Origin of the sequence: Azospirillum sp. BE72 (assembly GCF_031455875.1) — a bacterium.
Lineage (GTDB): Bacteria > Pseudomonadota > Alphaproteobacteria > Azospirillales > Azospirillaceae > Azospirillum.
Genome location: NZ_JAVDTO010000002.1, coordinates 222,821 through 677,178, shown reverse-complemented (window position 1 = coordinate 677,178; position 454,358 = coordinate 222,821). Strand labels below are relative to the sequence as shown.

At 67.7% G+C, this 454,358-nt stretch carries 388 protein-coding genes, 5 tRNA genes and 4 pseudogenes (2 of these 397 running past the window's edge); 234 read left to right on the top strand and 163 right to left on the bottom strand.

The window, feature by feature from the left end:
- A protein-coding gene (carA, locus tag J2Y49_RS09230; protein ID WP_310114288.1) for a glutamine-hydrolyzing carbamoyl-phosphate synthase small subunit crosses the window boundary here: on the bottom strand, positions 1-11 show its start. Its footprint begins 1,162 nt before the window's first position; the window shows 11 of its 1,173 coding nt (coding positions 1-11); it begins with the start codon at positions 9-11; its stop codon lies beyond the left edge, outside the window.
- A 356-nt stretch (positions 12-367) separates the two neighbouring features.
- Between carA and J2Y49_RS09225 the strand changes: the two genes are divergently transcribed.
- The 6 genes from J2Y49_RS09225 (at position 368) to J2Y49_RS09200 (ending at position 7,174) form a co-directional block, all read left to right on the top strand.
- Entirely contained in the window at positions 368-832 is a 465-nt protein-coding gene (locus tag J2Y49_RS09225) for a GatB/YqeY domain-containing protein (RefSeq protein ID WP_310114286.1), read from the top strand.
- A gap of 183 nt (positions 833-1,015) precedes the next feature.
- On the top strand, positions 1,016-2,926 hold the full coding sequence (dnaG, locus tag J2Y49_RS09220; protein ID WP_310114284.1) for a DNA primase: 1,911 nt from the start codon (positions 1,016-1,018) through the stop codon (positions 2,924-2,926).
- Positions 2,927-3,138: 212 nt separating this feature from the next.
- A complete protein-coding gene (gene rpoD, locus J2Y49_RS09215) occupies positions 3,139-5,145 on the top strand; it encodes an RNA polymerase sigma factor RpoD (protein ID WP_310114282.1) in 2,007 nt (668 codons plus the stop codon).
- A 146-nt stretch (positions 5,146-5,291) separates the two neighbouring features.
- Positions 5,292-5,367 (top strand) — tRNA-Ile (locus J2Y49_RS09210).
- Positions 5,368-5,717: 350 nt separating this feature from the next.
- Entirely contained in the window at positions 5,718-6,227 is a 510-nt protein-coding gene (locus J2Y49_RS09205; RefSeq protein ID WP_310114281.1) for a sigma-70 family RNA polymerase sigma factor, read from the top strand.
- The gene (locus J2Y49_RS09200) at positions 6,227-7,174 is read left to right on the top strand and encodes an anti-sigma factor (protein WP_310114278.1); all 948 of its coding nucleotides are present in this window, start codon (positions 6,227-6,229) and stop codon (positions 7,172-7,174) included. Before J2Y49_RS09205 ends, J2Y49_RS09200 begins: the two co-directional genes overlap by 1 nt.
- A 27-nt stretch (positions 7,175-7,201) precedes the next feature.
- Here J2Y49_RS09200 and J2Y49_RS09195 read toward each other — a convergent pair whose 3' ends face one another.
- Positions 7,202-7,846, bottom strand: coding sequence for an alpha/beta hydrolase (locus J2Y49_RS09195; protein WP_310114275.1), 645 nt, complete (start codon positions 7,844-7,846; stop codon positions 7,202-7,204).
- Positions 7,847-7,993: 147 nt separating this feature from the next.
- Between J2Y49_RS09195 and J2Y49_RS09190 the strand changes: the two genes are divergently transcribed.
- The 7 genes from J2Y49_RS09190 to J2Y49_RS09160 all read left to right on the top strand — a co-directional run bounded on the left by J2Y49_RS09190 (position 7,994) and on the right by J2Y49_RS09160 (position 16,122).
- Positions 7,994-8,824 (top strand): SRPBCC family protein, encoded by an 831-nt coding sequence (locus J2Y49_RS09190; protein WP_310114273.1) that lies wholly within the window; start codon positions 7,994-7,996, stop codon positions 8,822-8,824.
- Positions 8,821-10,002: a zinc-dependent alcohol dehydrogenase gene (locus J2Y49_RS09185; protein ID WP_310114272.1), complete on the top strand. Its 1,182-nt coding sequence runs from the start codon at positions 8,821-8,823 to the stop codon at positions 10,000-10,002. Before J2Y49_RS09190 ends, J2Y49_RS09185 begins: the two co-directional genes overlap by 4 nt.
- An 18-nt stretch (positions 10,003-10,020) precedes the next feature.
- On the top strand, positions 10,021-10,275 hold the full coding sequence (locus J2Y49_RS09180) for a hypothetical protein (protein WP_310114271.1): 255 nt from the start codon (positions 10,021-10,023) through the stop codon (positions 10,273-10,275).
- Positions 10,276-10,552: 277 nt separating this feature from the next.
- Positions 10,553-12,520 carry a malto-oligosyltrehalose trehalohydrolase gene (gene treZ / locus J2Y49_RS09175; protein WP_310114977.1) on the top strand — a complete coding sequence of 656 codons (1,968 nt, stop codon included), beginning with the start codon at positions 10,553-10,555 and terminating at the stop codon, positions 12,518-12,520.
- A 28-nt stretch (positions 12,521-12,548) separates the two neighbouring features.
- Positions 12,549-14,585, top strand: a complete 2,037-nt coding sequence (locus tag J2Y49_RS09170) for an amylo-alpha-1,6-glucosidase (RefSeq protein WP_310114269.1) — start codon at positions 12,549-12,551, stop codon at positions 14,583-14,585.
- Positions 14,586-15,353: 768 nt separating this feature from the next.
- The gene (locus J2Y49_RS09165) at positions 15,354-15,590 is read left to right on the top strand and encodes a hypothetical protein (RefSeq protein ID WP_310114267.1); all 237 of its coding nucleotides are present in this window, start codon (positions 15,354-15,356) and stop codon (positions 15,588-15,590) included.
- A gap of 169 nt (positions 15,591-15,759) precedes the next feature.
- Complete coding sequence (locus J2Y49_RS09160) at positions 15,760-16,122, top strand: hypothetical protein (RefSeq protein ID WP_310114265.1); 363 nt, start codon at positions 15,760-15,762, stop codon at positions 16,120-16,122.
- 27 nt (positions 16,123-16,149) lie between these two features.
- Here J2Y49_RS09160 and J2Y49_RS09155 read toward each other — a convergent pair whose 3' ends face one another.
- Positions 16,150-17,781 carry a polysaccharide deacetylase family protein gene (locus J2Y49_RS09155; RefSeq protein ID WP_310114263.1) on the bottom strand — a complete coding sequence of 544 codons (1,632 nt, stop codon included), beginning with the start codon at positions 17,779-17,781 and terminating at the stop codon, positions 16,150-16,152.
- Positions 17,782-18,048: 267 nt separating this feature from the next.
- Between J2Y49_RS09155 and J2Y49_RS09150 the strand changes: the two genes are divergently transcribed.
- Positions 18,049-18,417 carry a DUF2934 domain-containing protein gene (locus J2Y49_RS09150; RefSeq protein WP_310114261.1) on the top strand — a complete coding sequence of 123 codons (369 nt, stop codon included), beginning with the start codon at positions 18,049-18,051 and terminating at the stop codon, positions 18,415-18,417.
- 30 nt (positions 18,418-18,447) lie between these two features.
- On the opposite strand, the gene J2Y49_RS09145 is transcribed toward J2Y49_RS09150, so the two are convergent.
- The gene (locus J2Y49_RS09145; protein ID WP_310114260.1) at positions 18,448-19,773 is read right to left on the bottom strand and encodes a L,D-transpeptidase family protein; all 1,326 of its coding nucleotides are present in this window, start codon (positions 19,771-19,773) and stop codon (positions 18,448-18,450) included.
- A gap of 378 nt (positions 19,774-20,151) precedes the next feature.
- On the opposite strand from J2Y49_RS09145, the gene J2Y49_RS09140 reads away from it, so the two are divergent.
- A complete protein-coding gene (locus J2Y49_RS09140) occupies positions 20,152-20,811 on the top strand; it encodes a DUF882 domain-containing protein (RefSeq protein ID WP_310114258.1) in 660 nt (219 codons plus the stop codon).
- Between the two features lie 606 nt (positions 20,812-21,417).
- Here the strand turns inward: J2Y49_RS09140 and J2Y49_RS09135 are convergent.
- Both J2Y49_RS09135 and J2Y49_RS09130 read right to left on the bottom strand, forming a co-directional pair.
- Positions 21,418-21,679, bottom strand: a pseudogene (locus tag J2Y49_RS09135) (helix-turn-helix domain-containing protein); the annotation flags it as partial.
- A 543-nt stretch (positions 21,680-22,222) separates the two neighbouring features.
- Positions 22,223-22,891 carry a hypothetical protein gene (locus J2Y49_RS09130; protein WP_310114256.1) on the bottom strand — a complete coding sequence of 223 codons (669 nt, stop codon included), beginning with the start codon at positions 22,889-22,891 and terminating at the stop codon, positions 22,223-22,225.
- Between the two features lie 211 nt (positions 22,892-23,102).
- Here J2Y49_RS09130 and J2Y49_RS09125 point away from each other — a divergent pair, with 211 nt between their 5' ends.
- From J2Y49_RS09125 to J2Y49_RS09065, 13 genes are all read left to right on the top strand, one after another.
- On the top strand, positions 23,103-24,575 hold the full coding sequence (locus J2Y49_RS09125; RefSeq protein ID WP_310114254.1) for a dynamin family protein: 1,473 nt from the start codon (positions 23,103-23,105) through the stop codon (positions 24,573-24,575).
- 105 nt (positions 24,576-24,680) lie between these two features.
- A complete protein-coding gene (locus tag J2Y49_RS09120) occupies positions 24,681-25,553 on the top strand; it encodes a transporter substrate-binding domain-containing protein (RefSeq protein WP_310114252.1) in 873 nt (290 codons plus the stop codon).
- A 155-nt stretch (positions 25,554-25,708) separates the two neighbouring features.
- On the top strand, positions 25,709-26,158 hold the full coding sequence (gene aroQ, locus J2Y49_RS09115; protein ID WP_014247329.1) for a type II 3-dehydroquinate dehydratase: 450 nt from the start codon (positions 25,709-25,711) through the stop codon (positions 26,156-26,158).
- 22 nt (positions 26,159-26,180) lie between these two features.
- Positions 26,181-26,630 carry an acetyl-CoA carboxylase biotin carboxyl carrier protein subunit gene (locus J2Y49_RS09110; RefSeq protein ID WP_085089052.1) on the top strand — a complete coding sequence of 150 codons (450 nt, stop codon included), beginning with the start codon at positions 26,181-26,183 and terminating at the stop codon, positions 26,628-26,630.
- A 19-nt stretch (positions 26,631-26,649) separates the two neighbouring features.
- Positions 26,650-27,990, top strand: coding sequence for an acetyl-CoA carboxylase biotin carboxylase subunit (accC, locus tag J2Y49_RS09105; protein ID WP_194913689.1), 1,341 nt, complete (start codon positions 26,650-26,652; stop codon positions 27,988-27,990).
- 478 nt (positions 27,991-28,468) lie between these two features.
- The gene (locus tag J2Y49_RS09100; protein WP_310114246.1) at positions 28,469-30,952 is read left to right on the top strand and encodes a methyl-accepting chemotaxis protein; all 2,484 of its coding nucleotides are present in this window, start codon (positions 28,469-28,471) and stop codon (positions 30,950-30,952) included.
- Between the two features lie 200 nt (positions 30,953-31,152).
- On the top strand, positions 31,153-33,609 hold the full coding sequence (locus J2Y49_RS09095) for a PAS domain S-box protein (RefSeq protein WP_310114244.1): 2,457 nt from the start codon (positions 31,153-31,155) through the stop codon (positions 33,607-33,609).
- Positions 33,606-35,252 carry an ATP-binding protein gene (locus J2Y49_RS09090; protein WP_310114242.1) on the top strand — a complete coding sequence of 549 codons (1,647 nt, stop codon included), beginning with the start codon at positions 33,606-33,608 and terminating at the stop codon, positions 35,250-35,252. Before J2Y49_RS09095 ends, J2Y49_RS09090 begins: the two co-directional genes overlap by 4 nt.
- Positions 35,252-35,689: a response regulator gene (locus J2Y49_RS09085; RefSeq protein WP_014247336.1), complete on the top strand. Its 438-nt coding sequence runs from the start codon at positions 35,252-35,254 to the stop codon at positions 35,687-35,689. The genes J2Y49_RS09090 and J2Y49_RS09085 overlap by 1 nt, the downstream gene beginning before the upstream one ends.
- Positions 35,690-35,701: 12 nt before the next feature.
- Positions 35,702-37,108 (top strand): diguanylate cyclase, encoded by a 1,407-nt coding sequence (locus J2Y49_RS09080; RefSeq protein ID WP_310114240.1) that lies wholly within the window; start codon positions 35,702-35,704, stop codon positions 37,106-37,108.
- 30 nt (positions 37,109-37,138) lie between these two features.
- On the top strand, positions 37,139-38,539 hold the full coding sequence (locus J2Y49_RS09075) for a response regulator (protein ID WP_310114237.1): 1,401 nt from the start codon (positions 37,139-37,141) through the stop codon (positions 38,537-38,539).
- Positions 38,540-38,676: 137 nt separating this feature from the next.
- A complete protein-coding gene (locus J2Y49_RS09070) occupies positions 38,677-39,081 on the top strand; it encodes a response regulator (protein ID WP_194913695.1) in 405 nt (134 codons plus the stop codon).
- A complete protein-coding gene (locus J2Y49_RS09065) occupies positions 39,078-39,422 on the top strand; it encodes a hypothetical protein (protein WP_310114229.1) in 345 nt (114 codons plus the stop codon). The genes J2Y49_RS09070 and J2Y49_RS09065 overlap by 4 nt, the downstream gene beginning before the upstream one ends.
- A gap of 6 nt (positions 39,423-39,428) precedes the next feature.
- On the opposite strand, the gene J2Y49_RS09060 is transcribed toward J2Y49_RS09065, so the two are convergent.
- Positions 39,429-40,040, bottom strand: a complete 612-nt coding sequence (locus J2Y49_RS09060) for a nitrogen fixation protein NifQ (RefSeq protein ID WP_310114227.1) — start codon at positions 40,038-40,040, stop codon at positions 39,429-39,431.
- Positions 40,041-40,182: 142 nt separating this feature from the next.
- Positions 40,183-40,635 (bottom strand): carbon monoxide dehydrogenase subunit G, encoded by a 453-nt coding sequence (locus J2Y49_RS09055; RefSeq protein WP_310114226.1) that lies wholly within the window; start codon positions 40,633-40,635, stop codon positions 40,183-40,185.
- 123 nt (positions 40,636-40,758) lie between these two features.
- Here J2Y49_RS09055 and J2Y49_RS09050 point away from each other — a divergent pair, with 123 nt between their 5' ends.
- The 5 genes from J2Y49_RS09050 (at position 40,759) to J2Y49_RS09030 (ending at position 46,474) form a co-directional block, all read left to right on the top strand.
- The gene (locus tag J2Y49_RS09050) at positions 40,759-41,178 is read left to right on the top strand and encodes a secondary thiamine-phosphate synthase enzyme YjbQ (RefSeq protein ID WP_310114224.1); all 420 of its coding nucleotides are present in this window, start codon (positions 40,759-40,761) and stop codon (positions 41,176-41,178) included.
- Positions 41,179-41,312: 134 nt separating this feature from the next.
- A complete protein-coding gene (locus J2Y49_RS09045) occupies positions 41,313-42,896 on the top strand; it encodes a DegQ family serine endoprotease (RefSeq protein ID WP_310114221.1) in 1,584 nt (527 codons plus the stop codon).
- A gap of 89 nt (positions 42,897-42,985) precedes the next feature.
- Positions 42,986-43,666: a response regulator transcription factor gene (locus J2Y49_RS09040; RefSeq protein WP_149223611.1), complete on the top strand. Its 681-nt coding sequence runs from the start codon at positions 42,986-42,988 to the stop codon at positions 43,664-43,666.
- A gap of 21 nt (positions 43,667-43,687) precedes the next feature.
- Positions 43,688-45,118, top strand: a complete 1,431-nt coding sequence (locus J2Y49_RS09035) for an ATP-binding protein (RefSeq protein ID WP_310114220.1) — start codon at positions 43,688-43,690, stop codon at positions 45,116-45,118.
- Positions 45,119-45,361: 243 nt separating this feature from the next.
- Entirely contained in the window at positions 45,362-46,474 is a 1,113-nt protein-coding gene (locus tag J2Y49_RS09030; RefSeq protein WP_310114218.1) for an AI-2E family transporter, read from the top strand.
- 4 nt (positions 46,475-46,478) lie between these two features.
- On the opposite strand, the gene J2Y49_RS09025 is transcribed toward J2Y49_RS09030, so the two are convergent.
- Positions 46,479-48,050, bottom strand: a complete 1,572-nt coding sequence (locus J2Y49_RS09025) for an MDR family MFS transporter (RefSeq protein ID WP_310114216.1) — start codon at positions 48,048-48,050, stop codon at positions 46,479-46,481.
- A 260-nt stretch (positions 48,051-48,310) separates the two neighbouring features.
- Between J2Y49_RS09025 and ndk the strand changes: the two genes are divergently transcribed.
- Positions 48,311-48,733, top strand: a complete 423-nt coding sequence (gene ndk, locus J2Y49_RS09020; protein ID WP_014197473.1) for a nucleoside-diphosphate kinase — start codon at positions 48,311-48,313, stop codon at positions 48,731-48,733.
- A gap of 159 nt (positions 48,734-48,892) precedes the next feature.
- Positions 48,893-49,396 (top strand): hypothetical protein, encoded by a 504-nt coding sequence (locus J2Y49_RS09015; RefSeq protein ID WP_310114211.1) that lies wholly within the window; start codon positions 48,893-48,895, stop codon positions 49,394-49,396.
- 42 nt (positions 49,397-49,438) lie between these two features.
- On the opposite strand, the gene J2Y49_RS09010 is transcribed toward J2Y49_RS09015, so the two are convergent.
- Positions 49,439-49,756 (bottom strand): cupin domain-containing protein, encoded by a 318-nt coding sequence (locus J2Y49_RS09010; RefSeq protein WP_310114209.1) that lies wholly within the window; start codon positions 49,754-49,756, stop codon positions 49,439-49,441.
- A 319-nt stretch (positions 49,757-50,075) separates the two neighbouring features.
- On the opposite strand from J2Y49_RS09010, the gene J2Y49_RS09005 reads away from it, so the two are divergent.
- From J2Y49_RS09005 to J2Y49_RS08995, 3 genes are all read left to right on the top strand, one after another.
- Entirely contained in the window at positions 50,076-52,667 is a 2,592-nt protein-coding gene (locus J2Y49_RS09005; protein ID WP_310114208.1) for a response regulator, read from the top strand.
- Positions 52,668-52,675: 8 nt separating this feature from the next.
- Positions 52,676-54,583 (top strand): response regulator, encoded by a 1,908-nt coding sequence (locus J2Y49_RS09000; RefSeq protein ID WP_310114207.1) that lies wholly within the window; start codon positions 52,676-52,678, stop codon positions 54,581-54,583.
- A gap of 70 nt (positions 54,584-54,653) precedes the next feature.
- On the top strand, positions 54,654-54,836 hold the full coding sequence (locus J2Y49_RS08995; protein ID WP_310114205.1) for a hypothetical protein: 183 nt from the start codon (positions 54,654-54,656) through the stop codon (positions 54,834-54,836).
- A gap of 24 nt (positions 54,837-54,860) precedes the next feature.
- Here the strand turns inward: J2Y49_RS08995 and J2Y49_RS08990 are convergent, their stop codons facing one another.
- From J2Y49_RS08990 to tssJ, 6 genes are all read right to left on the bottom strand, one after another.
- Positions 54,861-55,046 carry a hypothetical protein gene (locus J2Y49_RS08990; RefSeq protein ID WP_143273396.1) on the bottom strand — a complete coding sequence of 62 codons (186 nt, stop codon included), beginning with the start codon at positions 55,044-55,046 and terminating at the stop codon, positions 54,861-54,863.
- A 357-nt stretch (positions 55,047-55,403) separates the two neighbouring features.
- Positions 55,404-55,847: an ATP-binding protein gene (locus J2Y49_RS08985; protein ID WP_310114199.1), complete on the bottom strand. Its 444-nt coding sequence runs from the start codon at positions 55,845-55,847 to the stop codon at positions 55,404-55,406.
- Positions 55,848-55,906: 59 nt separating this feature from the next.
- Positions 55,907-57,916 (bottom strand): protein kinase domain-containing protein, encoded by a 2,010-nt coding sequence (locus J2Y49_RS08980; protein ID WP_310114197.1) that lies wholly within the window; start codon positions 57,914-57,916, stop codon positions 55,907-55,909.
- Positions 57,898-61,539 carry a type VI secretion system membrane subunit TssM gene (tssM, locus tag J2Y49_RS08975; protein WP_310114194.1) on the bottom strand — a complete coding sequence of 1,214 codons (3,642 nt, stop codon included), beginning with the start codon at positions 61,537-61,539 and terminating at the stop codon, positions 57,898-57,900. Before tssM ends, J2Y49_RS08980 begins: the two co-directional genes overlap by 19 nt.
- 17 nt (positions 61,540-61,556) lie before the next feature.
- On the bottom strand, positions 61,557-63,083 hold the full coding sequence (icmH, locus tag J2Y49_RS08970; RefSeq protein ID WP_310114192.1) for a type IVB secretion system protein IcmH/DotU: 1,527 nt from the start codon (positions 63,081-63,083) through the stop codon (positions 61,557-61,559).
- Positions 63,080-63,799: a type VI secretion system lipoprotein TssJ gene (gene tssJ / locus J2Y49_RS08965; protein ID WP_310114190.1), complete on the bottom strand. Its 720-nt coding sequence runs from the start codon at positions 63,797-63,799 to the stop codon at positions 63,080-63,082. The genes icmH and tssJ overlap by 4 nt, the downstream gene beginning before the upstream one ends.
- 243 nt (positions 63,800-64,042) lie before the next feature.
- On the opposite strand from tssJ, the gene J2Y49_RS08960 reads away from it, so the two are divergent.
- Complete coding sequence (locus J2Y49_RS08960) at positions 64,043-64,780, top strand: tetratricopeptide repeat protein (protein ID WP_310114188.1); 738 nt, start codon at positions 64,043-64,045, stop codon at positions 64,778-64,780.
- 22 nt (positions 64,781-64,802) lie between these two features.
- Here J2Y49_RS08960 and J2Y49_RS08955 read toward each other — a convergent pair whose 3' ends face one another.
- The 9 genes from J2Y49_RS08955 to tssA all read right to left on the bottom strand — a co-directional run bounded on the left by J2Y49_RS08955 (position 64,803) and on the right by tssA (position 75,642).
- Positions 64,803-66,344 carry a class I SAM-dependent methyltransferase gene (locus J2Y49_RS08955; RefSeq protein ID WP_310114186.1) on the bottom strand — a complete coding sequence of 514 codons (1,542 nt, stop codon included), beginning with the start codon at positions 66,342-66,344 and terminating at the stop codon, positions 64,803-64,805.
- A gap of 144 nt (positions 66,345-66,488) precedes the next feature.
- Positions 66,489-67,574, bottom strand: coding sequence for a type VI secretion system baseplate subunit TssG (gene tssG / locus J2Y49_RS08950; RefSeq protein WP_310114184.1), 1,086 nt, complete (start codon positions 67,572-67,574; stop codon positions 66,489-66,491).
- Positions 67,538-69,370, bottom strand: coding sequence for a type VI secretion system baseplate subunit TssF (gene tssF / locus J2Y49_RS08945; protein ID WP_310114182.1), 1,833 nt, complete (start codon positions 69,368-69,370; stop codon positions 67,538-67,540). Before tssF ends, tssG begins: the two co-directional genes overlap by 37 nt.
- The gene (gene tssE / locus J2Y49_RS08940; RefSeq protein ID WP_111065966.1) at positions 69,363-69,839 is read right to left on the bottom strand and encodes a type VI secretion system baseplate subunit TssE; all 477 of its coding nucleotides are present in this window, start codon (positions 69,837-69,839) and stop codon (positions 69,363-69,365) included. Before tssE ends, tssF begins: the two co-directional genes overlap by 8 nt.
- A 211-nt stretch (positions 69,840-70,050) precedes the next feature.
- On the bottom strand, positions 70,051-70,848 hold the full coding sequence (locus J2Y49_RS08935) for a type VI secretion system accessory protein TagJ (RefSeq protein WP_310114180.1): 798 nt from the start codon (positions 70,846-70,848) through the stop codon (positions 70,051-70,053).
- Positions 70,849-70,898: 50 nt separating this feature from the next.
- Entirely contained in the window at positions 70,899-72,449 is a 1,551-nt protein-coding gene (gene tssC, locus J2Y49_RS08930; protein WP_310114178.1) for a type VI secretion system contractile sheath large subunit, read from the bottom strand.
- 7 nt (positions 72,450-72,456) lie between these two features.
- Positions 72,457-73,950 (bottom strand): type VI secretion system contractile sheath large subunit, encoded by a 1,494-nt coding sequence (tssC, locus tag J2Y49_RS08925; protein WP_310114177.1) that lies wholly within the window; start codon positions 73,948-73,950, stop codon positions 72,457-72,459.
- Between the two features lie 4 nt (positions 73,951-73,954).
- Positions 73,955-74,461: a type VI secretion system contractile sheath small subunit gene (gene tssB / locus J2Y49_RS08920; protein ID WP_111065970.1), complete on the bottom strand. Its 507-nt coding sequence runs from the start codon at positions 74,459-74,461 to the stop codon at positions 73,955-73,957.
- Between the two features lie 44 nt (positions 74,462-74,505).
- Positions 74,506-75,642 carry a type VI secretion system protein TssA gene (gene tssA / locus J2Y49_RS08915; protein WP_310114174.1) on the bottom strand — a complete coding sequence of 379 codons (1,137 nt, stop codon included), beginning with the start codon at positions 75,640-75,642 and terminating at the stop codon, positions 74,506-74,508.
- A gap of 278 nt (positions 75,643-75,920) precedes the next feature.
- On the opposite strand from tssA, the gene J2Y49_RS08910 reads away from it, so the two are divergent.
- From J2Y49_RS08910 to J2Y49_RS08805, 22 genes are all read left to right on the top strand, one after another.
- Entirely contained in the window at positions 75,921-76,220 is a 300-nt protein-coding gene (locus J2Y49_RS08910; RefSeq protein WP_310114171.1) for a hypothetical protein, read from the top strand.
- Between the two features lie 17 nt (positions 76,221-76,237).
- Positions 76,238-76,621: a PAAR domain-containing protein gene (locus J2Y49_RS08905; RefSeq protein ID WP_310114169.1), complete on the top strand. Its 384-nt coding sequence runs from the start codon at positions 76,238-76,240 to the stop codon at positions 76,619-76,621.
- 4 nt (positions 76,622-76,625) lie between these two features.
- A complete protein-coding gene (locus tag J2Y49_RS08900; RefSeq protein WP_310114167.1) occupies positions 76,626-77,693 on the top strand; it encodes a methyltransferase domain-containing protein in 1,068 nt (355 codons plus the stop codon).
- Positions 77,694-77,882: 189 nt separating this feature from the next.
- Positions 77,883-80,585 carry a type VI secretion system ATPase TssH gene (gene tssH / locus J2Y49_RS08895; RefSeq protein WP_310114166.1) on the top strand — a complete coding sequence of 901 codons (2,703 nt, stop codon included), beginning with the start codon at positions 77,883-77,885 and terminating at the stop codon, positions 80,583-80,585.
- A gap of 151 nt (positions 80,586-80,736) precedes the next feature.
- Entirely contained in the window at positions 80,737-81,213 is a 477-nt protein-coding gene (locus tag J2Y49_RS08890) for a type VI secretion system tube protein Hcp (protein ID WP_149223339.1), read from the top strand.
- Positions 81,214-81,382: 169 nt separating this feature from the next.
- Complete coding sequence (locus J2Y49_RS08885; RefSeq protein WP_310114165.1) at positions 81,383-83,503, top strand: type VI secretion system tip protein TssI/VgrG; 2,121 nt, start codon at positions 81,383-81,385, stop codon at positions 83,501-83,503.
- A gap of 46 nt (positions 83,504-83,549) precedes the next feature.
- Positions 83,550-84,137, top strand: coding sequence for a DUF6931 family protein (locus J2Y49_RS08880; protein ID WP_310114164.1), 588 nt, complete (start codon positions 83,550-83,552; stop codon positions 84,135-84,137).
- Between the two features lie 4 nt (positions 84,138-84,141).
- On the top strand, positions 84,142-85,410 hold the full coding sequence (locus tag J2Y49_RS08875) for an FHA domain-containing protein (protein ID WP_310114163.1): 1,269 nt from the start codon (positions 84,142-84,144) through the stop codon (positions 85,408-85,410).
- Positions 85,411-85,465: 55 nt separating this feature from the next.
- Positions 85,466-86,800, top strand: coding sequence for a type VI secretion system baseplate subunit TssK (gene tssK, locus J2Y49_RS08870; RefSeq protein ID WP_310114162.1), 1,335 nt, complete (start codon positions 85,466-85,468; stop codon positions 86,798-86,800).
- A 30-nt stretch (positions 86,801-86,830) separates the two neighbouring features.
- Complete coding sequence (locus tag J2Y49_RS08865; RefSeq protein ID WP_310114160.1) at positions 86,831-87,589, top strand: hypothetical protein; 759 nt, start codon at positions 86,831-86,833, stop codon at positions 87,587-87,589.
- On the top strand, positions 87,586-89,754 hold the full coding sequence (locus tag J2Y49_RS08860) for an MFS transporter (protein WP_310114158.1): 2,169 nt from the start codon (positions 87,586-87,588) through the stop codon (positions 89,752-89,754). Before J2Y49_RS08865 ends, J2Y49_RS08860 begins: the two co-directional genes overlap by 4 nt.
- A 5-nt stretch (positions 89,755-89,759) precedes the next feature.
- Entirely contained in the window at positions 89,760-90,833 is a 1,074-nt protein-coding gene (locus J2Y49_RS08855) for an ABC transporter substrate-binding protein (RefSeq protein ID WP_310114156.1), read from the top strand.
- Positions 90,830-91,678 carry a GNAT family N-acetyltransferase gene (locus J2Y49_RS08850; protein ID WP_310114155.1) on the top strand — a complete coding sequence of 283 codons (849 nt, stop codon included), beginning with the start codon at positions 90,830-90,832 and terminating at the stop codon, positions 91,676-91,678. Before J2Y49_RS08855 ends, J2Y49_RS08850 begins: the two co-directional genes overlap by 4 nt.
- 23 nt (positions 91,679-91,701) lie before the next feature.
- Complete coding sequence (locus tag J2Y49_RS08845; RefSeq protein WP_310114154.1) at positions 91,702-92,502, top strand: hypothetical protein; 801 nt, start codon at positions 91,702-91,704, stop codon at positions 92,500-92,502.
- Entirely contained in the window at positions 92,499-93,935 is a 1,437-nt protein-coding gene (locus J2Y49_RS08840; RefSeq protein ID WP_310114152.1) for a hypothetical protein, read from the top strand. Before J2Y49_RS08845 ends, J2Y49_RS08840 begins: the two co-directional genes overlap by 4 nt.
- 9 nt (positions 93,936-93,944) lie before the next feature.
- Positions 93,945-96,098, top strand: coding sequence for a PP2C family protein-serine/threonine phosphatase (locus J2Y49_RS08835; protein WP_310114150.1), 2,154 nt, complete (start codon positions 93,945-93,947; stop codon positions 96,096-96,098).
- A 134-nt stretch (positions 96,099-96,232) separates the two neighbouring features.
- A complete protein-coding gene (locus J2Y49_RS08830) occupies positions 96,233-96,571 on the top strand; it encodes an STAS domain-containing protein (protein WP_149223351.1) in 339 nt (112 codons plus the stop codon).
- An 89-nt stretch (positions 96,572-96,660) separates the two neighbouring features.
- A complete protein-coding gene (locus tag J2Y49_RS08825) occupies positions 96,661-97,059 on the top strand; it encodes a response regulator (protein WP_310114148.1) in 399 nt (132 codons plus the stop codon).
- A gap of 280 nt (positions 97,060-97,339) precedes the next feature.
- Positions 97,340-98,908 (top strand): BON domain-containing protein, encoded by a 1,569-nt coding sequence (locus J2Y49_RS08820; protein ID WP_310114147.1) that lies wholly within the window; start codon positions 97,340-97,342, stop codon positions 98,906-98,908.
- 293 nt (positions 98,909-99,201) lie between these two features.
- Positions 99,202-99,810 (top strand): TetR/AcrR family transcriptional regulator, encoded by a 609-nt coding sequence (locus J2Y49_RS08815; protein WP_310114146.1) that lies wholly within the window; start codon positions 99,202-99,204, stop codon positions 99,808-99,810.
- A 36-nt stretch (positions 99,811-99,846) separates the two neighbouring features.
- Positions 99,847-101,106, top strand: coding sequence for an efflux RND transporter periplasmic adaptor subunit (locus tag J2Y49_RS08810; RefSeq protein ID WP_310114145.1), 1,260 nt, complete (start codon positions 99,847-99,849; stop codon positions 101,104-101,106).
- Complete coding sequence (locus J2Y49_RS08805) at positions 101,103-104,228, top strand: efflux RND transporter permease subunit (protein WP_310114144.1); 3,126 nt, start codon at positions 101,103-101,105, stop codon at positions 104,226-104,228. The genes J2Y49_RS08810 and J2Y49_RS08805 overlap by 4 nt, the downstream gene beginning before the upstream one ends.
- 408 nt (positions 104,229-104,636) lie before the next feature.
- Here the strand turns inward: J2Y49_RS08805 and trpE are convergent, their stop codons facing one another.
- The 5 genes from trpE to J2Y49_RS08780 form a co-directional block, all read right to left on the bottom strand.
- A complete protein-coding gene (trpE, locus tag J2Y49_RS08800) occupies positions 104,637-106,148 on the bottom strand; it encodes an anthranilate synthase component I (RefSeq protein ID WP_310114143.1) in 1,512 nt (503 codons plus the stop codon).
- 41 nt (positions 106,149-106,189) lie between these two features.
- Positions 106,190-108,070, bottom strand: a complete 1,881-nt coding sequence (locus J2Y49_RS08795) for a SurA N-terminal domain-containing protein (RefSeq protein WP_310114142.1) — start codon at positions 108,068-108,070, stop codon at positions 106,190-106,192.
- A 198-nt stretch (positions 108,071-108,268) separates the two neighbouring features.
- Positions 108,269-108,448, bottom strand: a complete 180-nt coding sequence (locus J2Y49_RS08790) for a CsbD family protein (protein ID WP_149223359.1) — start codon at positions 108,446-108,448, stop codon at positions 108,269-108,271.
- Positions 108,449-108,552: 104 nt separating this feature from the next.
- Entirely contained in the window at positions 108,553-108,909 is a 357-nt protein-coding gene (locus tag J2Y49_RS08785; protein ID WP_310114141.1) for a hypothetical protein, read from the bottom strand.
- Positions 108,910-108,931: 22 nt separating this feature from the next.
- Positions 108,932-109,147, bottom strand: coding sequence for a hypothetical protein (locus J2Y49_RS08780; RefSeq protein WP_310114140.1), 216 nt, complete (start codon positions 109,145-109,147; stop codon positions 108,932-108,934).
- Between the two features lie 280 nt (positions 109,148-109,427).
- On the opposite strand from J2Y49_RS08780, the gene J2Y49_RS08775 reads away from it, so the two are divergent.
- Complete coding sequence (locus J2Y49_RS08775) at positions 109,428-109,769, top strand: YnfA family protein (protein WP_310114139.1); 342 nt, start codon at positions 109,428-109,430, stop codon at positions 109,767-109,769.
- Here J2Y49_RS08775 and J2Y49_RS08770 read toward each other — a convergent pair.
- Positions 109,741-109,986 (bottom strand): hypothetical protein, encoded by a 246-nt coding sequence (locus J2Y49_RS08770; RefSeq protein ID WP_310114138.1) that lies wholly within the window; start codon positions 109,984-109,986, stop codon positions 109,741-109,743. The genes J2Y49_RS08775 and J2Y49_RS08770 overlap by 29 nt on opposite strands.
- Before the next feature lie 558 nt (positions 109,987-110,544).
- Between J2Y49_RS08770 and J2Y49_RS08765 the strand changes: the two genes are divergently transcribed.
- The 3 genes from J2Y49_RS08765 to J2Y49_RS08755 all read left to right on the top strand — a co-directional run bounded on the left by J2Y49_RS08765 (position 110,545) and on the right by J2Y49_RS08755 (position 114,941).
- Positions 110,545-112,749, top strand: a complete 2,205-nt coding sequence (locus tag J2Y49_RS08765) for an EAL domain-containing protein (protein WP_310114137.1) — start codon at positions 110,545-110,547, stop codon at positions 112,747-112,749.
- A 79-nt stretch (positions 112,750-112,828) separates the two neighbouring features.
- The gene (locus tag J2Y49_RS08760; protein ID WP_310114135.1) at positions 112,829-113,851 is read left to right on the top strand and encodes a Fe(3+) ABC transporter substrate-binding protein; all 1,023 of its coding nucleotides are present in this window, start codon (positions 112,829-112,831) and stop codon (positions 113,849-113,851) included.
- 1 nt (position 113,852) lies between these two features.
- A complete protein-coding gene (locus J2Y49_RS08755; RefSeq protein ID WP_310114133.1) occupies positions 113,853-114,941 on the top strand; it encodes an ABC transporter ATP-binding protein in 1,089 nt (362 codons plus the stop codon).
- Between the two features lie 139 nt (positions 114,942-115,080).
- Here J2Y49_RS08755 and J2Y49_RS08750 read toward each other — a convergent pair whose 3' ends face one another.
- Complete coding sequence (locus J2Y49_RS08750) at positions 115,081-116,868, bottom strand: ABC transporter transmembrane domain-containing protein (RefSeq protein WP_310114132.1); 1,788 nt, start codon at positions 116,866-116,868, stop codon at positions 115,081-115,083.
- Between the two features lie 173 nt (positions 116,869-117,041).
- Here J2Y49_RS08750 and J2Y49_RS08745 point away from each other — a divergent pair, with 173 nt between their 5' ends.
- Positions 117,042-118,061, top strand: coding sequence for a patatin-like phospholipase family protein (locus tag J2Y49_RS08745; protein WP_310114130.1), 1,020 nt, complete (start codon positions 117,042-117,044; stop codon positions 118,059-118,061).
- 24 nt (positions 118,062-118,085) lie between these two features.
- Here the strand turns inward: J2Y49_RS08745 and J2Y49_RS08740 are convergent, their stop codons facing one another.
- Positions 118,086-118,268: a hypothetical protein gene (locus J2Y49_RS08740; protein WP_063634311.1), complete on the bottom strand. Its 183-nt coding sequence runs from the start codon at positions 118,266-118,268 to the stop codon at positions 118,086-118,088.
- 163 nt (positions 118,269-118,431) lie between these two features.
- On the opposite strand from J2Y49_RS08740, the gene J2Y49_RS08735 reads away from it, so the two are divergent.
- Positions 118,432-118,932, top strand: coding sequence for an RT0821/Lpp0805 family surface protein (locus tag J2Y49_RS08735; RefSeq protein WP_310114125.1), 501 nt, complete (start codon positions 118,432-118,434; stop codon positions 118,930-118,932).
- A gap of 119 nt (positions 118,933-119,051) precedes the next feature.
- Positions 119,052-120,947 carry a potassium/proton antiporter gene (locus J2Y49_RS08730; RefSeq protein WP_310114123.1) on the top strand — a complete coding sequence of 632 codons (1,896 nt, stop codon included), beginning with the start codon at positions 119,052-119,054 and terminating at the stop codon, positions 120,945-120,947.
- Between the two features lie 6 nt (positions 120,948-120,953).
- On the opposite strand, the gene J2Y49_RS08725 is transcribed toward J2Y49_RS08730, so the two are convergent.
- Positions 120,954-122,627: an iron ABC transporter permease gene (locus J2Y49_RS08725; protein WP_310114121.1), complete on the bottom strand. Its 1,674-nt coding sequence runs from the start codon at positions 122,625-122,627 to the stop codon at positions 120,954-120,956.
- 180 nt (positions 122,628-122,807) lie between these two features.
- The gene (gene typA, locus J2Y49_RS08720) at positions 122,808-124,634 is read right to left on the bottom strand and encodes a translational GTPase TypA (protein ID WP_310114119.1); all 1,827 of its coding nucleotides are present in this window, start codon (positions 124,632-124,634) and stop codon (positions 122,808-122,810) included.
- A gap of 194 nt (positions 124,635-124,828) precedes the next feature.
- On the opposite strand from typA, the gene J2Y49_RS08715 reads away from it, so the two are divergent.
- Positions 124,829-126,901, top strand: a complete 2,073-nt coding sequence (locus tag J2Y49_RS08715) for an autotransporter assembly complex family protein (RefSeq protein ID WP_310114116.1) — start codon at positions 124,829-124,831, stop codon at positions 126,899-126,901.
- 100 nt (positions 126,902-127,001) lie between these two features.
- The gene (locus J2Y49_RS08710; protein WP_310114114.1) at positions 127,002-131,330 is read left to right on the top strand and encodes a translocation/assembly module TamB domain-containing protein; all 4,329 of its coding nucleotides are present in this window, start codon (positions 127,002-127,004) and stop codon (positions 131,328-131,330) included.
- A gap of 13 nt (positions 131,331-131,343) precedes the next feature.
- On the opposite strand, the gene J2Y49_RS08705 is transcribed toward J2Y49_RS08710, so the two are convergent.
- The 3 genes from J2Y49_RS08705 to J2Y49_RS08695 form a co-directional block, all read right to left on the bottom strand.
- Entirely contained in the window at positions 131,344-131,760 is a 417-nt protein-coding gene (locus J2Y49_RS08705; protein WP_310114113.1) for a winged helix-turn-helix domain-containing protein, read from the bottom strand.
- Positions 131,761-131,776: 16 nt separating this feature from the next.
- Positions 131,777-132,904: a PLP-dependent cysteine synthase family protein gene (locus J2Y49_RS08700; protein ID WP_310114111.1), complete on the bottom strand. Its 1,128-nt coding sequence runs from the start codon at positions 132,902-132,904 to the stop codon at positions 131,777-131,779.
- Positions 132,905-133,006: 102 nt separating this feature from the next.
- Entirely contained in the window at positions 133,007-134,695 is a 1,689-nt protein-coding gene (locus J2Y49_RS08695) for a cache domain-containing protein (protein WP_310114109.1), read from the bottom strand.
- A gap of 242 nt (positions 134,696-134,937) precedes the next feature.
- Between J2Y49_RS08695 and J2Y49_RS08690 the strand changes: the two genes are divergently transcribed.
- The gene (locus J2Y49_RS08690; protein ID WP_310114107.1) at positions 134,938-135,669 is read left to right on the top strand and encodes a DUF6065 family protein; all 732 of its coding nucleotides are present in this window, start codon (positions 134,938-134,940) and stop codon (positions 135,667-135,669) included.
- Here J2Y49_RS08690 and gmk read toward each other — a convergent pair whose 3' ends face one another.
- Entirely contained in the window at positions 135,670-136,317 is a 648-nt protein-coding gene (gmk, locus tag J2Y49_RS08685) for a guanylate kinase (protein WP_310114105.1), read from the bottom strand.
- A gap of 22 nt (positions 136,318-136,339) precedes the next feature.
- Positions 136,340-137,206: a YicC/YloC family endoribonuclease gene (locus tag J2Y49_RS08680; protein WP_310114103.1), complete on the bottom strand. Its 867-nt coding sequence runs from the start codon at positions 137,204-137,206 to the stop codon at positions 136,340-136,342.
- A 142-nt stretch (positions 137,207-137,348) separates the two neighbouring features.
- On the opposite strand from J2Y49_RS08680, the gene J2Y49_RS08675 reads away from it, so the two are divergent.
- Positions 137,349-138,122 carry an SDR family NAD(P)-dependent oxidoreductase gene (locus tag J2Y49_RS08675; protein ID WP_310114101.1) on the top strand — a complete coding sequence of 258 codons (774 nt, stop codon included), beginning with the start codon at positions 137,349-137,351 and terminating at the stop codon, positions 138,120-138,122.
- A 9-nt stretch (positions 138,123-138,131) separates the two neighbouring features.
- Here J2Y49_RS08675 and J2Y49_RS08670 read toward each other — a convergent pair whose 3' ends face one another.
- The gene (locus tag J2Y49_RS08670; RefSeq protein ID WP_310114099.1) at positions 138,132-139,418 is read right to left on the bottom strand and encodes a hypothetical protein; all 1,287 of its coding nucleotides are present in this window, start codon (positions 139,416-139,418) and stop codon (positions 138,132-138,134) included.
- Positions 139,419-139,723: 305 nt separating this feature from the next.
- On the bottom strand, positions 139,724-140,914 hold the full coding sequence (gene rnd / locus J2Y49_RS08665; RefSeq protein ID WP_310114097.1) for a ribonuclease D: 1,191 nt from the start codon (positions 140,912-140,914) through the stop codon (positions 139,724-139,726).
- Positions 140,915-141,277: 363 nt separating this feature from the next.
- Between rnd and aspS the strand changes: the two genes are divergently transcribed.
- The 16 genes from aspS to gloA all read left to right on the top strand — a co-directional run bounded on the left by aspS (position 141,278) and on the right by gloA (position 157,528).
- Entirely contained in the window at positions 141,278-143,104 is a 1,827-nt protein-coding gene (aspS, locus tag J2Y49_RS08660; protein ID WP_310114095.1) for an aspartate--tRNA ligase, read from the top strand.
- Positions 143,105-143,345: 241 nt separating this feature from the next.
- Positions 143,346-144,128: a 30S ribosomal protein S2 gene (gene rpsB, locus J2Y49_RS08655; protein ID WP_310114093.1), complete on the top strand. Its 783-nt coding sequence runs from the start codon at positions 143,346-143,348 to the stop codon at positions 144,126-144,128.
- 133 nt (positions 144,129-144,261) lie between these two features.
- The gene (gene tsf / locus J2Y49_RS08650; RefSeq protein WP_310114091.1) at positions 144,262-145,194 is read left to right on the top strand and encodes a translation elongation factor Ts; all 933 of its coding nucleotides are present in this window, start codon (positions 144,262-144,264) and stop codon (positions 145,192-145,194) included.
- Between the two features lie 66 nt (positions 145,195-145,260).
- Positions 145,261-146,016 carry a UMP kinase gene (pyrH, locus tag J2Y49_RS08645; protein ID WP_149223387.1) on the top strand — a complete coding sequence of 252 codons (756 nt, stop codon included), beginning with the start codon at positions 145,261-145,263 and terminating at the stop codon, positions 146,014-146,016.
- A 4-nt stretch (positions 146,017-146,020) separates the two neighbouring features.
- Entirely contained in the window at positions 146,021-146,578 is a 558-nt protein-coding gene (gene frr / locus J2Y49_RS08640) for a ribosome recycling factor (protein ID WP_081505908.1), read from the top strand.
- A 6-nt stretch (positions 146,579-146,584) separates the two neighbouring features.
- Positions 146,585-147,325: an isoprenyl transferase gene (locus J2Y49_RS08635; protein WP_310114085.1), complete on the top strand. Its 741-nt coding sequence runs from the start codon at positions 146,585-146,587 to the stop codon at positions 147,323-147,325.
- The gene (locus J2Y49_RS08630; protein ID WP_310114083.1) at positions 147,267-148,163 is read left to right on the top strand and encodes a phosphatidate cytidylyltransferase; all 897 of its coding nucleotides are present in this window, start codon (positions 147,267-147,269) and stop codon (positions 148,161-148,163) included. Before J2Y49_RS08635 ends, J2Y49_RS08630 begins: the two co-directional genes overlap by 59 nt.
- Entirely contained in the window at positions 148,154-149,362 is a 1,209-nt protein-coding gene (locus J2Y49_RS08625; RefSeq protein ID WP_310114081.1) for a 1-deoxy-D-xylulose-5-phosphate reductoisomerase, read from the top strand. Before J2Y49_RS08630 ends, J2Y49_RS08625 begins: the two co-directional genes overlap by 10 nt.
- A gap of 36 nt (positions 149,363-149,398) precedes the next feature.
- Positions 149,399-150,532 (top strand): RIP metalloprotease RseP, encoded by a 1,134-nt coding sequence (gene rseP, locus J2Y49_RS08620; RefSeq protein WP_310114079.1) that lies wholly within the window; start codon positions 149,399-149,401, stop codon positions 150,530-150,532.
- Between the two features lie 78 nt (positions 150,533-150,610).
- Positions 150,611-152,899 (top strand): outer membrane protein assembly factor BamA, encoded by a 2,289-nt coding sequence (bamA, locus tag J2Y49_RS08615; protein WP_409017827.1) that lies wholly within the window; start codon positions 150,611-150,613, stop codon positions 152,897-152,899.
- Position 152,900: 1 nt separating this feature from the next.
- The gene (locus tag J2Y49_RS08610; RefSeq protein WP_310114075.1) at positions 152,901-153,545 is read left to right on the top strand and encodes an OmpH family outer membrane protein; all 645 of its coding nucleotides are present in this window, start codon (positions 152,901-152,903) and stop codon (positions 153,543-153,545) included.
- A gap of 214 nt (positions 153,546-153,759) precedes the next feature.
- Positions 153,760-154,242 (top strand): 3-hydroxyacyl-ACP dehydratase FabZ, encoded by a 483-nt coding sequence (fabZ, locus tag J2Y49_RS08605; protein ID WP_310114073.1) that lies wholly within the window; start codon positions 153,760-153,762, stop codon positions 154,240-154,242.
- On the top strand, positions 154,239-155,033 hold the full coding sequence (gene lpxA, locus J2Y49_RS08600; RefSeq protein WP_310114070.1) for an acyl-ACP--UDP-N-acetylglucosamine O-acyltransferase: 795 nt from the start codon (positions 154,239-154,241) through the stop codon (positions 155,031-155,033). The genes fabZ and lpxA overlap by 4 nt, the downstream gene beginning before the upstream one ends.
- A 12-nt stretch (positions 155,034-155,045) precedes the next feature.
- The gene (locus tag J2Y49_RS08595) at positions 155,046-155,888 is read left to right on the top strand and encodes a UDP-2,3-diacylglucosamine diphosphatase LpxI domain-containing protein (RefSeq protein WP_310114067.1); all 843 of its coding nucleotides are present in this window, start codon (positions 155,046-155,048) and stop codon (positions 155,886-155,888) included.
- Positions 155,885-157,108 carry a lipid-A-disaccharide synthase gene (gene lpxB / locus J2Y49_RS08590; RefSeq protein ID WP_310114064.1) on the top strand — a complete coding sequence of 408 codons (1,224 nt, stop codon included), beginning with the start codon at positions 155,885-155,887 and terminating at the stop codon, positions 157,106-157,108. Before J2Y49_RS08595 ends, lpxB begins: the two co-directional genes overlap by 4 nt.
- Positions 157,109-157,132: 24 nt before the next feature.
- Positions 157,133-157,528: a lactoylglutathione lyase gene (gene gloA, locus J2Y49_RS08585; protein ID WP_310114062.1), complete on the top strand. Its 396-nt coding sequence runs from the start codon at positions 157,133-157,135 to the stop codon at positions 157,526-157,528.
- 12 nt (positions 157,529-157,540) lie between these two features.
- Here gloA and ftrA read toward each other — a convergent pair whose 3' ends face one another.
- Complete coding sequence (ftrA, locus tag J2Y49_RS08580) at positions 157,541-158,557, bottom strand: transcriptional regulator FtrA (protein ID WP_310114060.1); 1,017 nt, start codon at positions 158,555-158,557, stop codon at positions 157,541-157,543.
- 99 nt (positions 158,558-158,656) lie between these two features.
- Here ftrA and J2Y49_RS08575 point away from each other — a divergent pair, with 99 nt between their 5' ends.
- Positions 158,657-159,055 carry a rhodanese-like domain-containing protein gene (locus J2Y49_RS08575; RefSeq protein ID WP_310114058.1) on the top strand — a complete coding sequence of 133 codons (399 nt, stop codon included), beginning with the start codon at positions 158,657-158,659 and terminating at the stop codon, positions 159,053-159,055.
- 9 nt (positions 159,056-159,064) lie between these two features.
- Here J2Y49_RS08575 and J2Y49_RS08570 read toward each other — a convergent pair whose 3' ends face one another.
- From J2Y49_RS08570 to gltX, 3 genes are all read right to left on the bottom strand, one after another.
- The gene (locus J2Y49_RS08570) at positions 159,065-159,238 is read right to left on the bottom strand and encodes a hypothetical protein (RefSeq protein ID WP_310114056.1); all 174 of its coding nucleotides are present in this window, start codon (positions 159,236-159,238) and stop codon (positions 159,065-159,067) included.
- A 22-nt stretch (positions 159,239-159,260) separates the two neighbouring features.
- Positions 159,261-160,574: a citrate synthase gene (gene gltA / locus J2Y49_RS08565; RefSeq protein ID WP_310114054.1), complete on the bottom strand. Its 1,314-nt coding sequence runs from the start codon at positions 160,572-160,574 to the stop codon at positions 159,261-159,263.
- A gap of 101 nt (positions 160,575-160,675) precedes the next feature.
- Positions 160,676-162,082: a glutamate--tRNA ligase gene (gltX, locus tag J2Y49_RS08560; RefSeq protein ID WP_310114052.1), complete on the bottom strand. Its 1,407-nt coding sequence runs from the start codon at positions 162,080-162,082 to the stop codon at positions 160,676-160,678.
- 99 nt (positions 162,083-162,181) lie between these two features.
- Between gltX and J2Y49_RS08555 the strand changes: the two genes are divergently transcribed.
- Positions 162,182-164,392, top strand: a complete 2,211-nt coding sequence (locus J2Y49_RS08555; protein ID WP_310114050.1) for a ComEC/Rec2 family competence protein — start codon at positions 162,182-162,184, stop codon at positions 164,390-164,392.
- 140 nt (positions 164,393-164,532) lie between these two features.
- On the opposite strand, the gene lexA is transcribed toward J2Y49_RS08555, so the two are convergent.
- From lexA to J2Y49_RS08515, 8 genes are all read right to left on the bottom strand, one after another.
- The gene (gene lexA, locus J2Y49_RS08550) at positions 164,533-165,255 is read right to left on the bottom strand and encodes a transcriptional repressor LexA (protein ID WP_310114048.1); all 723 of its coding nucleotides are present in this window, start codon (positions 165,253-165,255) and stop codon (positions 164,533-164,535) included.
- Positions 165,256-165,453: 198 nt separating this feature from the next.
- The gene (gene glp, locus J2Y49_RS08545) at positions 165,454-166,683 is read right to left on the bottom strand and encodes a gephyrin-like molybdotransferase Glp (RefSeq protein WP_310114045.1); all 1,230 of its coding nucleotides are present in this window, start codon (positions 166,681-166,683) and stop codon (positions 165,454-165,456) included.
- A gap of 4 nt (positions 166,684-166,687) precedes the next feature.
- Positions 166,688-167,188, bottom strand: coding sequence for a cyclic pyranopterin monophosphate synthase MoaC (gene moaC, locus J2Y49_RS08540; RefSeq protein WP_194915049.1), 501 nt, complete (start codon positions 167,186-167,188; stop codon positions 166,688-166,690).
- The gene (locus J2Y49_RS08535; protein WP_310114043.1) at positions 167,185-167,658 is read right to left on the bottom strand and encodes a GNAT family N-acetyltransferase; all 474 of its coding nucleotides are present in this window, start codon (positions 167,656-167,658) and stop codon (positions 167,185-167,187) included. The genes moaC and J2Y49_RS08535 overlap by 4 nt, the downstream gene beginning before the upstream one ends.
- 4 nt (positions 167,659-167,662) lie before the next feature.
- A complete protein-coding gene (gene trpC / locus J2Y49_RS08530) occupies positions 167,663-168,466 on the bottom strand; it encodes an indole-3-glycerol phosphate synthase TrpC (RefSeq protein WP_194915052.1) in 804 nt (267 codons plus the stop codon).
- A complete protein-coding gene (trpD, locus tag J2Y49_RS08525; protein ID WP_310114039.1) occupies positions 168,466-169,500 on the bottom strand; it encodes an anthranilate phosphoribosyltransferase in 1,035 nt (344 codons plus the stop codon). Before trpD ends, trpC begins: the two co-directional genes overlap by 1 nt.
- Entirely contained in the window at positions 169,497-170,105 is a 609-nt protein-coding gene (locus tag J2Y49_RS08520; protein WP_310114037.1) for an aminodeoxychorismate/anthranilate synthase component II, read from the bottom strand. The genes trpD and J2Y49_RS08520 overlap by 4 nt, the downstream gene beginning before the upstream one ends.
- A 119-nt stretch (positions 170,106-170,224) precedes the next feature.
- Entirely contained in the window at positions 170,225-170,680 is a 456-nt protein-coding gene (locus J2Y49_RS08515) for an STY0301 family protein (RefSeq protein ID WP_310114035.1), read from the bottom strand.
- A 124-nt stretch (positions 170,681-170,804) separates the two neighbouring features.
- Between J2Y49_RS08515 and J2Y49_RS08510 the strand changes: the two genes are divergently transcribed.
- The 3 genes from J2Y49_RS08510 (at position 170,805) to J2Y49_RS08500 (ending at position 172,578) form a co-directional block, all read left to right on the top strand.
- Entirely contained in the window at positions 170,805-171,995 is a 1,191-nt protein-coding gene (locus tag J2Y49_RS08510; protein WP_310114034.1) for a divergent polysaccharide deacetylase family protein, read from the top strand.
- Between the two features lie 27 nt (positions 171,996-172,022).
- A complete protein-coding gene (locus J2Y49_RS08505) occupies positions 172,023-172,229 on the top strand; it encodes a heavy-metal-associated domain-containing protein (protein ID WP_310114032.1) in 207 nt (68 codons plus the stop codon).
- Positions 172,230-172,347: 118 nt separating this feature from the next.
- Complete coding sequence (locus J2Y49_RS08500) at positions 172,348-172,578, top strand: zinc ribbon domain-containing protein (protein ID WP_310114030.1); 231 nt, start codon at positions 172,348-172,350, stop codon at positions 172,576-172,578.
- Between the two features lie 53 nt (positions 172,579-172,631).
- Here the strand turns inward: J2Y49_RS08500 and J2Y49_RS08495 are convergent, their stop codons facing one another.
- Entirely contained in the window at positions 172,632-173,207 is a 576-nt protein-coding gene (locus tag J2Y49_RS08495; RefSeq protein ID WP_310114028.1) for a hypothetical protein, read from the bottom strand.
- Positions 173,208-173,295: 88 nt separating this feature from the next.
- Complete coding sequence (locus J2Y49_RS08490; protein ID WP_310114026.1) at positions 173,296-175,908, bottom strand: glycosyltransferase family 2 protein; 2,613 nt, start codon at positions 175,906-175,908, stop codon at positions 173,296-173,298.
- Between the two features lie 256 nt (positions 175,909-176,164).
- Here J2Y49_RS08490 and J2Y49_RS08485 point away from each other — a divergent pair, with 256 nt between their 5' ends.
- On the top strand, positions 176,165-176,575 hold the full coding sequence (locus J2Y49_RS08485; protein WP_310114024.1) for an HIT family protein: 411 nt from the start codon (positions 176,165-176,167) through the stop codon (positions 176,573-176,575).
- Positions 176,576-176,632: 57 nt separating this feature from the next.
- A complete protein-coding gene (locus J2Y49_RS08480) occupies positions 176,633-176,830 on the top strand; it encodes a hypothetical protein (RefSeq protein ID WP_310114023.1) in 198 nt (65 codons plus the stop codon).
- A gap of 194 nt (positions 176,831-177,024) precedes the next feature.
- Here J2Y49_RS08480 and J2Y49_RS08475 read toward each other — a convergent pair whose 3' ends face one another.
- From J2Y49_RS08475 to J2Y49_RS08465, 3 genes are read right to left on the bottom strand one after another with little or no spacing between them, the layout of a single operon-like run.
- A complete protein-coding gene (locus J2Y49_RS08475; RefSeq protein ID WP_310114020.1) occupies positions 177,025-177,978 on the bottom strand; it encodes an ACT domain-containing protein in 954 nt (317 codons plus the stop codon).
- Position 177,979: 1 nt separating this feature from the next.
- Positions 177,980-181,621, bottom strand: a complete 3,642-nt coding sequence (gene mfd / locus J2Y49_RS08470) for a transcription-repair coupling factor (RefSeq protein ID WP_310114018.1) — start codon at positions 181,619-181,621, stop codon at positions 177,980-177,982.
- Between the two features lie 54 nt (positions 181,622-181,675).
- The gene (locus J2Y49_RS08465) at positions 181,676-181,999 is read right to left on the bottom strand and encodes a succinate dehydrogenase assembly factor 2 (RefSeq protein ID WP_310114015.1); all 324 of its coding nucleotides are present in this window, start codon (positions 181,997-181,999) and stop codon (positions 181,676-181,678) included.
- 238 nt (positions 182,000-182,237) lie between these two features.
- On the opposite strand from J2Y49_RS08465, the gene sugE reads away from it, so the two are divergent.
- The gene (gene sugE, locus J2Y49_RS08460; protein WP_310114014.1) at positions 182,238-182,555 is read left to right on the top strand and encodes a quaternary ammonium compound efflux SMR transporter SugE; all 318 of its coding nucleotides are present in this window, start codon (positions 182,238-182,240) and stop codon (positions 182,553-182,555) included.
- A 150-nt stretch (positions 182,556-182,705) separates the two neighbouring features.
- Here sugE and J2Y49_RS08455 read toward each other — a convergent pair whose 3' ends face one another.
- From J2Y49_RS08455 to tldD, 4 genes are all read right to left on the bottom strand, one after another.
- Entirely contained in the window at positions 182,706-183,245 is a 540-nt protein-coding gene (locus J2Y49_RS08455) for an ACT domain-containing protein (RefSeq protein WP_310114012.1), read from the bottom strand.
- 106 nt (positions 183,246-183,351) lie between these two features.
- Positions 183,352-183,639, bottom strand: coding sequence for an immunity protein Tsi6 family protein (locus tag J2Y49_RS08450; protein ID WP_310114010.1), 288 nt, complete (start codon positions 183,637-183,639; stop codon positions 183,352-183,354).
- Positions 183,640-183,726: 87 nt separating this feature from the next.
- Complete coding sequence (locus J2Y49_RS08445; RefSeq protein ID WP_310114008.1) at positions 183,727-184,299, bottom strand: polymorphic toxin type 46 domain-containing protein; 573 nt, start codon at positions 184,297-184,299, stop codon at positions 183,727-183,729.
- A 144-nt stretch (positions 184,300-184,443) separates the two neighbouring features.
- The gene (tldD, locus tag J2Y49_RS08440; RefSeq protein WP_310114006.1) at positions 184,444-185,877 is read right to left on the bottom strand and encodes a metalloprotease TldD; all 1,434 of its coding nucleotides are present in this window, start codon (positions 185,875-185,877) and stop codon (positions 184,444-184,446) included.
- Positions 185,878-186,104: 227 nt separating this feature from the next.
- Here tldD and J2Y49_RS08435 point away from each other — a divergent pair, with 227 nt between their 5' ends.
- From J2Y49_RS08435 to J2Y49_RS08390, 10 genes are all read left to right on the top strand, one after another.
- Positions 186,105-187,475: a DUF3422 domain-containing protein gene (locus J2Y49_RS08435; protein ID WP_310114005.1), complete on the top strand. Its 1,371-nt coding sequence runs from the start codon at positions 186,105-186,107 to the stop codon at positions 187,473-187,475.
- A 637-nt stretch (positions 187,476-188,112) separates the two neighbouring features.
- Positions 188,113-188,970: a cytochrome c oxidase subunit II gene (gene coxB / locus J2Y49_RS08430; protein ID WP_310114003.1), complete on the top strand. Its 858-nt coding sequence runs from the start codon at positions 188,113-188,115 to the stop codon at positions 188,968-188,970.
- Between the two features lie 135 nt (positions 188,971-189,105).
- Complete coding sequence (gene ctaD / locus J2Y49_RS08425) at positions 189,106-190,734, top strand: cytochrome c oxidase subunit I (RefSeq protein ID WP_310114001.1); 1,629 nt, start codon at positions 189,106-189,108, stop codon at positions 190,732-190,734.
- Positions 190,735-190,872: 138 nt separating this feature from the next.
- Entirely contained in the window at positions 190,873-191,784 is a 912-nt protein-coding gene (gene cyoE, locus J2Y49_RS08420; RefSeq protein ID WP_310113999.1) for a heme o synthase, read from the top strand.
- Positions 191,781-191,966, top strand: a complete 186-nt coding sequence (locus J2Y49_RS08415) for a hypothetical protein (RefSeq protein ID WP_310113997.1) — start codon at positions 191,781-191,783, stop codon at positions 191,964-191,966. The genes cyoE and J2Y49_RS08415 overlap by 4 nt, the downstream gene beginning before the upstream one ends.
- Positions 191,966-192,628: a cytochrome c oxidase assembly protein gene (locus J2Y49_RS08410; protein WP_310113995.1), complete on the top strand. Its 663-nt coding sequence runs from the start codon at positions 191,966-191,968 to the stop codon at positions 192,626-192,628. The genes J2Y49_RS08415 and J2Y49_RS08410 overlap by 1 nt, the downstream gene beginning before the upstream one ends.
- A 21-nt stretch (positions 192,629-192,649) precedes the next feature.
- Positions 192,650-193,525, top strand: a complete 876-nt coding sequence (locus J2Y49_RS08405; RefSeq protein WP_310113994.1) for a cytochrome c oxidase subunit 3 — start codon at positions 192,650-192,652, stop codon at positions 193,523-193,525.
- A gap of 100 nt (positions 193,526-193,625) precedes the next feature.
- The gene (locus tag J2Y49_RS08400) at positions 193,626-193,967 is read left to right on the top strand and encodes a DUF983 domain-containing protein (protein WP_310113993.1); all 342 of its coding nucleotides are present in this window, start codon (positions 193,626-193,628) and stop codon (positions 193,965-193,967) included.
- The gene (locus J2Y49_RS08395; RefSeq protein ID WP_310113992.1) at positions 193,964-194,806 is read left to right on the top strand and encodes an SURF1 family protein; all 843 of its coding nucleotides are present in this window, start codon (positions 193,964-193,966) and stop codon (positions 194,804-194,806) included. The genes J2Y49_RS08400 and J2Y49_RS08395 overlap by 4 nt, the downstream gene beginning before the upstream one ends.
- Positions 194,784-196,271 (top strand): carboxypeptidase M32, encoded by a 1,488-nt coding sequence (locus J2Y49_RS08390; protein ID WP_310113991.1) that lies wholly within the window; start codon positions 194,784-194,786, stop codon positions 196,269-196,271. The genes J2Y49_RS08395 and J2Y49_RS08390 overlap by 23 nt, the downstream gene beginning before the upstream one ends.
- Before the next feature lie 51 nt (positions 196,272-196,322).
- Here J2Y49_RS08390 and J2Y49_RS08385 read toward each other — a convergent pair whose 3' ends face one another.
- Positions 196,323-196,748 carry a hypothetical protein gene (locus J2Y49_RS08385; protein ID WP_310113990.1) on the bottom strand — a complete coding sequence of 142 codons (426 nt, stop codon included), beginning with the start codon at positions 196,746-196,748 and terminating at the stop codon, positions 196,323-196,325.
- 296 nt (positions 196,749-197,044) lie between these two features.
- Between J2Y49_RS08385 and J2Y49_RS08380 the strand changes: the two genes are divergently transcribed.
- The gene (locus J2Y49_RS08380) at positions 197,045-199,015 is read left to right on the top strand and encodes a PAS-domain containing protein (protein WP_310113989.1); all 1,971 of its coding nucleotides are present in this window, start codon (positions 197,045-197,047) and stop codon (positions 199,013-199,015) included.
- 216 nt (positions 199,016-199,231) lie between these two features.
- The gene (locus J2Y49_RS08375; RefSeq protein ID WP_310113988.1) at positions 199,232-199,438 is read left to right on the top strand and encodes a hypothetical protein; all 207 of its coding nucleotides are present in this window, start codon (positions 199,232-199,234) and stop codon (positions 199,436-199,438) included.
- 104 nt (positions 199,439-199,542) lie between these two features.
- Here J2Y49_RS08375 and J2Y49_RS08370 read toward each other — a convergent pair whose 3' ends face one another.
- Both J2Y49_RS08370 and J2Y49_RS08365 read right to left on the bottom strand, forming a co-directional pair.
- On the bottom strand, positions 199,543-203,058 hold the full coding sequence (locus tag J2Y49_RS08370) for an indolepyruvate ferredoxin oxidoreductase family protein (protein WP_310113987.1): 3,516 nt from the start codon (positions 203,056-203,058) through the stop codon (positions 199,543-199,545).
- A gap of 258 nt (positions 203,059-203,316) precedes the next feature.
- On the bottom strand, positions 203,317-204,330 hold the full coding sequence (locus J2Y49_RS08365; RefSeq protein WP_310113986.1) for a response regulator: 1,014 nt from the start codon (positions 204,328-204,330) through the stop codon (positions 203,317-203,319).
- Positions 204,331-204,695: 365 nt separating this feature from the next.
- Between J2Y49_RS08365 and J2Y49_RS08360 the strand changes: the two genes are divergently transcribed.
- The gene (locus J2Y49_RS08360; RefSeq protein ID WP_310113985.1) at positions 204,696-205,256 is read left to right on the top strand and encodes a hypothetical protein; all 561 of its coding nucleotides are present in this window, start codon (positions 204,696-204,698) and stop codon (positions 205,254-205,256) included.
- Positions 205,257-205,278: 22 nt separating this feature from the next.
- On the opposite strand, the gene J2Y49_RS08355 is transcribed toward J2Y49_RS08360, so the two are convergent.
- Positions 205,279-206,562 (bottom strand): lytic murein transglycosylase, encoded by a 1,284-nt coding sequence (locus tag J2Y49_RS08355; protein ID WP_310113983.1) that lies wholly within the window; start codon positions 206,560-206,562, stop codon positions 205,279-205,281.
- A 341-nt stretch (positions 206,563-206,903) separates the two neighbouring features.
- Between J2Y49_RS08355 and J2Y49_RS08350 the strand changes: the two genes are divergently transcribed.
- Together J2Y49_RS08350 and J2Y49_RS08345 are read left to right on the top strand one after the other, a co-directional pair.
- Positions 206,904-207,971 carry a glycosyltransferase gene (locus J2Y49_RS08350; protein WP_310113982.1) on the top strand — a complete coding sequence of 356 codons (1,068 nt, stop codon included), beginning with the start codon at positions 206,904-206,906 and terminating at the stop codon, positions 207,969-207,971.
- A gap of 107 nt (positions 207,972-208,078) precedes the next feature.
- Complete coding sequence (locus J2Y49_RS08345; protein ID WP_310113981.1) at positions 208,079-208,573, top strand: GNAT family N-acetyltransferase; 495 nt, start codon at positions 208,079-208,081, stop codon at positions 208,571-208,573.
- Positions 208,574-208,611: 38 nt separating this feature from the next.
- Here J2Y49_RS08345 and J2Y49_RS08340 read toward each other — a convergent pair whose 3' ends face one another.
- From J2Y49_RS08340 to J2Y49_RS08330, 3 genes are all read right to left on the bottom strand, one after another.
- Positions 208,612-208,827 carry a hypothetical protein gene (locus tag J2Y49_RS08340; RefSeq protein WP_149223443.1) on the bottom strand — a complete coding sequence of 72 codons (216 nt, stop codon included), beginning with the start codon at positions 208,825-208,827 and terminating at the stop codon, positions 208,612-208,614.
- A 489-nt stretch (positions 208,828-209,316) separates the two neighbouring features.
- On the bottom strand, positions 209,317-209,565 hold the full coding sequence (locus tag J2Y49_RS08335; RefSeq protein WP_310113978.1) for a hypothetical protein: 249 nt from the start codon (positions 209,563-209,565) through the stop codon (positions 209,317-209,319).
- A gap of 48 nt (positions 209,566-209,613) precedes the next feature.
- Positions 209,614-209,826: a hypothetical protein gene (locus tag J2Y49_RS08330; protein ID WP_310113977.1), complete on the bottom strand. Its 213-nt coding sequence runs from the start codon at positions 209,824-209,826 to the stop codon at positions 209,614-209,616.
- Between J2Y49_RS08330 and fumC the strand changes: the two genes are divergently transcribed.
- The 4 genes from fumC (at position 209,825) to J2Y49_RS08310 (ending at position 212,710) form a co-directional block, all read left to right on the top strand.
- Positions 209,825-211,216, top strand: coding sequence for a class II fumarate hydratase (gene fumC, locus J2Y49_RS08325; RefSeq protein ID WP_310113975.1), 1,392 nt, complete (start codon positions 209,825-209,827; stop codon positions 211,214-211,216). The genes J2Y49_RS08330 and fumC overlap by 2 nt on opposite strands.
- A gap of 87 nt (positions 211,217-211,303) precedes the next feature.
- Positions 211,304-211,519, top strand: coding sequence for a ribbon-helix-helix domain-containing protein (locus J2Y49_RS08320; protein WP_149223447.1), 216 nt, complete (start codon positions 211,304-211,306; stop codon positions 211,517-211,519).
- A gap of 97 nt (positions 211,520-211,616) precedes the next feature.
- A complete protein-coding gene (locus J2Y49_RS08315; protein WP_310113974.1) occupies positions 211,617-212,333 on the top strand; it encodes a DUF599 domain-containing protein in 717 nt (238 codons plus the stop codon).
- A gap of 173 nt (positions 212,334-212,506) precedes the next feature.
- Positions 212,507-212,710, top strand: a complete 204-nt coding sequence (locus tag J2Y49_RS08310; protein ID WP_310113973.1) for a hypothetical protein — start codon at positions 212,507-212,509, stop codon at positions 212,708-212,710.
- 67 nt (positions 212,711-212,777) lie between these two features.
- Here J2Y49_RS08310 and J2Y49_RS08305 read toward each other — a convergent pair whose 3' ends face one another.
- The 3 genes from J2Y49_RS08305 to purE all read right to left on the bottom strand — a co-directional run bounded on the left by J2Y49_RS08305 (position 212,778) and on the right by purE (position 216,557).
- Complete coding sequence (locus tag J2Y49_RS08305) at positions 212,778-214,526, bottom strand: EAL domain-containing protein (RefSeq protein ID WP_310113971.1); 1,749 nt, start codon at positions 214,524-214,526, stop codon at positions 212,778-212,780.
- A gap of 333 nt (positions 214,527-214,859) precedes the next feature.
- A complete protein-coding gene (locus J2Y49_RS08300; protein ID WP_310113970.1) occupies positions 214,860-215,984 on the bottom strand; it encodes a 5-(carboxyamino)imidazole ribonucleotide synthase in 1,125 nt (374 codons plus the stop codon).
- A gap of 21 nt (positions 215,985-216,005) precedes the next feature.
- Entirely contained in the window at positions 216,006-216,557 is a 552-nt protein-coding gene (gene purE, locus J2Y49_RS08295) for a 5-(carboxyamino)imidazole ribonucleotide mutase (protein ID WP_310113967.1), read from the bottom strand.
- 213 nt (positions 216,558-216,770) lie between these two features.
- Between purE and J2Y49_RS08290 the strand changes: the two genes are divergently transcribed.
- Positions 216,771-217,223 (top strand): group III truncated hemoglobin, encoded by a 453-nt coding sequence (locus J2Y49_RS08290; protein WP_310113965.1) that lies wholly within the window; start codon positions 216,771-216,773, stop codon positions 217,221-217,223.
- 42 nt (positions 217,224-217,265) lie between these two features.
- On the opposite strand, the gene J2Y49_RS08285 is transcribed toward J2Y49_RS08290, so the two are convergent.
- On the bottom strand, positions 217,266-217,466 hold the full coding sequence (locus tag J2Y49_RS08285; RefSeq protein ID WP_012974357.1) for a YdcH family protein: 201 nt from the start codon (positions 217,464-217,466) through the stop codon (positions 217,266-217,268).
- 268 nt (positions 217,467-217,734) lie between these two features.
- Here J2Y49_RS08285 and J2Y49_RS08280 point away from each other — a divergent pair, with 268 nt between their 5' ends.
- Positions 217,735-218,829, top strand: coding sequence for an ATP-dependent 6-phosphofructokinase (locus J2Y49_RS08280; RefSeq protein WP_149223453.1), 1,095 nt, complete (start codon positions 217,735-217,737; stop codon positions 218,827-218,829).
- 8 nt (positions 218,830-218,837) lie between these two features.
- Complete coding sequence (locus J2Y49_RS08275) at positions 218,838-219,281, top strand: TIGR02444 family protein (RefSeq protein ID WP_310113963.1); 444 nt, start codon at positions 218,838-218,840, stop codon at positions 219,279-219,281.
- A 17-nt stretch (positions 219,282-219,298) separates the two neighbouring features.
- Here J2Y49_RS08275 and J2Y49_RS08270 read toward each other — a convergent pair whose 3' ends face one another.
- On the bottom strand, positions 219,299-219,724 hold the full coding sequence (locus J2Y49_RS08270) for a hypothetical protein (protein ID WP_310113961.1): 426 nt from the start codon (positions 219,722-219,724) through the stop codon (positions 219,299-219,301).
- A 182-nt stretch (positions 219,725-219,906) separates the two neighbouring features.
- On the opposite strand from J2Y49_RS08270, the gene J2Y49_RS08265 reads away from it, so the two are divergent.
- Entirely contained in the window at positions 219,907-221,682 is a 1,776-nt protein-coding gene (locus J2Y49_RS08265) for a tetratricopeptide repeat protein (protein ID WP_310113959.1), read from the top strand.
- Here J2Y49_RS08265 and J2Y49_RS08260 read toward each other — a convergent pair.
- From J2Y49_RS08260 to J2Y49_RS08240, 5 genes are all read right to left on the bottom strand, one after another.
- Positions 221,658-221,924 carry a hypothetical protein gene (locus J2Y49_RS08260; RefSeq protein WP_310113958.1) on the bottom strand — a complete coding sequence of 89 codons (267 nt, stop codon included), beginning with the start codon at positions 221,922-221,924 and terminating at the stop codon, positions 221,658-221,660. The two genes, J2Y49_RS08265 and J2Y49_RS08260, sit on opposite strands and share 25 nt — an antisense overlap.
- 113 nt (positions 221,925-222,037) lie before the next feature.
- On the bottom strand, positions 222,038-222,718 hold the full coding sequence (locus J2Y49_RS08255; protein ID WP_310113955.1) for a carbonic anhydrase: 681 nt from the start codon (positions 222,716-222,718) through the stop codon (positions 222,038-222,040).
- A gap of 124 nt (positions 222,719-222,842) precedes the next feature.
- A complete protein-coding gene (locus J2Y49_RS08250) occupies positions 222,843-223,436 on the bottom strand; it encodes a UbiX family flavin prenyltransferase (protein WP_310113953.1) in 594 nt (197 codons plus the stop codon).
- 43 nt (positions 223,437-223,479) lie between these two features.
- Positions 223,480-224,094, bottom strand: a complete 615-nt coding sequence (locus J2Y49_RS08245) for a DUF1013 domain-containing protein (RefSeq protein WP_310113951.1) — start codon at positions 224,092-224,094, stop codon at positions 223,480-223,482.
- Between the two features lie 322 nt (positions 224,095-224,416).
- On the bottom strand, positions 224,417-225,433 hold the full coding sequence (locus J2Y49_RS08240; protein WP_310113950.1) for an NAD(P)H-quinone oxidoreductase: 1,017 nt from the start codon (positions 225,431-225,433) through the stop codon (positions 224,417-224,419).
- A gap of 141 nt (positions 225,434-225,574) precedes the next feature.
- On the opposite strand from J2Y49_RS08240, the gene J2Y49_RS08235 reads away from it, so the two are divergent.
- A complete protein-coding gene (locus tag J2Y49_RS08235; protein ID WP_310113949.1) occupies positions 225,575-225,772 on the top strand; it encodes a DUF1192 family protein in 198 nt (65 codons plus the stop codon).
- A gap of 54 nt (positions 225,773-225,826) precedes the next feature.
- Here the strand turns inward: J2Y49_RS08235 and J2Y49_RS08230 are convergent, their stop codons facing one another.
- Both J2Y49_RS08230 and J2Y49_RS08225 read right to left on the bottom strand, forming a co-directional pair.
- Positions 225,827-226,651 (bottom strand): DUF2189 domain-containing protein, encoded by an 825-nt coding sequence (locus J2Y49_RS08230; protein WP_310113948.1) that lies wholly within the window; start codon positions 226,649-226,651, stop codon positions 225,827-225,829.
- Between the two features lie 177 nt (positions 226,652-226,828).
- Positions 226,829-227,011: a DUF4169 family protein gene (locus tag J2Y49_RS08225; RefSeq protein ID WP_310113946.1), complete on the bottom strand. Its 183-nt coding sequence runs from the start codon at positions 227,009-227,011 to the stop codon at positions 226,829-226,831.
- 355 nt (positions 227,012-227,366) lie between these two features.
- Here J2Y49_RS08225 and J2Y49_RS08220 point away from each other — a divergent pair, with 355 nt between their 5' ends.
- The 9 genes from J2Y49_RS08220 (at position 227,367) to J2Y49_RS08180 (ending at position 237,316) form a co-directional block, all read left to right on the top strand.
- On the top strand, positions 227,367-230,606 hold the full coding sequence (locus J2Y49_RS08220) for an AsmA family protein (protein WP_310113944.1): 3,240 nt from the start codon (positions 227,367-227,369) through the stop codon (positions 230,604-230,606).
- 114 nt (positions 230,607-230,720) lie between these two features.
- Positions 230,721-231,116 (top strand): accessory factor UbiK family protein, encoded by a 396-nt coding sequence (locus tag J2Y49_RS08215; protein WP_310113943.1) that lies wholly within the window; start codon positions 230,721-230,723, stop codon positions 231,114-231,116.
- A 272-nt stretch (positions 231,117-231,388) separates the two neighbouring features.
- Positions 231,389-231,892, top strand: a complete 504-nt coding sequence (locus J2Y49_RS08210; protein ID WP_149223467.1) for a YbjN domain-containing protein — start codon at positions 231,389-231,391, stop codon at positions 231,890-231,892.
- Between the two features lie 38 nt (positions 231,893-231,930).
- Entirely contained in the window at positions 231,931-232,755 is an 825-nt protein-coding gene (gene proC / locus J2Y49_RS08205) for a pyrroline-5-carboxylate reductase (RefSeq protein ID WP_310113941.1), read from the top strand.
- 11 nt (positions 232,756-232,766) lie between these two features.
- Positions 232,767-233,252, top strand: a complete 486-nt coding sequence (locus J2Y49_RS08200) for a YbaK/EbsC family protein (protein WP_310113939.1) — start codon at positions 232,767-232,769, stop codon at positions 233,250-233,252.
- Positions 233,253-233,330: 78 nt separating this feature from the next.
- Complete coding sequence (locus J2Y49_RS08195; RefSeq protein WP_310113938.1) at positions 233,331-234,017, top strand: TetR family transcriptional regulator; 687 nt, start codon at positions 233,331-233,333, stop codon at positions 234,015-234,017.
- Positions 234,018-234,198: 181 nt separating this feature from the next.
- A complete protein-coding gene (locus J2Y49_RS08190; RefSeq protein WP_310113937.1) occupies positions 234,199-234,633 on the top strand; it encodes a phasin family protein in 435 nt (144 codons plus the stop codon).
- A gap of 156 nt (positions 234,634-234,789) precedes the next feature.
- A complete protein-coding gene (locus J2Y49_RS08185; protein ID WP_310113936.1) occupies positions 234,790-235,125 on the top strand; it encodes a tRNA-binding protein in 336 nt (111 codons plus the stop codon).
- Positions 235,126-235,315: 190 nt separating this feature from the next.
- Positions 235,316-237,316: a cache domain-containing protein gene (locus J2Y49_RS08180; RefSeq protein WP_310113935.1), complete on the top strand. Its 2,001-nt coding sequence runs from the start codon at positions 235,316-235,318 to the stop codon at positions 237,314-237,316.
- A 79-nt stretch (positions 237,317-237,395) separates the two neighbouring features.
- On the opposite strand, the gene J2Y49_RS08175 is transcribed toward J2Y49_RS08180, so the two are convergent.
- Positions 237,396-238,136: a LuxR C-terminal-related transcriptional regulator gene (locus J2Y49_RS08175; protein WP_310113934.1), complete on the bottom strand. Its 741-nt coding sequence runs from the start codon at positions 238,134-238,136 to the stop codon at positions 237,396-237,398.
- Between the two features lie 941 nt (positions 238,137-239,077).
- On the opposite strand from J2Y49_RS08175, the gene J2Y49_RS08170 reads away from it, so the two are divergent.
- From J2Y49_RS08170 to der, 4 genes are all read left to right on the top strand, one after another.
- On the top strand, positions 239,078-239,719 hold the full coding sequence (locus J2Y49_RS08170; RefSeq protein WP_310113933.1) for a response regulator transcription factor: 642 nt from the start codon (positions 239,078-239,080) through the stop codon (positions 239,717-239,719).
- Between the two features lie 295 nt (positions 239,720-240,014).
- Entirely contained in the window at positions 240,015-240,659 is a 645-nt protein-coding gene (locus J2Y49_RS08165; RefSeq protein WP_310113932.1) for a tetratricopeptide repeat protein, read from the top strand.
- A 9-nt stretch (positions 240,660-240,668) separates the two neighbouring features.
- A complete protein-coding gene (locus J2Y49_RS08160) occupies positions 240,669-242,051 on the top strand; it encodes a PQQ-binding-like beta-propeller repeat protein (RefSeq protein ID WP_310113931.1) in 1,383 nt (460 codons plus the stop codon).
- A gap of 41 nt (positions 242,052-242,092) precedes the next feature.
- The gene (gene der, locus J2Y49_RS08155; RefSeq protein ID WP_310113930.1) at positions 242,093-243,487 is read left to right on the top strand and encodes a ribosome biogenesis GTPase Der; all 1,395 of its coding nucleotides are present in this window, start codon (positions 242,093-242,095) and stop codon (positions 243,485-243,487) included.
- Positions 243,488-243,637: 150 nt separating this feature from the next.
- Here der and J2Y49_RS08150 read toward each other — a convergent pair whose 3' ends face one another.
- From J2Y49_RS08150 to map, 3 genes are read right to left on the bottom strand one after another with little or no spacing between them, the layout of a single operon-like run.
- The gene (locus J2Y49_RS08150; RefSeq protein ID WP_310113927.1) at positions 243,638-244,090 is read right to left on the bottom strand and encodes a cupin domain-containing protein; all 453 of its coding nucleotides are present in this window, start codon (positions 244,088-244,090) and stop codon (positions 243,638-243,640) included.
- Entirely contained in the window at positions 244,087-244,674 is a 588-nt protein-coding gene (locus J2Y49_RS08145) for an NUDIX domain-containing protein (protein WP_310113925.1), read from the bottom strand. Before J2Y49_RS08145 ends, J2Y49_RS08150 begins: the two co-directional genes overlap by 4 nt.
- The gene (gene map, locus J2Y49_RS08140; RefSeq protein ID WP_310114976.1) at positions 244,671-245,480 is read right to left on the bottom strand and encodes a type I methionyl aminopeptidase; all 810 of its coding nucleotides are present in this window, start codon (positions 245,478-245,480) and stop codon (positions 244,671-244,673) included. The genes J2Y49_RS08145 and map overlap by 4 nt, the downstream gene beginning before the upstream one ends.
- 206 nt (positions 245,481-245,686) lie before the next feature.
- Here map and radA point away from each other — a divergent pair, with 206 nt between their 5' ends.
- The 4 genes from radA to J2Y49_RS08120 all read left to right on the top strand — a co-directional run bounded on the left by radA (position 245,687) and on the right by J2Y49_RS08120 (position 250,202).
- The gene (radA, locus tag J2Y49_RS08135) at positions 245,687-247,135 is read left to right on the top strand and encodes a DNA repair protein RadA (RefSeq protein ID WP_310113923.1); all 1,449 of its coding nucleotides are present in this window, start codon (positions 245,687-245,689) and stop codon (positions 247,133-247,135) included.
- A 41-nt stretch (positions 247,136-247,176) separates the two neighbouring features.
- A complete protein-coding gene (locus J2Y49_RS08130) occupies positions 247,177-247,866 on the top strand; it encodes a CvpA family protein (RefSeq protein ID WP_310113921.1) in 690 nt (229 codons plus the stop codon).
- Positions 247,867-247,969: 103 nt separating this feature from the next.
- On the top strand, positions 247,970-249,418 hold the full coding sequence (gene purF / locus J2Y49_RS08125; protein ID WP_310113919.1) for an amidophosphoribosyltransferase: 1,449 nt from the start codon (positions 247,970-247,972) through the stop codon (positions 249,416-249,418).
- 76 nt (positions 249,419-249,494) lie between these two features.
- Complete coding sequence (locus J2Y49_RS08120) at positions 249,495-250,202, top strand: SDR family NAD(P)-dependent oxidoreductase (protein WP_310113917.1); 708 nt, start codon at positions 249,495-249,497, stop codon at positions 250,200-250,202.
- A 116-nt stretch (positions 250,203-250,318) separates the two neighbouring features.
- On the opposite strand, the gene J2Y49_RS08115 is transcribed toward J2Y49_RS08120, so the two are convergent.
- The 3 genes from J2Y49_RS08115 to purM all read right to left on the bottom strand — a co-directional run bounded on the left by J2Y49_RS08115 (position 250,319) and on the right by purM (position 252,324).
- Entirely contained in the window at positions 250,319-250,462 is a 144-nt protein-coding gene (locus J2Y49_RS08115; RefSeq protein ID WP_014247532.1) for an aa3-type cytochrome c oxidase subunit IV, read from the bottom strand.
- A gap of 124 nt (positions 250,463-250,586) precedes the next feature.
- Positions 250,587-251,240: a phosphoribosylglycinamide formyltransferase gene (gene purN, locus J2Y49_RS08110; RefSeq protein ID WP_310113915.1), complete on the bottom strand. Its 654-nt coding sequence runs from the start codon at positions 251,238-251,240 to the stop codon at positions 250,587-250,589.
- Between the two features lie 22 nt (positions 251,241-251,262).
- Positions 251,263-252,324, bottom strand: a complete 1,062-nt coding sequence (gene purM, locus J2Y49_RS08105) for a phosphoribosylformylglycinamidine cyclo-ligase (RefSeq protein ID WP_310113913.1) — start codon at positions 252,322-252,324, stop codon at positions 251,263-251,265.
- A gap of 97 nt (positions 252,325-252,421) precedes the next feature.
- On the opposite strand from purM, the gene J2Y49_RS08100 reads away from it, so the two are divergent.
- The 7 genes from J2Y49_RS08100 (at position 252,422) to J2Y49_RS08070 (ending at position 259,799) form a co-directional block, all read left to right on the top strand.
- Complete coding sequence (locus J2Y49_RS08100) at positions 252,422-253,801, top strand: DUF2066 domain-containing protein (protein WP_310113912.1); 1,380 nt, start codon at positions 252,422-252,424, stop codon at positions 253,799-253,801.
- Positions 253,798-254,358, top strand: a complete 561-nt coding sequence (locus tag J2Y49_RS08095) for a CDP-alcohol phosphatidyltransferase family protein (RefSeq protein WP_310113911.1) — start codon at positions 253,798-253,800, stop codon at positions 254,356-254,358. Before J2Y49_RS08100 ends, J2Y49_RS08095 begins: the two co-directional genes overlap by 4 nt.
- Positions 254,355-255,422: an AI-2E family transporter gene (locus J2Y49_RS08090; protein ID WP_310113910.1), complete on the top strand. Its 1,068-nt coding sequence runs from the start codon at positions 254,355-254,357 to the stop codon at positions 255,420-255,422. Before J2Y49_RS08095 ends, J2Y49_RS08090 begins: the two co-directional genes overlap by 4 nt.
- A 13-nt stretch (positions 255,423-255,435) precedes the next feature.
- Positions 255,436-256,158 carry an HdaA/DnaA family protein gene (locus J2Y49_RS08085; protein WP_310113907.1) on the top strand — a complete coding sequence of 241 codons (723 nt, stop codon included), beginning with the start codon at positions 255,436-255,438 and terminating at the stop codon, positions 256,156-256,158.
- A gap of 22 nt (positions 256,159-256,180) precedes the next feature.
- Positions 256,181-256,960 (top strand): SDR family oxidoreductase, encoded by a 780-nt coding sequence (locus J2Y49_RS08080; RefSeq protein WP_310113906.1) that lies wholly within the window; start codon positions 256,181-256,183, stop codon positions 256,958-256,960.
- A 207-nt stretch (positions 256,961-257,167) separates the two neighbouring features.
- On the top strand, positions 257,168-257,650 hold the full coding sequence (locus J2Y49_RS08075; protein ID WP_310113905.1) for a MarR family transcriptional regulator: 483 nt from the start codon (positions 257,168-257,170) through the stop codon (positions 257,648-257,650).
- A gap of 637 nt (positions 257,651-258,287) precedes the next feature.
- Positions 258,288-259,799: an ATP-binding protein gene (locus J2Y49_RS08070; protein WP_310113903.1), complete on the top strand. Its 1,512-nt coding sequence runs from the start codon at positions 258,288-258,290 to the stop codon at positions 259,797-259,799.
- 75 nt (positions 259,800-259,874) lie between these two features.
- On the opposite strand, the gene hutG is transcribed toward J2Y49_RS08070, so the two are convergent.
- Entirely contained in the window at positions 259,875-260,699 is an 825-nt protein-coding gene (gene hutG / locus J2Y49_RS08065; protein ID WP_310113901.1) for an N-formylglutamate deformylase, read from the bottom strand.
- A gap of 398 nt (positions 260,700-261,097) precedes the next feature.
- On the opposite strand from hutG, the gene J2Y49_RS08060 reads away from it, so the two are divergent.
- The 5 genes from J2Y49_RS08060 to J2Y49_RS08040 are packed head-to-tail and all read left to right on the top strand — an operon-like array spanning position 261,098 to position 266,109.
- A complete protein-coding gene (locus tag J2Y49_RS08060) occupies positions 261,098-261,601 on the top strand; it encodes a hypothetical protein (RefSeq protein WP_310113899.1) in 504 nt (167 codons plus the stop codon).
- Between the two features lie 31 nt (positions 261,602-261,632).
- Entirely contained in the window at positions 261,633-262,856 is a 1,224-nt protein-coding gene (locus tag J2Y49_RS08055) for a hypothetical protein (protein ID WP_310113898.1), read from the top strand.
- Between the two features lie 19 nt (positions 262,857-262,875).
- On the top strand, positions 262,876-264,156 hold the full coding sequence (locus J2Y49_RS08050; protein ID WP_310113897.1) for a glycosyltransferase family 4 protein: 1,281 nt from the start codon (positions 262,876-262,878) through the stop codon (positions 264,154-264,156).
- Positions 264,149-265,129 carry a hypothetical protein gene (locus tag J2Y49_RS08045; protein ID WP_310113895.1) on the top strand — a complete coding sequence of 327 codons (981 nt, stop codon included), beginning with the start codon at positions 264,149-264,151 and terminating at the stop codon, positions 265,127-265,129. The genes J2Y49_RS08050 and J2Y49_RS08045 overlap by 8 nt, the downstream gene beginning before the upstream one ends.
- Complete coding sequence (locus tag J2Y49_RS08040; protein ID WP_310113894.1) at positions 265,126-266,109, top strand: glycosyltransferase family 2 protein; 984 nt, start codon at positions 265,126-265,128, stop codon at positions 266,107-266,109. Before J2Y49_RS08045 ends, J2Y49_RS08040 begins: the two co-directional genes overlap by 4 nt.
- Here the strand turns inward: J2Y49_RS08040 and J2Y49_RS08035 are convergent.
- From J2Y49_RS08035 to J2Y49_RS08025, 3 genes are all read right to left on the bottom strand, one after another.
- Positions 266,019-266,486, bottom strand: a complete 468-nt coding sequence (locus J2Y49_RS08035) for a helix-turn-helix domain-containing protein (RefSeq protein ID WP_149223499.1) — start codon at positions 266,484-266,486, stop codon at positions 266,019-266,021. The two genes, J2Y49_RS08040 and J2Y49_RS08035, sit on opposite strands and share 91 nt — an antisense overlap.
- A 134-nt stretch (positions 266,487-266,620) precedes the next feature.
- Entirely contained in the window at positions 266,621-267,415 is a 795-nt protein-coding gene (locus J2Y49_RS08030; RefSeq protein WP_310113893.1) for a glycosyltransferase, read from the bottom strand.
- Positions 267,412-270,243, bottom strand: a complete 2,832-nt coding sequence (locus J2Y49_RS08025) for an SLBB domain-containing protein (RefSeq protein WP_310113891.1) — start codon at positions 270,241-270,243, stop codon at positions 267,412-267,414. The genes J2Y49_RS08030 and J2Y49_RS08025 overlap by 4 nt, the downstream gene beginning before the upstream one ends.
- Before the next feature lie 313 nt (positions 270,244-270,556).
- Here J2Y49_RS08025 and J2Y49_RS08020 point away from each other — a divergent pair, with 313 nt between their 5' ends.
- On the top strand, positions 270,557-271,621 hold the full coding sequence (locus J2Y49_RS08020) for a histone deacetylase family protein (protein WP_310113890.1): 1,065 nt from the start codon (positions 270,557-270,559) through the stop codon (positions 271,619-271,621).
- Between the two features lie 88 nt (positions 271,622-271,709).
- On the top strand, positions 271,710-272,294 hold the full coding sequence (locus J2Y49_RS08015; protein ID WP_310114975.1) for a putative metalloprotease CJM1_0395 family protein: 585 nt from the start codon (positions 271,710-271,712) through the stop codon (positions 272,292-272,294).
- Positions 272,295-272,338: 44 nt separating this feature from the next.
- Here the strand turns inward: J2Y49_RS08015 and aguB are convergent, their stop codons facing one another.
- Positions 272,339-273,247, bottom strand: coding sequence for an N-carbamoylputrescine amidase (gene aguB / locus J2Y49_RS08010; protein WP_310113888.1), 909 nt, complete (start codon positions 273,245-273,247; stop codon positions 272,339-272,341).
- 546 nt (positions 273,248-273,793) lie between these two features.
- Here aguB and J2Y49_RS08005 point away from each other — a divergent pair.
- Entirely contained in the window at positions 273,794-274,309 is a 516-nt protein-coding gene (locus J2Y49_RS08005; RefSeq protein WP_310113887.1) for a MarR family winged helix-turn-helix transcriptional regulator, read from the top strand.
- A gap of 75 nt (positions 274,310-274,384) precedes the next feature.
- Here the strand turns inward: J2Y49_RS08005 and J2Y49_RS08000 are convergent, their stop codons facing one another.
- A complete protein-coding gene (locus J2Y49_RS08000) occupies positions 274,385-275,698 on the bottom strand; it encodes a pentapeptide repeat-containing protein (protein ID WP_310113886.1) in 1,314 nt (437 codons plus the stop codon).
- Between the two features lie 188 nt (positions 275,699-275,886).
- On the opposite strand from J2Y49_RS08000, the gene phoU reads away from it, so the two are divergent.
- Positions 275,887-276,606, top strand: coding sequence for a phosphate signaling complex protein PhoU (gene phoU / locus J2Y49_RS07995; protein WP_310113885.1), 720 nt, complete (start codon positions 275,887-275,889; stop codon positions 276,604-276,606).
- Positions 276,607-276,880: 274 nt separating this feature from the next.
- The gene (locus tag J2Y49_RS07990; protein ID WP_310113883.1) at positions 276,881-279,142 is read left to right on the top strand and encodes an anthranilate synthase; all 2,262 of its coding nucleotides are present in this window, start codon (positions 276,881-276,883) and stop codon (positions 279,140-279,142) included.
- A 54-nt stretch (positions 279,143-279,196) separates the two neighbouring features.
- Here the strand turns inward: J2Y49_RS07990 and J2Y49_RS07985 are convergent, their stop codons facing one another.
- Both J2Y49_RS07985 and J2Y49_RS07980 read right to left on the bottom strand, forming a co-directional pair.
- Positions 279,197-280,573: an ATP-binding protein gene (locus tag J2Y49_RS07985; protein ID WP_310113882.1), complete on the bottom strand. Its 1,377-nt coding sequence runs from the start codon at positions 280,571-280,573 to the stop codon at positions 279,197-279,199.
- Positions 280,570-281,271, bottom strand: a complete 702-nt coding sequence (locus J2Y49_RS07980) for a response regulator (RefSeq protein ID WP_310113881.1) — start codon at positions 281,269-281,271, stop codon at positions 280,570-280,572. Before J2Y49_RS07980 ends, J2Y49_RS07985 begins: the two co-directional genes overlap by 4 nt.
- A 168-nt stretch (positions 281,272-281,439) precedes the next feature.
- Between J2Y49_RS07980 and J2Y49_RS07975 the strand changes: the two genes are divergently transcribed.
- Entirely contained in the window at positions 281,440-281,718 is a 279-nt protein-coding gene (locus J2Y49_RS07975) for a hypothetical protein (RefSeq protein WP_310113878.1), read from the top strand.
- A 21-nt stretch (positions 281,719-281,739) separates the two neighbouring features.
- On the opposite strand, the gene J2Y49_RS07970 is transcribed toward J2Y49_RS07975, so the two are convergent.
- Both J2Y49_RS07970 and mbfA read right to left on the bottom strand, forming a co-directional pair.
- On the bottom strand, positions 281,740-282,252 hold the full coding sequence (locus J2Y49_RS07970; RefSeq protein ID WP_310113876.1) for a MarR family transcriptional regulator: 513 nt from the start codon (positions 282,250-282,252) through the stop codon (positions 281,740-281,742).
- A gap of 113 nt (positions 282,253-282,365) precedes the next feature.
- Complete coding sequence (gene mbfA / locus J2Y49_RS07965; RefSeq protein WP_310113875.1) at positions 282,366-283,322, bottom strand: iron exporter MbfA; 957 nt, start codon at positions 283,320-283,322, stop codon at positions 282,366-282,368.
- Positions 283,323-283,596: 274 nt separating this feature from the next.
- Between mbfA and tpiA the strand changes: the two genes are divergently transcribed.
- The 10 genes from tpiA to J2Y49_RS07915 all read left to right on the top strand — a co-directional run bounded on the left by tpiA (position 283,597) and on the right by J2Y49_RS07915 (position 294,772).
- A complete protein-coding gene (gene tpiA, locus J2Y49_RS07960) occupies positions 283,597-284,352 on the top strand; it encodes a triose-phosphate isomerase (protein WP_310113874.1) in 756 nt (251 codons plus the stop codon).
- Between the two features lie 187 nt (positions 284,353-284,539).
- Positions 284,540-284,881 carry a preprotein translocase subunit SecG gene (secG, locus tag J2Y49_RS07955; protein ID WP_310113872.1) on the top strand — a complete coding sequence of 114 codons (342 nt, stop codon included), beginning with the start codon at positions 284,540-284,542 and terminating at the stop codon, positions 284,879-284,881.
- 281 nt (positions 284,882-285,162) lie between these two features.
- Complete coding sequence (locus J2Y49_RS07950; protein ID WP_310113871.1) at positions 285,163-286,794, top strand: CTP synthase; 1,632 nt, start codon at positions 285,163-285,165, stop codon at positions 286,792-286,794.
- Between the two features lie 169 nt (positions 286,795-286,963).
- The gene (locus J2Y49_RS07945; protein ID WP_310113870.1) at positions 286,964-288,793 is read left to right on the top strand and encodes an autotransporter domain-containing protein; all 1,830 of its coding nucleotides are present in this window, start codon (positions 286,964-286,966) and stop codon (positions 288,791-288,793) included.
- Positions 288,794-288,867: 74 nt separating this feature from the next.
- Positions 288,868-289,563, top strand: a complete 696-nt coding sequence (locus tag J2Y49_RS07940) for a dienelactone hydrolase family protein (RefSeq protein WP_310113868.1) — start codon at positions 288,868-288,870, stop codon at positions 289,561-289,563.
- 172 nt (positions 289,564-289,735) lie between these two features.
- The gene (gene kdsA, locus J2Y49_RS07935) at positions 289,736-290,563 is read left to right on the top strand and encodes a 3-deoxy-8-phosphooctulonate synthase (protein WP_310113867.1); all 828 of its coding nucleotides are present in this window, start codon (positions 289,736-289,738) and stop codon (positions 290,561-290,563) included.
- 108 nt (positions 290,564-290,671) lie between these two features.
- Entirely contained in the window at positions 290,672-291,109 is a 438-nt protein-coding gene (locus J2Y49_RS07930; protein ID WP_310113866.1) for a DUF192 domain-containing protein, read from the top strand.
- A gap of 81 nt (positions 291,110-291,190) precedes the next feature.
- Positions 291,191-292,837 (top strand): efflux RND transporter periplasmic adaptor subunit, encoded by a 1,647-nt coding sequence (locus J2Y49_RS07925; RefSeq protein WP_310113864.1) that lies wholly within the window; start codon positions 291,191-291,193, stop codon positions 292,835-292,837.
- Positions 292,827-293,543, top strand: coding sequence for an ABC transporter ATP-binding protein (locus J2Y49_RS07920; RefSeq protein WP_310113862.1), 717 nt, complete (start codon positions 292,827-292,829; stop codon positions 293,541-293,543). Before J2Y49_RS07925 ends, J2Y49_RS07920 begins: the two co-directional genes overlap by 11 nt.
- A complete protein-coding gene (locus tag J2Y49_RS07915; protein ID WP_310113861.1) occupies positions 293,540-294,772 on the top strand; it encodes an ABC transporter permease in 1,233 nt (410 codons plus the stop codon). Before J2Y49_RS07920 ends, J2Y49_RS07915 begins: the two co-directional genes overlap by 4 nt.
- On the opposite strand, the gene J2Y49_RS07910 is transcribed toward J2Y49_RS07915, so the two are convergent.
- A complete protein-coding gene (locus J2Y49_RS07910) occupies positions 294,741-295,145 on the bottom strand; it encodes a hypothetical protein (RefSeq protein ID WP_310113860.1) in 405 nt (134 codons plus the stop codon). The two genes, J2Y49_RS07915 and J2Y49_RS07910, sit on opposite strands and share 32 nt — an antisense overlap.
- Positions 295,146-295,300: 155 nt before the next feature.
- Between J2Y49_RS07910 and J2Y49_RS07905 the strand changes: the two genes are divergently transcribed.
- The 3 genes from J2Y49_RS07905 (at position 295,301) to J2Y49_RS07895 (ending at position 295,844) form a co-directional block, all read left to right on the top strand.
- A tRNA-Pro gene (locus tag J2Y49_RS07905) sits at positions 295,301-295,378 on the top strand.
- 75 nt (positions 295,379-295,453) lie between these two features.
- Positions 295,454-295,750, top strand: coding sequence for an ETC complex I subunit (locus J2Y49_RS07900; RefSeq protein ID WP_014247573.1), 297 nt, complete (start codon positions 295,454-295,456; stop codon positions 295,748-295,750).
- A gap of 17 nt (positions 295,751-295,767) precedes the next feature.
- Positions 295,768-295,844: transfer RNA gene (locus J2Y49_RS07895), tRNA-Arg, on the top strand.
- A 371-nt stretch (positions 295,845-296,215) separates the two neighbouring features.
- On the opposite strand, the gene J2Y49_RS07890 is transcribed toward J2Y49_RS07895, so the two are convergent.
- The 4 genes from J2Y49_RS07890 to J2Y49_RS07875 form a co-directional block, all read right to left on the bottom strand.
- A tRNA-Lys gene (locus tag J2Y49_RS07890) sits at positions 296,216-296,291 on the bottom strand.
- A gap of 141 nt (positions 296,292-296,432) precedes the next feature.
- Positions 296,433-296,996 carry a pantetheine-phosphate adenylyltransferase gene (gene coaD / locus J2Y49_RS07885; protein ID WP_310113857.1) on the bottom strand — a complete coding sequence of 188 codons (564 nt, stop codon included), beginning with the start codon at positions 296,994-296,996 and terminating at the stop codon, positions 296,433-296,435.
- Between the two features lie 23 nt (positions 296,997-297,019).
- A complete protein-coding gene (gene gyrA, locus J2Y49_RS07880; protein WP_310113855.1) occupies positions 297,020-299,836 on the bottom strand; it encodes a DNA gyrase subunit A in 2,817 nt (938 codons plus the stop codon).
- A 137-nt stretch (positions 299,837-299,973) separates the two neighbouring features.
- The gene (locus tag J2Y49_RS07875; protein ID WP_310113853.1) at positions 299,974-301,332 is read right to left on the bottom strand and encodes an MATE family efflux transporter; all 1,359 of its coding nucleotides are present in this window, start codon (positions 301,330-301,332) and stop codon (positions 299,974-299,976) included.
- A gap of 274 nt (positions 301,333-301,606) precedes the next feature.
- Here J2Y49_RS07875 and J2Y49_RS07870 point away from each other — a divergent pair, with 274 nt between their 5' ends.
- Both J2Y49_RS07870 and J2Y49_RS07865 read left to right on the top strand, forming a co-directional pair.
- On the top strand, positions 301,607-301,792 hold the full coding sequence (locus J2Y49_RS07870; RefSeq protein WP_310113851.1) for an entericidin A/B family lipoprotein: 186 nt from the start codon (positions 301,607-301,609) through the stop codon (positions 301,790-301,792).
- A 40-nt stretch (positions 301,793-301,832) separates the two neighbouring features.
- Positions 301,833-302,021 carry a hypothetical protein gene (locus tag J2Y49_RS07865; protein ID WP_310113849.1) on the top strand — a complete coding sequence of 63 codons (189 nt, stop codon included), beginning with the start codon at positions 301,833-301,835 and terminating at the stop codon, positions 302,019-302,021.
- A 202-nt stretch (positions 302,022-302,223) separates the two neighbouring features.
- Here the strand turns inward: J2Y49_RS07865 and J2Y49_RS07860 are convergent, their stop codons facing one another.
- Positions 302,224-303,030 carry an alpha/beta fold hydrolase gene (locus J2Y49_RS07860; RefSeq protein WP_310113846.1) on the bottom strand — a complete coding sequence of 269 codons (807 nt, stop codon included), beginning with the start codon at positions 303,028-303,030 and terminating at the stop codon, positions 302,224-302,226.
- A 179-nt stretch (positions 303,031-303,209) separates the two neighbouring features.
- Between J2Y49_RS07860 and J2Y49_RS07855 the strand changes: the two genes are divergently transcribed.
- Genes J2Y49_RS07855 through J2Y49_RS07840 form a run of 4 tightly spaced genes read left to right on the top strand, consistent with a single transcriptional unit; the run spans position 303,210 to position 306,295 of the window.
- A complete protein-coding gene (locus tag J2Y49_RS07855; protein ID WP_310113844.1) occupies positions 303,210-303,671 on the top strand; it encodes a cupin domain-containing protein in 462 nt (153 codons plus the stop codon).
- Between the two features lie 11 nt (positions 303,672-303,682).
- Positions 303,683-304,207 (top strand): bifunctional adenosylcobinamide kinase/adenosylcobinamide-phosphate guanylyltransferase, encoded by a 525-nt coding sequence (gene cobU, locus J2Y49_RS07850; RefSeq protein ID WP_310113842.1) that lies wholly within the window; start codon positions 303,683-303,685, stop codon positions 304,205-304,207.
- Positions 304,204-304,827 carry a cob(I)yrinic acid a,c-diamide adenosyltransferase gene (gene cobO / locus J2Y49_RS07845; protein ID WP_310113839.1) on the top strand — a complete coding sequence of 208 codons (624 nt, stop codon included), beginning with the start codon at positions 304,204-304,206 and terminating at the stop codon, positions 304,825-304,827. Before cobU ends, cobO begins: the two co-directional genes overlap by 4 nt.
- A 4-nt stretch (positions 304,828-304,831) precedes the next feature.
- Positions 304,832-306,295, top strand: coding sequence for a cobyric acid synthase (locus J2Y49_RS07840; protein WP_310113837.1), 1,464 nt, complete (start codon positions 304,832-304,834; stop codon positions 306,293-306,295).
- Positions 306,296-306,458: 163 nt separating this feature from the next.
- Here the strand turns inward: J2Y49_RS07840 and J2Y49_RS07835 are convergent, their stop codons facing one another.
- On the bottom strand, positions 306,459-307,442 hold the full coding sequence (locus tag J2Y49_RS07835) for an aldo/keto reductase (protein WP_310113834.1): 984 nt from the start codon (positions 307,440-307,442) through the stop codon (positions 306,459-306,461).
- A 122-nt stretch (positions 307,443-307,564) separates the two neighbouring features.
- Here J2Y49_RS07835 and J2Y49_RS07830 point away from each other — a divergent pair, with 122 nt between their 5' ends.
- Positions 307,565-308,185, top strand: a complete 621-nt coding sequence (locus tag J2Y49_RS07830) for a TetR/AcrR family transcriptional regulator (protein WP_310113832.1) — start codon at positions 307,565-307,567, stop codon at positions 308,183-308,185.
- On the opposite strand, the gene J2Y49_RS07825 is transcribed toward J2Y49_RS07830, so the two are convergent.
- The 5 genes from J2Y49_RS07825 to J2Y49_RS07805 all read right to left on the bottom strand — a co-directional run bounded on the left by J2Y49_RS07825 (position 308,157) and on the right by J2Y49_RS07805 (position 312,893).
- Complete coding sequence (locus tag J2Y49_RS07825; protein ID WP_310113830.1) at positions 308,157-309,017, bottom strand: helix-turn-helix domain-containing protein; 861 nt, start codon at positions 309,015-309,017, stop codon at positions 308,157-308,159. The genes J2Y49_RS07830 and J2Y49_RS07825 overlap by 29 nt on opposite strands.
- 283 nt (positions 309,018-309,300) lie before the next feature.
- Positions 309,301-309,858: a YbhB/YbcL family Raf kinase inhibitor-like protein gene (locus J2Y49_RS07820; protein ID WP_310113828.1), complete on the bottom strand. Its 558-nt coding sequence runs from the start codon at positions 309,856-309,858 to the stop codon at positions 309,301-309,303.
- A 92-nt stretch (positions 309,859-309,950) separates the two neighbouring features.
- Complete coding sequence (gene hemB, locus J2Y49_RS07815) at positions 309,951-310,955, bottom strand: porphobilinogen synthase (RefSeq protein WP_310113827.1); 1,005 nt, start codon at positions 310,953-310,955, stop codon at positions 309,951-309,953.
- Positions 310,956-311,071: 116 nt separating this feature from the next.
- Positions 311,072-311,980, bottom strand: coding sequence for a metallophosphoesterase (locus J2Y49_RS07810; RefSeq protein WP_310113825.1), 909 nt, complete (start codon positions 311,978-311,980; stop codon positions 311,072-311,074).
- A gap of 19 nt (positions 311,981-311,999) precedes the next feature.
- Positions 312,000-312,893 carry a diacylglycerol kinase family protein gene (locus J2Y49_RS07805; RefSeq protein ID WP_310113823.1) on the bottom strand — a complete coding sequence of 298 codons (894 nt, stop codon included), beginning with the start codon at positions 312,891-312,893 and terminating at the stop codon, positions 312,000-312,002.
- 295 nt (positions 312,894-313,188) lie between these two features.
- Here J2Y49_RS07805 and J2Y49_RS07800 point away from each other — a divergent pair, with 295 nt between their 5' ends.
- The 7 genes from J2Y49_RS07800 to J2Y49_RS07770 all read left to right on the top strand — a co-directional run bounded on the left by J2Y49_RS07800 (position 313,189) and on the right by J2Y49_RS07770 (position 320,915).
- Entirely contained in the window at positions 313,189-314,250 is a 1,062-nt protein-coding gene (locus J2Y49_RS07800) for an enoyl-CoA hydratase/isomerase family protein (RefSeq protein ID WP_310113822.1), read from the top strand.
- A gap of 251 nt (positions 314,251-314,501) precedes the next feature.
- Complete coding sequence (locus J2Y49_RS07795; RefSeq protein ID WP_012974024.1) at positions 314,502-314,975, top strand: MarR family winged helix-turn-helix transcriptional regulator; 474 nt, start codon at positions 314,502-314,504, stop codon at positions 314,973-314,975.
- A 300-nt stretch (positions 314,976-315,275) separates the two neighbouring features.
- Entirely contained in the window at positions 315,276-316,568 is a 1,293-nt protein-coding gene (locus J2Y49_RS07790) for a sodium:proton antiporter (protein WP_310113819.1), read from the top strand.
- A gap of 211 nt (positions 316,569-316,779) precedes the next feature.
- On the top strand, positions 316,780-318,003 hold the full coding sequence (locus J2Y49_RS07785; protein ID WP_310113817.1) for an ABC transporter substrate-binding protein: 1,224 nt from the start codon (positions 316,780-316,782) through the stop codon (positions 318,001-318,003).
- A 108-nt stretch (positions 318,004-318,111) separates the two neighbouring features.
- Positions 318,112-318,999, top strand: coding sequence for a branched-chain amino acid ABC transporter permease (locus J2Y49_RS07780; protein WP_194914446.1), 888 nt, complete (start codon positions 318,112-318,114; stop codon positions 318,997-318,999).
- A 4-nt stretch (positions 319,000-319,003) separates the two neighbouring features.
- Complete coding sequence (locus tag J2Y49_RS07775; RefSeq protein ID WP_310113816.1) at positions 319,004-320,008, top strand: branched-chain amino acid ABC transporter permease; 1,005 nt, start codon at positions 319,004-319,006, stop codon at positions 320,006-320,008.
- A gap of 244 nt (positions 320,009-320,252) precedes the next feature.
- Complete coding sequence (locus J2Y49_RS07770) at positions 320,253-320,915, top strand: phasin family protein (RefSeq protein ID WP_310113814.1); 663 nt, start codon at positions 320,253-320,255, stop codon at positions 320,913-320,915.
- A gap of 113 nt (positions 320,916-321,028) precedes the next feature.
- Here the strand turns inward: J2Y49_RS07770 and J2Y49_RS07765 are convergent, their stop codons facing one another.
- Positions 321,029-321,871, bottom strand: coding sequence for a 23S rRNA (adenine(2030)-N(6))-methyltransferase RlmJ (locus tag J2Y49_RS07765; RefSeq protein ID WP_310113812.1), 843 nt, complete (start codon positions 321,869-321,871; stop codon positions 321,029-321,031).
- 106 nt (positions 321,872-321,977) lie between these two features.
- Complete coding sequence (locus tag J2Y49_RS07760; RefSeq protein ID WP_310113810.1) at positions 321,978-322,673, bottom strand: transglycosylase SLT domain-containing protein; 696 nt, start codon at positions 322,671-322,673, stop codon at positions 321,978-321,980.
- Positions 322,674-323,265: 592 nt separating this feature from the next.
- Between J2Y49_RS07760 and J2Y49_RS07755 the strand changes: the two genes are divergently transcribed.
- On the top strand, positions 323,266-324,609 hold the full coding sequence (locus J2Y49_RS07755; protein ID WP_310113808.1) for a tetratricopeptide repeat protein: 1,344 nt from the start codon (positions 323,266-323,268) through the stop codon (positions 324,607-324,609).
- A 40-nt stretch (positions 324,610-324,649) separates the two neighbouring features.
- Here J2Y49_RS07755 and J2Y49_RS07750 read toward each other — a convergent pair whose 3' ends face one another.
- The 3 genes from J2Y49_RS07750 to J2Y49_RS07740 form a co-directional block, all read right to left on the bottom strand.
- Complete coding sequence (locus J2Y49_RS07750) at positions 324,650-325,825, bottom strand: glycosyltransferase family 4 protein (protein WP_310113807.1); 1,176 nt, start codon at positions 325,823-325,825, stop codon at positions 324,650-324,652.
- Positions 325,826-325,948: 123 nt separating this feature from the next.
- Complete coding sequence (locus tag J2Y49_RS07745; RefSeq protein ID WP_310113806.1) at positions 325,949-327,460, bottom strand: hypothetical protein; 1,512 nt, start codon at positions 327,458-327,460, stop codon at positions 325,949-325,951.
- 94 nt (positions 327,461-327,554) lie between these two features.
- On the bottom strand, positions 327,555-327,764 hold the full coding sequence (locus tag J2Y49_RS07740) for a hypothetical protein (RefSeq protein ID WP_310113805.1): 210 nt from the start codon (positions 327,762-327,764) through the stop codon (positions 327,555-327,557).
- A 363-nt stretch (positions 327,765-328,127) separates the two neighbouring features.
- Here J2Y49_RS07740 and J2Y49_RS07735 point away from each other — a divergent pair, with 363 nt between their 5' ends.
- Positions 328,128-328,994, top strand: a complete 867-nt coding sequence (locus J2Y49_RS07735; protein ID WP_310113804.1) for an SDR family oxidoreductase — start codon at positions 328,128-328,130, stop codon at positions 328,992-328,994.
- 72 nt (positions 328,995-329,066) lie between these two features.
- Here J2Y49_RS07735 and J2Y49_RS07730 read toward each other — a convergent pair whose 3' ends face one another.
- The 3 genes from J2Y49_RS07730 to J2Y49_RS07720 all read right to left on the bottom strand — a co-directional run bounded on the left by J2Y49_RS07730 (position 329,067) and on the right by J2Y49_RS07720 (position 332,629).
- Positions 329,067-330,758 carry a HAMP domain-containing methyl-accepting chemotaxis protein gene (locus J2Y49_RS07730; protein WP_310113802.1) on the bottom strand — a complete coding sequence of 564 codons (1,692 nt, stop codon included), beginning with the start codon at positions 330,756-330,758 and terminating at the stop codon, positions 329,067-329,069.
- A 361-nt stretch (positions 330,759-331,119) separates the two neighbouring features.
- Complete coding sequence (locus tag J2Y49_RS07725; protein ID WP_085089358.1) at positions 331,120-331,593, bottom strand: sigma-70 family RNA polymerase sigma factor; 474 nt, start codon at positions 331,591-331,593, stop codon at positions 331,120-331,122.
- A gap of 478 nt (positions 331,594-332,071) precedes the next feature.
- On the bottom strand, positions 332,072-332,629 hold the full coding sequence (locus J2Y49_RS07720; protein ID WP_310113796.1) for an N-acetyltransferase: 558 nt from the start codon (positions 332,627-332,629) through the stop codon (positions 332,072-332,074).
- Between the two features lie 190 nt (positions 332,630-332,819).
- Here J2Y49_RS07720 and J2Y49_RS07715 point away from each other — a divergent pair, with 190 nt between their 5' ends.
- The 5 genes from J2Y49_RS07715 (at position 332,820) to J2Y49_RS07695 (ending at position 340,683) form a co-directional block, all read left to right on the top strand.
- On the top strand, positions 332,820-335,318 hold the full coding sequence (locus tag J2Y49_RS07715; protein WP_310113793.1) for a glycogen/starch/alpha-glucan phosphorylase: 2,499 nt from the start codon (positions 332,820-332,822) through the stop codon (positions 335,316-335,318).
- A gap of 408 nt (positions 335,319-335,726) precedes the next feature.
- The gene (locus J2Y49_RS07710; protein ID WP_310113792.1) at positions 335,727-336,767 is read left to right on the top strand and encodes an aspartate-semialdehyde dehydrogenase; all 1,041 of its coding nucleotides are present in this window, start codon (positions 335,727-335,729) and stop codon (positions 336,765-336,767) included.
- Positions 336,768-336,922: 155 nt separating this feature from the next.
- Positions 336,923-338,530, top strand: coding sequence for a peptide chain release factor 3 (locus J2Y49_RS07705; protein WP_310113790.1), 1,608 nt, complete (start codon positions 336,923-336,925; stop codon positions 338,528-338,530).
- A 208-nt stretch (positions 338,531-338,738) separates the two neighbouring features.
- A complete protein-coding gene (locus tag J2Y49_RS07700; RefSeq protein ID WP_310113789.1) occupies positions 338,739-340,310 on the top strand; it encodes an ATP-binding protein in 1,572 nt (523 codons plus the stop codon).
- Entirely contained in the window at positions 340,303-340,683 is a 381-nt protein-coding gene (locus tag J2Y49_RS07695; protein WP_310113786.1) for a response regulator, read from the top strand. Before J2Y49_RS07700 ends, J2Y49_RS07695 begins: the two co-directional genes overlap by 8 nt.
- 39 nt (positions 340,684-340,722) lie before the next feature.
- Here the strand turns inward: J2Y49_RS07695 and J2Y49_RS07690 are convergent, their stop codons facing one another.
- The 4 genes from J2Y49_RS07690 to J2Y49_RS07675 all read right to left on the bottom strand — a co-directional run bounded on the left by J2Y49_RS07690 (position 340,723) and on the right by J2Y49_RS07675 (position 350,051).
- Complete coding sequence (locus tag J2Y49_RS07690; RefSeq protein WP_310113784.1) at positions 340,723-341,649, bottom strand: transglutaminase family protein; 927 nt, start codon at positions 341,647-341,649, stop codon at positions 340,723-340,725.
- Between the two features lie 4 nt (positions 341,650-341,653).
- On the bottom strand, positions 341,654-344,272 hold the full coding sequence (locus tag J2Y49_RS07685; protein WP_310113783.1) for a circularly permuted type 2 ATP-grasp protein: 2,619 nt from the start codon (positions 344,270-344,272) through the stop codon (positions 341,654-341,656).
- Between the two features lie 201 nt (positions 344,273-344,473).
- A complete protein-coding gene (locus J2Y49_RS07680) occupies positions 344,474-346,513 on the bottom strand; it encodes a di-heme-cytochrome C peroxidase (protein ID WP_310113782.1) in 2,040 nt (679 codons plus the stop codon).
- 184 nt (positions 346,514-346,697) lie between these two features.
- Entirely contained in the window at positions 346,698-350,051 is a 3,354-nt protein-coding gene (locus J2Y49_RS07675) for a transglutaminase family protein (protein ID WP_310113781.1), read from the bottom strand.
- Between the two features lie 291 nt (positions 350,052-350,342).
- Between J2Y49_RS07675 and J2Y49_RS07670 the strand changes: the two genes are divergently transcribed.
- The gene (locus tag J2Y49_RS07670) at positions 350,343-351,230 is read left to right on the top strand and encodes a hypothetical protein (RefSeq protein WP_310113780.1); all 888 of its coding nucleotides are present in this window, start codon (positions 350,343-350,345) and stop codon (positions 351,228-351,230) included.
- Positions 351,231-351,264: 34 nt separating this feature from the next.
- Complete coding sequence (locus J2Y49_RS07665) at positions 351,265-352,131, top strand: lysozyme inhibitor LprI family protein (protein WP_310113779.1); 867 nt, start codon at positions 351,265-351,267, stop codon at positions 352,129-352,131.
- Between the two features lie 55 nt (positions 352,132-352,186).
- Here J2Y49_RS07665 and J2Y49_RS07660 read toward each other — a convergent pair whose 3' ends face one another.
- Positions 352,187-352,966 (bottom strand): SDR family oxidoreductase, encoded by a 780-nt coding sequence (locus J2Y49_RS07660; RefSeq protein WP_310113778.1) that lies wholly within the window; start codon positions 352,964-352,966, stop codon positions 352,187-352,189.
- 106 nt (positions 352,967-353,072) lie between these two features.
- Here J2Y49_RS07660 and J2Y49_RS07655 point away from each other — a divergent pair, with 106 nt between their 5' ends.
- Positions 353,073-353,987 carry a LysR substrate-binding domain-containing protein gene (locus tag J2Y49_RS07655; RefSeq protein ID WP_310113776.1) on the top strand — a complete coding sequence of 305 codons (915 nt, stop codon included), beginning with the start codon at positions 353,073-353,075 and terminating at the stop codon, positions 353,985-353,987.
- A 3-nt stretch (positions 353,988-353,990) separates the two neighbouring features.
- Here J2Y49_RS07655 and J2Y49_RS07650 read toward each other — a convergent pair whose 3' ends face one another.
- Positions 353,991-354,887: an aldose 1-epimerase gene (locus J2Y49_RS07650; RefSeq protein ID WP_310113774.1), complete on the bottom strand. Its 897-nt coding sequence runs from the start codon at positions 354,885-354,887 to the stop codon at positions 353,991-353,993.
- A 269-nt stretch (positions 354,888-355,156) separates the two neighbouring features.
- Here J2Y49_RS07650 and J2Y49_RS07645 point away from each other — a divergent pair, with 269 nt between their 5' ends.
- Positions 355,157-357,835: a serine/threonine-protein kinase gene (locus J2Y49_RS07645; RefSeq protein WP_310113772.1), complete on the top strand. Its 2,679-nt coding sequence runs from the start codon at positions 355,157-355,159 to the stop codon at positions 357,833-357,835.
- A 105-nt stretch (positions 357,836-357,940) separates the two neighbouring features.
- Here the strand turns inward: J2Y49_RS07645 and J2Y49_RS07640 are convergent, their stop codons facing one another.
- Positions 357,941-358,510, bottom strand: a complete 570-nt coding sequence (locus J2Y49_RS07640; RefSeq protein WP_063634395.1) for a peptidylprolyl isomerase — start codon at positions 358,508-358,510, stop codon at positions 357,941-357,943.
- A gap of 187 nt (positions 358,511-358,697) precedes the next feature.
- On the opposite strand from J2Y49_RS07640, the gene J2Y49_RS07635 reads away from it, so the two are divergent.
- The 4 genes from J2Y49_RS07635 to J2Y49_RS07620 are packed head-to-tail and all read left to right on the top strand — an operon-like array spanning position 358,698 to position 363,026.
- Positions 358,698-360,368, top strand: coding sequence for a YdbH domain-containing protein (locus J2Y49_RS07635; protein ID WP_310113770.1), 1,671 nt, complete (start codon positions 358,698-358,700; stop codon positions 360,366-360,368).
- A gap of 8 nt (positions 360,369-360,376) precedes the next feature.
- Entirely contained in the window at positions 360,377-360,640 is a 264-nt protein-coding gene (locus J2Y49_RS07630) for a YnbE family lipoprotein (RefSeq protein WP_310113768.1), read from the top strand.
- On the top strand, positions 360,640-361,008 hold the full coding sequence (locus J2Y49_RS07625) for a YdbL family protein (protein WP_310113767.1): 369 nt from the start codon (positions 360,640-360,642) through the stop codon (positions 361,006-361,008). The genes J2Y49_RS07630 and J2Y49_RS07625 overlap by 1 nt, the downstream gene beginning before the upstream one ends.
- The gene (locus tag J2Y49_RS07620; RefSeq protein ID WP_310113766.1) at positions 361,005-363,026 is read left to right on the top strand and encodes a tetratricopeptide repeat protein; all 2,022 of its coding nucleotides are present in this window, start codon (positions 361,005-361,007) and stop codon (positions 363,024-363,026) included. The genes J2Y49_RS07625 and J2Y49_RS07620 overlap by 4 nt, the downstream gene beginning before the upstream one ends.
- Here J2Y49_RS07620 and J2Y49_RS07615 read toward each other — a convergent pair.
- The 6 genes from J2Y49_RS07615 to J2Y49_RS07590 form a co-directional block, all read right to left on the bottom strand.
- Positions 363,017-363,742, bottom strand: coding sequence for a hypothetical protein (locus J2Y49_RS07615; protein WP_149223566.1), 726 nt, complete (start codon positions 363,740-363,742; stop codon positions 363,017-363,019). The two genes, J2Y49_RS07620 and J2Y49_RS07615, sit on opposite strands and share 10 nt — an antisense overlap.
- A 125-nt stretch (positions 363,743-363,867) precedes the next feature.
- Positions 363,868-366,258 carry an LPS assembly protein LptD gene (locus tag J2Y49_RS07610; RefSeq protein WP_310113762.1) on the bottom strand — a complete coding sequence of 797 codons (2,391 nt, stop codon included), beginning with the start codon at positions 366,256-366,258 and terminating at the stop codon, positions 363,868-363,870.
- 155 nt (positions 366,259-366,413) lie between these two features.
- Complete coding sequence (locus J2Y49_RS07605; RefSeq protein WP_310113760.1) at positions 366,414-367,835, bottom strand: saccharopine dehydrogenase C-terminal domain-containing protein; 1,422 nt, start codon at positions 367,833-367,835, stop codon at positions 366,414-366,416.
- 143 nt (positions 367,836-367,978) lie between these two features.
- Complete coding sequence (locus J2Y49_RS07600) at positions 367,979-369,262, bottom strand: type III PLP-dependent enzyme (RefSeq protein WP_310113759.1); 1,284 nt, start codon at positions 369,260-369,262, stop codon at positions 367,979-367,981.
- A 437-nt stretch (positions 369,263-369,699) separates the two neighbouring features.
- Entirely contained in the window at positions 369,700-370,263 is a 564-nt protein-coding gene (locus J2Y49_RS07595; RefSeq protein WP_310113757.1) for a cupin domain-containing protein, read from the bottom strand.
- A 95-nt stretch (positions 370,264-370,358) separates the two neighbouring features.
- Complete coding sequence (locus tag J2Y49_RS07590; RefSeq protein ID WP_310113756.1) at positions 370,359-371,579, bottom strand: MFS transporter; 1,221 nt, start codon at positions 371,577-371,579, stop codon at positions 370,359-370,361.
- 217 nt (positions 371,580-371,796) lie between these two features.
- Between J2Y49_RS07590 and serS the strand changes: the two genes are divergently transcribed.
- The 4 genes from serS to J2Y49_RS07570 are packed head-to-tail and all read left to right on the top strand — an operon-like array spanning position 371,797 to position 375,747.
- Positions 371,797-373,068: a serine--tRNA ligase gene (serS, locus tag J2Y49_RS07585; protein ID WP_310113755.1), complete on the top strand. Its 1,272-nt coding sequence runs from the start codon at positions 371,797-371,799 to the stop codon at positions 373,066-373,068.
- Complete coding sequence (surE, locus tag J2Y49_RS07580) at positions 373,068-373,850, top strand: 5'/3'-nucleotidase SurE (protein WP_310113754.1); 783 nt, start codon at positions 373,068-373,070, stop codon at positions 373,848-373,850. The genes serS and surE overlap by 1 nt, the downstream gene beginning before the upstream one ends.
- Positions 373,847-374,500, top strand: coding sequence for a protein-L-isoaspartate(D-aspartate) O-methyltransferase (locus J2Y49_RS07575; RefSeq protein WP_310113753.1), 654 nt, complete (start codon positions 373,847-373,849; stop codon positions 374,498-374,500). Before surE ends, J2Y49_RS07575 begins: the two co-directional genes overlap by 4 nt.
- Before the next feature lie 8 nt (positions 374,501-374,508).
- Positions 374,509-375,747, top strand: coding sequence for a LysM peptidoglycan-binding domain-containing M23 family metallopeptidase (locus J2Y49_RS07570; protein WP_310113752.1), 1,239 nt, complete (start codon positions 374,509-374,511; stop codon positions 375,745-375,747).
- On the opposite strand, the gene J2Y49_RS07565 is transcribed toward J2Y49_RS07570, so the two are convergent.
- Positions 375,704-376,600, bottom strand: a complete 897-nt coding sequence (locus J2Y49_RS07565; protein ID WP_310113750.1) for an ATP-binding protein — start codon at positions 376,598-376,600, stop codon at positions 375,704-375,706. The genes J2Y49_RS07570 and J2Y49_RS07565 overlap by 44 nt on opposite strands.
- 225 nt (positions 376,601-376,825) lie before the next feature.
- On the opposite strand from J2Y49_RS07565, the gene yajC reads away from it, so the two are divergent.
- From yajC to J2Y49_RS07545, 4 genes are all read left to right on the top strand, one after another.
- Positions 376,826-377,257, top strand: a complete 432-nt coding sequence (gene yajC / locus J2Y49_RS07560; RefSeq protein WP_310113749.1) for a preprotein translocase subunit YajC — start codon at positions 376,826-376,828, stop codon at positions 377,255-377,257.
- 126 nt (positions 377,258-377,383) lie between these two features.
- Entirely contained in the window at positions 377,384-378,982 is a 1,599-nt protein-coding gene (gene secD, locus J2Y49_RS07555) for a protein translocase subunit SecD (protein ID WP_310113747.1), read from the top strand.
- Positions 378,983-378,993: 11 nt separating this feature from the next.
- Positions 378,994-379,950, top strand: a complete 957-nt coding sequence (secF, locus tag J2Y49_RS07550; RefSeq protein ID WP_310113746.1) for a protein translocase subunit SecF — start codon at positions 378,994-378,996, stop codon at positions 379,948-379,950.
- A gap of 31 nt (positions 379,951-379,981) precedes the next feature.
- Positions 379,982-380,359, top strand: coding sequence for an Mth938-like domain-containing protein (locus tag J2Y49_RS07545; protein WP_310113745.1), 378 nt, complete (start codon positions 379,982-379,984; stop codon positions 380,357-380,359).
- A gap of 92 nt (positions 380,360-380,451) precedes the next feature.
- On the opposite strand, the gene J2Y49_RS07540 is transcribed toward J2Y49_RS07545, so the two are convergent.
- The 4 genes from J2Y49_RS07540 to J2Y49_RS07525 all read right to left on the bottom strand — a co-directional run bounded on the left by J2Y49_RS07540 (position 380,452) and on the right by J2Y49_RS07525 (position 384,301).
- Positions 380,452-381,045 carry a superoxide dismutase gene (locus tag J2Y49_RS07540; RefSeq protein WP_014247715.1) on the bottom strand — a complete coding sequence of 198 codons (594 nt, stop codon included), beginning with the start codon at positions 381,043-381,045 and terminating at the stop codon, positions 380,452-380,454.
- A 6-nt stretch (positions 381,046-381,051) separates the two neighbouring features.
- Positions 381,052-382,434, bottom strand: coding sequence for a hydroxysqualene dehydroxylase HpnE (gene hpnE / locus J2Y49_RS07535; RefSeq protein ID WP_310113743.1), 1,383 nt, complete (start codon positions 382,432-382,434; stop codon positions 381,052-381,054).
- Complete coding sequence (gene hpnD / locus J2Y49_RS07530) at positions 382,435-383,358, bottom strand: presqualene diphosphate synthase HpnD (protein ID WP_310113742.1); 924 nt, start codon at positions 383,356-383,358, stop codon at positions 382,435-382,437.
- Positions 383,359-383,428: 70 nt separating this feature from the next.
- A complete protein-coding gene (locus J2Y49_RS07525; protein ID WP_310113739.1) occupies positions 383,429-384,301 on the bottom strand; it encodes a squalene/phytoene synthase family protein in 873 nt (290 codons plus the stop codon).
- A 123-nt stretch (positions 384,302-384,424) separates the two neighbouring features.
- Here J2Y49_RS07525 and J2Y49_RS07520 point away from each other — a divergent pair, with 123 nt between their 5' ends.
- On the top strand, positions 384,425-385,279 hold the full coding sequence (locus J2Y49_RS07520; RefSeq protein ID WP_310113738.1) for a phytoene/squalene synthase family protein: 855 nt from the start codon (positions 384,425-384,427) through the stop codon (positions 385,277-385,279).
- A gap of 22 nt (positions 385,280-385,301) precedes the next feature.
- Here the strand turns inward: J2Y49_RS07520 and trmFO are convergent, their stop codons facing one another.
- The 5 genes from trmFO to J2Y49_RS07495 all read right to left on the bottom strand — a co-directional run bounded on the left by trmFO (position 385,302) and on the right by J2Y49_RS07495 (position 392,369).
- Positions 385,302-386,645 (bottom strand): methylenetetrahydrofolate--tRNA-(uracil(54)-C(5))-methyltransferase (FADH(2)-oxidizing) TrmFO, encoded by a 1,344-nt coding sequence (trmFO, locus tag J2Y49_RS07515; RefSeq protein WP_310113737.1) that lies wholly within the window; start codon positions 386,643-386,645, stop codon positions 385,302-385,304.
- A 189-nt stretch (positions 386,646-386,834) separates the two neighbouring features.
- Positions 386,835-387,029 carry a hypothetical protein gene (locus J2Y49_RS07510; RefSeq protein WP_063634422.1) on the bottom strand — a complete coding sequence of 65 codons (195 nt, stop codon included), beginning with the start codon at positions 387,027-387,029 and terminating at the stop codon, positions 386,835-386,837.
- Between the two features lie 63 nt (positions 387,030-387,092).
- On the bottom strand, positions 387,093-389,960 hold the full coding sequence (gene uvrA, locus J2Y49_RS07505) for an excinuclease ABC subunit UvrA (RefSeq protein ID WP_310113732.1): 2,868 nt from the start codon (positions 389,958-389,960) through the stop codon (positions 387,093-387,095).
- A 169-nt stretch (positions 389,961-390,129) separates the two neighbouring features.
- Entirely contained in the window at positions 390,130-391,734 is a 1,605-nt protein-coding gene (locus tag J2Y49_RS07500) for a CHAD domain-containing protein (protein WP_310113731.1), read from the bottom strand.
- Positions 391,735-391,850: 116 nt separating this feature from the next.
- The gene (locus tag J2Y49_RS07495; protein ID WP_310113729.1) at positions 391,851-392,369 is read right to left on the bottom strand and encodes a histidine phosphatase family protein; all 519 of its coding nucleotides are present in this window, start codon (positions 392,367-392,369) and stop codon (positions 391,851-391,853) included.
- 190 nt (positions 392,370-392,559) lie between these two features.
- Between J2Y49_RS07495 and J2Y49_RS07490 the strand changes: the two genes are divergently transcribed.
- Positions 392,560-394,707 carry an RNA degradosome polyphosphate kinase gene (locus J2Y49_RS07490; protein WP_310113727.1) on the top strand — a complete coding sequence of 716 codons (2,148 nt, stop codon included), beginning with the start codon at positions 392,560-392,562 and terminating at the stop codon, positions 394,705-394,707.
- 23 nt (positions 394,708-394,730) lie between these two features.
- Positions 394,731-396,281 (top strand): Ppx/GppA family phosphatase, encoded by a 1,551-nt coding sequence (locus J2Y49_RS07485; RefSeq protein WP_310113725.1) that lies wholly within the window; start codon positions 394,731-394,733, stop codon positions 396,279-396,281.
- Positions 396,282-396,341: 60 nt separating this feature from the next.
- Here the strand turns inward: J2Y49_RS07485 and J2Y49_RS07480 are convergent, their stop codons facing one another.
- The 4 genes from J2Y49_RS07480 to J2Y49_RS07465 form a co-directional block, all read right to left on the bottom strand.
- Entirely contained in the window at positions 396,342-397,106 is a 765-nt protein-coding gene (locus J2Y49_RS07480; RefSeq protein ID WP_310113723.1) for an SDR family oxidoreductase, read from the bottom strand.
- A gap of 159 nt (positions 397,107-397,265) precedes the next feature.
- Positions 397,266-398,516: a CCA tRNA nucleotidyltransferase gene (locus J2Y49_RS07475; protein WP_310113721.1), complete on the bottom strand. Its 1,251-nt coding sequence runs from the start codon at positions 398,514-398,516 to the stop codon at positions 397,266-397,268.
- 56 nt (positions 398,517-398,572) lie between these two features.
- Positions 398,573-399,250, bottom strand: coding sequence for a CoA pyrophosphatase (locus J2Y49_RS07470; RefSeq protein ID WP_310113719.1), 678 nt, complete (start codon positions 399,248-399,250; stop codon positions 398,573-398,575).
- A 32-nt stretch (positions 399,251-399,282) separates the two neighbouring features.
- Positions 399,283-399,849, bottom strand: a complete 567-nt coding sequence (locus tag J2Y49_RS07465) for a DUF1285 domain-containing protein (RefSeq protein WP_310113717.1) — start codon at positions 399,847-399,849, stop codon at positions 399,283-399,285.
- A gap of 319 nt (positions 399,850-400,168) precedes the next feature.
- On the opposite strand from J2Y49_RS07465, the gene J2Y49_RS07460 reads away from it, so the two are divergent.
- The 6 genes from J2Y49_RS07460 to J2Y49_RS07435 all read left to right on the top strand — a co-directional run bounded on the left by J2Y49_RS07460 (position 400,169) and on the right by J2Y49_RS07435 (position 409,444).
- Entirely contained in the window at positions 400,169-401,134 is a 966-nt protein-coding gene (locus tag J2Y49_RS07460) for a MoxR family ATPase (RefSeq protein WP_310114974.1), read from the top strand.
- 20 nt (positions 401,135-401,154) lie between these two features.
- Positions 401,155-402,066, top strand: coding sequence for a DUF58 domain-containing protein (locus J2Y49_RS07455; RefSeq protein WP_310113715.1), 912 nt, complete (start codon positions 401,155-401,157; stop codon positions 402,064-402,066).
- Positions 402,067-402,252: 186 nt separating this feature from the next.
- Positions 402,253-404,976, top strand: coding sequence for a DUF4159 domain-containing protein (locus J2Y49_RS07450; RefSeq protein ID WP_310113714.1), 2,724 nt, complete (start codon positions 402,253-402,255; stop codon positions 404,974-404,976).
- Entirely contained in the window at positions 404,976-407,081 is a 2,106-nt protein-coding gene (locus J2Y49_RS07445; RefSeq protein ID WP_310113713.1) for a hypothetical protein, read from the top strand. Before J2Y49_RS07450 ends, J2Y49_RS07445 begins: the two co-directional genes overlap by 1 nt.
- A gap of 115 nt (positions 407,082-407,196) precedes the next feature.
- A tRNA-Gln gene (locus J2Y49_RS07440) sits at positions 407,197-407,271 on the top strand.
- A gap of 157 nt (positions 407,272-407,428) precedes the next feature.
- Positions 407,429-409,444, top strand: a complete 2,016-nt coding sequence (locus J2Y49_RS07435) for a site-specific integrase (RefSeq protein ID WP_310113712.1) — start codon at positions 407,429-407,431, stop codon at positions 409,442-409,444.
- 1,388 nt (positions 409,445-410,832) lie between these two features.
- Here the strand turns inward: J2Y49_RS07435 and J2Y49_RS07430 are convergent.
- The 3 genes from J2Y49_RS07430 to J2Y49_RS07420 are packed head-to-tail and all read right to left on the bottom strand — an operon-like array spanning position 410,833 to position 416,259.
- On the bottom strand, positions 410,833-411,456 hold the full coding sequence (locus J2Y49_RS07430) for a hypothetical protein (RefSeq protein ID WP_310113711.1): 624 nt from the start codon (positions 411,454-411,456) through the stop codon (positions 410,833-410,835).
- Positions 411,453-413,462 (bottom strand): BREX-3 system phosphatase PglZ, encoded by a 2,010-nt coding sequence (gene pglZ / locus J2Y49_RS07425; RefSeq protein ID WP_310113710.1) that lies wholly within the window; start codon positions 413,460-413,462, stop codon positions 411,453-411,455. Before pglZ ends, J2Y49_RS07430 begins: the two co-directional genes overlap by 4 nt.
- Before the next feature lie 10 nt (positions 413,463-413,472).
- A complete protein-coding gene (locus J2Y49_RS07420) occupies positions 413,473-416,259 on the bottom strand; it encodes a DNA methyltransferase (protein WP_310113709.1) in 2,787 nt (928 codons plus the stop codon).
- A gap of 162 nt (positions 416,260-416,421) precedes the next feature.
- Here J2Y49_RS07420 and J2Y49_RS07415 point away from each other — a divergent pair, with 162 nt between their 5' ends.
- Positions 416,422-416,847: a hypothetical protein gene (locus J2Y49_RS07415; protein ID WP_310113707.1), complete on the top strand. Its 426-nt coding sequence runs from the start codon at positions 416,422-416,424 to the stop codon at positions 416,845-416,847.
- A 77-nt stretch (positions 416,848-416,924) separates the two neighbouring features.
- Here the strand turns inward: J2Y49_RS07415 and J2Y49_RS32410 are convergent.
- From J2Y49_RS32410 to brxF, 3 genes and pseudogenes are all read right to left on the bottom strand, one after another.
- Positions 416,925-417,614: pseudogene (locus J2Y49_RS32410) on the bottom strand (transposase).
- Between the two features lie 131 nt (positions 417,615-417,745).
- A complete protein-coding gene (locus tag J2Y49_RS07405) occupies positions 417,746-421,465 on the bottom strand; it encodes a DUF6079 family protein (protein ID WP_310113705.1) in 3,720 nt (1,239 codons plus the stop codon).
- On the bottom strand, positions 421,462-421,899 hold the full coding sequence (gene brxF / locus J2Y49_RS32405) for a BREX-3 system P-loop-containing protein BrxF (protein WP_409017806.1): 438 nt from the start codon (positions 421,897-421,899) through the stop codon (positions 421,462-421,464). Before brxF ends, J2Y49_RS07405 begins: the two co-directional genes overlap by 4 nt.
- 272 nt (positions 421,900-422,171) lie before the next feature.
- Here brxF and tnpA (J2Y49_RS32400) point away from each other — a divergent pair.
- The 4 genes and pseudogenes from tnpA (J2Y49_RS32400) to J2Y49_RS07390 all read left to right on the top strand — a co-directional run.
- Positions 422,172-422,321, top strand: a pseudogene (gene tnpA / locus J2Y49_RS32400) (IS66 family insertion sequence element accessory protein TnpA); the annotation flags it as partial.
- 42 nt (positions 422,322-422,363) lie between these two features.
- Positions 422,364-422,747 (top strand): IS66-like element accessory protein TnpA, encoded by a 384-nt coding sequence (tnpA, locus tag J2Y49_RS07400; protein WP_310113702.1) that lies wholly within the window; start codon positions 422,364-422,366, stop codon positions 422,745-422,747.
- Positions 422,747-423,100 (top strand): IS66 family insertion sequence element accessory protein TnpB, encoded by a 354-nt coding sequence (tnpB, locus tag J2Y49_RS07395; RefSeq protein WP_310114973.1) that lies wholly within the window; start codon positions 422,747-422,749, stop codon positions 423,098-423,100. The genes tnpA (J2Y49_RS07400) and tnpB overlap by 1 nt, the downstream gene beginning before the upstream one ends.
- 69 nt (positions 423,101-423,169) lie before the next feature.
- Positions 423,170-424,723: an IS66-like element ISAli15 family transposase gene (locus J2Y49_RS07390; RefSeq protein ID WP_310113700.1), complete on the top strand. Its 1,554-nt coding sequence runs from the start codon at positions 423,170-423,172 to the stop codon at positions 424,721-424,723.
- Positions 424,724-424,744: 21 nt separating this feature from the next.
- Here J2Y49_RS07390 and J2Y49_RS07385 read toward each other — a convergent pair.
- Positions 424,745-425,690: pseudogene (locus J2Y49_RS07385) on the bottom strand (integrase core domain-containing protein).
- A gap of 268 nt (positions 425,691-425,958) precedes the next feature.
- Between J2Y49_RS07385 and J2Y49_RS07380 the strand changes: the two are divergent.
- The 4 genes from J2Y49_RS07380 (at position 425,959) to J2Y49_RS07365 (ending at position 430,440) form a co-directional block, all read left to right on the top strand.
- On the top strand, positions 425,959-426,552 hold the full coding sequence (locus J2Y49_RS07380) for a hypothetical protein (protein ID WP_310113698.1): 594 nt from the start codon (positions 425,959-425,961) through the stop codon (positions 426,550-426,552).
- 1,320 nt (positions 426,553-427,872) lie between these two features.
- Positions 427,873-428,418: a hypothetical protein gene (locus J2Y49_RS07375; protein ID WP_310113697.1), complete on the top strand. Its 546-nt coding sequence runs from the start codon at positions 427,873-427,875 to the stop codon at positions 428,416-428,418.
- Between the two features lie 258 nt (positions 428,419-428,676).
- A complete protein-coding gene (locus tag J2Y49_RS07370; protein ID WP_310113695.1) occupies positions 428,677-430,038 on the top strand; it encodes a hypothetical protein in 1,362 nt (453 codons plus the stop codon).
- A gap of 138 nt (positions 430,039-430,176) precedes the next feature.
- Positions 430,177-430,440 carry a hypothetical protein gene (locus tag J2Y49_RS07365; RefSeq protein ID WP_310113693.1) on the top strand — a complete coding sequence of 88 codons (264 nt, stop codon included), beginning with the start codon at positions 430,177-430,179 and terminating at the stop codon, positions 430,438-430,440.
- A gap of 9 nt (positions 430,441-430,449) precedes the next feature.
- Here J2Y49_RS07365 and J2Y49_RS07360 read toward each other — a convergent pair whose 3' ends face one another.
- Positions 430,450-430,632 (bottom strand): hypothetical protein, encoded by a 183-nt coding sequence (locus J2Y49_RS07360; RefSeq protein WP_310113692.1) that lies wholly within the window; start codon positions 430,630-430,632, stop codon positions 430,450-430,452.
- Between the two features lie 623 nt (positions 430,633-431,255).
- Here J2Y49_RS07360 and J2Y49_RS07355 point away from each other — a divergent pair.
- A complete protein-coding gene (locus J2Y49_RS07355) occupies positions 431,256-431,693 on the top strand; it encodes a hypothetical protein (protein ID WP_310113691.1) in 438 nt (145 codons plus the stop codon).
- A 286-nt stretch (positions 431,694-431,979) separates the two neighbouring features.
- A complete protein-coding gene (locus tag J2Y49_RS07350; protein WP_310113690.1) occupies positions 431,980-432,237 on the top strand; it encodes a hypothetical protein in 258 nt (85 codons plus the stop codon).
- Between the two features lie 207 nt (positions 432,238-432,444).
- Here J2Y49_RS07350 and J2Y49_RS07345 read toward each other — a convergent pair whose 3' ends face one another.
- The gene (locus tag J2Y49_RS07345) at positions 432,445-432,744 is read right to left on the bottom strand and encodes a hypothetical protein (protein WP_310113689.1); all 300 of its coding nucleotides are present in this window, start codon (positions 432,742-432,744) and stop codon (positions 432,445-432,447) included.
- Between the two features lie 29 nt (positions 432,745-432,773).
- Positions 432,774-433,313, bottom strand: coding sequence for a hypothetical protein (locus tag J2Y49_RS07340; protein WP_310113687.1), 540 nt, complete (start codon positions 433,311-433,313; stop codon positions 432,774-432,776).
- Positions 433,314-433,595: 282 nt separating this feature from the next.
- Between J2Y49_RS07340 and J2Y49_RS07335 the strand changes: the two genes are divergently transcribed.
- The 7 genes from J2Y49_RS07335 (at position 433,596) to J2Y49_RS07305 (ending at position 445,324) form a co-directional block, all read left to right on the top strand.
- Entirely contained in the window at positions 433,596-434,384 is a 789-nt protein-coding gene (locus J2Y49_RS07335) for a hypothetical protein (RefSeq protein WP_310113685.1), read from the top strand.
- Positions 434,385-434,625: 241 nt separating this feature from the next.
- Positions 434,626-435,726 (top strand): DNA-binding protein, encoded by a 1,101-nt coding sequence (locus J2Y49_RS07330; RefSeq protein WP_310113683.1) that lies wholly within the window; start codon positions 434,626-434,628, stop codon positions 435,724-435,726.
- A gap of 275 nt (positions 435,727-436,001) precedes the next feature.
- Positions 436,002-436,430 carry a plasmid mobilization protein gene (locus tag J2Y49_RS07325; RefSeq protein WP_310113681.1) on the top strand — a complete coding sequence of 143 codons (429 nt, stop codon included), beginning with the start codon at positions 436,002-436,004 and terminating at the stop codon, positions 436,428-436,430.
- Positions 436,427-438,619 carry a hypothetical protein gene (locus J2Y49_RS07320; RefSeq protein ID WP_310113679.1) on the top strand — a complete coding sequence of 731 codons (2,193 nt, stop codon included), beginning with the start codon at positions 436,427-436,429 and terminating at the stop codon, positions 438,617-438,619. The genes J2Y49_RS07325 and J2Y49_RS07320 overlap by 4 nt, the downstream gene beginning before the upstream one ends.
- Positions 438,620-439,254: 635 nt before the next feature.
- Complete coding sequence (locus tag J2Y49_RS07315; RefSeq protein WP_310113677.1) at positions 439,255-440,445, top strand: DUF6361 family protein; 1,191 nt, start codon at positions 439,255-439,257, stop codon at positions 440,443-440,445.
- Positions 440,442-442,265, top strand: a complete 1,824-nt coding sequence (locus tag J2Y49_RS07310) for a phospholipase D family protein (protein ID WP_310113676.1) — start codon at positions 440,442-440,444, stop codon at positions 442,263-442,265. Before J2Y49_RS07315 ends, J2Y49_RS07310 begins: the two co-directional genes overlap by 4 nt.
- Positions 442,262-445,324: a hypothetical protein gene (locus J2Y49_RS07305; protein WP_310113674.1), complete on the top strand. Its 3,063-nt coding sequence runs from the start codon at positions 442,262-442,264 to the stop codon at positions 445,322-445,324. Before J2Y49_RS07310 ends, J2Y49_RS07305 begins: the two co-directional genes overlap by 4 nt.
- Positions 445,325-445,834: 510 nt before the next feature.
- On the opposite strand, the gene J2Y49_RS07300 is transcribed toward J2Y49_RS07305, so the two are convergent.
- Positions 445,835-447,016, bottom strand: coding sequence for an MFS transporter (locus tag J2Y49_RS07300; RefSeq protein WP_310113672.1), 1,182 nt, complete (start codon positions 447,014-447,016; stop codon positions 445,835-445,837).
- Positions 447,017-447,145: 129 nt separating this feature from the next.
- On the opposite strand from J2Y49_RS07300, the gene J2Y49_RS07295 reads away from it, so the two are divergent.
- The gene (locus J2Y49_RS07295; RefSeq protein ID WP_310113670.1) at positions 447,146-448,048 is read left to right on the top strand and encodes a LysR substrate-binding domain-containing protein; all 903 of its coding nucleotides are present in this window, start codon (positions 447,146-447,148) and stop codon (positions 448,046-448,048) included.
- A gap of 87 nt (positions 448,049-448,135) precedes the next feature.
- Here J2Y49_RS07295 and J2Y49_RS07290 read toward each other — a convergent pair whose 3' ends face one another.
- The 3 genes from J2Y49_RS07290 to J2Y49_RS07280 all read right to left on the bottom strand — a co-directional run bounded on the left by J2Y49_RS07290 (position 448,136) and on the right by J2Y49_RS07280 (position 450,279).
- The gene (locus J2Y49_RS07290; protein ID WP_310113667.1) at positions 448,136-448,642 is read right to left on the bottom strand and encodes a single-stranded DNA-binding protein; all 507 of its coding nucleotides are present in this window, start codon (positions 448,640-448,642) and stop codon (positions 448,136-448,138) included.
- 304 nt (positions 448,643-448,946) lie between these two features.
- Positions 448,947-449,375: a response regulator gene (locus J2Y49_RS07285; protein ID WP_310113665.1), complete on the bottom strand. Its 429-nt coding sequence runs from the start codon at positions 449,373-449,375 to the stop codon at positions 448,947-448,949.
- 205 nt (positions 449,376-449,580) lie between these two features.
- Positions 449,581-450,279, bottom strand: coding sequence for a hypothetical protein (locus J2Y49_RS07280; protein WP_310113663.1), 699 nt, complete (start codon positions 450,277-450,279; stop codon positions 449,581-449,583).
- 433 nt (positions 450,280-450,712) lie between these two features.
- Between J2Y49_RS07280 and J2Y49_RS07275 the strand changes: the two genes are divergently transcribed.
- Positions 450,713-452,314 carry a hypothetical protein gene (locus tag J2Y49_RS07275; protein WP_310113660.1) on the top strand — a complete coding sequence of 534 codons (1,602 nt, stop codon included), beginning with the start codon at positions 450,713-450,715 and terminating at the stop codon, positions 452,312-452,314.
- 72 nt (positions 452,315-452,386) lie between these two features.
- Here the strand turns inward: J2Y49_RS07275 and J2Y49_RS07270 are convergent, their stop codons facing one another.
- The 3 genes from J2Y49_RS07270 to J2Y49_RS07260 all read right to left on the bottom strand — a co-directional run.
- On the bottom strand, positions 452,387-452,944 hold the full coding sequence (locus J2Y49_RS07270; RefSeq protein ID WP_310113659.1) for a hypothetical protein: 558 nt from the start codon (positions 452,942-452,944) through the stop codon (positions 452,387-452,389).
- Positions 452,941-453,588 (bottom strand): hypothetical protein, encoded by a 648-nt coding sequence (locus tag J2Y49_RS07265; protein ID WP_310113656.1) that lies wholly within the window; start codon positions 453,586-453,588, stop codon positions 452,941-452,943. The genes J2Y49_RS07270 and J2Y49_RS07265 overlap by 4 nt, the downstream gene beginning before the upstream one ends.
- A gap of 149 nt (positions 453,589-453,737) precedes the next feature.
- Positions 453,738-454,358 carry the 3' portion of an acetoin utilization protein AcuC gene (locus J2Y49_RS07260; protein WP_310113654.1) on the bottom strand. 552 nt of this gene lie beyond the right edge of the window, so only the last 621 of its 1,173 coding nucleotides appear in the window; the start codon falls outside the window, past its right edge — the gene reads right to left on this strand; the stop codon is at positions 453,738-453,740.

The following is a 454,358-nucleotide window of genomic DNA, read 5'->3' as shown; positions in this document are numbered from 1 at the left end:
GCGAGAGTCATTCCTGTGTACCTTCCCAAAAACCGCGGCCGGCGACGGATCGGCTGATCGGCGGAACGGCGACGGCCTAGCGTCCCGCCGGGCGCGCACACGGAACCGCTCGCACCCCACCTCCGCCGGTACGGGCGGTGACGCGGGATCGAGTGGGCTTATCGGGTGGGCCGGACATCCTATATGACGATTGGATGCCGGATTTCCAGCAATAGCTTTGCAAGGCGGCCCTGAACCGGTGGCAAAGTCGGCCGGCGGCGGCTTGCAGGGCTTTTGTCAGGGCTTTTGTATGGAAATCGGCAGACGCTTTCCGGATAGTCGCCCAGTTCGGCCGGATGCCGGACACGATGAACAAGGAAGACAGGACATGACTCTGCGCACGCAGTTCAACGACTCCCTGAAGGATGCGATGCGCGCGAAGGACCAGCGCGCGGTGTCAACCCTGCGCTTGATTCTGACCGAGCTGAAGAATCGCGACATCGATGCCCGAAGCCGCGGCGTGACCGATGGCATCGACGAGGCGAGCATCCTGTCGATGCTGCAAGGGATGGTAAAGCAGCGCAACGAATCGGCGGGGATGTACGAGCAGGGCGGCCGTCCCGAGCTGGCCCAGCAGGAGCGCGAGGAGATCGCGGTCATCGAACGCTTCCTGCCCAAGCAGATGACCGACGAGGAGTCCGCCGGCGCCATCGACGCCATCGTGGCCGAGCTCGGCGCTTCCAGCATCAAGGATATGGGCAAGGTGATGGCCGAGCTGAAGGCCCGCCATGCCGGCCAGATGGACTTCGCCAAGGCCGGCGGTCTGGTGAAGGCGCGGCTTTCGGGGAAGTAAGCGGCCGGGCAGGTAAGCGACAGGTGCGGATGACGTTCGGTTCGATCGGGAGTTGGACCGACGCCGCACCCGGTCGGCGACGATTGCCCCCTTGGGGCCGGCGGTGCTGGTTCCCATACTATGCCTCTGCTATAGCCTCGCGCCCATCGCGCCCCTCCTTCGTTCCCCGGTGACCGTTCGACCATGGCCTTCCCGCCCCAATTCCTGGAAGAACTGCGCAGCCGGCTGGCCCTATCGGAAGTGGTCTCCAAGCGTCTGCGCCTGATCCGCGCCGGCCGCGAGTACAAGGCCCCCTGTCCGTTCCACAATGAGAAGTCGCCGTCCTTCTACGTCAACGACCAGAAGGGCTTCTTCCATTGCTTCGGTTGCGGCGCCCACGGCGACGTCATCGGTTTCGTCATGCGTCATGACAATCTCGGCTTCCCCGAGGCGGTCGAGCATTTGGCCGGCGAGGCCGGACTGCCGGTGCCGCGCCCGACGGAAGAGGACCGGCAGCGCTACGAGCGGCGTAAGACCCTGCACGACCTCGTCGAGCAAGCGGCCCGCTGGTTCGAGCAGCAGTTGCACGCGCCGGCCGGACGGGCGGGGCTGGATTATTTCATGCGGCGCGGTCTGGACGGCGATACCATCGCGCGATTCCGGCTGGGCTACGCGCCCGGCGACTCGAATGCGTTGCGCACTTATCTCGGCAAGCAGGGTTTTTCCGACGAGGACATGGTCAATGCCGGGCTGCTGAAGCGGCCGGACGACGGCAGGTCGCCCTACAGCTTCTTCCGCAACAGGGTGATGTTCCCGGTCACCGACCGGCGCGGGCAGGTGGTGGCCTTCGGCGGGCGAATCCTGGAGGGCGACGGGCCGAAATACGTCAACACCGCCGACACGCCGCTCTTCCATAAGGGCACGCTGCTTTACGGCCTGTCGCGGGCGCGGCAGGCGGCGGCGGACGGCAAGCCGGTGATCGTCGCCGAAGGCTATATGGACGTGATCGCCCTGGTCCGCGCCGGCTTCGAGGGTGCGGTGGCGCCGCTGGGCACCGCGCTGACCGAAACCCAGGTGCAGGAGCTGTGGAAGCTGATCCCGGCGGCGGAGAAGGTGCCGTTCCTGTGCTTCGACGGCGACAATGCCGGCCGGCGCGCGGCGTGGCGAGCCGTGGAGCGCATCCTGCCGCACCTCGCCCCCGGCCAGTCGGCCCGCGTCGCCTTCCTGCCCGAGGGCGAGGATCCCGACAGCCTGATCCGCGCGCAAGGCGCCAAGGCGATGGGCGCGGTGCTGGAGGCCGCCATCCCGCTGTCCGATGCCCTGTGGCGGATGGAGAGCGAAGGCCGGCCGACCGACACGCCGGAGGCCAAGGCGGCGGTGAAGGCGGCGCTGGAGGCCCGCGTCGCCACCATCGCCGACCGCGACGTGCAGGGCTTCTACCGGAGCGAGATGCGCCGCCGCGTCGACGAGGCCTTCGCGCCCGCGCGGCCGGCCTACAACCGTGGCCCCTGGGTGCCGGGGCAGGGGCGGGGGCGTTTCGGCGAACCGCCGCGTCGTCATGTGCCGGGCGTGCCCGGTCGCCTGACCTCCAAGCCGGTGGGGGAGGGGCGCGGCCGCGCCTCCCGCCTTGCCTCGATGCGGGAGCGGATCCTGTTGGCGACGATCATCAACCATCCCGAGCTGTTCGCCGAATTGGCCGAGCCGTTGGGGATGTTGCCGTTCGGTGACCCGGAGCTCGAAAAACTGCGCTGGGCGGTGATCGAATGTCTTTCGGACGATCGTAACCACGACTCGACACTTGACGCCGCTGCGCTTTGTCGCCACTTGTCATCCGCCGGCCATGAGACGATGGTCGGTGCTTTGCTAGGCGAGTCGACCTATGTCCATGCCGGCTTCGCCCGTCCGGATGCCTCCACGGAGGATGCCCGGAAGGGATGGTGGCCTGCGTGGCGGCATCTGCATCAAGAGCGGGTGCTCGACGATCTTAGGGAAGCGAAGGCGGCTTTGACCCGTGACAACAGCGAGGCGAACTTCGCGAGGGTCGTGGCTCTTCAGCAGGAGGTCATAAAGTCCGGGCTGGGTATGACGGATGATGGTGACTTTGACGATGTCTGACGGTTGATGGCTTGTGTCGTCGGCTGCAAGGCATCGGTTGATGAGGCACGGAATTGACAGGAAGCAGTCGACAGGACAGGGCCGCATGACAGTTTCTGTGATGGCGGGTTCTGGGTAGATACATGGTTGGGGGTGGGGCGGACGGGCCGGGCAACCGGGACCGGGCGCTCCTTTCGTCTTTTTCAATGGGGTAATGCGGGGGCACCGAACGCATGGCCACGAAAGCTGCGAACAGCGTGGAAGTTTCCGAAACGCGGGAGGAATCCGCAGACGGTCCTCTGATGGACGGCATGGGTTTGGCCGTCAAGAAGATGATCGCCCGCGGCAAGGAGCGCGGGTATGTCACCTATGACGAGCTGAACGCAGCGCTGCCGCAGGATTCGTCCTCGTCCGAGCAGATCGAAGACACGATGGCGATGCTGTCCGAGATGGGCATCAACATCGTCGAATCGGAAGAGCAGGATTCGGAGAACAGCGGCGAGGGGGCAGGCGAAGGCGAAGGCCGTTCGTCGGGCAATCTCGACGACGACGACATCGGCCGTACCGACGACCCGGTTCGCATGTACCTGCGCGAGATGGGGTCGGTCGAGCTGCTGTCGCGCGAAGGCGAAATCGCCATCGCCAAGCGGATCGAAGCCGGCCGCGAGATGATGATCGGCGCGATCTGCGAATCGCCCCTGACCATCCGCGCCATTCTGGAGTGGCATGATTCCCTTATGGAAGGGAAGATGCTGCTGCGCGACATCATCGACCTGGACGCCACCTATGGCGGCGGCCCGGACGGCGAGGAGATACCGGAAGGCCTGGCCGAGGTGGTGGAAGCCGCCGGCACCGGACCCGCGGCTGCGCCCGCCGCCGATGCGCCTGTCGGCGAGGACGGCGACGAGCCGCGTCCGCCGCGCGCCGAAGGCGAGGGCGAGGAAGGCGACGAGGGCGACGAGGGCGACAACAGCCTGTCGCTGTCCGCGATGGAAGCCGCGCTGAAGCCGCAGGTCATCGAGACCTTCGAGAACATCAAGGCGACCTACGACAAGCTGCACAAGCTGCACGAGACCCGCATGGCCGCGATGCAGCGCGGCGAGGACATGGGCAAGCAGACGGACAAGAAGTACGAAAAGCTCAAGACCGAGATGGTCGAGCTGATGAACACCGTCCGCCTGAACAACCAGCGCATCGAGCAACTGGTCGAGCAGCTTTATGGCCTGAACCGCAAGCTGACCGGTTTCGAAGGCCGCCTGCTGCGCATGGCGACCGACTGCCGCGTGAAGCGCGAGGACTTCCTGAACCAGTATTTTGGCCACGAGCTGGACCCGAACTGGCAGGAGCGCATCCGCGGCCTGAACCCCAAGACCTGGGGCAAGTTCGCCGAGAAGTACGACGGCGACATCCGCAAGACGCGCGAGTCGATCGCCCAGGTGGCTGAAGAGGCCCGCCTGCCGATCAACGAGTTCCGCCGCATCGTCTCCACCGTCCAGAAGGGCGAGAAGGAAGCGAGCCGCGCGAAGAAGGAGATGGTCGAGGCCAACCTTCGTCTCGTGATCTCCATCGCCAAGAAGTACACGAACCGCGGCCTGCAGTTCCTGGACCTGATCCAGGAGGGCAACATCGGCCTGATGAAGGCGGTGGACAAGTTCGAGTACCGGCGCGGCTACAAGTTCTCGACTTACGCCACCTGGTGGATTCGCCAGGCCATCACCCGTTCCATCGCGGACCAGGCGCGGACCATCCGCATCCCGGTCCACATGATCGAGACGATCAACAAGCTGGTCCGCACCAGCCGCCAGATGCTGCACGAGATCGGCCGCGAGCCGACCCCGGAGGAACTGGCCGAACGTCTGATGATGCCGCTGGAGAAGGTGCGCAAGGTCCTGAAGATCGCCAAGGAGCCGATCTCCCTCGAAACGCCGATCGGCGACGAGGAGGATTCGCATCTCGGCGATTTCATCGAGGACAAGAACGCGGTCCTGCCGCTGGACGCCGCCATCCAGGCGAACCTGCGCGAGACGACGACTCGCGTGCTCGCCTCGCTGACGCCGCGTGAGGAGCGTGTGCTGCGCATGCGCTTCGGCATCGGCATGAACACCGATCACACGCTGGAAGAGGTCGGCCAGCAGTTCAACGTGACCCGCGAGCGTATCCGCCAGATCGAGGCGAAGGCGCTGCGCAAGCTGAAGCACCCGTCGCGGTCGCGCAAGCTGCGCAGCTTCCTGGACACTTGATTGGGACACCTGATCCGGAAGCCGTAGCGTTCGAGACGTAGCGGGGGCCGAAAGGCCCCCGTTTTCGTTTTCGGACTTATGCGTCGGAACGATGAACGAGGGGTTGCATTTCCCCAAAGCTTTGTCGCAAAGTGCGCCCCGCGGTAGGGCCTGTAGTTCAGCGGTTAGAACGCGCCGCTCATAACGGTGTTGTCGTCGGTTCGAATCCGGCCGGGCCCACCACCTCTTCCTTCCAGCTGAATCCTCCGCCATCGTGGTGCACGCGCGCAGTCCCGGGGACTGATACCGCGAACGGTGTCGCATGAGATCATCGATCCGGCCTGCCTGAAGCCTTTTCGGCACAAGCTTGGCGGTTCGCCATAAATTTTGCTGCAAGCCTGAGAAAGTCTGGAATAAAGGATGCGCGGCGCGCGTTCGCACCCATATGCATCGGGTCTCCGCTTCGGTTGAAAGGCCGAACGGGCCGGCCCGGCCCTGGACATGCGACGCCGTGTCGTCCCGTCCGGCCTTGCGGCTGGAGGGTGAGGCCATGGCGTGAGCCGTGGCGTGATCGGTAAGGATCGGGTGCGCGGTTGAGCAAATTCGGGGTCGATCTGGAAGTCCACATCGCGTCCTTGCGGCGCTACGCGCGTGCGCTGATGCGCAACAGCGCCGATGCGGAGGATCTGGTGCAGGAAGCGCTGACGCGCGCGGTGGCGCGCGCCGACAGCTTCCAGGCGGGGACGAACCTGCGGGCATGGCTTTTCACCATCCTGCACAACGTCCACGTCAATCAGGTCCGTTCCAAGGCCGCCCGGCCGCAGGAGGTCGACGTCGACGACGTCGAATCGAAGCTGGTCACCCCGGCCCGGCAGGAAGAGCGTGTCGAGCTGCGCGAGATGTTGCGTGCGGTCGACGAGTTGCCGGAGGAACAGCGCAAGGTGCTGCTTCTGGTGGCGCTGGAGGGCCTGAAATACGACGAGGTCGCCGACATGCTCGGCGTGCCGATCGGGACCGTCATGTCGCGCCTGTCACGGGCGCGCGAGGCGGTGCGGGCGAAACTGGCGAACGAGGGTGGCGTCACCCTCCGGCGGGTGAAGTGATGAACGCGCATCAAGGCATAGGGCGGGTCACCGAGGACGAACTCCACGCATACGTGGACGGACAACTGGACGGCAGCCGCCGTCTGGCGGTGGAACGATGGCTGGCTGAGGATCCCGACGCGGCGCGCCGGGCGGATGATTACCGCGCCCAGGCGATGCTTCTGCACGAGATGTTCGACACCGTCCTGCGCGAGCCGCCGAGCGATACGGTTCAGGAACTGTCCGACAAGCTGAAGGGGCGCATCGCCTTCAACGACAACCGCCCGGCCTGGCACGCCCGCCCGCTGGTCCGGTTCGCCGCTGCGGTGATGCTGGTGGTCGCCGGTGCGGCCGGCGGCTGGATGGGCCGCGGCGCCGAACAGCAGGCCGGTGCCCCCGTCGCCCAGCAGCGCCAGACGCTCGCCACCTTCGCCCAGGAAGCCACCCAGGCACACCGCTTCTACACCTCGGATGAACGCTTCCAGGTGGAGCTTGGCGCCGACAATCAGGACGAGTTGAACGGCTGGCTGTCCAAGCGGGTCGGCCGCGACGTGTTCGGTCCCGATCTGGGCCGCGTCGGCTACCGGCTGATCGGCGGCCGGTCGCTGCCGACCGACATGGGCGCCGGCGCGCAGTACATGTACGCCAACGACGCCAACAAGCGGATCACCCTGTTCGTCGGCGCTCCGCAGAGCGGCAACCAGTCCAGCTTCAGCTTCACCCAGAACGGCGACGTCGCCACCTTCTACTGGGTGGAAGGGCAGCTGGCCTATGCACTGGCCGGCCGACTGTCGAAGGAGGAGTTGCTGGAGATCGCCAAGGCCGTCTACCAGGATGTCAAGGCCGGCCCGCCGCGCCGCGAGCCGCCGTCCGACCAGCAGCAACAGCAACAACCCCAGCCGCAGCAGCAGGAGCAGCCGGCAGGCGTGCAGCCGGTCAGCGACACGCACAAGCCGAAGGAAAGCTGAGGGGTGGGGGGCGTCTCGGGCGCCCCCTTACCGTTTCAGCAGATACGCTTTCAGCCAGTCGCGCACCTCGCGGCAGACCGCTTCGGAGGCCTCCTCCATCGCATGGCCGGTGCCGGGGACCAGGACCAGCTTCTTCGGTTCCCGCGCCTTGCGGTGGACGTGCATTGAGCAGCTGGGCGAGAGGATCTCGTCCGCCTCGCCGTGGACCAGCAGGATGGGACAGGCCAGGTCGGTCACCGGATCGGTGCCGTAACCCTGGGTCGCCAGCGTCACCACGGTGCAGACGGCGCCGCGGTTGGAGGCCGCAGCCTGGATGACCACGGCGCCGCCGAAGGAATGGCCGACCAGCGCCACATGGTGGATGCCCTGGCGGCCGAGGAAGCTCAGCCCGCACAGCACGTCGTACACCGCCTGTTCCAGGTCGCGAGGATCGCGGAACCGCAGCCGCAGCGACGCGATGCCGTCGGCGGTCAGGTCGGCGGCCAGCCGCGGATAGAGCCCGCGCGCCGGCGTGTCGAAGCCGCCGCCGACCCCGCCGACCCACAGCACCGCCAACTCCCCGTTCGGAACCGGGTAATACCGCGCCTCCACCGGCCCGCGGTCGGTTTCCAAGGATGCCGGCCGGAACCCTTCGGCGTCGGCGATACCCACGGTGGCGTCCAGAAGTGGCACGGCCGTTCTCCCTTCCGATCTTTGCTGCTGATGGTAACAATTGGAACGTCGCAGGGTTGCCGCGCATCAGGTCATGCGTAAGGCAACGAAGCCGCAACCCGGCTGTTCTCTGTCCACAGGCATTGCACAGACGGGAAAGGAGCGGCGATGGCGTCGAACAGTTTGACCGGGCAGGGCCGCTGGCCCCAGCCGGACCTCCTGCGGTCGGGCATGAGCCTGATCGGGTCGGGCGATGCCGCGACCGGCGGCCGCTGGCTCGCCATGGTGGGCGGCACCGCGCTGGGTGTGCTTGGTCTCCGGCGCTCGGGTTGGGGCGGAGCGATGCTGGCGCTGGGCGGCGCCGGCCTGTTCGCCGCGGGTGCCTTGGGTCTGCGGCCCTTCGGCGACCGCGCCTTGCGGGCGGCACCCGATCCCGGCACCTGGCGCAGCCACGATCCGGCGTCGCGCCGCCGGTCGCTGACGCCGGAACGCACGCAGGCGGTCGTGACCATCGCATCGGAACCGGGGACGGTCTTCCGCTTCTGGCGCAACTTCGCCAACCTGCCGAAGCTGATGCCGCAGTTGGAGCGGGTCGATGTGCTGTCGGCCACCGAAAGCCGATGGATCGCCATGCCCGGGGGGGCGCCGGGCGGGGAGGCGCTGAGCTGGCGCTGCGTGCTCGACCGTGTCGACGAGGACCGCTTGCTGACTTGGCACACGGTGGGCGAGACGGCGCTGCCGCACCGCGCGTCGCTGATGCTGACCCCGGCACCGGGCGATCGCGGGACGGAGGTCCGGCTGACGCTGGTCTATCGCGTCCCGGCCACGGAGGTCGCGGCGCGTCTGGGCATCACCCCGGAAGCGCAGGCGGAGGAAGCGCTGCGCCGGCTGAAGCAGCGGGTGGAGACGGGAGAGCTGTCCACCATCGACCGCCAGCCCCGCGGGAACGGCAGTGGGAATGGAGCGGCCAACGGCTCGTTCCGGGAGGCGATGGAATGAAGGCGCTCTGTTGGAACGGAACCAACGACCTGCGGGTGGAGCGCGTGCCCGACCCGGTGCTGGTCAATCCGCATGACGTGATCGTCAAGGTGGCGCTGTCGTCGGTCTGCGGGTCCGACCTGCATCTGATCGACGGCTATGTCCCCACCATGCGGCCCGGCGACATCATCGGCCACGAATTCCTGGGCGAGATCGTCGAGAAGGGGCCGGAGGTCCGCTACCTCAACCGGGGCGACCGGGTCATCACCATCTCGGTGATCGGCTGCGGCCATTGCGGCCATTGCCAGCATGGCGAAAGCTCGCTGTGTGACAACTCCAACCCCAACCCTGACTATGCCCGCACCGCCTACGGCCATTGCGGCGCCGGCATCTTCGGCTACAGCCACGCCTTCGGCGGCTATGCCGGCAGCCATGCCGAGTATGTCCGGGTGCCCTATGCCGACTTCAACGCCGTCCGCGTGCCCGACGGGGTGAGCGACGAGAAGGCGCTGTTCGTGTCCGACGCGGTGCCGACCGGCTACATGGCCGCCGACATGGCCGGCATCAAGCCGGGCGACGTGGTGGCGGTGTGGGGCTGTGGCGGCGTCGGCCAGATGGCGATCCGCAGTGCGCTGCTGCTGGGGGCGGAGCGGGTGATCGGCATCGACCGCTTCCCCGACCGGCTGCGCGCCGCCCAGATGAAGGCCGGGGCGGAGACGCTGGACTACAGCCGTGTCGACATCTTCGACGCGCTGCAGGCGATGACCGGCGGGCGCGGTCCCGATGTCTGCATCGACGCCGTCGGCATGGAGGCCGACAGCGCGTCCAACCCGGTGGAGGATCTCTATGACCGGGCCAAGCAGGCGGTCGGGCTGCAGACCGACCGGCCGGCTGTGCTGCGTCAGATGATCGAGAGTTGCCGCAAGGGAGGCACCCTGTCGATCGTCGGCGTCTATGGCGGGCTGATCGACAAGTTCCCGATGGGGGCGGCGATGAACAAGGGCCTGACCTTCCGCATGGGCCAGCAGAACGGCCAGCGCTATGCCGAGCGGCTGTTCGAGCACATCCGCAAGGGCGATCTGGACCCGTCATACCTGCTGACGCACCGGATGCCGCTGGACGAAGGACCGCAAGGCTACCGCATGTTCAAGGAGAAGACCGACAGTTGCATGCGCGTCGTCTTCGCCCTGCAAGGATAGCAGAGAAGGGAGAGCGCGATGGAACTGGTCTACGCCTATCCCGCCGAACGCGGCCGGGGTGTGGAGGCCGAGATCCTCGGCAGCCTGCGCGACCGCTTCGGCGCCGTCGTGCAGACGGGGCGGGAGGAGCGCGATGCCGAACGCGGCGATCGCACCGACGTTTTTGTGACGCTGGAGGTCGCCGAGGACAAGGTGAAAGCGGCGCTGACCGCGCTCCGCGCCCACCCGCTGGTGATCGACGCCGCCGCAGGAAGCTTCGGCGAGCGGGTTTGAGGGGGGCGGCGGTTGCCCCCTTGCGAAGTTAAACCCCCACCTATCCTCCCCCACTGGGTGGGGGAGGGACTGCCGCCGCACGTCGACAAAGCTCCAATTCCCTCCCCTGCCCAGCGGGGGAGGGGTAGGGAGAGGGCATTCGAAGCCGACACGCTCCCAAAATCCTTAGCTTCCGAAACAATTTCCCCCTTACCGCCGTGACCACACCGCCCAGTTCCTGTTGACCATGACCGTAAGGCAAGTCCGCATCACTCACCGGGGGCCAGTCGCAGTGAAGATGTCCGCCGCAGTACCGCCTGTCGAGCAGGCGCAGTCCACCGTCGAAAGGGGCTGGCCCATCGGTGTCGAACCGCTGCCCGGCGGTGCCCATGCACGGGTCTGGGCACCGAAGGCGAAGCGGGTCGAACTGGTGGTGGAGCCGGACGGGCCGGTGACGGTGCTGGATGACGAAGGGAACGGCTATTTCTCCGGCGCCGTGACGGGGCTGGAGGCCGGCGGGCTCTACCGATTCCGGCTCGATGGCGGCGGGACGCTCTATCCCGACCCGATGTCGCGCTTTCAGCCCGATGGGCCGCATGGTCCCTCGCAACTGGTCGATCCGCACCGGTTCGACTGGACCGACCGGGATTGGCGCGGCCGGTCCATCAAGGGCCAGGTGATCTACGAGATGCACATCGGCACCTTCACGCCGGAAGGCAGCTGGGACGCGGCGCTGCGGGAACTGCCGGCGCTGGCCGAACTCGGCGTCACGGTGCTGGAGTTGATGCCGGTATCGGAGTTTCCCGGCCGCTTCGGCTGGGGCTATGACGGGGTGAACCTGTTCGCGCCGACCCGGCTCTATGGCGACCCCGACGCCATGCGCCGCTTCGTGGACGGGGCGCACCGGCTTGGGCTCGCGGTCATTCTGGACGTCGTCTACAACCATTTTGGACCCGACGGCAATTACCTGAAATGCTTCGCCGACGAGTATTTCACCGACCGCTACAAGAACGACTGGGGCGAGGCGATCAATTTCGACGGTCCCGATTCCGGGCCGGTGCGGGAGTTCTTCCTGTCGAACGCCGCCTACTGGATCGAGGAATATCATCTGGATGGGCTGCGGCTGGACGCGACCCAGTCGATCTTCGACAGCGGTGAACCGCATATCCTGACGGAAATCTCCCGCACCGTGCGCAAGGCCGCCGGCGACCGCGCCGCCATCCTGGTGGGGGAGAACGAGCCGCAGCATGCCAGCATGGTGAAGCAGGCCGACGAGGGCGGCTGCGGGCTCTGCGCCATCTGGAACGACGATTTCCATCATTCGGCCATGGTGGCGCTGACCGGCCGGATGGAGGCCTACTACACCGACTATCGCGGCACGCCGCAGGAATTCGTGTCGGCGATGAAGCACGGTTTCCTCTATCAGGGGCAGTGGTATCGCTGGCAGGGCAAGCGGCGCGGCATGCCGGCCTTCGGCCTGCCGCGGCCGGCCTTCGTCACCTTCCTGCAGAACCACGACCAGATCGCCAATTCCGCCCGCGGGCTGCGCGTGCACGCGCTGACCTCGCCGGGCCGGCTGCGCGCGATGACGGCGCTCACCCTGCTGGGCCCCGGCACGCCGATGCTGTTCCAGGGGCAGGAGTTCGCGGCCGGCACGCCTTTCCTCTATTTCGCCGACCACAAGCCGGAACTGGCCGGTCTGGTGGAGAACGGACGGGCGGAGTTCCTGGCCCAGTTTCCCAGCATCGCGTCCTCGCCGATGCGCGACGGACTGCCCAAGCCGCATGCGGAGGAGAGCTTCATCCGCTGCAAGCTGGACCATGGGGAGCGGGAGACGAACGCCCATGTCTGGGCGCTGCACCGCGACCTTCTGCGCCTGCGCCGGGAGGACCGGGTCTTCGCCGCCCAGCGCGTCGGCGGGCTGGACGGAGCCGTTCTGGGGGAGGAGGCCTTCGTCCTGCGCATCTTCGGTGAGGAGGAGGGCGACGACCGGCTGCTGCTGGTCAATCTGGGGCGCGACCTGACCCTGAGTGTTCTGGCGGAGCCGCTGGTCGCGCCGCCGCGGGACGGTGCCTGGACGGTTCTGTGGTCGAGCGAGGAGCCGCTCTACGGCGGCTGCGGCACGGGGCCGGTGGAACAGCCGGGCGGTGCGTGGCGACTGCCGGGGCAAGCCGCGCTGGTTTTGGGCCCGGCGCGCGATTTTCTGACGAAAAGCGACGGCACCGGGGGCAACACAACCCCCGTCATCGTGGTTTCCAAAGGGTAGGAAACCGAAAGCAGATCGTAGGCTCACCATGGCTGATTTCGTTCGCACCCTGTCGCACGACGTGCTGGCCACCGGCCCCGACAGTACGGGAACCCGGGAATGGCTCGTCGCAAACGGCCTCGGCGGCTATGCCTCGGGCGCTGTGTCGGGGGCCGTGACCCGGCGATACCACGGGCTTCTGATCGCGGCGCTGCCGGCTCCGCTGGGCCGGGTGCTGATGTTGAGCCAGCTGAGCGACGTCGTCGTCGATGCCGACGGGCATGAATACTGGCTGAGCAGCCGCGAGGCGAACGGCGACCCGCGGGAGGATGCGCAGACCGCCGCCTTGCAGGAATTCCGCATGGAGGCGGGACTTCCCGTCTGGCGTTTCCGGGCCGGTGGTGCGGTTATCGAGAAGCAGGTCGTCCTGCCGCATGGCCAGAACATCGTCCATGTCACCTACCGCGTGCTGGAGGCCAAAGAGCCCGTGCAGCTGCGGCTGCGGCCCGTTCTGGCCTTCCGCACGCTGGAATCGGCGGTGGACCAGCCCTTGGCCGGAGCCTACCGCATCACCGCGGCGGGCCAGCGCTACGAGGTGTCGGCCGGTCCCGACCTGCCGGTTCTGCGCATGGCGATCGAGGGCGGCGACTTCCCCATGACGCTCGACGGCGGTGGTCGCAGCGAGGTCTACTACCGGGTGGAGGACGAGCGCGGCTACCAGGCCCGCGGCTCGCTGTGGACGCCCGGCTATTTCAGCGGCGAGGTCGGGGCCGGACAGAGCATCACCTTCGCCGCCGCGACCGAGGAGTGGTGGCGGCTGGAGGCGCTGCCGCCGACCGACGTGCTGGGGTTCGAGACCGAACGCCGCCGCCGCATCATCCAGAACGCCCACCCCAGCCTGCGGTACGGCGCGATGGCGGAGCTGGTGCTGTCCGCCGACAGCTTCCTGTTCGTGCCGGCCGGCCGCGTCGCCGACCAGATGCGGGCACGGGCCGAGGGGGATGAGGTGCGGACGGTGATCGCCGGCTACCACTGGTTCACCGACTGGGGCCGCGACACCATGATCGCGCTAGAGGGTCTGACGCTGGCCACCGGCCGCCACATGGAGGCGGGCTGGATCCTGCACACGTTCGGCCACTACATCCGCGACGGCCTGATCCCCAACATGTTCCCTGACGGCAAGGATCGCGGGCTGTACCACACCGCCGACGCGACGCTGTGGTTCTTCCATGCGCTGCACCGCTATCTGAGCGTCACCGGCGACCGCGACACGTTGCGCCTGCTGCTGCCCAAGCTGCGCGAGGTGATCGACTTCCACCGCCGCGGCACCCGCTTCGGCATCGGCGTCGATCCCAGGGACGGGCTGCTGCGCCAGGGGCAGGAGGGCTACCAACTGACCTGGATGGACGCCAAGGTGGACGACTGGGTCGTCACGCCGCGGCGGGGAAAGGCGGTGGAGATCAACGCGCTGTGGCACAACGCCCTGCGCCTGATGACCGACTGGCTGCGCGAGGAGGACGGCGAGGCCGCCGCCCGCCCGCTGGAGGAGTTGGCCGACCAGGCACGCGCGTCCTTCAACGCGCGGTTCTGGTGTCCGTCGGCGGGGCACCTGTTCGACGTGGTGGATGGCGAGCACGGCGACGACATCGCCTGCCGTCCCAACCAGATCTTCGCCGTCTCGCTCGACCATCCGGTGCTGGAGCGCGAGCGGTGGGAGCCGGTGGTGGAGACGGTGCGGAAGCACCTGCTGACGCCGGTCGGGCTGCGGTCGCTGGCACCCGGCTGCCGCGACTACAAGGCGAAGTATTTCGGCGACTTGCGGGCGCGCGACGCCGCCTATCACCAGGGGACCGTCTGGGGCTGGCTGATCGGCCCCTACGTCGATGCGTGGCTGAAGCTGCACCCGCAGGACAAGGAGGGAGCGCGCCGGCTGCTGGAGGGCTTCCTGCCGCATCTGGACGAGGCTGGCATCGGAACCATCAGCGAGATCTTCGATGCGGAACCCCCCTTCACCCCACGGGGCTGCATATCCCAGGCCTGGAGCGTGGCGGAGGTGCTGCGCTGTTGGGTGAAGACCGACGGCTAGGCGGGAGAAAGGTTGCGGAGCCGCTTCTCTACCAAGGTCATAGGGCGGCGGACCAAGGTCGCTCCACCCGTAACGATGGTGCAATGCCCTTGGAGGCAGTTGTCAACAGGGCACAACCGGGTGTGAAATCCAGGGGTGTTGCGGAATGTGACAGATTTCGGTTGACACGCCGGCCAAGCCCCTGGGGCTCCGAATGGAAGTTTATCGTTAAAGATCAATATCTTAACAGGAATGCCTGATTTTTGGGCAAACACCACGGGAGCCTTGAATCGCCTAGTGCGAATCGGGGCTGCCCACGGCTTGCCCACACAGTTATCCACAGCCTCTGTGGAGACCGCGGGTTCTGCCGGCGGCCATGGCTTATGGCGTGCCCACACACCGAACCCATACCTTCGATGCCTGTACTTTAGGCAGACAAGCAGCGCGGGACATGCGCAAGGGGGTAATCGGTTTGGATTTTAGCCAAGCCGGAAAAAGCATCCTATAGTTCCCGCACCGGTTCCTTCGGTACCCCGAGCAATCCAGTTGGCAATACGGTGGGATGGCCGGTCGGGTGCGGTCGAAGGGGCATGTGGAAGAACAGCCAGAACGGAGGTGCCCATGCGGAGCGTTGTGCGAGGCGTCGCCGGCATGCCGTACCCGGCGGTCCGGTCTGCGGCAATCCGGTCTGCGGCAATCCGGTCTGCGGCTGTTCGGTCTGCGACTGTTGGGGCCGATTGGCCGAAGAGCGGTGGCGAGGATGCCGGGCGGCCCCGGCAGGCGGGTGCCATGGCCCTGCTGACCACCCTCATGGGCCCGTTGCTGGCGGCGTCGGTGCTGGGTGCGCTGATCCTGCATCTGCTGGCCGGTCTGGCGGCGCGGCTTCCCGCCTCCGACGCGTTGGGAGCGCTGTCGATCATGGCCGGAATGGCGATGGTCCTCGTCACCCTGCTGCCCTTCGCTCTGCTGTCGGTCAGGCGGGCGCATCGCGCCTGGGCGGACATGCAAGGTGCGTTGCGCCGCTGAGCGTCCGCCCGCTCAGGGTTTTGCCTGAACGGATTACCCCAAAGGCAGGAATCGATTGCCCCCGGCATCGTGCCCGCGTTTAATCGCGGGCATGGACGGCAGGTGGATGGCAAATGGGCGGCACTCGCCCGTTCCCTGGCTGTGCGAGACGGTTTTCTGGGGGCGCGGGATGGGGCTTTTCGACTTCCTGAAGGTCACGGTGAAGGATCAGAAGCCGGCCAAGCCGGCCGGCCGCATGGCGGTCAGCGTCGTAGAGTGCGACGGCAAGAGCTTTCCCATCGTGTCGCTGACGCCCAAGGGTTTCGTCGCCCGTGGCTTCGACGGATCGCTGATCGTCGGACAGAATGCTCGGGTGTCGGTGCGCGTCGACGATCCGGCCGGCAAATTCGCCTTTGCCGCGACCGTCGCGGTGGTGGAGGTGAAGGGACCCACCTTCGGCGCTACCTGGGCGATCCTGCCGCCGGAGGTGGACGGGGCGATCCGGCAATATGCCCAGAACCGCAAGCAGCAGGATGCCAAGAGCGCCCGATAGGGGCGCCGGGCAGGGCGCTCCCGCTGCTTACTGGCGGTCGGCCGGGGTGCCGCCGGCGGGCGCCGGCATGCCGGCGTTGATGATCTTCGGCAGGGCCAGATTGCGGGCGCGATCCAACCATTCCGACAATGTGACGAACTCGCACCCCTTGGCCCGCAACTCCGCGATCACGCGCGGCAGAGCCTGCGCGGTGCTGGGATAGGTCGAGTGCATCAGGAAGACGTTGCCCGGCATGCCGCCCAGCTTGATCTGGCTGACGATCTTGTCGGCGTTGCGCACCTGCCAGTCGCGCGTATCGACCGACCACAGGACCGACCCCATGCGCTCCTCGCGCACGACGGTCAGAAGCTCCTCCGAATATCGGCCATAGGGCGGGCGGAACAGCACCGGATTGGCGCCGAATTCCCGCAGGATGCGGTTGGTCTCGGCGATCTCGTACCGTGCGGCCACCGCGTCCATCTTGCGCAGGTCGGAGTGGGTCAGGCTGTGGTTGCCGATCTCGTGCCCGCCGGCGACGAAATCCTGGATCAATTCGCCCTGTCGTTCGGCGATGCGGCCGACCGGGAAATAGGTGGCGCGCACGCCCTCCCGGTTCAGGATGTCCAGAACCTGCCGGGTCACCGTGCGGTGCGGCCCATCATCGAAGGTCAGGGCGCAGAGGTTCCAGTTTTCCTTCTTCAGCGTCGCCGGCATCACGTCATAGCGCGAATCCGGCATCACCGAGCGCAGCCGGCCCTTGCGGCGGCTGTGCTGCTCGATGTCCGCCATCGTGCGGGCGTCTTCCTCGTTGTAGATGATCAGCCCTTCGGCCGGCGGGGTGGCGGCGGCGACCGCCGGGGGCGGGGGCGCCAGCGGCGCGGCGGCGGCTGAGCCGATCGGCGCCAGGACGGAGGTGGTCGTTCCGGACGGCGCTTCCGGCTTGGCCGAAGGCTGCGGCTTCGCCTCGGCGGGTGCCGGGGCGGGCGGCGCCACGGCTACGGTCACGGCCGGCGGCTTGGGCGCTTCGGTCGCCGCAGGGGCCGGTGCGGTGACCATGGCAGCGGCCGGAGCCTTGGCATCGGAAGTGGCGCTGGCGGAAGCGGCCTTGGCGGTGGCGGCCGGGACGGGTGTTGCCTGAGCGGGTGTTGCCGAGGCCGGCGGACGGTCGACGATGAGGCAGCCGAAGCCGGCACCGACGATGCGGCGGCACAGCACCTTCGGATCGGTCCCGTTGGCCACCTGGGCGTAGAGCGCCACCCCCCCGGCCTCGCTCTTGCCGTCCAGCAGCGTGACGGTCGCGGTCAGGCCCGCGGCCAGTTCGGGCTGACGCTGCTGCAGGCTCTTCCAACTCCACCACGCGTCGCCGTCACGGGAATAGATGCCGAGTTGCAGAACCGGTCCGTTGGCCGGCTTGTCTTCCGCCTTCGCGGGCGCGGCACTGGATTTCTCCGGCTCCGCCTTGGCGACGGGCGGGCGCTGGGGACGGGTGTCGGGCGCGGCGGCGGCAGGCAGGGCAGGCAGGCTGAGAACGCAGGCCAGCAGCGCGGCGCTCATCAGGCCGCCGCCGGAACGGCCGGCCCGGAGCCCGGCGGCCGAAGCGGCGCCAAGGCCGCGGACGGCGCCGGCTACCCGAACGGGGGAGGCGGTGGAGACGGCGTTCGGCCAAAAGATGCGCAACATATCGGTCCCGTCGCTTGGCCCAGCCACAATTTGCGGGACCGCCGGTTGATCGCGGTGCAATATCATCCCAAAGGTATTAATTCAAACGACAAGCGGCCGAATTGGGGCAATTCGGGCGGATTTCGGGCAGGCGTTGCCATTCGGAAACGGTGGGATGCCATGCAGCCGGCCACGCGGCGCGACCGGCGCGCAAAGACGGCACCGGAACCGGCAGGGCCGTGGCGGGGTTCATTAGGGGAAACCCCAGCCGTGAAGGAGAGGACCCGTATGGCCGAGGATTTGGAAAGCCGCATCCGTCGGCGCGCGCATGAGATTTGGGAACGCGAAGGCCGGCCGGAGGGCCGCGCCGAAGCAAATTGGGAGCTGGCCAGCGAAGAGATCGCAATCCAGGACAATTACCTGGATACGCTGAAGCCCAACCCGGCCGGCGGGCCGGAGGCGACGGCGATGCGGACCGAACCGGTGGAGCCGGTGCTGGCCGTCGCCAACCAGGGCGAACAGCCGGGGCTGGCCGATCAGGGCGACGAGTTCGGCCTGCCCATGCGCGGCGACCGCGATGCCTGGCCCACGCCGGAGGAAGCGGCCTCTACCGCGGTGCCGCCGAACCGCAGCAAGAAGACTCGTCGCCGGGCGTAGCCATCACCGTCCGATCGGATGCCCCGGCCGTCAGGCCGGGGACTTCTCCGTTGCAGCCGGCCCGCCTTCGGCCGTGCCTGACTTGTCCACCTGAGCGGCTGCGCGGCCGGTGTCGGCCGGTTGGGTTTCCGGTACCTGCGCCGGAGCGGCCGCGGGCGCGATGGCCGGCGCCGCCGGATCGGGTGCGGACGAGGGAGCCGACGCGGTGGCCGGCGCGTCGTCCAGCCGGTCGTAGATGTCCGGATGCAGGCGGACGGCGCCGTCGGCTTCGACGGTCGCGATCCAATAGACGAACTGGACCGGCATCGGCGTCGCCAGCTTCACCCATTGCGGCTGCATTCTATCCAGCATGCGGTCGATCCGCGCGGGCGTCACCGTGGTGCCCTGCAGCAACAGCTCGGCGAGACGTCGCGGGTCCTCCAGCCGGACACAGCCGGAGCTGATCGAGCGAAGTTCCCGCGAGAACAGGCGCGGCTCGTTGGTGCCGTGCAGATAGATGTCGTAGGGGTTGGTCAGGTTGAAGCGGAAGCGGCCCAGCGCATTGTGGTCGCCCGGCTGCTGGACGATGCGGACCCGTCCGGGAGTGACGCCGTACCAGTCGACCGTCTCCGGAGCCACCTCCTGACCGTCGAGATAGACGATGGCGTTCTGGATGCCGGGAACCCCCTTGGCCCGCAGCATCGGCAGCTTGTCTTCCTTCAGGATGGTGGGCGGCACGGTCCAGGTCGGATTGACGATGATGTGGGTGATGCGATCGGTCAGCAGCGGCGTCTCGCGCGACGGCCGGCCGACGATGGCGCGCATCGTCAACTCCTCCTCTCCGCCGCGGACCAGCGTGGTGGTCTGGTCGGTCAGGTTCACCACCAGCACATCGTCCGGAGCGGTGTCGCGGAAGCTGCGCATGGCCGCCGCGCTCTGCCGCATCAGGCTTGCCGCCTCGGCCGGCGTGCGGTCCAGCGCGGCACGGGTACCGGCGCCGACCAGCCCGTCCGGCTTCATCCGCTGCGAAAGCTGGAAGGCCTTCACCGCATGGTCGACGTCCGTCGTGAAGGTGTCGGACAGCTTGTCTGCCGGCAGCAAGCCGAGTTCCAACAGCCGCTGGGACAGGCGGGCGACCCGCTCCCCTCGGCTTCCCAGCTTGATCGTCCCGCCTTCGCCGATGCGGGTGGAGACCTGGGCGGGAGCGCGGTCAAGTTCCGTAGCGGCGCCGTCCAGCCGGTCGGCCCATTGGGTCAGCGTGTCGCGGTAGGGCAGGGCGTCCGCCGCCGCCGGTCCGAGCAGCGCCAGCGCCGTTGCGGCAGCCATGGCCAGGACGGCCAGCTTGCGGGGCTTGCGGAGGTCTGCGGATACGGTCATGTCGGAACCCTCTGTCGCGGCGGGCCTGTTGCATCGGAAGGGGTGCGGCGCGGCCCTTATGATCAATTTATGCAACGCAATAATGGAAGGCGAGGCGTACGGCGCGAAATCTCGGCGAACACTCGTCCAGTGTGGCTTTCCCGTCGCCGTCCTATGACCTCGTCTATGCAATAAGGTCACAGTGCAAAATTTTTTGATTGCCTAGGCCGATGACCTTCCCTATACGAATAGCCGTTCGGAGACGTTTCCCGCCAGACGGAGCGCTCCGCACCAGCGTTGGTTACAAGGTTTACACCTAACGTGGGCGCCAAGCGACCCGCCAGACGCCAAACGGCCACATCGTAGAACGGCCAAAACGCAAAACGACGAGGTTCGGGGATGCTTTTGGGGGATGACGAGCGTGCCGCTCCGGCCATGGGGCGGCGCGGGTTCCTGGGTTTTGCCGCCGCGGCGGTGTCTGCGGCCGTTCCGGTCGCATCGGGGATGGTGACGAGCGTCGCGGCCAGGGTCGTGACGGGTGGCGTGGTGAGCGGCGTAACCGCGGCTCCGGTCCTTCTGGGATCGGGTTCGGCCGAAGCGGCGCCTCTGGCCGGCGGTGTCCGGCGCCTCAGCCTTCACAACATCAACACCAACGAGCGCTTCGACGGCGTCTATTGGGCCGACGGCCATTACAAGCCCGATGCCCTGCGCAAGCTGGACGTGCTCCTGCGGGACCACCGTGCCAAGCAAGTCTGCCATTACGACCCGCGCCTGTTCGATTTGCTCGCCCGCGTGCACCAGAGCGTCGGGTCCGACGATCCCTTCGAAGTGATCTGCGGCTTCCGCTCCCGCCGTACCAATGCGATGGCGCGCCGCCGGTCGCGCGGGGTGGCGAAGGAAAGCTACCATACCCGCGGCATGGCCATCGACATCCGCCTGCCCGACACACAGCTGCGCGCAATCTCCGAGACGGCGAAGGCCATGCAGGGTGGCGGCGTCGGCTTTTATCCGCGCAGTGGTTTCGTCCACCTCGACGTCGGCCCCGTGCGCAGCTGGTAAGGTCGCGCGCCAGCGCTCGCGTCCTGCCGATTGCGAACAGTCGAACTGAAAAGCCCCGCATCAGGCGATGCGGGGCTTTTCGTATAGGGCGACTGCGAAAACTCACCGCATTGGCGAAACTGGAAACGGCCCACCTTCGTCAACTGCGGGGCGACGGCTTGGACGCGCGGAGGATGTCGGTCGGATCCCACACCGCGCCATGGCGGCGGCGCTTCCCCTTGTTTTTGCCCGATGCATCGGCCGATCCGGCCGCTTTGATCCGCGGCGTGTCACTGCGGACCGCCCGGGTCGAGGCGCGGGTTCCATCCGCCTCGATCATCGTGCCTGTGGTCGCGCTGCTCCAGCCATCACCCTGGCCGGTGTCGCCGGACGGCGGAGCGCCATCGAAGGACGGCGGTTCCCCATCATCGTCGCCATCCTCGCCGGATCCCTCCGGTGGTTCCTTGATTTCAGGGGAAAGGGCAGAGAGCAGCGACAGCAGCTCGTCCGATACATGAGAGGGAGCGGCGCGCCACAGGCGCAGCAGTCGCGCCTCGCGCCGGCTGATCTGCGTGTCGTTGTCGTTGGATTCCTCGAAGCCGCGGCGGCGGCGTGATGCATCGGGATCGTTGTAGGTGTCGAAGAAGAAGCTGACCGGAACGTCCAGAACTTGGCCCAGGCGATAAAGAGTTCCGGCGGAAATGCGGTTGGAACCGCGTTCGTATTTCTGGACCTGCTGAAAGGTCAGGCCGATTGCCTCGCCCAGCTTTTCCTGGCTCATCCCCAGCAAGGTCCGGCGCATCCGCACGCGCTGCCCGACATGGGCATCCACAGACCAGGACTCCGGCGATCCGCGTCGTCCTCTTTTGCGCGCCGTCGGCTCACTCATGTCCATTGGTCTCCGATAGCCAGTCTTCCATCGCCTCTCTTTGCGAGAATGAAAAGATTGTTTGCACGTTCTTTTCCCATTTTCAAGAGAAAACTTTTGAATATTGGTATATGGGCGCCATATTCCGATAGGTATCGGTGGTATAGAAACATTCGCAGGAGTTGCTTTGTTACAGGTTTGAATTATTTCCGGCGTTGCCAGAGTCAATTCCGCAAGCGCTTTGTCCACACCCTACACCCATCCCTTTGCGGAAATCTCCGTGTCTTTCGACTCACCCAGTGGTTGGATCGATAGCTTACGAAATTCAGCCGTCAACCGTTCGAAACCAGACGGGATTAGAACTGCTACAAATGGTGATGGCAAACCTTCTGGTTGCGGCAAATAATCATGCACAAGCAAAGCAATCTTTCATATGAGTCAGGCCGATACAAGACGTCACGCGCCGTCGTGCTCAGGGCAAAGGGCGGAATCGTTGGTCAGGGAAGCGTTAATAGATAATTAACCATATCAAACGGCACTGCGGATAGGGTTCCGGTTCTGGATTCACCGGCGTTCCGGCCGTGATGCGTGACTATCCGTATCGGCCTTGACGGCGTCCTTCCTTCGGACAGGTGTCGGCGCAGCGGCAATGCCGGGTGCCCAAGGCCCGCCGGGGACGGCGAACGCCTCCACATGGTCGCGCAGCTTCTGGACCTGGGAAGGCGTGACGCTGCGGCCGAAGCGCGACTTCAACAAGGCCGCGAGCGCGCCGCGTGTCGGCCGGTCGCCGCCGGCCGAGAGGGTGCGATATACGACGAAGGCCTCGCCATAGAGCCGGATACGTTCAGGCCTGCGGCGCAACTGCACGGCCTGCGCGTCGGTGCTCCGTTCCAGATGAAGCGTCAGGCGCCGGGCGGCCTCGGCCTCGGTCAGGTCGGGCAGGGGAACCGCAGGGGAGCCGGGCGGTTCGGGACGGCCTATGGACTCGCGCAGACGGCGTCGGCGCTGGCGCTCGCGGTCGCCGGCGCGCAGCCGCTCGGCATAGGCGGGATCAGCCGCGCGGCGTTCGGTGCGGTTGCGGTTGGAGCGTACGGCGCGCTCGGCCTCGCGCGCTCTCGCCGCCGGATCGCGCAGCAGGAAGGCGAGTTCTTCCGCGGTCAGCCGCTGCTCCTCCTCCGGTGCGGGGAGGGGAGAGGCGGATGGGGGATCGTCGATGCCGCCGTCGTTGTCCATTCAAGGACAACGTTCCGCTTCCGCTTCCTGTTCCACCGATGCCGCTCTTCCATGCGGCCCCACGGATGGTCTCCCGCATGGAGTATGAGGGAGATTTCATGTCCGGGCGCCACCCCGCCCGTGCTAGACAGAGCCGGACTGAACCGGGCCGGCGCCCCGCCGCATCCGGCCAGAGTCTTGTGCCCCGTGCCATTGTGGAATCAGACCGACCATGACCCCCCGGCAAGCCCTTCAGCAGCGCCTTGCGGCCCTGGATGCCCATCTGCGCGCGGAAAACCCCAACCTGCTGCCGGTCCTTCCGACCTTCCGTGCCTTCGACCGGATCCTGGCCGGGCTGGGTCTGATAGACCGTCATGAATCGCTGACCACCCGCATTCCCTGGTGGCCGATGGTCGCGGTGCTCGGCACCTTCTCGGCCGGCAAGTCGACCTTTCTCAACGGCTATCTCGGCGAGGTCCTGCAGAACACCGGCAACCAGGCGGTCGACGACAAGTTCACCGTCATCTGCCACGGGCCGGAGACACGGAAGGAGGCGCTGCCGGGCACCGCGCTGAACGCGGACCCGCGCTTTCCCTTCTACCGCATCGCCGACGAGATCGAGAAGGTGGCGGCCGGCGAAGGCAAGCGGATCGACAATTACCTGCAGCTGAAGACGCTGGCCGGACCGCGCACCAAGGGCAAGATCTTCATCGATTCGCCCGGTTTCGACGCCGACGACCAGCGCCGCTCCGTCCTGCGGCTGGTCGACCATATCGTCGAGCTGTCGGACCTCGTGCTGGTCTTCTTCGACGCCCGCCATCCCGAACCGGGCGCCATGCAGGACACGCTGCGACATCTGGTCGCCAAGACGGTGAACCGCGCCGATGCCCGCAAGGTCTGCTACATCCTGAACCAGGTCGACACCACGGCCAAGGAAGACAATCTGGAGGCGGTGTTCGGCGCCTGGCAGCGGGCGATCGCCCAGGCCGGGCTGGTGTCGGGCCGCTTCTACGCCATCTACGACCAGCGCTCCGCCGTAGCCATCGAGGATGACGGCCGCCGGGCCCGCTACGAGGCGCGGCGCGACCATGACCTTGCCGAACTCCACACCCGCATCAACGAGGTGGAGGTCGCGCGGGCCTACCGCATCATCGGCTCCATCGACAGCCTGACCAAGGAACTGGAGGGCGAGGTAGTTCCCAAGCTGCGCGAGGCGATGGCGGCATGGCGCCGGCGGGTGCTGATCGGCGACGCGGTGTGGGGCGTGCTTCTTCTGGTGCTGCTGGGAGCCATCGTGCAGACGATGGGCGGTGGAGTCGGCGCCTTGCTCGGCTGGCTATTCGACAATCCCGACGGCGGCGTGCCGCTGCGCCTGGTCGGCACCGTCCTGCTGCTGGGCGGGCTGTTCCTGGCCGGCCACTTCAAAATCCGGCAATTCTTCGCCGGCCGCGTCGCCGCGGGCTTGGACGAACGGTTCGGCGACGTCGACCTGAACCTGCGGCAGGCCTTCCTCGCCAACACCCGCTTCTTCCGGTCGATCTTCGCCAAGCAACCGGCGGGCTGGGGCGGCAGGGCGCGCAAGGCGATCTTCGCCATCCGCGAAGCGACGGCGGTGCATGTCCAGCGCATCAACGACCTCTACACCGACCCGGCCGGCCGCCGCGCCCGGGAGGCTGCTTCCACCCCCGCCACCGCCGCGGAGTGACCGGGGAACGCCGGCCGCTCTTTACAGGGTCACGGGAAGGCCGTTAGATCCCTGGACCCTGCGGGCGATGATCAACGGTCCGCGACGGGGCGGGAGAGGGCAGGAATGGGCGTTCGATTGGCGGGCGGAAAGGTCGCGGAGAGGGCCGGCGCTGCCCTGCTGGCCCTGATGCTGGCCGTCGTTCCGGCTGTGGTGCTGCTGCTCGCCGTGCCGACCGCCGGGCAGGCGCTCGAATCCGGTGCCGAGCCTGCTCCGGCTCCCTACACCGGCCTCGACCTGGTGACCGGCGGCGACTACGCGCCCTATACGGGGGAGGAACTGCCGGGCGGCGGGCTGGTGACCGATCTGGCCCGCCGGGCCTTTGCGGTGTCCGGCCGCCAGTACGATGTTCGGTTCATGCCGTGGAAGCGCGGATATGACGGGGTGGTCGCCGGCCGCTTCCTGGCCACCTTTCCCTATGTCCGCACGCCGGAACGCGAGCAGGAGGTGCTGTTCTCCGACCCGGTGATCGAGGTGCGGCAGTTCGTCTACATGTCGAACCGTACGGCAATGACCTTTGATGGGCGGTTGGTGCGCGGCCCACGCGGCCTGGAGGGGTTCCGCGGCCGGACCGTCTGCCAAGCGGTGGGCTATGCCCTGCCGCCGGAGTTGGAGGCGCTGGTCGGGCAGGGGCAGCTGGCGCGGCAGACCCCGTCCGACCTGGGGGCCTGCGTGCGCATGGTGGCGACCGGGCGGGCCGATGCCCTCGTCATCGACGAGTACAGCGCCGCCGCCGCCATCGCCCGATCCGGGCTGGCGGACGACATCCGGGTTTCGGACCACCCCTTTGCCGTCGTCACCTTCCATCTGGTGATCGGGCGTGCCACGCCGGGAGCCGAGACGACGCTCGCCGCCTTCAACGACGGGCTCAAGGTGTTGAAGGCGCAGGGCGTCTACCGCGAATTGCTGTCCGGCCACACCATTCCGCCACCCCCCTGAGCCCCGGCGGCTTGCCGGCGCGGACGGGATGGGCGCCAGGCGGGGCGGGGGCCTGTGCCACGCTTTTCCGCGCCCAAGGCCCGCGTCGCCATGGACAGGACGGTGCTTCGTGCTATAAACGCGCGGTTTCGATCATGGGAAAAGGGGCGCGGGCCGTGGCCATCGACGCGTCGATTCTGGTCCTCAACGGGCCGAACCTCAACATGCTGGGCGTGCGGGAGCCGCAAATCTACGGGTCGATGACCCTGGACGATCTGGAGGCCGCCTGCCACGAGCGTGCCGACCAGCTGGGTCTGACCGTGGATTTCCGGCAATCCAACCACGAAGGTGAACTGGTCTCGTGGATTCAGCAGGCCCGCACGGAGAATGACGGCATCGTCATCAACGCCGGCGCCTACACCCACACCTCGGTCGCGATCATGGACAGTCTGATCCTGTCGGAACTGCCGGTGATCGAGGTCCATCTGTCGAACATCTTCAAGCGCGAGCCGGTCCGCCATCACTCCTACATCTCGCCGGTGGCGAGGGGGATGATCTGCGGGTTCGGGCCGCACGGGTATCTTCTGGCGCTGGACGCCATCGCGAACATCATCGACCGCGATTAAGGAAACGGGAACGACTGACATCATGGCGAGCTTCGACATCGACGGCGATCTGGTCCGCAAGCTGGCGGACCTCCTGCGTGAGACGGGCTTGAGCGAGATCGAGTTCGCCGAGGGCGAAAAGCGCATCCGCGTCACCCGCCCGACCGCCGCCCAGACGGTCGCCGTCCAGGCCGCCCCGGTCCTGGCGGCCGCCCCGGTCGCCGCCGCGGCGGCTCCGGCGGGCAAGCCGGTGAGCCATCCGGGTGCGGTGACCTCGCCGATGGTCGGCACCGCCTATCTGGCGGCCGAGCCGGGCGGCACGCCCTTCGTCCGTCCGGGCGACGTGGTCAAGGCCGGCCAGACCATCATGATCATCGAGGCGATGAAGGTCATGAACCCGATCAAGGCCCCGCGCGGCGGCACCGTCGCCGAGGTGCTGGTGTCCGACGCCCAGCCGGTCGAATTCGGCGAAGTTCTCCTCATCATCGAGTAAGCGGGGCATTCCCTTGGCGATGTTCGAAAAGGTCCTGATCGCGAACCGTGGTGAGATCGCTCTGCGCATCCACCGCGCCTGCCGCGAGATGGGGATCCAGACCGTGGCGGTGCATTCCACCGCCGACGCCGACGCCATGCACGTCCGCCTCGCCGACGAGAGCGTGTGCATCGGTCCGGCGTCTGCGCGCGAGAGCTACCTCAACATCCCGGCCATCCTGTCGGCGGCGTCGATCACCAATGCCGACGCCATCCATCCCGGCATCGGCTTCCTGTCCGAAAACGCCCAGTTCGCGGAGATGGTGGAGGAGCATGGCTTCACCTTCATCGGCCCGACGCCGGAGCATATCCGGATCATGGGCGACAAGGTCACCGCCAAGAAGACGGTGATGGAGCAGGGTTTGCCGGTGGTTCCCGGCTCCGACGGCCCGGTGACGACGCTGGAAGAGGCCGAGAAGGTCGCTCACGAGACCGGCTATCCGGTGCTGATCAAGGCGGCGGCCGGCGGCGGCGGGAAGGGCATGAAGGTCGCCCGCAACCCCGACCAGTTGAAGGAAGCCTATCAGCTGGCCCGTGGCGAGGCGCGCGCCGCCTTCGGCAACGACGAGGTCTATCTGGAGAAGTATCTCGGCCATCCGCGGCACATCGAGATCCAACTCCTGGGCGACACCCACGGCGCCTGCGTGCATTTCGGCGAGCGCGACTGCTCCGTCCAGCGCCGGCACCAGAAGGTGATCGAGGAGGCGCCGAGCCCGGCCCTGAACGCCGAGCAGCGCGAGTATATCGGCGCCCTGGCGGCCAAGACCGCGGCGGCCATCGGCTACCGCGGCGTCGGCACGATGGAGTTCCTGTTCGAGGATGGGCAGTTCTATTTCATCGAAATGAACACCCGCCTGCAGGTGGAACACACCATCACCGAGATGATCACCGGCATCGATCTGGTCCGCGAGCAGATCCGCGTCGCCGCCGGTGCACCGCTGGGCTACGGCCAGTCGGACATCCGTTTCGAAGGCCACGCCATCGAGTGCCGCGTGAACGCCGAGAATCCGGAGACCTTCATGCCGTCGCCGGGCAAGATCGACGGCTACCACGCGCCGGGCGGCCTGGGCGTGCGCGTCGATTCGGCGCTTTATGACGGCTACCGCGTGCCGTCGCATTACGACAGCCTGATCGCCAAGCTGGTCGTCCACGGCACCACCCGCAACGAGTGCCTGATGCGGCTGCGCCGTTCGATCGAGGAGTACGTGATCGGCGGCATCCAGACCACGCTGCCGCTGCATGACCGCATCATCGCCCAGCAGGCCTTCATCGACGGCAATTACGACATCCATTGGCTGGAACAACTGATGGCCAAGTCCTGATCAACCGTCGGCTCCGGCTGTATAGTGATAGACGCTGCGACAATGCGCCGCGGTTCTGAAGCCCCTCCCTCAAGTCGAGAGAGGGGCTTTTTCTTTATAAGCACCTTCTTTTGAAAGAGAGCCGTCACCCTTGGTGCCGGGTTGATAGTTTGCATTTTAGGAATCCGGCCGATCTCTCGCGTTTTTATTCGCAAACTGCGACGCCGGCTGCATTTCCCGGCGAGTGCCGGTGCATGCCCGCCGCCGTCCGGCCCTTGGAGTTCATGAGGGTTTTCCCCGAAGGCCGTTTACCGGCCAGGCTGGTGTACATGGCACGCCACTTGCTCTTTTGATCTGGGTCAGTGCGGACCGGTATCCACCCAGGGTAGATGAACAGGCTCCCCGCTCTCCGTACCCAGCAATCGCCCGGTCCGGCGGTGTCGCGCCGTCCTGTTCGTGCCCCCCTGTCTCAAGCCCTTTGTTCGACGAGGCTCCGTCCATGCGCGTGAACGAACCGATCACCGACCGCGAAATCGTGATGGAGGACGGCGTCCTGCTGGTGTCGCGTACCGACACCGGCGGGCGCATCACCTTCGTCAACAAGGCCTTTGTCGACATCAGCGGCTATACGGAGGCCGAACTGATCGGGGCGCCGCACAACCTGATCCGCCACCCCCACATGCCGAAGGAGGCCTTCGCCGATTTGTGGGCGACGATCAAGGACGGGCGGCCGTGGGAAGGGCTGGTGAAGAACCGCACCAAGTCCGGCGACTTCTACTGGGTGCGTGCCAACGTCACGCCGGTGATCGAGGACGGCAAGGTGACCGGCTTCATCTCCATCCGCACCAAGCCATCGCGCGATCAGGTGGCGGCGACGGAGCGGCTCTATGCCGACATCCGCGAGGGCCGGGCGCGTCATCTGACGGTGCGCGACGGGCAGGCGGTGGGCCGTGGCGCCGGTGCGGCGTTCCGGCGCTGGACGGCGAGCGTGACCGGCCGGCTGACCCTGATCTTCGCCTTCATGATCCTGGCGATGCTTGCGGTCGGCGGCGTCACCCTGCGCGGCATGGCCGACAGCAACGCCTCGCTGAAGACGGTGTATGAGGATCGGACAGTGCCGGCGGTGCAGATCGGCGAGATTCTGGACCACATGCGCGACAATGTGCAAACGCTGCAGCGCCTGATCATCGACACCCGCGACGGCACCGACGCCAAGGTGACGGCGGGGCGCGAGGCGCGGATCACCGGCAACGTCGCCACCATCGACCGGCTGTGGGCGGATTATCTCACCACCTATCTGACGCCGGAAGAGGCGGCGCTGGTTGACCGTTTCGCCAAGCAGCGCGCCGCCTTCCTGAACGACGGGCTGAAGCCGGCGGTGGAACTGGCGCGCCAGGGCGATTCGCTGCGGCTGGAGGTGCTGGTGCGCGACCGGGTCGAACCGCTGTTCCAGGCCGCCTTCCAGACCAACAAGGAGCTGCTGCAGTTGCAGCTGACCGTGGCGAAGGCGGAGTATGAAGGCGCTCTGGAGGACTTCCGCTGGCATCTGGTGTTCGCCGTGGCCGCCGGGATGGGCGTGCTGGCGGCGGCGGTGTTGTGCGGGCTTCTGCTTCTGCGCACGGTGCGCCGGCCGTTGGCCGACTTCTCCGGTGATTTCGACGCCATCGCCCGCAACGACCAGACCCACATCATCGACCTGCCGGCGGCGGCCGAGTTCCATCCCGTCGCCGGCCAGTTGCGCGGGCTGAAGGCCCGGCTCTGCTACGCGGTGCAGGAGCGTGTCGAGCGCGCGCGGCAGGCGGACGAGGAGCGGCGCCGGGCGCTGGAGGCCATGGCCTCCACCGTGGAGCGCGAGGCCGGCCGCGCGGTGGAGGAGGTAGCCCAGCGAACCGGCGCCATGGCCAACGAAGCCGAAGGCATGTCCGGTTCCGCCGAGCGGGTCAGCATCAACGCCCAGACCGTGGCGTCCGCCGCCGGTCAGGCGCTGGCCAATGCGCAGACCGTCGCCGCCGCCAGCGAGCAACTGGCCGCGTCGATCCGCGAAATCTCGTCGCAGATCGCCCATTCCAGCGCGGTAACCCGCCGCGCGGTGGAAAGCGGCCACCACACCCAGACCACCATCCGCTCGCTCTCGGAAACGGTGGCAAAGGTGGGCGACGTGGTGAACCTGATCCAGTCCATCGCCGGCCAGACCAACCTGCTGGCGCTGAACGCCACCATCGAGGCGGCGCGGGCGGGGGAGGCCGGAAAGGGCTTTGCCGTCGTGGCGCAGGAGGTGAAGAACCTCGCCAACCAGACCGCGTCCTCGACCGAGGAGATCACCCGTCAGATCACCGCCATCCAGGCCGTGACCGACGAGGCCGTGAAGGCGGTGGAGGAGATCGGCCACACCATCGCCGAGATCGACCACATCTCCGGGTCCATCGCCGCCGCGATGGAGGAGCAGTCGGCCGCCACCCAGGAAATCAGCCGCAATGTGGTTGAGACCTCGACCGCCGCGCAAGAGGTTTCGTTCCGCATCGCCGCGGTGTCCGAGGAAGCCGACCGCACCGGCGAACAGGCCACCCACGTCAAGAACGGTTCCGGCGATGTCGCCCGCTCCATCGAGTCCCTGCGGCAGGTCCTGGTGCGCATCGTCCGCACCTCCACCGGCGACGCCGACCGCCGGCGCAAGCCGCGCTATCAGGTGGAAGAGACGGGAACGCTTCTGATCGGCAGCGACCGTCTGGCGGTGACCGTCCGCAACCTGTCCATCGGCGGCGCCATGATCGACCCGGTGACCGCGACCGACGGCCGTTCGCTCGCCGGCACCATCGGCCATCTGCGCCTCGACCGCTACGGGGCGGAGGCGGCGGTCGTGGTCAAGGCGGTGGAACACAACCGCATCCATCTGGCCTTCGAGGCGGATAGCATGTCGCGGGACTTCAGCCGTGCGGTGGAAATCGCCACCAAGGATCGCGCACCCGTCGATGTGGCCGCCTGAACTATTCAGCGACATCCCATCATTCAGCGTTGGTAATGGTTAAGCATCTTCTTCTTCCTGCCCAGTGAAGACTGAAGCCCTGTGACAATTTCGCAAGGGATTGCTTCGAGGTTGAAGGAGTATGCTTGCCGTACTGCCGGGGGATGCGCGTTTTTCCGCAACTTCTTCCGGGTGAATGGAAACGAGGTCCGACCGCAACCATGGTCGAAGCAACCACACTCGAAGCAACCACGCTGCGCGCCCTCCCGGACGCCGGCGCGACGGCCGGCACCGCCGCGCCGACGCTCCGCACCCGCCTGAAATGGCGTCGCGGCAGGCTGGCCACGGCGGTGCCGCGCCTGCATCTGGCGACCGACGCCGCCGGCGACGGGATCTGGGATTGGGATCTCGCGACTGATGCGGTCTGGTACAGTCCGGGTTGGCAGACGATGCTGGGCTTCTCGCCGGGCGAGGTGACGCCGCATCTCGATTTCTGGTGTTCCCGCGTCCATCCCGAAGACCTGCCGCTGGCCCAGGCGGCGCTCCAGGCGCATTTTTCCGGCGAACGGCCATTCTACGAGTGCGAGCACCGTGTCCGCGCCAAATCGGGGGACTGGCTGTGGATCCTCGACCGCGGACGGGTGGTGTCCTGGGATGCGGAGGGCCGGCCGCGCCGCATGATCGGGACCCATGTCGACGTCACCGCCCGCAAGCGGATGGAGGAGGAGCTTGCCGAAAGCCGGCTGCAGCTTGACGCCATCCTCGACAATGCCCCGGTCGGCGTGCTGCTGGTCGACGGCGACCGGGTGATTCGCCGGGTCAACAAGGCGGCGGCCGCCACCTTCCGGTACCGGATGGAGGACATCGTAGGCTGCAGCTCCCGCATCATCTACGGCGATGACGGGGTGTTCGAGGATGTGGGCCGGCGCGCCTATCCGCGGATGCAGTCGGGCGGCCAGTTCGACGAGGAGGTGGCGATGCGCCGGGCCGACGGCGCCGACATCCGCTGCCGCCTGATCGGCCGGCCGGTGAAGACGGGCGACCCGGCACGCGGTTTCGTCTGGGTGGTGGAGGACGTTACGGTGCGCTGGCGCGCCGAACAGGCGCTGAACGACCGCGCCGGATTCCAGCGCGTGCTGCTGGACACGGTGCCGGTGCCGATCTTCGTCCAGGACGTCATGGGCCATTACGTGGACGCCAACGACGCCTTCGAACGCTGGATGGGCATCGACCGGCAGGCCCTTTTCGGCCGCACCGTCTTCGACCTGGCCCCGCCGCACGTCGCCGAGGCCGACGAGGCGGTCGACAAGGCGCTGCTGGCCGACCAGAAGCCGCAGAGCTACGAAACCCAGCTGCGCTGTGCCGACGGAACGCTGCGCGACGTGCTGTTCTCCAAAGCCGTCTATTGCCGCACCGGCGGCAAGCCGGCCGGCATCGTCGGCGCGGTGATGGACATCAGCGAGCGCAAGCATGCCGAGCAGGCACTGCTGGAGCGCCAGCAGCTGTTCGAGCAGATCTTCGTCGCCAGCTGTGCGGTGAAGCTGCTGGTCGACCCGGCGGACGGAAGGATCGTCGATGCCAACCCGGCGGCGGCGGAGTTCTACGGCCATCCGCTCGACCGGCTGCGCAGCATGCACATCCACGACATCAACGTGGCGCCGCGCGGGGAGGTGGAGCGGGAACTGCAACAGGCCCACAACGCCGAACGCAAGCATTTCCAGTTCCGCCACCGGCTGGCCTCCGGCGACGTCCGCGACGTCGAGGTCTATATCAGCAACATCATTGTCCATGGCCGCACGCTGCTGATGTCGCTGATCCACGACATCACCGAACGCTGCATCGCGGAGGAGGCTCTGCGCGGCAAGACCAGCGAGTTGGAGCGATCCAACGCCGAACTGGAGGCCTTCGCCTATGTCGCCTCCCACGACCTGCGCCAGCCGCTGCGCGTCATAACCAGCTACCTGACCCTGCTGGAGCGGGGCTTGGCCAAGTCGCTGGACGAGGAGGGCCGGGAGTGCATCGACTTCGCCCGCGACGGCGCCCAGCGCATGGACCGGCTGATCGTCGACCTGCTGGAGTACTCGCGGGTCGGGCGCAAGGCCAAGCCCTTCCGGCCGGTGCCGCTGGACGAACCGCTGCGGCTGGCTCTGCTGAACCTGGAGGTCGCGGTCCAGGATGCCGGGGCCACGGTCACGGTGGGCGGGCAGGACGGTGCCGCGCTTCCGGTGGTGGCCGGCGACGACAACGAGTTGATGCGGCTGTTCCAGAACCTGATCGGCAATGCGGTGAAGTACCGCGAGCCCGGCCGCCCGCCGGTGGTGCGCGTCACCGTGGCTTCTGGCCGGTCTTTGGGCCGGCAGGGCGGTGCGCCGGTGGTGCGCATCGACATTCGCGACAACGGCATCGGCATCGCCGCGGAGGACCGCGACCGCGTCTTCGGCATCTTCCAGCGGCTGCACCGCCGCGACGAGTATGAGGGCACGGGCGTCGGGCTGGCCGTCTGCAAGAAGGTGGTCGAGCATCACGGCGGCCAGCTGTGGGTGGAAGGCCCGCCGGACGACGACCTGCGCGATGCGGACGGGCGGCCCTGCGGAAGCCTGTTCCGCATGGTCCTGCCGGCCATGGCGTCTCCGGCGGCCCCGGCGGACGCGAATGGGGAGGCACGGGACCGGCGATGACGGCGGAGCCCCTGATCGCGCCGCGCCCGCCGGTGCCGGCCGTCCTGCGCCGCCTGATCGCGGGCGGCCAGCGGATTTGGAAAGCCGCCGCCGTCCAGGCCGCGGTGACGCTGGTGCTTGCGCTGGCCTATCTGTGGATGGGCGACGTCTACATCCGCGTCCTGGTGGCCGAACACCGGGCGAATGCGGCGCTCACCGCCTCGTCGATGGCCAGCACACTGTCCAGCGCGCTGAACGAGCGTCTGGCGCTGGTCCGTGGCCTGACCGCCTTCGTCGAAGTGGCGGCCGCGGCCGGCAGCCTCACCGATCAGTTCCCGCGGTATGCGGAGGGGCTGCGGCGTTCGGTGGTGGGGGTGCGCAACATCTCCGCCGCCCCCGACTTCGTCGTCCGCATCGTCTATCCGGTCGAAGGCAACGAGAAGGTGCTGGGCAACGATCTGCTGAAGGACGCGCGGCCCGGATTCGCCGAAACGGTGCAGCGCGCCATCATCAGCCGCGACGTGACCATCCACGGTCCCGTCGCCCTGCTCCAGGGCGGGCAGGGGCTGATCGCCCGGCAGATCGTCTACGGGCCGGGCAAACCCTGGGGAGCGGTCGGACTGGTGTTCGATGTCGGCGCCATCCTCGGCGAGGTGCGCTTCGACCGGGTGCCGCCGCATCTGGGCTTCGCCATCGTGACCGACATCGGCCAGCAGGTGGCGGGCGACGCGCTGGCGCTGAAGGGCGATCCGCTGGTGGAGCGGATCAACCTGCCGGACGGCCATTGGGAACTGGCGCTGGCCCCGCGCACCAGCTGGGAGGGTCTCGCCTATGCCGACCCGACCTTCCGCGGATTCCAGGCGGCCTTCCTGCTGCTGGCCCTGCTGATCGAGGCGCTGACCTTCATGGCGGTCAGCCGCCGCTACACGCTGGAACGGCAGGTCGACCTGCGCACCGCCGAGTTGGGACGGGCCAAGAACGAGCTGGAGCAGTTCGCCTACGCCACCGCCCACGATCTGCAGGAGCCGTTGCGCGCCATCGCCAGCTATGCCCAGCTTCTGGAGAAGCAGCAGAGGGGCAAGCTGGACGAGGAGAGCGCCGGCTTCATCCGCGAGATCGTCGACGGGGCGGGGCGGCTGAAGATGCTGCTGCGCGACGTCCAGCTGTTCCTGGCGGAGGACCGGGTGCCGCTCGGCTGCGGCACGGTCGCGGCCGGGGACGCGCTGCAGGCGGCGCTGACCGCGCTGAAACGGCGCATCGCCGATGCCGGCGCCACCGTCACCGTGGGCGAACTGCCGGCGGTGCAGGCGGACGAGCGGCGCCTGCGCGAGATCTTCATCGTGCTGATCGCCAATGCGGTCGAATACCGCCACCCCTACCGCGCGGCGGAGGTGCATGTCTCCGGCCGGCGGATCGACGGCTATGACGTGATCGACGTGCGCGACAACGGCATCGGCATCGAGCCGCGCTACCGCGACCAGATCTTCGAGGTGTTCCGCCGCCTGCATTCGCGCGACGAGCATCCCGGCACCGGCATGGGGCTCGCAATCGCCCGCAAGATGGTGGAGCGGCTGGGCGGCCGGATCACCGTCGTCTCCAGCCCCGGCGTCGGCAGCACCTTTTCCATCCATCTGCCCCATCCCGCCTTCCGAGGATTCCCCTGATGCAGGACCTGACGACTCCCTTCGAGATCCTGCTGGTCGAGGACGACCCGGCCGACGCCGGCCTCGCCAAGCGTGCGCTGCGCGACGGCCGCATCCTGTGCAACGTCGGCCATGTCCGCGACGGCGTGGAGGCGATGGAGTATCTGCGCCGCCAAGGCCCGTTCGCCGGCGCCACCCGGCCCGATCTGATCCTGCTGGACCTGAACATGCCGCGAATGGACGGCCGCGAGGTCCTGCAGGAGCTGAAGGCGGACGAGGAGTTGAAGACCATTCCGGTGGTGATCCTCACCACCTCCGACGTCGACCGCGACGTGAACGCCAGCTATCTGCTGGGTGCCAACAGCTTCATCACCAAACCGATGGACATGGACGCCTTCTTCGACGCGGTGAAGAGCATCGAGGAATACTGGTTCCGCGTCGTCCGGCTGCCACGGTGAAGGAGGCCAGACATGTCCATCGCCTTACCGGCCAAGCCCGCCCAGTCCCACAGCCCCGAGCCGGAGGAGGGACGCACCGCCATCCTGCTGGTCGAGGATGACGACGCCGATGCGCGTCTGGTGACCCGCTCGCTGACGCCCTATGCCCGCCGCTCCACCGTGGCGCGAGCCACCTCGCTGAAGGAGGCGCGGGCCTGGCTGCACCGCAATGCCTGCGATGTCGTGCTGCTCGACCTGTCGCTGCCCGACAGCTTCGGGCTGGAGACGGTGACCCGCCTGCATGCCGACGCGCCGTCGCTGCCGCTGGTGGTGCTGACCGGCTATGACGACGAGGATTTCGCGCTGGAAATCCTGGCCCACGGCGCTCAGGACTATCTGGTGAAGGGGCAGACCGACGGGCCGCTGATGTGGCGCGCCGTTCAGCACGCCATGGCCCGCAAGCGGCTGGAGGAGGAGCTGCGCCTGTCGGAAGAGCGGCTGCAGGGCATCATCGGGCTGGCGCAGGACGCCATCCTGACCACCGACGAGAACCTGAACATCACCCTGTTCAACCGGGCGGCGGAAAGCCTGTTCGGCTACGATGCCGACGACATCCTGGGGCGGCCGCTGTCGCTGCTGATCCCCGAACGCTTCCGCCCCGACCACGAGGTCCACATCGCCGGATTCGCCGCGTCGGAGATGCAGGCGCAGGTGATGACCAACCGGCGCGAGGTGCAGGGGCTGACCGCCGACGGACGGGAGTTCCCGGCCGAGGTGTCGATCGCCAAGCTGCACCATGCCCGCGGCCTGCTGTTCACCGCCGTCATCCGCGACGTGTCGGAGCGCATGCGGGTGGAGAGCGAGCTTCGCCGCATGGCGACCACCGATCCGCTGACCGGGCTGAACAACCGCCGCCGCTTCATGGAACTGGCGGAGGTCGAGATGGCGCGGCTGCGCCGCTATGGCCGGCCGGTGTCGGTGCTGATGCTGGACATCGACCGCTTCAAGGCGATCAACGACACCCATGGCCATGCCGTCGGGGACCGGGCGCTGGTCCGGCTGGCGGAGGTCTGCCGCGCCGAATTGCGCGACACCGACCATGTCGGCCGGGTGGGCGGAGAGGAGTTCGCGATCATCCTGCCCGAAACCCCGCTGGAGTCGGCGACCGAGGTGGCGGAACGGCTGCGCCAGCGTCTGGCCGTGGCTGACGTAGCGCTGCAGACAGGCGGCCAATCCGGCGGCGGGACGCTGCGCATGACGGTCAGCATCGGCGTCGCCATGTGCGGTGACGAGGACGCCAGCATCGAGCGCGCATTGGGCCGCGCCGACCGCGCGCTGTACGAGGCGAAATCGCTGGGTCGCAACCGCGTCGTCGTCAGCGACGGCTATCCCGGCCCGGCCTTCGCCACCGCATCCATCCCCACCTCCATCGCGAGCTGACGGCATGTCAGAGGAAAAATGGCCGAAGGAATGATGACGGACACCTCCGGCCAGGACGGGGTGCTGCTAGTCTCCGGCGACGCGTTGCGCATACGGCAGCTCGCCATGGCGCTGGGCGGCATTCCCCCGCGGGTGGATACGGTCGAAGCGGCGCTGGACCGTCTGCGCGGCGGTGCAGCGCCAGGCGACGGCGTGGTCGTGATCGACGCCGCCGGCAGTGTTGCCGATGTCGCCCCCGGTCATGCCGCGGTCGAGGCGCTGGTCCGGCTGGACCGGGTCCCCGCCGTGCTGGTGCTGTTGCCGGATGGGCATGAAGAGGCCGCGGCATCCTTCATCGCGGCCGGCGCGCAGGATGCGCTGCCGGCCGGTGATGCAGCCGCCCTGCGCCGCGCCATCGCCGCCGCCCGTCGGCGTCAGGCACGGGAAAACCGCCTGCGTGCGGCTCTGGCCGGGGCGGAGCGGGCAGGGGGTGAGGCGGCGTCGCTGTTCGACGCCACCGCCGCCGCGGTGGAGGCGGCGCTCGATCCCATACTGGCGCTGACCGCCGCTGCGCTGGAATCGCCTCTGCTGCCGAGCCAGCAGGACCGGCTGACCGGTGTCCGGGCGGCGGGATCCACCCTGCGCACCGCGCTGTCGGCCCTGCGTCCGGCGAAGCCGGAAACCGCGGCGGCGGAGATGCTGACCCTCGGCGATCTGGCGGCCGGTGCGAAGGCGGTCGCGGTGGATGGGGACGCCGACCAACGGTTCATCGGCGATGCGGGCGGGTTGCGCTCCCTGCTGGTCCTCCTGACGGCGGAGACGGGGGCGGAGCTGTCGCTGTCTCTTCAGCCGGCGGGGGAGGCGACCGAGCTGTTCCTCCGCCGCCGGGGCGTGCCGCGGCTGCGCCCGCTGGCGCTGGCGGTGGCCGGACCGCAAGTCCGGCGGCTGGGAGGGCGCCTGCTTGCAGACGGCGCGGCTGGCGCAGTTGCGGATGGCGGTGCCGGGGAATGGCTGACCGCCCTAATCCCCGTGCAGTTGCCGGCCCGTCCCGCTGCGCCGCCGGCCGCCCTTTCGGTCCTGCTGGTGGAGGACAACCCGATCGGCCGGCTGGTCGCCGCCGGCTTCTTCAAGGCGCTGGGCCATGCGGTGACGACGGCGGAGGACGGAGCCCAGGGCGTCGCCGCGGCGACCGAACGGCGGTTCGACCTGATCGTGATGGACGTGCAGATGCCGGTGATGGATGGCCATGAGGCATCGCGCGCCATCCGTGCGCTGCCGGGCGAGGCGGGCCGTGTGCCGATCGTGGCTCTGACCGCCGGCACGGATGCCGAGGATGACGCCCAGTGCCGCGCCGCCGGAATGGACGATTGCCTGCACAAGCCGCTGACCATGGATCGGTTGGGCGCCGTGCTGGAGCGCCTGTTCCCCGGCCGAGTCGCGCCGCGTGGCTGATGTTGGCCCGATACAGATTGTCGAAAATTTTACAGACCTAAAACCATATTCCACCTGACGGTAACCGGCCTTCGGTTGCCCGCCGCCGATTCGGACGGTATCAGTGGAAAGCGGCGAATTGGCTGGAGGATCGGGGGATGGATATGCAGACGATCGACTACTCCCGGCACCGCATCCTGGTCGTCGAGGACCAGCCCTTCGTCCGCCGCACCATCGTCCAGATCCTGGGCCAGATCGGCTTCCGCGACGTCGCCGAGGCCGACAATGGCGAGTCGGCGATGTACGAGTGCATCCGCGTCAACCCCGACCTGATCGTCTGCGACATCGACATGAAGCCGGTCTCCGGCCTTCAATTCCTGGCCCATCTGCGCGCCAGCACCGAGGCTGCCAACCCGCGGGCCCCGGTGGTCTTCCTGACCAACCACACCGAATCCGAGATCGTGAAACAGGCGATGGCGCTGGGCGTCAACGGCTTCGTGGTCAAACCCCCATCCTTCGCCGCGCTGAAGGAGCGGATGGACAGGCTGCTGGGGGGACGGTGAGGCTCCGTGCGGGCATTCTGACGCTTGCGCTTGTCCTGGCGGCCTGCTCGGGAGAGCCGTCGGAAGGCGACATGCGCAAGCTGGTGGAGACGCACACCCGCCGCACGCTGGAGCGGCAGGGGAATGCCGGCTTCCGCGCCTTCGACAATTTCCGCAAGCAGGGCTGCGTCGAAGCGAAGCTGAAGAACGGGCAGGATGGCAGCGGGCAGTATGACTGCTATTATGCCGCCACCTTCGTGCCGCAGTCCGGGCAGCAGCCGCTGACCGTCAACGGCAAGGGGCGCTTCCGCCGCACCGACAAGGGAATGGCCTTCGAGGATCTCGGCGCCCAGCCGCGCTGAAGCCCTTCAGCCGCCGCGGGCGAGGCGCGACAGGGTCGCCAGCGGATCGCCGGTCTCCTCGCCGAAGCAGACCTCCACGTCGTCGCACACCTCGCAGTTGGGCGACTTGCACAGCATCAGCCCCTCGCGCTCGCAAAGCTGCCGGTAGAAGAACTTCTTCCACTTCATGTCGCCGGCATTCAGTGCCACCAGCGCCGGGAAATGGCGGCGGAACATCGTGTTCAGTTCGCCCCGGTCGTGGAACCCCATGTCCTGCCACAGATGGTTCGGCTCCAGCGACCGGCGGGCCAGGATGGCGGCCAGCCAGCGCTCCTCATCCGTGCCGCGCGCGCCATGGTCGATCAGGAAAGCGCGCAGGTCGGCCTCCTCGATGGCATCCTCGCCGGCATCCGCCTCAATGGGGAGGGATGCGACGGCGGCGGCGAAATGCGGGGCGTGGCGGGCCGCCATCTCCGCAAGGTCGGCCTTGGTCAGGGCGAGCGTCTGGGGCATCGTCCGAGCCCTATCCGCGGCGGCAAGCGCCAGGATGCGGCCGAAGATCATGCGGTCGGCGGCGGGATCGTCTGGGTCCGTGCAATCCGGAGCGCAGGCAGGCGAATGGGCTGAGAGCTTGGACATGTCCATCTCCACCGGCTGTGAGCACCCGCGACGCCTGCTATCCTGACCCAGGATGCTGCATGTGCGAAAGGCGCTCCCCGGGCCGGCGGCCTGCGGCATTGCGCCGCATCCTTCCGGGCATCATCCCAGTCGGGCCATCGCCTCAGTCGAGACGGGCGTGAATCTCCTCGGCGAAGCGTTCGAAGAAGGCGGCCAGCACCCGGTCGGTCTTGGCCTGCACCAGCTTCGCCGCCAGCCGGCCGACGGCCCCGCCCAGCGCAACCGTCAGGCTGTAGGTCAGCAGGGTGCGTCCGCCGCCATCCTCCACCAGGATCACCAGCGCCTCGCCCTTCACGGCGCCGGCCAGCCCGCCGTTGCCCTGGGCGATCAGCCGGTAGCGGTGGAGGCCATCCTCCGGCTCCAGTTTCAGCCGGCCGGAGAAGCGCGCCTTCATCGGCCCCAGCGTGGTCCGCACCCGCGCGGCGTAGTCGGTGGGGGAAAGCCGCTCCATCTCTTCCAGCACGGGGATGCAGCGCATCAGCACCGCCGGGTCGCAGAGCGCCGCGAACACGCGGTCGCGCGGCCCGGGGACGCTGTGGGTACCGGTGATGTCCATGCGCCGTCTTCCTCTTTCGCATTCCCGCAGGTTCGCAATCCCGGCGCAACGGCCGGGCAGACACATCTGGTATTGATTGCGGCCGGAACCAAGCCGCTGAACGCCACCAGGAGGACGGATCCCATGCGACAAGCCGCCACGATGCTGACGATCGCCACCCGCGGCACCGGACTGGTCGAGGTGACGGCCCCGGTGCGGCGCTGGGTGGCGGAGCAGGGGATGGTCACCGGCCTGCTGACGGTCTTCTGCCGCCATACCTCGGCCTCCCTGACCATCCAGGAGAATGCCGATCCCGACGTGCAGGCCGACCTGCTTCGCTTCTTCCGCCGGCTGGTGGCGGAGGATCCGTCGCTCTACGAACACACCACCGAGGGGCCGGACGACATGCCAGCCCATATCCGCTCCGCGCTGACCGGCGTCAGCCTGTCGATCCCGGTGATGGAAGGGGAGCCGGTGCTGGGCACCTGGCAGGGCATCTACCTGTTCGAACACCGTGCGCGGCCGCACCGGCGCGAGATCGCCCTGCACCTGCTGGGGGACTGAGGCGGTTGGGGGAGAGGAACGGGCAGTCCGTCTGAAATATCTTTCATCCCGTCGCAAGGCGCCGGTCAACGGCGGCACCCTAGATTGCGGACAACACCGGACAGCCGGAACCGCATCACTGGAGCGTCGTCGTCATGACCACCATTCCCTCCACCACGCCGAACCGTGCGAACCGCCTGCGCCGCACCGTCGCCGCCCTGCTGCTGGGCTCCACGGTGCTGACGGGACCGGCGCTGGCCGGATGGGCGGCATCGCATGCCCAGCAGGCGGCCACGCCGCCCGCCGTGACGATGCTGCAGGACACGCCCTCCACCTTCGCCGATCTCGCCGCCAAGGTCAGCCCGGCCGTCGTCAACATCGCCGCGACGCAGGAGGCCAAGGCCGAACCGCGGGCGCAGCGCGGCCCCGGCATCCCCGGCTTCCCGCCGGGCTCGCCCTTCGAGGAGTTCTTCCGCCAGTTCCAGGACCAGATGGGTCGGAACGGCGGCCCGGACGGCGGTCAGGACGGCGGTCAGGATGACCAGAGCCCGGGACCGCGCGGCAAGAGCGGGGCGCTCGGCTCCGGCTTCATCATCGATCCGGCCGGCTTCGTCGTGACCAACAACCACGTCATCGACGGCGCCAGCGAGATCACCGTCACCCTGCAGGACGGCACCGCCATGCCGGCCAAGGTGATCGGCCGCGACGCCAAGACCGACATCGCCCTGCTGAAGGTGGAGCCGAAGAAGCCGCTGCCGTCGGTCGACTGGGCCGACAGCGACAAGACCCGCGTCGGCGACTGGGTGATGGCGGTCGGCAATCCGTTCGGGCTGGGCGGCACCGTCACCAAGGGCATCGTGTCGGCCCGCGGTCGCGACATCCACAGCGGTCCGTATGACGACTACTTCCAGCTCGACGCCGCCATCAACCGCGGCAATTCCGGCGGTCCGACCTTCGACCTCGCCGGCCGGGTGATCGGCATCAACACCGCCATCTACTCCCCCAATGGCGGCTCGGTCGGCATCGGCTTCGCCATCCCGTCCAACCTCGCCAAGGACGTGGTGGCCCAGTTGAAGGAGTCCGGCAAGGTCGAGCGCGGCTGGCTCGGCGTGAAGATCCAGGAGGTGACGCCGGACATCGCCGACAGCGTCGGCCTGCCCGCCGCCAAGGGTGCCCTGGTGGCCGACGTTACCGCCGACAGCCCGGCCCAGCGCGCCGGGTTGCGCCAGGGCGACGTGGTGCTGAGCTATGCCGGCAAGCCGGTCAACAGCCTGCGCGACCTGACCCGCAACGTCGCCGACACCAAGCCCGGCGACACCGTCGAACTGAAGGTCCTGCGCGGCGGCCGTGAGACGGCGGTGCAGGTCCGCATCGACCGCCTGAGCGAGCAGCCGCAGGTCGCGTCGGCCGACACCGACGGCGGGACCGGCACCGGCCCTCAGGCCGAGGCCGCACCGGTCAAGGGGCTGAAGCTCGCCCCGCTGGATCAGGCGGCGCGCAAGCGTCTGGGCATCGCCGACGATGTCCAGGGCGTGGTGGTGGTCGGACTGTCGGGCAGCGTCGACGTGCCGATCCGTCCCGGCGACGTGATCGAGCGGATCGGCGACGCCGAGGTGAAGAGTCCGGCCGACGTCCGCCACCATGTGACCGAAGCCGAGAAGGCCGGCCAGAAGGCGCTGCTGATGCTGATCAACCGTCAGGGCAACGAGTCCTTCGTCGCGCTGAAGCTGAAGGCCTGAGGCGGTTCGCCGCCTGTGTGACGGAAGTCCGGCCGGGCGCGGCACGCTCGCGCTTGGCCGGGCTGTTTTGGGAGGCTACACTCGTGCTCATGAAGATTCTCGTCATTGAAGATGATCGCCAGGCCGCCAGCTACCTCGCCAAGGGGCTGAAGGAGGCGGGCCATGTGGTGGACGTCGCCAATGACGGGAAGGAAGGCCTGTTCCTGGCCGGTGCCGAGCATTACGACGTGATGATCGTCGACCGCATGCTGCCCGGCCGCGACGGGCTGTCTCTGGTCCAGGTGCTGAGGGCGGCCGGCAACGACACGCCGGTCCTGTTCCTGTCGGCGCTGGGCAGCGTCGACGACCGGGTGAAGGGGTTGAAGGCCGGCGGCGACGATTACCTGACCAAGCCATTCGCCTTCTCCGAGCTTCTCGCCCGGATCGAGGTGCTGGTGCGCCGGCGCGGCGCGGCCCAGCCGCAGACCCGGCTGGTGGTGGGCGACCTGGAACTGGACCTGCTGTCGCGCAGCGTGAAGCGTGCCGGCAAGGCCATCGACCTGCTGCCGCGCGAGTTCTCGCTGCTGGAATATCTGATGCGCAACGCCGGCAGCGTGGTGACCCGCACCATGATGCTGGAGAATGTCTGGGACTATCACTTCGATCCCCAGACCAATGTCATCGACGTGCACATCGCCCGTCTGCGCCAGAAGATCGACAAGGATTTCCCCACCCCCCTGATCCACACCGTGCGCGGCGCCGGATACAGTTTGCGCGTGGCGGAGGGGTGAGCGTTTGACGATGCGTGACGTATGAAGCATGAAGGCGCGGCCGGCGGCCTGCACGGCTTCCTTGCCGCGGGCCTGCGGCTGGTTCGGACCACGGCGTTCCGGCTGGCGCTGCTCTATCTGGCGATGTTCGTGCTGTCGGTCGGGCTGATCCTGGGTGTCGTATACCGCACCACGGCCGGTTTCCTGGAGCAGGAGATCGGCGAGACCATCGCGCTGGAGGTCGCCGGGCTTCAGGACCATTACCGCATCCACGGGCTGCCCGGTCTGGTGGACGTGGTGCGGGCGCGCAGCGCGGTTCCCAACAACAACTCCATCTATCTGCTGACCACCTCCGCCGGGGTGATCCTGGCCGGCAACCTGTCGGGCTGGCCGGCGGCGGTGCCCAATGCCAGCGGCTGGACCCATTTCAAGGTCGCCGACTATGGCGGGGTCACCGACCGGCCGTCGACCGCGCAAGCCGTGACCTTCACCCTGCCTGGACAATTCCGCCTGCTGGTCGGCCGCGACATGAGCGAGATCGACCAGCTGCGCACCCGCATGTTCCGCTCGCTCGGCTGGATCCTGGGTTCCACCGCCTTGCTGGGGCTGGGGGGCGGGCTGCTGATGAGCCGCGGCGCCATGCGGCGGATCGAGGCGATCAACCGCACCACCCGCCAGATCATGAGCGGTGACCTGAGCGACCGGGTGCCGCGCTTCGGCGGCGGCGACGAGATGGACCGGCTGGCCGGCAACCTCAATGCCATGCTCGACCGGATCGAGCGGCTGATGACCGGGATGCGGCAAGTGACCGACAGCGTCGCCCACGACCTGCGCACGCCGCTGACCCGCCTGCGCTCCCGCATCGAGCTGGCTCTGCTGCACGAGACCGAGGACCCGGAGGTCTACCGGACCGTCCTGCAGGACACGATCGCCGAAGCCGACCGGCTGCTCGCCACCTTCAGCGCCCTGCTGTCGATCGCGGAGGCCGAATCGGGTGCCAAGCGGCAGGATTTCACGCCGGTCGATCTGGCCGAAGTGGTCGAGATGGCCGCCGACCTCTACGAGCCGGTGGCGGACGAGCGCGGCCAGCGGCTGAGCGTGGATGTCCGGAGCAAGCCGACCGTGCGCGGCAACGGCCAGCTTCTGGCCCAGGCCGTGTCGAACCTGCTGGACAACGCCATCAAATACACGCCGGAAGGCGGCACCATCTCGCTGGTGCTGGAAGGCCCGGCGCCCGGCCGCGCTGCCTGCATCTCCGTGGCCGACAGCGGTCCCGGCATCCCGGCGGAGATGCGCGACAAGGTGCTGCAGCGCTTCGTCCGGCTGGACACCGCCCGCGCATCGCCCGGCAACGGGCTGGGGCTGAGCCTTGTCGATGCGGTGGCGACGTTGCATGGCGCACGTCTGGAACTGGACGACAATGCGCCGGGCTTGCGGGTCAGCCTGGTGTTCGCGCCGGAAGCGCGGCGCTAGGGGGTCGGAGGCGTCTTCATCGCCAAAAAAAAGCCCGCCATGCGGCGGGCTTTAAAAGTGACATCAGCGAGAATGACTCCTTGGCGTCCCTTCTGATATGGGCCGGCGCCGACCGGCTTCCAGACCCATCTTCGGACTACCGCCGACGGCCTAGCCTGCTGACTTTCCGCAACGTCCGGTGGGCTTGAGCGTTCTCCCCCAGGGCCGTCCGTCCGGCGGCCGCAAGCGCGGGAGTTCCGAGAGATGGCGATACCCAGCCGCCCAACCGCCCACCAGACCGCTTCCCCGGGTGCCGTCCCGCCCGGCCGCACCGGCAGCGGGGCAACGCAGGACGAGCCGCCGGCGCGGGCCGCGCGGGGCGAACTGGCCGTCTTCACCTGGAAGGTGCTGATCGTCGCCGGGGTGGCCGCGCTGACGCTGTTCCTGTGGAAGGTGTCGGGCACGCTGCTGCTGATCTTCACCGGCGTGCTGTTCGCCATCCTGCTGCAGCGGCTGACCGGCTATGTGCGGCAGGCGACCGGGCTGGGGCATGGCTGGGCGCTGGCAATCGTGCTGGTGGCGCTGGTGCTGGTCGTCGGCGGCGGCGGCTGGCTGATGGGCACCTCGATGACGGCGCAGATCGGCCAGCTGCAGGAGCAGGTGACCAAGGCCATGGCCATGCTGCCCGACGAGTGGCGCCAGCGCATCATGGACCAGGGCAAGGATTGGCCCTGGATGAACCAGCTGAGCAGCTTCGCCAGCGGCCTCGTCTATGTCATCGGCGACGCGGTGGTGGTGATGTTCGCCGCGCTTTATCTGGCGGCCTCGCCCGGCGTCTATCGGCGCGGCGTGGTGCTGCTGGTGCCGCCGCAGGGGCAGGAGCGGGCCTGGGAGGTGATGAACGTGGCCGGCGACAGCCTGTGGAAATGGCTGATCGGCCAGATGGTGGCGATGGCCGCGGTGGGCACGCTGACCGCGGTCGGGCTTTGGCTGCTGGACATTCCCTCGGCGTTGGCTCTGGGGCTGGTGGCCGGTCTGCTGGAGTTCATTCCGCTGGTCGGCCCCTTCCTGGCGGCCATCCCGGCGCTGTTGATCGCCTTCGCCCAGTCGCCACAGGATGCGCTGTGGGTCGCCGGGCTCTATCTGGTCATCCAGCAGGTGGAGGGGAACCTCGTCACCCCCCTGCTGCAGAAGCGGGTGGTCGATCTGCCTCCGGTGATCACCATCGGCGCCATCGCCGCCGGCGGCGTGCTGTTCGGCCTCATCGGCATGTTCCTGGCGACGCCGATCGCCGTGGTCGTGCTGGTGCTGGTCAACCTGCTCTACATCGAGGACAAGCTGGGCCAGCCCCGGCATTTTCCCAACAACGAGTCCTGATGCGTCAGCCCTCGGCAGCCGGAGCGGCCTCGCCCCGGTCCGTGCGGGAGGAGCGCAGCGGCAGTTCCTTCAGGAACAGGGTCATGGCGAAGGAGACGACCGCCAGCGCGGCGGCCAGCAGGAAAAGGGTGGCGAAGCCGTGCTCCAGCGTCGCCACCACCCCGCCGCGGACGGCCGGGGGCAGGTCGGCCAGCGCGGCGGCGCCATGGTCCAGCACCGCCCGGCCGGACAGGCCGGCCCCTTCCAGCCGCTCGGACACCACGGCGTTGAACACGGCGCCGAACACCGCCACGCCGACCGAACCGCCGAGCGAGCGGAAGAATCCGACCGAGGCGGTGGCCGCCCCCAGGTCGCGCTGCTCCACCGCGTTCTGGACGGCGACCGTCATCACGGGCATCACAAGCCCCAGCCCCATGCCCAGCGGCACCAGGATCAGGGTCGACCACAGACCGCTGGCGGCCAGTTCCGGCAGGGTGCCGAGCAGCGCGTACATCACTCCCGACAGTGCCAGCCCGACCAGCGGGAAGGCCTTGTAGCGCCCGGTCCGCGCGATCAGCCGGCCGCCGCCGACCGACCCGAAGGTCATGCCCAGTACCAACGGCAGAAGCAGCAGGCCGGACACGGTGGCGCTGGCGCCCTGCACCAGTTGGAGATGTAGCGGCAGATAGACGATGCCGGCGAACAGCACCATCGCCGAAACCGCGACCACGGGCGTCGCCACCGCGACCACCGGGCGGCGGAACAGGTGCAGCGGCAGGATCGGCTCCTCGATCCGGCGCTCGTGCCACAGGAAGACCGCCAGCATGGCAAGACCCGCCGCCAGCAGGCCGAGGGCCGCCGGGCTGCCCCAGCCCATCGACTCGCCGCGGGTGGCATAGACCAGCAGGCAAGTGACCGCCCCGGTCAGCAGCGCCGCGCCGGCCACGTCGATGCGCGGCTTGGCCCGGCCGGCGGGCAGGCGCGACAGGGAGCTGCGGGTCATGGCGAAGGCCGCGACCCCCAGCGGCAGGTTGATCAGGAAAATCCAGTGCCAGCCGATCGTCTCGGTGAAGATGCCGCCCAAGAGCGGTCCGGCGACGCTGGCCAGCGCGAAGACGCCGCCGATCATGCCCTGGTAGCGTCCGCGCTCGCGCGGGGCCACGACGTCGCCGATGATGGTGAAGGCCAGCGACATCAGCCCGCCGCCGCCCAGCCCTTGCAGGCCGCGGAACAGGATCAGCTGCGTCATGCTCTGCGCCGCGGCGCACAGGACGGAGCCGACGAGGAACAGCAGGATTGCCGTCTGCAGCACGCGCTTGCGGCCATAGAGGTCGGACAGCTTGCCGTAGATCGGCGTGGTTGTGGTGGAGGTCAGCAGATAGGCGGTGACCACCCAGGGCAGCATCTCCAGCCCGCCGAACTGGCTCGCCATCGTCGGCAGCGCCGTGGCGACGATGGTCTGGTCCATCGCCGCCATCAGCATCGCCAGCGCGACCCCGCTGAACACGCGCAGGATCTCCTGGTGGGTGAAGACCGGCGGGACATCGTCGGGGGCGGCTGCAGCAGGCGTTGCGGGGCGGGCGGCGGTCTCGGTCATGGTCGGGCGTCTCGGCCGTTGAGGTCGTTGCACGGGGCACCGGAGGCGGTCCCACCATAGACTTGGAAGCGTTCCATGCAAGCCCGATGGGGCAAGGCCGATGGCGCAAGTCCGTTGGCGGTGCCGCCGCATTCTCCAACGAACGCCTTGCCGCGCCGCCAAAGCGCCTCTATAAAGCGGCCCATCGGCGCCCCGGTTCAACCGGTGGCGCCTGCATGCTTTTTAATCGGCGAAAAGCCTTACCTGCAGGAGTCACCACCATGGCCGTCGAACGGACCCTCTCGATCATCAAGCCCGATGCCACCCGCCGCAACCTGACCGGCAAGATCAACGCCAAGTTCGAGGACGGTGGCCTGCGCATCGTCGCCCAGAAGCGCGTCCAGCTGTCGAAGGCCCAGGCCGAGCAGTTCTACGGCGTGCACCGCGAGCGTCCGTTCTTCAACGACCTGGTGTCCTTCATGATCTCCGGCCCGGTGGTCCTGCAGGTCCTGGAAGGCGAGAACGCCATCGCCCGCAACCGCGAGATCATGGGCGCCACCAACCCGGCCAACGCCGCCGAGGGCACCATCCGCAAGGAGTTCGCCGAATCGATCGAGGCGAACTCGGTCCACGGTTCGGACGCCCCGGAGACGGCCGCCCAGGAGATCGCCTTCTTCTTCGCCGGCATCGAGCTGGTGGGCTGATCCTGCCGGGTCGGGCATGAAGCCCGGCCGGCCGGGAAAAGGGCCGCCTCCGCAAGGGGGCGGCCTTTTTTGCGTTTTGCATCAGGCTCTGGCAGTATCGGGGGCCATAGACCTTTTGCCCCGCAAGCGCCGGGGCCGAATCCGACAGGAGTGCCCGCGATGGAATCCCAATCCGCAAAGCCGATCATCGCGGCGCTGCTGCAACCGCTGCCGATTCTGACCCAGCCGCAGGCCCGCAACGATCTGGCGGACGAGACGGTGGTGCGGCTGCTGGCCCGCCAGTTCATCGACCTCAGCCTCGACGCCTTCAATCAGGTCCTGCTGGGCAAGCTCGACCAGGACGAGGCGGTGGACGGCATCAACCGGCAGGCGACCGCGCTGAACGCCGTCTTCCTCGGCACCAGCGGCTTCGAGACCGTCATCACCCATCCCTGGAACTCGCCGGAGCAACTCGGCGCCTTCCTGAAGGAGATGGTGGCTCTGGAGTATCCGGAGGATGATTGCGTCCGCGCCATGCTGATCCATCTGGCGACCCAGGTGATGCATGCGCTGCGCCTTCCGGAGGAGGACCGCCACGAGGAGGTGGAGGCGCTGACCCTGGACGCCGCCGACCTGCTGCTCGGCCGTACGCCGGAAGACGACGACCTCGAAATCGACGTCTGAGAAGCGAAATCGACGCCTGCGACGGCCTGTGTCCCCGCGGCGTCAACCTGCCGGGGGCAGGTTCACTTCGACCAGCACCGTGTCCTCGACGAAATCCGAGCTGTGCCACGCGTCGGGGTCGAAACGGATGACCATCCCCGGACGCAGGTCCACCGGCCCGGCCTCGCAGGTCAGCAGGACGCGCCCCTCCACGACCAAGACGAACTGTTCATGGGCGTGGCTGTGGCGCGGGGCGGAGGTTCCCGCCTTGATGACCAGATGCTTCAGCGATGCACCTGCACCAAGGAACTCGCGCCGCTCAACTTCTCCGTCCGTCTGGGCCGGGAGATCGCTCCATGTGACGACGTCTGCCTTGGGCATGCCGGGTCCCTTTCCTGCGATGGCAACCGGTTGATACGCGCATCGGCGCTGTCCGGATCTCCATCCAAGCCGGGAGATTTCGGATAGGGTCATGACTGACCGTAAGAACATCCACCTGAAAAGCAGGGTCTGGTGAACGAAAGTTCTTCGGGCTTCCTGATGCGGTGCGGTAGTCCGCAGATGGGCTGAAATGAATTGAGATGTCGCATCCTGAAGGAAAGCTTAGCCTCGAAACCAGCTGTTAACGCCTGACCTTCTAAGACGATAGGGTTGGACGCGACAGCGTCGGGCAATCACCCTTCGGACCGGCGGGGGCACCGTGGACGTTGCAGACACCGACCATCCGCTCCGCACTGCGGGTGCCGTCGAACCGGTTGCCGGTCGCTCCCGTCTTTCCGCTTCGTTTCCCGGGCTTCTCGCCGGGCTGGCCGGCTTCGGCACCCTGGCGGGTCTGATGGCGACCGGGCAAGCCGCATTGCCGGCGGCCGGCGCCTTGACCCTTGCCGGCGGGCTGGCGCTGTGGAGCGCCCGGCGGGCCGGCGACAACGCTGCGGCGCTGGCGCGGTCGGAAGCGGCGTTGCGGCAGGCACAGAGTGAACTGGCTTGGATGCGTGCCCGTGCCCGCGATTTCACCGCAGCCTCTCCCGGCTGGTTCTGGGAGACGGGGGCCGATCATCGCTATCTCACCCTGTCCGACCGGCTGGGGATTCTGCTGCGCTGCGACCCCGGCAGCGTGTTCGGCGAATCGCTGCTCGACCTGGGGGCTCTGGTCGATGACGAGGCGACCTGGGGCGAGTACCGCGCCGACATCGAGGCGGGCCGGCCCTTTCGCGACTTGGAGGTGAGTTTCGAAGGGGTCGACGGCCGCGACCTCGTGCTGCGGCTCAGCGCCGTGCCGGTGCGCGACGCCGATGGGCGCTTCCACGGCTATCGCGGCTGCGGCATCGACGCCACCGCCGAAACCCTGGCGCTGGTGGAAGCGCGCTTCATGCAGGCGGTGGTGCATGACGCCATCGACAGCGTGTCGGAGGGCTTCGTGCTGTTCAGCGCCGACGGGCGGCTGCTGATCTGCAACGAGCAGTACCGCCGCGCCTATCCCACCATCGCCGACCTGCTGACCCCCGGCCGCAGCTTTGCCGAGATCCTGCGGGCGGCGGCGGAACGCGGCGGCTATGAGGGCGAGGGCGACATCGGAGCCTGGGTGGAACAGCGGCTGACCCGCCACCTCCAGCACTCCGCCCCGGTGGACGGCCGGCTGTCAGATGGGCGCTGGTACCGCATCAGCGAGCATGCGACCGGCACCGGCGGCGTGGTGAAGATCCTGATGGACATCACCGAGCTGAAGACGCGGGAGGAGGAGCTGGCCGGCCAGACTGCCCGGCTGAAGCAGAGCGTGACCGCGCTCAGGGAAAGCGAGCTGCGCTACCGCCAACTGGTGGAACTGGCGCCCTACGGCATCGTCATCTGGGACCGCAGCGCCATCCGATTCGCCAACGGCGCCGCCGCCGCGATCCTGGGCCTCACCGCCGATGCGCTGGAAGGCCTGTCCCTGGCAAGCTTCCTGGAGGATGGCGACGCGCTGGAGGCGACCTTCGCCACCGCGGCGGAGGGGGAGCAGCCGCGGCTGGAATGCAATGCCCTGCGCCCGGACGGCGAACGCCGCCGGCTTGAGGTTGGGGCCAGCCCGGCGATCCATGGCGGCGGACCGGCGGTCCTGCTGGTGCTGAACGACATCACCGACCGCCGCCGTGTGGAGGGCGAGCTGCAGCGTGCGCAGAAGATGGAGGCGGTCGGCCGCATGGCCGGCGGCATCGCGCACGAGTTCAACAACATGCTGACCGCCATCGGCGGATTCGCCCGGCTGGCGGAGCGCAATCCCGCCGATCCCGACCGCGTCCTGACCTGCGTGCAGGAAATCGCCAAGGCGTCCGAACGGGCGGCGGCGTTGACCGGCCAGTTGCTCGACTTCTCCCACCGCCGGGTGACGGACGAGCGGGAGGTGGTGGCGATCGCGCCGCTGGTGCGCGACCTGCGGGTCTTCCTGAAGCCGCTGCTGAGCGCCGGCATCGACGTGGCGATCCAGGCCGGGGACGAGGACGCGCCGCAGGAGGCTTATGCGCTGGTCAACCCGGTCACGCTGAACCAGGCGCTGCTGAATCTGGCGCTGAACGGGCGGGACGCCATGCCGCACGGCGGCACCCTGACCATCGCCCTGACGGTGGAGACGCCCGACGACGCCTTTTTCGCCCGCCACCGCGGGCTGAAGCCCGGCCGCTATGTCGCGATACGCGTGACCGACCAGGGCGGCGGCGTTCCGGCGGCGATTCGCGACCGCATCTGGGAGCCCTTCTTCACCACGAAGGAGCCGGGCAAGGGCACCGGGCTCGGCCTGTGGATGGTCTATGGCACGGCCCAGCAGGCCGGCGGCGCCGTGGAACTGGAAGGGGAAGAGGGACGCGGCGCCATCTTCGCCCTGTTCCTGCCGGCGGTCGATCCACCGGCCGCCCCCGCCGGACTCGACCCGCTGCATGTGGCGGAGGGGGAGGGGGCCGTCATCCTGCTGGTGGACGACGAGGACTCGGTGCGCCGCTATCTCCGCCTCGTGCTGGAGGAGGCCGGCTGCACGGTGGTCGAGGCGTCGGACGGGCAGGAGGCGCTGGAGCGCTATGACGACGCCGGCGGCCTGTTCGACGCGGTGGTCAGCGACGTGTCGATGCCGCGGATGAATGGGCTTGAGCTTGCCCGCGCCCTGGAGACGCGCAACCAGCTTCTGCCCATCCTGTTCCTGACCGGCTACGCCTCGCGCGAGACGGCGGCAGGGCTGACGGCCCAGGAAGGGCGGCAGATCGTGATGAAGCCGGTGGCGCCGGAGCGGCTGCTCCACGCTCTGCGCGACCTTCTTGCCTTGTGAGGACCGTGATGGAGGCCTCCCGCCACGACGACCGCGCCGACCCGGCCCCTCCCGCCGCGCCGGACGAGGCCGACGGGTCCGCTCCCGACGTCTGCCGGGAGCCTGCGGATTTCTATGCGGCGGCCGGGCGGGACAGCGTCGGCCGCTTCTGCCGCCGCTTCCTCGACGAGAATGCGCTGACGGCGACGGAGCTGCTGCACCACCCGCGCCACCAGATCTCCCTGTCCAACACCGCCACCTTCGTCGCCATCCTGACCCAGGCGGAACGGGCGATGGAGAGGCCCGGCGGTCAGAAGGGCGCATTGACCCCGCTGGTCAACGAGATCGCCCGGTTGACGCGGGAAAGGCTGAAGGAGAATCCACCACCCGATTTCCTGCCCGACGCCTATCCCGGCACGGCTGCGGAGCTTCTGTCCAACGGGGGCTTCCTCGGCCGCTTCCTGCTCGACGCCGCCATCACGCAGCACATCGCCACCGGCCGCAACTTCGCCGAAAAGGCGGAATCCCTGCTGGAACTGGCCGCGACCACCGAGCATCCCGACGCGCTGGTTCCGCTGGAGCGGCTGTTGGGCGAGATCATGCTGAGCGATGCCGGCACCGCGTCCTGCGCGCGCGATGCGCCCTTCGTCACGCTGATCGACCTGATCGTGACGCTGATCGCCGCCGACCGGTCGATGCCCGACGACGCTCCGCCGGTCTTCCGCCGGCTGGACACGCTGATGCGGCGGGTGCCGATGCCGGCCCTGCGCGAGGCGCTGACCGCCGCCTTCCGCCGCGAGATGGCCAAGCCCGCCTGTTTCACCATCGCCAGCGCCGGCGACATGTTCGGCATCGAGGCGGTGCAGCGCGAGATCCTGGCGCTGAGCGACCTGTCCGCCCGCCTGCGCGACCGCGAGGGCAACTATGCCGGCGGCGCCCGGACCGAAGCGGCGCTGCAGCGGCGCACCGCCCTGCTGGTCAACGAGGACACGGTTCCTGAGATCACGCGCGGCCGCAACTTCATGCAGAAGCTGCGCATCCTGTTCGTTCTGCAGAAGATGCCACTGTCGCCCACCGCGGCGAAGGCGGTCACCGATTACCTGAAGAGCTTCTTCGACAGCCGCGACTTCGCCGGTCGGCTGCTGGATTGCTGGAAGGACCGCAACGAGAAGCTGAAGGGACTGGCGGAAGTCCAGCGCATGGTGCAGTCCAGCGCCTTTCCGGAGGAGGAGCGCGAGTATCTCGCCGGTCAGATGGACGACATCCAGAACGCCTTCCTGCGCACCCAGCGCGTGCTGGCGCCGCTGATCCAGGCGAAGGACGACCCGCCGGCGGACGCCGTGCTGGACATCGTCCGTCTGGCGGGGGAGGGGGCCTTCTGCAGCGGCAAGAGCCGGCTGGCGGTTGCCCGCGTCCTCTACCGCCACTGCCACCGGCCGCGCTTCGTCCGCCATGTGCTGCTGAACGCGCCGGGCTCGAAGGAACGGGCGGCGCGGGCCGGCTGGCTGCGCCAGTCCCTGGCGATGGTCGGCGTGCCCTTCATCGACCTCGCCGCGCAGCGGGTGCTGGTGGTCGATGACGAAGACGGACCGCGTGCCTTCGTCACCTCGGTCCTTCGTGAACTGGGCATCGGGCAGGTCGACACCGCGGTCGACGGTCAGGATGCGCTGCAGCGCTTTCAGGCGGATGGGGCCGCCTACGACCTGATCGTCTGCGACTGGATGATGCCGCGGCTGAGCGGGCTGGACCTGCTGAAGCATGTGCGCGAGACGCGCAGCGACCTGCCTTTCCTGATGGTCACCGCTCTCGCCACGCTGGAAGCGGTGAAGAAGGCGCTGGCCCATCAGGTCAGCGGCTATATCGCCAAGCCCTTCACGCCCGACCAATTGGAGGAGAAGGTTTTCCTGGTCCTGGCTCAGAAGGGGATCGGGGAATAGGGGGCCGATTCGGGGACGAGAGGGCGGCCGGGCTGTTGTTGTGCGGAGACCCTATGAAAGGAGCCGTCCCATGGCAGATAAGACAGCGAACGAAGGCCACGCCCTGTCCAACGAGCCGGACCGCGACATCGCCGACCCGCTCGAAGCGGCAAAGGCGGTCTCCGACACCGGCAAGCCGATCACCATCGACACCGAATCGGCGAAGCACATCGACCGCCCGGCGGAAAAGGGCAAGGCCGGGAAGAAGAAGTGAAAAGTTCAGGCGCCTGCGGAATGCTCAGCGCAGTTCCAGACCCGCCTGTTTGAAGGCGCGGGCGAGGGCATCGACGATGGCCGGGTCGACCTCGCCCGTTCCGTAATCGAGATTCATCACGGCGTACCACGGCACACCGGCCTTGTTCGCCAGCATCCGTGTCGACCAGCCAAGGCGCAGGCGTGCCTCTTGGCACTGCGTCCCGGTCATGATGCGTCGACTCCACACGTTAGCGTTCGCCTTCCATGTCCCGGTCCCTGTCGGACAATGATCGCCCGCCCGAGGACCGATGGTCAGCGTTAATAATGCTGTAAACGGCGAAGCTTGTCATGTGTCGGTTTGTTGCAAAGCGGAATGCTCTGCTTTGCCGGATTGTCATGGAAGACAAGCGGCAGACGACCGGCAAGAGGTGCATAAAGTTCGCGAGCTAATCGATTTGACCTTGCTACTGTTGGGGACTTATCCGGCGTGGCGGAGAGGAGACGCTGTGCTCCCGATAGTCCAGAGGTCATATCCCCTAATTTTTCAAGGGATTGCCGGAGCGCCATCCGCTGCCAAAGGTTGCGGTCAGCCGAAGTTCTTGGCGAGCAGGACCAGATTGCGGTCGCCCTCGCGCCGGTAGCTGGCGCGGTCCATCGTCTTCTTGACCAGGAACACGCCAAGTCCGCCGACGCGGCGGTCATCCACCTCGCTGGTCAGGTCGGGCGGCGGGGCGTCGGCGAAGGGATCGAAGGCGGCGGCGTCGTCCTCCACCTCCGCCCGCAGTTCCGCGGCGTCCGCTTCCATCCGCACCCGGATCTCGTGCGGACCGGCATCGTCATAGCCGTAGGAAACGGTGTTGGTGATCAGCTCGTCGAAGCAGAGATTGAACTTGAAGGCGAGATCGGGCGGCAGCTGGTTGCGTTCGATGAACTCGTCCACCGCTTCGGCCAGCCGTCCCAACTCGGACAGGTCGTTGCGCAGGAGCATGTCCAGGCGGTTCGTCACGGCACCGTCAATCCGCTCATCCATGCGCCGATCCCCCATATCCGTTGGCCCGGTTACATTTTTCCAGCATTACAGCGCGCGTGTCAGGCCGCCGCACCGACGACGGCCCAGCGGCGCAACGCGCTCACGGCGATCCGCTCTACCTCGCTCCAGCCCAGTCCGCTCGCCATTTCGGCCAGGGCCACCAGCCGTGTGCGGGCGCCGGTGTCGCCGACCGGCGCGTTGCCGAGGTCGGCGGTCAGCCCGGCGACGAGGCCGTAGAGCATGGTCGACAGGCTGTGCATCAGCGGCGCGCAGTCCGGAGCGGTCAGGCGGGTGGCGAACAGGTAGAGCTGGCCGACGCCGCGCAGGCGGGCGCTGAAGCTCTCTGGCGTCCCGGCTCCGGTCGCGACCTCGCCGCGCAGCTCCTCCACCGATAGGGTGGCGAAGCGGCCGGCGGCGGCGATGAACTCCGCCACCGCATCCTGGGGCAGTCCGCCGGTGGCCTGGCCGCCGGTTTCGAACAGGCGCTGGGCCATCACGATCAGCTCCTCGATGTTGGCGAGGATGATGGCGACGCCGAAGCGGGCCAGCCCGTCATTGCCGTCGGTGCAGGCGCGCAGGATCTGCGTCACCTTGCGGATGACCTGCACGGCGAACATCAGCATGGCGCTACGGCTCTGCGCCAGTTCGGCCTCCGCCCCGAATTCCTCCAGGGCGTGCTGCAGGATTTCCAACCGCAGGAAGTCGAGCGACAGCATCTGGATGTCCGGATTGTCGCCGTCCATCAGCACCCGGTTCAGTTCGCCGGAATAGAGGAAGAAGCGGCCGGACAGATCGAAGGCGATGCGCGCCGCCGACATCTTCGCCCGGTCGGCGGCCGGCGTCCCGGCGAGCGCACGGTTCATCGCAGCGAACAGCCGGACCAGCGGCATCCAGTCACGCCGTTGGCTCGCCGGGGCGGCGCGCGGGGCGGGGGTGGCCGCGACGATCAGCTCGGCCAGCGGCTCGATCCCGGCGCCGAGCAGCGCCGACTGCCAACGCTGCGCATCGCCGCCGGACCCCGCCTGCCACTCCGCCAGGATGTCGAGCAGCTCGGTCAGCTTGCGGGCGTCGACCGGCTGGCCGGGGATGGCGCGCAATGCCGTCTCCAGCGCCGTGGCCAGGGCGTCGCGGTCGCGCGCTGGTGCCGCAGCGACCGGAAGCTCCGCATTGAACAGGGTCAGTTCGGCGGAGGGCATGGCTCCCCGCATGGTGCCGGCAACGGCCAGCGCGTGGCGCAGCGACTCGGCGAACTCAGCGGCGCTGGCATAGCGGTCGGCCGGCGCCTTCGCCAGCGCCTTTAGGATCACCGTGTCGAAGGGCGGCGGCAGCTCCGGATTGCCGTGGGAGGGCGGCGGCGGCTCGACGAACAGGATCTGCTGCATCACCGTGGCGACGGAGCCGGAGAAGGGCCGCCGCTGGGCCAGCAGGTAGTAGAGCACCACCCCGGCGGAGAACAGGTCGCTACGCGCGTCGGCCTTCTCCCCGCGCAGCACCTCCGGCGCCATGTAGGCGGGGGTGCCCAGCAGGTCGCCGGCCTGGGTCAGGTCGGAGGAGGAGATCTGCGCGATGCCGAAATCGGCCAGCTTCGGCGTCAGGTTGTCCTCGACCACGATGTTGGCCGGCTTGATGTCGCGGTGGATGACGTTGCGGGCGTGCGCGAAGGCCAGCGCGTCCAGCACCGCCGCCATCAACTCGCCGCCCTGCTGGACCGACAGCGGCGTGTCGGCCTCCAGGTAGTGCTTCAACTCCTTGCCCTGGATCAGTTCCATGGCAAGGTAGGGCGCCCCGCCATGGGCGGCGTCCAGCATGCCGTAGTCGTGCACCCGCACGATGTTGCGGTGGTCCAGTTTCAGCCCGATCTCCGCCTCGCGCCCGAAGCGGGCGAGCACGGCGTTGCGCTCCGCCGCCGCCAGCAATTCGCCGCGCAGCAGCTTCAGCGCCACCGGCTGCCCGGTCCGCCCATCGGTCGCGCGGTAGACCACGCTCATGGCGCCCTGACCCAGCACCCCTTCGACCCGGTAGGGGCCGATGGGACCGGGAAGCACGCCGCCTACAGTGCCATCGGGCATCGGAAACTCTCCAGCAGGTTCTTGCCGAAGGGGTTGTTCACGCTGTCGGCCCGCAGGGCGAAGACCGCCTTGCGGGTGCCCACCGTCACCGCGAAGGTGAAGCGGTCGGGCTGCGGCGTGGACTCCAGCTTGCCGTCGGCGAGGAAATGGAACAGGGCCCAGGGACCCTGGCGCGAGATGCCGGCCGGCTCGCCCGGCAGCGGCGGGCCGAAGCCGAGACGCACGCTGCTGGTGCCTTCAGCGCCCGGCCACTTCATCACCTGCGGGCGGGGCGGGCCGTGCTGGTAGATCAGCGTCTGGCCGTCGATGTCGAGTGCCACCTGGGTCGCTTTGGCGTCCAGCTCCACCGGCGTGATCTCGAACACCACCTTGGCGGTAGCGGCGCCGGCCGGGAACAGGCTGTCGCGGATGCGCGCCGCCCGCTCGAACTGGTCTAGCACCGCGGGCGGAATGCCGAGATCGACCTGATCGACCTTCTGCCAGGCCCAGGGGCTGACCGTCATGTCGACGAAGGGGCGCAGGTTGGTGTTGAAGAACTGGTCGATCATGCCGCCCGGCGCGAACAGCTTGGCGAAATCGGCAGCCGTCACATCGACCTGACTGTTCGGCACCATCGGGAAGCGGTTGTCCAGCGCTGCCCGGCAAAAGGGCAAGACGGTGGATTGCCACGCCTTGTTGATCTGCGTCCGGGCGCCCCCGGCGCTGACGGTGGCCGCACTCTGCGCCACAGTGGCGACCGTGCCGCCGACCGGGTCGGGCAGGTCGCGGGCGAGGTTGCGCAGCTGCGCCGCCACCGCCCCCTTGTCGGCACCGCCGGCCAGCCCGGCCAGCAACGCGCCGTTCTGGTCGGGCGCGTTCGCCGCGCGGGCGATCTGCTGATACAGCTCGCCCAGCAGCTTCAGCGATTCGTCCAGCTTGGGCGGAGCCCCCCCTTCGCCCTGGACGAGGTCGCGCAAAGCCTTGAAATGGTCGTTGATCGGCTGGCCCGGCGGTGGGCCGTCCGGCTGCAGCGAGACGCCGGCCAGCCGCGCCAGATAGGCGGCGTTGGTGCCGGTGGACTCCACCGCCTTCTCACCCGCCTGCGCCTGCTGGGCGATCCCGGCCAGCGGACCGCCGGCAACCGGACCCTTGCCGTCGGCAGGCTTGTCATTGGGGCCGGGCGCCAGCGTCGTCTCGCGCACCATGGCGGTCAGCCACAGCTTCAGCGGCGATTGCGGACCGGACAGGGTGTTCAGCACGTCGGCGGCCTGGTTCAGGCTGCGCAGCGGCACGACCACCACGTCGCCCAGCAACTCGTCCCACTGGCGGGCGTAACGGTCGAGATAGACGGCGAGGATGCCCTTCTCCAGCCGTTGCGCGCTGGCGACCGCCTGCGGACCGCTGCTTGGCTGGCCCAGCACCCAGTTCTCGTCCACCAGGGCCTTGGCGACCTTCGGCAGCGCCGGCAGCACCGCCTTGTGGAAGCCGTCATAGCTGTAGAGGCCGGGCACCCCTTCCGACAAAGGCTTGCCCGATGGGCGGATCAGCACGCGGCCCGCCAGCGGACCGGCATGATCGACCAGCCGCCAGTCGGCCAGCGCCTGGATCTCCGGCCGGTCGCGCAGGATGGCGAAACCGCGTTCGGCCAGCGGATAGCGCGTCAGGCTCTGCCGCGCTTCCTCCACCAGAGCCTCGTCCGGCTCCATGGATGAGAGAGGCGCGGCCAGCATGGCGTCGAGGTGGATGCGCAGGTCGCGCCGCACGCCGTCATAGGCCGGGCCGGGCAGCGAGGCCATCCAGTCGAGCGCCATCCAATCCGACACCAGCCCCTTGTCGAGCGGTCCCTTGCCGGACAGCATCAGATAGACCTTGAGCGCCTGGAACAGGTATTCCGGCCGGCCGCGCTCGCGGCGCAGCTGCTCCTCCACCCGCAGGAAGACGCGCGGCAGCAGGACGGTGCGCAAAGCGCGGTCATAGACGGTCTCGCTCTGCCGTCCCAGCCGGCCGCCCTGATAGAGGCCGCCGGTCATCTCCAGCGGCGCCGGATCGGTCCAGCCGGCCGGAATGGCGCGCAGCGTGTTCAACGGCGGCACGATGGTGATGAAATCGGTGTCGTCGACCTTGGCCAGCGACCGCGGCGCGGTGGCGAGCGGTGCCAGCTCGGCCTGCGCCTTGGCGGCGGCTGCATCGACCCCGGCGACCAGCGCGGCGTTGCCGGTGAAGCTGTTGGCCCAGAAGGCGGCGATCCCCAGCCCGGCCAGCAGCATCGCCACCATCGCCCCGCCGCGCAGCAGGCGCCGCCGCCGCTCCAGCCCGGAATTGGTGCCGACCATCCCGGCCTCGGCGAAGACCACCTCGCGCAGGGTGCGGGTCAGGAAGAAGCTGCGCCCGCCGCTGGCCGCCGGCAGGACCGGACGGTCGAGCCCGAAGGACCCCGCCACCATTTCCGACAAACGGTCGACCGGCGCACCGTCCTGGGTGCCGCTGGTCAGGTAGACGCCGCGCAGCAGCGCCCGTTCCTCGTAGCGGTTGGGCTCGAAGATGACCATCAGCAGGTCGGCGATGGCCGGCTTGAGCGCGGCGATCTGAGCCGGGAACAGGGTGTCGAGCGAGCGGCGCTGGATGTCGGATTCGCCATGCACGCGGTCGAGCACCCGGCGGGCGATGCGCCCGGTCAGCGCGTCGAACTCCGCGCCGAAGCGGTAGACCGGCGCGTCGTCGCCGCTCTTGCCGTCATCCAGCGGGAAGGTGACGCCCCAGACCTGCTCGCGCTCCTCCCGGCTGAGATCGTCGAAGAACTCAGCGAAGCCGGCAATCAGGTCGGCCTTGGTCAGCAGCACATAGACCGGCACGCGCGACCCGACCTGTCCGCGCAGTTCCTTCAGCCGCAGCTTCAGCTGTTCGGCATGTCCCTTGCGCTCCGGCTCGCTCCACACAGCGAGGTCGGCGAGGCTGACGGCCAGCAGGATCCCGTTGACGGGCTGGCGCGGGCGGTGGCGCTTCAGCAGGGCGATGAAGTTCTTCCAGACCTTGCCGTCGATGGCCGGCTGGCTGTCCTGGGTGATGTAGCGCCCTGCCGTGTCGATCAGCACCGCTTCGTCGGTAAACCACCAATCGCAGTTGCGGGTGCCGCCGACGTCACGCAGCGCCGACCGGCCCATCTCGGCGGCGAGCGGGAAGCGCAGGCCGGAATTGGCCAGCGCCGTCGTCTTGCCGGCGCCCGGTGCGCCGATCAGCAGATACCAGGGCAGCTGGTAGAGATAGCGCTGCCCCCAGGTGCCGCCAAAGCGCGCCTTGCGCAGCTGGTCCAGCGCCTCGCGCAGCCGGCCGCGCAGCAGGTCGGTCTCTTGGCCGACGGCTTCCGAATCCGGGTCGCCCTTTGCGGCCGGCGTCGCCTTGGCAAGCGCCTGCACCATGCGGTCGTTCGCGCTGCGATGGCGATAGAGCGACCATTGCATCGCCAGCGCCCAGACCAGCAGGATGACGAAGACCACGGCCAGCCGGATGGTGGCGTCCTCCAGCGGGAAGGCGCCCGACACGGCGACGAGCGGCCCCAGGAACCAGACGATGGCGCCCAGGCAAAGGGCCGCGACCAGCGTCAGGAACCAGCGGGAGGTCAGGGCGGACAGGATGGATTTCAGCATCGGTGGTTCCGCATCGGTCAGGGCGCCAGCACGATGTCGACGCGCCGGTTGGCCTGCCGGCCCTCCGCCGTCGTGTTGGGGGCGATCGGATCGGTGTCGCCGCGCCCTTCGGCGCTCAAACGGTTGGCGGCGTCGCCTGCCAGGATCTCGGTCATCAGCTGTTGCACCCGGGAGGCCCGTGCCTCCGACAATTCCTGATTGGAGGGATAGCGCAACGAGCGGATGGCGACGTTGTCGGTGTTGCCGATCACGGCGATGCGGCCCGGCTCCTTGCGCAGCGCCTCGGCGACATGCCTGAACACCTCGACATAGCGCGGCTCGATCCGGTCGCTGCCCGACGCGAAGACGTTCAGGCGGGTGCGTACCAGCACGCGTCCGTCGGTGCCGCCGCTGACCTCGACCAGACCGGCCTTGATGTCGGCGGCAAGCGCCAGGGCGACGCGGTCGGCCACGGTTTGCCGGGGTGGCGGGGTGGGGAGGGTGACCGGCGGCGCGATGCGGGCGATCTGCACCGGCTGATCGGGGATCACCGCGGCCAGCCGGCGATAGGCGGCGTCGGACTGGTCGGACAGCGCGAACACGAACCAGGCGTAGAGCGCAGCCAGCAGCGCCGCGATCAGTACGGCCGGCAGCCACAGCGGCACCGCCGCCGCCAGCGGGCGGAAGCCGTCGGCCTGTCCGCGCCAGTGGGGCGACAGGTCGCGCTCCGCCTCGCCGCGCTGCTTGCGGATGACGCGGTAGAGCCGGTCGCGCAGCTTCGCCAGTTCGCTGTAGCCGCGCTGCGAAACCCTGAACTTGCCCTCGAAACCCAGCGACAGGCAGAGATAGAACAGCTCCAATTCCATCAGGTGGCGATCCGGCACCTCCGCCATCTGGTCGAGCAGGTCGAAGAAGCGCTCGCCGCCCCAGGTCTCCTTCTGGATGGTGGAGACGAGGCTTTTGTGCGCCCACAGGCTCTGGTTGCCCCAGGAGGTCGCCAGCACCACGTCGTCCACCGTCGCGCACAGCGCGTAGCCGGCATTGCGGATCTGGGTGGCGGACAGGCCGGCCCGGACGGTGGCCGCCTCGAAGCGCTGCATTTCGGCGATGACCCGCTCGCGCAGGGATTCCACGTCGCGGTGCTGCGTCAGCTCGCGCACCCGCACCACCATCGCCAGGATGGGAGCCGCCGCGGTGACCAGCGGATTGTCGCTGACCGCCGTCAGCGCCGTCAGCGCCGCGTCGTCGAGCGGACGGAAGCCGGGCGAGAGCGGCGCCGACATCGCGGGCGCGGGTGCCGACGTTTGCGGGGCTGCCGGCTTCGGCGTGTTGAAGGCGGCGGGCGAGAAGGCGGAGGGGGCGGAGAAGGGCTGCGCGCTCTGGCCGAAGGCCGGCGGCACCAGCCCGGCCGACCCGCCGGAGAAGGGCGGCGGAGAAGCAGGGGCGGCATTGGGAGCGGCAGGGGGCGCGGCCGGGCGCTGGAACGCCATCGGCTGCATCACCGTGGCGTCGATGTCGTCCGGCTCCTCGAACGGGTTCTTGTCGGGCGGCGGCCGGACGGTCATGACGCCCCCTTCAGGATCAGGTTGTGCGTTGCCGCGGGTGGCTGGTCGGCAGCGGGATTCGGCGCGGCGTCCGGCTTCTCTGTGGCCGGCTTCTCAGCATTCGGCTTTTCGGCGTTCGGCTTTTCCGCATCGGGCTTTCCGGCTTCCGGCTTGGCCTCCCCGGTCTTCGCACCCTCCGTCTTGGCGTCCGCCGGGGTGTCGGTGCCGGCGTTCGCGCCGTCGCCGGGGACGAGCGTGATGGTGCTGGCGGTGGCGGTCAGGACGAAGCTGTTGGTCTTGTTCGGCTGGATCGGCTGCATGGCGCGCCAGCCCGCTTCCTCGTAGGCGCGGAAGGCGGCGGCGACGGCCAGGGTCTTCACGTCCGGCTTGGGCTGGACGGTCACGGTCTGCCGGCTGTCGGGCGGCACAGCCAGTTCCTGCCGGTCGAGCAGGGTGGGGCCGAGAGTCGCCTTGTCCTGGTCGATGACCTGGAAGAAATCGGCATTGGCGAAGGCGTCGCTGGGGCCGAGCTGATAGAGCCGCAGCATCACCGGCGACGGCCGGCCGTTGGGATCGGGGTTCAGCGCCTTGGCCCCCACGACCGTCAATTGGATCGTGGTCGGCGGCGGGGGAGGCGGTGGGGCAGAGGAGCAGGCGGCAAGCGCCGGCATTGCGGCCAGGACGGCAGCGGACCAAATCGTCTTCCGGATCCGCATCCAGCCGGCAATCCTCAGCATCACCACACCTTTCCCCTTATACGAACGGGTATAGCAGGGCACGAATGGATGGTCATCCTTAACCAAAGGCGCCTGCGTGACAATTCCTCGACCGCCGGCTGGGGAGGTTGAACGCCGCGCGCCGGGGGGACAGACTCGGGCGCAGGGGCTGTTCCGCAACTGTGAAGCGAATGGAATAAAATCCGTTCGCGCGCTGTTGGTGGAGCGAGAGCTCGGGGGACAATTGTCGAAGGTGCCAGCGCCATGTCCAAGCTTGCCATGCCCACGCTCTGGACCCGGATGAAAGCCGAACTGGGCGACAGCGAGGCGCAGTACCAGCTCGCCGAATCGCTGCGGTCGGGCGATGTCGCCGCCGCGATTCCCTGGTATCGGCGCGCGGCCCGCCAGGGCCATGTCGCCGCCCAGACCATGCTGGCCTTCCTGCTCGCCAACGGCATCGGCGTGCCGCCCGATCCGGGCCGGGCGGTGTCCTGGTACCGCCGCGCCGCTGCGAAGGGCGATGTCGGGGCGCAGAACAACCTCGGCTACATGCATGAACATGGCGCCGGCGTGCCGTGCAACCCGGCCAAGGCGGCGCTGTGGTACCGGCTTGCCGCCCTGCAGCAGTCGGCCGCCGCCCAGGTCAACCTCGCCCTGCTTCTGCTCGACGGCCGCGGGGTGGACCGGGACGAGGCGGAAGCCGTTCATTGGCTGCGCGCCGCCGCCGGACAAGGGCACCCCGCCGCGCAATACCGCCTCGCCCTGTGCCTGCGCGAGGGGGTCGGCACCGGGCGCGACCCGGCCGAAGCCGCGCTGTGGATGCAGGCCGCCGCGGCCGCCGGCGACCGCGATGCGCTGGCGGCGCTCGCCGACCTGCGCGCGGCATCCGATCCGGCCGCCGAGGATGGCGAGGGCTGGGAGGAGGAGGCGATCGGCTGGCAGCATCAGGCGGAACGGCGCCCCATGCAGGGCGCCCATGCCGGAGCGATGCCGCCGGGCTGACGCCCGGCGTATGCGGGACGCCTCATCCGATCATGCCCAGCTTGCGCCAGACCGGCAGGCTGTTGGCCATGCACCAGCCCATGCTGTCGGCGATGGCCTTGCGGCTGGTCTCGTCGGCATTCTCCGGCGCATCCAGGCGGCGCATGGCGTGGGCGACCAGCGCGTCCAGCGTCTCCGGCACGCCTTCGCCGAGGCCGTCATAGAGCAGCGCCTCCATCGTGCTGACATGCAGGCCGGCGCCGCCGATCGATGCGGCCAGCGCGGTGCTCTTGCGTCCCTCGCTGGTGGCGAGTTCATTGGCGGCGGCGCGGTTGTGGGCCAGCACGCCGGGCAGCGGCGTCACCGTTTCCGGCGGGTTCGGAACTGGAATGGCTTGGCTGGAGCCGGTCAGCATGCCGGCGATCTCCACCGCCGAAAGGTTGCCGCCGGCCCGCCGGATTTCCGGCAGCTCCATCAGATCGCCGATGCGGCGGGGGCCCTCGGCCAGCGCGTCGAAGATCGGCTCGTAATGCTTGGCCTCCAGCGTCGCCTCGCCCAGCGGCACCTGGATGGTGGTGCGGGCGTCGGCGCGCGGGATGATCATCGCCATCGCCATGTCCATCAGCATCGCGTCGCGCTTTGCCACGCTGATGCGCCGGGCGCCGCGGACGAACACGTCGCGGCGGAAGGGGCGGCCGACGCAGTAATCCTTGAAGGTCTCTCGCAGGCTGGGCACGCCGATGCTGTCCAGTGCCGTGCGCTGGTCGGGCGTCAGCGACAGGTCGGGATAGTTCTCGAACAGGGTTGCCGAGCCGGCATAGGTCAGCTTCGCTTCGCCCAGCTCGCGCGCGACATCGACGTGGTAGAGCGGCTGCCAGCTTCCGTTCAGGTATTCATGCGCCAGATAGACCGACTGCTCGGCGTTGTTCTTGGCCTTGGTCTCGCCGCGCAGCTTGCCGAACATCGCCTCGTCGCCGAGGATCTTGGCGCCGGCCTTGTAGAGCTGTTCGGCGAAGTCCAGGCCGGCCTTCACCTGCACGTCGCTGCGCTGGTGAACCAGCCCCGAATACTCGTACAGCAGGCGCTGCAGCGGCATCATCGGCGCCCAGCCGGGCATGGCGTTGTAGCTGACATAGACCAGCCCGCCCGGCTTCAGCTTCTTCGCCAGGAAGCGCGCGATGGCGCCGCGGTTCATCGGGCTGACCCAGCTGTAGACGCCGTGCAGCGTGACGAAGTCGAACTCCGGCAGGTCCGGCCCCTCGCCATCGGCCATCTCGGCGAAGCTCGCCTCATGGAAGCTGATGTTGGTCAGGCCGGCCGCCTCGGCCGCGTCGCGGGCGCGGGCGATGTGGGCGGGGTGGAAGTCCACCGCATGGAACCGCCCCTGCGGGTTGGCCGCCGCGAACAGCGACACCGTCGTGCCGTGGCCGCAGCCGAGTTCGCAATAGTCGAACCCGTTGGCCGTGGAGGGCGGGGCGATGCCGTTGATCAGGCAGCTCAGCGTCAGATGCGCCGGCCCCTGTTCACGGTAGAAGCCCGGCAGATATTCGATGTCCGACACATAGCCGGCGCTCCAGTCGCTCATTGGGTCCTCGTTTCAGCTCAAGCCGTCGGCCCCCACCCCAACCCTCCCCCGCTGGGCGGGGGAGGGGGCAAATTGTCCCTCCCTTGCGAAGCGGGGGAGGGAGGGACCCGCGAAGCGGGAGGGTGGGGGCACGCGGGCAACCACTCACAAATCCTGCATCGGAAAAACCGCGTCCTTGCGCTCGACCGGGCTCGGCGCGTGCAGCACCCAGCCGTTCCAGCCGAGCCGCGTGCCGTCGGCATCGTTCTCGCCGGCGCCCAGCCGGGCGGCGGGCACCTCGGCGGCCAGCAGGCTCACCTGAAGCTCGAAATCCAGTTCCGGCCCGACATACATGCGGACCAGATCCTGCAGCTTCCGGAACTCGCGGCCTTCCGGCATGAAGTCGCGGAACTGGTCGTGGTTCAGCGGGCCGATGCGCAGGCGGAACTTCCCCTGGACATCCCAGGCGCGGTCGCCGGCCAGCGCGTCGATCCCCAGCCGGCAATGCTGGCCCTCGGGGTCCGACAGGCTGGGCAGGCGGGTCTGGCCGTCCGGCGCGATGGGCAGCCAGCCGCCGACGAAGCTCTCCACCGTCACCGGCCGGCCGAGGAAATCGGACAGCATCTCCTGCAGGTCGTTGGCTGAGCGCGTTCCGCGCGACATCAGGCCGGAATAGTGCAGAAGGGTCTCGTCCTCCACCAGCAGCCGCTTGGTCAGCGACGGCTGGCCGATGCCGACGAAGCTGGACAGCGTGGTGCTGACCGGATCGGGTTCGCGCAATCCCTGGCCGCGCTCGAAGGACACCGGCAGCCGGTACTTCGCCCAGGCGCGGTAGAACAGCGAGAAACTGCGGTGATGGAAGACGTCGAAGAAATCGCGCAGCGCCCGGTTCCGCTCGCGCAAGCTGCGGATCATCAGTTCGGTATAATGCTGCGGCAGAACGCCCAGCGGCCCGACCAGCCCCAGGAAGGCGCCGACCAGTGTCGGCGGCCGGCCGTCAACTCCGGGTTCCGCCCCCGCCACCTGGTTGCCGGGGAAGGTCAGCGAGGTCTCGGCGCGCAGGCGCACCACCTCCTCGCGCGGGTCATGGTCGTGGCCCACGGCATGGCGGCGGGTGTTGCGCGGGTCGCGCGCATCGCGGCGGGCCTGCCATTCCAGCACCCGCACCGCCTGGAAGAAGTCGAAGCGGTGGGGGGCGCGGAACAGCCGGTCGATTACAGAAGCGGGCGGTTGCCGGCGCGGGCGGGCCATGTGCGGAGCACTCCGGTGCGGCCCTTGACCGTAGCGGTCAGCCGCGTGAAGGAATTGATCGAGCAGTACAGCCCCAGGAAATGGTCGAGGATCATCGCCAGCAGGAACATGCCGCTGCCGCTGAAGCGTTGCGGGTCGAATTCGATGCCGACATCGATGCCGCGGCACATGGCGTCGCCCCAGGCGACATCGCCCGGCCGGGACGGTGCCCGCGCGGTGCCGCGCTTGGTCGTCACCCTGACGATGCCGTCGGCGATGCCGCGGGTCTCGGCCGAATCGCGGAAATCGTAGAGCCGCAGGATCTCGCGCAACGCCTCCGTCCCCTCCGCCCCGCCGGAGATCGACAGGTGGTTCAGCAGCAGGTGTGAGACGAGGCGCCAGCGATGGCCCTTGCGTTCGGCGATGCGCAGGGTCGGCGTCGGCGGCGTCAGGCAGGACAGACCGGCGACCGCCGCCATCCCCTCCGTCAGCTTCAGATGCGGGTGACCGCCGCCATAGGGCAGTTGCCCCGGCAGATCGCGGTTGAGGCAGGTCGTCTCCACCGACAGCACGGACTCCGCCGGGCTCGACGGGTCGAAGTCGAGATCGACCAGCGCCAGATGCACCTCGGTGCCGGGATCGCGTCCACCCGCCGGGCGGCGGCTGGCGGTGTAGTAGGTGCGGCTGACCGCTTCGACGCCGCCGTGGCGCAGGCCGTAGAAGGGCAGGAAGCGCCGCTGCTTGCCGTCGGGATCGGTGGCCAGCACGCTGTCGACCGAATAGACCTCCAGCGCGCCGGGTCGGCGGGCATCGGGGACGACGCGGTGGTCGTGCTGGGTCTGGGTCAGGGCGACCGGCTCCGCCCGCTGGCGGAACAGGTTGACCACCGGGGTGCAGCCCAGCGCGAAATTGTCCTTCGACACCGCGCGCTCCAGGTCGCCGTCGGTGGTGTTCAGGTAGATGAAGATCTCCAGCGTGTTGCCGGCGCGGCGCAGCACCTTCGGCGATACATGCAGGTCGAAGAAGAGGAACTTCTCCGGGAAGGCGAAATATTCGGTCAGCAGCCGATAGCCGCCATGGGAGCGGGCGGGGTAGGGCAGCATGCCCTCCTCGTCGCGGAATCCCACCGGGCGGATGGCGTCGGGGCCGAGGATCACCGCGTTCGGATCCTGCGGGTCGTCGGCCAGCGCCACCGAGACGGCGTTGTTGAAGATCAACTCGTGCAGGGCATAGACCTGCTGCGGCTGGCCGCGCAGGAAGAAGCGCAGGGTGTCCGGCGCCAGTTCCGTGAAGGTCATCTCCGGCACGCGGCAGCGCAGAGTGAGGCGCAGCGAGGCCACCGCGTCGCCCGCCCGTGGGTTGGGCGGCGCCACCAGCGGCCGGCCGGCGAGCACCGCCTGGTCCAGCTCGATCGGCCACAGGGTCGCGGGATAGACGGTGCGGAAGCGGCAGGTCTCCCCGCGCAGCGCCTCCGTCTCCAGTTCCGTCCCCTTGGGTACGGTGTGCGAGCCGGTCAGGTCCGCGCTGCTCTTCATCTGCACCACCGCCATCGACGGGATCGGCGCCAGATAATGCGGGTAGAGCACGTCGAGCAGCGTGTCCACCAACTCCGGATACTCGTCGTCCAGCTTGCGGCTGATGCGGGCGTTGAGGAAGGCGACGCCCTCCAGCAGCCGGGCGACATGCGGGTCCTCCACCGCATCGGCGCTGAGCCGCAGGCGGCCGGCGATCTTCGGATGCGCCTCCGAGAACTCCGCCGCCATGCGGCGCAGATAGGTCAGCTCGCGGTTGTAGTATGGGAGGAGTTCGTCAGCCACGGGCCTTGCTCGTCACGGTGACCATGTTGGATGTGGGATCGACCACCGAATCGAAGACCATCGGCTCGGGCGCCGGATCGGCATGGATCAGCGCCTCGATCCGGAAGCGCAGCGTGCGGTCGGCCGGATCGCTGTTCTCGACCATGCTCACCGCCAGATGGGCGAAGCGCGGCTCCCACCGGCGGATCGCCGCCTCGATCTGCGCCACCACCTCGCGCCGGCGGGATTCGGTGGCGACATTCTCCACCAGCAGGTCGTGGCAGCCATAGCCGAGGATCGAATCCGCCAGCTCCGTCAGGTCGTCCGGCCAGCCCAGCACCCGCCGCCGGGTGTTCAGCAGGTTCTCCAGGTCGCGCCGGATCGCCGCCCGCAGGTCCGCCACGGTGTGCGGCCGCGGCGCCACATGCTCCGGCGTGTCGTCGAGCAGACGGTCCAGGACGGACAGGGTGATGGACTGGTTGCGATCCATGGTGACCTTTGGATGGCACTTAAGTGCTTGCCCCCACCCTAACCCTCCCCCGCTGGGCGGGGGAGGGGATAGGTGCTGATGCGGGAGAGCGACGGCAGTCCCTCCCCCGCCCAGCTCTCGCACAAAGCTATGCTTTGTGCTGACGCGGCAGGCGGACCGTAGGTCCGCTGAGAGCGGGGGAGGTTAGGTGGGGGCACCGGCGGGAAAGGCTTTACACCGCCCCCGAGAACTCCAGCGTGCCCAGCTGCAGCATCGGCACGCTCTCCTCGCCGACGAGGAAGCAGCGCTGGCCGATCCCGCGCACCGGCGCGTCCTCCGACCACTCCGTCGCCCGGCCCAGCTTGAGCGCATCCTCGGCATCGGCCGGGGCGCCGCCGTAGAGCGTGGGCAGATAGACCTCGCCGTCCGGGCCGCCGCGCACCACCATGTGGGCCGGGCGCCACAGCAGGTCGCGCGGGCGCTGGGGCGCGCGGAACTCGACCTGCTCCACGGTCTCGGTGGCGATCCAGAAATACTTGCCGGTGCTGGTGTAGACCTCGAAAAAGCCGCCGGTCAGGTCGTCCAGGTCACGGAAATCGTCGAAGGGCGTGCCGTCATGGCTGCCGGACACCGGCGGGCGCATCTCTTCGGCCTGGGCCAGCTTCGCCACCGCGTCGGCGGTGTCGCCGGACCGCAGTGCGACCAGGGCCTCCAGATGCAGGCGCAGATGATCGGCCGGCTGGTCGATGAATTCCGGAACGCGGCCGTCGGCGAACAGTTGGCGCCGGGCCTGCTCGGCCCGCACCAGTTGGCGGAACAGCGCCATGGTGACGGCCACCTGCGGCTCCTGCGTGCCGATGGTGTCGAGCTGCAGGTCGGCGCGCTCCAGATTGCCGGCGAAGCTCAGCAACTCGGCCAGGAAGACGCGGCGGTCGAGATCGGTCGGCTTCTTCTTGATCTCGCCGTTCAGCGTGGTGATCGCCTCGTCGAGGCGGCCCGCCTGGAACAGCTGGGCTGCGGTTTCGCTCATGGTCTGTATCTCTCCCTGGATGGAGCGCCTGACTTCGGTTGACGGTCGGGTCAGGCCGCGCCGCCGGTTTGGGCCAGCTCCGTCACCAGCTTGAAGGTCGAGAAGACCTGATCCAGCTGGAAGTGCGGCCGAAGATGGATGACGCATTGGTAGTTGCCGGGCTTGCCCGGAATGGCGCGGACCTGGATGCTGCCCTCGCGCAGGGGATAGCGGGCCTTCTGGTCCAGGCTGGCGTCGTCGTTGCCCAGGCAGTAGCCGTGCAGCCAGCTCTGTAGGTCGCGCTCGCATTCCTCCGGCGTGACGAAGGAGCCGACGCGGTCGCGCACCATCACCTTCAGGAAATGGGCGAAGCGCGCGACGCAGAACATGTAGCGCAGCATCGCCGACAGCCGGGCGTTGGCCGTCGCCGTCGTGGTGGTGAACTGGCCGACCCGCTGGACCGACTGGTTGCCGTAGAAGACCAGATAGGGTGTGTCCTTGCAGCGGCTGACCGGGATGAAGCCCAGGTCGTCGAGATCGCGCTCCAGCTGGTCGGAGATCGAGACCTCGACCGAGAATTTCTGCGCCACCTTGATGCTGTCGGTGGCGAAATCCGGCACGACCAGCTCGGTCACCAGCCCGCCGCCCACCACGTCGCGCTGGGCGCCGCGGATGTCGGCGAACCAGCCATGCTGCAGGAAGGAGCGGATCAGCACGGTGCCGAAGGCGTAGACGGCATTGCCCCAGCAATGGTCCTCCAGCCGCATTCCTCCCTCGCCGCCCACCGATTCCTCGCGGAAGCGGAAGCCGTGGCGGGCCTGCGGATCGTCGCCATAGGGTTCGCGCATCAGCACGCGCGGCAAGGCCACGCCGACGAACCGCGAATCCTCGGTTTCCTGGAAGCGCTGCCAGCGCTGGTATTCCGTCTGCCGCAGCACCGACTTGAGATCGAGCGGCAGGCCGAGCTCGTGAAAGGTCTCCAGGCCGAACAGCTCCGGCGCCGCGCCGACGATGGCCGGCGCGAAGGCGGCGGCGGCGACCTGCGCCAGCCCCTTGAGGCCGGATACGTCGTCGGTCGGCCGCTCTTTGGTCGGGCGGTGCTGGACGGCATAATCGCACAGCAGGACGCCGAAGGGACGGCCGCCGGGCATGCCGAACTCGTCGCTGTAGACCTTGTTGAACAGCTGGCTCTGGTCGAACTCGATGGCGCGTTCCTGGTCGCGGCACAGTTCGGGCCAGGTCAGGCTGAGCAGGCGCAGCACCACCGTCTCGGCGTTCTGCGCCTGCTTCACCAGCGTGCGCACCCCGCGCCACGAGCCTTCCAGCGACTGGAAGCGCTTGTGGTGCAGGATAGCGTTGACCTGTTCGGACAGCAGCGCATCGATCGCCGCGATGTCGCGGTCGAGCGCGGCGCGCAGCTTGTCCAGGCTGTCATGAACGGGAAGCGTGATGCCGAACCACAGCCGCAGCGCCTCCCCAGGGCCATTGGCCGCCAGGAAGGCGTCGAGCGGGCCGGCATCGTCGCGGCCGAGCGCCATGTCGACAGCCCGCAGACGCAACGGCCGTTCAAGGACCGTCGCCTCCGCATCGTCGGCATGAATTTCGGCCGCGTGCCCGGTCATGCGGCTATCAGCCGGCCTGCGGGATGCGGGCGACCATGCGCATGGAGGTGGTCAGTTCCTCCATCTGCAGCCACGGGCGCATCCAGGCGACGGCGTTGTAGGAGCCGGGCTTGCCCGGGATCTCCTTCACCTGCACCTTGGCCTCGGCCAGCGGGTACTTCGCCTTCATCTCCTGGCCCGCGGCTTCGTTGCCGTTGACGTAGTTCAGGATCCAGCGGTTCAGCCACGCCTCGCAGTCGCTCGCCTCCATGAAGGAGCCGATCTTGTCGCGCGCCATGATCTTCAGGTAATGGGCGAAACGCGAGGTCGCCATGATGTAGGGCAGGCGGGCGGAGATCGCGGCGTTCGCGGTCGCCTCCGGCCGGTCGTACTTCTTGGGCTTCTGCGTGGTCTGGGCGCCGAAGAAGACGGCGTAGTCCTGGTTCTTGTAGTGGCAGAGCGGCAGGAAGCCCAGCTTCGACAGCTCGGCCTCGCGGCGGTCGGTGATGCCGATCTCGGTCGGGCACTTGGCGTCGCTGTCGCCGTCGTCGGAGGTGAAGGTGTGGAAGGGGAGGTTCTCCACCTTGCCGCCGCCTTCGGCGCCGCGGATGGCCGTGCACCAGCCATACTGCGAGAAGGCGTTGGTCAGGCGCTGGCCCATCGCGTAGGAGGCGTTCATCCAGCAGTAATCGTTGTGGGCCATCGGCCGGGCGATACCGCCTTCGTACGGAGCCTCCTCGTACTCGAACTCCTCGATCGGCTTGGTGTTGGCGCCGTAGGGCATGCGGGCGAGCACGCGCGGCATGGTCAGCGTGACGAAGCGGCTGTCGTCGCTCTCACGGAAGCTGCGCCACTTGGTGTACTCGACGCTGTCGAAGATCTTCTCCAGGTCGCGCGGCTTCGACAGCTCGGTCATGTCCTCGAAGCCGAACAGCTTCGGGCTGGCGGCCGAGATGAAGGGCGCGAAGGCGGCCGCCGCGACGTTGGAGACGCCGGTCAGCAGCTCCATGTCGTCGGGGTGGTTGGTGAACTCGTAGTCGCCGATCAGGGCGCCGTAGGGTTCGCCGCCGGCGATGCCGAACTCGTTCTCGTAGATCTTCTTGAACAGGTTGCTCTGGTCGAACTCGACCGCCTTCGAGATGTCCTTGTACAGGTCCTTCTTCGGGCAGTTCATGACGCGGATCTTGAGCGTGGAGCCCGTCTCCGAGTTCATGACCAGATAGTTCAGGCCGCGCCACGAGCCTTCCAGCTTCTGGAACTTCTCGTGGTGCATGATGGCGTTGAGCTGCTTGCTGATCTTGGCGTCGATCGCGGCGATCGCCTTGTTGATCGTCTGGCCCAGGTTCTTGTTGAAGGTGACCGTGCCGGCCAGCGCTTCCTGGGTCAGGGTGCGCAGCAGCTCCTGCGCGCGGTCCGGCTCGGTCTGCTTGGTGGCGGCGATGGCCTGGTCGAGAATCGAGAGGCCGGTGCCTTCGGCAACGGCGCCGGCGGCGGCCGAGCCCTGGGTCTGAGCGTCGCTCATCGGATCAACCCTCCTTCTTCTCGGTGCCGAGCTCGCCGCTCAGCGCGGCCAGCTCGTCGGTGTTCTGCAGCACGCGCTCCAGCAGGCCTTCCAGCTCTTCCGAGCGGTCGGCCTTGCTCAGCAGGTCGCGCAGCTGGTTGCGGGTCTCCAGCAGCTTGCGCAGCGGCTCGACCTGCTGCACGACGCGGCCCGGCTCGAAATCCTCCATCGACTTGAAGGCGAGATCGACCGACAGCTGGGTGCCGTCGTCGGCGAGCGTGTTGTCGACCTTCATCTTCAGGCCGGGCGTCATGCGGGCCATGACGTCGTTGAAGTTGTCGCGGTCGATCTGAATGAACTTGCGGTCCTTCAGGGGCTTCAGCGGTTCCGTCGGGTCGCCCGAGAAGTCGCCGAGCACGCCCACGACGAAGGGCAGCTCCTTGACGACGGTCGCGCCTTCGGTCTCGACGTCGTAGGTGATGTGGACGCGGGGCTTGCGCACGCGATCCAGCTTCTGGTGGATACTCGCCATGTTATCGGACCTCCCTGCTCACGCCGTAGGATAGGCGGTGATCGTCAATACCCTGATTGCTCTGCCGGCGGCGGCGCCTTGGCGCCGGACGCGATGAAGAACTGCCGCCGTGTTTCCTCGTCGGTGATGAGCTCCATCAGGAGTTCCTGCAACGACATGCGGCCGCGGCGGACCACCTCCTCCAACGTGTAGGAGATGGGGGAATGGGGTTCCGTCTTGCGGAAGAAATCGGCGACCTGCAAGAGGACCTTGAAGGCCTCCTCGCGCGTTGTCACAGCCCCGCTCGCCTGTGCCTTGGCGCCGGCCGCCACGATCGCGCCGCCGGTCGCGACCAGTTCGGTGGACGTGGAGGCGGCCTCCGCCGCGGCGGGCTCGTCGCCGCCCAGCGTCGCCAAGCGGTCGCGCGCGGCGTAGTTCACCGCGTCGAGCGCCGCCGTCAGGACGTTGCGGATGTTGCCGGCCGGCGGCGCGTCATAGCCGGCCTTGTCGTAGAGGATTTTGCCCAGCGCCTCGAACTCGTCGATGGCGCCCTGGATGTCCTCCAGCAGAGTCTTGAATTCGGAGGCCGGCGTCTCCCGGACGCTCTGCTCGAACTGTTCCCAGGTGACGGCGCCGTTGTCGATGCGCGCCTGACGGCGCGCCTCGTCGGTGATCTTCGCCAGTTCGATGGCCTGTTCGTACTGCCAGAGCGAATAGGGAATGTCGCCCAAGGTCAGCGGCACCTTGCGGACCGGCTGGATCAGCGTGCCGTCTGCCGATTCGCCGTTCAGGCCGGTCAGCGGGCCGACGCGGGTGGCGATGCCGTCTTCGTCCGGGGCCGGGTACAGGTTGTCCCAGAACCGCTCCACCAGTCCGCGGGCCAGGGCGAAGCCGTCGCGCAGTCCGGCGTAACCCTCCGCCCGCAGCAGCGCCTCGATGAACCAGGCGGTGACCTCCAGATCCTTCGCCTGGGTGCGCAGGATCCGCGGGCTGACCTCCAAAATGGTGCGCCATTCCGGCAGAAGGCCGCCGGCGTCGTCCTCCACATCCATGGACCGTTCGGCGGCGCGGGCGGCGCTGCGGGCATCCTTGACGGTGTAGTAGTCGGCCGAGGCATTCTCGCGCAGGTCGATTCCACATTCGGAATCGCCCTCGATCGGCTGCAAAAGCTCTTCGATGTCGAAAATCTGCGGTGTCGGCATGAAGGAAAGCACCCTTTCCACATTCATATGAAGAAGGTCAGAGCCGCAGGTAGCGGAGCCCGCCGATTAGGGGGTAAGCGTTCGTGCCGGGAAATTGATAGCGTTACTTCCGATGGTTCGACAAGGCTATTCGTCATTTCGGGGGCTGCCGAATAGAATATTGCAGTTGCGTAACAAATCAGCGCCCGGGCTACCCCTATGAGCTTGACGAAACGCAATTGCGGATGAATGCTGTTCGCCTGACGTCGGAATGAACCCTTCCCGGGACCCCATTTGCAATGACTCCTGACGCCATTCCATCTGCAACCTCGGGCATCGCTGCCGTTCCGGTGGAAAGCCTTGGAGGCGTTTCTCCCGTTCTGATTGAAAGGCGCGATCCGTCCGGCCGCTTGGTCGCGCGGGTCGGCATCGCCGACGGGATGCTGGAGGGGCCCTGCCTCTTCTTTGCTGAGGATGGGGAGACGGTGGTTGCGCGGACGCTGTTCCGCGCCGGCAAACAGGTCCTGCCGCCGCCCGGGTATGATCCCGCGTCCTCGCTGCTCGGCGCCCCGGTGGCGTCGGGTGAATCGCCGTTCTGACCGGCCGGAGACACCAGATGCCGCCCGCCGCCCGCCTCGGCGACCTGATCAAGCAGGACACGCCGCACTGCCACGCACCGATCCACCCGCCGGCCCCGGTGCCGGCGCCGGCGCCGCATCCCGGCTTGCCGCTGGCGATCGTGCTGGGCAGCCCGACGGTGCTGATCGGAAAAATGCCGGCCGCGCGGCTGACCGACATCTCCGCCCCCTGCGTGCTGCCGGGCTGCGTTCCGGCCGGGCCGGGCATGATCTCTCAAGGATCGGCTACGGTGCTGATCAACAACCTGCCGGCGGCGCGCATCAACGACATGACCGCCCATGTGAGCTGCGTCGCGCCGATCCCCGCCCCGGTGGGCAAGGTGATGCCGCCCGGCTGTCCGACCGTCATCATCGGCGGCTGACCGCATGCGCCTTTCCCATTTCGAGCGTCTGCGCCCGGTCTGTCCGCGCTGCCTCGCCACCCGCGGCGTGGCGGTGCCGCTGGCGCTCGGCATCGTGGAGGCGGCCGGCGCCGACGCCGTGCGCTGGGGAACGCTGGTCTGCGGCGACGACGCTTGCGCGATGGAATACCCCATCGTCGACGGCGCTCCGATCCTGGTGCCGGACCTGCGCGGCTGGATGGCGGCGAACGGGCATCTGCTGACCACGCGCACCGACATCCCGGCGGCGATGGAAGGGGTGCTGGGTGACGGGTTCGGTCCCGACAGCGCCTTCAACGCCACCCGTCAGCATCTGTCCAGCTATGGCTGGGACCATTACGGCGACCTCGATCCCGCCACGCCGGACGGGCAGGCCGGATCGATCGTCCGCTGCCTCGCCGCCGGGCTGGAGCGGCTGGGTCCGCTGCCGGCCGGCCCGGCGCTGGATCTCGGCTGCGGCGCCGGACGGACCAGCTTCGAGCTGGCGGCGCGGGGGGAGGATCTGGTGCTCGGCCTCGATCTGCATTGGCCGCTGCTGATGCTGGCGCGGCGGGTGATGGAGCGGGGGGAGGCTGTGTTCCCGCTGCGCCGGTCCGGCATCGCCTATGACCGGCAGCGGATCGAGGCGCGGTTCGCCGGGACGGAGCGGGTGGATTTCTGGATCGGCGACGCGCTGTTCCCGCCCTTCGCCCCGCGCGGCTTCGCCCTGGTCGCGGCGATGAACGTGCTGGACTGCGTCGCCTCGCCGCCGGCCCTGCTGCGCGCCATCGACGGCATGGTGGCGGACGGCGGCGGCGCGGTGCTGGCGACGCCTTTCGACTGGTCGACGCAGGCGACGCCGGTCGAAGCCTGGCTGGGCGGCCATTCGCAGCGCGGCGACGATGCCGGCCGTTGCGAGGCCGTGCTGGCGCGGCTGCTGACGCCGGGCGCCCACCCGCAATCGGTCGAGCGCCTGCAGCTTTTGGGGGAGCCGAGCGATATTTCTTGGACGGTTCGGATGCATGACCGCGCCATCATGCAATATAGAACGCATCTGATGATGTTACGTGCATAAATCGCGAAGGAAGCGAAGAAGTTTCAGTCTTATTGCGAAGCATAGCAGTGGATTTTTCGAAATGGCTTGGTCAAAGTCCGCGGCACAGCCACAGGACGAACCGGCCGGTCGGTTGAGTTGGTGCGGGCGCCGCAGGCGCTCTGCCCGCATGGGTTGAAGACACGCAAGTCACACGAAGGGGGTGGAGCCATGGTGGCGGTCGATCTGCAGAGCATGATTTCGCGGCTGAATCCTCTGTGCCGGCGGGCGCTGGAGGCTGCGGCCGGACAGACGCTGTCGCGCACGCATTACAATTGCGAGATCGAGCACTGGCTTCTTCAGCTGATCGGTGCCGCCGACGGCGACATCTCCGCCATACTGCGTGTCTATGAGATCGACGCCGGCCGGCTGTCGGCCGACCTGACGCGGGTGCTGGACAAGCTGAAGACCGGCAACAGCCGGGCGCCGGCCCTGTCGCCCAATCTGGTGCAGCTGATGCGCGAGGCATGGGTGCTGGCCTCGCTGCAATATGGCGAGGGGGCGGTGCGCTCCGGCCATCTGCTGGCGGCCCTGCTGTCCGACGAATCGCTGTCGGCCCAGGCGCGCGACATGTCCGGCCAGTTCGCGAAGATCACCGCGGACGTGCTGCGCCGCGATCTGCCCAAGATCGTCGCCGAGACGGCGGAGGCGCGCACCAGCGCGCCGGTCGCAGCGGCGGGCGGTGCTGCCGGCGGGGCCGCCGCGGGCGGCGCGCCGAAGGTCGGCGGGGCGACCCCCAACCTCGACCAGTACACCATCGACCTGACCGACCGTGCCAAGAACGGCAAGATCGATCCGGTGCTGGGCCGCGACGCCGAGATCCGCCAGATCATCGACGTGCTGACCCGCCGCCGCCAGAACAACCCGATCCTGACCGGCGAGGCCGGCGTCGGCAAGACGGCGGTGGTCGAAGGCTTCGCACTGCGCATCGCCGCCGGCGACGTGCCGCCGGATCTGCGCAACGTTCGCCTGCTGTCGCTCGACCTCGGCCTGCTGCAGGCCGGCGCCGGCATGAAGGGCGAGTTCGAGAACCGCCTGAAGGGCGTGATCGACGAGGTGAAGGGCTCCAGCCAGCCCATCGTCATGTTCATCGACGAGGCGCACACCCTGATCGGCGCCGGCGGGCAGGCCGGCCAGAACGACGCCGCCAACCTGCTGAAGCCGGCGCTGGCGCGCGGCGAGATGCGCACCGTCGCCGCCACCACCTGGGCCGAATACAAGAAGTATTTCGAGAAGGACCCGGCGCTGACCCGCCGCTTCCAGGTGGTGAAGGTGGAGGAGCCGGCGGAGCCGGTCGCCGTCGACATGATGCGCGGCCTCACCGCCACACTGGAGAAGCACCACAAGGTCCGCATCGTGACCGAGGGGCTGATCGAATCGGTCCGCCTGTCCAGCCGCTACATCCCGGCGCGCCAGCTTCCCGACAAGGCGGTCAGCCTGCTGGATACCGCCTGTGCCCGCGTGGCGATGAGCCAGACCGCGACGCCGCCGGCCATCGAGGACCGCCGCCGCACCATCCAGCTGACCGAGACCGAGGTCGCGATCCTGGAGCGCGAGGAGGCCATCGGCATCGACCATGCCGAACTGCTCGCCGCGCTGAAGGACAAGATCGCCGCCACCCAGGCCGATCTGGTGGCGCTCGAAGCCCGCTGGACCAAGGAACTGGAACTGGTCCGCGCCATCAACGAGACGCGCGACCAGCTGGTCGCCGCGCATGAACAGTCGAAGGCCCCGGCCGCAGTGGGCGCAACTGGGGGCACGGCGCCTGCCGAGCCGCTCGACGCCGACGCGCTGAACGCCAAGCTGTCGGCTCTGACCGCCGAACTGACCGCGCTGCAGGGCGAGGATCCGCTGGTCAAGGTCGCGGTGGACGGGCAGGCGGTGGCCGAGGTGGTCGCCAACTGGACCGGCGTGCCGGTCGGCCGCATGGTCTCCAACGAGATCAAGACGATTCTGTCGCTCGCCGACCGGATGAAGGAACGCATCATCGGCCAGGACCACGCGCTGGACGCCATCGCCCAGGCGATGTGGACCAGCCGGGCCAAGCTGACCGACCCGCGCAAGCCGATCGGCGTCTTCCTGATGGTCGGCACGTCCGGCGTCGGCAAGACCGAGACGGCGCTGACTCTTGCCGACCTGATCTATGGCGGCGAGCAGAACGTCACCACCATCAACATGACCGAGTACAAGGAGGAGCATAAGGTCTCGCTCCTGCTCGGTTCGCCTCCCGGCTATGTCGGCTTCGGCGAAGGCGGCGTCCTGACCGAGGCGGTGCGCCGCCGGCCCTACAGCGTCGTCCTGCTGGACGAGCTGGAGAAGGCCCATCCCGGCGTGCAGGACATCTTCTTCCAGGTGTTCGACAAGGGCACGATCAAGGACGGCGAAGGCCGCGACATCGACTTCAAGAACACCGTCATCATCATGACGTCGAACGCCGGCACCGACCTGATCCACAAGCTGTGCGCCGACCCGGAGACCGCGCCCGACGCCGAGGGGCTGCTGGAGGCCCTGCATCCTGAGCTGCAGAAGAGCTTCAAGCCGGCCTTCCTCGGCCGCTGCACGGTCATCCCGTACTTCCAGCTGTCGGACGAAAATCTGGCGAAGATCGTGGTCCTGCAGTTGAACCGCATCTCCAAGCGGGTGGTTCAGAACTACAAGGCCGCCTTCTCCTACTCCGACGATCTGGTCCAGAGCATCGTCAACCGGTGCCAGGAGGTCTCCAGCGGCGCCCGCAACATCGAGACGATCCTGAGCCGCACGCTTCTGCCGGAGATTTCGTCCCGCATCCTCGCCCGCATGGGCGACGGCGAGCCGATCACCCGCGTCCACGTCTCGGTCGATGGCGAAGACCGCTTCGTCTACGACATCGCCTGAGGCCATGGAAACGGGAGGACCGGGGCGGGCGCGCAGAAAAGCGACGGGCGGTGACGACCGTCACAGCACCCGCCTCAATTCTTTCGTAACCATACAGCACAGACCAAGCTTCACCCGTTAAGACCGACTTCAAGAGAGCGAGGAGACAACCATGGCGATCTACATCAAGTACGACGGCATCGACGGCGAGGCCACGCACGAGACCCACAAGAAGTGGCTGGACGTCGGTTCGCTGCAGTGGGGCGTCGGCCGCGCCATCAGCACCCCGTCGGGCTCGACCGCCAACCGCGAAGCGTCGGAGCCGTCGGTGTCGGAAGTGACCATCACCAAGCTGATGGACAGCTCTTCGCCGAAGTTCTTCGTCGAATCCTGCACCGGCGCCATCGGCAAGAAGGTGCAGATCCACCTCGTCACCACCGGCAGCCCGGGCAACACCTATGCCGAGTACACCCTGACCAACGCCCTGGTCTCGGCCTACTCGATGTCGTCGGGCGGTGACCGTCCGTCGGAGTCGATCTCCATCAGCTTCACCAAGATGGAGTACAAGTTCATTCCGTACGACGACAAGAACAAGGCCGGCACGCCGATCTCGGTCTCCTACGACCTGTCGACGACCAAGAGCGCCTAAGTTCGGCTGCGCTTGCCCCCACCCTAACCCTCCCCCGCTGGGCGGGGGAGGGGATATCTCCCTCCCCTGCGATCGGACCGGCCTTTGGCCGGCCGAGGGCGGGGGAGGGTAGGGGTGGGGGCAAGACCTTCCTCGACCATTGCTTCCCAACACATAGGACCAAGCCCGCATGTCGGATGCGCCCACCATCTCGCAGACCGGCCGGCTTCTGTCGCTGACCTCGCCGCTCGGCGCGGACGTGCTGATCCCGGTTGCCGTCGAGGGAGAGGAAGGGCTGTCGCGCCTGTTCCGCTACACCATTTCGATGATCTCGCCGCGGATGACCATCGCGCCGGCCGACATCCTGGGAAAGTCGCTGACGCTATCCGTCGCGCGCCAGGGCGGCAGTCCCCGCGTCATCAACGGCATCGTGAAGAGTTTTTCCGCCGGGCCGCTGGCTCTGCGCGGCTACCGCCGCTACACGGCGGAGATCGTGCCGTCCCTGTGGCTCGCGACCCTGCGCTCCGACTGCCAGGTGTTCCAGGACAAGAGCGTCGTGCAGATCGTCGACGCCATGCTGTCCGATTGCGGCGTGACCGAGGTGAAGAAGCAGGGACTGTCCGGCACCCACAATGCCCGCCCGGTCTGCGTGCAGTACCGCGAGACCCATTACGACTTCATCGCCCGCCTGCTGCAGGACGAGGGCATCTATTTCTATTTCCAGCACGAGGCCGGCAAGCACACGCTGGTGCTGAGCGACAGCGCGTCGGGCTACACCGACTGCCTGGACAAGGACGTCAACCACGCCGCCGCGTCGCAGGGTAACACGCTCGCCATCGACGGCTGGTCGCACTCCCAGTCCTACGTATCCGGCAAATGGACGCTGAAGGACTATAATTTCGAGACGCCCAGCACCGACCTGTCCGCCAGCACCACGACGGTGCTCGGCGTTTCCGCCTTCAAGTCGCACGAGATGTTCGATTATCCCGGCGGCCACATGGTCAAGGCGGACGGCACCACCCTGTCCCGCCTGCGCATGGAGGAGACGGAGACCGGCTATGAGCGGGTGGAGGGCACGGCGACCTACCGCGGCCTGTCCGCCGGCGGCAAGATCTCCATGGCCGGCCATGCGGTGTCGGCGGAGGTCGGCAAGGGCTATGTCGTCACCGATCTGGCGCTGAGCGCGCAGGACGAAAGCCATCTCGGCAATGGCGGCATCCCACCGCAATTCTCCTGCCGCTTCGCCGCGATCCCCGAGGCCACCGTGTTCCGCCCGCCACCGGTGCCGCGCCCGCGCACCCACGGTCCCGACACCGCCACCGTCGTCGGTCCCAGCGGCGAGGAAATCTACTGCGACAAGTATGGTCGCGTCCGGGTGCAGTTCCATTGGGACCGCAAGGGCGCCAAGGATGAGAAGAGCTTCGTCTGGCTGCGCGTCGCCCAGACCATGGCCGGCAAGAACTGGGGCACCATCTTCACCCCGCGCGTGGGCATGGAGGTGCTGGTCGACTACATCGGCGGCGACCCCGACCGGCCGCTGATCGTCGGCTGCGTCTACAACGCCGAGAACATGCCGCCCTACGCGCTGCCCGACAACAAGACGCAGAGCGGCATCAAGACCCGCTCCAGCAAGGGCGGCGACGCGGCGACCTTCAACGAGCTGCGTTTCGAGGACAAGAAGGACGCGGAAGAGATCTATTTCCACGCCCAGAAGGACTTCACCCGGATGGTGGAGAACGACGACAAGCTGACCGTCGATCACGACCAGACCATCACCATCAAGAACGACCGTACCGAAACGGTGTCGGAAGGCAACGAGGCGGTCACCATCGCCAAGGGCAACCGCACCGTCACCGTGTCTAAGGGCAACGACACCCACGAGGTGACCGAGGGCAACCAGAGCCTGACTGTCGGGAAGGGCAATCGGACCGTCACCGTCAGCAAGGGCAACGACACCCACACGGTCGGCGAGGGCAACCGGACGGTCGAAGTCGGGCAGGGCAACGACAGCCTGACCGTCAAGCAGGGCGACATGACGGTCGACGTCAAGCAGGGCGATTACGCCCTGAAGCTCGGCCTGGGCGACGTTTCGGTAAAGGCGTCCGCCGGGCAGATCACCATGCAGGCCGCGACCGGCATCGAGCTGAAGGTCGGCGGCAACAGCATCAAGATCGACCAGATGGGCGTCACCATCAAGGGCAGCATGGTCAAGGTCACCGGCGACATGCAGGTGCAGATCAAGGGCGCGATGACGCAGGTGAACGGCGACGCGATGGTTAAGATCCAGGGCGGCGTGGTAACCATCAATTGACGAACGCCGTCCACACTGGGACGGATTTTCAAGCGGGGTTGGGACGGTGGACATCGGGCTTTTGCCGAAGTTGCGCTTTGCCCGCGCGGCCGAAGCGGTCGCGGGGCTGGACCTGTCGCCGGAAGCGAAGGCGCTGTACGCGCCGAACGCTCCGACGGCGGCGTTCCTGAAGGCGCTGATCGACGCCGAATTGCATGCGGATGCCATCCGGCTGCTGGGCATGGCCCTGCCGCGGCGCGAGGCCGTGTGGTGGGGCTGCCTGTCCGCCCGCGGCGCGCTTTCGGCCGAACCGGCACCGGCGGACGTCGCGGCGCTGGAGGCGGCGGAGGCCTGGGTCTACCGCCCGACGGAGGAGAACCGCCGCGCCTGCTTCGCGCCGGCCGAGGCGATGAATTTCGAGACCGCCTGCGCCTATGCCGCCATGGCCGCCTTCTGGTCGGGCGGCAGCCTCGCCCCGCCCGACGCGGCGGTGGTGGTGCCGCCGGGCGACGGGCTGACCGGAACGGCCGCCGCCGCCGCGGTGCTGATCGCCGCGGCGGCGGTGCCGAAGGAGATCACGGCCCGCCATCGCGCGTCGCTGGTCCAGGCGTTGGACATCGCCAACGGCGGCAGCGGCAAGGTGGGGGCGGCGTGATCCGATGAAGCTGCGCCTGACCCTGATCCAATGCCCGCCCGCGCAGGGCGGCGACATCGCCCGCGATCTCGGCACCGGACGGCTGGTGATCGGCCGCGGTCCCGACTGCGACTGGGTGCTGAACGATCCGGAGCGGATGCTGTCCAAAATCCACTGCATGGTGGAGTTCAAGGGCGGCGTTTACATCGTCATCGACAGTTCCACCAACGGCGTCTTCCTGAACGACGCGCCGACCCCGATCGGCCGTGGCAACTCCGCCGTGGTGGGCGAGGGCGACCGGCTGCGGATGGGCGGCTTCGTCATGCGCGCCGGCTTCGCCGCAGAGGAGGCGCCGTCCGCCAACGACCCCTTCCTGGCCGTGCTGCGCGGCTCCGACGAACCGGCGCAGTCGCCGGCGGCCTCGCCCGGGGACGATCCTTTCGCCCTGCCGGCCTTCGGCCGTGGACCGGTGTCGGTGATGCCGATCCCGGAGGACGACGACCTGTTCGGCGACCTTCAACAGCCGGACGAACGCTGGAGCGGGAAGCAGGGCGGCGGCTGGCAGCAGACCGCGGCGGGGAACGCGTCCGGCGGCGATCCCGATTGGCCGGGCTCCACACAGACTGACTTCTCGCCGGACAGCCTCGGCACCATCCGGGTGTCGACCGAGCAGGCGGGGTTCGGCAACGCCAGCTCCAATGCCGGCTTCGATGCAGGCTTTGACAAGGGCAATGGCGGTACGTCGATCCCAGACGATTGGCTGGATGATCCTGTCGAGCTGACGCCCTCCGCCCAGCCGTCCAGCCCGCCCCCCGCCCAGCCCTTCGCGGCGCAGCCGGCCACCCCGCCCGCCATCCCGCCCGACGATTGGGCCGACGAGCCGCTGGTCCCGCCGGCCTTCGGTGCGCGTCCGTCGCCCTTCGCCACTGCTGCCGCCGACCCGGCCTCCGATGCCCTCAATCGCGCGCTGGTCGATGTCGTGCTGTCGCTGGTGCGGCGGCAGGCGGCGCTGGAGGCTCTGCTCGGCCTCGACCCGGACGAGACGATGGCGCAGGGGGAGTCGATCCTGCGCCGCGCCGTGGATGCCGACGACGCGCTCGCCCGCCTGCGCGCCCTGCCACCCGCCGAGGCGGAGGCATTGCTGCAGGCGGCGGTGTCCGACGGTGCGGCCCACCAGTCGGCCCTGCTGGCCGCAGTGCGCGAGCTGACCGGGGAGACCGCCGACGGCGGCACCCGGCTGGCGGCGCTGTACCGCCGGCTCCTGCCGATCCACCGCCACGCGCTGGGCGGCTGACGGGAGGACGGGGAACCATGGCAACGACCATCAGCCTGCAAGAGGGAAAGCGCCCATGAGTTGGGACGACAAGGTCATCTGGTCCGAAGGCATGTTCCTGCGGGCGCAGCATTTCCAGCAGCAGGATCGCTATGTCGAGCGGCTGGTGCGCGGCCGCGTCGCCGGCATCCGTCCCTTCGCCTGGGGCATCAGCGAACTCACCATCAACCGCGAGCTTCTGGCCGTCGGCAAGTTCGCCGTCCTGCGCTGCAAGGGCATCCTGGAGGACGGGACGCCGATCAACATCCCCGACGACGACGATCCGCCGCCGCCGCTGGACCTGCCGGAAACGCTGGCGAACAGCGTCGTCTACCTCGCCCTGCCGGTCCGCCAGCGCGGCGGCGTGGAGTTCGAGGTGGGCGAGAGCGCCGACGCCGCCACCCGCTATGTCGGCGAGGAGACGGAGACGGTCGACGCCATCGCCGGGTCGGCCAGCGTGTCGCGCATCCGCACCGGGCGTCTGCGCCTGCGCTACCGTCTGGAGCGGCAGGAGCGCGCCGGCTACCACTGCCTGGGCCTCGCCCGCATCCAGGAAGTGCGGTCGGACCGCCACGCCTCGCTGGACGAGCGCTACATCCCGCCGGCCCTGAACGTCCAGGCGCTGGCCCCGCTGGCCGGCTTCGTCACCGAGATCCAGGGCCTGCTGAACAGCCGGTCGGAGGCGCTGGCCGCCCGCGTCGGCGGTTCCAACGGGCGCGGCGCCGGCGAGATGGCCGACTTCCTGATGCTGCAGGTCGCCAACCGGTCCGAACCGCTGTTCGCCAACATCGCCCGCATGCCCGACATCCATCCGGAACGGCTGCACGGAATGATGCTGGGGCTGGCCGGCGAACTGGCGACCTTCACCGCCGTCAACAAGCGTCCGCCCAGCTTCCCGCCCTACCGGCACGAGGATCTGCAGGGAACGCTCGAACCGGTGATGGCGGAGATACGCCGCTCGCTGAGCGCGGTGCTGGAACAGACCGCCATTCCGATCGACCTGCAGGAACGCAAATACGGCATCCGCGTCGGCACTATCGCCGACCGTTCGTTGATCACCACCGCGACCTTCGTGCTGGCGGTGCGGGCGGATATGCCGGGCGAGGCGTTGCGCCGCAACTTCCCTGCACTGGTCAAGATCGGCCCGGTGGAGCAAATCCGCGAACTGGTCAATGTACAGTTGCCCGGAATCCGAGTAAGGCCGCTGCCCGTCGCTCCACGCCAGCTGCCCTACCATGCCGGTGCCGTGTATTTCGAACTCGAACGCGGTAGCCCTATTTGGAAACAGCTTGCAACATCAGGCGGAATCGCGGTTCATCTAGCGGGTGATTTCCCCCAGGTGGCGATGGAGCTTTGGGCGATCCGTGGCTGATGCATCACCTTTTCCTGTTGTAGGGACACCATGAGGCTGGGCGGGGTGCTGGCCCTGCGCACCGGCGCCGTGATCGCGGCGACGGTCGCGACCGCCGTGCTGTTGTCGGTCGCGCTGTCCGGACTGAAGTTCGAACAGAAGCTGCGCGAGGTCACCGGCTCCCGCCTTGCGGTGGTGGCGGACGAGATGCGGCGCCGGGTCGAATACGGCCTGACGCTGGGCCTCGACCTGTCCGAGCTGGTCGATCTGCAGGCCCAGGCCGAGCGCGCCGCTTCCGGCGAGGAAATCCTCGGCGTCGAGGTGGTCGATGACCGCGGCATCGTTCTGTTCGCCGCCGACCGCAACGCCGTAGGGCAGCCTACGCCGGTTCGCTGGAATGATGACGCTTCGGCCGGAACCCTGCGCCGGCAGATCGAGGGCGATGTCCTGATCCTCGGCTCGGACGTGCGCAACAGCTTCGGGCAGACGGTGGGGCAGGTGATCCTGCGCTCCTCCCTGACCGGGCTGAAGGCGCGGGTCGCGGCGGTCGAGGAGGGATTGCGCGGCAACATCCTGGCGCTGGTGGGTGTCGCCGCACTGGTGACTCTGGCCGCCGTCTTCGCCGTTGTGCGGCAACGCGGCGGACGCAGCGGATTGGCGGACGGCACCGCGCCGCTGGGCATGGTGCGCGATCGCCTGAACCACGGCATCGCCGACGCCGATCACGCCATGGAAGATCTGGAACGCGAATTGGATGCCATGGCGCCGAATGCCCCCGGACCACTCCCAGTGAAGGGCGCGGTGACATGAGCGATCCGGCCCGCAACGTTTACGCCAAATCCGCCGCCAAGCCGGCCAAGCGGCGCGACCCGATCAGCGCGCTGGTGCTGCGGCTGACCATCGTCACGGTGGCGGTCCTGCTGCTGGCGGCCGGCGCGGCTTCCTGGCTGTCGCTGCGCAGTTTCGACCCGCTGTTCCAGCCGGAACTGGCGCGCAAGGCGCAGACGGTCGGCGACCTGATGGGCGCGCAGATCGACCGCGGGCTTGGCGTCCGCATTCCGCTGGACCGCATGGCCGGCCTCGATGCCCTGCTGACGGCGGAGGTCGAGCGCCACGACGACATCGCCTACATCGCGGTGACCGGCCCTGACGGGCGCATCGTCGCCGCGGCGGGCGGACCGCTGGCCGGCATCACGGCGCTGTCGCCGGACCGGCTGACCGGCCCCGCCGACGGCCGGCTGGCCCGCGGCTTCGTCGACGTCCAGCGCCCGCTGGGCGACACCGCCAGTCCGGCCGGCGCACTGCATGTCGGCGTCGACAGCGCCTTTCTTGCAAAGGCTTCCACTGATCTGGCGCTGGACGTGCTGTCGGTGGTCATCGTTTCCGTCCTGCTGATCTTCGAAGTGCTGCAGCTGGTGGTGAATCTCGCCATGCGGCGGGTGCTGACCCTGCGGCTGCTGGCCGACCGGGCGGAGGAGGGGGATTTCCGCGCCACCCTGCCCGAGATCCCGGGGCCGCTGGCGGCGACGGAAGACCGTGCGCTGGAAGGCGGCGTGTGCGCCGCGCTCGACAGCGTGAACGCCCGCTATGTCGGCCTCGCCGCGCGGGTTGCGGAGCTTCGCCGCCGGCTGGGCGGCGACGATCCGCGGGTCGGCCGGGCGGAAGCCGGGCTGTCGGCGCTCGTCCGCCGCTTCCGCTTCCGCGATCCCGACTCCGCGCGTCCGCCGCCGACGCCGCTGAACCTCGTCTTCCTGCGGCTGCCGGTCTTCCTGTTCTGCCTGTCGGAAGAGCTGTCGCGCCCCTTCCTGCCGGCCTACGCCAAGTCCTTCGCGGGCGAGGTGCCGTGGCTGACACCGGACATGGTGGTCAGCCTGCCGATCACGCTGTTCATGCTGATCTGGGCGCTGTCCCAGCCGGGCGGCGCCCGCTTCTCCGAACGCTGGGGCCGCTCGCGCGCCTTCACCATCGGCGCTCTGCTGGGTTCCGTCAGCCTCGCGCTGACCGCCTTCGCCGGGTCGCTGGCGGAGCTGATGCTGTGGCGCTGCCTGACGGCGCTCGGCTATGGGCTGGTGCTGATCACCGCGCAGGGCATCGTCATCGACCACACCAGTCCGCGCAACCGCGCCGCCGGCATGGCGATGTTCATCGGCGCGCTGCTGGCAGCCGGTGTCTGCGGTCCGGTCAGCGGCGGCATCATCGCCGACCAGATCGGCTTCCGCGCCACCTTCCTGCTGGGCGCGCTTCTGGCGCTGGGCTCCGGCCTGTCGGTCAGCCTGCTTCTGCTGCGCGGCCGTGGTGCGGCGCAGTCCCCCTGCGGCGCCGGCGCCGCTGCCGGTGCGGCATCCCGGCCGGCGATGGGCAGCGCCTTGCCGCTGTTCCGCGACTTCCGCTTCTCCGCCCTGATGGTGCTGAGCGCCATCCCGACGAAGATCGCGTCCACCGCCTTCCTCTTCTGCCTCGTGCCGCTGCTGCTGACCGCCGACGGCGCGTCGAAGGCGGAGATCGGGCGGGTGCAGATGATGTATTTCGTCGCCTTCATCCTGGTGTCGCCGCTGGCCGCCAGCCTGTCCGACCGCTGGCAGGCGCGGCGCGGCTTCATCGCCGCCGGCGGGATCGGCACGCTGGCGAGCTGCCTGCCCATCATCGCCACCCAGGCGCTGTGGGGGCCGCCGCTGGCCATCGCCCTGTTCGGCCTGTCGCAGGCGCTGGTCGGTGCCCCGCAGCTGACGCTGGTCTCGCAGATCGCCCGCGACGGCGGCCTTCCGGAGACCGCGGCCATCGGCTGGTACCGGCTGATCGAACGTCTGGGCGGTGCGCTCGGCCCCGTCACCGCGATGGCGGTGGCGGTCGCCACCTCCTACCGCGAGGCGATGCTGGGCATCGGCCTGCTGTGCGGGGTGAGCGCGCTTCTGTTCTGGATCCTTTTCCGCACCGGGCGCCCGGCATCCCCCGCCGCCCGGCCACAGGAGGCTTGACCGCGATGAGAATCGACGAAAGCGATCTCCTCCGCATCCGCCGCCGCTCGCTGCTGCGCCTTGCCGCCGCCGGCGGGCTGGCCCTGCCCGGACTGCCGTTTGCCGGTAACTCGCTGATCGGGTCGGCGTTGGCCGCGACGGTGCCCGACAAGACCTTCCGCATCACCATGGTGCTGGGTCGCGGCGAGAGCGACAACGAGTTCGGCTTCAAGGATTATCTGGCCCGGCGCGGCCTGAAGGTGGACTACACCATCCGCAACACCGGTGGCGACACCGCCAAGCTGCCGGGCATCATCCAGGAGATCAAGGACACCCGTCCCGACCTCGTCTACAGCTGGGGCACGCCGCAGACCCGCGCGCTGGTCGGCCCCCATGACGCGGCGGATCCGCGCAAGCACGTCACCGACATCCCCGTGGTCTTCACCTTCGTCGCCGCCCCGGTGGACGCGAAGATCGTGCCCGACCTCGCCCGGTCGGGGCGCAACGTCACCGGCACCATCCACATCGCGCCGATCGCGGTGCAGCTGAACACCATCCAGGCCTACCGCCCGATCAAGCGGCTGGGCGTGGTCTACAACCCGCAGGAACGCAACTCTGTCCTCACGGTGGAAGGGCTGCGGGCCGAGACGGCGCTGCGCGGGCTGGAACTGATCGAGGAGCCGGTCCCCCTGAACGACCGCGGCGAGCCGATCTCCGCCGCGGTGCCCGACGCGCTGGCCCGGGTGGCAAGGCGAGGCGGCGAGGTCCTCTATATCGGCCCCGACACCTTCATCGCCTTCCACAACCGCACCGTCGTGGCGGCGGAGGCGTTGCGCCTGGGCCTGCCGACCTTCTCGGTGACCGAGCTGATCGTGCGCACCGACAAGGCCATGCTGGCGCTGGCGAGCAGCGCCTACGGCATCGGCCGCTTCACCGCCTTCAAGGCGGCGCAGATCCTGGTGGACGGCGTCAATCCTGCCGAAATTCCCGTGGAAACGCTGAAGCGCTTTTCCGTCATCATCAACATGGCCACCGTCCGGGCGCTGGAGTACTACCCGCCCATCGGCCTCCTGAATTTCGCGGAAATCATCGAATCATGAGCGCCCGCATCCCCATGACCCTGCCGTTCGGCGGAACCCCCCTGTGTGGTGAGGCCGCTCGCGCGGTGGCCGCCGTCCGACTGCGGGCGCTGGCCGCCGATCTGCCGGACGGGCTGACCGCCCGCATGATGGACCTGGACGATTCCAACCTGCTGGCCGACTTCCGGGTCCGCGTGGTGGCGACGCTGGAGGATCCCGACCATTACCGCATGGCCGGCGAGGTCGGGAACTTCGTCGCCGACCATCTGGGCGAGAAAGGGCTGACCGCCGGCATCTTCCGGCACGAGGGGCGCGGGAACGAGAAATCCGGCGGCCGCCTGGTCGCCTATGGCGCGCTGGGCCTGCCGTCCGGCGACGATCCCAACCGGGGCCGCGACCTCGACCTGCCGGAGGCGGAACTGCCCTGGGTGGCGCACATGTCGTCGGCGATGGTCGATCCGTCCGAGCGCGGGCGTGGCCTGCATCACCGGCTGATCGACTGGCGGATCGAGGTGGCGGAGGCGCTGGGCCGCCGGCACCTGATCACCACCGTCAGCACCCGCAACCACCGCAGCTGGGGCCATCTCGCCGGCCACGGCATCTATCCGAAGCGGCTGGTCCGCGTCGGCGGCGATCTGGTCCGGCTGCTGGTCCACCGCGACTTCACCGCCGATCCGATCTTCGACACCGCCAGCGCCGAGCTGGTGGCGGTGGAGGAGCTGGCCGGGCGCTGGGACGTGTTCGAGCGCGGCCATGTCTGGGGCCGCGTCGCTGCGGGCGACGGTGCCGCGCGGCGCTGGTACGCGCTGTGCGGCCGGGAAAAGGCTCCTCTGGAGCATGACGGGACGGGGCCGGGCGGGCGCTGAGGCGCGCGGCCGGCTGAAGGGGGATGGCCGGGATGGGATCGGGGAGTTTTGGGGCGCGGCTGGCGGCGTTCGTGGCGGTGGCGGTGTTCGTCTCCGCCCTCTCCGCCGTCGTGCTGTGGACGCGCGAACAGGCGCGCCGCCTGGACGAGGCGGTGACCTCCCAGGTCGGCTTCGTGCTGAGCGAGGCCAAGGCGTCGCTCGAGACCCAGCTGAACCTCGGCCTCGCGCTGGGCGACCTGCCGCAGGTTGACGGGCTGCTGGCACGTGCCCGCGTCGCCCTTCCCGGCATCCAGTCGGTCACCGTTCTTGACGAGACCGGCACCGTTCTGTTTTCGACCAACGCGGTCGAGGTGGGCGAGCTTCTGCCCATCCGGACCTCTGCCGATCAGAATGGCGGTGTCAGCGGCTTCTGGTCGGAGGAACGCGGGGACGAACGGGTCTACGGCGTCGGGCTCGCCACCAGTTTCGACACGGTGGCCGGCAGCCTGCTGGTCCGCATGCCGGCCGGCGCGATGGCCGAGCCGATGCGCCATTACGCCCTGACCCTTTCCATCGGCGCCGTGCTGATCGTGCTTCCGCTGGCCCTGCTGGGCTGGCTGGCCGGCCTGCGGCTTGCCGCCGGACCGCGCCGCTCGCTGGCCGATCTCGCGACCACCCTCGAAGGGCTGGGGGAGGGTGGGCGTTCGCGCGCCGAACTGCCGGCGCAATCGCCGCAACAGACACTGGGGCTGCCGGCCGCCGCCTTCACCGACGCGGTGCGCCGGCGCCTGACCATCCTGGACGAGGCGGAGCGCGAAGTCGCACGCCTGGACGAACTCGCATGACGACCCGCAGCGCCTCTCCCAGCCTTTACCGCGGCCATCGCCTGTTCATGGTCGGCATTCCGGCCGTCATCCTGCTGGCGGCCGCCCTGGCGATGGCCGGCGTCGGGCTGCTCGGCACCTGGCTGGCGCAGGACCAGTTGGGGGAGGCGCGCGCCGCCAAGGCCGCCGCGGTGGCGGAGGCGGTTCAGCACGACCTGGAACGCGCCATCGCCTACGGCATTCCCCTGCCGCGGATCGAAGGGGTGGGGGCTTATCTCCAGGGTGTTGCCGGACGCAACCCCGACCTGGGCTTCCTGGCGCTGACCGGCGGCGACGGGGTGCTACTGCAAGGCGCGGTCAATGCCGGCGGCGGCATCGACGCTGCCGGGTTGCAGGCGCTGACCGCCGGCCTGCACGGCCTGGCGACGCCGGAGACCCGTGCCGCGACCCTCCAGCCGATCGACCGCGACGGTCTGCTGATCCTGAGGGTGCCTGTGCGGATCGGCCGCCTGTCGTCGGAAGGTGGCGGCGGCGGAGTGGGCCAGCCGCCGGCCGGACATGTGCTGGTCGGCGTCCAGCCGCAGCAGGTGCGCGGCCAGATCGCCGAGGAATTGGCGACCGTGGCGCTGGGGGGGCTGGCGGTTCTGCTGCTGCTGGCCGAACTGGCCGGTGTACTGGTCCGCGCCAGCTTCCGCGCGCCGCTGCGCAGCCTCGCCGTGGCGATGGCGGAGGCGGTGGACGGGCGCTTCGCCACCCTGCTGGGCCGGCGTCCGCGCGATCAGGTCGGCCGGCTGCTGTTCGCCTTCAACGCCGTCGTCTTCGGTCTGCACGACCGCCGCCAGCGCTTTGCCGCCCATGCCGACGAGGTGCGCGCCGCCGTCTTCGATCCGGAGGTGGCCTCCGCCGTCGAAAATACCCGACTGTCGGCGCTGACCGCTCTCGGCTCAGGACTGGAGGCGGCACCGCGGCGCGAGATCGATTCCCGATCCGACGATGTCCTTGCCTTCGCCCTGCTGTCGGCCGCCGCGGCGTCCATGCTGGTTCTCGCCGGCAGCCTTTCCTTGGCCGGTCCGGCAATGGCCGCTGCATTGGTCGGTGCCATCGCCGGCTATGTCGTTCCGCCCGGCTGGCGCCGTGTCGCGGCGGTGCTGAGCGCACTGGCGCTGTTGTCGGCGGCGGCCGTGCTGCTGCTCGGCGGTACCGCGTTGCCGGCCGGATTGGCCGGTGGGTTGGCCGGCGGTTTCGCCGCCGGGCTGGCGCTGTCCTATGTGCGCCGTCAGGCGGCGGGCGGCGGGCAGTTCTCGCTGCTGCGGGCGCTGGCCTCCGGGATCGTCGCGGCCCTGCTGTGGGCGGCGGCGGTCGGCTGGGACGGCGGTATGCTCGCGGCAACGTCGCTTTTGCCGGCCGCCTTGGCTGCGCTGCTGGCCCGTCCCATCGTCGTTCCGCGGAGCTGAGAGGCCCCTATGCTGCTTCAGACCCGCATCATCCTGTTCGTGCTGGCCACCGTCACCGTGGTGGCCGGCCTTCTCCTCGGCTTTGCCGCGCTGCGCGAGGATGCCCTCGACCGCCGTGCGAGCGAGCTGGAACTGGCCCGTCTGGAAACCTCCTGGCAGCTTGCCGTGTCGGGTGCCGTCGGGCGCATCGACCAGGGGCTGGGCCGGCTGGCGGGCGACGCCGAGATCGCCCGCGCGGTGGAGGCGGAGGATCGCGGCGCCCTGGACCGGCGCGTCGGGACGCTCGGCATCGTCGCCGCGCCCGCCACCGGCGGGATCACCGACGTGAACCTGCTGTCGAAGTCGGGGGAACTGCTCTACAGCACCGACCCGGCGCTGGAGCCGGAGCCGCTGCTGAACCGCGGCGCGCTGGATGCCATCCTGTCGGGTCAGAAGCTGGCGCGCGGCGTCCGTCTGGTGGACGGCGAGCGGCTGGTCGTGGTGGCCGGCGTGCCGATCTATGCCGGGACCGGGGCCGGCGGCGGGGCGGGCAGCGGGGCCGGCGTCACCGGTGCCGCCGTCGCCGGGCTGGATTTCGTCGCCGCGCTGGACGTGCTGCGGCGGACCACCGGCGGGCGCGTCTTCGCCGTGACCCGCAACGGCACGGCCTTCGACGGGCAAAGCGATCCGCTGTGGCCGGCCGTCCAGCCGCTGGTCCGTCCGGCGGTGCGTAGCATCGCCACCATCGCCGGCGGCGGGCGCCGCTATGCGCTGGCCAGCCTGCCGGTCGCCGACCTCGCCGGCGGGCGCGTCGCCACCGTGCTGATCGCCACCGACGTCACCCAGGCGGTGGAGGAACAGGCGCTGTGGTCGGTCGCCTATGTCGCGGCGGTCGGGCTGGTGCTGCTGGGCGCGCTTGGCCTGCTCTACGGCTTCCTGCGGCGGAACTTCTCCACGCTCGATGGCGCGGTGAAGGCTTTGCAGGACCTCTCCCGCGGGCGCGCCATGGGCTATGTCGAGCTGCCGGCCGGCAACGACGAGATCGGCCGCATCGCCGGTGCCGTGGAGGTCTTCCGCGGCGTGATGCGCGAGATCGAGCGCAGTGCCGGCCAGCGCGAACGGCGCCTGCGCCGCCAGCAGCGCTTCATCCGCCGCCAGATGGAGGCGCTGGCCGTCACCCTGGAGGAGGATGCCCGCCAGAACCTGCTGGAGGAACTGCGCCAGATCGAGGCGGAGACCCACGATGCCCAGTCCGCCCAGTCCAAGGGGGTCGGCGACGAGTTGGGCCTGTTGGCGCTGGGCTTCTCGCGGCTGGCGACGCGGGTCAGCACGCAGCAGGTGCAGCTGACCCAGATGGTGCGCGACCTGCGCGAGGCGCTGGACGACAAGCGGCGTCTGATCAGCCTGCAGCAGGAGCTGGAGATCGCCCGCACCATGCAGCTGACCATCCTGCCGCAGGTCTTTCCCGATCTGCCGGAGCTGGACATCGCCGCGCGGATGGTCCCGGCGAAGGAGGTCGGCGGCGATTTCTACGATTTCTTCCCGATTTCCGAGCACAAGGTGGCGCTGGTCATCGCCGACGTGTCGGGCAAGGGCATCCCGGCCGCCTTCTTCATGCTGATCACCCGCACCATGCTGCGCGCCATCGCCGAATCCGGCGTCGGCCCGGCGGAGACCATGCGCCGGGTCAACAACCTGCTTGCCGCGGAAAACGAACAGATGATGTTCGTCACCGTCTTCTACGGCGAGTTGGACCTGCGCACCGGTGTGCTGGCCTTCTCCAACGGCGGCCACAACCCGCCGCTGCGCATGACCGCGTCAGGCGCGGTGAAGGATCTGGAGCGCACCCCCGGCATCGCGCTGGCCGCCATGCCCGACATGCCCTTCGGCGAGAAGACCGTGACGCTGGACACCGGCGACATGGTCGTTTTGTTCACCGACGGCGTGACCGAGGCCTTCAACGGTGAAGACGTGATGTATGGCGACCCGCGGCTTGTTGCCGCAGTCGCCGGGCAGACCAACGCTTCGGCGCGCGACGGGCTGGACGGGGTGCTGACCGATGTCGCCCGTTTCACCGCCGGGGCGCCGCAGTCCGACGACATCACCTGTCTGGTCCTGCGCTGGCGTGGGGCGGCGGACGCACCGGCCGCCACCATGGCGCAGTTGGCCGACCCCGTAGCCTGACACTGAAAAAAAATCGATGGCGGTAGCTGTCCGGTCGTACTGCGAATGCATCGTCGGACCGGCGAGGGCGTGCTATAACCACGGGGTAGGAAAGAATCGGGCAATATCCAGCTAAGGCAAGGCGAGGGCAGGGGATGAATATTACCGAACAGTCGGTCAACGGCGTCACCGTGCTGCGCGCGGACGGTCGCATCGACAGCGGCAACGCCGCCCAGTTCGAAGCGGCACTGCTGTCGGTCATCGGCGCCGAGGGCACGCGACTTGTTGTCGACATGGAACAGCTTTCCTACATCAGTTCTGCCGGGCTTCGCTGCCTGCTGGTCGCCGCCAAGGCGGCCCGGGCGAAGCGCGGAGCCATCGCCCTGTCGGCCATGGCGCCGCACATCCGCGAGGTGTTCGACGTCAGCGGCTTCTCGTCGCTGTTCGAAATCCATGCCGATGCGGCTGCGGCCGTGGCGGCGCTCGGCGGATGACAGCGGGCGGTCAGGACACCGGGGGCGTTTTCAGCCGGCTGCGGCCGGCCTTGCGATAAGGCGGTTCCCGAAAGGGGGCCGGGTGTGTGATGGGAAGTGCCATTCGGCCCAACATCCTGGTTGTTGAAGACTCGCCGGCCGTACGGCTGTCCGTGGCCGGCTATCTGGAAGGTCGCGGTTTCGACGTGACCGAGGCAGAGAACGGCCGTGCCGCCATTCGCGCGTTGGACCGCCGCAGCTTCGACCTGATCGTCACCGACGTGTTGATGCCGGAGGTGGACGGGATCGAACTGATCAAGGCGGCGCGCACCGCCCAGCCCGACGTGAAGATCCTCGCCATGTCCGGCGGCGCTCCGAACATGCCGGCGGGCTATCTGCTGAAGATGACGCGCATGTTCAATGCGGATGAGATCATCTACAAACCCTTCCTCAACGAAGAGTTGGGGGCTGCGGTTGCCCGTCTGCTCGATCAGCCGCTTGCCAATTAAGCAGTTTGAAGTCTCTGCCCAATAATAGGGCGTAAAAGAAAGCGGCTTCGGTGCAAGAAGCGCCGAAGCCGCAAGTGATGCGTGGAACCAACCGCTTTTTACCACGCAAGCATCGTGCCAAAAATCACCCACTGGACCGTCGGCGGCCGAGAAAAATCCGGAACGCCATTTGGTCCCTCCTGTTGTTCGGGAAACGCGGGCGCATGGGCGCCGGTGGCCGATGCCAATCGCGCCGTGCCGACCGCGGTTCCAAGAATCCAGCAAGAGGGAGCCGACCGCGATGGCGCAGAACGAGAATCGGTGGCGCGGTGAGGGCCGCGACTGGCGCGACGACGACCGCGAACCGAACCGGCACCGGGATTGGGGCGAGGCCAAGCACGCCGGCGTCTACGATCCCGACGATTACCGGTCCAACGACCGTGAAAACATGTATCGACCGCAGGCGCATCTTCACCAGGACGAGCGCGGACATCTCTACCGCGATCCCGGATACAGAGGACAGGTCGGCAACGAATCCGGCGGCTACGGCCGCGATCCCAATATGGACCGTGGCGACAACCGCCGCGACAATTCCCGCGAGATGGAGCGTGTCTATGACCGCAGCTTCGGCGGCGGGCGCGACATGAGCCGCGGCGGCTATGGCGCCGGCTATGGCGGACGGTCCGGGTCGAGCGGCTATGGCGGATATGCCGGCGCCGGCAATGCCGGAACCGAAGGCAACTACACCAGCCGCGATGTCGGCAGCAGCGAGTATCGCGACCGCGATTACGGCGTCCGCCCTTATGGCGAAGGCGAGCAGGTCGTCCGCGGCCGCGGCTCCCTCGGCTATGGCGAGCGCGAGACCGGCGACCGCAACTATGGCAGCCCTGACTACCGCAACCGCAGTTACGGGTCGCAGGGTGGTTACGGGAGCGGCTATGGCGGCGGTTACGAATCCGGCCGCGACCGTGGGGAGTGGGAACGCGGCGGTTCGAGCCGGCGTGATTTCGGTGGCAGTTCATCGACCAGTTACGGCGGCAGCTATCAGCGCGACGAGGGTCGCGACCGCTCCTGGGGCGAGGATCGCGGCGGGATGTACCGCGCGCAGGAGGCTCGGGGGGGCTATGGCGGGGGCCGGACCGAGCGTTGGGGCGAAGACCGTGGCCGCACGCAGCAGCGCGGCTTCTGGGAGCAGGCCGGCGACGAGATCGCGTCCTGGTTCGGCGACGACGATGCCGAACGCCGCCGGCACGAGGATGAACACCGCGCTTCCCAACATCGAGGCCGTGGTCCGCGCGGCTACAGCCGCTCCGACGAGCGGGTGCGCGAGGACGTCAGCGACCGCCTGACCGATGACGCCTATGTCGACGCGTCCGACATCGAGGTGGCGGTCAGCGGCGGCGAGGTGACTCTGACCGGAATGGTCCCCGACCGCCACACCAAGCGCCGTGCCGAGGATGTCGCCGAAGCGGTGTCCGGCGTGACCCATGTGCAGAACAACCTGCGCGTCCGCAGCCAGACCGGCAACCAGGGCGGCTCCGGCTGGGGCAGTTCCACCGGGGCCGGCGCGTCCGCCATGGCGAATGCGGGGAGCGGCACCGGGACCGGTTCGGCTTCCGGTGCCTCCACCGGCATCAGTTCCGGCACCACCGCCTCCGCCATGGGCGGGACGTCGGGCGGACTGCAGGGGGGCGACACCACGGTCGGCACCAATGCCGGTATCGGCGCCTCCACCGGCACCGGGGCCGGGACCAGCGGCGGTCCTGCCGGCGCCTCCGCCGGCACCGGGTCGATGACCGGCTCCACCACCGGCGCCACCGGCGTCACCGGCGCCACCGGCACCAGCCGATCCTCCACCACGCGGAGCTGACCTGCCACGGCCGCAAGGGTGCGTGTCCCACAGCGGCGAAGCTCCTATATGGGCGCGGGTTCCGGCTTCCCAGGCAGCGCCGCCTCGGGACTCCGGAGTCCGCGCCCTTCGCGCTTGAATGCTCCGGCCGCGCCATCGGCACAACGCATGGTGGTGGTCCCGCGGGGAGGTCAAACCCTTGGCCGGGATGGGCTTCCAACGATGACGCCGATTTCATTTTTACTGGAGAGCGGTTCCTTGACACTCTAAGGAACTCCACTATCGTCATTTTTTGAAACCCGTGGGTTCCATTCATGCCTCTCGATGCGGAAGAGATACCTGACTGGCGGGCTCGGCGGCGCGAGGTGATCCTCAACGCCGCGGCGGAGCTGTTCGCCGGCCGCGATTATGCCTCCGTCCAGGTCGAGGAGGTGGCGAAGCGGGCCGGCGTCGGCAAGGCGACGCTGTACCGCTACTTCCCCTCCAAGGAGGAGCTTTATCTGGAGTCGCTGGAACGGGCGCTCGGCGGGCTGGAGCAGAAGCTGAACGCCGAAATCGCCCCGCAGCAGGTTCCCGCCTCCGTCCGGCTGTCGGCGATGGTTTCCGCCCTGGTCGGCACGTTGAGCGAACAATTGCAGACGCTGAAGCGGCTGGGCGGCGACCAGTCGGACCTTGCCGACCGCACGCGCCGGATCATCGGCCGCCGAAGCGAGCGCACCGCGACCGCCCTGCAGCAGGTCATGGCAGACGGCATGGCGTCGGGCGAGTTCCGCAAGATCGATCTGGAAATCGTCCCGCTTCTGGTGATCGGCATGGTGCGCGGCGGAATCATGCAGATGGATGAACGCCCGCGCGAGGCGCTGGAGCGCTCCGTCATCGACTTCCTGATGTCCGGCCTGACCAATCTGCCTCCTTTCATATAAGCGCAAGCCGGCCACCGGCGTTTGGAGTCCCAACGGATGAGACGGCTTTTCCTGGCCCTGCTGGTCGCGGCACTGCTCGGCGGCGGCGGGTATTACTGGTATGAGACCCGCCATGCCGGGGGCCAGTCCCAGACCGCCAAGGCCGACGCCGCACCGGCGGGAACCCGTGCGGTTCCGGTGGTGACCCGGAAGGTGGCGGTCCAGGCCGTGCCGGAGCAGATCGTCACCATCGGCAGCGTCCAGCCCATTGCCGCCATCGCCATCAAGGCCCGCGTCGACAGCGTGGTCGAGACGGTGAACTTCACCGAAGGGCAGGAGGTGAAGACGGGAGACACGCTGTTCACCCTAGACAGCCGGGCGCTGGAGGCCCAGCTGCGTCAGGCCCAGGCCAATCTGGAACGCGACCGCGCCAATCTGGAAAAGGCCAAGGGGGACGTGAAGCGCTATGCGGAGCTGGTGCGCACCAGCGCCATCTCCCGCACCACCTATGATGCCGCCGTCGCCACCGCCGATGCGTTGGAGGGCACGGTGAAGGCCGATCTCGCGGCGATCGAGGCGGCGAAGGTGTCGCTCAGCTTCACCCGCATCACCGCGCCGATGGATGGACGCACCGGCACGGTGAATGCGAAGGTCGGCACCATGGTCCGCGCCGCCGACACCAACCCGTTGGTTACCCTGACCCAGCTGCGGCCGATCAACGTCTCCTTCAACGTCCCGGAAAGGCATCTGCCGGCGATCCGCGCCGCAATGGCGACTGGAAGATTGCCGGTCACCGCCTCCATCGCCGGCAGCCGCGGCGAGACGGCGGAGGGCAAGCTGTCCTTCGTCGACAGCCAGGTCGACCAGCAGACCGGCACCATCCTGGTGAAGGGCGAGTTCCCGAACGCCGATACCCGGCTGTGGCCGGGCCAGTTCGTCGACACCGTGCTGACCCTGCGGGTGGAGCCCGACGCCCTGACCATCCCCGACCTTGCGGTGCAGACCGGCCAGAGGGGCCGCTACGTTTATGTCGTCAAGGCCGACGAGACGGTGGAGGTCCGCCCGGTCACGGTCGAGCGGACCCATGGCGGGCTCAGCATCATCGCGTCCGGTCTGCAGGCCGGTGAACGGGTGGTGGTCGATGGCCAGTCGCGCCTCTCCCCCGGCGCCAAGGTTACCGAGCGGCCCGGCGACAAACCTGCCGGAACCTCGTCCGGCGAGACCGCTGAGGGCGGCCGCCAGCAGGGTTCCGCCGCACAGGATGAGGCCGGCCGCAGCGTCCTGACCCAGGACAAGTCAGGCGGGGGTGCGACATGAACCTCTCCGAACTCTGCATCCGCCGTCCGGTGATGACCATTCTCCTGACGGCGGCGCTGGTTCTGGGTGGTCTGGCCGCCTATCGCCAACTGCCCACCGCGGCGCTGCCGCGGGTCGATTTCCCGGTGGTCAGCGTCACCGCCACGCTGCCCGGCGCTTCGCCGGAGACGATGGCGGCCTCCGTCGCCAGCCCGCTGGAGCGGGAATTCTCCACCATCGCCGGCATCGACACGCTGACCTCGAACAGCACGCTCGGCAACACCAACATCACCATCCAGTTCGTGCTGGAGCGCGACATCGACGCGGCTGCGGCCGACGTGCAGGCGGCGATCGCCCGCACCCAGCGTCGGCTGCCGGCCGACATGACCACGCCGCCCAGCTACCGCAAGGTCAACCCGGCCGACCAGCCGATCCTGTTCCTGTCGCTGAACTCACCGACCCTGCCGCTGGCGAGGCTGAACGACATCGCCGAAACGCTGATCCAGCCCAAGGTCGCGACCTTGCCGGGCGTGGCCCAGGTGCAGATCTACGGCTCGCAGAAATACGCCGTGCGGGTGCAGGTCGACCCCAACGCGCTGTCGCTCCGCGGCATCGGCATCGACGAATTGCAGAAGGCGCTGGCCGCCGCCAACGCCAACACCCCGGTCGGCACGCTGACCGGTCAGCAGCAACAGCTGGTGATCGCGGCCAACCCGCAGCTTCCCGACGCCGCCGCCTTCCGCGAGCTGATCGTCGCCTACCGCAACAACGCGCCGGTGCGGCTGGGCGACGTGGCGCAGGTGCTGGACAGCGTCGAGAACAACCGCACCGCCAGCTGGCTGAACGGCACGCGCAGCATCATGCTGGCGGTCCAGCGCCAGCCCGACGCCAACACGGTCGACGTGGTGGACCGGGTGCGCGAACTGGTGCCGGTGTTCCAGGCCCAGCTTCCGGCCTCCGCCGCAATCCAGATCGTCAACGACCGCTCGCAATCGATTCGTCAGGCGGTGGAGGACGTGCAGTTCACCCTGGCCCTGACCATCGTGCTGGTCGTGCTGGTGATCTTCCTGTTCCTGCGCCGGCTATCCGCCACCCTGATCCCGGCGCTGGCCGTGCCGATTTCGCTGATCGCGACGGCGGGCGGCATGCACCTGATGGGATTTTCGGTCGACAACATCTCGCTGATGGCGCTGACCTTGGCCGTCGGCCTCGTGGTGGACGACGCCATCGTGATGATGGAGAACATCGTCCGCTACGTCGAAGAGGGGATGAAGCCGTTCGAGGCCGCCATCAAGGGCTCGCGCGAGATCGGCTTCACCATCCTGTCGATCACCCTGTCGCTGGTCGCGGTCTTCATTCCGATCCTGCTGATGGGCGGCGTGGTCGGCCGGCTGTTCCATGAATTCGCGCTGGTCGTGACCATGGCGATCGCCGCGTCGGCCTTCGTGTCGCTGACGCTGACGCCGATGATGTGCTCCCGCTTCCTCGTCCACAATGCGCATGGCGAGAAGGAGGGATGGTTCGGCCGTGTGCTGGAAGGCGGTTTCTCGGCCCTTCTCAATGGTTATGCCCGCACCCTGCGCTGGACGCTGCGCCACCGGCCGCTGATGGGGGTGGTGATGATCGCCACCGTCGTCGGCACCGCGGTGCTTTATCAGGCGATCCCCAAGGGCTTCTTCCCGACCGAAGACATCGGCCAGATCCAGGTGACGACGGAGGCGCGGGCCGACATCGCCTTTCCGTCGATGGCGGAGCGCCAGCAGCAGGTCGCCGCCATCATGAAGGCCAACCCCGCGGTGGTGGACGTCATCTCCTCCGTCGGAGTCGGCGGCAGCACCGGCAACCAGGGCCGCATGTTCCTCACGCTGAAGCCGCGCGAGGAGCGCCCCTCGGCGACCGAGGTGATCCAGCAGCTGCGCCGGCAGGTCAACGGCATTCCCGGCATGGCCGTCTACATGCAGCCGGTGCAGAACCTGCGCATCGGCGGCCGGGCGTCCAAGAGCCTGTACCAGTACACCATCCAGGGCCTGGACCTGGACGAGCTGTACCAGTGGTCGGGCCGGCTGGAGCAGACCCTGCACGGCATTCCCATCCTGCAGGATGTCACCAGCGACCTTCAGCTGAACAATCCGCAGGCCTATGTCCACATCGACCGCGAGAAGGCCGCGACTCTGGGCATCGGTGTCGATCAGGTGCGCTCCACCCTCTACAGCGCCTTCGGCCAGCGGCAGGTCTCGACCATCTACACCCCCAGCAACGACTATCAGGTGCTGATCGAGCTGGAGCCGAAATACCAGGGCGACGACAGTTCGCTGTCACGCATCTATGTCCGCTCCACCACGTCGGGCAAGCTGGTGCCGCTCGACGCCTTCGCCCGGGTGGAGCGTACGGCCGGTCCGCTGGCGGTGGCGCACCAGGGCCAGCTTCCGGCGGTCACCCTGTCCTTCAACCTGGCGCCCGGCGCCTCGTTGGGGCAGGCGGTGGACATGATCCGCGAGTCGGAGCGCGAGTTGGGCCTGCCGCCCACGATCACAACCGGCTTCGCCGGAACCGCCCAGGTGTTCCAGGATGCCCAGGCCGGTCAGGCGCTGCTGCTGTCGGCTGCGGTGCTGGTGATCTACATCGTGCTGGGCGTGCTGTACGAGAGCTTCGTCCACCCGCTGACCATCCTGTCCGGCCTGCCGTCGGCGGTGATCGGCGCGCTGGGCACGCTGATGCTGTTCGACACCGAACTGAGCATGATCGCCATCATCGGCATCCTGATGCTGATCGGCATCGTGAAGAAGAACGCGATCATGATGATCGACTTCGCAGTGGAGGCGCGCCGCAACGGCATGTCCGCGCATGACGCCATCGAGCAGGCCTGCATCCTGCGCTTTCGCCCGATCATGATGACCACCATGGCCGCCATCATGGGCACGCTGCCCATCGCCATCGCCCATGGCGCCGCCGCCGAGCTGCGCCAGCCGCTTGGCCTCGCCGTCGTCGGCGGCCTGTGCGTGTCGCAGGTGCTGACGCTCTACATCACGCCCTCGCTCTACCTCTACATGGAGGATTTCGGCCGCTTCGTCGGCAACCTGTTCCACCGCGGCGGCAAGGCCGAACTGCCCCACGGCCCGATGGCGGCCGGCGGCGACGACTGAGCGCATGATCGTCCCACGTGCAGAAGCATCTTGCGGGACGCGGGAAATGGCTTATCTTTAGGGACAGGCGTACCGGGGTGGCTAGACCCCGATACGCCCATCCGATCAGCGGTTCAGAAGATCAAGGCACGCCTTGATGATCTGCAACAGCAGGATCAGGAGTGTGAGGATTTTGTCCATCCTCTTCTCTCCCTTGGTGTGCGGACGGGGTGGCGGCCTATCCGCCACCCCGTCCGCACCCGGCCACTATACCCACATGGTTGCAGATGTGTGCGCCGGCTTACGTTTCCCGCTTGCAAAATCTTGTGGATAATCCCGTTTCCATAAGAGGATCAGCAGAGATCCGCCACCCAGACATGAAAAAGGCCGCTTCGTCAGCGGCCTTTTTGATTGGCATGTGAGAGACGCTTACCCGCGCGCGGTCGTGCGCAGCGTCTCTTCCGCGGCGCGGATCAGGGCCATCGACTTGTTGACGGTCTCCTGGTACTCGGCCTCGGGATCGCTGTCCGCGACCACGCCGCCGCCGGCCTGGACATACATCATGCCGTCCTTCAGCACGGCGGTGCGTAGCGCGATGCAGGTGTCCATGGCACCCGACGCGCCGAAATAGCCGATGCAGCCGGCATAGACGCCGCGGCGGGCCTTCTCCAACTCGTCGATGATCTCCATGGCGCGGACCTTGGGCGCGCCGGACACCGTGCCGGCGGGGAAGCCGGCGACCAGCGCGTCGAGCGCATCGAACTTCGGATCCAACTCGCCCTCGACGTTGGAGACGATGTGCATGACGTGGCTGTAGAGCTCCACGATCATCTTGGCGGTCACCTTGACGGTGCCGACCTTCGCCACCCGGCCCACGTCATTGCGGCCGAGGTCGAGCAGCATCAGATGCTCGGCCAGTTCCTTCGGATCGCTCAGAAGATCGGCGGCCAGCGCCTCGTCCTCCGCCGTGGTGGCGCCGCGCTTGCGGGTGCCGGCGATCGGGCGGACCGTGACCTTGCCGTCGCGTACGCGCACCAGGATTTCCGGGCTGGAGCCGACGATGGTGAGATCACCGAAATCGCAGTGGAACAGGAAGGGCGACGGGTTCAGACGGCGCAGCGTGCGGTACAGCGACAGCGGCGAAGGCTTGAAGGGGAAGCGGATGCGCTGCGACGGCACGACCTGGAAGATGTCGCCGGCGCGGATGTACTCCTTCGCCTTCTCCACGATCGCGTGATACTCCTCGCGCGTCGTGTTGGAGGTCCAGGCCAGCGGCAGTCCGTTCTCGGTCCGCGGTTCGCGCCGGTAGGGCAGGGGGCGCTCCAGGTCGGCCAGCGCGTCGGTCAGCCGTTCCCGCGCGTCGGCATAGGCCGTGGCGGCATCCTTCCCCGCCTTCGGCCAGACCGGCGTCACCAGCGTGATCGAATCGGTGTGGCTGTCGAAGATGGCGACGATGCTGGGCCGGGTCAGGATCGCATCCGGGATGTTCAGCTCGTCCGGATTGTCGTCCGGCAGCCGTTCCATCAGCCGCACCATGTCGTAGGTCATGTAGCCGAACAGCCCGGCGGCCATCGGCGGCAGTTCCTCCGGCAGTTCGATCCGGCTCTCGTTGATCAGCGTGCGCAGGGCGTCGAGAGGTGCGGACTCGAGCGGCTGGAAGGCGTCGCGGTCATGCAGGGCGTCGCGGTTGATCTCCGCCCTGTTGCCCCGCGACCGCCACACCACGTCCGGCTTGAAGCCGATCACCGAATAGCGGTCGCGGCGCGAGCCGGCCCCGCGTTCCGCCGATTCCAGCAGGAAGCCGAAGGGACGCCCGTCCGCCAGCTTCATATAGGCGGAGACCGGAGTCTCCAGGTCGCTGACCAGCGTGGTCCATACCACCTGCGGCCGGCCGGCGGCGTAAGCGGCATCGAAGCTGGCGATATCGGGCTGGACCTTCACGGCACGAGACCTCTTGCTTGGCTGTCGGCTAAGCCGGAGCCTCAGTTGCTGGCGAAGAACTGGTCGATGCGCTGGCGGTAGATCCGCACCGGGTACTTGTCGCGCAGCGCGTTGGTGAACTCGGCCAACAGATCGTTTTCCAGCCCCTGCTCGACCGAGGCGCGGACCGGTGCCAGATCGGCGTCGGCAGCCTTGGGATCGGCGGGAATGACTTCCCGGAGGCGGGCGACGACCTGGGCGTCGGCAGTGTTGCCGCTGACCACCTCGTTCGGCTTGGCGGCAAACAGCTTGCCGACCATGTCGCCCGGCAGGCCCTGGACCGACTGGGCATCGCGGGTGAAGGGCGCCGTCATGGCGAAGCTGGCGCCGGCCTGGGTGGCGACGTCCTGGGCCGCGGCCTCAGCGCCCTGCTTCAGGCGGGCGGCGATCTCCTCCGCCTTCTTGGCGGCGCGCTCGGCGCGCTGTTCCTGCTGCCAGTCGGCGATGACCTGATCGCGCACGTCGGCCAGCGGGCGGACCGCGGCGGGGATCACGCTGTCGACGCGGACGGCGGTGAAGACGCTGCCCTCACCCTCGGTCAGGTTGGAGGTGGCGCCGGTCTTCAGTTGGAAGGCGCTCGGCAGCAGTGCCTTCAGGCTGGGCAGGTCCGGAGCGGCGTCCTTGCCGTCCGGCGCCTTGCCGGTGCTGTCGATGGCGGCGACCTTGGTCAGGGCCAGCCCCTGGGCCTGCGCCACCTCGTCCAGCGACGCGCCGCTGGCGAGCTGGTCCTCGACGCGGTTGGCGATGGAGAAGACGGAATCGAGCGCCTGCTCTTTCTTCAGGTCGTTCGCCAGCTGGTCGCGCACATCCTCGAAGCTGCGGGTGGTCGCCGGGGTCACGCCGGTGACGGTCATCACGTGCCAGCCGAGCGAGCTCTTCACCGCGTCGGAGGTCTTGCCCGGCTCCAGCGCGAAGGCGGCGTCGCCGATCTCCGGCAGGTCGGCGCTGGCGATGTTGTCGAGGGTCACCGGCTCCTGGCCGGCGTCCTTGGCGGCTTCGGCCAGACCTTTGGTCTTGGCGGCTTCGGCGATCTGCTTCGCCTTCGCCTCGTCATCGACGACCAGCATCTGGACGGTGCGCTTTTCCGGCGCGCCGAACTCGCTTGCCCGCTCCTCATACGCTTTGCGCAGTTGAGCGTCGTCGATCTTGATGTCCTTGGCCAGCGCATCGGGCGACAGGCGGGCGACGGTCAGCGACCGGTATTCCGGGGCGGTGAAGCGGACCTGATGGTCTTCATAGGCCTGCTTGATCGCCACGTCGTCGGGCACCCCGACATCGCCGATGGCGGCGTTGGGCAGTGTCACGATCTCCGCCACGCGCTTTTCGCCGCGGAAGCGGTAGAGATCCTGCACCAGCGGCTGCGGCGGCGTCAGGCCGGCGGCGACAGCGCCGGCGACCAGCTGCCGCGCCGTCTCGCGCTGGATCATCGCGACATAGCCATCCTCGGTCAGTTGGGCGTTGCGCAGCGCCGAACGGAAGATGTTGGGATCGAACTGGCCTTGCTGGTTGCGGAAGGCCGGCTCGTCGGCGATGCGCAGCCGGACCACCTCCGGACCGACGGAAATTCCCATGTCGGTCGCGGCGAGATCGAACAGCGTGCGCTGGATCAGCGACTGCAGCGACTGGTCCAGAAGGCCGAAGCGCTTGGCCTGCTCGGTGGTCAGGGTGCCGCCCAGCATCGGGCGCAGCCGTTCCATCTGCCGGCGGAATTCCTGGTCCAGCGTCTGCTGCCCGATCTCCACCTTGCCGACTTCGGCGACGGTGGTGGGCGTGGAGGCACGGAACACGTCGCCGATGCCCCAAACGCCGAAGCTGAGGATCAACAGCACGAACAGGATCTTGACGACCCAGGAGCCGGCGAAATTGCGGATGAACTGGAGCATGGGACCCGAATCTAAGCGCGTCGTTCGGCCATCCGGCCGGGGCGGCGCATCATAGATAGGGCAGGGTGGGGCGGCAACAGCCCTTTTCCGCGCGGTCGATTTCCGCGAAGTGGATTTGTGGGCGGCCTTTTCGCACGGCAAAGCCCCGGCGCCGCATCCGATGCGGCGCCGGGGCTTCCGGTCGTTCAGGCCCTATGCTTACTTCAGAGCGTCACGGGCGGCATCCTTGGCGCCGCCGATCGTGTTCTGAACCTTGCCGGCGGCCTTGTCGGCCTGGCCCTCGGTCTCGGTCTTCTTGTCGCCGGTCAGCTTGCCGGCGGCTTCCTTGATCGAGCCCTTGGCGGAGCGGGCGGCGCCCTCGATGCGATCCTTGTCCATGGTGGCAACCTCCTGTGAATTGGTTATGCCTGGACAACAGACCGGAAGGAGAAAGGCTCCATTAAAATTAGTACACGAAAGGCAAGACTGGGCAGAGCCGGCGGTCAGGCCCGACGTGGCCCGTCGATACCGCGGCCGGCCGACCGCTCCGACGACTGGGCTGCGACAGGCATCGGGCCGGCGTTGCGGCGCCGCATCGTGGCCAGCGTCAGCGCGTGATGGCTGATGCGGTTACGGAACTCCGGGTCCACACGGCTGAAGGCGCTGTAGGCCAGTTGTACGGCTGCCGGGGAGCGGGTCCGTCGTGCATCCTGCAATGCGTCGCGCAGGGTGCGCAGTTCCAGGATGCCCGGTACGAATGCCATTTCCACCGCTTCCGCCAGTATTTCGATGGAGCAGAGCGCGGTTTCGTCTTCAAGCATGTTGGCGTCGGGCGGGCGCTTGCCGGGCGGGAGGCTCATCGGCATGCCTTCGTCACGATGCTCAGGAACCGAGCAGGTCGAGAACCGCCGTCAAACAACGGCGACGGGTTACGCAGTCGTCACAGCAGCCGGTCGCCTGGAGATGCTGCGGGCAGTGCTGGCGGCGCAGCGCCTCCAATCCCTGGCGCAACGCATGCTTCTTCGCGTCGGAGATCACATCGGTGGCCCGGATGGTCTCCAAAGCGTCCTGCATGGGATTGGATGCGTCTATGAACATTTCGCTAGGCCTCCACTCCCGAAAAATCTATGCCGTGCCCACGGACAAGTCCATGAACAGCCTGTAATATTAGCGGTGCAAATTGAAACGAGCTGTGGCGCATTTCGCCGCGACGCAACGATTCGGCGTTGCGGGATCGGCATCAGGCCATTGACGCAGCTCCGGGCGCGCCGCAGCATCGCCGTGACCGATCGACCGATCGACCGATCGACCGATCGACCGATCGACCGATCGACCGATCGACCGATCGACCGATTGCCGGCGGCGATGCGGAGGATGGATGGAGCGGGCGGTGTGGCCGACGCTGGCCTTGTACGGAGCGGCGGCGCTGGCGGAAATCGGCGGCTGTTTCGCCTTCTGGGCCTGGGCGCGGCTGGGGCGCAGCCTGTGGTGGACGCTGCCGGGAGTGACCAGCCTGTGCCTGTTCGCCTGGCTGCTGACGCGGGCGGACGCGGATTTCGCCGGCCGGGCCTATGCGGCCTACGGCGGCGTCTACATTGCCGCGTCGCTGCTGTGGCTCTGGCTGGTCGAGGGAGCGCGGCCGGACCGCTGGGACGCGGCCGGCGCGCTGCTCTGTCTTGCCGGGGCGGCGATTATCCTCGCTGGTCCCCGCGCGGGTTGAGGGCGGGCGGGACCGGCCGGTTGACCGACCGCCGCAGGGCGGGGCCGTTCACCAGGACCAGACGCCCCCCATCCACCTGCAGATACGCCCCGACGCGCACCCTGCCACGCAGGATGTCGTCGTTGAGCATGATCTGCGCTTCAGCCAGGGACAGTGGGGTGCCCTGGTAGTATGCACGGCCGTCGGCATGGCGGATCTGGCTGAATGCGTTGGTCATGTCACGGTGCTCCCTATCCATTTCTTGAGCGGCGGACCGCCGGCTTTCCCGATGTGTGACGGCGGCAGCCATTGCCGATGCCGGTATCGGACGAACGCCCGCAAGGTCCGGTTTATTCCTCCATCGAATGCACGCGGGTCGAAAGCCACTGGGGAGAGGCGCCTTGCAGCCGTTCCGGCCGGCACCCTCCCGTCCGCGAATATCCTGCGGTGAACACTGCCGCAGGTCCAGGTGCAAGTGGGCAATGCCACCGAATTGTCGCAGATCACACGCGCAAAAGCTGTGGTGGTGCGTCGGGCGGCGGTCGATTATTCCCGGGAACCGTACCGCGCATTGAACCATGTCAATCGCGCATCCGACTTCAACCGTTAGAGTGCAAATGCATCACGGTCCGGCGGCCACGCGAATCATCGGTATGCCGCAGCTTGGCCGAACGTTGGAAAACTCGCCGATCGGGGTCATAATACCTCCGTCGGGTGTTCGATTGATAATATGGGTTGCCCAATCCTGTTTCGGCAGGCCGGCAGACAGAGACCTGCAGAGAAGACGGATCACTTCGTGAACCTACAACTGGCGGATCAGATGAACGGCTCCGAAATCAGCGGTCCCGGCGGCGATGCTTCCGCCCGGGAAGGCGGTGCCGCCGCCCTGCCGCGCGATCCGGCCTTCCTGGCTTCGCTGGCCGCGAGCCTGCTGGACTCCAATCCCCTCGACCGTGGCGGGGCGGTGCTGGTTTATGTCGACCGCGACCGCGTGCTCCGCCATGTCGACCCGCGTTTCGCCGCCGTGCTGGATGCCGATCCGGCGGATCTCGTCGGCCATCCGCTTGCCGACTTCGATCATCCGACGATCGCAGCGCTGAGGACGGCCATCGCGACGGTCGGCCAGTCGCCGTCGCGGTCTTCGGCGCCGCTCGATTGCCTGACGGCCGGCTGCGACGGCCGCCGCTCGATTCTCAGCGGCAGCGTGCTGGCCCACCGCGACGCTGCGGGCGAGACGGTGGGGTATCTCGGCACCTTCCACCAGACCGGCGATCCCGACCGCATCGCGGAATTCGTGACCTGCCGCGACACCTTCATCGCGACCCTGCTGGACGCCGCGGTGGACGGCATCATCGTGTCCGACCGCAGCGGCATCATCCGCTCCATCAATCGCGCCTGCTGCCAGCTGTTCGGGTACGAGGAGGGCGAGCTGCTCGGGCGGAACATGACCATCCTGATGCCGCCGCCCTTCTCGCGCGACCACAACCGCTACATCGACACCTATATGAAGACGGACCGGGCCAAGATCATCGGCATCGGCCGCGACACGCTGGGCCAGCGCAAGGACGGCACCGTCTTTCCCATCCATCTCAGCGTCGGCCAGGCGCGGCTGGGGGAGGAGGCGACCTTCGTCGGCATCATCCGCGACATCTCCGAACGTCTGGCCGCCGAACAGCGCGCCACATATCTGGCGCGGCACGACCCGCTGACCGGCGTCCTCACCCGCACCGCCTTCCTGGAGGATTGCGAGGCGCTGTTCGCCGGCCACGGCACGGCGGACGGCGAAGCGGCGGGCGAGGGGCTGTTCGCGCTCTTCTCCCTCGATGTCGATCAGTTCAGCGACGTGAACGAGGCCTTCGGCTTCCATGTCGGCGACGCCGCACTGAAGGCCATGGTCAGCCGGGTGATGGAAGTTCTGCCGCCCAACACCATCGTCTGCCGCATCGCCGCCGATGAATTCGCGGCGCTGTCACGGGTGACCGATGGCGAGCATGCGCGCACGCTGGCCGGGGTTCTGCACGACCGGCTGACCGCCTCCATCTATGCCGACCGCCATTGGGTGCGGCTGCGCCTGTCGGTCGGGGCGGCGGTACAGGACGACTCGGTCAGCACGCTGGAGGATCTGAACGCCAAGGCGAAGCTGGCCCTGCAGGCGGTGCAGCACAATGGCGGCAACGCCGTCTGCTTCTACACGCCGGAAATGGCGGCGGCGGCGACGCGGCGGATGATGCTGACCATGCATCTGACCCACGCCATCGAACGCAACGAGCTGCATCTGGTCTATCAGCCCATCGTTGACTGCCATGGCCGCGTCCGGTCGGCGGAGGCGCTGCTGCGCTGGAACCATCATGCCCTGGGACCGGTCTCGCCGGGGGAGTTCATTCCGGTGGCGGAGGAAAGCGGGCTGATCGTCCCCATCACCGACTGGGTGCTGTCCACCGCCATCGCCCAGATGTCGAAGTGGGAGGAGGAGGGCGTGCTGCCCGATCGCGTGTTCCTCAACATCTCGGGCCAGCAATTCCTGCGCGGCAACCTGACGCTGCGGCTGGAGGAGTTGCTGGGCCGGCATCCGTCGCTGCGCAGCCATCTGGGGCTGGAGATCACCGAACAGGCGGCGGTGCGCGATCTGAAGGTGGCGGTGCGCACGTTGGGGGAGCTTGCCGACCTCGGCATCCAGGCGGCCATCGACGATTTCGGCTCCGGCTATTCCTCGCTCAGCTACGTGCAGCAGCTGCCGGTGGCGAAGCTGAAGATCGACCGCGCCTTCATCATCGACGTTCCGGACAACCCGAAGAACAACGCGCTGGTCCGCGCCGCCGTCGGCATGGCGCACGGCCTGGGACTGACCACCGTCGCCGAGGGGGTGGAGACGGCGGAGCAGCGCGATTTCCTGGTGTCGGTCGGCTGCGACATGATGCAGGGCTATTTCTTCGGACGGCCGATGGCGCCCGCCGCGCTGGCCGACATGCTGCGGGCGCAGGCGGCACTCACCTTAGGGTGATTCCCGTCTCGACAGCATCAGCTGCAACTGATATCCATTCTCACGACCTTGAGAGTCATTCGCAGTTCGGGAGTGTAGAATGTTCGTCGACAAATTTGCCGGGATCGCTTTTGCCGTTGGTGCCTTGACCGCCTTCTCCGTCCAGGCCCAGGAAGTGAATATCTACAACTCGCGACATTATAATACCGACCGCGTCATCTACGAGACCTTCACGAAGTCGACCGGCATCAAGGTCAACATCATCGAAGGCAACCACGATGAACTGATCCAGCGGATGAAGTCGGAGGGCGCCAGCAGCCCGGCCGACCTGTTCATCACCGTGGATGCCGGCCGTCTGGCCGCCGCGGCGAAGGAAGGGCTGCTCGCCCCGGTCACCTCGCCGACGCTCGATGCCATCAAGGTCCCGGCCAACCTGCGGGACCCGAACGGCGCCTGGTGGGGCCTGTCCAGCCGCGCCCGCATCGTCGTCTATGCGCGCGACCGGGTGAAGCCGGACCAGATCAAGAACTACGAGGACCTCGCCAAGCCGGAATGGAAGGGCCGCGTCCTGACCCGCAGCGGCACCCATCCCTACAGCCTGGCCCTGACCGCCTCGATCATCGAAGCGCAGGGCGAGGAGAAGACCGAGGAGTGGGTGAAGGGGCTGGTCGCCAACCTCGCCCGTCCGCCGCAGGGCGGCGACACCGACCAGATCCGGGCGGTCGCCGTTGGCGAGGGCGATGTCGCCATCGCCAACACCTATTACGTCGGCAAGCTGATCACCTCGGCCAAGCAGGAGGACCGAGAGGTCGCCTCCAAGATCGGCGTGATCTTCCCCAACCAGGACAACCGCGGCACCCATGTGAACCTCAGCGGCGCCGGCGTGGTGAAGACCTCCAAGAACCAGGAGAACGCCCGCAAGCTGCTGGAATATCTGCTGAGCCCCGAGGCGCAGCGGCTGTTCGCCGACGGCAACATGGAGTATCCGGTGAACCCGGCGGTCCAGCCGCATCCGGAGCTGGTGAAGCTCGGCACCTTCAAGGCCGCCGACGTCAACGCCGCCGCCTTCGCCGCCTACACCCCGCAGGCGCTGCGCATCATGGACCGTGCCGGCTGGAAGTAAGATGACCGACGCCCCGTTCACCGCGACATCGTCCGCCCCCTCTCCGTCGTCTGTCGTCCTGACGGGCATCACCCACCGCTACGGGCCGCTGACCGCCGTCGACGACGTGTCGCTGTCGGTCGCCCCGCGGGAGGTGGTCTGCATCGTCGGCCCGTCGGGCTGCGGCAAATCGACCCTGCTGCGCCTGATCAGCGGGTTGGAGACGGTCCAGGCCGGCACGATCACGGTGGACGGGGTGCCGCTCGCCACCGCCGACCGTTCCCTGCCGCCTGAAAAGCGGCCGGTCGGCATGATGTTCCAGGATTTCGCGCTGTTCCCGCACCTGACGGTGGCGGGCAACATCGCCTTCGGCCAGACCGACCGCCCGCGCGCCGAGCGCAAGCGCCGGGTGGCCGAACTGCTCGAAACCATGGCGCTCACCCGCTACGCCGAGGCCTACCCGCACACCCTGTCGGGCGGGCAGCAGCAGCGGGTGGCGTTGGCCCGCGCCATGGCGCGCGACCCCAAGGTCCTTCTGCTTGACGAACCCTTCTCCGCCCTTGACGAGCAGCTTCGCCGCTCCGTCCGGGAAGAGGTGGTGCGGATCATCCGCTCCTGCGGCATCGCCACCATCGTCGTCACCCACGACCCGGAAGAGGCGATGGAGATGGGCAACCGCGTCGTGGTGATGGAGGCCGGCCGCATCGTCCAGGCCGACACGCCGGTGAACCTCTACCAGCGCCCGGCCAACAGCTTCGTCGCCCGCCTGTTCGGCGAGGTCAACCGCTTCGAATCGACGGTGCGCGACGGCCAGATCGTCACGCCGCTCGGCCGCATCCAGGCGCCGCACCTGCCCGGCGGAACCAGGGTGGAGGTCGCCTGCCGCGTCGAGGATCTGGAACTGGTGCCGCTTGGCGCCCGTCCGGACGCGGTGCCGGTGCGAGTCCGCCACTCCAGCTTCCTTGGTCCGGCGACGCGGGTGTGCCTGGATTTGCCGGGCGGTGTGTCGGAGATCCATGCCCGGCTGCCGGGACATGTGGATGTGCGTGCCGGAGAGGAACTTTCCGCTGCGATGGCGGCCGAACGGGTGATGGTGTTTCCAGCGGAGTGAGGGGCTGAGTTATAGACCCCCACCTGACCTCCCCCGCTGGGCGGGGGAGGGACTGCCGCTGCTTTTTCGAACAGGCGCTTGATCCCCTCCCCCGCCCAGCGGGGGAGGGTTAGGGTGGGGGCAGTCGGTGCAAGACCCCTCACGCCCCCGCCCGAACCTCATCCTCGCCGAACTGCAGCCGGCACAGCCGCGCATAGGCGCCGTCGGCGGCCAGCAGGGCCTCGTGCGTGCCTTGTTCGATGATGCGTCCGCCTTCCATAACCACGATGCGGTCGGCGTTGCGCACGGTCGCCAGACGGTGGGCGATCACCAGCGTCGTGCGCCCCTCCGTCAGCCGCTCCAGCGCCGCCTGCACCAAGCGTTCCGACTCGCTGTCCAGCGCGCTGGTCGCCTCGTCCAGCAGCAGGATCGGCGCGTCCTTCAGGAAGGCACGGGCCAGCGCCAACCGCTGGCGTTCGCCACCCGACAGCTTCACGCCGCGGTCGCCGATCACCGTGTCGTAGCCCTCCGGCAGCCGCGATATGAAATCATGGGCGGCGGCGGCCTTGGCGGCGGCGACGATCTCCTCCATTCCGGCATCCAGCCGGCCGAAGCCGATGTTCGCCCGCACTGTGTCGTTGAACAGCACGGTGTCCTGGCTGACGATCGACACCGCACCGCGCAGGCTGCGCAGGGTGGCACCGCGCACGTCCTGGCCGTCGACCAGAACCTCGCCCCCCGTCACGTCGTAGAGGCGCGGGATCAGGTTGAAGACGGTCGATTTGCCGGCGCCGCTGCGCCCGACCAGCGCCACCGTGCTGCCGGCCGGCACGTCGAGGTCGATGCCCTTCAGCGTGTCGCCCCCAGCTTCATAGGAGAACCGGACGCCACGCAGGGCGACCGCACCCTCGGTCACGGTGAGCGGCTTGGCGTCCGGCCGCTCCAGGATGGTCGGCTGCTGGTCCAGCAGTTCGAAGATGCGCTGGGCGGCAGCCAACCCTTCCTGCAGGGCGGCGTTCAGCGTGCCGATGGCGCGCACCGGCTGGGCCGCCATCAGCAGCGCGCCGACGAAGCCGGAAAAGGCGCCGACCGAACCCTCGCCCATCGTCATGCGGTAGCCGGCGAAAGCGATCACCCCCGCCACCGCGACGCCGCCCAGCATCTCCATCATCGGGTCGATGCGGGAACGGGCGCGCACCGCCTTCATGGTCAGTTGGTAATTCTCGTGAAAGGCGCGGCCGGCGCGGGCGCGTTCGTAATCCTCCAGATTGTAGGTCTTGACCATGCGCGCGCCCGACAGGCTTTCGGTCAGCAGCGAGGTCATGTCGCCCATCTGGGCCTGGGTATCGCGCGACACGCGGCGCAGGCGCTTGCCGATGCGCACGATCGGCACCGCCGCGATGGGATAGATGATGAAGACGATCAGCGACAGGAACCAGTCCAGGTAGAACATCGACCCGACCAGCGCGATCACCGTCAGGATGTCGCGCACCAGACCGGTCAGCGTGCGGGTCAGCGCGTTGCGGATCAGGTCGACGTCGTTGATGAAGCGCGAGGTCAGCGACCCGGTCGGGGTGGCGTGCAGCTGGGCCATGTCGGCGGTCTGCAGATGCGTGAACATCGACAGGCGGACGTCGGCGATGACGCGCTGGACGATGTCGCTGGTCACCACGGTCTGGGAGTAGAGCGACGTCCCCTTGATCACCGTCACCGCGACGATCGCCAAGGGGATCGCCAGCAGCATGCCGCGGTCCTGGGCGGAGAACATGGCATAGGACCGGTCGATCAGCAGCGGATAGGCGCCGGTGGCCGCCGCCACCACCGCCATCAGCAGGAAGGACAGCATCAGCTTGCCGCGGTAGGGCCGCACCCACTCGCGCCACATCCGCGCCACCAACCGTTCGGTCGCCGCATCCAGGCGCAGGGGCTTGCCGCTCTTGTTCGTCACGGTCGCATCCGATCTCTTGTCCGTTGCGGATGGCTTAGCCCATGGGCTTCGGCTTTGTCCACCGGTCGGCGTGGCAACCCTGGCGGTGATTACAGGCTTCCTTTACCGCTTTCGTGCCAGACTGTGGAAGATCGGCATGGCGAACGTCCGTGCGGCTGGCGAAGGGGAACCCCATGGCGAATGGGAACGGCCCAAACGGGAATGGTGCCAATGGGCGTGACGGCGGCGCGCGGCGTCCGCGCATCGGCCTTGCGTTGGGCGGCGGGGTGGCGCGCGGCTGGGCGCATATCGGGGTGCTGCGGGCGCTGAAACGCTATGGCATCGAGGCCGACATCGTCTGCGGCGCCTCGGTGGGGGCGCTGGTCGGCGGCCTCCATCTGGCGGGAAAGCTCGACGCGCTGGAAGAGTGGGCGCGCGAACTGACCCGGCTGAAGATCGTCGGCTATCTTGACTTGCGGTTGCGCCAGGGCGGTGGGCTGATCAGTGGCGACCGGCTGTTGGCCGAGCTTCGCCTGCATCTGGGCGACCAGCGGATCGAGGAGTTGCCCTGTCCCTACGCCGCCATCACCACCGATCTGGTGACCGGGCACGAGGTGTGGCTGCAGCGCGGCGAACTGGTCGATGCCATGCGGGCGTCCTTCTCGCTGCCGGGGGTGTTTCCGCCGGTGATGATCGACGGGCGCTGGATGATCGACGGCGCGCTGGTCAATCCGGTGCCGGTGTCGGCCTGCCGGGCGCTGGGGGCGCAGATGGTGATCGCCGTCAATCTGGCCGGCGACATTCTGGGCAAGGCGCGCAAGCCCGGTGCCAACGTGCCGACGGCCGCCGGGTTCGACCTGCTGCGGCTGGTGGAGGGCGAGACGCCGGAACACCGCCCGCCGAGCGGGATCGGGGCGCTGACCCGCCGCATCTTCCGCCGCGATTATGAGGGGCCGAGCCTGTTCGGCGTGATGGTGTCGTCGCTGGGCATCGTCACCGACCGCATCACCCGCTCGCGACTGGCCGGCGACCCGCCGGACGTCCACATCGTACCCAGGCTGGGCCATATCGGCCTGACCGAGTTCGACCGGGCGGACGACTGCATCCGCGAGGGAGAAGCGGCGGTGGAGCGCGTCTTGCCGGAACTGCACGACGCGCTCGCCGTCTTCGCGACCGGCCCGCGGGAATCCTCCCGTGAGCCGGTGCGCGGATAACCGGTTGGCCTTTACTGGCCTGTCCTAGTGATCGATGGCCGTGCCAAGCGCCGCACCGCCCAGGCCGCCGATTACGGCGCCGCGGGTGCCGTCCACCGCGTAACCGCCGGCCGCGCCGGCCGCACCGCCGACCACGCCGCCAGTCGAGCAGGCGGTGAGGGAAAGAAGCGCGAACACGGCACCGATCAGACGCAAACGGGACATCATGCAACCCTCCTCGTGTTGACTGTTCGATGTCTAAACACGCGGAACCGCATTTTGCTTCCATCGCCTCCTGATCTTTTGGTTCTGACTCTTTCGAGGGGAACCTCTTAACCCCACAAGCGTTGACCGGACTTTGACAGTGCAACGTTGATACGGGGGAACGACCATGCGGCGCATCACCAACCGCCTGCGCGCAACCGCCATCGCCGCGACCGCGGCGCTGTCGCTGGCCGCCTGCCAGACCGGCAACAGCGGCGGCATCGGCGGGATGAACACCACGGAGACCGTCGGAACGCTGGGCGGCGCCGTTGCCGGCGGCCTGCTCGGCTCGCGCTTCGGCGGCGGGGCGGGCAAGTTGGCGACCACGGCCATCGGCACGCTGCTCGGCGCCTATGCCGGCCAGCAGTTGGCCCGCCAGTTCACGCCGGCCGACCAGAACCGGGCGTCGGACGCGGAGGAGCGTGCGGTCGCCAACAACCAGACCATCACCTGGAACAACCCGCAATCCGGCAACAGCGGCACCATCCAGCCGGTGCGCACCTATCAGGGCAACAGCGGCCAGACCTGCCGCGACTACAACCATACCGTGGTGATCGACGGCAAGACCGAGGTCGCGCGCGGCACCGCCTGCCGACAGGCTGACGGAAGCTGGAAGCTGGTATCGTAAGCGTACAGCCTTTCCGAATGACCGCCTCCGGCTTCTACGCCTTGCGGATGTGCAGGGTTGCCGTCAAAATCAAGGGGTTCCGCCAAGGGGCGGCCTGATGCCAACGGCGTGTGGGGCTTATGGAGGCGGTCAGCTACATCATTCTCATCGGGTCCACGCTGCTGATCGTCAGCGTGCTGACCAGCTACCTCGCCTTGCGCATCGGCGCTCCGCTGCTTCTCATCTTCCTCGGCATCGGCCTGCTGGCGGGGGAGGACGGCATCGGCCACATCGCCTTCAACGATGCCGGCTCCGCCTTCCTGATCGGGTCGATGGCGCTGGCGGTGATCCTGTTCGAAAGCGGATTCGACACCAAGCTCGCCAGCTACCGTGCCGCCGCCTGGCCGGCGATGACGCTGGCGACGGTCGGCGTCGCCGTAACCACCGGCGTCGTCGGCGTGGCGGCCCACTACCTGATGAATCTCGGGTGGGGGGAGGCGTTGCTGGTCGGCGCCGCCTGCAGTTCCACCGACGCGGCGGCGGTCTTCTTCCTGTTGCGGGTGGGCGGCATCACCTTGCGCGACCGCGTGCGTTCGACGCTGGAAATCGAATCGGGCAGCAACGACCCGGTCGCCATCATGCTGACCATCCTGCTGGTTGAGGCGGCGACCCATGGTCTTGCGTCGCCAGTGGCCATCGTCGGCGAACTGGTGCTGGCCTTCGCGCTGGGCGGGGTGATGGGGCTGGCCGGCGGCTGGCTGCTGGTGGCCTTCATCAACAAGGCGAACTTCGAGACCGGGCTGAACCCGGTGGTGACGCTGACCTTCGCCCTGTTCATCTTCGCCGCCACCAACGTGCTGGGCGGCAGCGGCTATCTGGCCGTCTATGCCGCCGGGCTCTATGCCGGGAACGTCAAGCTGCGCGGCGCGCTGGAACTGCGGCGCTTCCATTCCGGTCTGACTTGGCTCAGCCAGATCGTCATGTTCGTCATGCTCGGCCTGCTCGCCACCCCGCGGGAGTTCGCGGGCATGCTGTTGCCGGCGCTGGGGATCGCGCTGGTGCTGATCGTCGTCGCCCGGCCGCTGGCGGTGTGGATGTGCCTGCTGCCCTACCGCTTCTCCGTGCGGGAGACCAGCTTCATCGCCTGGGTGGGCTTGCGCGGCGCGGTGTCGCTCCTGCTGGCGCTGGTTCCGGTGCTGGGCGGGCTGGAGAACGGGCAGCTGATCTTCAATACCGCCTTTGTCGTCGTGGTCGTCTCGCTGCTGGTGCAGGGCTGGACCATCGGCACCATGGCCCGTGTGCTGGAACTGATCGTCCCGCCCCGCCGTGGCCCGGTGGACCGCGTGGAGTTGGAGCTTCCCGGCAATGCCGACCAGGAGCTTGTCGCCTACACCGTCCATGGCAAGAGCCCGGCGGCACGAGGACAACGCATGCCGCGCTGGGCCAGGCCGTCGCTGGTCATCCGCTCGGGCGCGGTGGTGCCGCTGCACAAGGCCAAGCCGCTGCAGCCCGGCGACCATGTCTACCTGTTCACGCCGCAGCACCGCCTGCCGCTGATCGACAAGCTCTATGGCGGCAGCCGGGCGCTCGACCAGTCCGACCGCGAGTTCTACGGCGATCTGGTGCTGAGCCCCGATGCGACGGTGGAGCAGATCGCCGAGATGTATGGCCTGCCGCTGTCGCTGCCCAACGCCCGGCTGACGCTGAGCGACCTGCTGCGCAACGAGTTCGGCGGCTCCTGCGAACTAGGCGACCGGGTGCGCATGGGCGGTGTCGAACTGATCGTGCGCGACATGGACGAGGACACCATCACCTCGGTCGGTCTGGCGTTGGAGCCCGTCCGCGTCACCAGCCGGCGCCGGCCGCTCTACCAGCGCGTCACCGACATCCATGGGCGGCTGCGCGGCTGGTGGAACGAGCACGCCTTCCGCCGCTGGAAGGAGCGAGAGAGGCTGCGGTCCCGGCGGCTGGCGGCTCCCCTGCCTGTGGCGGAGCCGACGCGCGATGAGAGGGTGGAAACCCGCAACGAGGCGTGAGCGGCGTTACCCGCGATGGCCGGGGCGCGACGAGGCGATGGTGCGGCTCAGATAGATGACCGGGGCGAGGCCGACCAGAACGATCACCAGGGCGGGCAGGGCGGCGTCGTCCAGCCGCTCGGTGGAGGCCATGCGGAAGGCTTCGATCGCCAGCGTGTCGAAGTTGAACGGCCGCAGGATCATCGTCGCCGGCAGCTCCTTGGTGATGTCCACGAACACCAGCATGGCGGCGCTCAGGAGGCTGGGGCGCAGCAGCGGCAGATGGACCCGGCGCAGCACCTGCAGCGGCGTGTGGCCGAGTGAGCGCGCCGCCCCTTCCAGATTCGGGCCGATCTTGGCGAAGCCGGATTCGAGCGGCCCATAGGCCACCACGAAGAAGCGGATCAGATAGCCGTAGAGGATGCCGGCGATGGTGGCGCCGAGGATGGCACCGACCGGCCAGCCGGTCCAATCGCGCGTCAGCCCGACGGTGATCAGGATGCCCACCGCGATCACCGTGCCCGGCGTGGCGTAGCCGAGCGAGGCGAGGCGCGCGGCGCCGGTGGCAAGGCCGCTGCGGTCGTGGCGCACGCCATGGATCACCAGCAGCGCCACGGCGACGACCAGCGCGGCGCCGCTGGCGCCGAGGATGAAGGTGTTGACCGTCAGGTCGGTGAAGCGGGCGAGCGTCAGCTCCGTGCCGCCGCGCAGGATCATGCGGATCAGCACCGCGCCCGGCAGCAGGAAGCCGAACAGTATCGGAGTCAGGCAGACGATCCAGGCGACCACCGTACCGCGCGGCGACAGGCGCGGGGCGGGCAGGGCGCGGTAGCGGCCGGTGGTCTGGTGGAACCGCATCTTCCCGCGTGACAGCCGCTCCAGCCCGACCAGAGCCAGCACCACCAGCAGCAGAACCGCGGCCAGCTGCGCCGCGGCGGACGGGTCGCCCAGCGCGAACCAAGTGCGGTAGATGCCGACGGTGAAGGTGTCGATGCCGAAGTAGCGCACCGCGCCGAAATCGGCCAGCGTCTCCATCAGCGCATAGCCGACGCCGGCCACCAGCGCCGGGCGCGCCAGCGGCAGCGCCACGCGGCGGAAGGCGCCGAACTGGGTGCAGCCCAGCGTGCGGCTGGCTTCCAGCACGCAGACAGACTGTTCGAGGAAGGCGGCGCGGGTCAGCACATAGACGTAAGGGTACAGCACCGACGACAGCACCAGCCCGGCGCCCCAGGCGGTGTGGATCTCCGGAAACCAGTAGTCGCCGCGGCGCCAGCCGAAGGTGGCGCGCAGGAAGGACTGCAGCGGGCCGGCGAATTGCAGGAAATCGGTGTAGGTGTAGGCCAGCACATAGGCCGGCATGGCCAGCGGCAGCAGCAGCAGCCATTGCAGCACCCCACGCCCGCGGAAGTCGTGCATGGTGACGGCCCAGGCGCATGCGACGCCGGTCACCAGCGTGACGACGCCGACGATTCCCAGCAGGATCAGGGTGTTGAGGATGTAGCCGGGAAGCACCGTCCGCGCCATGTGTCCCCACAGATCGGTGGAGACGCCGCCCGCCTGGACGAAGACGGCGAGGATCGGCAAGGCGATCAGCAAGGCGAGGATCAGGGCGAACAGCCCGGTCGGGCCGACCCGCGACCACAATCGGCGAGGAGAGAAGGACGGGGAGCCGGAAGACTTCGCGTCGGTCGCCATCGCCATGCGGGGGTGTCCTCGCGGGTGGTGTCAGTTAAGAAGCACTTGCCCCCACCCCGACCCTCCCCCGCTGCGCGGGGAAGGGAGTCTGTCGCGGGACGGCGGAGTTCCCTCCCCTGCGAAGCGGGGGAGGGTTAGGGTGGGGGCAATCGCCTCCAGTACTCTACTCTAAAACGCCCGACCCGATCAGCTGGCTTCGGCAGCGCGCTGGTGACGCTTGCGCTCGTTCGGGTCGAGGTAGCGCTTGCGCAGGCGGATGGACTTGGGCGTCACCTCCACCAGCTCGTCATCGGAGATGTAGGACAGCGCCTTTTCCAGGGTCATCTGGATCGGCGGGGTCAGGCGGACTGCCTCGTCCTTGCTGGTGGTGCGGATGTTCGTCAGCTGCTTGCCCTTGATGACGTTGACCTCGAGGTCGTTGCCGCGGGTGTGCTCGCCGATGATCATGCCCTGATAGACCGGAACGCCCGGATCGATCAGCATCGGGCCGCGATCCTCCAGGTTCCAAAGCGCATAGGCCACCGCGGTGCCGTCGCTGTTGGAGATCAGAACGCCGGTGCGGCGGGCCGCGATGGCGCCCTTGAACGGAGCGTAGCCGTGGAACAGCCGGTTCATGATGCCGGTGCCGCGGGTGTCGGTCAGGAACTCGCCCTGATAGCCGATCAGGCCGCGCGACGGGGCGTGGAAGACGATGCGGGTCTTGTTGCCGCCGCTGGGACGCATCTCGATGAGGTCGGCCTTGCGCTCCGACATCTTCTGGACGACGGTGCCCGAGAACTCCTCGTCGACATCGACGACGACTTCCTCGATCGGCTCCAGGCGCTGACCGTTCAGCGGATCGGTTTTGAACAGCACGCGCGGACGGCTGATCGCCAGCTCATACCCCTCGCGGCGCATGGTCTCGATCAGGATGCCCAGCTGCAGTTCGCCGCGGCCGGCCACCTCGAAGGCGTCGCCGCCCTCGGTGTCGGCGATGCGCAGAGCCACGTTGCCTTCCGCTTCGCGGAACAGGCGGTCGCGGATCATGCGGCTGGTGACCTTGTCGCCTTCGCGGCCGGCCAACGGGCTGTCGTTGACCGAGAAGGTCATCGCCAGGGTCGGCGGGTCGATCGGCTGGGCGGCCAGCGGCTCGGCCACTTCCGGCGCGCAGATGGTGTCGGCCACGGTGGTGTTGGTCAGGCCGGCCAGCGCGACGATGTCGCCGGCATGCGCCTCTTCCACCGGAACGCGCTCCAGGCCGCGGAAGGCCAGCACCTTGCTGATGCGGGCATTCTCGACCAGCTTGCCGTCGCGGCTCATCGACTTGACGGCCATGTTGACCTTGACCGAACCCGTCTGGATGCGGCCGGTCAGGATGCGGCCCAGATACGGGTTCGCTTCCAGCGTGGTCGCCAGCATGGTGAAGGGCAGGTCTTCCTCGACCTTCGGGGCCGGGACGTGGTCGCGGATCAGCTCGAACAGCGGAGTCAGCGTCTCGCGGGCGCCGTTCTCCAGGTCCGTGGTCGCCCAGCCGTTGCGGCCCGAGGCGAACAGGGTCGGGAAGTCCAGCTGCTCGTTCGAGGCGTCGAGCGAGGCGAACAGGTCGAACACCTCGTCATGCACCTCGTGCGGACGGCCGTCGGGACGGTCCACCTTGTTGATGACGACGATCGGGCGCAGACCCAGCTTCAGCGCCTTGCCCAGCACGAACTTGGTCTGCGGCAGCGGGCCTTCGGCCGCGTCGCAGAGCAGCACCACGCCGTCGACCATGGAGAGGATGCGCTCCACCTCGCCGCCGAAATCGGCGTGGCCCGGGGTGTCGACGATGTTGATGCGCAGGTCGTTCCACAGGACCGACGTGCACTTGGCCAGGATGGTGATGCCGCGCTCGCGCTCCAGGTCGTTGGAGTCCATGGCGCGTTCGGCCACCTGCTGGTTCTCGCGGAACGAGCCGGCCTGCTTGAGAAGTTGATCGACCAGCGTGGTCTTGCCGTGGTCGACGTGGGCGATGATGGCGACGTTACGGAGATTCATGGAGCCTTCGGTCTCGCAAGGGCACCCCCGACACGCAGCAGCGTCATGCCACAAACAACAAAAAGGCCCGACGAAGATTAATCCGTGGGCGCTGTCGGGGAAACTGTTGCGGCGCAATATATGGGACTGCGGCCAAAACGCAAGTCCCGTGCCCTTTGGTCTAACGCGAATTTCCGGGATGGAGCCATGCGTCCTTGGCACCTACATTGGTGACGATGATCCGCTTCGCTTCCGCTTCCTGCCGCCGGGCGGCCGCCGCAACGCGATTTGCCGCAGCACCGCTCAAGGCCCCCATCGCCGTTCCGCTGGTCGCCGCCCTGCTGCTGCTGGGGCCGTCCGGCGCCGGCCACGCCCAGGATTCGCCGGCGGACGGCATTCCCGGCGCAGTCCCCGCCGGTCCTCCCGCCAACCCTCCAGGCGGCGCCCAGCCCGATGCCGCGGCGGAGGAAGAGGCGCGGCCGGCCGGCATCCGCTACGACGTCGAGATCACCGGCGTCGAGGATGACGGGCTGCGCGGCACGCTCAACGACGCCTCGACGCTGGTGGAGTTGAAGGGGGATACGCCGCCTTCGCTGATCGGGCTGGAGCGGCGGGCGGACAGCGACCGCGACCGGCTGCAGACGGCTCTGCGCTCCGCCGGCTACTACGACGCGCAGTTGGACATCCGCATCGTGGATCCGGCGGCAACCGGCACCCTGCCTGCGGGTGGGGAGGCGCCGCCGGTCAAGGTCACGATCGCGGTGACACCGGGTCCGCTCTACCACTTCAAGACTGTGACGGTGCGGGGTGCCACCACTACAGCTGGCGGCTCCACTGGCGGCTCCACCCTGCCGGGGGAGATCGCGACCGACGACCTCGGCCTCGCCGCCGGGGCGCCGGCGGTGGCGCAGCGGGTGCTCGATGCCGAATCGGAACTGATCGGCCGGCTGGCAAAGCGCGGCTACGCCTTTGCCAAGGCGTCCGACCGCGAGGTTGTGGTCGATCATTCCGACCGGACGATGGACGTCACCTACACCGTCGATCCCGGCCCGCTGACCCGCTACGGCTCCACCCGGATCGAAGGGCTGGAGAAAGTCGACGAGGATCTGGTGCGCGGACGGCTGGCCTGGAAGGAGGGGCAGGTCTACGACCCCGGCGCCACCGACCGGGCACGGCAGGACATCGCAGCCCTCCAGGTTTTCGACACCGTCCGCGTGCGGATGGCGGATGAGCCGGGGCCGGACGGCGTGACGCCGGTGATCGTCACGGTGGGCGAGCGCAAGCGCCGCTTCATCGGCGGCGGCGTCACCTTCTCGACCGAGGACGGGCTTGGCACCAACGCTTATTGGGGTCACCGCAACCTGTTCGGCGGGGCAGAGCAACTGCGCCTCGGTGTCGATGTCGGCCGAGTCGCCGGGTCCTCCGGCGGCAGTTCAAGCACCGGCAACGACCTGCCGGACCTGCGCTTCAGCGTCAACTTCCGCAAGCCCGACTTCCTGGCGGTGAAGCAGTCGCTGGTGGTCAATTTCGCCGTGGTCAACGACCAGCCGCCGGCCTACAGCCGCGTCGCGTCGGAGCTGACGGTCAAGCTCGAACGTCCGCTGACCGACCAGCTGACCGTCAGCTACGGCGTGACCGGCGAGCGCGGACGGGTGAAGACGGAGGACACCACCTACCAGACCGCCTTCATCGGCGTGCCGCTGGGCGCCGCCTGGAACGGCACCGACAACCTGCTGAACCCCACCTCCGGCCAGCGGGCGTCGCTGCAGGTGACGCCGTGGTTTCCGGTGGGCGGCGACACCAAGTCGCCCTTCACCTCGATCCTGCTGAACGGCTCCACCTATTACGATCTCGGCAACGACGGGCGCTATGTCGCCGCGGCGCGGATCGGGCTGGGCAGCATCCTGGGCACATCGCTGACCGACATCCCGCCCGACCACCGCTTCTATGCCGGTGGCGGCGGGTCGGTGCGTGGCTACGGCTTCCAGAAGGCGGGGCCGCGCGACCGCTACGACGACCCTGTCGGCGGACGGTCGCTGTTCGAGATCGGGGCGGAGCTGCGCATCAAGGTGACGGAGAGCATCGGCGTCGTGCCCTTCGTCGATGCCGGCACGGTCTATGATTCGGCCTATCCCGATTTCAGCGAGCCGCTGCGCGTCGGCGCCGGCCTGGGCCTGCGCTATTACACCGACTTCGGTCCGCTGCGGGTGGATGTCGGCGTTCCCCTCAATCCGGCGAGCGGCGATGCGCGCTGGCAGCTGTATCTCAGCCTGGGGCAGGCATTCTGATGGCGCAAAATCGTCCCAATCCTTCGGGACGATGACCGTCTATTGCGGTTGAGACAAAGTTGGCCCTGTTGGGGTGGCCGTGCTGGTGAAAGGGCGTGGTGTGACGGTTCGCATATTCCTGGTCGGTCTGACGATCCTGGCCGGCCTGCTGGCCGGTCCGCAGCCCGCAAGGGCCTTGTCGCTGTTCGGCGATTCCACCCGCGAGTGGCTGACGGAGAAGATCGAGGGTGCGGTCGAATCGCCCGACATGCATCTGAAGCTCGGCGCCATCGAGGGCGGCTTTCCCACCGACTTCACCATCGCGACCGTCACGCTCGCCGACAGCCAGGGCGTCTGGCTGACCATCGACCGGCTGCATGTGGTGCTGTCGCCGTCGGCCCTGTTCCTGCGCAGCGCCAAGATCGATGCTCTGGAAGCGGCGTCCGTCGTGGTCACCCGCGCACCGGTCAGCACCCAACCGGCCACGCCCTCCGACCCGAACGCTTCGCTGCTGCCGAGCCTGCCGGTGGACATCGACCTGAAGAAGCTGGTGGTGGAGCAACTGGAACTGGCGCCCGCGCTGCTTGGCGAACAGGCGGTGCTGCGCATCGCCGGCGCCATGCTGCTGGAGCACAGCGGCGGGGCGCTGGACACCACCCTGTCGGTGGCGCGCATCGACGACAAGCCCGGCAAGGCCGATATCGCCGCCGCCTACAAGCCGGACGAGAACACGCTGACCCTCTCGGTCGACGCGTCGGAACCCTCGGGCGGCGTCATGGCGCGCGCCCTGTCCATCCCCGGCCTGCCGCCGGTGCAGGTGACGCTGAAGGGCGACGGCACGCTGGACGACTGGGCCGGCAAGCTCACCGCCATGGCGGGCGAGGCCGCAGCCCCCGTCGGAACCCTGAACGCCGATGCCACCATTAAGAAGGTGCCGGAGGGCCACGCCCTGACGCTGGCGGCCGGCGGCAACTTCGCCCCGCTGATCGCCGGGCTGGCGGGGGAGACGGTGACGCCGCTGATCGGCCCCACCCCCACCTTGAACGCCAGCGTGCTGCGGGCGCCGAGCGGTGCCATCACCATCCGGCCGCTGGACCTGACCGTCGCCGCCGCGACCGCGACGGTGAACGGCGACATCGCCGCCGACTACAACAGCCTGAACCTGCGCTGGACCCTACAGGCCGGCCCGGACTCCACCCTGCATCCGCTGGTGCCGCTGTCCTGGCGCGAGGGCGTGGTGGAGGGCTCGGCCGAAGGCGCGCTGAACGCGCTGAACGTCGCGGTCAACGCCACGCTGCGCGACCTCGCCGCCGATGATCCGGCTCTGTCCCGCCTGACCGGACCGGAGACGACGCTCGCCGCCCGCGCGCGGATCGACGTCGGCAGCGGACAGGTTGGCCTGGAAACGCTGGCGCTGAATGCCGCCGCCGCGCGGGCGGAGGCGAAGGGAACGCTCGGCGGCTGGGGCCAGACCGCTGACCTGACCCTGTCCGCAAGCGCCGACGACCTCGCCCCGCTGTCGGACCTCGCCGGCCGTCCATTGGCGGGGGCGGTCGCTCTCTCCGGCCCGGTGCGGCGCGGTGCCGACGGCGTGCTGACCACCGAGTTGACCGGCAGCCTCGACCGTCTCGCCACCGGCACGCCGGCCGACGCGGTGCTGGGCGACAAGGCGACGCTGGCGCTGGCGGCGCGGATGGAGCCGGACGGCGCCATGCGCCTGACCGACCTGACGATCGACGGCCGCAACGGCAAGCTGACCGGCAACGCCGCGCTGGCGAACAATCAGGTCGATGCCCGCACCACCCTGACGGTGGCGAAGCTGGAGCCGCTGGGCGGCGCGCTCGGCACCCCGATGGAAGGCTCGGCGACGCTGGAGGCCACCGCCCGCGGCCCGCTCGACGCGATCGAGGCGCAGGCGAAGCTGAACGCCCGCGACCTCGTGGTCCAAGGCCGCCGACTTGGCGCCACGGAGGTGCAGGCCACGGCATCCGGCTTGCCCACGACGCCGAACGGCACGGTGTCGGCCCGCACCAACCTGGACAAGACGCCGCTGGCGCTCGACGGACGCTATGCGCTGCGCGAGCAGACGCTGGGGCTGGATGGGCTGACCATCGCCAACGGGTCGAACCGCATCACCGGTCAGGCCCAGGTGGCGCTCGACACCCTGCTCGCCACCGGACGGCTGGAGGGCGCGCTGCCCAACCTGAACGGCCTGTCGGAACTGGCCGGCATGCCGCTCGGCGGCGGGGCGACCTTCGCCCTGGCGCTCGACGGCAAGGGCGGCAAGCAGGCGGCCAACCTGACCGCCGACGCCACCAACCTGCGGGTGGAGGGGGAAGGCGGCCCGCTGCTGACCGCCCGCCGCCTGACGGCGCGGGCCGATGTCGCCGATGCGCTCGGCACCCCCAGCGGCAAGGCGCGGGTGGAGATGACCGACGGAAACGCCGCCGGCAACGACCTGCGCAGTGTAACCGCCTCGGTCGACGGCTCGCTGGCGAAGGCCTCCTTCCAGGCCAATGCTACTGGGGCCAACGCCGCGGGCGCCGGGGCCCAGCCAATCGCCCTCGATCTCGCCGGCAATCTGACGCGGGAGGGGGAGGCGACCCGTATCCGGCTCGACCGCCTGCAGGCGCGCTATGCCGGGGAGGATCTGCGGATGACCGCCCCCGCCACCATCCTGCTGGCCGAGCGCCGCTACGAGGTGAAGGAACTGCGGCTGTCGTCGGGCAATGCCCGGCTGGCCGCCGACCTGGGCCTGAACGGCGACCGGCTGAGCGGCGAGTTGACCATCGACCGCCTGCCGCTGGCCCTGGCAAAGCTCGCCAGCCCTACCCTGCGGCTGGACGGCGTCGCCAACGCGCGCGCCTCGCTGGGCGGGACGTTGCGCAGCCCGCGCGCCGACGCCACCCTGCGCGTCAGCGGGCTGAAGGCGCAGCAGACGACGCAGGCCGGCCTGCCGGGCATCGACGCCACCGTGGACGCGCAGTGGCGCGACCGCCGCCTGTCGATGACCAGCCGCATCGCCATGCCGAAGAATGCCGGCACCCTGACCGCCAACGCCGCCGTGCCGCTGGTGATGGACCCCGACAGCTATTCCGTCAGCCTGCCGCCGAACGGCGCGCTGGAGGCGGCGGTCAACGGCACGCTCGACCTGTCGCTGGCGAACGACATTCTGGCGTCGTCGGGCGACCGGGCGCGCGGGTCGCTGCAGCTCGACGTGCGGGCCGGCGGCACGGTGGAGAAGCCGTCGCTCGGCGGCTCCGTGGTGCTGGCGAACGGGCGCTACGAGAACCGGGCGTCGGGTGCGGTCATCACCAACATCCAGGCGCGTCTGGTCGGCGACGGCGACGTCTTCACCATCCAGAGCTTCCAGGGCCGGACCCACAACGGCGGCGCCATCAGCGCCAGCGGCGTCATCCGCCCGGCGGCTCCGGCCGACCGGCAGTTGGACATCGCATTGAAGGCCGACAACGCACGGTTGGTGGAACTGGACATCGCGACGGCGGAGATCGGGGCGAACCTGACGCTGACCGGCGGCTTCGCCAATGCGCGTCTGGCCGGGCCGGTCGATATCCGCCGGGCCGAGATCCAGATCCCCGACCGCATGCCGGCCAGCGTCGTCGACCTGAAGGTGACGGAGGTCGGCAAGGGCCGCGCCCGCGGCACCACCCAGGTCTCCACGGCCGGCGGCACCCGGCGCATCCCGCAGCCGGAGGAGGCGCCGCCTGCGGCAACGCCCTTCGTGCTGGCGCTGGACATGACGGTGAACGCGCCGAACCAGATCTTCGTGCGCGGCCGCGGGCTGGATGCGGAGCTTGGCGGCAACCTGCGGGTCGGCGGCACCGCGGCGGCGCCCGAGCTGACCGGCCGCTTCACCATCCTGAAGGGCAGCCTGAACCTGCTGGCCCGCAACTTCGAGTTCAAGCGCGGCATCTTCGACTTCGACGGCGGTCTCGATCCCCGGCTCGACCTGCTGGCCGAAGCGACGGCCAACGGCATCACCGCGCAGGTGGTGGTCAGCGGCACCCCCCGCCAGCCGAAGATCGAGCTGACTTCGCCCCAGGGACTGCCGCAGGACGAGGTTCTGGCCGGCGTGCTGTTCGGCAAGTCGGTGGGCGACCTGAGCGCGGCGGAGGCGGTGCAGCTTGCCCAGTCGGCGGCGGCGCTGGCCGGCGTCGGGGGTGGAGGCGGAGGCATCCTGGACCGTGTGCGCCGCAGCATCGGCGTGGACCGGCTCGACTTCACCCAGGGCGAGAACGGCAAGGGCGGCGCGGTGCAGGCCGGCCGCTATGTCAGCGATCGCGTCTATGTCGGCGTCGAACAGGGCATCGGCGCCAACCAGAGCCGGGCGAAGGTCGAGGTGGACATCACCAAGAACCTGAAGGGCACCGCCTCGGTCGGCGGCAATTCCGACACGCAGTTCGGGTTGGTCTACGAGAAGGACTACTGAGGGAGGGGCGCTGTCACTCCGCCCCGCATCCCGGCTTCAGCCCCGGATCGTTGGCGAAGCTGCCGTCGTCGGCCTGCTTGTCCGCTCCGTAATCCGGGTTGATCCCGGCGGCCAGCGCCGTCAGCCGGTGGGCGGTCGCCACGCGGGCTTCGCGTTCGACGGCGCGGTAATGGTCGATGACCTCCGCGCCGAAGGCGGTCAGCACGGTGCCGCCGCCATGCTTTCCGCCCACCGCGGCGCTGACCACCGGTTCGCGGAAGATGCGGTTGAGGTCATCCACCAGCAGCCAGGCCCGGCGGTAGGACATGCCCAGCGCCCGCCCGGCGGCGGAGATCGAGCCGGTCTCGCGGATCCGTTCCAGCAGCGCGATCTTGCCGGGACCGATGGAGCCGCCGCTGTCGAAGTCGATGCGGATCCGCATGCGCGTCATTGCCGCGATTCTCCCGTCACCGCTCGGCGGTCTCGATCCCGTCGCCGCTCCAGGCGCCGGTGCGAAAGAAGCCGTCGATGCGCTCGCACCACGGGGCGATGTCCAGCCCGGCCGAAACCAGCCAGTCGCGGTTGAAGTAGGTGCCCATATAGCGGTCGCCGGGGTCGCAGATCAGGGTGGCGACACTGCCCTGCCGACCGTCTCGCATCATTCCGGCGATCAGGTCGATGGAGCCCACCAGATTGGTGCCGGTGGAGCCGCCGCAGGCCCGGCCCAGCCGGTCCCGCAGCACCCAGATCGCGGCGATGCTGGCGGCGTCGGGCACGCGGATCATGCGGTCGATCACGGTCGGCTGGAAGGAGGGCTCGACCGTCGGCCTCCCGATGCCCTCGATGCCGGACCCACGGCCGACATCTGCCTTCGGGTTGTCGTCGCGGAAGCCCTCGAAGAAGGCCGAATGTTCGGGATCGGCGACGCAGATGCGGGTCGGCAGACGGCGGTAGCGGACATAGCGCCCGAAGGTGGCGGAGGTGCCGCCGGTGCCGGCGCCGCAGACGATCCAGTCCGGCACCGGATGCGGCTCCTGCGCCAGCTGTTCGAAGATCGACTGGGCGATGTTGTTGTTGCCGCGCCAGTCGGTCGCGCGCTCCGCATAGGTGAACTGGTCCATGAAATGGCCGTTGCAGGCCTGGGCCAACCGCTGCGCCTCGGCACACACCTCCGACGCACGCTCCACCATGTGGCAACGGCCGCCGTAGAATTCGATCTGCGCGATCTTGGCCGGGGAGGTGTTGCGCGGCACCACGGCTACGAAGGGCAGGTCGAGCAGCTGGGCGAAATAGGCCTCCGATACGGCGGTGGAGCCCGACGACGCCTCGATCACCGTGGTGCCCTCGCGCACCCAGCCGTTGCAGATCGCATAGAGGAACAGCGATCGCGCCAGCCGGTGCTTCAGGCTGCCGGTCGGGTGGGTCGATTCGTCCTTCAGATACAGCGTGATCCCAGGCGCCGACGGGATCGGCAGGCGCAGCAGATGGGTGTCGGCGGACCGGTTCACGTCCGCCTCGATTCGCCGCAGCGCCTCGTCGAGCCAGCCGCGCCGGGCGGCGGTGGAGTGGGAGGCGGCGGGGGTGGGGGAGGTCATGAGGTCCCGTGTGGCAGCGCTTCGCAGGACTCAATCCATAGCGCGGATTGTCGCGGATTGCATCCGGCGCGCGCCTCCCCCGGACGCGCGCCTTGCGGCCGTTCAGCCCTGGCGGATGCGGGCGACGAAGGCCGAGACCTCGCTGAGCATGCGGTCGGCGCGCTCTCCCACGGCACGGGCGGCGGCAGCCACCTCGGTGGAGGCCTGACCGGTGGCGGTGGCGTGGCTGCAGACGAGGTTCAGGCTGTCGGACACCGAGCTGACGCCCTGCGCCGCCTCGTTGACGTTCTGGCTGATGTCGCGGGTGGCGGCCCCCTGCTCCTCGATGGCGGCGGAGATGCTGGAGGCGACGTTGTTCACAGTCTCGATGGCGCCGCCGACCCCGCGCATCGCCTCCACCACCGACGAGGTGGCGTCGGTCATGGCGGCGATCTGCGCCTGCACGTCGTCGGTGGCCTTGGCCGTCTGGTTGGCGAGATTCTTCACTTCGCTGGCGACGACGGCGAAGCCCTTGCCGGCTTCGCCGGCGCGGGCGGCCTCGATGGTCGCGTTCAACGCCAGCAGGTTGGTCTGCTCGGCGATGGAGCGGATCAGGTCGACCACCTCCACCGTGCGCTTGGCGACGCCGTCCAGCTGTTCGATCAGGGCGTAGGTGCGGCGGACGTCCTCCACCGCGCGGGCGGAGCCGGTCGTCGATTCGGCGATCTGCTGTGCGATCTCGCGGATCGAGGCGGCCAGTTCTTCGGTCGCGCCGGCCACCGCCTGGACGTTGCCCGACGTGGTCTGCGCCGAGCGGGCGGCGCCGTCCATCAGGCGGGTGGTCTGCTCCGCCCCGCTGCTCATCGCGCCGGAAGTGTGGGTCAGCTGGCCGGCAGAGTCGGCGACCGAACGGACCAGCCCGCCGACCGTGCTTTCGAACTCGTCGGCGAAACGAAGCATGGTGGCGCGACGGGCCTGCTCGGCTTCCTGCTCCAAGGCTGCATGGCGGCGGCGCAGGTCCTCCGCCTCGACGGCGCTGAGCCGCAGCGTCTCGACCGAGCGGGCGAGCGCGCCCACCTCGTCGCGGCGTTCCGTCCCGCCGACCTGTGTGGCGAGATCGCCCTTGGCGATACGGCCGGTCGCGGTGCTGATGCCGTCCAGTCCCTTGGAAATGCGCGACACCAGACGGAAGCCGAACAGCCCGAGCAGGACCGACGCGACCAGCGTGACCACCAGCGTTTCCAGCAGCGTGCGGCGGAAGGCGGCATCGACATCGTCGATGTAGACGCCGGTGCCGATCATCCAGCCCCAGGGCTCGTAGATCGCGGCGAAGGCCAGCTTCGGCACGGGATCGCCGCCGCTGGCCTTGGGGAAGTTGTAGATCAGGAAGCCGTCACCGGCCTTCGCCGACTCGATCAGCCCGCGGATCACCAGGACGCCGTTGCTGTCCTTGAAGTCGGCCAGCTTGCGGGTGCCTTCCAGATCGGCGCGCACGCCGTGGAAGACGTTGGTTCCGTCGAACTCGTAACCGAACATGTACTCGCTGCCGAAGAAGCGCAGCGCGCGCAGGGCGGCCTTGGCCTGCGTCTGCGCCTCTTCCCGGCTGAACTCGCCCTTGGCGGCGCGGGCGTCGTAGGACTTGATGATCGACAGCGAGGTCTGCACCACCGCTTGGATCGAGTTGCGATATCCCTCCACCATGGTCTCGCGCTTGGACGTCGCGGACCAGATGCCGGCCACCAGGATGGTGACGAGGAACAGCCCCAGAAGAATCAGGAGCTTTGCCTTGATGCTGTGAAGTTTGTCGATCATCGCCTTGTTCCACCCCAAACGCGCGACTCCGCCGCCGGAACGCACCGGCGCATCGCGGCCCGCTTAAATGATCAGTCCCTAATGGAATGCGCCATTCATACTGGAGTATTGGGCGTTGATGCAATCCCTAACGGAGGTATAGGGATAATCCTGATAGAGGCGTAACAGGTTGTGATCTTCGCGATCCGCCGGGTTACGGTGGCGGGTTACGCCGGGCGGGAAATCTGGCAGGATGCGGCACTATGACACTGATCGCCTATCCGCTGTCCGGGGCCATGCCCGACATCCGCCCGGCGCGCGCGACGCGCGACTGGATCGACTCCCTGCCGGAGCAGTACGGCTACCGCTGCCTGCCGCTGAACATCGCCAGCATGCATGGGTGGGAGGTCTGCTGCCCGGTGCGGGTGACCGCGGTGTGGGATGGCGGCGTCGGTCTGGATGCCATCGCCGTCACGGCCGAGGAACCGCACCCGCTGCTGCCGGCCAGCCATTTCGGCAGCGGCGTGCTGACCTTCCATGTCGCGGCCCTGTTCCGGACGCCGCCGGGCGTCAACCTGATGGTCACCGGGCCGCTGAACCACCCGAAGCACGGCATTCTCGGCCTGTCCGGCATCATCGAGACCGACTGGTCGCCCTATCCCTTCACCATGAATTGGCGGTTCACGGCGCCCGGCCTGCCTGTGACCTGGGAGAAGGGCGAGCCGTTCGCCCATCTGATGCCGATCCAGCGTGGGCTGGTGGAAAGCCTGGAACCGGAGATCCGCGATCTCGACAGCGATCCGGAAACGGCGGCGCAATACCGCGCGTGGGCAGCCTCGCGCAGCCAGTTCAACGCCGACCTGCAGACCCCCGGCAGCTCGGCGGCGCAGGAACGCTGGCAGAAGGGCTATTACCGCGGCAAGAGGCCGGACGGCAGTGACGGCCCGCCCGACCATGAGATCAAGGTGCGGGCGAAGCCGTTTCCTATCGAATAATTACAGCGTGTCCTGGATGCTGCGCACGAATTCCGGCAGCCCGACCTGGCGGCGGCGGCGCAGCCGTTCGGCGCGCAGGATCGACAAGACCGCGGCGATGCTCTCGTCCACGTCGTGGTTGACGATGACGTAGTCGTACTCCGGCCAGTGGCTGATCTCGTTGGAGGCCTTGGCCATGCGGTTGGCGATGACCTCTTCCGAATCCTGACCGCGGCCGCGCAGGCGGCGCTCCAGCTCGCTGACCGTCGGCGGCAGGACGAAGACGCTGACCAGATCGTCGCGGGCGTTCTGCGCCAGCTGCTGCGCGCCCTGCCAGTCGATGGCGAACAGCACGTCGCGGCCGGCGCCCAGCGCATCCTCCACCGCCACGCGCGGCGTGCCATAGCAGTTGCCGAAAACGCGGGCATGCTCCAGCAGGTCGCCGGTCTCTGCCATGCGGTCGAAGCGTTGCTGGTCGATGAAGTAATAATCCAGCCCTTCGGCCTCGCCGGGGCGCATCGCCCGCGTGGTCACCGACACCGACATGGTGATGCCGGCATCGCGCTCCAGCAGGCCGCGGGCGATGGTCGTCTTGCCGGCGCCCGAGGGGGAGGACAGCACCAGCATCAGGCCGCGCCGGTGGATCAGGGGGGTGTTGGTCGCAGCCATGGGGCTCACTCGCTGTTGGCGATTACTCGATATTCTGGACCTGCTCGCGAAGCTGCTCGATCGAGGCTTTCAGCGACAGGCCGATGCGGGTCAGTTCGACGTCCGCCGATTTGGAGCACAGCGTGTTGGCCTCGCGGTTGAACTCCTGGCACAGGAAGTCGTACCGGCGGCCGATGGCCCCGCCTTCCGCCATCAGGTCGCGCGCCGCCTGGATGTGGGCGCGCAGGCGGTCCAGCTCCTCGCGCACGTCGGCCTTACCGATCAGGATGGCGGCCTCCTGGGCCAGCCGGTCCTCCGACAAGGCCGGGAAGGAGCCGAGGATGGCGGCGACCTGGGCGCGCAGCTTCTCGCGAAGGGCCTCCGGCTGGGTGGAGGCGCAGGCCGAGGCGGCGTCGACCAGACGGGCGATCTCGTCCAGATGGCCGTTCAGCACCTCGGCGATGCGGGCACCCTCGGCGAGGCGGTTGACCACCAGCTGGTCGATCAGCTTGGCGAGGTCGGACTTCAGCGCCGATTCGACGCGCTCGCGCGATTCGGTCTCATCCTCCTCCACCGGTTCGATGATGCCGCGGACGGCCAGCAGCGAATCCAGCCGCGGCGGAGCGGCGCCGGCCCCCTCGATCTCGCGGGCAAGGTCCAGCACCTGGGCCAGAAGCTCCCGATTGATGCGCAGCTGCGACACCGCCTGGGCGCGGTTGACGGTCAGCGTCAGGTTGACGTTGCCGCGTGCGAGCCGCTTCGGCAGCTCGGCACGGGCCACCGCCTCGATGCTGTCGAAGCCCGACGGCAGGCGGCAACGCAGGTCCAGGCTGCGGCCATTGACGCTCTTGGCCTCGAAGGTCCAGGAATAGCCGTCGCCGTGCCCGTCGACGCGTGCGAAACCGGTCATGCTGGCAATGACGGGGCGATGGGCGGGCAAAGGCGGCCTCACTTGAAAAGCGGTGTCGGTTGGTGTCGTGCTTATAAACTCGACGACACCCCACAACAAGCTCCGGCGCCGGATTTGCACCGACAAGCAAGGCGGAGATTCCATGAAGCAGCCGCGTTCCACCCCCCGGTCCATCGTCATCACCGGCGCGTCCAGCGGCATCGGCGAGGCTCTGGCGCTCCTCTATGCCGCCCCCGGCGTGGCGCTGGCCCTGACCGGCCGCGACTCCGCAAGGCTGGAATCGGTGGCGCAGCGCTGCCGTACCGCCGGCGCCCGCGTGGACACGGCAGTAATCGACGTGGCGGACCGGGCGGCGATGGCGGAGTGGCTGGCGCGGGTCGATGCCGCCGAACCGGTCGATCTGCTGATAGCCAATGCCGGGATGTCGGCCGGCACCGGCGATGGCGGCGAGACGGAGGAACAGGCCCGGCGCATCCTGGCGGTCAACATCGACGGCGTTCTGAACAGCATCCATCCGCTGCTTCCGGCGATGCGGGCGCGGCGGCGCGGCCAAATCGCCGTGATGGCGTCGCTGGCCGGCTTCCGCGGCCTTCCCGGCGCACCGGCCTATTGCGCCAGCAAAGCGATGGTGCGGGTCTATGGCGAGGCACTGCGCGGCGATCTGGCGGGGGAGGGGATCGGCGTCTCGGTCATCTGCCCCGGCTTCGTCAAAAGCCGCATGACGGCGGTGAACCGCTTCCCCATGCCCTTCCTGATGGAGACCGATGCCGCCGCCCGTGTCATCCGCCGAGGGTTGGAGCGCAACGCGGCCCGCATTGCTTTCCCCTGGCCGATGATGGCCGCGGTCTGGCTGCTGGCGCTGCTGCCGCCGTCCTGGACCGACGGGCTGCTGCGGCAGGCCCCGCGCAAGCCGTGAGCGTAGTCCTCAATCCACCTTGGCGTGGGCGATTGCCTCGCGGACGCTGACGCCCTTGCGCATGATGTTGTCCACCGCCCGGCCCTGGACCAGATTGATGCCCATCTTGTGGGCATAGACCAGGCTGGACACGCTGTCGCAACGGGCCAGGATGAACTTGCAGCGGTCCTGTTCGGCGATGCGATCGCGGAAGAACTTCTCGAACGACGGATCCATCTCCAGCATGTCGTTCGACCAGAAGATCTTCGCGTAGTCCGCGTTCAGGTATTCGAGATCGAAATTCGTCACCCAGAACGGATTCAGCCCGTCCACCGCGATCTGGTAACGGCGGTCCTGGGCGAACTCCACCACCTCGTTGAACAGCGGCAGGTTTTCGATCAGGTCGCCCTTCGACACCTCCAGCACCACCTGCCCGCGGAAATCGATGGGCAGGCGTTCGTCGAACTTCACGAAGCCGGTGGAGATGACGGTGGACAGGTTGATGTTGATGCCGATCCGCCGCCCCCGCATGAAGCTGAGCCCATGGTTCAGCGCCCGCAGCACCGACTGGTCGAGGTTGGCAGTGAAATAGTTGAACAGCCACTTGTTGGCGGTGATGTCGTAATCCGGGCAGAGCCGTTCCTGGAGAAGCTTGATCGAGATGTAGAGCTCGTAATACTCCATCTCCGCTTCGCTGCTGCCGATATTGGCGATGCCCTGGTTGAACAGGAAGGGCGACAAATCGAACATCTGCATCGAGCGTTCGAGCTTGCCCAACTCCTCCAGCGTGATCGGCGGCTTGGTTTCGGTGACGTGGCTACCGGTCTCGTTCGCCTGAAGTTCCTCGATGAAGCGGATGACGTTGATGAAGTTCAACGCCAGTTCCATGATCGAGTAGAGGGAATATTCCTTGTAGGGGTTCGGGCCGGTCAGCGTCGTCTTGGACAGGAAGACCTGCTCGACCGTCTGGCAGACGTCGGTGACGCCGGTCAGCTTCAGCCCCTTGTAGAGGATGATGACGTCGCCGTTGGAGATGTTGAAGGATTGCAGGTAGGACGCCTTGGTCGCCAGTTCCTGGATGATGGAGCGCACCATCATCTGGCTGGTCGGGTCGCGGTCCTTCAGCAGCGACAGGTGCATGTGGATCAGCCGCATGCCCTGCAGCTCGTTCTTCGCCGACCGCAGCAGATTCAGGAGCTTGTCGTTGTCGAAATCCGGCTTCTGGTCCTTGGCGGCGGCGACGGCGGCCTGCTTTTCCGTTGTGGAAAGCCGGACACGGTCCCGTCCAACCGGTGGTCTGCCGCCAAACCTGCTCATACGATGCTCACTCCCACAACAAGCGTCACGCCTGCCAACCACCCGTATCGACGGCCGCTCGTTGTTCGGCAGCCTTCATGTCCGGTCCGGCGCCTTGTGCCCGGCCGGAACCGCGGCCCCGCAAGCGCCGGGAACCCGGCGAATCCTGCGTAGCCGAACGGATTTTAACGGTAACTTTCTTTAAAAAGCTCTTAAGGCCAAAGTCCGGACGCGGAAGGGTCCGGACCTTGGCAAAGAGCCCCAAAAGCGCCCTGAGGGGCGCCTATGGGGCGCGGCAATCATCGAAGCGACGCCATCCGGAAAGGTCAAGTTTCCGAATCGACAGACGCGGCCGAAGGAAGCGGTTCTCCGGCAGGAACGATGCGGACGCGACGGTCTATGACCGCAAGTCCGATCTTTCCGTGCTTCAGGGCAAGCGCATCATTGCCGAACAGCTCGCGCCGCCATCCGTGCATCGCCGGAATGTCCGCGGCGTCATCGGCGGCCAGAGCCTCCAACTCGGCAGACGAGGCCACCAGCTTCGCCGCGACATTGTTCTCGTCGCACTTCATCTTCAGCAGCACGCGCAGAAGCTCGACGATCGGTTGCAGGCCGGGCGGCGGTTCCTCGCGCGGTTCGACCCGCGGCAGGGCGCTGTCCGGCAGGTCCAGCCCGGCCTGCACCGCGGCCAGCACGTCGGTCCCCTGGCGACCCTCCGCGAAGCCGCGGCCCAGCCCGCGGGTGCGGGCGAGATCGTCGACGGTGGTGGGGGCGTGGGCGGCGATCTCCAGAAGCGCTTCGTCGCGCAGCACGCGGGAGCGCGGCTGGTCGCGGCGCTGGGCCTCGCGCTCACGCCACGCCGCCAGTTCCTTGAGGATCGCCATGAAGCGCGGCTTGTTGGTCCGCACCTTCAGCCGCATGTACGAGCTTTCCGGGTCGACCTGATAGGTCGCCGGATCGGTGAGGATCGCCATCTCCTCCTCCAGCCAGTGTGAGCGGCCGGAGCGGGCGAGGCGGCGCTTCAGCTTCTCATAGGCCGGGCGCAGGTGGATCACGTCGGACAGGGCGTAGGTCAGCTGCCGCTCGGTCAGCGGGCGGTGGGACCAGTCGGTGAATCGGCTGGACTTGTCGATGCGGGCGCCGGCCAGCTTGGTCACCAGCGTCTCGTAGCCGACGCTCTCGCCGAAGCCGCAGACCATCGCCGCGACCTGCGTGTCGAACAGCGGATGCGGGATCTGGCCGGACAGGTGCCAGAAGATCTCCACGTCCTGGCGGGCGGCGTGGAACACCTTCAGCACCGACGGGTCGCTCATCAGCGCGAACAGCGGCCCAAGGTCGATGCCCTCGGCCAGCGGGTCGATGGCGACCGCGCCGTCGGGTCCGCCGACCTGCACGAGGCACAATTGCGGCCAATAGGTCTTTTCCCGCAGGAACTCGGTGTCGACCGTGATGTACTCGGCCCCGGCCAGCGACTGACAGAAGGCCTGGAGGGCGTCGGTTGTCGTGATGAGCGTCATGGTTGCTTCATACACGACCGAACGGGTGCTTGAAAGTCCGCCGAAGCGCCGGGCCGCCACGCGCTGAAAAAGGGACGCGCGGGCGGCAGGGCAGGGGGGGGCGGGCGGATTTTCCTCTCGCGCTTATTGCCGCGCGGCGGCGGTGCTAAACTGTGACCGACTGCACGGTGCGGCGGCCGGGAAGGGGGTGTTGAACAGGTGAACAGGGCATCGGAAAGCGTTTCACGGCGTTTCAAACGTTCCATTTCGACAGCCGCGGACGCACGCTCCACCCTATCGCGGCTTGACTTTCGCGCGCGTCCGGTGTGGTGTGTCGGACCGCTTTTTCCGCCGGAATCCGCCCTTTTCAAGGTGTTTCGACCCATGCACCCCTACCGCACGCACACCTGCGGCCAGCTTCGTGAAGAGAATGCCGGTGAGACCGTCCGCCTGTCGGGCTGGATGAACCGGAAGCGCGACCATGGACAGCTGCTGTTCATCGACCTGCGCGACCATTACGGCCTGACGCAGTGCGTGGTCGATACCTCCAACCCGGCCTTCGAGGTCGCGAACCGGCTGAAGCTGGAATCGGTCATCACCGTCACCGGCAAGGTGGTGAAGCGTACGGCCGAGACCATCAACGACAAGCTGCCCACCGGCCGCATCGAGCTGCAGATCGCCGAACTCACCGTCGAAGGCGAGGCGGAGCAGATCCCGCTGCAGGTCAACCAGGACACCGATGCCGGCGAGGACGTGCGCCTGCGCTACCGCTTCCTCGACCTGCGCCGCGAGCGCATCCACGAGAACATCATGCTGCGTTCGCGCGTGATCGCCTCGGCGCGCCGCCGCATGATCGACCAGGGCTTCACCGAGTTCCAGACGCCGATCCTCACCGCGTCTTCGCCGGAGGGTGCGCGCGACTATCTGGTGCCCAGCCGCAACCATCCCGGCAAGTTCTACGCCCTGCCGCAGGCGCCGCAGCAGTTCAAGCAGCTGCTGATGGTCGCCGGCTTCGACCGCTACTTCCAGATCGCCCCCTGCTTCCGCGACGAGGATGCCCGCGCCGACCGCAGCCCGGGCGAGTTCTACCAGCTCGATTTCGAGATGTCCTTCGTCACCCAGGAAGACGTCTTCGCCGCTATCGAGCCGGTGCTGCACGGCATCTTCGACGAGTTCGGCGGCTTCCGCCGCGACTCGAAGCCGGCCATCGACGGCCTGCCCTTCCGCCGCATCTCCTTCGCCGAGTCGATGCTGAAATACGGCAACGACAAGCCGGACCTGCGCAATCCCCTGGTCATCACCGACGTGACCGAGGTGTTCAAGCGCGACGACGTCGAATTCCGCGCCTTCAAGCAGACGCTGGAGAAGGGCGGTGTCGTCCGCGCCATCCGCGCGCCGAAGGTTTCCGACCGTCCGCGCAGCTTCTTCGACAAGCTGAACGACTGGGCGCGCGGTCTGGGCGCTCCCGGCCTCGGCTACATCGTCATGGAGGCCGGCGGCGGCAAGGGTCCGATCGCCAAGTTCGTGCCGGAGGCGGCGCAAGCCCAGCTGCGTGAACTGGCCGGCCTGGAAGACGGCGACGCGATCTTCTTCGTCTGCGATCAGCCGGGCCCGGCGGCCAAGCTGGCCGGCTTCGCCCGCACCCGCATCGGCGAGGAACTGGACCTGATCGAGAAGAACGCCTTCCGCTTCTGCTGGATCGTCGACTTCCCGATGTACGAGTTGGACGAGGAGACCAACAAGGTCATCTTCAGCCACAACCCGTTCTCCATGCCCCAGGGCGGCCTGAAGGCTTTGGAGACGATGAACCCGCTCGACATCAAGGCCTATCAGTACGACATCGTGTGCAATGGCGTGGAGCTGTCGTCCGGCGCCATCCGCAACCATCTGCCGGAAGTGATGTACAAGGCCTTCGAGATCGCCGGCTATCCGCCGGAGGAACTGGAAGCCCGATTCGGCGGCATGCTGAGCGCGTTCAAGCTGGGTGCCCCGCCGCACGGCGGCTCGGCCCCGGGCATCGACCGCATCGTCATGCTGCTGGCCGACGAGCCGAACATCCGCGAAGTCATCGCCTTCCCGCTGAACCAGCGTGCGGAAGACCTTTTGATGCAAGCCCCGGCGCCGGTGGACACTGCCCGTCTGCGCGAGCTTCACCTGAAGCTCGACCTGCCCAAGCCGAAGGTCGCCGCGCCGTCAGCGCCGCAGGCGTAAAGGAACTTTCGCCAGTCCTTGGCGGTTTGCTGAAAAGGCCATCCGGACGCAGGTCCGGGTGGCCTTTTTCCTTGTCAACATACGCGCGCGGGGCTATGTAAGCGCCGTCGTCAAAACCTCACGCGGGCTGGCGGACCCTCGGTTTTACCCCGATGGCCCGATCCGGTGTCGTCAGCCATGGTTTCCATGCGCTCTCGACAATGCCCGCGGCGGAGCAACCGGAAAAAGGGATTTTTTCCACATGACCATGCCCACCTTCACCATGCGCCAGCTGCTGGAAGCCGGTGTCCACTTCGGCCACCACACCCGCCGCTGGAACCCGAAGATGAACCAGTACATCTTCGGCGTCCGCAATGGCGTGCACATCATCGATCTCGAGCAGACCGTCCCGATGCTGCACCGCGCCCTGCAGGCCGTGCGTGACGTCGTCGCCGGCGGCGGCCGCGTCCTGTTCGTCGGCACCAAGCGCCAGGCGCAGGAGCGTATCGCCGAGGCTGCCGCCAAGTGCGGCCAGTACTACGTCAACCACCGCTGGCTCGGCGGCATGCTGACCAACTGGAAGACGATCTCCCAGTCGATCAAGCGCCTGCGCGAGATGGAAGAGCGTCTGGGCGGCGACACCTCGGGCCTGACCAAGCGCGAAGTTCTGGAGCTGACCCGCGAGCGCGACAAGCTGGAGCGTGCGCTGGGCGGCATCAAGGAGATGGGCGGCCTGCCGGACGTCATCTTCATCATCGACACCAACAAAGAGTCGATCGCGGTCAAGGAAGCCAACAAGCTGGGCATCCCGGTCATCGCGGTCCTCGACAGCAACTCCGATCCGGACGGTGTGGCCTTCCCGATCCCCGGCAACGACGACGCGCTGCGCGCCATCGAGATGTACTGCGACCTGACGGTCGGCGCCGTGCTCGACGGCCTGCAGGCCGAGATGAGCGCCGCCGGCATCGACGTCGGTGCCGCCGAGGACGCCCCGGCCGAGCAGCTGCCGGAGGAAGAGACCACCGCCGAGACCGCCCAGGCCTGACCCTGACGGTTCAAGGGCAGCCGGGCCTTATGACCTATGGCCCGGCTGCCTTTTTTATGGGTTGCCACCCGTTTTGACTTTGTGACTCAATCCGATCCGCCAGCCGGATCGCTTGGAAGGAAGAGGGCGCAACATGGCCGAGATTACCGCCTCGCTCGTCAAGGAACTGCGCGAGAAGACCGGCGCGGGCATGATGGACTGCAAGAAGGCGCTGAACGAGACGCAGGGCGACCTCGAGGGCGCCGTCGACTGGCTGCGCAAGAAGGGCCTCGCCGCCGCCGCCAAGAAGTCGGGCCGCGTCGCCGCCGAGGGTCTGGTCGCCGTCGCCACCGCCGGCACCAAGGGTGCCGTCGTCGAGGTGAACGCCGAGACCGATTTCGTCGCCCGCAACGACAAGTTCCAGGCTTTCGCCGCCAAGTCGGCCGAACTGGCCCTGACCAGCGCCGGCGACGTCGAGGCCCTGAAGGCCGCCACCTATCCGGGCACCTCGCACACCGCCCAGGACGAGCTGACCAGCCTGATCGCCACCGTCGGCGAGAACATGAACCTGCGCCGCGCCGCCACCCTGTCGGTCTCGGCCGGTGTCGTCGTCAGCTACGTCCACTCGGCCATCGCGCCGGGCCTCGGCAAGATCGGCGTTCTGGTCGCCCTGGAGTCCACCGGCGATGCCGCCAAGCTGGCCGATCTGGGCAAGCAGATCGCCATGCACATCGCCGCCGCCCGTCCGGACGCGCTGGACATCGCCGACGTCGACAGCTCGTCGCTGGAGCGTGAGCGCAACGTGCTGGCCGAGCAGGCCCGCGCTTCGGGCAAGCCGGAAGCCATCATCGAGAAGATGGTCGAAGGCCGCGTCCGCAAGTACTACGAGGAAGTCTGCCTGCTGGAGCAGACCTACGTGATCGACGGCGAGACGAAGGTCCGCAAGGTGGTGGAGAACGCCGCCAAGGACATCGGCGCTCCGGTCAAGGTCACGGCCTTCACCCGCTTCGCGCTGGGCGAGGGTATCGAGAAGGCCCAGACGGACTTCGCCGCCGAGGTCGCCGCCGCCGCCGGCGGTCAGGGCTGAGACCGGTAAGGTCGAACGCTTAGGTCCGCACGCCGCATTCCGAAACAGCAAGGGAGCGTTCCCCCCATGGTCGAAACCACCGGGACCACCGCACCGACAGAGGGCGTCCGCTACAAGCGCGTCCTCCTCAAGGTGTCGGGCGAGGCGCTGATGGGTCAGCGCGACTATGGTCTGGACCCGGAGATGGTGAACCGCATCGCCAGCGAGGTGAAGGCGGTCATCGCACTCGGCGTCCAGGTCAGTCTGGTCATCGGCGGGGGGAACATCTTCCGGGGTGTCAAGGGTGCGGCGAGCGGCATGGAGCGCGCCTCCGCCGACTACATCGGCATGCTCGCCACCGTGATGAACGCGCTCTCGATGCAGAGCGCGCTCGAACGGATGGGCGTCAGCACCCGCGTGCAGTCGGCCATTCCCATGTCGACGGTCTGCGAGCCCTATATCCGGCGCCGCGCCGTCCGTCACATGGAAAAGGGCCGGGTGGTGATCTTCGCCGCCGGGACCGGCAACCCCTTCTTCACGACCGACACCGCCGCGGCGCTGCGCGCCTCGGAAATGGGCTGCGACGGTCTGCTGAAGGGCACGCAGGTCGACGGCGTCTACACCGCCGATCCGAAGAAGGATCCGTCGGCCCAGCATTACGAACGCCTCACCTACATGGATGTCCTGACCAAGGAACTGCAGGTGATGGACGCTTCGGCGATCGCGCTGTCGCGCGAGAACCATATCCCCATTCTGGTTTTCTCGATCCACACGCCCGGCGCCTTCGCCGAAGTGATGCAGGGCCGTGGCAAGCACACCATCATAACGGAAGAAAGGGAGTAGGCCCGTGGCTGCGCCCGACCTATCGGATCTGAAGCGCCGCATGGAAGGCGCGCTTGAATCGTTTCGCAAGGAACTGGGCGGTCTGCGCACCGGCCGCGCCTCGTCCAACCTGCTGGAACCGGTGATGGTGGAGGCCTACGGCAGCCGCATGCACCTGCGCGAGGTGGCGACCGTCTCCGTTCCGGAGCCGCGCCTGATCTCCGTGCAGGTGTGGGACCGCGGCATGACCAAGGCGGTCGAGAAGGCCATCCGCGACAGCGGCCTGGGCCTGAATCCGCAGGCCGAGGGCCAGGTCATCCGCGTGCCGCTGCCCGACCTGACGCAGGAGCGCCGCGCCGAGTTGGCGAAGGTCGCCCACAAGTACGCCGAGCAGTGCCGCGTCGCCATCCGCAACATCCGCCGCGACGGCATGGACGGCTTGAAGAAGGCCGAGAAGGCCAGCGAAATCACCCAGGACGAGCACAAGGTCCAATCGGACAAGGTGCAGGTTCTGACCGACCAGCACATCAAGATGGTCGACGATTCGCTTGCGCAAAAAGAAAAGGAAATCATGCAGGTCTGATCCGGAATGCGCGAAGCGGACGACAACCGGTCCAACACGGCCCCCGGGCACGTCGCCATCATCATGGATGGCAACGGGCGTTGGGCCAAGGCGCGCGGCCTGCCGCGCACCGCCGGTCACAAGAAGGGCGTGGACGCCGTCCGCCGCACCGTGGAAGCGGCGCGCGAACTTGGCATCGGCACTCTGACGATCTTCAGCTTCTCCTCGGAGAACTGGCGCCGGCCGGAAGAGGAGATCAGCGACCTGATGGGTCTGCTGCGCTTCTATCTGCGCAGCGAGGTCGCCGAACTGCACCGGGCGGGCATCCGCCTGCGGGTGATCGGCGACCGCAAGCGGCTGTCGGACGACATCAACCGTTTGATCGCCAACGCGGAAGAGATGACGCGCGACAACCGGGTGATGACGCTGGTCGTCGCCCTCAGCTACGGCTCGCGGCTGGAGATCGTCCATGCGGCGCGCCGGCTGGCGGAAGAAGTGGCGGCGGGGCGCCTGTCGCCCGACGCCATCGACGAGGACGCGCTGTCGGCCCGGCTCTACACCGCCGACATTCCCGACCCCGACCTGATCATCCGCACCAGCGGCGAGAAGCGGATCAGCAATTTCCTGCTGTGGCAGGCGGCCTATGCCGAGCTGGTCTTCGTGGACACACTCTGGCCCGATTTCACCAAGCGCGATCTGGAGGCGGCGATTGAAGAGTTCCACCGACGGGAACGCCGCTTCGGCGCCACCACCGCCGGGTCCCGCTGACGCCCAGGCTGCGGCTTCGGCCACTCCGCCGGTGAAGCCTTCCAGGACGGGGGACCTGAAGGTCCGCGCCCTGTCGGCGCTTGTCATGGCGCCTGTGGTGCTGGGGGCCGTCTGGCTGGGCGGCTGGGTATTCCATGCGCTCATCGCCTTCGGATCGGTGGTGGCCGTTTCCGAATGGACCAACATCGTCCCCAGCGCCCGCCGCCTGCCCGCCCGGCTGATGGCGGCAATCGGCATTGCCGTCGCGCTGATGGCCCAGATCGCGGCAGGACCTGCCGCGGGACTGGGCGTGGCCGCGGCCTTCTCCGTTCTGACGGCCATCGTCGGCGGCGGCAGTGACCGCAACCTGCTCGGGTTCGGCGTCTTCTATGTCGCCGCCGGCATGGCCGGGCTGATCTGGCTGCGCGACCTGCCGGAGGTCGGGCTCTCGCTGTTCCTCTTCGTCCTGTTCGCCATCTGGGCGACCGACATCGGCGCCTATGCCGCCGGCCGCAGCATCGGCGGTCCGAAACTGGCGCCCCGCATCAGCCCGAAGAAGACCTGGGCCGGCCTGATCGGCGGCATGCTGTCTTCCGCCCTGTTCGGCTGGCTGGTGGCCCTTGCCTTCGGCACCGCGCGTCCGGACATCGCAGTTCTGGTGGGTGCCGCGGTCGCGGTGGTGGGGCAGGCCGGCGACCTGTTCGAATCGGCGGTCAAGCGGCGGTACAATGTAAAGGACAGCGGCCAACTCATTCCTGGGCATGGCGGCATCCTTGACCGCATCGACGGGCTTCTGGCCGCGGCCCCGGTGCTGGCCTTGTTCCACGCGGCCGTTGGAACGGTTCTCTCATGGTGGTGAAGGCGGAGGCGGCGCCGGGTGCGCCGCGCAGCGTGACGATCCTCGGTTCCACAGGTTCGGTCGGCACGCAGACCGTGGACCTCGTCGCCCGCGATCCCGAGCGCTTCCCGGTTGAGGCGCTGACCGCCAACCGCAACGTCGCCCTGCTGGCAAAGCAGGCTCGCGACCTCAAGGCCCGTCTTGCCGTCGTCGCGGATCCCGCCGCCTATGCCGAGCTGAAGGGTCTGCTGTCCGGCACCGGCATCGAGGTCGCCGCCGGTGCCGAGGCGGTGGCGGCCGCCGCCGAGCGTCCGGCCGACTGGGTGATGTCTGCGATCGTCGGCGCGGCGGGGCTGGAGCCGACGCTCGCCGCGGTGCGCCGGGGCGCCATCGTCGCCTTCGCCAACAAGGAGACGCTGGTCTGCGCCGGCTCCCTGATGATGGAGGAGGTGAAGGCGCATGGCGCCACGCTGCTGCCGGTCGACAGCGAGCATTCCGCCATCTATCAGGTCTTCGACTTCGAGCGGACCGACAGTGTCGCGCGCCTGATCCTTACCGCGTCGGGTGGCCCGTTCCGCACCAGGGACCGCGCCTTCATGGCGGCGGCGACGCGGGAGCAGGCGGTGGCGCATCCGACCTGGGACATGGGCGCCAAGATATCGGTCGACAGCGCCACGATGATGAACAAGGGATTGGAGCTGATCGAGGCCCATTTCCTGTTCGGCATCCCGGAGGAACGGATCGACGTCCTGGTCCATCCGCAGTCCGTCATCCATTCGCTGGTCGAGTATGTCGACGGCTCGGTGCTGGCGCAGCTCGGCACGCCGGACATGCGCACGCCCATCGCCTATGCGCTTGGCTGGCCCGCCCGCATCGCCACCCCGGCGGAGCGGCTGGATTTGGTCAAGGCCGCGACGCTGACCTTCGAGGCGCCGGATCCCGTGCGATTCCCGGCACTTCGGCTTGCCCGGGCCGCCTTGCAAAGCGGTGGGGGCGCTCCTACTATACTCAGTGCCGCCAACGAGGTGGCTGTTCAGGCGTTTCTCGACCGCCGGATCGGCTTCCTCGACATCGAACGGATCGTCGAGGAGACGTTGACGGCGTTGCCCCACCGCCCGCTGCGCGATCTCGCCGCCGTGCGGGAGGCCGACGCGGACGCCAGGCGGATTGCCGCCGGCCGCATTCAGGCCACAGGTGCGACGGCGGTTGGCAGCCGATGATCCGCGTTCGAGGCGCTGGAAGGCGCAAGGGTTGAAATGGACGTAATCGGCGGTTTCTGGACCTCAGTGCTGGCTTTCCTGCTGGTCCTCACCGTGCTCGTCTTCGTGCACGAGCTTGGTCACTATCTGATCGCGCGGCGCAACGGCGTGCGGATCGAGACCTTCTCCATCGGCTTCGGGCCGGAGCTGTTCGGCTTCACCGACCGCGCCGGCACTCGCTGGAAGTTCAGCGCGCTGCCGCTCGGCGGCTACGTCAAGATGTTCGGCGACGCCGACCCAGCCAGCACGCCCGGTGCCCACCTCACGGGCATGTCGGAGGACGAGCGGGCGGTTTCCTTCCACCACAAGCGGGTGGGGCAGCGCGCCGCCATCGTCGCCGCCGGGCCGATCGCCAACTTCCTGTTCTCCGTCGTCGTGCTGGCCGTGCTGTTCATGACGGCGGGGCAGTCCTTCACCCCGCCCGACGTCGGCGGCATCCAGCCCGGCAGCGCCGCCGAGCGCGCCGGCATCCAGCCGGGTGACCTGATCCTGTCGGTCGACGGGACGAGCGTTCAGCGGTTCGAGGAAATCCGGCAGATCGTTTCCATCCGGCCGGGTCAGCCGCTCGCGATCGAACTGAAGCGCGACGACCGGCTGATGACGGTCACCGCGACACCGGATTCGCAGTCCGTCACCGACCGACTCGGCAACAGCCATCAGATCGGCCTGCTCGGCATCAGCCGCGGCAGCGTCGGAATGATGCGCCACGACCCGCTGACCGCGGTCTGGCAGGCGGGACGAGAAGTCGCAGGCATGATCACCGGCACCTTCACCGCGCTGGGCCAGATGGTCCAGGGATCGCGGGGGACGGAAGAGCTGGGGGGGCCGCTGCGCATCGCCCAGATGTCGGGCGAGGTGGCGCAATCCGGCTGGTATCCGCTGATCTGGTTCATGACCTTCCTGTCGGTGAACCTGGGGCTGATCAACCTCTTCCCGGTGCCGATGCTGGACGGTGGCCACCTGCTGTTCTACGCCTTCGAAAAGCTGCGCGGGCGGCCGCTCGGAGCGAGAGCGCAAGAATACGGTTTCCGAATTGGATTGGCCTTGGTATTAACGCTCATGGTCTTCGCCACGTGGAACGACCTGGTTCAACTGCGCGTGGTCGATTTCTTCCGGGGACTGGTCTCCTAAAGCCAGCCCCTTGCCAGGGAGCGTGATTTGCCGGTGTCGAGCAAAGTTCTGGTGGCGGGCCTGCTGGCCGGCTGCGCCATGACGACGGTGTCTGTCGCCCACGCCCAAACCGCCGCCTCGCCCGGACGGGCGCCTGCGGGTTCCGGGTCAATGGTCGCCCAGGTGTTCAGCGGCGGTACGGTGCGCGATATCCGGGTCGAAGGCACCCAGCGAATCGAACCGTCCACGGTCCGCTCCTACCTGACGATTCAGCCCGGCGACCAGTTCGATCCCGACCGGATCGACCAGTCGCTGAAGGCGCTGTTCAACACCGGCCTGTTCGCCGACGTGGTGCTGAAGCGCGAGGGCGATGCGCTGGTTGTGACGGTGGCCGAAAACCCCATCATCAACCGCATCGCGTTCGAGGGGAACCGGCGCATCGACAAGGAGACGCTGGAGAAGGAAATCCAGCTGCGTCCCCGCGTCGTCTACACGCGCACCCGCGTCCAGACCGATGTTCAGCGCATCCAGGAAATCTACCGCCGCCAGGGCCGATTCGCCGCGACGGTGGAGCCGAAGATCATTCAGCTCGACCAGAATCGCGTCGATCTGGTCTATGAGATCAATGAAGGCGTGCGCACAGGCGTGCGCGGCATCACCTTCATCGGGAACGAGCATTTTTCCGACGGTACTCTGCGCGAGTCGGTTCAGACCAAGGAATCCGCCTGGTGGCGCTTCCTGTCGTCCGACGACAACTATGATCCGGACCGTCTGAACTACGACCGCGACCTGCTGCGCCGCTTCTACCTGAAGGAAGGCTACGCCGACTTCCGCGTGGTCTCGGCCGTGGCGGAGCTGACGCCCGACAAGTCGGACTTCTTCATCACCTTCACGATCGAGGAAGGCGAGCGCTACAAGTTCGGCAAGGTGGACATCAACACCTCGCTGAAGCAGCTCGACCCAACGGTCCTGCAGAACAGCGTCACCACCACCGAGGGCGATTGGTACAACGCCCAGAAGGTGGAAGACACCATCACGAAGCTGACGAACGCCGTCGGCGACCTGCAATATGCATTCGTGGATGTCCGGCCGCGGATTTCGCGCAACCGCGAGAACCGTACCATCGACATCATCTATGAGATCAACGAGGGGCCGCGCACCTTCGTCGACCGCATCGACATCACCGGCAATGTCCGCACGCTGGACAAGGTGGTGCGCCGCGAGATGCTGCTGTCCGAAGGCGACCCCTTCAACGCGTCCAAGCTGAAGCGGTCCGAGCAGCGCATCAAGGATCTGGGTTTCTTCGAGCGTGTGAACATCACCACCGCCGAGAGCAGCGCGCCCGACCGCACCGTGGTGAACGTCGATGTGGCCGAGCAGTCGACCGGTGAAATCTCCATCGGTGCCGGCTTCTCGACCTCAGACGGTCCCCTGGGCGACTTCTCGATCCGCGAGCGCAACCTGCTCGGCCGCGGCCAGGACCTGCGCCTGGGCGCCACGCTGTCGGGCCGTCGCCAGCTGTACGACATCTCCTTCACGGAGCCGTACTTCATGGACCGGGACCTGTCGGCCGGCGTCGACATTTTCCGGACGCGCTACAACTACCAGGACGAAAGCTCGTTCAACGAGAAGAACACCGGCTTCGCCCTGCGCCTGGGCTATCCGCTGACCGAGCGCATGCGCCAGCGCGTCTACTACCAGCTGCAGGACACGCTGATCGAGGAAGTGCCGACCACCGCGTCGAAGTACATCCAGGAGCAGCGCGGCGAGCGCCTGACCTCGCTGATCGGCCAGGAACTGACCTACGACGTCCGCAACAGCAAGCTGACGCCGACCGAGGGTTACTTCATCCGCCTGACCAACGACATCGCCGGCCTCGGCGGTTCGGTGCGCTTCCTGCGGAACAAGCTGGCCGCCGGCTATTACATCCCTCTCGGCGAGGACCAGTGGGTGCTGAGCACCACGGGCGAGATCGGCTACATCCACGGTCTCGGCCAGAAGGTGCAGTTGGGCGACCGCTTCTTTATCGGCGGCGACACGCTGCGCGGCTTCAACACCGCGGGCATCGGTCCGCGCGACGTCTCCACCGGCGACGCGCTGGGCGGCACGCGCTATGCCCGTGCGTCGGTGGAAATGAGCTTCCCCTTCGGCCTGCCGGAGGAGTTCGGCCTGCTCGGCCACGCCTTCACCGATGTCGGTACGCTCGGCAAGGTCGACATCAGTGATCCGAACGTGAAGGATGACGAGACCATCCGCGTCTCCATCGGCACCGGCGTGTCGTGGAAGTCGCCGTTCGGGCCCATCCGGCTCGATGTCGCACTGCCGATCCGCAAGGAAGGCTACGACAAGAAAGAGCTCATCCGCTTCAGCTTCGGAACTAGGTTCTAAGATGCAATTCACCCAGTCGAAGGCGCCGTTCCGCGTCGCCGTCCTGTCGGCCGTCACGGTCGCCGGCCTCCTGTTCACCGCCACGTCGGCACAGGCCCAAACCCAGCCGAAGGCCGAAGCCCCCAAGGCGGCGACGGCGACGGCCACGCCTCCGGCTCCCGGTGCGGAGCTGAAGGCGCCGGTCATCGCGGTGATCGACGTCCAGAAGATCATGCAGGAATCCACCGCGTCGAAGGGCATCACCAAGTCCTTCGAATCGCTGCGCGATTCTTATCAGAAGGAAATTTCTGCGCTGGAGGACAAGCTCCGCAAGACCGAGGACGAACTGCGCAAGCAGCAGACCGTCCTGTCGCCGGAAGCGCTCGCCACCAAGCGCCGCGATTTCGAGAAGCAGGTCGCCGACGTCCAGAAGACGGTCCAGAACCGGAAGCGCGCGCTGGAAACGAGCCTGAACGAAGCGATGGCCGTCGTTCACAAGACGATGGTCGATGTGGTCGCCGAAATCTCGCGTGAGCGGGGCGCGAACCTCGTCCTCGCCCGCCAGCAATTCGTTCTGGTCGACACCCAGCTCGACGTCACCGACACCGTGATGGAGCGCGTGAACAAGAAGCTCCCGCAGGTTGCGTTGAACGTTCCCAAGCAGTAATGCCTTTCTGAGCAGGGCCGTCGCCGTCCCGACCGGGAAGGTGACGGCCCTGTTGCGTTTCCGGGTTCGGCGGTTGCGGTCGCCGCGGAAATGGGGCAAGAAGGCGGAGCAAACAAAAAGGCGCCGGCGTTTCCTGTTGGGGCGGTGGCGCCCGTTCTCCGGGAACGGGGAATGGTGAACCCTATCGGTTGGTGGAAAGGCGGGCGGCCGGACAATGGACGTGACGGCGGACAACAACGCGCAAAGCAAAAAGATCGACGACATCGACATCACGCGGATCATGAAGATGATCCCGCATCGCTACCCGATCCTGATGATCGACCGGGTGATCGATGTGACGCTGGGCGAAGGCGCCACCGGCGTGAAGAACGTCACGATCAACGAGCCCTTCTTCCAGGGCCATTTCCCGTCGCGTCCGGTGATGCCCGGCGTGCTGATCATCGAGGCGATGGCGCAGACCTCCGCCGTGCTGGTGGTCGCCACACTTGGGCCCGATGCCGAAGGCAAACTGGTCTATTTCATGACCGTGGACGAGGCGCGTTTCCGCCGCCCGGTCACCCCCGGTGACACCATCCACATTCATGTCACCAAGCAGCGTCAGCGCGCCAACGTGTGGAAGTTCAAGGGCGAGGCCAAGGTCAACGGCGTCCTCGTCGCCGAAGCCATCTATTCCGCCATGATCCTGGACGAAAAATGACCGTCACCATCCATCCGTCCGCCATCGTCGATCCCGCGGCCAAGCTGGGCGAGGGGGTCGACATCGGTCCCTTCTGCGTCGTCGGCCCCGACGTCACGCTGGGCGACGGCGTTCGGCTGGTTTCGCATGTGGCTGTCGACGGGCGCACCAGCATCGGCGCCGAAACCGTCATCTATCCCTTCGCGTCCATCGGCCACCGCCCGCAGGACCTGAAGTTCCATGGTGAACCGTCCGAACTCGTCATCGGTGCCCGCAACCAGATCCGCGAGCATGTGACGATGAATCCCGGCACCGAAGGTGGCGGCATGATCACGCGCGTCGGAGACGACGGACTGTTCATGATGGGATCGCATGTGGCGCATGACTGCATCGTCGGCGACCATGTGATCATGGCGAACAACGCCACGCTGGGCGGCCATGTGACACTGGGCGACTACGTCATCATCGGCGGGCTTTCGGCTGTGCGCCAGTTCGTGCGCATCGGTTCGCACGCCATGATCGGCGGCATGTCGGGCGTCGAGAACGACGTGATTCCCTTCGGTCTGGTGATGGGCGACCGTGCCCGCCTTGCCGGCCTGAACCTCGTCGGGCTGGAGCGGCGCGGCTTCAAGAAGGACGACATCCACGCCCTGCGTGCGGCCTACCGCATGCTGTTCGGTCCGGAGGGGACCTTCGCCGAGCGGGTGGATGAGGTCGGTCGCGATTTCGGCGAGCGTGCGCTGATCTCGGACGTGCTGTCCTTCATCCGCGCCAAGGAAGCGCGCTCCCTCTGCCAGCCGCGCGAGAGCTGAGGCCGCCGGCCGATGGCCGATATTCATCAGGCTGCCGGTGCCAAGCTGGCGATCCTGGCCGGTGGCGGCACGCTGCCGGCCCGCATCGCCAGCGCGGTGCGCGGGCAGGGGCGTGCGGTCTTCGTCGTGGCGTTCGATGGCCATACCGATCCTGAAACGGTCGTTGGGCTTCCGCATGTGTGGAGCCGCTTCGGCGCCGCGGGCAGCATCCTGCGCCGCCTCCATGAGGAAGGTGTCGGCGAGGTCGTCCTCGCAGGGCCAGTGAAGCGACCGTCCTTCACCGAACTGATGCCGGACTGGCGCACCGCTCGCTTCCTTGCCCGCGTCGGAACGAGGGCACTCGGCGACGATGGGCTGCTGCGCGCCGTGGTCCGCGAGGTGGAAGAGGATGGCTTCCGCGTCGTTGGCCTGCATGACCTGTTGATGGATTTGCTGACCACGCCTGGCCCGGTCGGTCGTCTCGCCCCGGATGCTGAGGCGGAGCGCGACATCGCCCGCGCGGTGGAGGTCGCCCGTGCGTTGGGTGCGCTTGATGTCGGGCAGGGTGCGGTGGTCCAGCAAGGCATCGTGCTTGCGGTCGAGGCCATCGAGGGCACAGATGCCATGCTCGACCGCTGTGCCGGTCTGTCACGGCCCGGCCCCGGCGGCGTGCTGGTCAAGGTGAAGAAGCCGAAACAGGACCGACGCATCGATTTGCCGACCATGGGCGTCACGACGGTCGAGAAGGCTGCCGCAGCCGGGCTGCGCGGTATCGCGGTGGAAGCGGGCGGCAGTCTGTTGGTCGACCGTGCGGCAGTGGCGGAAGCGGCCGACCGGCTCGGCCTGTTCGTCACCGGCATCGAGATTCCGCAATGAACGTCAACCCGGCGACCGATGTGGCGGCCGATGACGGCCCGACCCTGTTTCTGATCGCCGGTGAGCCGTCGGGCGACGCGCTGGGCGCACGGCTGATGGCGGCGGCAAAGCGGCTGACCGGCGGCAAGGTGCGCTTCGTGGGCATCGGCGGCGAGAAGATGACGGCGGAGGGGCTGGTCAGCCTGTTTCCCATGGGCGAACTGACCCTGTTTGGCATCTTCGAACTGCTGCCGCATTTGCCCAACCTGATCCGCCGCATCGACCAAACGGTTGCCGAGATCGTCCGGCTGCGCCCCGACGCCGTGGTGGGCATCGATTCGCCCGGCTTCACTGTGCGCGTGGCAAAGAAGGTGCGGGCCGCGGCGCCCGCCATTCCGCTGATCCACTATGTGGCGCCTACGGTGTGGGCCTGGAAGCCCAAGCGGGCGGCCAAATATGCCGCCATCTATGATCACCTCCTCGCTGTTTTGCCCTTCGAGCCTCCCTATTTCGAGAAAGAGGGGCTGGCCTGCACTTTCGTTGGCCATTCGGTCGTCGAGGGTGGGGCGGGGAAAGGTGACGGTGCGGCATTCCGCGAGCGGCATGGCATCGCGCTGGACGAGCGGATCGTCGCCGTGCTCCCGGGCAGCCGCAAGGGAGAGGTATCGCGTCTGCTGCCCGATTTTCGTGCGACGCTGGACCTGTTGCGTCCAATCCATCCCAATCTGGTGGCGGTTGTGCCGACCGTGGCGACAGTGCGCGACCGCGTCGCCGCCACCATCGCCGACTGGCCGGTCCGTGCCCTGCTGGTGGAGGGAGACGCCGAGAAGTACGATGCCTTCGCGGCGGCGGAGGCGGCGCTCGCCGCATCGGGAACCGTCGCGTTGGAACTGGCGCTCGCGCGGCTTCCGACTGTCATCGCCTACCGGTTGAATCCGATCACCGTCGCGCTCTATCGCCGGCTGATCCGGGTGAAGTACGTCAATCTCGTCAACCTGATGCTCGATCGGATGCTGGTTCCGGAACTGCTGCAGCGGGACTGCCGGCCCGATAGACTGGCGGCCGAGTTGAGGCGTTTGCTCGACGATCCGGCGGCGCGCCAGGCGCAGATCGACGGAGTTGCCGAGGTGGCCCGCTGGCTGGGGCAGGGGGATACTCCGCCCAGTGAACGCGCTGCCCGCACCATCCTGGACGTCGTTCAAGAACGCCGCTCCAGGACAGCTGAACAACCGCCCAGTTAACCGCCAAGCGGGAGAATAGAGACCATGAGCGAATTCCGTCTGCTGCATACGATGCTGCGCGTACTGGATCTGGAGAAGTCTTTGGACTTCTACACCCGTCTGCTCGGCATGAAGCTGCTGCGCCGCAATGACTACGAGGGTGGCCGTTTCACCCTGGCCTTCGTCGGCTATGGCGAGGAATCCGATACCGCCGTCCTGGAACTGACCCACAACTGGGACCAGAAGGAGCCGTACGAGATCGGCACCGCCTATGGTCACATCGCGCTCGGCGTTCCCGATATCTACGGCACCTGCGAGAAGTTGGCTGCCGAACGCGTCAAGATCCCGCGTCCGCCCGGCCCGATGAAGCACGGCACCACCGTGATCGCCTTCATCGAGGATCCCGACGGGTACAAGGTCGAGCTGATCGAGACTAAGTGACCGTTTTGCCGGTTAACCGTTTTCAACAGGGGCGCGGCCGGTAGCGGCTGCGCCCTTGGTGTATGTGGCGGGAGCCGGATCGCGGCGGAAGTGCGCCCGGTACGTGGCCGGGCTGATCCCCAGACGCTGGCGGAAGTGATGCCGCAAGGTGGCGGCGGAGCCGAAGCCGGCGAGGGTCGCGACCTCTTCCACCGGCAGGCTTCCGCGTTCCAGCAGATCACGGGCGCGGTTCAGCCGCTCCGTGGCCAGCCATTCGCCGGGCGTGGTGCCGGTCAGCGCCTGGAACCGGCGCAGGAAAGTGCGCAGGCTCATGCCGACGTGCGAGGCCATCCTTGACAGGCTGTGATCCTCCGCCAGAGTTTCCCGCAAATGGTCGAGCAGCGGTCCCAGACGGGCGCCCTCGCGGGCGATGGGCACCGGAGCCTCGATGAACTGAGCCTGCCCGCCCTCGCGGTGAGGCTGGACCACCAGCCGGCGGGCGACGCTGTTGGCGGCCTCGGGTCCGAAATCGCGGCGCACCAGATGAAGGCAGAGGTCGATGCCGGCCGCGCTGCCGGCAGAGGTCAGGATGTTGCCCTCATCCACATAGAGAACGTCAGGCACCACGCGGATGTCTGGATAAAGCTCCCCAAGGGTTGCGGCATAGCGCCAGTGGGTGGTCGCGCGGCGGCCCTTCAGCAGGCCGGCGGCGGCTAGCACGAAGGCACCGGAGCAGATCGAGAGGATGCGCGATCCCCGGGCGTCGGCCCGGCGCAGCGCCTCCATTAGTTGGACAGGCACCGGTTCGCGAGCGCCGCGCCAGCCGGGAATGACGATGATGTCGGCTTGGTCGAGCAGATCGAGCCCGCCATCGGCCTCGATGCGGATTCCGCCCATCGCCCGCAATGGGCCGGAATCGAGGGCGGCGACGGAGAAGCGATACCAATCGGGGCCAAGCTCAGGACGTGGGAGACCGAACACCTCGACGGCCACGCCGAACTCGAAGGTGCACAGACCGTCATAGGCGAGCGCGACGGCGAGCGGGGGCATGGCATTTGGCATGATCTGTACGATAGCCGGCAGTCGTGCCACTTTCCAGCGGAAGCGGCGATTGGAATGATGTGGCCGGCAACCGATCAGGAGAGTTCCATGGCCAGTCCCGTCACCGACATTCCGGCCGCATCGTCGGCAGATGCCGCGATCCATTTTGCCCGCAAGCTGTCGTTGGAGACCGATTGCTGGGATGTGCATGAATCACTGAAATCCGGCAGTCCCGACTTCGTCCTGCTCGACGTGCGCGGTCCGGCGGCCTTCGCCAAAGGGCATGTGCCGGGGGCGCTGAACCTGCCGCATGGCAAGATCACCGAACGGCGGATGATGGAGTGGCCGGAGGGCACGCTGTTCGTCGTCTGTTGCGCAGGCCCGCACTGCAACGGTGCGGATCGCGCGGCCTTGCGGCTGGCGCGGATCGGGCGTCCGGTCAAGCTGATGATCGGCGGCATAACGGGCTGGATCGACGAGGGCTTCGCGTTGGACAGCGGGAGCTGAGCGACTGCCTCAGATAAAGGCGATCCCGGCGACCAGGGCCAGGATCAGCAAATAGACGATCATCCGGCGAACCCGCCAGCCAAGCGGTGCCCGGTTGTCGTTGGCCGGCGAGCGCAGGCGCACACGCCGGGCCGGAACGATGTACGCAGTCGGGTCCTGGGCAGCTCCGTTGGAGCCGCCCATTCCCACATGTGCTGTTGGCCGGTTAGCCACGCTCGGCCAGCGGCACGAACGGCCGCTTGGTGTGGCCGGTGTAGAGCTGACGCGGACGGCCGATCTTCTGCACCGGGTCCTCGATCATCTCCTTCCACTGGCTGATCCAGCCGACGGTGCGGGCCAGCGCGAACAGCACGGTGAACATGCTGGTCGGGAAGCCCATCGCCTTCAGGATGATGCCCGAATAGAAATCGACGTTCGGATAGAGTTTCTTCTCGATGAAGTACTCGTCCGACAAGGCGATCTTTTCCAGCTCCATCGCGATGTCCAGCAGCGGCTCGTCCTTGATGCCGAGTTCGCCGAGGACCTCGTGGCAGGTCTGGCGCATGACCTGGGCGCGCGGGTCGTAGTTCTTGTAGACCCGGTGACCGAAGCCCATCAGGCGGAAGTTGTCGTTCTTGTCCTTGGCGCGGCGGACGAACTCGGGGATGCGATCCACCGAGCCGATCTCCTCCAGCATCTTCAGCACGGCTTCGTTCGCACCACCGTGGGCCGGACCCCACAGCGAGGCGATGCCGGCGGCGATGCAGGCGAACGGGTTGGCGCCCGACGAACCGGCCAGACGGACGGTCGAGGTAGAGGCGTTCTGCTCGTGGTCGGCATGCAGGATGAAGATCTTGTCCATCGCCTTGGACAGGATCGGGTTGACCTTGAACGGCTCGCAGGGCGTGCCGAAGGTCATGTAGAGGAAGTTCTCCGCATACGACAGGTCGTTGCGCGGATACATGAAGGGCTGGCCGGTCGAATACTTGTAGGCCATCGCCGCGATCGTCGGCATCTTGGCGATCAGGCGGTGCGCGGCGATCTTGCGCTCGACGAGATCGTTGATGTCCAGCGAGTCGTGGTAGAAGGCCGACAGGGCGCCGACGACGCCGCACATGATCGCCATCGGGTGGGCGTCACGGCGGAAGCCGCTGTAGAACTTGGTCAGCTGCTCATGCACCATCGAATGGCGGCGCAGGATGTTTTCGAAATCCGTGCGCTCTGCCGCGGTCGGCAGGTGGTTGTTGAGCAGGAGGAAGCAGACTTCCGGGAAAGTGGAGTTCTCGGCCAGTTCGTCGATGGCATAGCCGCGGTGCAGCAGGACACCCTCGTCACCGTCGATGTAGGTGATGCCCGACTCGCAGCTGCCCGTGGAGGTGAAGCCCGGATCGTAGGTGAAATAGCCGGTCGCGGCGTAGAGCTTGCGGATGTCGATCACGCTCGGCCCGACGCTGCCGTGCAGGATCGGCATCGTGACCTGCTTGCCCGTCTTATTGTCGATGAGGGTAACGGTGTCCTTGCCGTCCTCGGTCTGGGTCATCTCGGCACGTCCTTATCGTTGAGGGTGGGGCTTAGGCGCCCTTTTTTCGTCGGCGCAGCATAGTTCCATGGCAGCCTGATGGCAACGCACGGAAATGACCATTATGCTGCACCCGCTGCATCGCGGATGCGAGAAAGCGTCGCTTCCCGACCCAGCAGTTCGGCCACCTCGAAGATCGGCGGCGACACCGTCGAACCGGTCAGCGCTGCCCGCAGCGGCTGTGCCACCTTGCCCAGCTTTTCGCCCCGTGCCTCGGCGAAGGCACGGACCTGCGCCTCCAGCGCCGCGGCGGTGAAATCCGGTTCGCCGGCAAAGGCTTCGGCCAGTTCCTTCAACAGTCCGCGGCCCCTTTCGTCAAGCAGCGCGGATGCTTTTTCGTCATAGCTGAGCGGCTGCGCCGCGACATAGAAGCGGGCGCTCTGCGCCAGATCGACGACCGTACGGGCCCGCTGCTTCAGGCCGTTCATCGCCCGCGTCAGAAGGTCGCGATCCGCGTCGGTCAGGCTGCGGCCGAGGTCGGCCTCCAGCCGCGGGGCGATCAGCCCGAGAAGCCGGGTATCGTCGGCCAGACGCATATAGTGGGCGTTGAGATTCTCCAGCTTGGCGAAATCGAAGCGCGAGGGCGAGCGGCCGATGCTCTCCAGGTTGAACCACTCGATCGCCTGTTCGGTCGAGATGATCTCGTCGTCGCCATGCGACCAGCCGAGCCGCAGCAGGTAGTTGCGCACCGCCTCCGGCAGATAGCCCATGTCGCGGTAGGCATCGACGCCCAGCGCACCGTGACGTTTGGACAGCTTGGCGCCGTCCGGCCCGTGGATCAGCGGGATATGGCCGAAGCGCGGCAGCTCCCAGCCCATGGCGTGGAAGATCTGGATTTGCCGGAAGGTGTTGGTCAGATGGTCGTCGCCGCGGATGACGTGGGTCACGTCCATGTCGTGGTCGTCCACCACCACCGCCAGCAGATAGGTCGGCGTGCCATCGGCGCGCAGCAGGATCAGGTCGTCCAGCTGGGCGTTCTGGACCGTGACCTCGCCCTGGACGAGGTCGTTCAGGACCGTCTGGCCTTCCTGCGGCGCCTTCAGGCGGATCACCGGGGCGACGCCGGGAGGCGCGTCGGATTCGGGGCGATCGCGCCAGCGGCCGTCATAGCGCATCGGCTGTCCGGCGGCCTTCTGGGCGGCGCGCATCTCCTCCAGCTCTTCCGGGCTGCAGTAGCAGCGGTAGGCCTTGCCGGCGGCCAGCATCTGGTGTGCCACCTCGGCATGGCGGTCCTTGCGCTCGAACTGGCTGACCGCGTCGCCGTCCCAATCCAGGCCCAGCCATTGCAGCCCGTCCAGGATGGCGTCGACCGCCGCCTGGGTCGACCGTTGCCGGTCGGTGTCTTCGATCCGCAGCAGGAACTTGCCGCCGGTGTTGCGGGCGTACAGCCAGTTGAACAAGGCGGTGCGGCCACCGCCGATGTGCAGAAAGCCGGTCGGCGACGGAGCGAAGCGGGTGACGACGGTCATCGGTCTCTCAATTTCCGGTTCGGCGCTGGTATGATGCGCCGGTGGTTCGACACCGTGGTTTAACACAGCCACCGGGCTGGGGGGCAATGCGATGCGCGCATGGACGGTCGTAAAGGGGGGCGCGGGCGGCATCGCTGCGTTGGGAGGCCGTCGCCTGTGACTGTCGCCGGCTGGCCGGAGGAGGAGACGGACGGTCCAGTTGGGTCCGGTGGGCGGTGGCGGCGCCAGTGGATTCGCATCGGGAGGCGACTCGCGTCCCTGGCGGAGGCGGAGGGGGGCCGCTGGATCCTGTGGCTTCCCGTCGCCTTCGGGGCAGGAGTGTCGCTGTATTTCGGCCTGATGTCGGAGCCGGACTGGTGGATTGGGCCAACGGCCTGCGGGGCGTGTGCCGTGCTGCTTCTGGTCCTGCGGCGCTGGTTCGCGCTGTTCGGCGCGGCGATGGCGCTGCTGATGGTGGCGGCGGGGTTCCTGGTGGCGCAGGGGCACAGCGCACGGGTGGCGGCGCCGGTGCTGACCCGCGTCGTCACGGGTGCGACCATCACCGGCCGTGTGATGGCAGTGGAACGGCGGCCGGGTGCCACCCGCATCACGGTGCGGGAACCGACGGTCAGCCGGCTGCCGCCCGAACAGACGCCAGCCGCGTTGCGTATCCGCCTGCCGGACCGCCATGCGGCGCCCGATCCCGGATCGGTGGTGCGGCTGCGTGCCACGCTGCTGCCGCCCCGGGCACCGGCCGAACCGGGCGCCTTCGACTTTCAGCGGCGGGCCTGGTTCATGGGGCTGGGCGGGACCGGTTTCGCCACCGGTGCGGTGGAATTGATCGAGGTCCCGCCGGTCACGGGCTGGCAGGTGGTGACGGTGGCCTTCGAGCGGGCGCGCGGCGTGATCGCCGAGCGGGTGGCCGCGACCATCGGCGATCCGGTGGAGGCGAGGGTCACCACGGCGTTGCTGAATGGGGAGCAGTTCGGCATCCCGGACGAGACATTGGAGGATTTCCGGAACAGCGGGCTGGCGCACCTGCTGTCGATCTCCGGCCTCCATGTGGGCATTGCCGCCGGCATCCTGTTCTATGTGGTCAGGGCCTTGCTGGCGCTGGTGCCAGCCATCGCCCTGCGTTGGCCGATCAAAAAGATCGCGGCGCTGTTCGGCATTCTGTCGGCCTTGGCCTATACGCTGCTGGTCGGGGCGCCGCTGCCGACCGTGCGGTCGGTGTTGATGACCGGCATGGTGATGGGCGCGATCATGCTGGACCGCCACCCGTTGAGCATGCGGTTGGTCGCCTTCGCCGGGCTGGTCACCATCGCCATGGACCCGGAGGGGATGCTCGGCCCCAGTTTCCAGATGTCCTTCGCGGCGGTGGTGGCGCTGATCGCCGCCTTCGAGCGCGGCAGTCCGCGACTGGCGGAATGGCGCAGCGAGGCGGGGTGGTTTCTGCGCGGCCTGCTCTATGTCGGCGGCATCCTGCTGACCAGTGTGGTGGCGACGCTGGCGACACTGCCGTTCGCACTCTTCCACTTCCAGCAGATCGCCTTCTATGGCGTGCTGTCCAACCTGATTGCCATTCCGATCACATCCTTCTGGGTCATGCCGTGGAGCTTGATCGCCTACGCGCTGATGCCCTTCAGGCTGGAGGCGCCGGCGCTGATCGCGATGAACTGGGGCGACAGGGCGGTGATCTGGACCGCGGAGTTCTTCGGCCGTCTTCCCGGGGCCTCCCTGACCATGCCGGCGATGCCGGTTGAGGGGTTCGTAGCGTTGGTGCTGGGCGGCATCTGGCTGTGCGTCTGGACCCGGCGGTGGCGCTGGCTGGGGCTGCTGCCGGTTCTGGCAGGGCTGGCTTCGCCGGCGCTGGTGACGCGGCCGGACGTGCTGGTCGCGGGGGATGGGACTGTGATGGCGGTGCGGATGCCGGACGGTCGCCTCAGCGCTTCGAGCAAGACTGGGGGCCGGGTGATCGAGACATGGCGGGAGCGCGATGGCGAGCGCTCGGGAGCCGATCCATGGCCGGCGGCGGGGGGATGGAGCGAGGGAGAGCGGTCGCTGAACTGCGATGCGCTGGGGTGTCTGTACCGGGTCAAGGGAAGGACTGTCGCCCTGCCGCGGTTGCCGGATGCGCTGGACGAGGATTGCGGGGCGGCCGATGCAGTGGTGACGGCGGCGGTGGCGCGGGGATGCCGGGCCGGGGTCGCGATCGACCGCTGGGCGCTGCGGCACGAGGGGGCGCATGCGCTGAGGGTGACGGAGGACGGAATAGAGGTGGAGACGGTGCGGGGGATCAGGGGGGATCGGCCTTGGACCGGGGGGAGGTGAGGGGGCGGCCGAGGTTATGCCCCCACCCTAACCCTCCCCCGCTCTCAGCGGACCTATGGTCCGCCTGCCGCGTCAGCACAAAGCGAAGCTTTGTGCGAGAGCTGGGCGGGGGAGGGGATTGGAGTCTGGCGGGAAAGGCCTCAGTACTTCCGCACCAGACCGACCAGCTTGCCCTGCACGCGGACGCGGTCAGCGCCGAAGATGCGGGTTTCATAGGCGGCGTTGGCGGGCTCCAGGGCGATGGTGTTGCCCTTGCGGCGCAGGCGCTTCAGCGTCACTTCGCCTTCGTCGACCAGGGCGACGACGATGGTGCCGTTCTCCGCCGCGTCGCAGCGCTGGATGATGATGGTGTCGTGGTCGAGGATGCCGGCCTCCACCATCGAGTCGCCGGAAACCTCCAGCGCGTAATGGTCGCCGGCGGTCAGCATCGAGGCGGGGATGTCGACGAAGGCGCTGTTGTCGCGCAGCGCCTCGATCGGCGTGCCGGCAGCGATGCGGCCATAGAGCGGGAGCTGCACCGTCTCGTTCGCGGCGGCCGGGGTGGGGGCGGGCGGCGCGGTGTCGCGGCCAGCGAAGGCGAAATCGCCCTTGATGACGTTGGGCTGGAATTTCGGCTTGGGCGCGGTGTGGGCGCGGGCGGCGTCCAGGCCTTCGGGGAGGCGGAGAACCTCCAGCGCGCGGGCGCGGTGGGGCAGGCGGCGGATGAAGCCGCGTTCCTCGAGACCGGTGATGAGGCGGTGGATGCCTGACTTGGACTTCAGCCCCAGGGCGTCCTTCATCTCGTCGAACGACGGCGAGACACCGCCCTGGCCGAGCCGTTCGTGGATGAACAGCAGCAATTCGTGCTGCTTGCGCGTGAGCATGGATGCCTCCCGGCCGTCGCCAGACTGAAGATGGAACAAAAACTAAACGTTGCTCCATGTTCTAGTTTGGTTCCTGCCGTCCGTCAAGCCCCCCATCGGCTTCTTTTAGAACTTGAGTGGAACATTCGGAACGCCGTGGAACAGTTTCCCGGGTGATGTTCAACTGTTCAATCCGTCGTCCAAGCGCTGTGTTCAAGTCTAGATGCTGAGTGCTCCATCGGTCAAAGGCAGCACGGTCACCATGGCGCCGGCCGGCTCCGGGTCGGCGTTGGGCGGGCGCGGGATCAGGCAGTCGGCCTGGGCGTAGAGCGTGGTGATGGCGCTGTCCTGCCGGGCGAAGGGCGTGGCGGTGAGGACGCCGTCGGGGCCGGCGGCGAGGGTGGCGCGCAGATATTCCTCGCGCCGGTCGTTGGCCTTCAGCGCGACGGTCAACCGGGCGCGCAGGGGCAGGCGGTCGTCTTCGGGCGGCAATCCCTGCAGCAGGCGCAGAACAGGGCGCAGGAACAGGACGGCGGTGACCCCCGTCGATACAGGATTGCCGGGTAGGCCCAGCAGCGGCACCCCGCCGGCGCGGCCGAACATCAGCGCCTTGCCCGGCCGCATCGCCACCGTCTGCACCTCCAGAGCCATCCCTCGGTCGGCCAGCACGTCGCGCACGAGGTCGTAGTCGCCATGGGCGGCACCGCCGGTGGTGACCAGCAGGTCGCAGCCGACGGCCCCCTTCGCCATGGCGGCGACGCTGTCGGGCGTATCCTTGGCGACGCCCAGATTATGGGCGAGCCCGCCCTGGGCGGCGACGAGCGCGCAGAGGCCGAGCGCGTTGGTGCTGACGATCTGGCTCGGCCCCAGCGGATCGCCGGGCAGGGCGATCTCGTCCCCGGTGGCGAGGATGGCGATGCGCGGCCGGCGGTGGACCGAAAGCCAAGGTACATTCCCACCGGCGGCCAGCGCGATGTCGCGGGCGGTCAAACGGCGGCCCTTCGGCAGAAGTTCCTCACCAAGAGTGAAGTCGAAGCCGGCCTGACGGACGAACCGTCCGGCGGCTACGGCCCGGCCGATCCGAACCGTCGCGTCGTCGGCGCTGCAATCCTCCTGCATCACCACGGCGTCGGCGCCATCGGGCAGGGGGGCGCCGGTGAAGATGCGCACCGCTTCGCCGGGACCGACGCTGCCGGCAAAGGCATGGCCGGCGGAGGATTCGCCGATACGGCGCAGGGAGATGGGAGAGTCGGCAGCGGCGGCGGCGATGTCGGCGGAGCGGACCGCCCAGCCATCCATGGCGGCAGCGTGGAAGGGTGGCTGGGTCAGCCGGGCGACCACCGGTTCGGCCAGCACGCGGCCGAGCGCGTCGGGCAGAGCCACCGTCTCCGCCGGCAGAGGGGCGAAGGCCGACAGGATGCGGGCGCGCGCCTCTGCGACGGAGATCATGGCGTCAGGCTCCGGCCGATGGCGCGGTTGCGGCAGTGCCCCATTCGCCGCTCTTGCCGCCAGCCTTGTGCAGCAGGCGAACGTCCGTAATGGTCATGCCGCGGTCCACCGCCTTGCACATGTCGTAGACGGTCAGGGCCGCGATGGTGACGGCGGTCAGCGCCTCCATCTCCACGCCGGTCTGGCCCTTCAGCTTGCAGGTGGCGGTGACGTCCACCGCGTTGCGGGCCGGGTCGCAGGAGAGGTCGACCTTGACGGAGGTCAGCATCAGCGGATGGCACAGCGGAATCAGGTCCGGCGTGCGCTTGGCCCCCATGATGCCGGCCAGCCGGGCGACCGACAGCACGTCGCCCTTCTTCACCCCGCCCTGCATGATGAGCGCCAGGGTTTCCGGCTGCATCAGCACGGTGGCCGCGGCGGTGGCGGTGCGTTCGGTGTCCGCCTTGTCGGAGACATCGACCATCACCGCCTTGCCCTCGGCGTCGAAATGGGTGAAGCCGCTCATGCGACGGTCTCCCGCAAGGGTTTCTCCATGAAGACGCTGACGCCGTTCTCTTCGTAGCAGGCGTAGGGGCCGCGGTCGGAGAAGCCGGCCTTGCGGTAGAGCCCCAGCGCCTCGGGCTGATGGATGCCGGATTCCAACAGCAGGGCGGTCAGCCCCTCCGCCCGCGCCTGCTCCTCCAGGCGGGCCAGCAGCCGTTCGCCGATGCGGTGGCCGCGGGTGGCGGGATCGACGAACATCCGCTTGACCTCGCCATAGCCCGAGGGATCGACGCGCAGCGCGGCACAGCCGACCGGAACGCCGTCCTTGCGGGCGACGAAGAAGCGCAGGTCCGGCGCCTCCAGTTCCGCGATGTCGAGGAGGTGGCAGGTGTCGGCCGGATAGAGCTCCAGCAGATAGCGGTCCAGCGCGGCGACCAGCGCGACAACCTGATCCTGGCGCGGGCTTTCCGTGGCGATGGTGATGTCCGGCATGGGCTTAGACCGGAGCCAGCAGGGCGCGGGTGGCGGCAGTCACGTCGGCCTGCCGCATCAGCGATTCACCCACCAGGAAGCAGCGTGCCCCGACCTTGGCCATGCGCGCCAGATCGGCCGGGCTGTAGAGCCCGCTCTCCGCGACCAGCATGCGGTCGGCCGGCACGTTGGCCGCAAGTTCCTCAGTCGTCGCGATGTCGACCGCGAGCGTCTTTAGGTTGCGGTTGTTGACGCCCAGCAGCGGCGTCCGCAGCAGCAGCGCGCGGTCCAGTTCGGCGCGGTCATGCACCTCCACCAGCACGTCCAGCCCCTGGGCGAGGGCGGCGTCCTCGATTTCCGCCGCTTGGGCGTCGGACAGCGATGCCATGATGATGAGGATGCAGTCGGCACCCAGCGCGCGGGCCTCCACGATCTGATAGGGATCGACCATGAAGTCCTTGCGCAGCACCGGCAGATCGACAGCGGCGCGGGCGGCGACCAGATACTCGTCCTTGCCCTGGAAATAGGGCTCGTCAGTCAGGACCGACAGGCAGCTGGCCCCGCCGTCGCGGTAGGCACGGGCCAGCGCCGGCGGATCGAAATCGGCGCGGATCAGGCCCTTGGACGGGCTGGCCTTCTTGATCTCGGCGATCAGGCCGTAGCGCCCGGCCTCCACCGCGGCGCTCAGCGCCCGGATGAAGCCGCGCGGCGGGTTGGTCTCGTTGGCGGCCTTGGCCGCGGCCTCCACTTCCGACAAGGGGCGGGCGGCCTTGCGGGAGGCGACCAGAGCGCGCTTGTCGTCGTTGATGCGGGTCAGAACGTCGCTCATCAGGCCACCGCCTCGTTGGTGATGGCGACCAGCCGGCGCAGGCGGTCGCGGGCGCCGCCGCTGTCGATGGCGTCGGCGGCCATCGCCACGCCCTCCTTCAGCGTCGCGGCCTTGCCGGCCACCAGCAGGGCGGCGGCGGCGTTCAGCAGCACGATGTCGCGGTAGGGGCTGCGCACCCCGTCGAACAGGGCATGGATCGCCTCGGCGTTGACCTGGGCGTCGCCGCCCTTGAGGTCCTCGATGCGGGCGCGGGGCAGGCCGGCATCCTCCGGCGTCACCTCGAACACCGTCACCTCGCTGTCCTTCAACTGGGCGACGGTGGTGGGGCCGGTGGTGGTGATCTCGTCCAGCCCGTCGGAGCCATGGACGACCCAGGCCGTTTCGGATCCCAGACGCTTCAGCACATGGGCCAGCGGCTCCACCCACTGCTTGGAGAAGACGCCCAGCACCTGCCGCCGGGCGGTCGCCGGGTTGGCGAGCGGACCCAGCAGGTTGAAGACCGTGCGGGTGCCGAGTTCGACGCGGGTCGGGCCGACGTTGCGCATGGCGAGGTGGTGACGCGGCGCCATCAGGAAGGCGATGCCGGCATCCCACAGCGCCTTGCGCACCAGCGCGAAGTCGCAGTCGAGGTTGACGCCGAGGGAGCCCAGCACGTCGGCGGCACCGGATTTCGACGAGATGGCGCGGTTGCCGTGCTTGGCCACCGGCACGCCGCAGGACGACACCACCAGCGCCGCGGCGGTGGAGATGTTGTAGGTGCCGACCCCGTCGCCGCCGGTGCCGCAGGTGTCGATGGTGCCGGGAGGCGCTTCGACCGGGATCGCCTTGGCGCGCATGACGCGGGCGGCGCCGGTGATCTCGTCCACCGTCTCGCCGCGCACGCGCAGAGCCATCAGGAAGCCGCCCATCTGCGACGGGGTGGCATTGCCGGACATGATGATGTCGAAGGCGAAGCCGGCCTCGGCCTCGGTCAGGGCGGCGCCGGTGGCGACCTTGCCCAGAATGGCCTTCATATCGGACAGATCGCCGCTCATGCTGCGCTCTCCAGGGCCGCGGTTTCCGGCCGGGGACGGGTCAGGTCCAGGAAGTTCTGCAGGATCTTGTGGCCGTGCTCGCTCTCGATGCTCTCGGGATGGAACTGCACGCCGTGGATCGGAAGCTCGCGGTGGGCCAGCGCCATGATCAGGCCGTCGGCGGTCTCGCCGGTCACCTCCAGGCAGGCGGGCAGCGTGTCGCGCTCGACGATCAGCGAGTGGTAACGGGTGGCGCGGAACGGGCTGGGCAGGCCGGCGAGCACGCCGCGGCCCTTGTGCCGGATGCTGTCGACCTTGCCGTGCATGGGAACCGGCGCGCGGATCACCCGGCCGCCGAAGGCTTGTCCGATCGACTGGTGGCCCAGGCAGACGCCCATCAGCGGCAGGCGGGCCTTGGCCGCGGCGTCGATCAGGGGAAGACAGATGCCGGCGCGGTCGGGATCGCAGGGGCCGGGGGACAGCACGATGCCCTCGGGACGGAGGGCCATCGCCTCCTCGACCGTCAGGGCGTCGTTGCGGCGGACCTGCACGTCGGCGCCAAGCTCGCCCAGGTAGTGGACGAGGTTGTAGGTAAAGCTGTCGTAGTTATCGATGAGCAGCAGCATGCGCCTTCCGCCTTCCACCTTCGCCCGGATCGTCGGGGCCGTTCCGCCCCTGTTCCAACGACCGACACCCTAGCCGCTGAGGGGGCGGATTTCCAGCCTCCGCGCAGAACTCCGCGGCATCAGCGGCAGTCGAGCTGCGGCAGGGTCTTCGGATCGTCCAGCACGGCGCCGCGGATGTCGGTTTCCAGCGTCAGGGTGCAGCGGCGGATCTGGCGTGGCAGGTCGGCGGCGAGCGTCGCCTGGGTGTTGCGGTAGCGGCAGACGAGGAAGACGTTCTCCCGCCGCGAACCTGGGAACTCCCAGACCTGGACGATGCTGCGCCCGCGCCGCACCTCGCGGTCGGGGGCGAGCGTCGCGGGCGCGGCCGAGGTCATCTGGCTGGCGCGGTCGCCCTCGATGATGGAAATGCCGGCGAAGCCGTGGCTGTCGCGGCCGGGGTAGGGCGACCAGCCGCCGGGGGCGTCGGGCTGCGCTTGGACCGTCAGGCTGGTTGGGCAATCCAGCCCGTTGGCGGCCGGCGCCGGTGTCGCGGCGACGGTCGAAAGCAGGGCGGCGATGACAAAGATGGGACGCATCTGGAGGACTCTACAGGATGGGCTCGGCCGGGCGGGGCAGGTGATGCCGTGACGGCCTTTTGCACCGATTGGGCGATTGCGGTCACGGCGGCAGGGTGCCACTGTGCGGCGCCCCGGTCGCAGGATGGACGTCGTCACCATGGCCCGCAAGGCGCCTTCGAAAGCCCGCAAGTCTCCGCTTCCCCCCTTCCTTTCCAACCCCTTCGTCCTGGCGCTGGCGGCCGTCGCCGCGGTGTTCGCCGTGGCGATGGGGGTGGCGACACTGAGCGGTGGAGGGGCCGGTGGAAGGGCCGGTGGAGGGTCCGGCGGTGAGGCGGCCAAGCCGGCGCCGGTCCAGCAGGCTGCCCAGCAGCAGGGTGGACCGCAAGCCGGCGGGCAGCAGGCGGTGCAGCCGCCGCCCGTGCCGCCGGCAAAACTGGAGCCGCCTGCCGCAACCTCGCAGCCAGCCGCGCAGGCGAGCACGGAAGGCGCGGGCCAAGCGGCGGTGGAGAAGCCGGCGCAGGCCGAGTCCCGACCACCGGCCACGACGGTGGCGATGCTGCCGCCGCCCGCTCCGCCCGCCCAGCCGCCGGTGCAGGCGCCATCGGGCAACGCCGCGCTGTGGCGCAAGAACGCCCTGCCGGCGGAGGTGCCCCAGGGAAAGCCGATCATCGCCATCGTCATCGACGACATGGGGCTGGACCGGAAGCGCTCGACCCGGATGGCGGGGCTGCATGGTCCGCTGACCTTGTCCTGGCTGCCCTATGCCCGCGACCTGCAGGTCCAGGCCAAGGCGGCGCGGGCCAATGGGCACGAGTTGATGTTGCACATGCCGATGGAACCCAGCGTGAAGGCCGATCCGGGACCGAATGCTCTGCTGGTCTCGCTCGACCGGGGGGAGATCGTGAAGCGGGCGCGTGCGGCACTGGACAGTTTCGATGGCTATGTCGGGGTCAACAACCACATGGGAAGCCGATTCACCGCCGACCGGGCCGCGCTGGCGCCTGTGCTGGCCGAACTGCATCGCCGCGGCCTGCTGTGGCTGGACAGCCGGACCACACCCAACAGCGCAGGCATCGGGCTGGCGCGGGAGATGAAGATGCCCTGGGTCGGCCGCGACATCTTCCTCGACAACGTGGAATCGGTTGCGGCGGTGAAGGCCCAGCTGGCGAAGACGGAACAGGTGGCGAAGCGGCAGGGCTACGCCGTCGCCATCGGCCACCCGCATGATGCGACAATCGACGCTCTGGCGTCCTGGTTGCCGGAGGTGCAAAAGCGTGGCTTCGTACTTGTCCCGGTCAGCGCGGTGGTGCGGACGCACCATGCCGGCGGCTGATCCGAGCGTGAGGGGAGCCCCGTGACGATGGCCGATGCATACAAGGTGGATGGGATGACCTGCGGCGGCTGCGCCCGCTCCGTGTCCAACGCGATCACCAAGGCGGCGCCCGATGCCGCCGTGACCGTCGATCTCGCGACCGGCACCGTGCTGGTGGACGGCGGCATCCCGGCGGAGGTGGTGCGGCAGGCGGTGGAAGCCGCGGGCTTCGATTTCGGCGGTGCCGCGGCCTGACGCCGACCCGGTGCGCCGTGTCTGATGCGCCGTTTCTGGTGCGGCGCAACAAAACCGTTTTCAGATTGTGGATATTGCGGGATACTCGGGCCGACGCGATTCGTGCCTGGAGGTCCCGATGCCGCTCTATTCCTACCGCTGCAAAGCCTGCGACCATGGATTCGAGACCCTGGTGCGCTCCGGAGAAGCGCCGGCCTGCCCGTCCTGCGGAAGCGCCGACCTGAGCCGCCAACTGTCGAACGTAGCGCCGGAGGGAAAGTCCGGCGCCATCGTCCAGTCGGCCCGCCGGATGGCGGCGAAAGAGGGGCACTTCAGCAACTACGCGCGGGCGGAACGACCGAAGGGGTGAGAGCGGGGAGGTCAGGTTGGGGCATCGAAGCCGACATTCCCCGAAGCAAGCCCTCACACATCCACCACCATATGCGGCCGGAATGCTCCTTCCAGCGTCAGCAGCAGGTGCAGGTAGACGGCCACCTTTCGCGCACGATCGGTGTTGCGGGACAGGCAGTCGCGCAGTTGTTCGGCCAGCCGGGCGGTTTCCGCGTCCAGTTCCGGTTCGGCGGCGGTGACGGCTTCGACGATATGCTCGGGACCGACGGGAAGCGGGGCGGCCGGGTCCTTCAGCAACGCTTCGGCCAGCGCCTCTTCATCATGATGGACCGGGGGCGGTGTCGCCGGCGCTGGCGGGGCGCGCCGGGACAGATGGCTGCGCAGATTGTCTTTCAGCCGCGCCCGCTGACGCTCGTCCAGCCCGTCGAACCGATCGACCTCATCGAACAGAAGATCGTACAGGCGCCGCCGTTGCGGATTGGGCGGGCTATGGTCACGCCGTTCCTGCTCGCGGTCGTGCCGTTCCTGGCGGGAGTTGCGGCGGCTGTTGCGGTCGGTGGCGCTGCCGCTCCGCTCGACGCCCGCGGTGGTGCGGACGCTGAATTCGGGCGGACCAATGCCGCGGCCGGATGTGAGATTGCCGGACATGAGCCGCCTCCCGGGACATCTATCCCCTGGCGATCGAGTCTGGCAGAGCCGGCGCTTTCGTCAACGTGAAAGCGCCGGCTTTCTTGCGTCAGTCGCCGGCCCCGGCGCTAACCGCGTCGTCGGCGGCGCCCGGCTTGCTCTTGCCGAAGCCGATGGTGGGGAAGACGTTGATCAGCGCGGTGATGAAGGCCGCCAGATAGGGCAGCGACTGCACCACCAGCAGGCCCGACCACATGAAGGCGTCGCGGTTCTCGTGGCCGAAGACCATGACGATGGCCAGCGCCGCACCCCACAAGGACACCAGCAGCACCAGCTCCTCACGCGCCATGAGGAAGGCCTGCATCAGCGCCGGCTGGTTCTCGCATTTGGGCGTGCGGACGAAGGGGCGCCCGGAGGTGAAGATGCCCAGCCACATGGCTCGGCCGACCGTGTGGGTCAGGGCCATGCCGGCCACCGCCGCGCCGACCTTGTCCCAGAAGCCGCACTTCACCCGTGCCTCGTAGAGCCAGAGCGACGCGCCGACCTTGAAGGCGAAGACGCTGAGCGTCGGGATCATGAAGACGTTGGGCGGGAACTCGAAATATTTCGGGAAGGCCATCAGGCCGATCGACCACAGGATGCCGGCGATGCCAAAGATCATATGGGCGGCATCGGCGAACCAGGGCAGCCAGCCGGTGATGAAATGGTACTTCTGGCCGGCCGTCAGCTCCTTGGCGCCCGGCGACAGCTGCCGCCAGTGATGCTTCAGGATCTGCACTGCGCCATAGGCCCAGCGGAAGCGCTGCGTCTTGTAGGCGGAGAAGCTGTCGGGGACGAGACCCTTGCCGTAGCTCTCCGGCATGTAGACGGCCTCATAGCCATGCTCGAACAGGCGCAGGCCGAGGTCGGCGTCCTCGGTGATGCACCACTCGCCCCAGCGGCCGACCTTTTCCAGGGCCGACTTGCGGATGATGGTCATGGTCCCGTGCTGGATGATCGCGTTGCGCTCGTTCCGCTGGATCATGCCGATGTGGAAGAAGCCGGCATATTCCCAGTTGGTCATGCGCTGGAACAGGTCGTGTTCCCACTCGCGATAGTCCTGCGGCGACTGGACGAAGCCGACCTCCGGCCGGTTGAAGTGCGGGATGGTCGCCTTCAGCCAGTCGGGATGAACCTGATAGTCACTGTCGATGACGGCGATGTGCTCGGCATCGGGGGCGGTCTGCGCCAGACCGAAATTCAGCGCGCCGGCCTTGAAGCCCGGCCAATTGTCGAGATGGAAGAAGCGGAACTTCGGCCCCAGTTTCTTGCAATATTCCTCGATCGGGCGCCAGACCGCCGGATCCTTGGTGTTGTTGTCCAGCAGCAGGACTTCGTAGTTCGGGTAGTCCAACCGGGCCAGCGCGTCCAGCGTCTCCATGACCATGTGGGGCGGCTCGTTGTAGCAGGGCACATGGATCGACACCTTCGCCGCGTTCGGCAGCGGCGCGGCCGAGCAGGGGACGAACTTGCGCTTGAACTTGTGCTGCCAGACGACCTCCGTCAGCTCCATGCCGTCGATCAGCATGACCGCGAACAGCACCAACTGGCAGAAGATCAGCAGGCCCCAGGCGATCTCGGTTGTGAGCGCGAGGCCGGCGGCCGACGCCGCGCTGACGGTGAAGACCAGGACGGAGGCCACCGCCTGGATCAGCGCACCGTAGAAGATCTGTCCGCCGATCTTCAGGTCGCTGCGGCGCCACAGGAAGAACACCAGCGGCAGGAAGCCCAGCGCCACGGCGGTGGCGCACTTGACCTCCCAGTTGCGGACCTCGTTCACCCCGCCGATCATCGGGAATTTCGGGTTGCGCTGGTAGTCCCACAGGCCCCAGCTGGTGCCGGCCGTGCCCTCGATCTCCCGCTTCCAGGGCTGGTCGAAGGCTTCCATGATGAAGTAGTCGAGCTTGTTCTGCGCGGCGACGTTCAGGAAGTTGCGGATGAACTTGGCCTGGTTGACCTGGCTGGCTTCGGCGCCCCGGCGCCACGGGCCGTCGGCCGGCCAGCCGATCTCGCCGATCAGGATGTGCTTGTTCGGAAACTTCTGCTTCAGCTCGTTGTAGCGGAACATGGCGTAGTCGACCGACTGGTCGACCGGAACGCCCTCCCAATAGGGCAGCAGGTGGACGGCGAGGAAGTCCACGGCGTCGGCCAGTTCCGGGTTCTTCAGCCAGACGTGCCACGGCTCGGCGATGGAAACCGGAACGTTGACCTTCTTCTTCACCCGCTTGACGTACTCGATGGCCTGCGGAACGGTCAGGTCGGCGCGCAGGATCGCCTCGTTGCCGACCAGCACGCGGCGCACGTTGCTGTTGGCGCGCGCCAGCTTGATCAGGCCGGCCAGTTCGGGCTCGTCGATCTCTGGCTTGCCGGCGGTCCAGGCGCCGGCGGTGACCGGCAGCCCGTGCTTGGCGGCGATGGCCGCCACCATTTCGGAGCCGTCGGTGGTGGAATAGGTGCGGACTGCCTTCACCGCGCCTTGCAGCGCGGCCATGTCCTTTTCGATGTCCTCTGCGGTCGCCTTGTCGCCCTTCGACGGGCTCTTGTCCGCGTGGAACGGGGTATAGGCGACGCCGGTGATGGCGCCGGCCCAGGACCGTTCGTCCACCGGGCGGTTCCACAGCGCCCAGAGGGCGACGTTGCCGAGGATCACCAGAATCAGAACCGCGAAGGCTGATTTGCGCATGTGGGTCGTTCCCGCTCGCCGCACCAGAAAACATGGATACGGCCCGTGAAAATGGCGCAAAGCGACAATTGCCGCCCCGACCATCTCCTCGGACCGAACTCTATAATCGTCCAACGAATGCCGCTGCGCCGTATGGCCGGCGCGCACGGCCTTCTATACAAGCTTCGCGGTTGCCCCGCCACTGCCGGCTATAACAGAGCAGCGTCCGGTTTATTCCCAGGCGGTGCCTCTGCCGAGCGCCAGGAAGGAGTGAAGCATGTTTTCCCTTAACGAACGGCTACAGGCCAACACCCGTCATGTGGTCGATCTGGATCTTTGCCGGGTGTTGCTGATGAACAACGCGCTGTGGCCTTGGCTGATCCTGGTGCCGATGCGTGAGGAGGCGGTGGAAATCCACCGGCTGGACGAGGGCGATCAGGGGGCTCTGATGCGGGAGATCGTGCTCGCCTCCCGCGTGGTCGAGCGGCTGTTCGCGCCGGACAAGATGAATGTCGGGGCTCTGGGCAATATGGTGCCGCAACTGCACGTCCATGTGATCGGCCGGACGCGGGGTGATCCGGCCTGGCCCGGCCCGGTTTGGGGCTCCGGCCATGCCCGGCCCTACGAGCCGGCGGAGGCCGCGGCGCTGGTCGACCGGCTGGCGGAGGCATTGCGGGGAGACGCGTGAACTTTGCCGTGCCGGAAGTGTTGCTGTGGTCAACCAGCTTTAAGGGAGACCGCCGCCATGGCCGATCAGGACCGTTCCAAATCCGTGACCTCCGACGCGCCGTCGGACGCCGCCCAGCGAATCGAGGACAAGCTGGTCGACAAGACCGGCAAGGCCTCCGGCGATCCCGACAAGCCCGTTCAGAAGAAATGGGAGGAGATGGGCGAGCGCGAGGAGATCATCGAACAGAGCCAGCGCGAGGGAGGTGGGGCTTAAAACACTTACCCCCACCCTGACCCTCCCCCGCTCTCAGCGGACCTATGGTCCGCCTGCCGCGTCAGCACAAAGCATAGCTTTGTGCGAGATCTGGGCGCGGGAGGGAAATGCTGCTGCAAGCAATCACCCTCCCTTGCGAAGCGGGGGAGGGAGGGACCCACGCGACAGCGTGGGAGGGTGGGGGCAATCCGCCTCTACCGCTTCACCGTGCAGCTCAGCGCCAGGACGTCCGCCGCCTTGTCGAGGTCGTCGGCGCGGACCAGCACATAGTCGGTGTTGTAGGTGGAGATCGCAAAGATCGGCACATGGGCTTGGGCCAGCGGAACCGCGATGCGGGCCAGGATGCCGAACAGCGAGAAATCGACCACCCCCTCCACCCGGAAGGCGCGCCAGCCACGCTCGACCTTGACCCCATCGGGAACGCGATCCTCGCGGCAGAGGATCGACAACTCCTCCCCCGTGCGGGTGGCGCCGACCAGTGGGTCGCTCCAGTCCAGCCAGTCGGGCAGGCCGCTGCCGGGCGGCAACTGGGCCACCGCCAGACGGTCGGGCAGCACGGACAGGGTCAGGCCGCTCTGCTCCCGCACCAAGGCCGCTGTCAAGGTCGCCTCGTCCACCTCGAAAGGCTTCAGGATGCGCCGGGCGCGGGCGGCCAGCGACGGCACGCCGGAGCGCATCGCGCGGCCGAGCATCTCGGCTGAGGTGGCGCGCAGATTGGCGTCCGATTCGGCCAGATCGACCACGGCCTGCAGCGCGCTGGTCTGGACGATGCGGCTTGGACTGTTCTCGAACCAGTCGGCCAGCAGGACGGCGGCACGGTGGCGCTGCTCGTCGTCCATCGACAGGCGGGGGACGATCTGGGCGATGTGCCAGCGCACCTCCGCCTGTTCGATGGCGACGGCGTCGGTCAGCAGATGGTCCACATAAGGATCGAGCCAGCCGGGATTGCCGCGCGACACACGTTCGAGTGCGTCGGCGGCGCGCATGCGGACGCTCGCATCCTGGTCGAACAGGCAGCCGACCAGTTCCGCCAGTTTGCCACGGTCGGCGGAGACCTCGTCGGCGACGGAGGGCGCGTCGCCCACCGACCGCCGGTCTCCGCGCGCCAGCCGGCGGGCGAGCGACGCATTGCGGCTCAGGTCGTCCATCTCAGCGCCGCCCGGTCGGACGGCCGAAGCGGGACGGCGTGCCGAAGCGCGACGCCACCTTGGCGCCGGTCGGCTTGGGCGGCGGCGGGGGTGGGGGCGGCGGCGGAGTTTCGCCGCGCGGCACTCCGCCGCCCGACGCCATTTCCGCCAGATCCTTCACCAGCTTCTGAACGCTGCGGACGCGGGCCTGCGGATCGGGCCATTCGCGGCTGTAGACCAGCTTGTGGTCCGGCCGCAGCTTCATCAGCGTCAGATGCTGGGCGATGTAGGTCAGCAGCTTGGCAGGCTCGGCATAGAAATTGTCGTGGAAGGCCAGGACCAGACCCTTCGGCCCGGCGTCGACTCGGTCGATGTTCGCCTGTTTGCACCAGCGCTTGATGGTGACGACGTCCAGCAGGTTCTCCACCTCCTCCGGCAGCTTGCCGAAGCGGTCGATCAGTTCGGCGGCGAAGCCGTCCACCTCCGCCCGGTCGACCAGATCGGCGATGCGGCGGTAGAGCGACAGGCGCACGGTCAGGTCGGGGACATAGCTTTCCGGGATCAGCACCGGCGTGCCGAGGTTGATCTGCGGTACCCACTCCTGCGCTGCTGCGGCGGCGACCGCCCCTTCCTGCATCGCCGCGCGGGCGTTGGCGACGGCCTCCTCCAGCATCTGCTGGTAAAGCTCGACGCCGACCTCACGCACCTGACCCGACTGCTCCTCGCCCAGCAGATTGCCGGCGCCGCGGATGTCCATGTCGTGGCTGGCAAGCTGGAAGCCGGCACCCAGGCTGTCCAAGGTCTCGATGACGTGCAGGCGCTGTTGCGCGGTGCTGCTCAGCGGCTTGTTGGGGGCGTAGGTCAGATAGGCATAGCCGCGCTTCTTCGACCGGCCGACGCGGCCGCGGATCTGATAGAGCTGGGCAAGCCCGAACAGGTCGGCGCGGTGGACGATGAGCGTGTTGGCGTTGGGGATATCCAGGCCGCTCTCGATGATGTTGGTGGCGAGCAGTACCTCGAACTTGCCCTCGTCGAAGGCGGTCATCACGTCTTCCAGCTCGCTGGCCGCCATCTGGCCATGGGCGGTGACGATCTTGACCTCCGGCACCAGTTCGCGCACCCGCTCGGCGACCTTCGCCAGATCCTCCACCCGCGGGCAGACGTAGAAGCTCTGGCCGCCGCGGTAATGCTCGCGCAGGATCGCCTCGCGGATCACCACCGGGTCGTAAGGCAGAACGAAGGTGCGCACCGCCAGACGGTCGACCGGAGGTGTCGCGATCAGCGACAGCTCGCGCACGCCGGACAGCGCCATTTGCAGGGTGCGCGGAATCGGCGTGGCGGTCAGCGTCAGGACGTGGATGTCGGCGCGCAGTTCCTTCAGCCGTTCCTTCTGCTTCACGCCGAAATGCTGCTCCTCGTCGACGATGACCATGCCGAGCCGCTTGAAGTCGAGGCCCTTGGCCAGCAGCGCATGGGTGCCGACGACGATATCGGCGGTGCCCTCCGCCAGTTCCTTCTTCACCAGAGTCTGTTCGCGGGCGGTGACCATGCGGGACAACTGGACGACGCGCACCGGCAGCCCATTGAACCGGGTGGAGAAGGTCTTGAAATGCTGGCGCGCCAGCAGGGTGGTGGGCACGACGACGGCGACCTGCTTGCCGCTCATCGCCACTATGAAGGCGGCGCGCAGGGCGACTTCGGTCTTGCCGAAGCCGACGTCGCCGCAAACCAAGCGGTCCATCGGACGGCCGCTGCCGAGGTCGGTGAAGATATCCTCGATCGCCTTAAGCTGGTCGTCGGTCTCGGGGTAGGGGAAGCGGGCGGCGAATTCCTGATAGACGCCTTCCGGGGTCAGCACCGGATCGGCCTTCTTCAGCATCCGTTCCGCCGCGATCTTCAGCAGGGCTTCGGCCATGTCCTTCAGGCGCTTCTTGACCCGCGCCTTGCGGCCCTGCCAGCCGGCGCCGCCCAGCTTATCGAGTTGGACGTTGGCGTCCTCGGATCCGTAGCGCGACAGCACCTCGATGTTCTCGACCGGGACGTAGAGTTTGTCGCCGCCCTCGTAGATCAGGCGCAGGCAGTCGTGCGGGGCGCCGGTGACTTCCAGCGTCTCCAGCCCGTCATAGCGGCCGATGCCGTGGTCCATGTGGACGACGATGTCGCCCTCATGCAGGGCCGAATGCTCGGCGATGAAGTTGGCGGCCTTGCGCTTCTTCTTGGCCGGGCGGACCAGACGGTCGCCCAGTATGTCCTGTTCGGTGATGACGGCGAGATCGGCGGAGGTGAAGCCATGCTCCATCCCCAGCACGATGGTGCCGATGATGCCGCGGTCGAAACGGCGGACATCCTCGATGCTTTCCGCCGGCTCCAGCCCCGGAATGCCGTGGTCGGCCAGCACGTTGGACAGGCGGTCGCGCGAGCCGGCGGAATATCCCGCGATCAGCACCCGGCGCCCGTCGGCACGCAGCGCCCGGATATGGTCCTTCACCGCGTCGAAGACGTTCACGTCGGGGCGGTTGCGCTCCTCCGCGAAGTCGTGGCCGCGCTTGCCGCCGGCATCCACCGTCCCCTTGATGCCGGGGGGCGTGGAGAAGATCTGAAGCTGCGCCACCGCGCGCTCCGCCATCAGCGCGTCCCAGACGGTGGCGTCGATGAACATCGAGGAGACCGGCACCGGCTTGTAGACCGGCGACCCCGTCCGCTTTTCGATGCTCATCATCGAATCGCGCGAGGCGTGGAAATCGACCACCTGGGCGATGCGGGCGTCGCGCGACTCGTTGGCCTGATGGTCCAGGCTGACGATGCCGCGCGGCAGGTAATCCAGCACGGTGTCCATGCTCTCGTGGAACAGCGGAAGCCAGTGTTCCATCCCGCCATAGGACCGGCCGGCTGAGATCGCCTCATAGAGCGGATCGTCGTCGGTCACCGCGCCGAACAGCTCGCGGTAGCCGGAGCGGAAACGGGCGATCCCCGCCTCGTCCAGGAAGACCTCCGACATCGGCTTCAGCTCGACGCTGTCGCGCTTGTCGGTGGTGCGCTGGGTCATGGGATCGAAGGCGCGCACTCCCTCCAGCTCATCGCCGAACAGGTCGAGGCGGAGAGGCTCCTCCGTGCCGGGCGGGAACAGGTCGACGATGCCGCCGCGCACCGCGAATTCGCCCGGCTCTCGCACGGTCTGGGCGCGGGTATAGCCGTTGCCCGCAAGGTAGCGCTGAAGCTTCTCCAGATCGATGCGGTCGCGCAGCTTGGCCGAGAACACCGCGTTCTTGAAGGCGCTGCGCGGCGGCACCTTCTGCACCACGGCGTTGACGGTGGTCAGCACGATCAGCGGAGCCAGCCCGTCGCGGTTCGACGCCGCCTCGCGCCTTGCGATGAGCCGGGTCAGCGTGTCGATGCGGCGGGCGACGATGCCACCATTCGGCGACACGCGGTCGTAGGGCAGGCAGTCCCAGGCCGGGAAGGTCAGCACCTCCAGCTTCGGCGCGAAGAAGGCCAGCGCCTCCGCCAGCAACGCGCAGCGTGTGTCGTCCAGCGCCACATGCAGCAGGCCGTAAGCCCCGGCCTTCTGCGCGAGCTCCGCCAGGATGCGGGCGTCATGACCCTCGGGCGCGCCGCCGATCAGGAGACGGCCGGCGCGGCCGGGCTGGAGATCGTAACTGACCAAAGGAGGATGCCTCGGAGAAGGGAAGTGCTTTCGAGAGAGCCTTGACCGGCTCCGTCAGGAGCCTTGACGTGGTGTGTAACGGAACGCCGTCAACAGGCGCATCACGTCGCTGTCATGTTCGGCGGGAACCTGCTCCCGTCCCGACATCCAGTCGTAGAGGTCGGGATCTCCAAGCTCCAGCAGCGCTTCGAACCGGTCGAGCATGGCATGGTCGAACTCGCCGACATGGGCGTCGGCGAAGCTGCCCATCAGCAGATCCATCTCGCGCGTGCCGCGATGCCAGGAGCGGAAGCGCAGCCGCTTGCGCCGGTTCTCAAGCGACTCGGCCTTCTCGGGAGCCGGCGTCTCGGAAGCCGGGGGGGTGCCGTTTTCGGTCATTGCTGTCCAACGTCGAAAACCCCCAGCGCCTCCAGCGGCGAAGGGGGAACCATTCAGGAACCCCATCCTGCACGGGCGGACGCCGCGATGCAACCTCGGCTGCCTGCCTTGACGGCCTCCATCTTGACCATGGGAGGCGGATGTCCTATCTGCCCACTGGCCCGCGGGGACGACCCCGCCATCGAGAGAGGGTTACCGGGTGGGGACGACCCCGCCATTCCAAGACGGAGGTACCGTCATGGCGTGGGTCACGCTGTTCTTCGCCGGTCTTTTCGAAATCGGTTGGGCCGTCGGCCTGAAGTACACCGAAGGTTTCACTCGTCTGGTTCCTAGCGTCCTGACCGCCGCGGCTATGCTGGTGAGCATCCTGCTGCTGGGAGCCGCATTGAAGACTCTGCCATTGGGCACGGCTTATGCGGTGTGGACAGGGATCGGCACGGTCGGCACCGCGGTGCTGGGCATGTGGCTGTTCGGCGAACCCGCCGGAGCCCTGCGGCTGCTGTGCATCGCGGCGATCGTCGGGGGGATCGTGGGGCTGAAGGTTCTGCACGGGTGAGGGAATCTGGCACTCACTTGCCCCCACCCTAACCCTCCCCCGCTGGGCGGGGGAGGGGATTGGTGCTTGTTCGGGGGAGGGGCCGGCAGTCCCTCCCCCGCCCAGCGGGGGAGGCTAGGTGGGGGTCTAGCTTACCCGTTACAGCCCCCCTTAAACCTCTTCCGTCCGGCAGTTCAGCCCAAGCGTCTCCGCCGTGTTCGCCACCGCCGACAGGCAAATCTCCGCCCGCTCCGCCGGGATCGACACCGAGAAGCGCAGGACATAGCGCTCGCCCGCACGGTCGGGGAGGGTCTGCGCATCCAGGCGCACGATGTTGGCGTCGAACTGGGTGAAGATCTCTGACAGACGCGCCACGAGGCCCGGTTGGTCGCCGCCCGACACCTCGACGCGGTGGGTGACCATGGCCTGCGGACCCGGCTGGGGATCGAAGGCGAAGGGTGTGACCTTCACCTCGGCGCCGGACAGCACGGGCAGGGACGACAGGCTGGCCTGAACCTCCGCAACCGTCAGACCGGCCGGCAGCTCGCAGACGGCGGAGAACTCGGCACCGGTGCCGAGCGAGGCGAAGGTGGCGTCGCGCAGGTTTATGCCCTGTTCGAACAGGTGGCTGGTGATGCCGGAAACCAGCCCGACCCGGTCGGGGCAAAAGGTGGAAACCAGGGCAAGTCCGGCAGTCGATTCCGTCGCCATCGCACATCTCCCGTGTCGGTTTTCTTCGCGGGCACGGGTTCGGCCGTGCCGTCCGGATGCGCGATCATCGAAGCGGGGTGCCTGGAACGCCAGCACAAAATGGCGTTCAACTGCCGAACAGGCGGCGGGTGGCGGCGCTGATGGCGTGAAGCTCCGCCGCCAGCGCCGGGTCGACGTCGTCGACATAGTGGGAGGCGAGCAGGCCGAAATTCAGGTCGTCGGCACGGTCCAGCCGCTTGGCGCCATCCCGTGCCGCACCGTCCACATAGTCGAGCTGGCGCTGGATGCTGGTCAGCCAGCTGTTGTCCGGCTCCCGTCCAACCAGTGCCGCAACTCCGGCGGAGGCGCGTGCGATGCGTCGGCGCAGCTCGTCGGTGGTGGTGATGTCGGTCATGGCGGGCTCTCCTGTGGACGGCGAACGGCCAGTCTGACCGTCCGCCGTCAGCCGGAGAACAGGGAAACGGAGCCGAAGGTCGCGATGTTATTGGGCGAGGCCGCCGCTGGTCACGCCGGATTTGACGCTGTTCGGCACCACCACCTGGGCACAGCCGCCTTTGGTCTGCACGCTGGTGCCGGGCGTGGTCCAGTTGTCGACGATGGGAGCGGCGACCGACTGCAAGCCCTGACCCGACGGCAGCACCGCCTTGTACTCCGCCCGGCCGGTGCCGGAAATGCCCAGGCAATCGGGTGTCGCGGTGACGACGGGAGAGAAGAAGTTCCCGAATCGGACGGTGTCGTACCCGGTGCGGACATACTGGAACCAGGTGGTGCCTGCCGGGATGTCGATCACCTCCAGCGGCTTGGAGAAATCGATCCCCTTGGAGTCGTCGCCGTATCGGGCCGAGGTGAGATCGGTCGATGCGTAGAAATAGCTCGCCACCACCACACGGGCGTTCAACTGGTCGGCGCTGGAGCCGGCGGCTTTGGCGACGGCCACCTGCTCCGCCGTTGGGGCGGTCTGGGCCTGCCCCGGAAGTGCGGCAGCCAGGGTCAAGCCCACGGTCAGGAAAAATGCGAGTGCCGCCTGCCGGACAACGTTGGAAAAAGAGCGCATCGGTTATCGTCCAATCCGGAAAATTGAAAAACTCCGGAAAAACGATACCCACGCAATTGACCGGTCCAAGCCCCGAATGCGAAAGGGGCCGGACCATGCCATGGTCCGGCCCCCTCATCGCATGCCCTGTAACGTGGTGCGCCGTCAGGCGGCGGTGCCGCCGACCGTCAGCCCTTCCAGCTTCAGCGTCGGCTGGCCGACGCCGACCGGCACGCCCTGGCCGTCCTTGCCGCAGGTGCCGACACCGGGATCGAGGCGGCAGTCGTTGCCGATCATCGACACCTTGGTCAGGCTGTCCGGGCCGTTGCCGATCAGGGTGGCGCCCTTCACGGCGGGGCCGAGCTTGCCGTCCTCGATCAGGTAGGCCTCGCTGGCGGAGAAGACGAACTTGCCGTTGGTGATGTCCACCTGGCCGCCGCCGAAGTTCTTGGCGTAGATGCCCTTCTTGACCGAGGCGATGATCTCGTCCGGCGTGTGGTTGCCGTTGCGCATCACCGTGTTGGTCATGCGCGGCATCGGGTTGTAGGCGAAGCTCTGGCGCCGGCCGTTGCCGGTCGGGCGCATGCCCATCAGGCGGGCGTTCATGCGGTCCTGCATGAAGCCGACCAGGATGCCGTCCTCGATCAGCGTGGTGCACTGGCCGGGCGTGCCCTCGTCGTCCACGCTGATGGAGCCGCGCGAGTTCTCGATGGTGCCGTCATCAACGATGGTCACGCCGGGGGCGGCGATGCGCTGGCCCAACAGCCCGGAGAAGGCGGAGGTCTTCTTGCGGTTGAAGTCACCCTCCAACCCGTGGCCGATGGCCTCGTGCAACAGGATGCCGGGCCAGCCGCTGCCGAGCACCACCGTCATCTCGCCGGCCGGGGCGGGGACGGAGGACAGGTTGACCAGCGCCTGCCGCAGCGCCTCGTCGACGAAGCCGCGCCAGGTTTCCGGCTGGATGTAGTGTTCGTAGGTGACGCGGCCGCCGCCGCCATAGCCGCCGGTCTCCATCCGGTCGCCCTCGGCCACCACGACGGAGACGTTCAGGCGCACCAGCGGGCGCAGGTCGGCGACGCGGACGCCGTCGGCGCGCATAATCTGCACCGCCTGCCATTCGCCGCTGATCGAGCAGCTGACCTGCCGCACCCGCTCGTCCTTGGCGCGGGCATAGGCGTCGATGTCGGCCAGCAGCTTCACCTTCTCCTCGAAGGGGACGAGGTGCAGGGGATTGTCGGGGATGTAGAGGGCGCGGTTGGTGCCGGCCGGCGGCTCCGCCAGCGTGCCGGTGTGGCCGGCCTGCACGGCACGCACGGTGGCGGCCGCGCGGCGGATGGCCTCTTCCGACAGGTTGCTGGCATGGGCGTAGCCGGTCGCCTCGCCGGCGATGGAGCGCAGGCCAAAGCCCTGGGTCGTGTCGAAGCTGGCGGACTTCAGCTTCCCGTCGTCCCAGCCCAGCGATTCGCTCTGAGCGTATTCGAGGTAAAGCTCCCCATCGTCGGCACTGTGCAGGGCGTCCTGCACGACGCCTTCCACGCGGGCGCGGTCCATGCCGGCGCGGTTGAAGAAGAGATCGTCGGTGACGGCAAGCGCGCTCATGAAAACTCCGAACCTGTGATGGGGCGGAACCCGGTCTGCCCGGCCTGATGGCTTGTGCCGGCCTCGTTCCATGGTAGGACACAGCATCATAGCGGGCGTTGTCGCGCCGCGCCGTGCGATGTGTTCTAACGGACAGACTATAGTGTGGCGACGCGCGCGCCATCCGGCAAGGTTTGGCGATGCCGGCGGTCGTGCAGGGCCGGGTGCGGTGCAGAAAAGGGGACATCATGACCGACAATGCGGTGCGGGCGACCATGGACACGCTCAATCGTGATGGCGCGGCCGGCGCCATGGTCGGCCCGCGCCCCTTGCGCGACCACCCGCTGCGTCAGGTCCTGACCAACGAGGTCCATGCCCGTCCGCCGGAATCCGTGGCGGCGCCGGTCCGCGCCACGATGCTGGCGATGCTGTCGGGGGAGGGGGCTACCGAGGCCGACCGACGTCATCTGGAGGCGCTGTGCGACTGGGCTGGCGTCGTCCGGCCGCCGCAGGGCGCCACCCACCACAGCGCGTCCTTCGGCAGCTTTCATCTGAAGTGGGAGCGGCATACCGAATTCTCGACCTGGACCGTCTTCCGCCCCAGCGCCATGCCGGCGGGCGCCCTGGTCGATCCCTTCCTGGAGCCGGCGCTGCATGCCCTTCCGCGGGACTGGCTGGCCGGTCTGCCGGGTGAATTGCTGGTCGGCATCCATGTCGCCGTGCTCGACGCCGACACGCCGGAGCCGTCGCCGTCCATGATGGCGGCGATGTTCGGGTCGGAGAGCTATGTAGGCTCGCGCATCGCCGGCCGGTCGGCAACGGCATGGACCGATTTCCGCATCCATGGCGACGGCTTCTCGCGCATGCTGGTCGCCGACCATTCGATGACGCCGCGCCAGACCGGGCGGGTGTTGCAGCGCCTGCTTGAGATCGAGACCTACCGGGTGCTGGCCTTGCTGGCGCTGCCGATGGCGCGCGGCGTGCTGCCTCGCATCGGTCCGATCGAAGCCGGCGTTGCCGAGGTCACCAACCGGATCGCCGGCCTGCGCGGCTTGCAGGACGAGCGTGATCTGCTCGACCGGTTGACCCTGTTGGCGGCGCAGACCGAGCAGATCTCGGCCGAGACCGCCTACCGGTTCGGCGCCGCCCGCGCCTATTACGAGCTGGTGGAGCGGCGAATCGAGGAACTGCGCGAGATCCGGATCGAGGGACTGCAGACCGTCCAGGAGTTCATGGACCGCCGCCTGACCCCGGCAATCCGCACCTGCGAGGCGGTGGAGCAGCGGCTCGAGTCGCTGTCGCAGCGGGTCGCGCGGGCCAGCACATTGCTTCGCACCCGCGTGGAGATCGCGGTGGAAGGGCAGAATGCCGAGCTTCTCCAGTCGATGGACCGCCGCGCCCAGCTGCAGCTGCGCCTGCAGGAGACGGTGGAAGGGCTGTCGGTGGTGGCGATCAGCTACTACCTCGTCGGTATCGTCGGCTATGCGGCGAAGGGGCTGAAGGGCTTCGGGCTCAAGGTCGATCCCGACCTGCTGGTGGGGGTGATGATCCCCATCGTCATCGCCTTCGTCTGGTCGGGGGTGCGGCGGATCCGCAAGGTGCTGGTCGGCGAGCATTGAGGGGCGCGTTGGCGGTATTGGTTCGTTTTTGAAGGGGCAAGTTAGACCCCCACCTATCCTCCCCCGCTGGGCGGGGGAGGGATTGGAGCTTAGTCGGCGTTCAGCGGCAGTCTCCTCCCCCGCCCAGCGGGGGAGGATTAAGGTGGGGGGCCAGCGCCTATCACCTTCGCGCATCTGGCCCGAAGCCAAAACCTGCCCCATCGTTAATTCCTGAGTCGCGTCCAAGCGCCGCAACAATCCTGCGCGTCGGTCGGCGCGACCCCACACATCCTTTCCAGCACCCATCCTCACAAAAATCCGCTATCCCAACGGACTGCGACGGAATGTCGCATGGTTTGACCCCTGTGCGCGCTCAACCTTTGTACCCATGGCGCAGCTGAATGTGAGGAAAAGTCTATGCAATCGGTGGGAGAGAGGAAAGGCTTGTAACCCAGCGTGGCGTGGGGATAAGCTCCGGATGCGGGTATATGTCGCGCTAAGATGGCGTGATCCCTGCATAAACTGGCGTTCGCTGATAAGCCCAACTATGGACCGCACGAACGGGTGGCGGACCAACGGACAAGAGGGCGGAGGGGGCGTCGGCGGGAAGAGACGACCGCGTGCCATGACGAGCGTCGCGGCTAAGAAGGGGTTGGGGATGAGAAGGCAAAGCCTGTACACCGCCGGCCTGGCGGCGGTCCTGTCGATGGTCGGGCCGACGATGATGGGGTGGGGTGCCGCCCTGGCGAACGAGCCGAAGCCGTGGGAGATGGGCATGCAGCCCTCCGCCTCCCCGGTCAAGCACCTGATGACCTCGTTCAACGACCTGCTGACCATCATTATCACGCTGATCGTCATTTTCGTCGCGGCGCTGATGGCCTATTGCGTCATCCGGTTCGATGCGAAGAAGAACCCGGTTCCGTCCAAGACCTCGCACCACACGGTGCTTGAGGTCGCCTGGACCGTGGTGCCGGTGATCATCCTGATCGTGATCGCGGTGCCGTCCTTCAAGCTGCTCTATGCCGCGGAACGCATTCCCGAGGCCGAGATGACCGTTAAGGTCACCGGCCGCCAGTGGTACTGGGACTATGAGTATCCCGACCACGGCAACATCGCCTTCTCCAGCTACATGGTCCCGGAATCGGAGATCAAGCCCGGCCAGCGCCGCCTCTTGGAGGTCGACAACCGGGTCGTCGTGCCGGTCAACACCACCGTCCGGCTGATGGTGACCGCCGGCGACGTCATCCATTCCTGGGCGATGCCGGCCTTCGGCATCAAGAAGGATGGCGTGCCCGGCCGCATCAACGAGACCTGGTTCAAGGCAGAACGCGAAGGCGTTTATTACGGCCAGTGCTCCGAAATCTGCGGCACCAACCACGGATACATGCCGATCGCGGTCGAGGTGGTGTCCCGCGAGGCGTTCGACGCCTGGGTGGCCAAGACCAAGTCGGCCTCCGCGCCGAAGGACCCGACCCGCGACGTGGCGGCGCGTCCGACCGGAACGCTGGTCGAATGAGGATGCCGGCCGGACCCGCGGACTTCGCACGGCCCGGCCTAGGGACGCCGCGATAAGAAGAACATACCCAGCCGCCGCCGGTCCGCTGAAGAACGGGCGGCGCGGCGGCCAGGGACAGCGACAAAGGGTAGAGACATGGCAAACGCCACACCGGGACAGGGTCATGCCCCCGGGCATGAACATGGGCATGAGCACGGGCATGACGATCACCACATGCCCGGCTTCGTGCAGCGCTGGTTCTATTCGACCAACCATAAGGACATCGGCACGCTCTATCTGATCTTCTCGGTGATCGCAGGGCTGATCGGCGGCCTGTTCTCCGTGATCATGCGTGCGGAGCTTCAGTCGCCGGGCCTGCAGTTCGTCGCCGACGGCCAGGTGTGGAACATGCTGATCACGGCGCACGGCCTGATCATGGTGTTCTTCGTGGTGATGCCGGCGTTGATCGGCGGCTTCGGCAACTGGTTCGTACCGCTCATGATCGGCGCGCCCGACATGGCCTTCCCGCGCATGAACAACATCAGCTTCTGGCTGATCGTGCCGGCCTTCCTGCTGCTGCTGGGCTCGGCCTTCGTCGGCACCGGCGCCGGCACCGGCTGGACCATCTATCCGCCGCTGTCGGCACAGCTGGGACACAGCGGGCCGTCCGTCGACATGGCGATCTTCGCCCTGCATCTGGCCGGCGCCAGCTCGATCCTCGGTGCGGTGAACTTCATCACCACCATCTTCAACATGCGCGCCCCCGGCATGACGCTGCACAAGATGCCGCTGTTCGTCTGGGCGATGCTGGTGACGGCCTTCCTGCTGCTGCTGGCCGTGCCGGTGCTGGGCGGCGCCATCACCATGCTGCTGACCGACCGCAATTTCGGCACCACCTTCTTCAACCCCGAAGGCGGCGGCGACCCGATCCTGTTCCAGCATCTGTTCTGGTTCTTCGGCCACCCCGAAGTCTACATCATGATCCTGCCGGCCTTCGGCATCATTAGCCACATCGTGTCGACCTTCTCCAAGAAGCCGGTGTTCGGCTATCTCGGCATGGCCTACGCCATGGTCGCCATCGGCGTGGTCGGCTTCGTCGTGTGGGCGCACCACATGTACACGGTCGGCCTCGACGTCGACACCAAGGCCTACTTCACCGCCGCCACGATGATCATCGCGGTGCCCACCGGCGTGAAGATCTTCTCCTGGATCGCCACCATGTGGGGCGGGTCGATCGAGTTCCGGGTGCCGATGCTGTGGGCGCTGGGCTTCATCTTCCTGTTCACCGTCGGCGGTGTGACCGGCGTGGTGCTGGCGAACGGCGGCCTCGACAACTACATGCACGACACCTACTACGTTGTGGCGCACTTCCACTATGTGCTGTCGCTGGGCGCGGTGTTCTCCATCTTCGCCGGCTGGTATTACTGGATCGGCAAGATGTCCGGCCGCCAGTATCCGGAGTTCTGGGGCAAGGTCCATTTCTACACCACCTTCGTCGGCGTCAACCTGGTGTTCTTCCCGCAGCACTTCCTGGGCCTGTCGGGCATGCCGCGCCGCATCCCCGACTACCCGGATGCCTTCTGGGGCTGGAACATGATCTCCTCGCTGGGCGCCTATCTGTCCTTCGCCTCCACGCTGCTGTTCGTGTGGATCGCCTGGAAGACGCTGCGCAGCGGCGAGCGGGTGCCGGGCGCCTATTGGGGCCCGCAGGCCGGCACGCTGGAATGGTCGGTCAGCTCTCCGCCTCCGTTCCACGCGTTCGAGACGTTGCCCCAGGTGAAGTAAGCATGCTAACGGGCGGGCGTTGCCGCACTGCAGCGCCCGCCACTGCGAAAGCTATCGCCGGAAAGCCCGAACAATGGGCACCGGCAGGACGGGCGCCGGGGCGACGGACCCGGGGTTAGAAGACGACAAGGACATGACATGACGGACGTGACGAACGAACTGACGCTCAATCAGACCGGAGGGGCGTCGGCCGGTGACTTCATCGAGTTGCTGAAACCGCGGGTCATGTCGCTTGTGGTCTTCACCGGACTGGCCGGCATCGTCCTGGCCCCCGGCCACATCCACCCCTTCCTGGCTCTGGTCGCCGTCCTGTGCATTGCCGTCGGCGCCGGCGCGTCGGGCGCCATCAACATGTGGTACGACCGCGACATCGACGCGGTGATGGCCCGCACGGTCAAGCGCCCGATCCCGTCGGGTCGCGTCGAGCCGTCGGAGGCGCTGGGTTTCGGCGTCACCCTGTCGGTGCTGTCGGTCGTGGTGATGGGGCTGGCGGTTAACTGGGCGGCGGCGTCGCTGCTGGCGCTGACCATCGGCTTCTACGTCTTCGTCTACACCATGTGGCTGAAGCGCCGGACCCCGCAGAACATCGTGATCGGCGGGGCCGCCGGCGCCTTCCCGCCGATGATCGGCTGGGCCGCGGTGACCGGCAGCGCCGATCTGCCGTCGATCCTGCTGTTCCTGCTGATCTTCCTGTGGACGCCGCCGCATTTCTGGGCGCTGGCTCTGTTCCGCAACGGCGACTACACCCGCGCCGGCGTGCCGATGATGCCGGTGGTGGCGGGAGAGGCGGCGACCAAGCGCCAGATGCTGGCCTATACGCTGATCCTGCTGCCGGTGGCCGCGGCGCCGTCCTTCGTCGGGATCGCCGGGCCGGCCTATCTGGCGGTGTCGGCCATCCTCGGCCTGATGTTTGTCGGGCATGCCGTCCGCGTCCTGCGCGCGACCGACGACAAGCCGGCCAAGAAGATGTTCGGTTTCTCGATCCTGTACCTGTTCCTGCTGTTCGCCGTGATGATGGCGGAGCGGCTGATCCTTGGAGGGTGGGCATGACGGTGATGGAACACGATACCCCGATCGATACCCGCGCCTCGGTGGAGGAGCAGAAGCGGCAGGAGGCCGCCCTGCGGGCCCGGAAGCTGCGCGGCCGCAATCTGGCCGTTCTGGCGGCGCTGCTGACGCTGGTTGCCCTGTTCTACGCCATCACCGTCGTGCGGATGGGCGGGGCGCACTGATGGCCAAGAGCGGCGAGATGACCAAGCGCGACGACAGGCTGCGCCGCCGCAACCGGCTCGTCCTGGGCTCCCTGTTCGGGCTGGTGGCGGGGATGATCGGGCTGACCTACGCGTCCGTCCCGCTCTACAACCTGTTCTGCGCCGTCACCGGCTTCGGCGGCACGACCCAGCGGGCCGAGCAGGCCGCGAACCGGGTCGTCGACCGCAAGGTCACCATCCGCTTCAACGCCGACACCAACACCGCGCTGCCCTGGTCCTTCAAGCCGGAGCAGAAGGAACTGGTGCTGAAGCTGGGAGAGACCGGGTTCGCCGCCTACCGGGCGGAGAACCGCGGGGTCAAGCCCACCGTCGGCACCGCGGTCTACAACGTCTCGCCGGACAAGGCGGGCGCCTATTTCAACAAGATGCAGTGCTTCTGCTTCACCGAGCAGATCCTGGAGCCCGGCCAAGCCGTGGACATGCCGGTGACCTTCTTCGTCGACCCGTCGATGGCCGACGACCCGAACATGGACGACGTGACCACCATCACGCTGTCCTACACCTTCTTCCGCGCCAAGGACAGCGAGTCCCGGCTTGCCCAGCATGCCGCGACCCCAGCCCCGTCCGGCGGGGCGGAAGCAAGCAAACAAAAGGCGGAGCCGGGGGCGACCGCCACAAACTGAACAATATGGGGTAGTGAGACGATGGCCGACATCACCCACGGGCAAATGCCGCACGCCGAACCGTCAGCCCATGAACCGGGCGCCGGCATCCCGCATCCCTATCATCTGCTGAAGCCCAGCCCCTGGCCGCTGATCGGCGCCTTCTCCGGCGGGCTGCTGGCGACCGGTCTGGTCGTCTTCATGCATGACGGCGGCTCCTTCCTGATGATCCTGGGGGTGCTGGCCATCCTGGTCACCATGTTCGGCTGGTGGCGTTCCGTGATCCGGGAATCGGTGGTGGAGCATGCCCACACCCCGGTGGTGAAGATCGGCCTGCGTTACGGCATGGCGTTGTTCATCGCGTCGGAGGTGATGTTCTTCTCCGCCTTCTTCTGGGCCTTCTTCCACGCCGCCCTGGATCCGAAGGCCTCGCCCATCAACCCCGACGCCATCTGGCCGCCGCCCAACGTGCATGTCATCGACCCGTTCGACATGCCGCTGATGATGACGATTACCCTGCTGCTGTCGGGCGTCACCGTGACCTGGGCCCACCATGCGATCCTGGAGGGGCGCAACCGCGAGGCGGCGAAGGCGCTGGGCCTGACCGTGCTGCTGGGCGTGCTGTTCTCCTTCTTCCAGGCCTATGAATATGTCTATGCCTCGTTCAAGTTCACCGACGGCATCTTCCCGTCGACCTTCTACATGGCGACCGGATTCCACGGCTTCCATGTGCTGGTCGGCACGATCTTCCTGGCGGTCTGCTGGGTCCGCACGGTGAAGGGCCATTTCACCCCCGAAAGCCATTTCGGCTTCGAGGCGGCGGCCTGGTATTGGCACTTCGTCGACGTGGTCTGGTTGTTCCTGTTCGTATCGGTCTACTGGTGGGGTGGCTATGGCGGCGTGATCGCCAGCCACTGACGCCACCGGCGCCGAGCCGTTCCGGCAGCCTTCACCCTCTGCCGGAACGGTCCGAACGGGAGGTTTCAGCGTGAGCGACCATTACCCCAGAGTTCCCCCGATGTCCGCGGGCATGCGCTGCGTCTGCCCGCGCTGCGGGCAGGGGCGGCTGTTCGCCGGCTATCTGACGGTGGCGGAACGCTGCAACGTCTGCGGCCTCGACTTGTCCCAGGTGGACAGCGGCGACGGCCCTGCCGTCTTCCTGATCTTCATCCTGGGATTCCTCGTGGTGCCGGTGGCGCTGTGGGTTTCGATGACCGTCGAATGGCCGCTGTGGCTGCACGCCATCGTCTGGAGCATCGTGGTGCTGGCCCTGACGCTTGGCATGCTGCGGCCGGCCAAGGCCTATGTCATCGCCCTGCAGTACCGCTACCGCCGCAGCGAGGTCGAGAAGGGATCATGAAGGCCGCAACCACCGGAACAGGGGCGGCGGGAAGTGGCGCCGGATCGCGGGAGCGCCGCCGCTTCCGCCCGTCGCTGGGCGCCACCCTGGTCACGGTCCTCGGGCTTGCGGTGGCCATCGGCCTCGGCACCTGGCAGCTGGAGCGGCTGCAGTGGAAGACCGATCTGGTCGCCCGGATCGCCAGCCAAATTGCCGAGCCGCCGGTGTCGCTGCCTTCCCGCATCGACGATCCCGCGGCCTGGGAATTCCGGCCCGTCACGCTCTCGGGCCATTTCCTCAACGACAAGGAATTGCTTCTGATCGCCCGTCCGCACCAGGGGCGGGTCGGTTACGAGCTTCTGGTGCCGTTCCAGCGGGCGGACGGTGCCGGCATCGTGCTGGTCAACCGCGGCTTCATCCCCATGGACCTGCGCGATCCCGCCTCCCGCCCCGCCGGTCAGGTGAAGGGGGATGTCGGCGTCAAGGGCATCGTCCGCCTGCCGCAGCAGCCCGGCCTGTTCCAGCCCGGCAACGGCATGCCGCAGCCGGGGTCCGCCTGGATGCGGCCCGATCCGCCCGCCATGGCGGCGGCGCTGTCGCTGGACCGCGTGGCGCCCGTGGTGGTGGAGATGCTGCCCGGCCAAACCTTCGGGGGCCAGAACGCCGGCTTGACCGGCACACCGGCCGGCACCTTGGCGGGGATCGAACCGCGCGTGGACCTGCCGAACAACCATCTGCAGTATGCCTTGACCTGGTACGGGCTTGCGGTAACGCTCGCCGGAATCTACGTGCTGTCGCAGCGCAAGCGCGCCGACACCGGAACCGACGGACGATCCGATGACCGCATATCAGGAGCTTGAACGCCGCCATGCCCGCATCGCCGCCATCGGCGACGCGCTGGGCATTCTCGGCTGGGACACCCAGACGATCATGCCGGAGGGTGCCAACGACGGCCGGGCGGAGCAGACCGCCACCCTGTCGGTGATCGCGCACGAATTGGCGACCGATCCCCGCATGGTCGACCTGTTGGACGAAGCGGAGGCCGACACCAGCCTCGATGCCTGGCAGCGCGCCAACCTGCGGGAGATGCGCCGCCACCACATCCAGTCCACCGCCATCCCCGCCGATCTGGTGGAGGCGACCAGCAAGGCCGTGTCGGTCTGCGAGATGACGTGGCGCGCCGCGCGGGCCGAAAGCGACTTCGCCAAGCTGCTGCCCTCGCTGACCGAGGTGCTGGCCCGCGTGCGCGAGGGCGCCGACGCGATGGGCTCCGTCATGGGCATCAGCGCCTATGACGCGCTGCTCGACAGCCATGACCCCGGTGCGCGGGCGGAGCGGATCGACGCGCTGTTCGCCGACCTCTCCACCTTCCTGCCCGACCTGATCGGCCGCGTGCTCGACCGTCAGGCCGCCGCCCCGGCAGCGGTCGACCCGCAGGGGCCGTTCCCGGTTGAGAAGCAGCGCGAACTGGGCGTGCGGATGATGGAGCGGCTGGGCTTCGATTTCAGCCGCGGCCGGCTGGACGTGTCGCTCCATCCCTTCTGCGGCGGGGCGACCGGCGATGTCCGCATCACCACCCGCTATGACGAGGCGAACTTCACCGACGCGCTGATGGGCATTCTGCACGAGACCGGCCATGCCCTGTACGAGCAGAACCGTCCGCGCGCGTGGCTGGGCCAGCCGGTGGGCCAATCGCGCGGCATGGCTGTGCATGAGAGCCAGTCTCTGCTGATGGAGATGCAGGCCTGCCGCTCGCCGGAGTTCATCACTTGGCTGGCGCCTGTGGTGCGCGAGACCTTCGGCGGCGAGGGGCCGGCCTGGGAGGCCGACAATCTGCGCCGGCTCTACAGCCGGGTCGAGCGAGGCTTCATCCGCGTCAATGCCGACGAGGTCACCTATCCGGCCCACATCATCCTGCGCTATCGCCTGGAAAAGGCGCTGATCGCCGGCGACCTGACCTTGCCGGACCTGCCGGGCGCCTGGAACGACGGCATGGCGGAGCTGGTGGGCGTCGTCCCTCCGAACGACCGTCTGGGCTGTCTGCAGGACATCCACTGGCCGGGCGGCGGCTGGGGCTATTTCCCGAGCTACACACTTGGCGCCATGACCGCGGCCCAGCTGTTCGACGCCGCGCGCACCGCCGATCCGGAGATCGTGCCCGCCCTGTCACGCGGCGAGTTCGCGCCGCTGGTGGCATGGTTGCGGGTGAATGTGCACGAGACCGGCTGCTTCCATGCCTCGGGCGACGAACTGCTGACCGCGGCGACCGGCCGGCCGCTCGACTCGTCGGTGTTCAAGCGGCATCTGGAACAGCGCTATCTCTGAGTCCGTGACCGAGGCCGGCCTCTCGGCGGGAGGGGCCGGTCCGGACTCCTGCTACACAGCAATCTGCGTGACCAGCGGCGTGTTCACCCCGGCGTCGGCGCGTCGATAGGCTTCGATGGCATCGGACCAGGGTTCGATGGTCAGTCCGCTGCCCATCGCTTCCTGGTGGATGCTCTGCGCGACATAGCCGGCATTGGGAAGGGCGGTCAGCGGAACGGGACCGCCACTGACCGGGCTGGAGTCGTCGGTGGCGGAACCGATGGTGAAGGCGCCTGCCGACCCACCGGTGCCGCGGCTGCGTGAAGCCGTCGAGTCGCCATCGGCACGGCCGCTTCCCTGCAGCGCATCGCCGGTGGCCTCGGTCCCTTCCTTGTTCCGCTTGCGCTCGTCCTCGCCGGGAATCCGGCGGATCGGCTGAACGGCCGCGGCATCGCTCGCCAGCATCTGACGCAGCTTCGCAACGCCCGAGGTGGGCATCGCGCTGGTCGGTGCGGGGAGGGCGGCCAGTCCGGACAAGGGGTGGAAACCTCAGGGGGCGGGAAGGCGGGCGGCGGCATGGTCACGGCGGCCATGGGGCCGTTTCGATCTTGCACAAACCACACGCGATTCGAAACAGGGTAGTGGGGCAAATGTTCCGAAATGCTTAAAATGTCCATTAAATGTCCCGACGTTGCGACACCCTGACATCGACGAATGCTCGGCAGGACCGGAACCGGCTGTTACAGTGGCTCGTTCGATTGCGGACCCGCGTAACGACGGATGGCGCGCCGACCTTGCCAGCCCAGATCCCCGATCTTCCGACGAACCTCTCCGTCACCACCCGGACCATCGGGCCGGATCCGTCCATCGGCGACGATCTGTCGGCGCTGGCGCTGGAGCAGATGGATCAGGGCGTGATCCTGGTCGATGCCGACCTGACCGTGAAGGTGATCAACGGCCCGCTCTATGAACTGTTCGGCCTGCCGAGGGGATTTATGCCCGGGGCCGACTGCGCCCAGATGATCCAATTCCTGGCGCGCAACGGCGAATATGGCCCGGGTGATCCCGAAGCCATCGCCGCCCGCCATCTGGAGCGGGCACTGCGGGCCGATCCGCCCTTGTATGAGCATCGCCGGCCCGATGGCCGGGTGCTGGAGGTTCGGACGCGGCGCACCTCCGGCGGGGGCTTCATCCGAACCTACACGGACGTCACCGAGCGGCGCCGGGCGGAGGACGATCTTGCGAAGCAACGCCACCTGCTTCGTCTGACGCTGGAGAACATGGGGCAGGGCATCGTCCTGCTGGACCGCGACCTGCGCTACATTGCCTGGAACGGCCTTGCGCTTGACATACTGGGCGTGCCGGAGGACGTGATGCGCGGCAGGCCGCGTCTGCAGGACGTGATGCGCCACCAGATCGCCAGCCGGCTGGTGGAAATGCCGGCCGGCTCCCCCGATTTCGGCGACGATCTGGAAGCCAAGACGGCTTATCTGATGGAGCGGATCGGCCGGCCGGAGCGCGAGTTCGTCTATGCCCGGCCCCAGGGCGATGGCCGCTTCATCGAGGTGCGGGTGGTGCCGCTTCCCGACGGCGGGCAGGTTCGCACCTTCACCGACATCACCGACCGGGTCATCGCCGACGAGGCCGTTCGCCAGAGCCGGGAGATCCTGACCGGCGTCATCGACGCCATTCCCGCGCTGATCGACGTGAAGGACCGCGACGGCACCGTCCGGCTGACCAACCGCTTCTATCGCGAGATCTATGGTCCGGCCGAAATCCCGCCTCCCGGTCCGCCTGCCGACCGCGCCGCCGCGCTGGACCGGCTGGTGGTGGAGAGCGGCCAGGGCGTTCCCTTCCACGAGGACCGTGCACCCGACGGCGATGGCGCCATGCGCGACTGGCTGACCACCAAGATGCCGCTGACCGACGAGGGTGGCGATGTGACCCACATCGTCACCGTGGCGCTGGACATCACCGCCCGCAAGCGCGCCGAGGCCGAACTGCGCGACGCCCAGGCCAGCCTGATCCAGGCGGAAAAGCTGGCCTCCCTGGCCCAGCTGGTCGCCGGCGTGGCGCATGAGGTGAACACGCCGATCGGCGTCACCCTGACCGCCATCTCCCACCTTGGCGAGGAGGTCGGCCGCATCCGCACCCTGTTCGAGGAGAACCGCATCCGCCGCAGCGATTTTCAGGAGTTCCTGGACGTTGCGTGGGAATCGACCCGGATGATCCTGTCGAACGTGGAGCGCGCCACCGGCCTGATCCAGAGCTTCAAGCAGGTCGCCTCCGACCAGGCGAGCGGCGAGCGCCGTCCCTTCGACCTCGCCGCCTATGTCGACGAGGTGCTGCTGAGCCTGCGGCCCCGCCTGCGCCGCACGCGGGTGACGGTGGAACTGGACATCCCTACCGGCCTGATCGTCGACGGCTATCCCGGCGCCTTCGCGCAGGTGCTGTCGAACCTGATCATCAACGCCCTGGTCCATGCCTATGACGAGGGCGAAACCGGCCGCATCCTGCTGGCCGCCCGCGAGCAGCCGGCCGGCTGGATCGAGATGCACTATGCCGACGACGGCAAGGGCATCCCAGCCGACATCCGTCCCCGCATCTTTGAGCCCTTCTTCACCACCAAGCGCGGCATGGGCGCCAGCGGCCTGGGCCTGAGCATCTGCGCCAACATCATGACCGGCACCATGCGCGGCAGCATCGCGCTGGAGGATGGCGAGGGGAAGGGAACGCGCTTCGTGCTGCGGTTTCCGGTGGGGTAGGGAGGGGCCGGACAGGGGAGCGGCCATGCCATCCGCCCATCACGTCCGCATTCAGTGGCGCCGGGTTGGGAGATTCCGCTGGGATGTCGCAGCGAATAGGTTGGAATCTGCAAATTCCTTGCGAATTCGCAATGCCACCCACCCAACCAATCATTAGGCTGTGCTCATACACAAGACCACCGCCGCGCATCGCGGCACCGGAATGGAGCATACCTCATGGCAACCCATACCGACCTGAACGCCCCCGTCTATGAGCAGTTCAACCTCGGCATCTTTCTGCTCGGGTTGGTCGCTGCAGCGGCGATGCTGCTGATCCTGCCCATCGGCTTCATCTTCCACCCGAGCATCATCCTCTATGCGGCACTGCTCGGCACCGCGCTGTATTTCGTGGCGATCTGGATGATGACTGCCGGAGCCAAGTAGCTCCGAACAGGGCGGACCTGATGAACGGAAAGGCGCCCTCCCCACCATGAGTGGGGAGGGCGCTTTCGTGTCATTTCACCTCACCGGGACCCGATGCAGCCTTCTCACTCCGCCGCCAGCGGCTGCGGGGCGGCGACCGGCGCGCGGTAGGCCTCAAGCAGCTTGGCTTCCTTCGCCTTCGCCACCGACACGTTGCGGGCCTTCACAGGACCGTAGCCGCGCATCTCCATCGGCAGCTTGGCGATCTCCACCGCCAGATCCAGCTTCTCGCGGGTCAGGCCGTGCAGGACCTCGCCCATCACCGCCTCATAGTCGGCGATCAGCTGGCGTTCCTGGCGGCGCTCGGCGGTGCGGCCGAACGGGTCGAACTGGGTTCCGCGCAGGCGCTTGCCCTTGGCCAGCAGGCGCAGGGCGTGCAGCATCCACGGGCCGAAGGTCTTCTTCTTCGGCTCAGCCCCGTCCGCTTCGGCTTCGCCCAACACCGGCGGGGCCATGTGGAAGGTCAGCTTCCAGTCGCCTTCGAACATGCGCGCCACATTCTCGACGAAGCCGGTGTCGGTGTAGAGGCGCGCCACCTCATACTCGTCCTTGTAGGCCATCAGCTTGAAGTGGGAGCGGGCGACCGTCTCGGTCAGCACGGTGGAGCCGGGGATCTTCTGCTGCTCGATTCGGCGGGTCCAGTCGACCAGCGCATGGAAGCGGGCGGCATAGGCGGCATCCTGGTAATCGACCAGGAAGCGGTGGCGGCGGTCGATCACCTCCTCCAGGCTGCCCGACTGGCGGCGCTGGTCGAGCAGCAGCGACGGTGCGGTCTGCACCGGCTCCTGGGGCTTGGCGGCGGTCTCCACGGCTGCCAAATCGACGGCGGCGCGGCGGCCCCACTGGAAGGCGTCGAGGTTCAGCTTCACCGACACGCCGTTCAGCTCGATGGCCTTCAGGATCGACTCCTCGCTGAGCGGGACCAGGCCCTTCTGCCAGGCATAGCCCATCAGGAACGGGTTGGCGTAGATGCTGTCGCCCAGCAGCGCGGTGGCGAGCTTCGTCGCATCGAAGGCATCGACGTTGGACTCGCCGCAGGCCTTCTTGATGTCGCCGACCAGATCGCGCACCGGGATCACCATGTCCGGCTTCTTGATGAAGTCGGCGGTGATGCTGTCGTGAGTGTTGATGACGGCGCGGGTGCGGCCGGCGGTCATCTTCGACAGGCCGTCGCCCGCCGCCGCGACGATCAGGTCGCAGCCCAGCACCGCGTCGGCCCCGCCGGCGGCGATGCGGACTGAGTGGATGTCCTCCGGCGTGTTGGCGATGCGGATGTGGCTGGTGACCGCGCCGCCCTTTTGGGCGAGACCGGTCATGTCGAGCACGCCGACGCCCTTGCCCTCGATATGGGCGGCCATGCCCAGCAGAGCGCCGATGGTGACGACGCCGGTGCCGCCGACGCCGGTGACGTAGAGGCCCCACGTCTTGTCAAAGGCGGGGAGAGCGGGGGTGGGCAGGGTGGTGGCGTCGGCCGACTTCGCGGCGGCCGGCTTCGGCTTGCGCAACTGCCCGCCTTCCACCGTCACGAAGCTGGGGCAGAAGCCCTTGGTGCAGGAATAGTCCTTGTTGCAGCTGGACTGGTCGATCTGGCGCTTGCGGCCGAACTCGGTCTCCTGCGGAATCACCGACACGCAGGACGACTTGGCGGAGCAGTCGCCGCAGCCCTCGCAGACCAGCTCGTTGATCACCACGCGCTTGGCCGGGTCGACCATCTTGCCGCGCTTGCGGCGGCGGCGCTTCTCGGTGGCACAGGTCTGGTCATAGATCAGGACGCTGACGCCGGGGACCTCGCGCATCTCCTTCTGCACGCGGTCGAGGTCGTCGCGATGCTCGACGTTGCTGTATTGCGGCAGGCCGTTGTTGATGCCGTATTTCTCCGGCTCGTCGGAGACGACCGTGATGCGCTGGACGCCCTCCGCCCGCAGGACATTGGCGATGGACTGCACCGTCAGCGTGCCGTCGAAGGGCTGGCCGCCGGTCATGGCGACCGCGTCGTTGAACAGGATCTTGTAGGTAATGTTCACCTTGGCGGCGATGGCCTGACGGATCGCCAGGATGCCGGAATGGAAATAGGTGCCGTCGCCGAGGTTGGCGAAGATGTGCTTTTCCTCGGTGAAGGCGGCCTGACCGACCCATGGCACGCCTTCGCCGCCCATCTGGGTGAAGGTGTCGGTCGAGCGGTCGAGCCACGTCGCCATATAGTGGCAGCCGATGCCGCCGAGCGCCCGGCTGCCCTCCGGCACGACGGTGGAGGTGTTGTGGGGACAGCCGGAGCAGAAGGTCGGCTTGCGCACCACGCGCGCCACATGGGCCTTCTGCTTCTCCTGCGCGTCGAGGAAGGCGATGCGGCGGACGAGGTTCTCGTTCTCGATGAAGCGCTGCAGGCGGCGGCCGATCACCACCGCGATCTGGGCCGGCGTCAGTTCGCCTGCGCTGGGCAGGATCCACTCGCCCTGCTCGTCGAACTTGCCGATCACCTTCGGGCGGACGTCGGGGTTCCAGTTGTACAGCTGTTCCTTCAGCTGGTTCTCGATGACCGCGCGCTTCTCCTCCACCACGATGATCTCTTCCAGACCCTCGGCGAAGTGGCGGACGCCGTCACGCTCCAGCGGCCAGGGCATGCCGACCTTGTAGACGGTGATGCCCCAGTCGGCCGCCATCTCCTCGGTGATGCCAAGTTCGTCGAATGCCTGACGGACATCGAGATAGCTCTTGCCGGTGGTGACGATGCCGAAGCGCGGACGCGGGCTTTCCATCACCACCCGATCCAGCTTGTTGGCACGCGCGAACGCCAGGGCGGCGTACAGCTTGTGCTTCATCAACCGGTATTCCTGCTCCAGCGGCGGGTCGGGCCAGCGGATGTTCAGCCCACCGGCCGGCATCTGGAATTCGGAAGGGATGACGGGGGAGACGCGATGCGGATCGATGTAGACCGACGCCGAGGTGTCCACCGTCTCCGCAATCGTCTTCATGGCGATCCAGCAGCCGGAATAGCGGCTCATCTGCCAGCCGATCAGGCCGTAATCCAGGATCTCCTGCACCCCCGAGGGGTTCAGCACCGGGATCATGGCGTGCATGTAGGCGTGTTCGGACTGATGCGGGAAGGTGGAGGATTTGCAGTTGTGGTCGTCGCCGGTCAGCACCAGCACGCCGCCATGCTTCGACGTGCCGGCGGCGTTGGCATGCTTGAACACGTCGCCGGAGCGGTCGACGCCAGGGCCCTTGCCGTACCACATGGCGAAGACGCCGTCATATTTGGCGCCCTTGAACATGCCGACCTGCTGGCTGCCCCAGACGGCGGTGGCGCCCAGTTCCTCGTTCACGCCAGGCTGGAACTGGATGTGGTTCTTTTCCAGGAACTTGCGGGCGTTCCACAGATTTTGGTCGAACCCGCCCAGCGGCGAGCCGCGATAGCCGGAGATGAAGCAGCCGGTGTTCAGCCCGGCGGCGAGGTCGCGCTGGCGCTGCATCATCGGCAGGCGCACCAGCGCCTGGGTGCCGGTGAGATACACGCGGCCCTGTTCGAGCGCGTACTTGTCTTCAAGCGAGACAGTTGCCAGCGATACGGTTGAGGCCGCCATTCTTCATTTCCTCCCATCGGTCGGCAGCCTGGCAAACTCCATGGCGGAGTGCTGGGGCGCCGATTTGTTCGCTGGGCAAAAAGGTAATGAAGGCTGTCTTATATCGCAACGCCTGCTGCCGGCCTTCTTGCAAAAAGCAAGGAACGGCGCGGCAACCGGCGGTATTCCGTAACGGAGCGTATGGAAAGCCCTGCCTTGTGGAATTTCCTGCTCCGCTCCCTCTCGCCCAGACCCTCTCCAGACGATATGGGAGCGGACTCAGCGTCCCGTCAGGGGGGACTTGCCCGGAGGCGTCGGGCTGCCGCCCTCCGGCCAATTGCCGAAGTCGGTGTGGCCGCGGGCGGCCAGGGTGCGGACGCTGGCGCGCAGCGTGCGGATCAGGCACAACGCCACCGCCATCGCCTGTGTGCCGCCGTCGGAGCCCACCAGCCAGCGCAGCGCCGCGGCATGGGCCTGCAGGGCGTCGACATAGCCCTCCACATCCGGTTCTACCCAGGTGACGCAGGTGGACAGCGACGCGACGATCGACGACGCGGCGGAATCGCCGGCGGCGGCCAGCTGCAGGTCGGACAGTGCATGGCGCAGCCGGCTGCCGATGGGGTCGGGGCGGTCGATCGCCGCCTCCAGCTTGTCGAGCGCCAGCATCAGCCGGACCCGCTTGGGATCGTTGCTGCGCAGTGTTGCAGCGCCGGGGTCCGGCGGCGTTGCCGCGGGGGGAAGGGATGATGAGGCCGGCGGCGGCAGTTGCGCCGCGCCCCCCGATGCCGGCCGCAAAGCGGCGGGCTGGGGAGAGGATGGGCCGGAGCCGTCGGTGCGGCCTTCGTTTCGTGTTTCCGCACCGCCCGAACTGCCGCTATGGCTGCGAGGCGCCGTTTCGCGGCGGTTCAGCACCGCGTCGATGCGACGGGCCAGCGTCGCGGCGGGAACCGGCTTCGCCAGAACGGAATCCGCCCCGGCATCCCAGGCGCTGCGCACGGTGGCGAGGTCGGCATTTGCGGTTAGCACGATAATCGGCATGGCGGGACGCATGCTGTTCGCGGACTGGCGCACCCACTGGATCAACTGGGCGCCGCCCACCGGTTCCATGACCCAATCCGTAACCATAAGGTCGAAGACCTCGCGGCGCAGTGCATCCTTGGCCTCCTGGCCGTTGGCGACCGCGGTGATATGGCCCACTCCCCAAAGCCCCAGCATGTCCTTCAACGCCCGCTGGAGCAGCGGATTGTCGTCGACAATCAGGATTTTGATGGGAGAGGCGGGGCGCTTCGTCATGGAGCGGTTCCAATGATGCGGCTGTGTCTTCCCCATATCCGCCTCGCCGGACCCGATTTCATGGAGGGGGACGGGTAACCGACCAATGAGACGTCGCCTGCACCCTTCGGCAGCCACGGTTATCCCTGCCGCTCTTCGAAAGGGTTGCCTCGCGGAGCACGCACCCCTTTCGATGCCGGTCTCTCCCGGGCGGCATTTATATGAGAATACGCTGATGGGAATGGACGGGCCGCCGGACCGCTCCTATGATCCGGTTTCCTGGTCGATTGTGAAAGGGCGGTACGATGGACGGCGGATGCTGTGGCGGTTCCTGTGGCGGCGGATCCCCCCGGCCAACAGGCGGGGCGGGCGACCTGAAGCACACCATGCGGATGTCGATGGTGGTGCATGGGTTGCTCGGCGCCCTGCTGCTTGCCGCTGCCGATGCGACGCAGGCGGTTTCCCTGTGGGCGGCGGGGCTGCTGGTACTGAACCATGCGGCGACCAATGGGGTGGCGCTGGCGGGCATGGGCCATGCCCCGGAATGGCGGGCACGGCTGTCGGCCCTGCAGGGTGCGGCACTGGCGGGCGCCGCGGTGGCGCTGGTGGTCGTCGCCGGACGCAGCATCGCCGTCATGGCGTTGCCCGACGTACCGCTCGCCAGCCTTGCCCTGCTGTTTGCGATCGGCGTGACGGTGACGGCCGCGACCCTGCTGTTCGCTGGCCGGAGCGGCACGCTGACCCTGCGGGCGATCTGGCTGTGCGCGCGCAAGGATGTGTTGCCGCTGGGTGCCGGGTTGATCGGGCTGGCGGCGAGTTGGCTTCTGCTGGACGGCGCGCCCGACGCGCTGGTGGGCGCCGGCGTGGCGGCGATGCTGCTGCCGGCGGCTTGGGGATTGGTGCGGGGTGGGATGGTGGGTGAGGGCGGGTCCGCCCGGATGCACTAAACCCCCACCCAGCACCCCCCGCTCACGACCGCTGCCGCAACCGCTCCAGCAGCACTTTGGTCGCGAAGCCGTCCGGGATCGCACCGATCGACGCCTGGAAGCGGCGCACCGCGTTGCGCGTGTTCGCTCCCACGATGCCGTCCGCCGCGCCCGGTTCCATGCCCAGCGACGCCAGACGCTGCTGCAGGTCGATGCGCTCGTCGCGGCTCAGCGCCTGTTCCTCGCGCGGCCAGCCGCCCTGGACGCCGGGTTTGCCGGTCATGCGGTCGGCCAACAGGGCGACGGCCAGCGAATAGCTGGTCGACGGGTTGTAGCGCATGATCGCCCGGAAATTGTCGCGCACCAGGAAGGCCGGGCCGCGATGGCCGGCGAGCACCAGGACCGCCGCCGGCGCGTCGCCCGCCAACTCGGTGCCGTCCAGCGGCGCCACGCCCAGCCTGCGCCATTCCGACAGCGGTTTGGTGATGCTCAACTCGGCCTGGTCGTAAGGGAAGCCGTCCGGAAGCCGCACCTCCTGGCCCCAGGGCTCGCCCTGCTTCCAGCCATTGGCGAGAACGAATTTGGCGGTGGAGGCCAGCACGTCCGGCATGCTTCCCCAGATGTCGCGGTGACCGTCGCCGTCCTCGTCCACCGCGTTGCGCAGGAAGACGGTCGGCATGAACTGGGTCTGGCCCATGGCGCCGGCCCAGGAGCCGGTCATCCGCTCCGGCGCGATGTCGCCAGAATCGAGGATGCGCAACGCCGCCAGAAGTTCCGAGCGGAAATAGGCGGCGCGGCGGCCCTCGAAGGCCAGCGTCGTCAGTGCGTCGATGACCGAGAAGTTGCCGGTCGACTTGCCGAAATCGGATTCCACGCCCCAGAAGGCGACCAGGATCTCGCCCGGAACGCCGGTGCGGCGGGTGATGCGGGAAAGCAACGCCGCTTGCTCCTGCAACCTCCGCCGGCCGTCCTGGACGCGCTTTTCATTCACGGCGCTGTCCAAATACTGCCAGACTTGCCGGGTGAACTCGGGCTGGGACGAATCGAGTTCCACGACGCGGTCGGACAGCTTCACACGCTGGAACGCGCGGTCGAAGGTCTGCGGACGAATGCCCTGCGACAGCGCCTCCGCGCGCAACGCCGCCAGCCATTCGGCAAAGGAGACGGACTGCTGGACGCTGGCCTGCGCCTGGACGGCAGGCGGTGCCGAGGCGCCGGTGGCGGCCGGGCCGCCCGCAACCGGGGCGGTGGCGCCGGTGCTCTGGCAGCCGGCCATCAGCAGGGTGGCGAGAAGGAGGCGGGCGGGATGACGGAACGGAAGTCGCATGCGCTCGACCGTGATCGGAAGGGAAAGGCGGAGCGTGACCCTAGGACGCCCGGCCCCGCCGCTCAACCGCCAATTCACCGTCACCGGGGACGATGCCCCGGTTTGCATCGCGACCGGTCCGCGGCCCTGCTTGCACGGGGAGCGGCGCGGTCCATATCTCTTTTCGTACCCACAGCTTCGCGGCCCTCGCCCGGCGGGTCTTCGTCCTTTGATACCGCTTTCGCGTTGGGAGGCGGCACCCGGAGCACATGCCGGAACCCGCCCCGATCAGCCGCGTTGATTAGCTGCCGCTTCCATGAAGGGGCCGCCTTCTGCCACGGAACGCCAAAGGTGCCGACGCCATGAAAATCGTGATCTTCGGCTTGACCAACGGGTATCGCCACGACGGCGGCCACATGGTGCGGTGGCGAGCGCTGATCCAGGCGCTGGCGATCCGCGGCCATCGGGTGGTCGCGGTCGAACGGACCGGTCCCGCCGCGGCGACGCCCTGGACCATTCCCGGCGGCGACGTGCTGTCCTATGCCGATTGGGATGCCGTGGCGGTGGACGCGGCGGCACAGGCCGACGATGCCGGCGTGGCGCTGGTGGTGGCGCACGGGCCGGATGCCCGCGCCGCTGCCAATCTCGTCCGCAACTCCAAGGCCGTGCGCCGCGCGCTCTACGATCCGGAGGCTCCGGTCAGCCTGACGGCGCTGGAGGCCGGGGAGACTGTGGACCATCTGCCGGCGGACGGGCTGGGCGGCTTCGACATGGTCCTCGCCTCCTGCGGCGGGCCGGCGCTGGAGCGTTACCGGGCCAAGGCGGGTGCGGAGGCGGTGGTTCCGCTCTATCCCTGGATCGTGCCGGAAGCGGACAGGCCCGGCGACTTCAAACGGGAATATCTGGGCGACCTCTGCTGCATCGTCGCCGGCCCCGACGGCATTCGTGAGGGGTTGGGCAACTTCTTCATCGATCCGGCGCAACGGCTGACCCGGCGGCGCTTCGTGCTGGTGGGCACCGACCTGCCGGACGGGGTGCCGCGCGCTTCCAACATCCTGACCTTCCCGGACCTCGATCCGGCAGAGCATGCCAATGTCCTGGCTTCCGCCAGTCTGGCGCTGACGCTGGCGCGCGATGACGAGCGCAGGATCGGCTGGTGCCCCTCCGACCGGCTGTTCCTGGCCGCCGCCTGCGGTGCCGCCATCGTCGCCGACCAGTGGGAGGGGCTGGACAGCTTCTTCGAGCCCGGCCGGGAGATTCTGGTCGCCGCCCAGACCGACGACGTGACCACGGCGATGATGCTGCCGCGCAACCACCTGACCGACCTGGGCCGGCGGGCACGTAAGCGGGTGCTGGCCGAACACAGCGCCGAGAGGCGAGTGCAGGAACTGCGCAGCATCCTGGACCTGAAGGGCGGCGGCGACGACTGACCTGCCAGGCGGCGGCCACGGAGCAGCAGCTATGGGGATGCGGAAAGACGGGGAGCGGGCTATGGTCCGCTCCCTTATCTTTGTCCCAACCGGGGAACCTGCCGCCGATGCCGACCGTCACCATCCGCTCCGCCGTCGAGGCCGATTGCGCCACCATCCTGCGGTTCGTCCGCGAACTGGCCGAGTTCGAGCGCGAGGCCGACGCGGTCAAGGCCACGGAGGAGGATTTCCGCCGGGACGGCTGGGGAGAGCAGCCGCTGTTCGAGGCGCTGATCGCCGAATTGGACGGTGCGCCGGTCGGATTCGCCCTGACCTTCCGGAATTTCTCCACCTGGGAAGGGCGGCCCGGCCTGTATGTCGAGGACCTCTACGTCACGCCGGATGCCCGCCGCTATGGCGTCGGCCGCAAGCTGTTGGCCGCGGTGGCCCAACGCGCGGTGGAGCGCGGCTACCGTCGTGTGGATCTGAGTGTCCTGGACTGGAACCCGGCGCGTGGCTTCTACGACCGGGTGGGCTTCCGCCAGATGAAGGAATGGCTTCCCTACCGGCTGACCGGCGACGCGCTGTCGGCGCTGGCGGCAGAAGGGGACGCTGAGGCCTGACCGACCGGACGGGAGGGGCCGTCCGGAATGACCAGGGATCAGGCGGCGCGGTTCAGTGCGGACGCGCCGATGATCTCGGCATAGTCGGCGCGTTCATTGCGCAGGTTGGACAGAAGATCGACAAGACTGTCGCGGACGAACGCATCGTCCTGTTCCACGATGGTGTCTTGGGTCAACCGAATGAACTGGTCGAGAAGCGCGATGTGAGCCGCAGAGGATGCGTTGATCTTCTTCGAGTTGACGGCGCCGATCATGTAAATCTCCCTTGGCCTGAGCGTTCCCGATGGACTTATTAAGCCGTCGGGCCGGTTAAGGACTTCCTAACAGGGCTATGCTGCAGGTCGTATCTTCGGGGGTACTTCCGATCTTTGGTAATGATGCTATGACCATTCCAATGAGTTACCCCGAAGGTGTCGGCTGATGGCCTGAAATCTGCGGCTTTGGCTCCCTGCTTGATGTCCCGGCGCGTGCCGTGTCCCATGACAACACGCGACGCTATGTCCGGTTTCTCAGAGCGCTCGGGGATTTAGAGGGAGGAACTACCAAAGGGTGCATTCCTCGCAACCTGATAGGATAGGCTCAACCCTCTGAAAATGCTGATGCTTCCTTTGCCGCTGGCATCATCGGGAGATGGTCGACAGGATACAGATGGGGTGAATCTGCTCTCCTCCGGCTGCGGAGAAATCAAATAATCCGCAGCCGGATCAATGGGTAAGCAGATGTTTCAACCTGAGCGGACGGGCTCAGGCGGCGCGCCGGGCAACCATCCGGTCGCGGGCGTCGGCGCGCTCCAGCGCACGGGCAACAAGATCGTCGAACAATCCGCCGATCGGCGCGTCAAGCACCGCCGTCCGGCTGGCGAGCATCGGTCCTTCCATCAGGATGGATCCTTCCTCCCCCGGGCCGAGAACGCGCCAGCCGCGGCTCTTCATCTCCGCAACGCGCGTCCGGGCAATGAACGCGCGGACATGGTCCGGTGCAAGATCGTCCATTCCGTCCCCCATTCGCTTTGATGGCCGGCTTTACGGCGGCCCTTCGGTTCACCAGGAAAGCGTACGGAAGAAACGCGAACGCAACAAGAACAAATTCGGGGAAAGAGCGAGGATTTCCGCCGAGTCGCTCACGCTCATGCTTGCTATGCCCTCGGCGTCCCTTGCCGTCGGGGCCATCGCCTCAAAGATCAGGCGGGGCGGCGGCGATTGCAACCCGTCCCACCCGTGACCAAAAGCGGCGATCAGGAAAGGTCCAGCCATGAGTGGCGTCCGCACCGAAACCGACAGCTTCGGCCCCATCGAAGTTCCGGCCGACCGTTACTGGGGCGCGCAGACCCAGCGCTCCCTCCAGAATTTCCGCATCGGCGGGGAGCGCATGCCGGCCGCGCTGGTCCGCGCGCTGGGCATCCAGAAGCGTGCCGCGGCGGCGGCCAACATGAAGCTGGGCGTTCTCGACCCGAAGCTGGGTGCGGCCATCATGGCTGCGGCCGACGAGGTGATCGACGGCCGGTTGGCCGATCACTTCCCGCTTGTGGTCTGGCAGACCGGCTCCGGCACCCAGACCAACATGAACGCCAACGAGGTGATCGCCAATCGTGCCATCGAGCAACTCGGCGGCACCATGGGGTCGAAAACGCCGATTCACCCCAACGATCACGTCAACATGGGGCAGTCGTCCAACGACAGCTTCCCCACCGCCATGCACATTGCAGCCGCCGACGAGATCGTCCGCAGCCTGATCCCCGCGCTGGAGCATCTGCGCACCGCGCTGGACGCCAAGGCCGACGCCTTCCAGGACATCGTCAAGATCGGCCGCACCCATCTGCAAGACGCGACGCCGCTGACGCTGGGGCAGGAATTCTCCGGCTATGCGGCGCAGGTGTCCTACGGCATCGGCCGGGTGAAGGGAGCGCTGCCGCAGCTCTACCGGCTGGCCCAGGGCGGTACGGCGGTCGGCACCGGACTGAACGCCAAGCCGGGCTTCGCCGAATCCTTCGCGGAGGAGGTCGCGGCCTTCACCGGCCTTCCCTTCGTCACGGCGGAAAACAAGTTCGAGGCGCTGGCGACGCATGACTCGCTGGTCGACGTTCACGGCCATCTGAACACGCTGGCGGTGTCGCTGATGAAGATTGCCAACGACATCCGGTTGCTTGGCTCCGGCCCGCGGTCGGGCATCGGCGAGCTTTCCCTGCCGGAGAACGAGCCCGGCTCCTCCATCATGCCCGGCAAGGTCAACCCGACCCAGTCGGAAGCGATGACCATGGTCTGCGCCCAGGTGATGGGCAACCACACCACGGTCACCGTGGCCGGCGCCACCGGCCATTTCGAGCTGAACGTGTTCAAGCCGGTGATCGCCTACAACGTCCTGCAGTCGATCCGACTGCTGAGCGACGCGGCGATGAGCTTCACCGACAACTGCGTCATCGGGATCGAAGCCAACCGCGACCGGATCGCCAAGCTGGTGTCCGACAGCCTGATGCTGGTGACCGCGCTGAACCCGCATATCGGCTATGACAATGCGGCGAAGATCGCCAAGAAGGCCCACAAGGAAGGGACAAGCCTAAAGGAGGCCGGGCGGGAACTCGGACTCCTGACGGATGAGCAATTCGATCAATGGGTTCGCCCCGAACGGATGGTTGGTCCCGGCTAAGCTTGGGGTTAGGGTGGGGGTGTCCATCCCGGCCGTTCCGGCCTTCCTCTGACCACCCCCATCCTGCAAACCGATGCGTGCGTGACCATGAAGAAGCGTTCGGTACTGATTGCCGGCCATCCCACAAGCGTTTCCCTTGAAGAAGAATTTTGGGACGCCCTGAAGTCGGTGGCGCAGGCGCGCGGCCTGTCGGTGAATGCCCTGATCGAGGAAATCGACCAGACGCGCACCGGCAACCTGTCCAGCGCGATCCGCGTCCATGTGTTGAAAGCGGTGCAGGGCCGCGGGCCGGGGGAGGGATGACGCCGGCGGCATGAGTCCCGGTATCCTCCAATGGACACCCGCGCGCGGCGGGCGTACACGGTGCGGGCTTTCCGCCACCTGACGCGATGCCGCCATCATGCCGCCCGATGCCTCCACCCTCGACATCATCGCCTTCGTCTGGTTCGTCGGCTCCTGGGTCGGCTTCACCGTCATCCAGGATCACCTGCTGTTTGGCCGCAACGTGGTCAACCAGCATCTGAAGATCGTGCGCCGTCACTGGATCGAGCGGATGCTGGAACGCGAGAACCGCATCATGGATTCGCAGCTGGTCGGCCACACCATGCACAGCTGCACCTTCTTCGCCTCCACCAACATGCTGGTGCTGGCCGGCCTGATCGGGTCCTTCGGTGCGGCGGAGCGGGCGCAGCAGCTGGTGTCAAACCTGTCCTTCACCGTCCAGACCTCGCATCAGCTGTTTGAGATCAAGATGCTGCTGATGGTGGTGATCTTCACCTTCGGCTTCTTCAAGTTCACCTGGGCGCTGCGCCAGTACAATTACTGCTGCGCCCTGATCGGCTCGGCGCCGATGCCGCCGGTTCGCCCCGAGGACCGCAAGGCCATTGCCGAGACCATCGGCGAGGCGTTGACCCTGGCCATCACCGCACTGAACGGCGGCATGCGTGCCTATTACTTCGCGCTGGCGGCCCTCGCCTGGATCATCGGGCCAATTCCCCTGATCGCGGCCAGCAGCGGCGTCATTCTGGTTCTTACCCGCCGTCAGGCATTTTCCGCCACGGAGAAGGTGATCCGCATTCAAACCGACTGGTTGAAGAGAAACGATTCAATCAATTGAAAATAACAAATAAAAAGCTTCTCTGTTTTGGCGGCGTGCGACCAAATATCCTCTACCTGGCAGCGAGTTGCGGTGGTTAGTGTTACCGCCATGTGACGGATCGCGCCGCGAACGCCGGGGCGGTGAAGAGGAAGATGAGGGCGACGATGGACGCCAGTACCGCAATGAGCATCATGGAATCACTGGATCAGGCGGAGGATCTGTTGCGCCGCATGCGGCTGCGCGATGGCTATGCGGGCAACGATATGCTTGCCCGCAACCGTGAACTTCTGGACGCCGCCCGCCGCCGTCTCGAACAGGTCCATAGCATCGCGGGAATGGACGCCCTGGACATCCTGGACAACTGCTCCAGCTGCCGGGTTCCGCTGCCGGCCTGAGACGCCGCTTGGCCGCCCGGCGCGGCCAGCGGAAGACACCGGCGGTCATCGTCAGCGACTGCTGGTGTCACCCTTTCAGCAGAATCTTTCCGCCGCTGCGCACCCGGGACCAATCCTTGGCAAAATAAGCGAAGTCGCGCGATGGCCGGCTGAACAGAAAACCCTGGGCCAGCGCCACGCCGAGGTCGGTCAGCAGGCCTGCATGCACCGGTTCCTCCACCTGCTCGCCGATCAGTTCCAGCCCCAGCTGGCGGCAGACATCCACCATGGAGCGCAGCATCGCCATGTCGCGTGGGCTGTTGACCGCGCCGCGGACGAACTTGCCGTCGATCTTGGCGTAGTCGGCCTGGATGCCGTAGAGCGACTGGAAGCTGGTCGATCCGGCCCCGACATCGTCCAGGCAGATGCGGAACCCAACTTGGCGCAGCTTCTGCAAAACGTCGTTCAGCTTGGCGATGTCGGTGACGACCACGGTTTCCGTCACCTCGATCAGCAGTTTTGCGGCGAGATCGCCATAAGGGGCGACGACCGACTGGAACTGCTTGAGGAAGATCGGGCTCATCAGCGTCTTGGCCGACAGGTTGATCGCCACGTCCGGCAGCTTCGGTTCCTTGTGGAATTCCTTCAGCGTGTCGAGCACCGTCTGGGTCAGCAGCAGGTCGAAATCATAGATCAGCCCGACATCCTCGGCGAAGGTGATGAAGTCGGCCGGAGAATTCGTTCCCTCCACGCGGGTCAGCGCCTCCAGGTGGTGGACGGCGCCGGTGGCGATATCGACGATGGGCTGATAAACGACGATGAAATCGCGGTTGTCGATGGTGGCGCGCAGCTGTCCGATCCGTTCCACCGCACCCGCCATCAGGCGGTTGGCGCCGTCCTCCAGGCTGGAGATGGTGAACTCCCCGCCCTGGGCGGAGGCGAAGGCCTGCACGGTATAGACCAGGGCGCGGGCGGCGTCGGCGGGGTCCAGCCGGTCGTCGGCCATGTCCAGGGTCCAGGACCGGATGCCGCCGGGCAGGGCACCCCCTGCCGCCTCGATGATCTGGGCGATGTGGCCCTGCACCTCGTGCCCGTCGATGTCCGCGGCATGGACGATGCCGTAGCGGTCGCCGCCCAGCTGGCCTGCGCTGTCCCCATCGGCGGAGATGCCGCGCAGATAGGCGTCGATGCCGTCGCGCACCTCGGCCGCCGCCCCCTCCGGCATGGCGTCGACCATCGCCTGCAGCCCTTCGACCAGCAGCAGCGTCAGTCCCTGGTCCATCCCCTTCTCGCGGGCTGCAAGAAGCCGCTCCTCAAGGATGCCAGCGAAGCCGGTCTGGTCGAGCAGTTCACCCTGCACCGCAGGTCCAGCCGAGCCGGTTCGCGGCGGCACGGTCAGCAGTATGGTCAGGAACAGGGAGCCCGGACAGGAATCGAGCCGGCAACCGCCCAGGAGGGCCGGGAACTGCTGCCCGTCGAAGGCCTGGAACAGAACGCGCGACGGCTTGATCCGCGCCTTGTCCCGGATGCGCTCGAACAGGACATGGACGTATTTGCGGTCGCCGGGGGCCACGACCTCCATCAGGTTGCTGCCCACCAGCCCGCCGACCTCGCCCTTGGTCAGGCGGCAGCGGGCGCCGGCGGAAAACAGGATGTTGCCTTGAGCATCCGTCTCGATCAGCAGATCGGCGGCGGCGAAGGCAAAGCCGACGAAACGGTCCCGGTCGCGCCCGGACTGGGGCCGACGCGGCCCGAGCGGACCGGCCACCGGGGTCACGACCGGGCCGATCACCGGGGTGGAGCGTCCTGCATTGTCCTGCGCCAGGGGCATCGTCATGCGGTTAGAAATTGCATCAAAGTTTAGAGATTTTCGGCGGGAATGTGACGTAGAGTAACCAATGTCGACATGGGTTGAAAGCCCATCGGTGGCGGATGACCTTCGGCACATGGGTGCGCGACAATTTGTGACATCTCTATTGCGATCATGAGTAAACCGGCATCGACACTCATCCTTCATTTAAAAAGTTGAGTTATCTCCCGCGCAAATGCGGGTATTCATTCCGGAAACGCAACGAATAGGCGGAGTGGGCAGGGGATCGCCGCAGGCAAAAGAAAAAAGCCCCGCAGACCGTGGGGTCGCGGGGCTTTGATCAATCCGGTGAAAGGGACGTCAGCGGCGCGGGAAAAGCCGGTTGACGTGGCCCATCTTGCGGCCGGGCCGGGCTTCCGCCTTGCCGTACAGGTGCAGGCGGGCGCCGGGCTCCGCCAGCAGGTCCGGCCAGCGCAGCACGTCGTCGCCGATCAGGTTGGTCATCTCGGCATCGGCGACGCGCTCCACCGACCCCAGCGGCAGGCCGCAGACCGCGCGCACCAGCTGCTCGAACTGGCAGGTGGCGCAGGCATCCATGGTCCAGTGTCCGGAATTGTGCGGTCGCGGCGCCATCTCGTTGACCAGGACGGCTCCGTCGGCGGTGACGAACATCTCCACCGCCAGGACGCCGACGAGATCCAGCGCTTCGGCGATGCGCCGGGCGATGCGGTCGGCCTCCGCCGCCGTCGCCGCCGACACCTTGTCCGGAGTGGCGGGGGCGATGGTGACGTCGAGAATGCCGTCCTTGTGGCGGTTCTCCACTGCCGGATAGGCGACCATCGCACCGTCGGCACCGCGGGCGACGATCACCGACACCTCGCAGGCGAAGGTGACGAAGCCCTCGACGACGCCCTCGACACCGGGCTTCCCGCCGCCGATGGCGCTCCACGCCGCCGCCGGGTCGCTGCCGGCGTCCAGTCGCGCCTGCCCCTTGCCGTCATAGCCGAGACGGGTGGACTTCAGGACGCAGCGCGGCCCGATCTCCGCCACCGCGCGGGCGACCTCGTCGGCGCCGTTGGCGGCGCGCCAGGGCGCCGTCGCGATGCCCAACCGATTGACGAAGCTCTTTTCCGCAATGCGGTCCTGTGCAACCGACAGCACGTCGGGGCCGGGATGCAGGTTGGTGAAGCGGCGCAGATGCTCCGCCGTCGCCACGGGGACATTTTCCCACTCCAAAGTCACCACGTCGACGGAGCGGGCGAAGCGTTCCAGCGCGTCCAGGTCGTCCCAACCGGCGACGGTCGCCGCGGCGCTGACCTGCGCCGCAGGGCTGTCCGCCGCATCGGGGGCATAGACATGGGTCTTGTAGCCCAGCCGGGCCGCGGCCAGCGCCGTCATCCGGCCGAGCTGCCCGGCACCCAGCATGCCGATGGTGGAACCGGGGGCGAGACGGGGCAGGGCGGCGCCCCTTTGATTGCCGGTCATGGCGGTAGGGCCTTCTCGCTGTCAGGTCGGGTCGTCGACGGGCGCGTCGGCCACCGCCGCGGTCTGGCGCGCGCGCCAGCCGTCCAGCGCGTCGGCCACCGCCGGGTCCATCAGCGCGATGACCGAGCCGGCCAGCAGCGCGGCATTGATCGCGCCGGCCTTGCCGATGGCCAGAGTGCCGACCGGAACGCCGCCCGGCATCTGGACGATCGACAGCAGGCTGTCCATGCCCTTCAGCGCGTGGCTTTCGACCGGAACGCCGAAGACCGGCAGTGGCGTCATGGACGCGGCCATGCCCGGCAGGTGGGCGGCGCCGCCGGCCCCGGCGATCACCACCTTCAACCCGCGCGCCTTGGCGGTGGTGGCGTACTCGACCAGCCGATGAGGCGTGCGATGGGCGGAAACGATGCGGACCTCGTGCGGGATGCCCAGCGCGGCGAGGGTATCGGCGGCGTGCTTCATGGTGGTCCAGTCAGACTGGCTGCCCATGATGATGCCGACCAGCGGCTGAACGCCTTCGGCCGCGATGTCGTTGGCCGGAACGGCGCTGTTCGGGGAGTGTTCGGCGGACACGGCGTGGCGCTTTCCTCAAGGTCCGGAAAGCGGCGCATTATAGGTGGAGTCGGGCCGCTGTCCAGAGCCGGCGCCGGCCCGCGGCCGGTCGCATGGCGAATCCGTCCCCTCCGCTGCGACATCCCGGCCCTTCCGGTGGAACATGGTTCCACTTATGGTGCCGTCCTATATGAACAGGATAGACCCTAGGCAATTCCGGACCGGACCCATCACATGACCGACACCGTTCCCAGCGAAGACCAGCGCAACGAGCACCGCGACATCCGCACCGCCATGGCGGAGGAACGGATGGCCACCGTCGGCATTGACGAGGCGTCGATCGAAAAGCTCGTGCGGACCTTCTACGGCAAGATTATGAAGGATGACGTTCTAGGCCCCATCTTCGGCCGGGCCATCACCGATTGGGAGCCGCATCTGCGCAAAATGATGGATTTCTGGTCGTCCATCGCCCTGTTGACCCAGCGCTACGACGGCCGCCCGATGCCGGTCCACATCTCGCTGGGGCTGGAGCCGCAGCATTTCGAGCGCTGGCTGGGCTTGTTCCGCGAGACCGCCCACGAACTCTTCCCGCCCGACGGCGCTGCCTTCCTGATCGGCAAGGCGGAAAACATCGCCCGCAGCTTCCAGATGGGCATCCAGTTCTTCACGGTGCCGAAGAAGGGCTGACGACCGCGCCGATGCCCTCATCCCCAGTGGGGGAGGGCATGCCTACGCGATGATATCCGGCAGGAGCCGGCTTTCCAGGACCATGATCTGGTCCTTCAGCATCAGCTTGCGCTTCTTCAGCCGCTGCATCTGCAACTGATCATAGGGCGCGCGTTCGGCGAGCCGGGCGATGACGTCGTCCAGGTCGCGGTGCTCGCTGCGCAAGCTCGCCAGCTTTTCCTTCAAAATCTCTTGCTCGTTCATCGCGCCCGTAGGAAGTGGCCGTTGCCCCGGGTGGGTCGGGGGTGCTCTTGCGGGTGGCCCTTTGGCTGGGCGGGCCGCACTATACCAGATTTCCGGCGGGACGGCACCGTCAAACCACCGGTTTCGTCCTTCGGCCTTGAGGAGCGCCGCGATCCTTCGGCGGCGGCATTCCACCTTTGCGGATGCGGGCAACGATTGCGGGAAATGCCTGTTCCGGTAACATGGTGGTTCATTTCAACAAACAGGCGAACGGGACGGGAACCCCTCAATGACTGCCCCAAAGAAAGCCGGCAAGCGCATCGGCATCCTGACCAGCGGCGGCGACTGCGCCGGGCTGAACGCCGTCATCCGTGCGGTGGTCCACCGCGCCACCGGCTATGGCTGGCAGGTGCTGGGCATCAAGGAAGGCACCCAGGGCCTGCTGCAGCGGCCGGTGCAGTACCAGACGCTCGACCTCGGCTCCGTCGACGGCCACATGATGCGTCAGGGCGGCACCATCCTGGGCACGACCAACCGCGGCGACCCCTTCGCCTATCCGATGCCCGACGGCACGCTGAAGGACCGGTCTGACGAGATCATCGGCGGCTACCGCGAACTCGGCCTGGACGCCCTGATCGGCATCGGCGGCGACGGCAGCTTCGCCATCCTGCACAAGCTGGCGCAGAAGGGCGGCTTCCCGATGGTGGGCGTGCCCAAGACCATCGACAACGACCTGGGCAAGACCGAGGTGTCGGTCGGCTACGACACCGCCGTCGCCGTGGCGGTGGAGGCGCTCGACCGCCTGCAGCCCACCGCGGCCAGCCACCACCGCGTCATGGTGCTGGAGGTGATGGGCCGCGATGCCGGCCACATCGCGCTGGCGGCCGGCATTGCCGGCGGGGCCGACGTGATCCTGATCCCGGAAATCGCCTATTCCATCGAGAGCATCGCGGCCAAGATCCAGGATGTCCGCAACACCGGCCGCAACTTCGCCCTTGTCGTGGTGTCGGAGGCGGTGAAGACGCTGGAGGGCACCGGCGTCAAGAAGGTGCTGCAGGGCGGCGAGAAGCGCTATGGCGGCATCGGCGATTATATCGGCGAGAAGATCGCCGACGCCACCGGGGCCGAGACCCGCGTCACCGTTCTGGGCCATGTCCAGCGCGGCAGCATGCCCAGCCCGCGCGACCGGCTGATCGCGTCCGCCTTCGGCGTCCACGCCGTCGACCTGATCGCGGAGGGCAAGTTCAACCGGATGGTCGCCTGGTCGAACCGCAGCGTCATCGATGTGCCGATCACCGAGGCGATCGAGCATTACTCCTGCGTCGAGCTGGACGGGGCGCTGGTCAAGACCGCCCGCGGCCTGAACATCAGCTTCGGCGATTGAGCGGGACGGTGAACCCGTTCTGGGACTTTTCCCTGGCCGTCTACGGGCGGCCGGGGGTTCCGGCCCTTTGCCTGTCCCTGCAGGACCGGCGCGGGGTGGACGTCAATGTGCTGCTGTTCGCCGCCTGGGCGGGGCTGGAGTGCGGCGTCCGCCTGTCCGAGGCCGAACTGGCCCGCATCGATTCGGCCATTTCCGGCTGGCGGGAGGAGGTCGTGCGCCCGTTGCGCGCCCTGCGCCGCCGCGCCAAGGACGAGGACGACGCATTCTACCGCCGCATGAAGGCCGCGGAACTGGAAGCCGAGCGAGTCCAGCAGGATCGGCTGTTCGCCGCCGCCGGCTTCATGCCGCGGCCTGGTGGCAGTGCGGATCTGGCCGTCCGCAACATGACGCTGCTGGTGGCGGGCGGCGATCCCGCGCTGGACAAGCTTGCGGGGGTGCTGGCCGGCTGCTGAGCGGCTGCCCCGGCGTCCTACCGGTTCAGGATCAGCTCGTTCGGATCGCGCACCGTGTCCGACACCAGGGCGGGTTTGCCGGCGTAGAAGGCGCTGCAGCGCTTGCCGCTGACCAGACGGGTCAGCGCTGCCTCCCACTCGCGGCCCTTGGGACCGATGATGCGCAGCTTCAGCTGGTCGATCAGCGGAAACACCTTGAACTGATCGATCTCGATCGGCTCGGAGGTCACGACGGTGAAGGCCTCCTGCTTCAGGGTCAGGGTCTTGCCGTTGATTTCCAGCGTGATGTCCTGCGCCCACGGGCAGCCGTTCGGCTTCGCGCCTTCGGCGGCAATCGCAGGTGCCGTTCCGACGGACAGCGGGAGCATGAGGACCGCGGCGGCAAGAAGGACTGTCCGGCAGGCGCCGTGTCTGGAAAAGGCCCGGGCTGGGCGCGAGGTCATGATCCGCTCCTTTGGGAAACGGGGCGGACAATAGCGATGCGTCAGTCTCATGACAATCCAGGGAAAATCCCGATTCTGTGACCGTTTGCGACGATTGGCGACGGTGCCCGACTGGACTGTCGCTGGCGCCGCGGCGCATGATCCGAAACACCGCCGACCCCCGCCAACCCGCAAGAGTCCCGATGGTCACTTTGTCGCAGGCCCTGCTGATCGCACTCGACCACCATCAGGCCGGCCGGGTGGCGGAGGCGGAGGATATCTACCGCCGCATCCTTGGCGCCGACCCGGAATATGCCGATGCCATGCAGCTTCTGGGCGTTCTGGCCGCACAGACAGGGCAAATGGACGCGGCGGTGCGGCGGCTTCGGCTTGCGGTGGCGTTGCGTCCCGACTCCGCCGGCGGCTGGTCCAATCTTGCCGGGGCCGAGCAGTCGGCGGGCGCCGTGGAGCGGGCCGTGCGCCTTTATTGCCGTGCTCTGTGCCTGATTCCGGAGTTGGCCGATGCCCATGCCAGCCGGTCCGCGGCTCTGTGCAGGCTTGGCCGGCACGATTCGGCGCTGGCGGCGGCCGGTCAGGCATTGTGTCTGGTGCCGGATCATGCCGACGCGCTTGCCAACCGGGCGGCGGCGCTTCTGTCGCACGGCGAGTCCCTGGCGTCGGAATCCTGCGCACGCCGGTCGCTGCGCCTGAACGGACGGTCAGCCGTGGCTCACGCAACCTTGGCCGCCGCTCTCGCCGCGCAACGCCGATGGATCGATGCCGAAGCGGCGGCCCGCGACTCGCTCATGGCCGACCGCAACCTCGGCGAGGCATGGGAGGTGTTGGGCGCGGTGCTGGCGAAGCTCGGGCGCTTCCCCGAATCGCTGGACGCCTTCGCCAATGCTGCGCGGCTGCGGCCCGGCCCATCGTTGTGGGCGGCCCGCGGCACCGCGCTGATCGCCATGGATCGGCCTGATGAGGCCGCCGCCGATTTCGAGCGCGCGCTGGCCGACCGGCCGCAGGACGCCGGGCTGCACTGGAACCTCGGATTCGCCCGGCTGATGGCCGGCGATTATGCCGGCGGCTGGCCGGAGTTCGACTGGCGACGCCACGACGACCGTGCTGAGCCGCCCTGGCGTCGCTTCTCCCAGCCGACTTGGCGGGGGGAGGCGTTGGAGGGCCGGACCATCCTCCTCTATGCGGAACAGGGACTGGGCGACACGCTGCAGTTCCTGCGCTACGTCCCGCTGGTGGCCGCTCGCGGCGGCCGCGTGGTTCTGGAGGTTCAGCCATCGCTGCTGCCCCTGATGGCGGGGGTGGTCGGGCCGGCGCAGGTGATCGCGCGCGGTGATCCGCTGCCTCCCTTCGATCTGGAATGCCCGCTGATGAGCCTGCCGCGCGCCTTCGGCACGGTTGTGAACGACGTGCCGGCGACCGTTCCCTATCTGCGGGCCGATCCGGCGCGCGTCGCACTCTGGCGCGAGCGCCTTGCGACAGGAGAGGGGCTGCGGGTCGGACTCGTCTGGGCGGGCAACCCGCGTTTTCCCGGCGACGACCAGCGCTCTCCCCGGCTGGCCGGCTTGCGCGGGCTGCTTGATGTGCCGGGCTGCCGCTTCCACGGGTTGCAGATGGGACCGGGGCGGGCCGACCTCACTGACGCGGTCATGCCCGAGGGCTTCACCGATGTGGCGCCGGAGATCGCCGATTTCGCCGATACGGCGGCGATCATGGCGAATCTGGATTTGGTGGTGTCGTCCTGCACCGGACCGGCGCATCTGGCCGGGGCGCTCGGCGTGCCGCTATGGGTGGCGCTGCCATTATCCGCGGATTGGCGCTGGATGACCGGCCGCGACGACAGCCCATGGTATCCGACCGCCCGCCTGTTCCGGCAGCCGACGCCCGGCGACTGGCGTTCAGTCGCCGGGCGCATGGCCGCCGAACTTGCGGCGCTGGTTCAGCGCTTCAAGCCGTCGCCATAGCGCGAGCAGTCGTAATCGTCGGTCCCGGCCTCTGCCCGGCCACCGTTGGAGGTGTTGTAGCGCGGGTCGTCGCAGCGGCCGTTGCGCGCATAGGACGAGTCGGAGCTGCCCGACCCGAACAGGCCGCCGCCGCTGCCGCCGAACAGCCCACCGCCGCTGCTGCCGCTGTTGCCCGTCTGGTTGCAGGCGGCCAGCGCAAGGGGAGCCGCGACCAGGATCACAAGTGGAAGTGCAGTCTTCATGGCGTTCCCTACCTCTTGTCGGAGTGAAGAAAACCTCTTTCCCTCGCTCTCAACAGGATAGGGCGCCCGGAAATTCCCGTGCTCGCGCTTGGGTACGGCGTTTGCGCGGTTTCTTACTCGACCGGCTGGAACAGACGGGTGGCGGGGTTGATCGCCCACATCTCGCCCGACTGGATGTCGAACCACCAGCCATGGATGTTCAGCGTTCCGGCTTCCACCCGTTCACGCACGAAGGGGAAGGTCATCAGATTGTCGACCGACGCGCGAACCGCTGCCCGTTCGATCACTGCCGGGGTGTTCTGCAGCTTCTCCGCATCGGCCCGCGCCTGTTCCGAACCTTCCGGCCCGACATAGGGGTCGAGCGCCGAGCCGGCGATCGACACCCAGGGGGACACGAAATCATCCTCCGACTTCTGGCCGGCGCGCAGCCGGATCAGACCCTGGATGCCGCCGCACTGGGCGTGACCCAGCACGATGATCTCCGACACCTTCAGCGACTTGACCGCATATTCAATGGCGGCCGAAGTGCCGTGATAGGCGCCGTCGGGCTGATAGGGCGGGACGAGGTTGGCGACGTTGCGCACGACGAACAGCTCGCCGGGCTCGGCCATGGTCAGCAGGGCGGGGTCGACGCGGCTGTCGGAACAGCCGATCAGCAGGACTTCCGGATGCTGACCTTCGGTCGCCAACTGGCGCATGCTGTCGGGTCGGCGTTCGTAATAGCGGGCGCGGAACGCTCTGATGCCGGCCAGAAGCTGGCGGATGGGATCGCTCGGTTGACTGCTGAAGGGCATGATCGGCTTGTCCCCGTTACTGTCGGCCGGCGGCGGCGCCGGCTCCGCATCATTTTGCATTGGCAGCGGTATAACGGCATTGCGCCCGTGGTCCAAGCCGCCTGTTGCGGCATCGCAGCGCGGGTCAGCCCTCCACCGGATGCTCACCCCATCGGCGCAGATTGCCGGCGTCCAGCCCGAAAAGGTCCAGCACCCGTCCCACCGAATGGTCCACCAGATCGTCGATGCTGTCGGGCCGCGCATAGAAGGCGGGCACCGGCGGCGCGATCACCGCCCCCATCTCCGCCAGCGCAGTCATCGTGCGCAGATGGCCCAGATGCAACGGTGTCTCCCGCACCATCAGAACCAGCCGCCGCCGCTCCTTCAATGCGACATCGGCCGCGCGGGTCAGCAGGGTGGAGGTGACGCCGCTGGCGATTTCGCTCATCGTGCGGACCGAACAGGGGGCGACCACCATGCCCAGCGTGCGGAAGCTGCCACTGGAGATCGCCGCCCCGATATCGGCCGCGGAATAGCTGACGTCGGCCATCGCCCGCAGCTCCGCCACCTTCATGGCGGTTTCATGCGCCAGCGTCACCTCGGCGGACCGGCTGACGACCAGATGCGATTCGACGCCGATCCGCCGCAGCGTCTGCAGCATGCGGATACCGTAAATCACCCCCGATGCGCCGCTGATGCCGACGACGAGCCGGGGCGGAGGTGTGTTGCGGTCGGTCATCGCGGGCTTTCGTGCCCTCCCCCCGACGGGGAGAGGGATGGCATCAATGGGCGTCTTCCTGTTCGGAATAGCGGTCGTCGTCGCGGTTCTCGCCGTAGAAGTCCTCTCCGGCATCCTCCGGCGCGCGCGGCACGCCGCCGCGGCGGATGGCCAGCGCCAGCGCCTCTTCCAGCTCACGGCCGGAGCAGAGGCCCAGCATGACCGGGCTGCGTGGCTTGATGTTGGCGACGTTCCAGTGGGTACGGTCGCGCACCGCGGCGATGGTCGGCTTGGTGGTGCCGATCAGGCGGCAGACCTGGGCGTCCGACAGTTCCGGATGATGCTTCAGCAGCCATGCGATGGCGTCGGGCTTGTCGCCGCGCTTGGTGATCGGGGTGTAGCGCGGACCCTTGGACCGGGAGGCGACCTGCGGCAGGTCGGCGACCAGCAGCTTCAGGCGCAGATCCTGGTTCTTCTCGCAGCGCTCGATCTCCTGCTTGGTCAGCTGGCCGTTGGCGATGGGGTCGAGCCCCACCATGCCGACCGCGACCTCGCCGTCGGCGATGGCCTGGACTTCCAGCGAATGCATGCCGCAGAAGGCGGCGATCTGCTCGAAGGACAAGGACGTGTTCTCGACCAGCCAAACGGCCGTCGCTTTCGGCATCAAGGGCAGTGCCATCATCCCTCCTGACAACTCTTCACCGGCCGCACCCGCTGGCGGGTGGTGCGGCCGGCCGTTCGAATTCGTTATGCGGCGCCGGAGCGGTTCCGCGACCCGGGGGCGGTTGCCCCATTCTCGTCACCACGATATAGGGCGAATACCGGTCCGCGTAAGCATGCTTGCGCAGGCGCACCGGGAAATCCCGGCCGCCCGCTCGCCTCTGCTAACCCGTCTTGGCTGCCCAAGGCAAGCCCGACGGCGCCGTATCGACGAAGAAAGCGCAAAATGCGGTCCGGTTTTGCGTCCCGGACCGCCCCGTCCGGCTGCTCGGGCCGGCTGCTCAGGCCGCGTCCGGCCCGACCGTCAGCACGATTTTGCCGATATGTGTGCTGCTTTCCATCAGGCGATGGGCCTCGGCCGCCTCTTCCAGCGGGAAGGTGCAGTGGATCTGCGGCTTGATGCTGCCGGACTCCAGCAGCGGCCAGACATGCTCGCGCAGGGCGGCGGCGATGCGGCCCTTCTCCGGCACCGGGCGGACACGCAGGGTCGATCCGGTCAGCGTCAGCCGCTTGGTCATCACCGGCGCCATGTTCAGCGACACCTTCGCCCCCTGCAGAAAGGCGATCGAGACGTGGCGGCCGTCGACCGCCATGATGTCGATGTCGCGGGCGATGTAGTCGCCGCCGACCATGTCCAGGACCACGTCGACGCCGCGCCCGCCGGTCGCCTCGCGGATCACGGCGACGAAATCCTCGGTCTTGTAGTTGATGGCCCGGTCGGCGCCGAGCTGTTCGCAGGCGCGGCACTTGTCGTCGCTGCCGGCGGTGGTGAAGACGGTGGCGCCGAAGGCCTTCGCCAACTGGATCGCCGTGGTGCCGATGCCGCTGGATCCGCCATGGATCAGCAGCGTCTCGCCGCGCTTCAGGGCGCCGCGTTCGAACACGTTGGTCCAGACGGTGAAGAAGGTCTCGGGCACCGCCGCCGCTTCGACCATCGACAGAGGTCCGGGCACCGGCAGGGCCTGCACCGCCGGCACCACGCAATACTCGGCATAGCCGCCGCCGGCCACCAGCGCGCAGACGCGATCGCCGCTGGCCCAGCTCTCCACACCCTCGCCGATGGCGATGACCGTGCCGGACAGCTCCAGCCCAGGCAGGTCGGAGGCGCCCGGCGGCGGGTCGTAGCGGCCCTGGCGCTGCAGCGTGTCGGGACGGTTCACGCCCGCGGCGGCGACCTCCACCAGGATCTCGCCGGGACCCGGCACCGGGGCCGGGCGGCGGGTAGGGCGCAGCACCTCCGGCCCTCCGGGCTCGGTGATCTCGACGCAGCGCATGCTGTCGGGCAAGGCGAGGCCCATGGCGTTCTTCCCTTCTTATCCGTGGTCGGGCAGGCGTTTGCCGGCACCGGTGCATTGGAATTGTCCGGCTCGAAAGGTAGATTTGACCGACCGGCCTGACAAGGCGAAGGCGAAACACGCGGCAGGGAAGGGAACCAAGCCATGGCCATCGACGACCGTTTCGAGGATCTGGAGCCGCGAAAGGCCAAGCCTGCGCCGAAGGACCTCACCGTGATGGGTGTGGCCGAGCTCGAGGCCTACATCGCCACGCTGCAGGCGGAGGTCGAACGCGCCCGCGCCGCCATCGCGGCGAAGCAGGCGCAGAAATCGGCGGCCGAGGCGTTCTTCAGGAAGGGCTGACGAAAAAGCCCTCCCCCGCGGGCGGGAGAGGGCTTTTTCAGAAATATCGGCGCGTCACCGTCCCGGGCCGACCAGATCGCGGTAGCAGTGCCAGGAGGCATGACCGATCACCGGCAGCGCGATCGCCAGACCGATGAAGGCGGTGACCATTCCGGCGCTCATGAACAGGGCGATCAGGAAGCCCCAGGCGATCATCGGCCGAATGTTTGCCCGCACCACGGCGATGCTGGTCGCCATGGCGGTGAAGACGTCGGTATCGCGGTCCAGCAGCATCGGGATCGACACCACGGCGACGGAGAAGACAGCGGTCGCGATGACCCCGCCGAACAGCGTGCCGGTCAACAGGAACGGAATGGTGTCGGCCGAGAAGAAGATGCGGTCGACCAACTGGTCCAGCGCCGGCGGCTCGCCCGAGAAGAATAGGGCGAAGATCAGGAAGGCGATGCGGATCCAGGCCAGCATGGCCAGCATCAGGACCAGCCCGATCCCGGCGATCTGCACCCCGTTGCGGCGATAGGCGGCGGCAACCTTGCCGAAGGTCGGCCGTTCGCCAAGCTCCAGCAGCCGGCTGGTCTCGTACAGCCCGACCGCCAGGAGCGGGCCGACCAGCATGAAGCCGGCCCCCATCGGCAGCAGCAGGTATTCCATGTCCAGCAGGGCCAATCCGACCACGAGGACGAAGCTGGAGATCACCGCCAGCGCGCCATAGGCGAAGCTGATGGCGGGGGCCGCCATCATGTCCTGCCAAGCCGACGCCAGCCAGACCCAGGGGCGGTCGATTTCCACCGTCCGGATCGGCGGCAGCCAAGCCGAATTGTGGGCCGAATTGTGCGTCTGAGGCGTTTGAACGGATCCGCGAAACGACGTCATGTCGACCATGATGACGGCCCTCCCCAACAGCCAAGGAGCGCGCCCGTCGGCGCCCTTGGCAGGCACTGTCACATGATCGGCCCGATAGTCGCAATAGGGAACTATCGGTATATCCAATAGTAACAAAGGTGCTGAGGTTATTCCCAGTGCAAAGCTTGGTCTTTACCGTGCTTTCGGACGAGCGGGTCAGGTTTCGTCCTCAAGCTTATGTCCATCCAAAGTCTGAGTACGCCGCTCGGCCTCCTTGCGGTCGCGCTCCTTCTCGGCCTTCGTGCGTCCGAATCGGGTCCGATTCGCTTCGGCTTCCTTCGCCCGTTCGGCCCGTTCGCGGGTTTTGCGGAAGCGGTTGAGGTTGACCACGTCGCCCATGGCACGGTCTCCGGCGGCTGAATCTGGGGTTTCGGGTCCGGCGCGGCCGGATGGGCCGGCGGCGCGCGGAGAATTCCTGGGGAAAAAATCGGACAGGCCCCAACTTGGCCGTGGGATTGCCCAAATTGCTTGTTTCTTCTGCGGGCGCTAGCTTACCGAAGGACTGTCCTCATCGGAAGCCGCCATCGGGTCCCGACCGGCGCGGAGGGTGAGGGACAGCGAAGGCAAGCGCGCGTCGGTTCGTATCCTAATGCGGGGACAGGCCGGTGCCGGTCGATGGCGGCGACGTGGTAACAATGACGTGGCAAAGGGGCACGGCCGAGGATAAGGCCGGCGCAGGGAAGGCGGACACCCGGTGAAGAAGATCCTGATCGCTGCACTGGCCGGACTGGTGGTTCTGGCCGGAATCCTGTTGGCAGCGCCGAGCCTGATCGATTGGAATGCCTACAAGGGCAGCATCGCCGAGCGTGTGTCGCAGGCGACCGGGCGCCAGGTGGAATTGCGGGGCGACGTCGGCTTCACCCTGCTGCCGTCGCCGGCGCTGACGGTGCGCGACGCCCGGCTCGCCAACGCATCCGGTGCGGCCGAGCCCGACATGGTGCGGCTGAAGAAGCTGGATGCCCGCGTCGCGCTCGGCCCCCTGCTGAGCGGCCGCATCCAGGTGGAGAGCATCACGCTGGTCGAGCCGACCTTCGTGGTGGAAGTCCTGATGGACGGCCGGATCAACTGGGACCTGTCCACCACCGGCAGCAGGCCCGGCGACGGGCTGGGCGCCGCCGAAGGGCTGGTGTCAGCCGTCAGCTTCGATCAGGTGCTGATCGACAACGGCACCGTGATCTACCGCGACGACCGCAATGGCCGGACCGAGCGGGTGGAGGGGCTGAGCGCCCGCATCGCCGCCGGCAGTCTGAACGGTCCCTTCCAGATCCAGGGCGATTTCCGTTTCCGCGGCCTGCCCCTTCATGGCGAGGCGACCGCCGGCCGCTTCACCGAAGGGGCGGCGGTGCCGGTGCGGGCAACCCTGTCGATGCCCCATACCGATGCGACCCTCCGCTTCGCCGGCATCCTGACCGGCGGCGGCGGATCGAAGGTGCAGGGCGACCTCCGCGCCGAGGGCAGCGACTTCGCCAAGCTGGTGGACGCGCGCCGGCCTGCGGCGCTGGCCCAACCCTTCAACCTGCGCGCGACGGTGGAGGCGGGGACCAGCCTCGCGACCTTCTCCAGCCTGGAAGCCCAGCTGGGCGACACCCGCGCCACCGGAAATGCCACCCTGCGGGCCGGCGACCCTGCCAAGCGCGAGGCGCCGCGCACCGAACTCACGCTCGCCGTCAATCGGCTGGACCTGGATTCCTGGCTGGCGCGGGGCGGGCAGGGCGGTACGGCGGGCGGATCCGCCACCACGGCTCCGGCGAACTCCGCGGCCGGCGGCGCCAAGCAGTCGGGCCTGTCCTTCGCCCTGCCGATCGGGGTGGAGGCCAAGCTGGACGTGGCCGTCGATGCCATGAGCTACAATGGCGGGGTGGTGCGGCAGGGCCGGGTCGAGGCGAGCCTGACCGACGGCCGGCTGAACATCGACCGTATCAGTGCCCTGCTGCCCGGCGGGTCGGATTTCGTCGCGGCGGGGGAGGTGACCACGCCGGGTGGCCAGCCGACGCTCGACATGCGGATGGAGGCGAATGCCGACAACCTGCGCGCCCTGCTGGAGTGGGCGAAGCTGGATGTCCGATCCGTTCCCGCCGACCGGCTGCGCCGCGCTTCCCTGGCCGCCCGGCTGCAGGGCCATGCCGACCGCTTCGAGATGTCCGGCATCGATTTCCGCTTCGACAGCAGCCGGCTGAGTGGTGCGGTCGCCTATGTCGACCGTGGCCGCCCCGCCTTCGGCGCCCGCCTCGAACTCGATCGCCTCTACCTGGACGGCTATCTGCCGGCCGAACCCTTGCCGGTCCAGCCGGCCGCCCCTAACTCGGCCCAGCCGGCCGCGCCGCGCGCCCTCGGACCGCGGGCCGGCTCCACCGGCTCGGCGCCGATGCCGCAACGGCTTCTCGGCCTTGCCGACGCCAACCTCGACCTGCGGATCGGGCAGTTGACCGTGGGCGGCTTGCCGGTCCAGGGGCTTCATCTGGATGCGACGGTCGCTTCCGGCGCGCTGACGGTGCGCGAAGCCAAGGTGGACAACATCGCCGGACTGACCGCGCGGGTGGATGGGCAGGTCGCCAGCCTGATGCCGTTGCGCGGGGTGAACCTCGCCCTGGCGGCGGAGGCCAAGTCGCTCGGCGGGCTGCCCAGCGCCGTCGCCTGGCCGTCCGGTTTGCCGGCGCCGGAACGGCTGGGCTCGGTCAGTGCCAAGGCCCGGCTGGCCGGCGACGGGGAGCGGCTAGCGGTCGAGGCATCCGCCGGCATGCTGGGCGGCACGTTGGAAGCCGGCGGTGCCGTCCTGGGGCTCGACCGCACGCCCAGCGCCGACCTGAAGCTGCGGGTGACCCATCCGGAGATGGGGCGCGTCGCGGCGCTGTTCGCCGACCGCGGGCTGGCCCGCGCCCTCGGTCCGCTGGACCTTTATGGCGAACTGACGGGAAATGCGACATCGCCGGTGCTGAACAACCTCCAGGGGCTGGTCGCCGGTGTGCCGGTGCGCGGCAAGCTGGTCCTCGACCGCAAGCCGGCGCGGCCCGCCTTCCAGGCCGACCTGCAGTCCGGCGATCTCGACCTAGACCGGCTGCGCAACGCGCCGCTGGTGGGCGATGGGGCCGGCCGCAACGCGGGGGCATCCGCCGGCGATCCGGCTGCCCTCGCCCCCGCCGATCCGCTGGCGGATCTCGACTGGATGCAATCGACGGACGGCCGCCTCGCGCTGACCTCCACCTCGCTGACGCTGGGCGGACAGCGCATCGTGCAGCCGGCGCTGAGGGCGACGCTCTCCGGCGGGACCGCGACCCTGGAGCAGCTGGACGGCGAATGGCAGGGCGGCCAGATCGGCGTCAGCGGCCGTGTCGCCGCCGTTCCGGGGCAGGAGCCGAAGCTCGACGCCGACATCACCGTCATCAAGGCCGACCTCGGGACCGCGCTGTCCGGATTCGGCGGGCTGGGGCTCGGCGGCGGGGCCGTGGATCTGGACATGACCTTTTCCGGCAGCGGCCATGGCGACGCGCTCGTGCGCAGCCTGGCCGGCCGCGGCCGGGCGGTTGCGTCGGGCGGCGTGCTGCACGGGGTCGATCTCGCCGCCCTGCGCAGCCGGCTGGCCGGGGTCGAGCGTACGCAGGAGGTGCTCGGTGCCGTCGCCGGTGCCCTGCAGGGCGGGGAGACCAAGCTGGAACGGCTGGATGTCCGCTTCGTTATCGAGAACGGGGTGATTCGCGCCGACGATGCCCGCCTGACCACCGCTCCCGCCGACGGCACGCTGGCCGGTACGGTCTCGCTGCCCGACGAGCGGGTGGATTTGGGGTTGACCCTTAAGGTGAAGGCCGACGGCGACCTGCCGCCGCTGACCCTGCGCATCGCCGGCCCCTGGGACGCTCCGTCCCAGACTCTGGACCTGAAGGCTCTGCGTGACCGCTTCAATGCGGCGTCCCCGGCCGATCCCGCGGTCCGGCCGTGAGATCCGCCGCATGCCACGGCTGCGCGCCGTGGTATGCGTGTGATGGGCCAAGGGCGTTGAAGTCGCGGCGCGCGGCGTCCATAATGAACGAACGGTAACCGGAAGTCAGAGCCGATGCAGGTGGACAATAGGATTTTGGACGATCTCGCCCGTGTGGCGGGTGGCGCTCTCGGCGCCTTCTCGTCCTTGCGCGAAGAGGCCGAAGGTCAGCTGCGCGCTCAGCTCGAACGTGTTCTGTCGCGGATGGACGTGGTCAGCCGAGAGGAATACGAGGCCGTCCGCGCCATGGCCGCCAAGGCCCGCGAGGAGCAAGAGGCGATGGCCGAGCGGCTTGCCGCGCTGGAGGCCACCGTCGCGACGCTGACCGCCGGGCAGGCCCCGCTGCCGGTCGTGGTCGAGCCGGCCGGCGTTCCGGCGGTGGTCGACACCGATCCGGTGACGCCGCCGGCGGGCCCAGTGGCGGCGAAGCCCGCCGCGGATGCCGCCGGCACAGGGCCCACGGCGTCCTGAGCATCCGCGCAGCCGCACCACCCGGCGCCCCTCACGTCATCGTTCCGGATTGTGTCGCCATCGGCGGCTTGGCCGGGTATTGGCCGGTTGACGACCCGAACGTCGGCCGGTCCGAACGCTGACCGGGCGCCGATATGGGCGGACGCTGTGTGCCGATGCTCATCTTTTCATCACCTTCGGGGTATTGGCCCGGACCCGCGCAATTTGACAGGCGCGTCTTCTGGTCCGGGTGAACGGTACCGCCCATTGCGCCTTCACAGGAGGACGCTGACATGTCGGCAGTAGCCGTCGAAACCACCACTCCCGCCCACAACCCGCTCGACGTGGTCGAGGAGATCGTAACCGCCAACGAGTGGCCCTTCGATCGCGCCACCGAGGACGAACTCGTCGTCGAGATCGGCGGCCGCTGGTGCGATTACCGGCTCTATTTCGTCTGGCAGCCCGATGTCAGCGCGATGCAGTTCTCCTGCCAGTTCGACATGAAGGTCCAGGCGGCCCGCCGCACTGCCGTCGCCGAACTGCTGGCAGAGGTGAACGGCCGCATGTGGCTGGGCCATTTCGACGTCTGCTCGGAAGAGCATACGCCGATGTTCCGCCAGACCATGCTGCTGCGCGGCTCGCGGGGTGCCGCGGTGGAACAGCTGGAGGATCTGGTGGAGATCGCCCTATCGGAGTGCGAGCGCTTCTACCCGGCCTTCCAGTTCGTGATCTGGGGCGGGAAATCCGCGCCGGAGGCGGTGTCCGCCGCCATTCTCGACACCATGGGCGAAGCGTAAGCCTTAGCATTGGCATGAACAGGGGGAACGACGGGGTCATGACGGCGGAAAAGGGTGCGTCGCTGCTGCTGGTCGGTTGCGGGAAGATGGGCGGGGCGATGCTGGACGGCTGGCTTGCCGCCGGAACCGCTTCGCGCGTCGTGGTGGTCGACCGGGCCGGTCTGCCGGAGCGGCTTGCCGGTGACGCGCGCGTCTCGCTGGCGTCCGGCGCGGACGCGCTGCCGGACGGCTTCGTTCCCGACGTCGTGGTGCTGGCGGTCAAGCCGCAGGTGATGGAAGAGGCGCTGCCGGCCTACCGCGCGCTGGTCCGTCCCGGCACGGTCTTCCTGTCGATCGCCGCCGGCAAGACCATCGCCTATTTCGAACGTCTGCTGGGGGAGGGGGCGGTGGTCGTCCGCTCCATGCCCAACACCCCGGCCGCGATCGGTCGCGGCATGACCGTGGCCGTTCCCAACGCCCATGTCAGCGCCGCCCAGCGCGAACTCTCCGACCGGCTGCTGCGCGCCGTCGGCGATGTCGCCTGGGTCGAGGATGAAGGGCTGCTGGATCCGGTCACTGCCGTGTCCGGCAGCGGTCCGGCCTATGTCTTCTTCATGGTCGAGGCGATGGCCAAGGCCGGCGAGGCCGCCGGGCTGCCCGCCGACCTGGCGATGCGGCTCGCCCGCGCCACGGTGTCGGGCGCCGGCGCCCTGCTCGACGCCTCGCCGCAGCAGGAAGCCGCCGATCTGCGCAAGGCGGTGACCAGCCCCAACGGCACCACTCAAGCTGCGCTGGAGGTGCTGATGGCGCCGGAAGGAATGCAGCCGGTGATGAACGCCGCCATCGATGCCGCCGCCCGGCGGTCGCGCGAACTGGCCGGCTGACGGGGGAGGACATGGTGACAGCGCTCAGCCCCTCCGCCGCCCGCGTCCAGGCCCTGTTGGACAGCATCGGCCTCGGCCATCGCGTGATCGAGCATGAAGGCAGCACCCGCACCTCGGAGGACGCCGCGAACTCCGTCGGCTGCGAGGTGGCGCAGATCGCCAAGTCGCTGATCTTCCGCACCAAGGAGACCGGGCGCCCTGTCCTGGTCGTCGCCAGCGGCGCCAACCGGGTGGACGAGAAGGCGGTCGGCCGGCTGATCGGCGAGAAGATCGAGCGTGCCGACCCGGAGTTCGTCCGCGAATCGACCGGATTCGCCATCGGTGGCGTTCCGCCCATCGGCCACGCCGTCCCGCCGCTGGTGGTGATCGACGACGACCTGCTGCGGCTGGAAGCCATATGGGCCGCCGCCGGAACGCCCAACGCCGTCTTCCGCCTGACCCCCGCCGATCTGGTCAGCATGACCGGCGGACGGGTGGAGACGGTGCGCAAGGCGTGACGATTTCGGGGGACGGGTGACGTTTGGCCGTCCGCGCACCACCTTATGACGCGATCCCTGTCGCCTGGAGGTGGTGCCATGTCCGACATGTCGTCCGACAAGCCTGAAGACAACAGCTTCCGCTCCGATCCTACCGACCCGGACTCTCTTGATCGCGCCGTAGCCGCGGCGGCGATGAGGCTGGCCGCCGAGAAGGGGTGGCGCCGTGTCGGGCTGCTGGAGGTCGCGCACGCCGCCGGCATCCCGCTGTCCCGGTTCCATCACCACTATCGCGGGCGCGCTGACGTGCTGGCGGCGGTGTCGCGCGTTGCCGACGCCACGGTGTTGGCCGGGGATGTCGCCGCCGATCCGACCGAACCGGCGCGCGACCGTTTGTTCGACGTGATGATGCGCCGGTTCGACGCGCTGCGCCCCTTCCGGGACGGCCTGCGCGCCGTGGTGCGCGATCTGCCGGCCGATCCGGCGACCGCGCTGGCCTTTTCCTGCGCCTTCGGCCGCTCCATGGCCTGGATGCTGCGCGCCGCCGGAATCGATCCCGACCAGCGGGGCGGGGCGGCCCTTGTCGCCGGACTCGGCACCGTGCATGCGCGGGTGATGCGGGTCTTCCTGAACGACGACACCGCCGACCTGTCGCGCACCATGGCGGCGTTGGACAATGCGTTGCGCGGGGCGGAGCGCTGGGGCGCGACGTTCTGCCGCTGGACCGGCCGCCGGGGGCCGCTTGGCCGGGGAACCGGGCCGGATTCCATGGCATCAACGGTTTAGACAATGTTGGTCATGCGGAGGGTAGGGCGGTACGGTATTTTTACCCGCCAAGGTTATGCTGCGCCGCAAAATCCGCATTGACTAACTTTTCGGCACTCTGCATAGTCGGCCTATCAATGTTGCGTCGCAACATGTCCGTATTCCGATGCGGGCAGCAAACACTGATGCTGGGATGAGAAACATGGCCAAGATGAGCGGTAACCCCTTCCTCGAATTCGATCCGTCCAAGCTGATGGGCGACCTGAAGGTTCCGGGTGTGGACGTCGAGTCCATCATCGCCAGCCAGCGTCGCAACATCGAGGCGGTGACCGCCGCCAACCAGCTCGCCTTCGAAGGCTTCCAGGCCATCGTCCGTCGTCAGGCCGAGGTGCTGCGCACCGTCGCCGAGGACGTGAACCGCGCCGTCGGTGAGCTGTCGGCCGCCGGCACCCCGGAAGAGAAGGCCGCCAAGCAGGCCGATCTGGTCAAGGCCGCCTTCGAGAAGTCGCTGTCGAACATCCGCGAACTGAGCGAGATGATTGCCAAGTCGAACACCGAAGCCGCCGAGATCCTGACCAAGCGCGTGTCGGACAGCCTGGACGAGGTCAAGGCCGCCATCGCCAAGACCAAGGGCTGATCCAGCCTCCGGTCCGCCGGGTTCTGCGAAGAGGGGTCGCCATCGGCGGCCCCTTTTCCATTTCCGGCCCCAGGCTTCCGGGTTCCTGCTTCCCGGTTCCGTGATCGAGGCCGGCGCGCTACCTTGGCGTCCCTACTCCACAGGATCGGGATAGTCATGACCATCACCTACGACGATTTCGCCAAGGTCGACATCCGCGTCGGCACCATCCTTGCGGTCGATCCCTTCCCGGAGGCGCGCAAGCCCGCCTACAAGCTGACCATCGATTTCGGCGGCGACATAGGGACCAAGCGCAGTTCCGCGCAGATCACCAGCCATTACGCTGCTGATGCGCTGGTAGGCCGCCAAGTGTTGGCGGTGGTGAATTTTCCGCCCAAACGCATCGGCCCCTTCACCAGCGAGGTGCTGTGCCTGGGCCTGCCCGATGCCGAGGGTGCGGTGGTGCTGGTGGGGCCTGACCATGCGGTGCCGGATGGTGCCCGCCTGTTCTGATGGCGACAGATTCGAAAACCCTATGGGTCCAAAAGAAACCCTTTGTGGTTGCAAGAATTGTTGGTAATTATCGCGACAAGTGGTCGCAGGGCTCATATGTATTTTAAATGAATGCAGTCTAAACCAGGATGGCATAGTGCGCGCGACTGTGAACTCGCACTTGCAAACTGTTTCCTGGTGGATGGCACTCATGGACGCCCTGCGCGCCTTTGTCGGCCGGCTTTCGATTTCCACGAAAGTCACGGTGTTGAACCTCTTCGGCATGCTGATCCTCAGCACGGCGATTCTGTTCGCGATCGGGCAGGTGATCGTCCGTGACCTGGAACGGCAGGCTATCGAGATGCAGCGTCTCAGCATGGACATCGCTTGGTCATCGCTGAACGAGCGTGGCGGCAGCTTCACCGTCGCCGATGGCAAGCTGCTGCTCGACGGTGTCGTCATGAACGACAACAACGTCGTGGTCGACAAGATCAAGCGCATCACCGGGGGGACCGCGACCCTGTTCCTGGGCGATCGCCGAATTGCCACCAACGTGATGAACGCCGACGGCAGCCGCGCCGTCGGCACAACGCTGGCCCAGGGTCCCGCCTACGAATCGGTGCTGCGCCAGGGCTCCCCCTTCCGCGGCATGGTCGATATTCTCGGCGAGCCCTATTACGCCGCCTATGACCCGATCAAGGACAAGGCCGGCAAGCCGGTCGGCATCCTCTATGTCGGCATCAAGAAGGCGGAGGTGTTCAAGACCTTCGACGACAGCATGCGCTTCGCGACGATGCTGGTCGTGCTGTGCGCCGTCGTGCTTGCGGTGCCGGGATATCTGGTGTCGCGTCGGCTGCTGCGTCCGCTGGGCCAGCTCAGCCGGGTGATGACGGCGCTGTCCTCCGGGGATTTGACCGCCGAGGTGGCGGGTGCGAAGCGGCTGGACGAGATCGGCGCGATGTCGCGCTCCGTCCTGGTCTTCCGCGATGGCATGGCCGAGGCGGAGCGGCTGCGCGCCGAGCAGGAACATCAGCGGGTCCAGGGAGAGGCGCAAAAGCGCAAGGCCCTGCAGTCGATGGCCGATACGGTGGAGCAGGAAAGCCGCGGCGCGGTGGAGCGTGTCGCCGCGCGCACCCAGGAGATGGACCGCAACGCCGGTGCCATGGCGAATTCGGCAGGGTTGGTCGGCTCCAACGCCCAGAACGTCGCCGCCGCCGCGGCCCAGGCCCTCAGCAACGCCCAGGCGGTCGCATCGGCCGCGGCGCAGTTGACGGTCTCGATCGAGGAGATCGGAAATCAGGTCGGCCACGCCGCCAGCGTCACCCGTGCCGCCGTGGCCGCCAGCGACCAGACCGAGAGCACCATCGAATCGCTGTCCTCCGCCGTCGGCCGCATCGGCGACGTGGCGGAACTGATCCAGGGGATCGCCGCCCAGACCAACCTGCTGGCGCTCAACGCGACCATCGAGGCGGCGCGGGCAGGGGAGGCGGGAAAGGGCTTCGCCGTCGTCGCCAACGAGGTGAAGAATCTGGCCAACCAGACCTCGCGTTCCACCGAGGAAATCTCTCGCCTGATCACGGAGATCCAGTCCGTTACCGCCCGCAGCGTGGAGGAGGTGCGCAACATCAGCCGCACCATCGGCGAGATCGACGCCATCTCCGGCACGGTTGCCGCGGCGGTCGAACAGCAGGCGTCCGCAACCCAGGAAATCTCGCGCAATGTCGGCCAGACCGCCAGCGCCGCCACAGACGTGTCGACCCGCATCGACGAGGTGTCGCGCGAGGCAAAGGTGACGGAGGAGCGCGCCGACCTGCTGCGGGCCGGCGCATCGGAGGTCACCCACAGCATCGACGAGTTGATGCATGTGCTGGTTCGGGCGGTGCGCACGGCGACGGAGGATGTCGACCGCCGGAGCCTGCCGCGTTACCGGGTCGATGCCCCCTGCACGGTGGAGGCGCCGGAAGGCCGTCTGACCGTGCGACTGCTGGACATCTCCCGCCACGGCGCCGCGCTGGCCGAGGCCGAGGCCATCGGCAGCCGCGGCACGCTGCTGTTCGACAGCCTGGGCGTGGCGCTGCCCTTCGAAGCCTTCACCCGTGAGGAGGGGGTGGTGCGTGTCCGCTTCCGGCTTGCCGAGATCGACCGGCAGTCCTTCGACGCGCGCTTCGACCGCTTCGAGGAAGCGATGGCGGGGCGGCGTCTGGCTGCCTGACGTCCGGCTGGCTGAGCGGTGGCGCATGGACCGCCAAAGAGGTCACCACGGGGGCGGTCCCGAACGGTGAGGCCGGGGCTCAGACCCCGGCGCGCCGGGTTGCCGCGGCGTGCATGTGCGGCGGGGTCATGCCGGACCGTGCCTGTTCCAGGGCGCCCTGCTGCCGTGCGGCGAAGACGCCGGCTTCCGTCCGGTTGCGGAAGTGGAGCTTCGACAGCACACTGCGCACCATCGACTTGATCACCGCCTCCGACAGGTCCAGCGCGTTGGCGATGGTCCGGTTGTTCATGCCTTCTCCCAGCAGGCGTAGGGTCTCGAATTCCGGGTCGGACAGTCGCGGCAGCAGCGTCAGGCGAATTTCGTCCACGCCCAGCCGCGACAGGAACTGCTTGGGCATCAGGCAATGCCCTTCCAGACCGAGATCCAGAAGTTCGTTGATGCGGTCTACGTTCAGATCCTCGAACACCCAGGCATCGGCGAAGGCCAGGATATGGGCGGCGTCCAGCAACTCGCGCGAGGACAGCACCACGACGATCCGCGACCGACGGGACAGCCGGAGATAGACCATCGGTTCGTTCTCGCGAAGCGCGGTGAACTGCTGCAGGCCGATCAGGATCGCATCCGGCGTCAGCGCGCTCTGGGTCAGCTCCCCGATGTCGTGCAGAACCGTCACGCGGTGGCGTCCGCCGCGGTCCAGTTGCTGCACCACGGTCTCGGTCAGCGCGTTGTTGTCGAGGATCAGGCAGACATGCATGGGAGTCACCGCGTTGCGGGTCTGGTGAGATGCTTTCTCATTGGCGTACTCATGGTGTGTGTGCATGGGTCAGCTCTGTCTGGAGGAGGCATCCACGGCCGGCCCGGCTCGGGGCGTCGCCGCCTGCGTCTAAGGGTTGAAACGGAGTCCGGCCGGTTGGCCCAGGCACGTCTTCGGTCAAGATCAAAGCGGTTATGGGAAATTTCCCTGCCAAGTATTTCTGCATTGTCCGCAATCCGACGGTCATTCCCGCGAGGGAAATCCTGATCGCACCGCGTGATTTAGAAATGAACTGAGCTCGGCGTAAATCAGGCGATGGATGATCAGCCAAGATCGCTTTTCGTCTCCTTGTTGGTCGCCTCAGGTTTCGAAACGGTAACACCTATGGAATGATGTGTGCTGGCCGGGTCACACGGGAATGCGCGTTGGTACAGGCATCCTTCAGGATTACCCGATCGGTTTGGTGGCGATTTTCCTTCCTCTATTGCGCAGTCGAATGTGTGTTAACCGATTGCCTGTCAAACGAACGCCGCAAAGATGGCAAGGTTCCAGAAAAATTCCCGTCGCTAATGGAGACAACAGATCTCATTTCGAATAATCCCAATAGGGACAAGTGAATCGGATGAGCCTGCGCGATAACGACATTCGCGGCCGCAGCAGACTCTATGACCTTCGTCGGAAGCGTTGCTTTGGCCGGCCATGACCTATGGCCCCTCGAATGGGGGTGGCAGCCTCCAATGACCTATGGCCCTTGTCCGGATACAGAGGCTCTTCCGATCGTGGTATCAGATACCCAACACAGCGAAAACAAGCCAACAACGGCAGACGGCCTTCCGGCCGACACCGGTAAGAGGCCGCAAGCACGATCGACCACCAAGTCGGCGACGTGGTGTGAATGGGGTGATCCGGGTGCCGCGGGGGCGCATCGGACAAAATCGACAACAGCCCGGGCGTGAGCCGGCCTTCACCGGCCGGGCCGGGGCCGGCGAGCGAGGATGACGGGGACCATGAAGATTCTGATCGGGGATGACCATCTGCTGTTCCGTGAAGGCCTGCGGCGGTTGCTCGAGCAGTTGCAGGGTGATGCCAGCTTCGTCGAGGCCGGGACCTTCGACGAGGTGTTGGACCAGTGCCGCGCGGGCAGCACCTTCGACATCATCCTGATGGACCTGCACATGCCGAACTGGCCGGGTTTTGACGGACTGCGCGAAATCCAGGCGCTGCAGCCGGGCGTGCCGGTGGTGGTGATTTCCGCATCGGAAGCGCTGGGTGACATCCGCGGCGCGCTCGACCATGGCGCGACCGGATACATCCCGAAGTCGAGCAGCGTGAAGGTCATGATGGGCGCCCTGAACCTCGTGTTCTCGGGCGGCATCTATTTGCCGCCGGGCGCGCTTACCGCCAGCATGGACTCCGCGCCGCGCCGCCGCACGGTGGAGGTCGCCGACCGCAGCGCCGGCTACGGACTGACCCAGCGCCAGCGCGAAGTGCTGGAATGCCTGCGCCTCGGCAAGTCGAACAAGCAGATCGCTTATGAACTGGGTCTGTCGGAAGGCACCGTGAAGATTCACGTCACCGCGATCTTCAAGTCGCTGGGCGTCAAGAATCGGACCCAGGCGGTCATCGCCGCTGCCGCCATGTCGGCGTAAGAACAAGGTCGGCTTAAGGAATCGGACGGCTACTGCCGATCCGGAGGACAATACGGGTTGCGGAACCGGGCCGCGGGGGATCGCCTCCGCGGCCCGTATTTCTTTCGGCATTCAAGTCTTCTCCCCCTTGCGGGAGAGGGAGGCTCTTGACCCGACGGGTTGCCCGATGCTATCCGCCCCTCTTGATCTTGCAGAGCCATCCGTCCGGGTAACCGGTCGGCAACGCTCCGCTCGACCCGCGCCGCCATCCGGGCCGTGCGCGAAGCCGCCACCGCAAGGACGCCACCGCAGCGCCATGAGCGATATTTTCCGCGAAGTCGACGAGGATCTGCGCCGGGACCGCGCGGAGCACCTTTTCAAGAAGTATGGCGGCGCCATGATCGCCGCCGTCGTCCTGATCGTCGCTGGCACCGGCGGCTACAGCTTCTGGCGCCACTGGCAGGCGCAGAAGAAGGAAGAGCAGACCGCCGCCCTGGTCACCGCCATCGCGCAGAGCGCGCAGGGGCCGGAGAAGGGGGTGGAGGCGCTGGCCGCCTTCGCCGGATCCGCCAACCCCAGCCTCGCCGCCATCGCCCAATTCAATGCCGCGGCCCTGATGATCCGCCAGGGCAAGCCGGCGGAGGCCGCGACCGTCTATGACGGCATCGCCGGCAACGGCTCCGTTCCAGCCGAGTACCGCGACCTCGCCACCCTGATGGCGGTGATGCAGCGCACGGACGGCGGCGACCCGGCGCAGCTGACCGCGAAGCTGCAGCCGCTGACCGCAGACGGCAGCCCGTGGCGCTTCACGGCGCGCGAACTGACGGCGGTGCTGGCGGTGCGCGCCGGCGACACGGAAAAGGCCCGCACGCTCTTCAAGCAACTGGCGGACGATCAACAGGCGCCATCGGGCGTGCGCAGCCGCGCCGCCGATCTCGCCTCCCTCTACGGCAAGGGCTGACCCAAGGCCATGACGACCCAACAGGCGATTCTCCGCAAGACGGCGGGCACCAAGTCCCGCAACATTCGCCGCACAGCGCTGCTGTCCGCGTCGCTGCTCGCCGTGTTCCTCGGCGGGTGCGACACGCTTGACAGCTGGATGGGCAAGACGCCCGATCCGCCGCTGCCCGGCAAGCGCGTCGCCGTCCTGCAGCGCGAGCGTAAGGTGGAGCCGGACGCGCAGCTTGCCGCCGTGGCCGTCACCGTGCCGCCGGCGGTCGCCAACGCCGTCTGGTCGCAGCCGGGCGGCACGCCGGACCATGTGCTGGGCAATCTCGCCCTGTCGGCCAACCCGTCCGACGCCTGGCGCGCCGACATCGGTTCCGGTTCCAGCAGTTCGCGCGCACTGCTCGGCACGCCGGTGATTGGTGATGGGCGACTCTTCGCCATGGACGCTGATTCGCATGTCTCCGCCCTGAACGAGCGCAGCGGCCAGTCGCTGTGGCGCGTCGACACCCGGCCGGAGAACGAGCGCGGCGGCGCCACCGGCGGCGGCGTCGCCTATGCCGATGGCCGCGTCTATGCCGCTACCGGCTTTGCGGAAGTGCTGTCGCTCGATGCCGGCAGCGGCAAGGTTCTGTGGCGCAAACGCATTGCCGGCCCGGTTCGCGGCGCCCCGACCGTCGCCGGCGGCCGGGTGATGGTCATCACGCTCGACAACCAGACCATCGCGCTGTCCACCGACGACGGTTCGGTCCAATGGTCTCACCAGGGCATCCTGGAGACCGCCGGCCTGCTCGGCGCCGCCAGCCCGGCGATCACCGGGACGCTGGTCGTCGCCCCCTATTCCTCGGGCGAGCTGTTCGGGCTGCGCCCGGAAAACGGCCGCGTCGCCTGGCAGGACAGCCTGGCCGCCATCCGCCGCACCGGCGCGCTCAGCAATCTGGCCGACATCCGCGGCCTGCCGGTGGTCGACCGCGGTGTCGTGTATGCCATCGGACATTCCGGCCGCATGGTCGCCATCGACGAGCGCATCGGCGCCCGCATCTGGGAAACGGAGATCGGCGGCGTCAACACCCCCTGGCTGGCCGGCGACTATCTGTTCACCGTCACCAACGACCAGGAGGTCGTCGCGGTGGCGCGCCAGAACGGCAAGGTCCGCTGGGTGGCGCCGCTCGCCCGCTTCAAGGATCCCGAGGACAAGACCGGCCCGATCGTCTGGTCCGGCCCGGTGATGGCGGGCAACCGCCTGTGGGTCGCCGGCTCGAACGGCCAGCTGCTGGGCCTGTCGCCCTCGGACGGCAAGGTGGAGGTGACGCGGTCGCTGCCCACCGGTTCCTACTTGTCTCCGATCGTTGCCAACAACACTCTTTATGTGCTGTGCGACAACGGAACGCTCGTCGCGTTCCGCTGATCGCAGATTTCCTTCGTCTGTTGTGAAAGGCCTTTGGCCCCATGTCGTTCACCGTGGTCCTCGTCGGTCGGCCGAATGTCGGCAAATCGACTCTCTTCAACCGTCTGGCCGGCAAGAAGCTGGCCCTGGTGGACGATACGCCGGGCGTCACCCGTGACTGGCGCTCGGCCCCGGCCCATGTCGGCGGCCTGTCCTTCACGGTGGTCGATACCGCCGGCCTGGAGGATGTGACCGACGACAGCCTGGAGGCGCGCATGCGCCGCCAGACCGAGCAGGCGCTTGCCCGCGCCGATGTCGCGTTGTTCATCATCGACGCCCGCGCCGGCATCACGCCGCTGGACCGCCATTTCGCCAACCTGCTGCGCCGGGGTAAGACCCCGGTCCTGCTGGTCGCCAACAAGACCGAGGGTAAGGCCAGCCAGCCCGGCATGTTCGAGTCCTACGAACTTGGCCTGGGCGATCCGATTCCGCTCTCCGCCGAGCATGGCGAGGGCATGGCCGACCTGGTCGAGGCGCTGCTTCCCTACGCCCCGCCCGACGACGGGGGAGAGGCGGAGGAGGCCGATGACGGCTTCGACCCCAGCATCCCCATCGGCGACCAGCCGGAGCCGGAGGAGGATCGCAGCAAGCCGATCCAGATCGCCATCGTCGGCCGCCCCAATGTCGGCAAATCGACCCTGCTGAACAGCCTGCTCGGCGAAGAGCGCGTGCTGACCGGCCCGGAGGCCGGCATGACCCGCGACGCCATCGCCGTCGATTGGGAATGGCGTGACCGCCGCTTCAAGCTGGTCGACACCGCCGGCATGCGCCGTCGCGCCCGCGTCGACGAGAAGGTCGAGAAGCTGGCGGTCGCCGACAGCCTGCGCGTCATCCGCATGGCGAATGTCGTGGTGCTGGTGGTCGATGCCGGCGCCATCCTGGACAAGCAGGACCTGACCATCGCCCGTCTGGTGATCTCCGAAGGCCGCGCCCTGGTGATCGCCATCAACAAGTGGGACGCGGTGGACGACCGCGCCATGGCGTTGCGTCAGGTCGAGGACAAACTGGAGGCGACGCTCGGCTACATCAAGGGCGTGAAGGTCGTCACCATCTCGGCGCTGAAGGGCCACAAGCTCGACACGCTGCTGGACGGGGTGCTGGAAACCTACACCGTCTGGAACCGCCGCATCCCGACCGCGCAGCTGAACCGCTGGATCGAGGGCGTCCTGGAGCATCATCCGCCACCCCTGGTGGAAGGCCGCCGGGTCAAGATCCGCTACGTCACCCAGGTGAAGACCCGCCCGCCGACCTTCGCCCTGTTCGTCAACAAGCCGTTGGACTTGCCGGAAAGCTACCAGCGCTATCTGACCACCCACCTGCGCGAGAGCTTCGACATGCCCGGCGTGCCGGTGCGGCTGCTGCTGCGCAAGGGCAAGAATCCGTACGCGGAGGATTGAGCGGGGGAGGGGTATCGGCTGACGGTGCCCCCATCCTCCCCATGCTTTGCATGGGTCCCCTCCTTCCCCCGCTTCGCAAGGGAAGGCGATCTTCTCCATAAGGCACGTGATCCCCTCCCCCGCCCAGCGGGGGAGGGTTAGGGTGGGGGTCTAACTCCGCATGGCATCATCTGACGGCGGCTCCCACCCCTCCGGCGCCATCCTGAATCCGGTGAACTCGAAGGCCGGTGCCACGGTGCAGCTCACCAGTGACCAGTCGCCGAGGCTTCGCGCCGCCTGCCACGCGCCGACCTGTACCACCGCCTGCGGCCGCTCGCCGCCTTCGATGTCCATGCCCAGCCGGCAGCGCTCGACCGCACCGCCTTCCTCATAGACCGACAGCTCCAGCGGTGCCCCGCCATGCCAGAGCCAGATCTCCACGGCATCCACCGTATGCCAGTGCGACCGCTCCCCAGCCCGCAGTAGAAAGTAGATCGCGGTGACCGCCCCGCGCCGGCCATCCGCCGGCGCCCGGTAGGTCTCGGCGTAGCAGCCGCCTTCCGGATGCGGCTGCAGACCCAGCAACTCGATCATCCGCTCGGCGGTCATTGCGTGGCCGGTCATCGGACGCTCCGCGCCGCCATGCCGAGCCCCTCGCGCAGTTCCGGCATCAGAACTGCTCCCAGCATGGCGATCACCGGCAGCACGGCATAGTCGCCGCGCGCCGCCGCGTCGATCAGGTCGCGGGTGCTGTGCAGTTCGATCCGCATGTCTTCGAGGTCGCCGTTGTCAGGCTCCGCCACCTTGCGGGCGCCCTTGGCGTGGAACATGTGGCAGGTGCTGCCCTTCGAGTTGGCTCCGACCACGAAACCGCCCAGCGCCGTCCAATCGTCGGCGGCATAGCCGGTCTCCTCCAGCAGCTCGCGCCTGGCGGCGGCCAGCGGGTCCTCGCCGGGGTCGATGGCGCCGGCCGGGAAGGTCAGGCTGACGCGCCGGGCACCATGCTTGTAGGTGCGCAGCATCACCACCCGGCCATCCGCGGTCTCGACATACATCAGCGCGAAGTCAGGCTGGTCGAGTTGATAGAAATTCTCGACCGTCCGCCCGTCCGGCAACTGGACGGTCTCCGCCCGCACCTTCAGATAGGGGCTGGCGTCCAGCAGGTCGCGGCTGCCCAGCACCTCCCAAGGCTTCTGTTCGTCGCTCATGCGGCGTTTCCATAGGGAGGCTGAGTGTAGCCGGCGGGGGAAAGCGTGAAGATCTCGCAGCCATCCTCGGTGATGCCGATCTGGTGCTCGAACTGCGCCGACAGCGAGCGGTCGCGTGTGACCGTGGTCCAGCCGTCGGACAGGATCTTCACCTCGTGCCGGCCGGCGTTGATCATCGGCTCTACCGTGAAGACCATGCCGGGGCGCAGCTCCACGCCGGTGCCGGGCTTGCCGAAATGGTCCACATGCGGCGCGTCGTGGAAGACCTGCCCGATGCCGTGCCCGCCGAAGTCGCGGACGACGGAACAGCGCGCAGCTTCCGCCATGGTCTGGATGGCATGGCCGATGTCGCCCAGATGGTTGCCGGGCTTGGCCTGGGCGATGCCGGCCATCATGCAGCGATAGGTCAGGTCGACCAGCTTGCGCGCCTTGACGCCGATCTTCTCGCCGACGAAGTACATGCGGCTGCTGTCGCCATACCAGCCGTCCAGGATCACGGTGACGTCGATGTTGACGATGTCGCCTTCGACAAGCTTCTTGTCGTCGCTGGGGATGCCATGGTTGACGATATGGTTGGGCGAGATGCAGCTGCAGGCCGGATAGCCATGATAGCCGAGCGTCGCCGGAATGCCGCCCCGGTCGCGCTGGAACTCCTCGATCAGCTTGTCGAGCCGGCCGGTGCTGACGCCCGGCACCACGAAGGGCGTAATGTAATCCAGCGTCTCGGCGGCCAGCCGACCGGCCTTCCGCAGCGCCGCAAAGCCTTCCGGGCCATGCAGGACGATTCGCTTGCCTTCCTTGTCCATCAGACCGTCATCCGTCACGTAAATCCTCTTTTCCTCTTCGAAACCCTTCTCCCGCCCCGGGGAGATGGACCTGCTTAAAACCGCGCAACAAGCTATCATGCCCCCGGTCTGAAAAAAGCCCCTGCATTCCACCCCTGCAAGCGTAGGATTCGGCGGAACGGCTTGCTATATGTGGCGGGCCTTATCCCCATCGGACTACCAGACCTTTGGCGAAGCCCACCACCCGATATGTCTGCCAAGCTTGCGGCGCCTCCTTCCCCAAATGGGCGGGCAAGTGCGACGGCTGCGGCGAATGGAACAGCCTCGTCGAAGAGGCCGCACCCGACAGTGCGCCGAAGGGGCTCGGGCCGGCTCGTGGACGCCGCATCGACTTCGTCGGCCTGCACGGCTCCAGCGAGGCGCCGCCCCGCCGCATGACCGGCATCGCCGAATTCGACCGCGTCTGCGGCGGCGGACTGGTCCCCGGCTCGGCCATCCTGATCGGCGGCGACCCCGGCATCGGCAAATCGACCCTTCTGCTCCAGGCGATGGCCCGGCTGTCGCAGGACCACCGCTGCGCCTATGTCTCGGGCGAGGAGGCGGTCGATCAGGTCCGCCTGCGCGCCCAGCGCCTGGGCTGTGCATCGGCTCCGGTGGATCTGGCCTCGGCCACCAGTGTGCGCGACATCGTCGCTTCGCTGGACGACGCCAAGGGTCCGGAGGTGATCGTCATCGATTCGATCCAGACCATGTATATGGACAATCTGGACAGCGCACCGGGCACCGTCGCCCAGGTCCGCGCCAGCGCGCAGGAGCTGATCCGGGTCGCCAAGCGGCGCGGCGTCGTCCTGCTGCTGGTCGGCCACGTCACCAAGGAAGGCATGATCGCCGGTCCCCGCGTGCTGGAGCACATGGTGGACACCGTCCTCTATTTCGAAGGCGAGCGCGGTCATCAGTTCCGCATCCTGCGCGCGGTGAAGAACCGCTTCGGCCCGACCGACGAGATCGGCGTGTTCGAGATGGGCGACGGCGGGCTGGGCGAGGTCGCCAACCCGTCCGCCCTGTTCCTGGCCGAGCGCCGCGGCGACGTGTCGGGGGCCGCCGTCTTCGCCGGGATGGAGGGCACCCGCCCCGTCCTGGTCGAGGTGCAGGCCCTGGTCGCCCCGTCGCCGCTCGGCACGCCGCGCCGCGCGGTGGTCGGCTGGGACTCGGCCCGCCTTGCCATGGTGCTGGCGGTGCTGGAGGCGCGTTGCGGCGTTCAGATCGGCGCCAACGACGTCTATCTGAATGTGGCCGGCGGACTGCGCATCACCGAACCGGCCGCCGATCTCGCGGTGGCCGCCGCACTCGTGTCGTCGCTGACCGGGGAGCCGGTTCCGGCCGACGCCGTGGTGTTCGGCGAGATCGGCCTGTCCGGCGAGGTCCGCGCCGTCGGCCAGAGCGACACGAGGCTGAAGGAGGCGGCGAAGCTCGGCTTCACCTCCGCCATCTTCCCGGCGCGGCGCACCGGCAAGAAGGGCAGCCGCGGCGACAACGGCTTGAAGACCGTGGAACTCCAGCAGCTGGGCGAGCTGATGCCGCTGTTCCAGTCGCAGGGTTCCACCGGCAGGCCGCCTTCACGACGCGGCCATGACGACAACGACACGCGCCGCTGGCGCGACGACGAATTCATCTGACGCCACCCCTCGATCGGCATTTCAATTATCGGCACAGGGCAATGGACAACCTTCCCGTCAATCCGGTGGACATCGTCGTCATCGCCGTCCTGCTTCTGTCGGCGCTGCTCGCCTTCAGCCGCGGCATGGTGGCCGAAGTGGTGTCGGTCGCCGCCTGGGCCGGCGCTGCGGTGATCACGCTCTACGCGCTGCCCCATGTCCTTCCCTACGCGCAGATCTATATCCGGTTCGAGATGCTGGCCTACGCCGCTTCCGCGGTCGGGGTGTTCATCATCGCGCTGATCGTGCTGTCGCTGCTGGGCCGCAGCCTGTCGCGCGGGGTGCAGGCCTCGGCCCTGTCGGCGCTGGACCGCACGCTGGGATTCGTCTTCGGTCTGGTGAAGGGCGGGGTGCTGGTATCGATCGCCTACCTGTTCTTCCTGTGGCTGGTGCCAAACCCGGCCGAACAGCCGGTCTGGCTGCAGGGGGCGAAGACCCGTCCCTTCCTGGCGATGGGGGCGGAGACGCTCTACGGCTTCGTTCCGGAGAACCTGCGCAGGGAAGGGCTCGGCCAGATGGACATGGCGCGCGACCGCGCACGTCAGGCGATGGAAGCCAAGCAGGCGCTCGACCGCCTGTCGACGCCGGTACCCAGCCCCGCGAAGACCGGGGGTGCACCGGCACCCGATACCGGTTATAAGGACCGCGACCGCGCCGACCTTGAAAGGCTGATGCAGAACAACGCCCGCTGAGCTTGACCGCTCGGTTTCGGCGCTATCGACGTTTGTGGACCGTTTTCTCGTTGCATGTGCTGACGCGCGCCGACGGCGCCTCTTGGACGAAGGACTTCTGGTGATGCTGACGACGCATCCGTTCGACGACGACAAGCTGCGCGAAGAGTGCGGCGTGTTCGGCATCTACGGCAACCCGCAGGCGGGCGCCATCACGGCGCTGGGCCTGCATGCCCTGCAGCACCGCGGGCAGGAGGCGGCGGGCATCGTCAGCTTCGACGGCGCCCGTTTCCATCTGCAGCACACGCTGGGCCTGGTCGGCGACCATTTCAGCTCCGAGGCGATCATCGCCAAGCTGAAGGGCGCCAGCGCCATCGGCCATGTGCGCTACGCCACCACCGGCGACACCTCGATCCGCAACGTCCAGCCGCTGTATGCCGATTTCGAGTTCGGCGGCTTCGCGCTGGCCCACAACGGCAACCTGACCAACGCGCAGACCCTGCGCCGCCAGCTGGTCCGCCGCGGCTGCCTGTTCCAGTCCTCCACCGACACCGAGGTGATCGTCCATCTGATGGCGACCGCTCGCGGCGGCTCGCCGGTGGATCGCCTGATCGAGGCGGTCCGGCAGGTCGAGGGCGCCTTCTCTTTGGTCGCGCTGACCTCCAAGGAGGTGATCGGCGTGCGTGACGCTCTCGGCGTCCGTCCGCTGGTGCTGGGCCGGTTGGGCGACACCCACATCCTGGCGAGCGAGACCTGCGCCTTCGACATCGTCGGTGCCGAATATGTCCGCGACGTCGAACCGGGCGAGATGATCGTCATCGATGCCAGCGGCGTCCACAGCCTGCGTCCGTTCCAGCCGCAGCAGCGCCGCCTGTGCATCTTCGAGTACATCTATTTCGCCCGTCCGGACAGCGTGATGGAGGGCACCTCCGTCTATGAGGCGCGCCAGCGCATCGGCCGTGAACTGGCCCGCGAGGCCGGTGTCCCCGCCGACGTGATCGTGCCGGTCCCCGACAGCGGCGTGCCTGCGGCGCTGGGCTATGCCCAGGAAGCCGGCGTGCCCTTCGACCTCGGCATCATCCGCAACCACTATGTCGGCCGCACCTTCATCGAGCCGACCGACCAGATCCGCCATCTGGGCGTGAAGCTGAAGCACAACGCCAACCGCGCGATGATCGAAGGCAAGCGCGTCGTGCTGGTGGACGACTCGATCGTCCGCGGCACCACGTCGAAGAAGATCGTCGAGATGGTGCGTGCCGCCGGTGCCGCCGAGGTGCACATGCGCATCTCCAGCCCGCCGACCTCGCACCCCTGCTTCTATGGCATCGACACGCCGGAGCAGGGCAAGCTGCTGGCCCACCGCATGACGGTGGAGCAGATGCGCGAGTTCATCCAGGCCGACAGCCTCGCCTTCATCTCGCTCGACGGCCTCTATCGGGCGATGGGCGAGGAGAAGCGCGATCCGGCCAACCTCGGATATTGCGACGCCTGCTTCACCGGCGACTATCCGATCCCGCTGACCGACGCGCTGGAAAATCCGCCCGTCGAGGCGAACGTCGCCGTCCGCGCTTGATTTCGCACCCTCTCCCACCTCGGGAGAGGGTTTTTCTTATGTAAACGAACAAAAACCCAGGAAACGAGTCTCCACCATGTCCCGTCTCTCCGGCCGCATCGCCCTCGTCACCGGCGCATCGCGCGGCATCGGCGCCGCCGTCGCCAAGCGCTTTGCCGCCGAAGGCGCCCATCTGGTCCTGGTCGCCCGCACCGTCGGCGGGCTGGAGGAGACCGACGACGCCATCCAGAAGATCTCCGGCCAGTCGGCGACCCTGGTGCCGATGGACCTGCGCGACTACGACAAAATCGACCAGCTCGGCCACGCGCTGTATGAGCGATTCGGCAAGCTGGACGTGGTCGTCGGCAATGCCGGCGCGCTGGAGGCGCTGGGCCCGGTCGCACAATATGATCCCAAGCTGTGGTCGCGGGTGATGGACCTGAACGTGACGGCGAACTATCGCCTGATCCGCTCGATGGATCCGCTGCTGCGCGCATCCGGTACGGGGCGCGCCATCTTCGTCACCTCGGCCGCCGCCAAGGCCCCGCAGCATTACTGGATGCCCTACGGCGCCAGCAAGGCAGCGCTGGAGATGATCGTGAAGACCTATGCGATGGAGGTGGCCAGTTCCACGGTGCGCGTCAACCTGATCGATCCGGGCGTGGTCGCGACCAAACTGCGCACCCAGGCCTTCCCCGGCGAGGATCCGAAGAAGATCACCCAGCCGGATCAGGTGACCGAGCGATTCGTGGAGCTGGCCGAGGCCGGCTGCACGAAGCACGGCGAACTGGTTCTGGCGCAGTAACCGGGCTCCGACTCGTCGTCGCATACCACCTTCCTCCCGAACCTTCCCCGTGGCCGGCAGACACCAGGCGGGGAAGGGCGGTGGAAGTGGAGCCGCGGCCTTTGAACTTGCCGCCTTTACAGGGTGAAGATCGCCAGCAGAACCAGCACCGCGATGACGCCGGCGATGCTGTACTTCATGAATTTGGTGAAGGCGATCCAGGTCGCCTGATGGGTACGTACGGTCTCTTCACTGACCGGGTTGGGACTCACGGCCGCCATATCGATCAACCCTCCAACAGTTTCTTTTGCCCGCAATTCTGACGCAGGCGTACGGAAACGCAACAGATTCCGAGCGGAACCGTCAACTATGCCGGAAGGGTAGGGGCCGGAAGAGAGAGCCCGCCTACAGAGGCGGGTTGAGAACGGTCGCCAGTTCCGGCACCGGGCCGTCGATCCGCACCAGATCGCCGTCGACACGGGCGCGTCCCTCCGCGATCAGGCGGACGGCGTGGGGATAGAGCTTGTGCTCCGCCTCCAGCACGCGGTCGGCCAGACGCTGGGCGTCATCGCCGGGCAGGACCGGAACTGCGGCCTGCGCGATGATCGGACCATCGTCCATCGCCGGACGGACATGATGGACCGTGCAGCCATGGAAACGGACGCCGGTGACCAGCGCCCGCTCATGGGTGTCCAGGCCCTTGAAGGAGGGCAGCAGAGACGGGTGGATGTTGATGAGCGCATCCTGCCAGCGCCCGACGAACCAGGGCGACAGCAACCGCATGAAGCCGGCGAGGCAGACCAGCTCGACGCCGGCCTCCCGCAGCCGGGCATCCATCGCCGCCTCGAAGGCCGGCTTGTCGCCGGGATAGTCGCGGTGGCTGACCACCGCGGTGGCGATTCCGGCCGCGGCGGCACGCTCAAGGCCGAAGGCATCGGCCTTGTTGGACAACACCAGCGCGATCTCGGCCGGGAAATCCGGCGCGGCGCAGGCGTCGATCAACGCCTGCAGATTGCTGCCGCGCCCCGAGATCAGGACGCCGAGCTTCAACTTGCTCATCTAAAATATCCTTGGGCGTCCCTTACGCGGTCCAGGCCGCGTCCATGCCGTTGACGGTCACGCGGGCGTCGCCGTCCTTCAGGGCGGTGACGGTGCCGACGGTGTAGACCGTCTCGCCGAGCTCACGCAGGATGTCGATGGCCTCGTCCGCTTTGTCGGCCGGAACCACGACGACCATGCCGAGACCGACGTTGAAGGTGCGCGCCATCTCGTACGGGGCGATGCCGCCGGTCTTCATCAGCCAGGAGAAGACGGGGGGCAGCGCCCAGGTCGAGGCGTCGAGCACGACACCCAGCCCGTCGGGCAAGACGCGCGGAATGTTCTCGATCAGGCCGCCGCCGGTGATGTGGGCCATGGCACGGACCGTGCCGGCGCGCACCGCCTTCAGCGTGCTCTTCACATAGATGCGGGTCGGCGTCAGCAGGGCCTCGCCCAGCGACTTCGACTCGTCCCACGGGCAGGCGGCGTCGTAGCCGAGCCCCGATTTCTCCACCAGCTTGCGCACCAGCGAATAGCCGTTGGAATGCACGCCGGTGGACGCGAGGCCGAGAACCACGTCGCCCGCCTGGACGGTGGAACCGGTCAGCGCGTGCTGGCGTTCCACAGCACCGACTGAGAAACCGGCGAGGTCGTAATCACCTTCGGAATACATGCCCGGCATCTCGGCGGTCTCGCCGCCGACCAGCGCACAGCCGGCCTGACGGCAGCCTTCGGCGATGCCGGCGACGATGTCGCGTCCGGCGGCCACGTCGAGCTTGCCGGTGGCGTAGTAATCCAGGAACAGCAGCGGCTCCGCGCCCTGGACCACCAGATCGTTGACGCACATGGCGACGAGGTCGATACCGACGGTGTCGTGACGGTTGGCGAGAATCGCCACCTTCAGCTTGGTGCCGACGCCGTCGGTCGTCGCGACCAGGAGCGGATCCTGGTAGCCGGCGGCGCGCAGGTCGAACAGGGCGCCGAAGCCGCCCAGCCCCGCGTCGGAGCCGGAACGCGCGGTGGAGCGGGCAAGGGGCTTGATCGCTTCGACAAGCGCGTTGCCCGCATCGATGTCCACACCGGCCTGCTTGTAGGCGTCGGACATGTTATAGGACTGGGTGCTGATGGTATCCTCGCTTGGGCTGAGCTATATACCGGGCCTTGGGCTCGGGCCGAACATACTCGAATCGGAAGGCTTTGCAATGCTCCACCGCCGCCGCGCGCCGCTCCTCGCCGGTCTTGCTGCCATGTCCACCGCTCTGGTCCTGACCATGACCGGGCCGGCGGGTGCGCAGACCGGTTCCCCGCCGCCGGCCGCCACATCTGCCGCCGCCTCTGCCGCCATGCCGTCCGCCGCCGACCCCTTCGCGGTGTCGGGCGTCCGGGTCGACATCAACGGCAGCAATCCGACCACGGTCCGTGACCAGGCCATCCGCGAGGCGCAGGCCAAGGCCTGGGCGGAGCTCTACCGCCGCCTCGTTCCCGGCGGCACCCCGCCGCGCCTGTCGGACAACGAGATCGCCAGGCTGGTCCAGGGCTTCGAGATCGATGAGGAAAAGGTGTCGGCCAGCCGCTATGTCGGCGCCATCACCGTGCGCTTCCGCCCCAATGCGGTGCGCGATGCGCTCGGCCAGAGCGGCGGCGCCACCCAGTATGTCGAGCCGCCGTCGCGTCCCTTCGTCATCCTGCCGGTGACCCTGACCGAAGGGCGCACCATCCTGTGGCAGGACCGCACCCCCTGGCGCGCAGCGTGGGAGGCGCGGCAGCCCGCCGCGTCCCTGGTGCCGCTGGTGGTGCCGGACGGCGAACTGACCGACGCCCAGGCGATCAGCGGCGAGGACGCCATCGCCGGCAATGCCGAGGCGCTGGGCCGCATTGCCCAGGCCTACAAGGCCGGTGGAGTCGTCGTCGCCCGCACCGATCTGCCGGCCAACGGACCGGATCCGGCGCGCGGCATGACGGTGGACGTCACGCGCTATGGGCTGGACGGCACGCGCGACAATCAGGTCGTGCAGGTGAAGAGCGGCAGCAGCGCCGACGACGTGCTGACCCGCGCGGTCGCCGCGGTCGGCACCCAGCTGGACGAGTCCTGGCGGCGCGAGCACACCACGGCGACCGGTCCGGAGCACAGCACCCTGGTCCGCATTCCGCTGTCGGCGGTGAACGACTGGGTGGAGACGCGCAAGCGCCTTTCCTCCGTCAATGCGGTGACCCGGACCAATCTCATGTCGATCAGCCGCAGCGAGGCGCTGATCACCATGACCCATCGCGGCGATCCCGACCAGCTGGCCCAGGCGCTTGCCCGCCAGGATCTGGGCCTTGCGCGCACGGCCGCGGCCGCTCCCGCCGCATATCCCGGTGCGCCGCTGCCGGTTCCCTCCGCCGACTGGCAGCTGACGCTGCTGCCGCGCGGGTCGGGCGCCGCGTCGGCCGGGGCCGTTCCGTCCTCCGCTTCGCCGGCAGCGTCCCCGATCCAGGCCTCGCCGATGTCGTTGGCGCCGTCTGCGCCGCTCGATGCCGGCGGCACGCTGGGCGCTCCGCCGCGCAATCTGGGAACGCTGCCGGCCAAGAGCGCGCCGTGAGCGTTCCGAACATCATCACCTTCCTGCGCATCGTGGCGGTTCCGGCCGCGATGTACATGATCCTGACCGGCAAGATGGAGTGGGCCTTCGCCCTCTTCGTCGCCGCCGGCCTGTCCGATGCGCTGGACGGCGCCATCGCCCGCATGTTCCGGGCGCGTACGGTGCTGGGCGGCTACCTCGATCCGCTGGCCGACAAGGCGCTGATCGTCGGCGTGTACGTCGCGCTGGCCTGGGTCGGGTCGATCCCGCTGTGGCTGGCGATGATGGTGATCTTCCGCGACATCATGATCATCGGCGGCGTCATCCTGCTGTTCACGCTGAAGGAGACATTGGCGATGCAGCCGCTCTATATCAGCAAGGTGAACACGGTGGTCCAGATCGCGCTTGCCGCCGCGGTGCTGGCGCCGCCGGCGCTGGGCCTGCCGGAAATCCATCTGTACGGGTGGGAGCTGGTCGATGTGCTGGTGTACGCCTGTACGGTGACCACGGTGCTGTCCGGCCTGATGTACGCGCGGCGCGGCGCCCTGCTGTTCAACCGGCTCGGCGGCGTTCCGTGACGTCGGCCAAGCAACTCCGCTTCTGGCTGATCGGGCTCGGACTGTTCGTCCTTGCGCTGTGGCTGCTGGCCGACATGCTGCTGCCCTTCGTGGTGGGGCTGGCCATCGCCTATCTGCTCGACCCGCTTGTCGACCGGCTGGAGCGGGCGCGGCTGCCGCGCTGGCTCGGCACCACGCTGGTGCTGCTGGGATTCCTGCTGGTCCTGGTGCTGATGTCGCTGCTTCTTGTGCCGTTGGTGCAGGGGCAGATCTCGCATCTGCTGGAGGTGCTGCCGACCTACGCCACCCTGGTGAAGGAGCGGCTGATCCCGGCGCTCGACCGTTTCATCCACCGGCTGCCGGCCGACGACGTGGAGCGGCTGCGCGCCGCCGCCGGCAATTATGCCGGCGAGGTGGCGGGGATGGTCGGTCGCATCGTCAGCCGGATCCTGTCCGGTGGCCTCGCAGTGTTCGACATCGTGACCCTGATGTTCATCACGCCCATCGTCGCCTTCTATCTGATGCGCGACTGGGACGTGATGGTGGGAAAGGTCGATTCGTGGCTGCCGCGCCAGCATGCCGATACCGTGCGCGAGCAGGCGCGCGAGGTGAATGTGACTCTGTCCGGCTTCGTGCGCGGGCAGGCGATGGTCTGCCTGGTGCTGGGCGTCTTCTATGCGCTGGCGCTGTCCGCGGCCGGGCTGGATTTCGGGCTGGTGATCGGCCTGATGGCGGGGATTCTGTCCTTCATTCCCTATGTCGGCAGCCTTTTCGGCTTCGTCGCCAGCACCGGGCTTGCCCTGCTGCAGTTCGACGAGCTTTGGCGGGTCGCCATCGTGGTGGGCATCTTCCTGTTCGGGCAGGCGGTGGAGGGCAATGTCCTGACGCCGAAGCTGGTCGGCGACAAGGTGGGGCTGCATGCGGTCTGGGTGATGTTCGCCCTGCTGGCCGGCGGCAGCCTGTTCGGATTCGTCGGCGTGCTGCTGGCGGTTCCGGTGGCTGCGGTGATCGGCGTGTTGACCCGCTTCGCGTTGCGACAGTATCTCTCAAGCCCGTACTACCGCGGCACCGACGCGGAACGCTGATGGGTGTGTCCGCATGAGCTTGCCGGCGCAGATACCGCTCGACCTCGGGCACCGGACGGCGATGGGCTGCGAGGACTTCCTCGTGGCGTCCAGCAATGCCGACGCGGTGGCGTGGCTCGACCGCTGGCCGTCCTGGCCGGCTCCGGCGCTGACCCTGTTCGGACCGGCCGGCTGCGGCAAGACCCATCTGTCCCAGGTCTGGCGCGCCCGCAGCCATGCCGTCATCACCAGGGGCGATATGCTCGACTCGGGTGTGGTGCCGGGGCTGCTGGCGCCCGCAAACGCCGTGGTGGTCGAGGATGCCGATGCGGTGTCCGGCAGGCCCGAGCGGGAAGAGGCGCTGTTCCACCTCTACAATCTCGCCCGCGAGCAGCAGGGCCATCTTCTGCTGCTTTCGCGCAAGGCGCCGTCGCGCTGGCGCACGCGGCTGGCCGACCTGCGGTCCCGCATCAAGGGGGCGCCGGCGGTCGAGGTTCGTCCGCCCGACGACGCGCTGCTCGCCGCCGTGCTGGTGAAGCTGTTCGCCGACCGGCAATTGCGGCCGGGGCTGGAGGTCATCACCTATCTGCTGGCACGGATGGAGCGGTCGCTCGACTTCGCCCGCCGGCTGGTCGCGGCACTGGACCACGCATCGCTCGCGGCCCATCGCGGGGTGACCGTGCCGCTGGCGCGCGAGGTCCTTTCGGAACTGCAACAGACGGAACCACAACGATCCGGTTCCAAAACGACCCGCTGAGAACATCAAGGAAGGGACGAGCATGGATCTGGGTATCGCCGGCCGCCGCGCCATCGTCTGCGCCGCCAGCAAGGGGCTGGGACGCGCCTGCGCCTTCGCGCTGGCACGCGAGGGCGTGCATGTCACCCTGACCGCCCGCAACGCCGATGCGCTGGAGGCGACGGCGGAGGAAATCCGCAAAGCGACCGGCGCCACCGTCACCACCGCTTCCGGCGACATCACGACGGAAGAGGGACGGGCCGCGGCACTCGCCGCCTGTCCGGAGCCGGACATCCTGGTCAACAATGCCGGCGGGCCGCCGCCCGGCGATTTCCACGACTGGGACCGCGAGGACTGGATTCGCGCCCTTGACGCCAACATGCTGGCGCCGATCTTCCTGATCAAGGCGACGGTGGACGGGATGATCGCCCGCCGGTTCGGCCGGATCGTCAACATCACCTCCGCCGCGGTGCGGGCACCGATTCCCATCCTCGGACTGTCGAACGGTGCGCGCAGCGGCCTGACCGGATTCGTCGCCGGACTGTCGCGCCAGACGGTGAAACACAACGTCACCATCAACAATCTGCTGCCCGGCCCGTTCGAGACCGACCGCCTGCGCAAGACAATGGAAGGCGGAGCCAAGGCCGCCGGTCGCAGCATCGACGAAGAGATGGACCTGCGCCGCAAGGGAAACCCCGCCGGCCGATTCGGGGATCCGGAGGAATTCGGGGCCGCCTGCGCCTTCCTCTGTGCTGCGAGTTCCGGTTTCATGACCGGCCAGAACATTCTTCTGGACGGCGGAGCCTACCCGGGCACCATGTAAAGGGGCGGTAGAGGGGCGGAAAAGCCCCCACGTCTCAAGTTTGTCCCTCCAATTCGCATCAAAATCCGCCCATCGTCACAGGCCATTAAGAAACGACCGCGGGAAGGGGGCTTCGGCACCGCTTCCCCGGTCCGCCGGTTCGCAAGCGCGGCGGTGCCGCGGCGACCGGACAACGGCTGAAAAGCCACTGGCACAGGAACGATGAGCATGCAGCAGAGCGTGGCGGCCCCCGCGGTCTACACCGACCTTGGCCGCGTCATGGAAAGCATCACCCGGCGCTTCCTCGACGTGCTTCGGATGGAACTGGCCCGGATCGGTGTGACCGACCTCAGCCCGACCCAGGCCCTGATGCTGCTGCACATCGGAACCGAGGAACTGTCGGTCCGCGATCTGCTGGAGCGCGGTTATTACCTGGGGTCCAACGCCTCCTACAATCTGAAGCATCTGGTGGAAGCCGGTTATGTCGACCGCAGCCCGTCCCTGCGCGACCGGCGGGCCGCGCGGCTCAAGCTGTCGGAACAGGGGCTGGCCACCTGCGAGGGGCTGAAGAAGCTGGAAGCGACGCGGGCCGACAGCCTGCTGCGCAGCGACAGCGACGGCGCCGATTTCGAAACCACCTACCGCACCCTGCGGCGGCTGGAGCGCGCCTGGACCGACCTGATCCGCTACGACGACGCCGATCCAGCCTGAGCTCCAACCCGAAATTATCGAACGTCCGACACGTAATCTTATACCCACCTACCCGTTCGATCTGTGTCCGAGAAGGAACACCCGCGCCCATAACAGGAACATAGGCAGAACTGCGCGGTTGCCGTTCCGTGTCCGTTCTGGTAGCTATACCGGAACAAGACACGAACAATGGAGGTTGGCATGTCGGTTCTGGCTTTCCTGCGTGAATGCATGACCCTCGCCCTGTTCCTCGCCGTGCTCTATGGCTGGGCAACGGTCGGGCCGATTCTGATCGGCTGAGCGGGCCTATGGCGTCGGGGCGACAGCCCTGTCGGAAGAGGTCTCCGAACGAGGGATGCCGCGTCGGTATTATATCCGAAATCCCAGCCCACCCCGGCCGGCACAGCGCTTACATCGTGAACACGCGGAACCGTTCCTGGCCCGACAGAGAAGCCGAAAGGGGAACGGTTCCGCGAACGCCGACAACGCGTGGGGATTGGGACGGATGCGGAATTTCTTTCGGAAGCGTCGTTCGGCCGCTGTGGCGGACGAACGGATGCCGGCGGCTGGCGGTGCAGGTCTCGGCGGCAGCGGCCTTGGCGGCAGCGGACTGGGTGGCGGCCTTGCTGGCAATGGCCCCACCGGCAACGGTATGGGCATGAGCGGACCCGGTATGGCGGGGCCGGGGATCTCAGGCCCTGGTCCCGCCGCCGGCAACTTCCCCAATGCTCCCGGGTTCTCCCGGCCCGGCGGGGCGCTCCTGCGTCCGGTCGACGGGGGGCAGGGCCGGGGCGGGTTCGAGGCGATGCGCGGTCCCGCAGCACCGCGTCAGCCCGACATCATTGACAACGACGCCACCAGCGACCGCCGCGGCCACATGTTCCCGCAGCCCGGCGGGCGCGAGGCGGAGAGCGAGCACGACCTGCCGCGCTTCACCATGTCGGTCAACGGCGGCTATCGCGGCGGCATGGGCGCCAACGCGCCCGCCATGCTGAAGGGCCTGACGCCGGAGCTGAACGGTCTGCTGCGCGAAGCCTTCACCCCGACGCGGCCGAAGCAGCAGCTGAACGGCCTGTTCATCGGCCGCAACGACACCTTGCGCCGCATCATCTCGGCGATCGAGGAGGAGCGGGCGCACGTCATCCTTTATGGCGACCGCGGCCGCGGCAAGACCTCCGTCGCCAATGCGATCGAGAAGATCGCCGGGCAGGCCGGCTATCTGTCGCTGAAGCTGACCTGCAGCGGCGAACTGAGCTTCGAGGACATCTTCAGGCACTTCCTGAAGAAGATCCCCTCCACTTATTACCGCTCCGCGCTCGACAACCCGTTCGCGGCCCGGCGCAACTTCGCCAGCCTGAACGAGCTGCTGCCGGACGGTACCTTCAGCGTCACCGAACTGAACGAGGTGCTGGCGGGCATCCACGCCACCCATGTGCTGCTGATCCTGGACGAGTACGACCGCGTTCTCGACGAGGATTTCCGCAACAAGTTGGCGGAGCTGTTCAAGAACCTCACCGACAGCTCGATCCCCGTCACGCTGCTGGTGGTCGGCGTCGCCGAGAATCTGGACCAGCTGCTGGGCAAGCATCCGTCGATCCAGCGGTCGCTGGTGCCGGTGCATCTGCCGTTGATGACCGATCAGGAGATCGGCCGGCTGATCCAGGCCGGCGCCCAGAATGCCGGCATCGAGTTCGCGCCCGACGTGGTGCGGCGGATCGCCGAATTCGTGCGCGGGCTGCCTTATTACGCGCAGCTTCTCGGCCTGCATGCGGCGCGCAGTGCTGTCAGCCGCGGCAGCAAGCTGGTGGAGCGGCCGGATCTGGCCTATGCCGTCGCCCGCTGTCTGCAGGAGGCCGAGCGCGGCATCGTCGAGAGCTATGCCCGCGCGCTGGCCGCCGACCGCCGCGCGGAGCTGGAGGATGCGCTGCTGGCGGCCGCCCTGTGCCCGGCGGATGCCTATGGCGTGTTCGACCCCAATGATCTGGCGGGCGACAGCGGCGAGTTGCCGAGTGCCGCGACGCTGGACCTGCTGAAACGCCTGACCCGCGAGGACCATGGCGGCGTCCTGGCCCCGATGGTGGAGCCGGGCCTGGAACGGTACCGCTTCCGCAATCAGATGATGCGCCAGTACGTCCTGATGCGTCAGGCGAGCGAGCGCGGCCAGATCTGATCCATCCCCGATCAGGCCGTCCTTCGGCCCTTCCCCGGCGACGGGGGAGGGCCACTCTTTATCAGGGGAGCCCCGTTACAGATACGCCGCGCGGCGTTGGCCTGTGGCCTTCTGCCACGACCATTCGACGACCGCGCTCATCAGCCGCTCCAGCCCGGGCTTCACCTCGGCCGCCAGATCGGGGCGGAAGCGGTAGGGAGCATCTTCGTCCATGTAGGTCGACTGGGTCAGCTCCAACTGGATGGCGTGGATGTTCTCTTCCGGCTTGCCATAGCTGCGGATGATGTAGCCGCCGCGCATGCGGCCGTTCAATGCGGCGGAGTAACGTTCCGATGCCGAAAGGACGTTCATCAGACGGGCGACCAGCGGCTGTGCGGCGCTGCTGCCGTCGCCGGTGCCCAGGTTGAAGTCGGGCAGGGTGCCGTCGAAGAAGCGCGGAACCCGGCTGCGTACGGAATGGGCGTCGAACAGGACCGCGACCCCGAACCGGTCGCGCAGAGCCCGCAACTCGCTGTGCAACTGGTCGTGATAGGGGCGCCAGTAGGCGCCGACCCGCCGTTCGATCTCCGCCCGATCGGGCTCCTGCCCGGCTTGGTAGATGGGTGCGTGATCGAAGGTGGTGAGCGGACAGATCTCCGTTGGATCGAGCCCGGGCTGGGCGACGAGACCGTCGGGATCGCGGTTCAGATCCACCACGAAGCGCGAACAGAGCGCCGTAAGAAAACCGATTCCGAGCGCCGGGGCGAAATGATACAACCGGTCAAGGTGCCGGTCGACGTCGGGCTGTGCCAGCCCGTGTTCCGTCATTGTCGCGGCGATGTCCGGCGGAACCATGGTCCCGACATGCGGAATGCTGAGCAGGACCGGCGTTTCGCCAGGCTGGAAGCGGAAGGTTTCCATGGCTCGTCTCGTTACAGGAACGGCTGGCTCAGGGCTGTGTGCAGTGCGGCAGGGACAGCCGGTGGACTATGGAGCGCACTGCCGTATTCCGTCAAACACATTGCGTTTTTTTGAAACTTGCAGTGATGCCGCACAAAGTGATGCCGCACCTGTTGAATCCGCACAAGGAGACCCTGTCCTTCCGGACCGCATTCCCTACAAAGGCACACCGAATTGGCCGTTGACCGGAGGCCCGACTTGCCGGACACTCCCGCGCATTCGGCGACCGCCCGGCAGAAGGCGGCGCCCAGCACCGGATCAAGCTGTCCCCCGGCGACCGGACCAAAGACTTCCAAAACACACGGCGCCCCGATTTCGCAGCCCCGGTGACGAAGCAACGCAGCAGGGGAGAAGCGACCATGAACTCCGCCACCCGTCTTGGCGCGGCCATGCCCGGCCGGCGCCAGATATTGTTGCCGCTCGCGCTGGCACCCGTCGCCGGCTGGGCGGTGTGGGCCGCCGGTACAGCCGATGCGCCCAGCCACCCCGCCGGCCCCTTCCACCTGCCGCTGGACGAAACCACGGCGCTGTGGCGCGACCTTGGCGCGGTCCGGCTGGGGGGCTTGGCCGGCGATCCGCAGTTTCCGGTCAAGGTGTCCGCTCTGGACGGCCGTACCGTTACCATCCGCGGCTTCATGGTTCCGTTGACCGGCGGCACCACCCACAACCGCTTCATCCTGTCGGCGAACCCGATGGGCTGTCCCGCCTGCGAAAGCCCCGGTCCGGCCGGCATGATGCATGTCCACTCCTCCATCGCGCTGTCCGCCACGCGCGAGCCGGTGACCCTCACCGGAACCCTGCGCCTGCGTCCGCAGGAAGGGCTGTTCTACCGGTTGGATCGCGCCGAACAGCGCTGGGCCTGACCGGCATCGACGCGTCACCGCCGGTGCGGCGGTGACCGCCGCGACCGGGCTGCGCTTGGCTTCGGCGTCGGCCATGGCGGCGGCGCTGCTGCTGTATGGCGGCGTCAGCGTTCCGGCGCCGCCGTCCCTGCGCTGGGGCGAGGTCACGATCGGCCTGCTGATCCTGCTGTCCATCGGCTGGAGGCGGCCCTTGATGGTGGCGACCGGGCACGCCCTGCGCGACTCGGGTGATGCGGCCTGGATGGCGGTTGCGGTCGCGGCGTTGGGCTGGCTGCTGTGGGTGCCGCTGCTGCGCGGGGCGGCGCTGGGCTGGGAAGCGGCGGATATCCTGCGCGACGTGGTGCCGCTGTTCTATTTGTTCCTGCCCGTGCTGCTGGTTCCCGCATTGCGGCGCGCCGGAGCCTGGGGTGTGCGCCTTCTGGCTGGCGGACTGGCGCTTGCAGGGCTGCTGCTGGCCTTGCGTTGGTGGAAGCAGGCGGATTGGGGCTTCGGTGCCGTCGGCACGCGGGCGATGGCGGACGGCGGCGCCTATCTGCTGAATGCCCCATCGGTGCTGTTCGCTGCGGTGGCGTTGCCGGCGCTGGCGCTTTCGTTGGTGGCGGTCGGGGGATCGTTCAGGCGGTGGATCGCGGCGTTCGCCTGCGCCGCCGGGGGAGCGCTCTGCCTCGGCGCACTGGCGGGAGCGGTCCACCGCACCGCCCTGGGATTGGCCGCGCTGTCTCTGACGGTGGTGGCCCTGTGGTGGGTGCGGCGGCGCCCCTGGCTGGCGGTGCCGCTGCTGCTGGCAGCCGGCTTCGTCGTCTTGCCCGCCGGGGATGCGCTGGTCGGCGCCTGGCAACAGGTGGCGGAGAAGACCCGGCTGACCGGGGCCAACACGCGTTGGGAGGAAGCGGCGGCGGTGATCGACCATGCCGTCTCGTCGCCCTGGGCCCTGCTGTTCGGCGATGGATGGGGAGCGCGCATCGCGAATCCGGCCGTCGGCGGATGGCGGGTCAGCTACACCCACACGCTGGTCAGCTACAGCCTGTTGAAGACCGGGCTTCTGGGCATGGTGGCGCTTGGAGCCTATCTGTGCGCCCTGGTTCGTCCCTGGCGCCGCCTGCTGGCGGAGGACCCTCCGCTGGCCATGGCGGTGGTGCCGCCGCTGCTCATGGCGCTCTGCCTCCACACCAGCTTCAAGTATCTCGACACCGGCGTCATCCTGTCGCTGATGCTTTTGGGGTCCGAACTCAGGAAAGGGTTGTCCAAGCCCTAGAGCGCAAGCATACTTTCGCGTGCAATTCAGGCTTTGGTGCACTGTGACGCTCGGCATACCTTCCATTCTGTTCGTGAATCGGGTGTTCCCGCCGGACCGCGGGGCGACCGGGCGTTGCCTCCGTGATCTGGCAACCCGCATGGCGGATGCGGGCTGGCGGGTCACGGTGGTCATGGACGGTCCCGAGTCGCCGGTCGATGCGCCGGCCGGCATCGCGCTCCACCGGACCGGCGGCAGTGTCCCGGAGGGGGAGCGGCCGGACGCCCGTGCGTATATCGAGTCGCTGTGCCGTCTGACCGGCCTCGCCCTGCGCCTGCCGCGCCACGACGTGGTGGTGACGATGACCGACCCGCCGATGCTGGCGCTCGCCGGGCCGATGCTGGCGGCACGCCATCGTGCGGTATCGCTGCACTGGTGCCAGGATCTCTATCCCGATTTGCTGCCGGTACTGGGGGTGCGGATGCCGTCGATGCTCCGCCGCCTTGCCGAACGGGGCATGGCCCGGTCCCTCCGCCGTCAGGACGGTGTGATCGCGATCGGACGCTGCATGCGCGACCGGATCGCAGCCATGGGCGTGAAGGGGGAGCGGCTGAGCCTTCTGCCCAACTGGCCCGATCCCGCCATCCGCCCTCTGCCCAAGGAGGGGGGCGGGTTCCGCGGTTCGCTGGGGGTGGTGGAGGGGAAAAGACGTTTTCTGGTCGCCTATTCCGGCACGCTCGGCCTCGCCCACCCGATGGACGGCGTGCTGGAGGCGGCGGCGCGGCTGCAGGACAGCGACCCTGGTGTTCTGTTCCTGCTGACCGGGGAAGGGCGTGGATTCGCGGCGGTGGAGGGGGAGGCGCGGCGCCGTGGCCTGCGCAACCTGCGGCGCATGCCCTGGCAGCCGGCCGACCGGCTGGCGGAGAGCCTGTCGGCCGCCGACCTGCATCTCGTGACGATGCACCCGGCGGCGGAAGGCATGCTGGTGCCGAGCAAGCTGGCCGGCGTCCAGGCGGCTGGCCGCCCCTGCCTGTTCCTGGGGCCGCGGGGGAGCGAGGCCGCCGGCCGGGTCGACGGCTGCGGACTCGTCATCGATCCGTTCGACGGTGCCGCCATCGCCGATGCGGTCCGGTCCTATGCCGCCGATCCGGTGCGTTGCGCGGCGGAAGGCGCCCACGCCGCCAGTCAATCCGCGGTCTGGACGGCCGATCGAGCCGCCACTGCTTTCGCCGCGATTGCCGAAGGGCTGCTGCCGGCGCGGCGGATCTCCCGGCCAATGATCTCCCGGCCCACGATGGCAAGGCCGTTGCCCCATGCCTGACGGCGCGCTGGCCCAACCCGATGCCATGACGCTGCGGCTCCCCGCGACGGGTGGGGAGGCCGATCTCCGCCGCTTTGTTCGACTGCTGCGGCAGGGCTGGCGCTGGCTGCTGGCCGGTGGGTTCGGCGGCATCGCGCTTGCGGTCTGCACCCTGTGGCTGGTTACGCCGGCCTATACGGCGGCGATGGTGATCGGCCCGACGGCCCGGGTCGGTTCCGCCGCCATGGGCGCGCGCGTGCCCATGCTGAGCGGACGCGATTCCGCCGCGATGGCCGAACCTGGGGCCGGCGACGAATCGCTGTCGGACTTCGCCCGCTATCTGGAACTGTTCGGTTCCGGCCCGGTGGCCGAACAGCTGGCGCGCGATTCCAGGCTGCTGCAGGCCCTGTTCCCGGACCGCTGGGATGCGGAGACGCAACGCTGGCGCATGCCCTCCGGAATGGTTCCGGCGGTGAAGCGCGCATTTCTGGCTCTGGTCGGCCGGCAGGATTGGCTGGAACCGGACGGGGAACGGGTGGCGCGGGCCCTGCGCGACCGTCTGGTGATCGACATGCTGCGGTCGGGTCCGATGCGGCGGATCACGTTGCGCCATTCCGACCGTGCGACGGCGCTCGACCTGCTGGGCCGAGTCGCTGCGGCCACCGACGCCCATTTGCGGGCGGAGGCGGCACGGCGTAGCGCCGCCCAGATCGCCCACATCAAGGACCGGCTGGGTGCCGTCACCGTGGCCGAGCACCGGCAGGCGCTGAGCGACCTGCTGCTGGATCAGGAGCGCGTGGCGATGATGATCGGGGTCGATCTGCCCTTTGCCGCCGACATGATCCAGCCGCCCGGCGCCGCTGCCCTGCCGGACTGGCCGAACCCGGCGGTGGTGGTGCCGCTGGCGGGGGTGGCCGGATTGATCGCTGCCTGCTTCTGCCTCTCCGCCAGCCACGCCTTGCGGGATGGGTGGGCGGGGGAGGCGGCGCGATGACACCGATCCCAGTCTCCGTCGTTGTGATGACCCGCAACGAGGTCGCGAACATCGTTCCCTGCCTTGCGGCGCTGACCGGCTTCGCCGAGTGCTTCGTCGTCGACAGCGGCAGCGACGATGGCACGCCGGAAGTAGCCCGATCCCTCGGCGCACGGGTGGTGCCCTTCCGCTGGAACGGCCGCTATCCCAAGAAGAAGCAATGGTGTCTGGACAGTCTGCCGCTGGTCCATGACTGGGTGCTGTTCGTCGATGCGGACGAACGGCCGACCGCGGCGCTGGTGGATGAGATCGCCGGTCTGATGGCCGGCGGTCCGCGCCATGCCGCCTATTGGGTCGATGGCCGCCCGGTCCTGCGTGGCCGCGCACTGCGCTTCGGCTGCTGGAACCGCAAGCTGGCCCTGCTCGACCGCCGCCAGGTCCGCTTTCCCGATCAGCCGGACCTGGATGTCGCCGCCATGTGGGAGGTGGAGGGCCATTACCAGCCGCTGGTCGCCGGCACGACAGGACGGCTGCGGCACCCGATGGACCATTGCGACGCCAAGCCGCCGTCCGCTTGGTTCGACCGGCACAACCGCTATTCCGACTGGGAGGCGGCCTTGCGTGCCGACGGCCGGATGGACCGGTTGATCGACCGCGAGCCAAGCGATGGCGGTGTCCTGCGCCGGCGGACGCTGAAGCGACTGTTTCAGCGCCTGCCCGGCCGTCCGCTCTGGGCCTTCCTGCATGCCTATGTGCTGCGCCTGGGCGTCCTCGACGGCACAGCGGGGCTAGACCACGCGTTGGGACGCGCGTTCTACTACTGGCAGGTCGGGCTCAAGATGCGGGCTGCCGTGCCGGCGCAGGCTTCCGCCACGCGCCTTCCGTCGGGCTGCTCCCCTTCGCCCGGCCCTTATTCCTCGACCAGCGCGATACGGTCGCCGCCCAGCGCCTTCAGCAGGTCGAAGGTGCGCTTGCGCACGCCCGGATCCTCGATCCGGTAATAGGCACGGACCAGTTCCAGCGTTTCACGGCGGGCCATCGATTCGAATTCGTCGGTCTCGCTCGCGCTTTCGGCCGGCGCCTCGGCGGCGATCTGGTCGGGAGACGGCATGTCGTCGAAGAAGTAGCTGACCGGCACGCCCAGAACCTGGGAGAGGTTGTAGAGGCGGCTGGCGCTGATGCGGTTCGACCCGCGCTCGTATTTCTGCAGCTGCTGGAAGGTGATCCCGACCGCCTCGCCCAGCTTCTCCTGGCTCAGGCCGAGCAGGGTGCGGCGAAGCCGCAGGCGGGCACCGACATGGATGTCGATGGGGTTGGGACCTTCGCCGCGGCGCGACAGGGTGTGGGCGGGGGCGAGTTTGGTCTTGGTCGCGCTCATAAGTCGTACCTCGAAGGGAAAGCCGGAGGGAAGGCGCCGCGAGAATGCTTAGTTCAGAAAGTAAATTCTATGCAACCATTTGTGCGCATCAACGGTCCGTTTGGGTGGAAGTGGGAAGTCATGCACGAAAGACATTAAGTTTCCGGGCATCGGAAACGTAATTTCGCGTAAGCCGTGGGAAAATGATGACGCACTGCCAGCGCGACTCGCTGCAGTGCGGAAACCGCCGTCGCGCACACCGGGCTCTGCCCCAGCTGCATGCGTCGAATCGCCTCCTGCTCACACCGGCCCGTGGCGGCATCGCGCTGCGACAGGCCGCCGGAGGCGAACAGGCATACGGGCCACCGCAGCCGGACCGCCGGTCCGCGACCCAGGGCGGCAAGCGTGAAGGCATAGTCGGCCGCGATCCTGAAAGCGGGATCGAAACGAACACCCGAGAGCGCCGGTACGCTGTAGATCATGGCCTGATGGTGCGTGAACATGCCGAAGGGCGCCCAGCGGTGGGACCGCGCGCGCTTCAACAGGATACGTCCGTCGCTCTGCCGTTCCAGCGCGTCGCCGTAGAAAAGGGCGGCACCGGGATGGCGGCCGGTGGCCTGCAGCAACCGGATGGCGCTGTCCGCAGCGGCCAGCCGGTCGCCGGCGTTCAGGAACAGCACATGGCTGAAGCCGCAACGCCGTGCGGCATCGAGCCCATCGTTCATCGCCTCATAGAGCCCCCGATCCGGGGCGGACCGCCACCAGACCGGCAGATCGGTGTGGTCCGCCAGCCATTCCGCGGTGCCATCGGTGGACCCGCCGTCGGCGACCAGCCAAGCGACCTGCGGTCCCAACTGCCCCTGCAGGCTGTCATGGGTGTCGATCAAGCCGGCGCGGTCGTTGCGGACCACCGTCAGAATGGCGAGGCGGAGAGGGGGAGCCGTGGTCATCGCGCGATCACCGAAACGGAAGCGGCGGTGATGGCAAGCTGGCTCAGGATGTTGCCGAAGGTCTTGGCGATGTCGAGCCCATCGAATGGCCGCGGGTCGCGCGGCACCACCAGGATGGAGCCGGGCGGAATCGCCTCCACCCGATGGTTCCAGGAGGACAAGGCCAGCGGACGCGCCCGGCCGTCGGGCAGAACCAGGAAGCTGCGGCCGGTATCGGCATCACGGGTGGGGCCTCCGGCCTCGCTCAGGTAATCCTCCGCGCTCTTGCCGCTGACGAACTGTGCGGCGGTGGGGTGCAGGACCTCGCCGGCGATCGCGACGGTCAGCGGCCGCTTGGGGATCACGATGCGGTCATCGGGCTCCAGCAGCGGATCCAACTCGGGCCGCGTGCGCAGGACCGCGGGATCCGCTTCCACCACCACGCGGCCGAGTGGTTCCGCACCGCGAAGCTGGGCGGCGATCTGCCGGGCCAGTGCGACATTCTCCGCCTTGACCGGCTCGCCCTTTTCCACCTCCAGCGCCAGCGTGCGTTCCAATTCCCGCGCCTGACGCTGGAACTGGTCCTTTTCGCGGCGGCGCTCGCTCTCGCGGGTCAGGACGGCTCCGGCCGGATAGGCATCCTCCAGCAGGCCGCCGGCCCGCGCGATCAGGGAGGACAGCGTCTCGTTACGGCCGATATCGTACCGGCCGGGCCGGCGCACCGCCCCGTCGATGGCAACGGCGCGCGACTCCAGCGCCTGCGGCCGCGGGTTGATCCGCAACGCATCGCCGGGACCTGCCATGCGCGCTTCGTCGCGGCCGAGATCGATGATGCTGCGGCTGCCGGTCGCTGCCGTCAGTTCCGTCGCAGCCGGGTCGGCGTCGGCCGACAGCCCGCCCGCGACGGCGACCAGTGCGGACAGCGGCGTGCGGTCGGCGACTGGATAGCCGCCGGGATCGCGGACGGCGCCGCGCACCTGAACCGACCGCTCGCCGATCAGCGCGACGATGGCGGGATCGAGCAATGCGGCCAGCATCGGCGGCTCGTCCGCTTCCTCTCCCCCAACCGGGTCGGCGGACTTGGCATTCGTGCCGCTGTCGGTGGGTTTCACCAGACTGCGGATGTCGTCGGTGGCGAACAGGTGGATGCGGTCGCCGTCGACAAGTCCACGGTCGGCACGCCCGGCGGCCACCTCCTGCGGGGAGAAGGGCAGGTAGGCGCGTGTCAGGCTGCGCCGGTCATAGCGCTCCACGATTCCCAGCAACGGATAGACGTCGCGTCTCAGGGCTTTCCCCTCCGCCAACGCACTCCGCAGCGTGATCCCGGCGGTCAGACGGCGAGTGCCCGGGCGGCGGACATGACCGATCAGTTCATATTGCGGTGCATCCGATTCGACGATGGTCTCGCGGGCACCGGTGCTTGCCTCGTTGGTGGCGCCCACGACCGGATAGAAGCCGGGGCGGGGGACGCCGGACAGCCGAAGCACCGCATGGCGGAGCGCCAGGGGAAGCAGGTCGGGCACTGCGGCGAAAAGCGGCGGGCAAGGCGTGCGCGAGCCGGTCAGCCCGGCGGCGGCGCGCGCCTGCGGACCGGTGGCGAGCGGCCCATTGGGTTCTGCGGCAAGGGTGCGGGCCAGCGCGACCAGACCGGGGCAGGCGCCCTCCGGCGGCTGCCGCTCCCCGCGAAGCAGGGCCAGCAACGGCTCCGCCGTCAAGAAATCGATGTCGCCAGACCCCAGCACATAAAGGATGTCGCCCTCCGCCACCCGGCGGCGGTCTCGCCCGTTCAGGACGGCGGAGAGATCGACCGGGTGGAGGATTCGCGATCCCGTGGCGGTATCGCTGGATTCCAGTGCCGCGAAAGGCAAATAGGGGGCGGGACGCAGATCGCTGCGGGAGAGCAGTCCGCCGATGGTCCCGCCCTGTGGAAGCGCGCGCGGGCCGGGGCGCAGGACATGTCCCTCCAGCCGCACGTCATCCCGGCGGTCCTCGCGTAGCGGGGCGAGCAGCAGCAGGTCGCCGTCGCCGAACCGGCGCGCATTGGCGTCTGCGATCTCCTCGGTCGTCTCCTCGCCGGACGGGCCGATGCCGAATCGCAGCAGCCGGGCACGGCCGGGTCGGAGCGCGCCGCCGGCGAGATCGCGCAATTCGGTGGCCGACAACGGACCGCTGCCGGGCGGCAGTTCAAAAATGCCCGGCCGCTTGACCGGTCCGGCGATACCGACTGTAGCGCCCAGCGGTGGAACGAACAGGCGGTCACCGTCGCGCAGCGGCTGATCGGCATTGCCCGCGTCCCCGGCCAACTGCAGGGCATACAGGTCCACGGCGATGCTGCCACCTGCACGCATCAGGCGGATGGCACGCAAGCTGCCGCTCCGCTCCACGCCGCCGGCCGCCGACAGGGCGTCGAGAGTGGTGGCAAAAGCGCTGACCTCCTGCCGTCCGGGACGCTGCACGGCACCGGTCACCACCACGCCGATCCGCCGCACCTCCGCCAAGGTGGCGAAGGCCTCGGTGTTGGGCCATGTCGCGGCGACCGCAGCGGCAAGCTCCCGACGGAGAGCGTCCAGCGACAGGCCTGCGGCGGTGACCGGACGCAGGTCGTCCACCACCAGCTGGCCGTTGCGATCGATGGCGAATCGCTTGGTGAAAGACTTCTGGCCGCGGAGGGTCACCGTCACCGCATCGCCGGTGTTCAGTACATAGTCGCCCTGAACCGCACCGGGTGCGCTCTCGTCGGTCGCCACCGACTCTCGTGCCGGAGCGAAGAGGTCGTAGCCGAACTGACGCAGCGGTTCGGCGGCGCGTGCGGAAAAGGCGGCTTCCAGAGGTGAGGCGGAAGGCGGCAAAAGAGCATCGCTTCGCGTCGGCCCGGCGGCCGACACGGCGCACGCCCACAGCAATGGCACCGCCCCCGGTGCCAAACGGGCGAATATCCTGCACGCAGCAGCCAGCATCGATGTCAAATATCCCGCCATTCACCCGCCCTAAGCGAGCAAAAACCGGTGAACACTATCGAATGCATTCAACCGGAAGGCAATGCCCTGCATCCAGGGCGCCATGCAAAAGGGCGGCATCCGTGCGCTTGCGGGTGAGGCTATCATGCGCCGTCCGCCCGTCGCGCTGCCGCGACGGCACTGCGGAGCGGCAAAGCATCGGCAGATGGCCGGAAAACACAAGGATGCCAGTGGCGTGATCGTCATCCACAGCGAAGAGCACCGGCTGCAGGCCGGCCGGTCCGAACTCAACGACGGCCAACTCGTCCCCTGCTACGAAAAGCCGGCGCGTGCCGACATCGTGCGGGCGCGGATCGAGGTGGTCGGGCTCGGACCCATCGTCGAACCCACCCGCCACGGCCTTGCCCCGTTGGAGCGGGTGCATGACGCCGGCTACCTCGGCTTCCTCCAGACCGCCTGGGACGAGTGGGTGGAGGAGCATGGCGCGGACATCGACGCGCTGCCGCTGAACTGGGTGGCGCCGGGCATGTCTCGACGGCGGGTGCCGCGGTCCATCGACGGGCGACTCGGCTTCTATTCCTTCGATGCCGGGACGCCGATCACCGCCGGTACCTGGCGCGCGGCGACCGCCGCGGCTGACAGCGCGTTGACCGGCGCCGATCGGCTGCGGGCCGGCGACCGCAGCGCCTTCGCGCTCTGCCGGCCGCCGGGCCACCATGCCGGGCAAGCCTTCTACGGCGGCTATTGCTTCCTGAACAATGCGGCCATCGCGGCGCAGTGCTTGCGCGACGGTGGGGCCGCGCGGGTGGCGGTGCTGGACGTCGATTACCATCACGGCAACGGCACGCAGGAGATCTTCTGGGAACGTGGCGATGTGCTGTTCGTGTCGATCCATGCCGATCCGACCGACGAGTTCCCGTATTTCTGCGGTCATGCCGACGAGACCGGCGCCGGGGCGGGCGAGGGGGCGAACCTGAACATCACGCTGCCCTGGGGCACCGACTGGACCGGATACGCCCGGGCGCTGGCCGCCGCCGCGGCGCGAATTCGGGAGTTCGGGGCGGACGCTCTGGTCCTGTCGCTGGGAGCGGACACCTATGGCGGCGATCCGATCTCCCGCTTCCGGCTGCTGTCGGAGGATTTCCTGCGCATGGGGTCCGCCATCGCCGGGATCGGCCTGCCGACGCTGTTCGTGATGGAGGGCGGCTATGCCGTCGACGACCTGGGCGTGAACGTCGCCAATGTGCTGACCGGCTTCGAGCAGGGTTGAGCGGAACCGGCGGGGACGAAACGGCCTTGTCGTTGCCGGTGAGGCCGATTCGTCCTAAATTGACCGGAGAACCGGACCCTTCTTGAGGATGTGGACGGTGGCCGCCGACCTTTCCATCTCCAGCCTGTCCATCGGGACCTACGGCACTCCGCGCAACCAGCCGCCTCGGGGTCAGGGGCGCGGCCAAGGCATGGGCGCGTCCGGTGCGAAGGACGGCGGTACTGTCGGTGCCACCGACACGGTCACCCTGTCAGACGCGGCCCGGCAGCAGGTCCAGAAGCTCAAGCAGGTCGATGCGAACGTCCGCCAGCACGAGGCGGCGCATCAGGCGGCCGGCGGCAGTCACGCCGGCGGTGCGTCCTTCACCTACACGCGCGGGCCCGACGGCAAGAATTACGCCACCGCCGGTGAGGTGCCGATCGACGTAAGTTCCGAATCGGATCCGGCCGACACCGTCGCAAAGATGGAGCAGGTGAAGGCCGCCGCCCTCGCTCCCGCAGATCCGTCGCCGCAGGACATGCGCGTCGCCGCCCAAGCCGATGCGGCGAAGTTGCAGGCGCAGGCGGAGCAGCGCCGGCAGAGTGGGGACGCGGCGGCCGGACGCGCCGCCGCGGCCTATGGGGCGGCGCAGTCCCTGGGGTATGGCCAAGCAGGAAGGGGGCTGACGGTCTGAAGCGTTGCGGCAATGAGGCCGCCGCGACGCTCCGTCCGTTATGCTCAGCGCCGCGGCGTGGTCTCTCCATCCAGCGTCAGCAGGGCGCCGTACAGTTCCGGACGGCGGTCGCGGAAGACGCCCCAGGAGGCGCGCTGCGCGGCGATACGGTCGAGGTCGAAGCTCGCGGTGAGCACCGAGCGGCTTTCGCGGTCGGCCTGCGCCACGATCTCACCCTGCGGCCCCGCGATGAAGGACGAGCCGTAGAAGGTCAACGCGCAGCTTTCCCCCTGCTCCACCCCGACGCGGTTGGAGGCGACGAGCGGCATCAGGTTGGCGCCGGCATGGCCCTGCATCACCCGGGTCCAATGGCCCTGGCTGTCGATGGAGGAGTCCTGCGGCTCCGACCCGATGGCGGTCGGGTAGAGCAGGATCTCCGCGCCCTTCAGCGCCATGACGCGGGCGGTTTCCGGAAACCACTGGTCCCAGCAGATGGCGCAGCCGACGGTGGCGTAGCGAGTCTTGAACACCGGGATGCCGGTGTCGCCGGGACTGAAATAGAACTTCTCCTGATAGCCCGGTCCGTCGGGAATGTGGGACTTGCGGTAGATGCCCAGCAGGCTGCCGTCCGCATCGACCATGGCCATGGAGTTGTAATAGGCGTTGCGCGCCTTTTCGAAGAAGCTGACGGGGATCACCACCGACAGCTCGCGCGCCAGCGACCGCATGCGCTCGATCACCGGATGACCTTCGGCCGGGGCGGCGAGTTCGAACAGCGACTGCTTCTGGTCCTTGCAGAAATAGGGGGTCTCGAACAGTTCCTGCGGCAGGATGATCTGCGCGCCCTTTGCAGCCGCCCCGCGAATCAGCGATTCGACGCCGTCGACGTTGGCGGCACGGTCCCAACTGCAGGCCATCTGGGTGGCGGCGACGGTGACGGTACGGGACGGAGGGACGGTCGGCGAAGCGGTCATTGCGGTCGCTGGCTCCTGTTGCTGCAAGTGACTGTGGCGATTGACGTCTGTGTGACCAAAGGTCGCGGCGGATACAAGCGGCAGACCGGGACTTCGATGGATTTTAGCGAAATGTTCACATTTCGCCGATCCGGTGGCACGATCTGCCAAATAAAACCGATCCAAACGGTAATCTTCGCGCCCTTCATCATATGCGGATATGGCAAGCCATGCCTGATCTGAAAAGATCGATTGCACACAGGGCGGCCATGCACCGTATCCGAGCCGCTGTTCTGCTTAAGTTGGACGAAATTTGCCGATCCTTTGGCCGACATATCATTGCATGCCCGCGACCGACGGCTGCGCAATTGATTTGCGCTTTGCACACAGCACGTTATGATTGGATGACGCAGCCAGGACCATTCGTGTCAAGGTGGTATCACCAGGAAGGCATGGATCCGACCGACGCTATGTCGCCAGGTACCCTAACGGGCAACCGCCCGGCGCTTGCACCCGGTGGACGGGAATGGTTGTTCGATCGGTAACGACGGCAGAGAGATTGTCGGTATGGAGGCGTCTGTCAAGGGGTGGGAGCCGGAGCGCCCCGACGGTTCGGAGGATGCGGCCGGTTCGGCCGACGGTGTGTTATCGTTCGTCGTCCGTGACGTGAACCGCGCATTCGCCCGTGCTCTGCAGACGCGCATCGCGCGGTCGGGCGTCAGCATGGGGCAATGGTTCTTCCTGCGCGCCCTTTGGGAGGAAGACGGCCTGACCCAACGCGAACTCAGCCACCGCGTCGGCATGATGGAGCCGACCACCGTCACCGCCGTCAACGTGATGGAGGGGCAGGGGTTGGTCCAGCGGGTGCGCAACAGCCACGACCGCCGCAAGATGAACATCTTCCTGACCGACAAGGGCCGGGCGCTTCGCGATTCGATGATGCCCAGTGCGTCGGAAATCGCTCAACTCGCCATTCAGGGCATCACGCCGGACGAGTTGGATCTGACTCTGGACGTGCTGCGCCGCGTCGGTTCAAACCTAAACGCCGCAGCGGCGTCCGCCCGCGACGGCGAGGACGAGTGAACCGGGCGGCCTGCCGCCGCCCATCTTCCCGCACGTCAAGAGACCAGACTTCAAGCAACCAGACCTCAAGCGACCTCAATCGTCGTCCGGGTCGGGCGGCGGCGGCAGGCTGGCGCCGGTCAGGTTTGCTCCGGTGAATTTGGCGTCGCGGATGTTCGCGTCGCTCAGGATCGCGCCGGTCAGGTTGGCGTTGGCGAAATCGCAGCCCGACAGATTGGCACCGCGCAGATTGGTACGGACGCAGGACGCGTTGGTCAGCCGCGCGCCGGTCAAATTCGCCGCCCACAGCCGGCCGGTCGGCTGGCCGTCCGGCCCCTTGATGTCGACCCAGCCGATGCCGGCGCCGTCCAGCCGCACCCCGTCCATGTTGGCGCCGCGCAAGGTGGCGCCGTCCAGGATCGCGCCCCCCAAATCGGCGCCGGCCAGCACCGCCTCGGAGATGTCGCACATGATCAGCAACGCCTCGCGCAGCTTGGCACCGCTGAGGTTGGCGCGCTTCAGATTGGCGCCGGACAGATTCACGCCCGACAGGTCGATGTGGCTGAGATCGGCGCCGGTCAGGTCGGCGCGCGCGCCCATCGAGCCGTTGGTGTTGATCCAGGTGTAATGGCTGTGCAGGGCCTGCTGGATCTGGACGGAGAAATTGTCGGCCGACCGCGCCAGATTGGCGCCGGTGGTATCGGCCCCTGCCAGATCGGCACCCTCCAGCTTGGCACCCTGCAGGTCGGCGTTGCGCAGGTTGGCACCGGCCAGCATCGCGCCGGTCAGGTTGGCGTCGCGCAGAACGGCCCCCTGCAGGTTCACGCCGGACAGATTGCTGCCGCGCAGGTCGGCGCGGGCGAGATTGCAGCTCTTCATGCTGGCGCGCATCAGCGTGGCGCCGGTCAGCAGCGCGCCCTCGCAATCGGCGCCGTTCATCGACACGTCGGTCAGATCGGCGCCCGAAAGGTTGGCGTTGGTCAGCGACGCATCGTCGAAATCCGAGCCGGCCAGATCGGAGCGGACGAAATCCAGCCCCTTGCCACCCTTACCGCCCTGCCCGCCATAGAGCAGTGCGCCGCCGCGCAGGTCGGCCTCCTTCAGGATGGCGCGCTTCATCTTGGCGCCGCGCATGTGGGCGCCGCGCAGATCGGCCCGGTACAGGTTGCAGCCGGACAGATCGGCCTTGGTCAGATGGGCGGCGAACAGGTCCGCGGTGCTGAGATTTGCATTGGACAGGTCGCAATGGGACAGGTTGGCGCCGGACAGCTTGCCCTGCGCCAGATTCACCCCGGACAGGTTCGAGCCTTCCATGTTCGCCATGGTCAGGTTGGCGCGCGAACCGCCCGACTTGTTCTTCAGCCAGCGCTCGTGCTTTTCCAGCACGGCAACCAACTCGTGCGGTGTCATCGGTCCTGTCCGGTCTGTCTGGTTGCGTGGTCCATCGATAGACCAGTGTCCCGAAATAATCTATGCCAAAGGTTAAGGCCGCTTCCAGTGCGCTTCCAGTGCATCGGCGGCTTGGCGCGGCGGCGCCCGCCCCCCATCTCCGGGGCGTCGGGCACCGGACCGCCTGTCACAGCAAGGAGTTGGGGATCATGTCGGGTGGACACACGCTTGCGGCGTTCGACACCGAACTGGCGGCGCTGCGCACCGCCATCGACCGCATGGGCGAGCTGGTGGAACGGCAGGTCGGGCTTGCGCTCGATTCGCTGGCCGGTCCGGATGCCGATATCGCGGGCGAGGTGCTGAAGGGCGACGCCGAGATCGACCGGCTGGAGATGGAGGTGGAGGCGATGACCGTCCGCCTGCTGGCTCTGCGCCAGCCGATGGCAAAGGACCTGCGCGAGATCGTCGCGGCGCTGAAGATCGCCTCCAACCTGGAACGGATGGGCGATTTCGCCGGTTCCGTCGCCAAGCGGGCCGTCACGCTGGCCACACTGCCGGTCGCGCCGCCGGTCGCCTCCCTGGTCCGTATGGGCCGCATGGTCCAGACGATGATCGGCGACATGCGCCGCGCCTACACCGAACAGGACGCCGATCTGGCCGCCTCCGTCCGCGACTGCGACGGCGAGGTCGATGCGGCCTATACCGCGCTGTTCCGTGAGTTCCTGACCTACATGATGGAAACGCCGGCCCAGATCACCGGTTGCACCCACCTGCTGTTCGCCGCCAAGTCGATCGAGCGCATCGGCGACCATGCCACCAACGTGGCGGAGAACATCAGCTTCCTGGTCAAGGGCCGTCTGCCGTCGGACGAGCGCCGCAAGGAGGATCTCAGCAGCTACGCCGTCGCTCCACCGCGTGAGGGTGCGTGAACGCAGGGGCTTGACAGCCGGCGGTGGCATGTGGTGCCGTTGTCGGCATGAACATGTCCTCGCCCCTCCTGTCGCAACATTGGTGGTGGCCCGTCTCCAACGGGCCGGCCTGGCGACGCGTGTGAACGTGGATTGACGACAAAAGGCCGCCCGGTGCATCCGGAGCGGCCTTTTTCCTGACCCGGCAGCGGGTCACCGAAGGGAAAGACGGACAAGCAGGCGGAAGCACCGTGCGGCGTCACCGACAAGACGCCCGAACCGGAGCCCCGCCGCCATGACGCCCTCCCATCTGTATCCCTCCCACATATTCCTGGCCGATCCCGCTTTCCTGGACCCGTTCGCCACCACCACCGGGGGCGGGCTGGGAGTGTGCCGCACCACCGAGCCGGCGGGGATCGCCGACGCGCTCGACACGCTCGCCTCCGCACTGGACGAGCGGCGCGGCCTGCTGCTGTCGGGCGGAGTGGAGGCGCCCGGCCGTTATCGTCGCCAAGCCATGGGCTTCGTCGATCCGCCCCTGTCGGTGACCGCCCGCGGCCGGACGGTGCGCATCGACGCGCTGAATCCGCGCGGCCGCCTTCTGCTGCCCGCCATCGCGGGCGCACTGGACGGGCATGAAGCACTGGTCGGGCTGGAGGTGACGGACGGCCGCATCACCGCGCTGGTCCGCCGCCCGACGGGCGTCTTCGCGGAGGAGGACCGCAGCCGGCAGCCGTCGGTCTTCAGCGTGCTGCGGGCGCTGATGGCGCTGTTCTCCTGCCCGGACGAGCCGTTCCTGGGGCTCTACGGCGCCTTCGGCTACGACCTCGCCTTCCAGTTCGAGCCGATCCGGCGCCGGCTGGAGCGGTCGGACGACCAGCGCGACCTCGTGCTGTATCTTCCCGACCGGCTGCTGGTCGTCGATCATGGCGCCGGGGTGGCCCGCCGCTTCGCCTACGAGTTCGTGGTGAATGGCGTTTCCACCGAGGGGGTTGCCGGCGGCGGCCGGGTCCACGCCTACCGCCCGGACACCAATGCCGCCGCGGAGTGCGACCATGCGCCCGGCGAGTACCAGCAGGCGGTGCGGGCGGCGAAGGAGGCCTTTCGCCGCGGCGACCTGTTCGAGGTGGTGCCCGGCCAGACCTTTGCCGAGCCCTGCGCGGACAGCCCCTCCACCATCTTCCGCCGCCTGCGCGCCGCAAATCCGGCCCCCTACGAGGCGCTGATCAATCTGGGGGACGGCGAGTTCCTGGTCGCCGCCAGCCCGGAGATGTATGTCCGCGTCGGCACCGGCCCAACGGCGGCACGGGTGGAGACCTGCCCGATTTCGGGCACGGTGGCGCGCGGCGCCGACGCGCTGGGCGATGCCGCGCAGATCCTGACGCTGCTGAACTCCGCCAAGGACGCGGCGGAGCTGACCATGTGCACCGACGTCGACCGCAACGACAAGGCGCGGGTGTGCGAGCCCGGTTCGGTCCGTGTCGTCGGCCGGCGGATGATCGAGCTGTACTCCCGCCTGATCCACACGGTGGACCATGTGGAGGGACGCCTGCGCGACGGCTTCGACGCGCTGGACGCCTTCCTCACCCACAGTTGGGCAGTCACGGTGACCGGTGCGCCGAAGCGCTGGGCGATGCAGTTCCTGGAGGACACCGAACGGTCGCCGCGCCGCTGGTACGGCGGGGCCTTCGGACGCATCGGGTTCGACGGCGGCATGGACACCGGCCTGACCCTGCGCACCATCCGCATGAAGGACGGGGTCGCCTTCGTTCGTGCCGGCGCGACCCTGCTGTCCGACAGCGACCCGGAGGCGGAAGACGCCGAATGCCGCCTGAAGGCCTCCGCCTTCCTCGACGCGGTGCGGGGGGACGGAGCGTCGCCGCGGCTGACGCTGGTTGCCGCCGCGGTGTCGTCTGCCGCCCGGCGGAGCGGGGAGGGGCGGCGGGTGCTGCTGGTCGACCATGACGACAGCTTCGTCCACACGCTGGCCGACTATTTCCGCCGGACCGGCGCGATGGTGACGACTCTGCGCCACACCCACGCGCGGACGGCGCTGCGCGACGAGCCGCCCGACCTGCTGGTGCTGTCGCCGGGGCCGGGGCGTCCGGCCGATTTCGATGTCGGCGGCAGCGTGCAGGCGGCTCTGGACCTCGGTGTGCCTGTGTTCGGCGTCTGCCTGGGGCTGCAGGGCATGGCCGAGAGCTTCGGCGCGACGCTCGACCGGTTGCCGGAGCCGATGCATGGCAAGTCCTCGCCCCTGATCCACCAGGGTTGCGGACTGTTCGAGGGGCTGCCGCAGGGGATGCGGGTCGGCCGCTACCATTCGCTGGTCGCAAAGCGCGACAGCCTGCCGCCCGAGTTGCGGGTGACGGCGGAGACGGAGGACGGAACTGTGATGGCGATCGAGCACCGGACTCTGCCGCTGGCCGCCGTGCAGTTCCACCCCGAATCGATCCTGACGCTCGACGGCGGGCATGGTCTGGCGCTGATCGACACGGTGATGGCGACGCTGGCGACGCGCGGCGGCAGGTTGTCCAAACGGGAGGTGGCCGCTTGAAGATCGTGTCCGCCGGGAGAGCGTGGCGCCGTCCGCTCCCCCGGCTTCACTCCGTCACACCGGCAGCCGGATCACTGCGCGCAGGCCGCCATAGGGGCTGTCGTCCAGCGTGATGTCGCCGCCATGGCTGCGCGCCACGTCGCGGGCGATGGTCAACCCCAGGCCCGAGCCGCCGGTGTCCAAATTGCGGCTGCTGTCGACGCGGAAGAAGGGCTTGAACACGTCCTCGCGCAGATAGGCGGGGATGCCGGGGCCGTCGTCGTCGACGGTGATCTCGATCACGCCTTCCTTCGGTTCGGCCTTGACCCAGGCGGTGCCGGCATGGCGGCCGGCATTGACCAGCAGGTTGGCGATGCAGCGGCGGACCGCGTTGGGACGCAGCGGCAGGACCAGCCCCTCCGGCGCCGTCAGCGTCACCTCCGTTCCGTCGCGCCGCGCACCGGAGGCGACCTCGTTCAGAAGGCGGGTCAGGTCGGTCGGCTGCACCGCCTCCGTCCCCTCGCCGCGGGCGAAGGCGAGATAGCCTTCGATCATCTGCTCCATCTCGGCGACGTCGGCCTTCAGCTCCTCCACCTCGGGGTCGAGGTCGGGATGCTCGATCATGTCCAGCGCCAGCTTCATCCGGGTCAGCGGGGTGCGCAGGTCGTGGCTGACACCAGCCAGCATCTCCGTCCGCTGGTTCATCTGGCGCTGGATGCGTTCGCGCATCAGCAGGAAGGCGGAGGCGGCCTGCCGCACCTCCGTCGCCCCTTCCATCTTGAAGTTGGAGACGTCGCGGCCCTTGCCCAGCGCGTCGGCGGCGATGGCCAGCCGCTTGATCGGGCGGATCTGGTTGCGCATGAACAGGATCGCCACGGCGAACAGCACCACGGCCGACCCGACCATCCACAGGATGAAGATGTAGCTGGTCGGCGTGAACAGGCGCCGCTCCGGCGACATCACCGACAACACGCCGTCGGCCATCTGCACCCGGATCTCGTACCATTCCCGCGCGACGCGGGTGTTGATGGCAAAGGGGCGGCCGATCCGTTCGTCCAGCGCCTTGCCGAGCGTGCGTTCCAGCAGACCGCTCAGCCGGCGGCGTTCATCTGGCAGCGTCTGCCCCGGCTCCAGCGTGACGATCAGGTCGGTGGTGCGGGCGACGGTGGCCAGCGTCCAATCGCGCCCCTCCTGCGACGGGTCGTGTTCGATCATGGCGATCACGGTGGCGATATCGCCGGCCACCGCATAGGCCAGCCGGTTGGTCACCGTGTCCCAGTGGCGGTCGTAGAAGATCCAGGTCGCCACCGCCTGGGCCAGGATCACCGGCGTCACGATGATCAGCAGCGTCCGGCCGAACAGGGTGCGCGGCAGAAACCGCTTCACGAACGGCGTGCGCCGCCGCCGTTCGGCCCGCCGGGCTGCGACGCTGCGGTCCGATGCCGCCGTCAAGGATCGGGCCTCAGCACATATCCCTCGCCGCGGACAGTGTGGAGGTAGCGCGGCTCGCGCGGGTCGGCCTCGATCTTGCGGCGCAGGCGGGTGACCTGGACATCGACGGTGCGGGCGTTGCCGGCGACCTTGCTGCGCTCCGTCAACTCCTCGCGCGTGAAGGTGACGCCGGGCGAGGCGGCAAGGATGCGCAGCAGGCTCGCCTCCGCCGTGGTCAGGCGGATCACCTCGTCGCCCTGGCGCAACTCGTCCCGGTCCGGCAGATAGGTCAGGGGGCCGAGCCGCACGGGCACCGCAGGTGGAGCCGCCGGTTCCGGCGGACGCGCGGCCTGCCGGCGCAGGATGGAGTTGATGCGCAGCAAGAGCTCGCGCGGGTTGAAGGGCTTGGCGAGATAATCGTCGGCCCCCGCCTCCAGCCCGGCGATGCGGTCGTCCGGCTCGTCGCGGGCGGTCAGCAGCAGGATCGGCAAGTCGCGTTCGCGCCGCAGCGACTCGGTTAGCGACAATCCGGATTCGCCGGGCATCATGATGTCGAGCACCAACAGGTCGAAGGCCAGCCCGCCCAGCTGCGCGCGGGCATCCGCGGCGTCACGCGCGGTACTGACCAGAAAGCCATTGCTGGCGAGGTACTTGCGCAGCAGCTCGCGCAGGCGGGTGTCGTCGTCGACGACCAGGATATGAGGCTGATCTTCGGTCATGACGCGACTATAACGCGTGTCCCCGCAATCGACATAGTGGCACCATGCGTGATGCATCATGGGTGTGCATGGCGGGCAGTCGTGTAAGCGGTTGGCCGTTTCGCCCTCGTTCCGTGTTACCCTCCATATGTCCTCCTCAGAGGGCCGAGAGACACAGGAGCGATCACGATGGCCTACGACCACAGGTCCAACGACCCCCGGGACCTGGACGCCCAAGACCTCGCCGAAATGACCCGCAACTTCCTGGCGAAGGGCGGCAACATCGTTCAATGTCCGCCGGGTGCTTCGGAAAACGTGGTGTACCGCAAGGGCGGCTTCCGCCGCCGCACCCCCAACGACGCGAAGGCCGCGGCCGACAAGCCGGCGGACACCAGCACGGCAGAGGCCGGCTCCAAGGATGCCGGGCCGGCGGCGCCGGAGACGAAGACGGAGCCTAGCACCGGCTGAGGCGGTTGCAGCGTTTCGTTTTCAGCGTTTCGCGGCAAGACGGGCAGGGGGAACGGGCGGTACGAATTTCGCGCGGTCCCCCTCGTCCAGCATGCCCATCATCACCTTGCGGAATCCCTCCACCGCCTCCGCCCCGGCCATGCGGTAGGCGCGGGCGATGCGCTGGCGCTGGGTCTCGGACAACTGGCGCTCCAGCTCCACGCCCTTTTCCGTCAGTTCCAGCAGACGCTGCCGCCGGTCGCGGGCGCCCGTCTGCTGGTCTATGAAACCCTGGCGCACCAGTTCGCCCAGCACGCGCGACAGACTCTGCTTGGTGATCTTCAGGATCGCCAGCAGTTCCGAAACGGTGATCTTGGGATAGCGGCCGACGAAATAGATCACGCGGTGGTGCGCGCGGCCGAAGCCGATCTCCGCCAGAATTTCGTCCGGTTCGGCGGTGAATTCGCGATAGGCGTAGAAAAGCAGCTCCATTCCGGTACGGAGTTCCTCCTCGCGGAGGAAGAGCTGGTTCACGCCCGCTTTCAGGTCAGCCATGGCGACGCGGTTGGTTCGATTTATTCTAATTAGGACAGCGGCTCAGACATAAACAATCGTGCGTCCGGTTACAAGAACAAGCTCGTTCCCGGACGCGGCTTTTCCTCCGCCGCTCAGGCGCTGCCGATCAGAATTCCGGTGGCGAAGACCAGCAGTCCGCCGACCACCACCTGGAAGGCGGCCGACAGCAGCGGCGTGTCCATGTAGCGGTTGCGGATCCAGGCGATGATGGCCAGTTCGACCACCACCACCGCGATGGCGACGGCGGTCGCCGTCCAGAAATGCGGGATCAGATAGGGCAGGGCGTGGCCCAACCCGCCCAGCGTGGTCATCGCCCCGCAGACAAGCCCGCGCAGCCATGGGCTGCCGCGCCCGGTCAGCGACCCGTTGTCGGACAGCGCCTCGGCGAAGCCCATGGAGATGCCGGCGCCGATTGAGGCGGCCAGACCGACCAGGAAGGTCTCGTGGCTGTCCTGCGTCGCGAAGGCGGCGGCGAACAGCGGGGCCAGCGTCGACACCGATCCGTCCATCAGCCCGGCCAGCCCGGGCTGGATGATCTGCAGCACGAACAGCCGGCGTTCCGATTCGTGTTCCTGCTCCCGCACTTTGGGAGAGACGTATTTCGCTTCCAGCCGCTCGGCCTTGGCCTCGTGCCGCCGCTCCTCCTCCGCCAGATCGCCCAGCAGCTGGCGAATAGCTGCGTCCTGCGACCGCTGTGCGGCACGGGCATAGAACCGCTTGGTCTCGGCCTCCATCACTTCCGCCTGCCGGCGGACGGTGTCGAGTCCCAGCGGGCGCGTCAGCCAGACCGGCTTGCGCTCCACGAATCCTTTCACGTCCTGGCGGCGGATCAGCGGGATGTGGTCGCCGAATCGCGTGCGGAAGAGTTCCAGCAGTCGGTGCCGGTGACCGTTCTCCTCCGACGCCATGGCGCTGAACATGCGGGCCGTATCGGGGTAGTTTTCGGCCAGACCGTGGGCGAACTCGTCATAGATGCGGCTGTCTTCCTCTTCCAACGAGATGGCGAGCGCCAGCAGCTCCTTTTCCGTCAGCTCCGAGAAGTTCTTCATTTGGTAGTGCCTTCACCGCAAGAGGATGGTGCGTTGCGAATGAACCTATTCCGCATAGGGACATCTTCAAATTGGCGGTTCGGCCGATATGGCCGCCCCAGGCCGGCGACGGCATAGGCAGGGTGCTACACGATGTCCCTTAAGGCCAGCACGGGTGGATGCGCCGGTCGGGTGAGTGGAAATTCGGCGGCGGGCTTGGTATGGGCTGTGGTCACGAGAGGCAAAGAACGTTCCGCAAGTTCCCATATAAAGCCGAGACAAGAAGGAAACGACCATGACCGCACGCCGGAAGCTGATCGCCGGAAACTGGAAGATGAACGGGTTGAAGGCCGATGGGCTGGATCTCGCCTCCGACCTCGCCGGGCGGCTGAAGGGCGCCGGGCCGGTCGCCTTCGACATGCTGGTCTGCCCGCCCTTCCCGCTGCTGTTCCCGGTGGGGGAGGCGATCGCCGACAGCCCGCTGGCGCTGGGCGGCCAGGATTGCGCGCCGAAGACCTCCGGCGCCCACACCGGCGACGTGGCCCCAACCATGCTGAAGGATGCCGGCTGCCGCTTCGTGATCCTCGGCCATTCGGAGCGCCGCGCCGACCATGGCGAGAGCGACGCCGTGGTCAACGCCAAGGCCGTCGCCGCCCATAAGGAGGGGCTGGTCGCCATCGTCTGCGTCGGCGAGACCGAGACGCAGCGCGATGCCGGTCAGGCGAACGCCGTGGTGTCGGGCCAGCTTGCCGGCTCCATCCCCGCCGGTGCGAATGCCGGGAACACCGTCATCGCCTATGAGCCGGTCTGGGCCATCGGCACCGGCAAGACTGCGACTCCGGACGACGTGAAGGCAATGCATGCCCATATCCGGGCCGAGCTGGCCGGCAAGATCGCCGATCCGGACAAGGTGCGCATCCTCTACGGCGGTTCGGTCAAGCCGGGCAACGCGGCTGAGCTGATGGCGGTGGAGAATGTCGACGGCGCGCTGGTCGGCGGTGCGTCGCTGAAGGCCGACGATTTCTGGGGCATCGCCACCGCCTGCCGCTGATACCCCTGCCGTTTGCGACATGGCACCATCAGGTGTCAGCCATGCCGCCAATGGATACGGCATAGGTATTTTGGCGCTGGCATATCGCGCGGCGCCGCGGTACAAACAGTGGGCGCGCGCCACGGGCCCTTAAGACGGCCTGTGGCGCGCTATTCGATTTTTGGGATGGGTGTGGGGTGAGCATCGCATGGAATCGGTGATTCTGGTTATTCACCTGCTGATCGCCGTTGGGCTGGTCGGCGTGATCCTGATCCAGCGGTCGGAAGGCGGCGGGCTCGGCATCGGTGGCGGCACCATGGGCGGCATGATGAGCACCCGTGGAACGGCCAATCTGCTGACGCGGACCACCGGCATCCTGGCGGCCTGCTTCTTCGCCACCAGCATCGTGCTGGCGATCCTGGCCGGCGGTCATTCCCGCCCGGCGTCGATCATCGACACCCTGCCGGCGGCTCCCGCGCAGTCGACCGCTCCGGCGGCCCCGGCGCAGCCTGCCGCTCCGGCCCAACCTGCGCCGCCGGTAGCCCAGTAAAGGGACCATCCCAGCAGCGCACGGGTACGAGCGAAAAGCGAGGCGGCCTCCCCGAAGCCGCCTCTTTCTTTTGAGGGCCGACGTTCGCGACGCCATGTCTCGGCGGCGACCCTTCGGGGGACGTTGAACATCTCTCCCCTCCGGGGAGACGGACAATCCGTCCACTATGGGGAAGGACAATACCGTCCCCTATGGGGATCGATTACTCCGTCCCCTACGGGGACATCGGCCATCCGTCCCCAACGGGGACATGGAACAGCTCTCAAGCTCTTCGGACGGACATGACTCGCTACATCTTCATCACCGGTGGCGTCGTTTCTTCGCTGGGCAAAGGTCTGGCGTCGGCGGCGCTTGGGGCGCTTCTCCAGGCGCGCGGCTACAAGGTGCGTCTGCGCAAGCTGGACCCGTACCTGAACGTCGACCCCGGAACGATGAGCCCCTACCAGCACGGCGAGGTCTTCGTGACCGACGACGGGGCTGAGACGGACCTGGACCTCGGCCATTACGAGCGTTTCACCGGTGTGTCGGCCCGCAAGGGCGACAACATCACCACCGGCCGCATCTATTCCACCGTGATCGCGAAGGAGCGTCGCGGCGATTACCTGGGCGGCACCGTCCAGGTCATTCCGCACATCACCGACGAGATCAAGGAATTCATCCGCGCCGACGCCACCGACGAGGACTTCGTCCTGATCGAGATCGGCGGCACGGTGGGCGACATCGAATCGCTGCCCTTCCTGGAAGCGATCCGCCAGTTCGGCAACGAGGTCGGGCAGGAGAATGTCCTCTACATCCACCTGACCCTGCTGCCCTATATCCCGACCGCCGGCGAGCTGAAGACCAAGCCGACCCAGCATTCGGTGAAGGAGCTGCTGAGCGTCGGCATCCAGGCCAACATCCTGCTGTGCCGCGCCGACCGTCCGATCCCGGAGAACGAGCGCAAGAAGATCGCGCTGTTCTGCAACATCCGTCCGGAGCGGGTGATCGCGGCGCTGGACGTCGATTCGATCTATCAGGTGCCGATCAGCTACCACGAGGAAGGCTTCGACACCCAGGTCCTGAGCTATTTTGGTCTGCCGACCGACAAGGAGCCGGACCTGTCGCGCTGGACCCGCATCATGGACCGGGTGCGCAAGCCGCAGGGCGAGGTCACCATCGCGGTGGTCGGCAAGTACATCAGCCTGCTCGACAGCTACAAGTCGCTGGCCGAGGCGCTGACCCACGGCGGCATCGCCAACAACGTCAAGGTCAACCTCGACTGGATCGATTCGGAGATCTTCGAGGATGACGACGCGGCGGTGAAGCGGCTGGAGAACGTCCACGGCATCCTGGTGCCGGGCGGCTTCGGCTCCCGCGGGACGGAAGGCAAGATCCGGGCGGCCCAATTCGCGCGTGAGCGCAAGGTGCCGTATTTCGGCATCTGTTTCGGCATGCAGATGGCGGTGATCGAGGCCGCCCGCAACATGGCGAAGATCGAGGATGCCGGCTCCACCGAGCTGGGCAAGCCGGGCAATCCGGTCGTCGGGCTGATGACGGAGTGGATGCGCGGCAACACGCTGGAGCGTCGTGCCGAGGTCGGCGACCTGGGCGGCACCATGCGGCTGGGCGCCTATCCCGCCAAGCTGCTGGAAGGCAGCAAGGTCGCCGAGGTGTACGGCACCACCGACATCTCCGAACGGCACCGTCACCGCTATGAGGTGAACGTGTACTACAAGGAGCGTCTGGAGCGCTGCGGCATGAAGTTCAGCGGCCTGTCGCCGGACGGGGAACTCCCGGAGATCGTCGAGATCCCCGACCATCCCTGGTTCATCGGCGTGCAGTTCCATCCCGAACTGAAGTCCAAGCCGTTCGAGCCCCACCCGCTGTTCACCGCCTTCATCAAGGCGGCGATCGATCAGAGCCGGTTGGTCTGAGGGACACGCGGCACACGAGCTTCTGTACTGAAAACGCCCCGCCCTCAAACGCGGGGCTTTTTCATGCCCGCCACCTTCCCTATACGTCACCTTCCTTGCACCCCCGACTCCCCTGTGCGACGATCCGCTGAAAATCGCACAATCAAACAATCGGACCGGGGGAAGGACCATGAACCGCGCCAGGATCGCCGCACTCGCCACCTGTCTGACCGCACTCGCCGCGGTTCCGGCCTCAGCAGCGGACTACTCCTCCACCATCTTCTTCGGCGACAGCCTGACCGACAGCGGAGCGTTCCAATCGCTTCTGCCGGTCGGCGGCAAGTTCACCACCAATCCCGGCCCGGTGTGGGCGGAGAGCCTCGCCGGTGCGCTCGGCACCTCCGCCGCCACGGTGGTACGGGGCGGCACCGACTATGCGGTCGGCGGGGCGCGGGTGAACACGTCGGTCGGCGTGCCGGCGACCGGCCCGACGGCGCTGGCGCCCAGCGTGGCGACGCAGATCTCCGGCTATCTCGCCTCCACCGGCGGGCGGGCCGATCCGAATGCGCTCTACACCGTCTGGGGCGGCGCCAACGACATCCTTGCGTCGCTGAGCAGCCCGGCAACCGCCCAGGCGACGGTGACGCAGGCGGCATCCGATCTGGTGACGCAGGTGGCCCGGCTGCGGGCCGCCGGTGCACGCACCATCCTGGTGCCGACGGTGCCCGACATCGGCTCCACTCCGTTCGGGCGAACTCAGGGCACCACCGCGGCCGGGCAGATCTCGCAACTGGTCGGCGGCTATAACCAGCTGGTCACACTGGGGCTGGCCAATGCCGGCGTCTCGGTCATCCCGATCGACACCTATTCCCTGCTGCGGGCCGCGGTGGCGAATCCGACGTCCTTCGGTTTCACCAACGTGACGGGAACCGCCTGCACCACCAGCAGTTCGCTGCTCTGCACCTCCGCCACCCTGGTGACGCCGAACGCGGCGGAGAGCTACCTGTTTGCCGATGGCGTCCATCCGACGACCGCCGGGCATCGCGCCGTGTCCGATTTCGTGCTGAACGCGCTGACGGCGCCGGGCAATGTCGCGCAGCTTGCCGAATCGCCTTTGCGGACGCGCGACCGGGTGACCGCGACGATCCTCGCCCAGGCGGCGACCAGCCTGTGGAGCCGCAAGCCCGGCGAGGCCGGCGCCTGGATCAGCGGCGGAGCAGGGCGCCTGACCAGCGACCGCACCGGCGATCCCGGCGCCGGCGGGCAGGCGGAGGTGCGCGGCACGCCGCTGTCGGTCAGCATCGGCATCGACAAGCGCTTCGGCGAAAACCTGCTGCTGGGCGTGGCCGGTACGCTGTCGCACTATCGCGGCAGCTTTTCCACCGGCGGCGATTACAAGCAGCGCGACTATGTGCTGAGCGGCTACGGCGTCTACCGCATGGGCGGCGCCTTCGTGAACGGTGTCGGGTCCTTCGGCTTCACCGATTACGACCTGCGCCGCGGTGTCACCATCAACGGCACCGACCATTCGACCGGCGGCAACACCGATGGCATCAACGCTTCCTTCGGTGTCGAGGGTGGCTACGACTTCACCATGGGCGGCCTGACCCACGGTCCGGTGCTCGGCCTGCGCTACCAGCATGTGGAGGTGGAAGGCTTCAGCGAGGACAGCAGCCTGTTCGGCTTCACCTACCGGTCGCAGACCCGCAATTCGCTGGTCGGCAGCGTCGGCTATCAGGCGGCCTATGATTTCGGCAGCGTCCTGCCCTATGCCAAGGTGACGCTGAACCGTGAGTTCAAGGACGACCAGCGCAGCATCACGGTGGAAAGCCGCAGCATCTCCACGCTGGCCTACGACGTGGCGGTGGCGAAGCCGGATCGCAGCTATGTCGATCTGATGGCCGGTGCGTCCTTCCGGCTGGCGGCGTCGGTGACCGGAACGCTCGGCCTGAATGCCCGGTTGGGTGACGAGGACCGCCGCGACTATGGCGGCTTCGTCGGTCTCAGCGTCGGCTTCTGACCAAAGGCGGGATGACCGGGGCCAAGTCCGCTCCATATCAGGGGCGGATTTGCCAACGGGAGGATAAGAACGCGATGTCCGATGTGATGATCGATGCCGCCGACGGCGGCCGCTTCTCGGCTTATGTCGCCGAACCCACTGTTACCCCGGCCGGCGGATTGGTGGTGATCCAGGAGATCTTCGGCGTCAACGCGGTGATGCGCGAACTGTGCGACTGGTACGCCTCGCAGGGCTTCCTGGCGGTGTGCCCCGACCTGTTCTGGCGCCAGCAGCCGGGCGTGCAGTTGACCGACAAGACGCAGGAGGAATGGAACCAGGCCTTCGCCCTGATGAACGGCATGCACCAGGACAAGGCGGTGGATGACCTGAAGGCTGCGCTCGCCTGGGTGCGCGGGCAGGAGGGCTGCACCGGCAAGGCCGGCAGCGTCGGCTACTGCCTGGGCGGCCGGCTGGCCTTCATGATGGCGACGCGGTCGGACGCGGACGCCAATGTCGGCTATTACGGCGTCGGGCTGGAAGGGCTGCTGGGCGAGGCCGACAGGATCGCAAAGCCGCTGCTTCTGCATGTGGCCGAGAACGACAAGTTCTCCAGCCCCGACAAGCGTGACGCCCTGCTGGCCGGCGTGAAGGGCAACAAGTGGGTGACCGCCAAGGTCTATCCCGGCATGGACCACGCCTTCGCCCGGCCGGGCGGCGAGCATTACGACCCGGACGCGGCCGACGAGGCGAACCGGCTGACGGTGGAGTTCTTCCGGACGCATCTGGGGTGATTGCCCCCACCTAACCTCCCCCGCTGGGCGGGGGAGGGTTAGGGGGGGCATTCGGCAGGCGCCTAAGTGGCTTGCAGCTCTCGGCGCCGCCCGCCATTGACCATCCCCCCATTTAATGGGATGCAAAGGCCCACGGGCGCCGTTTCGCCCGTTTTCGTTTTGGAGCACTCCGATGACCACGCCGCGCGCCGTTCAGATCGGCGACCTGACCATTGCCAACGACCGCCCCTTCGTCCTGATCGCCGGCCCCTGCCAAATGGAAAGCCGCGACCATGCGCTGGAGACCGCGTCCGCGCTGGTGGAGATGACCAAGGCGCTGGGCATGGGGCTGATCTACAAGTCGAGCTTCGACAAGGCCAACCGCACCTCCATCACCACCGCGCGCGGTCTGGGCATGGACAAGGCTCTGCCGATCTTCGCGGAAATCCGCGAGCGCTTCGGCTGCCCGGTCATCACCGACGTGCATGAGTCCATCCAGTGCGCCCCGGTCGCCGAGGCGGTGGACGTGCTGCAGATCCCGGCCTTCCTCTGCCGGCAGACCGACCTGCTGGTTGCCGCCGCGGAGACCGGCCGGGCCGTCAACGTCAAGAAAGGCCAGTTCCTGGCGCCGTGGGACATGAAGAATGTCGCCGCCAAGCTGGTCGCTTCGGGCAATGAACGCGTGCTGCTGTGCGAGCGCGGCGCCAGCTTCGGCTACAACACTCTGGTCTCGGACATGCGCTCCCTGCCGATCATGGCGGAGACCGGCTTCCCGGTGGTGTTCGACGCCACCCACTCCGTCCAACAGCCGGGCGGGCAGGGTACGACCTCGGGCGGGCAGCGTGAATTCGTTCCGGTTCTGGCGCGCGCCGCCATCGCGGTCGGCGTCGCCGCCGTCTTCATGGAAACGCACGAGAACCCGGACTGCGCGCCCAGCGACGGCCCCAACATGGTCCCGCTGACGGACATGCCGGCACTGCTGGCGAAGCTGCAGGCTTTCGACCGTCTGGCGAAGTCCTAAAAACGCTTAATTTGGCAGCGAAGCGGCGCCGTGCTTGACTGGCGCCTCTTCCACTTCAGCCGTTCGGGGACGAGCATGACGTTCGGTCGGGGTTTTCGGGGTGCCGTCATGGCGCTCCTGCTGCTGGTGGCCGCCTTTCCGGCGGTGGCGCTGGAAAGCTTCCAGAAGTCCAAGCTGACCGTGGAGACGGCGGGCGGCGGCAAGTTCCGCTTCACCGTCGAACTGGCCTTGACCCCGGGCCAGCAGGCGCAGGGCCTGATGTACCGCCAGTCGATGCCGGCCGATGCCGGAATGCTGTTCGTCTACGACCGGGTGCAACCGGCCAGCTTCTGGATGAAGAACACGCTGATCCCCCTGGACATGCTGTTCATCGCCGCCGATGGCCGCATCGTGAACATCCATGAGCGTGCGGTGCCGGAATCGCTGGATTCCGTCAGTTCCGACGGCCCGGTCAAGGCGATCCTGGAATTGAACGGCGGCATGGCGTCACGGCTGGGCATCCGCCCCGGCGACCGCGTGGTGTCCCCCGACATCACGAAACCGTAAACGGAAAGACGATCCCCCGCACATGACTTTCGCTTAAACTCTCCCAGATTGATCGCGCGGGGTATTGCGCAGAGGGCAGGAATGGCGAGGGGAGCAGGCAGGCGGGCGGCGATCATGATCGGGGTGGCGCTCAGCGCCGCGGCCGGCCTGTCCGCCTATGTCGTGCTGGCGCGCGCCGAGCCTGGACCGTCCTACCGGCTGGCAAGGGTCGAGCAGGGGGCACTGGTCAGTGCCATCAGCGCAACCGGCACTATGAGCGCCCTGGTGACGGTGGAGGTCAGCTCCCAACTCTCCGGCCAGATCGCTGAGCTCTATGCCGATTTCAACAGCCGCGTCACCAGCGGCCAGATCCTTGCCCGCCTGAACGGCGACCAACTCGCCGCACGACTGGCCCAGGCCGGCGCCGACGTCGATTCCGCCAAAGCGTCCCTGATCCAGCAGCAGGCCCTGCAAGACAAGGCGCGGGCGGACCTTGCCAGCGCCAAGGCCAGCGTTGCCAATGCCGACGCCCAGATCCTGCGTGCCGACCTTGCCCAGCGCGATGCGGAGCGCGATCTGCGGCGCAGGCGCGACCTGCAGGGCCGCGGGGTGGTGGCTGCCGCAGACCTCGAAAAGGCGGAAACCGCGGCCCACAGCGCACAGGCGCAACTGGTCGCCGCCCGCGCCCAGAAACGGCAGGCGGAAGCGGCCGAGGCATCGGCCCAGGCCTCGCTCGCCGTCGCCGCCGCGCAGGTGGAAGTCGCCCGCGCACAGGTGGCGCAGCGCGAGGCCGCCCTGCAGTTGGTCCGCGTCGACCTGAACCGCTCCGTCATCCGTTCCCCCATCGATGGGGTGGTGGTGAACCGGGCGGTCAGCACCGGCCAAACGGTGGCGGCCAGCCTGTCCGCCCCCACCCTGTTCACCATCGCCCAGGATCTGCGGCAGATGGAGGTGCTGGCCAACATCGACGAGGCCGACATCGGCCGGGTGCGCGAAGGCATGCCGGTGCGCTTCACCGTGAACGCCTTCCCCGGCGACAGCTTCACCGGCCGGGTTGCCCAGGTGCGGCTGGCGCCGAAGGAGGATCTGACCGTCGTCACCTACATCGTCGTCATCACGGTCGAGAACCCGGAACTGCGGCTGCTGCCGGGCATGACCGCCAATCTGCGCATCACGGTGGACGAGCGCCCATCGGCGGTGAAGCTGCCCAACGCCGCCCTGCGCTTCCGCCCGCCGGGCGTGGAGATGGCGGTCGATGCGCCGGCCCCCACCACCGGCGGTCCGAACGGAGGCCGCGGCGCCGCGGCGCTGGAGGCCGCAGCCAAGCGGGTGATGGACGGGCTGAAGCTGGACGAGGGCAAGCGCCGCGACATCGTCGCCCTGGTCGCCGAGGCGCGCGAGCGCTTCACCGCGCTGGACGCCGAAGGCGGCGATCCCGAGCGCCGCCGGGTCGAGGCGAATGCCATCCGCACCACGACCCTGGAAAGAATTGCCGCTCTGCTGGAGCCTGCGCAGCGCGACCGCTTCGATGCGCTGGTGGAGCCCGGCCGGGCGGCTGAGGCCGCGCGCACCGTCTGGGTTCTCGGCCCCGGCAACGGCAGCCCTGTCGGCGTGCCGGTCCGGCTCGGCATCGGCGACGGCAGCTTTACGGAGGTGGTGTCCGGCGATCTGCGCGCCGGGCAGGAGGTCATCACCGGCATCCTGTCCCCCGACCGCGACACCCGCCGGGGACCGCGTCTTGGGTTTTGATCCTCCCCTGCCGCTGATCGCCGTCGAGAACCTCTCCCGCCGCTACCGGATGGGGCCGCAGACCGTTCATGCGCTGGACGACGTCACCGTCGCCATCGGTCGCGGCGAGTTCGTAGCGGTCATGGGGCCGTCCGGATCCGGCAAATCCACCTTCATGAACCTGCTGGGTTGTCTGGACCGTCCTGATGCCGGCCATTACCGCCTGGACGGGCGGGAGGTCGCCGGCCTCTCCTCCGACGCGCTGGCGGCGGTGCGGAACCGCAGCATCGGCTTCGTTTTCCAGTCCTTCAACCTGCTGCCGCGGCAGACGGCGCTCGCCAATGTCATGCTGCCGATGGTCTATGCCGGCGTCGGCCATGCCGAGCGGGCGGAGCGGGCGCTGGCCGCGCTCGACGCGGTGGGTTTGCGGGAGCGGGCAGGCCATCGACCGACCCAGCTTTCCGGCGGTCAGCAGCAGCGTGTCGCCATCGCCCGCGCCCTGGTCAACGACCCGCTCCTGCTTCTGGCCGACGAGCCGACCGGGGCGCTCGACAGCGCAACCAGCTTGGAGATCATCGCCCTGTTCCAGCGGCTGAACCGCCGCGGCATCACCGTGGTTCTGGTGACCCACGAACCGGAGGTGGCGCGCTTCGCCACCCGTGTCCTGCAGTTTCGCGACGGCCGGCTGATCGACGACCTGCGCCAGGATGCGGAGGTGGCGGCATGACGGCGTGGGACGCCCTGCGCGCGGCGTTGGATTCGCTGCGGGCGAACCCTCTGCGCAGCGCGCTGACCATGCTGGGCATCGTCATTGGTGTCGCCGCGGTGATCGCCATGGTGGCGGTCGGAGCCGGTGCGCGGGACCAGGTTCTGCGCCAGATCGCCAGCCTCGGCACCAACCTGATCATGGTTGGGCAGGGCAGCATCGTCCGCAGCGGGGTGAAGCTGGGCGCCGGCACCGCATCGACGCTGACGGAAGATGATGCGCTTGCGGTACTGACCGAGATTCCCGGCGTGGTGGTGACGGCGCCTTCGGTGCGCTGGGATTTGCAGATCGTCGCCGGCAACCAGAATTGGGGCACGGTGCTGTTCGGCATCACGCCCGACTACATGGACGCCCGCGACTGGAGCGTGGCGACCGGCCGGGGCTTGTCGGACGAGGATGTGGCCCAGGCCAACAAGGTGGTCGTGCTGGGCCAGACGGTGGTGCGCAACCTGTTCGGCGGCGGCGATCCCATCGGCGAGCCGGTCCGCGTCTTTTCCACGCCGCTGACCGTCGTCGGCGTGCTGGCGGAGAAGGGCCAGAACACCCAGGGACAGGACCAGGACGACGTCATCTTCGTGCCGCTGTCCACCGCCAAGCGCAACATTCCGGGAATGGCGAAGAGTAACCCGCGCTTCATCCACACCATGGTGGTGAAGATGCGGGACGGCGCCGACATGGCGGAGGCGCAGGCCCAGATCCGCGACCTGCTGCGCCAGCGCCACCGGCTGATTCCCGGCCAGGACGACGATTTCTGGATGCGCGACCTGTCGGAGGTGTCGGCGACCCGCGATGCCTCCTCGCGCGCCCTGTCCTTCCTGCTGGCGGCGGTGGCGGCGGTGTCGCTTCTGGTCGGCGGCATCGGCATCATGAACATCATGCTGGTGTCGGTGACCGAGCGCACGCGGGAGATCGGGCTGCGGCTCGCCATCGGGGCGCGGCGGCGCGACATCCTGGTGCAGTTCCTGATCGAATCGACCACCCTGTCGCTGATCGGCGCCGCGGTGGGGGTGGCGCTGGGCATCGCGACCGCCATGGGAGTGGCCGCCCTTGCCGGCTGGCCGACCTTGATCCGGATCGACTCCGTCGTGCTGGCAGTGGTGGTCAGCGGGCTGATCGGCGTCTTCTTTGGCCTCTACCCGGCCCGGCGGGCGGCGCTGCTCAATCCCATCGAGGCGCTGCGGCACGAATAGCCGCGAAGTCGGCCGCCGCATCGCCAGCCAAGGCCACCATCCGCGCGTCGCTGCGCGCAAGCCACAGTGCCGCACGGGCGATCCATGCCGCCTCCCTCGGCGCGGCGAGCAACCCGTGCTGCCGTTCCGCCACCACCCGTGCCAGCGCCAGGACGGAGGTCGCGGCATGCCGCTTGGCGAGGTCGATCTGTCCGATGGCGGGATCTAGGGTCGCGCGCAGGGGACCGCCGCCCATCGGCGCCACGACATCCACCGCCGCACTGGTACGAAGCAGGCGATGGGCAAGGTCGACCGCCGCGCGCCGGTCCGGCCGGTCGCCCAGGTCGGGCAGGAAGAGGGCGACAACGAGCGGGGCAGGGGGGAGCGACGGCAACGAATGGACCCGAAAATCTGTTGAAGGGATGGTGTTTAGCGACCGAACGCCGCACCGGATGTCCGGCACGGCAGGCGGGATGGAGAAAGACCGCGAAAACGGTGCGCCCTTCGCTTGCCGTGGGCGTGGCGTTCGTGTATCTCACATCGCGGCGACGGGGCGTAGCGCAGTCTGGTCAGCGCGCCAGTTTTGGGTACTGGAGGCCCCCGGTTCGAATCCGGGCGCCCCGACCATCGCCGAGGGACATCACCGCGTCCAAGCCGTAAGCGCCAGGACGCAACCGCAGCATTTGGGGAGACGAGCGAGCCATGAACGTCCGGATCTATCAGCCGAGCAAGACGGCCATGCAGTCCGGCCGGGCCAAGACTCACCGTTGGATGCTGGATTACGAGATTGAGACTCCGCGCCGTCCGGAGCCGCTGATGGGCTGGACCAGCTCCGGCGACACGCTGAACCAGGTGCGCCTGTCCTTCGAGACGAAGGAAGAGGCGATTGCGTTCGCGGAGCGCGAGGGCTGGAACTACACCGTTCAGGAAGCGCCGGTCCGCCGCGTCCGTCCGCGCAACTACGCCGACAATTTCCGCACCGACCGTCCGCGCTTCTGATCGCGTACCCGGCATAAGGCCCCATAGCTCAGTTGGATAGAGCAGCCGCCTTCTAAGCGGCAGGTCGCTGGTTCGAATCCAGCTGGGGTCGCCATCTCGGCAAGCAAATCCAGAACAAGAAAAAGCCCCGCTCCGGCGGGGCTTTTTGCGTTGACCCGATCAAATTCCGGACTCCTGGTCCTAGCTTTTGGCGGGTCGAGGCTGGAGTGTACGCCACCGGCCGGTATGGCGTGAGGCTGGCGTATTCCCAAGCCGCCATATGCGTCCCGCAGAGCCGCTTGGAGCATTCCGGTGCCCCCGCCTCCAACACCTCTAAACCCATTTACGGCGCTCCCGGACCCTTCGCCTGTGGCTGCGGCACGGCGTCCCGGGCAAGCGCGCGGCTTCGTGCCCCAAAATGCTCCCCGGAACGCAGAAGGGGCCGCCGAAGCGACCCCTTGAGGAAGGCTAGAGCCTTGAATTGGTTGGTGATCCGGGTGGGATTCGAACCCACGGCCACATGATTAAAAGTCACGTGCTCTACCGACTGAGCTACCGGATCATCCAGCGTGGCGGTGGGAAACTGGCCCCCGCCGGAAGTGGGCGCACCATAGAAAGACGCGCCCGAAAGGTCAACCATGGGCTTGATGGCGAATGCAGGATTTTGCCATCAAGCCCGCCCATCAAGACCATGGTGTCAGGATCAGGTCTGGTTGGTCGTCGGTGTGGTGCCGTTGCCGGCCTCCAGCGCGAAGCGCTCGGCCAGACGCTCTGCAACGCGGGGAGAAACGAAGTGGCGGATGTCGCCGCCCAGACGCCCGATCTCCTTCACGAAGCGGGAGGAGATGAACTGGTGCTTCTCCGACGACATCAGGAAGATCGTCTCGACCTTCGGGTTCAGCCGCGCGTTCATGCCCGCCATCTGGAACTCGTATTCGAAGTCCGAGACGGCGCGCAAGCCGCGGATGATGACTCTGGCGTTCATCTCGATGGCGAAATGCATCAGCAGATTGTCGAACGCCCGCACCTCGATGCTGGCCCCGCCGGCGTTCAACGCGGCCACGTCCTCGCGAACCATGGCGACCCGCTCGTCGGTGGAGTAGAGCGGCCCTTTGCCGGCATTCCGGGCAACGCCGATGATCAGGTGGTCGACCTGACGGGCGGCGCGCTGGATGATGTCCATGTGACCGTTGGTGATCGGATCGAAGGTGCCGGGATAGACACCGATTCGACGACCCTGGCTGGTCTCGGTCTGGCTGGTCGCCATGGGTTCCCCTTTAGGCCCGTCCGTTATTCGTTCGGCGCGGCGGCGCTGCCGGCATCGCCGACGGAACCGTCCGAACCGTTGGCGTCACCGCCGGTCTCAACGCCCGTGTCGACACCAGTCTCCCCGGCGCCGTTCTCGCCCACACCATTTTCGCCGTCTTCCTCGGCGATGGTGGCGACGGAGACCACGCGCTCTTCCGCCCCCACGCGGAACAGCGTGACGCCCAGCGTCTTCCGGCCCGCCACCCGCACGTCGTGCAGGGGCATGCGGATCACCTGGCCGCCATTGGTCACCATCATCACCTGATGGTTCGATTCGACCGGGAAGGCGGCGACGATGGACCCGTTGCGCTCGCCCATCTCCATGTTCCAGATGCCCTGGCCCCCGCGACCGGCGGTGCGATACTCGTAGGACGAGCTGCGCTTGCCATAGCCGCGGTCGGAGACGGTCAGAATATACTGCTCCTTCTGTTTCAGTTCTTCGTACCGCTCCTGCGTCAGGGTGACGCTGTCCGCCGGTACCTCATCGGCTTCCGGCGCGGCCTCACCCTCCATCTCCAGCCCTTCGTCGCGCTTCATCTTGAAGAAGGCGGCGCGCTCCTCGGGCGTGGCGTCGACATGGGTCAGGATCGACAGCGACACCACCTCGTCCCCGTCGGCCAGCTTGATGCCGCGAACGCCGGTGGAGGTGCGGCCGGCGAAGACGCGCACATCGTCCACGGGGAAGCGGATGCACTTGCCGCCACGGGTCGCCAGCAGGACGTCGTGTTCCGCCTCAGAGCAGGTGTGGACGCCGATCAGCCGCTCGCCTTCCTCTTCCAGCTTCATGGCGATCAGGCCGTTGGAGCGAATGTTGGCGAAGTCCGACATGCGGTTGCGGCGCACGTTGCCCCTCGACGTGGCGAAAACGACGTGCAGATCGGCCCAGGCGGCCTCGTCCTCCGGCAACGGCAGGACGGTGGTGATGGTTTCCCCGTCGATCAGCGGCAGCAGGTTGACGAAGGCCTTGCCGCGCGCCTGCGGGTTGCCCAGCGGCAGGCGGTAGACCTTCAGTTTGTAGACCATGCCGCGGTTCGAGAAGAGCAGCAACGGCGTGTGGGTGTTGGCGACGAACAGGTCGCTGACCGCGTCCTCCGCCTTCATCGACATGCCGGCGCGGCCCTTGCCGCCGCGCTTCTGCGCCCGATAGGTCGACAGCGGCACCCGCTTCACATAGCCGGACTGGCTGACCGTGACGACCATGTCCTCGCGCTGGATCAGGTCCTCGATGTCGGCCTCGAACTCCAGATCCTGGATTTCGGTGCGGCGCGGATTGCCGAACCGCTCCTTCATCTCCACCAGCTCGTCGCGCAGGATGCCCATCAGCTTCGGACGGTTGGCGAGCGTGGCGAGGAAGTCGGCGATCTGGTCGGTGACGTCGGTCAGCTCGGCGCCGATCTTGTCGCGCTCCAGCCCGGTCAGGCGGTGCAGACGCAGGTCGAGGATGGCACGGGCCTGGACTTCGGACAGGCGGTAGGTGTTCTGCGGGCTGACGCCGCGGCCGGGCTCGTCGATCAGCTCGATCAGCGGACCGACGTCATGAACCGGCCATTCGCGGTTCATGATCTCCTCGCGCGCCCAGACCGGATCGGGGGCGCTGCGGATCAGTTGGATCATCGCGTCGAGGTTGGCGACGGCGACCGCCAGACCGACCAAGGTGTGCGCCCGCTCGCGAGCCTTGCCCAGCAGGAACTCGGTCCGGCGGGTGATGACCTGCTCGCGGAAGCGGATGAAGGCGGCGATGATCTGAAGCAGATTCATCAGCTCCGGACGACCGCCGTTCAGCGCCAGCATGTTGACGCCGAAGGAGGTCTGGAGCTGGGTGTGGCGGAACAGCTGCGCCAGCACCACGTCCGGCACCGCGTCGCGCTTCAGCTCGATCACCACGCGCACGCCGTCGCGGTCCGATTCGTCGCGCAGGTCGGAGATGCCCTCGATGATCTTGTCGTTCACGACCTCGCCGATGCGTTCCATCAGCTTGGCCTTGTTGACCTGATACGGGATCTCGGTCGCGACGATGGCGGTGCGGTCCTTGCGCACCTCCTCGAAATGGGTCTTGGCGCGCAGGATGACCGAGCCGCGCCCCTGCAGAAGGGCCGCGCGGCTGCCCGACCGGCCGAGGATCAGGCCACCCGTCGGGAAATCGGGGCCGGGCACATGCTCCATCAACTCGTCGAGCGTGACATCGGGGTTGTCGATGTAGGCGCAGCAGGCGTCGATCACCTCGCCCAGATTGTGGGGCGGGATGTTGGTCGCCATGCCGACGGCGATGCCGCCGGCGCCGTTCACCAGCAGGTTCGGGAATCGGGCGGGGACGACGGTCGGCTCGCGGCCCGAATCGTCGTAGCTCGCCTGGAAGTCGATGGTGTCCTTGTCGATGTCGTCCAGCAGCGCTTCCGCCGCCTTGGCCAGACGCGCCTCGGTGTAGCGCATCGCCGCGGCCGGATCGCCGTCCATCGAACCGAAATTGCCCTGACCGTCGATCAGCGGCAGGCGCATTGAGAAGTCCTGCGCCATGCGGACCATGGCGTCGTAGATCGCGCTGTCGCCGTGCGGGTGGTATTTACCCATCACGTCGCCGACGATGCGCGCCGACTTCTTATAGGGCTTGGTCGAGTCGTACCCGCCCTCCTTCATCGCGTAGAGGATGCGCCGGTGCACCGGCTTCAGCCCGTCGCGGACGTCGGGCAGGGCACGGCTCACGATCACGCTCATCGCGTAGTCGAGATACGATTTCCGCATCTCGTCTTCGATGTTGATCGGCGCGATGTCGGAGGCGGGAGGAAGGGGCGTATTGCTCAAGCAGGACACTCATTCTTCGAATGCGCCGCCGCTTTAGGAATCCGCGGCAGTCACTGGCCTTGCGGGCCGAAGGTTTTGCCCAGGAAATATAGCAACTCTCGCAATTGCACACAACGATTCGGGGCCGAAAAGCCGGCTCAGCGCCGGCTCAAACGCGCGAATCGCAGTGACAGGATCGTTACCGATACCAGGCTGGCGATCAGGATTCCCTCGAAAAGCCCATGGGCGCCGTGGCCGAGACCGAAAACGAGGAACGCCGACACCGGAATCATCACCACCGCGTAGGAGAAGAAGTGCAGCGCGGTCGGGACCCAGGCGTCATGCCGGCCGCGCAGCGCGTTCGCCATCACCGTCTGGCCACCGTCGGCGATCAGGATCCAGGCGGCGAAGGCGATCAGCGGCACCACGGCCTCCAGCAGTTCGGGGTCGTTGGTGTAGATGGCGCCCAGCGCCTCGGGCAGGCTGCGGTAGAGGATGCCGACGCAGGCCAGGATGGCGCTGGTGACGCCCAGCCCGGTCCAGCCCGCCAGCACCATGTCGCTGCGGTCGCCACGGCCATAGGCCACGCCCACCCGCACCGCGGTCGCCGAGGCCAGCCCGACCGCCGCCATGAAGGGCAGGGCGGTCAGGTTCAGACCCACCGTGTAGGCGGCCAGCGCCAGCGGGGAGATCATGCCGGCGAACAGCCCGAGCGCGGCGAAGGCACCGCTCTCCACCCCGATGCTGAGCCCGGCGGCATAGCCGAGATGGCGCTGGCGCGCCGCGCCGCTCCACCAGTCGGACACCGGCAGCCGGACCTGCCAGCGGTCATGGCCGCGCATCCACCAGACATAGGCGACCAGCCCGAGCCCCATGCCCCAGCGCACGATGGAGGTCGCCCAGGCGGACCCGACGGCGCCCAGCGGCTCCATCCCGAGATGGCCCCAGACAAGCGCCCAGGCGAGGGCGGCGTTGACGACGTTGCCGATCACCATGGCGACCATGCCCGGCAGCGGCCGCTTGATGCCCTCCAGGAAGAAGCCGGTGGTGATGTACAGCATCATGCCGGGTGCACCGAGCCCGAGCACCGCCAGCACATGGGCGCCGCCCGCCGCCATGTCCGGCGTCTGGCCGCCGGCCTGAAACAGCGGATCGCCCAGCAGCGAGACCAGCGCGAACAGCACGCCCAGCAGCAGCGCGTAGGGAACGGACCGGCGCCATGCCCGCCCGCACTCCGCATCGTTGCCGGCGCCGAAGGCATGGGCGGTGATCATCACCGTGCCCATCAGCAGGCCGACGCCGGTGCCGACCATGATGTTGCCCGGCAGATGGGCCAGCCCGTAATAGGCCAGTTCCTGCGCCGAATAGCGGCCGACGATGGCCGTGTCGACCGCCATCATCACCATCAGCCCGGCGCGGGAGACGATGACCGGCGCCGCCAGCCGCAGCAGCTCGCCGATGTGGGCGGCGAGGCGCGCGCGCAAGGGCTCGGGCGTGGGCAGGGTGGCGGTGCTCATGACGGGACCTGTGTCGGCATTGGGGATGGCGGCCTGGGCCGCGCCGCCGGACCGTACTGGCTGGCTGGAAAGCGGGCAGGCTGCGCAAAAGCCGGTCATCTTGCCCGGTGGGCGTACCGCGTCAAGGTTTTCGGGCGCCTCGAAAGGACCGTTGCATTCCCTGCATGGCCGGAGGGGCATCCGCGGAACCAAGCCGCCGCAGCCCCGTTGTCAGAAACAGAGACGAACGACGCCCGGACAGCCACTCATCCCCCCTTCACACCGGAGAGACGCCATGCACCACGCCAAGAACCGCCGGCAGCGCGCCACCGCCCGCGCCATCCCGTTCCCCGCGCGTGAACTGGTGATCCTGACCTTCCTGATGGCGCTGGCGGCAATGCTGACCGGCTGCAACACGGTGGAAGGCGCCGGGCAGGATGTGCAGGCCGGCGGCCGGGCGATTGAACGGACGGCCGATTGAGCCGTTATCCCAGGGATATCCCTGATCCAGGAGTTTCCGAATGAGCGATCCGCAGAAGCCGTCCACTCCCGGCGAGATTCCGCCGCCGTCCAATCCGAACCCGCCGCAGCCCGGCCGGCCGACCACGCCCGATCCCTATCCGGTGCCCGACAACCCCGACGTGCTGCCGGAAATCCCGCCGCCGGCCGACGAGCCGATGCCGGGCATGCCGAATCCGACGACTGCATGATGGGGCGGCGTTAAACACCCACCCCGACCCTCCCCCGCTCTCAGCGGACCTACGGTCCGCCTGCCGCGTCAGCACAAAGCGTAGCTTTGTGCGAGAGCTGGGCGGGGGAGGGAGTGAACACTTGTCCAGGAAGGGCAGCGGCAGTTCCCTCCTCCGCCCAGCGGGGGAGGGGTAGGGTGGGGGCGTCGGCGAATGCTGGCTGTCAACCCGCCTCCGCCATCACCGTCGCCGAGACCCATTGCTCGACACGCTCGGCGACCGATTGCCAGTCCTGTTCCAGCATCATCGCGTGCCCCATTCCCGGCATGAAGACCGGCTGGGTACATAGCGCCATGGCGGTGGCGATCACCTCCGCGCGCGGAAACAGGAGATCCTCCTCCGCACCCATCACCATCACCGGCGTTTCGCGCGGCGGCAGCACGGGGAAGGGGATCCAGCCGCCGATGTCCAGCAGGACCCGGCGCGACTCCTCCTGCAGATAGGCCTCATACTTGGCGGCCTCGTCGCGCGGCATCTTGTCGGAGAACATCGCCCGGCGGATTGCGTCCGGATCGATGGCCTTCTCGCCGAAGGTGGTCAGCATCGCCATCTGCTGGAACACATAAGGCGACCGCCAGGCCAGCCCCATGGTGGAGGACCACAGGCCGTAGGGCGGGGCGGAAGCCATCAGCACGCCGCCGGCGAAGCGGCGCTTGGCCAACGCGCGCTGCACCACCATGCCGCCCATGGAATGGCCGATCAGCACCGGCGGCGACGACAGGCCGTCCGTCGCCTGCAGCACGTCGTCCACATAATCGGCGATGCCGAACTCATGCAGACGGTCGCGCCCCTCGCTGTTGCCATGGCCGCGCAGGGAGACGGCATGCGCCTCCCACCCGCGTGCGGCGAACCAGGGCAGGAACTTGGCATCCCAGATCCAAGCGCCGCTGAAGGCACCATGGACGAACAGGAGCGGCGGCGCCTTGGGCGTTCCGGTGGGACGGCGGCTGATGATTTCCAGGGTGGGCATCGGATCGCAGGTTGTGATTTCGCAGTGCGATAAGCATGGTGGGCGAGGCGCCGCCTGTCCAGCCGCGGCCCCTTCAACCCTGATCCGCAACCCTGATCTGTCAGGGGACTTGCACAGTTTGACGCAGCCCACCCGGTTTGCGACAGTCCGGACCCGCAAAGCCAATCCGGAGACCGCCCGTGCCGAAACCGCCGGTCATCGATCCAGCCGCCCTGACCGCCGACACCGGCGCCACCGACTATCCGCAGCCCTTCCGGGCGCAGGTGGCCGGGCGGCACAGGGTTGCGCTTGGCGATCCGCTGGGGCTCACCAATTTCGGCGTCAACCTGACCCGGCTGGCGCCCGGCGCGTCGTCGGCTCTGCGCCATTGGCACAGCCGCCAGGACGAGTTCGTCTATGTGGTGGAAGGCGAGCTGACCCTGGTCACCGACGCGGGCGAGACCCTGCTGACCGCCGGCATGTGCGCCGGCTTCCCGCATGGCGTCGCCGACGGCCACCGACTGATCAACCGCAGCAGCCGGCCGGCAAGCTACCTGGAGGTCGGCGACCGCAGCGGCGGTGACGAAATCGATTATTCCGACGAGGACATGGTCTGGCGCGACGGCGCCTATCGCCACCGCGACGGGACGACCTGGGAATGACGGCTGGGGGAATGAATGCAGACCTGACCCTGGTTCTCGGCGGCGCCCGCTCCGGCAAGAGCCGCTATGCCGAGGGGCTGGTGACGGCGCTTGGCGGGCCGCGCGTCTACATCGCCACCTCGCAAATCTGGGACGCGGAGATGGCGGAGCGGGTGGCGAAGCACCGCGACGACCGCGGCCCGAATTGGACGACGGTGGAGGAGCCGCGCGACCTGACCGGTGCGCTCCGCCGCCACGCCGCTGCCGGCACCGGCGTGCTGGTCGACTGCCTTACCCTGTGGCTGACCAACCTGATGATGGCGGAGGCCGACATCGCTGCGCAAACCGCGGCGCTGGTGGAGCTTCTGCCGACGCTGCCAGGCCGGGTGGTCCTGGTCTCCAACGAGGTCGGGCTCGGCATCGTGCCTGACAACGCGTTGGCGCGCCGCTTCCGCGACCATGCCGGCCGCCTGCACCAATCCATCGCGGCCGTTGCGCCGCACGTCGTGCTGACCGTCGCCGGTCTGCCGATGTTCGTGAAGGGAACCCCAGCATGACCGACAATACGGTCGATACCGACGAGCTGAACCGCCGCCATGCCGAGAAGATGAAGCGGCGCAAGGCGTTGCAGGAGCGGGCGCTCGCGTCCAAGACGGTGGAGAAGGGCCTGCTGATGGTCCACACCGGCAAGGGCAAGGGCAAGTCGACCGCCGCCTTCGGCCTGATGATGCGCGCCGTCGGCCACGGCATGCGCGTAGGCATGGTGCAGTTCGTCAAAGGCGCCTGGTCCACCGGCGAGACGGTGGCGCTGGAGCGCTTCGAGGATCTGGTCGATTTCCACACGATGGGCGAAGGCTTCACCTGGGACACCCAGGACCGCGCCCGCGACATCGCCGCCGCCGAGGCCGCCTGGGCCAAGGCCAAGGAACTGATGGCCGACCCGCGCTATCGCCTGATCGTACTGGACGAGCTGAACATCGTGCTGCGCATGGACTACCTGCCGCTGGACGAGGTGCTGGCGACACTGGCCGCCCGCCGGCCGGACCTGCATGTCTGCATCACCGGCCGCAATGCCAAGCCGGAACTGATCGCCGCCGCCGACCTCGTCACCGAGATGACGCTGGTCAAGCACCCGTTCGAGGCCGGGGTCAAGGCCCAGGCCGGCATCGAGTTCTAAGGCCATGCCATCGCGCGCGATCATGCTGCAGGGCACCGGCTCCGACGTCGGCAAGTCGCTGCTGGTGGCGGGACTGTGCCGGGCGCTGGTGCGGCGCGGGCTGACCGTCCGGCCGTTCAAGCCGCAGAACATGTCCAACAACGCCGCGGTCACGGCGGACGGCGGCGAGATCGGCCGCGCGCAGGCGCTGCAGGCGCGTGCCTGCGGCGTGGTGCCCAGCGTCCACATGAACCCGGTGCTGCTGAAGCCGCAGTCGGACATCGGCGCCCAAGTGGTGGTGCGTGGCGTGGTGGTGGGCACCGCACGCGCCGCCGACTATCAGGCGCGCAAGCGCGAATTGCTGGGCACCGTCCTGGACAGTTTCGAGCGGCTCAAGGCCGAGGCCGATATCGTGGTGGTGGAAGGCGCCGGCAGCCCGGCCGAGGTCAATCTGCGGGCTGGAGACATCGCCAACATGGGCTTCGCCACCGCCGCGGACGTGCCGGTTCTGCTGGTCGGCGACATCGACCGCGGCGGGGTGATCGCCAGTCTGGTGGGCACCCACGCACTTCTACCGAGATCTGAGCAGGAGCGGATCAAGGGCTTTCTCATCAACAAGTTCCGCGGCGATGTTCGCCTGTTCGATGAAGGGCTGCGGATCATCGAGAGCCACACCGGCTGGCGTGGGTTCGGCGTGGTGCCCTGGCTGAAGGAGGCGGCGACCCTGCCGGCGGAGGATGCGGTTGCGCTCGACCGGCCGCGTGCTGCGGGTGACGGAGCGTTGCGCGTGGTCGTGCCGATGCTGTCGCGGATCGCCAACTTCGACGACTTCGATCCGTTGGCGCAGGAGCCCGGCGTCGCCCTGACCATGGTACGCCCGGGCCAGCCGCTGCCGGGCAATGCTGATATGGTGATCCTGCCCGGCACCAAGGCGACCATCGCCGATCTTGCCTTCCTGCGGGCGCAGGGCTGGGACATCGACCTGCTGGCCCACTGGCGGCGCGGCGGCCGCGTGCTGGGGATCTGCGGCGGCTATCAGATGTTGGGGCGGCGGATTGCCGATCCGGACGGCATCGAAGGCCCGCCGGGCGAGGCCACGGGGCTTGGCCTGCTGGATGTCGAGACGGTGCTGAAAGGCCCGAAGGTGCTGGAGGAAGCCCGCGGGCGTGAGCGCCGCACCGGCGCGGCGGTGGCGGGCTACGAGATGCACATGGGCCGGACCGATGGACCGGACCGGGCACGGCCGATGCTGGAGCTTGCGGGCGGCGTGACGGACGGCGCGGAGTCGGCCGACGGGCGCGTCGCCGGCTGCTACCTGCACGGGCTTTTCGGCGCCGACGGCTTTCGCGCGGCGTATCTGCAGGCGATGGGCGGCGGGTCGGAGCTGGCCTACGGGGTGGCCGTCGAGCGGGCGCTCGACGCGGTCGCGGATCGTCTGGAGAGCGTGGTGGATGTGGACGGACTTCTGGCGGTGGCGGAGGGGGCGTAAGGAAGGCGTTACGCCCCCATCCCTCCCCAGCCCTCGGTCGACCAAAGGCCGGTCCGATCGCAGGCGAGGGATTGGAGCTTTGTCGGCGTAAGGCGGCAGTCTCCTCACCCGCCCAGCGGGGGGGGGGATTAAGGTGGGGGTCTAACTCCGCATTAGACGTGTGCTACACGTTTACCCCCCGCATCCCCTCCGCCGTATAGCGGTGGCCTGCCGCCACGCCCGGCGGCAGAGCATCACTCAGCGCCTTCACCTCTGCCTCGGTCAGCGTCACCGCGGCGGCGCCGACATTCTCCTCCAGATATTTGATCCGCTTGGTCCCCGGGATCGGCAGGATCTCCGGTCCCTGTGCCAGCAGCCACGCCAGCGCCACCTGCCCCGGCGTGCAGCCCTTCGGCGCCGCCAGCGCCTTCACCTGCTCGACCAGAGCCAGGTTGCGGTCGAAGTTGTCCCCGGCGAAGCGCGGTGCGATTCGGCGAAAGTCGTTTTCGGCGAACTGATCGGGGCTGCTGACGGCACCGGTCAGCATGCCGCGGCCCAGCGGGGCATAGGCGACCAAGGAGATCCCCAACTCCCGGCAGGCCGGCAGAACCGCATCCTCCATGTCGCGGGTCCACAAAGAATATTCGCTCTGCACCGCGGCGATAGCGTGGACGGCATGAGCGCGGCGCAGGGTGGCGGCCGACACCTCCGACAGGCCGAGCGCGCGGACCTTGCCGGCCTTCACGAGATCGGCCATGGCGCCGACCGTCTCCTCCACCGGGATGTCCGGGTTCAGGCGGTGGGCGTAGTAGAGGTCGATGGTCTCAACCCCCAGTCGCTTCAGCGAGGCGTCGCAGGCCTGCGCCACATAGGCCGGGCTGGTGTCGATGCGGCGGGCGTATTCGCCGGGTTGGCGGACGATGCCGAACTTCGTGGCGATCACCACCCGGTCGCGCTTGCCGGCCAGGAAGCGCGCGAGAAGCGACTCGTTGTGGCCGCCGCCGTACATGTCGGCGGTGTCGTAATGGGTGACACCCAGTTCGAACGCCCGTTCCAACGTTGCCAACGACTGGGCGTCGTCGGTCGGTCCGTAGAACTCCGACATGCCCATGCAGCCGAGGCCGATTTCGGAAACCGAGAGAATGCTGCCGATGTTGCGCTGTTTCATCGCTTTACCCCTCCCGTGCCGCGGCCGGGCGGATTACCCTGGGAGCCTGCGGCAGCAAATACACTACACGGTGCAGTGTACTTGGTGGCCGGTGAATGTCAATGTCTCGGGAGGGGGATGCTGTGCGCGGTTCGGCGAAGCGGGATGCGGTGGTGGAGGCAGCGACCCGCGCCTTCCTGACCCACGGGTATGAGGCGTCGTCGATGGACGCCATCGCCGCCGACGCCAACGTGTCAAAGCGCACCGTCTACAATCATTTCCCAGGCAAGCGGGAGCTGTTCCAGGCCGTCGTCTCTGGCCTGTATGAGGGGTTCCACAGCGACGGCGACCAGACCCTTCGCCATGACCAGCCGCCGGAGCAGGCGCTTCCCGCCTTCCTCAGGTCGCTGCTGGTGCATATGGGCCGTCCGGAGGTGCGCGGGCTGCTGCGCCTCGTCATCGCCGAGCATCAGCGCTTTCCCGAGCTGTCGCAGATTTATCTGGAAGGCGGGAAGGGACAGGCCTATGCGCTGCTCGACGATTATATCGCCGCCCAGCATGCGCGCGGGCGACTGAACGCCCCCGATCCGCATGTGGCGGCGACCCAGTTGATGGGCGGCCTGAAGGAGGTGCTGTTCTGGCCGACCATGCTGGGACTGCCGGTCACCGCCGATCCGGAGCGGGTGATCGCCGAGTCGGTGGCGGCGCTGGTGCGGGCCTACGGCACGGCGCTGGTCAGCGGTCGCGAAGGTCCGACGGGTTGACGCCGACAGCGGTGCGGATGCGCCGGGCGAAGTGGGACCGGTTGGTGTAGCCGCAGGCCTCCGCCGCCTCCTGCACGCTCAGCCCCTCGCGTTCCAGAAGATCGCGGGCATGGGCGACGCGCTCCTCGACCAGGATGCTGCGGACCGAGCAGCCCTCCTCGGACAGACGGCGGCGTAGCGTGCCGGTGCTGAGGTTGAGCGCGTCGGCGACGGCATCCGCCGTCCAGGCGGTGTCGGGCCGGGTACGCAGCAGTTGGCGCACCGCATCGGCGGTGCCGGTCGGCGCGACGGGACCCAGCCACCAGACGCCGTCTTCCAGCAGCGCAAGAAGCACCTCCATGCAGCGATGCTCGGCCAGCTTGGGCGGCAGCGGCGGATCGGCGATAAGGCCGGTGGCGGCGTGGTGAATGGCGTCGGCCAGGGACTGTGTGAGGGTGACATGCCAGTCGCCTGGCCGGGCGCGCGGTGAGAGCCCCTCGCTGCCGTGCGCGCGCAGCAGGCGCCGCACCATTTCCGCCGGGAATTCCAGCACCAGGGCGCGATAGCCGCCAGCGGTGCCGGGATTGTTCACCACCGATCCGCTCCAGCCCGGCGGCAGCAGCATGGCCGTGCCGGCGGGGAAACGACGGGTGGTGCCGGAGGCGTCGGTCAGTTCCTTGACCCCCTCCAGCACGGCGATCAAGGCGGTGCGCTCGATCCGCACCTCCGCCAGCCTCTCGCAGTCATGAGCGACGAAAGCCCACAGCTCCGGCCGGTGCGGACGGTCGCCCGCGCCGGGACGTTGGTCACGGGCGACGAAGCGGGACAGGCGGGCGAGGAGGTCTGGACCCATGGGCGCCATCCTATGTCGGTGGCCGGCAGTCGAGCAACGGCCGTAGCGGGCGAATCGGCTTTATGAGAACTCGGAGGAATCGACCCTCTAGAGCCCTTCTCCCCTTGCGGGGCGGGATCGGCCAAACGCCAACGGCGTTTTGCCGACCCGCGGGTTGGGATGAGGGGGCAAGCGGCTGAAAGCCGCTGGAAGCCATAGGTTTGAACTCCCCTCACCCCAACCCCTCTCCCACAAGGGGAGAGGGGCTAGCAGAACTCCTCCGAAGGGTATTATCGCAGTCCCGTCATCGGCCGTAGCGGGCGGTCAGCGTCGCCTTCGCCAGCGTGGCGGCGTTCAGGTTGAAGCCGACCATGGCGCCCGAGGCATCGGCCGGCAGGGGCAGGCTGTCCACCTTCAGCGCGTGAACAGTGACGACATAGCGATGGGGCGTGTCGCCCTGCGGCGGGCAGGGGCCGCCATAGCCCGTGGTGCCGAAGTCGGTGCGGCTCTGTACCGCTCCGGCAGGCAACATCGGCTTTGCCGGATCGCCGGCGCCGGCGGGCAGGTCGCGGATGTCGGCCGGGAGGTTGAACAGCACCCAGTGCCACCAGCCGCTGCCGGTCGGGGCGTCGGGGTCATAGATGGTGACAGCGAGGCTGCGGGTGCCGGTCGGTGGCTCGGTCCAGCTCAAGGCCGGCGACCGGTTGCCGCCGCTGCAGCCGAATCCGGCGAAGACGTTGCGTTCCGGAATCGGCGACGCTTCGGTGAAGTCCGGGCTGCGCAGCTCGAAGGCGGCAGCGGGAGCGGCGGCCAGCAGCAGGGCGGCCAGCACGGCCGGGCGGGCGAAACATGTGGGGGTCATTGGGGCGTCTCCGCTGGGTGGGATGCCCCCGACGATAAAGGGCCGCGGATCGCTCCGCGGCCCCGGACGGCTCAAAGATGGCTCCGAACTGCTCAGCCTTGCTTGAGCAGCTTCGCGGCGTCCACCGCGCCATAGGTCAGGATGGCGTCGCAGCCGGCGCGCTTGAAGCCCATCAGGGTCTCCAGCAGGGCCTTGTCGTAGTTCAGCCAGCCATTGGCCGATGCGGCGCGCAGCATCGCGTATTCGCCCGACACATGATAGGCGAAGGTCGGAACCGCGAACTGGTCCTTCACCCGGCGGATGATGTCGAGATAAGGCAGGCCCGGCTTCACCATCACCATGTCCGCCCCCTCCTGCAGGTCGCAGGCGACCTCGCGCAGGGCTTCGTCGGTATTGGCGGGGTTCATCTGATAGGTGGTCTTGTCGCCCTTCAGGAACCCGCCGGAGTTCACCGCGTCGCGGAACGGGCCGTAGAAGGCGGAGGCATATTTCGCGGCATAGGAGCAGACGCGGGTCAGATGGTAGCCGTCCTTGTCGAGCGCATCACGGATGGCGCCGATGCGGCCGTCCATCATGTCGGACGGGGCGACGATGTCGACGCCGGCCTCCGCCTGCGACAGGGCTTGGCGGATCAGGACGTCGACGGTCTCGTCGTTCTGGATGTATCCGTCGCGCAGGAGGCCGTCATGGCCGTGGCTGGTGTAGGGGTCCAGCGCCACGTCGCCCAGGATGCCGACTTCCGGCGCCGCCGCCTTGACCGCGCGGATGGCGCGGTTCATCAGGTTTTCCGGGTTGTAGGCCTCCGCCGCGTCTTCCGACTTACCATCCGAGCCGACGACCGGGAACAGGGCGATGCAGGGAATGCCGAGCGATCCGGCCGACGCCACCGCTTCGCACAGCAGGTCGATGGTCAGGCGCTCCACGCCGGGCATGGAGGCGACGGGCTCCCGACGGTTCTCGCCCTCGATGACGAAGACCGGCCAGATCAGATCGTCGACGGTCAGCGTGTTCTCGGCGACCAGACGGCGGGTCCAGGCGTCGGCGCGGTTGCGGCGCAGACGGGTGCGCGGGAAGGCGGCGGGGAGGGAGATCGGCATCGGGAAGACCATGCACTTAGAACGAGTGCGGCGATCCTACGCCTTCCCGCATAGTGAACTCAAGCCATGGGGGCGCCCGCGGTCCTTTGGGATGGGCCGGCAGCCTTGCGCAGGCCTCATGCCCTGTCCCGTTCGTGCCCTCTTGAAAGGCGGTCGGCCGTTTCCCAGGCTGCGGCGACCGGGTCGCCGGTCGCGGGACGGAATCCGGTGTCCTGTGCCTGCAGGGTCCAGCGGTGTCCCTGCTTGCGGTAGGTGGACACCAGTCCGCCGGTGAAGGCCGCGCCCTCCCACGACCGCACTTCGAAGGTCACGGTTGGCTGTTCGACGGTGATCAGGTTGTAGGCGTTGGTCTCGTTCCGCAGCCGGGTGGAGGTCGCGGTGGAGGCCTGGGCCACCAGGATCGAGCGGGCGATCTGGGTGTGGAAGCTCATGATGTCGCCGGAATAGGCCTTGTGCAGATGGCCGGCCAGAAGCAGGTCGACGCCGCAGCTCTCCAGCGCCGGCAGGGCCAGCTTGTGGCGTCCGACCAGCTGGGTCTTCGGCAGGTCCGGCGGCGGCAGGAAGGGATGATGGGTGAACAGCACCTTGAACACGGTGTCAGGCATGCCGCAGAACACCTCGCGCACGCGGGCGATCTGGTGGCGGTTCATCCGCCCTTCGGAGAAATCCATGATGACCGGACGGGCGGTGTTGATGCCCAGCACGGCTATCTCGTTGTCGATATGCAGCGGGCTGAAATCGCTGGTGATGTAGCGCCGGTAATGGCCGAACGGGTCGGTGAAGCGCTTGAACACATTATAGACCGGGATGTCATGATTTCCCGGTACGGCCATGTAGGGAAAGGGTAATTTCTGCAGGAAGGCTCGTGCCTCCTCGAAGTGGCGTGCTTTCGCCCGCTGTACGAAATCGCCGGAGATGACGATCAGGTCGGGTGCCTGGGCCGTCAGATCGGCCAGCAGGCCGTCGACCACACGGGGGTCGATTCGCCCGAAATGCAGGTCGGAAATGTGAGCGAGCCGTTTCACGCCAGCTTCATCCTTTCTCTCAGCCGGGGGCCAGAACCTTCAGGGCTCCTGGGCGAATCCGGTAGTGAAGCGGCGCGTGCAGCTTCCGGATCTCGCCGTCGTTGACCATCTTCAGGCGATGGCGGCGGCTGTGGACCGTCAGGCTGGTGACCGCATAGGTGTCGAGCGCCTCGTCCTGCTTCCAGGATCCGGCGACCAGCCGTCCCATCAACCGAAGCATCGCGAAGGCGTTCCGTTCGCGGGCGACGTAGACCCCGAGTTTTCCGGCATCCAGCGACTGGCGCGTCAGGACCAGACCGAAGCCGTCATCGTAGACATTGTTGGAGACCACCAGGATCGGCGTGCGCATCCGCTTCGGCCCTTCGCCCCAATCCAGGCGGACGTCCAGCAGCGGCAGCTTGTACAGCGTCTTTGCCAGGGCGAGCGCGGCACCCGGCCATTTCAGCAGCCGGTGCTGCTTGCGCTGGCGTTCGCGCTCCTGCACCACCTGGGGATAGAAGCCGAGAATGGAGCTGTTGGTGTAGGGCTCGCCATTCACCTCGGCGATGTCGATGACGCGAACCCGGCCGGCGGCCAGAGCCTCGGCCGCCGCCTCCAATTCAAGTGGCATGTGAAGATCGCGTGCCAAAAGATTGAGAGTACCCAGTGGAATCACCCCAAGCGTCTTGCCCGTGGGCAGCGCCAGCTTCACCGCGCTGTGCAGCGTGCCGTCGCCGCCGCCGACCACGACGATCTCGGCGTCCGAATCCAGCACACGCTGGATCGTCTCGGTGCATTGGGCGCCGTCGACGCAGTGCAGGTCCACCTCGGCGCCACGCCGTTCGAAGGCGGCGCGGATCGCCTGCTTGGCCCCGTCCAAGGGGCGGTCGACCAGCGAGCCGGCCTGCTGGTTCAGGATGATACCGACCTTCATGGCTGACCGGCCGGATTGTGAAGCGGCATGGCGTCGAACCTTCTGTGGATCAGCGTCTCGGGGCTGTGCAGAACAGATGAGAGCGTGAGCGCAACGGTCCAAGGGGGGCGAAGTTCCTTATTCGGTTGTGTGGCGGCGTCTGTGAACATCCGGCACCGTATGGCCGGTTTGACAGAGGCGCAGGCTCCCGTATCATCTGCGGCGGCCGCAAGCTTCGCCCGATGCATCAGGGGTGGAAGGAGCAGGTGGCCCGTCACCGCCCGATTTCCAACGATAATCGAGAAAATACAAGACGATGAGCGACGCTGCTGAGATTCTGTTCGAACGTCGGGGCGCGATCGGCCTCGTCACGCTCAACCGGCCGAAGGCCCTGAACGCCCTGACGCTGGGCATGATCAGGCTGTTCGATCCGCAGTTGCGGGCCTGGAATGCCGACCCGGAGGTCAAGGCCGTCGTGATCCGCGGCGCGGGCGAGAAGGCCTTCTGCGCCGGCGGCGATGTCGTCAGCCTGTACGAGGCAGGCAAGGCCGCGAAGGAGGGACGCGGCGACACGGCACCGGTCCGCGCCTTCTTCAGCGAGGAATATGTGCTGAACCGGCTGATCAAGCGGCTGTCCAAGCCCTATGTCGCGCTGATCGACGGCATCTCCATGGGCGGCGGCGTCGGCCTGTCGGTGCATGGCAGCCACCGCATCGTCACCGAACGCACCCTGTTCGCCATGCCGGAGACGGGCATCGGCCTCTATCCCGACGTCGGCGGCACCTATTTCCTGCCGCGGCTGCCGGGGCAGGTCGGCATCTGGCTGGGCCTGACCGGCGACCGGCTGAAGGCCGCCGACATGCTGGCGATCGGCGCCGCCGACGCCGTCGTGCCGAGCGGCAAGATCGACGCGCTGATCGACGATCTGGCAGCGGGCGTCCCGGCGGACAAGGCGATGGCGGCCCATCGCGGCGAGGCCAGCGAGGCGTCCGTCACCGCGATTCGCGCCGCGGTCGACCGCTGCTACGGCTTCGACAACGTCGAGGCGATCATCAAGGCGTTGGAAGCCGAGGGGACGGAGTGGGCGGCCGGGCAGGTCGCCACGTTGCGCCGGGTGTCTCCGACCAGCCTGAAGGTGACGCTGGCGGCGCTGCGCCGCGGGGCCAAGCTGGATTTCGAAGCCTGCATGGTGCAGGAACTTCGCCTCAGCCTCGCCTGCCTTGCCGGGGACGATTTCTACGAAGGCATCCGCGCAGTCCTGGTCGACAAGGACAAGAATCCGAAATGGAAGCCCGCCGATCTGGTCGATGTCGGACCGTCCGACGTGGAGCGTCATTTCGCCGAACCCGCGGGCGGCGATCTGGTGTTCCGCGACTGACGCAATAGCTGTGGGAGGCGGCCCCGGCGCGGTCTTCGGAACCACTCCGTTCCGGTTATGCCGGGGCCTCCACCCGGTCGAAAACATTCGGACGAGGGTACCCGGCGAAAGGCGCCTGTACAGACGGGTTGTGCCAGACTTTTTCCGGAATTATTAGGATGATTGCCGACGAATGATCGGTTAATCTCGCTTTAAGGTCCCGGTATCGTCCTTGCGCGGGGAACGGCCGGTTAGAGCCAAAGGAGACCGCGGTGCGCAAACCTTATTATGAGAGCATTCTGTTGATCGAGCGGCTTCACCGCCACTTTCTCGAAGTGCTCAAGACCGAACTTGACCGCCTTGGGATCCAGGACATCAACAACGTCCAGAGCCTGATCCTCTACAATATCGGTGAAGACGAGATGACGGTCGGCGAACTGACCGCGCGCGGCTATTACCTGGGTTCCAACGTCTCCTACAACGTCAAGAAGATGGTCGAGAACGGCTATCTTGGACAGGAACGCTCTCCGCACGACCGCCGGTCCGTCCGCGTCCGCCTGTCGGAAAAGGGCCTGGACCTGCGCGAGAAGATCAGCGTCATGTTCGAACGCCATCTGGCCGCCCTGGAAAAGGCCGGTTTCAGCGACGAGGAACTGACCAAGGCGAACGAGACCCTGCGCAAGCTGGAACGCTTCTGGTCGGCCTCGCTCGACTACAGCGGCTTTCCGATGACGTCTGCGGCCTGAAAACAGGCCGGGTTTGCTACGGCCCCCGCGGTTCCGGCTCCCGCGGGTGGCATCCAGGCACGCTTCCCATCCCTTCGCACTGCTTTGTGTAGATTTGGGCGTTTCCCGTTGAAGACCGACGGGATGGGGCAGGGAAGCAAAGCCGAACGAGCCGGCATCTTCGCAATCTTTCCGCAGTGTTCCACTTTTGTCGCTGAACCCTTCCGCGTCTTTTCGCGTTGACGGGATTCGGTTCCTGCGCGCCCGGATGATGTCCAGACAGCAGACCGTGTCGGGGGCATTTACTGGAACAGGCGGCGCATGTCCTACATCGTCCTCATGGTTGGGCTCGGTTTCCTGATCCTGTTGGTGGCCTGGCTGCCGATGGTGCTGAAGGAACTGCCGCTGTCGCTGCCGATCATCTGCGTGGCGCTGGGATATGCGGTCTTCAGCCTTCTGCGGCTGGACAATCCGGAGCCGCTGGCCTTCCCGGAGGCGACGGAGAGACTGACGGAAATGATCGTCATCATCTCGCTGATGGGCGCAGGGCTGAAGCTGGACCGCCGCATCGGCTGGCGGCGCTGGATCATCACATGGCGGCTGCTGGGCATCACCATGCCGCTGTCGATCCTGATGATCGCGCTGATCGGCTGGTACTGGCTGGATTTCCCACTGGCGGCGTCGATCCTGCTGGGGGCGGCGCTGGCGCCGACCGATCCTGTTCTCGCCTCCGACATCCAGGTCGGCCCGCCCAAATCGGGGGAGGAGGACGAGATCCGCTTCAGCCTGACGTCGGAAGCCGGGCTGAACGACGGGCTGGCCTTTCCCTTCGTCCATCTCGCCATCGGCGTCGCCCTGCTGAACAACAACCCGCCCTGGGAGATGCTGAAGCATTGGGCGTTGCTGGACGTCGTTTGGCGGCTGGTCGCCGGGGTCGGCGTCGGTTGGCTGATCGGGCGGTTCCTCGGCTACGTTACCTTCAGGATTCCGAATCGGGCCAACCTGTCACGGACTGGCGACGGCTTCGTATCGCTCGGCATCACGCTGATCGCCTATGGGGTGACCGAGCTGGTCAGCGGATATGGCTTTCTCGCCGTGTTCGTCGCAGCCGTGGCACTGCGCGATGCCGAGCGGGACAGCGAGTATCACGAGCGGCTGCACGACTTCGTCGAACAGACCGAACGGCTGATGATGATGCTTATGCTGGTCCTGTTCGGCGGCACGCTCGCCCATGGACTGATCGACGCCCTGTCCTGGAGCGCGGTCGGCGCCACCGCGGTGATCCTGTTCCTGGTGCGGCCGGTGGCGGGGGTGGCCGGGCTGGTCGGCGTACCGATGCCGTTGGGGGAAAAGCTGGCCATCGGCTTCTTCGGCATCCGCGGCATGGGCAGCATCTATTACGTCGCCTATGCCCTGAACACCGCTGAATTCGACGTGCCGAACGCATTGTGGGCGGTGACCGGGCTGATCGTTCTTCTCTCGATTCTCGTCCACGGCACGACCGTGACGCCGATCATGAGACGGATCGACCGTCGCCGGCAGGCCATGGACCCGCCGCCAGCCGCCGCCATACACCCCCGAATGGAAAAAGCGGGTGTTTCGCCCGACCCTTGATGAAAATTGTTTGTGAAGCTGAAATTCCGCTTCGCTTACAACGTGATGCCCCTGCATAGTGGTTGGGAAGCGGCGGCGCGGACGGCCAGACGGTTCCGGAAATCCGGACGGATCGGCCGACGCGACCGCGCGGGGAGGCCGCCTGACGAACCCGTCCGGCAAGTCTCCCGAAACCACGCGCAACGCAACGCTGAGGGGGAGGAATTCACGCATGATCGCACGTCTTTTGGCCGGTGCCGCCCTGGCCGCCCTGACCATCGGTGCCACGGGACCGGCCAATGCCCAGCAGGGCAAGCTTTCCGGCGACATGGTCAAAGTCGGTGTGCTGAACGACCGCTCCGGCCTCTATGCCGATCTCGGCGGCGAGGGATCGGCGATCGCCGCGCGCATGGCGGCGGAGGAGTTCGGCAACAAGATTCTGGGCAAGCCGATCCAGATCATCACCGCCGACCACCAGAACAAGCCCGACATCGGATCCAACCTCGCCCGCCAGTGGATCGACCAGGACGGGGTCGACGTGATCGTCGACGTGCCGAACTCCGGCGTCGCCCTGGCTGTCCAGGAAGTGACGAGGGAAAAGAAGACGATCTTCCTGATGGAAGGCCCGGCGACGTCGCGCCTGACCGGCGACGCCTGCTCTCCCACCGGCTTCCATTGGCCCTACGACACCCGCGCGCTGGCGGTCGGCACCGGTCAGGCCATCGTGAAGGAGGGCGGCGACAGCTGGTTCTTCATCACCGCCGACTATGCCTTCGGCCACCAGTTGGAGGCGGACACCTCGGCCCAGGTGAAGAAGGCCGGCGGAAAGGTGGTGGGCTCGGTGAAGGCACCGCTGAACACCGCCGACTTCTCCTCCTTCCTGCTGCAGGCACAGGCGTCTGGCGCCAAGATCGTCGGGCTCGCCAATGCCGGCGGCGACACCATCACCTCGATCAAGCAGGCGTCGGAATTCGGCCTGACGCAGAGCGGGCAGCAGAAGCTGGCCGGCCTGCTGATCTTCCTGTCCGACGTGCATGCGCTGGGGCTGCAGGTCGCCCAGGATCTGGTGCTGACCACCGGCTTCTACTGGGATCGCAACGACGAGACCCGCGCCTGGTCCAAGAAGTTCTTCGATCGCCACGGCAAGATGCCGACCATGGTGCAGGCCGGCAGCTATTCCGCCGTCCGGCATTACCTGAAGGCCATCGAGGCCGCCGGCACCGACGACGGCCCGACCGTCGCCGCCAAGATGAAGGAAATGCCGGTCAACGACATGTTTGCCCAGAACGGCACCATCCTGCCCAACGGGCGCATGGTCCACGACATGTATCTGGCGCGGGTGAAGAAGCCGTCGGAATCGAAGGGGCCGTGGGACTATTACGAAATCCTGCGCACCATCCCCGGCAAGGAGGCTTTCGCCACCTTCGAGGAGAGCGGCTGCAAGCTGCCCAAGTAAAAGCGTGACGTGAGCAAAAGTATGACATGAAGGGGCGGCACCTCCGCCGCCGCATCGGTCGTAAGGCCGGCGCAGCGGCGGGGGCGGCAGGGGAGAGCGACGCTCATGATGGGGACGATTTTCGGCATTCCGCCCCAGGCGCTGTTCGGACAGCTTCTGCTGGGGCTGATCAACGGGTCTTTTTACGCGCTGCTCAGCCTTGGGCTGGCGGTCATCTTCGGCATGCTGAACGTCATCAACTTCGCCCACGGCGCGCTGTACATGATGGGCGCTTTCGTGTCCTGGCTGCTGCTGACCCAACTCGGCATCGGCTATTGGTGGGCGCTGCTGCTGGCGCCGCTGATCGTCGGGCTGTTCGGGGTGGTGTTGGAAAAGACGCTGCTGTCGCGGCTGTACAAGCTGGACCACCTCTATGGCCTGCTGCTGACCTTCGGTCTCGCGCTGATCGTGGAGGGGGCCTTCCGCCACCAGTACGGCGTGTCGGGCCAGCCCTATCCCATTCCCGACGCGCTGAAGGGCGGCCAGAATCTGGGCTTCATGTTCCTGCCCAACTATCGCGGGTGGGTGGTGGTGGCGTCGCTGGTCGTCTGCCTCAGCACATGGATCGCCATCGAGAAGACGAAGCTGGGAGCATACCTGCGCGCGGCGACGGAGAACCCGGTGCTGGTCCAGGCCTTCGGCATCAATGTGCCGCGCATGGTGACGCTGACCTACGCCTTCGGCGTCGCGTTGGCCGGGCTGGCCGGCGTATTGGCGGCACCTATCTACCAGGTATCGCCGCTGATGGGATCGAACCTGATCATCGTGGTATTCGCGGTCGTGGTCATCGGTGGCATGGGGTCGATTCTGGGGGCGGTGTTGACCGGTTATGGTCTGGGCCTGTTGGAAGGGCTGACCAAGGTGTTCTATCCGGAGGCCTCGAACATCGTGGTCTTCGTCATCATGGCGGTGGTGCTGATGATCAAGCCCGCCGGCCTGTTCGGACGGGAAAGGTGAGCGCATGAGCCTTCATTCGCAAAGCGGCGGCCGCGCGTCCGCCAAGGCTCCCCGTACCGCCGCACAGGTCTCCGTCCCTGACAGGGGCCTGACGCCGGCAAGGATCGGCGCGCTGGTGGTTCTCGCCGGCCTGCTGGCGGCACCCTTCCTGCTCTACCCGGTCTTTTTGATGAAGGTGCTGTGCTTCGCGCTGTTCGCCTGCGCCTTCAACCTGCTGATCGGCTTCGGCGGCCTGCTCAGCTTCGGCCACGCCGCCTTCTTCGGCAGTGCCGCCTATGTCACCGCCCATGCGGTGAAGGTCTGGGGGCTGCCGCCGGAACTCGGCATTTTGCTGGGCACTGCGGCCTCGGCCTTTTTGGGGCTGGTGTTCGGCGGCATCGCCATCCGCCGCCAGGGGATCTATTTCGCCATGATCACGCTGGCGTTGAGCCAGATGGTCTTCTTCCTGGCACTGCAGCTTCCCTTCACCCATGGCGAGGATGGCATCCAGGGCGTGCCACGCGGCGTGCTGTTCGGGATCTTCGACCTGAACAACCCGATGGCGATGTATTACACGGTGCTTGCCGTGTTCCTGATCGGCTTCGCCATCATCTGGCGAGCGGTCCATTCGCCCTTCGGACAAGTGCTGAAGGCGATCCGCGAGAACGAGCCGCGCGCCGTGTCTCTCGGCTACCGCACTGACCGTTACAAACTGGTCGCCTTCGTGCTGTCGGCGACGCTGACGGGCCTCGCCGGCGGGACCAAGGCCATTGTCTTCCAACTCGCCAGCCTGACCGACGTGACGTGGCAGATGTCGGGCGAGGTGGTGCTGATGACGCTGCTGGGCGGCATGGGAACGCTGTCCGGCCCGGTGATCGGTGCGGCGCTGGTGGTGACGCTGGAAAACTATCTGGCGGCGACCAGCCTGCCGGTGCCGGTGGTGATCGGCTGCATCTTCGTCGTCTGCGTTCTGGTCTTCCGTCGAGGCATAGCCGGCGAAATCAAGGCGAGACTCGGGAATAAACACTGACTCTGAAAAGATTGTCGAACGAAGATCGCAGGTGATGTAAGAACTGTTTCGCAAGAAAGACTATACGGTTTCAAGATACCGCATACCTCGAAAGAAAGGGGGCGGGGTTATTATTTTGCGTCCTGGAACGATCTGCTTTTCGGGTGTTATACAACTCAACGCGTGCGGCGGTGCAGCAAAATGACCGACGCGAGCTTTGGGAAGAAGCGTCCACCCGGACGAACGAATTCGAGGAGCATCCCGCATGGCCATGGACAAAGACACCACGACCACCACGCGTGACACCGCCAACCGTGCGAAGGGCACGGTGGAAGACATGACCCGCGCCGGAGAAGCGACCACCCGCCGCGCCGCCGACGCCGCCCGGTCGATGGGCGAGGAGGCGGCCGAGACCGGCCGTCAGGCCGCCGATGCCGGCGCGGAGACCAGCCAGAAGGTGATGGGCGCCGGTGCCGACATGACCCGCCGCACCGCCGACACCGCCCGCACGGTGATGGGGACGGCCAGCGATGTCGCCGGCCGCACGTCGGAGCAGTTGCAGCGCGCTCTCGGCCTGTCCAAGGAAGCCCAGGGCGAGGTCGCCAGCCAGACACGCGAGACCATGGACGTCATGGTCCAGTGCGGCAGCGTGCTGGCCGACGGCTGGCAGAACGCCTGGCGCGAATGGATGGGCTTGGCCCAGGAAGTCGCCAGCCGCAATGCCGAGGGCATGAACGCGCTGATGCGCAGCCGCACGGTCCCGGATTTCTACGCGACGCAGAGCCGGATGCTGAAGGACAACATGCAACTGGTGCTGAGCCGCAGCGTCAAGATTTCCGAGCTGTCGGCGAACACCGCCAGCACCGCGATCGGTAAGCTGAACGCCCGCCTCGAAGGGGCGGCCCAGCAGACGGAGCGCCGCTTCTAAGCTCCACCATCCCAAAAGGAACGGTCTCCATCCTGACCTGAGCCCCGGCCCGCGAGGACCGGGGTTTTTTCTGCGCCGAATGCTTCTTTTACGACGCCTCCGGCGTTGCTCGGTCAGGAAGCCTCCGGCGTCAGCCAACTTACCGACGCGCCGCCGCCGGTGGAGGGCAGGGCGTCGTGCAGGGCCGGCAGCATGCTCCTCAGCGTCTCGTCCAGCTTCCAGGGAGGGTTGACGATCAGCAGGCCGGAGCCGTTCAGGCGCAGGTGGGTGTCCTCGGGGTGCCACGTCAGCTCGGCGATCAGCACCTTGGGGATGCCGGTCTTCTCCACCGCATCCTGGAACCGCCAGACCGCCGCCCGCTCCTTGATCGGATACCACAGGGCGAAGATGCCGGTGGACCAGCGGCGGTGGGCCAACGCCAGCCCTTCGGCCATGCGGGCGAACTCGTCCGGCTGTTCGAATGGCGGATCGATCAGGACCAGACCGCGCTTCTCCTTGGGCGGCAGATGCGCCTTCAGCGCGGTGTAGGCGTCCGATTGGTGGATGGACACGGCGCGGTCCCCGGCGAACTCAGCCTTCAGGCTGTGGGCGTCGTAGGGATGCAGTTCCACCAGGACCATGCGATCCTGCGGGCGCAAGGCGGCGCGCGCGATTCGGGGAGAACCGGGATACCAGCGCAAGGAGCCGTCCGGGTTCAACGCCTGCACTGCATCCAGATAGGGGGCCAGCCCCGGGTGGGATGCCGGCCGTCCCCACAGGCGGCCGATGCCGTCGTCGCTTTCCGCGGTCTTGCGGGCCGGTTCAGAGGTCAGGTCGTAGCGCCCGATCCCGGCATGGGTGTCGAGCACGCAGAAGGGCGCCGGCTTGGCGCGCAGATGATCCAGGATCAGCGCCAGGACGGCGTGCTTCATCACGTCGGCCGGGTTGCCGGCGTGGAAGATGTGGCGATAGTTCATGCGCCGGGGTTTACCCGATCACGCCGCTTCGCGCCAGCGGTCATGCCAGTGGCATTGTCGATGCGGGTATCGATGCGGGATTTGAACGCGCGATTCGGGCCGGAGATCAGTTGATCGCGGCGACCTGCTGGGCATTACGGAAGCTGCGGCGGGTGCCGGGGGCAACGCTGACCGGATCGGTGTCTTCACAACGGGAGGAGGCGAGCAGCTTCGCGCTCTGCGCATCCAGTTCGGACAGGCTCTGCCAGATCTTGCAGACATAGGCCTGGGCACGGCGTCCCGAACCGCCGTTGTAGCGGGCCAGCGCGGTCTTCCAGTTGCCTTCCTCGCCATGGAAGCGGACCAGAAGCTGGCCGGCGTAAAACACGTTGTCACGCGGCTCCACGATCTTTTCCAGCGGCTGGAACTCGCCGCGGTGCGAGGCGACTGAGAGCTGCATGCAGCCGACATAGGTGTTGGAGCGAAGCTGCCCGCGATGGTCGCGCAGGTGGCGGGCGGCATCGTTGACGTTGCGGGCGTAGTAGGGACGGCCCTGCACGCTCATCGCGAAGGGATGCGGCGCACCGTCCTGACCGCTTTCGACCAGCGCAATCGCCACCAGCATGCCCGAGGGAATGCCGAGCTTCTGTTCGGCTTCCACCGCGTGGGTGACGCAGCTTTCCTTGGCGAGCGACGGGGTCGCGGTCTGGGCCTGGGCGGGAGTTGCCATCGTCAGCGCCACCAGGGGGGCCGTCAGCAGTCCCGCAGCCAGTGCGAAGCGTCCACCCGCTGTGGCGCATACGCGCTGATTTCGTCCCCGCATCCCAAACCTCCTTCTGATGTCGCCCCGTGTTCTACGGCGGCTGTTTGACCCCCCGCGCGGGGCCGTTGTTCCGGTCACCGAGTCGCTTACGGCGACCGCCTCCTACCCAGATGTTCGACGCCTCCCAATCGGGCGCCGCGGCCACACTTCCAAAAATTTGATCCATCGTCAACCGCCTTGCACCCTGGTAATACCACAGCTTTCGTCCGTCAGATGTCACGCAGAGGCGCCGGGCCGATGGTCTAGGCCCTTCGGTTGTGGGTATAAGCCTTTGAATCGCCACATTTGCCGGCGATATCGAAAGGGATGTTCCGATGATCTTGGTCTGCCTTCCGTACAGGGGATGAAAAAGGGGCTACTGCGACCGCGTGTCGCCGGAATCACACTTCCAGATGATTTTCGCGACCCCCTTGCGCGGCGCAGCATGTTGGGGCAGTAAACTCCGCCGCCTTGTTTGCCTGGACTCGGGCGGGCCGGGTTCGAAGATGCCGCCTTGGGTCCGATCGACCACCACGGCGGCAGGCGGATGCGGAGCCCTGCGGGCCGGCGGCAACCCGTTCGTGCAGGCCCGACCTCAGAGGAATCCAACCCCTTGTCCGCGGATCCGTCCTTCGGCGGAGCGTCGTCCGCTCCCGATCTCGATCAACTGTTCCGCTTCGGTTACGACCGGCTCTATGCCGGGAATTTTACCGAAGCAGTCCGTGGATTCCGGATGGCCGCCGCCGCCGATCCCGCGAATGGCGAAGCATGGGCGGCGCTGGCCGACGCCTGTGGCGGGGCGGGGCTGACGGAGCGGACGGCGGCCTGCTACCGGCGCGCCGTGATGCTGGATCCCGCCGAATGGACATGGCGGCTGATGCTGGCCGATGCCCTGCGGCAGTGCGGCGAAACCGATTCTGCGCATGCTCTATATAGTGTGCTGGCAGTCGAACGGAGCGATTCGGCCGCGGTGCGACTCGGGCTCGCCCATTGCCTGTCCGCGCTGGGCCGGCATGATGAGGCGCTGGACGAGTTCCGTGAGGCCGTGGCCCTGCGCCCGAACGACCGCGCCGCCGTGCTGGCGCTGGCCGAGGCGCTGGCGATGGCCGGTGACTCATTGGCGGCGGTGGAACTGCTGCAGCCGCTCGGCCGGCGGTATGAGGATGATGCGGCGGTCCACCATGCGCTGGGCCGCTGCTGGCTTGCGTTGCGCGAACCGGCGAAGGCGCTGTCCGCGCTCCGCCATGCGCGCGATGTCGCCGAGGGGGACGAGGCCGCGCCGATGGAACGGCTGATCGCGGCGCTGGAGGCCGGGGAGGGCGCCGACCTGTCGGCCGCCTATGTCCGCGCCCTGTTCGACCGCTATGCCGACCGTTTCGACCAGGATCTGGTCGGCAAGCTCGGCTATGCGGCGCCCGATCTGCTGCGGGCGGCGGTGGACCGGGTGGTTCCGGTGGCGGCGGGCCTGCGGATCCTGGATCTCGGCTGCGGTACCGGGCTGGCCGGCGTCACCTTCAAGCCGCTGGCGGCGCATCTGGCTGGCGTAGACCTGTCGCCGCGCATGGTGGAAAAGGCGCGGCAGCGCGGCCTTTACGATGAACTCGGCGTCGGCGACGTGGTGGAGGAGATGGAGCGTTCCGCCGGCGGTTGGGACCTGCTGGTCGCGGCCGACGTGCTGGTCTATATCGGCGACCTTGCTCCGGTCTTTGCGGCGGCGGCCTGCGCCCTGCCGCCGGGTGGCCATTTCGCCGCCACGGTGGAGCGCCTGCCGGCCGAGTCGGCACAGGAGTTCGCCCTCGGTGCAACCCGCCGCTACGCCCATGCCGAAGCTTATGTCCGCCGCAGCGCGGAGGAGGCCGGCTTCGCCGTGCGCCTGATGGAGCCCTGCGCGCCGCGTCGCGAGAAAGGCGTTCCGGTCGCCGGGCTGCTGTTCGTGGTGGAATGCGCCGCCCGGTGACGGGCTGGCGCCGTCAGGCGCCAATGACGGGATCGCGCCGTCAGGCGCCGCAGGCATCGACGAAGGACTTGGCGAAATGCGTCCAGGTCCTTTCGCCCTGGATGAAGGCAAGGGCGCGGTCGGCACGGCGCTTCGCCTCCTCCCGGTCGGCATGGATCGCTTCCAGATGGGCGACCAACTCGTTGACCGAGGATTCCTTCCAGCCCTTGCGGTCGCCCTTGTGGAACAGCTGGGTCTGCTTCGACAGCGGCCAGCACCGCGGTTCCTCGGCCGGGCCGATCAGGTCGAGATGACCGGTGTTGGCCGACAGCACCACCGGCACGCCGCAGCCCATCGCCTCCATGGCAACGAGGTTGGTCGCGCCCTCGCAGCGGTTGGGGAAGACCGCTGCGTGGCAGTCGGCCATGACGGCAGCGATCTCGGCGCGGCCGACGAGACCGAGGTCGACCACCGACCCGGCGGGCAGGCCGTAACGGGCAGCCCACTCCACCACCTGCAGCCGCCCGTCCGGCCCGATGTCCGGCGGGGTGCGGGTCAGCTGCGAGTCGGCGACGGTGAAGGCGACCTCCGGCCAGGGGCTTTGCCAGGCGGTGACGAGCAGGGCCTCTGGATGGCGCTGTTGGAAGGCGCGAAAGGCCATCAGCACGATGTCCTGCCCCTTGCGGTATTCCAGCTTCCCACCTGAAAACACCACGAACCGGTCGCCGAAGCGCCCCGAGGGCGGCAGTGGGCGCATCTCCGTCGGGTCGACGCCCTGGAAGGCGAGGCCGACGGTGTCGAAGCCCTGTTCCAGCAGAAGGTCGCGGTTGTAGGTGGAATGCACCACGATGCGGTCGAAGGCGCGGGCGCGTGCCAGCACCTCGGCGCTGAAGTTCGTATCCTCGAAGGCGATGACGCCGATGTTGCGATGCCCGCGGAAGCGGCGGGAAGGCTCCCCGGTCACGAACCCGTTGCCCAGCGCATGCAGAACGTCGGCATCCGGGATGACGATGGTGCTGTCGCCGTAGGGGGCGGCGGCCTCCATGTAGCGGCGATGCTCGTCCTCCAGGGGCTGCAGCGCCGTCCTGTTTTCCGGCCGCAGGCTGTCCATCATGGGAGCGTCGAGCAGAAGCGGGCGCATGCCCTGTGCAGTCAGGTACAGAGCGGTATGGACACCGACCAGCCCCCATCCATGGATCTCGGACAGCGGCCAGGTCAGGGCGAAACGGCGGGTCATGGCGGCCTGCGGCAAAGGGTGAGAGCGGCAGCCTAGACGCGCAGAACCAGGATTTTCAACCGGATATGCACGTCAGGCGTGGAGAAGGCGCGGAATGCAGGGCCGATTGGTTGAGGTGTCGGGCTAGATGGCCTGTGCGTAGCGGCCGGCGTCGGCCGGCAGGCACCAGCGGGCATGAAGCTGCCCCTTGCCGTCGAAGCTGCAGGCGATCCATCCGGAACCGTGCAGCAGCCGTCGGCCGCCATCGGTGAAGGGCGGCATCTCGAACCTGTGGGCGGGCAGGGGGTGATCCGGCCGGGTGGCGAGCGGCTCCGCCAGCCGGGTGCGCCAGCCCGGCCGGGCAACAGAGGGAGAGACGGCGAAGCGGGGGGCATAAAGCTGCCACATCTCCAGCCCGCCGCCGCGCAGCACCCCCCGGCCGGCGGCACCCGACAGGCCACGCGACGCGACGGTGATGCGGCAGCCGGTCCGCCGGGAAAAATCGCCGAGCGTGCGGAGCATCCGTTCCCACTCGGCATGGCGACCCGGCGCGGTCCAGTGATCGCCCAGCCCCCGCGCCAACCGGCGCTGCAGGGGAGCCGGCAGCACCGCACCCAGTCGGTCGAGCGCAGCTGCGGCGGGAACCAGCAGCGGAGCGCCGCTGACCAGGATCAGGTGCCGGCAAGCGGCGAAGCGATCGAGCCAGTCCGGCAGCAGGCTCCAGTCACGCTCCGACAGGATGCGGCGGGCATTGCGGTCGGTCCACAGGTCGAGCGCCAGCAACCCGGCCTCTCCCATGATGAAGCCCTGTGCGAGCGTTCCGCAGGCAGCCCCCCACAGGCAATCGGGCGGAGAATCGGCGACGGAGCCGGTTTGAAACAGCTGGGCCTGCCGGCGCGTCGCCACCAGCAGCGGGCGCAGGCTGCGCGAAGCAGCATCGCCGTCCTCCCGGCCGCCCCAGGCGCCGGCCAGCAGCCGGCCGAGGTCGGAGCCATCCCACATCATCACCGACGGGATCGAGGCCAGCACGGCCGCCGCCGCGGCACCGCTCCACCCGCGCAGCATCCGGTCGAACCCGGCGGACATCAGTTCCTCCGCCACGCCGGGCAGAGGCGGACCGAGCCGGCGGGAAGCGTCGCCCAGCAGAGAGGCTGCCTGCGGGGCGGCGGCCAGCACGGCATCGCCATCGACCTGTCCGCCGGCCTGGATCAGCAGGTGATAGCGGTCGACGGAATGCGCGGCGAGAAGATCGCGCCAGAGTGCCGGGGACGCCGGCGGTGCCCCACCATCCGAAGGCTCTGCGCCCTTCGTCGCGCCTGTCATTCCGCTTCCGTACAGAATAGCCATGCGTGGGAATGACTGACGGCCCGGAACGACCACTGTCCAGTGGGGTCCGTCGGGGAAGCCATAGGTGACATTGGTGTCGCGCATGCCGCGGGGAACAGCGAAGTCGAAGCGCCAGACGTGGTGGCGGCGCCAGACCGTCAGGTGGCGTGGGGGAACCGGCAGGGTGACGCCGTCCACCCGCAGGTCGTCGGGTTCGACCTCCCCGTCCAAAACGAACAGCGCCGACAGCCACCATCGGTCGCGCTGTTCACCGCGGAAATACAGGATGGGGCCGAGCAGGATGCTCGGCTCCGCTCGTCTGCGCGCCATGACTCATCCGTCCGAACCCGCTCCCCCAAAAAAGGGGCATCACCGCATCCCATAGCGCATGGCGCCGCGGAACGGAGAGGAAAATCGCGAGGGCTCAGCCTTTCCGCTTGCGCAGCAACTCCAGCATGCGGGGCGGGACCTGTTCGTTCAGAACCGGGTCATACAGGCGATGAAGTTCCTCCACATGCTGGCGATGCTGGGCGAGCAGCGCCTTTGCGTCGGGATCGCTCTCGACCACGCTCTCGAATGCCGCGCGCTCCCGTTCGTCGAGGGCGCCGTCCAGATAGGCGTTGATATCAGTCATCGTCACACGCTTCATCTCTGTCGTTCCCGGATGGGTCGCCGGGGTTTTTCCCCCTGGGACACGATCAACCGTGACATGTCCGGTGGCTCCGCCGTTTCCGGAAAGACCGGCCGAAAGGACGCCTACCCAATCTTATGGGCATGATCCTCGGCCATACCAGTCCGACAAACGGCGCGATCACTGCTCCCTTTCGAGGCGAGCAATCCGGCACCGTCATCCTCTTTCGCGTCGCCCGGCCAAGTAACAGGACGGTGTTGCTGATTGTTCCAGCCGGTGACGGGGCGGAACGCGACGCAATCGGGGCTGTTGTGATTGTGCAACGCATCCCGTCCGCGCCCCGTCAGGGGTACTGTGAAAGGAGAAATGCCCGTGGCTCAGCAGGAGAGCAGGCAGCCGCCGCAGCACCAGGACAGCCGGCCCGGCCATCAGGCGCCGATGGATCCCCAGCCGTCGGAAACCCGGCCCGGCTATCGCGGCAGCGGCAAGCTGCGCGACAAGGTGGCGCTGATCACCGGCGGAGACAGCGGCATCGGCCGCGCCATCGCCGTGCTGTATGCCCGCGAGGGCGCCAAGGTCGGCATCCTGTACCTGAACGAGGATGAGGATGCCCGCGAGACCCGCCGGCTGGTCGAGGCGGAGGGCCAGCCCTGCAAGATCCTGAGCGGCGATGTCGGTCAGGAGGAAACCTGCCGCAAGGCGGTGGAAAGCATGATCGGCGAGCATGGGCGCATCGACATCCTGATCAACAACGCGGCCGAACAGCACCCGCAGAAGTCGATCGAGGACATCACCGCCGAACAGTTGGAGCGGACCTTCCGTACCAACATCTTCGGCCAGTTCTTCATGGTGAAGGCCGCCCTGCCGCACATGCACGAGGGCGCCTGCATCATCAACACCACCTCGGTCACCGCTTACAAGGGAAGTCCGGAATTGCTGGACTATTCGGCGACCAAGGGCGCCATCGTCGCCTTCACCCGGTCGCTGTCGATGGCGCTGGCCGATCGCGGCATCCGCGTCAACGCGGTGGCGCCGGGGCCGATCTGGACCCCGCTGATCCCCTCGACCTTCGACGAGGAGAAGGTGGAGAGCTTCGGCGGCAACGTGCCCATGAAGCGGGCCGGCCAGCCGGACGAGGTGGCGCCGTCCTTCGTCTTCCTGGCGTCGGACGATTCTTCCTATATGTCGGGTCAGGTCCTGCACCCGAACGGCGGAACGGTGGTCAACGGCTGACGCGCACCGGCCGGACGCAAAGGCCCCGCTGCGTCGATTCCGGCGCAGCGGGGATTTTTCGGAGCGATGCCGTCAGGCTTTGCGGATGCGGGCGACGAAGGCGTCGACCGACTCGCGCAGGCTCTGCGCCTGGTTGCCGAGGCTGCCTGCGGCCTGCAGCACGTCGGCCGCCGAGCGGCCGGCCTCCTGCGAGGCATCGTTGACGCCCATGATGCTGCGCGACACCTCCGCCGTGCCCTGGGCCGCCTGCTGGACATTGCGGGAGATCTCGCCGGTGGCGGCGGTCTGCTCTTCCACCGCGGAGGCGATGGAGGTGGCGATCTGGTTGACCTGCTGGACCGTGTCGGCGATGCCGCGGATGGCGCCGACGGCCCCATGGGTCTCCTTCTGGATCGCCTGGATCTGGCCGGAGATTTCCTCGGTCGCCCGCGCGGTCTGGTTGGCGAGGCTCTTCACCTCGCTGGCGACGACGGCGAAGCCCTTGCCGGCCTCACCGGCGCGTGCCGCTTCGATGGTGGCGTTCAGCGCCAACAGGTTGGTCTGGCTTGCGATCTCCTGGATCAGCTGCACGACGCTGCCGATCCGTTCCGCCGCCTGTGCCAGGCTTTCCACGGTGTCGTTGGTGCGTTGCGCCTCGTCCACCGCGGACCGGCTCATGCGGGTGGCGGATTCCAGCTGCCGGGCGATCTCGCTGATGGAACTCGCCAGCTCTTCGGCAGCGGAAGCCACCGTCTGCACATTGCTGAGAGTCTGGTCGCTGGCCGCGGCGACGGAGGCGGCCTGACGAGTGGTCTCCTCCGCGGTGGAGGACATGCTCTCCGCATTGCTCTGCAGTTGGGTGGCTGCGGACGACACCGCGCCGACCACGCCCCGGACGCTCGCCTCGAAGCTGTCGGCCAGGGCGTTCATCGTCCGGGTCTTTTCCGCCGCGGCGCGGGCTTCGGCGTCCTTGGCCTCCTGCTCCATGCGGCGGTTGTTGAGGAGGTTCTGCTTGAAGACCTCCACCGTGCGGGCCATCGACCCGACCTCATCCCCACGATCGGCGCCGGCGACCGTCACCGTCGCGTCGCCCTTGGCCAGTTGCTCCATCACGTCGTTCAGCACCGTGATCGGGCGGCGGATGCCGAAGACGGCGATGACGACCGAGGTGGCGGCGGCAAGGAAGATCGCAGCGATCATTCCACCGATGGCCCAGGCGATGACGGCGTCGGTCTCGTCGCTCAGTTGGTCGGAGGACCGCTGCACGCTGGCATTCACGTCGTCCGCCAGCTTTGCGGCGATGCTGAAGGTCTCCACCACCAGCGGGCGGCATTCCTTGGCGTAAAGGGCGGCGGCACCGGCTTGGTCACCCTTTTCCTTCAGCGCCATCACCTCGGGCAGGGCGCGCTTGATCGAGGCAAGCATGTCGGTCATCCGGCCGACGGTCGCCGTCGCATCCGGCTTGGCGAGACGGGCGACGACCGCATTGGATGCCGCGATCGCAGCCTGGATTTCGTTCAGCGACTTGGCCAAGCCGGGAAGTCCGGCCGGCTCCTGAAGAAGCAGGACGTTGTTCATCTCGCGGCCCAGATTCGCGACGTCGCCGCGCATCCGTTCAAGTTTCTGGGCGAATTCGATGTCGGTCGTGATCAGATTGGAATAGTTCGAATCCACGCGATTCAGCGTGTTGGCCATGAAGGCGGCCAAGCCGACCGCCACCACGCTGAGAAGAAATACGACAAAATAGATCTTCGGACCGATCCCGATTCGCGACAACGGATTCATGATTATCACCCACACTTAAGCGAACTGGTGTTCTGGATGTGATCGATGCAAACACCGATCGACTCGCATTCAGCGCAAGTATAGGCCATCCTCATATGAACAATGGATTAACGCCGCAGTGATTAAGCGATTTGCTGGATATTATTCCGGCGTCTTGGATATCTAAAATAATTCTTCAACTCTACCAAAATATTAAGTTGTTGGGTAAGAGGCAGTGATCTGGATCAACCTCTGCACAGATGCATGGCAGCCATTTCTCACCTGAACGTGTGACGCTATGCCCGAATGCAAGCACCCCCCGCAACAGGTTGCGGAGGGTGCATGGCGTTGCCGGACGGGACCGGCCGCAGAGGAAATGAAATCAGGCTGTCATCAGGTTGTTCAGCCGTTCCCGCGCGCGGCACAGGCGGGACCGGATGGTGCCGATGGAGACATTCAGCGTTTCCGCGGCCTCCTGATAGGGGCGGCCTTCGATGGCGACCAGCTTGACCACCTTGCGCTGGCTGGGGGTGAGGGAGGAGAAGGCGCGGTCGACGTCGCGGAAGACCAGACGCGACATCTGCGCCGCATCGACGGACATCGCGCCGTCCCACAACTCGACCTTCGTCACATGGCGGTCGCGCTGCAGGTTGTTGAAATGCAGGTTCTTCAGCATGGTGGTCAACCACGCCTGCATATTCGTGCCGGGTTCGAAACGATGCTGGCGAGACAGGGCTCGGGCCAGGCAGTCCTGCAGCAGGTCCTCTGCGGCGTTGGCGTCGCGGGTCAGTTTGCAGGCATAGCGCTGCAGGTTCGGCATGCAGCGGATCAGTTCGTTTTCGAACGAGTACGCCATGGTCATTCTTCCTCCACGGTCTGTTCGTCCCGGCCGGCCGGTAGAGCGGCGGCGCCCTTCTATCGGTGGCGGGGCGCGAAGCAGAGACGGCGTTTGGTGTTCCGGCGCGCGAGCGGGGCGCTGCCGGTTCGAAAGGCTGAGGATCGAAGCTGTCTAGGTCCTGCGGCGTCAGGCTGCCCGGTGGGATGCCATCTGCCGGCCCGTCATTCGACTCTGGCCGGCACTCTCTTGGACAATCCCTGGGGCGATCCCGGCGGGATATCGCGGAACGATCCGGTCGGCGGTGGCGTCATTGAGGCGGTCCCGTTGTTGCCCGTCGTTGATCGTGTCGGGAGCTAAACGCGCCGTCCGCCGGGGATGTTCCACCGCCGGATTCGGAAAGAGTGACATCGGTGGCAGATCGCGGAGATTCCGGTCGCGTTTCCGCTTGCCGGGCTTACCACCACCGAACGCGCCGTGCGGTGCCGGAACGCAACAGTCAGGAGGTGGCCGGGGAGCGCGCCGCGAGCGGCTTTTCCAGGCGCAGCGCCGCCATATCGTCCTCGTAATAGGCGGGATAGACGGCGAAGCGGCGGTAGCCGGCGGCGGTGTAGAGCGCAATCGCCGCCGTGTTGTCCGCCCGGACTTCCAGCCGCAGTCCGCTACAGCCATGGGCCGCCGCGGCATCCTCCAGCGCCGACAGCAGGCGGCGGGCGATACCCCGGCCCCGGCAGCCCGGCTCCACGGCGAAAGAGGTGAGGCGGGCGAGGGGTGTTCCCGCGTGGAAGCCCAGCACGCCGTAGGCCGCCGGCCGGCTCCCTATGTCGGACGGGCAGTCGTTCGACCGGTCTCCCGACCAGTCGCCCACTTGGCAGTCGGCCACAAGGACCACACCTTTTGCTTTCAGGATCGCATAGCGGAAGTTGCGCCGCGTCATCCGGTCGGTCGCGAAGCTCTGCTCCTCGATCGCCAGCAACGTGGGAATGTCGGCCACTGTGGCGCGGCGGATGACGATGCATGCTGCATCGCAGTGGACAGGATCGATTTCGTGACGCATCGTTGACGGGAAAAAGGGGAGGGGGTGCCACTCTACTCCCTTTTACCACAGTGAAACGACGGTATGGTCCGCGTGGGGAAAGCTTTGTTTAACCAACAGCGCCGACACTCCACCCCATGTTGGCCCCCTGTTGGAGCGCTGTCCTTCCAGCCGCCCGCTCCTATTGGCCTTTCAAGCAGAAAGTCAGGACATGGACGCTCGGTTTAAATCTCGCGACATCGAACGCCGCAGCCTGGATGTCGACGGCCTGAAACGGTCGTTCCTGGAATGGCTTGTCTATTCGGTCGGCAAGGATGCCCGCGCCGCCACCCGCCGCGACTGGTTCCACACCGTGGCGCTGGCCGTGCGCGACCGCGTCGTCGACCGCTGGATGGACACGACGCGCAGCTACTACCAGGAAGACGCCAAGCGCGTTTATTACCTGTCCCTCGAGTTCCTGATCGGGCGCCTGCTGACCAACAGCCTGTCGAACCTCGGCATCATGGACGAATGCCGTCAGGCTCTCGACCGCCTCGGCCTGTCGATGGAGGACGTGGTCGATGCGGAGCCGGACGCGGCTCTCGGCAACGGCGGCCTCGGCCGTCTGGCCGCCTGCTTCCTGGACAGCATGGCCTCGCAGGCGCTCCCCGGCTACGGCTATGGCATCCGCTACGAGTTCGGCCTGTTCGAGCAGCGCTTCGAGAACGGCTGGCAGGTCGAGTATCCGGAGCAGTGGCTGCAGTTCGGCAATCCGTGGGAATTCGCCCGGCCGGAGGTGCTGTACCCGGTCCAGTTCTATGGCCGCGTCGAGGAGTTCCGCGACAGCGTGGGCGAGCGCGCCTATCGCTGGGTCGATGCCGACCGCGTGCTGGCGATGGCCTATGACACGCCGGTCGTCGGTTTCGGCGGCGAGAACATCAACACGCTGCGCCTGTGGTCGGCCCGCGCCACCCGCGACTTCAACTTCGGCCACTTCAACGACGGCGCCTATATGAAGGCGGTCGAGCAGAAGATCCTGTCGGAGAATCTCAGCCGCGTCCTCTACCCCAACGACGCGACGGAGACCGGTAAGGAACTGCGGCTGAAGCAGGAGTATTTCTTCACCTCCGCCTCGCTGCAGGACATCCTGCGCCGCTATCTGCAACATCATTCCAGCTTCGAGAACCTGCCCAACAAGGCGGCGATCCAGCTGAACGACACCCATCCGGCCATCGGCATCGCCGAACTGATGCGCCTGCTGGTCGACCAGCACGCCCTGCGCTGGGACGACGCGTGGGACATCACGCGCGCCACCTTCGCCTACACCAACCACACCCTGCTGCCCGAGGCGCTGGAAGCCTGGCCGGTGCGGATGATCGAGCGGGTGCTGCCGCGCCACATGCAGATCATCTACGAGATCAACGCTAAGTTCCTGAACCGCACCAAGGCGCGGGCGGACGGCGACAATGCCAAGCTGTCGCGCCTGTCGCTGATCGACGAGCGTGGAGAGCGCCGCGTTCGCATGGGCAATCTGGCCTTCCTCGGCTCGCACAAGGTCAACGGCGTGTCGGCCCTGCACACCGAACTGATGAAGCAGACGGTGTTCGCCGACTTCCACGAGGAATTCCCCGACCGCATCAACAACAAGACCAACGGCATCACCCCGCGCCGCTGGCTGAAGCAGGCCAACCCGGCCCTGTCGGAGCTGATCACCACCCGCATCGGCGAGGGCTGGATCTCCGACCTGTCGCAGATCTCGGCCCTGCGCGAGAAGGCGGACGACGTGGTGTTCCGTGAGGAGTTCCGCCGGGCCAAGCGCAAGAACAAGAAGCGCCTCGCCGCCTACATCGCCCGCCAAACCGGCGAGGAGGTGCTGGTCGACAGCATCTTCGACGTCCAGGTCAAGCGCATGCACGAGTACAAGCGCCAACTGCTGAACGTGCTGCACACCATCGCGCTCTACAACGAGATGCGCGACAACCCGACGGTCAGCTGGGTCCCGGTGACCAAGGTGTTCGCCGGCAAGGCGGCGCCGTCCTACCACATGGCCAAGCTGATCATCAAACTGATCAACGACGTGGCCAAGGTGGTGAACCATGACCCGTCGGTGCATGACAACCTGAAGGTCGTGCTGCTGCCGAACTACAACGTCACCGCCGCCGAGATCATCATCCCGGCCGCCGACCTGTCGGAGCAGATCTCCACGGCCGGCATGGAGGCGTCGGGCACCGGTAACATGAAGCTGGCGCTGAACGGCGCGCTGACCATCGGCACGCTGGACGGTGCCAACGTCGAGATCCGCGAGCATGTCGGGCCGGACAACATCTTCATCTTCGGCATGACCGCGGACGAGGTGAACGACCTGCGCGCCAGCGGCGGCTTCAACCCGCGCGAGGTGATCGCGTCGAACCCCAGCCTCAAGCGGGCGCTCGACATGATCTCCACCGGCGCTTTCTCGCCGGATGACCGCAACCGCTACCACCCGATCGTCCAGGCACTGACCGACGGCGGCGACCATTTCCTGGTGACGGCCGACTTCGCCGACTACTGCCAGGCTCAGGATGCGGCGATGGAGCTGTACCGCGACCCGGAGGAATGGACCCGGAAGGCCATCCTGAACACCGCCAACATGGGCTGGTTCTCGTCCGACCGTACGGTCAACGAGTACGCCGGGGAGATCTGGGACGTACACCCGGTGCACCCCAACCATGACGGCGAGGGATTCCGGTAACTTTCTTCGGTGGGGAGTTAAACCCCCACCTAACCTCCCCCGCTGGGCGGGGGAGGGACTGCCGCCGAACGCCGACAAGGGTCCAATTCCCTCCCCCGCCCAGCGGGGGAGGGTCAGGGTGGGGGCAAACGCCCCAGCAGAACCGCAACCGGCGCTTTACAAGCCCCCCTCCATTGGGCTATGACATCCACCATGAACCGCAAGGCCATCACCACCACTACGACCAAAAAAGCGACTCGCTTCGGCGGGCAGCGTCGTGGTGCGTGCTGATCGGATCGACCAGCGTTTCTTCCACGAGGCAGGCCCCGCCGGACAACGGACGGGGCCTCGTCGTATCCGGGGTCCGCTGTCCGAACGACCGATAGGCCGGTCCGATCAACAGTGCGATAGACAGGACGGAACCCCGACATGAGCAGCAACAACGCCTCCGCTTCCTCCAAGTCCCTCCGCGTCGCCGTGGTCGGCGCCACCGGCGCCGTCGGCCGCGAGATGGTCAAGGTCCTGCACGACCGCAGCTTCCCGGTCGCCGAGCTCGGCCTGTTCGCTTCCGAGCGCTCCGCCGGCAAGGTGCAGGAGACCCCCTACGGCGCCCTGACCCTGAAGGCCTTCGACGCCGCGGTGGTGAAGGGCTATGACGTTGTCCTGCTGGCCGTTTCGGGCGACTTCGCCAAGGCGCATGCCAAGGATCTGGCGTCGGCCGGCGCGCTGGTGATCGACAACAGCTCCGCCTTCCGCTACGACGCCGACATTCCGCTGATCGTTCCGGAAATCAACGCCCACGTTTTCCGCGAGGCGTACGCCAACGGCTCCCGCCTGATCGCCAACCCGAACTGCACCACGGCCATCGCCGTCGTGGCGCTCGGGCCGCTGCACAAGGCCTTCGGCATCAAGCGCGCCATCGTCTCCACCTATCAGGCCACCAGCGGCGCCGGAGCCGAGGGCATGGCCGAGCTGGAGGAGCAGACGCGCAACCAGCTGGACGGCAAGCCGGTCACCAACAGCGTCTTCCGCCACCCGATCCCCTTCAACCTGATCCCCCAGATCGACGCCTTCCAGGAGAACGGCTACACGAAGGAGGAGATGAAGGTGACGTGGGAGACGCGGAAGATCATGGAGGTCCCCGACCTGCTGGTCAGCTGCACCGCTGTCCGCATCCCGACCTACCGCGCCCATTCCGAAGCCATCACGCTGGAGACCATCCAGCCGGTCACGCCCGACGCCGCCCGCGCCGTCCTGGCCGATGCCGCCGGCGTGAAGGTGGTGGACGATCCCGCCAACGGCGCCTATCCGATGCCGCTGAACGCCACCGGCCAGTACGACGTCGAGGTCGGCCGCATCCGCAGCAACCTGGTGTTCGGCGACCATGGCCTGGATCTGTTCGTCTGCGGCGACCAGCTGCTGAAGGGCGCCGCCCTGAACGCGGTGCAGATCGCCGAGCTGGCTCTGTAAGCAGAGACCCAAGGCTCTGGAATCCCAGGGCCGGCACTGCTATGTAATGCGACGGGGGCCGATGGGCGTGTTTCGCCTGTCGGCCCTTTCTCCGTTCGCCTGTCGGCCCTTGGGCCGTTCATAAGATCACCTTCTCTTGTCACGGGACTTTGCGCATGTCCGAACTTCAGGACGCCGTCTCCCGCCGTCGGACCTTCGCCATCATCGCGCACCCCGACGCCGGTAAGACCACGCTCACGGAAAAGCTGCTGCTGTTCGGCGGCGCCATCCAGATGGCCGGCGCCGTCAAGGCCCGCGGCGAGCAACGGCGCGCCAAGTCGGACTGGATGAAGGTGGAGCGCGAGCGCGGCATCTCGGTGACCGCCTCGGTCATGACCTTCGATTTCGATGGGCGGACCTTCAACCTGCTCGACACGCCGGGCCACGAGGACTTCTCGGAGGACACCTACCGCACGCTGACCGCAGTCGACAGCGCTGTGATGGTGATCGACGGCGCCAAGGGCATCGAGACGCAGACGCTGAAGCTGTTCGAGGTCTGCCGTCTGCGCGACGTGCCGATCATGACCTTCTGCAACAAGATGGACCGTGAGGCACGCGATCCTTTCGACCTGATCTCGGAGATCGAGAGCGCGCTGGCGCTGGAGGTCACGCCGGCCAGCTGGCCGATCGGCATGGGCCGCGACTTCCTCGGCTGCTACGACCTGATCCGCGACCGGCTGATCCTGATGGACCGCAGCAAGGGCGACGAGATCGACGAGGGCATCGAGTGCAACGGCCTGGATGATCCCCGTTTGGACGAGCTGCTGCCCGCCCATGCCGTCGCCAAGCTCCGCGAAGAGGTGGAGATGGCGCGCGGCCTGATGCCGGCCTTCGATCTGGAGGCCTATCGCGCCGGCCATCTGACGCCGATCTATTTCGGCTCCGCCATCAACAATTTCGGCGTGCGTGAACTGCTGTCCGGTCTGGCGGAGAACGCCCCGCCGCCGCGTCCGCAGCCGGCCGATCCGCGCACCGTCCAGCCGGACGAGGAGAAGGTCACCGGCTTCGTGTTCAAGGTCCAGGCCAACATGGACCCGAACCACCGCGACCGCATCGCCTTCGTCCGCCTCTGCTCCGGCCGCTACAAGCGCGGTGCGAAGCTGAAGCACATCCGCTCGGGCAAGCTGATGGCGGTGAACAACGCCGTGCTGTTCCTGGCCCGCGACCGCGAGGTGGCGGAAGAGGCATGGCCCGGCGACATCATGGGCATCCCCAACCATGGCAGCCTTCGCATCGGCGACACGCTGACGGAGGGCGAGGATCTGCGCTTCACCGGCGTGCCCAGCTTCGCGCCGGAACTGCTGCAGCGCGTCCGCCCGGACGATCCGATGCGGGTGAAGCACCTGCGCAAGGCGCTGGAGCATTTCGCCGAAGAGGGCGCCTCCCAGGTGTTCAAGCCGCTGACCGGCGCCGACTGGGTCGTCGGCGTGGTCGGCCAACTGCAGTTCGAGGTGCTGGCCTCGCGCATCGAGGCGGAATACGGCATCGCCGCCCGCTTCGAGGGGGCCGGTCTGGACGCCGCCCGCTGGGTCGAGACCGACGACAAGGCCCAGCTGGAAAAGTTCATCGAACTGAACCGCTCGGCGCTTGCGGAGGACCATGACGGCGCCCTGGTGTTCCTGGCGCGCAACGCCTGGCACCTGAACCGCGCGCAGGAGGATTTCCCGGCGCTGCGGTTCCTGAAGACGCGCGAACAGAACCGCAAGGTCCATACCGCGGCCTGACGGACAGCACGCTCTTCCTGTCGCCCGCCCCTGGCTGAACCCTGGGGCGGGCTCCCTTTTACCCACTGAAATACGTACCGGACTTCCCAGCTGGACGGACCGCTTGACGGCGTCGGTCCGGTGTCGGAACGTGTGCAAGTGCGCTTAACAGTTTCGACACGTAATCAATGGCCTCCGTCGGACGGACAGGGTCGGAAATGAGGCGGTCATGGCGTTGGGATTGGACGAACTCCTGGACAACAGCGGATTGGTGCCGCATGGCGTCTGCCTGTTGTGGCGGCCCGACATTCTGGCGCTGCATGTCGCCTCGGACGTGCTGATCGGCCTGTCCTACTTCTCCATCCCGGTGGCGTTGACCTATTTCGTCATGCGTCGGCGCGACGTCGAATTCGGCTGGATGGCGATCCTGTTCGCCCTGTTCATCATCGCCTGCGGCACCACCCATTTCCTCGGCGTGTGGACGCTGTGGAGCCCAGATTACGTGCTGGAGGGGCTGGTCAAGGTGATCACCGCGTTCGCGTCGCTTGCGACCGCCGCGGCCCTGTGGTGGCTGATGCCGCGCCTTCTTGCCCTGCCGAGCCCCAAGCAGCTGGAGGCGACCAACCGGGCGCTGGAGCAGGAGATCGCCATCCGCCGCCAGATGGAGATGCGCTATTCCAGCTTCTTCAACAATCTGGCCGAGTCGCTGTTTATCGTCCAGGTCCTGCCCGACGGCGATTTCGCCTATGAGGCGATCAACCCGGCGCTGGCGCGGGCCACCGGCCTGGATCCGGAGCGGCTGCGCGACCGCCGCGTCCGCGACGCGCTGGCGCCGGAGGCCGCGGCTTCGGTCATCTCCCGCTACGTGGCCTGCCGGGACGGCGGCGAGAGCATCGATTACGAAGAGACCCTGGACCTGCCGGTCGGTCAGCGCGTCTTCCACACCATGCTGGTTCCGGTGAAGGACGCCGCCGGCCGTGTCGTCCAGATCCTGGGCAGCGGCCGCGACGTGACCGAGCGCAAGCGCTTGCAGGCGGAGGTGGTCCAGACCTCCAAGCTGGCGACCCTGGGTACGCTGGCCGCCGGCATGGCGCATGAGATGAGCCAGCCGCTGAACGTCATCCGCCTGTGGACGGAGAACATGCTGTCCCGCCTGCGCGACAATCTGCTGGAGCCCCAGCGGGCTGAAAGGTCGTTGACCCTGGTGATCGAGCAGACCGACCGCATGGCCAAGCTGATTGACCATGTCCGCACCTTCGGCCGTCGGGACGGCGGCGGCATGCGGGCCTTCACCCCCGCCCGTTGCGTCCAGACCGCGGTGGAGATGGTGCGCCACCAGTATGCGTTGGAGGACATCGAGATCACAGAGAGTGCCACGTCGGCGCAACTCCCGGTGACCGGGCGCCCACTTGAATTGGAGCAGGTGATTCTCAACCTTTTCTCGAACGCGCGCGATGCTATCATCGCGCTTCGTGCAACGGGCCGGGAGGCGGGACGCATCATGGTGGCTGTCAGCGACGACCGGGATGGTCAGAACGTCGCCATACAGGTGACCGACGACGGCGGCGGCATCGACCCGTCGGTTCTGCCCCAGATCTTCGATCCCTTCTTCACGACCAAGGAGGTCGGCAAGGGGTCGGGGCTCGGCCTGTCGATCGGCTATGGCATCATTGACGGCATGGGTGGCCGCATCGATGCCCGTAACGTCGATCTGGAGGGAGGGCGCCGTGGCGTCCGCTTTACCATAACCCTGCCCAGCCAGCCGGTTTCCTCCTCCGACAGGGAGCTGTCGCATGCCTGAACCGCTGCACATCCTGATCGCGGAGGACGAAGTCCTCGCGGCGATGGCGCTTGAGGATTTCCTGTCGCTCAAGGGCTTCCGCGTAACCGTCGCCGCCAATGGTGCGGAGGCGCTGGAACGCTACGGTCGTGAGCAGGTCCATGCGCTGGTGACCGACCTGCGCATGCCGCGCATGGACGGGCAGACCCTGATCCGCGAAATCCGCGACCGGGATGCTGCGTTGCCGGTGGTGGTGATGACCGGCTATCTGACGGAGGACAGCGATCTGAAGCATGAGCGCTGGAAGCCGCTGGAGATTCTCAGCAAGCCGGTGAACCCCCGCATCATCTGCGAAACGCTGCACCGCATGCTCGGCCTGCCGCTGGAGGCTTGAGGCAGGACGGCGGCAATAGGCGGCGACTGGCGGCGCGGTTCAGTCTTCCAGCGGTTCGACGTCGACGCTGACGGTCAGGCCGTGGCCGGCGCCGCCGACCAGAACGCCGCGGGCCGGGCTGACGTCGTCGTAATCGCGGCCCCAGGCGATGGTGATGAAGTCGCGGTTGGCGACGCAGGCGTTGGTCGGGCAGATGTCCAGCCAGCCGGCGGCGGCCCCGCACCAGACCGATGCCCAGGCATGGCTGACATCCGCGCCCACCAGGCGCGGCCGGCCCGGCGGGGGCAGGGTGCGCAGGTATCCCGACACATAGCGGGCCGGCAGGCCCATGGCACGGACGCAGCCGACGGCGATGTGGGCGAAATCCTGGCAGACGCCGCGGCGGTTGCGCATCACCGCCGCCAGCGGCGTGGCGACCGTCGTCGCGGCGGGGTCGAAGGCGAACTCCCGATTGATGCGGTTCATCAGGTCGATGGCCGCCACCACCGCCGGGCGGCCGGGGGTGTAGCTGCCCCGCGCATAATCCAGCAGTTCCAGGCTGGAGGCGACGAGCGCACTGTCGAAGCAATATTGCGTGATCTCCGCCCCGTCATCCGGGCCGGACAGGCCGCGCAGGCTGTCGCGCACATGCTCCCACGGGGCTGAGTCGTCAGGCGCCAATGCCGGCGGCTCGAACACCTCGACCTCGCTTTCCGCGATGACCGAGAAGGTCCGGTGCGGCTCCTGCACGGCGACATAGGTGACGGTGTTGCCGAAGTAATCCACCCGGTCCGACCGCACCGCCGGGATCGGATCGATGGTCAGCAGACTGCGCCGGATGCGCTGGCGCGGGTGCGGCCGGGCGGTCAGGTGCAGCAGATGGTGGGAGATCGGCACATCCTCGCCATAGTCGTAGGCGGTGGCGTGGCGTACGCGGTAGCGGGTGGCGGAACCGCTGCTGCCGGGAAGCGGGGTGGGAGGGGTCATCGGGTCAGGCCGATCGTGCAAAGGCATGGCTGAAATAGGCATGCGCCAGGAAGTTCGACACGTCCGGCAGCGACATCGCCAGCGTGTCCAGCAGCGCCCGCAACGCATCGCCGGAGGCGAGCGCGTCGGTCCGCTCCAGCCCGTTGCGCGCGGCGGCGACGATGGCCAGCGCCCCGCCGGTGGGATCGGTGCCGGTGCCGACGCCCTGGCTGGGCAGCGCCCGCAGGTGCCGGTCCAGTGCCGCCAGCTGGAAGGCCAGCGCGCGGGGATTCGCCTCCTCCCCCAGCAGCAGGTCGAGCACGGAACTGCGCTGGACGCTGGTCAGATGGCGGGCGCGGTAGGTCATCACGCTTTCGCCCAGCTCCAGCAGGACCGCCAAGGTGGCCGCCTGCATCGGCTCGTCCAGGCGGTCGAGGTCGGCGACATGGACGCCGCGCATCAGCGCGATCATGTGCAGCGACCGTTCGATGCGCCGCCCAATGTCGAGGAAGCGCCAGCCGGCGCCGCGGGTCATGCTCTCCTGCTCCAGGCCGGAGAAGGCGGCCAGAGTGATCATCACGTCGTCCAGCCGCAGCAGTAGCGACGCCGCGTCCATCCGTCCCTTCGGCGGCTGGGACTGGCGGTCGATGGCCGAAACCACCCGCCACATGTCCATCGACAGGCGGTCGCGCACCGAATAGGCGGTGCGGTGCAGGCGCAGAACCTGGGCGCGCAGGCTGTTGGGATGGTCCGGGTCGTTCACCGCCGCGTGCAGCGCCTCGCGCAGGCCGCGGTTGGCCCCGCTTTCCGTCACCTGCGCCATGTCGGCCGGGATCATCCCGAGAGAGCAGAGCAGGTCGAGCAGCGGGCGGAGCTGCAAGGTGGCGCCGGGCATGTTGCTGTCGATCAGCCGGCTCTGCGTCGCGCGCAGCAGGCGCAACGCACCCTCCGCACGTTCCGCATAGCGGCCAAGCCAGTAGAGGCCGTCGGCGACGCGGCTGGGCAGGTCGTTGGCGGACGGACGGGCGCCGCTGGCCGTCGGCTCCGTCGCCAGGGCCGGCCGCGGCTGGGCGGAAGCGACGTCGGCGCGCCGCGGCGCCAGGATCCAGGTGTCCTTGCTGCCGCCGCCGCTCTGCATCGACACCACCAGCCGGCCGGATTCGCTGGACACGCGGGTCAGCCCGCCGGGCATGACGGCATAGCCGCCGCTGGGTGTGGCGCAGAGGAAGACACGCAGGACCAGCGGACGCGGCTGCAGCCGGCCATCCTGCCAGACCGGGGCGGTGGACAGCGCCATCTGTTCCTGCGCCACGAAATACCAGGGACGGCGCTTTATCCGCTCGATCAGCGCCGACCGCTCGGCGGCCGACAGCTGGGCGCCGAAGATCGGCTCGAAGGACAGGGAGGGGAAAGCCGGCTTGACGACCAGCCCATCGAGATGGTCGATGACGTAGGCGCGCTCGGCATCGTTGCCGCACCACCAGCTGGCGACGCCGGGCAGCCGCAACTCCTCGCCCAGCAGATGGCGGCAGAGCGTCGGCAGCGACGACTTCATCGCCATCGATTCCATCAGGCCGGAGCCCAGCGCGTTCGCCATCACCACATTGCCGGCGCGCACCGCCTCGATCAGCCCGGCCACGCCCAGCGAACTGTCGGCGCGCAGTTCCAGCGGATCGGCGAAGTCGGCGTCGAGCCGGCGCAGGATCACGTCCACCTGTTCCAGCCCCGACAGGGTCTTCAGGAACACAGTCCGGTCGCGCACTGTCAGGTCCGCCCCCTCGACCAGGGTCAGGCCGAGATAGCGGGCGAGATAGACATGCTCGAAATAGGTCTCGTTGTAGGGACCCGGGGTCAGCAGGACCACGCGCGGCAAACCGCGGGCGCCCCCGGTTCCGTTCGCCCGCGGTGCCAGCGACAGCAGCGTTTCCTTGAAGGTGTCGAAGAAGCCGGTCAGCCGCTCCACTTGGCAATGGCGGAAGCTGTCGGGCAGCACCTTGGCGATCACCGCGCGGTTTTCCAGCGCATAACCACTGCCGCTCGGCGCCTGGGTGCGGTCGGACAGCACCCACCAGCGCCCGTCCGGCGCACGGGCGAGGTCGACGGCATAGAAATGAAGGTGGACGTCGTTCGGCACGCGGATGCCGTGGACGGCGCGGCGGAACCCGGGGTCGGCATGGATCACCGACGGCGGCAGCCGGCCGTAGCGTGTCAGGGTCTGCGGCCCATAGATGTCGGTCAGGATGGCGTTCAGCAGCGAGGCGCGCTGGATCAGCCCCGATTCGATGGCCTTCCATTCATGCGCCGGCAGCAGCAGCGGCATCATGTCGAGCGGCCAGGGGCGTTCCATCCCGTTGGGATCGCCGTAGATGTTGTAGGTGACGCCGTTCTGGTGCAGCAGCCGCCGCGCCTCCTCCCACCGTTCGGCCATCTGTACGGTGTCGAGGGGCCCCAGCGTGCTCATGAAGGTCTGCCAGTGCGGCCGCAGCCGGCCCTGGCCGTTCACCATCTCGTCATAGACCTGGCCGGAGCCATAGCCGATGGCATCAGCCTCGCCGAACAGCGATCCCTGTGTGAAGGGAACCGGCGGCATCCCCGACGGGACCACGGACGCCGGCGCGCGGAAAGGCTGATCGGGCTGGGACAAGGTCTGACTGATGCTTTTTGCCTATGAACGGAGCAACAGTCTGAACGTCCGCGTGCTGCGATGCAAGGCTGGCGGCCGGCGAACCAATCCGAAAGCGGAAAAGAGTTCATGATCGGACGGCTCGCCTCCGACAAAGAAAAGCCGGAGCGCCGCGTGAAGCGACGCTCCGGCTTGCCGGATGTTGCGGAAGACCGCCGGAGGTCAGAGCGTCTTCAGGTATTCCAGCAGCTGCCAGCGCTGCGCGTCGGTCAGTCCGGCGCCGAACTCGTGGCCGGTGTTGCGGTTGCCGGGCTTCGTCGTGTCATAGACGAAGGTGGCGCCCGCCGCCGAGGAATCCACGCCGACCTTGACCGGGTCGATGGAGGTGCTGCCCATGCGGAAGGTCGCCGACCGCTGGGAGGCCGGCAGCAGCATCTCATACAGGTTGGGGACCGAACCGTTGTGCATGTAGGGCGCCGTCGCCCACACGCCGTCCAGCGGACGGGCCTTGTAGGCCAGCAGCATCTTGATGGTGCCGGCCAGCGCTTCCTCGTCGGCGGTGGCGCTGCCGGAGGTGGACGCCTTGGCGGGAGCGGCGGCGGCCTTCGCCGCGCTGCCGCCGGCCGGGACGGCGCCGACGGTCGGCTTGGTCTGGCCGCGGCCGGTCAGGGCGGCGATCACCTTCTGGTGGTCGGCCGTCTGCTTGGCGCCCGGCTTCACGAAGGGCGTGGTGTCCAGCGTGCCGCCCTTGGCCCGGGATTCCGGCGACCAGCCGGCGGGGGCGCTGGCGGTCAGCCAGGGCGCCGGGGCGTCGTCGCCCTTCATCAGGTCGAGCAGCAGGCCCGGCTCGCGCACCAGATCGCCGAGGATGGCGCCGATCACCGCGTTGGACAGCAGGTTGGCGGCGAGATCCGGGTTCTTCAGCGGCTTGCCGCCGAGAAGTTGCGGCGGCATGGCGACGTTGGCGATGGCACCGGTGTCGACCTGACGGCACAGCGCATCGACCGCCATCTTCGGATCGGCGTCGTAGTTGACGGTGATCATCTTGGCGGCGACGGCGGCATCGACGCCCTTGGTGCAGATGGTGCCGAAGGCTGCGATCACCGCCTTGGCGTTGTCCGGCTGCGCCCAGTTGAACAGCGACACCATCTGGATGGGGGCCGTGGTGTAGGTCTCGCCGCGCGGCAGGATGGCGTGGCAGCTCTCGCAGTTTTCCTTGTAGATCGGTTCGCCGGCCGCGGCCTTGACGATGTCGACGTTGCCGGCGAGGCTGTCCGGCCACACGGGCGACCGCAGCTTGCGCAGCTGGTTTTCCATGTCGACCAGATTACGGCCGCGGACCGTGGACTTGTAATAATAGTGCGCGGCGTCGGCCGGCGGCTTCAGCGTCACCTTGCCGAACACGCCCAGCACCTCGCCGGCATTGCGGCCCAGAGCGTCGAAGGCGGTGGCGTTCGGCAGCAGGCCGTTCCACTGCACCCGCGGCTGATGCGGCGCATCCCACAGGTAGGGATAGCTGACCGGGGCGTTCGGCGCGCGGTTGTTCTTCGGCAGGTTCAGATCGATCGCCGACACGCGGTTGAAGATCATGCCGAAGGCGTCGGTGCGCATCGGCCCCCAGGGCGTGTCGGGGGTGCTGGCCGCGACGAATTCGGCGAAGGAGCGATCGAAGTCCTTCAGCGCATTGTACAGCGCCAGCTTCTGCTGATCGGTGGCGTTGGCACCCAGCACGCGCGTGGCGAAGGGCTGGAAGGCGGCGTCGCTGGTCACGGTGGTGTGGACCGCGTTGCTCAGCCCGCTGATGAAGCCATAGAGGTCGCCGGTGGTGACCGCGCCGTCGATGCGCATGGTCTTGCCGTTCACCGTCACGTCGCCGGTGTGGCAGGCGGCGCAGGTCATGCCGAACCATTCGGTCTTGTCGGGATCGACGTCCTTGACGAAGCCGACCGGCAGCAGATCGGGGTTCCAGTTGGCCGACGTGTTGGCGGGATAGCCGTAGCGGGTGATGCTCTTGACGAAGGGCTGCTTGGTCTGCGGATCCTCCAGCGCCATGAACCAGTCATAGCGCATGATCTGCGAGCCCTGGGTGGTGGTGTAGTACCACTGTCGGGCTTCCTGCGACCAGCCCTGGTCCAGATACCACAGGCCGTTGACCTCGGTCGGCGGTTTGACCGGCACGGGGCGGGGCGGCTTGGGCGGTTCGGCGCAGGAGGCGAGCAGCAGCGCGGTGGCGGCCAGGGTCGCGTAGACGGGGGTTTTCATCCCTGTTGTTCCCTTATCGGTGGCGTGGCGCATGGGCCTTCGACCGAAGAGGGTAATGCCGATAATCTATGCGCGCGAAATTATATCGCGTTAGGGCGCTGAAAAGTTGATGTCGCGATGGTCATGCAACCGTTCCCTCTCCCCGCGGAGAAGGGGAACGGTTGCATGGGAGGGGGTGGGAGACTTACCCCCGCCGCAAATCCAGCGTCATCGGGAATTGCGGATTGCGTTCCTCCGCCGGGACGTCCATCGGGCCGGGGGTGTGGCCGAAGGGGAAGAAGCGGGCCAGACGGCGCCCCTCCGCCTCGTTGGCGTTGACCGGGAAGGTCTCGTAGTTGCGGCCGCCCGGATGCATGACGTGATAGGTGCAGCCGCCGATCGACCGGCCGGCCCAGCTGTCGAGGATGTCGAAGATCAGCGGGGTGTGGACGGGAATCGTCGGGTGCAGGCAGGAGGGCGGCTGCCACGCGCGGTACCGCACGCCGCCGACGAACTCGCCCTCCACCCCGGTTGGGATCAGCGGTACGCGCCGGCCGTTGCAGGTGATGACGTGGCGGGCGTCGATCAGGCCGCTGACGCGGACCTGCACCCGCTCCACCGAACTGTCGACATAGCGCACCGTGCCGCCGCCGCCGGGTTCCTCGCCCAGGACATGCCAGGGTTCCAGCGCCATACGCAGTTCCATGGTGATGCCGCGCTGGCTGACATGGCCGTAAACCGGGAAGCGGAAATTGAAGTGCGGCGCGAACCAGCCCTCCTCCAGCGGATAGCCGTGGTCGCGCAGATCCTGCAGCACGTCGGCCATGTCCTGCTGGACGAAGTGCGGCAGCATGAAGCGGTCGTGGAGATCCGTTCCCCAGCGCACCAGCTTGCCCTTGTAGGGGTGTTTCCAGAAGCGTGCGACCAACGCCCGCATCAGAAGCTGCTGGGTCAGGCTCATCTCCGCGTGCGGCGGCATCTCGAAGGCGCGGAACTCGACAAGGCCGAGCCGGCCGGTGGAGCTGTCCGGCGAATAGAGCTTGTCGATGCAGAATTCCGCCCGGTGGGTGTTGCCCTGCACGTCGACCAGCAGGTTGCGCAGCACCCGGTCGACCAGCCAGGGCGGGCAGTTGCCGCTCGCCGCCGCCTGATCGATCTGGTTGAAGGCGATCTCCAGCTCATAGAGCTGGTCGTCGCGCGCCTCGTCCACGCGCGGCGCCTGGCTGGTCGGGCCGATGAACAGGCCGGAGAAGACGTAGGACAGGGCAGGGTGGTTCTGCCAGTAGGTGATGAGGCTTCGCAGCAGGTCGGGCCGGCGCAGGAAGGGACTGTCGGCCGCGGTGGCGCCGCCCATCACCACGTGGTTGCCGCCGCCGGTGCCGCAATGGCGCCCGTCGATCATGAACTTCTCCGCCCCCAGGCGGGACTGGCGCGCATCCTCGTACAGGGCGATGGTGTTGCGCACCAGATCGTCCCAGCTGTGGGCCGGGTGGATGTTCACCTCGATTACGCCGGGGTCGGGGGTGACGGCCATGGAGTTCAGGCGCGGGTCCTTCGGCGGCTGATAGCCTTCGAGGACCACCGGCATCTCGAGTTCGACCGCCGTCGCCTCGATCTCCACCAGCATCGCCAGATAGTCCTCCAGCGTGCTCATCGGCGGCATGAACAGGTGCAGGCGGCCGTTGCGCGCCTCGCAGCTCAGGGCGGTGCGCACCACCCACCAGGCCGACTTGCCTTCCTCCGGCAGTTCGTCGCGGATCTCCGCCATGATGCGCTGGCGCTGGGCGATTCGCTTGTCGGTGTGGACGCCGCGGTCGGATTCCTGGACGGCACCGCGGATCTCCTGCCGGCGCTGGACCGGATGAGGGGGAAGCGGGCCGCGATCCTCGAACGGGTCGGTTTCCCAGGCATAGGGATAGTCGGACTTCGACACCCAGGGCAGGGAGCCGAGCGGCAGGCGGTAGCCGACCGGGCTGTCGCCGGGGATCAGCAGCAGCTTCTCCTGGCGCAGCGGCCAAGTGCTGGACAGCCAGACCGGCCCCTGCTGGGTCATGCGGCGGTTGATCGGCATGACGAAGCCCACCGGCTCCGCCAGGCCGCGGGTGAAGACGCGGGTCAGCCGTTCCCGCTCCTCCTTGTCGTCGAGCCTGCTGTTCAGCGGGTCGACATTGATGGGGAGCTGCGATTCCTTGCGCAGGTAATGCCAGGGGTCCTCATAGGCGCCGAGCACAAGGTTCGGGTCGAGGCCCAACCGCTTCGCCAGCGCCATCAGGAACACGCCTGCATCCTGGGCGGTGTGGCCGTAATCGGTGTCCTCGCGCGCCAGCAGATCGCTGTTGGACCACAGCGCCTCGCCATCGCGGCGCCAGTAGAGCGTCATCGCCCAGCGCGGCAGCGATTCGCCCGGATACCATTTGCCCTGTCCGAAATGCAGCAGGCCGCCGGGAGCGAAGCGGGCCATCAGCCGGTGGATCAGGTCGGCGGCCATCTTGCGCTTCTGCGGCCCCAGCGCGGTGGTGTTCCACTCGGCGCCGTCCATGTCGTCGATGGAGACGAAGGTCGGCTCCCCGCCCATGGTGAGGCGGACGTCCTCGGCCTTCAGATCCTCGTCGACCCGGTGGCCCAGCGCCTCGATCGACGCCCATTGCTGCGGGGTGTAAGGCTTGGTGACGCGCGGCGCCTCGTAGATGCGGGTGACCGACATCTCGTGGCCGAACTCCACCTCCGCCTCATCGACGAGGCCCGAGATGGGAGCGGCGGAGGAGGCGTCGGGCGTGCAGGCCAACGGAATGTGCCCCTCGCCCGCCAGCAGGCCGGAGGTGGGGTCCAGCCCGACCCAGCCGGCGCCGGGCAGGAACACCTCCACCCAGGCATGCAGGTCGGTGAAGTCGCTCTCCGGACCCGACGGGCCGTCCAGCGCCTTCTGGTCGGCGGTCAACTGGATCAGGTAGCCCGAGACGAAGCGGGTGGCCAGCCCCAGGTGCCGCAGGATCTGCACCAGCAGCCAGGCCGAATCACGGCAGGAGCCGGTGCGCTTGGTCAGCGTCTCCGCACAGCTCTGGATGCCGGGCTCCAGCCGGATGACATAGCCGATGTCCTGCTGCAGCCGCTGGTTCACCGCGACCAGGAAATCGATGGTCGGCGTTTTTTCCCGCGGAATGTCCTGCAGATAGGCGGTCAGTTCCGGCCCCGGCTCCTCCGTCTCCAGATACGGACGCAGTTCGCGCAACAGCCAGTCGTCGTAGACGAAGGGAATGTGGCTCGCCTTCTCCTCCAGGAAGAAGTCGAAGGGGTTGATCGCGGCGATCTCGGCGACCAGATCGACCTCGACGATGAACTCGCGCGTCTTTTCCGGGAACACGAAGCGGGCCTGGAAGTTGGACTGCGGGTCCTGCTGCCAGTTCAGGAAATGCTTCTTCGGCGTGACCTTCAGCGAATAGCTGAGGATCGGCGTCCGGCAATGGGGCGCCGGGCGCAGGCGGATGATCTGCGGGCCGAGGGACACCGGCCGGTCGTAGCGATAGATCGTCTTGTGATTCAGCGCGACGTGGATCGCCATGGAAAACCCCGCCTCATGCCTGTTCGATGATGTTCGCGCCACGGTTTGGTCCGGGGTCGCCGTTGCAACGGTAACACCGATAAATCCCGCCCGACAGGGCGGCCCGGCCCCGATCCTACCGCAGTTGCGAAAAAGTCACGAAGTTGCTCATGACATGTGCTGCGGCTTTCTTCCGTTCGCGTTACCCTTTATATCCTGAGCGAATGGGGTATCGCTGCGGCGGGGTCTCGTGTCTGGATGGTGTCGGTGGCGGCTTCTTCGATATTGGGCGGCAACCGTGGGGCGGATGGTATGGGCGACGCAGGCAATGGCGGCGCCGGACGGGGCGTCGTTACCGGGAAATATTTCAATTTCAAGCCGCTGCCTCCGCCGGCGGACATATTGGGCAACCCGCTGGTGGTGCCCAACCTGCCGACGCACAAGCTGCCGAAGGAGACGTTCGGCAGCCGGGTGAAGCGTTTCCTCGCCCGGCTGAACCTGGGCAGTCAATCGGCGGAAACCCGGCTGCGCTGGAAGCTGTACGACACGATCCAGGCGACCATGGCGTCGCTGTCGCCCGCCGTGACGCTGGTGGCGGAAAGGCGAGCGCCGGCGAAGCGGAAAAAGCTGTCGGTCCCGGTCGTCGTCGTGCGCCATCCCTATCACCTGCGCCATGTGTTCGAGATGCTGCCGAACATCCCCGACGCGCTGGCGGTGGAGCGGCGGTTCATCGAACTGCTGATGACCCGCGCGCTGAAGCGGTATGGCGAGCAGATGGCCTTGATGAAGGGCAGCGCCTTTTCCTTCGAACATGAGGCGCGGGAGTATTTCTTCGCGGGCTTCAAGCTGGAAAAGCAAATCAAGAAGGTCAATAGCCCGGACGAAAAATTCGCAGCGCTTCAGGCGATCCATACGAATTATTTCCATGGCCGAAATTATTATTATTTCGCGCTGCTGAGGCGGGAGAAGCTGGCGCCTGACAACAAGCTGTTCATGCTGTTCGCCCGTGCGGTCTATTTCATGGCGCGGATCGATTGGAACGGCGAGCTGTTGGAGAAGCCGAACCCGCGCGCGTTGCCCAGCCGCGACGACATGCTGTTTTTCGTGGAGCGTGACAAGTCGGTCATGACGCGCTATCGCACCGACCAGGATTTCCAGCGTCAGGTCAAGGCCGTGCTGGAAGCCTTCCCCGCTTCGTGACCTCCTGCTTCACCATTACCCAAGGTTTCCTGCCATGCGTGCCCTGTCCCTGGTGAGCGGTCTTCTGGCCGCCGGCTCCATGCTCGCGGTTCTGGCGCTCGCGGTTCTGGCGGCGGCTCCGGCGTTGGCTGAGACGCCGGTCCCGGAGGCCTCGGCGGCGAACTGCGATTCGGCGGAGACGCCGTCGGCGCAACTGCTGTGCCGCGACGCCGGATTGGCGGCTGCCGGTGCGGCGATGGAGGCGGCGCTGGCGGCGCTGGGCGCAACCACCGACGCCACCGGACGGGCGGCGATCGAGGCGGGCCAGACCGTCTGGAGGGCGCGACGCGACGATGCCTGCCCGGTGACCGCCGCCGACCTTGCCGATGCCAAGGCGACCAAGTCGCGCACCGACTGCCTGCTGCGCGTCACCCGCCAGCGGACCGCGGCGCTGGAGGCTGAACGCCAGGCGCGGTCGCGCCCTGTCGCCGATCTGCCCCTGGCCGTCACCGGAGCAGCCGCGCCGCGGTTCGTGGCACCGCAGAAGACGGTGCCGCCGATCAACCGCAAGGCAACGCTGTCGGCGTTGGCCGGGCGCTGGGCCAAGGCCGATCCGAACGACCGCGCTGCCATCGACGATTGCCGCACGTCCTATCTGGAGATCGGTGCCGACCGGACTCTGACCGCCGTCGATGCGCGGGTGCCCCAATTTCCACTGACCGGCCTGTTGCCGGCCGATGGCGACCCGGTACAGGAGGTGCCCGTGCAGCCGCTGCCGCCTGCCGAAGGGGTGACGGAAGCGGCACCCGCGCCGCTGGCGAGCTTGCGTCTGCTGCCCGCCGACTCGGCGCGCTTCGACCGGCTGATCCTGCGCATGGCCGCTCCGGCCACCTTCGCGGCGGAATTCGTCCGCTGCCGCTGACATGTGTCGGTGCGAGCCGAAACGCTCGTACCGGCAATCCCGGCTGACATGCCGTTCACACGGTGGGAATGGTACCGCCATCGATGACGTATTCTGTGCCGGTTATGGTCGCGGCACGATCGGAAGCGAGAAAAGCGATGAGGTTGGCGACATCTTCCGGCTTGGATGGCCTGCCGATGGGGATGCCGCCGAGCGAGTCCATGATGATCCGCTTGCCGCCTTCGTAATCGGTGCCGGCGTCCTTCGCGAGCCGCTCGGCCAACCGGACCGCCGCCTCGGTTTCGATCCAGCCGGGCGAAACGCGCACCACGCGCACGCCCTTTGGCGAGACCTCCTTCGAAAGGCTCTTGCTGTAGGTCGAGAGCGCGGCCTTCGCGGCGGCATAGGCCGTCGTTGACTCCGGCAACGGCAGCGCGCGTTGGATGGAGGTCACATGGATGACCACGCCATGGCCCTGCGCCACCATCGCCGGCACGAGTTCGCGGTCGAGCCGGATGGCGGGCATCAGATTGAGATCGAGTTCCTTGCCCCATTCCGCGTCGCTCAGCGCCGCGAATCCACCTGCCGGAGCGGAGGAGCCACCCAGCATGTGAACGATGACATCGACTCCTCCCAGACGCTCGCGCACCGCCGCGGCGAGCGTGGCGCACCCCTCCGCGGACGTCAGATCCGCGGAGACGAACATCCCGTCGTCGAAGCTGTCCGGACGGGACCGGGCGGCGGTCAGCACACGGGCGCCGAGTTCGCGAAACAGCGCGACGGTGGCCGCACCTGCGCCGCGCGTGCCTGAGGTGATGAGCGTTCGCTTTCCTTCGAGACTGATGAACGGGGTCATGGATTGTTCTTCCTGATCGGGATTGCTCGGTCCCGCAAAGGTAAGCCTGGACGCATGTTCCGATAATCGGGATAAAATGGGATGTGGAATATCGATACGCGGGACAATGTACCGGGCTGACCTGAACGATCTGGATGCGGTCATCGCCATTGCGCGAAGGGGTTCGTTTCGCGCCGCGGCGCTCGACCTGGGCATGTCGACGACGGCGCTCAGCAATGCGGTCGGAAAACTCGAATCCAGCCTCGGTGTCCGTCTGTTCAACCGAACGACGCGGAGCGTATCGCTCACCAATGCCGGCCGGGTGTTCGTCGAGCAGGTCGGTCCGGCGTTGCAGGATGTTCACGGCGCCCTGGAAGCCGTGCGGTCGCAGCAGACGATCCCGTCAGGCACGCTGCGCATCAACGCCTTCGCCACGGCGGCGCGCGAGATCCTGTCGCCGCTGGTGCTGGAGTTCCTGCGTCGTCATCCGCAGGTGCATGTCGACCTTGTCACCGAAGGGCGACTGGTGGATATCGTCGCCGAGGGATTCGATCTTGGTGTACGGGTGGCCGATCTCGTTCCAAGCGACATGATCGCGATCTCCCTGGGGCGCCCGCAGCGGTATGCCGTTGTCGGGTCGCCGGCCTATTTCGCGACGCATGATCGGCCGCGCGTCCCGCCTGACCTGCTCAATCACCCGTGCATTCGTGTCCGCCTTCCGAACGGCGCCCTTTTCCGGTGGCAATTCGAGAAGGACGGGCAATCGGCGCAGATCGACGTCGATGGACCGATCACCTTGGACGAGGCCAGCCTGGCGCGAATCGCCGCCCTCGAAGGCGTGGGTCTCGGATTCTTCATGGAGTCGGACGTGCGGGCCGACATCGAGGCGGGCCGTCTCGTCCGCGCGCTCGATGACTGGACGCCGCCGCGTTCCGGGCTCTGCCTCTACTATTCCGGACGGCGCAATCCGTCGGCCGCCTTCAGGGCCTTCATCGGCTTGGCCCGCGAACTCGGTGCAAACGGAGGTTCCCCAGGTTCTTGATTCCTAGGTTCCTGACACGAGGAATCGCACGGTCATAGACAGCCGTTCTCCCGCCGGCAGGGCGATGACGCCGGCATCCGCCTCCTGCGGGCGGTTCAGCGCGTCGGTCATGTGGCTGACCGGCTCCAGGCACAGATAGGGCTCGTCGGGCGGGGCATAGACGATCAAGTGGCCGACCGGCCCGTCGGCGATCATGGTCAGGCGCAGTCGCTCTTGCGGGCGGTCCAGCGTCGCCGTGCCCGACCATCCCGTGAAGCCGTTGTCCAGTGCGACACGGTCCATGACCACGCCGTGGCGAAAGTCCCACGCAGCCGGCAGGGCGCGGCGGCGGGACGGCAGGATGGTGTCGTCATTGTCCCAGACTGCGCGTAGGTCGGCGGTGACGATGCTGCCCGGCGATTTCGCGAAATAGGGATGGAGACCCAGCCCGGCCGGCATGTCGCTGTCGGACTCGTTGATCAGGTCGAGGGTGACGGTCAGTCCGTCGCTATCGAGCGCCACGGTCTGCGTCGCGCGGTAGCTCCAGGGCCAGTCGTCGGCGCGGTGAGCGAAGCCCATGCGGAGCGCATCGTCGGCCACGGCCTCGACGGTCCAGGGGGTTGACCAGCCATGGCCGTGGATCCGGTGCGGCGAACCGGGATCGGTGGCGAGCACGACCTCCCGCCCCTGAAAGACGAACCGGCCGCCGCCGATGCGGTTGGAAAAGGGTACCAGCGGGAAGCAGGCCATGTCCGGGGCGAAATCGCCGGCCAGCGCACCGTCGGAAGCGGGGCGGAACAATTCGACCGGACCGTTCGGGGTCGACAGGCTCCAACTCGCCAACGAACCGCCGATATGCGGAGCCGCGGCGAGAGTCATGGCCCCGTGCCGCAACGCGATGATGGTGCCGGTCCGGATCATGCGTTTCTCCCATCGTCAGCGTCCTGTTTTTTATCGCACATGCGAAGACCGAAAGGAACGGCCGCCGCCGGTGGCGCAACGCTGACACAGTTTCTGTGTGTTTGACGAAAAATGCGGGTATCGTACACCCCTCCTTTACCCTCCATCGGCGACGATGGGGCGCAAACCGGGGTGCGTGCAGCCGCGGTTGTCAACGCGGGGAGCGCCCCGTTGTTGCAAATCGCCTTGCGTGCTCAGGCCTCGGGGGGCATCTGCAGGAAAGGTCGGGAGTGTCCAGTTCACCGCTCAGCCGCGCGATGCCGCCATCTCAGGCCGCCATGGGCTCGCTCGACGAGGCGGAACTGTGCGGCGCCCTGGCGGATTACCATGCGCTGCCGGCGCGGATGGTGATCGGCGTCGCGCTGCGTCCTTATCTGGACCCGCTGTGCCTGACCCCCACCGAACTGATCCATCTTGCCAAGCCGCTGAAATCCTGCCTGGACCAGGGGGCGCTGGTGGAGTCCGCCATCACCAGGGTCGCCGCCGTGCAGGCCCGTGCGCCGGGGCAGGAGCAGCCGAGGCGACGTCAGGCCATCCGCAACGCGGTGGATGAGAGCTGGGCCAGGGCGCGCGCCGCCCAGGCCGCCTTTGCCGCCATGCCGCGCGGACGCCGGCCGGTCGACTGGCTGCTGTCCCAGGGAACCTCGACGCCGACCGGCGACGCCGAGTACGATCTGCGGGTGGCGGTCTCCCTCGAACTGGCGGAGATCAAGAGCTGGGGCGGCAAGCTGGACCGGCTGCTGGAACTGCACCAGTGGGACCGGGACGAGCGGCTGGCCGCCGCGGTCGACGGGGTGATCGGCGATATCCTGGCCTCCGCCGCCGCGGGAGCGGACCTGTTCGGTGCCAACCTGTTGCCGGGAACCCTGCTGTCCACCCTGTGCGACATGCTGTTCGGCCGCATCGGCATGGAGGCCATGGGGCCGAATCGAATCGGCGTGCTGAACGCCCTGTTCCGGCAGGGCAAGCTTCCAATGGCGAAGGCCGCCGTGCTGGACCGCATCCGCCGGCAGTTGAAGGCGCCCCAGCCGTTGGGCCGCGGCGCCTTCGACCAGGAGGCGGAACTGCTGAAGACGCTGACCGGACATCTGCTGACCCGCGACGGGCTGATCGGCGGGGCGGCGATGGCCGATGCGTTGACCGTGCGCTATTCGCGCCGGCTGGAGCAGGGCGGGGCCAGCGCCTATCGCCGCTCCATCATCGGCCTCAGCGAAGGGCAGCCGGACCTGATCTGCCGCATCCACTATCTCACCCGCGTCGCCGCCACCCCCGCCGGGGAGCGCCATGCGGACGAAATCCTCGCTTCGTTGGACGCCGCGGTCGGCAACGAGCTGCTGATCGAGAATATGCTGGTGCAGACGCCGGACACGGCGCTGCTGGAGCGCGACTTCGCCCGCGCGCTGGCCGCCGTCCGCTCCGCCCCGCTGCCGGCCGATGCCTGCGAGCGGATCGCCGCCCGCGCCGAACGCTCCGTCGACGAGTATGTGAAGACCGGCCAGCTTGCCGCCCGGCTGAAGCAGGTGGAGCCGGTGCTGCGCCGTCGCACCATCCGGCTGGCGGAGGTCGCCTGCTCCGGACTGATCCGCGAGGACGGCGCCCTGCCGTTGGTGCGGCAGCACATCCTGGAGATCGTTCGCCAGCCGCAGTTCCAGGCCGAGATCGCCCAGCCCGACAGCGACGTCGCCCAGGCCGAGGTGCGCCGGCTGCTGCATCTGCTCGACCGTCTGCGCCAGATGGCCACCGCGCCCGCTCCGCCGCCGGTGGCGATGCCGGGGCCGGTGCGGGGTGCGCATCAGCCGGGTCCGCGCAGCGCCGATACCGTCTGCAATCCGGCCGCCGTCGCCATTACCGACATGCCTGCCGCGAACCGGGCCCCGGCGGACACTGTTCTGGTCGGCCCGCCGTCTGCCACGGCCCCTGTGACGGCCGCGGAAGAGCTGTGCCCGAGCTGCTACTCGGCCCGCGGATCGGCCCGCGGACCGAGCGCTCCCTGCACCGGCTGCGGCTTCCCTGCGAAGTCGGACAACCGGCCGGGGGTGCATCTGGCGCCCGGCACGCTTCTGCATGGCCGCTACCGTGCCGGGCGGGTGCTGGGGCAGGGCGGTTTCGGCGCCACCTATCTGGGCTGGGACGACCGGCTGCGGGTGAAGGTGGCCATCAAGGAATATTACCCCGCCAACCTGATCGCGCGGCTTCCCAATGCCGCCGCCGTTTCCCCCTTCTCCGACGAGCATGCGGAGACCTTTGCCGCCGGCCTCACCAAGTTCCTGGAGGAGGCGCGGACGCTGGCCCGCCTGCGCGAGGTGCGCGAGATCGTCGGCGTCCAGGACTTCTTCGAGGAGAACGGCACCGCCTATCTGGTGATGGAGCTGCTGGAAGGCCGCACCATGAAGAAGTATCTGGCCGATTGCGGCGGGCGGATCGACGTGAGGCGGACGCTGTCGGTGGTGACGCCCATCGCCAAGGCGTTGCAGGCTATCCACGAGCAGGGGCTGATCCATCGCGACGTCAGCCCGGACAACATCTTCCTGACCAACGGCGGCGACCGCAAGCTGCTGGACTTCGGCGCGGCCCGGCAGACGGCCCGCCCGGGCGCCGGGATGACGGTCATCCTCAAGCCGGGCTATGCCCCGCCGGAGCAGTATTCGAACGAAGGGCGTCAGGGCGCGTGGTCGGACGTGTATGCGCTGTGCGCCACGATCTATCTGGCGCTGACCGGCCGCACCCCGCCGGATGCCACAGCCCGCTTCATGAACGACAAGGTGCCGAGGCCGTCCGAACTGGGGGTGGCGCTGCCGCCGGGATTCGAAAAGGTGCTGATGTCCGGGCTGGCGATGCGCTGGCAGGACCGGCCGCAGTCGATGAAGGATCTGCTGCGCGCGATGACCGCGGCATTGGCCGGCGGCTGACGGTGGCGTGACTGGCAGTGGCGTGACTGGCAGTGGCGTGAATTGGGCATGAAAAAGGGGACCGGCGCACCGGTCCCCCGTTTCTGGTCCGCTGGAGCGATGCCGTTATTTGGCGTCGGCAGCGACCTGCATCTTGATGATCTTGTCCGGGTCGGTGACCTGACCGTTGCGGGACTGGCTGCCCTTCTTGATCATGTCCACGAACTCCATGCCCTCGACCACCCGGCCCCAGACCGTGTACTGGCGGTCCAGGAAGTTGGAGGGCGCGAAGCAGATGAAGAACTGGCTGTCGGCGCTGTCCGGATCCTGGGCGCGGGCCATCGACAGGGTGCCGCGGATGTGCGGGGCGCTGGAGAACTCGGCCTTCAGCTTCTTGCCGGAGCCGCCCATGCCGGTGCCGGTCGGGTCGCCGGTCTGGGCCATGAAGCCGTCGATGACGCGGTGGAAGACGACGCCGTCGTAGAAGCCCTGGCGGGTCAGTTCCTTGATGCGGGCGACGTGGTTCGGCGCCAGGTCGGGCCGCAGTTCGATCACCACGCGACCGTCCTTGAGGTCGAGGTAAATGGTGTTTTCCGGATCCAAGGCCTTCGCCTCCCCTTGCGAGACTGTAAAGAACGAGACAGTGAAGATTGTGGCGAACAAGGCCGCCAGCAACGCGCGGGTCCACCGCTTCATGCGAAACACTCCGATGAGCCGAAATCCGCGCCCCGGACCATAGGGGAAAAGCGGGGGAATGCAAAGCCGCGCTGGCGGGGGGTGGCGATCCGCCAAAAGTCACGGATGACGGACGCTTGTCCGGGTGTTCATCGTGCCAAGGACATGGCAAGCCATTCGGATCGCAGAAGCGGGAAGGGGACGGCGGGTGAGGCTGGGACGGGCGATGGCGGGAACGGCGGCGGTTGCGGTGACGCTGGGCGTCGTCGGCCTTGGCGGTGCCATTCTGGCCGGTCCCGCCCTGATCGGCGGGGTGGCGACCGAACTGCTGCGCGACTCCGGCTTCGCCGGGGCTGAGGTCACCGTCACCGGATTGCGGATCGCCGACGGCTGGGACGGGCTGCGGCTGGAGTTCACCGCAGCCAGCGGTCCGTTGGAGGCCGCGGCAAAGACGCTGGAAGTGCCGCTGGCCGGCCGCGTCACGCTGTCCGGTGCGCTGCGGGTGGGGATGGACGGCGGGACGCTGATCGTCAGCCCCGATGGCTGCCTGCCGGCCGTTGTGGAGAAGCTGACGGTCAGTGGCCAGGCGCTGGTCCTCCCGCAGGAAGCGGCGGTCTGCGCCGCGCCGGATGGACCGCTGCTGCGCTGGTCGCCATCGGCGATGTCCATCGCTGCGGAGGTGAAGGCCCCGCGGCTCGACGCACCGGCCATCGGCCTGCGTGCCGACCAGTTGGTGCTGCGGCTGGGGCAGGATGGGAAGGGGCGGCAGGCGGACGCCATCGTCGCCAAGCTGACCAACACCGCCAAACCGGCACCGGTCGTGCCGCTCGCCGTCACCCTCCGTGCCGTTCAGGAGGGGGAGCAGCCCTGGTCCATCGCCGGCACCGCGAGGGATGCGCCGGGCCTCCTGCAGGTCACGCTGAACGGCAGCCACGATCAGACTGCCGGCGCCGGCCGGGTGGAGGTGGTAGCGAAGCCGATCGCGCTGGCTCCGGACGGGCCGGGACTGGCCGCCATTTCGCCGCTGGCGGCGACATTTCTTCAGAAGGCCTCCGGCACCCTGTCGGGCAAGGCGACAATCGCCTGGGACGCCAAGGGCATGACCACGGCCGGGCAGGCGACGGTAAAGGGGCTGGCCGGCGTCGCCGGGCCGGTGACCGTCGCCGGTGTGGCCGGATCGGTCACCCTGTCGAGCCTGTCGCCGCCGGTGATCCCGGCCGGGCAGAAGCTGTCCATCGGCCTGCTCGACGTCGGCGTTCCGCTGACCGACGGCACCCTGCTGTTCGGCTATGGGCGCGACGGGCGGCTGGACGTGGGCCACGCGGAATGGCGCTGGGCCGGCGGTACGCTGCGCGCCGATCCGTTCAAGCTGGCGCCCGCCGCGCCGAAGGGAACCGTCACCCTGCATGCCGAGGGGATCGATGCGGCCAAGTTGCTGGAGCTGATCGCCGTCGACGGGCTGGAGGCGAGCGGCAAGCTGGCCGGCACCTTGCCGGTGGTCTTTGCAGAAGACACGGTGACGCTGAACGGCGGCGTGCTGGAATCCGCCGCGCCCGGCACCCTGCGCTATGATCCCGCCAATCCGCCCGCCGCGCTGAAGGGGGAGGAGGGAAGCCCCACCGCCATGCTGATGGGTGCGCTGACCGACTTCCGATACGACAGCCTGCGGATCACCATTGACGGGCAGGCCGGCGGCGAACTCAGCGCCGGCTTGTCGCTGCGCGGCGCCAACCCGTCATTCTACGATGGCTATCCGGTTGCGCTTAACCTTAAGCTGTCCGGCGCGCTCGACCGGATTCTGCGCCAGAACCTCGACGTCTATCGGATCCCCGACACGCTGCGGGACCGCATGACCGGCTTCGACCAGAAGGACCCCTGATCGCCACCATGGTAACCAAATTCCCATCCGCCCATCCTATGGCCGCGCGCCTGACGGCCGCCCTGCTGTTGCCCCTCGCGGCGGCGGCCTGCGCGCCCACGGTCAAGATCGAAGCGCCCGACAAGCCCATTGAGATCAACCTGAACGTCCGCATCGAGCAGGAAGTGCGGGTCAAACTGGAACGCGACGTCGACGACGCCATCCGCAACGACCCCGCCCTGTTCGGCCTGCCCACGGACTCCGTGCCCTCTCCTGCCAAGGGGAAAAAGTGATGACGACCCATTCCATCACCCGCCGCCGCTTCAACCGGCTGGCGCTGTCCGCGGTGGCAGCGGGGCTGCTGGCCTCCGCCTTGCCGTCACTGGCTTTTGCGCAGGATGCGCTGGCCGCCGCCAAGGCCGCGGGTCAAATCGGCGAGCGTCCGGACGGGCTGGTCGGCGCCGTTCCCGGCGCTCCCGCCACGGCCCAGGCGTTGGCCGAGCAGGTGAACGCCCAGCGGCTCGCCCGCTACCGCGAGATCGCCAAGGGCAACGGCACGGCGCTCGACAAGGTTCAGGCGGTCGCCGGCCAGCAATTGATCGAGCGGACCCCCGCCGGCCAATTCGTGATGACCGCCGCCGGCCAGTGGCAACGGAAGTGACCGACGCGGCCACCGTCGCCGACCTGCGCCGCCGTCTGGCTACCAAGCCGGGCGACGGTGCGCTGCTGGCTGCTCTGTTCGCGGCGCTCGATATGGCAAGGCAGGCTGGCACGCCGGAGGAGGCGGTCGCCCGCTCCAATTTCGGCGAGGCGCTGCGGCGCCAGGGCCGGCTGGCGGAGGCGGAGTCTCATCACCGCAAGGCGCTGGCGTGGCTGCCGGACTTTGGCGGCAATCATTTCAATTGGGGCGTGACCCTGCAGGCGCTGGGCCGCCCGGCGGAGGCAGCGTCAGCCTATGGCGAGGCAGCGCGGCTGATGCCGCGCTTTGCCCCGGCGTCCTGCAACCAGGGTGTCCTGCTGCGCGAGCTCGGCCGGCTGGACGAGGCCGAGGCGGCCTTGCGTGGCGCGATGGCGCTCGACCCCATGCTGGTGCCGGCGCGGCTTGCCCTGGCGGCTCTGCACCGCGACCGCAGCGACCTTGACCGCGCCGTCGCCGGGTTCCGCGCCTGCCTTTGCCTGCGGCCCGATCTGGCGGAGGGGCAGGCGAACCTCGCCCTGACCTTGAAGGAGCGCGGGCAGCGAGGCGGAGCGAAAGATGATGCCGCCAGCGTAATGGGATTCGAGCGCGCCCTGCGCATCGGCCTGCCCGATCCCGGCGGGGTGCTGGCGCAACTGGTGCAGCAGCGCCGGCACCTCTGCCGCTGGGATGAGCTGGAGGCGCTGTCCGCCAAGCTTGTCGGGCTGGTGCGGGAGGGGCGGACCCAGCAGGTCCATCCCTGGATCTTCCTCGGCGAAGGGGCGGGGCCGGAGTTGGAACGGGCCTGTGCAGAGCGCTACGCCGCCTGGAAGACCCGCGGCATCGCACCGGCTTTCCCGACCCGTACCGCCCGCGGCGCAAAGCTGCGCATCGGTTACCTTTCCGCCGACTTCCACGAGCACGCCACCGCGGTGCTGATCGCCGAACTGGTCGAGCGGCACGACCGCGGACGGTTCGAGATCGTCGGCTGCTCCTACGGTCCCGACGATGGCGGGCCGTTGCGCCGGCGGCTGACCACGGGGTTCGACTGCTTCCTCGACCTGTCCGCCATGACGGACGAGGCGGCGGCGCAGGCGATCCATCGGGCGGAAATCGACATTCTGGTGGACCTGAAGGGGCATACCCAGGGCGCACGGCCCGGCATCGCCGCCCGCCGGCCGGCGCCGGTGCAGGCACAATGGCTGGGCTATCCGGGAACGACGGGAAGTCCGGCCATCGACTATGTCATCGCCGATCCGGTGGTGGCGCCGGCCGATCATCAGCGCTTCTACAGCGAGCGCATCGTCCATCTGCCCGACAGCTACCAGCCGAACGACCGCAAGCGCGCGATCGGGCCGGTGCCCGGCCGTGCCGACTGCGGCCTGCCGGCTGACGGTGTCGTCTTCTGCGCCTTCAACGCGCCCTATAAGATCGGGCCGGATCTGTTCGGCCGCTGGTGCCGCATTCTGCAACGGGTGCCGGGATCGGTCCTGTGGCTGCTGGATGGGCCGGCGGAGGTGGCGGTCAACCTGCGCCGCGCCGCGGCTGATCGGGGGATCGCGCCGGAGCGGCTGGTCTTCGCCCCCCGGCTGCCCGGTCCCGCCCATCTGGCGCGGCACCGGCAGGCCGACCTTTTCCTCGATTCGAGCCCGGTCGGCGCCCACACCACCGCGAGCGATGCCCTGTGGGCCGGGTTGCCGGTGTTGACGGTGCCGGGCCGCTCCTTCGCCGGGCGCGTCGCCGCCAGCCTTCTGCGCGCCGTCGGGCTGCCGGAACTGGCCGTGCCGGATTGGGATGCCTATGAGGCGACGGCGCAGCGTCTGGCCGAAATGCCGACGGAACTGGCTGCGCTGAAACGTCGGCTGGAGGAATCGCGTGCGACCGCCCCGCTGTTCGACACCGGCCGCTTCGCCCGCTCCATCGAGGCTGCCTACCTCGCTATGTGGGATGTCCACGCGGCGGGCGGACCGCCGCGCGGGCTCACAATTCCGCCTCAGGGATAGGCACAGCGGTCTGCCGTGACCTCCACGAAGGAGCGCTGGGAGGCGGCGAAGGTGAAGCGGTACTCGCTGTTGTCGACCACCAGCGACTGGTGCAGCGGCAGCACGCCGGCAACCGTCGCGGTCTTGCCGCCGATGCCGGTGATGCGGATGGTCACCGGCTGGCCCGGATCGAACCAGCTTTCGGCATTGCCCTGCGTGTTGTGGGCGGACTGGCCTTCGCCCGTGACGGTCACGGTGCCGTTGCCGAAGGTCACGCCGCGCGCGCCCCCCTTCAGCAGCGGGGTGCTCAACGTGAAGCGCTTGGTTTCGGCCGGCTGGCAGTTGCGCTGAACCTGTGCCTGGGAGATGACGAAGGACAGGCGGTTGGCGTCCAGCCCGCTCTTCAGCCGTTCCGACACCAGCTGTGTCAGCTTGGCGAGGTCGCCGGTCGGCACCTCCCGCTGCAGGCGGCCTTCCAGCTCGGCGGAACGCGCCTCCGCCGTGCGGGCGGCATGCTGCATCTGTGTGGCCAGCAGTTCCAGTTCCGCCTTCTGGCGCGACAGGGTGGCGATCTCCTCCCGCAGGGTCACGTCGCGGCCCTTTAGCTGCTCGATCCCCATCTGGTAGGAGAAGAGGCCGACGCCGAGAACCAGTGCGGCAAGCAGCAGGAACTTGATCACGCCGGCCCGCATGCGCCGGCGGTACCGTCGTTCGTAGTCGTAACGTCCCAGGGTCATGATGTCGGTCGCGGCGGGCTGTCTCGTCGGGCGATATGGCTAACGGCAACGGCCAAGGGATGCAACCCCTTGGCCGTCAATTTTGCCGGGATGCCTTGTCGCTCCCGGCTATGAGCGCGCTCTGTCTACTGGTTGGCCGAGCTGCCGCCGAGGAAGCCGGCGTTCAGGCCGGGGCTCTTGAACTCGCCGACATTCTTGAAGACCAGACGGAAGAAGATGGTGTTGCCGTCCTGCTCGCCGGTGGTGCTGACCGTGTAGTCGCGGCGTGCGATGGTCTGGAAAACCAGGCATTCATCCGCATAGGACAGGACCGCCAGGCTGGATCGCGGACCGGGTTGCGGTTCCATCGCCTGGGTGTGGCTGACGCCGATGTTCCAATGGTCGGTGAACTGGGACGATACGCCGAAGGATGCCTGCTCAACCCGGTCGCGGGTGACCGCGGTGCGCGACGTGGTCTGGTCGACATAGGTATAGGAGGTGGACAGCCGCAGGAGAGGCACGCCGGCCGAGGCATTCAGCGAGTGGCGGCGCGGCCGGAGCGACTCATGGTCGATGCGGAAGCCGTAATTCAAATCCAGCCACTCGGCTGGCTGCAGGTCCAAACGGCCGACATAGTCGGACACGCTATCCTCCAGGCCCGAGCCGCCGGTGAAGCCTGCGCCGGTTTCGGTCAGGCGGCGGCTCTGGCCCAGGAACAGGCTGGCCGACCCCTGGGTGTTGCCGTAGATCGCGGTGCGAAGGCCGTAGGTGAAGCGCATGCCGTCGTCCAGCCGGTCGATACCGGTGAAGCGGTTGGGCTGCAGCAGGTTCACCTCGTCGAACTCGATGTCCAGGCTGTCCTCGTTCGGGAACAACCGGCCGTTCGGCAGCTTCGGCGCGAAGGTCAGCTGGCCGATCGGCTCGATCAGCTGGGAGGAGCTTTCGCCATAGCGGACGAAGGGATAGCGGACGGTCGCCTGCCCCTGCGGGAAGAAGCGGAAACGGCTGATGTTGTCGTCGCCGCGGACCGTCGGGTCGTTGTTGTTGAACTGCTGCGCCGTATAGCCGGCGACCAGCACGCTGCCCGACAGGGTGGTGACGAAACCGGCATTGGAAACGATGTTGCGCTCCCATCCCGGCTGCACGACGACGCGCTGGGTATCGGGTCCGGCATTCTGGAAGCGCGAGACGCCCAGCAGGCTGGTGTCCAGCGACCAGCGGCCGCCGAACAGGCTTCCCGGCTCGCCCAGCGCATTGTACTGCGCGTAGGGCAGGGCGACCGGTTCGGGAATCGGGTTCCCGTAGCGCATGTCCTGGAAGCTGTAGCCGGTGATCGCCGCATAGTTCCGGCCGCGGAAGCCCTCCACGAAGGCCTTGCTGGTCAGATAGTCCTCGCGGAAATCGTAATAGCGCCGCAGGAAGGTCGGGTCGCTCGCGCGCTTGATGTCGAAGCCGGCGCGCCAGGTCTCGTCGATGTCGAACAGGCCGCGCGCGGCGACGTAACCGCGGTTGCGCGTCTCCTTGGGCGCCGTGGTGCTGTTGCCGCCGTCGCCGCGGGTGATGGCGCCTTCCAGCTCCAGCCGGCCGTTCTCGAAGCGCTTGCGATACTGGCCGCCCAGCAGCGGCCCCTGCTGCGAATAGTAGTGCAGGTCGAAGGTGGCGTCCTGGTCCGGTCCGATGTCCCAGTAGTAATGGGTCTTGAGGATGGCGCCCAGGTTGGAGCTGTTGCCGGCGGACGGGGTCAGGAAGCCGCTCTTGCGGTCGACCGACGGATCGGGGTGCGACAGGTAGGGCGTGTAGGCGACGGGGATCCCGAAGATCTCCATCGTCGCGTCGCGATAGCGGACCTCGTGCTCCTCGTTGTCGTGCACGATGCGCACGGCGCGGATCTGCCACAGCGGCGGCCGGGTCGGGTCCTCCTTGCAGAGGTCGCAGGGGCTGTAGACGCCGCGGTTGACGCGCGTCAGCCGACCCTCGCGCCGCTCGCCCTCCGTGCCGGCCATCCGACCGTTGTCGGTCATCAGGACGCGGATGTTCTCGATGAACACGTCCTTCAGGTCGTCGGTCAGCTCGGCGTAGTCGGCGAAGACGATGTCGCCCGACGGCTCCACCAGCCGGATCTTGCCGGTGGCGGTGACGACCTTGGTCTTCTGGTTGTAGGTGATCTTGTCGGCGCGGACGCTGCGCTTGCCCTGCGCCAGTTCGACATTGCCGCTGGCGGTGACGAGGCTGTTCACCTCGTCGAAGGTCACCTGGTCGGCGGTGAGCAGCACCGGGTCCTGCTTCTGCGCCGTCCCGTTCGCCGTTTCGCCGGCCGTTCCATTGCCGCTTCCCTGCCCGGCGGGAGCCTGGGCGGCGGCCGGCTTGGTTCCGGGAACCGGGGTGGCCGGCGACTGGGCCTGCGCCATGTCGGTGAAGGCCAGATCCACGGCGGCGACCCCGCACGCCACCATCAGCCCGACGATGCCGGAGCGCAGGAGGGGATTGGCGGCGGTCGGAGCTTTGGCGCGGGCGCGCCGGGAAACGTGCTTGGGCATGGCGGAACGATTGGGGGAAGCGAAAGCCCAAGTCAACGGTTTCAAGACCCTGCCGCGGGCAATGTCACCGTGACGCCGTCCGCCCTGTGGCAGCAACGCCGCAGCCCCCGCCGCCGGAGCGGCGGCAGGAGCCGCGGAACTTCATCCGAACTGTCTCAAACGACCCGGAAGTTCTTGAACTGCCAGGGATCGTCCTCGTCGATGTCCTCCGGGAACAGGGTGTTGCGGTCCTGCAGGGGCGTCCAGTCGCCATAGGCGCCGACCACTTCACCCAGATAGGGGGAGGCGATGTCCAGCACCCGGCGGAAGTCGACCTCGTCCGGTTCCACCAAGCCCCGATTCGGGTTCTCCAGCGTCCAGACGATGCCGCCCAGAACGGTGGAGGTCACCTGCATCGACGTGGCGTTGTTGTAGGGGGCCAGCGACCGCGCCCTGTCGATGTCGAGCCGCGAGCCGTACCAGTAGGCGCCCTTGGGGTGACCCATCAGAAGCACGCCCAACTCGTCCATGCCGCCGGTGATCTCGTGCATCATCAGCCGCTGCTCGGCCTGCATGTTGTAGTTCTTGCCGACCAGTTCGTGCAGCGACATCACCGCGTCGTCGCAGGGATGATAGGCATAGTGGCAGGTCGGCCGGTAAACGACCTTTCCGTCTTCGCGCACCGTGAAATAGTCGGAGATCGAGATCGCCTCGCTGTGGGTGATGAGGAATCCGTGGAACGGTCCCTCCAGCGGGGTCCAGGTGCGCACGCGGGTGGCGGCACCCGGCCGCATCAGGTAGATGGCGGAATCGCAGCCGAACTCGTGCCGGCGCCCGTCGGGCGGCAGCGCCTTCTCATGCGTGCCCCAGCCGAGTTCGGCCGGCTGGCAGCCCTCGCTCACGAAGCCGTCGATCGACCAGGTGTTGACGAACTCGCCAATCTGCTTGGGCTGGTTCGACACCTGGGTGTCGCGCTCCGCCACATGGATGGTCTTGATTCCCAGCTTCTGCGCCAGCCGGCCCCAGCCGTCACGGTCGGCGGGGACGTGGGTCTCGACACCGGTGTCGGCGGCGATGTTCAGCAGCGCCTGCTTGACGAAATGCGACACCAGACCCGGATTCGCCCCGTGGGTGATCAGCGCGGTCGGGCCGCCTTCGAAGCGGCTGCGCAGCGCCAGTGCCGTTTCGCGCAGCGCGTAGTTGGAGCGCAGCGACGGCGACAGGCTGGAATCGGTATAGCCGCCCGCCCACGGTTCGGTGCAGGTGTCGGTGTAGAAGGCGCCGACCCGCTGGCAGAATTCGATCAGCGCGACCGACGAGACGTCGACCGACAGGTTGACCAGGAAATCGCCCTTGTCGATCAGCGGCTTCAGGACCTGGAAGAAATTGTCGTTGTCGAGCGGGTTGTTGTGGAAGGCGACGCCGTAAAGCTCCGCCTCCTCGCGCCCGCGCTCCTCGGCGGTGACGATGGTGATTCGGTCGGCGGTAAGTCCGTCGATGTGACGCAGAAGCAGCGGCAAGACACCCTGGCCGATCGAACCGAATCCAACGATGACCATGCGGCCTGTGAACGTGCAGAGCTTCGTGTCCAGGGCCATGATTTTTTGTCTCCCCGAGGTAGTTTAGGCCAACGACATGGGCCGGCGCTTCCGCCCACTTCGGAGAAGTGGGAACGGAACGCGCCGGACCGGTGAATGTTACGGGTGTCTTTACGCTTTATCCACAGATTCCGGCGGCGCAATCAGGCTGCGCAGGAGCGCAATTGATAGCCGGGAGTGGCAAGCAGCGGCGCGTCCGACACTTCCACGACGCGCGCCTGGTCGAAACCGTTGAAGGCTGTGCGCAGGCAGGAGCCGTAGGCGCCCAGCTGACCCAGCTCGATCCAGTCGCCGGCCTTGACGTCGGCCGGCAGATGGAAGGGGCCGTTCATCTTGTCGGCGCTGTCGCAGGTCGGGCCGTAGAAGCTGAAGGGCTCGTCGGCCGCGTCGGTCATCGCCTCGAACGGGCGGATCAGCCGCGCCGGGAAGCGGAAACCCGGCACGCCGGCGTCCGACAGGGCGCCATAGACGCCGTCGTTGATGAACAGCTCGCCGCCGCGCCGCTTCACCACCTGCACCACCAGCGAGACGCCGGGGGCGACCAGGGCGCGGCCCGGCTCGCACCACAGGCGGCAATGCGCCGGCAGGTCGATGGATGCGACGCCGCGGGCGATGGCGGCCATGAAGTCGCCGAGCGGCGGCGGGGTGACGCCCGGATAGGACACCGGGAATCCGCCGCCGACGTCCAGCACGTCGATGGTGACGCCGCTCTCGGCGATGACGTAACCGGCGAGCGCGATGGCGCGCTCGTAGGCCGACGGGTCGAGCATCTGCGAGCCGACATGGAAAGACAGCCCGACCTTGGGCGCGGCGGCGCGGGCGGCGCGCAGCAGTTCCACCGCATCGGTCATGGCGGCGCCGAACTTGCCGGACAGGTCGTAGACCGCATTGCCCTTCGGCAGAGCCAGACGGACGACGAGGCCGAGGTCGGCGGCGTTGTCCGTCTCCTCCAGGATCTTCTCCAGCTCCTCGCGGCTGTCGAGCACGAAGTCGCGGACGCCATACTGGCGATAGGCGTTGCGGATCGCCTGACGGCCCTTGACCGGGTGCATGTAATGCAGGACGGCGTCGGGGAACATCTGGCGGATCAGCCGGATCTCGCCGGGGGAAGCAACGTCGAAATGGCGCACGCCGCCGGCCCAGAGGGCGCGCAGCACCGCGGGTTCCGGGTTGCACTTCACGGCATAGAGCACGTCGCCGCCGCGGGCTGCGGCGTCCGTCGCCTCGGCGAAAGCGGCCAGGAAGCTGCCGGCGGTGTCGGCCAGCACGCCGGGGCGGATGCAGTGCATCGGCTCTTCCGGGCGGTGCAGGGCGACGGCCTGCGCCACGGTGGAGCGGCGGCCGCTGGACAGCGAAACGACGCTGCTGTCGTTCAGGCCGACGCGGCGCAGCGGGGTGACGGCGGAACGGGAACGCAGGAAGCCCATGGCGCACTCCTATCCCCGGACGGCGGCGTGCAAACCGGTCCGGTGAGCAGACGGCGATCCCCGGCCGCACCTTGAGCCGGCCAGCACAAGGCTGTGGCGCGGGTGGTGCAGCGGAATCGGCGATTGATCGGAAATTGGAAGGGGGGAGACGGAAAAAGCCGGTGCGAGCAGCGGCCCCGGGCTGTGAAGCTCCAGGCAACAGCGCGTCGTTTACCGGCTAAAGGGCTACCGTCTCACAGCCCCACCGTGGGCAGCGTACATACTGACCTCCCTCTCGGGACCGGCCCACTGGAATGGCCGGTTCTGCCAAAAAGGACGCGGTACGTCGTAGCATAACCACAGAGGGCCATAGGCACGTGCGGGTGCGTCGTGCCGATTGATTTACGCTATTCCGTCCGTGATTCAAGTGAAATTTTTGGGGCGCGAATAAGGCGAAGTCACGCCGCTTCGACAGCCACGGGATCGAATGGCGAGAAGCGCGCGGCGATGGTGTCGCCGGTTGGGCTGGCGATCCAGCCGTCCGGACGCGTGAAGAAGCGGATGGCGGTGAAGCGGGGCCGCGCCCCCATGTCGAACCAGTGCGGCGTGCCGGCGGGAATGCTCAGCAGGTCGCCCGCCTCGCACACCACGCGGAAGACCCGGCGGTCGAGATGGATGTAGAAGGCGCCCGAGCCCTCGACGAAGAAGCGCGCCTCGTCCTCGTCGTGGGTGTGCTCGTCCAGGAATTTGGCGCGCAGGGCGATGACGCCCTCCGTTGCCGGGGTGACCCGCACCACGTCGACGGACCGGAAGCGGCGGGCTTCCTTCAGCGCCTCGACCGGGGTGGCGTAGGCCGCCAGCACCGCTTCGGCGTCGGCGGAAGCGGGCAGGGGGGTGCCGGCGGTCCAGCGTTCGAACAGGATGCCGACATGGGCCAGATGCCCGGCCATCAAAGCGGGATCGGCCGTGCTCAGTTCCGGCCGGAGGGCGTCGTTCTCCAGATACACGGTCAGGTGACTCAATGCGCTCTCTCCCGCCGAACCAATGTACACAGCCTGAAGTGATGCCGCTCGCGACGCAATAAGCGGAATCGCAAGCGCGACGGTTCGCCGCGCGATCAGCGGCTGCGCTGGAGCCCCACGGTCACGGCGACCGCAATCACCAGCAGCAACCCGACGAAAGCCGCCACCCCGGTCCATCCGTAATCATGCCAGAACAGACCGCCCAGTGTCCCGGCCAGGGTGGAGCCCAGATAATAGCAGAACAGGTAGATGGACGAGGCCTGCCCGCGCGCCACCATGGCCCGGCGGCCGATCCACGCGGACACGATGGAATGGGCGCCGAAGAAGGCGAAGGTGAACAGCGCGATTCCGGGGGCGATGGCGAACAGGCTGTCGAACTCCATAAGGACGAGACCGGCCACCATCAGCGCCACCGCCGTCGCCAGGGTGCGGTTCGACCCGAAGCGGCCCGACCAGCCGCCGAACAGCGGCGAGCTGACGACGCCGAAGCTGTAGACCAGGAACACCGCGCCGACGACCGCCGGCCGCAGTTCGAACGGCGGCTCGCTAAGGCGGAAGCCGATGTAGTTGAAGACGGTGACGAAGCCGCCCATCAGCAGGAAGCCCAGCGAGAACAGCCCGAGCAGGGCCGGATCGGTCAGCAGCCCGCGCCAGGCGCGCACCAGCGCCTTCATCCCGGCGGCGCGGCGGACGAAATGGCGCGAGGGCGGCAGGGCGAACCAGACGGTGACCGCGGCGGCAACCGCCAGCGCGCCCACCACCCCGACCGCCAGCCTCCAGGTGCCGAGATCGGTGACGACAGCCGTCAGCACGCGGCCGGACATGCCGCCGATGGCGGTCCCGCCGATGTAGAGACCCATGGCGACGCCTGCCGATTTCGGATCGACCTCTTCGGAGACATAGGCCATGGCGACGGCGGGCAGGCCGCTCAGCGCAAGCCCTTCCAGCGCCCGCACCGCCAGGAAGCCATGCCAGTCCGGCATCAGCGCGCCGACGATGCCCAGCAGGCCGGCGGCGAGCAGGGCCGCCACCATCACCGGCTTGCGGCCGATCCCGTCGGAAATGGCGCCCGCCACCAGAAGCGCGCCCGCCAACACGCCGGTGGTCAGCGACAGCGACAGGCTGGATTCGGCCGGCGTCACCCCGAACTCGCGCACGAAGTCGGGCAGCAGCGGCTGGACGCAATAGAGCGTGGCGAAGGTGGAGAATCCGGCGACGAACAGGATGCGGCTGGCGCGGCGATAGGCGGGGGTGCCGGCCTGCAGATAGGCGGTTTCCGCATCGGCCTGGGCACCGGTCTCGATCTCGTCGCGCACGCGCTGGGCTCCATCCAAGGTCTTCGCGCCGGCTGCTGCAGCGCACCAGCGACATTGCCCTGTGGCGGCCCTCCGTTCCAACAGCCGCCGCGGCGCAGCGGCCATGCCGTTCGTGCAGGTCCCTATCAGGAGTGGTGCCGCCACGGCCTTGTACTGGACCTTCGCCGGGGCGCGCCGTATAACCAGTGCCCCACACAATTCGTTGATTGTTCGAGCCATGCACGACCTTCGCGCCATCCGTGAGAATCCCGAAGCCTTCGACCGCGGCCTTGGCCGCCGGGGACTGGCGCCGATGTCGTCCTCCGTGCTCGACCTCGACGGCCACCGCCGCGCCGCGCAGACCCAGATGCAGGAGATGCAGGCCCGCCGGAACGAGGCGGCGAAGGAAGTCGGCCTCGCCAAGCGCGAAGGCCGCGACGCCCAGCCGATCCTGGACGAGATGGCGGCCCTGAAAGACCGCCTGCCCCAGGTGGAGGAGGAGGAACGCGCGCTCGGCGCCGAGTTGGACGCGCTGCTGGCGGGCCTGCCCAACATCCCCGCCGACGACGTGCCGGACGGGCCGGACGAGACCGCCAACGTCGAAGTCCGCCGCTGGGGCACCCCGGCCGACATCGCCAACCCCAAGCAGCATTACGAGCTGGGCGAGGCGCTGGGCCTGATGGATTTCGAGGCGGCGGCCCGCATGTCCGGCGCCCGCTTCACCGTGCTGAAGGGCGGTCTGGCCCGGCTGGAGCGCGCTCTCGCCGACTTCATGCTGGACATCCACACGTCCGAGCATGGCTTCACCGAGATCGCGCCGCCGCTGATGGTGCGCGACAACGCCCTGTTCGGCACCGGCCAGTTGCCGAAGTTCGAGGAGGATCTGTTCAAGACCACCTCCAGCGACCATTACCTGATTCCGACCAGCGAGGTGCCGCTGACCAATCTGGTCAACGACCAGATCGTGGCGGCGGAGGAACTGCCGCTGCGCTACACCGCGCTGACTCCCTGTTTCCGCGCGGAAGCCGGATCGGCCGGGCGTGACACCCGCGGCATGATCCGCCAGCACCAGTTCTGGAAGGTGGAGATGGTCGCCATCACCGCGCCGGAACAGTCGGAGGACGAGCACCAGCGCATGACCCGCTGCGCCGAGACGATCCTGGAGCGGCTGGGCCTGCCCTACCGCACCATCGTGCTGTGCACCGGCGACATGGGCTTCTCCTCGCGCAAGACCTATGACGTCGAGGTGTGGCTGCCGGGCCAGAACGCCTACCGCGAGATCTCCAGCGTGTCCAATTGCGGAGATTTCCAGGCGCGGCGGATGAAAGCCCGTTGCAGGGCCAAGGGCGAGAAGCAAACTCAATTCGTGCACACCCTCAACGGATCGGGTGTGGCGGTCGGGCGCTGCCTGATCGCGGTGCTGGAGAACTACCAGCAGCCCGACGGTTCCATTCTGATCCCGGAAGCGCTCCGCCCCTACATGCGCGGAGTGGAGAGGATTTCGATCTGATGTTCAACCTGCCGCTCGACCTGTCCCAGACGCGCATCCTCGTCACCAACGACGACGGCATCCATGCGCAGGGATTGAAGGTCCTGGAAGCCATCGCGCGCGAGCTGTCCGACGACGTCTGGGTGGTTGCGCCGGAGATGGAGCAGTCGGCGGCCAGCCATTCGCTGACCATCAACCGGCCGCTGCGCCTGCGCAAGCTGGACGAGCGCCGCTATACCGTGGACGGCACGCCGACCGACTGCGTTCTGCTGGCCGTCAACCATGTGATGCGGGACTCCCGTCCGACGCTGGTGCTGTCCGGCGTCAACCAGGGCTCCAACATCGGCGAGGACGTGACCTATTCCGGCACCATCGCCGCGGCGATGGAGGCGACGCTGCTGAACGTCCCCGCCATCGCCATGAGCCAGCATTACGAGCCGGGCCAGCCGATCGACTGGTCCGCCGCCGCCACCCATGGGGCGGAGGTGGTGCGCAAGGCGGTGACGGTCGCCTGGCCGAAGAACGTGCTGTTGAACGTCAACTTCCCGGCCCGCCCGGCCGAGGAGGTGGCGGGCATCCAGGTGGTTCGCCACGGCAAGCGCAAGATCGGCGACGAGCTGTTCGAGCGCGTGGACCCGCGCGGCAAGCCCTATATCTGGATCGGCACGCTGCGCGGCGAGGCCGACGTGTCGGACGACACCGACATCCATGTCGTGTTCAACGGCGGCATCTCGGTGACGCCGATCTACCTCGACCTGACCCACACCCCGACGCTGCAGACGTTGAGGCAGGCTTTCGTGTGACCTACAACCCGCGCAAGATCCGCTTGCTGATGGCCCTTCGCGGGGCCGGCGTCACCGACACCCGCGTGTTGGCGGCCATCGAGCGGATCCCGCGCGAGTTGTTCGTGCCAGAGGCCTTCCAGGACCGGGCGTGGGAGGATGTGGCGCTGCCGATCGACCTCGGCCAGACCATCAGCCAGCCGCTGGTGGTCGGGCTGATGACCCAGGCGCTGGACCTGCACCCGCGGCACCTCGTTCTGGAGGTCGGCACCGGCTCCGGCTATCAGGCGGCGGTGCTGTCGCGGCTGTGCCGCCGGGTCTTCACCATCGAGCGGCTGAAGCCGCTGCTGCGCGAGGCGGAAGCACGGTTCAAGGCGCTGGACATCGGCAACATCACCACGCGGCTCGGCGACGGGACGCGCGGCTGGCCGGAGGTGGCGCCCTTCGCCCGCATACTGGTCACAGCCGCCGGTGGGCCCGAGCCGCCAAAAGACTTGACGGATCAACTCGCCGTTGGTGGTGTCATGGTCATTCCGCTGGGGACCGATCACCGCGACCAAAGGGTGGTGCGTTTCCGGCGTTCCGAAGCTGGCCTTATCCGGGAGGACCTGTGGCCCGTCCGTTTCGTTCCGCTGCTGTCCGACCCGCCACAACCGGTCCGTTCCGCATGAGACCCGTCATGTCCGCACGCCTTCTGCCGGCCCTGGTCCTGTCCGCCGCCGTCCTGGCACTCGGTGCCTGCGAAAGGGTGGGCGGGCTGGCCCCCTTCACCCATGTCACCGAGGCTCCGGATTCGGCAGGCGGGGCGATCACAGTGCAGAAGGGCGACAGCGCCTACAGCCTGTCCCGCCGCTACAATGTGCCGCTGCGCGATCTGATTGAGGCGAACAAGCTGGCGCCGCCCTATCGGCTGGAGGTCGGGCAGCGACTGGTCCTGCCGACCTCGCGCCAGTACATCGTGCAGAAGGGCGACAGCCTCTACAGCATCTCGCGGATGCACAATGTGGATGTCAGCGAGCTGACGCGGCTGAACAACCTGTCGCCGCCCTATGCGGTGCAGGCCGGACAGCCCCTGCGCCTGCCGGGGGCGAACGAGGGCAGCGGCACCATGGTGGCCTCGGGGGTCGCTTCCGGCGGCGCCGTGCCGCTGACGCCCCAAGGGGCGCCATCTGGAACGCCGGCCGGGCGCGGCTCCGTCCAAACGTCGGAACTGCCGCCGCCGGGTGCGGCTTCCTCTTCCGGCGGCATATCCGCCGCGCCGCTGCCGCCGCCGCCAAAGCCGGGCAGTGCTGCCGAACCCGCGCCCGCCCAGACGGCGCAGGCTCCGGCGGGCGACAGCGCCTATCAGCCGGGGCAGGCGCCGACCATGCTGCGCCCGCCCGGAGCCAAACCGGCACCGACCCCGATTCCCGCGCCCGCCCCGCAGCAGGAGGTCGCAGCCGCACCGCCGCCCAAGCCGGAGCCGAAGGCGGAGGCCGCGCCCCCGCCGCGCGGCGGGGGCCGTTTCCTGTGGCCGGTGAAGGGCAAGCTGATTTCGGGGTTCGGACCGAAGCCCGACGGGTTGCACAACGACGGCCTGAACATCGCGGCACCCAAGGGCACCGCGGTGGTCGCCGCCGACAACGGCGTGGTCGCCTATGCCGGCAACGAACTGCGCGGCTTCGGCAACCTGCTGCTGCTGAAGCATTCGGACGGCTGGATCACCGCCTACGCCCATCTCGACAAGATCGAGGTGGAGCGCGGCGCCACGGTGAAGCGGGGGCAGATGATCGCCCGGGTCGGCCAGACCGGCGGCGTTTCCTCGCCCCAGCTCCATTTCGAGCTGCGCAAGGGCAGCCAGGCCGTCGACCCGAGCGATCAGATGGATCGCAAGGTCAGCGAAGGGGCTGCCCGAGGCGACCGGCCAGGTCCTGGATGAACTGCCAGGCCACCCGGCCCGACCTGCTTCCGCGCGTGACCGACCATTCCACGGCTTCTGCGCGCAGCCGGTCGGCCGGGATGTCCAGGCCGAAATGGCCGGCATAGCCCTCGATCATGGCGAAATAGGTGTCCTGGTCGCAGTTGTGGAAGCCCAGCCACAGCCCGAACCTGTCGGACAGCGACACCTTCTCCTCCACCGCCTCCGCCGGGTTGATGGCGGTCGACCGTTCGTTCTCGATCATGTCGCGCGGCATCAGGTGGCGGCGGTTGGAGGTGGCGTAGAACACCACATTGTCCGGCCGCCCTTCGATTCCGCCGTCCAGCACCGCCTTTAACGACTTGTAATGCGCGTCGTCATGGTCGAAGGACAGATCGTCGCAGAACAGGATGAAGCGGCGCGGCTCGCCCTTCAGACGGGCCAGCAGGCTGGGCAGGGTGGGAATGTCCTCGCGGTGGATTTCGACCAATGCCAATTCGCCCGGCCGCTCGCTGCAGATGGCGGCGTGGGCCGCCTTGACCAGAGAGCTCTTGCCGGTGCCGCGCGCCCCCCACAGAAGGGCGTTGTTGGCAGGCAGGCCGGCGGTGAAACGCCGCGTGTTGTCCAGCAGGATCTCCCGCTGCCGTTCGATGCCCTGGAGAAGCATGATGTCGACGCGGTTGACCACCGGAACCGGCTCCAGCCGGTCGGGATCGGGGTGCCAGACGAAGGCGTCGGCCGCGGCGAAGTCCAGCGGGCGGTCCGGCGGAGGGGCCAGCCGTTCCAGCGCCTCTGCAATGCGGGTCAGCAGCGGAATTAGGGCCTGATCGGCACCGGAGGGGCCAGCACCGGAGCCAGTGATGGATTGCGACATAATTCTCCGGATATTTTTTCTGGATGTTCCATGGAAAGTGGGCGCCTGCGCAGCCATCTTTCCGACGCCTTCGCACCGTAACACAGCAGGGCAAGCGCACAAGCCGTGGGGTGGCTGCGGATTGTGGCGCATCACCATTGCATCCCGGTCATGGGCGTTTATAGTCGCGGCGTCCCGGCGGAACGCCGATCCGGTGCCGAGACCAAACCTGTAAGGAGCTTCCAGATGTTCGTTTCGACGGCTTATGCACAGACGGCGGCGCCGGCTGGCGGCGGCGGTGACATGCTCGTCCAGTTTCTGCCGCTGATCCTGATCTTCGTCGTCTTCTACTTCCTGCTGATCCGTCCGCAGCAGAAGAAGATGAAAGAGCATAAGGCCATGCTGTCGGCCATCCGCCGCGGCGACCGCGTCGTGACCGGCGGCGGCATCATCGGCATCGTCACCAAGGTCGGCTCCGACGACGAACTGACCGTCGAAATCGCCGAGAACGTGCGCGTGCGCTGCCTGCGCTCCACCGTGAATCTGGTGCTCGCCAAGACCGAGCCGGCCGGCAAGTCCGGCGGCGACGCCACCCCGACCGCCACCCCGGAAGGCGAGGCCAAGCCGGCCGACGCCCCCGCCGCCGGCGGCATCGGCAAGCTGTTCGGCCGCAAGTAAGCCGCAGCCGGGTTCCTCTCACGCGGGCCAGCCCGAAGGCGCTTCCCGTCCGGACAGGCCGGCCGCCGCTTATCCGCGGCGGGCCGGTCCCACCGGCGCGGGTGTCTGATCGGATTCGAGTGACGCATGCTCTATTTTTCGCGCTGGAAGATTTACCTGATCCTGGCGACCTGCATCGCCGGCTTCATCATGATGCTGCCCAACTTCCTGGGCCGCGACACGCTGGCGGCGCTGCCGTCCTGGTACGCGAACAGCAAGGTGTCGCTGGGCCTCGACCTGCGCGGCGGATCGCATCTGTTGCTCGAGGTCGACATGGCCACCGTCATCCGCGACCGGGTGGAAGGGCTGGTCGACGGCGCCCGGCAGCAGCTGCGCACCGCCAATGTCGGCTACACCGCGCTGAATGCCGGCGACCGCGCCGTGACCGTTCAGCTGCGCGATCCGGCACAGGCCGAGGACGCGGTGAAGGCGCTCCGCCAGCTGGCCAGCCCGGTGGGCGCCACGGCGCTGGGTGGCGGACAACCGGACCTGACCGTCTCGGTCGACGGTGCAACGGTGACCGTGGCGCTGAGCGAGGTCGCGCTGCGCGACCGCGCCACCCAGGCCATCGAGCAGTCGATCGAAATCGTCCGCCGCCGCATCGACGAGACCGGCGTGAACGAGCCGACGATTGCCCGTCAGGGCAACGACCGCATTCTGGTCCAGCTGCCCGGCGTGGAGGATCCCGACCGGATCAAGCGCCTGCTCGGCACCACGGCCAAGATGACCTTCCGGCTGGTCGACATGAACGCCGACCCCAACACCGGCCGCGCCCCTCCGGGATCGGAGATCCTGCCGTCCACCGAAGGCGACCGCTACCAGTCGAAATACGTCATCCGCAAGAAGGTCGAGGTCGACGGCGCCACGCTGCAGAACGCATCCGCCGGCACCAACCCGCAGACCGGCGAATGGGTGGTGAACTTCGAGTTCAACACGGCGGGCGCCAACCGCTTCGCCGAAGTGACCAAGCAGAATGTCGGCCGGCCCTTCGCCATCGTGCTCGACAACAAGGTGATCAGCGCGCCGGTCATCCGCGAGCCGATCACAGGCGGACGCGGCCAGATCAGCGGCAACTTCAACGCCGCCAACGCCAACGACCTCGCCGTCCTGCTGCGGGCCGGCGCCCTGCCGGCTCCGCTGAAGGTGATCGAGGAGCGGACCGTCGGTCCCGACCTGGGTGCCGATTCGATCCGGGCCGGCCTGACCTCCGTCGCCGTCGGCTTCGCCATGGTCTGCGTCTATATGATCGCCAGCTACGGGCTGTTCGGCGCCTTCGCCTGCTTCGCGCTGTTCGTGAACATCGTGCTGACGCTGGCGGCGCTGTCGCTGCTGCAGGCCACGCTGACGCTGCCGGGCATCGCCGGCATCCTGCTGTCGCTGGGCCTGGCGGTCGACGCCAACATCCTGATCAACGAGCGCATACGCGAGGAGACGAAGAAGGGCCGCGGCGTCTTCGCGTCGATGGAGGCCGGCTTCAGCCGCGCCTACAGCACGATCGTCGACTCCAACCTGACGACGGCCATCAAGATGGCGCTGCTGTTCATCTTCGGCACCGGCGCCATCAAGGGCTTCGCCGTCACCATCACCTTCGGCATCCTCATCTCCATGTTCACCGCCACGGTGCTGGTGCGCCTGATGATGGTGACGTGGCTGCGCCGGACGCGTCCGGCCGTGTTGCCGGTCTGAGAGGTCTTCCGATGTTCCATCTCCGCCTCGTCCCCGACAACACCAAGATCCCCTTCATGAACGGCCGCATCGCCGGCCTCGTCGTGTCGGCGATCCTGTCCATCGCGTCGGTTATCCTGTTCTTCCACCCTGGCCTGAACTACGGCATCGACTTCCGCGGCGGCATCGTCATCGAAGCGCGGACGCCGCAGGCCGCCGACTTCGCCTCTCTCCGCCACACGCTGTCCGGCCTCGGCATGGGGCAGGTGGCGCTGCAGGAGTTCGGGTCGCCCCAGGATGTGCTGATCCGCCTGGAACGCCAGCCCGGCGACGACGCCGCCCAGCAGGTCGCCGCCGACAAGGTGCGCGGCACGCTGGCCGAAGCCGTCCCCGGCACCCAGGTGCGTCGCGTCGAGGCCGTCGGCGCGTCGGTCAGCGGCGAGTTGTTCGCCAACGGCATGCTGGCGCTCGGCCTCGCCATGGTGGCGATGCTGGTCTACATCTGGTTCCGCTTCGAATGGCAGTTCGGCTTCGGCGCGGTGGTGACGCTGCTGCTGGACATCACCAAGATCATCGGCTTCTACGCCATCACCGACATGCAGTTCAATCTGACGGCGGTGGCGGCGATCCTGACGGTCATGGGCTATTCGGTGAACGACAAGGTCGTGGTCTATGACCGCATGCGCGAGAATCTGCGCATCTACAAGAAGATGCCGCTGCGCGACCTGATCGACCTGTCGATCAACGAGACGCTGAACCGCACCGTCGGCACCTCGGTCTGTACGCTGCTGTCGATCATCCCGTTGGCGCTGTTCGGCGGCGAGGCCCTGCAGGACTTCGGCATCGTGCTGATCTTCGGCGTCATCCTTGCGACCAGCTCGTCCGTGTTCATCGCGGCGCCCATCTTGCTGTTCCTTGGCGAGAACCGCCTGCGGCGTGGCACCCCGACCGATGCCGCCGCGGGCAACACCCCGGCGACCACCCCGTAAAGCCGGGCGACAACAGTAGGGAGAGGGCAGCATGGCCGACATCATGCCGATGATCCCGTCGGACCGTCAGGTCATCGACGGCTATGGTCCGGGACAGTTCTGCGTGTCCGGCCAATGGCGCGTCGGCGCGGTCGTCGTGCTGCCCGACCGCACCCAGGCCTGGGAGGCGATCGATGCCGCCTCCCTGACCCTGGAAGACTTCGCCGTGGTGCTCGAGGCCGAGCCGAAGGTGGAGATCCTGCTGCTCGGCACCGGTCCGACGATGAAGATGATCCCGAAGGCGCTTCGCCAGAGCCTGCGCGAGCAGGGCGTGGTGGTGGAGCCGATGGACAGTCGGGCGGTGTGCCGGACCTACAACGTCCTGCTGGCCGAAGGGCGGCGGGTGGCGGCGGCGATGCTGCCGGTCTGAGGCTGTGGATCCTGCTCCGGAAACGACAAAGGCGCCCTTGCGGGCGCCTTTGCGTTTTCAACCCTCGACGGGAAGGGCCTCGACGGGAAGGATCACGCGGCCATCTGCTCGGCGGCGAAGTCCCAGTTGGCGAGGTTGTCGATGACGGCCTTCACGAAGTCGGCGCGGCGGTTCTGGAAGTCGACGTAGTAGGCATGCTCCCACACGTCGATGGTGAACAGCGGCTTGTGGCCGTGCGCCAGCGGGGTGTCGGCGTTGCCGGTCTTGCCGATCTTCAGCTTGTCGCCGTCCAGGTACAGCCAGGCCCAGCCGGAACCGAACTGGGTCAGGGCGGCCTGGGTCAGCTCTTCCTTGAACTTCTCGACGCTGCCGAAGTCGGCGACGATGCGCTGCTCCAGGGCCGCCGGCATCTTGCCGCCGTCCTTCTTCAGGCACTGCCAGAAGAAGGTGTGGTTCCACACCTGGGCGGCGTTGTTGAAGATGCCGACCTTGGAAGCGTCGCCGACCGAAGCCTTGATGACCTCCTCCAGGCTGGCGTCGGCCAGCGGGGTGTCCTTGGTCAGATTGTTCAGGTTGGTGACATAGGTCTGGTGGTGCTTGTCGTGATGCAGGTGCAGCGTCTCCGACGAGATGTACGGAGCCAGAGCATCGTACGCATACGGAAGCGGCGGAAGTTCGAACGCCATTTTAATTCACCCTCTCTTCTTTGATTGTCCTTCCGGGCCGGGCCTTGCGAGCACGGCACCTCCGTCCGACCAAATAGGCCCATGACGGAAGCTTGTGAAGGCCGGAAACAGTCCCGATCGTCGTATGGGGTTATTTCCGTTCGCCAAAGTGGCCTCCGCCGCCCGGTTGCCCGAGCGTACGGCGGCCTCCAACGTGGCTGGAAGTCCCGTTTCCGTCCAGTCTCCGGCCAGCGTCAGGTTGTGCCAGCGGGTTCGCGGCCCCGGCCGGCGTGCGACCGATTCGGGCGACTGGTCGGGCGTCGCCCGCCGCTCCTTAACGACCCGATAGGGGCGAATCGGGGGGCCGAGTCGCTGGTCCACGCCAAGCTGCGGTGCGATTTCCGCCCAAAGCGTCGCGGCGACCTCCTCGGCCGGGAGTTCGGCCAGAGTGTCGGCGTCGCTGACGGTGACGGACAGCAGGTCGTCGCGGGCGAACAGCCATTCCGCCATCCCGCCGACCAGCCCCAGGAAGGGCAGGCCGCCGGGCAGCCGCACCGGGCCGTCCAGCCGGACGTGCAGGTTGACGATGGCCGCACCCGGCGGCGGCACGGTCAGGCCGGGCACCAGCCGTTCCGCCGCCCAGGCCGGGGCGGCGATGATCACCTCGTCCGCCGGCCCCAGCGTCACGGCGCTTCCGCCCGCCGAAAAGCCGGTCACACGATCGCCGTCGAAGCTCAGTCCCTCCACCCGCGTGCCGAGATGCACGGGCGCTCCGGCCGCATTCAGGCGGGCCAACGCCGGATCGACGAAAGCGGCGGACAGGCCGCGCGGAGCCAGCACGGGGCGGCAGGCCGCCTCGCCGCGCAGCAGCGTCTCGCGCAACACCGCGCCGAACAGGCGGGCGGAGACGCGCTCCACCGGGCCGTTGAGGGCGGATACCGCCAGCGGGCGCCACAGCGGCTCGAACAGCCGGCCATCGGGCCGCAGCCGGTCGGTGACGGAGTGATCCGCGCGGGCGGTCAGGGTACGCAGGGCGGCGAGATAGTCGAGGGGGCGGCTGCCCGGTACCCGCCGCGCCGGATCGAACAGCCACAGCCCGCCGGGCCGCAGCGTCCAGGCGGCGCCGTCGCGCAGGTCCAGGAAGGGGAAGGCGGCGGGGCGGACCTCCTCCAGGGCATCGGCACCACCGGTGCGCCGGGCATAGTCGAGGAGATCCCGATTGCCGCTGAGCACCATATGGCTGCCATTGTCGATGGAGCGGCCCAGCGTGGCGTCGTGGAAGCTGCGGCAGCGTCCGCCGGCTTGCGGAGCCTGCTCGTAGACCGCAACCCGCCTGCCGGCCTCCACCAGCCGGACGGCGGCGGCGAGCCCGGCCAGTCCGGCGCCGATCACATGGACGGTGGCAGTCATTCAGGTGGCCGGCGGAAGGCCGAGCATGCAGCGCACCGCCACCCAGGCGCTTTCCCGCCGCCCGACCCGGACACGGGCGTTCAGATCGCGCCAGCCGGCCGCGCGCAGGCGGCGCAGCAGACGGTGATACAGCACCATCATCGCCGTGGCCGCCCACAGCGAGCCCCGCGCCTGTCCGCCGATCGCCGCCCTGGCCTCGGCGAAGCGGGCCTCGGCGAGGTCCGCCAGCGCCTCGCAGGCCTGCGGCAGGGCGGGGTGCGCCAACACCTCATCCGGCCGGTCGCTGGTGATGCCGGCGGCCAGCAGAAGCTCGCGCGGCAGGTAGAGCCGGTCGAGTTCGGCATCCTCGGCCAAATCGCGCAGAATGTTGGTCAGTTGCAGTGCTTCGCCCAGCGCCAAGGCGAATCGCTCGGTGGAAGGATCGGCTCGGTCGAAGACACGGATGGCCAGCATGCCGACCGCACCGGCGACGCGGCGGCAATAGAGGCGCAGGGTGTCGAGGTCGGGGGCGCGCATGCCGCCCAATTCCTCACCTGCGACATCCATGGCCATGCCGTCGATCAGCGCCTCGAACTCCGCCTTCGGCAGGCCGTAGCGCTCGATGGCGCCCTTCAGCGCGGCGGTGAGCGGACCGTTGGGGACGCCGCCGACATACAGGTCGCGGATGTCCCGGCGCCAGACGTCGAGCGCCGCACGCTTGGCGGCGGGCTCACCCGGTTCGTCGGCGATATCGTCGATGCGGCGGCAGAAGGCATAGATGGCGAACATCGCCGCCCGCTTGGATGCGGGCAGCAGACGCATCGGCCAGTAGAAGGTACTGCCCGATTTGGCGGTGACGGCCGAGGCCGTATCGGGTGTCTTTTTGTCCGGCAACGTCGTGGATATCGGTTCCAGCGGGGCCGTCTCCAGCGGCGGAGGGGTCATCTGTCGCATCCTGGGCATTGCACGTGGTGACGTGCCTGGCGGTGCACGTCGTGACGTGTGGCCCGGGAGTTTATGCGGCGGAGAAGCTCCGCGCCAGTCCCCGCGCCACCGCCGCCAGCTTGTGGTGCGCGCCGAGCGTGACCTTCGCCTTCATCGGATCGCGCGACTTCAGCCGCCGCGACAGCGATTCGGCGAGGCTGAGGATCACCGCAGCTTCCATCCGCAGGCCACGGTGCTGGATCAGGCCGGGGAGGGCCGCGGCGCGTTCGAGCAAACGGTCGGTATGCTCCAACGCCTGATCGAAGATGGCGCGCATGCGGACGTCGCTCTCGCTCTCGACCAGACGCTCGACGCTGATGCCGGCGTCGTCGAACCAGACCAGCGGGATGTAGCAGCGGCCGAGCTGGGTCCAGTCCTCCCGCGCGTCCTGCAGATGGTTCAGCACCTGCAATGCGGAGCAGAGCGCGTCGGAGGCCGGGCCGGCCGCCACCCCCTCGCCATGCAGTTCCAGCAGATAGCGGCCGACCGGGTTGGCGGAGAAGCGGCAATACAGCAGCAGGTCGCTCCAGCTGTGGCAGCGGGCGCCGACCGCATCGCGGCGGAAGGCGCGCAGCACCTGCCGGGCATGGCGGTCGCTGACGCCGGTCTTCTGCAGGCTCTCGCGCAGCTCGGTCGCCGGCTTCAGGTAGGCGTGCTTGGCCTGGCCGGAGGTCAGCGCCCGTTCAAGCGCCTCCAGATAGGCCAGCTTGGTCTCCGGTTCGAGATCGGGATCGTCGGCGATGTCGTCGGCCAGCCGCACGAAGCGGTAGAAGGCGATCACATGCGGGCGCAGATGTTTCGGAATCAGGCGGGAGGCGACCGGAAAATTCTCCCCGGTCTCGTCCTTGCGGGCGACCGGGCCGGTCTTGCGGGGCTTCGTCGGGGCGATGTTGAAATCCGTCATGGGATCCCTGCCTGCTGCGCGTCGGGGCTGGCGATGCGACCTTGTGTGCTTCATATAGGCGTGGCAACAGGCTTTGGCCCGTCCTTCCGTCGATCCTCCCCTCTTTTTCCAATCAGGCATCCCATGGTGAAGGCTGCGACCGACCTGTCCTATTGCGGACGGGAGGTTCGGAAATATGACAACGACCACTTTCTGGCAGGTCTGTTCGTTCCCGCCGACAGGCGCGAGGCGATGTTCGCACTCTATGCCTTCAACCTGGAGATCGCAAAGACCCGCGAGGTCGTCAGCGAACCGATCCTGGGCCAGATGAGGCTTCAATTCTGGCGCGACGGCATCGAGGCCGTCTATGAGGAAGGACCCGTACCCCGGCATGGCGTGATGGACCCGCTGGCCGAGGCCGCGCGCGGGCTGGGGCTGAGCCGTGTCCTGTTCGACCGGCTGATCGACGCGCGGGAGGCCGACCTGGACGACGCGCCGCCGGCCGACCTGACCTGCCTTGTCAACTATGCCGAGGTGACGGGGGCGCCGCTGGTCCAACTGGCGCTGGAGATCCTGGGCGTGCGGGACGAGGCGGCAAGGGCGGCCGGGCGCCATGTCGGCATCGCCTATGCCCTCGCCGGCATCCTGCGCGCTGCCCCATTCCTGGCCCGCCAGCACCGCCAGCGCCTGCCGGAAGACCTGATGCAGCGCCATGGCGCCAAGAGCGAGGATCTGTTCGCCGGCCGCTCCACAGCGGAACTGCGGTCGGTGGTGGGCGAGATCGCCGACGTGGCGCGCCAGCATCTGGCCGAGGCGCGCGCTCTGCGCCGGGACGTGCCGAAGGCGGCGGTGCCGGCGCTGCTGCCGGCCACGCTGGCCGACCTGCATCTGGGCGTTATCGCGCGGGAAGGCAATGACGTGTTCGCCCCGCGCGTGCTGCTGCCCAACCCGTTCAGGCAGTTGCGGCTGGGCTGGGCGGCGATGCGCGGGCGGTATTGACGCCCGCGCTCCGTCCAGACGGTTAACCGTTCAGCCAGCCGTCGAGGTCGGCCAGCGCCCGGCGGGTGTAGGCCAACTTGCGGTCACGGCCGCGGATCTTGTCGTCCACCGGCGGGAACAGGCCGAAATTGACGTTCATCGGCTGGTAGGTCTCGGCCTCCGCCCCGCCGGTGATGTGGCCGAGGATGGCGCCGAGCGCCGTGGTGACCGGCGGATTCGTGATCTCCTGGCCCAGACGTTCCGCCGCCGCGAAGCGGCCGGCGAGCAGGCCGACGGCCGCGCTCTCCACATAGCCCTCGCAGCCCGTGACCTGCCCGGCGAAGCGCAGGCGGGGCAGCGACTTCAGCCGCAGGGCGTCGTCGAGCAGGCGCGGGCTGTTGAGGAAGGTGTTGCGGTGCATGCCGCCCAGCCGGGCGAACTCGGCATTCTCCAGGCCGGGGATCATGCGGAAGATGCGCGCCTGTTCGGCATGGCGCAGCTTGGTCTGGAAACCGACGAGGTTGTAGAGCGTGCCCAGCGCATTGTCCTGGCGCAGCTGGACCACGGCATAGGGGCGGCGTTCCGGCTTGTGCGGGTTGGTCAGGCCGACCGGCTTCATCGGGCCGTAGCGCAGGGTGTCGACACCGCGCTCCGCCATCACCTCGATCGGCAGGCAGCCTTCGAAGTAGGGGGTGTTCTTCTCCCACTCCTTGAAGTCGAGCTTCTCGCCCTCGATCAGGGCAGCGATGAAGGCGCGGTACTCGTCCTTCTCGAAGGCGCAGTTGATGTAGTCCTTGCCGGTGCCGCCGGGGCCGGGCTTGTCGTAGCGCGACTGGAACCACGCCTTGGACAGGTCGATGCTCTCCAGATAGACGATGGGGGCGATGGCGTCGAAGAAGGCCAGCGATTCCTCGCCGGTGTGGTCGCGCACGGCCTCAGCCAGGGCAGGGGAGGTGAGGGGGCCGGTGGCGACGATGACGCTGTCCCACTCCTCCGGCGGCAGGCCGGCGACCTCCTCGCGCTGGAGGGTGATGAGGGGGTGAGAGCCGATGGCCTCCGTCACCGCATCGGCGAAGCCGTCGCGGTCCATGGCGAGTGCGCCGCCGGCAGGCACCTTGTGCGCGTCGGCGCAGCGCAGGATCAGCGAGCCGCAGCGCCGCATCTCCTCATGCAGCAGCCCCACCGCGTTGTATTCGGCATCGTCCGACCGGAAGGAGTTGGAGCAGACCAGCTCCGCCAGCTTGTCGGTATCGTGGGCCTCGGTCTTGCGGACCGGGCGCATCTCGTGCAGCACGACGGGCACGCCGCGCGAGGCGAGCTGCCAGGCGGCTTCCGATCCGGCGAGACCGCCGCCGATGACGTGGACGGGGCGAAGGGTGTCGGTCATTGAGACGATATTCCAGACAAAAGACTGCGGATTATTCGCACGCAATCTAGGCGGTCTGCTCCCAAAACGACAGTCCTCAAACGGCGGCATGCCAACACAGATCGGCCGGCCCCCGCAAGGAAGGCCGGCCGCAAGTCGATCAGGAGTCAATCAGAACATCTAGCAAGAACCGTTACGTCGAGCGGAGGCTCACTCGCTCTTGGTCGTCGTGCTGCGTTCGATGGTGGTGGCGCCGGATGGGGCCGGGGTCACGGTGGTCGAACCGTAGCTCGGCGTGGTGGTCGTGGTGGTCGTCGTGCTGGTGGTGGAACCGTCGGAGCCGCAGGCGGCCAGCAGCAGCGCGGCTCCCAGGGCGGTGCCCACACCGGTCAGAATCGTCTTCATGCGCCGTGTTCTCCCATGCAGTGCGAACTCTGCAGTGGAGAACACGGTGCAGCTTGCGTTTGTTCACGCCCTCTTTCGGGTTGCCGATTTCCGCACCGCCGGCTTCGCCTTCAGGTAGGGGGCGAGGTAACGGCCGGTGTAGCTGCGCTCCACCTTCGCGACATCCTCCGGCGTGCCTTCGGCGACGATCTCGCCGCCGCCGGTGCCGCCCTCCGGCCCCAGGTCGATGATCCAGTCGGCGGTCTTGATGACCTCCAGATTGTGTTCGATCACCAGCACCGTGTTGCCCTGGTCGACCAGCGCATGCAGCACCTCCATCAGCTTTTCGACGTCGGCGAAATGCAGGCCGGTCGTCGGCTCGTCCAGGATGTACAGCGTGCGTCCGGTGGCGCGGCGGCTCAACTCCTTCGACAGCTTGACGCGCTGCGCCTCGCCGCCCGACAGGGTGGTCGCCGCCTGCCCGATGTGGATGTAGCCGAGGCCCACCCGTTCCAGCGTATCCATCTTGTCGCGGATGCCGGGGACCGCCTTGAAGAACTCCTTGCCCTCCTCGACCGTCATGTCGAGCACGTCGGCGATGGTCTTGTCGCGGTAGGTAACTTCCAGCGTCTCGCGGTTGTAGCGCTTGCCGTGGCAGACGTCGCAGGTGACGTAGACGTCCGGCAGGAAGTGCATCTCGATCTTGATGACGCCGTCGCCCTGGCAGGCCTCGCAGCGCCCGCCCTTGACGTTGAAGGAGAAGCGGCCGGGACCGTAGCCGCGCGCCTTCGATTCCGGCAGGCCGGCGAACCAGTCGCGGATCGGGGTGAAGGCACCGGTGTAGGTGGCGGGGTTGGAGCGCGGGGTGCGGCCGATCGGCGACTGGTCGATGTCGATGACCTTGTCCAGATGCTCCAGCCCCAGCACCGCGTCATGGTCGGCCGGATGCTCGCGCGCCCCCATCAGCTTGCGCGCCACCGCCTTGTATAGCGTCTCGATGATCAGCGTCGACTTGCCGCCGCCCGACACGCCGGTCACGCAGGTGAAGGTGCCGAGCGGAATCTTCGTCGAGACGTTCTGCAGGTTGTTGGCGCGGGCGCCCTGCACCTCAAGGAACTGGCCGGGATGGCCGGGCCGGCGGGTGTCGGGGACCGGGACAAAGCGGGTGCCGTTCAGGTACTGGGCGGTGATGCTGTCGGGGTTCTTCTGAACTTCCTCCGGCCGGCCCTGGGCGATGACGGTGCCGCCATGCTGGCCGGCGCCGGGGCCCATGTCGACCAGATAGTCGGCGCTGCGGATGGCGTCCTCGTCATGCTCGACGACGATGACGGTGTTGCCGATGTCGCGCAGGCGCTTCAGCGTTTCCAGCAGCCGGTCGTTGTCGCGCTGGTGCAGGCCGATGGACGGCTCGTCCAGCACATAGAGCACGCCGGTCAGGCCGGAGCCGATCTGCGAGGCCAGACGGATCCGCTGGCTCTCGCCGCCGGACAGGGTGCCGGACCCGCGGCTGAGTGTCAGATACTCAAGGCCGACGGCGTTGAGGAATCCAAGCCGCTCGTTGATCTCCTTCAGGATGCGGTAGGCGATCTCCCGGTCCTTCGGGCGCAGATGCTCGTTCAGCTCGCTGAACCACGCGCCGGCGCCGGCGATGGACAGTTCCGCCGCCTCGGAGATGTTGCGGCCGCGGATCTTGACCGCCAACGCTTCCGGCTTCAGGCGGGCGCCCTTGCAGACCTCGCAGGGCTGGGAGGACTGGTACTTGGACAGCTCGTCGCGGGTCCAGGCGCTGTCCGTCTCGCGGAAACGCCGTTCCAGGTTGTTGACGATGCCCTCGAACGCCTTGTTGGTCTCGTAGCGCCGCAGCCCGTCGTCATAGGTCATGGTGATCGGCGACCCGTCGGAGCCGAACAGGATGGTCTGGCGCACCTTCTCCGGCAAATCCTGCCAGGGGGTGGTCATCGACGCGCCGAAATGCTCGCAGATGCTCTCCAGCGTCTGGTCGTAGTATTTGGAGGTCGAGCCCGCCCACGGCGCGATGGCGCCCTTGGCCAGCGACAGCCGCTCGTCCGGCACCACCAGCATCGGATCGAAATAGATCTTGCTGCCCAAGCCGTCGCAGGCCGGGCAGGCGCCGAACGGGTTGTTGAAGGAGAACAGCCGCGGCTCGATCTCCGGAATGGTGAAGCCGCTGACCGGGCAGGCGAATTTCTGCGAGAAGACGGTAAGCTCGTTGGTCTCGGCATTTTCGACCCAAACGATGCCGTCGGCCAGCCCCAGCGCGGTTTCCAGCGAATCGGCCAGACGGTTGCCCAGCCCCTCGCGCACCACGATGCGGTCGACCACCACCTCGATGTCGTGCTTCAGCTTCTTGTTGAGCGTCGGCACCTCGTCGATCTCGTACATGGTGCCGTCGACCCGCACGCGCTGGAAGCCACGCTTGCGCAGGTCCTGGATTTCCTTCTTGTACTCGCCCTTGCGGCCGCGCACGAAGGGCGCCAGGAGAAGCAGGCGCGTGCCCTCCGGCATCGCCATGATCCGGTCGACCATCTGGCTGACCGTCTGGCTCTCGATGGGCAGGCCGGTGGCCGGCGAATAGGGGATGCCGACCCGCGCCCACAACAGGCGCATGTAGTCGTAGATCTCCGTCACCGTGCCGACGGTGGAACGCGGATTCTTCGAGGTCGTCTTCTGTTCGATGGAGATGGCCGGCGACAGGCCCTCGATCGAATCGACGTCCGGCTTCTGCATCAGTTCGAGGAACTGGCGCGCGTAGGCCGACAGGCTTTCCACGTAGCGCCGCTGCCCCTCGGCATAGATCGTATCGAAGGCGAGCGAGGACTTGCCCGATCCCGACAGGCCGGTGATGACGATCAGCTCGTCGCGCGGCAGATCCACATCGACGTTCTTCAGGTTATGTTCCCGCGCGCCGCGGACGCTGATGTATTTGTTCATGGAGTGTTCTTTTACCCGAAGCCCATCCGGATGGAAAGTGGCAAGCAGCCGCGCCGCATGACGAAAATCGGACCGCCCCGCTGAGTCTCTTGCGGGACCGCCGGACGCCGGCCGGCTGACGATATATGCGCTCAGGCTCGCATTGCCACCGGCGCCCTGCGCGGGTCGGTCATGACCAGAAGGGCGGCACCGCGCGGAAGCGCTTCCACAGTTCGGGCAGCGCCTTGCGCCGCTTGTCCGACTGGCGCTCGATCCAGGCGGCGACCGCGGCGGCGGTCTTCGGGTCCGCCCCCTTCAGTTCGCCCAGCATGCGGGCGCCGGTGACGGCGTCCTGTTCGGCATCCAGCGCCGCCTGCAGCGGCTCCAGCGCCGCGAAGAAGGGCAGGGCGGCGGCCTCCGGATAAAGGCCGCGGAAGAAATCGGCGGTATAGCGCAGGCTGCGCAGCCGGCGGCGCAGCTTGTCGCGGCCCTTGGCATCCTCCGGCGGCTTTGCCGCTTTGCCGAGCTTCGCCATGCGGGCGGAAAGCCAGCCGCCGGCCAGCGTGGCGACCGGCGCCGACAACATGGCGCGGCGGTCGCCCTCGGCCTCCGACATCCAGCGGCCATGTTCCAGCCATGCCCCCAGTCCCAGGACCATGGTGGTGCAGCCGGGCGCCAGGATCGCCGCCATCGCCTCCCGCGCCGGACCGGCCCCGGCGGAGCGGGCAAGGACGGCCAGCCGATCCAGCGCCGCGCGGTCGAAGCCCGTCAGCGCAGTGGGAGCGGCGAGCAGCGGGTCGATGACGCCGGACATCAGCACGTCCCAGCCCCGTGCCGGCCCAAGCCGTTTCGCCAGCGCCCGGCTCTCCTCCACCAGCCGGTCGGCTTCGGGGGAGGCGATCAGCGGCGCGAAGAGCCGGTGGGCGATGCGCAGCCGGCGCAGAGCGATGCGCATGCGGTGCAGCCCCTCCACATCGCTGCCGCCGAGCGCGCAGGCCTCGTTGGCGAGGAATTGGCGCAGCGCCTGACGCAGGATGTGGCGATAGGCCTCGGCAACCGTGGTCAGAGGGGACAGGCCCAGCGGTTCGGCCTCCACCGGGCCGGGCGCCTTGCCGGTGACCAGCCGAAGCCCGGCCTCAGCCTTGCTCTCGGTGCCGATGCGCATGGGGATGGCGGCCTGCAGGGTCAGCGCCAGATCGAACAGGCTGGCGACCTTTCCGGCCTTCAGCTCCAGCTCCACCTCGCTGATCGGCAGCGAGTTGCCGCCGGCATAGACCCGCCCGTCATCGACCGCCATCTCCACCGCCGTCAGCGGATCGGGACGGAGCAGCAGGGTGGTGCGGCGGAAATCGGTGATGAACAGGCAGTCCAGATCGTCGAGAGCCGCCGCCGGCACCAGACCGGCGACGCCGGGGTCGGTCAGCACGCCGCGGTCCACCGCCTCGCCCGCGACGGTCCAGTCCCACTCCCGCCGCACCGCGACCGCAGCGGAATCGCCGGGGCTGGCGCTGTTGACCGTCTTCAGCGTCTGGACGAAGCGGTCACCCTCCTGCCGCACGCGCAGCGCCACGCCGTTGGCGGCCAGCTTCAGGTCCGGCGTGTCGAAATAGGCGGTGCGCAGGCGCTGTGTCGTCCCCGGCCCATCGGCCAGCGCCAGAAGAGCCGGCAGCGAGGCGACCCGCGCCAGATCCGCCGAGGCCGCATGGAGTTTCAGCTCCACCTCGCGGAAGGCGGGGGCGGGGGCTTGCGCATCGGGGGCGGCGGACGGATTGGCAGGCGGAATGGCGGGTGGCAAGGGTCGGCGTCCTCCCGAATCCGGCCGAAATGGCCTGACGGCCAAAATGGCCCGGTGGCCGAAGCGGCCTGGAATTGAACAGGTGGATCCGTGGATACTCCAACCGCCGTCGCAGGTTAAGAGAGTTTACGCGGTTGCACAAAATCCGCCAGCCGGCCGGCGCCAAGCTCCAGGTCCGCCCAATGCAGGGTCTCGAAGACCAGGACGGCGCAGGCGCCGGTCGGAAACTTGTCGGCCAGATCATGGCGCAGGTGATGGTCGCCGCTGCCGGTCAGTGCGTTCGCCAACTCGTGCAGATCCGGATTGTGGGCCACCAGCATCACGCCCGTCGCCTTGTCCGGTACGTCGCGCAGCCGCTCCAGCAACGTGCGGGCGCCGCACAGATACAGACCGCGTTCATGCTCGACCGGCGGGTAGGGTGCGCCCATCGCCGTCATCACCCGCTTGCGCGTTTCCACCGCCCGGACCGCGGTCGAGCACAGGACCAGGTCGATGTGGGCATGATGCTTGGCGAGATATCCCCCGACCAGCGACGCCGCCTTCTCCCCGCGGGCGTTCAGGGGACGGTCGTGGTCGCCCAGCGACGGATCGTCCCAGGAGGATTTGGCGTGGCGCAGCAGGAACAGCGTCTTCATGGCGGGATTCGGTCGTATTGGACTGGCCGTAAGGCGGGGGAGGGGTGGGAGATGGCTTGGTACATCGCCAAATGGGAGTCCTGAAACCGTAACGCATATGGGATACTCTGTCTGCCCACCATGTAACGGTTGCCCAGGGCGCCGCACCGCGGCCCGGGGCAGACGGGGTCCCAAGATTTCAGAGGTTGACGTGACGCATCTCCAGGAACTCGAGTCGGTCGGCATCGAGCCCAACGCTCCGGAACGCTTCATCAATCGGGAGCTGTCGTGGCTGGCCTTCAACCAGCGCGTCCTGGACGAGGCCGCCAATCCGAACCATCCCCTTCTGGAGCGGCTGCGCTTCCTGTCGATTTCCGCCAGCAACCTCGACGAATTCTACATGGTCCGCGTCGCCGGCCTGAAAGGGCAGGTGGCCGCCGGGGTCAAGGCGCCCAGCCCGGAGAATCTCACGCCTGCCCAGCAGCTGTCGGCGGTTAAGCAGCGCATCGCCGCGCTGATGGACAGCCAGCAGACGATGTGGCGCACTCTGAAGGGCGAGCTGCGCGAGGCCGGAATTTCCGTCGTCGATCCCGCCGACCTCAGCGAAGGCGAGCTGGATTGGCTGGAGGCCAAGTTCCTCGATGACATCTTCCCGATCCTGACGCCCATCGCAGTCGATCCGGCCCATCCCTTCCCGTTCCTGCCGAACCTGGGCTTTTCGCTGGCGCTGCAGCTGCACGATCCGGTCAAGGGCCGGCACATCGACGCGCTGGTGCCGCTGCCCACGCAGCTGGAGCGGTTCATGCGCCTGCCGGGATCGGACATCCGCTTCATCCAGTTGGAAAAGGTGGTGATGCAGTTCATCGACCGCCTGTTCCCTCCGTTCCAGGTCAAGGCGCACGGTGTCTTCCGCGTCCTGCGCGACAGCGAGATCGAGATCGAGGAAGAGGCGGAGGATCTGGTCCGCACTTTCGAAAGCGCGCTGAAGCGCCGCCGCCGCGGCAGCGTCATCCGGCTGGCGACCGACAGCGGCATGGCGGCCGATCTGCGCGAATTCCTGCGCCATGAACTGAACGTGGCGTCGGACGACGTCTTCATCCTGGACGGGCTGATCGGCCTGACCGATACCAAGCTGCTGATCGTGGACGAGCGGCCGGACCTGGTCTTCCGTCCCTTCAACGCCCGCTTCCCCGAGCGGATTCGCGATTTCGGCGGCGATTGCTTCGCGGCGATCCGCCACAAGGACATCGTCGTTCACCACCCCTACGAATCCTTCGATGTGGTGGTGCAGTTCATCCGGCAGGCGGCGCGCGACCCCCAGGTGGTGGCGATCAAGCAGACGCTCTACCGCACCAGCAAGGACAGCCCGATCGTCGCGGCCCTGATCGAGGCGGCGGAGGCCGGCAAGTCGGTGACCGCGCTGGTGGAACTGAAGGCCCGCTTCGACGAGGAGGCCAACATCCGCTGGGCGCGCGACCTCGAACGCGCCGGCGCCCAGGTGGTCTACGGCTTCGTCGATCTGAAGACGCACGCCAAGGTATCGCTGGTGGTGCGGCGCGAGAAGAAGGCGCTGCGCAGCTATGTCCATTTCGGGACCGGCAACTATCACCCGATCACCGCGAAGGTCTACACCGACCTGTCCTTCTTCACCTGTGACCCGGCGCTGTGCCACGACGCCGCCGTCATGTTCAACTTCATGACCGGCTACGCCACGCCCAAGGTTCTGGAAAAGATCGCCATCGCGCCGATCACCCTGCGCCAGCGCCTGTCCGACCTGATCGAGGGGGAGATCGCCCATGCCGCCGCCGGCCGTCCGGCCTCGATCTGGGTGAAGCTGAACTCCCTGGTCGATCCGGTCATCATCGACAAGCTGTACAAGGCTTCCCAAGCCGGGGTGCAGATCGACATGATCATCCGCGGCATCTGCTGCCTGCGGCCGGGGGTGAAGGGGTTGTCGGAGAACATCCGGGTGCGCAGCATCGTCGGCCGCTTCCTGGAGCATGGCCGCGTCATCTGCTTCGGCAACGGCCATCCCATGCCCAGCAACCAAGCCAAGATCTTCATCTCATCGGCCGACTGGATGACCCGCAACCTGGACCGCCGCATCGAAACCCTGGTGCCCATCGAAAACCCGACGGTGCACGAACAGGTGCTCGACCAGATCATGGTTGCCAACATGAAGGACGATGCAAGCACCTGGAAGCTTGGCCCCGATGGCGTGTACCATCGGATCAAAGCTGGCCCTGACGCGTTCAGCGCCCATAATTATTTCATGACCAACCCCAGCCTGTCGGGCCGGGGCAGCGCGCTCAGCAGCAAGCGCACGCCGCCGCGGCTCATGCTGCACGCGGTGTCCTGAGGACGGGTGACGGGAGTCTGAGTATGAGCAAGGACAATCGCGCGGCCGCCACTCCGGGGGACGTTTCCGCCATCTGGAATGCGTCGGCCGGTGGTGCGGCAGAGCGCGTCGGCGTGATCGACATCGGGTCCAACTCGATCCGGCTCGTCGTCTATGACGGGGTGACCCGCTCGCCGCTGGCCCTGTTCAACGAGAAGGTGCTGTGCGGCCTCGGCCGTGGCGTGGAGAAGTCGGGCCTGCTGAATCCCGACGGCGTCGCACAGGGGCTTGTCGCGCTGGAACGCTTCGCCACGCTGGCCCAGGGCATGCGCGTCGGGCGGCTGGATGTGATCGCCACTGCCGCAATGCGCGACGCCCGCGACGGCGCCGCCTTCGTCGACGCCATCCGCCGCCGCGCCGGCCTGACCGTCCGCGTCATCAGCGGGGAGGAGGAAGCGCGGCTGTCCGCCATGGGCGTGCTGTCCGGCACCCCCGGCGCCGACGGCCTCGTCGGCGACCTCGGCGGCGGAAGCCTGGAGCTGGTGACGCTCGACCGCGGCGTGATCGGCAAGCAGGTGACGCTGCCGCTCGGACCTTTGCGGCTGATGGAGGTCGGCTCTTCCAAGGGCGGGCCGGCCAAGCTGATCGACCAGCATCTGGAATCGCTGCCCTGGCTGTCGGCGATGAAGGGCCGGCCCTTCTACCCGGTCGGCGGAAGCTGGCGCGCCATCGCCAAGCTGCATATGGAGCAGTCCGGCCATCCGCTGCACATCATCCACCACTATACGATTCCCTCCGCCGACGCGCGGGAGTTTACAGCGCTGATCGGCCGGCAGAGCCGCTCGTCGCTGGAAAAGATGGCGGGCTCGCGCCGCCGGCTCGACACGCTGCCCTTCGCCGGGCTGGTGCTGGAGCGACTGCTGCGCATTGCCCAGCCGTCGAAGCTGGTGTTTTCCGCCTACGGTCTGCGGGAAGGCCACCTCTATTCGCTGCTGTCGCCGGAAGGCCAGCGCGAGGACCCGCTGATGGCCTCGGCCGCCGACTGGGCGCGGCGCTTCGTGCGGATGGGCGACCCGGCGCTGCTGATGTCCTGGACCGCCGGGCTGTTTGCCGGCGAGGACGACAACGCCATCCGCCTGCGCCACGCCGCCTGCCTGCTGAGCGATGTCGGCTGGGCCGACCATCCAGATTACCGGGCCGAGCACGCCTTCCTGCGCGTTCTGCGCTACCCGTTCCCGGCACTGGACCATGACGAGCGCGCCTTCCTGGCGCTCGCCGCCCATGCCCGCTATTCGGGCACCATCGACGTGCCGCTGACGGCGCCGGTTCGGACCCTGGTGACGGAAGGGCAGGGGATGAAGGCGCTGGTGCTGGGCCTCGCGCTCCGCCTCGCCCACACGCTGTCGGGCGGCGCCACGGCGCTGCTGGAGCGGACCAGCCTGAAGGTGGGCGACGGGCGCATCGTGCTGACCCTTCCCGACGACGGCAGCGTGCCGTCCGGCGAAGCGGTTCAGCGCCGCATCGACGCGCTCGCCAAGGCGATGAACGTGAAAGGCGATGTGGTGCAGCCGCTGCGGCCCCAAGCGGCGGAGTAGGGCCTGTTGAGTAGGACCAGTCGGGCCACCCGCCGGTCGATGTCGGGTGGCCCGATTGCGTCAGGTTCTGGTGATGGAAACCCCGCCGTCCACCAGCATCGCGGTACCGGTCGTGAAGCTGGAAGCATCGGACGCCAGATAGAGCGCCGACTGGGCGATCTCGCGTGGCGTGGCGAGGCGCTTCAGCGCGTGAAGCCCCTGGACGAATGCCAAGGCCTCCGGCGTGTTCGACACCGCCCGTCCCATCGGCGTGTCGGTGCCGCCCGGCAACAATGCGTTGGCACGGATGCCATGGGGTCCGTATTCGGCGGCGATCACCCGCATCAATCCGATCAGCCCGGCTTTGCTGGCCGCATAGGCGCCCATTCCGGGAAAGCCGACTGTGTGGCCGACGAAGGTCGAAGTGAAGATCAGCGATCCGCCGCCGCGGTCAAGCATCGCCGGAATCTGGTGTTTGGCGGCATGAAAGGCGCTGGTCAGATTGGTGTCGATCACGTCATGCCAAGTTTCCGCCGTCATGTCGGGAATGGAAGCCTGTGCACCAGTGGTGCCGGCATTGTTGAAGGCGATATCCAGGCCGCCGAATCGTTGTGTGGCGACCTGAACGGCTTCACGCGCGACATCGGTATTCTTGACGTCGCCGGTCACTGCGACGGCCTCGGCACCTCTGTCCCGGATTTCCTCCGCCAGCCGTTCGAGTTCGCCGTACCGCCGTGCCACGAGCACGAGATTCGCACCTTGCTCCGCGAACAGCAGCGCCGTCTCGCGTCCGATCCCCGAACTGGCGCCCGTGACGATTGCAATCTTTCCGTCGAGCTGTCCCATGGCCATTCTCCGTTGCGATGAACGGCCCGAAAATCGCGAACACAGGCCATGGCCGGCTATCCGGTTCTTGCTTTCGAATTCGCAAGGCCGGAACTGCCCTGCTCCAACTCTATTTCCATAATCTAGCTTATGTGTTTTTAGTGCCCCTTCCGGCCAAGCTTAAGTTTGTTTCTCGCTGGTCAGACCGCGTGCCATCTCCAGGCAAACTTCCCGGCCAGGCTGGAAATCCTCGGCGATCCACCAGCCTTCGATGCGCTTCAGCATCTCGCCGATGGCCGGGCCGCGCGGGATGCCGAGGTCCAGCAGGTCGCGGCCGGCAATCGGCAGGCGCAGGTTCGGCAGGTCGCCGGCCACCGACATCGCCGCACGCAACGCGGTGAGGTTGAGCGGGCCGTCATGGATTGCGGCGGCAACCAGGAGCAGGTCGCAGAACAGTTCGCCATCGCCGATGCGGTAAAGCCCCTGGCGCAGCGCCTTGCGGTCGTCGGACGGCATCAGAACCACCGGCGGTTCGACAAGCGCCAGCAGCCGGTCGCGCTCATGGTTGGACAGGCGGAGCGCTTCGGCGGCGCGGAGCGCTCCCGGTCGGTCGCTGTCCAGCACGGCGGCCAGCCGCCGGGTCGGGTCGGGCGTGATGCCGAGGTCGCGTTCGACGGCGACCAGCCGGTCCAGCCGGTCGGTGTCCATCGCCTCCGGCAGCAGGTGGACCATGATCCCCTGCCCCATCATCAGCCGCCAGACCGCCGCCGCACAAGCTGCCGTCAGCAGGCGGAACAGCTCTCCCCGCACCCGTTCGCCGGACAGCGTCGGCAGGCGCGGCGCCAGTTCGCGGCAGGCGGCCAGCGCCTCGGCATCGGGTTCGCCGCGGCCGTAATGGGCGTGGAAGCGGAAGAAGCGCAGCAGGCGCAGCACATCCTCCTCGATCCGTCGCCGCGCCTCGCCGACGAAGCGGACGCGCCCGGCTGCAAGGTCGGCAAGCCCGCCAAACGGGTCGAACATTGCGCCGTCCGGCGTGCAGCTCAACGCGTTCATCGTCAGGTCGCGGCGGGCGGCGTCCTCCACCCAATCGTCGGTGAACTCGACGCGGGCATGGCGGCCATCCGTCTCGACATCGCGCCGCAGCGTGGTGATCTCGTAGGGCTTTCCGCCGCACAGCGCGGTGACGGTGCCATGGGCGATTCCGGTCGGGATGACGCGGATCCCGGCGGTCTGCAGCAGGTCCATCACCCGTTCCGGCGGCGCATGGGTGGCGATGTCGATGTCCTTCACCGGCCGGCCGAGCCACGCGTCCCGCACGCATCCGCCCACGAAGCGGGCATCGGCGCCGCCTGCGTCGAGGGCGGCGAACACTGCCCGGCTTTCGGGCGCGGTCATCCAGGGCTGGGGGGACAGGCGTGCGGCGACGGTCATGGCGCGGCGACGCTAACCGATTCCCGATGCTCGATCCACCGCCGTCACCGCGGACATCAGAGCGGACCGGAGGATGCCCCGCCCTCCCCGGCCTCGCGCGCGGCAGCACCCAGCACGTCACGCAGGTTCACCAGCATGCCGGCGGTCGCCCCCCAGATGTAGCGCTGCGGATAGGGGAAGGCGTAGAACCAGCGCGGCTTTCCCAGGAATTCGCGGCTGTGGCGTTGCGGATTGGACGGATCGAGGATGAAGGACAGTGGCACCTCGAACACCTCCGCCACCTCGATCGGGTCGGGCGTCAGGATGAAGGGCGGCGACACCACCCCCACCACCGGCGTCACCCGGAATCCGGTGCGCGTGACGTAGGTGTCCAGCCGGCCGACGATCTCGATCCGGCCGCGCTCCAGTCCGATCTCCTCAGCCGTTTCGCGCAGTGCGGTATCCTCGGGACCGTCATCCTCCGGCTCCATCCGGCCGCCGGGGAAGCTGATCTGCCCGGCATGCGCGCTCAGCGTCGCGGTGCGCTGGGTGAAGATGACGGTCAGTTCCTCCGGCCGATCGACAAGGGGGACCAGCACCGCCGCCTCGCGCAGGGTCGTCGGCGGTCCCAACTCCGGATTCAGGTCGTGGTCGCCGCGGATTTTGGCCGCGTGCCGGGGCGCAATCCGGTTCGACCGGACCGCGTTCTCCACCGCCGCATCCATCGCCTCAACGGGCGTCTCATCGGGGCTCATCGCCGGGAAGCGCCGGCGAACCTCCTCCAGGCTCAGTCGCCAGGCAGCCTGCCCAGCACGAAGAAGACCTTGTTGCTCCATAGACCCACCTCGGACTCGCCGGTTTCGGTACGGCGCGTCTCGCTGCGCTCCACCATGTCGTAAAACACGGGCCGCAGGATTCGCGCCTCCAGCCGGCTTCTGATCTGGATGTAGGGTGCCGGCTCCCCGGTTTCAGGGTTTACGGCCACACGGATCGGATGGTCGGGGCCGGCTTCGACCTGATGGTCGAGGTTTGTGCGGAAGGACAGGACCTGATCGGCCCCGCTGCCCGCGACCGTCATCTCCACGGCGACGAAGGGCGCGTCCTCCACCACGATCCGGCCGCGTTCGACCGGCGTGATCAGCCAGTAATCGCCCTCGTCGTCGCGCTGCAGAACGGTGGAGAACAGCTTCGCCAATTCGATCCGGCGGATCGGATCGCCATTGTGGAACCAGGTGCCGTCGCGCGCAATGCGGATGTCATACTGCTCCAGCGTCGGCGTCCGCCCCAGCGCCGCCGGCAAACCCGGCGGTAGTTCCGAAGCTGTTGGCCCATCTGCGCGCTTGTCATTCGCCATTGCGTTACCGACCTTCATGGGATTGGGAACCGTTTTGTCCCCGAACATGCGTATTTTCGCCACACTCGACCGTTAGGTCCACTCCAATGGTCCGTCGGCCCTACCCGGTCCGGCAGCAGGATCCGGAAAATGGGTGTCGACAACGCGCAGGAACAGGGCCAACCATGCGGATCCCGTGTTTCCCGTCGCGGAAGACCGCGACTGCCACGCCGAACCGGCCCATTCCTGGGCCAGCCCATCATCGGGGGAGCAGCAGACCTTGAGCGCACAGGACATCCTGAGGGGGCAGCCACCCGTGCCGGAGGACCCGCAACGGCTGATGGAGGAGATCGAGGCGCTGGGCGATCGTCTGGCGTCCGTCCGCGACCGCATCGGCCGCGTGATCTTCGGCCAGCAGGAGGTGATTGACCGCACGCTGGTCACGCTGCTGGCGGGCGGCCATGTGCTGCTGATCGGCGTTCCCGGCCTTGCCAAGACGCGGCTGGTGGAAACGCTGGGCATCGTTCTGGGACTCGCCGAAAAGCGCATCCAGTGCACGCCCGACCTGATGCCCGCCGACATCCTGGGCTCCGAAGTGCTGGAAGAGGGCGAGAACGGCCGCCGGTCCTTCCGATTCCTGCCCGGCCCGGTGTTCAGCCAGCTTCTGATGGCGGACGAGATCAACCGCGCCAGCCCGCGCACCCAGTCGGCGTTGCTGCAGGCGATGCAGGAGCATCGCGTGTCGGTCGCCGGCCAGTACCATCCCCTGCCCCAGCCCTTCCACGTCCTGGCGACCCAGAATCCGCTGGAGCAGGAAGGCACCTACCCGCTGCCGGAAGCCCAGCTCGACCGCTTCCTGATGCAGATCGACGTCGAATATCCGGACCGCGAGGCGGAACGCCGGATGATGATCGCCACCACCGGTTCCGCCGACGAGCGCGCGGTGACGGTGCTGTCCGCCGCCGACCTGCAGGCGGCTCAGCGCCTCGTCCGCCGCGTTCCGGTGGGCGAAGGGGTGGTCGACGGTATCCTCGACCTCGTGCGCCGCGGCCGGCCGGAAATGTCGGAGCTCATGGAGGTGCGCCAGCACGTCGCCTGGGGTCCCGGCCCGCGCGCCAGCCAGTCGCTGATGCTCGCCGCCCGTGCCCGCGCGGTGCTCGATGGCCGGCTGTCGCCCTCGCTGGACGATGTGGTGGCGCTCGCCAAGCCGATCCTGAAGCACCGCATGGCGCTGAACTTCGCCGCGCGGGCCGACGGGGTGACGCTGGACGACGTCATCGACCGCCTCTGCGCCCCCCTGATGTAACCCCCCGGAGCGGAGCCGCGATGCCGCGAAGCCCTCAGCAGAAGACCCAGGCGGCGACGACGCTGCTTGCCCGGCATCGCGCGGAGGAGCTTGCCTCCGCCCTGCCCCCGCTTCTGGTCGCGGCGGAGCGGGTGGCCGCCACCGTCGCCCAGGGCGTGCACGGCCGGCGCCGCGTCGGTCTGGGCGAGACCTTTTGGCAGTTCCGCCGCTACCAGCCCGGCGACGCGCCGTCGATGATCGACTGGCGCCAGTCGGCCAAGACCCAGCCGGTCTATGTGCGCGAGAATGAATGGGAGGCGGCGCAGAGCGTCTGGCTGTGGCGCGACCGCTCGCCCTCCATGGATTTCCGTTCCGCCGCCGGCCTGCCGACCAAGCGCGAGCGGGCCGACCTGCTGACGCTCGCCACCGCCGTCCTGCTGGCGCGCGGCGGCGAGCGGGTGGCGCTGCTGAACAGCGGCGTGCGCCCCGACCATGGCAAGACCGCCATCGACCGCATCGCCCGGCTGATGACCGACCCGCGCGCCGCCGCCTCTCCCGATCCCCTGCCGCGGGTGGAGCCCCTGCCCCGCCATGCCCAGACCGTGCTGTTCGGCGACCTGCTGTCCCCCCTGCCGGAAATCCATGCTGCCGTCGCCGGGCTGACCGGGCGCGGGCTGCGCGGCCATCTTGTCCAGATCCTCGATCCGGCGGAAGAGACGCTGCCCTATGACGGCCGCGTCGATTTCCACGGGATGGAGGGCGAGCAGACTCTGCTGGTCCCCCGGGTGGAGGCGGTGCGCGAGGCTTACCGCGAACGCCTGAAGGCACAGCAGGACGGTCTGGCCGCGCTGGCCCGCGCCGCGGGTTGGAGCTTCGCCGTCCACCGCACCGACCGTTCCCCGCAATCGGCGCTGCTCACCCTATGGGGTGCGATGGCGATGGAGGCGGTGTGAAGCGGCGGCCGGAGAACCCTGTCTCGCACTCCCCATCATCCCCGCGAAGGCGGGGATCCAGGCTTGCCCTCGGCACCACGCAGCCCGATGTCTGGATCCCCGCCTGCGCGGGGATGACGGTCGATTACGGCCGCAGGCCCTTGTGGCTTGCGCGGCCGATCCCCTCCCCCTCGTGAAGACGCGCCAATGCTGGGTCTCGGACCGATCGCCTTCGCCGCCCCCTGGGTCTTGACCGCACTGGCCGCCCTGCCGGTCCTGTGGTGGCTGTTGCGCGTCACGCCGCCGGCGCCGCGCGCCGTCCAGTTTCCCGCCATCCGCCTGCTGCGCGACCTGACCGCGCGGGAGGAGACGCCGGCCCGTACGCCCTGGTGGCTTCTGCTGCTGCGCCTGATCGTGGCGGCGCTGATCATCCTGGCGCTGGCCGGGCCGCTGCTGAACCCGCGCGCAGCGCTGCCGGGCGGCGGACCGCTGTTGCTGGTCGTCGACAATGGCTGGGCCTCCGGCCGCGACTGGCCGACGCGCAAGCGCATGATGGACGAGTTGATCGCCCAGGCCGAGCGCCAGCAGCGCCCGGTCATCCTGCTGCCGACCGCCCCGCCGGCGGACGGCCAGCCGATCCATGCCAGCGCCGTCCTGCCCGCCACCGAAGCCCGCCGTCTGGCCCAGGCGCTGGCCCCCCTGCCCTGGCCGACCGATCGCGCCGCGGCGCTGGAGGCGCTGAAGGCGGTCGCCGCCCAGACGAACGGCAGCGGCTCCATCCATGCGGTATGGCTCAGCGACGGTGTCGGCGACGGCCGGGCTGCGGCGCTGGCGGCCGGGCTGCAACGGCTGGGCTCCGCCGACGTGCTCGACGATTCGGCGGAGCGTCCCCCTCACCTGCTGCTTCCGCCGTCGAGCGAGGGCACGGTGCTGACCGCCCGCATCGTCCGCGCCGACCCGTCCCGGCCGGAGCCGGTGACCGTCCGCCTCACCGCCGCCGACGGCCGGTTGCTGACCCGCCAGACCGTGGCCTTCGAGCCCGGCCAGAAGGTTCGCGAAGTGCGGCTGGACGTTCCCACCGAACTGCGCAACGACGCCGCCGCCCTGCGGGTGGAGGGCGACACCACCGCCGGCGCCACCGTGCTGCTGGACGAGCGCTGGCGCCGCCGCCCGGTCGGGCTGGTTTCCGGCCGGTCGGAGGGGGAAAGCCAGCCGCTGCTGTCGGACCTCTATTACCTTGAACGCGCCCTGTCGCCCTACAACGAGGTGCGGCGCGGCGACACGCTGGACCTGCTGAAGCGCGATCTTGCGGTCCTGATCCTGTCCGACATCGGCGCCCTGACCGGCAGCGAGGTGCAGGACATCGAGGATTGGGTGAAGAAGGGCGGCGTTCTGCTGCGCTTCGCCGGGCCGCGTCTGGCCCAGCATGCCGACACGCTGGTGCCGGTCCGCCTGCGCATCGGCGACCGCGCTCTGGGCGGCGCCCTGTCATGGTCGGAGCCGGCGCGGCTGCAACCCTTCCCGGCCAAGTCGCCCTTCGAAGGGCTGACGATCCCCGCCGATGTCCAGGTCAACCGGCAGGTGCTGGCCGAACCGGCGCTGGATCTGGCCGACCGCACCTGGGCGCGTCTGGCCGACGGCACGCCGCTGGTGACTTCGCAGAAGCGCGGGGACGGCTGGATCGTGCTGGTCCACACCACGGCCAATCCGGACTGGTCGAACCTGCCGCTGTCGGGCCTGTATGTCGACATGCTGCGCCGGTTGGTGGCGCTCAGCGGCGGCGTGACGGGCACCGCGGCGACCACCTCGCTCGACCCGGTCGAGGTGCTGGACGGCACCGGCCGCCTCATTCCCCCCCCGCCCACCGCGTTCCCGATTGCCGGCAATGCCGGCGCCGACGTGATCGGGCCGCGCCACCCGCCGGGCTTCTACGGAACCGACGACGCCCGCCGCGCCCTGAACCTGTCCTCCGCCGTCACCACCATCGACCCGCTGCCGCCCCTGCCGGCCGGCGTCGGACGCGACGGCTATGGCGGCCGGGGCGAGGTTCCTTTGAAGCCGTCGCTGCTGGCGGCGGCGCTCGCCCTGCTGTCCATCGACCTGCTGATCGCCCTGGCGCTTCGCGGCCTGCTGCGCGCGCCCCGCCTGCGCCGTGGAGCGGGCGGAGCAGCGGCCGGACTGCTGCTGGCCGTGGCGCTCGCCGCCGCACCGCAGCCGGTTCGGGCGCAGGACCAGGACAATGCGGTGAAGGTGACGGCGGAGACCTATCTCGCCTATGTCCAGACCGGCGACAGCGGGGTCGACGACACCTCCCGCGCCGGGCTGGAGGGGCTGGTCAGCGTGCTGGGCCTGCGCACGGCGGTGGAGGCGGCGGGAGCGGTCGGCGTCGATCCGGAGCGGGATGAACTGGCCTTCTATCCCCTGCTCTACTGGCCCGTCTCCGACCGGCAGAGGCCGCTGTCGGACCAGGCGCGGCAGCGGGTGAACGAATACATGCGCAGCGGCGGCACCATCCTGTTCGACACCCGCGATCAGGCGCCGGGCGGCGGTTCCGGCATTCTGCAGCGTCTGGTCCAGGGGCTGGACATCCCGCCGCTGGCCCCGGTGCCGCAGGATCATGTGCTGCGCAAATCCTTCTATCTGCTGACCGATTTCCCCGGTCGGCAGGCCGGCGGCCAGCTGTGGATCGAAGCGCGGGAGGGACCAGCGAATGACGGCGTCTCCTCCGTCGTGATCGGCGGCAACGACTGGGCCTCCGCCTGGGCGGTCAGCCGCAACGGCCAGCCGATGTACGCGGTCATCCCCGGCGGCGAGCGCCAGCGCGAGATGGCCTATCGCTTCGGCGTGAACGTCGTGATGTACGCCCTGACCGGCAACTACAAGGCCGACCAGGTCCATGTGCCCGCCATCCTGGAAAGGTTCGGCCAGTAATGCCCGTCGATCTGCTCTCCGGACTTTCAGTGGCTCTGGCGCCGCTGCTGCCCTGGCCGGTGCTGGGCGCCCTGATCGGCTTCGCCCTGCTGGTGGTGCTGGTCGCCGCCCTGCGCCGGGCGCGCGGCACACTGCTTCGCCTGCTGGCCGTCATCGTGCTGGCGCTGGCCCTGATCAACCCGTCGCTGGTGCAGGAGAAGCGCGACCCGATCAAGGACGTCGCCGTGGTCGTGGTCGATGATTCGCCCAGCCAAGCCATCGGCGACCGCCGCGCCCGCACCGACCGGGCGGTGGAGCAGCTGACCGAACGGTTGAAGCGCTTCGAAGACCTCGAGGTGCGCGTGGCGCGCACCGGCGAAGGAGCCGAGTCCGGCGGCACGATCAACGAGACGCATCTGTTCGACGCGTTGAACCGCGCGATGGCCGATGTTCCGCGCCGCCGCATGGCCGGCGCCGTGTTCATCACCGACGGCCAGGTGCATGACGTCCCGCAGGTGCCGGGCAAGCTGGCCGACATCGGCCCTGTCCACACCCTGCTGACCGGCGACCGCAACGAGGGCGATCGCCGCATCGCCATCGTGCAGGCGCCCAACTACGGCCTTGTCGGCAAGTCGGTGGAATTGACCATCCGCGTCGACGACATGCCCGGACGACAATCTCCCGACGCCGCGGTGACCCTGCGCCAGGACGGCGGCGCGCCCGGCACCATCCGCGTTCCGGTGGGACAGGACGTGCGGATCGACCTGCCGGTCACCCATGGCGGGCAGAATGTCCTGGAACTGGAGGTCGAGGCGGCGAAGCAGGAGCTGACGCTTGCCAACAACCGCGCTGCGGTGGTGGTGAACGGCGTGCGCGACCGGCTGCGCGTCCTGCTGGTCTCCGGCGAACCTCATGCCGGCGAGCGCACCTGGCGCAACCTTCTGAAGGCCGATCCGGCGGTCGATCTGGTCCATTTCACCATCCTTCGCCCGCCCGAGAAGCAGGACGGCACGCCGATCCGCGAGCTGTCGCTGATCGCCTTCCCGATCCGCGAGCTGTTCGAGGTGAAGCTGGACGAGTTCGACCTGATCATCTTCGACCGATACCGCCGCCGTGGCGTGCTGCCCCAGATGTATCTGGAGAACATCGCCGACTATGTCCGCAAGGGCGGCGCCCTTCTGGAGGCATCAGGCCAGGGCTATGCGTCGCCGCTGTCGCTCTACCGCACGCCATTGGGCGCCATTCTCCCGGCCGCTCCCAACGGGCAGACGGTGGACCGCCCCTTTCTGCCGACCGTCACCGATGTCGGTCGCCGCCATCCGGTGACCGCCGGACTGCCAGGCGACCGCATCGATGCGCCGCCGACCTGGGGCCGCTGGTTCCATCAGGTCGATGTCGCCCCCAACGGCGGCACCGTGGTCATGCAAGGGGCCGACAACCGCCCCCTTCTCTTGCTGGACCGCGTCGGCAAGGGCCGGGTGGCGCAGCTCGCCTCCGACCAGATCTGGCTGTGGAGCCGCGGCTTCGAAGGCGGCGGTCCGCAGGCGGAGCTTCTGCGCCGCCTTGCCCATTGGCTGATGAAGGAACCGGAACTGGAGGAGAACGACCTGCGCGCCCGTGTGGACGGCAACCGCATCACGGTGGAACGCCGCTCCCTCACCCCGGATCCGCGCTCGGTCACGCTCACCGATCCGTCCGACCAAACAAGCACGCTGCAACTGGCCGACGACAAGACCGGTCGCGCCATTGCCACGGTGACGGCCAGCGCGCCCGGAATCTACCGCATCTCAGACGGGGAGCGGACGACGCTGGCGGTGGTGGGGGCGGTCAATACGCCGGAACTGGCCGACGTGCGGTCCACCGGCGACCGGATGCAGCCGGTTGCCGAGGCGACCGGCGGCGGCATCCACTGGGTCACCGACACCGACAGCGGTCCAAATCCCGGCATCGAGGTGCGCCGGACCCAGGCAGACCGTAGCCAGAGCGGTTCCGGTTGGATCGGCCTGCGCGCCAACGGCGACTATACGGTGACCGGCGTGACGGAGGTGCCGCTGCTGCCGGTCGGTGCGGTTCTGGCCCTGGTGCTGGGCGGCCTGTTGATGGCGTGGCGCCGGGAGGGACGCTGACCGGCGCAGGCTGATTCCGCAGCGAAAATTTTCTGAAAACAGCCTGTTGCGTTCGGCCGGGCTTCCGATTATGGTGCCGCTCCTTCCGGCGATACGAGTTGATCGCCGCGCCGGTTGGGGCGTCGCCAAGTGGTAAGGCAGCGGTTTTTGGTACCGCCATTCCCAGGTTCGAATCCTGGCGCCCCAGCCATATCCAGCTATCCTCCGCGAAAAACTCAGGATTTCCGAGCATTTAGCCACTGGCCAAACGGCCGGCGGGGGCTCGGCCGCGCGCTGTAGCACCAGCTGTACCACATGGTGCTCCACTGCGGATTCCCAGCCGTCGCTCCGGTCGGCGCGGAGGACGCATGCTGCCCACCCCCCATCTGTTCCAGCGCGGCACTGTCTGGTGGTGGCGCCGGCGCATTCCGAAAAATTTATCCGCAAATTTCCGCCGACGCGAAACCGTCGTCTCGTTGCGGACAAACATTCCCGCCGAGGCGCTCGCGCGCGCCGCCCGACTCCGGGCGGCAACCGACGCGCTGTTCGACGGAGTGCGGCAGGCGATGGCCCTCGGGCTGACGATGAGCAAGGCGCAAATGGACGCCATCATCCTCGATCTCGTTCACCACGAGATCGAGGCGGCGGAACTCGCCCGTGCGCTCGCCCCGCCGCGCAGCCCAGGTGAGGCCGCGGCCGCGGTGGCCCGCGCCCGCGCGTTGCGCGGAGAGATGCAGACTGCCCTGCACCTGAACCAGCTCGACGCCGCGCGCGTCCCCCTTGACGCCACGCTGGCCCGGCTGCAGTTGGCCCTGGTGCCGGAGCTCCCCGATTACCGGCTGCTGCTGCGCAAGGCAGCCTGGGGCTTGGCAAACGAGGTGGCGAGCGCCCACGAGCAGCACGAGAGCGGGACCTCCGCCACCGGCGCCTTCTTTGCCCCACCGGCCGCCGCGGCGCCGGGCGCCCTGGTCGGGGCCGCCACCACGGTTTCGCCGCTGCAGGCGCTGGCGCCGATGCCATGGCCGCCGGCCGCTGCATTGCCCGACCAGCCGGCGGCGCCCTCCATGCCCCCTGTGCCTCCGGCGAATGGCGCGGCGCGTCCCGCCTCAGATGCGGAGGCGCCGTCGGCTCCCGGCGGCACGCCCGCGGTTGTCGACACGCCCGCCAGCATGGGCGCGGCGCCACCGCGCTCCGCCACCCTGACGATCGGTGAGGCGTTCGACGGTCTGATCGCCGAGAAATCCTCGTCGCCGTCCTGGGTGATGAACATGCGCCGCAAGGTCGAAGCGTCCCGCCGCCTCTTTGTCGAGGCGGTCGGCGACCGACCGCTCGACGAGATCGAGCCGGAAGACATCGATCGGTTTCGCGCGATTATCGAGCGGCTGCCGGCGAACCATGGCAAGAGCGCCCAGGACCGTCGGACGGCCAGCGAAGTCGCCGACGCGACCGACGCCGAGGAGCAGGACCGGATCGACGAACTGGAGGAACGCCACACGCTGGGCGAGCTGACACGCGCTGATTTCGTCGAGAGGCGTGACCGCCTGCGTATCCGGCGGTTGACCTCCACGACGCTCAACCTGCACCTGGACCGGGTCAAGGCCGCCATCGACTGGGCCATCGAAAAGAAGCGCTTCGCTGGCCCGAACCCGGCGCAGGGTAAGCGTCTGGACGACGGAGAACGCGACGCACGGGACCGTGAGGTGCCGAGGCGGGACCGTGAACCCTGGGGACGCCAACGCGTGCGCGCGCTCCTCGCCTCGACGGCCTTCCAGGGCGAAGGCCTGCGCACAGATGCGTTCTTTTGGGCAACCAAGATCACCTTGCACAGTGGGTTGCGGACGGAGGAAGTGCTGCAGCTCCACGGTGACGACATTCACCAGAAGGATGGCGTTTGGTGCTTCCGCGTCTGCGATGGGCCGGGCAAAACCCTCAAAACACGGTCTTCCAAGCGGGACGTGCCCATCCACCGTGTGCTGATCGAACTCGGCATTCTCGAACTCGCGGCGCTCCGGCGCCGGGAAAATGCCACCCGGCTGTTCACCGACATTGAACGCGGCGCGTCCTACGAGAGGTTTTCCGATCTGTTCAGCAAGGACTTCGGCCGGTACACGCGCGCACAGGGTCTCTACAGGCCCGGAAATGACCACTACTCCCTGCGCAAAGACTTCAACGTTCGCCTGCGTGAAGCGGACGTGGTTGTCGGCGCCCGCAAGCGCCTCATGGGGCACTCGATCAAGGACCTCACCGACGGTACCTACGACCCCGCCGGGGAGACGATGGCGAAGCTCCGCGAATACGTCAACCGCATCGACCATGGCGTGCGCGTCGGCCCCAACCGCCGCATTTACATCGAGCCCCTCGCGGAAGAAGCCCCTGCGGCGTGACCGCGCGTAATCTCCGGCCACTGCGCGGCGGCCGCATCCTGTCACCGGCACGGGAGCGAACATCGCGCCGCTGGGTGGCGGAGCGCGGATTTGCGGCCGATTAGGTCCAGCGTCCGCCCCCGTCATTGGAGCGAACCGCGACCGCCAGGACCGCACTGCCTGGACCGCCGGTCGACCGGCACCGTCGTCCGCCGCAGGCCTGAGGGCATCGTATGGGCATCTTTCTAGAAACGGCGGCCGGCTGGGACGGCTGACGGGGCTGAGCTCTGCCCGCCGGAGACCGTTGTATGTCCATCCCTCCGATCCACCGCCGCCGACGACCGCGCCCAGCCCGGGCTCGTTACCATCGGCGTCGGCGCCAGGTCATCCGGTGACGATGGACTGGCCGGCCTGCGGATCAACGCCGCCTACATCCGCCCGTCGTCAGGTTATCCGGTCTGCGGCGGCCTGCACGCTCTTATGCACGGGCTCAAGGTCGCCGACGAGCTGCGGCACGGTCAGCCGCCGTCGCTCCGTGTAGCCCACCGCCATTACCGCTGCGCTGCCGGCAGGGCGGACTGCACCAACCAGCCGGAGGTCGTTTTGCCGCGGAGCGCCGCATGACATGGCGTTTTGCCGCCGATGTCGGCGCCTGCACCGGCACAGTCTTCGTGGGCCCAGCTTGCCTGCAGAGGCGGTTAGCAGCAAGCGCCGTCGCCGGCCTGGTCACGGCGCGTCTCGACGCTCTCGAGGCGGCGTACCGTCCGCGCGTGGCGGCGGCGCTCGGTATTGACGAGACTTAGCCTCGGCCGGGCCGCCGTCGCCGGGCACGATCACAGTTGCTGCCTGCTGCTAATTACGGTACCAAAGGCCAACCGGGGGCTGCTGGAGGGACACTGACACCCGGCGGGCGACAGTGGTGGCAGAGTTATGCGGGTTGACGAACCTCGGTCGGCTACGGATCGTCACCATAGAAATGACACCGCACCACTGCGATGCTGTCCGCGCCATCCGACACGCTAACCGACACCGGAGCGCCGGCATCCCCGGCGTACGGCGTTGACGCTTCCCGCACGCGGATCGGGATCGGCCGGAAGGTCGGCAAAGTTCGGCCGGTGGCGCGCAGGAGAGTCCGGCCCGCAGCTGTTGTCCGGCGACATCATGAACAGCATCCCACGAGGACGGCGACGGAAGCAGAAGCCACAGGGCTGACGTCATCGCCTTGAGGGGGCAGCCGACTTCAATAATGACGTATTCGGAAGAAGTTGGTTGCAGGCACGCAACCAAAAATACTTGACTCTCTCACCGATCTCGATCTGAGCTTCTGACCGATCAAGTTAAAGCCTCGACACTGCACCCTGCCCGACAACGTTGCACCATCAAATACGGCAATGATTGGGAGTGTTTGCTCAACCGAACGGGAACAGTACGGCGCCGCCCCCGCGCTGGCTTCTGTCACGTGTTATAGCGGCGGCATCTGACAGGAGGCGCCGTACCTCGGAACTACACGCCAAAGGTCGCGGCGGCGGCAGGAAGCGCCCCGGCATTTCGCCCTCGCAGATGGCGCCTAGCTCGGTCATAGACCGAACTGCCCGCTGTGCCGCCCTGGGTACGGTACTGCGGTCGCCCCAATCGGCGACCGTGCGACGAACCACCTGGTTCAGTTCCGCAGTACCATGGAGCGCAAACAGCCGTCCCAGGTGGTTAGCAACATCGGCAAAGAACGGAAAGGAGAGAGTCAGCATGGCCCAATGTAGGGCCACGCGCTGTTCTGGGCCGACCGAGGCAAAAAGGGCGGCGGCGCTGTCGCGCAGATCCTCGCTCCCCGCCGGAACCGTGATCCACGTCCGCATGAGTACCGTTAAGGTCTTGCCGAGCGCTCCGTGGCGTGGGTCTCCGGCCAGCTCTTCGCCCAACAGCTCGCAAAGGGCATGGCGCGCCTCGGACGGAGGAAGGCGTTGCATGGCAAGCCCTGCTGCAGCGTCGAGCCAGGGCTTCTCCAGCTTCCGATCGAAGGCGATGGTTCGAGTCATTTGCTCTCGTATTCAATCAACGGCACGATCACCTCCTCCAGCGCAGCACCGCCATGAGTGATGACGTCAGCCCCAACCTGCAGGAAAGCGCTGCGGCCCGCCGCCAGCAGGACGTGCTGACCCGGAAGGACGGCGACCCCGCTCTCCGGCGCAAACATACTATCGTCGGACTCCCTAGTCGACTGCGCCAATTCGGGCCGGTCAAAGACCATTACCCGTTCTCCCCGTTCTTCCGCCAACTTTCCGCTGGGCGGCCGGCCGACTCCCGTCGCATGGACGTTCCCATGATCTGAGGTCACGAGCACGCGAAAGCTATGCTCTGCCAAGCCCGCGATCAGTCGGGCCAAGTGCCCGTCCTTCGCCCAGCGCGCGATCTGTTCATGGTAGGCGCCCGGTCCGGCGACGGCGCCGTGCAGGGATCGGTCGATGGTGGCTGCGACCAACCCCAGGACCTCGACCCGTTCGTCGCTAGCCAAATCGAGAGCAGCGGCAACGAACGCACTGTCACTCTCCTGCCCCCCTTGGAGCCGGAACCTGACCGACCGGAGCTGCGCGCCTGCCGCTTCCCAGGTACGGAACCACAGCGCCTCTTCAGTCCCCTTGGCGGACTGCGGGCATCGTGGCGACAGGCCGGAGAAGATGGAGCGACGCGACACGTCGGTCAGCGTCGGAAGCTGCGCAAAGAGCGCGGCCTCGCCGATCTGCTGCAACCGCCCGCCGAACCCCAAGCGTGGCCGGATAGTCATCCAGTCCGCCCAGGACATCCCGTCCACCACTACAAGCGCGAGCCGCCGAACCCCGCGCAGGCGGCGTAGCGCGTCCATGTAAGCCGGGAGTTGGTGTACTACCGCCGGAGCCGGCCACGGGGGTAAGGACGCTTGCGCCGTATAGTGCCGAACCATCCAGGCGGTAAAGGCTCCGTCCACACGGTCGCGCAGCTTGTCGCGCTGGTCCCGCATCTCTGCTGGCTCCTCCATTACCAAGCTGCGCCGGAGCGCCAGCCAGTCGCCGAAACGCGGCGCGAAAGCGAGCCAGGCGCGGCCGGCTTCGTCAGGGCCTGGGACGGCGATCTTCAGCGCCTGGGTGAGGCGCTCCATGCGGGCATAGTCGCGTGGGGCAGCGCCATCGACAACGCCGGCGGCCAGCCAGCTGTCAGCAACGCGCCTGATCGGCACCAAGGTGGAGGGCGTAAGCAGACCATCGGCGAACATATTGTTCACCATCGGCCGGATCTCGTCCGCGTCGAAGGGGACCAGAACCTCCCTGAAGCCGGAACCCAGAGATAGCTGGGCGCGCAGGAACGGTTCCCATTGGCTCTGCAGGAATTCGAAGAACGCCGATCGGTTGTAAAACATGCTCTCGAGAGGCAGGTCACCGAAGCGGCCCGTAGCCGGCACCCGCTCCAGCCAATGGCCTGCCAGTTCCGGTGGTAGCACGCGACCGGCATAGTGCAGGCGCAGGAGCGCACCGATTAGGGTGGCTTTGGTACAGCGGGCCGGGTCATCCAGGCCGAATACGCGGGCCAAGACATAGTCCCGGGTGCCCCGGGCGCCCAGCCGCTCCGCCGGCGGGGTCCTCCGCACCGCCCGCCATAGCGCGTCGAAACCCTCCTGGCCCAGCAGGCGAACACCGTCCGAGGAGAGATGCGGAAACAGGATGCCGACGGACAGGCTGACCAGACGGCCGGCCCGGCGCGCAGCATCGTACAGGTCCCACGGCGCGGCCTGGTGATCCGCCGCCGACAGCCAGATGATTGGCGTCGGTGCTGGCTGTCCTTCGGCCAGCGGGCTCGCCACGTCCCGCTCATAGAGATAGCGTCCGACGATGCGGTCCGCGAAGTCGATCAACAGATAGCCCCGAGTCGCTAGCGCTTCCGCTAGCCCAGCATCGGCCAGCAGATGATCGGGGTCGGAACAGACGACTGCCGGGGCCGGTGCATCCGGCGGGAAGCCGGCGAGCACGGCACCGCGCCAGCCGGCCGGGGCGTTCGAAGGTGCGGCCCCCATCGCGAGATGCCTAAAGCTCGCCCGCTAGCGTGCGGGCGGTGTCATACAGGATAGTGATCTGCTCGTCCTCCTGCACCGTCTCCTCCGGCAGGCGCTTGGCGATTGCCAGAATCTCCTCCGCCTTCCCTTCGCCCAACAAGTGGCTGAACCCCACACGTACAGCCTCTCGCCTCGCTTTAGAGAAGCGCTTGCGGCTGGCGCCCCGGTACTGCTGGAACTCGCCCCACAGATGCTCCTCGCGGGCACGCTCGATCTCCGCCTGGTCCGCCGGGTCGGGCACGTACCAGTGGCCAAGAGCCAGAGACCGGGTCTCCGGGTCATTGGGGTCGAGAGGCAAGAAGGCGGGCCGGGTGGCGCGCAGCAGGCGCATCAGCTTTTCCGGCACAGGCCGGTCGCCCTTGTACTCGACGAAGTTGAAGCGAAGCAGCTCGCGTAGCTCCAAATCCTGTTCCTTGGCCGGCCAGGTCTGGGCCGCCGCCTTGTAGGGGTTGTAGAGCTGGTCGATGGTCCGCGGCTCGTGCTCCAGTTGGTGGTGCAGCCATAGGATGGCGCTGCGCTCGTCGTTGATGAACAGCTCCGCCTGGGCCGGAACACCGCGGGCGTTGCGCTCCGCCCGATAGGCGCGCAGCTGGTCCTCATCGAGGAAATGCATCCCGTCTTCCAACGGGTATCGTTGTGCCAGCTCCTCTAGGAATTCCCCACGGCTCAAGGGGATCGGCGCACCCTGGACCAAGTGGAAGCTGACCATCCGGTCGAACAGTCGCAGCGGCGTGCGCTCCGCCGCGGTTTCCAGCCGGCTGCCCAGCTCGGCAAAGCGGGGGGCGTGGCGCAGTTGCTCCTCGATGAAGGTCCAAACGCTGTCAGGGCTACCCTTGGCCCGGTCGAACCGCGACAGCATGGCGGGAGAGGGTTTGTAGGCGTTGATGACCAAGTCGTTCTTGACTGTGTGGGAAGTTTCCTGGCGATAGCTGCGCTGCTTCTTGTCCAAAGTCAGCACACTAGCCACGACGAAGCCGGCGCGCCCCATCGCCTCCTGAATGGCGTTCCAGACGGCGTTGTAGGAGTTGTGAAACACGACCGTGATCCAGCGGCCGGGCTTCAGCACCCGGAAGTACTCAGCAAAGCAGGCCGCCATCATGTCACGGTAGTCGTCGATTGTCTTTTCTTTCCCGGAGTCGACGATTGTTTCTTGTTCCACGGTGGTCATGGCTCGATGCCATGTCTCGACCATCAAATTCATATCAGCGTAATAGATATTTTCACCGAAGGGTGGATCAGTGAAAATATAATCCAGCGAGTTCGTGGGGGCTCTGAGAGACGAGCATGTCGTCACTTCAGTAGATGCTCCGTCAAGCGTCCCAGCATGGCTAAATGCACTTTTGATCGACTTCAACTTACCGTCAAGAATGTATCGAAAATTCACCTCCGACGACTGTGAGGCAACATAGTAGACGCCATTTAGAATGCGGTTGGTCTGAGAGTAGTGAGTTGGACTGTATCGGTTCAGCAGCGACATGCCCCAAATCGCCTGCTCCACGAGATAGATGAGCATGTTCCTGAGCCGCCCATCCGTCTCCGCGGATGCGCGTCTCCACATGGCCGCCAGCACGTGGCGAGGGCGTGGCAGGAACAGGTGGTGGATGTGGGTCACGCCCTTCGGTGCCAGCCGTGAGCCGTGCGACATCTCCTCAATTGGAAACGCGTCGGTTGGCAGTTCCGGTGGCAGCGGCATCTCGGCGATGCGTTTTAGCACCGCCAGATCCTCCTCATCCGGTGACTTGCTATGATCCCGACCGCGGTGGCTGTAGACGATCAGGTGGGGCGTGAACTTGACGTGGGTCCAGGACTCATCTGTCGCCTGATCGATCTCCGTCGTCGTCTGCACATCTAGTTCTGCCTTGGTCAGGCGGGTGGTGCAATGGGGGCAATTGAACGCCTCATGCACCCGGCCCGTTACCTTATCCAGCGCCACGTCGGTGAAGACGATTTCGCCGGTGCAGGTGGGGCAGCGGAAAACCTGGCTCCACACCGTATATTCGATGCGGCCGAACTCCTCAGTCGGCTTCCCCTTGTGCAAGTGGCGGGTCCGGTACATCCAGCCTAGTTCTGCTTCCACCTCCGCCAGGATCTGCTTGGCGCGGATGGCAAAGGTTTCCAGGTCGAAGGGCGTGGTAGAGTTGGCGGCGATGAAGGCCGCCGCGGGCGATAGATCCGACATGATGGCTCGTCGCGCCCCCCACTCCGGGGCCGGTCGGCCTAAGCGACGGAATCTCGCCTCCACCTCCTGCCGATAGGCCTGCGGCGCCGTGCCGCACAGCCCCGCCGCTACCCCGGTCATGCCCGAGCCGCAGAACCCGTCCAGCACTATGTCCCCCGGCTTGGTATAGGCCAGAATAAAGGGCACGATGGCCTTGGGCGGCACCTTGGTGTGGTAGTTGTGCGCCTTGTACAGTGCATCAGTCTTTCCCTCCGCCACATCATCAGCGAATGGCTGCACGTCATAGGGCTCGGCCGGGTCATAGGGACGGCCGAAATGCGCCACGAACTCCTCCAGGAACGGGTTGGGGCAGGCAGTGAACCAGGGCGGGTCCGAGAGGCGCAGGATAGTGGCGTCATCCGCCTTGGGAAACCCCGGCTGCGCCCGGAACGCCGGTTCCGCCAGATGCCGGGCCAACCGCTCCCGATACCAAGCACGCCGCGCCTCCTCCGACGGGAAGCTCCGGCCCAGACACTGCACCGGCCCCTCTTTTCTCCCCGCTCCCCCAGACCCACCGACCAACGGCAATTCCCCGTCCATACCCCAACCCCTTCCACAATCTCCCCGCGCACTCAATTGGAGAGCATAACAGATCAAGAAGAAGGAGGGGAGCGCATTCGGGGTTGCAAATTGACATGAAAAGGTGCTCTATTGCTTATGAAGAATGCATGCATGCAACCATCAAATTGGCGGAGACCAAGAATGTCAATCGCAACTGCAACGTGCTTTTGGATCCAATCCGGGGGTATGCAGGGCGGGTCAAGAAATCAGCTGGAGATCACCAGTGAATTTGCTGAATTTTTTGATGCTGCATCTAGAGCGGCTGGCTATGTTACCTTGTTTAATGACCTAGGGGCAAATAAAGATGCGACATTTGCTGCTCGATCAAAAGAAGATTATGAACACTATGTAGACAAAGGTAGATTGAGCCTGATTACGGAACGCCAAGGAGGTGAGAAATACCCAGGTCGTGTAATACACTTTGAAAAGAGGGAAGAGGGGGGGCGGTACACCTACATTTTAGAGGTTGCGGATGCCGGATCAGTGGAATGTCAGCAATGGCGCGCCAGATCAGTACACGTCGGAGCAACCAAGGGGCCCCACGGTCGGGAATACGGTTATTATTAAAGCGCCAAATGATCTCGATCTATGTGATTTCTGATCAGGTGGATGGCCAGCCAGTTTCTACCAAGACTCACGGATCATCACCGATGAGCCCATTCGCGCGGGCCGATGGACATGATTGTCCATGGCTGCTCGACGAGGGCGTTCTAGGTGAAGCCGCAGTGAACGGGGATGTCCTGGTAGGAGGCTAAGACGCGGTTGGAGAGCCGGTTGTCGCGCATGTGCTGCCGAAGGTTCTCCACCGTGTTCAGCTGCGGTGACTTCGTTGGCAACGGCAGCAGGTTGATGTTGGCGGGGATCGGCAGCTTGGCCGAGGTGTGCCAGCCGGCTTGATCGAGCAGCATGACGGCATGAGCGCCGGGGGCCACAGCGCTGGCAATCTCCTCCAGATACGGCGCCCTTGCCTCGCTCGTGCGCGGCAGCACCAGGGCCGCACCGCCCAGGCCGGGCAGATAGGCCGAGCGCTTGCGCTGATCCTGCGGCGGGTGATCTTGTTCTTCTGGCTGATGCCGCCGACAGTTTGCGGAAGCCCAAAGCACGCAGCTACCAGGTCAGCGTCTGCTTCGATGCCGAGACGCGGAACTCGTCCCAGAGCCGGTGTAGCAGACCGACTTGGCCCACAGTGCCGCCGGGGCCGACCGCGGTTCTCTGTCGTAGATCGCCGCCGGGGTGAGCAGCCGGCGGACGTGACCGGAATCATGGAAGGCGCGGGTAAGCTGGCGCAGGGTAGCGGCATCGAAATCGTTGCGTAACGGAACCGGAACGGCCATGGCAAAGTGCCCCCTTCCACATGCCCATGCCGCATGGTGTTGGCATATGGAAGGGGGGTGTCAGTCTCGGTTCCTGAGCTGCTCACCATTTCAGAGGGCGGCTCGCTGAAGCCGCCCTCTTCATTAGCATTCTACATTTTCCCGTCCTTCGGCTCGGCGAAGGTGATGCGCACTGCACCTTCTTCCCGGCCGGCGAGGACTGTCATCAAATGGGCGGTGAAACGCTCACGCAGATCCTGGATCGTGGCCGGGGCGCCGGTGCCAACCAGGGCGGAGATCAGGGCGGCGCCGTCCAATGGCAGGGGCTCCAGCCGGTTCAGCGCCACCTGGACGGCAGTCACAAAATCCGAGGTGACCGGTTCGGGCAGGCCGGCGTCTGCCAGAAAATCCTCCACCAGCCCCCGCTGCACCGGGGGAAGCAGAGCAATGCTTTCCCGCACCTCCAACCGAGTCAGTTCCGTGTGCAGCGACTCGCCCCAGGTCTCGCGTAATTCGTCCAGACCGTCCTTCAGCTTGCCCAGAGCGCGGCCGACGTCGCGGCCCGACAGCGGGTCGAGTGCCGGCCGGAACTGGCAATGGGGGCAGATGGCAGCGTGCTCCATGTCCTGATGCGACAGGACATGGCAAGCCTTCAATTTTTCTAGCTCCGTCACGAAGTCTGAGAGCCGGGCGGTGGGCAGAATGTTCACCTGGCTCAGCCGGTCGAGGTCCGTCCGTACGGAGCCGGACAGCATGGCGTCCCGGTCAGCCGCCTGAGCTGTGGTGAGCCGGGCGGAAGCGTGAAGGCGCCGATAGTGGTCCACATACTCCGCCTTGAGCGTCTTGAGCTTCCGCTCAAAATCCGCCAGCACCGCTGCATCGTCCCGCCGGTCCGGGTCCGCCAGCACGGCGCGCACCTCCTGCTGGCGTTCCTTCAGTTTAGCCTGCCAGGAATCGTCCGGCCGCAGCGCGCGCTCCGCCTCCGCTAGGTAGGCGGCCAGAGGCGACAAACGCACCAGCGCGCGGGACAGCGCCTCGACCTTCGCTACATGGTCCCGCCCCGGAGCGTAAGCCTGGATGGTGGCCACCTCCAGCCGCAAGCTGCGCAGCTTGGCCACAGTGTCGAAGGCGCGCAGCTGCTCCAGGAATTGCTTCCAGCGTTCGATGCCGCCCAGCCATTGGTCCTGCTCCGCCGCAGCCAGGAGACTACTGCCCCAGAGCTGAAGCCCTCCCAGGAGAACACGCTTGGCGTCCAGCGCGGCAGCGACGCCCCGCTCCACGGCGACCCGCAACTCACGCACGCCCAGCTCGCGCGACTGGTCGGTCGCCAGCAGCCCCTCGGCGATGCCGAGCAGAGCAAAGATTTCCTTCCAGGCCGCGATGGGGATACCACGGGGGCGCTGGAGCACGCTGAAATCGGCCACCTTGGCGCCGCCCAGCCGGCTTAGGGATTTCAGCTTAGCGGCATCATACTCGATCCCATCGATGCGCACTACAGCGTCGCCTTGATGCACAAGCGCGCAGACGACGACGCCAAGGTACTCCGTTTCAAGCCGGAACGGCTCCCACAGCTCCGGATCGCTGCCGCGGACAAGGTCCGACCGGTTCAGCACCTGGCCCTCTCCCCGCTGGTCCAGCCTTTCCAGAACGCTCTTCGCGTATCGGGAATTGCGGGTGCGAATTCGGTCTCCGTCCCGCAGCTCCAGCGCCTCCAGCACGGCGGCACCCTGTTTCGTCTTCGTCACGTCCGCCAACCAGGAGAGAGCATCGCTGCAGACAGCCGTTCGGTCCGTCTCGCGCACCACGATGCCCCGGAAGGTGGGATAATCCGGATACTCGTCCTCGAAGGATGTGGCGAGCAGATGGGCCATGGCTCGTTCCAGCGCGGCCTTCAGATCGCGCCGCTCCGATCCCGTCACCTTGGCGGCGACCAGCAGTTCACCCAGCGGCAGGTCCCGGCCATCATGCCGAGCGATGAGAGCCGCCTCAATGTTCTCCTTCAGCCACCTGACCAGGAGAACACGCTGGGCTTCGGCCCGCCGCTCGTATTCCCTGCGCTCGCCCTGGGTCTTCAGCCGTGTCAGGGACAGGGCCGCAGCGTAGCGCTTTAGCGGACCAAAGAAATCGTCAGCCTCTAGCAGCTCCAGCTTGAACCGCAGAACCACTTCCCGCGGTTCTTCTGGCAGCGGTCCGCGTGGCTCGAAGGGCTGAAGAAGATAGACGCGGAAATCGCGCTCCGGGACGGCCGTGGGTCTCTGCTCGGCACCGCCGAAGATCAAATAGCCGCGGCGTTCGACCCCCCTGGCAGCCCACACCAGCTCGCGCTCCCAAAGCAGATGGTCCTCGCGATAGGGTTCGTCGCGCAGCTCAATGGCCTCCTGAAAGGCCTTAAAGAAGGAGCTGTCAAGCTCGTCCGAACCCAGGGTCGCAATGCGCTGTTCAATCAGGCCATCATAATCGACCACTTTGCGGAGATCGAGATAGTACTGCTGATTCTCCTCATTGCGGGAAATGAACTGCCCACCGACGACAGCCATGATCTGCTTCAGGACCATTTCGACCATCAGTCCCAGGCGGCCAGGATCCGTCCCGGGTGGCATGGGTGCTAGTGTAAGGCAAAGCTGGTCCCGCAGGTCCTCCGCAGTCATGCCAATGGGCGCGTTCAGTTCCCCAGTGGTCAGCCGGTGGAGGCTCAGTGCGTGGATGATGCGGCGTGCGGCTGACCGGTACACGGGCTTTAGCCCAAGTTCCACTTTCGACAGCAAGGTATCGCAGACCTGGATGACTGCACGGATCTCCGGGTCGGTCTTGGCCGACGGGTCGTCAAGGATGTATTGCCAGATGCTATCGAAGGCGATCACGCCCGGTTCGTCCGCCGGCACGGGCTGATCCAGGCGGAGCCCAATTTGTTTCGTCAGAATACGAAGCGCATGCCGATTCTCATGGTTCGGCACCGCCTCCGAGACCGTAAGGAAATCTGGATGGACCGGATACATCCGGACAAAGTCCGATAGGCGCTCCGTCATGCCATCGTAGAGATGGGAGAAACGCTCGAGTTGGCGGCGGGCGAGAACCTCCTGCTCCGGAGTCTTGGTCAGCAGCCGCCTGGAGACTACTTCCGCAACATCCGTCCGCGCAATTTTGACCTGCTCGAACCGATCGCGCACGCGGCGCAACGTCTCCCCAACGAACTCGAACTTCGGGTTGCCAAAAACCTGTTCCTGAACGCCGGTGAAAAAGCGGAACCGGGTCGTCTGCGCAATCTCGCCGACTTCCCGAAGGAAGGCCAGACTGTCGATGACCGTCGACTGGCGCAGGCTGCGCAGGTAATCCAGCAGCTCATCCAGGCAGAACAGGATGCCGCAGCCAGGGTATCGCTGCTCGAAAAGATGCATCAGCTCATGGAATGCATCCTTCAGGGTGAAACTTTTGTCGCGAGCCGGAAAACGGAACTGGATGCCCCACTCTTCCAATGCCTGTTCAAGTTTGGTGAGGACGATGTCCCTCAGAGGCATCTCCGTGTCGCCGATCTCTGCCCGCACTACGCGGTAGCGCCCGGCGAAGGTGTCGGCGACGGCTGCTGCCCGCGGGTGCGTCAGTAGGTCAGCCAACTCCCGGTGCTGGGCAACCGCGGACACGACTGCCATCAGGTGGCTTTTGCCCGTGCCGTAGTTGCCGACGATCATCAGGCCTTTCGCGTCATGCCCCGGAGTCAGCAACGGAAAGATGACATCGCATAGGACATCTGCCATCCGCTCGGAAACAACATACGTTTTGACCAATTCGCTGGCGTCCCGGACATTGTCCGCCCGCCGCAGCTCGATGACGTCTTGAAGCGGCGTGAAGTCAATGATGTCGCGGTAGAGAGTCATGGGTTTCCAGGGATTTCGCGAGGATCGGTCAGAAAAGTTATGCCCGAAGCGGGCCATGTACGATGATCGGAGTGTCCAGGCGCAGCATAGCTGATCATGCTATTCGCAAGATATCCTGGCCAAGCAACGACGGTTGTCGGGGTGCGTCGGGCGACACGATCAATGAGCTGAGGCACGTTCAGCGAGAGTTCACGCTGAAACAGAGCGTCGATGCCCCAAATGAATAGGGGCTGCCGGATTGGTCTGACAATCCGCTGCACTTCTTCGGATGCTAAAGTGGATCGGCGAAGAGGGGGCACGTCCAACAGATTTTGGCACAACACCTGACCCAGGTTGAGGTCGACGAACCCCTTTTTTCTCAGAATCACCAGCGTAACTCGCAGCACACGGGGATCATCAAGAAGTATGTAGATCGGCCTGCAAGGATGGGTCATCGACGAGGGCTGCACTCACTAGGTGATGAATAATCCAAAACACAAAGACCCGTCCGCAGCAAGCCAAGGTTTGCGCATTCGTGGAAGTTCTGTATCACGACAGCTGACCTCCCGCCATGTGGGACACCAGAGACAATGTTAGCCAAACACCGCCCGGCGGCTCCTGTCCAGCTCGGCGGAGCGGAGCCAGGGTAAGCGTTGTATGACGACACATCCGACGTGATCGTGGTTCATGAAATATTCCGCTGGTCGCAGTTCAGCGGGGTAAGAGGATGTCGGGTCAGGATCTGGAGAGCTATTGGCGCGGTCATGTCGAGGCCTGGAAGGGCAGCGGGCTGACGCTGAAAGCCTATGCTGAATCCCATGGAATTGGACGCTGGGCTCTGGGACGGTGGTCGCGCCGCTTTGCCGCTGCGGAGGAGGTGAGCGCTCGCTGTCATAGGGATAGTCCTGGTGCTGTCCCTATGACGGCGAGCGCTCCCTTGGTGATGGAGATCGTCGAGGCGGCACCCCGCCGGCGGTATTGGTCACAGGCGGAGAAAGAGCAGCTGGTGGCGGAAACCTGCGAGCCTGGCGTGAGCGTGTCGCTGGTTGCCCGGCGGCGCGGGGTCGATCCCAGCCTGCTGTTCCGCTGGCGCCGCCAGATGCTCACTCCGGCCGAGCCGACGCCCATCTTCGCGCCGGTGGAGGTGGCAGACACCACGTCCGCTCCTCCCCTCACGCCGCCAACTCCATGCGGTGCCAGCATGATCGAGATCGAGTTGGCCGGCGGACGGCGGCTGCGGGTCGGCCGGGATGTCGATGCCGAAGCATTGCGCCGGGTGATCAGCGTGCTGGAGCGGCCATGATGCTGTCGATCCCGGCCGGTGTGCGCATTTACCTGGCGCTGGAGCCCTGCGACATGCGCCGCGGCTTCGACGGACTGGCCCTGCTGGTGCAGCAGGCGCTGGGCAAGGATCCGTTCTGCGGCCACCTCTACATCTTCCGAGGGAAAGGGGCTGGACGCGTGAAAATTCTCTATGCCGATCAGAACGGCATGTGCCTGTTCGCCAAGAGGCTGGAGCGCGGCCGTTTCGTTTGGCCAACCACCCGCACTCCGGGCGGCACTGTGGTACTGACGCCGGCGGAACTGTCCCTGCTTCTGGAGGGACTGGACTGGCGTCACACCGTGTCGGCATCCAGGCCGGCCGTAGCAGGATGAATGGGAGAAAAGGTGAGGAAAACCGCGGGCTTGGCTGGCTTGGGGCCGTGATCCGAGGTACAATCGGCCATGCGCTTCGACCTCGACAACCTGCCCGCTGATCCGGCCCTGCTGCAGCAGATGGTGCGCGATTTGGCCGAGGTTGTGGAGCGCCAGAAAGCCGATCTGGCGGAGTTGGAGGCTCTGCGTCAGCAGCTCCGACAGATGCAGCGCACCGTCTTCGGGCGCCGCTCCGAACGGCTCGATCCCGATCAGCTCGATCTCGGGTTGGAGGAGCTGGAGGCGGACATCGCCCGGGTCGAGGCCAAACTCGCAGCCCCTGAACTGGAACCGTCAGCCCCTGCGGAACCACCCAGCCGTGGCCGCGACTTGCCCGATGATCTGCCGCATCACGATCTCACACTCGAGCCGCCTGGGCTGGAGTCCGGCGCCGGGGTTTGCCCCTGCTGCGGCGGGGCTTTGCATGAGGCTGGCGAGACGGTGGCCCGGATGATCGACTACGTGCCGGCCCAGGTGCGGGTGCTGCGCATCCGCCGGCCCAAATACGCCTGCCGCGGCTGCGGCACGCTGCATCAGGCGCCGGCCCCGGAGAAGCCGATCGCCAAGGGCATGGCAACGCCGGCGATGCTGGCGCACGTCATCACCAGCCGCTACTGCGATCATCTGCCCTTCTACCGCCAGGCGCAGATCCTGGCCCGCAACGGCTTTCCCGTCGACCGCTCGGTTCTGGCGGGCTGGGCGGGACAGGCGTGTTGGTGGCTGGAGGCGCTGCATGAGGAGTTGGCCAAGGCCCTGTTCGCCTCGGCCAAGCTGTTCGCCGACGACACGCCGATGCCGACGCTGGCGCCGGGAACCGGCCGGGTGAAGACCGGACGTCTGTGGGCCTATGCCCGCGATGATCGGCCCTGGCAGGGGCTGGACCCGCCGGCGGTGATTTACGCCTACACCAGCGATCGCAAAGGCGAACGCCCAGCCGCCCACCTGCGGGAGTTCTGCGGTGTGCTGCAGGTGGACGGTTATGCCGGGTTCGAACGGCTGGCTGCCGGCAACCGGGTCGTGCTGGCGGCGTGCTGGAGCCATGCGCGTCGACGTTTCTACGACTTGGCCGAAAACGGCTCGCCGATCGCCGCCGAGGCGCTGCGCCGCATCGCCCGGCTCTACGCGATCGAAGAGCGCATCCGCGGCCGCACGGCCGATGAGCGCCGGCAGCTTCGGCAAGCCGAGGCCGCTTCCCAGGTGGCGGAGCTGAAGGCGTGGCTGGAGCACGAACTTCCCCGCCTGCCGGGCCGCTCCAAGCTGGCCGAGGCGATCCGCTATGCGCTCGGCCGCTGGAAGGCGTTGTGCGTCTACCTGGATGACGGCCGGGTGGAGATGGATACCAACACGGTGGAGCGCTGCATCAGACCGGTAGCCCTCGGCCGGAAGAATAGCCTCTTCGCCGGCTCGGAGGGCGGCGGCCATCGCTGGGCGGTGATCGCCTCGCTGGTTGAGACCTGCAAGCTCAACGCTGTCGAGCCGTTCGCCTACCTGCGCGACATCCTGGAGCGCATGGTGAACGGCTACCCCGCCGCACGCCTTGCCGATCTGCTCCCCTGGAACTGGAAGCCCGCCGTCAACGCCTGATCCGGTGCGATCACGCTCCGCTTACGAGCCAGGCTGGACAGGAGCCGGTACTACCATGGCTGACTCGGGTGGACGGCAGCCGAGCGCACTGTGCGGATGCACGATGTTATAGGCGACGCGCCAGCGCTCGATGAGCACCTGCGCCTCGTGCAACGTATAAAAGATCTCACGGGCGAGCAGCTCGTCGCGCAGCTTGCCAGTGTAACTATCGTTGTAGCCACTCTCCTACGGGCTGTCCGGTTCGATGAACACAGCGTTTTCACCCCGAGCTCCTCCAGCCACTCGCGGGTGAACTCATCGATAATCGTCAGCATGTGAAGAGCTCCGGCCGTCGTGCGTGCGGTAAGGAAGTCATAGGCCCAGACTTGGTTCGGCCAACTCGGTTGCGGACGCACGCACAAGCCGTCGTTCAACCATAAGCGGCCACGCTTGGGCTGCTTCTTGGGCATCTTCAGCCCGTCACGGCGCCAAAACAGATCCACTCTACCCGCTTGTGCTTCACCCGCCAGCCCTGTTGACGCAGCAAGGCGGTGATGTGCCGGTAGCCGTAGCGGCCATATTGACCGGCCAGCCGCACGATCGCGCCCGTGAGCTTCTACTCAGCGGCAGGCACCACAGGTATGTGGCGTTGGGTCGAGCGCACTTGGCCGAGCACTCGGCAGGCCCGACGCTCCGAGGCTCCAAGGTACGTACGCTGGAACTGCGCGGCACAGACGGGGTGCCGCTCGGGGATCAGAGGTTTCCCAGCACTGCGTCCTTGCAGGATCAGCTTGTCGAGCATGACGTCGGCGACCGCTCTACGCAGGCGCTGGTTCTCGCGTTCCAGTTCCTTGAGCCGCTTTGCCTGATCCAGTTTCGAGTCGCCGAACTCAGCGCGCCAGCGGTAGTAGAACTGCTCCGAAATCGCGTGCTCGCGGCAGTTCTCGGGGACTGTGCGCCCCTGCGCCACCTCAATGGCGCACAACATGCTGATAATCTGCTGGTAGGAAGATGAGGCATTCCTTTCTAAACTTGATTTGCTCAGCCCTCAGATAGGAGGCGGAGCAGGTTCATGAGCAGATCAGTGGGAACAATCCCCTGTTACAGGTGTTACACGCTCAGACCGACACTGGGGGCTTTCGATGACCTGTTGGAACTGCACTCTCCGAATAGGAATGGCTATCTGACCGCCTTGGGGCTGCGCATCTGGCGCGTTGCCTTCGTTCGCGCCGTCATAGCTATGACGGAGATGCATTATGTCCCAACTCAGGACGAATCTGCCTAATCTCAACCCGGAACTGTTGCAGCTGTTGGTTTTCCTCGAGGCCTTCACATCCATCGCGGCCTCGGTTCTGAAATGCCAGCAAAGCCAAATCCTCGGTGCCTGTGTGCCGGCCGCTGTCAGCGTCAGCGAATTTCTTATCATGCACGGGATTGCCGCTGTGCCGCTGCCGGTGAACGCCTATGTCAAGGCTTGGGTTCTGGGCCCCGGCGGTTGGGAGATGCGCGGAAAAGCCGCAGTGTACGGCAAGGGCGGCGATCCGTCGTCAGGCTTCCAGGGCCATGTGATCGTGTCAATCGGCCAGATTGTATTCGATCCCACACTGGGCCAACTGCAACCGCGCGGAGCTCAAATTCCAAGCCAGATCGTACTTCAGAAGCACGGCTGTCCGCCCCTCATCGCCAGCTATGAGAACTTTCTGCCATCTTGGAGCGTGGAGTACAAAAGATGGAATGGCCCCTCCGCCAAGGCCGTCCGCGCCCTCCGCAATGTGTCGAAGCGGGATGATGATGCGGTGGTTGCGGCACTCGAGAGGGAATGGCAGGCGCGGCACCCCAACCTCCCGTAGCAAAAGTCAGGATTGGTCGGATTGGCAATGCTCAACGGCTGATATGTCCCATAGAGCAACAATCCAAGCCGCCAAACTTGCCGGAACTCAGGTGAATCCCGTCAGTTCCTACGTTCGGCGGTAACTGCCATCAGGCCAAATTCATGGTCGTCAATAGGAGGGGATGGAGCATGCGGCTCCATCCCCTTCACCGCACATAAGCTATCACCACTAGTTCGCTGCCGTACAAGGCAGCCGGTTCCGTTCGTTGGGTTCCAGTGCCACGACGATGGTGAAACGCTTCGCTACGCTGCGGAGGGGCCTCCGCCAGGTCGCTGGCGTAGCCCTCGAGCATATCGGCCTTAGCGATGACCTGACGGTCCCCTCCGCCGGAGTCCGTCTGAGACCTTACGACCCCAGCACAGGCACGGGGGGACCCGGTCCGTTTCCTCGAGACGCTCGGCGAGCGCCTCCACCACCCGGCGTGTGATGGGTGGTAGAAGCCGGTCCAAAGAAATGCACGGATGGTGACCTGCAGCAACGTCGCGCACCAGTACGGTGGCGAGGAAGTATCCTCTGTTTCGTCGGCGCCTGCGATCGAATGTGGACATCTTCCGCCACACCGGATCGTCACGTGCCTTCGGGAAGACCAGACTCCCAAAGCGCTTCAATACCAATGCGCTCGAACACTTGGCTGGCAGCTCATATGAGTTGCGCATTCGCCCGTGCTGCACGAGCAGCCTCGTGTGCGGTTTCTGGTCTTTCCATCGCAGGTGGGGTCTCACCATGGTCCCGGCGCCAAGCCGCCCAACTTGCCAACCGAACCCAGTGCATCGACAACGCGGCGTCGTCGCGCTGTAGCGCCGGAATGTCCCGTAGCACCGCCTGGATGAGGATCCGCAGTGCAGCCGTCCGGGACGGGATACGGCTTGGTGGCACGTCATCATCACCCAGCTCCCGGTAGGTGATCATGACGGCAAATGTGATGGCGTCGAGCAGCGCGAGTTCACGCTCGTCGAGATAAGCGGAAACCTATCGTAGTCCTCTGCTCCGCGCCTTCTCCCTCCATTTCCTCTGCCAGTCTGCATGCGGCATCGCCCAGCTCCTCTACAAGTAGAGGGATCGGACTTGGGGTTGGGCGGTCAGCTCGCAAACGAATCGGACAGAGCGGGCGAGCTATTCGAGGAACTGCCGGCTTGCGGGCCAGGTCGGGTCGATATGGGTTCATTTCCGACGGCCGGTTCCTCGTTGCGGAAAAACATATTCCTGGAACCTGAGGGACGCGCTCCTTTCATCGATCCCATTTCGGCGGCGTCTGCAACCAACCGCACGAGCGCCATCATGAAGATCGGTTACGCCTTCTGTTCCAACGACGCCTACGACGAGAATGAGGCCTTCCTCACCAAAGCCGGCTGCGATCGCTGCCTGCATGACCGCATGGGGCATGGCCGTCAGACGCTGCGGAACATCCGCATGCTTTTGCGCGCCGACGACACCCTGGTCATCCGAGCGGCCCGGCAGGCCGCCGACACCATTCAGGACCTGGAGTTGTTGGTCCACGATGTCGTGACCGCGAAGGCGGAGCTGTCGATCCTCGTCGGCAACCACACGACCCAGAGCATCGTTCAATCCTTGGAACTGGTGCGTGCGTTCTCCTCGAGATGCCCACCGACTGACGCCGCTGAGGCGAGTGACCCTTCCCCGGCCCCCCAGGCCGGCCGCGTGCCGGATCGGCGCCGCGGCAGACGGGAACCGAACCGGCCGATGAACGAGGACGATGTGCTGCTCCGCCTAGCCGGCGGCGAATCCGTGAGCTCCATTGCCCAAGATTTCGATGTGACCTGGCACAGGATCAACATGATCCGTAAGCGTCATCAGACCGGCTGACACCAGGGGCAACACGTCGGATTCGTCAGGCATCAGGCCGGACATCGCCGCCGCTTGTGCCCGCATTCAATCCCCATAACTCCGCCGCACAACGAGGAGGGTCCGAGCGCACCGGCTTGGACCCTTGAACCGGCACGGCGCGGGGCTATAGGCGGCTCGGCGCCGGCCATGCACGCGAGACCGCAGAGCAACAGCTCGTCCCACGCGGGATCGGGCCCGTTGTGCATCCAGCGGTCTCCGGCACCCAGGAGCCCTTCCATGACCGCATTGCCGACCAGTTCCTTCCCTCCTCCCTCCAGCCTGCCGGTCACTTCCCGAAATCCCCTCGAGGGCAGAGTGCTGCCCCCCTCCGGCTGGTGGTCGCTCATCCAGGGGCAGAACAGAAAGTCCATGCGCCAAGTTCATTATCAGCTCAACCAACTCGCCAGCGTCCTCTCCGCCAGGGGGAAGGGAAGCGACGTCTACATGTCCCAGGGCATCTTCGGGAAGAGGTCGCGGCGCACGGTCGATCTGACCCACATCACACATGCCTACGTCGATCTCGACGTCTACAACACCGAGGTCATGAGCGACGGGAAGGGCATCGACATCGTCGCTCGTATGGTCCTGCTTGATTGCGACGATTTCGGTATCCCGAAGCCGTCCTGCATCATCCACTCCGGCCGGGGTTTGTATCTGAAGTGGTTCTGGCGGCAGCCGGTTCCCAGCTCCGAGGCCGGCCGAGCGATCGCCATCAACAAAGCGCTGGTCCAGTCCTTTCGGGACTTCGGCGCCGACCGCGCCGCGGTCGACATGAGCCGCATCCTGCGGGTGGTCGGCTCCGTCAATAGCCGGTCCGGCAACAGGGTGGAAGTCCTGTGGACCAATGATGTGGGCGGCGATGTCCTGCGCTACGACTTCAACACCTTTGCCGATGAGATTCTTCGCCCTCCGCTCGCCCGCGCGGGAGGGGTCCCGCCGACGCAGCCGGCCAGGGCCGGGCGGAAAGACGCGCCCTGGGAGACCGTTGAGCAACAGCAGCGGCTCGGCCGTAAGCTCTTCGACCGCGTGGATTGGCATTTGGGTGTTCTCGCGGACCTGCGCCGTCTTGCGGAGCTTCGCCACGACTCCGGCATCGTCCAGGTCGCCGGAGCCGGCCGTCAAGCCGGGCTGGACCTCTTCGGACACCTTGGCGCCTGCCAACTCGCCATGGTCATCCCCGCCCCTCAGCTGCCGGCGGAGATCGAAGCGTGGGGACGCCAAATTCTGCCTGATTGGTACATCGACGGCGAGTTCAGCCGGCACTGCTCGACGCTGCTGGATCGCGCGCGCCAGGCAGCCGCCGGCGAGCGGGTACAGCACGGCGGCAAGAACGTCAGCCCGAACTGGACCTACAACAAGGACACGCTGATCGACCTCCTCGAGATCACTCCCGCGGAGATGAGGCAGATGACGCGCTTGATCGACGGCGACGAGAAGCGCCGCCGCGACCGCGAAGCGTGGCGAGCCAGCCACACCGGCCAGGACCGGACCGCCTATCTGGCCGACAACAGTGTGAGCCGCGATAAGCCCTGGAAAGCCGAAGGCATTTCCCGTGCGACCTGGTACCGGAGGCAGCAAGCGGCGGCCGGCACCGGATGAGACAGGTCCTCCCTACATCTACGCAACGGGGACGGAGAGGGCCCAAAGGCCAACGGGACCTAAGGCAAACCCCGCCCCCACAACCACCTCATCCGCCGCCCTTCCCTGACGCCTCACCGCCACTCCGCGGCTGCCCTGGTGGATAACGAGAACGCGAGAACGCCCGGCGCCGCTCCCCGGCGCATGGAGCGCCGCCGGGGCACCCCATCGACCGCCGTGTGCACCCTGCTATGGACGTCCCAGCGCGACGACCGCTCCGCTCTAAGCGGACACCTCACGCTTCAGTGGACGGACGGCGGCGATGCTGAGGACGCGGCCAATCCGTCCGGTGTGTGCGGCCTCGCCGACGGCATCTCGAGGCTGGGCGTGCCGCTCGGCGGCGACGTCGACCTTCCGCTCTGACGAGACGCGTTAGCGCCATGTCTTGAAATAGACCGCCAATGCCAATCCCATGAGGGCCACGGCGACCGCCGGCAGCAGGAGCCCTTCCGACCGAAGCGCCAACCAGGCGACACCGAGCGAGGCAAGGGCCAGCGCGCACGCGAACTGCGCGCGCAGCAGCCATCGGCGGGGGATTCGGTCGGGCGGAGTCATGGTCTAGACTCTACGCGAGGCTGGTGGGGAGATCGAGATGGGCGATCGGGTAGAGAGGCGGCAGACGAGGAGGAGCAGGATGCGGAAACGCATCTTCATGCCTTCCCGCGCGGTGGGACCACAGGGCTGGTACAACGTCTCTCGCCGGTGGTACCCGACCCTCTCCCTGTGGCGGAACCGCAGATGGAGCCATTATGGGGCGCGGTTCAGTCAGGCGCCTCCGGGCATGCTGCTGAAGGGGCCGAGATGGACCCGCGGCTGGGGCATTGCGTGCAGCCGGCAGGCGCTGCGTACGAGCGAGCGGTTTCTCGGGCGCCTCCGCGCCGGACGGCATCAGACGTCGCCGGTTGTCGCGGTGGAACTGCTGATCGAATCCACGCGCTATGCCACTCTGACGTTCCACGAGCGGACCGCCGCGGTTCGAGACGTTGTGCAGCGCTATGGGCCGGGAAGGTCGAGGTGATCAGGCCGGTCTGGCGCTTCAGGTGTCGGAACTCCTGCGCGCCGTCCTGTCCGGTCCGAACGGGGCCATTCATGCGCCGCAACGCCACCTGGAGGAGCCTGACGGGTGCAACGCATGAGGTGGCTGCGGCCAGCAAGGCTGGGCGCTCGACCTTGGGAGCATGCGGTCGATCGTACCTGAAGCGGCGCGCCGGGCCGCCGCATCCCTCGAGGACTCAAGACCGGCGGTGGAGGTGGCCGCCTTCGTACCGGACAAATCGCAGCTCATCGTGGTGAAAGAGGCAAAAGGGGGAACCATGACGAACGAAGACAGCGCGTTTTGGGAGACCGACGCCGTCACAGGCGTGACATGCCTCAGCACCGGATCCTGGACGGCTCTCGTGGCACGCAAGAGCGATGGATGGCACTACCTCGTCCACAGCGGCGAACGTGCCGGTGGGTTCATCGGGGCGTCGATCCAGAGCCAGCGGGGCTTCCTGAAGCGTGCAGAGGCGCAGCAGGCGGCCGAAGCCGTCATGGTGGAACAGGGCGCACTGTCCGCGCATGCGGCGGCGGAGCTCATCCGGCAGCGGCTGCCTCGGCGCGGGGGCAGAGAATGAGCGATCTGCTCCTGGACTGGTCCCCCCTCAAAAGCTCCGGCAGGCGGGGCGCCCTCACATCCTGGAGGCCGCCGGATGCCGCGGGTGAAAGCTGGCTTCTGATGGTCTGGCCCTCCCTCCAACCGGGAATCGGATGGGGGTGGCGGACAAACCTCGATGCGCCCCTCCAGTCTCGGATCGGGCGGGCGGAGAGCCAAATGGAGGCGCAGCGGTCGGCTGAAAATGCGCTGATGGAGATGCTGACGGCGCACCAGCGGGCGGAACTTCTACGCGAAAGGGATGGACGATGGGCAAAGCTGTGCAGATCCGGTTGATGGGGGACGATCCTGAGGAGGTCAGGCGCGTGACGGCGAAGCTGGCGCAGCTGCCGGGCATCGCCTTCACCGGCACCGCGCCGAACCGGCGCGGTCCGGGCCTGCGGGCCTACGGTACGGTCGCGGTACTCTCGAGCACGATCCCGTCCTATACCCTGGATGATCTCCTCGCCGGCGTCACCGACGACAACCGCCACGGGGAATTTCCGGCCATCGACAAGGGCCGGTGATCCCCCGGTGACGGGACAGGATGTGCCGGATCGGCGCGCTCGGTGATTGCCGGCTTGTTGCCCTGAATGGGGTGACCGCCGGCATCGCCTTACACCAACGGCCGTCGCCTGGGACGGAGAGGGACCATAGGGGACGGGCGTCAATCCCGAAACCTGTCCCCAACCGACCGGCTGCACGGCATCAGCGATCCCGCCAGGCCGGCAGCCTCACCGGGTGCGATGCTCACCCGGCGGTGCATCTCCCACCGCGATGAGGGCGAGCCTCCGGATGATGTCCGCCCGATCACCCTGTGACAACCCGGCGAAGTGGTCACTCAGATGTGCCAGGCACAGCGCCTCACGCGCTTCGGCCGGAGTCGGCAGGCGCTCGATCACCTCGCTGGAGTCGTAGAGTCCATCGGGCGTGTAGCGGTGGGTCATCACGACGCAACGCGCGGAGGACATGGCGACCGTTCGTGTCGGGCGTCGACCGTCGAGGTGGATGAGGATGTGACGGTTGGGCTGCATGGATCGGCTCTCGCTTCTGACGGTGAGGCTCAGTCAGCGCTGCTCAGGCATTCGGAAGGCCAGGATGCATGCGGCAGAACCCGATGGATGCGCCGGACACGCACGACCGTGCCGGACGATAGCCCGACCGTCTCTGCGATCACCCGGATCGGCGTGCCGGTCGCCGTCAGGGCGAGGATCTCGGCAACGCGTTCGGGCGTCGCGCGGTGGTAAGGGCGGCTGTCCCGGCGCAACGACGGCCTATCGGCGTCTGGCAGGGACTCGAGGAGAGCGGCGGCCCGCAGGATGCTGATGCCGTCGAGGTCGTCCTGTAGCAGGGTGACACGGGCGCCGGCCTCAACGGCGCGGCGCAACGAGGCCAGGATCATGCTGCTGGTGGCGCCGAGATGCTCGAGACCCGGAACGAGAAGTTCGTCACCATCGGCGAGGAGCGTCAGCAGGGTGTCGCGACCGGCCCATTCAGCACTGCTGTCCCTCAGGACGCGAGCGCCGGCGATCACAGCGGCGTGCCGGTCGAGCAGATCGGCCGTCGGGGAAACGAGCGTGGAGTGGATGTAGACAACGCGCATGGAGGACCTCCTGTCATGACGACGGCGGCCGATCCGTGGATCGGCGCGGTCAAGAGCAGGGTCTGACGCTCATATGGGATCGTGCCGGCGGGGCGGTTCCCGAAAAATGCGCATTCACTTCCTGATCCACTTGCACCGCCTCGGGACGCACCGCCGCCGCTCGGCGGGGTGGCGATCCATGGGGGCGATCCGGCAGAACAGCGGCACCGGCCGGTCATTCCGCCCGTCTTGCCCCGCCACCGGCATCCTGCCGGCCGGCAGATCATGGGGCAGGAGATTTCCATGCTTCATCCCGACCTGTTGGATTCCGCCATCGTCGATCCCACCAGGCCCATCCCTGTCCGCCATCGGCCGGGCTCCCTCGCCGACGACGCCCTGACGGTGCTGCGCCATCCGCTCATCCTCGGCGCCTGGCTCCATGCCGACCGCCTCGCCGAACTGCTGGCCGCCTCCTCCGGCTCGCACCGTGCCGGCAAGGCGACGGCGCAGATCGCTAACGAGCTGCGCTCCAAGCTGCTGACCCAGGCCCGGAAGCGGCCCTATCCCGACATCGAGGTGCAGCCCGGATCCCTCATCCGTGCCATCGCGCTACCGCGGGCCGGAGCGCCGGCAACGGTCGCCGGCCTCCCCCGCCCGCTCTCGCGGCACGAGCACCTCCAGGGGCTGCTGGCCAGCGTTCACCTCCTGCTCGGCGACGCCGTCTATCTGCCGCCCGGTGACCGTGGCCGGCACCCCGCCCTGCGAAGCCGGCTGACGCTGACCCTGCCGGCGCTCGGTCAGGCCGCCGCCGAACGGAGCCTCGCCCAGGTCGACGTCGTCGTGCTGCGCGGCGGCCGGCTCCACCGGCTCTACGAGATCGAGACCGATGCCGGCAAGGCGACCAAGGCTCTGGTCCGCCTCAACGACGTTCTGGCCGCCGCCGGGGCACCGGATGGGGGATTCGTCGTCGCCGTACCCGACGCGCAGCTCGACCGCCTGCGCCTCGAGCTCGAGCGCCCAACCCTACAGGCGCTGCAGGGCATCTGCCGCTCGCTGCCGTTCTCGCGCGTTGAGCACCCCTACGACCCCTGACGACCTCGGCCGGAACCGGGAACAGCGTGACAACCTGCCCTGGCGCCTTCCGTCGCGGAGGACGCCAGGGCAGGACAATTCGATATGGCCCGGGAGACGGCGCCGTACCATACCGGATCGAGATCATACCGGACCATACCGGCCTGTACCGTTCCAGGCCGTACCGTACCGGTTCCTCCGTCGTGTGGATCGCCCTTCCGCCGCCCCTATCTCCGATACCACCAACACGGGAGGTGATTACATGTCTGCCACAAAAGCCACGCGTGCGGCGGTGCAAGCCGCCTATGATGCGCTCCGAGCCGAAGGGGTCGAGCCCACGGCCGAGCAGGTTCTTCAAAGGACCGGCGGATCGAAGACGACGGTCTGCCGGCATCTGCACGAGATCGCCGCCGCCTCGTCGCCATTCGCAACGCCCTCCGTGCCTTCGTCCGCGCCGCCTTCGGAAGATGCGCCGGTCGAACTGCCGCTCGAATGGCGGGAAGCTTCGGACGGGTTGACCCGGACCTTCGCCCACATCCTGACCAGGACGATCGCCGCTGAGCGGGAACGGGCCATGCAGCTTCTCGAGGCGGAAGCGTCGGCTCGAGGCGCCGCCGTCGCCGCCGTGCGAGCCGAAGCCGAGACGCTGCGGCAGGGCTGGGAGGTGAGCCGGAAGCAGGCCGAAGCGGACTTCACCATCGCTGCCAGCGAGGTCGAAGCGCTGCAGGAGATCGTCGCCACCCTGCTGGTAGCCGTCGATCTCGAGACGTCCGACGATCTCGACGACCTGCGCGCCATTGCCGACCGCGCCATCGACCGCATTCGCGAGCTGACGGCGGCGGCGGCGCGCGTTCCCGCGTTGGAGGCCGACCTCGAGCAGCGGATGGCCGAGACTCGGGCGGTTGAGGGCCGCGTCGAGGAACTGCGGGAGGCAGCCGGCCGGGCCGAGCGCAAATGCGAGGAATTGACCAGGATCGCCGCCCGCGTTCCTGCGTTGGAGGCCGCCGCCCAAGCCTCCGAGTCCCGCATCGCCGAGCTGTCTGCCGCCGCCGCTGCCGGCGCCGAGGCCATCGGGCGGGCCAAGGCGCTGGAGCAGGTCGTCGACCGCCTGACTGTGGCGCCCCACGCCGCCGTGCCGAAGGCGTCGGCGCCCTCTCGGAATGGCGCTCGTTCGCCGAAACACACCGCCGGTAAGGTGACGGGCACCGGCCACACGGCGAAAGACGTCGATACCCCGCCGGCGAGTGAAGAGTCGACATCCGCTGATCAGCCGTTGCCCTTCGCTGATCTGGTGCTGGCCGCACCGCCCCCGATTGACGGGGAATCGCCCAGGCCGCCGACGTCGCCGGTCTCCCCCACCTGACACGCTGAACGGCGGCGACCGTCGTCGCCGTTCTTTCTCTCCTCCCAACCGCCGCTCACCCCGTTGCGCCGCCGCCGTCCGCTGCCATCTCCCGATCGTCTTGGCCCCCTCGGGGCCGACGGCCAGCCATGCGCGGTTTTCGCTCCCAAGGGAGCTTCAACCACGCAAGCCGGCCAGGGGCTCCGCGCCCCGTGGACCCCGCCAGGGAGGGCCAGCCCTCCCATGGACCCACCCGACGGAGAGGCCCACCTCCCCGGACGCTCGAGGAAGGTCAGATGCCGAAGACGACACGACGTCCGCCCGCCATCGGAACCGGCAGCGAAACCCGCGTCCGGACCCGCCAGCTTACCTATCGACTGACGCCGGACGAATACGCGGCGGTTGCCCGCAGCGGCGAAGCCCGCGGCTGGTCGCCGGCGCAGTATGCCCGTGCCGTCGTCCTGGCCGACGCCGGTCAGACGATCCCCGCGATTGCCCGGCGCCGCCCCGACGCGCCGCCCGAACTCCAATCGGCGCTGCCTGTCCTCGCTGCTCTCCTCGGCGACATCCGGCACATCCGCACACTGCTGAACCAGTTGGCGGCAAGGGCCAATGCCGGCGCGGTCGCCCCCGCCTGCGCCGGCTACGCCAAGGCCGAGACCGTCATCCAGGGGTTGTCCGAGCGGATCGTCGCCGCCATCCTCGGGGAGGAAGGCGCATCATGATCGTCAAGACGTCCCAGCGCAGCGGTTCCGGCTGGCTCGCCGCCCACCTTACCCGGACGGACACCAACGAGGCGGTGCGTATCGTCGGCGGACGCAGCGTCATCGCGCTGGACGTCCGTTGCGCCCTGCGCCAGTTCGACGCGCAGTGGCGTGTATCGCCCACCCGTGCCCGCGATTTCCTCATTCATGCAGTCCTTTCGCCGCACCACCCCCTGTCGGATGGGGAGTGGGCCGAAGCCTGGGACCTGTACGAATCGCAACATGTCCTCATCGGCCAGCCTTACATCGAGGTCGAGCATGCCAAACCCGGTGAGACGGGACGCCCAAGTCATCGGCACCGCGTCTACCTGAGGATCAGACAGGATGGACGAGCCATCCCGCTCAATCATTCCTACTGCGTCAATGAGGTCGTCGCCCGTCTCTGCGAGTTGCGCTTCGGCCATCCTCTGACCAAAGGCGCCCATAATCGGGCGGTCGTCGCCCATCTCGAGCAGAATGGCTACAGCGAAGAGGCCGATCAGCTACGGGGATTGACCACGAGGCGGCGTCCGCGCGCTGCACGCTCGGAGAGCGAAGCGCAGCAGGAAAGCCGCTCCGGCTGCAGCAAGGCTGCCGCCGCAGAGATCGTCGTCGCGGCATGGCGCTCCGCTGACGGTCCGCACGCGCGCCGTGCCGCCTTGGCCGAGGCCGGCTTCGATCTCGCCCGCGGCGACCGGCGCGACACGGTGCTCGCCGTCGACACCGACGGCGAGTCATGGGCGCTTCATCGCCTGCTGGGGACCGGCGAGCGGGGTGCCTGGACGGCGGCGCGGGTGCGCCGGGACCTCGAGGGCGTCATCGATGCGCTTCCGAGTGTCGAGGAGCTTCGCAGCAGCCGGCATGGAGGAACCGATCAGCAGGGTAAGGGGCTGCGCTCGAACAAAGCCGACCCGTTCGTTGGCGCACCGACAGTCCCGCCGGCCGAACTCGAAACGTCCGCCGCGCCAGCGCCGACACTGGAGGATCAGGCCGAGGCGTACTGGGCAAGCGAATTCGACGACGCGATCCCCGTGATATCGGCACCGGCACCGCCGATGCCCGTCATCTGCCGGCTGGGGGCCAACGCGTCGATTCCAGAGGCAAGCTCCGCCTTCGGCTTCCACGGCATCGCGGACGCCGAGGAGGGAGAGGTGGACGGTCCGTTGATGGAGCCGGCCCGGCCCGTTACAACTTCCTCTCCATTGCCGACGGCGGCGGAAACGGCCGCCGTTCGGCCTGCCGCGCCGGATGTGCGGTCCGGAACCACCTCGAGCGCCGACGTTCCATCGGGCATCGATCATGTCAAGGCGGCGCCCCTACGGCGCAGGACGGCAGCGAAGGCCCAGGAGGAAACAGCCAGAGCGGGGAACCTATCGCAGACACCTGCTCAACGATCTCCGATTGACGATCGGCGGAAGAATCCCGCTCCCGAGCGGGACGGTCCCCCCGTGGCTATCGACCGGAGCGGGAACCGCGCGGGCACCAAGCCGCCGATGCCGATCAACATGCCGGCCGCGGACCACATGGACCGCCTTGGGCTCTCGAGTCGTGACCGGCGCCGGCTATCCCCACCCACGGTACCTGACCGGCTGGAGCGCGAGGACTGCGGCGCCCGACAGCCTTGGGACCGACCGTCCGTCTCGCAGATGGAGGAGGCTCGCCGGCGCGCTGAACACAACTCCAAGCTGACCATCCGGCTGATCAACGACCTGACGGCTCGGACGCCGAGTCACACGGCGTCGACGGCGGCGCCGCTCGCGCACATCCCGTCCCCCGCTCCCGACGACAGCATCGTGACCCTCCTCAGGTCCTACGCGGGCGTCCTGATGGACTGGTGGAGGTCTCGCCGGCTCCCGGGGCATGACACTGATGCCCATCGGCGTCGCCTGGACCGAGCATGGCGGGCTCTTCTCGTCGCCACCCGGAGGTGGCTGTCTGAAAGAGGCGCTAGCAGGGGTTCGGAAACGGTCCAAGCCTTCCTGACCCGCGAAGTCGGACGGAACCACTCGGACGCAAGCCAAGCCCATGAGGGTTGGCTTGATCGCGTCTATCAGCCAGCCGCAGCCGGTGCCCACGTCATAGACCGTACATCGGGAGGCGCCACCTCCGTCAGACACATCGATGGCCTGAGATTCCGAACGGCATCGCAACGCCAACGAACTGACGGATAGCGGCTTCTCCGGTCGGATTTTCGTAGAACAGCAGCACGCCCGGAACGGTTAGGGACGCTCTGCGCCGCCATGCTGCGCTCTGCGAGCCTCCTCGACCATTCCCGAGCGTTGCACACCACCTGGATGCTATCCGGTCGGGCACAATTGACCACTGACTGTATCTGTGGGGAGGCGGTAGTCAAGCGAAGCGATCACCTCTGTCAGCTTCGCCAGCCTCGCGCCGTTACAGTAGTGGTTCTTGGTCTACCCTTGCAGCGCGTACAGGTATCATCGTGCTTTGTCCTCCGCGCAGCGCAATGGCAGGTGCCTGCCTCACCGAGTACCTCCGTTTGAATCGATTCCCGCAGAAGCCGTCATCAATTATTGGCTGAAACATGGCACTGAAGAGCGAATAAAGCTCTACATCCCGCATTCACGACAACCATCTGCGAATCATATTGCGGATCAGAGGCCTGCTAGAAAGACTGTCGTCGGATTCTTGAATTACAGGTTGTTTTTGACTGAAGTTCACGCTATGATTGGAGTATCAAAAGCGCACAACCGCTCCGGCGGCGCCAGACATACAACTTACCAACGCATATTTGGATATTACGCTTGGGCTCTCCGGCTTACCGAGTTTAGGATATTGATAGGAAATGAGCGGATTTGGTTGGACGCATCTATCGCGTGACGCGCTTCGCCGTGCCGAGGCGCAACTCTCCGGCGAGGCCGCGGGCGTGCGGGACGAGATCGGCTTCCTACTGATCCACCAACGCTACGCGGACCGGCTTTTCCCCGGCACGTCAATCCTGCACACCCGACTCCGCTACGTCCTCTTCATACCCTGGATCTACGACGACCTGCGCCGTCACCCGGCCGGCAAGCGGGCCGCGCCCGACGTTCGGGACGCGGAACTGGACCTTACACGCCGACTCCTCAAGGCCGGCGGAGGCGTCATTGGTCGTCTGAACTATCCAAAGACCACCAGCCAGCCGCCGTCTGTCGTATATTGGACGGCGCTCGGTACCTGGGGGCTGCTGCGGCCGCGCGCCGATGGGCGCATGCCTTCACGCGCCCAGGTGCTGGCGATGCTGCGCTCCGCCGGCCGAGTGGCGGAAGACGATGACGGCGTCCCGCTCGCCGCCCCGGGCCTGCCTTTCGTGACGCTGCCGTCTCGCCCGCCGGGGTGGGACAGCGGCGGGGATTTGGACTTCGTGCTCACGCCACAGGAGGCCGACTTCCTGCGCCGGCACCTCACGGCCGTGCCGTCGACGTCGACCCTACAACCGTCGCTGCTGGCGCGGCTGGCGGCGAGCCCGCCACCCCAGGCGGAGCATTGCTGGGACAAAGCCGTTCTGAACGCTGCTGCCGACGACCGACGGGTGCTGGAGCGCGCCGGCCAAGCGGCCGTACTGGCGGCGATTGGCCGAGGCGTCTATGCGGCCCTCGTCGAAACGCTTTGCGAGGAGCAGGACCGGCGGGGCATGCCGCGCACCCACCGCGACCGCCTGCCCGAGGTAGTCGCCTCTTACGCCCGGCGCGCCGAACGGCTCGACCTGGGAGCGCTCGCCGGCGACATCGGTCCGCTTCCCGCGCTAGTGACCGACGTGCTGCAGCAGACCCAGGCGTGGATCGCCAAAGGCGCGGGCGATCCCGCTCCGCTGCGCGACGCATATGCCGCGGCCGAACGAAGCCGCAAGGGCCTGCGGGCACGCCTGACCAACGACCTGAGCGGCCGGGAACGGCGCTACGAATGGAACAGCGAGTCCCACACCCTGGCCGAACCGCTGCATTTCCGCTGGGATCGGGTGCACAAGCTGCTATCCGACCTGCACGGTGTCGCATGACGGAAACCAAGCCCTGGGCCTCGCAGGCCTATCTCGACGCCTTACGCCCGGACCCCGGCTGGGTGGTTCGGACGGCCATCCTGGCCAGCTATTCAGCGGATCTCGGGTCGATCGGCGCCGCGCTGCTCGCGCTTGCCGGACGCGACGACGACCGTGGTTCGGGAAGCCGCACTGACTTAGCCGAGGCGGTCGAACAGCTGCGCGACAAGGTGCGGATCGTCATCCAGCGCGGCCGGCTCGCGCGGCTGAAGCGCCTGCCCACCGTCGCCGGCATCCTCGACCGCTTCCTTGCCGAAGTTCCATTCGATGAAACGGAACGAAGCTGGCATCCGAAGATCGCCCTGGTCCGCTTCGACGGACCGAACAGGGAAACCGCGTGGCGGCTGTGGATCGGCAGCCGCAACCTGACAGCGGCCGAGAACCTCGACGTGGGTCTGTTGCTCACCGGGGCTCGCGGTACGCGCAAAGGCCACGCGGTCGATGGAGTCGGGGCGCTCGCCCGACAACTGGCCGAACGGGCGTACTTGCCCTGCGTCCGGCCAGAGCGGTTTGCCCGGGAGGTGGCACAGGTACGGTGGACGGCACCGGAGGGGATCGGGGTCCGCCGTGTGTGGCTCTCGTCCGGAAACGGCGCCGCCCCCCAACCGGAGTGCCCTGCATGCGTCGAGGAGGTCGTGCTCGTCAGCCCGTTCTTGTCGCCGGACATTGTTCGCACGGTCGGGAGCTGGGGTGACGCCGGGACGCGACGCACCCTGCTGTCGACGCAAACCCAGCTGCGCGGGGTTGCCGGACAGCTCAGGGGATTCAGCGACCGGGTCCTGGCCTACGAAGGACCGCTGCCCGACGACGCCGAGCCGGTACCGGTCGCACCAGACGCCATCAGCGACGAGCAGCGGGTCGAGGCGGGCGCCGAGGTGCCGCCCCTAGGCCTGCACGCAAAGATCCTTGCAGCGCGCTCGGGCAAACGCGTCCGCCTCTGGGTCGGGAGCGCCAACGCGACCAAGCGGGCTTGGCACGGCAAGAACGCCGAGGTCATCGCCGAACTGGAGGCCACACCCGCCCTGCTCGAGGGAATCGAGCATGCGCTGAAGCTGGGCCGGCCGGTCACCACGGACGAACTTGCCCCGACGCCGGAGGAGGACGCCGACGCGATCCGCGAGCGGCTCGACTGCGCGCGCAATCAGGTGGCCGGACGGTGGTCGGGCCAGCTTCTCCGCGACGGAGACATGTTCCGTCTCGTCGCCGAGGGCGCTCCCCATCCCGTGGACGCGGAAGTGGCGATGGAAGCGGGCCTCGCCACAAGCGGGCTGCTAGGTTGGCCACGTGGCGAGGCGGTCCTCGGCCTCGGCAGCCACCCCCTCAGCCATCAAACCGAGCTGGTGCAGATCCGGCTGTCGTTGGAGGGCCAGGAGTGCGTGTGGCTGCAGCGCTGCACGGTGACGCCGCCGCTCGATGAGGGGCGCGACCGGGCGGCCCTGGCGCGCCACCTCGGCGCGCGCGCCTTTCTCGAATGGATCCGCGCGCTGCTTCAGGATACCCAGTGCGCCGACGAAACCGAGGAGCCGTGGGACCGCCAGGAGGGCAAGCAGGACACCGCCCCGGCGGCCGCCGTCCCGAACCAAACAATCACGCTCGAGGACATGCTGTCCAGCTGGGCGCGGGACCGGCACGCCTTCACGCGGGCCGACGAGCGCATGCGCGCCTACCTCGAGCTTATCATTGCGGAGACGGCGCCGCTCGACGCCGTGGACCGCGACCGGCTCACTTCACTGCGCACCCTTTGGGACACGCTGCGCGCCCAACTGCTGGACCGGCCATGAGCGCAAACCTGAAACCCTTCCAGCGCGCCACCGTGGACGCCGCCTGCCGCACGCTGCAGACGGCCGGAGGCGCCCGCCGCTTCCTGGTCGCCGATGAGGTGGGGCTGGGCAAGACCGTAGTAGCCCGCGAGATCGTCCGTCGGCTCGGCGAAGGACGGCGCGATCCCCTGGTGGTCTTCTACATCGCCAACGGGCAGCGCGTCGCCAGCCAGAACCGCGGGCGCCTCGTCGATTTCCTGCCGAAGGCGGAACGCGCCTGCGCGATCTCCAGGGCCGACCGCATTGGCCTGATCCCGATGACCGATCAGCCCGTCGCACCGGTCGTGTTGTACGCCCTTACGCCCGAGACGTCCTTCCCCGGCCAGCGCGCGGGACTGTCGGAAGGGCGCAAGGAGGAGCGCGCCTTCATCGCCGCCCTCCTCGGCCGCGCCTTCCCGGACCTGCACGATGGGCTGGGCGCCGACTTCCTCCAGGCACCGGCAAAAACCTTCTGGGAAAGCCTCGTCGAGCGGCAGCGCGAACGGCTCGATCGGACGCCCAAGGCGCTGGTCCGAGCCTTCCGCAGGGCCATGTGCCTGGAGTTCGCAGGGGACCCGTTGACGACCGTCCCGGCGGCTATCCGGGATCAGAGCCGGCGGAAGGTCATCGGCCGGATGCGACGCGCCCTGTCGCACGCAGCCCTGCTCTCCACGCCGCCCGACCTCGTGATCTTCGACGAGTTCCAGCGGTATCGCCATCTGATGTCGCCGGAGGGGCGGCAGGACCGGCTGGTGGACACGCTCTTCGCGGGCCCCGGGGAGGGCCGCGCGCCGGCCATCCTGCTGCTCTCCGCCACGCCCTACCGCCTGCTGGCCAGCCGCTGGGAGGAAAGCCGGGGCGTCGAGGCGCACCGCGAGCTGTTCGACCTCATTGACTTCCTCGGCGGAGCAGCCGGCCCCGGAATCCGCAGCCGCGCCGAAGAGGCGTTCGGCGCGTTCGGAACGCGCCTGCGGACCATCGCCTCCGCCCCCGAAGGGGCCGATCTCGATGCGACGGTTGCCGAGACACGACGGTACCGGCACATTTTGCAAACGCTGCTCGCCCCCCTGATGTCGCGCACCGAGCGTGAGGCCGGAGCGATCCAGGACGGCAGCCAGACGATCGAACTCCAGGCGGACCTCACGCCGGCCGACGTGCGGGTGTTCCGCCATCTCGCCACGTCCTTCAAGCACCGGCACAAGGCGGATGCGCTCGCCTACTGGCTGTCCATTCCCCTGCCGGCGCAGGCGCTTGGAAACCGCTACGAGGCTGCGCGCCAAGCCGTCTGGCCGAAGGACGGCAAGCTCGTCAAGCTGACGGAAGCCAATCGCAGGAGCATCGAGCCGCGGCAGTGGCCGCACCCGAAACTCCGCGCGCTCAAGACCGTGGCTCCGCCGGAAAGCCTCGCCTTGCCATGGGCGGCGCCGTCGCTGCCGTGGTGGCCGCTCGGCGGCCCCTGGCGGGACGCGCAGGCGCCGGAGAAGCTGCTGCTGTTCAGCCGCTTCCGAGCCACGCCGCAGAGCATCGCCGCCCTGACCAGCTTCGAGGTGGAGGCGGCCACACTCCGCCGGTCTGGGGCCGGCTACGACAAGGCATGGCGGCCCCGCAAGCTCCAGGCAGCGCCCGGACGCCTTCCGGTCCTGGCCCTGTTCCACCCGTCGCCGTTTCTCATCCGAGCGGCTGATCCGCTTCTGTGCGCCGGCCGCAAGACGATGCGAGGAGTGCGCAACGGTGTGCGCCGTCAGTTAGAGCGGGCGTTGTCCGAGCTTAAAGTCGAGGTCCGCGACAGGACAGCCAAGGAGCGGGAACGCCGGCATCCCGTATGGTCGCTGATGGCCGCCTTAGATCAGAGCTGCGAAGCGCGCGGCCTTAGCCTCGCCGCGTGGAAGGGAATCGCGGCAAAAGACGCGCGGCTCGCCGCACTGGTCAAGCGCTGGCACAAGGCCGACCCCATCGACTGGATCAGCCCGCGCGAGTTGGAAGACCTGATCGACGCCGCCATCTCCTACCCCGGCGTGGTGGTCGGCCGCGCTCTGCTGCGCCACTTTGACGGCGCCCTTGACGCGGCGCACTACGCCGGCCTTGTCCGCCTGAGCTGGAACGGGCTCCGCCCCTACCTCGACAACCCGGTCTTCTGGTCCAGGTTCAAAGGGACCTCTTCGGCCGAGTCACTGACCGGCGCAATTCTCGACGGTGGCCTGGAGGCGTTGCTGGACGAGCATTTCTGGATCCTGAAGCGCGCCTCCTCGCAAGGCGGCGCCGACATCGCGGGGCAGCTGTTGGCAGCGCTGACGGTGAAGTCGGGGTGGTTCTCGTTCCGTCCGGTCGGGGCCGGTGACGACCGCAAGATCCGCCTGCGCTGTCACGCCGCCGTTCCCTTCGGCGGTACGGAGGAGGCGCTGGAGGCGCTGGACAACGCCACGGCGGAACGGCCGGCACGTTCCGACGAGCTGCGCAACGCCTTCAACACGCCCTTCTGGCCTCACCTGCTGGCCACCACCTCGGTCGGCCAGGAGGGGCTCGATTTCCACACCTGGTGCGCGCGTGTCGCCCATTGGGACCTCTGCGCGAGCCCGCTCGATCTGGAACAGCGCGAGGGCCGGATCCAGCGGTTTGGGGGCCTGCTCGTGCGCCGACGCCTTGCGGCGGAGTTGGGCCGCCCGCTGCTGACGAAGCAGCGGGCGATGCACCGGTCGGTGTGGGACGACATCGCCGCGTCAGCTGACTGCTCGCATGCCGACCGCACGGGACTCAGCCCCTGGTGGCTGCTGCCAGAGGCAGGCGTAACCCGCTACGTCTTCGCACTGCCGCACGGCCGCGACGTGGCGCGGCTGCGGCGCCTGCACGAGCAACGCTTCATCTACCGCCTGGCACTCGGGCAGCCGAACCAGGAGGACCTGATCGAGGTGCTGACCAACACCACAGCGGACCGACGCGACATCCTAAAATCGCTGGCCTTAAACCTGTCGGCACTCGCCCGCGACGGGGAGGGTGGGGAAGCTGCGGCGGACATGAACGAAATTCTGGAAGCCGACGCATGACTGTGTTTCGGCGCGTGCCATCCTTCCCGAATGACGTCGATGCACCAGATGCCAGTGGTGGTTTGTGGCACGTCTGGGAATCTGAAATCACCGCCTCCGGCTTCATAGACCGGCAGTACAATAGGCGCATGCCACTGCAGGATGAGCTTAATTATCCGTCCGTCCAGGCTTCAGCGCTGGGCGGCGCGGCACTCCGTGACAACCGGAGCGCCAACGTCTGGCTGCAGGATCGAGCGGCCGTCCGCCCGAAGTGGCGACGACATTCCCAGCGGCGGTCGGGGGCCCTCGCCGGAGGCACTAAGCGGATCACCGGTGCTCAGACCATCTCTCGCCGTCGCACCGCTTGTACGCTCGACTGTAGCACTTTCCGGTGCTACAGTCCTTGACGAACCGTTCGGAAGTTCAATGTTTCCGCGGGGTCGTGTCCCTGTGACCGATCCAGCTGTGCATCCTGGCGCCCCAGCCAAATTTTCGTCTCCTTTTAAAATTTGTGACCGCCGGCCTGCACGATCAGCAGACAGCCGGCTCGGGCCGTTCCCGCCGGTCGAGCGCGCCGCTCGCCAGCGTCAGGACCAGCCCGCCCAGGACGAACAGACCACCGACCCAGGGTGTGGCACCAAGGCCGAGCGGCGAGGACACCACTTGCCCGCCGAAGAAGGCACCCGCGGCAATGCCGAGGTTGAAGGCGGCGATGTTCAGGGCCGATGCCACGTCCACCGCGCCCGGGGCATGGCGCTGCGCCAACTGCACGACATAGAGCTGAAGCCCGGGGACGTTGGCGAAGGCCAGCGCACCCATGCCGGCCAGCGTGATCAGCGCCGGGACCTTGGCGTCGGCGGTGAAGGTGAAGACGATCAGCACCAGCGCCTGCAAGGCGAACAGCCAGGCCAGCGCCCGCACCGGCCGGCGGTTGGCGAGCCTGCCGCCGACGACATTTCCGACCGCAATGGCCGCACCATACAGAACCAGCACCAGGCTGACGGTGGCGCTGGAGAATCCGGTGATCGTCTCCAGGATCGGAGCCAGGAAGGTGAAGGCGACGAAGGTGCCGCCATAGCCGAGCGCGGTGATGGCGAAGGCCAGCAGAAGCCGCGGCTTCGCCAGCACCCCCAACTGTGCGCCCAGCCCGGCGGCCGGTGGCTGGCTGAGACGGGCCGGCACCAGCGCGGCGACACCCAGGCCGCCGATGACGCCCAGGGCCGATACCGCCAGGAATGTGGCCCGCCAGCCGAAATTCTGACCGATCCAGGTGCCCAGAGGCACGCCGGTGACGATGGCGATTGTCAAGCCGGAGAACATCATGGCGATGGCCGAGGCGCGCTTGTCCTCCGGCACCAGATCGGCGGCGATGGTCGACCCGATGGAGAAGAAGACGCCATGGGCGAAGGCGCTCAGCACCCGCGCCATCAGCAGGGTCTCATAGTTCGGGCTGACGCCGGCCAGCAGGTTGCCGGCGACGAAGACGCCCATCAGCCCGAGCAGCAGCGGCTTGCGCCGGATTCTCCCGGTCAGGGCGGTCAGGACAGGCGCGCCGAAGGTGACGCCCAGGGCATAGACGCTGACCACCATCCCCGCCAGCGGCAGGCTGACGTTCAGGTCGCTCGCCACCGTGGGCAGAAGGCCGACGACGACGAACTCAGTCGTCCCGATCGCATAGGCGCTGATCGCCAGCGCCAGCAGTGCGAGAGGCATTTCAAAGGTCTCCATTGCCTGAGTAACTGTTCTGGGGAGACCATGTGCGTCATAAGGTCAGGAACGGGAATGCCCGCTGCATTCCCATGATTTTGTCATCCAATGACAAGGCTGGTGGATGAGTGGCCTATGAGCGATCCTCGTGCCTGGGAAATGCGGGTGTTCCTGCGGGTAGCCGCCCATGGCAGTTTCAGCGGCGCCGGCCGCGATGTCGGCATGACCCCCTCCTCCACCGCCAAGCTGATCAGCCGGTTGGAAGAGCGACTGGGCGTGCGGCTGGTGGAGCGGTCTACCCGGAAACTGCGCCTGACCTCGGAGGGTGAGCTTTACCGTGAGCGGGCCGAGGCTCTGCTGGGGGAGATGGACGCGCTTGACGCCGAGATCGGCGGTGGCGCGCGTACGCCGACCGGACTGATCCGCGTCAACGCCTCCGTCCCCTTCGGTCAGCACTGCCTGCTGCCGCTGCTGCCGGACTTCCTACGCGAGCATCCCGGCATCACGATGGACGTGACGATGACGGACGAGGTGGTGGACCTCTATGCCGCCCGGGTGGATGTCGCCTTCCGCGCCGGACCCTTGAGCGATTCGGCGCTGCTGGCCCAGCGGCTTGGCGTGGTGCGCCGGCGGATCGTCGCCTCTCCCGCCTATCTGGAGCGTCGGGGCGTTCCCCAGACCGCGGCCGACCTGGAGGCGCACGATTGTCTGGGCTTCAACTTCCGTCGTGCAGCCGCGGTCTGGCCCCTGAAGTCCGGCGGACGGCTGGTCGACCGGGAAGTGCCGACACGCATCCTCGCGAACAATGGCGAGACGGTGCGGCACATGGCGATGCTGGGCCTGGGGCTGGCGCGGCTGGCGGACTATCATGTGCGCGGCGATCTGCGCGATGGGCGGCTGGTGGCGGTGCTGGACGATGTGCTGGTGGACATGGAGGAAATCCACGCCGTGTACACCGGCCGCGACCGAGCCCCGCGCCGTGTCCGCGCCTTCCTGGACCACATGGCACCGCGCCTGCGGTCGCGCTTGGCGGAGTAACCGCGGGACAGTTCCCGCTTCCCAAAAACGACATCGGCCGGATGACAGGCATCCGGCCGATGAGGTGTACCGTTGGGGCGTTCAGCCTCAGAACGGGATTTCGTCGTCGAGGTCCTCGTGACGGGGCGGAGCGCCGCCGCCGCTGCGGCCACCCGACGAACCGCCGCCGTAGTTGCCGCCGCCGCCGCCGCCACCACCATAGCCGCCGCTTCCACCGCCGCTTCCGCCGCCACGCGATTCGTAACCACCGCCGCCACCGCCGCCGAAGCTGCCGCCGCCCTCTTCACGGGCGCCGCCGGTGAAGTCGATTTCGGCCACGCGGACCGACAGGCCGGCGCCGCGGGTGCCGTCGCGCTTCTCGTATTCGCGCAGGGTCACCTCGCCCGACACGACGACGCTCTTGCCCTTGGTCAGGTGCGGAGCGAGCGACTCGGCGCGGCGGCCCCAGATGGAGCAATCGACCCATTGGGTCGTCTTGCGATCGCCGAAACCGACGTCATTGGCGACGCGGAAACCCAGCACCTTCTCGCCGCTCTGGGTCGTGCGCAATTCGCCGTCCGCGCCCAGGCGTCCCGTAAACGTCCAAACATTCATCGCTCGTTGCTCCTAAGCGCGAGTGTCCCAGCATCCATGCCGACCCGTCAGGATGCCCGGCGGAGGCACCCAGATGCCGAGGGTTCCCATTCGCAGGGCCGGCTGTTCAATGGCGACCATCCCCCCGGTCCCGCGCAACGAAGCACGAGGGACCGACGCCGGTCAACCGCCGTCGGAAATGCACTGGCTATACCCGGCCCGGCGCACTCGCCCTGCCGTTCCGGACCAGAACACTCCATGAACAAATATAGCAGAGCGGCAGGTGCCGGAAAACCGTTTCCTTCGAAGTAGCGCCGGTTTCCGGTCAGCGCAGACGCCGCGCCGCCAGATCGAGAGCCACTTTCAGCTGGGCATGGGAGAAGGGCCTGTGGACGACGCCGAGCGGATAGGTCTCGGTGATGCGGGCCATGGTGCCGTGGTCGCTGTTGCCGGACAGGAAGATGCAGCGCAGGCCATGGTCCAGGTTCAGCTGGCGGGCCGCCGCGATGCCGTCGCCGCCGCCGAGCCGGACGTCGAGCAGCGCCAGATCCGGCCTTTCGCGCAGAGCGAAATCCGCTGCTTCCGCCTCGGTCCGGGCGACACCGCAGACGGTATGGCCGAGGTCGCCGACCACCACCGCCAGGGCATCGGCGGCTGTCTCGTCATGCTCCACCACCATCACGCGCAATGGTTGGCCGGGTGCGCGGGTGCGGTAGGTTGACTGCGGTTTGGCGATGGCGTCGATCCTGAGCATGCGACCGACCTCCGGGAAACATGGCGTTGAGCGACAAGCGGCGAATTTTGGTAAAATTGCGTTCACCACTACGCCGTTTGTACTACACCACCCCGAATTTGCAAGATCAATCGTTCAGGATCTGACCTTTTTCGCCGATCGGTGCAGAAACACATCACCTTGAGTTGGAGAGCCTCGGACGGCAGCAGTAATGCCGGACAGAAGGTCAGCGTCCTGCCGGACCGAGCCAGTCGATGCCGCCGGGCGAAGGTGGTCTGCAGGTTCCATTGCTGCGCGCCGTCGCCGCCCTTGACGGCGGTGGCGGCGGAGCGGGCTCGCCGGAGAGCCAGGCGGCCTGGGCATCGGCAGGCAGGGTGGGTGCCGCGGATGAGGCTGCCGGCGGCTGGGCAGGCGAGAAGGGCGAGATCGGGGCGGCGGGGGGCAGTGTGGATGGGCCCGCTGCCGAACGGAACGGCTCGGCCGCCGGAGCCGGCGCGGCCGGTGCCACCAATGCCTTTTGCGCCGGCCGGGCCGGCAGGTCGCCCGGTGAGGCGGCCGGCTGGTCGGATGGCGGAACGGGGGCTACGGGTTGGGGGCGGTACGGCGGCGTTTCCTCGCCCCACGCCTCGCCCCAGGCGGGCGGCGGCGCGGACGGGCGCAGGCGTGGCGCCTCCGCCGCCCCCAGCCAGGAGGGGCGCTCGTCGTCGGCCAGCGGGCCGGTGCGGGTGTTGAGCTGCCGCGCCTGCTCGCGGATCTCCAACAAGGTGGTTACCGCAAGTTGCAGCAGTGGGGCCAGGACCATGGGATCGGCCATTTCCTCCGCACTCAAGGCGGCGAACCGGTCGCGGACATCCTCCACCGCCTGTTCCACGCCGTCACGCAACGCGCCGGCCTCGTGGGCCAGCCGTTCCAGATCTTCGCGCAACGCAGAGATCTCGCAGGCTTGCCGCAATTCGTGGAAGCCGATTCCCGCCCCCAGGGCGGATGCGGATCGCCGGTCCCGTGATGAACCAAAATCGTGAGGCATCCTGCCCAACCCCGGTTCCAAGCCCAGCCCAGTGAAAACACACGTCGCGGCGAAAACCGCCGGACGTCCGTATTGCAAACCGCGCAACCGGACGGCGGTTCCAAAAGCCAACGTCATGGCACGGTCTGCCGGAGCGTCGGCGAAGTTGCCGTACGTCACGGCCGGCGCCCCCGGTCGGAGAGCGATGTTTAGCGCCGTTGATGTCGTTTGGAAACCGTTTGCGCGTGATGGCCGCTTGTACTATTTTTTCGGCCCCAGGGGAATGGATTCCTTGTGATCCAACGTCCGGGCGCCTCCCCGCCGCCATTTCATCTTGCCGGAATCCCATACGGTGTCGATCGACCGCTCGGAACTTGAACGGCTCCTTGCCGATCGCCCGGCTGGCAACCGCAGCGCCATGCAGGCGGTGCGCGAAAGCTATGCCGATATCGGGCTGATGCGCGAACGCGGTCTGTCCTGGGCCGAAATCTCCGATCTGCTGGCGAAGCTGGGCATCACCGCCCGCGACAGCCAGCCGATTTCGCCGGTAACCCTGCGCTCCGCCTTCTTCCTCGTCGGGAACGAAGGACGCGGTGAGGCGGCCGAAGACCATGGCGGTGCCGCCGCGGCCATGCCGGCGGAAACGCTGGCCGCCGTCCACGAGGCCGCCCTGTCGGCCGGGCTGGTGGGCGAGGACGAAGAGACCGCCGAGACCACTGAGACCTCCTCGATCGGCGACTCCGATCATGCCGACGAGGCCGCCGCGGTGTCCGTCGACGCTGCTCCCGTCCCGCCGCCGGCGAAGACGCCTGAAGCCGACATGGAATCGGCTGACTCCGTCCCCGAACCCGTTTCCGAACCCGCCTCCCCTGCCCCGAGCCTGCTGGCGCCGGCGGCGAAGGAGGCCGAGGATCAACCGGCGGCGGACGCCGGAACGGGCGCGGAGGCCGGTGCCCCGGAACCGGAAGCCGCTGTAGAGAGCGAAGCGGAAGACGAAGCGGAAGAGGCTCCGGCCCCCGAACCTGTACCGGAACCGACACCCGAGCCGGCCCCGCGGCCGGCTCCCCAACCGACGTCCACGGCGGCCGCGCAGAACACCGGCTCCTTGATGTCCCCCCCGATGCTCCAAGACGACTCAACAAACGTACACTGGAAAGGCGATCGCATGCTGGGCACGATCTTCGTCCTCAATGACCGCGGCGGCGTCGGCAAGACGCTGCTGTCCCATCACCTGATGGCGACCGCCATGCTGGAAGGCCTGCAGCTGAAGGTCGTCGAGTACGAGGTGAACGAGCGACTCGCCCGCCTGTTCGGCCCGGACGTGGTCGAACACCGCCGCATCACCCAGGACTTCATGAACATGATGGGGTCCGGCGACGGCTTCTACGAGTTCTGGGACCTGATCGGGCCGGAGCTGCAGCGCGGCGGCCGCCTGTATGATTTCGGCGGCAACATCTCGCAGTGGTTCTTCAACTGGGCCGAGGTGTCGGGCTTCGACTATTACGTCGGCGACGGCGAGCGGCTGACCTTCATGGTGCCGGTGACCGTCGATCTCGCCTCGCTGTCCACCGGCATGACCACGCTGGAGCGGGTGGCGACCATCGCGCCGAAGGCCAAGCGCGTCCTGGTTGAGAACGGCTTCTCCGGTCCCTTCTCGCAGCTCGAGGACAGCCAGTACGCCCGCCGCAAGGCGGAGATGGTGGAGCGCGAGGGGCTGCAGGTCATCTCTATGTCGCCCTGCACCGCCCCCGCCTGGGCCCGCCTGACCGGGCACCGGATCGATCAGGTGGCGACGATGACCCGCGAGGATCTGGTGAAGCTGGGCATGACCCCGCCCGTCGCCTCCCGCTCGCTGATCATCATCCATGAATGGCTGCGCAACATGCGTCAGGCGCTGTCGCCCTACCTGCACGACGCCTTCCGCCAGACCCCGGCGACCGCCAAGGCGCGCTGAACCTTACCGGCCAACCGACCTGCTCTTCGAAGCCCTTCTTCCCCCGCGGGAGAAGGGCTTTCTCTTTGCCGGTCAGGCCGCCGCGTTGCGGGCGGCGCTTGCGCTGTAGAGGTCTTCCTTCACCGCCGCCACCGACTTCACCTGATAGCCGGGCCTTGCGCTGAACCGGCGACTGGCGCGTTCGGCGGCCTCGCGTTCCGATTCCGCCCAGACCAGATAATCCCGCCCGCGCGCCCATTCGACGGCCAGCGGGTGGGCGGCGTCGATCTCGCCGATCTGCTGGTTCACCATGGTGACCAGCCATTCCTTGTCGCCGGGGTTGCGGCGGTCAGTCAGGATCAGGATTTGCGGACGGCGGCGGTTCTGCGCCTCGGTCAGGCGCTGATGCACCTCGACCTGCTTCTTGCGCAGTTCCACCATGTCGCGGACCAACTCTTCGATCTCGCCATGGAGGTTCTCCTCCTCCCGGTGCAGGCGGTGGATCGTCGCGTCCAGCTTGTCCAGCGTGCCGCGGACGCCGCGGACGCGCTGCCGGGCCTGCGACACCCTCTGTTCCACCGACAGCAGCACGTTGCCGAGCCATGCGCCGATGGCGATGATCCCCAGGATGATGATGAAGTTGATCATCATGTCGCGGCGCCGGACGTGACGGCACCGGATATGGCGGAAGCGGACTTGGCCCGCGCCGTCGCCGGGGGCTGGGGCACACCGCCCTTCACCCCCCCCTTCACGCCGCCGGCCCGCGCATCGCCGCGCATGAACGACTTCTGGAAGCCCAGTTTGAAGGGAAAGGCGACGTCGACCATCTGCTTGGCCTCGTCGAAGCTCGACGCCCACACCTCCGCCACGTTTGCGCAGCGCCAGATGGGGTTGACCGGCCCCCGGTCACCGGCGGCTCTGGCTGCGGCCGATGCCTTTTCCTGCGTAACGGTCGCGACGAACTTCATCAGGCCGGCCTGCGGATCGCCGACCTCATGCACGAACAGCGGCGGCTGTTCCGCCAGATCCCTGATCTGCTTTTCCGCCTTGCGGATGTCGGTTTCCAGACGGTGGCGTTCGGAAGACTGGCTGTTGCGGCGCTGGACCAGTTGATTGACGCGGTTCTGAAGCTCGTGCGCCTCGGCATGCAGCACATAGACGCGGTTCTCGATCTGCTCCAGACCGCTGCTCTTTTCCAGGATGTTCGGCAGGAAATCCTTCAGCATCATGGCGACCGGGACGGCGGCCAGCATGATGATGACGATGGCGATCAGGAACAGCGTCGTGTTCGACATCCGCCCGCCCGTTCTCCTCCCGAAACCCGCACCATGCGACCTGCCGGAATCGGCGCGATCGGCACCGGTGCGGAACTTCGAGGATCAACAAACAATCCAACCCCGTCAACGAATCGTCGCGGCTTCGCTCCAAATTCGTCAGAAATGAGTCAGGATGCCGCCATCTCCGCCACCCGCTTCACCGCGTCGCGCACCGGCCCCGGCCGGCGTTCGTCCGCCAGGGTGGTGAACCAGTGCTCCGGCGGGTTGCGGCCGGCGGCGCGGTTCCAGGTGAGGGCGCGCAGCACCGCTTCCGCCTCCGCCGTCGGCGGCACGGCAGGGTCGATCCCGTTCATCACCGCCCAGATGCCGGCCCAGCAGCGCCCGACCGACCAGGGGTTATAACCGCCGCCGCCGACCACCAGCACCCGCGGCGCCAGCGGCAGCAGGGCGGCCACCGCCTCCCACAGCGCGTGGTTGGACAGCTCCAGCCGGCTCAGGGGATCTTCGGCCAGGGCGTCGGCGCCGGTCTGGATCACCATCGCCTGCGGACGGAAGGCGCGGGCCAGCGGTAGGACCGCCGCCTCCATCACATGCTCCATCTCGCTGTCGTTGAAGCCCGACGGGACCGGGAGGTTGCGGGCCATGCCGCCGGCCCGATCCTCCGCCTTGCCGGTGTAGGGCCACCGCCCGTCCTCGTGGATGGAGACGGTCAGCACCCGGTCGTCGTCGGCGAAGGCCTCCTCCACCCCGTCGCCATGGTGGGCGTCGAGATCGACATAGAGAACCCG

What these genes read in the sequence shown, in the direction of transcription:
- J2Y49_RS09225 (WP_310114286.1), top strand. Translation starts at nt 368, where the DNA reads ATGACTCTGCGCACGCAGTTCAACGACTCCCTGAAGGATGCGATGCGC.
- dnaG (WP_310114284.1), top strand. Translation starts at nt 1,016, where the DNA reads ATGGCCTTCCCGCCCCAATTCCTGGAAGAACTGCGCAGCCGGCTGGCC.
- rpoD (WP_310114282.1), top strand. Translation starts at nt 3,139, where the DNA reads ATGGCCACGAAAGCTGCGAACAGCGTGGAAGTTTCCGAAACGCGGGAG.
- J2Y49_RS09200 (WP_310114278.1), top strand. Translation starts at nt 6,227, where the DNA reads ATGAACGCGCATCAAGGCATAGGGCGGGTCACCGAGGACGAACTCCAC.
- J2Y49_RS09190 (WP_310114273.1), top strand. Translation starts at nt 7,994, where the DNA reads ATGGCGTCGAACAGTTTGACCGGGCAGGGCCGCTGGCCCCAGCCGGAC.
- J2Y49_RS09185 (WP_310114272.1), top strand. Translation starts at nt 8,821, where the DNA reads ATGAAGGCGCTCTGTTGGAACGGAACCAACGACCTGCGGGTGGAGCGC.
- J2Y49_RS09180 (WP_310114271.1), top strand. Translation starts at nt 10,021, where the DNA reads ATGGAACTGGTCTACGCCTATCCCGCCGAACGCGGCCGGGGTGTGGAG.
- treZ (WP_310114977.1), top strand. Translation starts at nt 10,553, where the DNA reads ATGTCCGCCGCAGTACCGCCTGTCGAGCAGGCGCAGTCCACCGTCGAA.
- J2Y49_RS09170 (WP_310114269.1), top strand. Translation starts at nt 12,549, where the DNA reads ATGGCTGATTTCGTTCGCACCCTGTCGCACGACGTGCTGGCCACCGGC.
- J2Y49_RS09165 (WP_310114267.1), top strand. Translation starts at nt 15,354, where the DNA reads ATGGCCCTGCTGACCACCCTCATGGGCCCGTTGCTGGCGGCGTCGGTG.
- J2Y49_RS09160 (WP_310114265.1), top strand. Translation starts at nt 15,760, where the DNA reads ATGGGGCTTTTCGACTTCCTGAAGGTCACGGTGAAGGATCAGAAGCCG.
- J2Y49_RS09155 (WP_310114263.1), bottom strand. Translation starts at nt 17,781, where the DNA reads ATGTTGCGCATCTTTTGGCCGAACGCCGTCTCCACCGCCTCCCCCGTT.
- J2Y49_RS09150 (WP_310114261.1), top strand. Translation starts at nt 18,049, where the DNA reads ATGGCCGAGGATTTGGAAAGCCGCATCCGTCGGCGCGCGCATGAGATT.
- J2Y49_RS09145 (WP_310114260.1), bottom strand. Translation starts at nt 19,773, where the DNA reads ATGACCGTATCCGCAGACCTCCGCAAGCCCCGCAAGCTGGCCGTCCTG.
- J2Y49_RS09140 (WP_310114258.1), top strand. Translation starts at nt 20,152, where the DNA reads ATGCTTTTGGGGGATGACGAGCGTGCCGCTCCGGCCATGGGGCGGCGC.
- J2Y49_RS09130 (WP_310114256.1), bottom strand. Translation starts at nt 22,891, where the DNA reads ATGGACAACGACGGCGGCATCGACGATCCCCCATCCGCCTCTCCCCTC.
- J2Y49_RS09125 (WP_310114254.1), top strand. Translation starts at nt 23,103, where the DNA reads ATGACCCCCCGGCAAGCCCTTCAGCAGCGCCTTGCGGCCCTGGATGCC.
- J2Y49_RS09120 (WP_310114252.1), top strand. Translation starts at nt 24,681, where the DNA reads ATGGGCGTTCGATTGGCGGGCGGAAAGGTCGCGGAGAGGGCCGGCGCT.
- J2Y49_RS09110 (WP_085089052.1), top strand. Translation starts at nt 26,181, where the DNA reads ATGGCGAGCTTCGACATCGACGGCGATCTGGTCCGCAAGCTGGCGGAC.
- accC (WP_194913689.1), top strand. Translation starts at nt 26,650, where the DNA reads ATGTTCGAAAAGGTCCTGATCGCGAACCGTGGTGAGATCGCTCTGCGC.
- J2Y49_RS09100 (WP_310114246.1), top strand. Translation starts at nt 28,469, where the DNA reads ATGCGCGTGAACGAACCGATCACCGACCGCGAAATCGTGATGGAGGAC.
- J2Y49_RS09095 (WP_310114244.1), top strand. Translation starts at nt 31,153, where the DNA reads ATGGTCGAAGCAACCACACTCGAAGCAACCACGCTGCGCGCCCTCCCG.
- J2Y49_RS09090 (WP_310114242.1), top strand. Translation starts at nt 33,606, where the DNA reads ATGACGGCGGAGCCCCTGATCGCGCCGCGCCCGCCGGTGCCGGCCGTC.
- J2Y49_RS09085 (WP_014247336.1), top strand. Translation starts at nt 35,252, where the DNA reads ATGCAGGACCTGACGACTCCCTTCGAGATCCTGCTGGTCGAGGACGAC.
- J2Y49_RS09080 (WP_310114240.1), top strand. Translation starts at nt 35,702, where the DNA reads ATGTCCATCGCCTTACCGGCCAAGCCCGCCCAGTCCCACAGCCCCGAG.
- J2Y49_RS09075 (WP_310114237.1), top strand. Translation starts at nt 37,139, where the DNA reads ATGATGACGGACACCTCCGGCCAGGACGGGGTGCTGCTAGTCTCCGGC.
- J2Y49_RS09070 (WP_194913695.1), top strand. Translation starts at nt 38,677, where the DNA reads ATGGATATGCAGACGATCGACTACTCCCGGCACCGCATCCTGGTCGTC.
- J2Y49_RS09060 (WP_310114227.1), bottom strand. Translation starts at nt 40,040, where the DNA reads ATGTCCAAGCTCTCAGCCCATTCGCCTGCCTGCGCTCCGGATTGCACG.
- J2Y49_RS09055 (WP_310114226.1), bottom strand. Translation starts at nt 40,635, where the DNA reads ATGGACATCACCGGTACCCACAGCGTCCCCGGGCCGCGCGACCGCGTG.
- J2Y49_RS09050 (WP_310114224.1), top strand. Translation starts at nt 40,759, where the DNA reads ATGCGACAAGCCGCCACGATGCTGACGATCGCCACCCGCGGCACCGGA.
- J2Y49_RS09045 (WP_310114221.1), top strand. Translation starts at nt 41,313, where the DNA reads ATGACCACCATTCCCTCCACCACGCCGAACCGTGCGAACCGCCTGCGC.
- J2Y49_RS09040 (WP_149223611.1), top strand. Translation starts at nt 42,986, where the DNA reads ATGAAGATTCTCGTCATTGAAGATGATCGCCAGGCCGCCAGCTACCTC.
- J2Y49_RS09035 (WP_310114220.1), top strand. Translation starts at nt 43,688, where the DNA reads ATGAAGCATGAAGGCGCGGCCGGCGGCCTGCACGGCTTCCTTGCCGCG.
- J2Y49_RS09030 (WP_310114218.1), top strand. Translation starts at nt 45,362, where the DNA reads ATGGCGATACCCAGCCGCCCAACCGCCCACCAGACCGCTTCCCCGGGT.
- J2Y49_RS09025 (WP_310114216.1), bottom strand. Translation starts at nt 48,050, where the DNA reads ATGACCGAGACCGCCGCCCGCCCCGCAACGCCTGCTGCAGCCGCCCCC.
- ndk (WP_014197473.1), top strand. Translation starts at nt 48,311, where the DNA reads ATGGCCGTCGAACGGACCCTCTCGATCATCAAGCCCGATGCCACCCGC.
- J2Y49_RS09015 (WP_310114211.1), top strand. Translation starts at nt 48,893, where the DNA reads ATGGAATCCCAATCCGCAAAGCCGATCATCGCGGCGCTGCTGCAACCG.
- J2Y49_RS09010 (WP_310114209.1), bottom strand. Translation starts at nt 49,756, where the DNA reads ATGCCCAAGGCAGACGTCGTCACATGGAGCGATCTCCCGGCCCAGACG.
- J2Y49_RS09000 (WP_310114207.1), top strand. Translation starts at nt 52,676, where the DNA reads ATGGAGGCCTCCCGCCACGACGACCGCGCCGACCCGGCCCCTCCCGCC.
- J2Y49_RS08995 (WP_310114205.1), top strand. Translation starts at nt 54,654, where the DNA reads ATGGCAGATAAGACAGCGAACGAAGGCCACGCCCTGTCCAACGAGCCG.
- J2Y49_RS08990 (WP_143273396.1), bottom strand. Translation starts at nt 55,046, where the DNA reads ATGACCGGGACGCAGTGCCAAGAGGCACGCCTGCGCCTTGGCTGGTCG.
- J2Y49_RS08985 (WP_310114199.1), bottom strand. Translation starts at nt 55,847, where the DNA reads ATGGATGAGCGGATTGACGGTGCCGTGACGAACCGCCTGGACATGCTC.
- J2Y49_RS08980 (WP_310114197.1), bottom strand. Translation starts at nt 57,916, where the DNA reads ATGCCCGATGGCACTGTAGGCGGCGTGCTTCCCGGTCCCATCGGCCCC.
- tssM (WP_310114194.1), bottom strand. Translation starts at nt 61,539, where the DNA reads ATGCTGAAATCCATCCTGTCCGCCCTGACCTCCCGCTGGTTCCTGACG.
- icmH (WP_310114192.1), bottom strand. Translation starts at nt 63,083, where the DNA reads ATGACCGTCCGGCCGCCGCCCGACAAGAACCCGTTCGAGGAGCCGGAC.
- tssJ (WP_310114190.1), bottom strand. Translation starts at nt 63,799, where the DNA reads ATGCTGAGGATTGCCGGCTGGATGCGGATCCGGAAGACGATTTGGTCC.
- J2Y49_RS08960 (WP_310114188.1), top strand. Translation starts at nt 64,043, where the DNA reads ATGTCCAAGCTTGCCATGCCCACGCTCTGGACCCGGATGAAAGCCGAA.
- J2Y49_RS08955 (WP_310114186.1), bottom strand. Translation starts at nt 66,344, where the DNA reads ATGAGCGACTGGAGCGCCGGCTATGTGTCGGACATCGAATATCTGCCG.
- tssG (WP_310114184.1), bottom strand. Translation starts at nt 67,574, where the DNA reads ATGGCCCGCCCGCGCCGGCAACCGCCCGCTTCTGTAATCGACCGGCTG.
- tssE (WP_111065966.1), bottom strand. Translation starts at nt 69,839, where the DNA reads ATGGATCGCAACCAGTCCATCACCCTGTCCGTCCTGGACCGTCTGCTC.
- J2Y49_RS08935 (WP_310114180.1), bottom strand. Translation starts at nt 70,848, where the DNA reads ATGAGCGAAACCGCAGCCCAGCTGTTCCAGGCGGGCCGCCTCGACGAG.
- tssC (WP_310114178.1), bottom strand. Translation starts at nt 72,449, where the DNA reads ATGACCGGGCACGCGGCCGAAATTCATGCCGACGATGCGGAGGCGACG.
- tssC (WP_310114177.1), bottom strand. Translation starts at nt 73,950, where the DNA reads ATGAGCGACGCTCAGACCCAGGGCTCGGCCGCCGCCGGCGCCGTTGCC.
- tssB (WP_111065970.1), bottom strand. Translation starts at nt 74,461, where the DNA reads ATGGCGAGTATCCACCAGAAGCTGGATCGCGTGCGCAAGCCCCGCGTC.
- tssA (WP_310114174.1), bottom strand. Translation starts at nt 75,642, where the DNA reads ATGCCGACACCGCAGATTTTCGACATCGAAGAGCTTTTGCAGCCGATC.
- J2Y49_RS08910 (WP_310114171.1), top strand. Translation starts at nt 75,921, where the DNA reads ATGACTCCTGACGCCATTCCATCTGCAACCTCGGGCATCGCTGCCGTT.
- J2Y49_RS08905 (WP_310114169.1), top strand. Translation starts at nt 76,238, where the DNA reads ATGCCGCCCGCCGCCCGCCTCGGCGACCTGATCAAGCAGGACACGCCG.
- J2Y49_RS08900 (WP_310114167.1), top strand. Translation starts at nt 76,626, where the DNA reads ATGCGCCTTTCCCATTTCGAGCGTCTGCGCCCGGTCTGTCCGCGCTGC.
- tssH (WP_310114166.1), top strand. Translation starts at nt 77,883, where the DNA reads ATGGTGGCGGTCGATCTGCAGAGCATGATTTCGCGGCTGAATCCTCTG.
- J2Y49_RS08890 (WP_149223339.1), top strand. Translation starts at nt 80,737, where the DNA reads ATGGCGATCTACATCAAGTACGACGGCATCGACGGCGAGGCCACGCAC.
- J2Y49_RS08885 (WP_310114165.1), top strand. Translation starts at nt 81,383, where the DNA reads ATGTCGGATGCGCCCACCATCTCGCAGACCGGCCGGCTTCTGTCGCTG.
- J2Y49_RS08875 (WP_310114163.1), top strand. Translation starts at nt 84,142, where the DNA reads ATGAAGCTGCGCCTGACCCTGATCCAATGCCCGCCCGCGCAGGGCGGC.
- tssK (WP_310114162.1), top strand. Translation starts at nt 85,466, where the DNA reads ATGAGTTGGGACGACAAGGTCATCTGGTCCGAAGGCATGTTCCTGCGG.
- J2Y49_RS08865 (WP_310114160.1), top strand. Translation starts at nt 86,831, where the DNA reads ATGAGGCTGGGCGGGGTGCTGGCCCTGCGCACCGGCGCCGTGATCGCG.
- J2Y49_RS08860 (WP_310114158.1), top strand. Translation starts at nt 87,586, where the DNA reads ATGAGCGATCCGGCCCGCAACGTTTACGCCAAATCCGCCGCCAAGCCG.
- J2Y49_RS08855 (WP_310114156.1), top strand. Translation starts at nt 89,760, where the DNA reads ATGAGAATCGACGAAAGCGATCTCCTCCGCATCCGCCGCCGCTCGCTG.
- J2Y49_RS08850 (WP_310114155.1), top strand. Translation starts at nt 90,830, where the DNA reads ATGAGCGCCCGCATCCCCATGACCCTGCCGTTCGGCGGAACCCCCCTG.
- J2Y49_RS08845 (WP_310114154.1), top strand. Translation starts at nt 91,702, where the DNA reads ATGGCCGGGATGGGATCGGGGAGTTTTGGGGCGCGGCTGGCGGCGTTC.
- J2Y49_RS08840 (WP_310114152.1), top strand. Translation starts at nt 92,499, where the DNA reads ATGACGACCCGCAGCGCCTCTCCCAGCCTTTACCGCGGCCATCGCCTG.
- J2Y49_RS08835 (WP_310114150.1), top strand. Translation starts at nt 93,945, where the DNA reads ATGCTGCTTCAGACCCGCATCATCCTGTTCGTGCTGGCCACCGTCACC.
- J2Y49_RS08830 (WP_149223351.1), top strand. Translation starts at nt 96,233, where the DNA reads ATGAATATTACCGAACAGTCGGTCAACGGCGTCACCGTGCTGCGCGCG.
- J2Y49_RS08825 (WP_310114148.1), top strand. Translation starts at nt 96,661, where the DNA reads ATGGGAAGTGCCATTCGGCCCAACATCCTGGTTGTTGAAGACTCGCCG.
- J2Y49_RS08820 (WP_310114147.1), top strand. Translation starts at nt 97,340, where the DNA reads ATGGCGCAGAACGAGAATCGGTGGCGCGGTGAGGGCCGCGACTGGCGC.
- J2Y49_RS08815 (WP_310114146.1), top strand. Translation starts at nt 99,202, where the DNA reads ATGCCTCTCGATGCGGAAGAGATACCTGACTGGCGGGCTCGGCGGCGC.
- J2Y49_RS08810 (WP_310114145.1), top strand. Translation starts at nt 99,847, where the DNA reads ATGAGACGGCTTTTCCTGGCCCTGCTGGTCGCGGCACTGCTCGGCGGC.
- J2Y49_RS08805 (WP_310114144.1), top strand. Translation starts at nt 101,103, where the DNA reads ATGAACCTCTCCGAACTCTGCATCCGCCGTCCGGTGATGACCATTCTC.
- J2Y49_RS08795 (WP_310114142.1), bottom strand. Translation starts at nt 108,070, where the DNA reads ATGCTCCAGTTCATCCGCAATTTCGCCGGCTCCTGGGTCGTCAAGATC.
- J2Y49_RS08790 (WP_149223359.1), bottom strand. Translation starts at nt 108,448, where the DNA reads ATGGACAAGGATCGCATCGAGGGCGCCGCCCGCTCCGCCAAGGGCTCG.
- J2Y49_RS08785 (WP_310114141.1), bottom strand. Translation starts at nt 108,909, where the DNA reads ATGAGCCTCCCGCCCGGCAAGCGCCCGCCCGACGCCAACATGCTTGAA.
- J2Y49_RS08780 (WP_310114140.1), bottom strand. Translation starts at nt 109,147, where the DNA reads ATGTTCATAGACGCATCCAATCCCATGCAGGACGCTTTGGAGACCATC.
- J2Y49_RS08775 (WP_310114139.1), top strand. Translation starts at nt 109,428, where the DNA reads ATGGAGCGGGCGGTGTGGCCGACGCTGGCCTTGTACGGAGCGGCGGCG.
- J2Y49_RS08770 (WP_310114138.1), bottom strand. Translation starts at nt 109,986, where the DNA reads ATGACCAACGCATTCAGCCAGATCCGCCATGCCGACGGCCGTGCATAC.
- J2Y49_RS08760 (WP_310114135.1), top strand. Translation starts at nt 112,829, where the DNA reads ATGTTCGTCGACAAATTTGCCGGGATCGCTTTTGCCGTTGGTGCCTTG.
- J2Y49_RS08755 (WP_310114133.1), top strand. Translation starts at nt 113,853, where the DNA reads ATGACCGACGCCCCGTTCACCGCGACATCGTCCGCCCCCTCTCCGTCG.
- J2Y49_RS08745 (WP_310114130.1), top strand. Translation starts at nt 117,042, where the DNA reads ATGGCGAATGGGAACGGCCCAAACGGGAATGGTGCCAATGGGCGTGAC.
- J2Y49_RS08740 (WP_063634311.1), bottom strand. Translation starts at nt 118,268, where the DNA reads ATGATGTCCCGTTTGCGTCTGATCGGTGCCGTGTTCGCGCTTCTTTCC.
- J2Y49_RS08735 (WP_310114125.1), top strand. Translation starts at nt 118,432, where the DNA reads ATGCGGCGCATCACCAACCGCCTGCGCGCAACCGCCATCGCCGCGACC.
- J2Y49_RS08730 (WP_310114123.1), top strand. Translation starts at nt 119,052, where the DNA reads ATGGAGGCGGTCAGCTACATCATTCTCATCGGGTCCACGCTGCTGATC.
- J2Y49_RS08725 (WP_310114121.1), bottom strand. Translation starts at nt 122,627, where the DNA reads ATGGCGATGGCGACCGACGCGAAGTCTTCCGGCTCCCCGTCCTTCTCT.
- typA (WP_310114119.1), bottom strand. Translation starts at nt 124,634, where the DNA reads ATGAATCTCCGTAACGTCGCCATCATCGCCCACGTCGACCACGGCAAG.
- J2Y49_RS08705 (WP_310114113.1), bottom strand. Translation starts at nt 131,760, where the DNA reads ATGACGCGCATGCGGATCCGCATCGACTTCGACAGCGGCGGCTCCATC.
- J2Y49_RS08700 (WP_310114111.1), bottom strand. Translation starts at nt 132,904, where the DNA reads ATGACCTCCCCCACCCCCGCCGCCTCCCACTCCACCGCCGCCCGGCGC.
- J2Y49_RS08695 (WP_310114109.1), bottom strand. Translation starts at nt 134,695, where the DNA reads ATGATCGACAAACTTCACAGCATCAAGGCAAAGCTCCTGATTCTTCTG.
- J2Y49_RS08690 (WP_310114107.1), top strand. Translation starts at nt 134,938, where the DNA reads ATGACACTGATCGCCTATCCGCTGTCCGGGGCCATGCCCGACATCCGC.
- gmk (WP_310114105.1), bottom strand. Translation starts at nt 136,317, where the DNA reads ATGGCTGCGACCAACACCCCCCTGATCCACCGGCGCGGCCTGATGCTG.
- J2Y49_RS08680 (WP_310114103.1), bottom strand. Translation starts at nt 137,206, where the DNA reads ATGACCGGTTTCGCACGCGTCGACGGGCACGGCGACGGCTATTCCTGG.
- J2Y49_RS08675 (WP_310114101.1), top strand. Translation starts at nt 137,349, where the DNA reads ATGAAGCAGCCGCGTTCCACCCCCCGGTCCATCGTCATCACCGGCGCG.
- J2Y49_RS08670 (WP_310114099.1), bottom strand. Translation starts at nt 139,418, where the DNA reads ATGAGCAGGTTTGGCGGCAGACCACCGGTTGGACGGGACCGTGTCCGG.
- rnd (WP_310114097.1), bottom strand. Translation starts at nt 140,914, where the DNA reads ATGACGCTCATCACGACAACCGACGCCCTCCAGGCCTTCTGTCAGTCG.
- aspS (WP_310114095.1), top strand. Translation starts at nt 141,278, where the DNA reads ATGCACCCCTACCGCACGCACACCTGCGGCCAGCTTCGTGAAGAGAAT.
- rpsB (WP_310114093.1), top strand. Translation starts at nt 143,346, where the DNA reads ATGACCATGCCCACCTTCACCATGCGCCAGCTGCTGGAAGCCGGTGTC.
- tsf (WP_310114091.1), top strand. Translation starts at nt 144,262, where the DNA reads ATGGCCGAGATTACCGCCTCGCTCGTCAAGGAACTGCGCGAGAAGACC.
- pyrH (WP_149223387.1), top strand. Translation starts at nt 145,261, where the DNA reads ATGGTCGAAACCACCGGGACCACCGCACCGACAGAGGGCGTCCGCTAC.
- J2Y49_RS08635 (WP_310114085.1), top strand. Translation starts at nt 146,585, where the DNA reads ATGCGCGAAGCGGACGACAACCGGTCCAACACGGCCCCCGGGCACGTC.
- J2Y49_RS08625 (WP_310114081.1), top strand. Translation starts at nt 148,154, where the DNA reads ATGGTGGTGAAGGCGGAGGCGGCGCCGGGTGCGCCGCGCAGCGTGACG.
- rseP (WP_310114079.1), top strand. Translation starts at nt 149,399, where the DNA reads ATGGACGTAATCGGCGGTTTCTGGACCTCAGTGCTGGCTTTCCTGCTG.
- bamA (WP_409017827.1), top strand. Translation starts at nt 150,611, where the DNA reads ATGACGACGGTGTCTGTCGCCCACGCCCAAACCGCCGCCTCGCCCGGA.
- J2Y49_RS08610 (WP_310114075.1), top strand. Translation starts at nt 152,901, where the DNA reads ATGCAATTCACCCAGTCGAAGGCGCCGTTCCGCGTCGCCGTCCTGTCG.
- fabZ (WP_310114073.1), top strand. Translation starts at nt 153,760, where the DNA reads ATGGACGTGACGGCGGACAACAACGCGCAAAGCAAAAAGATCGACGAC.
- lpxA (WP_310114070.1), top strand. Translation starts at nt 154,239, where the DNA reads ATGACCGTCACCATCCATCCGTCCGCCATCGTCGATCCCGCGGCCAAG.
- J2Y49_RS08595 (WP_310114067.1), top strand. Translation starts at nt 155,046, where the DNA reads ATGGCCGATATTCATCAGGCTGCCGGTGCCAAGCTGGCGATCCTGGCC.
- lpxB (WP_310114064.1), top strand. Translation starts at nt 155,885, where the DNA reads ATGAACGTCAACCCGGCGACCGATGTGGCGGCCGATGACGGCCCGACC.
- gloA (WP_310114062.1), top strand. Translation starts at nt 157,133, where the DNA reads ATGAGCGAATTCCGTCTGCTGCATACGATGCTGCGCGTACTGGATCTG.
- ftrA (WP_310114060.1), bottom strand. Translation starts at nt 158,557, where the DNA reads ATGCCCCCGCTCGCCGTCGCGCTCGCCTATGACGGTCTGTGCACCTTC.
- J2Y49_RS08575 (WP_310114058.1), top strand. Translation starts at nt 158,657, where the DNA reads ATGGCCAGTCCCGTCACCGACATTCCGGCCGCATCGTCGGCAGATGCC.
- J2Y49_RS08570 (WP_310114056.1), bottom strand. Translation starts at nt 159,238, where the DNA reads ATGGGCGGCTCCAACGGAGCTGCCCAGGACCCGACTGCGTACATCGTT.
- gltA (WP_310114054.1), bottom strand. Translation starts at nt 160,574, where the DNA reads ATGACCCAGACCGAGGACGGCAAGGACACCGTTACCCTCATCGACAAT.
- gltX (WP_310114052.1), bottom strand. Translation starts at nt 162,082, where the DNA reads ATGACCGTCGTCACCCGCTTCGCTCCGTCGCCGACCGGCTTTCTGCAC.
- J2Y49_RS08555 (WP_310114050.1), top strand. Translation starts at nt 162,182, where the DNA reads ATGGACGGTCGTAAAGGGGGGCGCGGGCGGCATCGCTGCGTTGGGAGG.
- lexA (WP_310114048.1), bottom strand. Translation starts at nt 165,255, where the DNA reads ATGCTCACGCGCAAGCAGCACGAATTGCTGCTGTTCATCCACGAACGG.
- glp (WP_310114045.1), bottom strand. Translation starts at nt 166,683, where the DNA reads ATGATCTCCGTCGCAGAGGCGCGCGCCCGCATCCTGTCGGCCTTCGCC.
- moaC (WP_194915049.1), bottom strand. Translation starts at nt 167,188, where the DNA reads ATGAGCGGCTTCACCCATTTCGACGCCGAGGGCAAGGCGGTGATGGTC.
- J2Y49_RS08535 (WP_310114043.1), bottom strand. Translation starts at nt 167,658, where the DNA reads ATGCCGGACATCACCATCGCCACGGAAAGCCCGCGCCAGGATCAGGTT.
- trpC (WP_194915052.1), bottom strand. Translation starts at nt 168,466, where the DNA reads ATGAGCGACGTTCTGACCCGCATCAACGACGACAAGCGCGCTCTGGTC.
- trpD (WP_310114039.1), bottom strand. Translation starts at nt 169,500, where the DNA reads ATGAGCGGCGATCTGTCCGATATGAAGGCCATTCTGGGCAAGGTCGCC.
- J2Y49_RS08520 (WP_310114037.1), bottom strand. Translation starts at nt 170,105, where the DNA reads ATGCTGCTGCTCATCGATAACTACGACAGCTTTACCTACAACCTCGTC.
- J2Y49_RS08515 (WP_310114035.1), bottom strand. Translation starts at nt 170,680, where the DNA reads ATGCGTCCCATCTTTGTCATCGCCGCCCTGCTTTCGACCGTCGCCGCG.
- J2Y49_RS08510 (WP_310114034.1), top strand. Translation starts at nt 170,805, where the DNA reads ATGGACGTCGTCACCATGGCCCGCAAGGCGCCTTCGAAAGCCCGCAAG.
- J2Y49_RS08505 (WP_310114032.1), top strand. Translation starts at nt 172,023, where the DNA reads ATGGCCGATGCATACAAGGTGGATGGGATGACCTGCGGCGGCTGCGCC.
- J2Y49_RS08500 (WP_310114030.1), top strand. Translation starts at nt 172,348, where the DNA reads ATGCCGCTCTATTCCTACCGCTGCAAAGCCTGCGACCATGGATTCGAG.
- J2Y49_RS08495 (WP_310114028.1), bottom strand. Translation starts at nt 173,207, where the DNA reads ATGTCCGGCAATCTCACATCCGGCCGCGGCATTGGTCCGCCCGAATTC.
- J2Y49_RS08490 (WP_310114026.1), bottom strand. Translation starts at nt 175,908, where the DNA reads ATGCGCAAATCAGCCTTCGCGGTTCTGATTCTGGTGATCCTCGGCAAC.
- J2Y49_RS08485 (WP_310114024.1), top strand. Translation starts at nt 176,165, where the DNA reads ATGTTTTCCCTTAACGAACGGCTACAGGCCAACACCCGTCATGTGGTC.
- J2Y49_RS08480 (WP_310114023.1), top strand. Translation starts at nt 176,633, where the DNA reads ATGGCCGATCAGGACCGTTCCAAATCCGTGACCTCCGACGCGCCGTCG.
- J2Y49_RS08475 (WP_310114020.1), bottom strand. Translation starts at nt 177,978, where the DNA reads ATGGACGACCTGAGCCGCAATGCGTCGCTCGCCCGCCGGCTGGCGCGC.
- J2Y49_RS08465 (WP_310114015.1), bottom strand. Translation starts at nt 181,999, where the DNA reads ATGACCGAAAACGGCACCCCCCCGGCTTCCGAGACGCCGGCTCCCGAG.
- sugE (WP_310114014.1), top strand. Translation starts at nt 182,238, where the DNA reads ATGGCGTGGGTCACGCTGTTCTTCGCCGGTCTTTTCGAAATCGGTTGG.
- J2Y49_RS08455 (WP_310114012.1), bottom strand. Translation starts at nt 183,245, where the DNA reads ATGGCGACGGAATCGACTGCCGGACTTGCCCTGGTTTCCACCTTTTGC.
- J2Y49_RS08450 (WP_310114010.1), bottom strand. Translation starts at nt 183,639, where the DNA reads ATGACCGACATCACCACCACCGACGAGCTGCGCCGACGCATCGCACGC.
- J2Y49_RS08445 (WP_310114008.1), bottom strand. Translation starts at nt 184,299, where the DNA reads ATGCGCTCTTTTTCCAACGTTGTCCGGCAGGCGGCACTCGCATTTTTC.
- tldD (WP_310114006.1), bottom strand. Translation starts at nt 185,877, where the DNA reads ATGAGCGCGCTTGCCGTCACCGACGATCTCTTCTTCAACCGCGCCGGC.
- J2Y49_RS08435 (WP_310114005.1), top strand. Translation starts at nt 186,105, where the DNA reads ATGACCGACAATGCGGTGCGGGCGACCATGGACACGCTCAATCGTGAT.
- coxB (WP_310114003.1), top strand. Translation starts at nt 188,113, where the DNA reads ATGAGAAGGCAAAGCCTGTACACCGCCGGCCTGGCGGCGGTCCTGTCG.
- ctaD (WP_310114001.1), top strand. Translation starts at nt 189,106, where the DNA reads ATGGCAAACGCCACACCGGGACAGGGTCATGCCCCCGGGCATGAACAT.
- cyoE (WP_310113999.1), top strand. Translation starts at nt 190,873, where the DNA reads ATGACGGACGTGACGAACGAACTGACGCTCAATCAGACCGGAGGGGCG.
- J2Y49_RS08415 (WP_310113997.1), top strand. Translation starts at nt 191,781, where the DNA reads ATGACGGTGATGGAACACGATACCCCGATCGATACCCGCGCCTCGGTG.
- J2Y49_RS08410 (WP_310113995.1), top strand. Translation starts at nt 191,966, where the DNA reads ATGGCCAAGAGCGGCGAGATGACCAAGCGCGACGACAGGCTGCGCCGC.
- J2Y49_RS08405 (WP_310113994.1), top strand. Translation starts at nt 192,650, where the DNA reads ATGGCCGACATCACCCACGGGCAAATGCCGCACGCCGAACCGTCAGCC.
- J2Y49_RS08400 (WP_310113993.1), top strand. Translation starts at nt 193,626, where the DNA reads ATGTCCGCGGGCATGCGCTGCGTCTGCCCGCGCTGCGGGCAGGGGCGG.
- J2Y49_RS08395 (WP_310113992.1), top strand. Translation starts at nt 193,964, where the DNA reads ATGAAGGCCGCAACCACCGGAACAGGGGCGGCGGGAAGTGGCGCCGGA.
- J2Y49_RS08390 (WP_310113991.1), top strand. Translation starts at nt 194,784, where the DNA reads ATGACCGCATATCAGGAGCTTGAACGCCGCCATGCCCGCATCGCCGCC.
- J2Y49_RS08385 (WP_310113990.1), bottom strand. Translation starts at nt 196,748, where the DNA reads ATGCCCACCTCGGGCGTTGCGAAGCTGCGTCAGATGCTGGCGAGCGAT.
- J2Y49_RS08375 (WP_310113988.1), top strand. Translation starts at nt 199,232, where the DNA reads ATGGCAACCCATACCGACCTGAACGCCCCCGTCTATGAGCAGTTCAAC.
- J2Y49_RS08370 (WP_310113987.1), bottom strand. Translation starts at nt 203,058, where the DNA reads ATGGCGGCCTCAACCGTATCGCTGGCAACTGTCTCGCTTGAAGACAAG.
- J2Y49_RS08365 (WP_310113986.1), bottom strand. Translation starts at nt 204,330, where the DNA reads ATGACGAAGCGCCCCGCCTCTCCCATCAAAATCCTGATTGTCGACGAC.
- J2Y49_RS08360 (WP_310113985.1), top strand. Translation starts at nt 204,696, where the DNA reads ATGCGGATGTCGATGGTGGTGCATGGGTTGCTCGGCGCCCTGCTGCTT.
- J2Y49_RS08355 (WP_310113983.1), bottom strand. Translation starts at nt 206,562, where the DNA reads ATGCGACTTCCGTTCCGTCATCCCGCCCGCCTCCTTCTCGCCACCCTG.
- J2Y49_RS08350 (WP_310113982.1), top strand. Translation starts at nt 206,904, where the DNA reads ATGAAAATCGTGATCTTCGGCTTGACCAACGGGTATCGCCACGACGGC.
- J2Y49_RS08345 (WP_310113981.1), top strand. Translation starts at nt 208,079, where the DNA reads ATGCCGACCGTCACCATCCGCTCCGCCGTCGAGGCCGATTGCGCCACC.
- J2Y49_RS08340 (WP_149223443.1), bottom strand. Translation starts at nt 208,827, where the DNA reads ATGATCGGCGCCGTCAACTCGAAGAAGATCAACGCATCCTCTGCGGCT.
- J2Y49_RS08335 (WP_310113978.1), bottom strand. Translation starts at nt 209,565, where the DNA reads ATGGACGATCTTGCACCGGACCATGTCCGCGCGTTCATTGCCCGGACG.
- fumC (WP_310113975.1), top strand. Translation starts at nt 209,825, where the DNA reads ATGAGTGGCGTCCGCACCGAAACCGACAGCTTCGGCCCCATCGAAGTT.
- J2Y49_RS08330 (WP_310113977.1), bottom strand. Translation starts at nt 209,826, where the DNA reads ATGGCTGGACCTTTCCTGATCGCCGCTTTTGGTCACGGGTGGGACGGG.
- J2Y49_RS08320 (WP_149223447.1), top strand. Translation starts at nt 211,304, where the DNA reads ATGAAGAAGCGTTCGGTACTGATTGCCGGCCATCCCACAAGCGTTTCC.
- J2Y49_RS08315 (WP_310113974.1), top strand. Translation starts at nt 211,617, where the DNA reads ATGCCGCCCGATGCCTCCACCCTCGACATCATCGCCTTCGTCTGGTTC.
- J2Y49_RS08310 (WP_310113973.1), top strand. Translation starts at nt 212,507, where the DNA reads ATGGAATCACTGGATCAGGCGGAGGATCTGTTGCGCCGCATGCGGCTG.
- J2Y49_RS08305 (WP_310113971.1), bottom strand. Translation starts at nt 214,526, where the DNA reads ATGACGATGCCCCTGGCGCAGGACAATGCAGGACGCTCCACCCCGGTG.
- J2Y49_RS08300 (WP_310113970.1), bottom strand. Translation starts at nt 215,984, where the DNA reads ATGACCGGCAATCAAAGGGGCGCCGCCCTGCCCCGTCTCGCCCCCGGT.
- J2Y49_RS08290 (WP_310113965.1), top strand. Translation starts at nt 216,771, where the DNA reads ATGACCGACACCGTTCCCAGCGAAGACCAGCGCAACGAGCACCGCGAC.
- J2Y49_RS08285 (WP_012974357.1), bottom strand. Translation starts at nt 217,466, where the DNA reads ATGAACGAGCAAGAGATTTTGAAGGAAAAGCTGGCGAGCTTGCGCAGC.
- J2Y49_RS08280 (WP_149223453.1), top strand. Translation starts at nt 217,735, where the DNA reads ATGACTGCCCCAAAGAAAGCCGGCAAGCGCATCGGCATCCTGACCAGC.
- J2Y49_RS08270 (WP_310113961.1), bottom strand. Translation starts at nt 219,724, where the DNA reads ATGACCTCGCGCCCAGCCCGGGCCTTTTCCAGACACGGCGCCTGCCGG.
- J2Y49_RS08265 (WP_310113959.1), top strand. Translation starts at nt 219,907, where the DNA reads ATGGTCACTTTGTCGCAGGCCCTGCTGATCGCACTCGACCACCATCAG.
- J2Y49_RS08260 (WP_310113958.1), bottom strand. Translation starts at nt 221,924, where the DNA reads ATGAAGACTGCACTTCCACTTGTGATCCTGGTCGCGGCTCCCCTTGCG.
- J2Y49_RS08255 (WP_310113955.1), bottom strand. Translation starts at nt 222,718, where the DNA reads ATGCCCTTCAGCAGTCAACCGAGCGATCCCATCCGCCAGCTTCTGGCC.
- J2Y49_RS08250 (WP_310113953.1), bottom strand. Translation starts at nt 223,436, where the DNA reads ATGACCGACCGCAACACACCTCCGCCCCGGCTCGTCGTCGGCATCAGC.
- J2Y49_RS08245 (WP_310113951.1), bottom strand. Translation starts at nt 224,094, where the DNA reads ATGGCACTGCCCTTGATGCCGAAAGCGACGGCCGTTTGGCTGGTCGAG.
- J2Y49_RS08240 (WP_310113950.1), bottom strand. Translation starts at nt 225,433, where the DNA reads ATGGGCCTCGCCTTGCCCGACAGCATGCGCTGCGTCGAGATCACCGAG.
- J2Y49_RS08235 (WP_310113949.1), top strand. Translation starts at nt 225,575, where the DNA reads ATGGCCATCGACGACCGTTTCGAGGATCTGGAGCCGCGAAAGGCCAAG.
- J2Y49_RS08230 (WP_310113948.1), bottom strand. Translation starts at nt 226,651, where the DNA reads ATGGTCGACATGACGTCGTTTCGCGGATCCGTTCAAACGCCTCAGACG.
- J2Y49_RS08225 (WP_310113946.1), bottom strand. Translation starts at nt 227,011, where the DNA reads ATGGGCGACGTGGTCAACCTCAACCGCTTCCGCAAAACCCGCGAACGG.
- J2Y49_RS08215 (WP_310113943.1), top strand. Translation starts at nt 230,721, where the DNA reads ATGCAGGTGGACAATAGGATTTTGGACGATCTCGCCCGTGTGGCGGGT.
- J2Y49_RS08210 (WP_149223467.1), top strand. Translation starts at nt 231,389, where the DNA reads ATGTCGGCAGTAGCCGTCGAAACCACCACTCCCGCCCACAACCCGCTC.
- proC (WP_310113941.1), top strand. Translation starts at nt 231,931, where the DNA reads ATGACGGCGGAAAAGGGTGCGTCGCTGCTGCTGGTCGGTTGCGGGAAG.
- J2Y49_RS08200 (WP_310113939.1), top strand. Translation starts at nt 232,767, where the DNA reads ATGGTGACAGCGCTCAGCCCCTCCGCCGCCCGCGTCCAGGCCCTGTTG.
- J2Y49_RS08195 (WP_310113938.1), top strand. Translation starts at nt 233,331, where the DNA reads ATGTCCGACATGTCGTCCGACAAGCCTGAAGACAACAGCTTCCGCTCC.
- J2Y49_RS08190 (WP_310113937.1), top strand. Translation starts at nt 234,199, where the DNA reads ATGGCCAAGATGAGCGGTAACCCCTTCCTCGAATTCGATCCGTCCAAG.
- J2Y49_RS08185 (WP_310113936.1), top strand. Translation starts at nt 234,790, where the DNA reads ATGACCATCACCTACGACGATTTCGCCAAGGTCGACATCCGCGTCGGC.
- J2Y49_RS08180 (WP_310113935.1), top strand. Translation starts at nt 235,316, where the DNA reads ATGGACGCCCTGCGCGCCTTTGTCGGCCGGCTTTCGATTTCCACGAAA.
- J2Y49_RS08175 (WP_310113934.1), bottom strand. Translation starts at nt 238,136, where the DNA reads ATGCACACACACCATGAGTACGCCAATGAGAAAGCATCTCACCAGACC.
- J2Y49_RS08170 (WP_310113933.1), top strand. Translation starts at nt 239,078, where the DNA reads ATGAAGATTCTGATCGGGGATGACCATCTGCTGTTCCGTGAAGGCCTG.
- J2Y49_RS08165 (WP_310113932.1), top strand. Translation starts at nt 240,015, where the DNA reads ATGAGCGATATTTTCCGCGAAGTCGACGAGGATCTGCGCCGGGACCGC.
- J2Y49_RS08160 (WP_310113931.1), top strand. Translation starts at nt 240,669, where the DNA reads ATGACGACCCAACAGGCGATTCTCCGCAAGACGGCGGGCACCAAGTCC.
- der (WP_310113930.1), top strand. Translation starts at nt 242,093, where the DNA reads ATGTCGTTCACCGTGGTCCTCGTCGGTCGGCCGAATGTCGGCAAATCG.
- J2Y49_RS08150 (WP_310113927.1), bottom strand. Translation starts at nt 244,090, where the DNA reads ATGACCGGCCACGCAATGACCGCCGAGCGGATGATCGAGTTGCTGGGT.
- J2Y49_RS08145 (WP_310113925.1), bottom strand. Translation starts at nt 244,674, where the DNA reads ATGAGCGACGAACAGAAGCCTTGGGAGGTGCTGGGCAGCCGCGACCTG.
- map (WP_310114976.1), bottom strand. Translation starts at nt 245,480, where the DNA reads ATGGACAAGGAAGGCAAGCGAATCGTCCTGCATGGCCCGGAAGGCTTT.
- J2Y49_RS08130 (WP_310113921.1), top strand. Translation starts at nt 247,177, where the DNA reads ATGGACAACCTTCCCGTCAATCCGGTGGACATCGTCGTCATCGCCGTC.
- purF (WP_310113919.1), top strand. Translation starts at nt 247,970, where the DNA reads ATGCTGACGACGCATCCGTTCGACGACGACAAGCTGCGCGAAGAGTGC.
- J2Y49_RS08120 (WP_310113917.1), top strand. Translation starts at nt 249,495, where the DNA reads ATGTCCCGTCTCTCCGGCCGCATCGCCCTCGTCACCGGCGCATCGCGC.
- J2Y49_RS08115 (WP_014247532.1), bottom strand. Translation starts at nt 250,462, where the DNA reads ATGGCGGCCGTGAGTCCCAACCCGGTCAGTGAAGAGACCGTACGTACC.
- purN (WP_310113915.1), bottom strand. Translation starts at nt 251,240, where the DNA reads ATGAGCAAGTTGAAGCTCGGCGTCCTGATCTCGGGGCGCGGCAGCAAT.
- purM (WP_310113913.1), bottom strand. Translation starts at nt 252,324, where the DNA reads ATGTCCGACGCCTACAAGCAGGCCGGTGTGGACATCGATGCGGGCAAC.
- J2Y49_RS08100 (WP_310113912.1), top strand. Translation starts at nt 252,422, where the DNA reads ATGCTCCACCGCCGCCGCGCGCCGCTCCTCGCCGGTCTTGCTGCCATG.
- J2Y49_RS08085 (WP_310113907.1), top strand. Translation starts at nt 255,436, where the DNA reads ATGAGCTTGCCGGCGCAGATACCGCTCGACCTCGGGCACCGGACGGCG.
- J2Y49_RS08080 (WP_310113906.1), top strand. Translation starts at nt 256,181, where the DNA reads ATGGATCTGGGTATCGCCGGCCGCCGCGCCATCGTCTGCGCCGCCAGC.
- J2Y49_RS08075 (WP_310113905.1), top strand. Translation starts at nt 257,168, where the DNA reads ATGCAGCAGAGCGTGGCGGCCCCCGCGGTCTACACCGACCTTGGCCGC.
- J2Y49_RS08070 (WP_310113903.1), top strand. Translation starts at nt 258,288, where the DNA reads ATGAGCGGACCCGGTATGGCGGGGCCGGGGATCTCAGGCCCTGGTCCC.
- hutG (WP_310113901.1), bottom strand. Translation starts at nt 260,699, where the DNA reads ATGGAAACCTTCCGCTTCCAGCCTGGCGAAACGCCGGTCCTGCTCAGC.
- J2Y49_RS08060 (WP_310113899.1), top strand. Translation starts at nt 261,098, where the DNA reads ATGAACTCCGCCACCCGTCTTGGCGCGGCCATGCCCGGCCGGCGCCAG.
- J2Y49_RS08045 (WP_310113895.1), top strand. Translation starts at nt 264,149, where the DNA reads ATGCCTGACGGCGCGCTGGCCCAACCCGATGCCATGACGCTGCGGCTC.
- J2Y49_RS08040 (WP_310113894.1), top strand. Translation starts at nt 265,126, where the DNA reads ATGACACCGATCCCAGTCTCCGTCGTTGTGATGACCCGCAACGAGGTC.
- J2Y49_RS08035 (WP_149223499.1), bottom strand. Translation starts at nt 266,486, where the DNA reads ATGAGCGCGACCAAGACCAAACTCGCCCCCGCCCACACCCTGTCGCGC.
- J2Y49_RS08030 (WP_310113893.1), bottom strand. Translation starts at nt 267,415, where the DNA reads ATGACCACGGCTCCCCCTCTCCGCCTCGCCATTCTGACGGTGGTCCGC.
- J2Y49_RS08020 (WP_310113890.1), top strand. Translation starts at nt 270,557, where the DNA reads ATGGCCGGAAAACACAAGGATGCCAGTGGCGTGATCGTCATCCACAGC.
- J2Y49_RS08015 (WP_310114975.1), top strand. Translation starts at nt 271,710, where the DNA reads ATGTGGACGGTGGCCGCCGACCTTTCCATCTCCAGCCTGTCCATCGGG.
- aguB (WP_310113888.1), bottom strand. Translation starts at nt 273,247, where the DNA reads ATGACCGCTTCGCCGACCGTCCCTCCGTCCCGTACCGTCACCGTCGCC.
- J2Y49_RS08005 (WP_310113887.1), top strand. Translation starts at nt 273,794, where the DNA reads ATGGAGGCGTCTGTCAAGGGGTGGGAGCCGGAGCGCCCCGACGGTTCG.
- J2Y49_RS08000 (WP_310113886.1), bottom strand. Translation starts at nt 275,698, where the DNA reads ATGACACCGCACGAGTTGGTTGCCGTGCTGGAAAAGCACGAGCGCTGG.
- phoU (WP_310113885.1), top strand. Translation starts at nt 275,887, where the DNA reads ATGTCGGGTGGACACACGCTTGCGGCGTTCGACACCGAACTGGCGGCG.
- J2Y49_RS07990 (WP_310113883.1), top strand. Translation starts at nt 276,881, where the DNA reads ATGACGCCCTCCCATCTGTATCCCTCCCACATATTCCTGGCCGATCCC.
- J2Y49_RS07980 (WP_310113881.1), bottom strand. Translation starts at nt 281,271, where the DNA reads ATGACCGAAGATCAGCCTCATATCCTGGTCGTCGACGACGACACCCGC.
- J2Y49_RS07975 (WP_310113878.1), top strand. Translation starts at nt 281,440, where the DNA reads ATGGCCTACGACCACAGGTCCAACGACCCCCGGGACCTGGACGCCCAA.
- J2Y49_RS07970 (WP_310113876.1), bottom strand. Translation starts at nt 282,252, where the DNA reads ATGGCTGACCTGAAAGCGGGCGTGAACCAGCTCTTCCTCCGCGAGGAG.
- mbfA (WP_310113875.1), bottom strand. Translation starts at nt 283,322, where the DNA reads ATGAAGAACTTCTCGGAGCTGACGGAAAAGGAGCTGCTGGCGCTCGCC.
- tpiA (WP_310113874.1), top strand. Translation starts at nt 283,597, where the DNA reads ATGACCGCACGCCGGAAGCTGATCGCCGGAAACTGGAAGATGAACGGG.
- secG (WP_310113872.1), top strand. Translation starts at nt 284,540, where the DNA reads ATGGAATCGGTGATTCTGGTTATTCACCTGCTGATCGCCGTTGGGCTG.
- J2Y49_RS07950 (WP_310113871.1), top strand. Translation starts at nt 285,163, where the DNA reads ATGACTCGCTACATCTTCATCACCGGTGGCGTCGTTTCTTCGCTGGGC.
- J2Y49_RS07945 (WP_310113870.1), top strand. Translation starts at nt 286,964, where the DNA reads ATGAACCGCGCCAGGATCGCCGCACTCGCCACCTGTCTGACCGCACTC.
- J2Y49_RS07940 (WP_310113868.1), top strand. Translation starts at nt 288,868, where the DNA reads ATGTCCGATGTGATGATCGATGCCGCCGACGGCGGCCGCTTCTCGGCT.
- kdsA (WP_310113867.1), top strand. Translation starts at nt 289,736, where the DNA reads ATGACCACGCCGCGCGCCGTTCAGATCGGCGACCTGACCATTGCCAAC.
- J2Y49_RS07930 (WP_310113866.1), top strand. Translation starts at nt 290,672, where the DNA reads ATGGCGCTCCTGCTGCTGGTGGCCGCCTTTCCGGCGGTGGCGCTGGAA.
- J2Y49_RS07925 (WP_310113864.1), top strand. Translation starts at nt 291,191, where the DNA reads ATGGCGAGGGGAGCAGGCAGGCGGGCGGCGATCATGATCGGGGTGGCG.
- J2Y49_RS07915 (WP_310113861.1), top strand. Translation starts at nt 293,540, where the DNA reads ATGACGGCGTGGGACGCCCTGCGCGCGGCGTTGGATTCGCTGCGGGCG.
- J2Y49_RS07900 (WP_014247573.1), top strand. Translation starts at nt 295,454, where the DNA reads ATGAACGTCCGGATCTATCAGCCGAGCAAGACGGCCATGCAGTCCGGC.
- coaD (WP_310113857.1), bottom strand. Translation starts at nt 296,996, where the DNA reads ATGGCGACCAGCCAGACCGAGACCAGCCAGGGTCGTCGAATCGGTGTC.
- J2Y49_RS07875 (WP_310113853.1), bottom strand. Translation starts at nt 301,332, where the DNA reads ATGAGCACCGCCACCCTGCCCACGCCCGAGCCCTTGCGCGCGCGCCTC.
- J2Y49_RS07870 (WP_310113851.1), top strand. Translation starts at nt 301,607, where the DNA reads ATGCACCACGCCAAGAACCGCCGGCAGCGCGCCACCGCCCGCGCCATC.
- J2Y49_RS07865 (WP_310113849.1), top strand. Translation starts at nt 301,833, where the DNA reads ATGAGCGATCCGCAGAAGCCGTCCACTCCCGGCGAGATTCCGCCGCCG.
- J2Y49_RS07860 (WP_310113846.1), bottom strand. Translation starts at nt 303,030, where the DNA reads ATGCCCACCCTGGAAATCATCAGCCGCCGTCCCACCGGAACGCCCAAG.
- cobU (WP_310113842.1), top strand. Translation starts at nt 303,683, where the DNA reads ATGAATGCAGACCTGACCCTGGTTCTCGGCGGCGCCCGCTCCGGCAAG.
- cobO (WP_310113839.1), top strand. Translation starts at nt 304,204, where the DNA reads ATGACCGACAATACGGTCGATACCGACGAGCTGAACCGCCGCCATGCC.
- J2Y49_RS07840 (WP_310113837.1), top strand. Translation starts at nt 304,832, where the DNA reads ATGCCATCGCGCGCGATCATGCTGCAGGGCACCGGCTCCGACGTCGGC.
- J2Y49_RS07835 (WP_310113834.1), bottom strand. Translation starts at nt 307,442, where the DNA reads ATGAAACAGCGCAACATCGGCAGCATTCTCTCGGTTTCCGAAATCGGC.
- J2Y49_RS07825 (WP_310113830.1), bottom strand. Translation starts at nt 309,017, where the DNA reads ATGGGTCCAGACCTCCTCGCCCGCCTGTCCCGCTTCGTCGCCCGTGAC.
- J2Y49_RS07820 (WP_310113828.1), bottom strand. Translation starts at nt 309,858, where the DNA reads ATGACCCCCACATGTTTCGCCCGCCCGGCCGTGCTGGCCGCCCTGCTG.
- hemB (WP_310113827.1), bottom strand. Translation starts at nt 310,955, where the DNA reads ATGCCGATCTCCCTCCCCGCCGCCTTCCCGCGCACCCGTCTGCGCCGC.
- J2Y49_RS07805 (WP_310113823.1), bottom strand. Translation starts at nt 312,893, where the DNA reads ATGAAGGTCGGTATCATCCTGAACCAGCAGGCCGGCTCGCTGGTCGAC.
- J2Y49_RS07800 (WP_310113822.1), top strand. Translation starts at nt 313,189, where the DNA reads ATGAGCGACGCTGCTGAGATTCTGTTCGAACGTCGGGGCGCGATCGGC.
- J2Y49_RS07790 (WP_310113819.1), top strand. Translation starts at nt 315,276, where the DNA reads ATGTCCTACATCGTCCTCATGGTTGGGCTCGGTTTCCTGATCCTGTTG.
- J2Y49_RS07785 (WP_310113817.1), top strand. Translation starts at nt 316,780, where the DNA reads ATGATCGCACGTCTTTTGGCCGGTGCCGCCCTGGCCGCCCTGACCATC.
- J2Y49_RS07780 (WP_194914446.1), top strand. Translation starts at nt 318,112, where the DNA reads ATGGGGACGATTTTCGGCATTCCGCCCCAGGCGCTGTTCGGACAGCTT.
- J2Y49_RS07775 (WP_310113816.1), top strand. Translation starts at nt 319,004, where the DNA reads ATGAGCCTTCATTCGCAAAGCGGCGGCCGCGCGTCCGCCAAGGCTCCC.
- J2Y49_RS07770 (WP_310113814.1), top strand. Translation starts at nt 320,253, where the DNA reads ATGGCCATGGACAAAGACACCACGACCACCACGCGTGACACCGCCAAC.
- J2Y49_RS07765 (WP_310113812.1), bottom strand. Translation starts at nt 321,871, where the DNA reads ATGAACTATCGCCACATCTTCCACGCCGGCAACCCGGCCGACGTGATG.
- J2Y49_RS07760 (WP_310113810.1), bottom strand. Translation starts at nt 322,673, where the DNA reads ATGCGGGGACGAAATCAGCGCGTATGCGCCACAGCGGGTGGACGCTTC.
- J2Y49_RS07750 (WP_310113807.1), bottom strand. Translation starts at nt 325,825, where the DNA reads ATGACCCGCCGTTTCGCCCTGACCTGGCCGCTGTCCGAGATCCATGGA.
- J2Y49_RS07745 (WP_310113806.1), bottom strand. Translation starts at nt 327,460, where the DNA reads ATGGCGCGCAGACGAGCGGAGCCGAGCATCCTGCTCGGCCCCATCCTG.
- J2Y49_RS07740 (WP_310113805.1), bottom strand. Translation starts at nt 327,764, where the DNA reads ATGACTGATATCAACGCCTATCTGGACGGCGCCCTCGACGAACGGGAG.
- J2Y49_RS07735 (WP_310113804.1), top strand. Translation starts at nt 328,128, where the DNA reads ATGCCCGTGGCTCAGCAGGAGAGCAGGCAGCCGCCGCAGCACCAGGAC.
- J2Y49_RS07730 (WP_310113802.1), bottom strand. Translation starts at nt 330,758, where the DNA reads ATGAATCCGTTGTCGCGAATCGGGATCGGTCCGAAGATCTATTTTGTC.
- J2Y49_RS07725 (WP_085089358.1), bottom strand. Translation starts at nt 331,593, where the DNA reads ATGGCGTACTCGTTCGAAAACGAACTGATCCGCTGCATGCCGAACCTG.
- J2Y49_RS07720 (WP_310113796.1), bottom strand. Translation starts at nt 332,629, where the DNA reads ATGCGTCACGAAATCGATCCTGTCCACTGCGATGCAGCATGCATCGTC.
- J2Y49_RS07715 (WP_310113793.1), top strand. Translation starts at nt 332,820, where the DNA reads ATGGACGCTCGGTTTAAATCTCGCGACATCGAACGCCGCAGCCTGGAT.
- J2Y49_RS07710 (WP_310113792.1), top strand. Translation starts at nt 335,727, where the DNA reads ATGAGCAGCAACAACGCCTCCGCTTCCTCCAAGTCCCTCCGCGTCGCC.
- J2Y49_RS07705 (WP_310113790.1), top strand. Translation starts at nt 336,923, where the DNA reads ATGTCCGAACTTCAGGACGCCGTCTCCCGCCGTCGGACCTTCGCCATC.
- J2Y49_RS07700 (WP_310113789.1), top strand. Translation starts at nt 338,739, where the DNA reads ATGGCGTTGGGATTGGACGAACTCCTGGACAACAGCGGATTGGTGCCG.
- J2Y49_RS07695 (WP_310113786.1), top strand. Translation starts at nt 340,303, where the DNA reads ATGCCTGAACCGCTGCACATCCTGATCGCGGAGGACGAAGTCCTCGCG.
- J2Y49_RS07690 (WP_310113784.1), bottom strand. Translation starts at nt 341,649, where the DNA reads ATGACCCCTCCCACCCCGCTTCCCGGCAGCAGCGGTTCCGCCACCCGC.
- J2Y49_RS07680 (WP_310113782.1), bottom strand. Translation starts at nt 346,513, where the DNA reads ATGAAAACCCCCGTCTACGCGACCCTGGCCGCCACCGCGCTGCTGCTC.
- J2Y49_RS07675 (WP_310113781.1), bottom strand. Translation starts at nt 350,051, where the DNA reads ATGGCGATCCACGTCGCGCTGAATCACAAGACGATCTATCGCTACGAC.
- J2Y49_RS07670 (WP_310113780.1), top strand. Translation starts at nt 350,343, where the DNA reads ATGGGCGACGCAGGCAATGGCGGCGCCGGACGGGGCGTCGTTACCGGG.
- J2Y49_RS07665 (WP_310113779.1), top strand. Translation starts at nt 351,265, where the DNA reads ATGCGTGCCCTGTCCCTGGTGAGCGGTCTTCTGGCCGCCGGCTCCATG.
- J2Y49_RS07660 (WP_310113778.1), bottom strand. Translation starts at nt 352,966, where the DNA reads ATGACCCCGTTCATCAGTCTCGAAGGAAAGCGAACGCTCATCACCTCA.
- J2Y49_RS07655 (WP_310113776.1), top strand. Translation starts at nt 353,073, where the DNA reads ATGTACCGGGCTGACCTGAACGATCTGGATGCGGTCATCGCCATTGCG.
- J2Y49_RS07650 (WP_310113774.1), bottom strand. Translation starts at nt 354,887, where the DNA reads ATGATCCGGACCGGCACCATCATCGCGTTGCGGCACGGGGCCATGACT.
- J2Y49_RS07640 (WP_063634395.1), bottom strand. Translation starts at nt 358,510, where the DNA reads ATGAAGCGGTGGACCCGCGCGTTGCTGGCGGCCTTGTTCGCCACAATC.
- J2Y49_RS07630 (WP_310113768.1), top strand. Translation starts at nt 360,377, where the DNA reads ATGGTAACCAAATTCCCATCCGCCCATCCTATGGCCGCGCGCCTGACG.
- J2Y49_RS07625 (WP_310113767.1), top strand. Translation starts at nt 360,640, where the DNA reads ATGACGACCCATTCCATCACCCGCCGCCGCTTCAACCGGCTGGCGCTG.
- J2Y49_RS07615 (WP_149223566.1), bottom strand. Translation starts at nt 363,742, where the DNA reads ATGACCCTGGGACGTTACGACTACGAACGACGGTACCGCCGGCGCATG.
- J2Y49_RS07610 (WP_310113762.1), bottom strand. Translation starts at nt 366,258, where the DNA reads ATGCCCAAGCACGTTTCCCGGCGCGCCCGCGCCAAAGCTCCGACCGCC.
- J2Y49_RS07605 (WP_310113760.1), bottom strand. Translation starts at nt 367,835, where the DNA reads ATGGCCCTGGACACGAAGCTCTGCACGTTCACAGGCCGCATGGTCATC.
- J2Y49_RS07600 (WP_310113759.1), bottom strand. Translation starts at nt 369,262, where the DNA reads ATGGGCTTCCTGCGTTCCCGTTCCGCCGTCACCCCGCTGCGCCGCGTC.
- serS (WP_310113755.1), top strand. Translation starts at nt 371,797, where the DNA reads ATGCACGACCTTCGCGCCATCCGTGAGAATCCCGAAGCCTTCGACCGC.
- surE (WP_310113754.1), top strand. Translation starts at nt 373,068, where the DNA reads ATGTTCAACCTGCCGCTCGACCTGTCCCAGACGCGCATCCTCGTCACC.
- J2Y49_RS07570 (WP_310113752.1), top strand. Translation starts at nt 374,509, where the DNA reads ATGTCCGCACGCCTTCTGCCGGCCCTGGTCCTGTCCGCCGCCGTCCTG.
- J2Y49_RS07565 (WP_310113750.1), bottom strand. Translation starts at nt 376,600, where the DNA reads ATGTCGCAATCCATCACTGGCTCCGGTGCTGGCCCCTCCGGTGCCGAT.
- yajC (WP_310113749.1), top strand. Translation starts at nt 376,826, where the DNA reads ATGTTCGTTTCGACGGCTTATGCACAGACGGCGGCGCCGGCTGGCGGC.
- secD (WP_310113747.1), top strand. Translation starts at nt 377,384, where the DNA reads ATGCTCTATTTTTCGCGCTGGAAGATTTACCTGATCCTGGCGACCTGC.
- secF (WP_310113746.1), top strand. Translation starts at nt 378,994, where the DNA reads ATGTTCCATCTCCGCCTCGTCCCCGACAACACCAAGATCCCCTTCATG.
- J2Y49_RS07545 (WP_310113745.1), top strand. Translation starts at nt 379,982, where the DNA reads ATGGCCGACATCATGCCGATGATCCCGTCGGACCGTCAGGTCATCGAC.
- J2Y49_RS07540 (WP_014247715.1), bottom strand. Translation starts at nt 381,045, where the DNA reads ATGGCGTTCGAACTTCCGCCGCTTCCGTATGCGTACGATGCTCTGGCT.
- hpnE (WP_310113743.1), bottom strand. Translation starts at nt 382,434, where the DNA reads ATGACTGCCACCGTCCATGTGATCGGCGCCGGACTGGCCGGGCTCGCC.
- hpnD (WP_310113742.1), bottom strand. Translation starts at nt 383,358, where the DNA reads ATGACCCCTCCGCCGCTGGAGACGGCCCCGCTGGAACCGATATCCACG.
- J2Y49_RS07525 (WP_310113739.1), bottom strand. Translation starts at nt 384,301, where the DNA reads ATGACGGATTTCAACATCGCCCCGACGAAGCCCCGCAAGACCGGCCCG.
- J2Y49_RS07520 (WP_310113738.1), top strand. Translation starts at nt 384,425, where the DNA reads ATGGTGAAGGCTGCGACCGACCTGTCCTATTGCGGACGGGAGGTTCGG.
- trmFO (WP_310113737.1), bottom strand. Translation starts at nt 386,645, where the DNA reads ATGACCGACACCCTTCGCCCCGTCCACGTCATCGGCGGCGGTCTCGCC.
- J2Y49_RS07510 (WP_063634422.1), bottom strand. Translation starts at nt 387,029, where the DNA reads ATGAAGACGATTCTGACCGGTGTGGGCACCGCCCTGGGAGCCGCGCTG.
- uvrA (WP_310113732.1), bottom strand. Translation starts at nt 389,960, where the DNA reads ATGAACAAATACATCAGCGTCCGCGGCGCGCGGGAACATAACCTGAAG.
- J2Y49_RS07495 (WP_310113729.1), bottom strand. Translation starts at nt 392,369, where the DNA reads ATGAAGACGCTGTTCCTGCTGCGCCACGCCAAATCCTCCTGGGACGAT.
- J2Y49_RS07485 (WP_310113725.1), top strand. Translation starts at nt 394,731, where the DNA reads ATGAGCAAGGACAATCGCGCGGCCGCCACTCCGGGGGACGTTTCCGCC.
- J2Y49_RS07480 (WP_310113723.1), bottom strand. Translation starts at nt 397,106, where the DNA reads ATGGGACAGCTCGACGGAAAGATTGCAATCGTCACGGGCGCCAGTTCG.
- J2Y49_RS07475 (WP_310113721.1), bottom strand. Translation starts at nt 398,516, where the DNA reads ATGACCGTCGCCGCACGCCTGTCCCCCCAGCCCTGGATGACCGCGCCC.
- J2Y49_RS07470 (WP_310113719.1), bottom strand. Translation starts at nt 399,250, where the DNA reads ATGAGCCCCGATGAGACGCCCGTTGAGGCGATGGATGCGGCGGTGGAG.
- J2Y49_RS07465 (WP_310113717.1), bottom strand. Translation starts at nt 399,849, where the DNA reads ATGGCGAATGACAAGCGCGCAGATGGGCCAACAGCTTCGGAACTACCG.
- J2Y49_RS07460 (WP_310114974.1), top strand. Translation starts at nt 400,169, where the DNA reads ATGGAGGAGATCGAGGCGCTGGGCGATCGTCTGGCGTCCGTCCGCGAC.
- J2Y49_RS07455 (WP_310113715.1), top strand. Translation starts at nt 401,155, where the DNA reads ATGCCGCGAAGCCCTCAGCAGAAGACCCAGGCGGCGACGACGCTGCTT.
- J2Y49_RS07450 (WP_310113714.1), top strand. Translation starts at nt 402,253, where the DNA reads ATGCTGGGTCTCGGACCGATCGCCTTCGCCGCCCCCTGGGTCTTGACC.
- J2Y49_RS07445 (WP_310113713.1), top strand. Translation starts at nt 404,976, where the DNA reads ATGCCCGTCGATCTGCTCTCCGGACTTTCAGTGGCTCTGGCGCCGCTG.
- J2Y49_RS07435 (WP_310113712.1), top strand. Translation starts at nt 407,429, where the DNA reads ATGCTGCCCACCCCCCATCTGTTCCAGCGCGGCACTGTCTGGTGGTGG.
- J2Y49_RS07430 (WP_310113711.1), bottom strand. Translation starts at nt 411,456, where the DNA reads ATGACTCGAACCATCGCCTTCGATCGGAAGCTGGAGAAGCCCTGGCTC.
- pglZ (WP_310113710.1), bottom strand. Translation starts at nt 413,462, where the DNA reads ATGGGGGCCGCACCTTCGAACGCCCCGGCCGGCTGGCGCGGTGCCGTG.
- J2Y49_RS07420 (WP_310113709.1), bottom strand. Translation starts at nt 416,259, where the DNA reads ATGGACGGGGAATTGCCGTTGGTCGGTGGGTCTGGGGGAGCGGGGAGA.
- J2Y49_RS07415 (WP_310113707.1), top strand. Translation starts at nt 416,422, where the DNA reads ATGTCAATCGCAACTGCAACGTGCTTTTGGATCCAATCCGGGGGTATG.
- J2Y49_RS07405 (WP_310113705.1), bottom strand. Translation starts at nt 421,465, where the DNA reads ATGACTCTCTACCGCGACATCATTGACTTCACGCCGCTTCAAGACGTC.
- brxF (WP_409017806.1), bottom strand. Translation starts at nt 421,899, where the DNA reads ATGACCCATCCTTGCAGGCCGATCTACATACTTCTTGATGATCCCCGT.
- tnpA (WP_310113702.1), top strand. Translation starts at nt 422,364, where the DNA reads ATGACGGCGAGCGCTCCCTTGGTGATGGAGATCGTCGAGGCGGCACCC.
- tnpB (WP_310114973.1), top strand. Translation starts at nt 422,747, where the DNA reads ATGCTGTCGATCCCGGCCGGTGTGCGCATTTACCTGGCGCTGGAGCCC.
- J2Y49_RS07390 (WP_310113700.1), top strand. Translation starts at nt 423,170, where the DNA reads ATGCGCTTCGACCTCGACAACCTGCCCGCTGATCCGGCCCTGCTGCAG.
- J2Y49_RS07380 (WP_310113698.1), top strand. Translation starts at nt 425,959, where the DNA reads ATGTCCCAACTCAGGACGAATCTGCCTAATCTCAACCCGGAACTGTTG.
- J2Y49_RS07375 (WP_310113697.1), top strand. Translation starts at nt 427,873, where the DNA reads ATGAAGATCGGTTACGCCTTCTGTTCCAACGACGCCTACGACGAGAAT.
- J2Y49_RS07370 (WP_310113695.1), top strand. Translation starts at nt 428,677, where the DNA reads ATGACCGCATTGCCGACCAGTTCCTTCCCTCCTCCCTCCAGCCTGCCG.
- J2Y49_RS07360 (WP_310113692.1), bottom strand. Translation starts at nt 430,632, where the DNA reads ATGACTCCGCCCGACCGAATCCCCCGCCGATGGCTGCTGCGCGCGCAG.
- J2Y49_RS07355 (WP_310113691.1), top strand. Translation starts at nt 431,256, where the DNA reads ATGCGGTCGATCGTACCTGAAGCGGCGCGCCGGGCCGCCGCATCCCTC.
- J2Y49_RS07350 (WP_310113690.1), top strand. Translation starts at nt 431,980, where the DNA reads ATGGGCAAAGCTGTGCAGATCCGGTTGATGGGGGACGATCCTGAGGAG.
- J2Y49_RS07345 (WP_310113689.1), bottom strand. Translation starts at nt 432,744, where the DNA reads ATGCAGCCCAACCGTCACATCCTCATCCACCTCGACGGTCGACGCCCG.
- J2Y49_RS07340 (WP_310113687.1), bottom strand. Translation starts at nt 433,313, where the DNA reads ATGCGCGTTGTCTACATCCACTCCACGCTCGTTTCCCCGACGGCCGAT.
- J2Y49_RS07335 (WP_310113685.1), top strand. Translation starts at nt 433,596, where the DNA reads ATGCTTCATCCCGACCTGTTGGATTCCGCCATCGTCGATCCCACCAGG.
- J2Y49_RS07330 (WP_310113683.1), top strand. Translation starts at nt 434,626, where the DNA reads ATGTCTGCCACAAAAGCCACGCGTGCGGCGGTGCAAGCCGCCTATGAT.
- J2Y49_RS07325 (WP_310113681.1), top strand. Translation starts at nt 436,002, where the DNA reads ATGCCGAAGACGACACGACGTCCGCCCGCCATCGGAACCGGCAGCGAA.
- J2Y49_RS07320 (WP_310113679.1), top strand. Translation starts at nt 436,427, where the DNA reads ATGATCGTCAAGACGTCCCAGCGCAGCGGTTCCGGCTGGCTCGCCGCC.
- J2Y49_RS07315 (WP_310113677.1), top strand. Translation starts at nt 439,255, where the DNA reads ATGAGCGGATTTGGTTGGACGCATCTATCGCGTGACGCGCTTCGCCGT.
- J2Y49_RS07310 (WP_310113676.1), top strand. Translation starts at nt 440,442, where the DNA reads ATGACGGAAACCAAGCCCTGGGCCTCGCAGGCCTATCTCGACGCCTTA.
- J2Y49_RS07305 (WP_310113674.1), top strand. Translation starts at nt 442,262, where the DNA reads ATGAGCGCAAACCTGAAACCCTTCCAGCGCGCCACCGTGGACGCCGCC.
- J2Y49_RS07300 (WP_310113672.1), bottom strand. Translation starts at nt 447,016, where the DNA reads ATGCCTCTCGCACTGCTGGCGCTGGCGATCAGCGCCTATGCGATCGGG.
- J2Y49_RS07295 (WP_310113670.1), top strand. Translation starts at nt 447,146, where the DNA reads ATGAGCGATCCTCGTGCCTGGGAAATGCGGGTGTTCCTGCGGGTAGCC.
- J2Y49_RS07290 (WP_310113667.1), bottom strand. Translation starts at nt 448,642, where the DNA reads ATGAATGTTTGGACGTTTACGGGACGCCTGGGCGCGGACGGCGAATTG.
- J2Y49_RS07285 (WP_310113665.1), bottom strand. Translation starts at nt 449,375, where the DNA reads ATGCTCAGGATCGACGCCATCGCCAAACCGCAGTCAACCTACCGCACC.
- J2Y49_RS07270 (WP_310113659.1), bottom strand. Translation starts at nt 452,944, where the DNA reads ATGATGATCAACTTCATCATCATCCTGGGGATCATCGCCATCGGCGCA.
- J2Y49_RS07265 (WP_310113656.1), bottom strand. Translation starts at nt 453,588, where the DNA reads ATGTCGAACACGACGCTGTTCCTGATCGCCATCGTCATCATCATGCTG.